Source organism: Clostridium sp. 10cd* (assembly GCF_044336395.1).
Classification (GTDB): Bacteria; Bacillota_I; Bacilli_A; order Erysipelotrichales; family Erysipelotrichaceae; genus Clostridium_AQ; species Clostridium_AQ innocuum.
Map to the genome: position 1 here is coordinate 748,774 of NZ_CP172347.1, position 461,373 is coordinate 1,210,146.

Sequence of the window (461,373 nt, forward strand, 5' to 3'; positions counted from 1 at the left end):
TGTTAAAAGAACAAAATTACTGTTATACGGTAAATAAAAAAAACCGTTATCGGCAGTAACCTTTTTGCTTATCCAAAAATATTTCTGATTTGATGGCGGTCAAGATAAAGCCGCCGTTTTTCTTTTTCCTCAATTCGGTGGATAAATCATATAAGGTTTTTTTGTTTTGCGGCTCTAGGAGGTAGCCGCATTGAAAGAATCTCATAATCGACATTTTATGACATACCCTTTATTGTCAAAAAAACTGAAATTACCATAGCAGGACAATACACCCTTGAATGTGGTTTTTTACATCATATAACAGGTACAAATGATAAAGCACAAGAACGCTATACAGCCTTTTCTCTTGTGCTTTTTTCGTGCGTAAAAATATTTTTCAAGTTCATTTCTGAAAACGCAACAAATAGCTGCTGCGTGGGTAGCTACTGTGCGGAAAGGGGGATAGAGGGAAAACACCCTCATCTACTCTCACGCAGAAAGGAGGTGAATCAGCATGAAGTCATCTTCTTTCCAACAGGCTATTCAAGCACAGTTTGATTGCCTTACAAAGAAAGTCATTAAAAGAGCAGCAATGAAGTATAACCGTGATATTTCAAGACGCTTGAAACATGAAGTTCCGTTTTCTGAAATTTCAGATTTGGAATTGAACAAAGCAGGCGTTTATGACAAGTATTCCAGCGATTATACAGCGTTCAATGTTCTTGGCATGGAAGTACAAGTATCTGACGACCAGTTAAGCAAAGCACTCAAATGTTTGCCAGAGAGAAAACGCAATATCATTTTGTTGTCATACTTTATGGATATGTCTGACGCAGAAATCGGAGAGCTTATGAACGTGGTACGCACTACTGTTTACCGTCACAGGACAAGCACTCTGGAAGAATTACGAAAAATGATGGAGGAGGAATAAGCATGGACAAAGACCAAAAACATATACCGTTTGCTGTGATTGTGGCGGCTACGAATGGTGATGAAACTGCAATACAGGAAATCTTGGATTTCTATGACGGGTACATATCAAAGTTGAGCTTACGCAAATTGTATGACGAATACGGTAACGTCTACATGGTAGTGGATTCTGAATTAAAAGGCAGAATACAGGCAGCAGTCATGGATATGATTGCAAACTTTGAGATAGTCGTAATCTAATCATTCAGACGGGCGGAGCATTTTCCCCTTTCCTCTGCTCCGCTTGTCAATCTATGAAAGTCCATTATCTAGGTAGTGGATTTTCATAGACTGGCAAATACAGTCGGTAGTTCTTTGACAACTGAATAAAGCAGTCAGATACGTTTGATATGCAGCGAGCCAGCGGAAATTGTACGCCATGACCTAAAAAAGCGAGCGATTCATGCAATGATCCGAGAGCGACTTGTGGAATGGTCGTTCTGCCATGACCTGTATATCTGAATAATGATACACTCGCATGGTGCGGTTCTGCTCATAGGAATGAGAATGGTGAAAGTCCAGTGGAGCTTCCAAAGCCATCTGACTGCTTCGGAAACACACAGTAAAGGAGGTGCATAAGGCAAAAATTTTGCAGTCTGTATGTCAGATATAAGCTGCTGATAATCTATCTCTGATATGGTATACTTTTAACTATGATTAGGAAGAAATGCTGTATTAAAAGGGGTAGAAAGTGATATGAAGATATTGTATGTTACAGATTTACACGGAGATAAAAAGAAGTACAGAAAGATTCTGGACGTAGCCATTGAAAAGGAAATCAAAGTCATTGTAAATGGCGGGGATATGTTACCAAAACAATGTGACCGCCACAGTGAGCAATCGTTTTTTATCAATGGATTCCTTGATGAATATTTTGAGGAACTGAAAAAGCAGGACATCACATACCTTGCCATGCTTGGAAATGATGATTTACTGGCAGCAGATGAAATGTTTGACAATCTTTGCGACAGATTTGAAAATGTCTGCAATATAGCTGGTAGGAAATTTTCTGTCAATGGATATGAATTTATCGGCATGAACTATATTTTAGACCATCCGTTCGGTTGTAAAGACAGGGTTGTTACAGAAACACATTATATTCCGCAGCGTCAGTTAAGTCCTGTAGCCGGAATCTCTAATGCTGTTGATTATGACAGGATTTACAACTGGCTGGAATATTCCAGAACAGAATTACCGCATATGTGTGATGTGCTGAAGAAACTTCCATTGCCGGACGATAGACAAAAAGCGGTTTACGTTATGCACATGCCGCCTGCGGGATTGAGATTAGGACAGTTGCGCTATCAAGATTTGGATATATGCTCTGTTGATATTTACGAATTTCTGAAAGAAAAACAGCCACTTCTTTCTCTGCACGGACATATACATGAAAGTCCTGACACAGAGAAAGGAAAGTGGATAAACCAGATTCATCAGACAACCTGTATTCAGACTGGACAGACGGAACTTAATGACAAATACATGGTTTATGCGGAGATTGATTTGCAGGAAAAGAAGTATGAACGCAAAGTAATCAGTGTAGATTAGCAGAAAGACACCAGAAATGGTGTTTTTTTGTTGGAAGAAATGAGGTGGGATTATAGGAAAAACAGTACAGTCCAATACAATAAAAATAGGAAATACGACCTTTTATGTAACGTCAGTGTTCTCCGGTACAGTGGATTTGCAGCATTTGATTAAAAGGCTGATTCAAAAGGAAATCGAGCAGGAAAACAATGGATATTAAATTGAGAACAGTGTAATAAGCGGCTGAAAATAATTAAGTAGCGTGGTATAATATTAACAGGATATAAGTTGTTTGTTTGCTGTTGGAAAGGAGTAAAAATGACGAAACAGCAAGCAAGATTAAGAGTTAGATTATATGCACGTTTATCCAAAGATGATGGTGACGCTGATAAAGAAAGCAACAGTATCACAAACCAGTTGCAAATGCTCCGATATTATTCAAAGGAAAAAGGATTTGAAATCATTGACGAGTATGTAGATGATGGCTATTCCGGCACAACATTCAACAGACCGGATTTAAACCGCATGATTGAGGACGCTATGGAAGATACACAGCCTAGTGGAATCATGGTAAAGGATATGTCAAGGTTCGGTCGCAACAATGCCATGTTCATGTATTACGTGGAAGAAATCTTCCCGAACAATGACATTCTCTTTATCGCACTGAATGATGATGTTGACACAAGATATGAGGATAACGAGATGATGCCATTCAAATCTATTATGAATGAGTATTATGCACGTGATACCTCAAAGAAAATCCGAAGCGTCAAGAAAACAACTGCTTTAAGTGGCGGGTTCTGCGGTTCATTCGCTCCGTATGGTTATAGGGTTGACCCGAACAATAAGCGTAAACTACTGATAGACCCGGAAACAGCGCCTATCGTCAAGCGTATTTTTGAAATGTCGAAACAGGGAAACAGTGTTCATCAGATAGCAAGAACATTGTGTGAAGAAAAGATTTTGATTCCGAGAGCCTACAGAGCAATGAAGAATGGCACGCTGGAAACAAGCACAGGGTTCCGATTCCCTACCGACTGGGTTGGAAAAAATGTTAAGATGATTTTGGAAAATCAAGTGTATCTCGGTCATATGGTATCGCACAAGACACAGACAAAATCATTCAAGAACAGAAAACTGGTAGCGGTTCCTAAGGAAGATTGGATTGTTGTAAAAAACACCCATGAAGCTATCATTGATGAAGAAACCTTTGAACTGGTACAGAAATTCATCAGTGTAAAGAAAAGACCAAATAAGACTGGACGACCAAATATGTTTGTGGGGCTTGTAAAATGCCCGGACTGTGGACGCAATATGGCGTTCTCCAATCCAAACGGGAGAGAGCCGAGATTTCGTTGCAGGACATATGCCAGAAACAGCAACCTCTGCACAACTCATGCAATTTCCTATGACGCATTAGTGAAGATTGTCATGGACGACATTCAAAAGCATATCAAGAATATGGAAACATTAGGCGACCAGTTCATTGAAGAAATGAGGGTGTTGAGTGAATCCGGCGGCGGTAAGAAAATCAAGCAGTTTAAACAGGAATTGGAACTGGCAGAAAAGCGTATTGCTGAAATTGACAGTATCATAATGAAGCTGTTTGAGCAGAATGTAGCAGGAAAGATTTCTGATGGACGTTTTGAGAAAATGTCTGTAACTTATGAAAATGAGCAGAGAGAACTTGAAGAAAGGCGTAAGGCATTAAAAGAGAAAATCGAAGCCGAGGACTACAAGACGAAAAATACAAACAAATTTTTAGAAACCATACGCAAGTATGAAAATGTAACAGAGTTAAACCGTTCTATGCTGGTTGAACTGATTGACAGTATATATGTGTATCAAGCAGAGGGAACCGGCAAAGAACGTACTCAAAAAGTGGAAATCAATTATAGATTTCTTTGTGAGTCCCAATGTGGTATTGCATGATGGTAATGGTCGCATGTCAAGACTTATGACCGCATTGCTTCTTTATAAGAGCGGATTTGAGGTGGGAAAATATATCAGTATAGAAACTAAAATTGCTAAAACAAAATTAAATTATTATGAAGCATTGCAGGATATCGATGAGGGATGGCATGAAGGAGACAATGATGTCACACCCTTTATCAAATATCTTCTAGGCGTCATTTTAGCTTGCTATAGAGATTTCGAAAATCGTTTAGAATTGGTCGAAGAAAAGAAACCGGCTCTGGAAATGGTGCGAAATGCCGTAAAGGAACAAATAGGCAAATTTACAAAAGCTCAGATCGTTGAGTACTTACCTGCACTTCGGCGTGCTGCAGTTGAAAAGGCCCTGAAGATATTGGTGGATGAGGGTGAAATCACCCGTCATGGCGGTGGTAGATCTACGTTTTATACTAGAAATGATTAGGGGGAAATACGCCAAAGACATGGGAGGTATTCAAGGAAATAAAAACACTCTACTGAAAATAGGATATGATAATAAATAAAGCATAGTTCCATATGCATGTTTCTCTCCGTTTACCTCAAAAAGAGAACTTGGAAAGATAAAAATGTGATATAATGACGATACTATAAAAAGGAGCTGATGATCCTATGAAAATGCTGCCGATTGGAATAGAAAACTTCAAAGAATTGATTGATAATAAGTATTATTATGTAGATAAAACGGCGCTGATTAAAGATGTTTCTAGCGAAAAGGTTGCTTTGTACACCAGACCAAGAAGATTTGGGAAAACGCTAAATATGAGCAGGCGCTGCCCGCCCATGGCGTGTTATACTATTTCTTTTCCAACAAGGAAAAAGAAAACAGCTATTTGTTTAATGGATTAGAAATCTCAAAGGATAAAGAAGCATGTAAACATCAGAATCAGTATCCTGTTTTGTTTTTGACATTGAAGGATATGAAAAGGAATCATTTTGAAGCGCAAATAGATAAATTTAAATCTATCATCTCTATGCTGGTTGATCAATACGCTGAGCTGTTGGATAGCCCTAAATTACGAGAGTCAGAAAGAAAACTATTGTCACAGTATTTGAATGAAGCTGCCCCAGTAAATAAACTTATGGATGCCTTATTCAATTTAAGTGTTTTTCTGGAAAAACATTATGAACAAAAGACGATCATTTTAATTGATGAATAGGCACTGCCCGCCCAAGGCGCGATGTTCCACTGCAAAGCGCCTATCTTAATGGCTACTATGATGAAATGATAGAGTTTCTTAGAAATGTATTCAGTACAGCTTTGAAAACGAATGACGCGTTAGGGAAAGGCGTATTGACAGGCTGTTTAAGAATCGCCAAAGAGAGCGTATTTACAGGCTTGAATAATTTTAATGTATATTCTATACTTCAAAGAAAATCAAGCAGTTGTTTTGGCTTTACATCAGAAGAAACAAAAGAACTATTAGAATCCTATGATATGATTTCTTGCGAAGCAACTGTGAAAGAGTGGTAGGCGCTGCCCGCCCAAGGCGTGATGGTTATTTGTTCAATCAAACGGAGGTATATAATCCCTGGAGCGTTTTGAAGTATGTAAAAAAAGGTATGGAGGAATCGCCAGTACCTGAATCATTCTGGGCAAACACCAGTGGTAATGAGATCATTTATCGCTACATTCAACAGGGAACTGCACAGATGAAAGTCGAGTTTGATGAATTGATGAAAGGAAATGCAATTGAAAAGAATATTAAATCAGAATTAACGTATCGAGAAATGGATGATATTGATAATATTTACAGTTTTCTGTTATTTACTGGATATTTAAAAATTGAAAAATCATCAGACTTATACCGATATTACTTAAAGATTCCAAATAAAGAAATCGAAATGATTTATGTTCAGATATTCTCACAGTGGTTTGATGCAGTCATAAAGAAAAACAGTACTTCCTTTTATACAGCATTATACAAAGGAGATGAAGAAGAAGCAAGAAAAGTATTGAATGCAATTTTATTTCAATCCATCAGTTATTTTGATGCGAAGGAAGATTTCTATCATGGATTTCTGACAGGTATGCTTCAGGAATTTCATGTCATTTCAAATCGTGAATCTGGAATGGGAAGGTTTGATTTGGCTGTGATACCGGATGATTTTTCGAAAAGAGGACTGATCATCGAGTGCAAACATGCTGCATCCCTGAGAAGTTTAAAAGCGGAGAGTGAAGCAGCCGCAGAACAAATCAGAGAAAAACAATATATCGAGGGATATCTTGCAGATGGATATACTGATTTTATTGGATATGGAATTGCATTTTATAAGAAATCCTGTTATATAACAAAGCTTAATAAAAACAGATAAAAGAAAAGAATTGATGCTGTTTGTGATACTGGAATCATTTGGGACAACAAACAGTCGTGAAATCGAAAAACACGCAAAATCCTATTTGATCAAACAGAGAAAGCGTGTTTTTCGTATAGCATTCAAAAATTGATATTACTGGAGAAGCGTTAGCTTTAGGATACCATCTTATTTGTCACAACCTATTAACGAAAAATTTCGATTATAGTCGATAAAGTGATTAAAAACATAATTTATTTCGAGTATAATCGAAATGAAGGGGTGAAGTTTATGCTATATCGTGAGAATTACATTCTAAAATTGCTTGCTTTAAAGATATGGATGTAATTAAAGTGATTACAGGATTGCGAAGATCTGGAAAATTGACAATCATGAGGCAGGTTCAGGAATATTATAAAACGCTTAATACCACTAGAAAAAGCAGAGGATTTTAAGTCCTCTGCTTTTCCACGCAGTTTGTTTCAGAGTAAAAAATATATCAGCATTCACCGGTAAGAAGTTTAATGAACGCATCGTAGGACTTTACTTTGATCAATTCCTGTATGATGGTCATATCTTGGAGCTTTTCCAATAAATTACTATAAAGCTCTTTAAAAAATCTTCTCTGATTGTGATTTATACCAATCATAATTATAATATTGACCTCAAAATAGCCCCATTTCATTGGCGTTTTATTGACGATTACATAAGAGCAGTTTCTGCTTGTCGAACAAAGTATAGAATGTGGTATTGCAACTTTGTTGTCAAAGCTTGTTGAGGTTATTTCTTCACGCTCCAAGACAGACTGTGTGAAGGATGCAGGTGCAATTCCTGCATCAATAAGTTTTTGTGAGATATATCTTATCATGGCATTTGCATCAAGCTCGTAATGCTCCAGTTCAAACATATCCTTAGAGAAAAAGGAATGGAATTGATGCTTCATCGTATTTGTATGTTGCTGGTCAATAAGTTTATTAAGGAAATCATATACTTTATTCAAATCTTTTCTATCGAAAAGAGGGCTGATATATACCATTGGAACAGCATATGATCTGTTTTGTTCTCCGGACGCATCTATGATAAAATCTATACCTTCTGTATCTATCGAATGAATACTTTGCATAATGGAAACTATGTCAATTTTATTCTGAAATTCTTTTTGGAATTGATAAAGGTAATTTGAAACCGGATAATAGTATTCATTCATTATAAGCAGGGCTTTATACGTATGGCTTTCTTCCGCTTTTTTTTCGATAACTGCTCCAATATGTAAAGATATGAAGGTGATTTCATCTTTATTCAGCTTACAGTGATATCTATTTCGAATTTCATTCGCTATATAAACGGCAATATCATAGATGAGCGGATTCTGAATAAAAATCTGATCACTGAAAGGATTGGTATTAAAGGTATTGTTGTTCCATCGAAACAATACGTTTTTCAAATGGAGGGAGAAAAAGTTAATAAAATCAGAATCGTTTAGATCAATATAATAAATATAATTGATATTCTCTACCAACTGTTTTGTAAACTCTATGTATTCCAGACTTATGAAATCCTGTGTATACTTTCTAGTTTGATTATTGTGATCCAATCTAGTAGTTTTACTCATAAGTAAAAATATCAGCTGATTTTTCTCCTCTGTATTAAACATAATATTATAGTTTGTTTCTATTTCCTGAATGATATTTGCTGCACAAATGCTTTCCGGTTCCTTTTCCTTTGCCGAAGGAGAACTTTGTAATTGCAAAGAATACTTATTTTGTAATCTTGATAAAGTTATAATGACATGCGTTAAAATATTTTTTATCGCATAATCACTGGCATAAAGCTTTTGCTGACGGGTTTGATAAATAATCAGATCCTTAAGCGTATCGAAGGGAATATGTATATCTTCACATATGGCATGGAGCGTATTTTGCACAGTTGCAGAATCTTGTTGAGAAAGCAGATAGCGTATAAAAGAACGCTTGCTCTCTTCACTACCTTGGATGGTGGCTTTCCCGTTACCACGCAGAAGAGTGAGATGGAAATCTTTTATAATACCGCGAATTTGTATCAGGTCTTTCTCAATGGTGGAATAGCTGATATAAATGTCATCTGCTATATCATAAAGATCTGCTTCCTCTGATGAAGTGATGATCCTTTCTGCTATATATAAAAGACGTTCATTTTGTGACGAGAAATCATAAACGAGGGAACTTTCAATCTTCCTTTTATTACATGGACTATCTAATACTGTTATCCAGTAGCCATTGCTAGAAGATTGAATGATAAGTTTTTCCTCATTTATTTCACGGATATAATTTCGAATCGTACGATTTGAAACGTTGAGGCGTGAAGAAAGCTCTTTTCCTGTAACAGGATGATTTGCACTTGATAATAAAGCAAGCAGTTTCTTTTTCTTATCCATAACGATCTCCTTATTCTCCCAATATACCCTCTATGTATATATTATAAATATATTTACCAAAAGGTACCAAATAATTCTTTTCCTATACCTAGGAAATTTATGGAAAGACAGATGTTCGAGCTTATGTGATAATGAAAATGCAAAGAGTGAAAGGAGATGAATTACATGAAGATTTTACTGATTTGCGGAAATGGTGTATCAAGTGGAATGATTGCACAGAAGATTAGAAAGGCAGGAATAGCGAGGGGCTATGATGCTGTTTCTGATGCATACAGTTATTCTCAGCTGTCAGAGGTTGTCGATGAATTTGATGTGGTACTCGTTGCACCGCAAATGAAATTCAATGAGGACATGATACGGGATATTTGTGCTGTGCATCATAAACCATATGCAGTACTGGATAATTTCGTTTATTCAACATTGGACGGAGAAAAAGGATTTGACACTGTGCTGTCATTGTTAAATGAGTGAGGGAAAAGGAGAAAATATGAAAAACATTTATGTGAGGATAACTGCCTGGCTGGCAGGTCCATTTAGTTCAAAGATATCAAAGTTTACACAAAATGCCTATGTAATGGCAATACAAAACGGCTTTCAGACAGTATTGCCAATGATCCTGGTAGGATCCATTGCTAGTCTGATCAATACTCTGCGTAATTTTTGGGAATGGGTACCGGATTTGTCTTTAGTAAATCAGTATTCCTTTGGATTGATTGGCATTTTTCTGGCCTTTATACTTCCGTATAATATCATGGAAAATAAGAAACAGAATCGTGCGAAACTCATATCCGGATTTACCGGTGTTTCTGTATTACTGGCGTTGTGTAATCCGGTATTCAAGGAAGGTAATATTTCATTAAATGCAGGTTATATCGGAACTGGAGGGATGACGGTAGGACTGCTGGTCGGCTTATTGATTGGTGCAATCTTCGCTGTTTATTTCAAGCATGGTCTTTTTTCAAAGGATACGAGTCTGCCTTCTATTGTTGTGAACTGGTTTGAATCTATCGTGCCTGTGTTTCTTGTTATCGGCATCGCTATCCTGATTGCTGGCAATGGTGTTAACCTGTTCGATCTGATGGAAGAAGTAGTGTCTCCAATAGCAGCTATTGGAAATACATACTTAGGCTTTGTATTATTGTATTTTATTATGGCATTATGCTACAGTCTCGGACTGAGCGCATGGGCTGTGTATCCGATTTTCCTTGCATTGGCGTTAAATAATATTGCTGCCAATATAGATTTGGTCGCAGCGGGTAAGGATGCAGTTTTCATCACTACAGTTGAGGTGGTATTCTGCGGTTGGTGCTGCATGGGTGGTATGGGCTGTACAATGCCATTAAATATTCAAATGCTTCGTTCAAAATCAAAAAAAATAAATGCGATTGGGAAGGCAGCTATATTTCCATCCCTGTTCAATATCAATGAGCCTGTTATGTACGGCTTGCCTGTCGTATGGAATCCGATTATGATGATTCCCTACCTTCTGGTCTCCTTTATAGTACCTTCGCTCGTCTATCTGGTTCTTACAGTGGGTTTTGTGGATATTCCTGCTAGAGCATTTCAAATGAACTTCCTTCCACAGCCTGTAGCAACCTTCCTTACAAATTATGACTTCAGAGGGGTGATTTTCTGGATTCTGTTATTTATATTGATTTATCTGATTTATCTTCCGTTTTTTAAAGTATATGAGAATCAGGAAATGAAAAAAGAAGCAGCGGAAGAAGGAAAGGAAACGGTATAGACAGTATGAAACAGACAAAAGAAGAATGCGTGATCACAGCTGCAATGAATATTATCCTGCATGCCGGAAATGCCAGAAATATTTTACGGGATGCAGGAAAATGTATCGCAGAGGGGAAAAACTTGGATGCAATCGCACAACAGCTGGAGGAAGCTAGGGGTAGCATTCTACTTGCACACAAGGCGCAGACGGATATACTGCATGAAGAAGCTGAAGGTAAACATATTGAGGTAACCGTTTTGTTCTCTCATGCACAGGATACGCTTATGACAACACAAAGTGAATTATTCTTTGTGGAAACATTATATGAACTGGAAATGAATAGGAGGAAACAAACGTTATGAAGTCAACTTTTTTATGGGGTGTTGCCACTGCAGCGAACCAATGCGAGGGTGCCTGGCAGGAGGGAGGAAAAGGTATTTCCACTGCAGATATTCTATACGATGGAACTGCCGGAGAATACCCGGAGAATTTAAAGATTTATCCGGAACGTTATTATACTTATCATACAGGAAATGATTTTTATCACCGTTATAAAGAAGATATCGCTTTAATGAAGGAAATGGGAATTAAGTGTTTCCGCATGTCAATTGCATGGACAAGAATTTATCCGAAGGGAATTGAAGATAAACCAAATGAGGAAGGACTGGCCTTTTATGATCGCGTTTTTGATGAGCTGAAAAAGCAGGGAATCCAACCGCTTGTAACAATATCACATTATGAAATGCCATTGTATCTGGTACAGGCATATGGCGGATGGAAACATAGATGCGTTATTGACCATTATGTAAAATATGCGAAAACAGTACTTGACCGCTTTCATGAAAAAGTTAAATACTGGATTACCTTTAATGAAATGAATTTTATCAGTACGATACCGTTTTGTGCGGGAGGTCTGTTGATCAGAGGTAAGGATAATAAGGAACAGGATATGTTTCAGGGAGCACATCATCAGCTACTTGCACATGCACTTGTGACAGCCTACAGTCATGGATCATATCCGGATTTAAAGATTGGGTGCATGGTTTGCGGTACACTTGCCTACGCACAGACACCAAATCCACAGGATGCTATGGAACAGCTGGAATGTGACAGGGAAACTTACTATTATACAGATGTGTTTGTAAGAGGAAGATATCCGAATTATGCGGACAGCTTTCTGAAAAAAAAGCAGGTTGTTTTACATAAACAGGAAGGTGACGATGAAATCTTAGCAGAGGGAAAGGTGGATTTCCTTGCATTCAGCTATTATTTCACTAGAATTGCCCCGATAAATCCGAATAACGATCCAGATTTAACAGATAATGAACGTATGCTTGGAAAGCTCGAAAATCCATATTTACAACGAACACAATGGGGTTGGGTAATCGATCCTGTAGGCTTCCGTCTTGCCTTGAATAAATTTTATGACCGTTACCAGGTACCGCTGTTTGTAACTGAAAATGGTCTTGGCGCAAGAGATGTATTGTGTGAGGACAAAAGGATTCATGATGACTACCGTATTGATTATCTCAGACAGCATATTCGGGAATTGAAAAAAGCAGTTGAAATAGATGGTGTTGATGTTATGGGCTATACCTCATGGAGTGGCATTGATCTGGTTTCCGCAACAAGTGCACAAATCACGAAGCGCTACGGACACGTTTACGTAGATTATGATGATCAGGGAAACGGTACGGGAAATCGATTTAAAAAAGATAGCTTTGCGTGGTATAAGAGAGTTATTGAAACAAACGGTGAGCAATTATAATAGAGGAGTCTGTAAAAGGAGTTCGTTACAGGCTCCTTTTATGCAGGTCTTATAATCAGGCGAATTTAACATTTACAAACGACCGGTATGCTTAATTTTCTGTAAACACGTTTACTTTTATATAAGTTTTATGTTGAAAGTATTTACATTTATTGAAAAATATTCGAAAAGAAGGTATGATAATAAATGTAAAAAGGAGAGAAACTGTATGAAAAAGCTAAAAAAACTAATGTTATCACTCTTCATGGGTATCAGTATTCTCAGCCTGAGTGCCTGCGGGGGCGGGGAAGAAAGCAGCAGTGAGCTCAAGGTTGCACTTGGCGGACAGATTACCAGTCTGGATCCGGCGCTTGCGGATGACACATATTCCATGATTGTAATTCAGAACATGTATCGTACCTTGTTCAAGCTGGACGAAGAAGGGAAGCTGGTAAAGGATCTTTGTGAAGACTATAAAGTCAGTGAGGATGGAAAGACCTACACATTTACTATTAAGGATGCAAAATGGAGTGATGGGGAAGCAGTAAAGGCAGATGATTTTGTTTACGGTATCAAGCGAGGACTTTCTTACGGTCCTGAGAATTCTTATAATGCACAGGATGGAAGAAAATACATTGTCGGAGCGCAAAAGGCTTATGAAAAGAATATGAAAATTAAGGATATGAAAGATGTTGGCGTAAAAAAGGTGGATGACAAAACCTTTACCATTGAATTGATTCAGCCTGTTCAATATTTTGACAAGCTGATGACACAGGGAATCTATACGCCGCTTCGTTCCGATATCGCAAAGGAAAAGGATTCTGAATGGTCTTTATCCGCAGATGTACCGGTAAACGGACCGTTCAAAGCGGAAAGTGTGAATCCTGCAGATGCCGTTGATCTGGTAAAGAATACAGAATATTATGAGGCAGACAAAACAACGCTGGAAAAGCTGCACTTCAAAATTATGGAAGACAGTGTTTCTCAATACCAGGGCTATGATGCAGGAGAGATTGATTTCGCTACCTATGTTGCAAATGAAGGATATACCAATTATAAAGGTAAGGATGATCTGTATCGGGTAGATCCATATGTATCCAATTACTTTATTGACATCAACTCCTTATCTACAGAAAATAAAGCACTGCAGGACGTCAATGTTCGTAAGGCAATGGCAATGGCAGTTGATCGTGACGGTATCGTAAAGGTACTGGATACAGGAGATTATGTAACGCCACTGTTTGGTCTGGTTCCACATGGAATTCAGGGAGAAAAGGAAGATTTCCGTAAAGAAGCGGATGATGCAGGTGATTTAATTAAATATGATCTGAAGGGTGCACAGGCACTGATGAAGAAAGCTGGATACTCTGACAGCAAAAAGCTGACAATCAAATACAAGACGACCGGTCAGCAGGTAAATATGGATATTGCTCAAATACTGCAGGAACAGTTCAAGAAAATTTATATTGATTTGAAAATTGAACAGGTGGAACAGGGTGTCTTCTATCAGCAGGTAGACGGCGGTCAGTTTGAAACAAGCCGTTATGGTCTGAGTGCCACCACACTGGATCCTGCCGCAGCATATCTTGGTATGTGGCAGAAGGAATCTCAAGCGGTCCTGATTTTCGATGATGCAGAATACGAGGATCTGATGGCGAAGGCTGCACTGGAAACGGATGCTGCGAAGCGTATGCAGCTGCTGCATGATGCAGAGAATCGAATGATTGTTGAACAGGCTTATTTCATTCCACTGGTAACAAATACACAGGTGATGCTGAAAAAGCCGAGTGTGAAGGGGCTGGAACGTACACCGGCAGCAATGTTCTACTTTGAACATGTAACAATCGAATAGCACAAGAAAGAAACAGAGAGCCCATCTCTGTTTCTTATTCCATGTGAAAGTCTTAATACAACTGCATAAAAAGCAAGCTGTAAACGGATATGTAAATACTGATGTTAGTATTTTTAAGGTAATATCAATGAGAATAGTGGAGGCTACGATATGAAAGAGGAAAGAAAAAAGCAGCTGGAAGAGCTGTATGCGGCAAAGGTGCAGGCCAAAGCTGAGGAAATCAGCAAATGGATATACGAACATCCCGAAGATGGTGATCAGGAATTTTTGTCAAGTGCCTATATTTGTGAACAGCTGAAGGAGACAGGCTTTTCTGTACAGCTCCCGTACGGTTCTTTGAAGACAGCATTTCGATGCGAGCTGAAGGGCAGTAAGCCGGGAGCAACCTATGCATTTTTGGCAGAATATGATGCCTTGCCAGGGTATGGTGAGCAGCACGATGAGCTTGCACATGCCTGTGGACACAACTGGATCGGAGCGGTATGTGCGGGTGTGGGGCTCATGTTTGCACAGATGCAGGAGGAACTGGAGGGTACCATTGTTATTATGGGAACCCCTGCAGAGGAAACAACCGGTGGAAAATGTGTGCTTGTTGAGGAAGGTGCATTTGATGATGTGGATTTTGCTTTTCAGCTGCATCTGGGTGCAGAAAATAATGCACATGTCGTTACACTTGCCATGGACTCTCTAGAATTCACTTTCCATGGAAAAGCAGCTCATGCAGCTGCCTATCCGCATCTGGGAGTCAATGCCTTGGATGCGGTCAATCTGATGTTTACGGGAATCAGCTATCTGCGCCAGCAGCTGCGCTGTGACACACGGGTGCACGGTATTATCACCAAGGGTGGAGAAGCATGCAATATCATTCCGGATTTGTGTGCGTGCAAATTTTACATCCGCGCAGCCGATAAGGCATATATGGAGGAAATCAGTGCGAAAATCGTCAATATCGCAAAGGGAGCTTCTTTCATGACGGGAACGCAGATGGAATATCGTAATTTTGAAAATACCTATTATGATCTGGTCAACTTGGAAAGCTTTCAGCAGCTGTATGTGGAAAATGCAAAGCTTTGCGGCTCCGGTGACTTTGTGGACAGTGATGCGGATGCCAGCGGCTCCAGTGATGTAGGAAATGTATCGCATGTCTGCCCGATGATGTACAGTGAGCTGGCATTGAAAGGACCAACACCCGCTTATGCGCATGATGTTAATTTTCTCGAATATCTGAAGCTGCCTTGTGCGGATGACAAGCTGAGAAAGGGAATCATCAGTCTGTGTTTAACCGTGTTCGATTTGTATGATGAAAAACAGCGTGAAGATATTATGAATGAATTTGATACTAGAAAAGAGTAAGCAGATATCGATATATCCTGAGAAGGCAGGAGCATATAGACACAAATAGAATTGCTGAACAATGAATGAAAACTGTCGGAAAAAATACCGGCAGTTTTTCCTTTAAGTATTTTAATATGATTCAGGTAAAAAAAGGTATTGCATAATGTAATAAATTCCAGTTGTAAAAAGGAAAAAGACGAAATTTATATATTTTTAAATTCACTATAATAAAAGTAGATAAAGGAGAAGGAATATGGAGCTGAGAAAGATATTGCATGAAGATGATATTCTGATTCCCATGCAGGCAGATTCAAAAGAGGAAGCAATACGGCAGCTTGCTGAAATGCTGAAGGCACATGAAGTCGTAATGGATATGGATGCGTTTATGAGTGATGTCTTTTTACGGGAAGCGGAAGGAGTTACAGGAATTGGAGACTATATTGCAATACCGCATGGAAAATCGAAGGGAGTGAAAGAAAACAGAATTGCGGTTGGCATATTGCAGGAGCCCATTTACTGGGAGAGTATTGATGAGCTTCCGGTAAAAGTGGTTATCCTCTTTGCAGTCTGCGCCCGAAAGCACGATGCTGATCAGAGTCATTTATCGATGATGGCGGCTGTTGCTAAATCACTGGCTTATGATGATGTGAAGCAGCGACTGTATGAGGCGGAAAGCAGACAGGATGTCATGGAGGCTATTTTATCAAGACAGTGAAAGAAAGGTGAGCGTATGAAAATTGTAGGTATAACAGCATGTACAGCAGGAATTGCACACACGTATCTGGTAAGAGAGAAGCTTGTAAATGCAGCAAGGGAGCTGGGACATGAAATAAAGATTGAAACACAGGGCAGCATTGGCGTTGAGGATATTCTGGACGATCAGGATATTGCACAAGCAGATGTGGTCATTATTTCAGCAGATATTGAAATATCCGGAAGGGAACGCTTTAAAGGGAAAAAAATTCTGGATATGCCAATGAAAATGGTAATGAAGGCACCAAAAAAATTATTGATGCAGATAGAAGAAAAATTGAAAGAAAGCTGAGGTGGAGATAGTGAAAAAATTGCAACTGAAAAAACATGTTCTTACGGGTATTGCCTATATGATACCGGTGGTTGTAGCAGGCGGTATCTGTCTGGGGATTTCCAGGATTTTTGGAGGGGTGGATATTCAGGAAGGAACGATTGCGGCAGCGTTGGAGCAGATTGGAAATGCGGCGATTGGATTCACGGTTCCTGTTATCGCAGCGGGAATCGCGTATTCGATAGCAAATCGCCCGGGTATTGCTCCGGGTCTTGCGGCGGGTACCCTTGCAAATGTTGTTGGTGCAGGATTTCTTGGAGGTCTTGCAGGTGGCTTTATCGCTGGTTACTTTGCATGGCTTGCAAAAACCTATATTAAGCCGCCGAAGCTGATTGAAGGCCTGATGCCAGTGCTTGTTATCCCGGTATTGTCAACGCTTGCTGTTGGCTTGGTATTTATGTATCTGATTGGTACACCTTTGGCAATGATACAGCAGGGTATGACTGACTGGCTTCTCTCCCTGCAGGGGGAATCAGGCTTTTTGATGGGTGCTATTATTGGCGGTATGCGCTTTGATATGGGTGGTCCGTTTGCGCAGGCAGCAGGCGCTTTCTGTGATGCAATGCTTACACAGGGGGTCTATGCACCGAAGGCAGCAAGCATGGTCAGTGGAATGACACCGCCTGTTGGTGTTGCCATCGCAGTATTCTTAGCAAGAAAACGGTTTACAAAGGCAGAGCATGAAGCCGCAAAAACAGCACTTCCGCTAGGCTTATGCTTTATTACAGAAGGTGTCTTTCCATTCCTTGCAAGTGATCCGCTGCGTATTGTAGCGGCATGTACTGCGGGGAGTGCAATTTCCGGTGGTTTGGCAGTAATTTTTGGATGTCTGTGTCCGATTCCGGCAGGTGGTGTTTTCGCGATACCGTTTATCACAGAGCCATTCCTGTTTGTGGTCGCTTTCCTTGCTGGTGTAGCTGTAACTGCAGGGGTACTGCTTCTGTTAAAGCCGAATCGTAGCGCAGTTGCCGAGGATACCGAGGAAGACTATGATTTCACCATTGAATTCAATACAAAATAAGAAGGAGAATAGAAAATGCTTGTACCAATGAGGAATTTGCTGGATAAGGCGACGATAGAGGGCTATGGTGTGGTGGCACCAAATGTTATCAACGAATGCACCGCCCGCGTATGTATAGAGGCGGCAGAGGAACTGCATGCACCGCTGATCTTGGATGTAGGCTATGTATTTCACCCGGATTTGGTTTTTCTGGGGCGTATGCTGGAAGAAATAGCTGTTCGATCATCCGTCCCTATTGCCGTTAATCTGGATCATGGTGCAACCTATGAACAGGTCATGTGGGCATTGCGTGCCGGATTTACATCTGTTATGATAGATCGCAGTACTGCATCCTTTGAGGTGAATGTACGTGATACTGCTGAAATCGTAAAAGCTGCACACGCTGTACAGGTCAGTGTGGAGGCAGAACTGGGGCATGTCGGAGACGGCTGTTCCTATGGACGTGAGGCTTGTCTGTATACAGATCCAATACAGGCCGTTGAATTTGTAAAGCAGACAAGTGTGGATTGCCTGGCGATTTCTGTAGGAACTGCACATGGTGTCTATGCGGGAAAGCCGCAGCTTGATTTTAAACGTATCCGTGAAATTCGACAGGCTGTTGATATACCGCTGGTCCTGCATGGCGGCAGTGGAAGCGGTGATGCAAACCTGCAGAAAGCAATACAATGCGGTATTTCCAAAATCAATATTGGCACCGATAATTTTGCAGCTGCTATCAAAGCGGGTGGGCAGGCAGGTGAACCTCATATGGTCTACCATCGGATGCAGCAAGGGTTTAAGGATATGGTTAAGCATTATATGCATATTTTTCATCAGGAGGGGAAAGCATAGAAAGGGGACAGTCTGTCCCCTTTTATAAAAGGAGGTATACCTATGCTGAGCAGAAGGCAGAAAGATATCCTGCAGCAGCTGGAGCGCGCAGATGATTTTATCAGTATACGCACCCTGTGTGAAACCTGTTCCCTGTCTGAAAAGACGATGCTTTCAGAACTAACAGTAATTGAAGCCATCCTTCAGGAACAGGAAATCGGTGTGTTAATTCGCAAACGAGGTAGCGGAGTGTCTCTGCAGCTGCAAAAGAATAAACACAGGCAATACGAAATGCTGCTGCATACCCGGCAGGATCAGGAGGAGGCATTCATTGTAAGGAGTCTGTTCTTTCATAATGCAGACCACGTATGGAGTGAAAAGCGTTTTTGTGAGGTTCTGCATGCGGGACGCCATGTTGTTCACGGCTACCTGCGTGAGCTTTCTGAGTTCTGCTGCAATTATAACATAGTGATCCGCAATCGACAGAAATATGGCATTTTAGTAAAGGGAGATGAGTTTCATATCCGTGATTGTATCATTGCCCTGTTCATGGAACGAAGCGATTACCCGTTTGTAAAGGGGAAGGTTGGACAGATTCTGGATGAGCAGCAAAGCAAGCAGTTTCAAGAGCTGTTTCAGGGATTTTTGTATCATCCGCTTGAAACCTGTGTGTTGGAGCTGGAAAAGGACTGTCATGTATATCTGGATCATATCAGTCGTTTAAATGTCTTCCTGCATCTTTGCATGTGTATTCTGCGTGTCCAGCAGAAGGCTTTTGTGGACATGCGGCAGGAGCAGATGGATATGCTGCATAAAAAGCAGCGCAGCAATCGACTTTTAAAGGTCTTTGAAACACTGGAAGCAATCTATCATATTCTTTTGCCGGAGCAGGAAAAATGCTATATTCAGCTGTATCTTGATATTTACGGTCTGGTAGATGATAGTATGTTTGATGTGGTACGTGAGGATTTGGAGCATACCGAGCATTTTCATACCTTTGTAGACCAGTTTCTGGATATATTAAATGGCATTTTGAGTATCAGCATAGATCGTGAGGAGGAATTGATGGAGGGACTGCTCACACATCTTGCAGGAACGATAATACGTTTGAAAAACGGTGTTCGGATTCATAATCCGCTGCTTCATGAGGTTCGCAGCAGCTTTTCATCCATATATCAGGCTACCTGGGCAACCAGTATTTTATTTGACCAATATTATAGCGTGACGATTACAGAGGATGAAATTGCCTACATAGCTTTATATCTTGGTGTCGTTAGAGAAAAGACAGACTACGATTTGCATGTCTGCCTCCTTGTAAAGCGCTATGACAATGTGATTCGTATTTTGCGGGAACAGATTCAGAAGCTGCATCATGCCATAAGGATCGATGATATTATGACTGAACAGGAATATCAGAGCAGGAAGCAGCATCGAAGATGGGATTTAGTGATTGCTACGATTGATCTTCATGATGATTTTCCTCAAATTCATGTAAATGAAATTTTAAAGGAGGAGGATTGCCTGTACATTCGCTCCATTGTAAATCATATATTGGACAAGAAGATTCTGCATAGTGAAAACAATCTGCCGCATGCAGATAGCATGTTCGATGAGAATCTGATTTTTCTTGAACAGTCGGTGGAAAACAAGGAGGAGCTTTTGAAGCAGATTTGTGAAAAACTGCTGAAGGCTGGTTATGTAAAGGAGCCGTTTTTCTCTTCTGTCATGCAAAGAGAACGCGAAATATCAACAGAGATCGGATCAGGTGTTGCCATTCCACACGGCAATGCGCAATATGTTAACGATACAGTGATCGTGTATGCCGGATTGCAGAAGACCATTCCTTGGGGTCGTGACGAGCACGTACAGCATGTGTTTCTGCCGGTGATATCCGTAAGCAATAAAAATGAGGTTGAACGCTCCATCAAGAATTTTTACCGCAGGCTGATTGCTTTGATTGAGCATGGGGAAATCAGAAGGCTGCTGGATATGCGGGATGCCTCAGAGGTAATTGCACATTTTGAAGACATATAAACAGTATACACTTTCAACAAAAAGGAATCGTATACTGTTTTTCAATATCAATTCGCGAAATATGCTATTATCTACTTGACACTCCTGTGCACAGGAACGTTTACAATAAAGCAGAGGGAGGTGAAGCATTATGTACACCATCAGCCAGTTTTCCAAATTGTGCGGTTTAACAGTAAAAGCATTGCGGTATTATGACACGGAGGGAATGCTGAAGCCATCCTTTCGAAAAGCAGAGAACCAGTACCGTTATTACAGTGATGAGGATTTAAAAACGGCACAGATGATTCAGTATCTGCGCTCCCTTGAATTTACCATCATGGAAATAAAGGATATTCTGAATAATAGCAGAGGGGAAGACCTCTCCTATATTCTGCAGGAAAAAATCAGCCGGATGGAGGCTAATATACAGAAAGAAAGGGAGCTGATTCAGCGAATGCGGGAGCATAGCTTTGCACAGGGTGAGGAATATGTGGAAAATACATATGCGATTAATACGGCTACCGTTGCAGGACAACTGATCGCATCCATTCGCTTTACAGGCAGATACCAGGATCTGGATTTGTACATTCCGTTGCTTTACAAAGCTGTAAAAGGAAATGCGAACGATAAACATTTCAATCTGTATCACGATGAGGAATGTAAGGAAGCTGCCGATATTGAATTATGTATTCCCGTGAAAAAGGAGATACACCATCCCTTGCTAACCTGCAGATATCTTGAGAAGCTGCATGCTCTGCATACAACACATCATGGCGGCTATGACACACTCTGGATTGCCTATAAGGCTTTGTTTGCCTATGCGAATGACCAAGGAATTCGCATTCTGACACCATCCAGAGAGGATTACGTGAAGGGACCGGGAATGCTGTTTCGCGGTAACCCGGATGCCTATGTAACGGAAATCTATTTGCCCTTTGCAAGAGAGGAGAACCGTAGATGAAAAATACAGTGGAGAATTTCGTCCCGCAGGGAGGGAAGCACTGCATTACCAATTCCCTGAAACAAATCTTTACGTATTACGGATATCCGATGTCAGAGGAGTTAATGTTTGGGCTGGCCTCGGGATTATCTTTTCTCTATCTGAATCAGGCAGCCTCTCCCATGATCAACGGACGTACCAAGGTATTCGAATTTGAAAAAATGCTGGCAGACAGATTACAGATTACCATTCACTGTCGGGCCGGTAAGAATTATGAGAGAATATTTCAGACAACAAAGCAAATGATTGATGCCGGCGAACCCGTTCTGGTTTATGTGGATATGCCGTTTCTTCCCTATCTCGGACTGGATGCGCAAAGCCATTTTGGCGGACATGCCATTGTGCTGTTTGGCTACGATGAGGAACAGCACAAATTTCTCGTCAGTGACAGGGATCAGCAGGATGCTCCCATACAAACGCCCAACGGACTCGTTGCTAAGGACTATCACATGGTGGATTATGAGGATATTAAGCGTGCCCGCAGCAGCAGCTTTCGTCCGTTTCCTGCAAAGAATAAGTATCTGACCTTTGATTTTCAGGGATATCGCACCGTGGATAAACAAATATTACGGGAAGCGATTCTGGATACCTGTGACTGCATGCTGCATCCACCGGCTCAGCTGTTGGGTGTTTCCGGTATACTGAAATTCTCCAGAGAAATCAATAAGTGGAAAGCATTTCATGCAGAAAAGCTGAAGCTGGCAGGAATAACAAACTATTTTCAAATCAATGAGAGAGGCGGAACCGGAGGGGGAATCTTTCGCAGAATGTATGGTGATTTTCTGAAGGAAGCTGCCGGTATATGGCAGGATACGCGTTTATTTGAGCTGGGAGAACAGTTTATTGCGGTATCCTTTTTATGGGATGCTGTTGCAGAGCTGCTGTGGAAGCTGTCGCAAACCAAAGATATACGACTGCTGGAAATGATTTCACAGCGTGTGCTGGTGATTTATGAGCGGGAAAGCTCCTTGTATCATGCGCTGTATGCACTTGCCGCTTAGAGGAAGAGGAGGTAACACAGCAGACGAAAGAATAAATCGGAAGATTTCCACGGTACTTCATTCGTGAGAAAAAAGGAAACATTTACCAATGTATATAGCCATGCTGTCTGCTTTCCTGTAAAATATAGCTGAATAGATGCAGACAGGAATTCGTATCGATGGCTGCACAGGTGGAGGAAATGAACATGAATCTGATTACAGAGCAACATATCATATTTGATATGGAAGGCAGTACCCAAAAGGAAATTCTGCATGCACTTGCAGAAATTGCATTTCGTGAGGGAAAGGTGAGTGATACAGATACCTTCTTTCAGGAGCTGTGCAAGCGGGAACAGGAATGCACAACCGGCTTTGGAAAAGGAATTGCCATCCCGCATGCCCGTCACGCCTGTATAAAGGAAGCAGGAATTCTGTTCGTCAGAATGAAACATAAAATAGAATGGAAATCCATAGATGAAAAGCCGGTGGAAGCAGCTGTCTGCCTGCTTGCCCCGGATGATAAAAATGACTTTCACCTCAAGGCATTGTCAAAGCTTGCCCGCAGACTGATGCATGAGGATTTTGTGGACATATTAAAAACGGCAGAGAAACAGCAGATCTTAAGTGAAATTATAGATACGGTATCCTGAAGGATAAATGTGACATCACATGGAAGCTTCCATATGGTATGAATTTCCCGGGAAATATATGTACAAAGACCTTTTTGAGATTTGTCTGTTTTTCATAGGACAAACACTGAAAAACAGCCATGTTCAAGTTGCTGTGAACGTTGTATAATAAAAGCAAGGAGGGTTTTTGATTATGGAAAACTTTATTTACTCGATTCCCACAGAAATTTATTTTGGTAAGGGGCAGATAGTCAATATCGGCAGAATTGTATCCGGCTATGGTAGGAAGGCATTGCTGGTTTATGGTGGCGGCAGTATCAAGCGCAACGGTATTTATGATGATGTTGTAAAAATCTTCAAAGAGAACGGCATCGCATGGTGCGAGCTGTCCGGCGTGGAGCCGAATCCGAGAATTACAACGGTGCGCGAGGGTGTGAAGCTGTGCCGTGAGGAAGGTGTTGAAGTTGTAGTACCGATTGGTGGCGGTAGTACCATTGACTGCGCCAAGGTGATTGCTGGTGCTGTCAGCTATGACGGCGATGCATGGGATATCGTTTTAAATCCTGCAAAGGTAGTTAGTGTGCTTCCAATCGTAACAGTTTTGACCCTGTCGGCAACCGGTAGTGAAATGGATACCTTTGCCGTTATCAGTAATCTGGAAACCAATGATAAAATCGGAATGGGGCATGAGGATATGCGGCCGAAGGCATCAATTCTGGACCCAAGCTATACCTGCAGTGTATCCGCATACCAGACTGCGGCAGGTACGGCGGATATTATGAGTCATATCTTCGAATGCTATTTCTCCAATGTACAGGGCTATATGCAGGATCGCATGGCGGAAGGACTGTTAAAGACATGCATTGAATTCGGTGTACGTGCAGTACAAAATCCTGAGGATTATGAAGCGCGGGCAAACCTGATGTGGACCAGTAGCTGGGCAATCAACAATTTCATTAAGCTGGGAAAAACGGTGGAATGGACGGTGCATCCGATGGAGCATCAGCTTTCTGCATATTATGACATCACACATGGTGTGGGGCTGGCTATTTTAACGCCGCACTGGATGGAATACGTGCTGAATGAGGAAACTGTGGATAAATTCAAAGACTATGGCGTTAATGTATGGGGCATCGACAGGGAAAAGGATCCGTTTGAAATTGCGCATGAAGCCATCAAAAAGACGAAAGACTATTTTGTTGCTATGGGAATTCCGACAACGATGCGTGAAGTGGGAATTAAAGATGAAACAAACTTTGATGTCATGGCGGAAAAAGCTGCAGCGGATTTGAAGGGAGCTTATGTAGAGCTTACGAAAGAGGATGTAAAAAACATCTACCGCGCCGCATTATAAGTATTTTATAAGGAAGCCAAGGCTGCTTTCATACGCAATATAGAGAAAGCCTGTAATACATAAGGTTCTTTCTCGATTGTGGGTAAACTTAACATAGGGAGACTTCCATACGATTGTAGTTAACAATAGTATGAAAGTCTCCCTTTTGCAAACACTCTAACGTTAGAAAGAACCATGCATAAGCAGGTTTTTTTTCATATGAATCAGTGAGTGAACAATATGCTGGATAAGACTATACAGTTTCTGATGAAAGGTTTCTAAGCAATAACATGATGAGTTTCAAAATAGAACTTCAAGCTTATATAAGGACGCTTACGAAAGGAAGCCTATCTGCCGATAGATGGTGAAAAGGAATACTCGCAGCGTTCGTTGAAATGGCAGGCTATAGCACTTCCTGTACAGGGAGTGATGTGTGATAGCATACGCATATAATGGAATTTCAGTATTTGCTGTTATTTTGGAAAGTAAGAAACCAGTAAACAGAAGCTACATCATTCACTCTTTCCATATAAAAAAAGAGTTGCAGGGCTTTGTAGGATAGCGAAACATTCTGCAGGTCTTGACAGGAGAACCTGAAAGATTGATGAAAAGAAAAAGAAGAGAAGGTATTCATTTTGTCATGAGTTGTGATGGAACGGATATCATTTTTTTTCGTTTTGTGTCACTATGAATCTGCTTGGTCTATTATAGGAAAGCGATTAGGAAAAGATTTCCTGTTTTTGCCGCAGATAGTGGAAAATGATAGCCTATCAATCCCCCCAATGCTCTTTTATAATAAGACCATAAGCAAGGAGGGAACAGTATTGGAACTATATAACAAACGTATGATTCAGATTCTGGAACTGCTGACACAAAACCGAAAGGTATTGAGCAGCGACCAAATTGCTTTATCGATCGGCGTGTCATCAAGAACGATTCGAAACGATATAAAGGAATTGAACGGTATCCTTCATGCTCATGGTGCAACCATTCTTTCCGAAGCAGGCAGTGGATATTATCTGAATACGGAACAACCAGAGGCTTTCACAGAGCTCATGGATCAATTGCATGCCGAGGAAGAAAAGGATGCGGATACGATTATCCCCAGTGATCCCAGAGACAGGGCAGCCTATATCATGCAGCATCTGTTAAAAAACACGTTGCGCAATGAAGAAATTATTGATCCCAACGATTTGGCGGATGAGGTGTTTGTCAGTATGTCCACGCTGAAAAAGGATATCCGGCAGATTGATAAAATGCTGGAGCGCTTTTCCTTAAAGGTCGGTATCAGCACAAAGAAAGGTGTGCATATCATCGGAAGTGAAGCCAATATCCGTTATTGCATATCGGAATTTATTTTCAAGCACAACGATGCGCGTGCATCCAGAGAAACGGGATTTTTTGATGATATCGTTCGTGAAGAGCTCTTTTCCCAGCTGCATGAAATCCTTCTGGAAACCATGAAAAAGTATGATATGCGTCTTACGGATATCGCATTCAAGAACCTGATCGTACATATTGTCATTATCTTAAAGCGCTCCTTTCATGAACGGCGTGTGGATTATGAAGAAGCGGAAATCCGTCAGCTGGAAAGTCATATGGAGTTTGCGGCGGCAAAGGAGGTTCTGGCTGTTATTTATCATAAACTGCACATTGATATCACCGATGAGGTGTACTATCTGACGCAGCATTTGATATCCAGTAAGAAGTTTCTTACCACAAACTTTACGGATGAAAATGAGGAGTATGAATTTAAGAAGGAAATTCAGGCAATTCTGTATCGAATCAGGGAGGATACCAATGTTGATCTTTCGGATGATACGCAATTGATCAATGGTTTGGCAGTTCACCTCAGTGTTGCAGTTCAGCGGCTTCGATTCCATATGAATATACGCAACGACTTTCTGGACTATATGAAAAACAATTATCCCTTTGCATTCGAGCTGGCAGTCAAGGCGAGTGAAATCGTGGAGCATGTTTTCTCCATTAAGACAAATGAAAATGAAATTGGTCTTCTTGCGATTCATTTCGGTGCAGCACTGGAGCGGAAGGGCCTGAATGAAAAGCAGAAAATCTTTGAAGCTGTCATCGTATGTGCCTCCGGAATGGCAACCGCAATGCTGATGAAGGAAAGAGTGAAACAGTTTTTCCAGAACCGGATTCATATTGTGAAAACCTGCCCGCTGTATGAGGTAACACAGGCACTGATTGACAGTGTGGACCTCGTACTGACAAGTGTGCCGGTGGAGACATTCCATAGTGAAAAAATCCTGCAGACACAATTATTGCTGGATGACCGGGATGTCCGCAATATTGAAACCTTCATGACGCATCACCATGAGGACAGCGGATATTTCAAGGAAATCTTTCGGGAGGATCTATATTTCACAAATCTGAAGCTGAAAACAAGAGATGAGGTACTGCATTTTATTACCGATGCTATGATCGAAAAGGGGTATATGAAGGAGGAAAACAAACAATCCGTATTCAAACGGGAGGCTATGGCGACGACTGAGCTGGGCAGTATGGTTGCCATGCCGCATTCCCTGGAAAATGATATGCTGGAGGCCAGTGTATCCGTAACGATTCTGGATAAACCGATCGTCTGGGATCAGGAAAAGGTACAGGTTGTCCTGCTGTTAAATATACCGAAGAGCAAATACGGCATGTGGGAAGATGTCTTCAAAACACTGTATAAATATCTGATACGTGATTTTGGTGTTCGCAGGCTTGCCAAGGGCTGCACCTATGAAGAGTTTATACGGGATTTGGAATATCAGAGGCAGGGAAAGGAATGAGGTTATGAAGGGAATTGAATTAAGTGAGAAAAATGTAAGGCTGCATGTAAGTGCAAGGGACTGGGAGGAAGCAGTCCGCATCGGCGGCAGGATTCTGGTGGAAAACGGAACCGCAAAGGAAAGCTATGTGGAGGGTATTGTAAATTCAATCAAAGAATACGGACCGTATGTTGTCATATCAAAGGGATTCGCCATTCCGCATACAAGAGCAGAGGATGGTTCTCTGGGCATCGGGTTTTCTCTGATTACACTCAGGGAACCGGTTTACTTCGACCCCAAGGATGATCCGGTTGAGGTCATGATCTGTTTTACCGCAATTGATTCCCAGACACATCTGGACATATTGAAAATGATTGTGACCTTTGTGGAAAAGGGGTATGTGGAGAAAATCGCAAAGCTGGATACGATCGATGAGCTCAACGCCCTGTTACAGAATGAAGAATAAGGTAGAAACGGCAACCCCGTGAAGATTGGAGGAAAATATGAAAATTTTAATGGTATGCGGTAACGGTCTGGGAAGCAGCTTTGCCTGTCAGATGACAGTGGAAACCGTGCTTCAGGAGCTTGGTGTCAGTGCCTCGCTGGATCATTGTGATCTATCCAGTGTGAAGGGAATGAAGGCGGATCTGATTCTTTCGGGTAAAAATTTTGAGAGCCAGTTCGCAAATCTGGAGCTGACGACACCGACCATCTTTTTGAACCGTCTGGTGGACAAAAATGAAATCAGGGAAAAGCTTGTACCATTCCTGAAGGAACAGGGCAAACTTTAAATTTTAAAAACAAGAGAGGAAGGGAACTACTATGCAAATTGTAAATTTTATCATTGACAACATTCTGACACAGGCACCGATCACCATCGCATTGATTGCGATGCTGGGATTGCTGCTGCAGAAAAAACCAACCGGACAGGTGATCTCGGGAACCTTCAAAACACTGCTTGGCTTCATGGTGCTATCGGCAGGCTCCAGCGTGATTGTGCAGGCACTTACCTACTTTGGGGCAATCTTTACCGAAGGCTTTGGCATGCAGGGGCTGGTGCCCTCCATCGAAGCGATTAACGGACAGGCAATGGGGGAGCTTGGTCTGGGGAGTGAAATCGCACTGACACTGGGGGCAATTTTCATCTTCAATATCATCATTGCGCGCTTTACAAAATGGAAATATATCTTTCTGACAGGACAGGCGCTGCTCTGGATGTCAACGATCTGCGCTGTCTTCGGATACTGGTGCGGACTGCGCGGGGTAACGCTAATTCTTGTCGGTGGACTGATTGGTGGAATCTTCGCTGTTGCCATGCCTGCGATTGCACAGCCTTATGTTAGAAAAATTACCGGCAACGATGATATTGCACTCGGGCATTTCTGTACTGTAGGCTATGTATTAACTGCATGGGTAGGTAAGCTGACCGGTGGTAAGAAATCAGTTTCCACAGAGGAGCTGCAGCTGCCAAAGGGTCTGGAATTTTTACAGGATACCTACTTGTCTATCGGTATCGTCATGATTCCGCTGTTTCTGGTAACGGCTTTCTTTGCGGGACCTGAGTTCTGTGCGGAATATGCAGGGGCAACAAATTATCTGGTACACGCCTTCCTGCAGGCAGTTCAATTTGTCGTAGGCGTATATGTATTGCTAGCCGGTGTCCGTCTGTTACTGGCAGAAATCGTTCCTGCGTTCCGTGGTATTGCTATGAAGCTGGTTCCGGATGCAAAGCCTGCACTGGACTGCCCGGTCTTGTTCCCATATGCACCTAACGCAGTTATTATCGGCTTTGTAAGTACGACGATCGGTTCTGTTATCGGCATGTTTCTCTTCCCGATGTTCGGTCTTCCGATGATCCTTCCGGGAATGATGACCAACTTCTTTGCCGGAGGCTGTGCCGGAATCTTCGGAAATGCGATGGGAGGTACCAGAGGTTGCATTATCTCCGGCATCATTCACGGCTTGTTTATCACACTCCTGCCTGCAATCCTGTCACCGATGCTGGCAGATATCGGATTCCTGAATGCAACCTGTACAGATGTGGATACCATCGTATGCGGGCTGCTGTATGGCTGGCTGTTAAAACCGGTTCTCGGCTTGTTCTAGGAGCTTGTATATGTTCTTTAAACGCAAAGAAAAGAAAGAGGAGCCTGTACAGGAAGAGGTACAGGATACTGGTGAGCTGCTGGCAAACGCACAACGAGCTGTTGCAGAGCTTAAGGATAAGAGTGGAGAGGAACGCATTGCGGCATTAAACGAAATAGGAATCCTGTATGCGGAAGCAAAACAGACTGATGAAGCTATCACATATCTGGAAATGAGTCTTTCGGAAAAGAAGGATCTGGGGAAGGGATATCGTACACTGCTGAATCTGTATAATACCAAACGAAGAGAGGCCGCAAAGGCAAAGGATGATGAACAGATTCAGTATTATCTTCGTAAGATTGATGAAATGATGGCGATTTCCAAGGAAGTCACGAGAGCCAGCTTTTAAAACCGGAAACGATATAATAAAAACAAGGAGGAGCTTGGAATGTATAAGAATCTGATAGAAATGTTTAGGGAAAATGAAGGAAAGGGAGCTGTGGGAGCCTTCAATCTGCACTGCTTTGAAATGCTGCCGGCAATGATTGCGGCTGCACAGGAATTGGGAACACCCATCATTATTCAGACGTCTCTGGGGACTGCGGAATATATCGGATTTGAGGCACTGATTGCGGCTGTCAAAGCATTGGCACAGAAAGCGGATATCAATGTATGTCTGCATATGGATCACTGCAAATCCATAGAAGCGTTAAAAAAAGCAATAGATCTAGGGTATTCCAGTGTTATGTATGACGGCAGTGATCTGCCACTGGAGGAGAATATCAAAAACACACAGGAGGTCGTTGCCTACGCCCATGAGCGCAATGTATCTGTGGAAGGGGAAATCGGAAGCATTGGAGGAGCAGAGGATGGTATTGTGGTGGAAAAAAGCGATGCCGCCTACACTAAGCCTACGGATGCAATCCGTTTTGTAAAGGAAACGAACGTGGATGCTTTGGCAGTCGCAATCGGAACTACTCATGGACAGTATAAATCCAAAGCAAACATAAATTATGAGCTGCTGGAAACCTTACAGGATAAGCTGCCGGATGTCGGACTTGTGCTGCATGGCGGTACCGGTGTCAGTGATGAGGATATGAAGCGATGTGCAAAGGGTATGAAGAAAATCAATGTCGGCACGGAATTAAATAAATCTTATATTGAAGAAGTGAATGCCAGCTTCCCGGATGCAACACCGTTAACATCTTTACGAAAGCTGTTTACGCCGGCAAACGATCATATCAAACGTATCATCACAGAAAAATCCACATTATTTAAGATATAGCCAAATGCCAGCGGAACGGTGGGCATTTGTATAACAGAATCAGATAACACCTGATGAAAACAAACAAAGGAGAAGCTGTAAAGTGAAAAAGACACTCGTATTGCTGGCAGGCTATCCGGGTACCGGAAAATCCTATCTGATGCGTCAGATTCAGGAAGCATATCCAACATTCCAAATCCTTTCCCCGGATGCCTATAAAGAAGAAATGTGGGATCGTTACGGTTTTGATACGATGGAGGAAAAAGAAGCCGATATACAAAAGGCTTGGCTAGCATATTACAAGGATATGAAGGATAAGATGCAGACGGATATATCCATTCTGAGCGATTATCCCTTCAGTGATAAACAAAAAAGCAGACTGGAACAATTGGCAGCCACACACGCCTATCAGATTGTGACCATACGGCTTGTGGCAGCTTTAGACATCTTGTATGAACGCCAAAGAGCACGTGATCTGGATGATACACGCCACCCGGGACATATTGCCGGCAGCTTTCACAAGGGAGATATACTTCAGAGCAGGGATGAGCAGCCCTGTATGGTTGGTTATGAGGAATTCATGAACCGGTGTAAGAACCGTGGGTATGGAACCTTTGCATTGGGTACGGTGCTAGAGCTTGATGTTACCGATTTCAGCCGTGCGGATTATCCTGCCCTCATGCAGAAGCTGAACAGAATATTACGATAAGTCAGTAACTCAGAAAAGCGGTATTTTACATATAAGCGACTAGCTGCTATATCCTTCTGATATGCGAAATTAGATAATAGAAATCAAGCCTAAATTTCAGAAAATAATACTTCATTATCAGCAGATTACTTGTCTGCGACAAAAAGATGGAATCTTCCATTTTTTTGAGAAATATGTATAATATAAATCGGCTATCTTTGAAAGATAGTGTTGTTCTTGCACATACCGTAAATGATTTTAGCTAGTTTAGCGGTACATGCAACCTTGGCGGCTTTTGAATTTAACGGGTTCAATTGCTGCCTTTTCTTTTGATAAAACTGATTGATGGGAACATGTTTTATACTCTTTTCGGTGAAAAAGAAAACTATCAGAATCATATAAAATGGTTGCTGTATTAAAAAATGTTTGATAGACAAGAAAATTGAAAAATGAATGAATTTACGAAGATGACAAACGCTTACTGCCTTGTCATCTTTCTTTAAATAACCATGGACATCATTTTTTGCTTCAAATGCCTTAAACTATAATGTTATATCATATAGAAATGAATGAATCTGGTATCATTTATAATGAGTTGAAGAAAATTGATTTTCTTTCATCTTTTCACAATTCACTGCGTTATACAGAATGAGGAGGGGCGTCATGCAGATGAAAATAAATAAACATGATGTTTCTAAGGAAGCAGAGCTGGAAACAGCCATACGGGATGCCTATCCGAAAGTGTATTCCTACCTGTATCATCGAACACTGGATGCGGCACTGTCCAAGGATCTGACACAGGAAACCTTTTACCGGTTTTACAGACATCTGGATCAATATGAGGAACAGGGAAAGCTGCTGAATTTTCTATACCGTATTGCTAGGCATTTGGTGTATGACCATACCCGCTCCAGACGGTATACGGACGAGCTGCAGGAGGAGCAGATGCGCGATGATACGTATAATGGTGAGCGGCTGTTTCAGAAGAAGGAGGAATTTGTAATTCTTCGTTCATGGATAAGCGAGCTGCCTCCGCATTTGCAGGATGTGCTTCTGCTGCGGTATGATGAAGGATTGAAATACCGGGATATCTCACAGATTACGGGAATTCATGTTTCCACTGTGAAATCGCAGGTAAGGCTGGCACTCCATATATTGAAAAAACGTGCTCAGAAGGAGGGATGGAAGTGAAAAAAGAAAGGATTCGCCTGGAAACGCTGGAAATACCGGACATACCGGAGGACGATATTGTGGAGGTTATCACAAACGTAAAGGAACTGCTACAAAAGCGTGCTGTGAAAAAATATGAAAGCAGTATACTGAAAAGTCTGCGTGAGCTGCTGTATGTACATGGTTGGAAAAGTATTGTATTACAGGGGGACTGACACTGCTTGTGGCACTAGCTGTATGGCTGTGTCTGCCAAATGGATATAAGATGAATTCTGTAGCCTTTCTTTCACTTGGAAGCTCTCTGTTGTCTGTTGCTGTTACAGTAGAGGTTTTCCGATGTGATATCTATGGTATGAAGGAGCTGGAAATGGCGTCGCCTTATTCGCCGCAGCGTATGCTTATGTGGAAAATGCTTCTGCTGGGTGGTATCTCCTTTCTGGGAATTCTGATTATCGCAGTCAGCATCTCCCTGCAAACGGATATTCATCTGCTTACGCTGCTGTATAGCGGCTGTATTCCGTTTTTGCTGCTGAATGCCTTTACCTTACACCTATATGCCCATGATCAGGTTTTGCAGGTGTTTCTGACGGTATACGGCTTTGCGGCAGGTGGTCTTGTCCTGCTGGAGCTGTTTGGAGTGGGATATTGGATCGGTTTTCTGGAACAATATGGCGGGCAGCTGTTTCTTGCTGTTCTGGTATACAGTGGTTATGTCCTGTGGGACCATTGCAGGAGGAATCTTCATGTGTAGACTGTGTCTGCGTGAGCTGCATAAATTTTTCCACTCCCGGCTGCATTGTGCCCTGCTGTGTGTCCTGCTGCTGTTTCCGCTTCTGCATCTTGCTTTTACGCTGCATGCGCAGACACAGGAGCGCTACGCCTTGCTCAATGATAAGGTATTGAACGCAAAAGAAGCAAAAGCCATAGCGGACGATCTGCGCAGAAGCATGTCCGGGACAGTGCAGAAGAGCTGGATTGCCGATCGAAAGCAGGAGCTGGAAAAGCTTGTCGAGCAGGGAATCCAGAAAGAGGATATTCGCTATCAAACACTGGATCAGGCATACTGGGACGGCTATCGTACCATGGAAATGGTGGATGCCATACGATTGGACCCGCAGACACCTGCTATCGTACGACATGATTTGAACACACACCAATGGCGCTATGGTCCATACGAGGGCTGGATGAGCCGCATGAAGATATTTGAGAACACTGCCAAACTGTATGCACTCTTCTGCCTGTTTCTGTTTGGAAGTATGTTTAATCAGGAGGAATCCTGCGATATGCTGGAGCTGTTGAAAAGCTGCCGAAAGGGGAGGAGGAAGCTTGCCTGTGCCAAACTGATTGTCTCTTTTTCACTGGCACTCATGCTGGCGGCCGCGCTGTATATCATACTGTCTGTATCAACCTCTATGATCCTGGACTTATCCGGTGGGGATACGACACTCATGATGCTGAGAACACTGCATATCTATACATTTTCACAGATTGATTTGCAGGCGCTTGGATTGTTGCTGCTCAGTGGAATAGCGTGTACTCTGTTTGCTGTCTTCACCTCCGTCATAGTAAAAAAACCGGCAGTTTCGCTGGGACTTGGCATGCTCTTTTTTCTATTGCCGATGCTGATAGCGATGGATGGTCTGCAAACCTCGTGGACATCATTTTTTCCATCCAATTTCCTTTCCTTTCGGGCAATCGATCAGCTTATGACAACGCCATGGCTTGCTGTTTTGGGAAACCTCTATCATCGACTGCCCCTGTTGTGTGCTGTATGGGGCTTTCTGTGTATCGTGCTGATTCCGGTTATGATTACAAAACACAGCAGCGTCCGTTCACGGTCGATTACACGTATGATGAGTACATTGAGGAAGGGGACAAAACGGAAACCGAGCCATAGCAATCATAGTATCCATTCATAGGCTAATCATAGAAATCTGTGCAGCTTCCACGATGAAGGAAGAGCGAACGGAAGGACAGAAATGAAGGGATTCAACAAATGAAACAACATACAGAAAATTATATACTTGTATTCAGTAAGAGATAGGAGATCTATATGAATGTAAAACTGGAACAGCTGTCCAAGCACTTTGGAAGCGTAATGGCGGTTCAACATATGAATGCCGTATTAAAGCCGGGAATCACCGGTCTTCTGGGAGCGAATGGCAGCGGAAAAACCACACTGCTGCGCATGATGGTCAACGTACTGCCTCCGGATGAGGGACATATCCTATATGGTGATATTGACATACGGGAAAAACGGGAGGAATATCTCGCCAACATCGGCTATATGCCACAGCATCTGGGGATGTATCCAACCTTTCGGGTTGAGGAATTCCTTCAGTATATGGGGGCTGTCAAGGGATTGACGAAGTCCTATACGACGCAGCGTATTCAGGAGCTTCTTCCTGCAGTTCACCTGGAGCCACAGCGGAAAAAGAAAATCCGGACGCTTTCCGGCGGCATGCGGCAGCGCCTTGGCATAGCACAGGCACTGCTGAATGATCCTGCTGTCCTGATTCTCGATGAACCGACGGCAGGACTGGATCCAAAGGAACGAAACCAGTTTTCCCAGCTTTTAAGCGAGCTGTCCAAGGATAAAATCATTTTACTGTCAACACATATTGTCAGTGATGTGGAAGCCATAGCCGATCAGATTATGATCATGAAGAAGGGCTGTCTGATTGCTCATGATACACCGCAAAAGCTTCTTTCGGTGCTGGATGGCAGGGTGAAGGAGCGTCAGGTATCACAAAGGGAACTGGAGCAGCTGCGTGGGAATGCGGTTATATGCTATCAGCGTGCATCAACACAGGGAACACTTGTCCGCTATCTGGATGAAACAGGCAGGGATGCCTGCAGTGTGGAGCCGACCCTGAACGATTTGTATTTATATCATTTTCAGGAGGAAGAGGCATGAGACTGTATTTGCTGGAATGTAAAAAAATAATGACCTCCCGCTTTCATCTGATTCTTTTACTGCTGTTTATGATGCTTCCGATGGTCATTTTTCAAAATAGAATTACGGATACCGGAGAAAATACGAATCCTTATCGGCATGCGGATGGAAGCAGGATGAGCAAGGAAGAAATTCAGGAGGAAGTGCATCATGAAAAATTAAAATGGACCGGTACCATGGATACAGCGTGGTGGAACCGTTTAAAGGTGGCAAAAAAAGCGGCAGATAAACGCATAGATACGCATTTTTTCAACATGGAGAAAATGAATGCACTGTATGGGAAAGACTGGTATGAGGATTATCAAAGCAATAAAAGAGATTACGCCTATGCGGATGATACAAAGGAAGCAAAAAAAGGAAAGCGGATTCTCTATCTGCGCGAGGAGTTTCTACCAAATTATAAAGAGGATATCGCAGATGAGGTGGTCAGCATGCTGTATTTGAATTATGGAAAGACTATGCTAGCGGATAAACCATGGAACAGTGAGGATGGCACCTTTGGGACGATGTACAGCTCATTTAATAATGAAAAGGTCGCAGCCCCGGTATATTCCCTTGATGTGAGCAGGGCTGAGCTTCAGCTGCTGAAGGATTACATGAATGAAAAGAAATCCTTTCATTACGGAGACAGCAGAGAATGGTTTTCCTTACTGGAAACCTATTCCACAGTAGGCATCGTGCTTATGGTGTGGGTACTGGTGATATCCAGCAATGTGGTCAACAGGGAGCGTAAACAGAATATGCTGGAGGTGCTCAGCTCCTGCAGCAGAGGCGGCAGCGCTTTATTCTTGTCCAAGCTGGCCGCTGTGATAACCTGTGCACTGATTGGCTTGCTGCTGATGATTCTGCCGGTAACACTGTATGCGTGGCTGTCCGGAAATCTCGGTGATATGGAGGTAAATATTACCGAGGGTCTGCATATGATTTCTATATTTACCTATCAGGAGGGATTCCTCATATCCATGGAGGTTCTTGTGCTGGGAGCTGTTGTCTGTGCAATTCTGGGAACACTTGCTTCCACCTTCCTGAAATCCTCTTATGTATCACTTGGACTCTGCATGCTGTGTATGCTTGCAGGTACTGCTCTGTCCTCCCACACATCCTGGATGAAGCTGTTTCCCTTTAAATTTATGGAAATTACATGTGTCGCAGTAAGAGGCTTCACCTGCAATCTGTTTGATCATGCCTTTTTCCTCTGGAAGCTGCTTCCTCTTGTATGGATTCCCTGTACGATCCTGCTTTGCTATGCAACCCTGCGCATCTATTGCTCCCGCTCTTATCACAGAATTTAGAAGCTATAAAGCAGGAAGGGAATAGGCTGTTCATGAAAGAGGATGAATGAGCATAGCTTTAGATAAAATGAACTGAAAAGAGGATATATACATGTTATACGTGTTCTATTGCACCCCTGTGGATATGAGGAAGGGGAGTCTTTATTGATAAACAAGGTCAATGGACGGTGAAAGGTAACGGATATAATTGTGCAGCATAGAACTTACGTAGTTGTTTGAAAAACAAACTTATAGGAAAACAGTGTACGAACAGGCTGGAATATGATATATTTATAGCATTCAAAAGCGAGGGATAAGCGATGAAAAAAAATATATATTTTCTGATTCCCGTATATGCACTGTACATATTCGGAATGTTTTATGTGATGCTGCCGCCGTTAAACTGGCATGCACCTGCCTTCTGGAAGTTTCTTGCGTTAAGCGTTGGACCGTTGCTGGTGCTGCTGATTGTATTTTCCTTTACCAAACGGCAGATTGATTCTTTTCAGAACTGGCGTTCATCCTTTCATAATAAGAATGTCGTCAATATGACAAGCGAACAGAAGCGCTGGGGAACGATTTGCAAGATCTCTATTCTGGCACTGATTTTTGTGGTTGTCTTCCCATCCGCCGCAACGCTGGTTACTTCACGTATCTTCCATGCAAAGGCATTCTCACAGAGAATTGAACCAAAGGATGTGGATTTCAGCGAGGTTCCGCAGGTGGACTTTAAAAAGACACCGATCATCGACCGTGACAGCTCTATCCGTCTGGGAGATAAGGTTATGGGCAATATGACGGAGTGGGTATCCCAGTTTGATGTCAGCAATGAGTATACACAGATTTCCTACAAGGACAGTGTGTATCGCGTGACGCCGTTAACCTATAACGGATTTATCAAATATTTCAAAAACAAGAGCGGCGGGGTGCCGGCCTATATCACGGTGGACAGCACCAGTGGAAAAACGCAGCTGGTGAAGCTGAAGGATCTCGGTCTGGATGGTATGAAGTATGTACCTTCTGCATACTTTAATGATAATCTGAGCCGTCATCTGCGTTTCCAGTATCCGACAGAAATATTCGGAGAGCCATCCTTTGAAATCGATGAGGAAGGAAGACCGTGGTACATTTGTACGACCTATACGTATTCCGGCGTCGGAAATAAGAAGCGTGTGACCGGAGCCGTATTCCTGGATCCGATCACCGGGAAAAGTGAGAAGTATGATACCAAGCATATACCTTCCTGGGCAGACCGTATCTATCCGGAATCTCTTGTTGTGGAGGAGCTGGACGACAACGGCAGTCTGAAGAAGGGGTTCTGGAACTCCCAGTTTGGACAGACCGGTGTCATTGTAACATCCGAGGGCTATAATTATCTGGAAAAGAACGGGGATATTTGGCTGTACAGCGGACTGACCTCCGCAAATGCAGATGAATCCAATCTGGGCTTTGTGCTGGTGAATCTGCGCACGCATGAAGCGATGAAAATCGCAACGGCGGGTGCCAATGAAAAAAGCGCTATGAAAAGTGCGCAGTCCGAGGTGAAAAACTACGGCTACCAGTCCACCTTCCCGCTGCTGATCAACATCAAGGGAAACCCGGTTTATCTAATGTCTTTGAAGGACAATGGTCTGATTAAAATGTATGCAACGGTTTCTGCTGTGGATTATCAGAAGGTTGCTACTGTTTACACAGATGAAGGTCTGGATGCCCTGTTTAAAAAGACACTGAATCTTTTGGGAAGCGGCAGTGAGGACAGTATCAGTAAGGAGTCCTTAAAAACAGAAGATATTACGGTTGCCGGAGTGGAAAAAATCAATATGGACGGCAATACGATCTATTATATTCAGTCGGAAAAGGGCGATATTTATAAGATTAGCTTTACGACGAAATATGAAAATCAGCTCGTATTCCTGAAAACAGGCGATAAGCTGAACATATCCTATATTGATGCCGAGGGTATCAAAACAATCAAGGAATTGAAATAAAGAGAGCATCCCTGCGAATTTATAGGGGGATGCTTTTTCTATATCCGGCGGTGGTTTATTTAAGTGATATTAAACGTTCAGTCTTTGCTTCCATAGAATCAAATGAATTACAGTATGAATATATACACATATGACCATTTCCACAAACAAAAAATCCCTGTATCGTTATTTATGGAAACTAATGCTTTTCTTTCGCGAAACAGAATGAAGTAAATATATGCAGTATAGGTATCATTTTCAGCTTTGGTTATAATGCAGTCAGCGCAGTTCTTCGAGGTCTGGGTGATGCTAAAAGTCCGCTGTACTTTATCATAACAGCCTGTATTGTCAACGTCGTGCTGGACTTTCTGCTGGTTGCCGGCTTTCATATGGGAGCCGCAGGTGCTGCAATAGCGACGACATTTTCTCAGGGTGTATCGCTGATTCTGGCAATCATGGTTTTTGCGTAAACAGAATTTCAGCTTTGATTTTCATGTATCCAGCTTTCATCTGCATAAGGATAAGGCATTGCTATTGTTGAAAATCGGACTGCCTATTTCTTTGCAGGAGGTCATATCAGCAATCTCTTTTCTTTGCATTGCCGCAATTATCAACGGCTTCGGTGTCGCTGCCAGTGCTGCTGCCGGTATCTGTAATAAATTCGAAGGCTTTGCCATGCTTCCGTCAACGGCAATCGCATCCGCCATCAGTACAGTCGCCGCACAGAATATAGGAGCCGGTAACTGGAAGCGTGCTGGTAAAGCCTTGTGGATCAGCGTTCTGTTTGCCTTTACCGCTTCCATGGTATTCTTTATCTGGGCCGGTATATCGTCTGAAAGCATCCTGCGGATTTTCAAAGCAGAGGGTGCAGTTATCATTGCAGGAGAACAATATCTGCATTATTTCCGCTATGATTTTCTGCTGGTTGCTTTTGGATTTACAATGAACGGCTTTTTCAATGGCTGCGGGCGAACTCTGTTCGCCATGGTAAATGGTATAGCGGCATCTCTATGTATTCGTATCCCTCTTGTATTTATTCTGTCGCAATATGGGAATCATGATCTTACCGGAATTGGTCTTGCAATTCCTGCCGCAACGCTTGTATCTGTGATTGCCGCGATCATCTATTACCGTCGCGGAAAATGGAAACAGGCACTTACGGTGTAAAGCAGAAATAACATACATGCACCTGGTTTTAGAAGAGGAGGACACTTATGTTTCCTGGCTTCGATAACCAGTGAGTATATAGGAAGCAAAATCTGTCTCTCATCCCTGTGTAATTGCAAAAAAGCTCCTTTGTTCTTATGAAGAGGAACGCTGATTGCAGTCATACAGGGATTTTTTATAAAAAGAAGTCCTGTATCGGGTTTCGACAAGTGCTATTTTCTCACTTTTCCTGTATAATATTGCCATACGAATAAAAGGAGAAATGCATGGAACAAATAAAAGAAACAAGCCTGAAGTTTTCAGAATCACCGCTCTGTCCGATTGCGGCTGACGTCATCAGTGATGGAGAGAGTATTTATTTTTATATGTATGATCTAGATTTTGAAAATGAACGGTTGATTGCCCGCTCTGCCTGCTGGGTGAAAAATCTGGTGGAGGCACCTCTTTCCTTTCAGAAAGATAAAATTGATGAGGATCATCAGCCGGTACTGCCTGCTATGTTTGTAGATGAGGATATGGATATAAAACCATGGAATGAGGATGAGCTGGAAATTGTCTGGAGTAAGGAAGGACATATCGCCGGTTTACTGCATAACAATGAAATTGTCTGTGTCATACCATCCTGGGCAGACGGTCACAACTTTCCCGGCTATGCTCTGTATGCCAAGGAAAACAATATGGTTGCATGGAGGCTGAAGGATGCAAGCCCTATGGTGGAACGTATACTGGAAGGGAAGACGTTCTGGAAACAGGAATTTAATGAGGTATGGAAAAACTATAACACCCCTTATTTCTCACAGCTCAGTGATTTGTTCGGGGCCGCTACCAACTGCTATGACTTAAATAAAGACCGTTTTCCAAGCAGACTGCTGTTAACCTTTGAAAAGGATGGGATGTCCTATGGCTTTACCATTGGGGCCGGTATGTTTTCTATGCCGAATGCAGACCGTTATTATGCGGAGTATGAAGACTATGCCCGATGTGAATATGCTGTTCAATATCCCAGCAGTTCGTTAAGCAGGGAAGATGAAATGGAGCTGTTCTCCTCGATCGCCGGCTTGTGTTCGCTTCCATGGCATGCGATTGACTGCGTCGGACACGGACATACGCTGGATATCCCGGTCAAGGAAACGTATGGCTGTGTGCTAATCGATGATGATAAAAGCGGTGATCCGTTACCTCTGCATTTAAAAAAGGAAGGCGTACATGTATACTGGATTCGCAGTGTGGAGGATGAGATATTTGCACAGCTCAAGGATGAGGAAAAGAAAGAGCAGCTGCTGGAACAGCTCTGCCTGCATACCGAATTGCTGTAAGTTACAGTGCGAAAACATCTATAGTCAGGATAAAGGCAAAAAGAACAGAACCATATGTGTGCGCTCTGTTCTTTTTATCTGGAATCCACTGTGTTTTCATGCATCATTCTTTACTTAACAAGGCGATTTCCTCTTTCAACAGCTGCTGTACACTGTCAAATGATAAGGCGGAAGACTGTGCCATATCCTCTAAAATATCTTTTATATGCGCCCGCATGATTCCCCTGGCGGGCCCCTGAGCGTTCAGCTCTACATGGTCAAACCAGGGAATGTCATGTAGCTGCCGCTGTCGCTGCTTCTGGATATCATCCATAGCTTTCAGCTGTTCGATATATTCCTTTACATAGCGAAGGGTGGCCGCTTCATCATGTAGTGCCGCACTGTAGATATACAGCTGGGACATTATCGGGAGAGGGAGCTGAAACAGGTGGTTTAAGCCTTCCATCAGCTGCAGATAGCTTCTTAATATATCCATACGGTTATTGCGCTTTGCCAGATTACACATATTTAACAGTATCATCCCTATCTGATGATAGTGGGAAAACAGCTGTGCCTGCAGCATATGCATAGCCTCGTCTTCATCCTTGATCTGCATGGCAAGCGTACCTTCCAGAGAAGAGGTGTCCGCAAGTCTGGGCAGCTTTTGAAGCAGCTGCAGACCTTCCTCATAGCGCTGCTCCATAGACAGAAAGTTCACCAGGAGGATACCGGCAAGCTGTTTTTTCTCTAAATCTGCTGATTGTGAAACCTCAGTTGCCAGCTGCTTTGCGAGTGCCAAAAATTCATTTGCCTGGTCTTCCTCCTGTACCAGCAAAAGCACCTGCATATATAAGCGAGCAATTGACAGCTTTAGGCTTTCACTGTTGGGATACTGCCGTATCATGCTTGTGACATACGTCATCGCTTCATGAAACGGAGCGCTTTGAAACTGCTGCAGCAGTTTCTCACACAGCGTTTTCACATCCACCTCGCTCAGATTTTTTTCAAAATTCAACAGCTCATCAATACTGATATCAAAAATTCGTGCTAAAATGGGAAGTGTGGATATGTCGGGACAGCTGCTGCCATGCTCCCATTTACTCACGGCCGCAGAGCTGACATGAAGCAGCGCTGCCAGTGCTTCCTGAGTATAGCCCTTTTCATTTCGAAGACGAACGATGTTTTTTCCAATATCCATATGTATTACCTTTACTTTCTACAAGTACCTGTATCTACAGTATACGGCAGAAGAGAGCTTCATGCAATGGAGGACAGGTTAACATAATATTGAAAAATTTAACTGTCGGTTAAAGTAAGGAGGGATGTTTATGAGTACCTATGTCATGAGTGATGTACATGGTCTGAAGAATCGCTATGATGCCATGCTCAAGGCTCTTGCATTGAAGGAGGAGGACACGCTGTATATACTGGGGGATGTGATTGACCGCGGAAGGGATGGGATTGCCATCCTTCTTGATATTATGAATAGAGATAATGTACATATGCTACTGGGTAATCATGAGTATATGATGAAGCAGTATTATGAAGCGGTACATCATGTGATCACCGATATGCATAAGGCATGGGGAGTCATGGATCGCTGGAAACACAATCAATGTACAACAACCATGGATGCCTTTGAACGTTTGAATAACATCCAGCAGCGTGAGCTTCTGGACTATCTGGATCAGCTTCCGCTTGCTGTCTGTGATCTCAGGGTGAATGATGAATTGTTCTACCTTGTACACGGCAGTGCGCAGACGCAATTTTTACACGGTATCGTTACACAGCAGGATATGGAAGGAACAGAAGCAGTGATTGAGCAGTTTGTATGGGATCGCATGGATGTACATATACGCCCGTTTGATGATCGTACCGTGATTGTCGGACATACACCGACACTGTTTTTCCAGCAGGAGCGTCCCTATGCAATCTGGACGGATACAGGAGATCTGAAAACTGCACGGGTTGTGGACATTGACTGCGGCTGTGCGGCGGATGATATGCATAGCAGACTGGGGGTTATCTGCCTGGATACGCGAACAGTACAATATTTTTAAAAACAGGTTGACTCTGACATAGTGTCATAGCGTATACTTCGTATGAGCTCAGGAAAGCGAGGTCCCTTGCATGTTGAAAATCGGTGATTTTTCGAAGCTGTCCAGAATCAGTATCCGGATGCTGCGGTATTATGAGAAGCATAATCTGTTGAAGCCCTGTCATGTGGATGAGAAGAGCGGATATCGCTTTTATGCACATGAACAGATTTTTGAGGCTGCCAAAATACGGTTTCTAAGGGAGGCGGGCTTCAGTGTCGCCATGATGGAGGAAATCATGACACAGTATGACAGTCCGCAGGAAATTCAGCGGTATTTTCAGATACGTATGAAGGAACTGGAAGAGGAACAGCAAAGGATTTCGAATACACTGATTCGACTGAAACGGGCACAGAAGCTGCTCGATAAGGAGGATACGTTTATGAAGTATACGGTAGAAGTCAAACACATCAAAGGAATGTATGCCGCAACCCTGCGTACTGTGATTCCCACATATGAGCGTGAGGATCTGGTATGGAAGAGGATGTACAGCATCCTTGCGGAAAAGCATCTGGATATCACCTTTGCACAGCCGCAGAATGCTCGCGCATATTTCTTCGATGAGGGATTTTCAGAAAAGGATGTTGATTTAGAAATTGCCACGGAGGTAGTCGGTGATTATGAGGATGTTGAGGATATCCGGTTCCGTCAGCTGAAGGATGAAACAGTTGCCAGCGTAACCTTTACCGGTGATTACAGCCAGATTACTGAGGTCTGCATGGCGATTACGATGTGGATCAAGGAAAGCGGATATGAGTTGAACGGAGCGAATTTCTGTATCTATCACAAGGGCTGGGGACAATGTGATGATCCAAAGGAATTTGTGACAGAAATCTGTTTTCCGATACGTAAATAAGAATAGAAGGAAAAAGAAAACAATCCTGTTTAAGAAGCATGCAGGATTGTTTTTACTGTACACGATTGAATGAAATTTTCGATATGCATTATTTCATATGCTCATCGAGGAAATGGAAAATCTTCTGATAATACGCCTTCGGCTGTTCATACATATTGGCTCTGTGTCCGCTGTTTTCCACAATGTAGAGGTCCTTCGCGGACTGACAGGCATCATATAGGCAAAATGCCATATCGCAGGGCACATGCACATCCTTTTCACCATGGAGAAACAGGGTTGGAAGTACGGCCTTTTCCATTTTCGGCAATGCGCTTGCCTTACGGATACCGAATTTCATTTTCTGTTTTACAAGAACACCCATGGAATCAAGAATTGGAAACGGAGGCATTTTATAATAATGCGTCATCTGCCAGGAAAGAATATCATACACCGAGGTGTACCCGCCGTCCTCAATGATACAGCGTACTGCGGCAGGCAGTTTGTCCTGCGGACAGAACAGAATCGTGTCCGCGCCCATGGAAATGCCATACAAAACGATTTCCGCCTGTGAATCCATTTCCAGAACCGCATCGATCCAGCGAAGTAGATCCTTGCGCTCATTCCAGCCAAGTGAAATCAAAGAGCCTTCACTCTCTCCGTGTGAGCGCGCATCCGGGGTCAGCACATGATAGCCCTGTTCATGAAAGGCTCTTGCGATTGTCCGCATATCCTCCTTGCAGCAGGCGTAGTCATGCAAAACCATTGCCCAGCGGTGTGATGTATGGTCATGGGAAGGATAGATCATGCCAACCAGCTGCAGACCGTCTTCACTCTCTACAGATACCTTGTCAACAGCAACATTCTGTAGCCATTTCTTACAGAGCAGCAGTTCCTTGTGGCGCCGTGTTTTCTGTTCATCATTCAGATCCGCGTCAGCCAGACTCAGCTGCTTCCCCTTTTTCAGTTTTTTTCGGTTCAGCGTCTGGTCGAACAGTGTCCGGCACAGAAAGAAATCGGTTGCGGCAGCAAGTGTGGATGCTGCCCCCAGCCCGGTGATGATTTTTGATTTTTTGCTCATGTTGTCAGCTCCCATCTAATTTGTTTCATTATCTATATTATATAATGAAATCTGTGAAATTACGAGCGGAAACGTTTACATATCGTATGAAAGGTACAAAAAAGTTGTTTTTAGCACGTTGCAGGCTGAGCATTCTGCAAGGGGAATTTTAAGATGGAAAGCCAGGGCGGTATCTGTCATAAAAGACAGGTCTGTAAGGTAGAAGGGGATGAGGTACACCATGGTTGTCTATTGATAAGAATGTCCTTTTTATTATGATAAGGGAAATTAAGACTGTTAATCTATCGTGCTAAAAAAACAAATAGTGGTAAACATCAGGGATATTCATAATAAACGTAAGCAAGGCAGTGATCAGAGGCCATCTGTCATCTGTTGAAAATAATAACCATTTTGTGAATCAGCTATCGCATATAAAATTCTAAAAGGGAAATATCAGATATCACTTTGCAATGAAACAATGTTACGTTATAATTTCCTTATAATAAAACAATGTTACGTTAATGGGCGCGGCTGATGAAGCATACCGGTAACTGATACACAGACAGAGCAAACACACGCGCGCAGAACGTATGAAAAGAGGATGATGGTAATGTTTCGAAGCTTAAAATTTCTATGGTGTTATGCATGGAGGGTTGATAAGGGGTATTTGATCTCTCTAGTTTTGTATCAGATCAGCAATTCTCTGACACCTATTTTAATTATGATTTTTCCTAAATTCATTATCGATGAGTTTATGGGAGAAAATGATTTTCATCTGCTATTACAGCTGGTTGTGTTTTTTACAACAGGTATTTTTCTGACAAAGCTTTTATCCAGCTACTTTGAAAATACGGCATTTTATAAACGCTGTATCATACTGGAGCGATTTCAAACAGAGCTTGGAGAGCGCCTGATTAAGACAGATTTTGAAAATTTAGAGGATTCCTCTTTTCTGGATATGAAGCAGAACGCTGAGAAATTTCTGTACGCAAATGGTCAGGGCTTCAGCTTTGTATTGGATAGAGCTGTGAATATCATAGGAAAGCTTTTTATATTTACTACCATTTTCTCAGTGCTACTGGCGATGAATGCAATGATACTAGTCATATTTGTTATTCTGGTTCTCTTCAACAGCATAGCACAAATGCATTTAAAAAGGCGCTATGCAGATTTGGAAATGCAAAAGAATCCTAAGGAGAGAAGGCTGTCCTATCTGAATAGCCTGCTATCCGATGTAGCCTATGCAAAGGAAATACGAATCAACGGGCAGCATGAATTTTTTATTTCGAAGCTGCAAGGCGTTCTCAGAGAACTATGGCTCTTTTACCGCCGGCAGATGCAGCTGTTGAATTATTCACAGGTTATTTTACATTTTGTTGATCTGCTGCAGCGGGGAATTGCGTACCTGTATATGATATATGCGGTTTCCAGGCATCTCATAACGATTGGCGATTTCACTCTGTATATCAATGCTGTCGCAACCTTTACCGATGCCATGAACGATGTGCTGGATAGTATCAATGATGTGCGGCAGTATAGTATTTATTTTGAATCGGTTGAGCGTTATCTGAATCTGCCCATGAAAATTCATGCGGAAACAGCAGTTTCTGTTTCGTTTCCCGAGGAAATTGAATCTATTGAATTTCGTAATGTAAGCTTCACCTATAAGGGCAAATCAAAACAGGCGCTTCATAAGGTGAACTGCAGATTTTCAGGTAAGGAAAAGGTCGCAATTGTCGGTGAAAACGGAGCTGGAAAATCTACCTTTATCAAGCTGCTGTGCCGCTTATATGAGCCTGAGAGCGGTGAAATCTTAATCAATGGTATCAATATAAAGGAGTTTTCGTATCAGGAATACAAGGAAAAGATATCCGCCATATTTCAGGATTATCAACTCTTCTCTTTCAACATTGCAGAGAATATCGGCCTGCAGGATGAGATAGAGGAAGCGCGCATTTTAAAAGATTTGCAGCAGCTTGGCATGAAGGAGGTTATTGCAGCATTGGATCAGGGGGTATATACAGCTCTTCACAAGGACTTTGATCCTCATGGTTTTGAACCTTCGGGAGGACAGGGACAAAAATTGGCCCGTGCATTGTATAAAGATGCTTTGATTATTGTGTTGGATGAGCCTACAGCAGCATTGGATCCAAGAGCAGAAAATGAAATTTACAATACATTTTCCAATCTAGTGAAAGGAAAGCTTGCTATTTATATCTCCCATCGTCTGTCAAGTACGAGGTTTTGTGATACGATTCTTGTCTTAAAGGAGGGGAGCTTGATCGAATGCGGCACACATGAGGAGCTGCTTGACTTGCATGGTCTGTACGCTGAGCTGTATGCGATGCAGGCAAAATATTATAGATAGTGAACAAACAGTTCCTGAATACTCATATGACGGGGCAGAGAGCAGCTTCTGCATTCTGTCTTTTTTTATTGACTTAGTTAAATGTAAGTGCTATCATAAGTATAGAGGTGGGTGGGGACATGAAAAATAATATATGGCATTTATACAGAACTCGTTTGTATTCGTATGTTTATGATGCTAATATAAATCAAGCTGAGAGAATTAGTAATGATTTATTTGATGCATTATTAAAAAACGAAATTCCAAATACTGATGAGTTTTTTTCTTTAAAGGAAAAAGGTTTTTTTCAGGATGTTAGAGTGAAGAAATTGGAACAACCATTAACAAAATATCTTGGCATATTGCAGGATAGACACTTAACGCATTTGATTCTACAAGTAACGAGAAATTGTAACTTGCGTTGCTCATATTGTCCATTTTCGCAAGAAAATAATAAAACAAGAAAGCATGAAAGTATAAATATGCCTTGGGAAACAGCAAAAGCGTGTATTGATTATTTCTATGAGCATTCAGTCGATGCAGATCGGGTAGATCTTTCATTTTATGGTGGAGAGCCTCTTTGCAATTTTGACCTAATCGAGAAATCTACTAAATATTTTGATCATTTATTTTGCGGGAAATACAAAACATATTCTATGACAATAAATGCTACTTTATTAAATAAAAAAAATCTTGAGTTCTTGGATAAATTTGAATTTAAATTAATGATAAGTTTGGACGGGAATAAAAAAACAAATGATAAAAATAGAAAATTTAATAATATTGATAAAAGTGTGTACGATAATATTATTAAGAATCTCAAAATTATAAAAAATGAATTTCCAAATTTATTTGAGAATACCACATTAAATATTGTTATTGATCCTACGGAGAATTTAGATGAATATATTAAATTATTTCAAGAAAATGAGTTTTTAAATGAGATTAGTGTTCGCTCTGCTGAGATAGAAGATGTTTTTATGGATGATAAATTAAAAGCCAGTGAAGACTACATACAAAAACGTAATTATTATGATTTTTTGATTTTAGAAGATGTATTAGGCTATGTAGATATGGAAGACGAATTACATATGTTTGAATTAAATAAAACGGATATTTTAAAGGTCATGTCACAATTATGCAGAATGGATCCATTACCTGAAATCGATCTACCTTCTGGTCCATGCTTACCTGGTTGTAATAAATTATTTGTAGATGTTTATGGAAAATTTTATGCTTGTGAAAAGTATAGTGAAAATTTGGACGATGCAATCATCGGTAACATAAAAGATGGCTTAGATTTAGAAAAATCAAGCAAAGTATTTAATTGTGCTTCAGCAATGAAAGAGGATTGTTTGAATTGTTTTGCTTTCAGAGAATGTAAATCATGTTTCAAAGACGCAATAGAAGGTTTCGATAACATGAGCTCAAAGAAACAAAGGTGTCGTATTATTAAAACAGACTGGCATAGAGCATTAATTACATACTCTTTTATTAATGAGCTAGTTAGTGGAGAATATAAAAGGAAAGAGAGTATAAGGTTATGAAAAAGACTATAATATTCCCTTATTCTAAAAATGATTTTGGTTTCTGTTTAGAATATACTAGAAGAAATTTTGACACAATTATTGCTTCGTTTATGGGTACTTCTTTTATTGGAAAAGATTTAGGCTATAGTGTAAATAGAGGAAAAATTGGAATTTTGATAAAAGATATTTATGATGTAAAAGATATAGCAGATGAAATAATCATTTTAGATAATAAGCTATCACAACAAAATGTGAATCTACTAAAGGAAATAGTATTAAATTTGTCACCTCATATAAAAGTTAGCTCATATATTAATTTGAATGTGAATGTTGACAATTACAGTTACTTGAAAGTGAATGATTTTCCTAAGTTCAAAGATTTAGGATATTATTATCCCAATATCCCTATAGTCTTTGTAAATAATTTAGTGCCATCAGATGATAGTGAATTAATTGTTTTTCAACTAAAAAATATTTTGATGAGAAAAGGTATAAAAGTTGCTTCTCTTATGAAAAGATGTAATTGTAAGGTTCTTGATAGTTGGATAATTCCAGAATCATTTTATAATAGAAAATATCCACCTGAACAAGCAATTTTTATGTTGAATCAATATATTCGTAAAATCATAGAATCTGATTTGCCTGAAATTTTAATAATAGAGCTTAATGATGGGTTACTGCGTTATAATGATGAAATTATGAATTCATTTGGTGTTTATAACTATATGATTTATGAATCAGTAAACCCGGATTATAATATTATAAATCTACCAATACAACATTTAGAGGAAAATTTTATAAGCGAATTAAACAATTATTTACAAAGAAAATATGAATCACCAATAGATGCTATACATGTTTCAAATGCGCTAAAAGTAAATTCTGGGGATTTCACTTATGATTTCATAGATATAACATTGAGAATTCCTTCCAACGAAATTGCAGAAGAAGTCGAAAAATTAAAAAGTGATACGAAAATAGGTGATTTTGAAAACGAATCTTATATTGAATTAATTGTTGATGAAATGTTTAAAAGGTGGTCATGATGGATAAAATCGAAGAAATAGTAGCAAATGAAATATTCATGCTAACTAGGCTAAGAATAAAATTTATATATCAACATAAAGATGATTTTCTTACAAGCACACATATTGGATTGTCGCCTTTAGATATGGTGGATTTATTATCAAAGATAGAGGATTTGTTTTTAATAAAATTTGAAAAAAGTGATTTGAATAATTATGGCGTATCGTCATTCAAAAAGCTAGTTGAGGTTGTGAAAAGAAAATTAGATAGTAGGTGAAGACATTTTGTTATCACTACTTATAGAAAGAAGGGAGGTGATTTAGATGTCTTTTAAGAAAACTCAAAAATCAGTTATGACCATTGAATCAAGTACAAGAAGTGCACGTTGTGCATGTAAAAGAAATTGCAGATGCACAGTCACAATGTATACGAACAACTATAACGAATCTTATAGAGTTACGATGCAAATGAGTACAGGTTCTGGTGGACCTGACTGGGCTTAACAAGTAAGTGAGGAGACTGGCAAGTCTCTTCACTTTTACATAAGGAGGGAAGATTCTTTATGTCCATATACAATATCAAAAAAGAAGGAGTTCTGGCCATATTAATATTCATTTTATTTATTTCTTACAGTCAGCTATACAAATTAAAGGAAACAGCAGAGCTTCAGAAAAGTGAAATCAACGTCATTCAGACATATGAAAGTGTCATGCCTTCATTTCAGGAAGTGTCCATGCACATCATAAATAAAGAAGAAAGAGAGAAAATTAAAACATCTCTTATTGAATTTCAAACCTATGCTGATGAAGCAAAGAAAGCTTTGACAAAAAAAGATTTTCAGACCTATACGCATAATATGACAAAATTATGTTTGTTAAGTGCTTTGTACCGCTTTGAACTTTATACAGCAAGTGGACTTAGTGGTAGCATTTCTGAAACTGATCTAATGAATGATAAAATAAATATGGAACATATGTTAGAACAATATGATATGACATCATCTTCATATTCCTTCTTGGTCAAAACTGATTTATACGGGAATCCTGAAAGCGTCATACAGGAATTTAGCGGCATTGTTAGAAGAGCACAGATGTATATGCTTTATCATGAACATAATCTAGTTCCAATGTCTTCTGCATCCTACGGCGCTATGTCCTCGATTTATCTTATTTATGAAAATTTATCGAGTGTTTTGTTGATTGTACTGAGCGCACTGATATGCATGGATATGATATTCTATGATAAGCAATCTGGCACCCTGAAATTGCTTTTAACACAGCCAAAGAAGCGCTGTTATTATTTGAAAAGACTTTGCTTTCAATATTTCAATAAGATCGCGGTTCTATTTCTTTTGCCTCTGTTTTCTGTATTTCTAATTACTGGAGTATCTAGTACCTTTGCAGATGTGAATGCACCTGTACTTGCATATGAAAAAGGATTTATGAGTTTTAAAGGACTTGATAATAATATAAAGAAAACAAATTACATTTATAATGAAGAAAAAGAAATTTATTTTTTTAATACAAGAATATCACCATTAAATCCTGGAGATATGGAGCCACAGCCTGACATGGGAATTATGCCGTTTTGGAAGGTGATATTGGCATGTACTCTGTTCTCCGCAGTATTACTTATGTTTTATGTTGTACTACATTTGTTTTTTCACATTCTATTGACGAATCCTATAGCCGCAGCCTCTACAGGTCTTTTGATTTCCTTTGTACTTGCTTTTCTATCACCACCGGAAACAGCTACCGCTATTTATAATCTGATAAATCCTATTACGAGCCGTAATCCAATATATGCAGTAACAGGATATATTGGCTTCTCTTTTCTATGGTCAATCATTGTCTTGATAGTCTCAATATTTGTATTATTTATAATTAGTTGTTGGTTGTTTAAAAGAAAGGATATATAATGTATAAAATTAGAATTTTGCTGAAATGGCTTAGAATAGGTGTTAAAATAAGCCGCAGATACTTTATATATAATATGATTGACTCTGTTATTCAGGTGCTTTTTAGCATTTTTGATATATATTTATTAAAAATCATATTAGATGGGCTAATAGTAGGTGATTTATACTATATTATGAAATTGATTGTTACATTTTTTTTATTCAATTGTGTTTTGCAGACAATATCAAACTATATAAATAACTTGATCATACCTATAGAAAAAACTAAATTGCAAAAAGAAATCGTCATGATAATATATAAAAGTTCAATTTGTAAAAAACTATCAGATTATGATGATCCAATACTATATAACGAATTTTACTTTATACTGAATTATGGCATGAATAATGTGATGATATATTTTGAAAACATGTATTCTTTGATTCGTCAAATACTAACGATATTATTATTGACAAGCTTTGTTATATATTATGATTCAATTGTTTTGATATTGTTAATTGTATGTTTAGCTTTGATTACAATTATTAATTATAAGTTATCAAAAGTGTATTATACAACAGATTTGCAAATATCGGAAGTAGATAGAAACATTGATTATATTAATAGAATAATGTATCTTCGTGAGTATGCAATGGAATTACGAATATACAATATATTTTCAAAATTCAAAGGGATATATTATACAGAAAATTGTAGGCGTATAAATATTCAAAGTTCAGCAGGTAATAAAACTTCTTTTTTGAAATCATTACAAGATTCTGTACAATTACTTTTTCAAGGTGTAATCATTTTATATTTAGCAAGAGAAACAGTTTTACAAACTATCCTAGTCAGTGATTTTATTGTTTTATATAACAGTATTATGGAGATTGAAAATAATTTAAATAATGTTATACAAACTATTCCTAAATTTTATGAGAATTCACTGTATCTTGTGGATGTCGATAATTTTATCAAAGAGGTTTCAAGCGATAGTATAGAGGATTTGTTTAATATAAATGAAATACAATTGAAGAATGTTTGCTTTAGATATAATAAAAATCAACCTTTTACATTGGTGGATATAAATATGTCATTAAAAAAAGGGAGTAAAGTTGCACTTGTTGGTGAAAATGGTGCAGGAAAAAGCACTTTAGGAAAAATTTTATGTGGTTTATATGATATTTCATCTGGATTTATAAATATAGAAACCATGAAATTAAGGAAAAGGAGCTCAGTAGTTTTTCAAGATTATCAGATATATGCATTATCAATAATAGATAATATTTTTCTGAAGCAAGTACCATATGATGAGAATGATATAAGATATGCATGGGAATTGTTGAAAAAAGTTGGATTAATAGATAAAGTAAAGAAATTAGAGAATCAACTAGAAACTGTTTTGAGTACAGAATTTGATGATGAGGGTATCATGTTATCTAGAGGTGAGTTACAAAGAATAGTCTTAGCAAGGGCTATAGCCAAGACTGCTGATATATTGATATTAGACGAACCATCAAGTGCATTTGATACTATAGGTCAAGTAGAACTACTGAGTTTATTCAATGAAATAAGCTTTGATAAAATATTTGTATTAATCACGCATAATCTTGAATACATGCCTGATATGGATTATATATATTTAATGGAAAATGGTACAGTGATAGCGGAAGGAAATCATGAATCACTTATGAAAAAAAGTAAGAAATATGGCGATTTATATAGGCGTGCTTGATTTAACATAAATTTTAATAGTATTAAGGAGGTCATTAAAAATGCACTATATAGTTGATGTTCAACATGTGACGAAATATTATGGGAAAGTAAAGGTGTTGGATGACGTAAGTTTCGCGATAAAAGAAAAGGAAATCATCGGCTTGATTGGTCCTAATGGTGCTGGAAAATCGACTTTGATGAAGTGTATGAATAGCCTTGTCTCTTTTCAGAAAGGCGATATTTTTATAGAAGGCTATTCTATAAAAAATGATCGAGAAAAAGCACTTTCAGTACAATCTTCATTAATAGAAGCTCCTGGAATGTATTCAGAAATGACTGGGGAACAGAATCTGAAATTTTTCGCAGGCCTTAGGAAAACAGAAACTGAACATTTTGAGAAGGTTAAGGAATTTACTGGATTGCAAAAGGATTTGAAGAAAAAAAGCGGGCAATACTCTCTTGGCATGAAACAACGGCTTGGATTAGGAATCGCACTACTCGCGAAACCGCGGTTTTTGATATTGGATGAGCCAATGAATGGATTAGATCCAGATGGGGTAATGCTGTTGCGAAATAATTTAAGAAAGCTAGTAGAGGAGCATAATATGAGTATATTGATTTCTTCTCATCAATTAGGAGAAATAGAAAAAATTGCAACAGGCATCATTTGTATCGACCGGGGAAAAATCATAAAAACGCATGATACTATGCTACAGCGAAAGCAATATATATTAGAAACAACAGAATCGAAAAAATTATGCGAGCTTTTCACGCAACAGCAAGATGGGGGAACATGTAATAGAATAAATGATGAGCATGTCTGTGTGGAATTTCTAACCGTAGATGGACTGCAAAGACTTTTAACAGCAGCAAGCGGTGCTGGTATTATGATCACAGAGGTTCAGCAAAAGGTGATTGACATGGAAGAATATTACCAGAAGGTATTTCGGAGAGCCTTATGAAGGTATATTTTATTCAAGAATTAAAACGTGTCTTGTCCCGCAGATATACGTTTTATATCCTTATGGCGATGCTGATTTTTCTGTTACTTCACATACCCTATAATCATGCACAGGCAAAAAACTATATGCAGAAGGAAAGAAATCAGGCATATGCAGATGCCTATCTTATTTACAGTGCCTTAGACAATGCTGTAATTGACGGTGACAAGCAAGAAGAGGATTTCTATCAGAAAGAATATGAAGATTACTATATGTTAATGCAATTCTATGATTCTAAGGAATATACTGAACATTTGAATCAAAAACTACAACTACAGGATGATATTTATAAACGTGAAATTACTTGGCTAAAAAAGAAACAGGACTTCCCTCTTTCCTATGAGTTGAAGGAATTGCAAAAGCAGGGTGGTTGGACCTCTTATATGTTAAATAATGAAATTTCACCTTATGCGACACCTTATGAAAATCAAAGCGCTAATTTTTTCTTTCTGTTTCTGAATAACAATGTTTCCTTGATGATATTTACTCTAATCGCTTTAAGCATTGTTCCGATGATTGTATGTAAGGATTTTGAAGAAGGCGTATTCAAGCAAATTTACACGTATTCGATATCTAGAGAACGTATTTTGCTTTCCAAACTACTTGTTATCATCATACTAATATTTTGTTTCCTCTTAATATCTTTTGGAAGTATAATAGTATTGACTTGGTTACTTTATGGAGGAGGATCGCTTGTCTATCCTTATAGTGTTGCAGAGGATACTTTAATTAGTGCAGGAGGCTATTTTTTAACAAATTTACCTCTTTATTTATTTACATTGCTTTTTTTGACTATTCTGATTTTCATGTTTTCTTATTTATGCCGAAAGCAAGTGGATACCTGTATTTACTTTGGACTTCTGATGGCGTTATTTTATGTATGTATGGAAAATCAGATTTTTATTGATTTGCAATTATGGATACCATGTTTTTATCTACAAGGCAGTTTGGTGGTGGGTAGAGTATTTAATATAGATTTACAACAAGCAGTGTTGTTATGTGTTTTATACAGTATTGGGATGCTAGTTGGTCTTTGTGTTTGGTTCCGCAAAATAGATATTTGAATAGGGAAAAGATTTTCATGAAAGGATAAAAAAATATGTTGAAATATTTCAAATACAGGTGATAAAACAAATAAGAGAAAAATTACGCATATAGATGTTTACTTTGATTTAAACATAAATTTGAAGTCTTTACTTCCCTATATAATTTTGATTTGTATAAGTTGTATGTGTTTTATAGTGTAATTTCGTATGTAAAAAATGAATGATAAATAAAAGCGAAAAGAGGAAAACAAAAAAGAAATGGTACCATATTTTGCGATAAACATCATATCAACGGAATTAAGTAATAAGAGCAACAAAAAATTACGACCAATCACAATAAAAGCCTTTATTTAAAGGCTTTTAATGACATTTTGGTACACCACCGCTATAATATAAGTGACCAAACAAATAAAAGTGAGGTGTTCCTTGCGTTATCTATCTTACCACAGTTAAGCTTTTCTGACTATACCCAATTTACTTCTGATTTTGAATATCTCGGAGGTCTTCAGGATCTTGTCAATGTTTTGAGCAACATCCCTGAGAAGGACTTATATCTCTACTCGAACGTAAATGCAGCAACGGAGGAGATGACTATCCAATCGATGTGATGTGGAAACTATACCTTGCACATCGGTTTTTCGGGCACGGGACTGTAGCGTCTTTACGTAGAGAATTGAATAGAAACCCTTCACTCCGACGTGTATGCGGTTTAGAAAACTGCAAAGGAAAGAATACGGTCTCCTCAGATCGCGTATTTACGAACTTCAAAAAATTGTTGATAGATTGTCGGGATGAAAGAATGAATATTTTCAATCATATATGTATGAGAACATATCGGATTTCGGTAAAGAAATAGCGGCAAATGGGGAAATCATAGAAACTTATGCAGGGTGCAAGTATAAGGGAGACAAGAAAGATATCGATGGAAGAACAGATGCTGATGCAAAGTATGTTAGTAGAATGTAAGCGTAATTAATGAGAGTCACTCCTCGGAGGCTTCACCAGCGATTCATTATTGGCTAATTAGCATAATAGTAACCTGGATGATGTGCAAAAGAGGAGTTTTTTTATCATCATCCAAAAAGTAGGATGAACGTGTTTTCAATATTTCAAAAGAAGAAAAGAAGTCTCATTAACTTCATGTACAAATGGAGCTCAAATTCCTCAGCGCGAGGTAAAAGATGATGTATTTGCATCTAATATGATGGGTGAAGGTGTTGCCTTTGCATTACAGGATGATGTTATTTATGCTCCCTGTAATGGTTTGATCACTTTGATTCCTGCATCCTTGCATGCAATCGGTATACAGGCAGAAAACGGCGCTGAAATTTTGATCCATGTTGGACTTGATACTGTTTCATTAGAGGGAAAAGGATTTCAGCTCTTGATAAAACAGGGTGATAAGATTAAATGCGGTGATTCTTTGCTGCGTGTGGACCTTATACACTAAATGATTTGGATGTGATCCAGCAAACGTATTATGGTGTCAATGAAATGTATGTCAATTTACTGAATTAAATTCCGGATGAAATCTTCAAAGTATCTTCCATAATCGTGGAACAATTCAGAAATAATATCGATACAACAATCAGCTCCAATCTGTCTTTACCCTTGCAGATCATATCAATTTTGCGATAGAACGTGAAAAGAAACATCTGGTGATTGAGAATCCTTTACAATATGAAATCAGACATTTGTATGAAGATGTCTATGATATCAGTGTTTTTGCAGTAAAACTGATTAAGAAACAGCTTCATATCAATTTACCAAAAGCAGAAATCAGCAACATAGCCCTGCATCTGATTAATGCCGAAACATTGGAATCCAATATTCCCGAATCCGATCATGAAGAAGAACTGCAGGAAGAAATCACACAGATCATCGGTGAATATTTCCATATCTATATCGATAAAAACAGTGTATCATATTCCCGTTTCGTATCACACATGAAATATCTGATGAAACGAGAGAATATACAATCACAGTTATCATCTGATACTGAACAGGTATATCAGACGGTAATCGAACAATATCCGGATACGTATGCATGTGTCAGGAAAATTCGTGCTTATTTACAGAATGAATACGAATTAGCATTGAATGATGAAGAAATCTTATATTTGGTTTTACATGTCAATCGACTATGTGTCAGAGAGGATTGCTACCGAAAGGGCATCACCCCAGCACAGGAGAAGAAATAAGTGAGCAACTTATATTTTCTGTTGGCTGGGGCTTATTTTAAAAAGGAGAAAATTTATGGCAAAGAAAAATAAATATGAAGAATTATGTAATTCCATCATAGGGGTGATTGGTGGGAAAAGCAATGTAGCATTTTTTACCCACTGTGTCACAAGACTTCGTTTCAATATAAAGGATCAGGGACTGGCAAATATTGAAGAGATCAAACAAATGCTCGGTATGATTGATGCGCAATGGTCGAATGATCAATTACAGATTATCATCGGACAGGCTGTCGGTAGATGTATACAAAATGATTTGCGAAGCTTATGAATTCAATGATGCTTACACTCCGGATGCTGATCAGAAACAACAGAAACAAAAGTTTCATACAGAACTGATTTTGGATGGTATTATCTGATGTCTTGCACCGCTTTTACCGATTATGATCGGTGCCAGTATGTTCAAAACTGTTGTTCTCTTATTGGAAATGCTCGAAATCGTTTCCACAGAAAGCAGTACGTATCTGATTTTGAATTTTGTCGGAGATGCTGGTTTCTATTTTATGCCTGTATTTATTGGTGCGACTGCCGCAAAGAAGTTTGGAGCAAATTTGGGATTGGGTATGCTCATGGGTGCGATGCTATTACATCCTAATTTCATGAATGCAATTGCGGAAGGAACCTCTTTTGATCTATTTGGACTTCCTGTTTATCCGGCGAGTTATGCAAGCTCTATCTTCCCGGTAATTCTAACAGTATTTGTGATGTCTTATATTGAAAAATTTATCGCAAAGCATTCACCAGATGCTTTACGCTCAATTCTGAAGCCTCTTTTAACCATCATTTTTATGGTGCGTTATCTATGTGTATCATCAGCCCTGTTGGTGCAATCATTTGTGAGTATTTTGCCAGCATCGTGATGTGGCTATATGATACAACAGGATTTTTAGGTATCGGTAGCTTAACTGCAATCATTCCATTCGTAATAATGTCCGGTTATGCACATGGCTTTGAATTCAGGCGCATTCCAAATGCTGGAAACGATTGGATATGATCCAATCGTAATGCCTGTTATGGTACTGAATAATCTGAATCAGGGGGCAGCATGCCTTGCAGTTGCGGTAAAAAGAAAGAGCAAAGAAGTACGATCTCTTGCGTTATCCTGTGCAATTACCGTCATAATCGACGGTGTCAGTGAACCTGCAATTATGGGATCAGTTTAAAGTATAAAATTGCATTTAATTATTATGTTGTTACATAAATGATGTAAGAATAGGGTATATACTATGTCCATCGAGGAGATGATGGATATGGAATAAGCAAATAAAGAAAAAATGGATGTAAGACAATGTATGGAAGAATTAATGGAGCGATATTCATTTGATGATGTTAAAGAGCTCTTTAATGCATTAAACAACGATATATTGAAAAGAGAGTTATATAAGCACATGGTTGAAGATCTACATGATGGTATACTAACCTGTCCAAAATGTGGAGGTCAGCATGTCCATAAGAATGGAAAAACAGAGAAAGGCCTGCAAAGATACAAATGCAGCTGCAATAAAACGTTTATTTTACGACATAATACGTTAATGTTCTATAGCCGCTTATCTTGTGAACAGTGGAAGATGATGATTAGCAGTACATTGAATAATGATTCCCTGAAAACAATGGCTGCTTTGACTGGCATCAGTGTAACATCTGCATTTTATTGTCGTCATAAGATTCTTTATGTCCTCGTTCAAATCATGAATGAGGACATTCTTTCAGATGAGGCAGAACTGGATGAAACCTATTTGACGTATGAACAAGAGGGCTATATTCGAACTGGAAAAAAAGGAATCAGTGAAGATAAAATCGCTATAGCATGTGCAGTGGATGTCCATGATAATATCGTGCTTGCAGTAGCTGATCGGGGCAGACCTAAATCTAAAACACTAATAGAGATATTTGATAAAACAATATCTCATGGAATGAAAATCGTATCAGACAGCCAGAGAAGTTATCATCCCTTAATGAAGCACCTTGATGCAGACTGGAAAAAGATTCCCTCACGCATAAAGGAAATTGAGGGATATACATTTGATAGAATCAACAATCTGCATGAGAAAATCAAAGCTTTTTTTCGTGGAAAACGAAATGTAAAAACTCATTATCTACAAGGATATCTAGCATTGTTTCAGTATCGAAGAAAGAATCCGATGTATATGAGTGACTAGGTAGTCCGAAGTATCTTTTCCCGTTTAAACTGCATAGAAACTGCACTGAGAAACAAGGATATATGCAGTGGTGTTAATGTTTATCGGACTTTTTATGATTTTTAAGCAACATAATAATTAAATGCAGCTTATAGTAAAAAATACAAACAATGATTTTTCAAATGGTTGCTGTTTCTCATTCATCTCATACTGTAAACAGGAAGTCCCTGTTCACTAATGCATAGAAACGATTCTAAATACATCTAAAGGAACAATACTGGATTGCTATCTGGTAAAAGAATTAAGCAGTTATACTTTTTGATAGATGATAACATCACTTGAAAATAAAAACTTTTTATTTAATTTCTAATTTTTTAGGAGTTCTGCCATTTCTTTACGTATGTAATAGTGTAAAGCATAAGACTGCATACGAAAGGAAGTGAACACTATGCTTACAAAAGATGTATTAGGAAACAAAGATATGAAAGAAGAGGAGGTGAAAGAACGACTTAACTATGATAACGATATTTTCTTTAAATTTGCTCTTGGCACGGAGGATGAAGATGCTGCTTTTATCCGTAACACCATTATTGAACGAGTGACCGGGATCCATCCTAAGGAAAGCACTGTATTGAATCCCAATCTGGATCCTGTTATTCTCAAAAAGAAAAAAATGGTATTGGACATCCGTGTGAAGGACAATGAAGGAAGAGAATACGGAATCGAAATGCAGACTACCTATTCAAAGAAATCAGAGTTGAAGCGCTTTGAACTGTACGGTGCCAGAATGCTATCGAATCAGCTTGATAACGGAGAAAGATATTACGAACTCCTACCTGTCTATCAGATCATCTTTCTCGATTCCTACGCAGAACACACCAGAAAATTAATCGATGACTATCAGATGAGAAATGAGGAAGGCGAAGTGGAAAGTAAGCGTAGCTTAATGAGGAGGATATACATCTATCTGCCGGAAATCAATGCAATCGTCAAGCGTAAAGGATTTGAAAAGCTGAATGACTTTGAACAATTGTGCTACCTGTTTAAAAATAATGATGAAGATGGTATACTAAAAACAGAGGAAAGGCTGGTGAAGAAGGTTATGGAAAAGTACAAAAAATTCCATGATGCGGAAGACCTCTGGTCGATAGCGATGGCAACACAGATACAGGAACAGCGCGAAAAAAATGCTATTCGGGATAGCTTTGAAGATGGCGTTGAACAGGGAATTAAGCAAGGAGTTGAACATGGTATTAAACAGGGGGTGAAGCAAGGAATTGAACTGGGACAAAAAGAAGGTGAAAGAGCATTGTTAAGGCGACAAATGGAAAGCAAATATCATGAAGACTGCTCAACATGGCTCTGCTCTTTAACGATGGAACAGCTCGACCTTGTATCCACTTTATTATTCACCTGTGATACCCTGCAGGAACTGAAGGATTCGCTTGCAGTTAACAAATAATACATACAAAACTACACAGATGGGGCTGTAACGAATAGTCAATAAAATTGGGCTGCAGAACGTTACAGCTTTTTTTCGTGTGTTTGCATAGATATTCATAAATGTTGTTATCAAAAATAATTTGTACTGAAAAAGGCGTGATGTATGCGCCTTTTTATTTAATTATATTTTTTTTACAGACTGCAAACACTTTTTATAGCTCATTCTTAGTTGTCTTTCAAGTATTGGTTTCACTTCACATAAGAATTATTTTCTTCAAAAAACAGTTGCAATTCCAATAGAATCATATTACAATACTAAGTACCGCGGTTTCGTGGTATTTTCATGCGTGGGAGAAGGAGGCAACCCTTCATTCTGACCACTGCATAAGACTTTTTAAATATAGGAGGAATGTCTTGTGAGTAAGAAAGTTGCAAAAGTTTGTAAACTTCAGTTCCCTGCAGGGGGAGCTAGACCGGGACCTGCACTGGCTTCTGCCGGTATCAACATGCCGCAGTTCTGTACAGCATTCAACGATGCTACAAAAGAACGTGCCGGTGATGTCGTTCCAGTTATCATTACTGCATACGAAGACAAGAGCTTTGACTTCGTAATCAAAACAACTCCGGCTGCTATGATGATCAAAAAAGCTGCTGGAATCAAAAAAGCTTCAGGAAATCAGAAAGAGATCTCTGGAAAAATCACAGTGGATCAGCTGCGTGAAATCGCAGAATACAAAATGCCGGACTTAAATGCCAATGATGTGGAATCTGCTATGCGTATTGTTGCAGGTACTGCGAAAAACATGGGTGTTGAAGTTGAAGGTTTTGAATAAGAAAGGCGGAAAACAAAATGGCAAAATTCGGTAAAAAATATGTAGAAGCTGCTAAAAAAGTTGATCGCACAAAAACTTATTCAGTAGCTGAGGCAGTAAAATTAGCAAAAGAAACAAACATCGCTAAATTCGACGCATCTGTTGAAGTTAGCTTCAAATTAAATGTGGATCCTCGTCACGCTGATCAGCAGATCCGTGGTGCGATGGTACTTCCGCACGGAACCGGTAAAACACAGAAGGTCTGTGTTATTACACAGGGACCGAAAGAGCAGGAAGCGAAAGATGCCGGTGCAGATTTCGTCGGTGGAAAAGAACTGCTGGAAGACATCCAGAAGGGATGGTTCGACTTCGATGTTATCGTTGCGACTCCGAACATGATGGGTGAGCTTGGTAAGCTGGGACGTCTGTTGGGACCAAAGGGCTTAATGCCAAACCCTAAGACTGGTACAGTTACCATGGATGTAGCAAAAGCTGTTGAAGATATCAAAAAGGGTAAGGTTGAATACCGTGTTGACAAAGAAGGAAATATCAACCTGATGATTGGAAAAGTAAGCTTTGACGATGAGAAGCTGGTTGACAACTTCAATGCACTGCTGAAGGTAATCTCAAAAGCACGTCCTGCGGCTGTAAAGGGTACTTACATCAAAAACCTGGTAATCTCCACTACCATGGGACCTGGTGTCAAAGTAACTGTTGAAAAATAACGATTGACAAAATCTCGTTAGCAGGTTAGAATATCAGATGTTATCAATATACCATAGACAGTAACGGCCCTACGGCTTAATCATGTTACCGAGGTAAAAGTTGGATACTAAACTTTCACCCGTAGTCTGTCTATGCCTGCGGGTGTTTTTATATCACTCTTAAAGGGTATATTGTTACATATAAATTTAGGAGGTGTGAAGTTATGAACCAGGCGATTATCGATAGCAAGAAAGCGGTCGTTTCTGAAATTGCTCAGAAAATGAAAGAATCTCAGTCAACTGTTGTTGTTGAGTACCGTGGACTTAGCGTTGCCGAAGTAACCGAGTTACGTAGAAATCTGCGCGAAGAAGGTGTTGAGTTCAAGGTTTACAAAAACTCACTGGCTCAGCGTGCTGCTGTTGAAGCAGGTGCGGATGATCTTACAAAGGATCTGATCGGACCAAACGCCATCGCATTCGGTGGTGACGCAGTTGCTCCTGCGCGTGTTCTGGCAAAATTCGCTAAGAAACATGAACACTTGGTATTGAAAAGCGGAATCGTAGAAGGAAAAGTTGTTGGTGTAGATACCATTAAGGAACTGTCCAGTCTGCCGAACCGTGAAGGTATGTTATCAATGCTGTTAAGCTGTCTGCAGTCTCCAGTACGTGGATTTGCATGTGCTGTTAAGGCAGTGGCTGACGCAAAAGACGGAGGTTCTGCTGAAGAAGCAGCTCCACAGGAATAAACTTACAGGAGGAAAATGAAAATGGCAAAATTAGCACAGGAAGATATCTTAGCTTACTTAGAAGAAGCTACCATCTTAGAACTTAACGAATTAGTAAAAGCAATCGAAGAAAAATTCGGTGTAACAGCTGCTGCACCAGTTGCTGTAGCTGCCGTAGCAGACGACGCTGCTGCTGCAGGACCTAGCGAAGTAACAGTAACTCTGACTGACATCGGTGGAACAAAGGTTGCTGTCATCAAGGCAGTACGTGAAATCACTGGTTTAGGTCTGGTTGACGCTAAGGGTCTGGTTGACAAGGCACCAAGTGTAATTAAGGAAAACATCAAACCGGAAGAAGCAGAAGAAATCAAGAAGAAACTGATGGACGCTGGTGCTTCTGTAGAAATCAAGTAATTCATACTTACACATTTTACAAACAACAAAAAGCCGAGAGGCTTTTTGTCACCTAAAAAGGCGGGATAACGATGGATCATTACTTTACAGATAATCGTCATTTAGCAGAAAACCGGAAGGAAATATCTTTCCGGTTTTGGTGTTTTAACGTTTCTTTTATTACCGATAACGGTGTGTTCTCCAAAGACAGTGTCGATTTTGGTACACGGGTACTGCTCAACACGCTGCATGAGCATGAGGAAGAGCTGGGAAATCAACTTCTTGACATGGGCTGCGGCTATGGCGTTGTGGGAATCGTTACCAAAAAGGCATGGCCGGATAAACAGGTTGAAATGGTGGATGTCAATCCCAGGGCGGTGGAGCTTGCCAGGGATAATGCTGAAAAAAATAATATCGAGGCAAACATTCATGTATCCGATGTATATGAGCAGGTAAGTGGGAATACTTTTACTGATATCATAACAAATCCTCCGATTCGTGCCGGTAAAAACGTCATCTATAACATCTTTGAGGAGGCATGGAATCACCTTGCGGACCAGGGGACACTTTGGGTTGTGATTCGCAAACAGCAGGGAGCACGCAGCGCCGTGACGAAAATAAAAGAAGTGTTTGGAAATTGCGATATCATTCACAAGGAAAAAGGATATTTCATACTAAAAGCAAAAAAAGCATTGACAATTTGACAAACAGTTGATATTATAATAAATTGCATAATACTAAAATATTAAAATGGGTTTTTATGCCTTATTTTGATAGGTGAAACTTGTAGAAAGGATGGCGTACATGGACAAAAAACAGCCTTATCGTATTGTCGCTTCCGGTAAAAAGGCAGAGCGTCGAGACTACTCAAAAGTAAGCGGGCATCTGGAACTGCCAAATCTGGTAGAAATCCAGACAGACTCCTTCGAGTGGTTCAAGAACGAAGGAATTGGGGAAGTTTTCAATGAGATTTACCCGATTCAAAACTATGGAGGAAATATCAAGCTGAAATTCGCCGGCTATGAATTCGGAGAGCCGAAATTCAATGCGGAGGAATCAATGTATCGCGAATGTAATTTCGCGGCACCTTTGAAAGCCCGTATGGAGCTTGAAATTACAGATAACACCACTGGTGAGGTTATCAACAAGTGGGAGGATGTCTTCCTTGGGGACTTCCCGCTGATGACGGAAACCGGTACCTTTATTATCAATGGTGCGGAGCGTGTCATCGTTTCGCAGATTGTGCGTTCCCCGGGTGCGTACTTTTCCACTGGTTATGAGGAAAAAACAGGGAAGGAATCCTTTGCCTGCGAATTGATTCCAAGCCGTGGAACATGGCTGGAGTTTCTGACAGAAGTGAAAAAGGCGTCTACAGGACGTGTTTTAAACATGAGCATTGACCGGAAACGTAAAATGCTGTCTTCTATTCTGTTCAAAGCAATCGGTATGTCTGTGGATCTGGACAGAAGTGAGGATGCACATGACACGATGCAGATCAAAACTTTCCTGAAGGCTATGGGAAGAGATATCGTGGAAAATGTAGCGATTGATGATGAAGATCGCGAGTTCATGAATCTGTACCTTACATTATATGCATCCTTCTTCGGCAAATACGAGGAAATTGAAAACACGCTGATGGCAGATAAGGTCAAGACAACACAGGAGGCGTTACTGTCCATTTACGAAAACCAGCGTTCTGATGAAATCCCTACACTGGATGGTTCCATTACGTTAATGAATGCGAAGTTCTTCGATCCGCGCCGTTACGATCTGACAAAGGCCGGACGTTATAAGCTGCGTAAAAAGCTAAACGCGATCAACCGTGTTGATAAGCACCATCTTGCGCAGGATATTCTGGATGCGGATGGATCTGTCTTCATGCCAAGTGGTACGATGGTCAACCGCGATGAGCGAAATGCACTTCGCAAAGAGCTGGAAAAAGGTATGCATGTCAATGCATTCCCGTTCAATCCGCTGTTCAATCATCCGGATAAGGTATATGTACCTAGCAGCAATCACCTTGGTCTTGTCGGACGTGTTCTGGCGGGCGATGTGGAGCTGGAAGACGGTACGCTGTATGAAGGAAGCATTCTGAGTGAGCAGGATGTGGAAGCAATCGTCAAGGGTGTGGAAAAGGTAGCTGTACATGGCGGTATCATCGCCAAGAAGGTTGCTTTAACAAGCGCTAATGTGAATGCCGTATTGAACTACGGACAGAGAATGTACGCGTTTGCCCGTTTGACGGACGCAAATGGAGAAGATGTAGTCAACGAGGAAGGCGATTTCTTCGTGGATGGCTATACTCCTCGCCACAAGCCGGAAGCACTCAGTGTGACTGCCGTAGATGAAATCAAAGCAAAAGTTAACAACGGTGCTGTATTATATGCATGGCTGGTCGGGGCTGCGATTCAGGAAATCCTGATCCGTGACCACGACGGTGCAGTTGTGAAGGTTATGGGAAATGACCCGTATGCTGACAAGCACACCATTACTATTTCCGATATGTATGCATTCTATGCCTACAATCTGAACAATATGGAAGGTGTTGGAGATACCGATGATATCGATATGCTGGGTAACCGTCGTATCCGTTCCGTCGGAGAGCTGATTCAGAATCAGTTCCGTATCGGTTTAAGCCGTATGGAGCGTGTGGTTAAGGAACGTATGTCCATTGCGGATATCGCGACTCTGACGCCGAAGAAGCTGACCAATATCCGTCCGCTGACAGCGGCAATCAAGGAGTTCTTCTCTTCTTCTCAGCTGTCTCAGTTCATGGATCAGCAGAATCCGCTTGCTGAGCTGACAAACAAGCGTCGTATTTCCGCATTGGGTCCTGGTGGTATCACCCGTGACCGTGCGAGCTACGAGGTTCGTGACGTTCACAGCTCTCACTATGGGCGTATCTGTCCGATCGAGACACCGGAAGGTCCAAACATCGGTCTGATTTCCAATCTGACAACGTATGGAAAAATCAATGAATACGGCTTCATTCAGACTCCGTACCGTATCGTAAATGCGGATGGAACTGTACAGGAAGAGGCACTTTACCTGTCTGCGGATGAAGAAGCCGATTATGTAATCGCACAGGCCAACGAGGTTGTGGAAGGCCGTCTGATCAACGAGCATGTCGTAGCACGTAAAGCCGGAGATACCATCATCGCAAGACGTGAAGAGGTAGAGCTGACCGACGTTTCTCCGAAACAGATCGTATCCGTTGCGACTGCCTGTGTACCGTTCCTGGAAAACGATGATGCTTCCCGTGCCCTCATGGGTGCGAACATGCAGCGTCAGGCCGTTCCTCTGCTGCAGCCGCATTCTCCGTATGTCGGAACCGGTGTAGAGTTCAAAATTGCAAAGGACTCCGGTGTCGGTATCGTCGCAAGAGAAAACGGTGTCGTGGAGTATGTTGACTCCCAGAGAATCATCGTCAGCGAAAACGATGGAAACCGCAGAGAATACCGTCTGCGTAAATTCCAGCGTTCCAACAACGGAACCAACATCAACCAGAGCCCGATCATTTCCAAGGGAGAACGTATCGAGAAGGGTGATATCCTTGCCGATGGTCCATCCATGGAACGCGGCGAGCTGGCACTTGGACAAAACGTAACCATCGCCTATATGACATGGTACGGATATAACTACGAGGATGCCATCATCATGAGTGAACGTCTGGTTCGCGATGATGTGTATACCTCCATTCATATCGAAGAATACGACATTGACTGCCGTGAAACAAAGCTGGGGCCTGAAGAAATCACCCGCGATATTCCTAACGTGAGTGAAAACGCATGCCGTAATCTGGACAGCCGTGGTATCATCATGGTCGGTGCAGAGGTTATGGAAGGCGATATTCTGGTCGGTAAGGTAACGCCGAAGGGGCAGAGCGAAATCTCTCCTGAGGAAAAACTGCTGCTGGCTATATTCGGTGAGAAATCACGTGAGGTACGTGACAACTCTTTGAAGGTACCGCATGGTGGTGCCGGAATCGTTCACTCCATCCGCGTCTTCAAAAGAAGCGAAGGACACGATCTGCCGCCTGGAGTCAATGAAACAGTAAAAGTATACATCGTTCAGAAACGTAAGATTTCTGAGGGTGACAAAATGGCCGGACGTCACGGTAACAAGGGTGTCATCTCCAAGATTCTTCCTGTAGAAGATATGCCTTACATGCCGGATGGAACACCGGTTGATATCATGCTGAACCCGTTTGGTGTGCCTTCCCGTATGAACATCGGTCAGGTACTGGAAATCCATCTGGGATATGCTGCCAAGAAGCTGGGTGTGAAATTCTCCACACCGGTATTCGATGGTATCAACAACACCGAGCTGAGCGATATCATGAAGGAAGCGGAAATGACCGTGGATGGAAAACAGGTACTGTATGACGGCCGTACCGGGGAACCGTTTGATGAACGTATTTCCGTCGGCGTCATGTACATGATCAAGCTGGCCCACATGGTTGACGATAAGCTGCATGCCCGTGCAACCGGACCATACTCTCTGGTAACTCAGCAGCCGTTGGGTGGTAAGGCACAAAACGGTGGTCAGAGATTCGGTGAGATGGAGGTCTGGGCACTGGAGGCTTATGGTGCCGCTCATACACTGCAGGAAATCCTGACAGTGAAATCCGATGATATCGTTGGTCGTACAAAGACCTATGAAGCAATCATCAAGGGAAAAGATATTCCGGAACCGGGTATCCCGGAATCCTTCCGCGTATTGAAGCACGAGCTGCAGGCTCTTGCCATTGACGTGAAGATGCTGGATGAAGACGGTAACGAAGTAGATATCAGCAAGGAGGATAACAGCGAAGCAGCTGCAACTCTGCCTCCGATTCCTGCCGCTGAGCCTGTCGGTGAGGAAGACATCAATGATCTGGAAGTAGAAGAGGAAGATGCTGTCGCAGATGACGAATCCGAAGATGAAATTCTTCTGGATGACGATGCAGAGGCTGATGACTTCATAGAAGATGAAGACATTGAGCTGAGCGATGATGAAAACGAAGAGGAGGCGTAAGTAAATGAGTGTTAATAATTTTGCCTCAATTCAGGTAAGCCTGGCTTCACCTGATAGAATCCACGAATGGAGTCATGGTGAAGTAAAGAAACCAGAGACGATCAACTACCGTTCTCAGAAGCCTGAAAGAGATGGATTGTTCTGTGAAAGAATTTTCGGACCGAGCAAGGACTGGGAATGTTACTGTGGAAAATATAAGAAGGTACGCTACAAGGGGGTTGTCTGTGACCGCTGTGGTGTAGAAATTACAAAATCCAGCGTTCGTCGTGAACGTATGGGACACATTGAGCTTGCGGCTCCGGTTGCGCACATCTGGTATCTGCGCGGTATACCAAGCCGTATGGCACTGCTGCTGGATGTAACACCGAAGCAGCTGGAAGAGGTTGTGTACTTCGTGTCCTGGATTGTAACAGATCCTAAGGATACAAAGCTGGAATACAAGCAGGTGCTCTCTGAACGTGAGTACCGCGAAAATATGGCAATTTACGGTCCGGGCAGCTTTACTGCCCAGACTGGTGCCGAGGCTGCGCTGACGCTGCTGACAGAGGTTGACCTGGAGGCTGAATTCAAGCATATTCAGGATGCACTGGAGTCTGCACAGGGTGAAAAGCGTAAAAAACTGATCAAGCGTCTGGATACCGTAGAAGCCTTCCGTAACTCCGACAATAAGCCGGAATGGATGGTAATGACGGTAATTCCGGTAATCCCGCCTGATCTGCGTCCGATGCTGCAGCTGGACGGCGGACGTTTTGCGACAAGTGATCTGAATGATCTGTATCGCCGTGTCATCACACGTAACAACCGTCTGAAAAAGCTGCTGGAGCTGGGAACCCCGGCTATCATCGTACAGAATGAGAAGCGAATGCTGCAGGAAGCGGTGGATGCGCTGATTGATAACGGACGTCGTTCCAAACCGATCACCGGAGCCGGTGGACGTGCATTAAAATCTCTGTCACATTCCTTAAAGGGAAAACAGGGACGTTTCCGTCAGAACCTGCTCGGTAAGCGTGTTGACTTCTCCGGTCGTTCTGTTATCGCGGTCGGACCGGATTTGAAAATGTATCAGTGCGGTCTGCCTCGTGAAATGGCAATTCAGCTGTTCAAGCCGTTTGTTATCAATGAAATCGTAAATAAAGAAATCGCAAGCAATCCAAAGACTGCGGAGAAGCTGATTGATCGTCAGGATCCCCGTATCTGGGATATTGTGGAAAGTGTCATTGACGGCTATCCGGTTCTGATGAACCGTGCGCCTACACTGCACCGTCTGGGTATCCAGGCCTTCAAACCGAAGCTGGTGGAAGGACGTGCCATGCGTCTGCATCCACTGGTATGTACTGCCTTCAACGCCGACTTTGACGGTGACCAGATGGCTGTTCACGTACCGTTGAGTGAAGAAGCAAGAGCCGAAGCACTCGTCATGATGCTTGGTAGCAACAACATCCTTGGTCCAAAGGATGGAAAGCCAATCGTTACACCTGGTCAGGACATGGTCATGGGGAACTTCTATCTGACGATGGAGGAAACCGCAGAGGAATTCTATCAGGAGGCTGATCGCTATAATGCGGTTGACTGCCCGAAATCCGCTGCGATCTGGACCCGCTATGGTGATAATGAGGGACATGTGTTTGGCAGCATCAATGAAATCCTGATGGCATATCAGACACAGCAGATTCATCTGCACTCCCGTATTGCAATTCCTGCACGTGCATTAAAGAAAGAAAGCTTTACAGAAGAACAAAATAAGAAATACCTGCTGACGACCGTTGGTAAGGTAATCTTCAACAATATGTTCCCAACCGACTTCCCGTTCCTGAACGAAGTCAGTGCGGAAAACTTTGTCGCAACACCGGAGCGTTTCTTCCTGGAGATGGGAAAAGACGTGAAGGAGGCAATCAAGTCCATGCCGGTAACCGCGGCTTTCAAAAAGAAGGACCTCGGTAAAATCATCGGTGAAATCTTTAAACGCTATTCCACAGAGAAAACAAGTGAGATCCTTGACCAGATCAAGGATATGGGATTCCAGTATTCCACCGTTGCCGGTGTTACCGTATCCCTGTCCGATATCGAGGTCGCACCTCACAAGGAAGAGCATGTGGAATATGGTAAACAGAAGGCCGAAGAGCTGAAAACACTGCGTAAAAAGGGTAAGCTTACCATGATGGAGTGGGAGCGTCATCTGAATAAGCTGTGGGCGGATGTCAAGGATGATATCGCCGAGGAGCTGCTGGGAAACCTTCCTCGTAAAAATCCAATCAGTATGATGGCGCGTTCCGGTGCCCGTGGTAATACCTCCAACTTTACACAGCTGGCTGGTATGCGTGGTCTGATGGCAAAGCCAAACCAGTCCAAATCTGCCAAGGGTGAATATGTTCCTACCATCATAGAGGTTCCGATCTACTCCTGTTTCCGTGAGGGTCTGAATGTGTCCGAATTCTTTATCTCCACACACGGTGTGCGTAAAGGTCTGACCGATACCGCCCTGAAAACAGCCGAATCTGGATATCTGACACGTCGTCTGGTTGACGTAGCACAGGATGTTATCGTTAAGCAGGAGGACTGTGGAACGGATAAGGGCTACTGGGTGGAAGCAATCGTTGATCGTAAGACAAATACGATCATCGAGAGTCTGTTTGACCGTCTGGTAGGACGTTACAGCAAGCAGGAAATCACAGATCCGAAGACCGGAGAAGTCATTCTGGAAAGTGATGAATTTATTACCGATGCACTTGCACAGAAGGTTGTGGATGCCGGTGTTGAGGGAATGTATATCCGTAGTGCGTTTACTTGTAAATCCATCTATGGTGTATGTAAGAAATGTTACGGACGCAACATGGCGACCGGCAAGGATGTTGAAGTCGGAGAAGCTGTCGGAATCATGGCTGCCCAGTCTATCGGTGAGCCAGGTACGCAGCTGACCATGCGTACCTTCCATACCGGTGGTGTGGCAAGTGCCGACGGTGGAGATATCACACAGGGTCTTCCTCGTGTCGAGGAGCTGTTTGAGGCTCGTTGTCCGAAGGGTGTTGCCGTACTGGCACAGATCACAGGTGAAATCACCGATGTTCATCAGATTGATACAGGATATGAGGTTACCGTATCCAATGATAAAGAAAGCATTGTCCACAAGGTTACCCTGATCCAGGCAATTCGTCCTTGGATGAAGGTGGGAGCACATGTGGAAGCCGGTGACAAGATTACCGAGGGTCAGGTTGATCCGAAGGAGCTTTTAAAGGTTGCCGGTGTACGTCAGGTACAGAACTACATTCTGAAGGAAGTCAAGAAGGTTTATCAGAGTCAGGGTATTGAAATCAGTGACAAGCACGTTGAGGTTATGATTCGTCAGATGCTTCGCAAGGTTGTCGTACTGGAAGGTAACGATACACACCTGAACCCTGGTGTTCAGATTTCCCTGACGGAAATTACGAAGATCAACCGTAAGGCACTGCTGAGCGGTCAGGTGCCGGCTACCTTCAAACCGGTATTGCTGGGTATATCCAAGGCGTCTGTTGAAACAGATTCCTTCCTGTCTGCCGCATCCTTCCAGGAAACCACAAAGGTTCTGACCGATGCCGCAATCAAGGGTAAAAAGGATTACCTGATTGGTCTGAAGGAGAACGTTATCATCGGTAAGCTGATTCCTGCCGGAACCGGTGTAGGCGATGAGCGTCCAATGAATCTGATTATCGGAGAAAAGGCAAAAGAACTGAAGGAAATCCGTGAGGAGCGCAACCATAAGGAAGACGATGACAACTTTATGGCATACGTGCCTGCCGGTCCGGAACGTCTGACCACTGAGATGGTTCAGCAGATCATGGACGGTGAGGATACCACCCTGGAACAGCCTGCTGTAGAAGTACAGGAATAACATAAAAAACATGTAGTAGCGGTGCTCTGCCATACTGCATGTTTTTTCTTATCATTTTAAAAAGAATATAGAATGAAATATCACATAAAGCAGAACGATTTTACAAATAGTCTTGAAAAAGGCCTGTATTCTGTTATATAATCTTCAATGGATATGCAGCAGTGGCAGAGTTTGGTTTAATGCACCGGTTTCGAAAACCGGCGTGTCATTGACACCGGAGGTTCAAATCCTTTCTGCTGCGCCAGAAAAAGATACAGGTATATTTACATCCCAGAGGCAAACGTAGACTTTGCGATGCTTTTATACCTTTTTATATGCTAGTTTAAAGAGGCAATTATTAGGATTATAAATAACTTTATTATGCAAAAATGCAGAGAAGGGGAAGCTATGATAAAATTCTTAAGTAGGTTTTGTAGGATTCTAACATTTTCTCAACAAGCTGATCTACCATATCAAAAGAATTATGCTGTGAACGTATCAAACGATTATGGTTCAGTATGGAAGCCGATTGATTAAAATGAAAAATATGTCAAAAAACATAAGGAATGTTATTATCTGGTATATTATCTTTATTTTTGCTACATGGTTTTTCCTGTCACTAACTCTGTTGAATGCATTTGATTTTCTGATATGGTATATTTCCATTATATCGTTGGCTTTACTTATCGCCATAAGTATTATAGTCTGTGAACTCTTTAAAGCTTTGCAAACTATGAATGAAAAGTAATTATACAAATATGTGAAGATGGTTTTAATTTTCTTTCATAAATGTACTTAATTAAGTGAGAGTAGAGTGGTCTGGTTTGGAATAAATTATGAAGGCTGATGTCTCATTGACACAAGTTATTGAAAAAAGGCGATCGAATGAAAGGGTTAAACCTTGTTTGATCGTCTTTTATTGTGCCGAGATTAACAGCTTTGATTATCTTTTGTGATAAGAAACGTAGAATCAAGCAATTCGTTGGCGCATATGCAAATAGGGTTTCATAATCCGTGTTCTTTGGATCATTCTGCAGCTTTGTTAACTCATGCTCCATTGTATTGTAGAATGCATCATACTTTTTCCAAAATTCCTTTTTCTGAATCATTCTTATATTAAAAGACCAGAATCCGACATTCTCTGTTGTCATTTCTATGATCTTCCTTTTTTTTGTCAACTTTTTTAACTAAATGGCATGTTGAATACAGCCGAACGTTTTTTTTACGTTTATTGATTCCTATAAATTCAATGTAACTGTTTTAAGCATCGACAAATTGATCCTCAATACTCTGCAGTTGCTCCTCATCCTCAACCGGTTCCCATGATTGACTGAAATCTACCTCTTTAAACAATGCGGCAAGTCCTGTAATCTGCTTTAATCTCAGTATTTCATCACGATCCATACCCAAATGCTTTGCAATCCATGCATCTGAACGTCCAAGCTCATGTAATTCCTTAACAATGTTACTCATCAAATCCACATCGTGACTACCTCTTGCTCGATTGTGCCGTATAGTACTGGCCATACGCTGGTCAAGCGGCTTATTGATTACTGAAACCGGTAAAACCCCCTTCTCACGCTCATAGATATCCGGGTATTCCTTCATGATGCGATATCTGTGAAAGCCGTCAACAATGATATAATGATCGCTAGCCTCATCGTAATAGCATACGATTGGCATGGTGTAGCCGTCGGCCTTTATACTGTCATACAATAATTTCATTTCAGGTGGCGCAACGGCATTCGGGTTATAATCATTCGGTATGATTTTTTCTATTGGAACTGCACGTATATGATAAACCGGACTCTTACTCATCATCTAAACCTCCGTACCCTTGTATTTTTCTTTTAAATGATCCAGTCGTCTCTGCTGTTCCCGTGTTAATCCAAACCCCATGGAACGGCAGATATGGTCATTCTTTAAAATGCAGAAGCACATACGCTTCCAACTGGGGATATCCTTTGTGGATTTTATATCGTCGGTATCATCCGGTATACGATCCAGAAATATGATTCTGGAATTTTTAAAAATTGTATAATTGGATACCCCGTTTCGCTTTATGTGATAGCCATGCTCCTTTAGCTCTTCGATTGTTTCTTCCTCAAGCCCTCCTCCTACCGTATGCCAGAAGGTTATCGATTTATTGAATTTTTCAATATAGTTTTGCCGCAGCCGTTTGGGAAGTGTTGCCAACAGGAACATTGTATACGATTTCCAGGTATGTCCCTCCGGCAGTTTTATGGTTCGATATCCGACTGCCTTTGTTTTGGCATAGATTGCCGCAAAATTCGCTCCCTGAACACGGCCCAGCAGCTTCACCCACATCTGTGGATCAATCACGCGATATAGATTCAATGATTCCTTAGCATAATCCTGAAATGGAGAAGCCACCCGCATTTGTGAAATTGTCAATCCCGCCTTGTAATACAAATCATACAAACTGTTATAGCTATATCCGAACTTATAATAGGCATGCCATATATCCTCGACTGACCAGTCATACAGAGGCGAACCTGTCCAAACCTCCTTGAATTGCTGTGTAATCCAGCATTTGCCTTTATAGCTGTGCTTTTTATTAACAAAACCGCTGTAACGCTGCATAGACTCATCAGCACGTAGACCCAGCAGACAAACCGTTTTTTTGTTATCATGCACACTGCGATACCATCTGCCGAATTGCTTGGCCAGATCCTCCTGATGCATTTTATAGTGATATGTCGCTACAGGATTATTTTTCAGGTTAATGACATAATCATATTCAGGCATTGGCCGTACCCATAATGTCTCTTTTTTATCATCCCATGGATACCAGTACATTTCAAAGCTGCTTAACGCTGTTCTTGTTGCCATCGGTAGGCAAAGCCAATACAATTCCACCCCGGGGCGTTTTTCCAGCATCCTGAACGTTTCTTCTACATACTCCGTAGTAGCACGGTACTGAGCTTCGAAATCCTGGTGAAATACACCGATGGATGTCGAGGGATAAAATTTATCTCGAAAGTCCAAAAGAATATTCAGCAGCAGCCCGCTGTCCTTTCCTCCTGAAAAAGACACATATACGACATCAAATTCATGAAATATAAAGTGGAGACGCTCCAATAAGGCCTGATATACATTTTGTTGCAAATATCGTTTTTTCATAAGCTATTTTGTTTACACAGCAATATTTCATTACAGGATTCGAAGAATAAACCACAAATACAAATATCAGTATGCAGAGAATCACACAAGATCACGTTCATGCCAATTCCTGAAATAAAAACATAAAGGGTATTGCAGGTCCTGCAAAAAATCTGATACGGCATATGATATCAGGAAAGCGATTGCCATGTAAAAGATGTCTCCCTCCCTTTCGATCAAGCATTTATAATTTGTCTTATTCAATGATTTGTATAATGATTTCTTCTGTTTCTAAAGCTTGCAGTGATAAATACCGATTATATAAAACAAATTATGTAATATTATAGCACTGATGGAAAAAATTGTATAGATAACGACCCGGATATTCACATAAGTAGACATAAATATAATTACATTCACGACGCAACTACTGCGAATCCTGCAGAAAACATAAGCGATAACAGGGGGGATCTATCATAGTGCGGATTTTCCTGATGTATGGAAATTCTGTAATTCTCTCAAGGATTGATCGTTGAATAGCTGCAAAAGGAAGCCTTATAAATGAATAAGAAAATACCTTTTCCAGTGTTTTATTCAAAACAAGAACAAAGGTATGCGGCAGCTGCTGGCATACAGAATGCTCCGTTTACGAAAGGGGGGGGAATGCCACGTATAGCTTTTTGTTCTCTTTTCAGATTATTTTGAAAATAGAATCAAGGAAATTCAATAGGCGGTAGTGGTGAATAAAATACATCTTTCACATAGCATAAGGAGAAGGTGAGGTGAAAATCTATGAATGAACACTATCCTTTTGTATTGCCACCGCTTCCGTATCGGTATTATGCACTGGAGCCGTATCTGGAGGAACAGACCATCCGCATTCATCACGATACACTTTTTCAGGGATATGTTGACAGATTAAATGCAGCTCTCCAGAAATATCCACGCTTTCAACGCTGGAATCTGGAACGACTGATCGTAGACAATGATCGTCTGCCTGTGGAAATACGAACTACGGTATATAATAATGCAGGCGGTGTATATAACCATGATGCCTACTTTGCAGCCATGACGCCCAAGTATCGCCGGCCGAGTAACTATATGCGTAATGTTCTGGAGGAATCTTTTGGCTCTTTTGAAAATTTCAAGGAACAAATGCTGAATGCAGGACTGCGTGTGTTTGGTTCCGGCTGGGCATGGCTGGTACAAGATCGCGGTACTAAACTGCGTATCGTTACAACAAAGAATCAGGATACGCCGCTGCCACAGGGACTTGTACCACTGCTACCGCTGGATGTCTGGGAGCATTCCTACTTTCTGCAATATTACAGTGAACGCGCTGCCTATATCAAAAACTGGTTCGCGCTGATTGATTGGAGCTATGTGGAAAAACGTTATTTAAATGAGCATTCATAAAGACCTGCACGGGTCTTTTTCGTTTCCGGCGAAGCAGGTATCCTTATGAGTGGCTCAATCAGAAAAGCTGATTTGGCACAACTCCGGAAGTATGATAAAATCGTTATAAGTATACGAAATTCGCAAAACATATAAGTAGAAAGCAGGAGGATATCGAATGGGAAAAAAGAAAGACAGCTATATGCATGTGTTTACACAGCCCACTAAAGACTGGATCAGCCATACCTTCGCTGCACCAACCGCTGTACAGCAGGAAGCATGGCCTGTAATTGCGGAAGGCGGCTCTGTTTTGATCAGCGCTCCAACCGGAACAGGAAAAACACTCTCTGCCTTTCTGGTTTTTATCGATAAGCTGCAGGCATTGGCTCATCAGGGAAAACTGAAGAATCAGCTGTACCTGATTTACGTATCTCCCTTGAAATCACTCGCACAGGATATTCGTGAAAATCTGAATAAGCCCTTATCTGGTATTGCACAGGAACAAAACGGGCAAGGCGCAGCGAATATCACAATAGGCATACGTACCGGTGATACACCGCAAAGAGATCGGCAGAGAATGATCAAGCATCCTCCTCATATTTTGATTATTACACCGGAATCTCTGTTTTTAATGCTGACTGGCACTGGAGGTCAAACGATATTGCATACGGCAGAGGCATTGATCATCGATGAGCTGCATGCCCTCATTGACACCAAACGAGGTGCGCATCTCATGCTTTCCATAGCCAGGCTGGAAAAGCTATGTAAACGAAAGCTGCAGCGCATTGGCCTGTCGGCAACAATTGAGCCGCTGCAGACAGCCGCTGACTACCTGTCTCTGGATACCGTAAGCATGATCGCTCCCAGTATGCAGAAGCAAATACATATCGAGGTGAACGGCTTGACTCCTGCGCTGGGCAGAAGAAAGGATCCGGTCTGGGAGGAGCTCGCAGAAAGTGTTTATGCAAAATGCCTGGAAAGCAGAAGTGTCATCGCATTTTCAGAGGGACGCAGATATGCTGAAAAGCTGGCCTATTATGTAAACCAGCTTGGCGGTGAGGACTTTGCGCGTGTACATCACGGCAGTATGTCAAAGGAACAGCGTTTAGAGGTAGAGGCATCCCTGAGAAACGGTACACTTCGTCTGCTCTGCGCCACCTCCTCCATGGAACTGGGGATTGATGTGGGAAGTATTGATCAGGTTTTACAGATTGGCTGCCCACGCTCGATCTCCAGTACGATGCAGCGTCTTGGACGTGCCGGTCACAATCCCGGTCAAACCAGCTATATGTTTATGTACCCAAGAACCTCACAGGAAACACTGTTTTGCGGTATGAGTGCAGCTGTTGCGAAAGCCGGCGGTATTGAGCAGGCATCCCCGCCGAAGAAATGTCTGGATGTTCTGGCACAGCATCTCGTCTCCATGGCCGCAATCGCAAGCAGTTCCCATACGGAGCTTGAAAGAAAATGGCATCTTACCGGGATCGCCTATACGATTGACGATGTCATGGAGCTTTTGCAAAGCACCTACACCTTCCAGGATGTCAGCAAACAGGAGGTAACCGCTATTCTATGCATGCTGGCTGGGGATTTTGAGCATAAAAGAGAGGTTCCGGTTCGCCCGCGCATACTTTATGACCGATTACACGGATGTGTTCTTGCGGAAGCCTACAGCAGAATGCTCGCTGTCGCTGCCGGGGGAACTATCCCTGATAAAGGACTGTATGCGGCAAAAACTGAGGATGGTGTTAAAGTCGGAGAGCTTGATGAGGAATTTGTCTATGAAACCCGTCTGGGTGATCGCTTTATGCTGGGGGCGAATGCCTGGCAGGTTGTCGGAATGGATAGAGACAGTGTGGTCGTGACGCCAACCTATCCGCAGGGGGCCCGTCTGCCCTTTTGGAAAGGGGAAATCAAGGGCCGGAGTCTGAAAACAAGTCTGGCCTTTGGCGCTATTATGAGGAAGCTGTCAGAGGCATATCGTCAAAATACACTGCAACAGGAATTACAGACGCTGGGGCTGGATGCTGCAGCAGTCGAAAATACGAGCGAGTTTCTAAAACGGCAGATCAAGGCAACCAAAATCCTGCCGGATGATCAGACGATTCTGATTGAGCATTTTAGAGATTCCTCCGGAAGTCCGCAGGCTATGCTTCATACCATGTTCGGTCGAAGAATCAATGCTCCTCTTGCCCTGCTTCTGCAGGATGCTGCTCAGAGAGTGACCAGGACGCATATCGGAAGTGTGGATGAAGAAGACGGTATTCTTTTATATTCCTATGGTGAAGGGAAAATCGAAGAAGGGCTGCTGTACAATATTAATCCGGAAGCAGCTTCGAAAATTCTGGAAGTCATGCTTCCACTGACACCTGTTTTCAGTATGAATTTCCGCTATAATGCTGCACGTGCTCTCATGATGGGAATGCGTAGAAACAAAAGACAGCCATTGTGGATGCAGCGGCTTCGCAGTACGGAAATGCTGGAAGCACTGCTGCAGGAGGAACATCATCCTCTGATTGTGGAAACCAAACGCGAATGCATGGAGGATCAGTGGGATTTAAAGGGATTACTGGAAATTCTATATGCAATTCGCAGTGGGGATATCCATGTGCATGAACTGCAGCTGGACACGCCTTCCCCGTTATCACTGCCACTGCAGTGGCGTGTGGAAGCTGCAGAAATGTATGAATATACACCAACAACACCGGGGATCCAGCAGGCAGTATATGAAGAATTACAGCAAATGGAACAAATAAAGCCTTCCCTGGAGGCACTAAAGCATATGGGGAAGCGGAAAAAGACGATGCAATCTGCCAATGAGCTGCATACGCTGCTTATGATGGAAGGGGATATGACAGCACAGGAAATTAAGGCTGCATGTACGGGCGAAATGGATGTTAAACATGCGGAAGGTCGGATAGCGGACTGGCTGCATGAACTGACCTCTCAGGAATTGATCACCTACATAGAACCCGGTCTCTGGATCGCCGCAGAACAGCGCGAGGAGTATGAGCAGGCACTGCTGGAGCATAAGTCTGAAGCCGGAATGCATATCATACGCCGCATGCTGTACTATCGGCAGGCACAGACGCTAAAGCAGCTGCAGGAGCGATATCTTGCGCAGGAGGAAGCTGTACAATTCTGGTTGCAGCAGCTTTGTTCGGAAAAAGAAGTCATCGAGGATGGTGGCTGCTATTATCATTCCAAACAGTATGAACGTGCAAGAAAACAAACAATCCGCAATTTACGCATTCAGGCTGTAACACAGCCATCTCATCACTATGCCGCTCTCCTTGTGAGCCGTGTTTTTCACAATGCCCCTGTCAAAGATCAGCTGAAGGATACACTGGATCTATTCTGTAATCAGAAACATGCAGCCTCATTATGGGAAACGGTTTTATTGCCATCCCGTATAAGCGGCTATCAGCCGGAGCTGCTGGATCAGGAGCTGGCACAGGGAGAATATTTCTGGAAGCTGCATCCCGATGGCATGCTGAGCTTTCATCGTTACGAGGATATCGACTGGGAACAATCCACAGCTGCTGTAAACGACGGCAGCAGGGAAATGCAGACAGAGGACACGCAGGAGCAGCGGATTTATCAACGACTCAAAATTCAGGGAGCAAGCTTTCTGCATGCACTCAATCGTATACCGCAGGCCGGAGATGTGCATGCTAATCTGCTGCGGCTTGCAGAGCAGGGCCTTGTCTGTGCGGACAGCTTTACGCCGGTGCGACAATGGCTGAATCGAAAGAAAATGAAAAAGGCATCCGCTAAGCAGCAGCTCCATGCCAGAGCCTATGCAATGTCATCCGGAAGGTGGGATATACTGCGTCCGTTAAAGTCGATCCCGGAAGAGGCGCTGATTCAGGCATGCTTTCAAGAATACGGTATTGTATGCAGAGAAACCTTTCGCATATTCCTACAACAGCAGGAACAGGAACAAAATTTCAGCTGGCGGGATGCTTTGCATCTGCTTAGTATCTGGGAATTCACCGGCCGTGTACGCAGAGGATATTTTGTAAAAGGGATGTCCGGTGCGCAATTTATTAGAAAGCAGGAATATGAAGGCAGTATGCATATTCTGGCTCATCCAAAGCAACAAATCTGCTGGTTGAATGCTCAGGATCCTATGCAGCCATGGGGGAAGCTATTGGAGCATAAGGATTCTGCGGCCTTTATGAATATAGCAGGAACTGCGGTGGCTCTGGCAGGAGGAACTGCTATCATGGTTTTTGAACGTCAGGGAACTGTTTTAAAAATTTTTGATATAAGCTTGGCTGAAGAAGCACTGCATGCCTTTGTTCAGACGTATCGTGAGCAACGGATTTATCCTGATAAAAAACGTCTGCTTGTGAAAGAGTATCCAAAAGCAGCTGCAGCGTTGTTGGAAAGGGCTGGGTTTTATAAAGATATGCTGGATTATATGCTGTATCGTTAAATACATTTATAAAATGAAAAAAGGCGGGCTTGCTGAATGTGCATTGCTGCCTATAAAAAGGAAATTTAAAATACATTGACCCGCGCAATCTTTTGGATTTCCTTTTTTCATATCAAAATGATTTGATACTTCTTTTTCAGTGATAATGCAGCTGGGGATACAGAAGAGAAAGAAAAGGGATGGAGGAGAAAACCGGCAAGCCAAGGTTAATGTATTGCAGATAGATACCGATACAAGGAAGATGTTATCATTCATATATATTAAAGAATGGTAGCGAATAGAAGCTGCACTTGGTATGTGAATCACAGTGACAGTATTTGTCACATGCGAGTGTGCTGGTAAGGTGCTTCCTTGTCATAATTGCATGATTGTGATGTCTGTATATGTGCTATGATTGCAGGAGAATGCTCCTTACTCATTTTGATTACAGAAGAAACGCTGTGTTAGCTGCTGACCTATGAATGTAGGAAGGAAATGAAGTACAATAGCATGCAGGAGCTGGAAAGCACATAAACAGGTGTAAAAGAAGAAAAGGTCTGTTATAGGTAAGGATTCTATAAAGAAATAGGCGATAAATTGAAAAAATGTTACATTCATAGCGGTTTAAAATAAAAAGGACAAAAAAATATAAAAAAAGAGTAGAAAATCGTTGACAATCATCCTTAAAAGAGGTATTATATACAGGCACCGAACGAAACAGCGGCGCACGAAATAGAAATTTCGGTCTTTGAAAACTGAACAGGAAACGTCAATTATTTGAGAAAACAATATTCTCGGTATAACGATAACTAAAATGAAATTCAAACGCAAGTCATGCGTTAGAGCTAAATCAAATGGAGAGTTTGATCCTGGCTCAGGATGAACGCTGGCGGCATGCCTAATACATGCAAGTCGAACGAAGTTTCGAGGAAGCTTGCTTCCAAAGAGACTTAGTGGCGAACGGGTGAGTAACACGTAGGTAACCTGCCCATGTGTCCGGGATAACTGCTGGAAACGGTAGCTAAAACCGGATAGGTATACAGAGCGCATGCTCAGTATATTAAAGCGCCCATCAAGGCGTGAACATGGATGGACCTGCGGCGCATTAGCTAGTTGGTGAGGTAACGGCCCACCAAGGCGATGATGCGTAGCCGGCCTGAGAGGGTAAACGGCCACATTGGGACTGAGACACGGCCCAAACTCCTACGGGAGGCAGCAGTAGGGAATTTTCGTCAATGGGGGAAACCCTGAACGAGCAATGCCGCGTGAGTGAAGAAGGTCTTCGGATCGTAAAGCTCTGTTGTAAGTGAAGAACGGCTCATAGAGGAAATGCTATGGGAGTGACGGTAGCTTACCAGAAAGCCACGGCTAACTACGTGCCAGCAGCCGCGGTAATACGTAGGTGGCAAGCGTTATCCGGAATCATTGGGCGTAAAGGGTGCGTAGGTGGCGTACTAAGTCTGTAGTAAAAGGCAATGGCTCAACCATTGTAAGCTATGGAAACTGGTATGCTGGAGTGCAGAAGAGGGCGATGGAATTCCATGTGTAGCGGTAAAATGCGTAGATATATGGAGGAACACCAGTGGCGAAGGCGGTCGCCTGGTCTGTAACTGACACTGAGGCACGAAAGCGTGGGGAGCAAATAGGATTAGATACCCTAGTAGTCCACGCCGTAAACGATGAGAACTAAGTGTTGGAGGAATTCAGTGCTGCAGTTAACGCAATAAGTTCTCCGCCTGGGGAGTATGCACGCAAGTGTGAAACTCAAAGGAATTGACGGGGGCCCGCACAAGCGGTGGAGTATGTGGTTTAATTCGAAGCAACGCGAAGAACCTTACCAGGCCTTGACATGGAAACAAATACCCTAGAGATAGGGGGATAATTATGGATCACACAGGTGGTGCATGGTTGTCGTCAGCTCGTGTCGTGAGATGTTGGGTTAAGTCCCGCAACGAGCGCAACCCTTGTCGCATGTTACCAGCATCAAGTTGGGGACTCATGCGAGACTGCCGGTGACAAACCGGAGGAAGGTGGGGATGACGTCAAATCATCATGCCCCTTATGGCCTGGGCTACACACGTACTACAATGGCGACCACAAAGAGCAGCGACACAGTGATGTGAAGCGAATCTCATAAAGGTCGTCTCAGTTCGGATTGAAGTCTGCAACTCGACTTCATGAAGTCGGAATCGCTAGTAATCGCAGATCAGCATGCTGCGGTGAATACGTTCTCGGGCCTTGTACACACCGCCCGTCAAACCATGGGAGTCAGTAATACCCGAAGCCGGTGGCATAACCGTAAGGAGTGAGCCGTCGAAGGTAGGACCGATGACTGGGGTTAAGTCGTAACAAGGTATCCCTACGGGAACGTGGGGATGGATCACCTCCTTTCTAAGGAGAAAGTACAAGAATAAGTAAAGAGTTATCGAACATTTCCTGTTCAGTTTTGGAAGACTGATCTTCCAAACGAAAAAGAAGTCGATCTTTGAAAACTGAATAACAGAAGACATATGAAGGTCTATAACGAAAGTTGTAAACAGCATAGATATTCACGAGTAGAAAGTTAAACAAAAACAGAAAACTCAAGCAAAGAAATGAACGCTTAAAACTTAATCGTGATTAAGTGAATAAGGGCGTACGGTGGATGCCTAGGCACTTGGAACTGAAGAAGGACGCAACAAACGGCGAAACGCGACGGGGAGTGGTACGTACACAAAGATCCGTCGATATCCGAATGGGGAAACCCGGCAGCAGTAATGAGCTGTCACCCATGAGTGAATACATAGCTCATGAGGGAGGTACCCGGAGAACTGAAACATCTAAGTATCCGGAGGAAAAGAAAATAAGAATGATTCCGTAAGTAGCGGCGAGCGAACGCGGAGGAGCCCAAACCAGATCTTGATCTGGGGTTGTAGGACCACGAAATGGCAAGAGCATGGCTAAGAGAACGGCATTGAAAGGCCGACCGGAGAGGGTGCAAGTCCCGTAACTGAAAGCAATGTGAAGCCTAGTGGTATCCTGAGTACGGCGAGACACGAGAAATCTTGTCGGAAGCAGGCGGGACCATCCGTCAAGGCTAAATATACCCAAGTGACCGATAGTGAACCAGTACCGTGAGGGAAAGGTGAAAAGAACCGCGGGAGCGGAGTGAAATAGAACCTGAAACCGTATGCTTACAAGAAGTCAGAGCCCGTTAAAGGGTGATGGCGTGCCTTTTGTAGAATGAACCGGCGAGTTACGTTATCGTGCGAGGTTAAGTAGAAGATACGGAGCCGAAGCGAAAGCGAGTCTTAATAGGGCGACAGTACGATGATGTAGACCCGAAACCGTGTGATCTAGCCATGACCAGGTTGAAGTTCAGGTGAAACTGAATGGAGGACCGAACCGACCCCCGTTGAAAAGTTGGCGGATGAGTTGTGGCTAGGGGAGAAATTCCAATCGAACACGGATATAGCTGGTTCTCCCCGAAATAGCTTTAGGGCTAGCGTCGAGGCAGAGTCGCATGGAGGTAGAGCACTGAATGTACGATGGCCCCATCCCGGGGTACTGAGTATAATCAAACTCCGAATGCCATGAAGACGTACTCGGCAGTCAGACTGTGGGTGATAAGGTCCATGGTCAAAAGGGAAACAGCCCAGACCGCCAGTTAAGGTCCCAAAATGTATGCTAAGTGGAAAAGGATGTGGGGATGCACAGACAACTAGGAGGTTGGCTCAGAAGCAGCCATCCTTCAAAGAGTGCGTAACAGCTCACTAGTCGAGTGACCCTGCGCCGAAAATGTACCGGGGCTAAGCATACTACCGAAGCTGCGGATTCAACTTTAGAGTTGAGTGGTAGGGGAGCGTTGCATGCACGTAGAAGCCGTACCGTAAGGAGCGGTGGAGAGCATGGAAGAGAGAATGCCGGTGTGAGTAGCGAGATGTAGGTGAGAATCCTACACACCGATAGCCCAAGGATTCCAGGGGAAGGTTCGTCCGCCCTGGGTAAGTCGGGACCTAACGCGAGGCCGAAAGGCGTAGTGGATGGAAAACAGGCAGATATTCCTGTACCCGCGATGGAAATGAAGGAATGACGGAGAAGGCTAGTGTGAGCCACTGAATGGATTGTGGTCGAAGCATATAGCAGGCTGACAGTGAAATGCGTCAGCAGGATGTAAGATGTGACAGGTAAGGGAACGTCCTCGGACAAGTACTGAAGCACATGATGCCAGCTTCCAAGAAAAGTTTCTAGTGATAATTCCATAGCGGCCCGTACCAAAACCGACACAGGTGGGCAAGGAGAGAATCCTGAGGTGAGCGAGAGAACTGTTGCCAAGGAACTCGGCAAAATGACTCCGTAAGTTAGCGATAAGGAGTGCTCTTGTAAAAGAGAGCCGCAGTGAAGAGGCCCAAGCGACTGTTTAACTAAAACACAGCTCTCTGCAAAGTCGCAAGACGAAGTATAGGGGGTGACGCCTGCCCGGTGCTGGAAGGTTAAGAGGATTTGTCATCCGCAAGGAGAAGCAATGAATTGAAGCCCCAGTGAACGGCGGCCGTAACTATAACGGTCCTAAGGTAGCGAAATTCCTTGTCAGGTAAGTTCTGACCCGCACGAAAGGCGTAACGATTTGGGCGCTGTCTCGGCAGCAGACTCGGTGAAATCTTAGTACCTGTGAAAATGCAGGTTACCCGCAACTAGACGGAAAGACCCCATGGAGCTTTACTGTAGCCTGATATTGAATTTTGATCAAAGATGTACAGGATAGGTGGGAGGCGAAGAGACGTGTACGCCAGTATACGAGGAGCCGCTGTTGGGATACCACTCTTGTTTGATTGAAGTTCTAACCTGCACCCATGAACTGGGTGAGGGACCGTGTCAGGTGGGCAGTTTGACTGGGGCGGTCGCCTCCTAAAGAGTAACGGAGGCGCCCAAAGGTACGCTCAGATTGGATGGAAATCAATCGACGAGTGCAAATGCAGAAGCGTGCTTGACTGTGAGACAAACAAGTCGAACAGGGACGAAAGTCGGGATTAGTGATCCGGCGGTGCCGAATGGAAGGGCCGTCGCTCAACGGATAAAAGCTACCCTGGGGATAACAGGCTGATCTCGCCCAAGAGTTCACATCGACGGCGAGGTTTGGCACCTCGATGTCGGCTCATCGCATCCTGGAGCTGAATTCGGTTCCAAGGGTTGGGCTGTCCGCCCATTAAAGCGGTACGCGAGCTGGGTTCAGAACGTCGTGAGACAGTTCGGTCCCTATCTGTTGTGGGCGTTGGAGATCTGAGGAGAGCTGTCCTTAGTACGAGAGGACCGGGATGGACCTACCGCTGGTGCACCAGTTGTTCCGCCAGGAGCATAGCTGGGTAGCTAAGTAGGGAAGGGATAAGCGCTGAAAGCATCTAAGCGCGAAGCCTACTCCAAGATGAGATCTCCCATTCGTATAACGAAGTAAGACCCCTTGAAGACGACGAGGTGGATAGGTCAGAGATGGAAGTGTAGCGATACATGGAGTTGACTGATACTAATAGGTCGAGGACTTAATCACACGTACCAGGTGGTACAAAAAGAAACTGTCAACTGTTATTCAGTTTTGAGGGGTAGACCTCAAAGTGATCTGGTGGCGATAGCGATGTGGACACACCTGTTCTCATCCCGAACACAGAAGTTAAGCATATCAGCGGCGACAATATCTGGACTGGCTCCAGTGAAGATAGCACGCTGCCAGGTAATCTGACTCATCTTACGATGGGTCTTTTTTTGTTTTGTGTCTTCTGTTCGATCTGTGGATTGTGTGCTCTTGGCAATAGCTTACATTTTCTTTTGCCATAACCTATATATAACTACAGTATCTTGTATACCGAAAATTGATTAGCAGTGTCTCTGATGTAACATTGCCAGTGAATGCTGATTACTGTTCTTTCTGTAATTATATACAGGCTAAGTCGAAAAATAGCTGCCGGATGCAGATTATGATTTACAGCAGTCAGTCTAAAACAGTGAAAAAGTGATTGCGTATCGCTTTGTTTTCCGCTATGATGAATAGGCGTGAATATAAGGAGCTTTTATATGAAGAAATTAACACTTATTCAAATTATATCGGTATCTATGATGCTTTTTGCAATTTTTTTTGGTGCCGGCAACATGATTTTTCCTCCTGCTATGGGACAACTGGCTGGAACGAGCTATATCAGTGCCCTTGCAGGCTTTATTCTGACTGATGCGGGTATTGCAATTCTTGGAGTAACAGCTGTTGTACTGGCAGGAACTTCTATGAGTGATCTGGGAAATCTGGTCAGTCGGAGGTTCGCTTTGGTTCTATCGGTTGGTGTTTATCTGTTAATCGGTCCGCTGTTTGCACTGCCAAGAACCGGAAGTGTTTCTTTTGAAATAGCATTGCTTCCCTACATAGGGGAAAACAATGCCATACTATGGTCATTGCTGTTTACAGCTGCCTTCTTCGGACTTACCTACTATCTGAGCAGCAACCCAAGCAGGATTGTGGATGTTGTCGGCAAATATCTGACGCCGGTCCTGCTGATCAGTATACTGGCTATCTTTATCGCCTCTCTTTTACAGGAAACAAGCAATGGTGCATTTTCTTTTGGAACCATGATGGAGCCGTCCCCTGCATATGCTGATATTCCGTTTTTTAAGGGCATGATCGAGGGCTATAATGCATTGGATGGACCGGCAGGGCTGGCATTTGCAATTCTTGTTATAACAGCAATTCGCAGTTATGGTGTTACAGATAAGAAATACATTGCTCGTTATACAATACTCTGCGGTCTTGGAGCGGCAGGCTTTCTGGCAGGTGTTTATTTTATGCTCACCTATGTCGGGGCCATTACGAATACGCCCTTCACAAACGGCGGAGCACTTCTGCATGCAGTAACAAATCATCTGTTTGGCGGTATCGGTGGAATCATTCTGGGAATTGCTGTTCTATTCGCCTGTCTTACAACCTCAATTGGACTGACAACATCCTTTGCGGATTATTTTCAAACCATACTGCCCAAACGCTGGACCTATAAAAGAATAGCTGCTGCTGTCTGCTTGTTCAGCTTTGTGATTTCCAATATTGGCTTAAGTCAGTTAATCACTGTATCACTCCCAATTTTGATTATGATATATCCGCTCACCGTGGTGCTGATGCTTCTGTCTTTTCTAAAACAGCGGATCGGATCACGGCGAATGGTGTATATCATGGCGATGCTGTTCACCTTTGCAGTATCCTTCGTAAATGGTATGGAAAGTGCAGGTGTTTCCTTGGGGATAATCAGTGACTGGTTTGCAGAGCTACCGTTTTATGAGCTGAGTATCGGCTGGATTCTACCCGCAGTGGCAGGTGCATTGATCGGACTTCTGCCATTCTGGCCAATGAACAATGAAGGATCAGGACTAACAGAAACCAGAGAATAAGAAAAGGAAGACCGTTCAATGAGCGGTCTTCTTCTGATATATGTAATTTCATTTTTTGACTCTCAATAGCCTTGACAACAAAGCATAATCACAACGCTGGAGTGTCTCCTTTTCATGCGTTATATCTGCCTGTTAAAAATATGCTATAGTTTGAGCTGCAGATTTAAAATTTTTTGTAATGCACGCGCTGTTCCATGGTCATAGACAGAGGCTGTCACCATGTTGGCAAAGGATTTTACGTAATCGGTGGCACTTCCCATGGCAACCCCCATACCTGCCATCTCCAGCATCTTGATATCATTGGTGCTGTCGCCAAAGCAAATGCATTCCTCCCAGGAAATCCCCTCTTTTTGCAGAACCTGATTGATTCCCACAAACTTATCGTTATTTGCATTGAATACATCAAAGCAGAAATGATCCTGTGCAACCTCGATCAGATCGCTGCGCAGCAGCGGATGCTTTGCAAGAAATTCCTCCAGGGAGCGCTGCTCCTTTGTCATCAGGACTGCATTATAGGCATTGTGCCGTTTATGATAAGAGCGCTGTTCATCATAGAACAGATAATTCAGAACATGGTGGTCTCGACAGAAATAATAAAACGGATAAAATTTATCATATATATAGGATGTATCTCCGAAATGGAACATCAGTCCGTTTTCCTGCTGCTCGCACCAGTCTACGATATCCTGCGTCGTCTGCCTGTCAAGCGGATTTTCAAACAGCAGGCGCTGCTCACGATCCAGAACATAGCCGCCGTTGATCATCACCATATAATCAAACTGTACACGCTCCAGAATCAGATTCATCTGATTCAGCGGTCGACCTGTTGCGGCACACACGATATAGCCCTGATCCCTCAATGCTTGAATCGCCTGAAGACTGGACTCCTGAATAATGTCGTTTTCTGTCTGATACAAGGTACCATCCATATCAAAAAACACGATTTTATAAGCCATACTTGAAACCTCTACTTTCCCTCTATGTCTATTCGTCCCCTATTATACTAGAATCTCAAATCTTTTACAAAGAAAAATAAAAAAGGTGTTGACAAGCTATTTCAGTTGCTTTATGATTATTAGGCAAGTGGATTTTTGAGGTTCCCGTTCTGCGGGAACTACATTTACACTTCGAAATGACACACCCGGAAATGTGTGTTAGTGAAAGGAGGATATTATGCCAACAATTAACCAATTAATTCGTAAAGGTCGTGAACAGAGCGTGAAGCTTTCCAAGTCACCAGCTCTGAATAGAGGATATAACTCAATCAAGAAACGTCCTACAAACTTAAGTGCACCTCAGAAACGTGGAGTTTGTACTCGTGTCGGAACAATGACACCGAAGAAACCAAACTCAGCGCTGCGTAAATATGCCCGTGTTCGTCTGAGCAACGGTATGGAGGTTACTGCCTACATTCCTGGTATTGGACACAACCTGCAGGAGCATAGTGTTGTAATGATCCGTGGAGGACGTGTTAAGGATCTTCCAGGTGTTCGTTACCACATCATCCGTGGTACACTGGACTGTGCCGGAGTTGCGAACCGTAACCAGAGCCGTTCCCTGTACGGAGCAAAACGCCCAAAAGAAGCTAAGAAATAATCAATTGTGAAAGGAGGAAATTCGAATGCCTAGAAAAGGACATGTAGCAAAACGTGATGTATTAGTAGATCCAATTTACAACTCCAAGCTGGTTACTCGTTTAATCAACAAGATCATGATTGATGGTAAAAGAGGGGTTGCACAGAAGATTCTGTACAATGCGTTCGATATTATTGAAGTAAAAACTAACGAAAAACCAATGGAAGTTTTCGAGAAAGCTCTGGAAAACGTAATGCCATTACTGGAACTTAAGGTTCGCCGTGTTGGTGGTGCCAACTACCAGGTCCCGGTGGAAGTATCCGCTGAAAGACGTCTGACTCTTGGTCTGCGTTGGATCGTGAACTATGCTCGTTTAAGAAACGAGAAAACAATGGAGCAAAGACTTGCTGCTGAAATCATGGATGCAGCAAACGGAAGTGGTGCATCTGTTAAGAAACGTGAGGACACTCACAAGATGGCAGAGGCAAACAAAGCATTTGCTCATTACCGCTGGTAAGAAAGGAGATCCATTATGCCACGTCAGTATTCATTAGAAAACACACGTAACATTGGTATCATGGCTCATATCGATGCTGGTAAGACAACAACTACAGAGCGTATTCTGTATTATACAGGTGTTAATCACAAAATCGGAGAGACTCACGATGGAGCTTCTACGATGGACTGGATGGCACAGGAGCAGGAACGTGGTATCACCATCACTTCTGCAGCAACAACTGCAGCATGGAAGGGTACCCGTATCAACATTATCGATACTCCAGGTCACGTTGACTTCACGGTTGAGGTTGAACGTTCCCTGCGTGTACTGGATGGTGCCGTAACGGTACTGGATGCAAAAGCCGGTGTAGAGCCTCAGACAGAAACCGTTTGGCGTCAGGCTACTACATATGGTGTTCCTCGTATCGTATTCTGTAACAAAATGGATGCAACAGGAGCTGACTTCCTGATGTCCTGCAAAACAATTGTAGATCGTCTGGGAGCTAAGTCCTGCCCGATTCAGCTGCCAATCGGTGCTGAATCCACTTTCACTGGTATCGTTGATATCATTAAAAGAAAATCTGAAATCTATACAAACGACTTAGGTACGGATATTCAGGAAGGCGATGTTCCGGAAGATCTGAAGGATCTGTGTGAGGAATACCGTTCCAAGCTGATTGACTACCTTGCTGATTATGATGAAGATTTCATGATGCAGGTACTGGAGGGTGAAGAACCTAGCGTTGAGGACATCAAGCGTGTTCTGCGCATCGCCGTATGTGCTGGTGATTTCTTCCCTGTATTATGTGGTTCTGCATATAAGAACAAGGGTGTTCAGATGGTTCTGGATGCTGTTGTTGAATATCTGCCTTCTCCACTGGATGTTCCTGCAATCAAGGGAACGCTGGAGGACGGAAGCGAATCCGAGCGTCATTCCAGTGATGAAGAACCATTCGCTGCATTGGCATTCAAAATCGCAACGGACCCATTTGTTGGAAAGCTTTCCTTCTTCCGTGTGTACTCCGGTACAGCAAAGGCAGGAAGCTACGTTCTGAACTCCACAAAGGGAAAAAGAGAGCGTTTTGGACGTATCGTTCAGATGCATGCCAACGCCCGTAAGGAAATCGATCAGGTATATGCAGGAGATATCGCTGCTGCCGTAGGTCTGAAGGTTACAACAACCGGAGACAGCTTATGTGCAGAGGATTCTCCAATCATTCTGGAATCCATGGAATTCCCGGAACCGGTTATCGAACTGTCTCTGGAACCGAAGACCAAGGCTGACCAGGATAAGATGGGTCTTGCTCTTGCGAAGCTTGCAGAAGAGGATCCTACCTTCAAAACCTATACAGACCAGGAAACAGGTCAGACAATTATCGCCGGTGTCGGTGAGCTTCACCTGGACATCATCGTTGACCGTCTGCGCCGTGAATTCAAGGTGGAAGCAAACGTTGGTCAGCCAATGGTTGCATACCGTGAAACCATTCGTGGTACTGCAGAGTGTGAAGGTAAATACATCAAGCAGTCCGGTGGTCGTGGACAGTATGGTCATGTATGGATCAAATTCGAGCCTCAGGAAGAGGGAAAAGGATTTGAATTTGTTGATGCTACTGTCGGAGGAAGCGTACCTCGTGAATACATCAAGCCTACAGAAGAAGGTCTGAGAGACGCACTGGCAAACGGTATCGTTGCAGGTTATCAGGTAATCGATATCAAAGCAACGCTGTTTGACGGTTCTTACCACGATGTCGATTCCAGTGAAATGGCGTACAAAATTGCGGCTAGCATGGCATTAAAGGCAGCTGCCAAGAAATGTAATCCGGTTATTCTGGAGCCGATCATGATGGTGGAGGTAACTGCACCGAATGAATATCTTGGATCTGTAATGGGTGATGTAAGCTCCCGTCGTGGTGCTATCGTTGACCAGGAAGAAAGAGGAAATGCGATTATCGTTAAGGCTCACATTCCGCTGTCAGAGATGTTCGGTTACGTTACAGACCTGCGTTCCTTCACTCAGGGACGTGGAAATTACTCTATGAAATTCGACCATTATGCCGAAGTACCGAAGAGTATTGCAGAAAAAATCATTAAAAACAATAGTTCTGAAAATTAACTGTTGCTTTTATAAAAACTTTGAATTAGAATATACTTGGAAACTAATAAATTAGGAGGAAAATTAAAATGGCAAAAGAAAAATTTGACCGTTCCAAAACACATGTTAACATTGGAACTATCGGACACGTTGACCACGGTAAAACTACGTTAACTGCTGCTATTACAAACGTTCTTGCAAAAGACGGTATGGCACAGGCACAGGCTTATGACCAGATCGATGGTGCACCTGAAGAAAAAGAACGTGGAATTACAATCAACACTGCACACGTTGAATATCAGACTGACAAGCGTCACTATGCACACGTTGACTGCCCAGGTCACGCTGACTACGTTAAGAACATGATCACTGGTGCTGCACAGATGGATGGTGCTATCCTGGTTGTTGCTGCATCTGATGGTCCTATGCCTCAGACTCGTGAGCACATCCTGCTTGCTCGTCAGGTAGGTGTTCCTTACATCGTTGTATTCCTGAACAAATGCGACATGGTTGATGACGAAGAACTGATCGACCTTGTTGAAATGGAAGTACGTGAGCTGTTAAGCGAGTACGGATTCGACGGAGATAATGCTCCAGTTATCCGTGGTTCTGCACTGAAGGCTCTGGAAGGTGACGACAAATACGTTGGCGCTATCAAAGAACTGATGGATGCAGTTGATGAATTCATCCCAGATCCAACTCGTGAAACTGACAAACCATTCCTGATGTCTGTAGAAGACGTTATGACAATCACAGGACGTGGTACAGTTGCTACAGGACGTGTTGAGCGTGGTGTAGTAAAACTGGGAGAAGAAGTTGAAATCGTTGGTATCAAGGATACTCAGAAAACTGTTGTTACTGGACTGGAAATGTTCCGTAAGCAGCTGGACTTCGCAGAATCCGGAGACAACATCGGTGCTCTGCTGCGTGGTATCAACCGTGATCAGATTCAGCGTGGACAGGTTCTTGCTAAACCAGGATCCGTACATCCACACACAAAGTTCAAGGCTCAGGTTTATGTATTAACAAAAGAAGAAGGTGGACGTCACACTCCATTCGTTTCTAACTACCGTCCTCAGTTCTACTTCCGTACAACTGACGTAACTGGTGTTATTACATTACCGGAAGGAACCGAAATGGTTATGCCTGGTGACAACGTTGAAATGAACGTTGAACTGATTGCTCCAATCGCTATCGAAAACAACACAAAGTTCTCTATCCGTGAGGGTGGACGTACTGTTGGTTCCGGTAACGTTACAGAAATCATCGAGTAATTTTATAAAAACAATGAAAAGAGCACAATTGTGCTCTTTTTTCTGTGTGTTGTATCTTTTTGGCTATCCAAATTTTTTAGGGGTTTTCGCCAGAAATTTGGGGGTCAACTTTGGGGGAGAGAAAAAATAAAGGCTAAAAATTAAGACCCCTAAAGTTAAAATCAAGAGAATCAGTGAAAAAACATTCTGATTCTCTTTTTTTGGTTATGCTTCTGTACAAATTCTTAATCTCTTTATTCTTTTACTTTATATTTACCACGTTTCTTTCCAACATAGCTATGTACTTCATTAGATGATTTGGGCGTATTTCTCAATGCAGGTCTATTTCTGGTAGACCATAAGATTCGATTTCTAGTATAATTAAAATTAGAGGAACCTCGTGAGTTTCTCTTATAATCTTTCGGCTTTCGGTTGAATGATTCCATAGGTCCATTGGATAAACGTGCATAGTAACGCTCATTATCCTTTGCACTACGTCTTGATACCTCAGTTATAGTAAATGAGCGGGCAATCTCATGCTTATATTTATCAAGGTATTGTGAGAAAAGACAAGGAATGTAACCTCTGAGAGCCTTAAATTCTTCAATCATTTTTAATAATTCTTGCATTACTTCATCTTCAGAACTAAAGTGAGTATTATTGAATCTAATATATTTTTCTTTCACATCTCTGATTATATTGAACTTAGGATCTAGTGAGAGAAATAGTTTTTCAATAGTATATGTATCTGCGTACATTCTAAGAGAGCTGTGGTAATACCTTTTGTCAGAGTAATTGATATTGTCTTGATTCTTCAAAAGCACCCAGCGATATTTTCTAAGCAAGATAACTTCTTGTGATTCCTGAATCGTTTTATTGTCTCTATTGGTGTCATGATTTTGTTTTTCAAGCCTTTTAAGATCTCTATCTTTATATGCTTTCATTACTGAATTGATATAAGTATTAATCAATCCTAATAAATATTTAACAACATGAAAACTATCTAAAATCGACACAGCATTTGGAAAGAAATGCTTGGGTAATTCAAGATAAGGCTTATATGCATCAGAAATAATATAACGAACATGTTTTCTTTCTTCGTATGGAATGGAGAAGAAGTAGTTTTCAATGGTATGATGCCATCGGTTATGCAAGATGTCAACAATCTCTCCAGAAGTAAAGTCCATAAGAATCAAGGCATATTTCTCTTTTTCAGAAATATCAATATGTACTTCATCAACGGAAAGAAACTCAGGAAGAGTTAAACGTGGCAAATCCACGTAAGCAGTGAAAAGATCGTGAACTTGAGTATCAGATAAATTGAATTGTCTGGCAATAGATGCGGTAGAACGATCAAGGTCTTTCATAGCCTCTAAAACTAGTAGAGGAGTAATATCAGAGGATTGTTTATAACGCTGAAAGAATGGGAAATCTTCATTAACATATGTGGAACAGTTAGTGCATTTCCACTTTCTTTGGCTCACGATAAAGATGATGCAAGTTCCGTCTTGTAAGACAGGGTGTTTGATTTTGCGCTTATAAATACCTTTTGAGTGCATTCTGCAAGAACAATTAGGGCAATAAGACGGGATAGATGGTCGAGAGATATATACATACTTGGTATCAGCGATGATTTCAACATCGTTGATGATAATAGAACCATCATCGGGAATGTTTAATAATTTAAATAGATAAGAATGATCCATGATTACCTCCTTCACAGAAGCATAACCAATAGAACATTATAGAAAAAGAAACAGATGAATGCCACCTGTTTCTTTTGGGATTTATCCCCCTAAAGTGTCCCTCAAAGTTCAGACCCCTAAATTGACCCCTAAAGTTTAGCCCCCCAAATATTTTGGATACCCATCTTTTTTGTAGTATAATACAGGTAACGACAGAAGGGAGTGGGCAGTATGAACAGAAAAATGCTGGCACCTATCATAATTGGCATTTTGATTGCATTTTATATGATGATTTGGATCAGCTCCCTGTTTTTTCTGGATGCACCGGAGTTTCTCGTGATCCTGTTTGGCATCCCCATGCTGGCACTGCTTTTTCTGTGGATACATGTTGTCAAGGAACGGCTTGACGAGATAAGGAGCGGAGAAGAAGATGATCTTAGTAAATACTGATTACATTACCGGGAAAACGCTGAATATGCTGGGACTAGTAAAGGGAAGTACGATTCAGACAAAGAATATCGGTAAGGATATTTCTCAGGGCTTTAAGACACTGGTTGGCGGTGAGCTGAAGGCATACAATGAAATGATGAATGAGGCACGTGCACTGGCAACGAAGCGAATGGTGGAGGAGGCAGAGGCTCTCGGTGCTGACGCTATTGTCAACATCCGTTATGCATCCAGTGCCATCATGGGTGGTGCCTCAGAGGTTATAGCCTATGGTACAGCGGTAACCTTCCTGTAAAAGCAGCTTGTCTGCTTTTTTCTTTTCTTTTTTACACGGAGCGTGTATAATGATAGTGTCATGACAGGGGTGCCGTAAGGCTGAGACAGTCCCTTATGACCTGATCTAGTTAATGCTAGCGTAGGGAGTCATATCTATCTTGAGTATTAGATTGGTTCACTTACGCCTCATGGAGGTGTTTTTTTATTGGAAAGGAGAGCTATGGATGAAGCGTTTAAAAAGAATCGGTATGCCGCTGCTCACGCTGCTTCTGGTACTGGCAGTATGGGAAGGCTGTGTTCATGTATTTGATATTGATTTGTATATTCTGCCGGCGCCCTCAAACATCCTACAGGCGCTGTTTGCGAATCGCGATATACTGTGGCTGCATTCAATGGTAACGCTGCAGGAAGCTGTCATTGGTCTACTGATCGCTACACTGCTCGCAATCGTAATTGCGATTGGCATGGATCTTTCCCTGCTGTTTAAACACAGCATATTTCCCCATCTGGTTGTTACGCAGACCGTACCGGTCATGGTGCTGGGACCGCTGTTTTCCATTTGGCTGGGATTCGGCATGGCACCGAAGATTCTAATGGTCATCTTCATGTGCTTCTTTCCGGTCGCAATCGCCTTCTGTGACGCGCTGGGTAAAGTAGACGAGCATCAGATCAGTCTGCTGAAAAGCTTCGGAGCAAAAAAATGGCAGATATATGCATATGTGAAGATACCGGCGGCCTCCACTGCACTTTTTTCCGGATTGAAGGTAGCAGCTACCTACTGTATCGGTGGTGCTATCGTCGGAGAGTGGCTGAGTGCATCCGCAGGACTTGGATACTATATGATCCGTGTAAAAAACGGCTATATGCTGGATAAGGTGTTTGCCTGCGTAGTGGTTATTATCGCGCTGAGTCTGCTGCTGCATGGGGCGGTGGTATTGCTGGAGGCGGTGTTGTTTCCATATGCGAGAAAGAAAAGAGGGAAAGCGAAATGAAGAAATTAGGCTGTATGCTGATGGCTGTGCTGATGGCTGTCGCAGTGAGTGGATGTTCTGATAAAAAGGAAGCATCTGAAAACAAGGAAACAGAAAAAAAGGTAACACTGATTCTGGATTATCTTCCAAACACCAATCATACCGGTTTCTATGTGGCGAAGGAAAAAGGCTTTTTCAAGGAAGAAGGCTTGGATGTGGATATCATTGAGCCGGGAGACGATTCGACAAGTGCAACACTGGTTGCCGCAAACAAGGGAGAATTCGGTGTCAGCTATCAGGAGGACGTCACGTATGCGAGAACGGCGGAGGAACCATTGCCGATTCGTGCAATTGCGACCATCATCCAGCATAATACAAGCGGTTTTGTATCATTGAAAAAGGAAAATATCAAGTCACCGAAGGATTTCGAGGGAAAGGTTTATGCCGGATGGCAGGCACCGAGTGAGGAAGCAGTGGTAAAGGCGGTAATGACAGCCGCAAAGGCAGATTTCTCCAAGCTGACGATGGTGGGGGCAGATGGCAGCGGCTTTGCTTCCCTTGGCAAGAGTGTGGATATCCAGTGGGAATTTGAAGGCTGGGCAGTCACAAAGGGAAGAATGGAAGGCTATGACCTGAATTACATACCGTTACGCGAGCTGGATGAGCGCCTCGATTATTATACACCGGTCATTATCACCAGTGAAAAGATGATCAAGGAAGATCCGGAAACGGTTCAGAAATTTATGAATGCGGTAAAGAAGGGATATGAATATGCAATTGAACACCCGGATGCAGCCGCTGAAATATTAAGTAAATATGCACCTGATTATGATTTAAAATTCCTGAAGGAAAGTCAGAAATATCTGAGCAGTGAATATGCCAGAGATGCGGACAGCTGGGGTGTTATGAAGGATTCCGTATGGGATAACTATACTGCCTTTATGTATGAAAACAAGCTGATCACTGAAAAAATCAAGGCGGATGAACAGTATACCAATGAATTTGTAACGAAATAAAAAAAACGACACAGGAGGTCATCATGAAATTACGAGTGGAGGATATGGCAATCTCTTTTGATAACAGAAGAATACTGGAGCATGTCGGCTTTCATGTGGAAGAGGGAGAGTTTACTGCGCTGATTGGACCAAGCGGATGTGGAAAGTCCACATTGCTGAACATACTGGCAGGGCTTTTGGATTGTGAAGAGGGAACCTTTTATGTGGATGATGTGCAGGTTAGCGGCGTATCCTCCCACTTTGCCTATATGCCCCAGGATGATCTTCTTCTGCCGTGGAAGAATATTCTGGATAATGTTTGTTTATATGGAAAGCTTCACGGGCATGTGAAGGAAGCCAGAGAGCAGGCCTTGCAGGAGTTCGAGGCATTCGGATTGAAGGGATATGAACAGGCTTATCCCTATGAACTATCCGGTGGTATGCGGCAGCGGGCTGCGTTTTTACGGACGGCACTTTGCAGTGCGGATATCCTATTGCTGGATGAACCCTTCGGTGCGCTGGATGTCATCACCCGCAATGATATGCAGGACTGGCTGCTGAAGCTGAGAAGTGAATTAAACAGAACGATGCTGCTGGTGACCCATGATATTGAAGAGGCCCTGTATCTGGCAGACCGCATTCTGATTCTTAGCGGATCACCTGCTTCCATCTGTAGGGAAATTTCTTTAAAGGATTACAAAAAAAGCAGGGAATGGCTGTATGATCAGGGCGGACTGAAGAAGGAGATCTATCAGCTGCTGAAGGAGGGGACACATGATCGTTGATGCGCATATGCATATGGAGGAAGCTTATCCGGCAGAAATCTTAAAAGAACAGGACATTGCCTGTATCGCCAATGCCGCAACACCTGAAGAATATAAGAACTTAAGAAAGCTGCAAGAGAAGAATCCTTTCCTATGGATCAGTGCCGGTATTCATCCATGGAAGGTGGATGAGGTTCACTGGGATGCAATGCTGCCGATTCTTGAGGAAGTGGACATCATCGGTGAAATCGGATTGGATACGGTCTGGTGTAACACGGATATGACGTTGCAGTCCCGGCTGTTTGAGCAGCAGCTTGCTTTTGCACAGCGATATCAGAAACCGGTGATTCTGCATCTGAAGGGAAGAGAAAAGGAAGCACTTGAATATTTGCGTCACTATGAAAACCGGTATCTGGTGCACTGGTATTCCTGTGATGCATGGCTGCAGGAGTATATTGATCTGGGCTGCTGGTTTACCGTCGGTCCTTCGCTGCCCTTCGATGAAGCGGTACAGCATGTGGCAGCCTGTGTCCCACTGGATCGAATGCTGGTGGAAACGGATGGTATTTCCGCATGTACGTGGTGTGAGAATCGTAAGGTCGCACCAAAGGAGCATGGAGCCATATTAAAACGCAGTATGCACAAAATCAGTGAAATACGTAACATATCCTATGAGAAGCTGCAGGAACAGATGGTGCTTAACTGTGAAAAATTTATTGGGCAGCGATTCCCGTTTTAATGAAAACTTCTATCAATTTAGAAGTTTTTTTACGTGTTTTTTATCAAAAAAAGCATGTAAACGCTCTCATAAACCATTGATTTTCAGCAGGGAACGCATTCGGAAAAGATTATGAAAAAAACTAAAAAAAGCCGTAATTAACGCTTGTAATCAACATTTGGATGTGTTAGAATATTATCACGACCGCGAGGACATGCGAGGTTGCCGACCCACTGAGAAACGTTGTCATGGACGGCGAGGTCGGGGAATTCGCATCGAGCGAGTCTATAGTCCATATAGGCGAAAGGAGATATATTCATGGCAAAAAATAGCGTAAGAATTCGCTTAAAAGCTTATGAGCACAGAATCTTGGATGCATCCGCAGAAAAGATCGTGCAAGCGGCACAAGCTCACGGTGCTAAAAAAATTGTTGGACCAGTACCTCTTCCAACTGAAAAGCAGGTGGTTACAATCCTGCGTGCGGTACACAAATACAAAGATTCTCGCGAGCAGTTCGAGATCAGAACGCACAAACGTTTAATTGAGATTGTCGGACCTACAGCAGAAACAATCGACTCACTGAGTCGTCTGGAGCTGCCTAGTGGTGTTGACATCGAAATTAAGCTGTAATGGAGGTGACATCATGAAAGGTATTCTAGGACGCAAACTTGGGATGACACAGGTCTTCACAGAAGATGGAACACTGATTCCTGTAACTGTAGTTGAGGCTTGTCCAAATGTTGTATTACAGAAGAAAACAGTGGAAAACGACGGATACGAAGCTGTGCAGTTAGGTTTTGAAGATGTTAAAGAAACACGCAGCACAAAAGGTGAAGCCGGACATGCTGCGAAAGCAAACACTGCTCCAAAAAGATTTGTCAAGGAAGTTCGCGACAGCGAATTTGCTGATCTGGAGCTGGGTGCTGAAGTTAACGTAGGAATCTTCAGTGCCGGAGAAACAGTAGATGTTATCGGTACATCCAAGGGGAAAGGATTCATGGGTACGATCGTTCGTAACAATGCGAAAATCGGTCCTAAGAGCCATGGTTCCGGACACCACAGACATATCGGTTCCCTTGCTACAAACGGTATTACCTCTCGTCAGGGTAAAATCTTAAAGGGTACGATGATGGCTGGTCAGGAAGGTGGTTACAGAACTACAAACCAGAACCTGACAGTGATCAAGGTTGACGTTGAAAACAACTACTTATTGATTAAAGGAAACGTGCCTGGGCCAAAACGTGGAATGGTTATGGTGCGCACTGCTAAATGTTCCAAGGGCAATACAGAACCTGTAACATTAGTGGATTACACGAAAGAGGAGGAATAAAAGATGCCTAAGATGGTCGTATTAAGCCAAACTGGTAAAGAGCTGAATGAAATCACTCTTGCAGATACAGTATTTGGCATCGAGCCAAATCAGCAATGTATCTTCGATGCTGTCATTATGCAGAGAGCATCTATGCGTCAGGGTACTCACGATACCAAAAACCGTACAGAAGTACGCGGTGGTGGACGTAAGCCTTGGCGTCAGAAGGGAACCGGACGTGCTCGTCAGGGATCCATTCGTGCTACACAGTGGAGAGGCGGAGGAATTGTATTCGGTCCGACTCCGAGAAACTATGGCTACAAGCTGAACAAAAAAGTTCGTCGTCTGGCTCTGAAATCAGCTCTGTCTGAAAAAGTGCTGGAAAACGCAATGAGCGTTGTTGATAAGTTTGAGCTGGAAGCTCCAAAAACAAAAGCTTTCAATCAGATTATCGCTGATATCAACGCACCTAAGAAAACCTTATTCGTAGTATCTGAAGGTGAAGATTTTGAAAACGCATTCCTGAGCATGAGAAACATCCCTACCATGATGATGCTTACTGCTGATGGATTAAATGTTTACGATATCGTAAATGCTAACAAAATCGTCTTTACAGAAGCTGCTGTGAAAGATGTTGAGGAGGCACTTGCATAATGGAAAACTACAAGGATATCATCATCCGTCCAATCATCACTGAAAAAACGATGAGATACATGGACGCAGATAACAAAGTAACGTTTGAAGTTAAAAAGGGAACCAACAAAACACAGGTAAAACAGGCCGTGGAAGCTATCTTCGGTGTCGATGTTGAGAAAGTGAACATCGTGAATGTGAAACCGAAAACCAAGAGAATGGGTAAATATGTTGGTACTACCAAGAATGTCCGTAAAGCCTATGTGAAAATCAAGGAAGGTCAGGACATCAACTTATTCGGCGAAGAAGCTGAATAAGTTCAGGAAGAAGCACGCTATTTCCTGAATAAATATTGCGTAAGGAGGAAATTGACAATATGCCAATTAAGAAGTATAAGCCGACCACTCCAGGTCGTCGTGGTATGACAAGTTTGTCTTATGAAGAAATTACGACAGACAAACCAGAAAAAAGTCTGTTGCAGCCACTGAAAAGCAAAGGTGGACGCAATAACAATGGACGTATTACTACTCGTCATCAGGGTGGTGGACACAAAAGAGCTTACCGTGTGATTGATTTCAAGAGAAACAAAGATGGTATCCCTGCTCGTGTGGCTACCATTGAATACGATCCAAACCGCTCTGCAAATATCGCTTTGCTGAATTATGCAGATGGTGAAAAACGCTACATCATCGCCCCTAAGGGATTGACAGTTGGTATGAATATTATCTCTGGTGAAGGTGCTGATATCAAAGTTGGTAATGCAATGGAATTGAAGGACATTCCTGAAGGTACGTTCATTCATAACATTGAATTAAGACCAGGTAAAGGTGGACAGCTGGCTCGTTCTGCTGGTGCATCCGCACAGATTCTTGGTGTTGAAGAAAAATATACAACGGTTCGTTTGGCTTCTGGTGAGGTTCGTAGAATCCTGTCTAATTGCCGTGCAACCATCGGTCAGGTCGGTAACGAAGATCACAGTCTGGTAAACTATGGTAAAGCTGGACGTATGAGATGGAAGGGTGTTCGCCCGACTGTTCGTGGTTCCGTTATGAACCCTAATGATCACCCTCATGGTGGTGGTGAAGGACGTACTCCGGTAGGACGTAAATCTCCAATGACACCTTGGGGTAAGAAAGCTATGGGTGTGAAAACACGTAAAGCGAAAAAAGCGTCAACGAAACTGATCGTTCGTCGTCGTAATGGCAAATAGGCAAAGGAGGAAATGAAAAATGAGTCGTAGTCTTAAAAAAGGCCCGTTCTGTGATGACCACTTAATGAAAAAAGTGGATGAGCTGAACAAAGCCGGTAAAAAACAAGTTATCAAAACCTGGTCACGTCGTTCAACTATATTCCCTCAGTTTGTGGAACATACATTTGCCGTTTACAACGGTAAGGAGCACCTGCCTGTTTACGTTACAGAAGATATGGTAGGACACAAGCTTGGTGAATTCGTGCCAACCCGTAAATACGGTGGTCACGGCGATAATGACAAGAAAGCTAAACGATAAGGAGGAAACGTTATAATGGAAGTTAAGTCAACAGCGAAAACATTACGTATCCCACCTAGAAAAGCTCGTATTGTTATCGATTTAATCCGTGGGAAAGATGCTGCTGAAGCAGCTGCAATCTTGAAGTTCACACCGAACGTTGCAGCGGAAGCAGTTGGTAAGGTATTGAAATCTGCAGTAGCAAATGCAGTGAATAACCATGATATGGATGAAGAAAAGCTGTACGTAAAGGCATGCTATGCAAACGAGGGTGTAACTCTGAAACGTTTCATGCCACGTGCAAAAGGATCTGCTAGTGCGATCCACAAACGCACCAGCCACATTACTGTTGTGGTTGACGAGCGTGATTAAGGAGGTAGCTCATGGGACAGAAAGTTAGTCCGATCGGATTGCGTGTCGGTGTCATCCGTGACTGGGAGTCCAGATGGTACGCTGACAAGGATTATGCCGATTTATTATTGGAAGATGTAAAGATTCGTGAATTCCTGTTCGCTGAGTGCAAGAATGCATCAGTGTCCAGAGTTGAGATCGAACGTTCTAAAAACCGTGTGGAAATCATGATCCGTACCGCTCGTCCAGGTGTGATCATCGGGACAAACGGTGAAAACGTTGAAATGCTGAAGAAAAAAGTTGAGAAGCTGACTGGTGGAAAGAACATCTACCTGAAGGTTCTGGAAATTGCAAACCCGGATCTGGACGCAAAACTGGTTGCCCGCAGCATTGCGGATCAGCTGGAGCAGCGTGCTTCCTTCCGTACTGCACAGAAGAAAGCAATCCAGAGAACGATGCGTGCTGGTGCAAAAGGTATTAAGACAGCTGTATCCGGTCGTTTAGGCGGAGCTGATATGGCTCGTACCGAAGGCTACAGCGAAGGTGTTGTACCTCTGCACACACTGCGTGCAGATATCGATTATGCTTGGGAAGAAGCATCTACGACTTACGGTCGTTTAGGTGTAAAGGTTTGGATTTGCCGTGGTGAAGTTCTGCCAGGACAGATGGTTCAGGAACCGGAAGCTCCGAAGAACAACATGAACGACAGACGCCGCAATCGCCGTGGTAATCGTGGTGGAAACAGAAACAACAGCCAGAGAAACAATAACAACAGAAACTCTGCTGGTGGAAATGCTCCTAGAAAAGCGGAAGGAGGAAAATAATTTATGTTAATGCCTAAGAGAACTAAATATAGAAGACCTCACCGTTTAAGCTACGAGGGACGTGCAAAAGCCGGTCGTGAAGTATCTTTTGGTGAATATGGTCTAATGGCTGACACTGGTGCTTACGTCAGCAACCGTCAGATCGAGGCCGCTCGTATTGCCATGACTCGTTACATGAAGCGTGGTGGTAAGGTTTGGATCCGTATCTTCCCTCACATGGCAAGAACGAAAAAACCTCTTGAAGTACGTATGGGTTCTGGTAAGGGTGCTCCTGAAGGATGGGTAGCAGTTGTAAAACCGGGCCGTGTTATGTTTGAAATCGCCGGTGTACCTGAAGAAGTGGCACGTGAGGCATTCCGTCTTGCTGCTCACAAGCTGCCGGTGAAGACAAAATTTGTTGTTAGAAAAGGAGAGAAGTAATTATGACAGCGAAAGAGATCAGAGAAAAAAGCAACACTGAATTATTACAAGAGATCGAAACGCTTAAAGATGAACTTTTTAATCTTCGTTTCCAACAAGCTACAGGTCAGTTGACAAACACTGCACGTATGAAGACAGTGAAAAAGACAATTGCCCGTATCAAAACTGTGATGACTGAGCGCGAGCTTGGTAGTCAGGATTAAGGAGGATCACTAAGTTATGGAAAGATCTAACCGTAAAGTATATCGCGGGACTGTAGTTTCCGACAAGATGGATAAGACAATTACTGTTATTGTTGAAACAAAGAAAACACACCCGTTATACGGAAAACGTGTAAAATATTCTAAGAAATTTAAAGCGCATGACGAAAACAATGAAGCTAGAATGGGAGACAAGGTAGAAATCATGGAAACACGTCCATTGTCTGCTACCAAGAGATTCCGTCTGGTGAAAATCGTCGAAAAAGCTGTACAGCTGTAATCAGGAGGTAGACATTCATGATCCAGAATGAAAGTAGATTACGCGTCGCTGACAACACGGGAGCCAAAGAAGTTCTGGTTATCCGCTGCTTAGGCGGAAGCGTTCGTAAGTTTTCAAACATCGGGGATATCGTTGTCTGTGCTGTAAAGCAGGCTGCTCCTGGTGGAACTGTAAAAAAAGGTGACGTTGTCAAGGGTGTAATCGTACGTACAAAACGTGGCGTTCGCCGTGACAACGGAACATACATCAAATTTGATGACAATGCGGTTGTCCTGATCAAGGACGACAATACACCGCGTGGAACTCGTATTTTCGGACCAGTTGCACGTGAGCTGCGTGACAAGGACTTCATGAAAATTGTGTCTTTGGCACCAGAAGTACTGTAAGGAGGTGTCTTTGTGAAAATCAAAAAAGGTGATAAGGTTCAGGTTATTACAGGTGCTTACAAGGGCACTATCGGTGAAGTAACCAAAGTTTTCCCTAAGGAAGACAAAGTAATCGTGGAAGGTGTCAACCTGGTGAAGAAGCATCTGAAGCCTACACAGGCAAATCCGGATGGCGGAATCATCGAGAAGGAAGCTCCGATCCATGTATCCAACGTAATGGCTTACGATTCCAAAGCGAAGAAGGCAAGCCGTGTCGGTTATGAAACAAAAACTGACAAAAAAGGTAACACAGAAAAGGTACGCGTCTACAAAAAAACCGGCGCTGAAGTTAAGTAGGGAGGCTAAAGGATGAATCGCCTAGAACAGAAATATAAAGAGGTCGTAACACCAAGCCTGATGAAGAAATTCAACTACAAATCAGTCATGGAAGTACCTCACGTAGATAAAATCGTTATCAATATGGGTATCGGTGAAGCTATTTCAAACCCAAAAGTGCTGGATGAAGCAGTTGCTGAGCTGGCACAGATCACCGGACAGGCTCCGGTAATCACAAAAGCTAAGAAGTCCATCGCAAACTTCAAACTTCGTGAAGGAATGCCGATCGGATGTAAGGTTACTCTGAGAAAAGAAAAAATGTATGATTTCATGGATAAGCTGATGAACATCTCACTGCCTCGTGTACGTGACTTCCGTGGTGTCAGTGCCACTTCCTTTGACGGTCGTGGAAACTACACTCTGGGTGTAAAGGAACAGCTGATCTTCCCGGAAATCGATTACGATAAGATCAACAAGGTTCGCGGTATGGATATCGTTATTGTTACGACAGCCAACACGAACGAAGAAGCAAAGGCACTGCTGGAAGAAATGGGCATGCCTTTCAAGAAATAGGAGGACTTAGACGTATATGGCAAAAAAAGCAATGGTTAATAAATCAAAACGTCCTCAGAAGTACAAAGTGCGCGAGTACACCAGATGTGAGCGTTGTGGACGTCCTCACTCAGTTTTACGTAAATACAAACTCTGCCGTATTTGCTTCCGTGAGCTGGCTTACAAAGGTCAGATCCCGGGTGTGAAAAAGGCAAGTTGGTAGTCAGATAGGAGGAATACAGTCATGATTATGACAGATCCGATTGCAGATATGCTTACCAGAGTTCGTAACGCGCTTCAGGCTCGTCACGAAACAGTGGAAATTCCTGCAAACAAAGAAAAAGTTGAAATCGCTAAGATTTTAAAGAATGAAGGATTCATCACAGACTATACAGTCGATGGTGATGTTAAGAAAACCATCACAGTTACTCTGAAATATGGTCCTAACAACGAAAAAGTAATCAACGGGCTGAAGAGAATCTCAAAACCAGGTTTACGTGTTTACGCAAAGGTGGACTCCATTCCTCGCGTAATGAACGGACTGGGAATTGCAATCATCTCTACATCCCACGGTGTGATAACAGATAAAGAAGCGAAAGCTAAACATGTTGGCGGTGAAGTCATCGCTTACGTTTGGTAAGAGCTTAACGGAGGTAAGAAAATGTCACGTATCGGTAATAAAGCGATTACCATTCCTGCCGGCGTTGAAGTAACCATCGCTGCCGGGAATGAGGTGACTGTTAAAGGTTCCAAGGGAACTTTAACTCGTCAGTTTAACCCTGCTTTGGGAATCAAGGTAGAAGAAAATGTATTGACAGTAACTCGTCCTAACGACGAAAAGCATGTGAAACAGCTGCATGGTACAACCCGTGCATTGCTGGCAAACATGGTGGAAGGTGTGTCCGAAGGCTTTACAAAGGAACTGGAACTGGTAGGTATCGGTTTCCGTGCTGCTGTAAGCGGAAGCAAGCTGACCTTAAACGTTGGGTACTCCCACCCGGTTGAGTTCGCTGTAGAAGACGGTCTGAAGGTAGAATGCTCTTCTGCTACGGATATCAAAGTATCAGGAATTGACAAACAACGCGTTGGTGAATTCGCTGCAAACATTCGTGCTGTGAGAAAACCAGAACCTTACAAAGGAAAAGGTATTCGCTATAAAGGTGAATATGTTCGTCGTAAGGAAGGTAAAACAGCAGGTAAGAAATAGTGGGAAAGGAGAAATTGAACAATGCTTAAGAAAGTTTCTAGAAATGACGAGCGTATGCGCCGTCACGTGCGTGTTCGTACCAAAATCAGCGGTACTCCTGAATGTCCCCGCCTGAACGTTTTCCGTTCAAACAGCAACATTCACGCGCAGATCATTGATGATGTTAACGGTGTAACCCTGGCATCTGCAAGTAGTGTAGAATTAAAGTTAGAAAACGGTGGAAATGTTGAAGCCGCTAAAACTGTAGGAACAGAAATTGCAAAGCGTGCAATTGAAAAGAACATCACTGGTGTCGTATTCGACCGTGGTGGATATGTTTACACAGGGCGTGTAAAGGCATTGGCCGAAGCAGCAAGAGTTGCTGGCTTGAAATTTTAGGAGGTTATGCGAATGGAACGTAGACCAAGAAGAAATCGCGATGCTGAAAAAGAATTTGAAGAACGCGTAGTTACCATTAACCGTGTAACAAAAGTAGTCAAGGGTGGACGTCGTTTCCGCTTTGCAGCTCTGGTTGTTATCGGTGACAAGAAGGGCCGCGTCGGCTTTGGTACAGGTAAAGCCAACGAAGTACCTGATGCAATTAAGAAAGCAATCGAAGATGCTAAGAAGAATGTCTTCACAGTACCTGTTGTAGGAACTACAATTCCTCATGCAATCACTGGAAGATATGGAGCTGGAGAAGTATTCCTGCGTCCTGCTTCTGAAGGTACCGGAGTTATCGCCGGTGGTCCTGTTCGTGCAGTCCTGGAGCTGGCTGGTATCAACGATATCCTTTCCAAGTGTCTGGGAAGCCGTACACCAATCAACATGGTTCGTGCTACGATCTCTGCCCTGAAAGATCTGAAAACGATCGAGGAAGTTGCTCGTCTCCGTGGTAAAAAACCAGAAGAAATTCGCGGTTAATAGGAGGATTAGAACATGAAATTACATGAAATGAAATATACTGAAGGAGCTAGACAGAAAAGCTACCGTGTTGGTCGCGGTCATGGCTCCGGAAATGGTAAAACAGCAGGAAAGGGTCACAAAGGACAGAAAGCAAGATCTGGCGGAGGCGTTCGTTTAGGTTTTGAAGGTGGTCAGACACCACTTGCTAGACGTTTACCAAAACGTGGATTTACAAACTTCAATCGCAAGGAATATGCTATCGTAAACGTTGCATCCCTGAACGGGTTTGAAGACGGTACGGAAGTAACTCCGGAACTGTTGATTGAATGTGGATTAGTAAAGAAAGAACTGGATGGTATTAAAATCCTGGGCGAAGGTGAATTGGAGAAGAAGCTGAGCGTAAAAGCAAACAAATTCTCTAAATCAGCAATCGCTACCATTGAGCAGGCAGGCGGAAAAGCAGAGGTTATCTAATCATGTTTAGGACCTTTGCAGACATGTTCAAGAATAAAGATATTCGTAACCGAATATTCTTTACTCTTGCCATGTTGTTCGTCTTTCGCTTCGGTTCAGCAATCACTGTACCGGGCGTAGATGTAACCGAATTGATAAAAGGTATGCAGGACAGCTCACTATTTGCGATGATTAATATGCTGGGCGGTGGTGGTCTGGAGCAGCTTTCCATTTTTGCGATGGGTGTTGGTCCATACATTACTGCCTCCATTATTATTCAGCTGTTATCCATGGATGTCATTCCTGCGCTTACCGAACTGGCTAAGGGCGGAGCAACCGGAAAGAAGCAGATTGACCGTTATACACGCTATCTGGCAGTCGTATTAAGCTTTTTCCAGGCATCCACACTGGTTTACAGTTTCTCCACACAGTATAAAACACTGCTGGTAAATGGAAGCGGATGGGCTTCTATTTTGTACGTTGCGACTCTGTTAACAGCAGGCAGCATGTTCATTCTGTGGATTGGAGACCGTATCAGCATGAAGGGAATTGGAAACGGTGTTTCCATGATCATTGCTGCCGGTATCATCTCCAGACTGCCATATCAGTTTACAACAGCATGGCAGACACTGGTGGATCCAAGCAACAGCAGTGCAACCTTCAATGGTATTCTGACATTCGGACTTTATATTGTGTCCTATCTGCTGATTATCGTATTCGTCGTCTTCATGCAGACAGCAGAACGTAAGATTCCGATTCAGTATACATCCAGTACTGTAACGACTCGTAAGAAGGACATGACTTACCTGCCGCTGAAAATCAATTCCGCCAGCGTAATTCCTGTCATCTTCGCATCCGCCATCATGGTTGCGCCGCTGCAGATCTGCAAAATGGTCTGGCCAGCAGCAAGCTGGGTCAAAACACTGGAAACCTATATGGGAATGCAGACTCCGGTCAGCCTTGTGATCTATGTGGTTTTGATACTGTTATTCACCTTCTTCTATACGAAGCTGCAGGTGGATCCGGAAAAAATCGCAGAGAACCTCGGAAAATCCGGTACGTATATCCCGGGAATCCGTCCGGGTACGGAGACCAAAGAATATGTTAACAAAGTATTGTGCAGAATCACGGTTCTGGGAGCAATCGGGCTTGCCTTTATCGCTGTTCTGCCGCATGCACTGCCTCTGATTCCAGGCATCAATCTTCCACAGTCAATGGGTATTGGTGGAACCGGAATCATCATCGTTGTCGGTGTGGCAATGGAAACGGTAAAACAGATCGAGGGACGCCTGACACAGAAATCCTACCGCGGATTCCTGCAGAGATAAAACGATAGAAGGTGAACCTATGAATATCCTGATTATGGGAGGACCTGGTGCCGGAAAAGGTACGATGTCTGCCAAAATCGTCGAGAAGTTTAACGTTAACCACATTTCCACGGGAGATATCTTCCGCAGTGAAATCGGAAAGGGAACAGCTCTTGGCATGGAGGCGAAAAGCTTCATGGATAAAGGACTGCTGGTTCCCGACGAAGTCGTTAACAATATGGTAAAGAGTTATCTGGAAAAGCTGGAAGACAAGAAAAACGGTTTCCTGCTGGACGGCTATCCGAGAACACTTGACCAGGCCAAAGCATTCGATGCACTGGCTGAAGGCAGCGAGCTTGCCATTGACAAAGTCATCGCACTTGAAATTGACTTTGAAAAGCTGGCAGATCGTGTAACCGGACGCCGCATTTGCAAGGAATGTGGAGAAATCTATCACATCAAATCAAAGCCGAGTAAAACCGATAATGTTTGCGATGTATGTGGTGGAGAATTATTCCAGCGCAAGGACGATACTGTGGAAAGCTTAACAGTGCGTCTGGAAGAGTACAGTTCACAGACGGCTCCGGTGCTTGACTATTATGATAGTAAGGGAATCGTCACAAGAATTGATGCGAGTCAGCCGATTGACAGCGTATGGAATGATACACTGACAGCTCTGGAGAAATAGGAATGGTGAAAGCCAAAACAAATCAGGAGTTGACAAAGATGAGAAAAGCGGGTATAATTGTTGCGCTTGCACATCGTGCAGCAAGTGCAGCAATGCAGCCCGGAATTACCACGCAGGAATTGGATAGAATCATTGAAAATGTGATTCTGGAAAACGGTGCAACACCGTCATTCAAGGGTCTGTACGGCTTTCCGGCAGCAGCCTGTATTTCTATAAATTCTGTCGTAGTACATGGTATCCCAGGCGATACCGTTTTATGCGACGGAGACATTGTTTCAGTAGATATCGGTGCCTGTTATCAGGGGTACCATGGAGACTCTGCCTGGACCTATGGCGTTGGCAAGCTCAGCGAGGAAGATCAGCGACTGATGCGTGTCAGTGAAGAATCCTTGTATGAAGGTTTAAAAATGGCCAGAGCGGGGAATCATTTAACTGATATTTCTCATGCAATCGGAGAATATGTGTTTACGCACGGGTATTCGATTCCAAGAGACTATGCAGGACATGGTATTGGAACTTCTGTCCATGAAGATCCGACAGTTCCAAATTTTGGCCCGGCAGGCCGCGGCATCCTCCTGCAGGAGGGTATGACGCTGGCAGTGGAACCGATGGTTCACGCGGGCAAACCACAGACAAGAATGTTGAAGGATGGCTGGGGTGTCGTCACTAGAGACGGCAGCAAGGCAGCTCATTTCGAACACACGATTGTGATTACAAACCGTGGGTATGAAATACTCACAACACTGAATAAGGAGGAACGTCCAGATAATGGGTAAACAAGATGTTATTGAAATTGACGGAGTTGTCGTAGATACTCTGCCAAACGCAATGTTTAAGGTGAAACTGGCCAACGGACACGAAATTCTGGCTCACGTTTCTGGTAAAATCCGCATGCACTACATTCGCATTTTACCAGGGGACCGTGTTACCGTAGAGATTTCACCGTATGATTTAACACGTGGGCGTATAACATTCCGACACAAGTAAGTCGTGAATTAAGGAGGAAAACGCATGAAAGTAAGACCATCTGTCAAACCAATATGCGATAAGTGCCGCATTATCAAACGTAAAGGCCGCGTCATGGTTATTTGCGAAAATCCAAAACACAAACAGAGACAGGGAAACTAACGGAGGTGTAATGTAATGGCTCGTATTGCAGGTGTAGACTTACCACGCGATAAGCGCGTAGTAGTATCATTAACGTATATTTACGGTATCGGTCGCTCCACATCAGAAAAAATTCTGGCTAAAACTGGAATCAGCGAAGATATCCGTGTAAAAGACTTAACAGAAGATCAGGTAAATGCAATCCGTAACGAAATCGATGGTGTAAAGGTTGAAGGTGACCTGCGTCGTGAGGTTCAGTTAAACATCAAGCGTTTAATGGAAATCGGATGCTACCGTGGAATCCGTCACAGAAGAGGATTACCAGTACGCGGACAGCGTACAAAGACAAATGCTCGTACGCGTAAAGGTCCAGTTCGTACAGTAGCAAACAAAAAGAAATAGGACGATAGGAGGAAGTAAATAATGGCAAAGAACGTAAAAGCGAACTCACGTGGTAAACGTAAGGCACGCAAGAATATTGCTCGTGGAGTTGCACATGTCCACTCAACATTTAACAATACCATCGTTACTATTACTGATGAAAACGGAAATGCTGTAGCATGGTCTAGTGCTGGTGCTTTAGGATTCAAGGGATCTCGTAAATCCACTCCTTTCGCAGCACAGATGGCTGGAGAAGCTGCAGGAAAAGCAGCAATAGAGAATGGTATGAAAGTAATTGCAGTTAGCGTAAAGGGTCCGGGACCAGGACGTGAAGCAGCTGTAAGAGCTCTGCAGGTAGCAGGACTGGAAATCACATTGATCAACGATGTGACACCGATCCCGCACAACGGTTGTCGTCCACCTAAACGACCACGTGGTTAATGATTAACTGTAATTGAGGAGGTAAACTATGCAAAAATTCGAACGTGCACATTTTGAAGTAAAAGAATATGATGAATCTCAACATTACGGGAAGTTTGTGTTTGAACCTTTGGAAAGAGGTTTTGGTACAACCATTGGAAATGCACTAAGACGTGTTTTGCTCTCCTCTTTACCGGGAGCTGCCGTATTTTCAATTAAAGTTGATGGTGTTTACCACGAGTTCACTTCAATTCCTGGAATTGTAGAGGACGTAACGGCAATCATTTTAAATATCAAAACCCTTGTGATGAGTATTCAGGATGATGAAATTTATACCCTGCGTATCTCAAAACAGGGTCCAGGCGCAGTAACCGGTGCTGATATCATTTGCCCGGAAGGTGTGGAGGTAATAAGCAAGGACTTGCACATCTGTACACTGGAAGAGGGCGGAATGCTGGAAATGGAACTGCAGGCTCGTATTGGTCGCGGGTACGTGAGTGCTGACACAAACAAGCAGCTGTACCAGACACCAAATCAGCCTCTGGGAATCATTTACACAGATTCAATTTATACACCAATCGAAAAGGTATCCTATAATGTGGAGCCGACTCGTGTTGGACAGGATGCTCACTATGACAAGGTTGCTCTGGAAATCTGGACAGACTCTTCACTGAGTCCTGCAGAAGCCGTAGCACTTGCCAGCAAAATTCTGATCGACCATCTGGAGCTGCTGACGAATGTTCACGAAGCAGTAAACGATATGGAATCCGTGATGAAGGAAGCACAGGGTGAGGTACAGAATAAGGGACTTGTCATGATGATTGAAGACCTTGACTTATCCGTACGTTCCTATAACTGTTTGAAGCGTGCAGGAATCCAGACTGTGGAGGAACTGACACAGAGAACAGAGGATGAAATGATGCGTGTAAGAAACCTGGGTAAGAAATCATTAAAGGAAGTTAAAGATAAGATCTATGATTTGGGACTGAGTTTCAAGTCATACGAATAAATATTCGCAAGGGAGGTTAATGGACCAATGTGGAATCGTAAATTAGGACGTAAGGCTGACCACCGTAAAGCTTTATTACGTAACATGGCGACATCCGTGATCGCTTACGGTCAGATTGAAACTACTGAAATGAAAGCAAAGGAACTTCGTTCCGTTGTTGATGAACTGATCACACTGGCAAAACGTGGAGACCTGCACGCTCGTCGTCAGGCTGCAAGCTTTGTACGTGATGTTGTTGTCAATGAAGAAACAGGACAGACTGCTCTGCAGAAGCTGTTTGAAGAAATCGGTCCTGCTTATGCAGACCGTAAGGGTGGATATACTCGTGTTGTTAAGACAAGAGTACGTCGCGGAGACGCAGCACCTATGGCAATCATTGAATTAGTTAAATAAATAACATGAGAACTGCAACGCAAATCCATAGCGCTGCAGTTTTTTTATCCCTACGGTAATTTAGACATCCTTTTTTAGGACCAGTGACAAAGGCAGATCAGCTGTTAAACTGGAATTGTTTGACGAGGGCTCCTGTATGATCACAACTGTTGTTGTGCAGGCGATAATAGAATTCCTCCCGTATTAAATTTATGAATATGGAGGATTCATGCATTCGCATTAAACAAATAATCTTATGCGATAGACATATCATGTATTTGATGGAAAAAAAGAAATTGAATACAGATCTGTGGTTTCGTTAACATACGATTCAGCAGTGTCTTTTTATATTGAAAAAAAGGTTACCTGTATTCTTTTTACCTGCATTGTAGTATTATAGTGTTGTAAAGGATGTGGGTAGCTCATGCGAATGAAGAAAAAAGTTCTCATTGCCGGTATTGCGATAATACTTGCAGCTTCCGCCGTTGTTGGCTATATCTGGCCACAAAATTAAAAAAAGGAACAGGATTATGCAAAGATGGAGATAACATTCCAAAAGGATCGCCAGATTCTGGAATATGGGGAAAAGATAGACAGCCGCTCCTTTGTAAAGCATTCATTTGGTGAAGTGAAAACCTACCCGAACGTTAATACAAAGAAAACAGGTAGTCAGACAATCACCTATGTATTGACCTATGAAGGGCAGACGAAAAAAATACCGTATACGGTTGAAGTAAAGGATACAAGAAAACCGACAATAAAGCTGAAGGAGAATCATATTACACTGGAATATGGGCAGAAGTATGATGTCGCAGATAATATAAAAAGCGTTCGTGATCCGATTGACGGACCCTTGAAGAAAGCAAACAAAAAAGCAGCCGGAAGCTATTGGATTGACAGCAAACTGAATGTGTTGGAGGCGGGGAGCTACACCATCACCATACATGCACAGGATTTAAATGGAAACAGTGCAGAAAAAAAGTTTACGGTAACGGTAGAGAAAAAAACAGAGCCGGAGCTGAAGGAAAAAAATCCTTCTTCTTCTGATGAAGCGTCATCATCACAGACAGAAGGTTCCGAAGCTGCATCTGTCGAGCCGTATTACGTCAACGGAGTGCTTCTGGTGAATAAAAAGCATGCACTGCCACAGAATTACGGAGGGATGGATTCCAATGCTTACGCAGCTCTGCAGCAGCTTCAGGCCGGAGCTGAGGCTGCTGGTTATTCCATGCCGCTGATCAGCGGCTATCGTTCCTATGCATATCAGGCTTCCTTGTATAACAGCTATGTCGCACAGGATGGACAGGAGCTTGCTGATACCTATTCAGCAAGACCGGGACATTCGGAGCATCAAAGCGGTCTTGCCTTTGACATCGGTGCCTTGGATAACGGGTATGGCAATACGCCGGGTGGGAGATGGCTGAATGCCCATTGTGCAGACTATGGCTTTATTCTGCGCTATCCGGCAGGTAAGGAAAGCATTACAGGCTATCAATACGAGCCATGGCATGTTCGCTACGTTGGGAAAGAAATCGCATCCCGGATTATGTCACAGGGGATCACGCTGGAGGAATATCTGGGCGATGTATAAGCATAGAAAACAAGTGAACTCTACATTCCTGTATAGAGTTCGCTTTTTTCCATTATGTCCGCCGCTTCATAAGACAGCCGTATTATTGAGGAAAAACAGCAAGCTTCCCATATATAATATTAAGAAACAGGGAAGATTCACCTGCTTTTTGCGGATGTCACTGTACGAATAAACAGAAACTGTTATAATATGGTGGAGCGAGGGATGTACATATGAGAAAACAACTGATGATACTTATGACGGCAGGGTTTCTGCTTGCCGGCTGCAATTCCAACGAGGAAGAGGACGCCCTAAAACAGTATGGGGTAGAGGATACAAAAAGCTGTGATAATCTTGCGGCTGTGAAGCAGGCAGGCGACAAGCTTGTAAAGGACAAGGGAAGTGTCTACTGTGCCATCACAACAGATAAGAATCTGGATCAGGCAACTGCCTTTGTGAAAAAGGATTACGATGCGAAGCGCATCAGCGAGTTTTTAAAGCTTCCATACTACCACAAGGAGTTAACCGAGCGCTATATTGCATACGATGACGGAAAAAGGGCAGTACAGGACATTGTTACGAAAGTTAATATCGGCTTGGATCAGCCATATTTCACCAACGTTGATATAATCAGGGATACTGATGATGTAGCACTGCTGGTTAATAAATATCACCGGCTGCCGGATGATTATGAGCCTAAGAATTTGGTAAAGACTCCGAATGCCTGTGTAATTGGAGAAGATTTTTCCTGTCAGAGCGAGCCTCAGTATCTACGCAAGGAGGTTGCGAATGCATTTTCCGAGCTGGTGAAGGCAGGAAAAGAAAAGCAAATCAATATCAAGGCAATTGCAAGCTATCGCAGCTTTGCATATCAGAAAAATCTGTATGATTATTATGAGCAGAGTCAGGGAAAGGAGTATGCGGATAAATACTATGCCCGCCCGGGACAGAGTGAGCATAACAGCGCCCTTGCCGTGGATGTGACCATTAACAATGAAAATTTCAATGAAATTGAAAACTCAGAGCATTATGACTGGCTGCTTAAACATATCGCAGACTATGGCTTCATCCTGCGATACCCTGAGGATAAGGTGGATGTGACCGGTTATCAGTATGAATCCTGGCATCTGCGCTATGTCGGAAAGGATATTGCTAAGGAAATTGTGAAGCAGGGGCTTACACTGGATGAATATATTGCCAGAAAGGATGTGCAGAAATGAAAAAGCTTATGGTTTTGATGCTGAGTCTGCTGCTGTGTGCATGCAGTACATCAGAGAATAAGGAAAAAGAAACACCGAAAGAGGATCCGAAAAATGAAAATACAACGGTATCCTTTGTCGGAGTCGGAGATAATTTGATTCATGAAATGATATATAAGCAGGCGGATGCTGCTGCCGGTGAGATGAATGATGGAAAATATGATTTTACGGAAATGTATACGCATGTAAAGAAGGATATTCAGAAAGCGGATCTTGCTTATATCGATCAGGAATCCATTGTTGGCGGAGATGCGCTTGGTATCAGTGGATATCCGACATTCAACACGCCTGCGGATATCGCTAAAAATGTTGCGGATACCGGCTTTGATATCGTGAATACGGCAAACAATCACTGTCTGGATAAATATCAGGAGGGAATTGATTATTCTCATGAAATCTGGGCAAAACAGAAGGGCATTATTACAGCTGGAACCTATACCTCCCAGAAGGATCGGGATACGATACGTACAATCAAACGCAAGGGAATCACATTTTCCTTTCTTGCCTATACCTATGGAACAAACGGAATTGAACCACCCAATCCCTACAGTGTTGCTTATTTCGATGAGGACCGGATTCGCGAGGATGTGAAGAAGGCAAAACAGCTCAGCGACGTTGTGATTGTTTCTGCGCATTGGGGTGATGAAAATGTTTCAGCCCCTACGGAGTTTCAAAAGAAGTATGCAAAGCTGTTTGCGGATTTGGGTGTTGATGTTGTTGTCGGTGAGCATCCGCATGTGATTCAGCCGGTAACATGGATGGATGGTAAGGATGGAAATAAGACGCTGGTCATTTACTCACTTGGCAATTTTCTGAATGGAATGCTGGATGTAAATAACGTTCTTGGCGGTATGATCCGTTTCGATTTTGTAAAAGACGCAAAAAGCAGTGAAATTTCCATCCAGAATGTGAAATGGGAACCACTGATTACACATTATACTGGAGATGCTGCGGATATTATGAATACGAGAAAGAATTTCACAGTATATAAGCTGAGTGATTACAGCGAGGAGCTGGCGGAACAGCATGGATTAAATGGTGTGGACGGACAGAAGGTTCGCCTGAATGATCTGTATGCACGAACAAAAAAGGTGATTACAGAAATACCTGTTATAGAAAAAGGGGATACGAAATGACGCTGATAGAAGAAATGGAGATGTATGCGCACGAACATGATGTGCCGATTATGCAGAAGGAGGGCATTGATTTTATGTGCTCCTTTCTGAAGGAGCATAATCTGAAGCATGTGCTGGAAATCGGAAGTGCCATCGGCTATTCGGCAATCCGTATGGCAATGCTGGATATGGATATACAGATCACCACGATTGAACGGGATAAGGATCGCTATGATCAGGCTGTGGAGTATGTAAAAAGAAGCGGCTTGCAGGACCGGATCACACTGCTGTTTGGTGATGCACTGGAGACAGTCGTTGAGGGAAGCTTTGATATGCTGTTCATCGATGCGGCCAAGGCACAGTACACTAAGTTTTTCGAGCGCTATGAGCCATTGCTGAAAAAGGGCGGATATGTAATAACGGATAATCTGAAATTCCATGGTCTGGTAGAGCATCCGGAAAACATTAAAAGCCGCAATCTGCGTAGTCTGGTACGTAAAATCGGAAATTTTGTCGAGTATCTGAAGCAGCGTGAGGATTATGATACACAATTTTATGATTTTGGAGACGGTGTGGGAATCAGCAGAAAAAAAGTGTGAGTATAGATCGGAAAGAAAAGGCGTAGCCGGTGCAGTAAGGAATGAAACTATTCCTGAAATTAAGCTATTTCATGTATCATTTCGCATGTTTTGTGATACAATAGAAACAAGAAAGTGGTGATACTATGAAAAAGATAATACCTGCACTGGCGGTAATTGCCGGAGCTGCGGCACTGGTTGCCTACAAGCTGAAAAAGGATGAGGAAAAACAGATCGTTGATCTTGATCAGGGACTTCTTGAGGATGAGGATGACCTGAATGAAATGGATATGGATGACGAAATTGAAGAAGGTCCGATCAGTGATCCCGCTTCCTGTATGGAGACTGTGAAAAAAGAAGCTGCGGATGCTGCAGAGGATTTGAAAGATCTTGCAAAGGATGCTTTTGAAGAAGGAAAAGAAGCAGCTGAGGATTTTGCGGATGCTGTGAAGAATCAGGCAGCGGAAGCAAAGGATATCGTTCAGGATGCTGCAGAGGAATTTGATACGGATTTTCCGTCTCTCCTGAAGAGTGAAACGGCAGCTCTGAAGGAGCAGGCAAAGAAATTGATGGATGACATGCTGCAGGAGGGTGATGTACATGAAAATGAGCGTCCGGTTCAGCACAGCGTGGTATTCCAGACAGCCGAGGATATGGACAGCTTTAAAAATGAGGTTATCAATAAGGGCTTCGTCATCACAAGAGGGGATGAAGACCTGGAGCTGATTGTATTGCATATCACACCGATTGATGATGTCAAGCTGATGGGAAATATCCTGTATATTGCCGGCGAAGCGAAGCTGCATCATGGTAAATATCAGGGATGGAGCAGTAAGGTTATTTATTAAGCCATACAAATAGAAAGACGTCACATACTGCGGCGTCTTTTTCTCAGCTTTGAAACACTTGCTTTTATTCGCTGAATGCTCATAGCACTATAGAGATTTTTTTCGTAAAGAAAAACCCCCCAGTTTTATGCACCGGGTTTTTTTTTCAATCAATTAACACTGTTTCGTCTATGCGTTTTCCATGCTTATCGTAAAAACGTAATTGTGAAATACTTGAATAAGGCGGAAGGAAGTCATAGCTTTTGATAAGATAGGTATCCAGATTTGATAATCCATCCAGTGATATGGTGAGCTTATCTTTATCATTCTTGGAAGCACGCAAATCAAATTCATAGCGCTCTGCTTTCACGATACTGTTATCGATAAAGATAACGATATGGATATTATCGGGCGTTCCAACCTTCATATAGCCAAAAGGTGTATCAGATTCTCTGCCGCCTTCATAGGAATAGGATGAACCATCCTTCTTAAAAATCAACAGATGATAGGTGTCCCCTTGTTTTAGTAAATATAGTAAGCTTTGCTTATCTTCTATAACATTTAATTGCTCGTGATTTTTATAATTATAGTTCATATAATCCTTTGGATCAACCGTATCCTTGCTGAATTCACATGCGGATAAAATGATTGCGCAGGCGAATATAAATGACAACCTTATTTTTGCTTTCATTTTCTTATCTCCCGTTAAAGTAGAAATGACCTATTCGGCTTTTAGAACAGATGATACGTAAGCCCTATGGATGTAATCATATCACATAGGTAATTGAAAATAATGATATGATTTAATAGCGGTTGTGAACCTTTTCAAAAAAGCAAAGCATATCCTCTAGCTTCAATATGCTTCCATCGTCCAATACGGCCGTTCCACTGAGGTAGCCGAAAACCTGATGCTGATCCGTTACAATGATGAGCGCACTTGTTTTCGCACAACGATCAAGAATCGGTCGAAAGGACATTTCAAAGCGTGCGTCGCTGGATGTAATACGCCAAGGCTTGAGATAGCTGTCCGGCGGTATGTGGAAGGTAACATCCTCCAGCTTGTGTGCAACACCATCATACAGCAGTAGATTTTCACTGGCCGCTGTCGTATCACCAAAGCCGTAGCCGACATTGAAGCCAAACGGTTTTCCTTCCACAAGGCCGTTTCCGTTTCCCCAGTACCAGGTGTTGTCATAGGTCCATACCCCACGCCCCCAATCCAGTGTTCCGAAGGAATCCTGTGGATCAAAGTGTATTGTGTTACCGTCAAAGCTGACATTTCCCTCAGCACGCATGCAATTGATTTTCTGATTGTAGTAAAATGCGGTCTTTTTTTCTTTCCACGGTGTCGCAATTACCATACTGTCCATATCCGGCTGATGCAGCGTGATTTCACAATGGAATGGTTTTCCTTCATAGAAGTTCCGAAAATCACAGCGAAGAATGCGTTTGCCCTTCATGACCTGAAATTCCATATCGAGTCGCTTATCCCTGTATCGGCAGGAGCCGCTTTCCGAGCTGGTCGGCAGCTTCAGCTTACCCATTGGAAATGCGTTCAGTATGGTTTCGGTATGCTCCCAGCCCTTCTTAAAATCAAGAAGAGAAACGGATTGCAGTCCGATATAACCGTCATCGGAGATTGTGAAGGCGACACCGTAAAAATCGTTCAGTATCAGATAATAATCCCATTCCTTGATTCTCCAGCGTTTTGCTTTAATATCCTCTCTGCGATATTCCTGCAGCAATGAACGGGACCAGCCTGCCTCTTTCAAACTGCCATGCTCATCCAGCAGAGGATGACGCTGTGTAACCTCATGATTGCGCATACAATAGCCTCCTGTTCTTCTATCTTCATTATAGGCAGTGTCCTGCAGGATTACAATATCATGACGCAAATCCTTGATTTTAATTGACAAATGATTTTCGTACGAGTATCCTGAACTTACAGATGCCGTAGGCTGTCGCATGACCATCAAATAGCCGGTAAAATAAGCGGTCAAACACGGATACAGTGTCTGCATTAGAGAAGGACAACCGGGAGGATACCTATGAAGCTGCATATACAAAATGTAAAGAAGACCTATGACGATAAAGTAGTGCTGAAAGGGGGCAGCGCTGTTTTTGAACAGGGGAAGATTTATGGCCTGCTGGGGAGGAACGGAAGTGGTAAAACGACGCTGTTTAACTGCATTTCTCACGAGATACCCTGTGAGGGTGATGTTCTGATTGAGGAGCACGGAGAATTGCGTAAGGTAGAGGACAGAGATATCGGCTATGCATATTCCAGCCCGATTCTGCCTGAATTTATGACTGGTTTTGAATATATCCGCTTTTATATGGATATTCATGCAAAGGAAATTGATTCTGCCAAGACCATAGATTCCTATTTTGATCTGATGCGCATCGTAGCGGAGGACCGGCATCGTCTGATTAAGGGGTACAGTCACGGTATGAAGAACAAGCTGCAGATGCTGGGATTTCTGATCTCACGGCCGAAGATCATTTTACTGGATGAACCGCTGACATCCTTTGATGTTGTTGTGGCAAATGAAATGAAGCATTTGCTGCTGGAAATGAAGGAGGAACACATTCTCATATTCTCCACCCATATTCTGCAGCTGGCAAGAGATCTCTGTGATGAGATCGTGCTATTGCATAACGGGGTACTGGAACAGCTCGGTCATGATCTGCTGCAACAAAATGATTTTGAGGATCGCATCGTTTCACTGCTGCAGGAGGAAGTAAAGCATGCTGAGTGATATTCTGCTGCTGTTTCGGATTCGGATGACCAGAAAGGTGAACGGATTTTTCTATTACTTTAAAAAACTCCCTCTGATTGGCAGGCTTTTGAAGGAATCCTGTTATGCGGCTGTAAATCTAAAGGGAGTGCTGAGTGTCTTCTCCTTCTTGGTGGATGTCCTGATGAACCTATTGAAGAATCTGCTGTATCTGTTTGTGGTGATTGCTGTGCCGCTGATCAATCTGCAAAAGGGTGCGAATGATGTGCAGATTAGAAATGGATTTCTGTTTGGCTTTGTACTGTTAAGTCTTGTGGCAGGAAGCATAAGCAACAGCAAGCTTCTCACAGCGGACGATGAAACCTTTATTCTCAGCCGCCAGATGCATATGGCAGCCAGACGCTGTCTGTGCTCCCGCAGCTGGTACAGCTATAGCATGAATGCGATCGGACTCTTCCTGGCGTGCCTGCTTCTGTCCTTTATGTTTTCGTTTCCCTTCTGGTATGCATTTATGGCCGGATTCGGCTATCTGGGCTCCCATCAGTGTATGGACATGCTGCAGATGCGGCGCTTTCAAAGGAAAAACAGCTTTTATTTGCAAGCGAATACATGGAAGCTCCTCATTCCACTTGGCTCCTTGATCTTGCTGTATGCATTATACTGGCTGAATGTGGATTTCAGCTTTACTCCATGGCTGTTCTGCATCTTTGCACTTGTGTGTGCAGCAGCCATCATTCCCTATTTGCGTTTTGAAAGCAGCTATCATGCTTACAGTGAGCTGCTGACATGTCTGCTTGTGGAGAATTATGAAATACTGAAGCTGGACAGCAGCCAGATGAAGCAGATGGAGGTAGCGGTGGATGAAAAGAGCTATACGAGTGAGGAGCTGCAATATCGAACAAAGAATACGGGCTATGCCCTTTTAAATGAACTATTCTTCCGCCGTCATAAGCATCTGATTTATAAGCCGGTAAGGTTTCGTCTGGCTGTCATGACAGCACTCTGGCTTGCAGGGACATGTTTGCTGATCGTGCTGAAGGATGATATGAAACTCACGAAGGATATTCTGGAGCTGCTTCCGCCATTTGTATTCCTTTCCTATATCCTCAGCATCTCACAGCGTGTCTGTAAGGCGATGTTTATGAACTGTGATGTATCGCTGCTGCATTACAGCTATTATCGTAGCAGGGAGGCGGTGCTGGTAAATTTCCGACTTCGCTTAAAAAAGCTTTGCTACTATAATCTCCTGCTGATCATGGTGCTTTGCCTGTATATGAATAGCACCGTTGTGCTTGTTGGATTGCCCTATACTCTCTCCACGCTTCTTCTGTTTGATTTTGCTTTGCTTTGTCTGGCTGTGTTTTTCAGTGTTCATTATCTGTTTGTCTACTATATCTTTCAGCCGTATAATGAGCAGTTTGATATGAAAAACCCGTTTATGTCCATCCTCAACGGTCTTGTGTATCTTTTTTGCTATTTCTGCATGCAGCTGGAGGGAAGTCTGTTGTTTGTCAGCGGTGTTTTGGCTGCTACACTTCTATATATCCCGATTGCGCTTCTCCTAGTATATCGTCTAGCGCCGAAAACCTTCCATTTGAAATGATGGTTAAGGCTATTGGCACTCCCTGGTTCCAATAGGAGCCACGGTATCCATTCCAATGACTTTGGATCCAGACAAAAATAATTTCTATCTGACTCCTGCAGCAGTCTGCGTTATCCATTACAAGGCTGTGGCTAGACGTTGCAGGATAACATAACTACGTTTTTCTCTAAACTGGCTGATGGATCTTGTGGTGAAAAAGGCTCACATATCAAAGGCATACCTGATTCTGATTTCATACTTGGGGAAACAGAAATTCATATCCATTTCGACAATGCGTGCAAAAGCAGCCTGTTGATCATACTGTCTGTATTTCTGAAAGGGGAAGCATTTGAGTATTACGTAAGCTTGGAAACGGTCTAACGTGGACAGGCGGTACCAATTTCAGGAGAACAGGGAATATGCATTGAAGCACAGACCAGGCATATAACGTATGTATATTTTTTTATGCTGCATGAATATGTATCCAACACATGTCCGCTATGGTTCTTTCTTTGTATTATCCAGAAAAATAGATTGCGGAATTTTTTCTTTTCGCTATAATTATAGGAAGTAGGGAGATGAGGGCATGCTGAAGAAAAATTTTAATTATTTTACTATGTTTGCGACCGGGCTGTTTTTCTGTGTGCTCGGTTTTTCCTTTATCTTCGATTCTCTTGCTGTCTGGAACTGGCTGTATACAACGCTTGTTATCGGTATATCCGTCGCCGGTGTTATTCGTATTTTCAATATGATTCTGAATTACCGCAAGCTGAAGCACAAGGGCGGACAGTTTCTGGATATCATCGTGTGGCTGATTGCGATTATCATATCACTGGCGATCCCGGAAACCTTTTTCGCCATCTTTCCGCGTTTGATCGGCTGCTGGATTCTGCTGCATGCCATTATCAAAATCATCGTCTTTTATATCAAAATCAAGGATCGGCTGCCGATTCCGTTTATGAAGGTGATTTTTCTATGCGGCGATTTGATCATAGCCTTTTTTCTGATTGTAAATCCGGGCGCACATGAGGATGTAATCAGCTTTTTTCTGGGTGCCTATTTCCTTATTTACGGAGGAAACACCCTGCTTGATCTGATACGGGAAATTCTTCCGAGCGGTAGCGGGGATAAGCTGGATCAGAAAATTCAGCTCTCGGTACCTCCGGTATTGTCTGCCGTTATTCCTCCACATCTGATGAGTACCCTTTTGAACAAGGATAAAGAGGATGAAATCAAGGAACGCTTTGATGCCATAAAAGAGGATATTCCCGTTGATATGGAGGTACTGATACATTTAGCGCCAAGTGGACCCGCTATGTTTGGACATGCGGATGTCGTATATCGTGGATTGGTCATATCCTATGGCTGTTATGATCCGCATAACCGGCATTTATTCGGTACACTGGGGGATGGTGTCGTCATTATCGCACCAAAGGATACCTATATTCGTAACTGTCTGGAGAATGAGAATAAGACACTGATCGGTTTTGGTGTATCCCTGAATGAGGAACAGAAAAAAAGGCTGAATGACCGCATTCTGGAGGTATTTGAAACCTTTTGTGATTTTGAGTGTGACGAGCAGCTAAAGCAAAAGGGACTTCCCTGCAAGGGGGCTTGTGATGACTATCTGAGCCGTGTTACCCGTACATCACCGGAAGCCAGATTTTATAAGATACGAGAAGGAAAGCTGAAAACCTTTTTTGTGGTATCGAGCAACTGTGTTTTTTTTCTTGGAAACCTGCTGAGCTCTATCGGCTTGAATTTGTTTGACCTCAGCGGTATTATATCTCCGGGAGCTTATTATGATTTTTTAAACAAGCAGTTCAAAAGTCACAAGGGGTTTATCGTATCGCGAAGGCTGTATCGGAAAAAGGATGCGAATCAATTTGATCAAAGCATGTCTGAATTTCATAAGTGATATCATCAGGGCAAGCACGCATCAGCGTTCATCAGGTCTGGTTTACAGAGCTGCACAGCATCTATAACAGCAATAGGATTTATCAAAAGCAGGATGAAAGCGTTTCATAGCTGCTGACTGATAAATCCTTTTTTATTTTCATTCTATGAAAAGATGACATCGTAGAGGGTAACACGATAGATAAGCAATGTTCTACGTCTTTTCTGTTTAAATCAGAATACATACACCATACTGTATGCGTTGCTATCCTGAACCTTACAAAATGGTCACATTTCTAGGAATACATTGACAAATCCCGCTGTTTCATATAGTGTATTAGTGTAATAGATACAGTAGTACAGTTTGTGACATGTACAGGGAGGAGAATACAATGCTGGAGCTGAAACATATAGCAAAAACGTATAAAACAGCAAAGGGAGTGAAAACCGAGGCTCTAAAGGATATCAATCTGCGCTTTCCACAGCGCGGGATGGTGTTTGTTTTAGGAAAATCAGGGTCAGGGAAATCCACCCTGCTAAATATCATCGGAGGACTGGATCAGGCGGATGCAGGGGAAATCATCATCAATGGGAAAAGCTCTGCGGATTTCAAGCAATCGGACTATGATTCCTACCGCAATACGTATGTGGGGTTTATCTTTCAGGAATTTAATCTGATGGAGGAGTATACCATTGAGAAGAACATCGCCATGGCGCTGCAGCTGCAGCAGAAGGAAGCATCCCATGCGGACATCGAAGAAATGCTGAAGCGACTGGGGCTGAGCGGCTATGCGGCAAGATATCCGAATGAATTATCAGGCGGACAGAAGCAGCGTGTTGCGATTGCCCGTGCCTTGATTAAGGAACCGGAAATTTTGATGGCGGATGAGCCGACCGGGGCTTTGGATTCTGCGACAGGGAAAGAGATTTTCGATACTCTGAAGGAATTGAGCAGAGAAAAGCTGGTGATCGTTGTCAGTCATGACCGGGAATCTGCACAAGCCTATGCGGATCGAATCATTGAATTTAAGGATGGTGTTGTGGAAGCTGATAGCGCGCCTGATGTTGAAGAACACGCCGAGGTGTTTGAAGCAATTCATTCCCATCTGCCGTTTAAGGATAGCTTCCGTCTTGGCTTTTCCTGTCTGGGGCATAAGAAGATCCGAATGGTATTCACCATTCTGTTGACCAGCTTTGCCCTGCTGCTGCTGGCTCTTTCGGATGCCGTTGGAAACTTCAGCTCTGTCAATGCGCAGTATAAGGCGGCTGAGGAATTACAGGAGCAGTATGCGGGTGTTCGTTATCAGTATATCGATGATCAGGGAAACGTTATTTATACCGGAATGGATACGCAGATAAAGGATGCAGATATAAAAACTGTTTTAAAGGAGAATCCGCAGCAGAAGTTCGCAAAGGTCTATTCCTGGGATACGATGCCGCTGCGTCTGGGCGATTTGGGAATTGAGGAGCTGGACAGTACAGCATATTCCGCTGCTGTCGAACAGTATAAGCTGACAGAAATGAGCAGCTTTGATGTTCTGGGCTTCAAGGATATCAAGGGAAGGTTTCCAAAGGATTACAAGGAAATGGCGATTTCCTCCTATCTGGCGGATATCATCCTTACACAGGGAATCGCAGATGAAAAAGGAAAGCTGCAATTTCCGAAATCATATGATGATATCTTGCAAAACGTAAAGCTGCCAATCGGTGATACATGGATGCGCATCAGCGGGATTGTAAGTAAGGATACCAGCAAATATGAATCCCTGAAGAAGGTCAGTGCAAATAATATCGACAGTGAAACCTACAAGCTCGTTCGTGAATTCCGAAATATAGCAAATATAAGCAGTAATAAGCTGTATGTGAAAGAGGGCTTTGTAAATACAGTGAAGCAGCAGAAGGGAACCGTTCTGGACAGCAGCAGGCATAATCTATTTCTGCGGGTCAATGATGAGGATAAGGGCATGTCCTCACTGGCCTATCCTGCGCAGGCGGTTTCCTATTATGATGGAACAGGAATGGTTTCCACAAAGAGCGTAAAAAAAGATGAAATCCTGCTTTCACCGGATATGCTGATGTTTATTCTGGGAAAATCAGAGAGCTTCTATAGTGATGCCATGGTAAAGAAATCCACAGAAGAGATTCGCAAGACTTTGCAGGATCATGCAAAGCGGCTGATTGGAAGAAATGTGGAGCTGCATGTGGATGAGGGCTTTGGAAACAGCGGTGAGCTTTTGAAGCAGCAGGTGCGGATTGCCGGTATATTGATGCCGGAGGGAACTTTCAGTATGGAGGATGTTTATCAGATCAATGATAACATTGTCAATAAGGAACTGATCGCCCCTTACATTCCGGATACGCTGTATGTCAGTGAGCTGCTGAGCAGCTTTGATGATACCACATTGAAGCCGTTTCTTGAAAAATATGAGATCAACAACAATCTGTATGCCAACACGGTAGCTACACAGGATGTTAAAAGCATCAAGGATTTTGCGAGCTTCGCTACCAAGGTATTCTTCTATGCAAGCATCGCACTGTTCATCTTTGCGGCAGTGCTGATGATGAATTTTATCATTGTGTCGATTTCCTATCGTAAAAAGGATATCGGTATTCTGCGTGCCATCGGCGCAAGAAGCACAGATGTTTTGAAAATCTTTATCTGGGAGGGCGTCATGCTGGCGGCAATCTCCTATGTAATTACCATGATAGGCTTGCAGCTGGTAACGCTGATAACCAATAATTTTGCCAAGGATGAAATCGGTGTTCTGATTTCACCGGTCATCATCACGCTGCGTCAGCCGCTGCTGATGCTGGTGATCGTTGCGGTTGTAACCTTTATTGCCTGCATCCTTCCGGTTACCAGAATTGCACGCCAGCGTCCGATTGACGCAATCAAGAAGTGATATAACAGTATACATTTTATAGAAATAAGGAGTTGTAGAGAATAGTCGTGAAAAACTGGCTAGTAGGTACTACAGCTCTTTTTTTGTTGGTATTCCATATAAATTGCATGTTTATGATATTGGGATATACCCACTTAATCTTGATAGGTCTTTATGATTCACAGGAAAGAGTAAGGGTTATCAGTGCAAGCATAGCTCAGGTCGTTTTTTAGTGGAAGCATAACTGCTCAGCGTTATACAAGAATGACAGTATTAAACATGAAAATGAAATAAAATATTTATTTATATTTAGGTTTATATTAGCTGTTATTTTCAAAAGTATGAAATTCATCTTGTGTTATGTCATTTTGGATAGAAAATCGAGATTGAAAATTATATAACTCCCTGCTAATTTCTGCCTCTTTTTGTTTCAAAGATGAGCGTTCTTCTGAATACGAATCTCATGGTCACTAAAACAAGGATAAACTAAAAAGAAATAGTGCCATTATAATAGTTTACACAATAACCTTTGTAAAGTGACTACCTCTTCCTTTGATAATGGAGCTAATAAAATCTTATTAGTTTTTATAATCTTACTGGCTATTTCATCAACCATCGAAAGACTTTTTGGTGTTAAATGCAAATGAAAATATCTCGCATCCTTTATACTTTGTATTCTATACACAAAATCTTTACTTATCATGTTCCGCATCAAAGCGGTTACAGACGGATTTGTCAATCCCATTTGTTTCTCAATGTCTTTTTGATATATTTCTTCTTTGCTCACGTATATGAATAAAATAATCATTGCCTGTTGAAACGTTATGTTAAATTCTTTCAATGCGGTATTATAAACAGTAAGTGTTTTTTTATCTAATTCATGAATCAGGTTCCCTATTAGACCATTGTGCTCAGATGTAAGTATTTGTATATCTTTATTCATATGAACCTCCATAAGATAGATATCTATATTATATCATAATAGATAAGTAAATGGTTTGAAAAAAGTATATTTAATAAATAAAATATATTGACATTTTAAAATACATAGAATACAATGTATATGACAAAGGATTGTGACTTTAAGTAGGCAAGACCAAAAGAAAAAGAGATTTCTTTTAGGTTTTGCTTGTTTTTTTAAGGAGGATAGGAGAATAGATATGAGAATAAAAAGAATATTAAATAATAATGCTGTAGTCTCACTTGACGAAAATGAAAATGAAGTCATTCTGCTTGGATCTGGTATTGCATTTAAGAGAAAAATTGATGATGAAATCCCTTTATGCAGTGTAGATAAAATATTTTCTTTAAAAAAATCTGAAAACAAGTCGAAATTCTATGAACTTATCTCGGATATCCCTATGGAATATATCAAGCTAACAGAAGAAATTATTTTGATGGCGGAGGAAAAACTTGAGAAAAAACTAGATGAAAGTTTATACTTATTACTAACAGACCATATTCATTATGCTGTAGAGCGTTCAAAAGAGGGGCAGCAGATTCGTAATAAAATGATTTGGGTAATTGAACATTATTATCCGGTAGAATATCAGATAGGCAGTGAAGCAATCACGATGATTAATGATCGGTTGAACTGTCATTTGATGCAACCTGAAGCTGGCTTTATCGCAATGCATATCGTGAATACCTCATCTTCCTGCAGTATGGAAGAAATTAAGAATGAAATGAAAGACATGAAAGCAATCTGTAAGCTTGTATCGTATCATTTTGACATACAGATTAATGAAGACTCCATGAACTATCTTAGGTTTGTCACACATTTGAAGTTTTTTATACAAAGAGTCAAACATAAACAGCTTCTAAATAAGATAGAGCAAAGCGATGAATTATTTTCTATTATTTGTAAAAAGTATTTTCAATCGTATTTATGTGTAGAAAAAATTGAAAAGTATTTTTTGAAGACATATGATGCAGAGATCAGCGATGAAGAAAAGATGTATCTCGTGCTGCATATAGAAAGAGTTGTAAACAACATCTAGCATTTTTATATGGGAAGGAAGGGATAAAATTTTAAGATAACGTACAAAGGGCAATCGGATTGTGACTTTAAGTAGGCAAGACCGCCATCGTTTACTACATTCTCAAATCTAAATAAACGAAAGGTGGAAAAAAAGATGAAAAAAGATTATGCAGATTTAGCAAAGAAAATTCTTCAGTATGTTGGTGGAAAAGACAACATAACATTTGTAATGCATTGTGCAACAAGGTTGCGATTTACATTAAAAGACATTGATAAAGCAGATACGAAGTCCATTAAAGAGTTAAAAGGTGTAATTGATGTAATTATTAAAAATGGACAGTATCAGGTTTGTATCGGTCCGGATGTTATTGATGTATTTCATGAACTGAATCAGTTAGGCACTTTTACGAAGCAGGAAAATGATAACTCAAAAGAAAAGAAAAAAATAGTTGATAAATTCTTTGAAGTAATCTCAGGAATATTTACACCAATCGTCCCGATCCTAATGGCGGCAGGTATGGTTGGTGCAGTCCTTACGGTTTTGAATCTGATAGGTATATTACCAGACACCAGTCCTACTTATTATGTTTGGAATCTAATAAAAGAAGCTGGTTTCTACTTCTTGCCCATTTATGTCGCATACACCGCTTCACAAAAATTAGGAGCGAATCCATTCTTATCCATGTTGCTGGGTGGAATATTATTACATCCGCAATTGAATAATTTTGAAGCACTGGGATTGGAACAATTGAATTTCTTTGGTATCGCAATTAAGAATGTAACATATTCAAGTACGATTCTGCCCATTATTCTTAGTGTGTGGCTATTATCTTACGTAGAGAAATTCTTCAATAAAATCTGTCCACAGGTCATCCGTGCTTTTAGTGTTCCTATGTTATCGACTATGATTGTGGTTCCTATCATGCTTATTGTTATTGGACCTGCTGGTGCTTATTTAGCTGATTATTTATCTGAATTTGTTCAATATCTTGGAGATAATCTTGGATTTTTGGCTGTTGGTATTATTGCGGCGTTAACGCCAATCATGATTGCTACCGGTACGCATTCCTTTGCTTTTCCTGTTATCGTAACCACATTGGCAATGAATGGTTCTGAAGCGCTCATTGTGCCAGCGATGCTGGCGGAAAATATCGCAATGGCAGGTGCTGCTTTCGCAGTAGGTATGCAGTCTAAGAATAAAGATGTAAAAGCAGAAGCAAATGCTGCGACCATATCTGCATTACTTGGCATTTCAGAACCAGCAATGTATGGAATCAATTTACCAAGAAAAACACCGTTTTATGCCACTATTGTCGCGAGTGGCATTGGTGGGATCTTAGCTGGCTTATTAGGTGTGAAATACTATGCTATTGCATCCGCTAGCTTGGTAGGATTGCCTGCTAATATTGGTGATGGATCAATTATGGGCGTTGTCTATGCCGGTGTCGTTATTGTGGTTAGCTTTATAAGTGCGTTTGTGTTGACAAAAGTATTGAGTAAGAAGGATGAAACCATAGAACCTGAAATAAAAAATGCGATTAAAGAAGATAATAAAAAAATAGAAATCAAAGCACCCTGTAACGGAGCAATCGTAAAACTAACAGAAGTGGATGACTCAACTTTCGCAAGTGAAGTTATGGGAAAAGGAATCGCGATGCTTCCAGAGGAAGGTATCTTATATTCTCCTGTAAAGGGAATAGTCAAAACCATATTCCCTACAAAGCATGCAATTGGTTTGTTATCCGATGATGGCGCAGAAATCATGATACATGTTGGAATCGATACGGTACAGTTAGAAGGCAAATATTTTACAACCTACGTAAAACCTGATCAGAGAATAAAAATTGGAGATGAACTTCTTGAATTTGACATCGAGGAAATAAAAAAATTAGAGTACGATATTGTGACACCTATTATCATTACAAATTCACAAGAATATTTAGAAGTATTAGAATGTGATAAAGATCAAGTGAAACGTGGAGAAACCATGATAACGTTACTATAGAGGAGGCTTATATGAACGAAGAATTTCTATGGGGAGGATCTACTTCCTCCTTCCAATTTGAAGGAGGTGCATTTGAGGACGGCAAAGGAAAATCCATATATGACGTCATTACAGAGAATTCGAAGCATAATGTAGATCAATCATTCGAAGCATGGATGGGGGCAAATAAAGTAAGAGATTATTCTATTACATCAGATTTCTATCACCATTATGAGGAGGATATTAAACTACTGGCAGAAATGGGCTTTCGTGCTTTCCGTATGTCGATTGCATGGACGAGATTATATCCGGATGGGGATGGCAGTCTGAATCAAAAAGGTGTGGATTTTTATAAAAGAGTTTTTAAATTGTTAAAGAAGTCTGGCATTGAGCCTGTTGTAACATTGTATCATTGGGATATGCCACAATCCTTGGTGGATCGTTATAATGGATGGTATGGTATTGAAACAGTACACGCATTCAAACAGTATGTGGATACATGTTTCCAGGAATTCGGCTGCTATGTTAGCTATTGGCTGACTTTAAATGAAAATAATATGACTTTAAAAATGCCAACATTTGGAATAGGGAAAAAGATGACACCGGAAACAGTGGGATATAAGGAGTTTTCGTATACAATCTATCATAATACGAATATTGCACATTTTTATGCAGTAAAGCGCTGTCATGAAATACTTCCTCATGCAAAAATAGGATGTATGATAGCGAGTTCACTTGCATATCCCCTAACCAGTGATCCGGAAGATGTATTTCTAGCCCAGCAACATAATCAAGAGTTGACCTATGATTATTTAGATTTATTATGCAAAGGTGAATATACTTCAAAAAACATAAAGCAATTTGAAAAAGATGGCTGGCACGGATATCGTCATGAAGAAGCTTTATTCAAAGATGAAAAAGCCAAAATCGATTTTATTTCATTTAGTTACTACTATTCTGTTTGTGTAGGAAAAGAAAGTAATGCTATCAATGAAAATGCTGAAACATTACAAATGATGTATCAGGCATTAAGGAATCCGAAGCTGAAGCAATCAAGCTTTGGCTGGACAATTGATCCTCTGGGGCTGAGAATTTTAATGAATGATCTTTATGATCGTTATAACTTACCGCTCATGATTGTTGAAAATGGATTAGGTGTAAAAGATGATAACCTGACAAAAGATAAAAAAGTGCATGATGATTATCGAATTGCTTACCTAAAACAGCATATTCAGGCAATTATAGATGCTGTAGATAAAGATAACGTAGAGTGTCTGGGCTATTTGCCTTGGGGATGTATAGATCTTTATAGTGCTTCAGGGGATAGAGATAAACGATATGGATTTATCTATGTGGATTATGAAGACGGATTGAAACGGTATCGAAAAGACAGCTTCTACTGGTACCAGAAAGTAATTGAAAGCAATGGAAAAGAGTTAGAGGGGGAGAGTGCATGTACATTGTTCTTGTAAAAAATAAAGTAAATCAGTCAAAGAAAACTGAGTATATGAGAGATTCGCAATTATTCGCAGAGGAAATGAAAGAGGTAGCTGGATGCAAAGACACTTATGTCCTTACTTCAGCAGATTATGAAGATGTTATAGTGAATGTTGAAGTTTGGGAATCTAAGTATGTTTATGAACAGTATGATGGACATGTATTTCTGAAATACAAGGAGAAACTAAAGTCAAATTTTATTAGTAATACAATAGAAACATATACACTTTAACAAAAAAGATATGCTTAGCATATCTTTTTATACAAGATAAATAGGCGGTGACCATAAATGATTTTATATGAACATGGCATCATATCTATAGACTGTAAACATATAAAGGCGAAAATCCTTTACAAAATTATAAAAGGAGGAGAGTAGGTATATGAATATCGATAAATTGGAAGAAAATTCCGTATGGAAAATAATTCTCGCTTTAGCACTTCCAACAATGATTGGGCAACTGGGTACTATTTTGTATAATATGGCAGACACCTATTTTATTGGACAGGTAAATGACGTTAATCAAGTTGCAGCTATTTCTGTAACCATGCCAGTGTTTTTGGTATTAATGTCTCTAGGTGCTTTGTTTGGGATAGGGAGCGCTTCTTATATATCCAGAATGATGGGAAGTAAAAATGAGCATGAAATGAAAAAAGCTTCTGCATATACATTCTATATCTTACTTGCCTGCGGCTTTGTTTTCACAGTGTTAGGCATAGTATTCATAAATCCGATTCTTTCTATCATCGGTTGTGATACTAATTCATGGAGTTATTCACATGATTATCTATTTATTATCATATTGGGGACGCTTGCTATAATGATATCGAATGCTTTTGCGTTTACATTGCGTTCGGTTGGTGAAACAAAAAAAGCAATGTATGGTTTGGTGATTGGCTCTTTATTAAATATTGCTTTAGATCCTATCTTTATATTATATTTTCATATGGGAGTGAAGGGGGCAGCGATTGCAACTGTTTTTTCAAATGTTGTAACTTCATTATTATATATCTATTATGTTCAAAGAAACGTATATTTGTCATTGCATTTTAACGATGTATCATTTGCTATGTCACTCCAAAAAGAAATTATATCGATTGGGATTCCTGGTTCTTTAGTTACTATTCTGTTAAGCTTCTCAAATATTATATTGAATAACTACTGTGTACTGTATGGAAATGTTGCCGTCGCAGCTATGGGAATAGTCAGCAAAATTAATTTGTTCCCAATTCAACTAACTGTAGGTCTTGGGCAGGGAATACAGCCTTTGATAGGGTACTGTGTTGGAGCAAAAAAGAAAGATAAACTTAAAGAAACAATGAAAGCCGCCAATATAATATCTTTATGTCTAGGTATGTTTTTTGTATTAATCTTTATCCTCATGAAGGCAGTCTTGATGCAGATGTTTATAGATAATGAAGAGGTAATACATTCTGGAGAATTATTTCTCATGATTATAACCATCTCTACACCAATATTAGGCGGTATCTTCATATTCTCGACATTCTTTCAATCATCCGGATTGGTAAAGCCATCCCTATTTGTTTCTGTTGCTAGACAAGGATTATTCTACATTCCTATCATTATGCTTGGAAATTATTTTTTTGGTATCAAAGGTGTTATAATCGCACAGCCAATCTCCGATATTCTTTGTTTTATTGTTTGCATTAGATGGTATAGGAAAATCATGCATGAAGCATAATAGAAAAGACTATCGTCGTCAGATGTGTTGTCTATTAAAGTAAGTCCGTTCGTAAAACTGCTGAACTAATTTTATATGCTATAGCGAAGGTATTGACTGGCAGTATAGCAGAACGGAGGTTATTGCGATAATAGTTCAAATCAAAGGTGATAATGAGGATACCTGTTTAAATGATGAGGGTGACAAGAATAAATTTAAATTATTATGAGAATGTAAAACATGCCAAATAGAAATGGATTTAGAATAAATTCAGGTTAAAAAGTAAGTATATGATGAAGAGCAAGTTAGATTATTTTGTCTGCCTTGCTTTATTTGACCGAATCAAAACGCCTTTTTATAATAAATATTGTGAATACATTTAAATCGAATTTAATGATTGCCTAATTTCTAAGTGCAGGTTCTTTATCATCCATCTTGAAATATTTTTCATTTCACTTACTGGTTTGCAAGGAAAAATTCATACTTATAAAAATTACGGAACAATCGTTTAAAATGCATAATATGTTTTGTATTTTATTGTATACAGCGTGTATATTTCATGTGGGAACATGCAAGTGATAGCTGGACAAAATCTAATATATGTTATTTTAGCATTTCTATGATTGCATGTACGTACTTTTCTCTGTAAAGTGGATGTTTCTCATAAGGATGTCTTTGAAGAAACCTCATACATATAAGGAAGAATCCATGGTTTGTGTTGTTAGTTTTGTTTTACACAGTAGATTTATTGTGTTCACTTTCGATTCGTTGTATAATAAAAACGCTATAATTTTGAGGTGAGAACATGGAAAAAATACGTGTGGAGGATCTGACATTCTCTTATGATAAGGAAACAAATGCAGTGGAGCATGTTTCTTTTTCGATTGAAGAGGGAAGCTATACAACCATTATCGGACATAACGGAAGCGGTAAGTCAACGATTGCTAAGCTGTTGATCGGTCTGCTGGATAAGGATCAGGGACATATTTATGTGGATCAGGATGAGCTGAGCATAGACACCCTGTACGATATTCGCGATAAGGTCGGAATCGTCTTTCAGAATCCTGACAATCAGTTTATCGGCGCTACCGTTGCGGATGATATCGCGTTTGGTCTGGAAAATCATCAGGTGGAAACGGAAAAAATGCAGCCGATTATTGAACGTTTTGCACAAAAGGTAAAAATGACGGAATATATGCAGAGTGAACCGACCAAGCTGTCCGGCGGGCAGAAGCAGCGTGTGGCGATTGCCGGTGTTCTTGCCATGTCTCCGCAGATTCTTATTTTTGATGAATCCACCAGTATGCTGGATCCGCAGGGAAAAGCGGAAATTAACGAGCTGATTCAGGAAATTCATAAGGAAAGCAATATAACGATCATTTCCATAACACATGATATCGAAGAGGTCAGTAAGTCGGATTATGTCATCGTCATGGATGGTGGACATGTGGTTATGAAGGGACTTCCCGACGATATTTTAAGAAAAGAAAAAGAGCTGATTGCGCTTCAGCTGGATATACCGTTTGCCTTGAAATTCACAAAGGCCATGCGTGCACACGGTGTGGATATGAAGGATTGCACAACGATGGAAAAGGTGGTGGATGAAGTATGCCGATTACATTTCAAAAAGTAGCACATACCTATAATGCGGATTCTCCGTTTTCCTATGCGGCCTTAAAGGGGATTGATCTGGAGATTCCGGAAGGAAAGGTAACAGCCATTATCGGAGAAACCGGTAGTGGTAAGTCTACTCTGGTACAGCATCTGAATGCCCTTCTGCTGCCTAGCGAGGGCGAAGTTCAGATACTTGATAAAACAATTACGGCGGGAAGCAAGCCAAAAAATCTGAAGGAGCTGCGCCGTCTGGTCGGTCTGGTGTTCCAGTTTCCGGAATATCAGCTGTTTGAAGAAACCATTGAAAAGGATATCAGCTTCGGACCGAAGAATTTCGGCGTCAGTGCTGAGGAAGCGGCACAGCGTGCGAAGGAGGTACTGAAGGTCGTCGGTTTGGATGAAAGCTACCTGCAGCGCTCCCCATTTGATTTATCCGGCGGGCAGAAGCGAAGAATTGCCATTGCCGGAATCCTTGCCATGAACCCGGATGTGCTGGTGCTGGATGAGCCGACAGCCGGACTGGATCCGCAGGGAGCCAGCGATATGATGCGGCTGTTTGTGGATATGAATAAGAAATACGGAAAAACCGTTTTGATCGTAACACATGATATGGAGCATGTATTACAATATTGTGAAGAGGTTGTCGTTGTTCAGGATGGAAGCATCAAAAAGCACTGTGATGTGCAGTCCTTCTTTGAAACCGTAGAGCTCCTGCAGGAGCTGAATATCAATCCCCCGGCTGTGATACGGCTTCGGGAAGAGCTGATTCGCCGCGGCTTTTCCATCGACCGTACTCTGCTGGACATGGACAAGCTGGCTGCGGCTGTCGCTTGTGAGGTGAAGAAGCATGAATAATATCGCACTTGGAAAATATCTGCCGCTGGATTCCATTATTCATCATATGGATCCCAGAGCTAAAATCGGTGCCATGCTGATCATGATGATCGCAATTTTTATTCCGGCCGGCTATGCGGGCTATGGTATCATTGCGGCTGCGGTCATCGGAACTGCTCTGCTGGCACGTTTAAAGCTGTCCTTTTTATGGAGAGCGATGAAGCCGATGCTGTTCATGCTGACGTTTCTGCTCATCATCAATCTGCTGGTCATCCGTGACGGGGATGTTCTGTTTACCATATTCGGATTTTCTGTTTACACCGGGGCAATTGCACAGACCCTGTATATCGTTATCCGTCTTGCCTTAATGATTATGATTACCACAATTCTGACTGCCACCACAAAGCCGCTGGAGCTGACGCTGGGAATCGAAGACCTGCTGAAGCCGTTTCAGGTCATTCATGTACCTGCTCATGAAATCGCCATGATGATTTCCATCGCACTACGCTTTATTCCAACGCTGATTGAAGAAACACAGCGCATCATGAAGGCGCAGGCGTCCCGTGGTGTGGATATGGAGGAGGGAAGCCTGATGGAAAAGGTGAAGGCGATTCTTTCTCTGATTGTACCGCTGTTTGTATCTGCATTCCAGCGTGCTGAGGATCTGGCCTATGCCATGGAGGCAAGAGGCTATATCCCCAACCGTATGCGGACGCGCTATAAGCAGCTGAAGATGGAAGGCAGAGATTATGTTCTGCTTATTGCATCTGTTCTGGTTTTCGCTGCAATGGTTGCTATGATGCTGTATGCCTAGATATAAGGTAACACTCAGTTATGACGGCACTGCCTACGGAGGCTGGCAGCGGCAGACGAATACGCATTCCATACAGCAGGAAATTGAAGCAGCCATGGAAAAAATCGAAGGCAACTTTATCCGTATTACGGCAAGTGGAAGAACAGATGCCCATGTGCATGCACTCGGACAGGTATTTCATTTTGATTCCGCTAAGGATCTGGCACCGGAGAACTGGAGGCGTGCTTTAAATTCCCTGCTTCCTCACGATATCCGGATACAGGATGTATGTCTTGTGGAGGATGACTTCCACGCACGCTTTCATGCGGTAAGCAAGCGCTATGATTATCTGATTACAACGGATGTGAACAATCCGTTTTATTATCATTATATGGGGAAGGATCGCAAGGTGCTGGATGTGAAACGTATGAGTGAATGTGCCAGAGTGTTTCTGGGAACCCATGATTTTACGAGCTTCACCAGCAGCAAGCTTGATCCGCGCAAATCAAAGGTCAAAACCATCACTCGTTTGGATATCGTACAGGAGGAGCATGCTGTCCGCCTTGTGTTCGAGGGGAACGGATTTTTGCGCTATATGGTGCGTATGATCGCACAGACCCTGATTGAAGCAGGCAAGCATCGTCTGGATGTTGCGGATGTCAAACAGATGCTGTATGGACAGGATAAGCATCTGTGCCGGTATAAGGCACAGGCGGAAGGACTTTATCTGGTCCACGTAACCTATGCGGATACGAAAAAAACAAAGGAATAAGTACAAAATGACTTGCTATCGGCAGGTCGTTTTTCTGTTTGCAGATGTTCTCAAAAATGCACATTTCCTTTTCATGCCTGCAAAATGTGGGTTAAGGAAAGCAAGCTGCTGTCTTCGCCTGTACCGAGGGCTTTTAAACAGCATATGATAAAAAAACAGGTATAAAAACTTGGATATGGTTCATAACATAAAAGAGCAGTAAGCATATGACTTGAAAAAATAAAGCTGCTTGTATATGATAGTCAGGTACAACGAGGAGGGGTTTTATGAAAAACGTATTTCTAAGCCAGTTTCTGATGATCAGTGAGTGGAAAACCATTGTGTTTCTCATCGCCTATCTGCTGCTGGCTTTTGCAGTATATAAGCTTCCAAAGAAAAAATTCAGCTTTTCCAGCAAGGTGCTGATTGCGACTGTGCTCGGTCTTGCACTGGGACTTGCCATGCAGGCGGTATCCGGTTTTGCGGTAGACCCGATGAAGATTCCGTTTGTGAATGAAACGACACTGTGGTATTCGCTTATCGGTAACGGCTTCATTGATTTTATCCGTATGCTGGTAATTCCGCTTGTCATGGTTTCCATCATTCATGTTATCCTTCATATGGATGAGCGTGAAAATGTACGCAAGCTTGTAAAACGCAGTATTCTTACTACCATGGGCATGGTGGCCGTTGCCGCTGTTGTCGGTCTGACACTGGGAATCGTCTTTCAGCTTGGAGGCAGCGGAAGTGCCGCATCCATCACAAACGGAGAGATGAAGGAGGTCGTACCGGTTGTGACGACTCTGCGCAATCTGATACCTGCCAATCCTGTGGAAGCCATGGTCAACAGCAATGTTGTCGGTCTGGTAATCTTCTCCGCATTTTTCGGGCTTGCGGCACGCCGTATGCAGAAAAAGTATCCCGATACCATCCAGGTGTTTTATGAACTGACTGATGCTCTGCACAAGATTATCATCAGTATTGCCATGACGATTATTAAGGGAATGCCGTATGCTGTGCTGGCATTATTGGCAAATACGATTGCACAGCGCGGTCTGAACAGTATTCTGGAGGTTGGAAGGTTCATCGTGATTCTGTATATTGCATGTATCATACAGCTCATGATTCAACTGCTCGCTATTTCCTTTTTCAAGGTCAATCCGATCACATATTTGAAAAAAAGCTATTCTCTGTTACTGCTTGCCTTTACCTCCCGCAGCTCTCTGGGAGTTCTGCCGGCAACGATTGACACACTGACACAGAAGCTCGGGGTGTCACAGGGAACCGCAAGCTTTGTATCCAGCTTTGGAACAACGGCCGGTATGCAGGGCTGTGCAGGAGTTTTTCCGGCGCTCCTGATTGTCTATGTCGCAAATACCAGCGGTACACCGATTGATATCAGTTTGATCATCATGTCCATCATTGTCATTACCATCGGCTCCATTGGTATTGCCGGTATCCCAGGTACCAGTACCATGGCGGCCTCAGTCGGTTTGTCCGGTGTTGGCCTTGGAGCATCCTTTGCTTTCATAACACCAATTCTGGCAATCGATCCCATTATTGATATGATGCGTACCATGCTGAATGTATCCGGGTCACTGACCAATGCCATCATGGTTGACCGTCAGCTGGAGCTGATGGATATGGAGCTGTATCAGGATATGACGCGCAAGGAAGCAGAAAAGGTATAAAGTTGCGGGCATGGAATGAAATGAAATGTGCCTGCGTGCAACAGAAGAAACAGGGAACGGGCTTAGCCTGCACCTGTTTCTTTTTTGTAATACATATGGAAGAGGGCAGAGAATCTGAGCAGATTGTTTTTTGTCTATTGTCATGCAAGTGTTTCTCCGTTTCAGAGCATCTATTTCTTTGTGGAGGTCAGCTATTGGCAGCGGGTGCTTTGTATATTATAATGAGAATACGTACAGCTTGGGTAAATTTATGGAGAAAAGCAGGTGCAAAGCTGGTGGAAACGACAAGAACAGCGATATATCGATAGGAGAATACAGATGAAGAAAATAATACTGAATCAGGCATCACTGAAGCTTATCGCAATGGGTCTGATGCTTCTGGACCATATATATAAAATTTTCTGCTTTGATGTACGGGATTTTCTTCTTGTACATACCACGCTGACACAGGAAGCCATTCAATGGGGAATTCAGCTGATCGGTATGCTTGGCGCCGCCTCCTTCTGGATCTTTGCATTTTTCATAGCGGAGGGCTGCCATAGGACTCACAATCGCAGTGCCTATCTAATTCGATTGCTGATTATGGGGCTGATATCGGAAATTCCCTTTCAGTATATGATCTGCATTTTACTGGATGCTCCGCTCACTCTGCACTTCGCTTTAACGAACATTTTTTTCACCCTTTTTCTGGGAGCTGCAGCTATTATGGCCTATGATGCTTTCAGAAGCAGACAAACGCTTCAAAAGCTCTCCCTCCTACCATTGCCTCTTTGCATGCTTATCGCATATGTCCTGCAAACAGACTACGGTGCCCTTGGTGTTCTGGCGATTTTTGTCTGCTATTGCGGAAGTGATGAATATCGTCTGTATCGTCTGGGAGGGGTCATCCTGTTGGAAGCCTCTACTCTCCTTATACAGGGACAAAGCCTTCAGGCAGATGATCTGCTGTATGCTTTCCTGTATATCCTCTACGCTTCTTTGTCCCTGCCACTGTTATCCTGCTATAACGGTAAAAAAGGAGCCCTGCCAAAATGGTTATTCTATACCTTCTATCCCTTGCACATCACCATTCTGGTTGTATTGTATATCACTGCATGAAAAGACAAGAAAATCATACAGGAAGCTATCCTGCATGTACCGAGCTGTTTTCTATTATGTTAATAGCAGGGCTGTAATTTCCTCTTTATTTTATAGCTGCTCTTTTCATATCGGAAAGACTTTAATGAAAACTTCTATGAGTATCGTGAATGCTACAAAGGATATGAGTTTAAGAATTTGCTGCAAAGAACATATCAAATAGCATTCTTATAAAGCGTTGACGGCTAAACAATTCATCGAAAGCAGAAAGAAATGACGATATTGAAGCAGTATGATATAATGTACAGAATGATAAACCGGCATCAGTCGTTTATATGATAGGAGGCTGTTAACAATGAATATACAGCGCATTGCAAACCGGCATCTTGAAGATGTAACCAAATTGGTTACAAAGGTTTTTATGGAATTTGAAGCACCGGATTATACGGATGAGGGGATAAAAACGTTTTTTGATACTGCATTGCATAATCAGGAGTTTATGGACCAACTGGATATCTGGGGGGCATATATAAACAAAAAACTGACTGGTATAATTGCGACTAGAAACAACGGCAGTCATATAGCGCTGTTCTTTGTTGATGGTGAATATCATCGACAGGGAATCGGACGAAGGTTGTTTGAAGCAGCATTAAAAAATTCTTCTTCCAATGAGTTAACTGTAAATGCATCTCCTTATGCCATGGAAATTTATCACCATTTGGGCTTCAAAGACACAAAAACCGAACAAACTGTTATGGGGATACGCTTTATTCCAATGATATACAGAGGCAAAACAAGAGACTGCTAAACTCCGCCTTCAATTAACATAAGCTTTTATTATTTATGTTTTTTTTCATTGCAACTACGGGTTGACACATTTCCATGCTTGCATAGTGGCTATGCAACTGAATACTTGCTATAATCGCATCATGAAAGGAGTGCTGATCATGAAGTTAGCGGAAAGAATACAATATTTAAGAAAAATGAAAGGAATCTCACAAGAGGAGCTTGCTGAGAAAGCAGGTGTTTCCAGACAGGCTGTTTCCAAATGGGAGAGTGATCAGAGTACACCGGATGTAGAAAAAATAATTATAATGAGTGATTATTTTGGAGTTACAACAGATTATATCCTAAAGGGCATTCAGACGGTAGAGAGCAAAGAACAAAAAAGCAGGGAGCTTGCGAGTAAGGTACTTTATATCTCATCAGCAGCTTTTGTTGTAATAGGTCTGTTCTGTGCATTTGGAGGCTGGTATGCGCAACAGACAATGGAAGCTGTTTGGGGAGCAATGATCGTTCAAGTAGTAGGTGTTGCCGGATTTTTTATAGCAAGCATACTGTCCAGAGAAAAGGCTCCGATTTATATTGCGTGGATTCTTATCAATGGAATCGTTTTTATGCCTGTATCTATCATGACCGGATATATTGCAGACCTAGTTTTCAGGCAAGGGTGGATTTCTCCTTATCCAATAGGGATCGTTCATACCTTAGCATTTGCAGTTGTATACCTGTCCGTTTTGATTATGAGTTATTTCATTCTGAAGAAACGACAGGAAAATGCAGTTGATATTCAGAAATTTTATTGAATACCATCAATGACACGGGTCTGAGCGGATCAAGTGTCAGGCGATATTTTAAATCTTATAAAACAGAATATGCTTTTATTACTCAGGTGAGATTCTGGCACAGCTGGTGGCTACGAGTTGTTGTGGTATATGATTATCGTGATATACTCAAATAGAAAGCTATGGAGGGTTAAAAATGAAAACAATTGGCTTAATTGGTGGAATGAGTTGGGAAAGTACAATCCCGTATTATCAAATTATCAATGAAGGAGTTAAGGCGCAGCTTGGCGGACTGCATTCAGCAAAAATTATTCTTCACAGTGTGGAATTTGATGAAATTGAAAAATGCCAGTCAAGAGGTGACTGGAAGAAAAGCGGAGAAATATTAGGGAAAGCTGCTCAGGGATTAGAAGCTGCCGGTGCGGATTTTATTTTGATCTGTACAAATACTATGCATAAGGTTGCACCTCAAATCGCATCCATGATTCATATTCCCATCATCCATATTGCAGATGCGACAGCAGAGGAGCTTTTAAACCACAATATTCATAAAGTGGGATTGTTAGGCACAAAATATACGATGACTCAGGATTTCTATAAGCAAAAACTGGTAGAGAGAGGCATAGAGGTTATCGTTCCTGAAGCAACGGAGATTGAAGTGATCAATCATATCATTTTTCATGAACTCTGCGTTGGTCAAATAAAGGAGGACTCACGGAAAAAATTCCAGAGCATTATAGAGCGCATGAAGTCCAGAGGAGCTGAGGGTGTTATTCTTGGCTGTACGGAAATCGGACTTCTTATTCATCAATCAGATTCTTCCATCCCTGTATTCGATACAACGTGTATTCATGCAAAGCGTGCAGTAGAAATCGCATTAGGGGATGGAAGGATGGGAAATTGCTGAGACGATTGTTATGGATGTATGGAAAACACTATATAAGTAAGCAAGTGAGCAATATCCCCCCTGAAGAAGTAACCCTGTTATCTATGCTCACCATGTTGCCTGTGAACTTGAAGCAGGCAATGGGGATATTGATACCGGCTTTTGTATGGAAAGCTGCAGGGAGGCTTTTGTACTGAATATGTGCATAGACAGCGGAAGCTATAATCATACATTTGATTGCCTTTCGTGAAATGGCTCCATATGAAGGTGGAACCGGCAGGCTTGTTGAGGGCTTCTTTATCAGTTAAACGAAGAGAACGAACATATAAAAAAAATGGTTGATTTTAAGAAAAGGAAATTGATGTGTTCATAGGGCTGATGCCAAAATAGTGGGAAAGAATGATACATGAATGCAAACGCATAATGGCAGCTTTTCATTCATACAAAGGTAAGCTGCAGCGCAGTGACGTTGCATCGTTTCTTCATGCAGTAGTGCCATCTTTCTTGTATCGTATATGAGCAGGACACGGAAAATTATAAAAAAGAACACGGTCATTGCGTGCATACAGCATGATTTTCATTTTTCTGCCAAAGAAATCGTATTATGAACATACAGGAGCTGTTATTTACAAATTTATTAAATAGCAGCTCTTTTTGTTGTGTTTTTATGAACAAATTACATGAAAAACAGAAAATATAACAAAGAATTTACATAATTTATGAAATGTTAAGGGTTCGTAAAGAGGACGTTAACACTTGATGAAAGCTATTGTAATCTTTTTTCACTTTTCTATAATGGACACAAGCGAGTAAAACCATCGCGATGAGGAGAGTGAAGTATGCTGACACTGAATAATCTGAAGAAATCGTATGATCAGACATCGATTCTCAACGGAATCAGTCTATCGATAGAAACCGGGGAAATCGTTTCCATTCTGGGACCGAGCGGAAGCGGAAAAACAACCCTGCTGAATTGTATACTGGGCATTACAGAAATTGACAGCGGGAGTGTGGTATTCAACGGACAGGATGTCACCGGAGTATCCATGGAGGAGCGCGGCTTCAATATCGTATTTCAGGACTATGCCCTGTTTCCGAATCTGAACGCCTATGAAAATATCACCTATGGTCTGAAGAATAAGCCCGGTATTTCCACACAGCAGGAGGTGAATGAGCTGATTGAGCTACTGGGGCTTTCTCAGCATCTGGATAAGCACATCGACCAGCTGTCCGGTGGTCAGAAGCAGCGCGTGGCACTGGCCAGAACCATGGTCATGAAACCAAAAATTCTTTTGCTCGATGAACCGCTAAGTGCGCTGGATGGTGTTATCAAGGAAAGCATCAAGGAGAAGATCAAAACGATCGCCAAGGAATTTCACCTGACAACAATCATTGTCACACATGATCCGGAGGAGGCGCTGACCTTGTCCGACCGCGTGCTGATCATGAAGGATGGCAGCATTTCGCAGTATGCGAAGCCGAAGGATATCATCGAGCATCCGCAAAACAGCTTCGTGAAGGAATTCATCCTGAACCAGCTGGAAATCAAACGCAATAATATCTTTACGTTGTTTGGAGAAACCTATGCATAAAAAGCAGCTGGAGCTAAAGGGAATCTATGTGGTTCTGGCGGCTTTGTTTCTCGTATTTCTCTTTATGCCGGTCGCCATGCTGCTGTATAAATCCTTTGAAAGCGGAACCTCACTGACACTGCAGCATTACCGTGATTTGATCTTCAGCGGCAAGTTTGTGAACGCCTTTGGCAACAGCTTTACGGTATCCGGTATCAGTGCCCTGGTGACAACGCTGCTTGCCTTTCTAATGGCCTACACCATCAATTATACAAATGTATCCCAGCGGCTGAAAAAGGGAATCCGCAGTATTGCCACTCTGCCGATGCTCTTGCCTACGATCACCTATGGCTTTGCCATTATATATACATTTGGAAAGCAGGGACTGCTGAGTAAGCTGCTGCATGTGCAGCTGTTTGATATATATGGCTTCAACGGTCTTCTGATCGGTTATGTGATCTATACGCTGCCGATTGCCTTTTTGCTTGTGAACAATACGATGAAATTCATTGATAAGAAATTTATCATCGTTTCAAAAATCATGGGGGATTCCGGAGGGAAGCGCTTCTGGATGACCGCCCTGTCACCGATGATTCCAACCCTTGCGGCAGCCTTTCTTCAGGCATTCTTTCTGAGCTTTACCGACTTTGGTATCCCGGCGGCCGTTGGTGGCGAGTTTGCGGTTGTCGCAACCACGCTGTACAATGAAATGCTCGGCTCCATCCCGAACTTTAGCAACGGTGCGGTTGTCGCCATGATGATGCTGCTTCCTTCCATCATCAGTATCGTTCTTCTGAATTATCTGGAGCGCTATAATGTTCGCTACAATAAAATCAGCAGCATTGAGCTGCCGGAAAACAAGGGGCGTGATTTGTGGTGCGGCCTTGGCTCCGGTCTTGTCCTGTGTGGTATTGCTCTGGTATTTGCTGTCATTATTCTGCTGCCGTTTGTAAAGGAATGGCCGTATGATATCAGCTTTTCCCTGCAGCATTTCACAGACACGCTGGCAAGTGCCAATTTACTGTCGGTTTACCGCAATTCTTTAATAGTAGCACTGGGGACGGCAGCTGCCGGAACGCTGGTCGCGTATGGCTCTGCCCTTGTGACCACACGCAGCACGCTTCCTGTGCTGTGCAGAAAAAGTATTGATGCCATCAGCAGTATTGCCAATACCATACCGGGAATGGTCATCGGTATTGCCTTCCTGTTCGCATTCAGCGGCACACCGCTGCAGAGCACCTTCTGGATCATTATTCTCTGTAATATGATTCATTTCTTCTCCACACCGTATGTGATGGCGAAGAACACACTGGGAAAGCTGAATACCTCCTATGAAACAACGGCTATGCTGATGGGGGACAGCTGGTTCAAAACGATTCGAAGAGTGGTCGTTCCCAATTCCAAAAGCACGATACTGGAGATGTTCAGCTATTATTTTATCAATTCCATGGTGACGATTTCTGCCCTGATTTTCATTGTCGGTGCAAAAACAGCAGTGCTGACAACCAAGATCAAGGAGCTGCAGCATTTTGCGAAATTTGATCAGATTTTCGTTCTGTCTCTACTGATTCTTCTGACCAATCTGCTGGTAAAGGGAATCATTCTCTTCGTTACACAGAAGAAGGAGGAGAAGAAAGCAAGAAGTGTCCGTGTGAAGAAATATGCACTTGGCATTCTTGCCGGCGGTGTTGTGCTGTTTACCTTCGTATTCGGACAGGGAAAGGAGCCTGTAGTAATTTACTCCAATGCGGATGAGGAAGCACTGGTAGCGATACAGCATGCACTGGATGAAAACGGCTTTCAGGATCAATATGTTCTGCAATCGTTTGGAACAAGTGAGCTTGGTGGAAAAATCATGGCGGAGGGTAAGAATCTGGAAGCGGATATTATTACGATGAGCTCCTATTATATTGACAGTGCCCAACAAAAAAATGACATGTTTGATAAGCTGACCTTCCCGACGCCGACACTGAAAACCTATTCCGATTACGATACTCCGCTGACGGCATTGGAGGGAGCGATGATTGTGAATACGAGTGTACTGAAGGAAAAGCAGCTGCCGGTGCCGTCCTCACTGAAGGAGCTTGCGAATCCAAAATATAAGGGAATGATTTCAATACCGGATATCAAGGCAAGCAGTACCGGCTGGCTGCTCGTACAGGCATTGCTGGATACCTATGGAGAAGAAGAGGGGAAAGAAATTCTAACTGCAATCCTCGACAATGTCGGTCCGCATCTGGAATCCAGCGGCTCAGGTCCTTTGAAAAAGGTGCGCTCCGGGGAGGTCGGCATTGCCTTCGGACTGCGGCATCAGGCACTTGCGGATAAGGAAAAGGGGCTTCCCATCGACTGTATTGACCCGATTGAAGGAAATTATTCCCTTACGGAAAGCATTGCCGTTGTAAAAAAGGAAAATGTGAATAAGACGGCAATGGCAATGGCACGCTGCATTATGGAAAATGGGAGAAGAGATATTCTGTATACCTATCCAACTGCACTTTATGAAGGTGAACAGGTGGAGAAAAAATATGCAAGCAAATATCCGCGGGTATTTAAGAGAGCATTGAGTGTAGAGCTTTTAGAAGAGCATCAGGCGTTCTTTGAAGGCTGTAGAAAATAAGGAGAGAAGACAAATGAAAACATACAAGCTGTTAACACCGGGACCACTTACGACAACAGACAGTGTAAAGCAGGAAATGCTGTTTGATCACTGTACATGGGATGAGGATTATAAGCAGATTACGCAGCGAATCCGAAGAGAGCTGCTGCAGCTGGCACATGTCGATGAGACTGCATATACAACTGTACTGATGCAGGGCTCCGGAACCTTCGGGGTGGAAAGTGTGATTTCCAGCGTGATTCCTGACGATGGCTGTCTGCTGCTGCTCAGCAATGGTGCCTATGGGGAACGAATCGCCGCAATGTGTCGCTATCATCACATTAGCTGCGTTCATATTGCACAGGATTATGATAAAATACCGGATCGAATGAAAGCAGAGGAAGCACTGAAGCAGCACCCGGAAATTACGCATATTGCAATGATTCACAGCGAAACGACAACCGGCATTCTCAATGATATTCAATCCATTGGTGAGCTGGCTAAGACGTATCATAAGGTCTTTATCGTGGATGCGATGTCAAGCTTTGCCGGCGTGGATATTCCGATGCATGACTGGCATATTGATTTTCTGGTAAGCTCGGCCAATAAGTGTATTCAGGGTGTTCCGGGCTTCTCCTTTATCATCGCAAGAAGAGAGCTTTTGATCGCTTCCAGAGGATGTGCCCGCAGTCTGTCCTTGGACCTGTACGATCAGTGGGCAGGCATGGAGAAGGATGGAAAATGGCGCTATACCTCTCCTACGCATGTTGTTCTGGCATTTGCCAAGGCAATGGAGGAGCTGCAAAAGGAAGGCGGTATTCCTGCAAGAAGTAAACGCTATGCACATAACCGTGATGTTTTGATTGAGGAATTCGGTAAGCTTGGCTTCCTTCCTTATGTGGAAAAGGCGGTACAGGGTCCAATCATCACAACCTTCCTGTATCCGGATACAGATTTTGATTTCGCACAGATGTATCGCTTTATCAAGGAGCGAGGCTATGCAATTTATCCGGGAAAGCTGACGGATAAGGATACCTTCCGCATTGGAACGATCGGTGAGATTTATGAGGAGGATATCCTGCGGCTGGCACAGATTATGAAAGAGTATATGGAAAGCAGAGGAAACTGATATGAAAATAGAGGGAATTATATTTGACTGGGCAGGAACGACGGTAGATTACGGCTGTTTTGCGCCGGTACAGGCATTTGCGGAGGTATTTCATGCGTTTGGCATGGAGGTTACGATGGAGGAAACGAGAAAGCCGATGGGGATGCTGAAGCGTGATCACATCAAGACCATGCTGGAAATGCCGAGAATTAAGAGATTGTGGAAAAGTGCACACGGCCGTGCAGTAACGGAAGCGGATATCGATGCAATGCATGATACCTTTACGGAAAAGCTGATGAGCATACTGGATCAGTTTGCCGATCCGAAGCCGTATGTCGTGGAAACGATCGCAAGGCTGCGGGCTATGGGACTGGCAATCGGTTCTACTACTGGGTATACAGATCAGATGATGGCGGTCGTAACGCGTGTCGCAAAGGAAAAGGGATATGCTCCGGATTTCTGGATTTCACCGAACAGCGTGGATAACTATGGAAGACCGTATCCGTATATGATTTTTGAGAACCTGAAGCAGCTGCATATCCGTGATGTACACGCAGCCGTTAAGGTAGGGGATACGATCTCCGATATTAAGGAAGGCGTTGCGGCAGGTGTTATCTCTGTCGGTATTCTGGAGGGAAGCTCTCTGATGGGGCTGATGCAAACGGAATACGAAGCACTCAGCACACAGGAAAAGGAAGCACTGTGTGCACGCCTGCGAAAGGAGTATATACAGGCAGGTGCCGATTATGTAGTGCAGGATATACGTGAATTGCCTGCATTGATCCAAGAGCTGAACGATAAATAGACCCGCTATGGCGGGTTTTTCTATAGAGTGTGTGAAAATAAGACATACATTCTAATAAAATTGATGATATTTTCGATAACTAAAACGTAGAGCAGGAAAAGAAAAACAATAGAAATCGTTGAAAAGAAAGAGTAACTACTGAAAATTTAGATATACAAATGCTGTCAAATGAAGTTTTCAATAATACTTCTCCGGTAACTGGATGGATGCAGCGGAAGAAAAACCGTATTTGTTTGTCATGATGTCTCTGGCATGCTGAAATATGTGGTAATAGCTATCAGCAATTCGATTAGCAAATTCTATGTAGTCTCCTGTATGCAACTCATGTACTGCTAAGCGCAGTCCTTTATTAACTGTCTGCAATACCTGCTTTTTATGATCGTAATAAGCAATATAATGCCCCCATTCTGTGAGGCGAAAGGCCTCTTCCAGTATGCTTTTCAGGGGTTGTGCATCCGTATGGTATAAAATAGCTTCAAATATATCTATAATACAGATAGAATCCGGAAGATAGAGCTTTTCCTCTAAACTCTTCAGCTCCCTTTTCTTGAATTTTGCGGCAGCATTCACCGTTGCAGGGTGAATGATCAATGCCAGTAATTGCAAAGCATGCAAGTACCGCAATGCCTCCTCTGTTCGTCCCGGATTGGGAAGCATCTGCCTTACACGGGTATCATCCGGGTTTATAATCATTGTACCTTTTCCGTTTATCGTTCTGACAAAGCCTCGTTGTGAAAGCTCTGTCAGAGCTTTTCGTATTGTGGAAACAGAAACATTATAGATTGCAGCCAATTGCTTTTCACTGGGGAGAAAAGTGCCACGCGGATAATCACCGCGGCCTATTTTGCGGTTCAGATCACTAACGATGCGAGTATAGAAATAATCCTTGCCACGCGTTGGTCTCCATGAAAAAGCAGCAGGGCTCTGCAGGGGATAAGTCTCCAATGTATCTGCCAGATGCTGCAGGGTTTCTTGAACAGCATATACAAATTTGTGAAGAAGATGAGTCAGCTGAGTATACATAACATGTGTATCCTTTTCTTTCAGGATACTGATAAGATTTGCTGTTATGGGGATGGAATCCTTTCGTAAGACTTTCAGAAAAAAGGTACTGTTTTCTGTGAAAAAGCTTAAATGAGAATGTAGTTCAAAGACAGAATAAAGGTTCCCCAGCAAGGGACTTCCTCCAATTGTCAGAATTTCTTTTAACAGATTTGATACAGGACGCCACCCTCCGGCGGAAATTCCCATACGGGAGACCTTCATAGCTTTTTTGTAATGATACAGAATTTCCAGATTACAGTGCTTTGCTGCAAAGCTTAACAAGGAGGGAAGTATCAAGGCAAATGTCTGATATAACTGTAGAATGTTATCACGACTTCGCAAAATGTCAATACCTTCATTCTCCTGCTGTATTACGGCTTCTCGCGGTAATACGATGGGAGCGATGCGAGGTTTTATCTCAATATATCCCTCCTTTTGCAGTGCTTCAAAGACGCGATTGATGGTATAACGGCTCACATTAAATTGATGACAGAGTATTCTTGAGGAGGGCATATAATCGCCGGGTGGTATTTGGTTTGTAAGGATGCGCTGCTTTACTTCATGATAGACAAATGAGAATTTCGTTTCTTGTGCTTCCATACCCATATCCTTTCCGGTTTTTTTCCATTATTATAGTATGCGACCTTCTGTTTGTCAGTATGCATATGCGAAGCTATTTGTTCACCTTACCAATTTTGTATAAAGCGTATGGGTATACCTTACCAATCGGGATGTTGTCAGGGTGTTCAACTAAAATTATAATAAAATCGTGAAATATACCTTGTTATGAAAGCGATGGATGCATGTGAATAAACAAAAAATTCTTATAGCAGATGATTCAGAAATAAACAGAGCTCTTCTGATTGAAATCCTTGAGAATCAGTATGACATTGTAGAAGCGGAAAATGGAGTGGAGGCGATAGCTCTTCTTTCTCGCTACAAAACGGAATTTTCACTCTTATTACTGGATATCATGATGCCGAAAATGGATGGTTTCGAAGTTTTGGCTTTTATAAAAAAAAAGAAGCTGGAATGCCAGCCTTGCGGTTATTATGATCTCTGCGGACAATTCTCCTGCGAATATAAAACAGGCATATGACTTCGGGGCATTTGATTATATAAGCCGGCCATTTGACCCTGCGATTGTCCAGCATCGAATAGCGAATACAATGCTGTTATATGCACGGCAGCATTACCTCGAAGAAATAATCGCACAGCAATATCAAAGTCAAGAAAAAAATAATAAGCTGATGATTTCTATCCTATCCCACATTGTAGAATTTCGTAATGGTGAAAGCGGCTCGCATATCCGGCATGTTCATACGATAACAAGGCTTTTGTTGGAAACCCTTGTTCACCAAAGCACTCCGTATATGCTGACAGATACCGATATAGACATCATCAGCACAGCTTCAGCACTTCATGATATAGGGAAAATCGCGATACCCGATGCAATTTTAAATAAGCCGGAACAATTAACAGCTGAGGAGTTTCGGGTAATGAAGACGCATACAGAGATCGGTGCTGAAATGCTGATGGAATTACCAGCGGAACAGCGGGAATCCGAGCTTGTCAAGGTAGCCATTGAAATTTGCCGCTGGCACCATGAGCGATATGATGGAAGCGGCTATCCGGATGGGCTGAAGGGAGAAGAGATACCGATCGCAGCGCAGGTGGTAGCACTGGCAGATGTATATGATGCACTAACCAGTGAAAGGTGCTATAAAAAGGCATATTCACATACAAAGGCATTGCACATGATTGTAAATGGAGAATGCGGTGTGTTTAATCCAACGCTTATACAAGGTCTGATAGACATAAGTAATACACTTGCATCAAATCTCACCTATAATCAACCGGATTCCTATAATGTGCAGGGTGCTGTAAAAATATAATGCATGGAAATCCTGCAGTGGTGTTTTGGATTTCGTATGACCTCACTAGCACCTGGAAATTAGATGCAACGTATAGAACATAAGAAAGGATACTGGGATGAAACATAAAAATTTGAAACTCACATCATTCACCGCTCTGGGAGAGGATGTCATACAGGTGGAAAATGAATTGCGGGAATATGCAAAAAACGGAATACAGCTATCCATTCAGGGGATGGTCATTGATGCAGCTGTACATTCTTCCTTTTATGAATATATTATAGATTTGAACCGCAAGAAGATGAAGGAAAGTCAGCATAGAGGCATCCAGAAGGCTTTGCAAAGAAAATTAGAGGGAAAAGGAAATTATGGACGGCCATCAATTGATTTGCCGAATGACTTTGAGGTACAAATAAGAAAACGTTTAGTTGACAGGGAGGCATTAAGTGAATACCAAAAAGAACTGAACATCAAGAGGTCTACCTTTTATCGGCATGCAAATCTTATCAAGCATGCAATCCTAATGGAGGAGGCGGAACAGAATATTCAAAAGAAATAATGGGAAGACATGTCGTATGTACTTAACAGAATAAGGTGACACCTTCTATTCCATCCTTTTATATCATCGATTGATTATGTTATTTGCCTTTAAATTGATCAGCGGATAGCGTGGAGACTTCAAGAAATATTATATTTTAGAAGTTGAGCAGATTATGGAAAGGCGATTTAGTTTAGAATTTGAAATTTTATATGAGTAACGAAGCTTATTATACTATTGGGTTTTTATTAGGTTTTAGAAAGTGAGTGATTGATCATGAGAGGTCTGAAGAAGATACGAGGGAGAAATCTTGTATGTGCAATCCTCTGTATGGGGATTATTGTTACAAATATAGCGGGGGTTCTGGCTGAGGAGTACAAGGAAGAGGACTCTTTTCTCTCTGAGGAGAAGATACCCGAGTCAAATGCAAACAAGCAACAAGCTGCGGATAAGCTGAACGAGACATCGCAAACGGAGGATGCATCAACTGAAGCACCAGAGCATAAAGCTGACAATGTGTTATCCGAGATGCCGAAAAAGACTTTGGCAAAAGAAAATCCGGGAATGCAGATTACGACGGCAGTAATTAAAGATGATGCAGGTACGGAACAATCCTTGTTAGAAGGAAATGGCCTCTTTACCATTGATTATACGAAGTCGGTAACACTGCATGTCAAGGTTCAAAGCACACTGAATTTAAAGAATAAAAGGGTGAAAATAAACGTTCCGGACGGTCTGATTGTCGTAGAGTATCCAAAACCAAATGCCATGACAGGCCTGGTAGCAAGTGTATCACCAGAAAATATCGAAGAGTTGAATAGTGATAACACCTATGGAAGCTATCGCCCTAAATCCGGTACGATTACCTACTCACTTCGTGATACAGCAGAATATAGCAGCTTCAATATCATTTTGGCACCGGATACCACACTTTGGAATAAGAAACTTGGCTCAACGATGAAAAATCCATTGGAAGTCAGTGTTTATTCCGGACAAGGGGATGAACAAATAGAATATCAAAAGGTTTCCGGAAAAGCTGTAATCACAGGTGACAAGCTTACTTCTGGCCCTGTTATGACCTCTTGGGATTCAAAGAGAATAGTTCCTGCAGCAGCAAATACACCTTTTAAAATGCAGCAGATTCGTTTTCGCCCGGACAGAAACCGCTACAGCATGGGGATGTTCTTTCAAAAACTGGAGGTTACTATCGCGCTGCCGTACAATAGTACAAAGGGCACCTATGCGGAGTATGTGCGGACAGATTTTGATACAAAGGAATATGGCGATAACTGGATGGATCCTGTTCATCACAAGGATGAGCAGAAATTTCAATTTAATGAGAAAATCGACAATATCAATCATACTGTTACTTTGATCTGGGAAAACATGTATATTCCCCGGGATGATTATTTCACGCCTTATTTTCGTTGGAAGGATGGAGAGCCTTGTGATGCTGGAGATAAAATTGAGTGGAGAAATTCGAATATTCAACTTATAAAGGCGGACGGAACAGGGACAGTTAATCGTACAGCTGTGGGTGGAACGATTACCTATGCAGACGGTCTTTATGAAACGACTGCGAATACTGTCAATATATTAAACAACGATTTTAATAAGGAAAATTTGGATCAATTCAAGGCCGGAAACGCGAGTGATATAAGGATGCAGGGAGCAAGCTCAGGCGCTGGTACCTCTGGGAAATCTGGTATTGTCAGCGTCTATGATTCAGAGCCGGATATGGTCTATTTCCTTGGACAGTTTCTTGTGTCTAACCAAGGGACAATGGAGAGTGAACCACAGACTGTGGAATTTATTTATCAGGACTCGGATGAACTTGGAGTAATTGCACAGCGAATTCCTGCTACCAGTGGAAATCCGATTGAGGTTTGGTATACGACGAACAAGACGTCAGAAACGAAATACTCCCATGCACTTACAAGTAGTAACGGCTTTGCTTTGTTCACTGCTGAAATGGCAGGGCTCAAGAAGGACGAGTATTTCACCAATATACGCGCAAATGTCGGTGTTTATGATGCTAACTATATGGGCTATGTCGAGTCTCGAACAGCAGATCCGTCTTCAGCTTGTGCAGGAACATTGGGAAAGCTTAAAAAAGCCATGGAACCTAAAAATATCCCATCGTTTGCGACTATGAAAATGTATGATACGCAAACCCGTGATGAAACTGTTCTTCCAGCTACCTTCGACGCAAAATTTGTTTCAGCCAATGAGAGCAATCAGGTGTCTCTTGCGCTGATAAATACAATAGAGAATGGCAAAAAAATTCCGGTATTGGATATACATTCCACGACTGCCGGAGAGACAGTTCAATTCAACGGTGTTATCGCCTCCACGGCGTATCCGTACTCAATTCATAGGCTGGTAATGGATACGGAAATCTATATCCGGTTACCAAAATCCATTAAGATAGAGAATTTGAAGCTAACCAGATTGGAAGGAAGTACGGCTGATCGCGTCCTGTTAGGGGATGGTACGCCAGAGACTGGAAAGGTAAAAAGCGCTCCATTGCAGGAAAAGACGGATTATACTATTCTTGATAGTGAATGCGCGAATGATTACAGAATGTACAAAATTTCATTTGAGAGTGGCAAGGCTCCGGTCGGCTGGTTTACGCAGAATCTGGGACAGTATCAGATTGGTCTGTCTTTCGATATGAAAATTGATAAGGTTGCGGATGCCATGGCCCTGGATATGCGGAACTGTGTGCGAATAAAAAGTGCATCTCTGGCATCTGATAATGCCGGTGGTACGCAGAGTGAATATATACAGTCAGATACCGATGATTGGGATGGCGATGCGGATACAACAGAGAAATTTTGTACCTTTAATAAAAATGCTGATGATACAAAGTTATCAATCGTAGCGGCGCGTCTTGGTCTGAGCTTTGGCTTTGGCGCAAAGCTGTCTGAGGGTGATTCTGCTGATATCAGCGATGAAGGATATGCCAATTATGAGATAGATAAGAAAATTGAGTTTTTAAAAGAAGATACTCATAGCATTGATTTTCGGTTTACTGCCAAAAACGAAACCGGCAGACCATTTGGTGAGGAAGACGCAAAAGCCTTTTATTATTATATTCCAGTACCCAAGAAGGGAGACAACTGGGATACCCATATTCAGGACAAGCCGTTTGAATTTAATATGAAAATGAGTGGACCTGCAACGATGATAGGAAGCTCTCAAAGTGATTTGCAGGTGCAGTATAGTACAACAGTTGATTCCAAAGCAACGATAGGTGATCCGCTCTATTATAATAATAAAGATAATTATGTAGATGCAGATAAAATATCGGATTGGTCTACAGTAAAAATGCTTCGTATCAGCGCGAAGGATACGGTCACAGAAATACCAAATAATGCAGAAATAAAAATCTATCTGCATTATGAAGCAGAAAAGGCAACATCAGCTTTGGTGGGTAGTGTTGTTAATTTCGGGCCTTGCGGGTATACGCCGTATACAGTAGGTAATGAAGAAAACGGTGGACATATGCCTTTGCCGCATATACAAGCGGAGTTCCAGACAGGAATCATTGAAGGAAAGATCTTTGTAGACAGGAATTTCAATGGCGTTTATGATGAGGATACGGACGAGCTGTACAAAGGTGATGTAAAGATAGAAGCGCCTCATCAGAATGCAGTGGGAAGTGACGATACAGAAAGTCATGAAACAACTGCGAAGAACGGAACTTTTAAATTTACCGGACGCCGAGCTGATACTTACCATGTGAAAATTACAAACCCCGGTAATACTGATATAAATAGCGCATATCCTTTGAAGTTCTCGTTGCCGGAAGATGGGATATTTAAAGAAGACGGCAACAACAATAGTGCTACCGGCACCATTGTTGTTAACTGTGACGAGGAAAATCTCAAAAAGAATACGAATTTATCAATTGGACTTCAAGCGCCTCACACGATTACTTTCAAAGCAGAAAATGCTACAATCAGTAAGGCAAGTATAAAGGTATGGCACAAAAATACGGTTGGAACGATTCCAACTGTTAAAGAAGCAGATGGCTGGCGTTTTGATGGTCAATGGTCTGATGCCGATAATAAAGTATATAGTACCGAGGAGCTCAAAGAATTGTCGATCGTGAAGGATAGGGTGTTTACCGCTCAGATAAACAAGCTTTACACCGTACGTTATGATGGTAATGGTGGCACTGGCGATGTGCCGGGATCCTCTGCGCATATTGCCAATGAATCTGTTCCGATAGCGGCAAAGCCGGACAATTTGAAAAGAGAAGGAGCAATCTTTGCCGGTTGGAGTAAGGAAAAAATATCCTCACCGTTATCAGCGGATGCTTCACAAGAGGTCATTAACAAAATTATTATTGATGATGAGCTTTCGATGCCGGAAAAGGACCTTACGCTTTATGCGGTATGGGCAATCGATGGAAATGGTAATGGAAATCCTGACTATAATGATGATGCTGTACACGTTCGATACCATGACGCTGCTTCTGATCGCAAAGATGTGATTTGTCCTCATTATCATGTAGCAGGTGAGAAAGTACAGCTATCCTCAACTGCTAAGGATATTGCGGGTAAGCAGATAGAGCATGATGAATTAGGGAGCACGGAGGGGATATCTGGACGCTTTACCTTTGAAAACGGGAATCATATTTTTGTGGGATGGAGTATTAAACCGACTCTTGATACGATTATTACAAATTCAAGGGAATATGAAACGCTGAAAGACAGCATACAGACAGAAGTAACGATGCTGGAAACGGATGCTGCAGATCCAGATGGAAATACCAATGTTTATGCCGTGTGGGCTGCTGATAGCAACAATAATGGAATAGCAGACTATCTGGAGGAACATCAGCTGGTATATGATGCCAATGTCATCGAAGGTAACGTTGAAAATATGCCTACCAATGACAACAAGATTTATTTGCCGGGTAATAAGGCTTCACTGAGCGAAACAGTGCCAAGTCACAGTGAGGTGAATGGCAAAAAGGTAGTATTCCTCGGCTGGACAACAACACAGAGTCCTCATATCTGCGAACGGAATCATACACCTATAAAAACAGTTAAAAAAATTACCTTTGGTAATGAAAACGTTACGGTTTATGCAGCCTGGGGCTATGATGAGAATGGCAACGGTACTGCTGATGTACTGGAGACATATTCTTTAAAGTATGATTTAAATGGTGGCAATGGAACTACACCGGCAGAGAAAAACGGCATCAAACACGGTGAGAGTATTGCTATAACAGATGAGAAGGGCTTTACACGTAATGCGAGAGAAATTTTTGTCGGCTGGAGTCGCCAGCCATACAGCGCAGCTTTTACTGCAGAACAAAAGGCCGACATAGAAAAAATATTGATTAGCGGAAACACTATCGTCATGGGTACTGAAAATGTAACACTTTATGCAGTTTGGGCAGAAGATCGCAATGGAAATAACCAGGCAGATTATACGGAGACACTCTCACAGCTGTTATATTCAGAAAATGCTCTTAACGATGGAATCGTTCAGAACATGCCGAAGGATATTAACAAATATTTGCCGAAAGAGAAGGCGATACTATCAAATGAAAAGCCAATGCATAGTAAGGTAGATGGAAAGGCTGTTGTTTTCATTGGCTGGACAACAAAGAAAAACAATAAAATCTATCAATGGAATGATTGTGAATTGGAAACAATCACGGAGATTTTATTTGGAAAAGAAAATATAACAGTTTATGCAGCCTGGGGATTCGATGAAGATGGTAATGGAACGGCCGATGCTCTGGAGGACTGGGGAGTCATTTCCTATGATTTGGCCGGTGGCATATCTCCGGATGGCATTGAGAAATATGATGAGGAAGTTATTAAAATTGGGAAAACGCATATGGTTAAGACAGCTCCGATGAAAGACGGGTATAAATTCATTGGTTGGAAGTATAAAGATAAAGTGTATCAACCAGGTGACAGCATAGAGGTGAAGGCTCAGACAGCTTCTATGAAGCTGATTGCCGAATGGAAAGGTGGTAATCTGACAATATCTAAGCTTGTAGATGGAACTAAGGGAGATACGAAAAAGGATTTCCATTTTCGAGTATACCTTCAGGATACAAAAATTAACGGATTGTTCGGTGATATAAGCTTCAAGAGTGGTGTGTCAGACGAATTTACTCTGAAGCATGGGGAACGTAAGTCTGCCATAAATCTTCCGTTAGGAACAGCGTATGAAGTCGTTGAGGTTGAAAGTAATCAGGATGGTTATATCACAACCTCAAAAGGTGCGAAAGGCAAGATTACAACGAATGCTTCTACAGTGGAGTTCCTTAATACGAAGAACAGTACGCCAACAGAGCCTGAGGTTAAAACCGGAAGTCTGATGATTTCCAATACAGTAGCCGGAAATGAAGAAGAACAGAAAAAGGACTTTACATTTACCGTGACTCTGAGTGATAAGAGAATTACGGGTGTTTATGGAGACATGAGATTTAAGCAGGGTGTAGCGAACATTGTTTTGAAGCATGAAGAGAGTATTGCTGCTAAAGGTCTTCCTTCCGGAATTCGCTATACAGTAGAGGATACCGATAACAACAAAGCCTACAAGGTGGAAAAATCGGGAGAAACTGGAATCATTAAGGAGGGAGAAATAGCTTTTGCCAAGTTTTTGTATTACAGAAAGGATAGTGTTGATATCGATGAGGGGGTAAAGGATAATGTAACTAGTCCTTCCTGGTATAATGAAAAGGAGAATGAATTGGAGTCTTCAGTGAATGTGAACACACCAGGGACAAAAGAAGTACCGGAAACCGGAGATAAATCTAACAGATCGCTTTGGGTGTTACTCTTAGTAGCTTCTGGTATAGTGATTTCTATTTTAACAGCCTCAAAAATAAGAAAAGGAACACACTGTAAATAAATAATGGCGAGCTTGATGCGTTAGCGTCTGCTCGCCGCTTTTATTCTGTAAATGGTTATTAGGGAGATACTGTAATCATGAAGTAGTCTTACTTAAAATGATATTAAGTGACTATTTGTATAAAGCTATACTTCATAATGCTTTCGAGTGTTTTCTAAAACATTCTGATTTGGACAGAATGTGAAGAAATCGCAAGTTGTTTCTTATGCTGTATAAGGAATAGAAAAAAACCCTGAACAACAGGGCTTCTATAATATTCTGGCGCACCCGACAGGGATCGAACCTGCAACCGTCAGAATCGGAATCTGATACTCTATCCAATTGAGCTACGGGCACATCATTTGCAGGGTTTATTATATCATAAAATTGAGGTAACGGCTACTTAAAATTTCTATTTTGATATCATTTTGACATCATCATAGGAATACTCACGATCTGTCTTAGCGGTGTTGAAAAGCTGCATTCTCATAATGTCATACTTTTTGTTTATAGCTTATGGTACTCCATAGTGAATAGATTTAGACAACTGAAGGAAAAGTGAAATCGATAAAGATGGTAAAGCATTGCAAAATTTTATGCAGGAAAAGACCATTTACCTGTTCTGCTTTGATTTTCAGGTATTTTGGAATGTCGCTTTTCATCAGCATGCTTAACAAAAAAATAATTGTTATATCCGTCACAATGTGATATAAACAGTAAAATCTATTATGATTATTTCTTATCAAATTTTAATTTCTCAATGAAATGATTGCTATACATATTCCAATACGTCTTATACACAAAATCCTCATTACCATCAAAATTGAGCTGATACATTCTGAATATTACAGGAAAATCCTTTGGCTGCCATTGTTCTTCATAGGAATAACGATAGGTCATCCCTACCCTTCGCATAACATTCCCACTTCTCGGGTTGTTTTTATCGTGCGTTGCCGTAATATAAGGCAAACCATCTGTTTTCACTTGTTCTATGACTGCTTTCCCTGCTTCTGTAACAATTCCCCTATGCCAAAACTCCTGCCGAAGTCCATAACCAAAGTCATGATGTTTTTCCATATCAACATTGACATAGCCTATAGGAAAATTATCTTCTTTTAAACAGATTGCATACGCATATGCCTGCGGCTGTACGTATTTCAAAGCATATCTTTCTTCATAAAATTTCCTTGTTTCCTCTAAATTTTTCAAAGGATACCATGGTAAGAATTTATTAACTTCCTCATCTTTCAAAATGAGGAAAAGAGCTTTCATATCCTTTTCTGTGAATCTTCGTAAAATCAAACGTTTTGTTACCAATGCAGGTGTATTCACGTTATCAACCTCCATAATTCCTTGTTTTAAGTTCAATAAACTGAAATTTGTAAATCAAACAATATTCTCACCCAGAATTATTTTGGGCATTGTGATCAAACACCTATTCCAACGCTTATAGAACTTTTCCAAACCCAGTTTTCCAACTCTTGCATGAACTTCTTCATTTTCCATCACCCAATACAAGACATATGTTACCTTACCTACATTTCTTGTAAGACGAACAGGTAATTCTCCCTCTTTAACTGCATTGAAATCTTTTTGTCTGTGAGTACGTTTTATATAATGTACATCAATAACACCATCTTGCTCCAAGTAAAATTCCGCCACTTCCCTCATCAGTTCTTCAATTTCATCTAACTTGGTCAGCTTTGCCTCATATATGCATACTTCATTAAACATAAAATACCTCCTCCAATCGTGATTTATCTTTATAGCCATTGAATAAAAACTAATTTATGCACTTCTATTTATCTTTTATACGATCATGAAATTGCTTTAAATCACGTTTGACTTCATCCGGAAGTTTATCATAATCGACATTATCAATTGCACCTTGCAGTGCATATAGATGAACTAAGCATACGTTTGGATACTGTTCTTTTAATTGAGAAAACACTTCTTTACTACCTAGTCTAATTAAATCTTCTGATGACCTGACACCGATTGAGAAAAGCTTTCTTTTCATTTCTTTTCCAATGTTTAACATATTATCTAAACTTTCCATATAATAACTCCTAACTTTGATTTACCTATGCATCCATTTTACCATAATAATGAACGTAAAAAATAAAATATATTGAAAAACATTTTGTCTCATCAAGCTTATCCTATATTTTAAAAGTATCAGCTTCAGAAGTATGCGAAGCATCACAGTTGGCAAGCTAACTCCGATTACAGCCATAATAGAAGCAGCTTCTGAATAAAACGCTGTCTAATCTTAACTATATGGAAGACAATTCAGCTTTTCTCGTGTACAATTAAGGAAAGAAGGAGTGCGAGCCTAAGCAATCGGCATGCAAATGTACAATAGAATGATGAAGAAAATCGGATGCTGTATACTGATGCTGCTATGCTGTGCATGCAGCGCTGAGCCTGACAGGGATGTCGAGGAATTTCAGAAGGACAAGGATACTGTAGCACAGCTGGATACAGCCTTAAAAAAACTGGAAGCCGCAGATAGCTTTCATTTGAAGCAGGAGAATGAAAAGGGTCAGCTTGTAGATCTTAGTATTCGTAAATCCAGCAGCACGGAGGATACTACAGCCAAGCCAAACGATGTATATGCCCCTTATGAATTCAGCGGCACCTATACGGATGAAAAGGGAGCTTCTTTCCATATCGAACAGACAAAGCAGTCAGGGCTTATGGCACAGGTGAACATAGCGGATACCGGTCTGCTGCCTCAGGGCTTCAACACCATACGCTGGGACAAACAGACCTTTGAACAAACCCTGGAGAATGCTGCACTTGAGGACTATGTGCGTATCTGCGAAACGGATGATGATCAATTGCATACCTGTAAGGTTGGCGAGCTTACGGTTATCTTCAAAACGGATGCAGATGGATATCTCATCTATCATAAAAGCAGCAGAGATCAAGTTATGCGAATATATACGAATATACATAAAGAAGAGGTACACTTCATGAATAAAATCTGATCTGTGTGTCATAAAGAAGCGCTATGATTACAGATCGGGCGAAGAGCCGTAAACATGCGGGAACAAAATCTATAGGTACAGAGAAGAAAGCAGATCGCACACATGCTGCCAGCATTTCTCTTTTTTGAAAATGAATGAGAACAGAGACTTCACTTGATTAAAAACGAAGTCTTTTTTTCATATTCCCGAAAACGCCTTGCTGTCGTATACGGCACACATATTTCGCTATACATTTCCTGCATGTCCGCTGTGAAAGAAAAAGGCTTTTCCTCATCTGCTCTGCATTTGCACAGCCCTGAAAATCCTCTGTTCTCAATTGGCACATCATATTCTGTACTGTTCACCCAACCTCTTTCTTGTGAAAAATCGCTGTTTTTTAATTTGTTATTTTATTCACAAAAAGTGAGAAACTGTTGGAATGCCAACACGTAACAGGAAAAAGGGAGTGTTATCATAGGGGTGGATCCAAGGTTGGTGGCTATATGAAAAAGAACGATGTAAACGCTTTATTGAAATTCCATATGCATCAGGAATTCGCCGTACTGCCCATCGTACTGTATGTTCTGCTGAGCGGTATCATCATGATCTGTTTTCATTATTACTCTATGAAGGCGCTGATTCTGGCGGCGGTACTTGCCATTCTGATCGGATTCCTCCTATGTGCTGACAAGGCGCATTACTGGGATGCCATCGTACACGGTCTTGCCCAGTATGGAAATGCCAGACTGATTATGATCTTCATGGTGATCGGTATCTTTTCCAAGCTTCTGGCTGTCGGACAGATCGGCTCCGGCTTTGTCTGGATTGGCATGCATCTGCATTTGAGCGGAGGAAGCTTCACGGTTTTCTGTTTTCTTGTATCCTCGCTTATTTCCATGGGCGCAGGTGCACCGATTGCGGCACTTCTGGCCGTTGTGCCGATTTTTTATCCGGCAGGGGTGCTGATGGGCGCTGATCCTGCGATTCTGACAGGGGCTATGCTGAGCGGCATTTTCTTTGGGGATGCACTCTCCCCAAGCTCTCAGGTCATTCATACGACGATTGCCTCCCAGCATGATCCTGTCACAAACAAGGGAGCTGATTTGCTGCGTGTAATGAAACAGCGTCTGCCGTATCTGCTCATCGCAGGAATTCTGTCCGCTGTTCTGTTTTATGCTTTGGGAACCAGTGGAAGCGCACAGAATCCCGAGCTGCTTGCGAGCATGTGCAATCCAAAGGGACTGTGGATGCTGCTGCCGATTCTGCTTCTGCTGATAATCTGCTTTAAAACAAGTGATCTGTTTGTCGGCGTCACCTATGCGATTGTGGCAGGTATAATCGTCGGAATCGCAACCGGACTGTTCCGGTTTTCTGATCTGATCAGCATTCAGTATGAAACACAGGAGCTGCACGGCATTCTGTTTGACGGCTTATCCGGCGTGGTCGATATCATCATTTCCACCATCCTGCTCTATGGTCTGATTGCGATTGCCGTAGAGGGCGGAATGATGGAGAAATGCTGCAACTATCTCACATCACGAAAAGCGCTACAGCATGTAGGCGGTGCAGAGGCGATGATTTCCCTTGGCGTCGGTATCGTCAATATTCTTTTGGCAGGCTGTGTGCTGCCTTCCATTCTCATGTTTAAGGATATTGCGGATACCATTGGAAAAAAGGCCGGAATATCACCGGAACGCAGGAGTATTCTGTTAACTGCGATGACAACGAATATAACAGCAATCATACCAATCAACAGCGCCTTTGTCATGGGAGCTGTTACTGTGATCAATCAGCTGGCCGCAAATCATGCCTATCTGCCGGTTGTCACACCGTTTCAAATTTTCCTGTCCTCCTATTACTGTCTGCTTCTGACACTGATCTGCGGTATCTGGGTCGTGCTCGGTGCAGGGAGAGAGGGAGAACATAAATATAGTATGACATACCATCATGCAAAGGAGTGAGGATGTATGGAAGAACGCTATGATGTCATCATTATCGGAGGAGGACCTGCCGGTCTGGCAGCTGCCATTTATGCAGGAAGAGCCGGACGAAAAACCCTCATGATTGAGAAGGGAAGCTTTGGCGGACGTATCAACGACACCAGAGAAATCCGAAATTATCCGGGCTTTATTTCTGACAGCGGTGCAGGTCTGATGCAGAAATTCAAGGCGCATGCCCAGTCGTATGCCACCAATGTCTTCAAGCGGACTACGGTAACCGGATTGGAAACGATGGAGGACGGTGCGTTTCTTGTACACACAAAACGCCGCGGAGATTTTATCGGTGACTGTGTGATTCTGGATACGGGGACGAAGCCGAGGGTTCTCGGTATTCCGAATGAAATCGAGCTTGCCGGACATGGGGTCGCCTATTGCGCTACCTGTGATGCGGAGTTTTTCCGGGATAAGGAAATCTATGTACTGGGAGCCGGCGATCAGGCAATTGAGGAAAGCGGATATCTAACGCATTTCGCAAAAAAGGTAACCGTTATCGTCCTGCATGAGAAGGGGCACCTTGACTGTAATGAAATGGCAGCGGCTGAAGCCTATGCAAATCCGAAAATAGATTTTGTCTGGAACACCACCCTGCAGGAAATTCTGGGGGATGAGGAGGTCCGCGGGTTAATCCTGAAAAACGTTGTCAGCGGTGAAACACGGGAAGTGCGTGCGGACGGTATCTTCTTCTTTGTCGGCATGGTGCCGCAGACAGCGTTTGTACAGAATGTGGTTGCCTGTGATGCAAAGGGATATATTCTTGTGAATGAGAAAAAGGAAACCAGTGTTCCCGGCATTTATGCAGTGGGGGACTGCACACAGACCTTTTTGCGTCAGGTGGTCACCGCAGCCGCAGACGGAGCGATTGCCGCTACGGCAAGTGAGCGGTATTGCAGGGAGAGAAATCAGCTGAAGAGCATTCTGACACCGGATTCCGGCAGAGTTGCTTTTCTATTCTATAATCCGTATGAAAGCTCACAGATTGAACAGGTGACACAGCTGGAGGAGGCCTTACAGGATGATTATACAGTCATTCGTCAGGATATCACCAGACAGACCCTGCTGTACCAGCTGCTGCATATGGATGGAACCTTATCCAGTGCAATGTTTGAACATGGGAAATTGATAAAAAAGAATGGTAAAGAGGCATAGCAAAACCATAGAATGGAGGAATGCAATATGGGACAGCCTTACGTTTTTCCACACGGAGTAACCGTATATGATCCGCAGAAATGCTGGAACGGGTACACGATCGTACCCTTGATCAATGACGGTGTATTGTTGTTTGATATGAATGGCAATGAGGTGCGCAGATGGAATATGCACGCCATGCCGCCTAAGCTTTTGCCTGGCGGCTATGTGATGGGGCTGAGCGGATACCGCCATCCGGATTACGGAATGCAGGATGGTGTGAATCTGATTGAAATCGATTACGATGGGAATATCGTCTGGGAATTTGACAAATTTGAACATATCAACGATCCCGGAAGAGATCACCGCTGGATGGCACGGCAGCACCACGATTATCAAAGGGAAGGCAATCCGGTTGGATATTATGTGCCGGGAATGGACGCAAAGCCATTGGAGGGGAATACCCTGATTCTGGTTCATCAAACCATTAAAAATCCGGCAATCTCCGATAAGAAGCTGCTGGATGATGCCATGATTGAGGTGGATTGGGAAGGAAACATTTTATGGAAATGGTCTATTTCGGATCATTTTGATGAGCTGGGCTTCGATGAGGCCGCAAAAAATATTCTGGCACGCGATCCGAATATGCGTTCCAGTGACGGTGGTGTCGGCGATTATCTGCATGTGAACTGCATGAGCTATCTTGGCCCGAATAAATGGTATGAACATGGGGATATGCGCTTTAAGCCGGACAATGTCATCTTTGACTGCCGTGAGGCGAATATCCTTGCCATTCTGGATAAGGAAAGCGGGAAGATCGTGTGGAAAATCGGTCCGGATTTCAATGCAACTCCGGAATTGAGGAAGCTTGGATGGATCATCGGACAGCATCATTTCCATATGATACCGAAGGGTCTTCCGGGAGAAGGAAACCTGATGGTGTTTGACAACGGAGGCTGGGGAGGCTATGGCGTTCCGAATCCGGGCAGCCGCAACGGCTCCAAGAATGCGCTGCGGGATTACAGCCGTGTGCTGGAGTTTAACCCGATTACACTGGAGGTTGTGTGGAAGCTGACACCGAAGGAGCTTGCGCATGCCATACCAACCGATGCCAGCAAATTCTATAGTCCCTATGTTTCCAGTGCCCAGCGTCTTCCGAATGGAAATACGCTCGTGACAGAAGGAAGCGATGGTCGTATAATAGAGGTAACCGCAGATCATGAAATTGTATGGGAGTGGATTTCGCCATATTATACGCATAATGAAACAGGTCCGAAGAACAATATGATTTATCGCGGCTACCGCTATCCGTACAGCTATGTTCCACAGGAGCCGACACCGACAGAAATTGCAATTCCACGTATTGACAATACCACCTTCCGTATGCCGAATGCCGGAGCACTTGGCGCAAAGACGGTGATTGATGTGGAAGGAACCCTGCCGTATTATCAGGATGTGGCACTGTGTGTGGCAACCGATGATGAGGAAGATTTGAGCCGGCGCGAAAAGGTTTTCTCCGTAGATACTGAGGTGTTTGAACCGGTCAGCGGCATGGCGGAGTGGAAGGATAAGGTATGGAAGCAGCAGGAGAAGCCGGTGCTTGTACTGTTTGGTGCAGAGCGCTGTGTACACTGTAAGGCACTGCATCCGGTTTTGGAAGAAGCCCTGCAGGAGGAGTTTGCGAACAGCTTCCTGATTCGCTATGTGGACGTTGATGCCAACAAGGATATCGTTGCCGCCTGCCATGTACAGGGAATCCCTGTTGTGGCGGTGTATCGCAACGGTGAAGAGGTGCGGCGCTTTCATGGAGAGCATGATTACGATGATGTCTGCGACTTTCTGGATGCGGTGTTCGCCTGATTCTGTAAACGGATAAAGGAGGATTTCCATGCGCAAGGAACCCTATGGTCTTATGCCGATATTTGCCCACCGCTGCATGCACCATGAGATTTATGGGAAAAGGCTGCAGTATGAAACCTATAAAAGCTCGCAGATTCTGCATTCCATCAATGACACGATTGATCATTTCGGAATGGTTGTGGATGGCGTTTTAAAGGCGGAGCAGTATACCAGTCAGGGAAGTGTGCTGTGCAGTGCCTATTTTGAGGATAATGATGTGTTTCCTGAGCTGCTGTATTTTACAGGAAAGCGGCAGTATACGTATACGCTGGTCGCAGTAAGACGGACAACCGTTGCCTGGATGCATGTATCCGATCTGGAGGAAATGCTGAAGGAGGATACGGAAATGATGACGGCGTTTATGCTGTATCTGTCAAAACGGGGCTTGCGCAATCAGATGCTGCTGAGCTGCCTGATGTATCAGACGATTCAGCAGCGCGTGGCATACTGGCTGCTGAGTATGAATCATTTGTCAGAGCATGAACGGATACCGCTTCCGCGTTCACAGACCATCTGGGCAAATACCCTGCATGTGAGTCGTTCCTCTTTGAATCAGGAGCTGAAGCGTATGGAAAAGGAAGGAATCTTCCGCATCGAGGGGCATGCTTTGATTCTTCTCGATCAAAAAAAGCTGGAGGATATTTTATAAAATCAATGAGAGACAGGTACAGCCTATGTTCGATTGAAGAGCATAGGGGACCTGTTTTTTATTATCCTGAAATTTAAAAGTTGCATAAGGACTGCCCTACACAGAACTTCCATATAAGAAATAATAAGCACCTGCATCATGTGAATTCTGAAGGATAACGGTCCACAATTTATGAACTTTTCCCCGCAAATACAATATTATGTGCTATGATACGGATATGTCATTGATACCGACAGATTCAGTGTATGCAAAAGCATCCATCCTGAATCAAAATATAGAGAAAACAACAGGAGGATACATACGATGTGTACAAGTATAATTTCAAACGGCAATAAAACAATCATCGGCTTTAATCTTGATATTTTGAATATGGAATATCGGGTGAAGGCAGAGGAAGATAAAGTGTATATTGCCATACAGGACGATCAAGAAGGCTGGCTGCCCTTATTCGGTGCTAATTCCAGAGGAGATTTTGTAGCGATGCCGACATGCTGGCCATTCGATGAAAGAAGTAATCCTGCGAATGCGGACAGTCTCAATATTATCAATCTGGATATCGACTTACTGCTTAGAAAGAAAACACTGGATGAAATTAAAGCAATCGCTGAGCATGAAGCGGTATCGAGTGTTCCGGGTGTCACCTTTCAATCACAGCTATCCGATCGCTCCGGTAATGTTTTACAAATCATTCCGGGGCAGGGAATACGGTATGCATCAAAACCGAAATACTCCGTTCTTACAAATTTCTCACCATTCAAAGGAAGCACGGAAAGGCACCCCTGGATGGGACTGGACAGATATCATAAGGCTGTCGAGCTTCTGGAGAATAGAAGTGAGGATTTTGATGTTTCAGACTGCTTTGAGGTTTTAAAACAGACTGCACAGACCATCTGTCCTACGGTGGTATCCATGGTGTTTGATCCGGCAGCGAATACGGTATACTGGTGTGAAAACAGAGAATGGGATAAGATTGAAAAAAAGAAAATAGCTTAGTAGGAAAATGATGTAGTAATTATAACGATGATTGCACTTGCTGAAGTCAGTGAGGCGAAGCTTATACCTTGTGAAACAGGTGGTATGATAAAATATATAATCCGCTATCCAGCCTGCGGATTTCTGTTCGCGTCATATGTATGCAATGCACAGAATCTTGTATCATAAATTCCGCCATAAGAATACGCGTGATAGCTCTACACAGCATCATGAATAGAAGTAAGCTGTATGCATCATTTTTGTTTTGAAACTCACTAAAAATTTAAAACAGATATTCACATAAACGGGAAGATATGCTACATTATGGGTAAGAAAGAAGAGGGAACTGGTATGAAATTAGGAATTGCAGGAGCAGGCATGATCGTCGTACAGGGTCTGCTGGAATTTGTACATGACATCGAAGGAATCGAACTGCTTGGAATTTGTGCTACCAAGCGCTCTGAGGAAAAGCTGAAGAAATTAAGTGAGGAGCATGGGATCGCCCATACATACACCGATTATGAGGAAATGCTGAAGCTGGATGAAATTGATACCGTATATGTGGCAATTAATAACCATCTGCATTATGAATTCAGCAAAAAAGCGATTTTAGCCGGCAAGCATGTCATCTGCGAAAAGCCGTTCACGGTACATGTGGATGAATTGAAGGAGCTGATTGCCCTTGCAAAGCAGCACAATGTCATGCTGCTGGAGGCAATTACGAATCAGTATTATCCGAATTATCTGGAGCTGAAGAAACAACTGAGCAGAGTTGGAAGCATTCATGTGGTATCCTGTAACTATTCACAGTATTCTTCCCGTTATGATGCATTCAAGCGTGGAGAGGTTCTACCTGCGTTTAATGCGGATATGGCCGGAGGTGCACTGATGGATCTGAATGTGTACAATGTGCATTTCAACGCAGGTCTGTTCGGGATGCCGAAGGATGTCCAGTATTTCGCTAATATAGAAAAACGTGTGGATACATCCGGTATTCTGATTCTGGATTATGGCAGCTTTAAATCCGTATGCATTGCGGCAAAGGATTGCGCGGGACCTTCTCAGGCTGTTATTGAAGGTGAAAACGGATATCTGGAGGTGGAGGGCTCTGCCTCTGTATGCTCTGCGGTGGCATATACATACCGTGATACGAAGGAAGAAGGACGCTTCAACTCGCATCCGGATGTCCATCGCATGAAGTTTGAATTCATCGAATTTGAACGCATTGTGCGTGAAAAGGACTGGAAACGGGTAGAGGAAGGACAGCAGGAGAGTCTGATTGTGATGGAGATCATCACCCGGGCAAGAGAAAAGGCAGGATTGTAGTTATATAATCAAACTGGTGAATGGATAAAAGTATGCGTAGGAGTATAGCAAACGCATACTTTTTATATGGCTTTTCTAGAAATAAATAATTTTTAAAACGCAGGCAATCGCAATATTTGTGATACAATAAAAGAAAATCGCAACTAATCGCAATTTGTGGTGATGGCGAAAATTTCGTATACTGTCATCAGGAAGGAGAAAAAACGTGAAGATACCAACCTTTGAACGCCGGAATGAAATCATCAGAATGCTGCAGGAGCATGGCTATGTGAAAGCGCAGATGCTCGCTAAGCAGTATCAGGTAAGCATGGAAACGATTCGCAAGGATCTAACCTTCCTGGAAGCTGCCGGCATTGCACACAGGGAGTATGGCGGAGCATCATTATCCCGGCAGGATATTGAGCAGGCGCTGCCTGTACGAATGGGGCATGGCTCCCGAAAAAAGGAAATCGCCCGCTGTGCACTTGGCTTTCTGGAGGATGCCAAAGTTGTTTTTCTGGATGCCGGTACGACGGTGCATGAGCTGGCAAAGCTATTGAATGATTATCGCCCGCTTGATATTGTGACTAACTCACTCCTCGCATGGGAGTGTCTGGATGCAGAGCGTCATAATGTATTTCTCACCGGTGGAAAAAAACGGGAGAAAAACCGTTCACTGACCGGAAGCTGGTGTGTGCAGGCGATTGAGTCGGTCCATGCGGATATCTGCTTTTTGGGGACGAGCGGTATTCTGGATAGAAAAGGGCCTACAACACATTCCTATCAGGAGCTGGAGGCGAAAAAAGCCATGGTTCGCCAGAGTGAGCGAATCTATGTACTGGCAGACAGTGATAAATTTCGGGAGTCCGGATTTCATACCATGTGTTTATGGGAGGAAATTGACGGTATCATCACGGATGGTTCTCTATCCGCGAAAGCCTATGAGCATTACGAAAAAAACGTGCCTATCTGGATGGCACAGGAGGATGAATATGAAGAAAATCGTTAAAATTCTACCGTTTTATGAACCGCGTATGTGGGGAGGCGGAGAGCGTCTGAAAAATGAATTCAACTATCATACGGATGTAAAGCCGCTGGGGGAGGTCTATAATGTGGTCGCATTACAGGGACATGCGGATTGTGAGGTATCGGGAATGGACATGACACTGTCTGCATTATACAAACAGTATCCGGAGTGGTTTAACTGTGATACAGAGGAGCTGCCGGTACGTGTCAATATTCTGGATCCCATGGCTGATTTATCCGTACAGCTCCATCCGGATGATGCATTTGCCAGAGCATATAACGGAGGCCGCGGAAAACCGGAGGCATGGGTCATTCTGGATACTACCGAGGAAGGCAGAATCCAGTTTGGACACAAGGCAAAGACAATAGCGGAATTCAAGGAGAAAACAGAGCAGCAGGATTGGGAGGGCCTGTTGAAATATCTGAAGGCGGTTAAGGATGCATTCATCGATATCCCTGCAGGAACACTGCATGCCATTGGCACCGGTGTATTGACCTATAATATTTCAAGAAACGCTGATTGTACACTGCGTCTGTATGATTATGACCGCATTGATCCATCTACCGGAAAAAAACGTGATATTCAGCCGGAGCAGGTATATGAAAATGTAAATATGCCGGATACCTCCACCGAATTTGTTATGTATCCGTCTTCCCTGGAGCGCGGCATTCATGTGACAAGGTACTGGGATGAACCGGGATTGTATACACTTATGCGTCTTCAGGTTGAGAAAATGGGAACATTCTCGCATCCGCGCTTTGCCTTCTATACATGTGTGGATGGTGAAGGAACGATACAGGATGTACCTATCAAAAAAGGGGAAACCCTGCTCGTTCCGGAAGGAATGGGAATGCTGAAATTCGAAGGAATCATGGATGTCTTCCTGGCATCCTACAGAAATGAGGAGGATTAGTTTATGAAATTACAGCTGGCATTGGACGATATCACGTTGGAGGATGCGTTATCACTTGTACGCACAGTACGTGATTATATTGATATTATTGAAATTGGCACACCGTTTGTTATTGAATATGGTATGGAAGCAGTACGGGTGATGAAAAAGGAGTTCCCGGAAAAGGAAATTCTAGCGGATCTGAAAATCATGGATGCGGGAGATTATGAGGCGGAAGAAGCGCTGAAAGCAGGTGCTGATTATGTAACGGTGCTGGGAGTTACCGATATATTGACGGTTAAGGGCTGTATTGATGCGGCAAACCGCTATGGTAAGCAGGTCGTTGTGGATATGATCTGTGTAGAGGATATGCCTAAAAAGATTGCGCAGATGGAGGAAATTCAGGCGCATATCATTGCGGTTCATGTCGGTGCAGATCAGCAGGCGGCTGGAAGAGAGCCGCTTGAGGATTTGAAGCTGATGAAGGAGTGCGTGAAGGCTGCCGGTGTATCGGTTGCGGGTGGAATCAATGGAAAAACAATTTCTGATTACACAGCGCTGCGTCCGGATATCGTTATTGTAGGTTCTGGAATCACGCATGCACTGGATCCTGTAGCTGAAGCAAGAAAAATCTATGAAGCGGTGCATGGCGGTGAGCAGTGATGTTCTAGCTTTCATCATGCCGGAGCTGACGCAGCGAGCAGTAGAAATAGTAAAGAAAGAACTGGAGATAATGGTGCATTAAATGCGAAACGGGGGTATGTCGCCGGGCAGGCAGGAGCGGCTTTATTGCAAGAGGCCTTTCCATGCGATAGATACTTATGGGGTAGTACGAACGTATGATCTGCTGGTTTTCTGTCCGGCTCGGTAAAATACATCCGATCCGGTTGTCATTGCAGAAAAAGCAAGGTCACTGCATGCGGACATCGCACTGCTGACAACGAATAAAGCTGGTGCGCTGTCATCGATGACAGATATCAAATTCATAATACAGGTAGTCACCAAGGAAACGACAGAAATTCAGGGGCGTCCCATACAGATGAGCGGCTCCATATATGGTCAGCTTGCCTGGATCTGCTGTGATGCCATGGTGGTTATGATGATGCAGGAAAGCTGACAGAGCAGTAGTGATTAAATGATGTGGCATGCTAATTTAGAATAGTGATATAAGGGCATTGCGAGAGAAAACGCAGTGTCTTTTTATCATGGAAAAAGTGCTTTTTATGTTATCACGGAAATGGTTCAAATTATGACAGGTTATACCTTCTTTTATAGAAGAAACAGTATTTTTTTGAATCAGCGGCAAAGGCAGAGATGAAAAATAACAGAAAATCAGGACAGTATATATTTTTTTTATTGTGTTAAATAACTTTTTCACTAAGCTCACCACTCGCTTATCCTGGTACAAATGAATTTCAGATATGTTGAAAAGTTCAGAAAGAAGTGATAAAGCAGTGGATTAAGGTTGAAATGTATTGAAATATAAAGAAAATCTTCAACAATTCTGACGGTGCATTCTATCATCGTTATGATGGGGTCATCAGAAAGGAGAGATGAAAAATGCTGATGAATATGGAGAGCTTGCTGCAAACAGCGAGAAAGCATCATTTTGCAGTAGGAGCATTTAATGTATGCGACAGTCTTCTGTTTTCAACTGTTATGGAATGTGCAGAAGAGCAACATGCACCGGTAATTGTTGAGCTTGCACCACCTGAATTTTCATATGTTGGATCGGATTTCTTCGCCTATGCTGTAAAACGGATGCAAAACAGCAGTGTTCCCTGTGTCCTGCATCTGGACCATGGAAAGACCATACAGGATTGTATACGTGCGATACGCTGCGGCTTTACCTCTGTAATGATTGACGGCTCATTATTAGCATATGAGGACAATGTAAAACTCACAAAGACAGTTGTTGAGCTTGCGCATGGTGTCGATGTGTCAGTAGAAGGGGAAATCGGAACGATTGGCGCGTTATCAGACAGCGTTGAGGGAGGCGTAGAGCAGGTAACGTATACCAAACCGGAGGAGGTTACTGACTTTTTGACCAGAACGAATGCTGATACGCTTGCTGTAGCGATAGGTACAGCACACGGAATTTATCCAAAAGGATTTGTGCCGAGGCTTCGTCTGGATATTCTTAAAGCAATTGAAAAAGTGAATACATGTCCTCTTGTTTTACATGGAGGCTCTGCAAACCGCGATGAGGAAATTGCAGAAGCATGTCGTCATGGAATCTGCAAGGTCAATATTGCAAGTGATGTTCGCAAAGCATTTTTTCAGGGTACAAAAGAGATGCTTATAGAAACAGATGCTTTTTGGACACCTGATGTATTTGTATCTGGCAAACGGGAGGCGAAAAGGGTCATTACTCATAAAATGCAGCTGTTCGGGTGTATCGGACAAGCCGATAAATATCGCTAGAGGTATGCCATGGAAAATTTTATTTACAAAAATCCAACAGAAATCATCTTTGGCAGGAACCGTCTGCATGCACTGAAAGATCAACTGCTAAAGCGCGGATATCGTTCTGCGTTGGTATTGTACGGGGGATCCCACTGGAAGGAAAACGGTACTTTAGAGCAAATAACTACGCAATTAGAGTCCTGCTCCATTTCCTGTTTTGTTCAGGGGGGATACGTCCCAATCCAAAGCTGTCAGAGGTCGAGCAAATTGTCAGAAACGTAAAGGGTGATATTGTGGATGTGATTCTGGCACTTGGGGGCGGGTCTGTTATAGATACAGCAAAGGCAGTAGCGGTATGCTTGGCAGTACCATCCGTAAGACTTCAGGATATCCTCTTAGAAGATCAAAAAATAAAACAGGCGCTTGATGTTGGCGTAATATCGACAATCGCCGGTTCAGGTAGTGAGTCAAGTTGTTCTATGGTGATTACCATTGATGAAGGGAATTTGAAAAGAGCCTGTGATGATGAACAACTCTATCCCGTATTTGCCATTTTGGATCCAATACTGACATTCACACTTCCATATTATCAAATGGTAAGCGGAGCTTGTGACATCCTCATGCATGCGATGGAGCGTTATTTCTCTCCTACTGATAACACAGAACTGATTGACAGTATGTGTGAAGGTCTTATGCGAGTAGTAATATCCAGTATCGAAAAAAGTATAAAAAATCCGCAGGATTATGAGGCAAGAGCCAATCTGATGTGGGCGGGCTCTTTATGCCATAACGGTTTGTTGGGGACAGGCAGAAAAGAAGATTGGGCCTGTCATCGTATGGAGCATGAGCTCAGCGGATTATTTAATGTTGTCCATGGAGCAGGCTTGTGTGCCTTATGGGGAAGCTGGGCTGCCTATGTCCGGCCATATCATCCGAAACGATTTGCTTCCTTTGCCCGTCAAGTCATGGGTATAGAGGAAGTAAATGATGATCGCTGTGGAACGCTCGGTATCCAGGCGCTTGTATCCTTCTTCAAAAGAGTGGGCATGCCAGTTTGTATCACAGATTTGAACGTGTGTATTGATGAAGCAATCATACAGACCATGGCACAAAACTGTCTCCTTCGCTCTGACAGTATCGGACAACTGAAGAGGCTGTCATTACAGGACATTAAAGCGATTTACAGAAAGGCGGGAAAGGTTGAATGAATACGTGTGAGTTGAAAGCTTTTGCGAGCAAAATACGAAGGGTAACCTGCGATATGGTTCTTTATCGCGGTGATGGTCATATCGGCGGTGCTCTTTCCATGAGTGATGCATTGGCAGTTCTGTTTGGAAATTACATGAAGGAAGAGGACTGGTTTGTTTTATCCAAGGGGCATGCGGGACCTGCTTATTATGCGGTACTGATGCTGACAGGCAGACTGGATCAAAAGCATATTCACACCTTGAATGAAAACGGCACTTTGCTTCCTTCTCATCCGGATCGCATGAAAACACCCGGTGTTCAGGTAACGACCGGCTCCCTTGGACAGGGGATTTCTCAGGCAGCAGGAATTGCTTATGCATTGAAGACGATGAAGAGAGAAGGAAATGTGTTTTGTATGGTAGGGGATGGCGAATGCAATGAGGGCGAGGTGTTTGAAGCGTTACAGTTCATCGCTAATAAACGATTAAACAACTGTATTGTTATGGTTGACTGTAATAAGAAGCAGGTAGACGGCTTATTGCGAAAGGTCAGCTGTGACTTTGATTTTCCTGCACTGCTTCAAAGTATCGGTTTCCATGTGTGTGAAGTAGATGGAAACGCAGTGGAGGCTGTCAATGGAAAGCTCTCCGAATGCATAAAAAGAAAGGAGCAGGCAAGCGCGCTCTTATTAAACACAGTCAAGGGTGCCGGGATTCCTTATTTTGAACAGCAGGAGAATCCACACCATGTGACATTTAATGAAGCAGACAAGCAGGCGCTTCAGGATTATATCAACCTTACAGGAAAGGAGCTGAACACATGAGCTGGAAGCTGGCACAGAACAATGAAATCAGTGAAGTAAGAAAAGCATATGGTCAAACGTTGGAAAAGATGATTTTGGAAGGCAGGCCGGTTATGGTTTGTGATGCGGATTTGGCAGGATCGTCAGGCGCCGGATATCTGTATGATAAGTATCCAGAGCATACCGTTAATTTTGGCATCTGTGAAGCAAATATGGTAGCGGCTGCTGCGGCGATGTCACGCATCGGTATACGCCCCTATGTCCATTCCTTTGCACCCTTTGTATCCAGACGAGTTGCGGATCAGGTATGTATCTCTGCCGCATTTGCCAAGCAGGATCTTCATATTTATGCATCAGATCCAGGTTACTGGTCGTTGTACAATGGGGCAACACATACCACCTTTGAGGATATTGCTATTATGCGTGCAATCCCGTCAGTTCATGTTGTAGCACCGGCAGACAGTGTGGCATTCTCCTGGGTTCTGAAATGGTATGAGCAGCATGGCGGAATTATTTATAACCGCTGTACAAGAAAACCGGTGCCGTCCATATATACAAAGGACTCTGCCTTTACATTCGGAAAGGCTAATATCTTAAAAACAGGTACAGATGTTGCACTCATCGCTATCGGTGCCGGTGTCTATGATGCATTAGAAAGTGCAAAGCAGTTGGAGGAACAGGGGATATCAACAAGTGTGATTGATCTGTTCTTTATAAAGCCGGTAGATGAGACAGTTCTTCAAAATGTGATACAGACGCATAAGGTTATTGTCACAATCGAGAACCATAGCCGATATGGAGGTATTGGGGAGCTGTTAGCAGATATTATGGCACAGCAGAAAACATCTGCGCTGCTTCGTCATATTTCTGTTGATGACCAATTCGGTGAAGTAGGAACAAAAGAATATCTGAAGGAGAAATTCCACCTTACCAGTGCGGATATCGTAAACAAGGCTCTGGATGGTTTGGAAAAATATGGCAGCTGAGAAGTGAAAAAAAGTGTTCGTACAAAGAAAAGATCAGACTTTAGTGTTTAAATTTTCAACAATGTTGTGCACTGCTTTTATCTCTTTTATAATCTAGATAACAGTATCAGATATTGAAGGGAGTAATGCAAATGACAATCAGCACAAAAAATGAAATTCTGGATCATCTTCTTTCAAAGAAGGTGGAACCGGACTTAAGAAATATCGAGGAATTTTCTGCTCATATTCTGAGCAGTGAACTCCATATCAGCCGATCTCTGGCAAGCCAGTATCTTAATGGCTTCGTAAAGGAAGGTCTTCTTATAAAAATCGCTACACGACCTGTGTATTTCCTTTCCAGAAAAAACATTGAGGAACAATTTCAGGTACAGTTTAAAGAGAGTATGTTTTACAGCGTTGAGGATTTTCTGGATACGTTGTCTAAAAAAACATGTATTAAGCGCAATTTTATGAAAATGATCGGGTATGACACTTCTCTTCATACTGTGATTGATCAATTGAAATCCGCATTAAAGTATCCTCCAAATGGTCTTCCTGTGATTCTTTATGGAGAAAAAGGCAGTGGGAAGTCGCTTATGTGTCAAAAAATGTTTGAGTATGGACAGGATGCAGGTATTATTCCCGAACAGGCTCTGCTGCAGAAATATAAGGTCCTTGAACAGGATATGCAGTTGGCCGAACAGCTGTTGGGAACAGAAGTCAAAAAAGGGTTACTGGAGCAATGCGAAGGTGGTATTCTCTATCTTACACAGGCACAGAATCTGAGCAAGCATGATCAGCAGCTCCTCATGCGTATTTTGGAGGATGGAGGCTTTATTCGTGGAGGAATACGAATCACGCTTCGTACAAGAATCATACTTTCACTGGATGAGGATTATCAGAAATATCTGGATTATGACCTGATTCAATGCTTTCCAATCATTTGCCGGATGCCAAATTTGGATGAGCGCTATCAGGATGATAAGGAAGAGCTGATTATACATTTCTTTAAGCAACAGTCATGGAAGCTGGGGAGATATTTGCTTGTTAGTAAAAACCTCATTCATATACTACTGACTAGAACCTATAAACGCAATATTGATGAATTAAAACGTACGGTAGAAGATGTATGTGCACGTGCAAACAGTGAGGAGGAAACGACTGATCAGCTGTATATTCGTATGTATCAGCTTCCGGATTCCATTTTAATGGATTTGGGTGAACAGGATTATATGGAGGAACAGGTGGAGTATGTGGATATTTCCTCCTTTAAACGAAATGAAGAATCAAGAAAGCTGCTGGAGCTGTTTGAAACTATATTAAATCGTGTCCCAAAGGATGAATCGACTTCTATGATTTCGTATGTAAAGGAGCTGAATGGTGTATTGACTCAATATTGCAGTGCAATAGCATATAACGAGAAATATACAAATCAGCAGATCCTTGCGTTAGAGCATACGATTCGTAATATTTTGAACCGCGTTCTTACAACATACAACGTTTCAATTCCATATCACTGCAGCCCGCTGTTTGCGGCTTGTATTTATGGCAGGCAGTCCCATAACAGGATACTTGAGGAATGGAAACAGGAGCATGCCTATGAAATCAGCAAATGTCTGAGCCTGTTGGAAAAGCAGTATCCCCAGGGGTATCTGATCTGTGAGAAGCTGAGCTATGCCCTGCTTGCAAATCTGGAATTAGGGTTTGATGATATGGAAAAAGTAATTCTCATGATTCATCTCGGCTTTTATCATGAGCATGCCCATCAGAATAAATATTTGTCCATTATTATCGCACATGGCTATTCCACAGCCAGCAGCATGGCCGAGGCCATAAATTCTCTGCTGGGCAGCTATCTGTTCGAAGCCTTTGATATGCCTCTGGATACCTCCATGCCGGATATTGCGGACCGCCTGAAACGCTATATTGATCGCTATACAATAAAAAATGATATCCTTTTGCTTGTGGACATGGGATCACTGGAGCATATTGATGAACAGCTGACTATGATAGACAATAAGAACATCGGCATCATCAACAATGTATCGACAAGACTTGCTCTGGATATCGGAGAATCTATACTGCAGGGAGCGGATATGGAATCGTTATTAAGGAAAGCGGCAGAGCATTCTACAAGTACCTATACACTTGTAGAAAACAAGCAGAAAAAAGATTTGATAATTTTCATATCGGACAATGGAATCAAAATGGCGAATCGCATGCGGGAATTATTTGCGGATTCATTGCCGAAGGCCATCGATATCGAAATGCTTTCTATCGATCTATTGGATTTCAGAAATGAAGACTATATGAATGAAATTGCAAAGGAATATAATATTCTATTTGTATCCGGTATCTGTTCCAGCATTGATTGTCCGAAGCAGTTTATATCACTGGAGGATTTGATTACCTCTAATCAGCTGGATTATCTGAGAACCTTGCTTAATAAATATTTGACGATTGAAGATATAGATACATTTACGAGAAATCTAATCCATAATTTCTCACTTGGCAATGCATTGGATACCTTATCTATTCTGGATGCAAAAAAGCTGCTGGAGTTTGTAGAGGGTGCTGTCAATCAAATGCAGCTGCAATTGGACCGCCGCTTCTATGGAAATACGCTAGCTGGATTGTATATTCATCTATGCTGTATGATTGAACGTCTGGTAACAAAAGAACCCATTACCAATCACGAGGGTTTGCAGCAATTTGAGAAAGAAAACAGAAAGTTCATAGAGATAGTAAGAAGAAGCTTCACAAAGGTATGCAGCCATTATGGCGTAGAGCTATCTATGAGCGAAATATCCTATTTATATGATTATATCAAAGAAGACAAACTGCATGGAACGCAAGAGGGGGATTTCTAAATGAAAACAAAAATTATTATCGCAAGTCATGGAAGATTTGCAGAAGGTATTATGGATAGTCTTAAAATGATTGCGGGAGAGCAGGACCATGTAGAACCGCTTTGTGCTTATATTGATCGTAGCGTTGACTACAGCGCACGCATACGACAGCTGGTAGCTGATCATGATTATGAAAAGCAGGCGCTTCTGGTTATCACAGACTTGTTGGGAGGTAGTGTGAATAACGAATTCATGCGTTTTACAGAGGATTATCCGTTTTATCTGGTTTCCGGATTAAATCTCAGTCTGCTGCTGGAATTAGCACTGTATCCGGACGAATTAAAATCAGATACGATTCAGAAAATCGTAGAGCATAACAGTGATTATATAGTATTCTGCAGTGGAGACACTTTACACCTGCAGGAAGAAAACGATTTTTAGGAGGATGAACATATGATTAAAATGCTTCGTGTTGATCACAGACTTCTGCATGGACAGGTAGCCTTTTCCTGGACCGGGTATCTCGGGGTCAACTGCATATTGATTGCGAATGATGATTGTGTAACCAATGATCTGCGCAGAACAACGCTTCGCCTCGCCAAGCCATCCAGCTGTAAGCTGATTGTAAAAGGCATCGAGGAATCCATCGCGGCATTAAACAGCGGGAAAGCAGATAAATACAATCTGTTTATTGTTGTGGATAATGTAGCGGATGCCTATCGTCTTGCCAGTGAGGTGGACCGTATCCATATCGTCAACATTGGAGGTCTGAAAGCAGGAGAGCATACACATCCGCATCCCTCCAATCATAATATCAATTTTACAGATGAAGAGGAAATGATGCTTCGGGAGCTGGTCGATAAGAATATTGATGTAGAGCTTCGTATGGTTCCCAGTGATCCCGTTAAGCGACTTTAAATGAAAGAGAGGAATGAAGTATGATACAAGCAGCATTGATAGCACTGATAGCTTTTCTTGCCTATATGGGAGATGCTCTAGGATATTCACAATATGACCGTCCGCTTTGTACCGGCGTACTGGTTGGTATCGCATTGAATGATGTGCAGCAGGGACTGATGGTGGGGGCCAGTCTGGAATTGGTCTACATGGGGACATTGACAATCGGTGGAGCATTTCCACCCGATATTTACACCGGTGGAATCCTGGGTACGGCATTTGCAATAACCACAGGCTCCGGTATCGAGGGGGCAGTTGCCCTTTCCCTTCCGATTGCAACCTTCGCCTTGCTGATAAAACAGGTTATTTATACGTTTGTAAGAGGATTCTTTGTACACCGTGCAGACAGCTATGCATTACAGGGGAATGACTCCAAGGTAGCTGCCATGCATGTATGGTCAACTTTGGCATACTGTGTGCCGATGGCAATTGTAGTCGGAATTTGTTTCTATGTCGGAGGTCCTGCAGTTCAGGCAGTGCTTGATCAGATACCGGCATTCATTATGAAGGGATTGTCAGCTGCAAGTGGCATGCTGCCTGCCCTTGGCTTTGCCATGCTGGTGAAAATGATTATCAGTAAGGAGCTGGCTCCATATTTCTTTATCGGCTTTCTGATTGCCAGCTATCTGCAGATTCCTGTGCTTGGAATTGCATGCATCGCGATTTTAATTGCTCTGCTGGTTATTATGAATGATCGTAAGAAAAACAATGTGGAGATGGGAGGTATGGATGATAATGAATTCTAATTCTGTAGAGAAGAAGCTGACAAAAAAAGATTTAAAGCAGGTGTTTGTTCGTTCGATAGCGTATAATTCATCGTTTAATTACGAAAGGCAGTTAAATCTGGGATGGGCATTCTCCCTTATGCCGGTATTGCGCAAGCTATATAAAGATGATGAGGAACAAATGAAAGCAGCATTGGCCCGTCATTTGGAGTTTAACAATATTACCCCATTTATCTGTACAGTACTATTTGGTATAACTGCGGCGATGGAAGAACAGAATGCGAATGATAGGGACTTTGATACTGAATCCATCAATGCTGTTAAGGTAGGACTGATGGGGCCGCTTTCGGCAATCGGTGACTCAATCTTTCTTGGAACACTGCGTGTAATAGCCGCAAGTCTGGGCTGTTCTCTGGCATTGAAGGGCAATATCTTGGGACCCATCATCTATCTGCTTATCTTCAATATTCCAAATTTTGCATCTCGTTATTTTCTGATGTACAAGGGGTATGAGCTGGGAACCAGCTTTCTGAATAAGGTAGAGGAATCCGGCATCATGGATAAGATTTTCAAAGGAGCCGGTATTCTGGGATTGATGGTTATAGGCGGAATGGTCGCAACCAATGTCAGTGTTCCCCTGACGGTAGCTTACGACGATGTGAAAATTCTGGACACCATTAACGGCGTTATGCCTAATCTTCTACCACTATGCTTTACCGGACTGATCTTCTATTTCCTGAAAAAGGATATTAAGGTAACCTATATTCTGGCTGGTATCATCCTGTTTGGTATCCTTGGTGCCGCCATTTCGATGTTTTAGGAGGTTGTATGAAAATAGGATTGATAAATGAAGATTCACAGGCAGATAAGAATGCCATGATATTTGATATTCTGAAGCAGGAAGCAGAGAAAAAAGGACATACGGTATTCAATTACGGTATGTATACGGAACAGGATAGTCATCAGATTAATTTTACGCAGATAGGTATTCTTGCAGCGGTTCTATTGCACAGCCACGCAGTAGATTTTGTCGTGACGGGCTGCGGAACAGGGCAAGGAGCTATGATTTCCTGTAATGCGTTCGCTGATGTTGTTTGCGGCTATGTCAATACACCACTTGATGCTTATTTGTTTACCCAGGTGAATGCGGGAAATGCGGTATCTTTGCCATTCTCCCAGTATTTTGGATGGGGTGCTGAAATCAATCTGAAGTATGTGTTCGAAAAATTATTTGCACAGGAATTCGGTGGTGGCTATCCGCAATGCTATGCAGAAGGTGAAAAACGTAGCAGAGCACGTATGATGAATGAAACAAAGCTGCCTGCCCAGTATGCATTGCTGGAAGCATTACAGCGAACAGATCAGGAATTGCTGAAGCAGCTTCTGGATTATCCACAATTTCAGGAGCAGTTTTTCAGAAATGCAGAGGATACACCTGTTACACGATTCATAAAAAACCTGTTGCATCCATAGGTTTAAATGTAAAAACATATAATATAAAATGCCATGTAAATTCAGGACAGAAAATTGTAGCTGATAATAATTAAAATGCGAAGGAAAAGCAGCCATTTATAAGGGAGGTTCTTTCTTGCTTTAGGGTGTTTGCAAAAGGGAGACTTCAACTTCTATTGATAACTATAATCGTATGGATGTCTCCCTATTTCAAGTTTACCTGCAATCAAGAAAGAACCATAAGGAACCGGCTGCTTTTCGCTTTGCTATGAAAGCAGCGTGCATGGATTCTCATAGGGAACAAAGAACAACCTATCATGATAAATCTTGCATTGTAAATCAGAATTCTATATTTCTTCATTCGCTGGTTTCTATAAACTTAGAAATGCGATATAATAGGAAGAGAAAGTGAGTGATATAATGAAAAAAGGAATTCCGTTAGGAATCATGAATTACAGAGAATTGAAAGAAAAAAATTATTATGTAGTTGATAAAAGTCTTCTGATTCAGGAATTTCTTGAGCGGATGGCAAAAGCCACGTTGGTTACACGGCCCCGCCGATTCGGTAAAACACTCAATATGAGCAGGCGCTGCCCGCCCATGGCGTGCTTGCAGAATTCTTCGATATCACAAAGAATTCAAAAGTAATTTTTGCAGATACTGCCATTATGGAAACAAAGTACGCAGAACATATGAACAGCTATCCGACAATATTTCTTTCATTTGCAGACGCAAAGGATAGTAAAAACCGGATTGTTGCATGCGTGAAAGAACAACTGCTTAAGGTATATGATCAATACTCCTTTACATTGGAAAATTTGAGCATCTTTGAAAAGCCCCAATTTGATTCTATTTTGAAGGGACTGTCAAATTTGGATGATGGAAATCTGGAGACCGTTGATCGCGCCATCAGTTTTCTTATGACAAGGTGTCATCAATACTATGGAAAGCGGGTCATGCTTTTTATAGACGAATAGGCGCTGCCCGCCCAAGGCGTGACACGCCTTTTATAGAAGCTCATACGGGAGGTTTTTATGAAGATGTACGCGGGGCGTTTGCTGCTTTGCTTCATACCTCACTGAAATCCAGCGATGATTTGGAATATGCTATGATTACCGGGATACAGCGTGTTGCGAAGGAGAACGTTTTTAGTGATTTGAATAATATATTTGTATGCACAGTGAAGGATGCTGATTATGCAAGCTATTTTGGATTTACAGAGAATGAAGTTAAGAAGATGCTTGTTGATAACGGGATGGAGTATACAGCTGATGTAAAGGAAATGTATGACGGATATAACATAGGAGGCATCGACATCTATAATCCATGGTCAATTGTGAACTATGTATGCAAGAAGGTATTGGCTCCCTACTGGATCAATACCAGTTCCAATACAATGATCAAAGAAGCAATGCAAAGCTGTGAACAGGATTTTAAGGATGATTATGAGAAACTTATCAAAACCGGTACAGTAGAAACATTGGTGAATTTTGAAACCTCCTTTTATGAATTGAAAAATACATCCAGCTTGTGGGGACTATTTGTCAATGCGGGATACTTAACTGTACATAAGACTTTGGATGTACTTGAGGACATGTACTCCTTACGGATTCCCAATAATGAGGTCGCAAGAGGATTTCAATCACTGACGGTGTTTTTTCTGAATGTGGATGAAACCACGGTGGCAAAAATGTTTCAGGCACTAAAAACACAGAACTGGGATGAATTTTTGAAGAATTATCAGAAAATGCTGCTGGAGTCTGTCAGCTATTATGATTTAAGAAATGAGAATTCATACCACTCACTGCTTTTAGGTATGTGTATGTGGCTGCGAAACGATTATGAAATCGTCAGTAACAGGGAAAGCGGCGAAGGACGTTTTGATATTTTGCTCAACAGTAAAAACAATGCTCTGCCATCTATGCTGTTTGAATTGAAATACACGAAGGATGAGAATGTGAATCTGGAAGCATTAGCTGCAGCGGGTATGGAACAGATGAAAAAGAAAAAATATGGTATCGGTTTGGAGAACTGTGTTTATATCGCCTTGGCACATTGTGGAAAACGTGTTTCCATGAGCAGAGAATAAGATAATGAAAAGAAGTTTCGAGACGATTGTGTTTATGAAATAATCACAATCCACAAAGAAACTTCTTTTTATCTGTAGAGCTAAACGAGTGCCGCGGATTTAAACTATTGTACAGATACCATAGGACAGGCGATACCTGCTTCAGCAGTTTCATAGTCTGCGGATTTCATCTTTTCACTTCGCATATTTTCTCATGCTTTTGCAAGGTCAGACACGAATTTATATCAAACGCAAAGAGCCTTTGTATTTTCAATTATGAATCTTCATATTCAAAGTGAATTTCTAGCTATCGTATGATGGTTAAATTCCATATTTTACACAGCAGGCAGTTGACATTTTATGCAGCTTCCTGTACGATATAGGTGACTTAATAAAGAATCTTTAAAAAGAGGCGGTGATTTATTGGCTTGGAATCCCATACAGATGAAACAGGAGAATCTATCTGTTTTACGAAACGTATTTCTCAAGCAGCACAGTGCGACAAAGCCACAGCTGGCAAAGCTGAGTGGTTTAAGCGTTGTGACTGTTAATTCTTTAATCCATGAGCTTTTGGAAACCGGCGAAGTAATACAAAAGCAGATGCTTCCATCCGGTGGAGGACGACCTGCCCTGCAGTATCAGTACAATGGCCGTTATAAAATGGCATTAACAGCGTATATGTATGTTCAAGAGGGAAGAGAGCGGTTATTTCTGGAGGTTCAGGACTTATTTCAAAACATGGTAGCATCCGATGCCTATGAGATAGCGGATATGGATATTGATATGCTGGAGCATGCCATTTCGAGGTGGATGAAACAGTATCCGACAATTTCAGTTATGGTCTTCGGTATTCCCGGTACGGAGCATCAGGGAAAGCTGAAGGTTATGGATTATGCAATCTTCCAATCACAGGAGCTGTTCGCAAGACTGCGCAGCACCTATCAGATGCCTGTGCTTATAGAAAATGATATCAATGCGGCTTTATTCGGTTACTGTCAGCGGCAGAATATACGTCAGGAATGTACAGCGGGTCTGTATTTTCCAAAAAAGTATCCGCCGGGTTCAGCACTCTATATCCGCGGAGATATTTATCGCGGCGCGAATCACATGGTAGGTGAGCTTGATCAGCTGCCACTGGGCGTTGATTGGAGAGAACAGAATATCAGTGATGAGCAGCAGCTGCGTAACATGGATTTGCTTATACAAAGCATCGCCTGTATGTATGATCCGCAAGCGCTTCTGATTTATTGTGACACAATGGATGAGGCATTGCTAAAAAGGCTCATTACTATCGTAAAGACGGAGTGGAAGGTGCTGACGCCTCCAACGATGATCTTACGAAGCAGCATTCACGAGGATTTCTCACTGGGCGTGAGAGAAATAGCCGCAAGAGAGCTTTTTGATCAGATAATACGGAAAGAAAGAGGTACTTCATTATGAAAAAACTTGATTTGCATATGCATTCCAAATATAGCGACGACGGGCAGTATGAACCAACAGAATTATTGAAAATGTGCAAAGCTGCCGGTCTGGATATGATGGCCATTGCTGATCATAACAGTGTGAGAGGAAGCCGGATTGCACTTCGCCACCAGCAGGAATATGGTATCACCTGTATCCCTGCTATTGAAATAGATGCCGTATCACAGGGCGTCGGCTATCATATTTTAGGATACGGAATTGATGTTCATAATCCTGTATTTGATGAAATTGAGGAGCATGTGGCTTCTCAGGAACGCGAGGCAAGCAAGCGCCGCCGCCAGCTGGTACGGGACATGGGGATCGCCTTTGATGAAAAGCGTATTCAGGAATTAAGTCCCGGCGGTATCACGACCGGTGAGGCGATTGGAGAGGCTGCTATGGAGTATGATGTGGAAAAGAAAAACCCGCTTCTGCAGCCGTATTATCCAGGGGGGGAACGCAGCGATAATCCTTTTGTGAATTTTTACTGGGATATATGCGCACCTGGGAAACCGGCCTATGTGGAAATCTTCTATCCGAGTGTCAGCGCCATCGTGGAGCTGCTTCACCAGCAAAATGCATTGGCCATTGTGGCACATCCCGGGATGAATGCCAAAGAACAGATGGATCGCATACATGATCTGCTTCAGCTCGGTGTTGATGGGTTTGAGGTGTTCAGCTCCTATCATAGTGAACAGCAGACACAGTTTTATTATGATCTGGCAAAGAGCCACGGCTTGTATATGACCTGCGGAAGTGACTTCCACGGGAAGACGAAGCCTGTAGTTCACATTGGTATGTGCAGCATGGAGGAAGAGGAAAATACACGTCTGGTGCGCAAGCTGGAAACACTGCGCATATGAGAAAAAGCTGCGGTTATGCTCTCAACCGCAGCTTTTTCCATGGAAATGTCCTGACGAATGCCGCTTTTTTACGTATAATGCAGGCAGAACCAAGGCGTTCATTCTCTCATAATATCATTAGATGTCAATACCTGCACGTTCCAGTCCTCCCTGTGTAAAGTGCCAGCTTTTGATATGTCTGCCCTTACTCAGAAGTGTCACGAAAGCCTCACCCCTCAGGGTTTCCTGTATCCTTCCCTGCATGGCTCCCTGTTTCGGTGAAGCAAGCGTGTGCCCCTTTTCACCAGACAAGCGTATACGCAGCTCCAGAGGATATTGCTTCAGCACGATTTGCTGGTTTTTCCTGTCCTCTGTGGCACGACACCCCAGATAGGTCGCAAAGCACAGCTGTTTTTCATGAACCATCAACACGCAGATACAGCCCTGAAAGGAGCCGGTGAGAAATGGAATATGTGCCAGAGAAAAGAAAAAGCAGGAAGCAGTGTCCTCACAGTTGTTTGACTGAAACCAGGCATAAGCGGAGGGAAACGAGGTACCGCGGTCCTTCTCCATATAGCCGCTACCATGAATCTGAAAGCAGCGATTGTTCAGTCGGATTGTTCCGCTGACGGTGTGACGCAGAGAAATGATGGAATGCACACATTCCATAGGCACGTAGGAAAACGGACCCATAATGGTCGGTGCATACGGGGAAGTATGCAGCGGTGTTAAGGAGCTGTGCAGCAGATCCGCCTGCAGCTGCGGCAGGCGCAGTGTTACGGAATTCATAGACAGCCGGTTTCCTCTGATGTTAAGCACAAACGGATGCTGCTGTATGGTTACAGCCTTCCATGGATATTCCACATAGCGGCTTTTCTTCGTATGCGTGTCAAGAAACTGAATAAATGCGCTTTTCTTAGCATTGCTGATCTGTAATCCGAAGATGATTGCAAAGCTGATTTCTTTGGTTTGAACACGTACATACCAGCCCTCAAACCAGGGCTTGTTTCCCTTTGGCAGATGCAGTGCGAATTCCTGTTCAAGTGATGATTTCATAAGCAGCCTCCCATGTTCATTCGTATATCGCATGGAATATTGTATGTAGGAAGGATGCTTCCTATACCCATGGATTCTTCTTTACGCAAGGAACTGTTTTTGAAAGATGCTTTTCAACTTTCTCCAATAAGAAAGAAATTGAGATTAGGGGGATGAACGCTTTCATATCTCAGGCTGAACACAGGCTGTAATCTTCATTTCTGAAGGAACAGTTAGACATTCTGCCGGCTTCTTGCTAATGTAAAAGCGGTAAAAGTAAGAAGCTGTAATTCATCCATATATCTAGTAGAATCCAGCTTGGATAAGGACAAAATAATATCGTATGGCAGTAATCTCATAGATTAAGAGTCCCCTTTGTAGTAGCCTTGATTGATTTATTCTCCGCTGAATCGTAATCAATCATAAAAAAATGTTAAAAATATACAAAAAAATGGTATTGACAACGCTTTCAGCGTGGTGCTATACTGTAGGTGCGGATAAAGAAATGACTGGATTGTAATTCTTAACTTGATTTTAGGAAGCAAGACCTATCAGTAAATCCAAATTTTTGGTATGATAACGTCTTGCTTTTTTGTGTCTTATAAACATAAGCGAAATGAGCGGGATGTGCAGAAACGGATACTGTTAAAGCACAGAGCTTCATACATAAAAAAGGTGAGGCTGTGAATTGAACAAGGAAAACAGGAGGGAAAGAAAATGGAAGTTTTATGTAGTCCGGTGAATGGCAAAGCTACTATGCTGGAGAATGTACATGATGAAATGTTCTCGGAAAAAATGCTGGGAGACGGTATCGCAGTGATACCGGATGAGAATGAATTGAGGAGTCCTGTGGAGGGAACGGTAACCATGATTTATGAAACACAGCATGCAATCGGTATTCAGACAGATTTGGGAACCGATATTCTGATACATATCGGTATCGACACCGTGCAGCTGCACGGGGTACCGTTTCAAACAAAAGCAAAGGTTGGAGATCGGGTTAAGCAGGGAGATTTGCTGACCATCGTAGACTGGGATATGATAAGAAATAAAAACATGGATGTTATTGTGCCGATTATTGTAACAAATAAAAGGGTTGATCAAATGAAAACAAATGGGGATATCAGAGTGGGGGAGCCTTTGTTTGAGATAGTGTAAGCGGGTACTCATATGCAGATCAAGAAAATTTATAACAATAACATCGCCATGGTCAAAAACGAGGCTGGGGATGAGGTCATTCTGGTGGGAAAGGGCATTGTATTCGGTTTGAAAAAAGGGGATGAAATTCAGGCGGAAAAAGCGGAAAAGAAGTTCGAGCTGAAGGGGGAGGCGAAGCATAAATTTGAAAAAATGATTCAGGATACACCAATCGACTATATTCTGGTATCTGAGGAAATCATTGCGTATTTCAAGGAACACAGCACGAAAGCACTGAATGACGGTATTTATGTAACACTCACCGATCATATAGCGAACACCATAGAGCGCATACGAATGGGAATAGATTTCGACATGACGATGCTGTTAAATGTGAAGTCTTTGTACAGAGAGGAATATAAGCTCGCTTTACATGCAATCGAAATGCTGCGCAATGCATTTCATCTTCATATCGATGACAACGAAGCAAATTTTATAACGCTGCATATCGTCAACGCCGAGCTTACCTCCAATATGATGGAAATATATACCATTACATCCATCCTGGAAAGCATCAATACAATTGTGTTGCAGAGCTTCCAAGTCGATGTACAGGATAATTATGATTTTGACCGGTTCCTCATCCATTGCCGCTTCTTTGTGCAGCGCATTGTCAATGCGGAAGCCGGTGTGCACCAATCAACGGCAAATCAGGCAATCTTTCAGATGATGAAGGAACAGAGTGTGCAGCAGTATGCCTGTGTAAATCAAATCGCAGAGATGCTGGAAAAAAAGTATGCATACTCTGTCAATGATGAGGAAAAATTATATCTTCTGATTCATTTGAATAAATTAACGAAGGACAGCGTTTAGAAAAAGAATCCTGAATAACATACAAAAAAAGCCTGCAGAGAGCTTTTGGAATACCGGTACAGCATTGCCGGCTTACTCTTGTTTCACTGGTTTCAAAAGAGATAGCTATATGTGATATGTACCCGTATGATATTCCGGAAAGCCTGGGGATGAACGGTACTTTCAGCGGCTTGTATGTAGCCTTCAGGTTCTGATATAAAATCAGTGAGAAAGGGATATAGAGAAGTAAGCCAAGCGATACCATCTCTATACTAGGTGAAAGACACACAGCATTGGATGGTGACGGTAGATCCGGCCAAACCTCTTAGAAAATTTATTTTCATTAAAGGAGGAAATTTTTATGGCAAAGTATACAGAAATGGCCAAAGGAGTCTTGACAAATGTTGGCGGAATTGAAAATATCACATTTGTTGAGCACTGTGCGACGAGATTGAGAATTCACTATAAGAGCAAAAACAAGGTAAATGTGGAGGCCCTGAAAACGGTGGACCGTGTTGTTGGACTTGTTGAGAAAGCCGGACAGGTACAGATTATTATCGGTCCGGAGGTCAATGATGCGTATAATGAATTTCTGGATGTTTCCGGCTTCAAGGTAACGGATGAACAACCGTCCGTGGGGAATGATTCGTCCGATGATGAGCAGGAAAAGAACTTCATGTATTATTTGAATGTCTTCGGAAACAAATGTGCGGCAATCTTTATGCCGATCATTCCGGCTATGATTACCGGAGGTTTGATCCTGGCTGTTAAAAACCTGCTGGTAAACTACTTCGGTATGAGTGCGGATGGCGGAACTGCGACACTGCTTCTGAATATCTTCACGGCTGGCTTCTCATTCTTCCCGATCTGGATCGGATACTCCTTCGCGAAATCATTGCGTATGGAACCGATTATGGGTGGTTTTTTAGGAGCTGTACTGTTTGTATGCAGTGATGCGAAGGGGCTTGATTTCCTAGGACTCAGTGTGCCAACCGTAACCTATGCAGGCAGTGTGTTCCCGATCATTCTGGGTGTGGCTGTTATGTATTTCGTTGATAAATTCCTGAAACGCGTCATTCCGGAAATGTTTGTGTATTTCTTAAAACCAATTCTAACCATGATCATCGTTGTTCCTATCACTCTGATTGTTTTAGGACCGATCGGTACCATGCTAAGCAACAGTGTCGGTGCCGCAATTCAGGCAGTCATGAGTGTTGCCGGCTGGATTGCAATGCCTATTCTGTCTGCCCTGTATCCGTATATGGTTATGCTTGGGCTGGATAAAGCATTTACGCCGATTATGGCACAGTCCATTGCGGAAATCGGCTATGATCCATTCAATATGGTTATGGGTCTTGTATCCAATCTATGTATTGGCGGCAGTGCACTTGCAGTTGCGTTCCATTTAAAAGATAAAGCGAAAAAGGGTATGATTTCATCCTTTGGTATTACAGCGCTGTGCGGTGTTACAGAGCCTGCCTTCTACGGCTCCCTGATCATGCGTCCGAAATGTCTGATCGGTACTGCAATCGGTGCGGTATGCTCCGGTCTGATTGCCGGAATCTTCGGTCTTCAAAACTATGTTGTCGGCGGATGTCCGGGTCTGTTATCCTTCTTCTATTTCCTGCCCGCAGATGGTTCTACGGGGAATATCATCCTATATTTTGCAGTAGCGGTTGTTGCGATTGTCGTATCCTTTGTGGCGACCAGCTACATTCTTAAAAAAACAGATACTGTGAAAGAATAGAGTAAGAAAAGACTTTGACGAAACTGTATTTGTTGAAGTCTTTCTTTCAAATGAAACAAATAAAGGAACGAAGAACACGGAGGTAAGAAAATGAAGGTACTCGTCGGAGAGTTTGTCACAGAATCAAATGCTAATATTCCCACTATATGTACGATAAAGCAGTATGATATCGGACTCGGTGAGGATTGTATTCAGAAAATGGGAATCCGTGAAGTTTTTGAAAGGAACGATGTTACGCTGATTCCCAGTATATATGCAAATGCCGGAGCTGCCGGTGTTGTAGAGAAAAGCGCATTTACGTATATCGAGCATATGTTTATCGATACGCTAAAAAAGAATTTGCATGAAATTGACGGTATTTTCCTGATGCTGCATGGTGCCAGTGAGGTGGAGGAGCTTGGGTCCGGAGATCATCATATTTTAAAGGAGCTGCGTAAACTTGCCGGTCCGTATTTACCGATTGCGATTGTATGTGATCCGCATGGAAATTTATGCAAGGAATATGCAGAATCGGCAACCATCCTGCGAAGCTATCGCGAGTCCCCGCATACGGATGCTGATGAAACAATGGAAAAGGTAGCGGAAATGCTATGTGAGCTGTTGAAAAAACGGCGTAATATTCATGCGGTATACCACAAGCTTCCTTTGATTCTGGGTGGAGAACAAAGCGTATCTGCGGATGAGCCGGTCTTATCAATCAACCGGTATATGGATGAACTGGAGAAGGACGATCGTATCTTAAGCTGTTCCTGGCATGTTGGCTATATCCGTCATGATTGTGATGTCGCAGGCTGCGGTATCATTGTTGTTCCATACAGTGAGCAGGATTTGCCTTATGCACAGGAGGCTGCGGATCGTCTGGCTGCCTATGTATGGGAAAAGCGTCATGAGTTTCATTATACAGGCTTAACAGCTTCGCCTTCCAAAGCGTTGCAGATGGCACTGGATTTTCAGGATAAGCCGGTGTTTATCACGGATTCCGGTGATAATGTAACATCGGGTGCAACCGGATGGAACACCGGTATACTGCGTCAGGTGCTGCAAACGGAAACGACAAAAAAATTTTTATTTGCGACCATATGCGATCCTGCCGCATACCAGACACTGTCCGCATGTAAAACAGGGGAGGAGCTTTCCTTTACTCTGGGTGTAGGCTTTGATGAGCTGAGCAGTGCGGTGGAGCTGGATGCTGTTGTGAAAAGCAGTGGAAACCTGACAGGCTTTATGATGCATGATCATACCTCTGTTTTCGGACACTGTGTCAATGTTCATATAAAGGGAACTTCGATCGATATCATGGTTGCGGATACCGGTTGGGCAGTTTGTGAGCTGCATCAGTTTGTCAGTGCAGGCATTGATGTCGATGCGTATGATGTTATCGTCGTAAAGCAGGGGTATATTTTTCCCGATTTCAAAGCAAAGGGGAAGCTTTGTGTCATGTCACTGACCGAAGGGGCAACTCTTCAGGATACTGCACGTCTGCCATTTAAACGTATCATGCGCCCTATGTTTCCAATCGATGATATCTGAAGCATACCAAACGTATATACGGATTATATGACAGGAGGAGGAAGCAGATGAAAATTTTAGCAGCTAAATTTGTATTGGAGGCAAATGCCCATGTACCGATGAAATGTGATATGGAGAATGTGGCGTTGTCTTATGGAAAGGAAGCACTGTCACACATGCAGCTTGGCAATGTGTTTGATGCAGAGGATATAGATCTCATTCCGGTAATCTGTGCGGATGCCGGATGCAGCGGAGTGATGAAAACATCCTGTTTTATGTATATTGAGCAGCGCATTCTACAGGCTGTGAAGGAACATGTAAAGGATTTGGACGGTATCTATCTTCACCTGCACGGCGCAAGCTTTGTAGAGGATATCGGTTCGGGGGAGCATCACTTGCTGCGCTGTATTCGCAGGATTACCGGCCCCTATCTGCCCATAGCGATATCCTGTGATCCGCATGGAAATCTGACAAAGGAATATGTGGAGAATGCCACCATTCTTCGCAGCTTTCGGGAGGCACCGCATACTGATATTCCGGAAACTGTACAATTTGTATGCCGTGCACTCGTTCAGGAAATCCGCAATCGGATGAATATGCGTCCTGTATACCGAAAGCTTCCATTGATACTGGGAGGAGAACAGAGTGTTTCTGCGGATGAACCGGTACGTTCCATCAATCAGTTTATGAATGAACTGGAAAAGGATGAGCGGATACTGAGCTGTTCGTGGCATGTCGGATATCTGCGTCATGATGCCCCGGAAGCAGGCTGTGGGATTGTCGTAGTGCCAAGCGCACAGGACTTTCAGCAATATGCTGAAGAAACAGCAGATCAGCTGATGAACTATGTCTGGGGTAAGCGCCATGAATTTCATTACACGGGTCTTACCAGAGAACCGCAGGAAGCATTGCAGGCAGCTCTTGATTTTTCAGGAAAGCCGGTGTTTCTCACGGATTCCGGGGATAATGTGACCTCCGGAGCGATGGGGGCTAACACATTTATATTACGGCAGGTGTTAGCTTGTGAACATCTGACAAAACGCTTTTTGTTTGCCGCGATCAATGATCCCGCAGCCTATCAGCTGCTGGAAACACATGATGTGCAGGAGCAGGTTCATTTACGCCTCGGTATGGATATGGATGAGTGTACAGCTGCGGTGGAGCTGGATGTAACAATACTTGCAAAGGGCCGGCAGGAAGGAACGCATATGTATGGGGAAGAAGGAGATTACGGAGGTCTGGTTAGCGTATCGGTAAAGGGTAAGCCGATAACGATCGTTGTTACGGATAATAATCATTCCTTTGTGGAAAAGCACCAGATGGACGCATGCGGTATCGACTGGGATGATTATGATGTCATCGTTGTTAAGCAGGGATACATCCATCCGGAATTGAAGGAAAAAGGAAAGCTGTGCATCATGTCCTTAACGGATGGGGCAACCTTGCAGGATACAAAGCGGATACCGTTCAAGCTGATTATGCGTCCGATGTATCCGCTGGATGATATGTAGCATATGCTCAACAGAAATGATAAACTGGAAATACGGTATGAGAAAGGAAGGAATGTATGATTAAGTTAAAAGAAATAGAGGCACCGAAACCGGAGGAGGGGCTTATCCCTGTCATGCTGAGCGATGAAACAATGCAGAATCGGAAAGCACGTCTGCTTGAAAACATGCAGAAGGACGGCTTTGATGCAGTAGTCGTATATGCAGATCTGGAGCATGGCAGTAATTTTGAATATCTGTGCGGTTTTCTACCGCGCTTTGAGGAAGCATTGCTTATTCTTCATGCAAATGGTAAGGCATTTATGGTACTGGGAAATGAAAATTTAAACAAGGCGGGAAAAGCCAGAATTGAAGCAGTACCTATTCATATGCCGCATTTCTCCCTGCCGAATCAGCCGATGCAGACAGAGAAAAGTGTTGCGCAAATACTGGCATCCTGCGAGTTGGAAGATGCAGAAAAAATCGGATTGATCGGATGGAAGAATTTTACCAGCCATGTGGAGGATAATCATCTGCTGTTTGATTTGCCGTATTTTCTTGTTGAGGCACTCAAGACGGTTTGCGGAAAAGCACAGTTTGCCAATGCAGCGTATCTCCTCATTGGAGAAAACGGTGTTCGGACAACCAACAATGCGAATGAGTTTGCACACTATGAATACGGGGCAGCATTGGCAGGAAACTGCATACTGAAGACCATGGATCGCCTAAAGGTCGGTAAAACGGAAATGGAAATGGCAGAAACACTTGCAGCTGACGGACAGCGTCACAGTGTTGTGACCATCATGGCTACAGGAGCCCGTTTTGAAAAAGCCAATCTGTATCCGGGTAATAAACAAATTCAGTGCGGTGATAAAATTTCCATCACCACAGGATTTAAGGGAGGATTGCAGAGTCGTGCAGGCTATGCAGTGGAATGTGCTGAGCAGCTGCCTGAGAAGGAACAGGATTATCTAAAGGCAGTCGCGATTCCTTATTTTCAGGCAGTAAAAACCTGGCTGGAAACCATTAAAATCGGGATAAACGGAAACGATTTGTATGAGGCGGTTGAGGCGGTATTGCCGAAGGAGGACTATGGCTGGACACTGAATCCGGGGCACCTGTGCGCTGATGAGGAATGGATGTCCTCACCGATCTATCCGCAGTCTGAGGAAACATTACAAAGCGGCATGCTGTTTCAGATTGATATCATTCCAAGTGTAAACGGTTATGGGGGAGTCAGCTGTGAAAGTGGAATTTTACTAGCAGATGAGCAGTTGCGAAAGGCAATCGCAAAGGAATATCCGGCTGTGTGGGAACGCATCGTGAAGCGCAGAGCATATATGCAGGAAGTGCTGGGAATCCGTATTCAGGAGGATGTGTTACCAACAAGCATGGCAACGGCATATCTCAGACCGTATCTGTTGAAGAAAGAGATGGCGCTTGCCAGTGTATGAAGAACATCTTCTTACATCGAAAGCAAGATCATGAAACCGGAAAAGCTGCGGCTGGTGGTAAGTGATATTGATAATACCCTTGTTGTAAAACATCATGCGTTGACAAAAAAAGCAAAAGAAGTTATCAGAAAACTACGTAAACGACACATCGTATTTGGTTTGGCATCCGGACGCTCTCTTGCAGAAGTGCGAAGATTGCTGCACCGCTGGGGATTGGAAGATGTTGATATGCTGATATGTATGAATGGATCAACGCTTTGGGACAATCTTACGAAAGAGGAAGAAACATACTATGAACTGAAAAAGGAATGGATTCGGGAAATCATAGAAAAAATGTCAGTTTTCTCTTGTAATCCCGTTATCTATCGAAATGATTGCATATATTGCAAAGAGATGGATGAGGTTGTGAAACAATCGGCTACATCTGCAGAAATGGAAGCAATGGAAGTTATGGATATGAAGGTGTTTTATCAGGAAGAAAATGCCAAAATCATGTTCCGGGTAAACGAGGAAGATATGCTGCAAATTGAAGCATATCTTACTGCTCATCCTTCTAAGGATTATCACTTTTTTAAAACACAGTCCACCCTTATGGAATTTTCTCATCGCAGGGTTTCCAAAGCATACGCTTTGAAAAAATTCTGTGAAAAACATCAGATATCTACAGCTGAAGTTATGGCGTTTGGAGATACGACAAATGATCATACAATGCTGGAACCAAGTGGTGTAGGTGTGTGTTTGAAAAACGGCAGCGATGATACAAAGGCGATAGCAGATATCATCACAGACTATCCATGTGATGAGGACGGTTGGGCACGTTTTATGGAAATGTATGCGGAATGAAAAAGAGAGCAGAAAAACAACCCTATCTGTATTTGCGTCTTATTGAAATGCTGCTGGGTATTCTGATAACAGCAATCGGGTTATCCTGCATGATGAAATCACAGTTGGGACAGACTGCAATAACAGCTTTTACACAGAATCTAACTGCCATTACCGGTATCAAGAGTGGAACAGTACTGATTATATTCTTCATATCCTGCACAGGAGCACAGATCGTTATCCTGAAAAAGCAGTTTGCAAACATACAGTACCTTCAAATACCTCTGGCACTGCTGCAGGGAAAAATTGTGAATCTGATCTGTTATGATGTGCCCGGACTCTGTGACTGGTATCCGCAAACCTATATCGGAAAATGGCTGTGTATCTTTTCAGGTATACTCTTCTGTTCCTATGGTGTGGCTGTATTATTTCATGCTGATCTTGTTAAAAATCCATTTGAGGAACTGGCTATGGTCATATCCAAACGGCTGCGGATGGAATTTTGTATATTTCGAACCAGAATAGACATTGTTTTCATGCTGCTGAGTCTGTTTATGATTCTATGCTCCCATCTGGATTTCACGACAGTTAGAGAAGGAACATGGGTATGTATGCTCCTGTTGGGGAAATCAATGAAATATACGTTTCCTTTCACAGCGAAAACATGGTATATCATCAAAAAGTAAATAGGAAATACCAATATCAAGAAAACGTGACATAAACAAGTAAAATGATGCATCTTAGATGCAGAAATGGAGGCTACTATGCAAAATATAGAAAAACAAAAATTTTTATGGGGCAGTGCCACAGCAGCGTATCAATGTGAGGGAGCATGGGATGCGGATGGAAAAGGCTTAGGGGAATGGGATGTATTTTCCCATGGTAACCCGTTGAATATCAATGGTGCTACAGGGGATGTATCCTGTGATTTTTACCATCACTATAAGGAAGATATTGATATGCTGAAGGCAGGAGGACAGAATACATACCGGTTTTCCATCTCCTGGGCAAGAATCCTTCCGAATGGAAGAGGTGCTGTAAATCAGGGGGGGATAGATTTCTATAACAGGGTTATTGACTACTGTCTGAAACAGGGTGTGGAGCCGAATGTGACCTTGTTTCATTATGATTTACCGGAAGCAATTGCAAAGGAAGGCGGCTGGGAAAATCGTGCCATCGTAGATGCGTTTGCAGAATATGCAAGGGTCTGCTTTACCGCCTTTGGTGACCGTGTAAAGCTGTGGGTCACGATCAATGAACCGAAATACTATGCATATTGCAGTCATATGGTAGGGAATTATCCTCCCAATCACCGTCATGATTTTAACCGCTATTTTACGACGGTCTATCATGAAGCAGTCGCCAGTGCGAAAGCAGTGGCAATCTACCATTCGCTGAAGCTGAACGGGTCAATCGGTATTGTGCATGATTCCAGTAATGTGGAGGTAGCACCGGATACGAAGGAAAAAGAACGTGTTCATATGATTGCGGATCTGTTTTATAACCGTATCATATTAGACACCGCATGCAAGGGAGAATTTCCGGGCGCACTGATTCCTTTGTTGCGGAAGTATGGAATCGATACCAGCTATATTAAGTTTGAGGATATGCTGGTATTCCTACAGGGGAAAGTGGATTTCCTTGGGTTGAACGTATACAATCGCTTTTATATTACGGACTACTCAGCAGGGGAAACGGAGGTCTTCCATAACAATAAGGGGGCAGGCTCCAATGCAAAAGAGGGAATCCGTATCAGGGACTGGTATGAAACAGCGATCGATCCAAATACAAAACGGAATCTATGGGGAAGGGAAATCTATCCGAAGTGCATGTATAACACATTGATGGAAATTAAAGAACGCTATGGGGATATTCCTGTGTATATCACAGAGAATGGTCATGGCTGTTATGAAAAACCAAACGATGAAGGCTATGTGGAGGATGATGAGCGTATCGAAATGATGCAGGGATATATTGACTATATGTTGAAAGCGATGGAAGACGGCTGCAATGTAAGGGGGTACTATGCCTGGTCTACGATGGATTTATACAGCTGGGTTAACGGTTATGAAAAGCGTTACGGGCTTGTACGGGTGGATTTTGATGATCACAACAGGCGATATCCGAAAAAAAGCTATTACTGGTTCAAAAAGCTGATTGAAGATTATCGGAAAGCTGAAGAGGAATGATCAGCCTGTAAGAAAAAAAGAAGATGTATGGATCTAGTTGCGTTGTATGCAGGCTGTGAGGAAGAACAGACAGGTGATTCATAGGTGTGATCTTCTGTAAGATAATATATAATAGAAAACAATCCACAAATACTTAAATTCGTATGTTTATTTCAGAATGAACATACCGAAAAAAGCAGAGATATGATGATAAAATAAAAAAGCATTAGCATTTCTAGTTCTTTCTTACGTTAGGGTATTTGAAAAAGGAAGAATTCAAATTCTATTGAAATTACAATAGTATTGAATTCTCCTTTTTTGAATTTAACCACAATCGAGTAAGAACCGCATTTCTCGCAGCCTTTCGCTTTTTTTATATTTTATTCAATATCTCCGTTTAATCGGCAGATATCTGATACAATTGCGCGTATTTGTTCTTGAGATATTCGATGTAATACTTCGGATCAAAGGACTCCCCGCATACATCCATCATCAGCTCATCCGCATCCTTGAAGGCACCGTACTGATGAATATTCTCCTTCAGCCAGCCGCTGATTTTTTCAAAGGCACCGCTGCGCAGTGCTTCCTCAACATCCATATCCTGTTCCATCTGATGATAGAACTGAGCCGCAAATGCGCTTCCCAGCGCATAAGTAGGGAAATAGCCCAGCAGAGCACCGCCCCAGTGCATATCCTGTAAAATACCGTCCCGGTCATGCTCTGGACGGATTCCCAGATATTCCTCATATTTATCGTTCCACATCGTATCCAGATTGTCATAATCTGCAGTGCCGTTGAAGATTTCCTTCTCCAGCTCATAGCGGATCAGAATATGGATCGGGTAGGTCAGCTCATCTGCTTCCGTACGAATAAAGGAAGGTCGTGATACATTGATCATCCGCATGAAATCATCCAGAGAAACATCCTGTAGCTGCTTTGGAAAATGCTGTTGGAGCTTTGGATAATTCACTTCCCAGAATGCACGGTTTCTTCCGATGTGATTTTCCATAAAACGTGACTGTGATTCATGCATGGCTGTACCAATTCCGCTGAACAGGGAGGTTCCCTCATATGCTTCCTTTACCTGCAGGCCGTATTGTGCATGCCCGTATTCGTGAATGGTTGAGAAAATCGCAGACATCACATTGTGTTCATGATAATGCGTGGTAATGCGTGCCTCATGCGCTGAGAAGAAGTCCGTGAACGGATGCTCCGTTGTTGTCATATAGCATTCCCTGTCATTAACCTTCATATAGTCCATGAGCTCCTGCATAAAGGCCTCCTGTTCCTTGATATCAAAGGCTGTAAACAGCAGGGAATCGTCAATCGGTGTTCCCTCCTTCAGGAGCTTTTGCAGAAACGGAAGCAGTTCCTTTCGAATGGCATCGAAGAAGCGGTCATAATATGCAATATCGGTGTTGATCTGATAGCTGTCCAGCATAAAATCATAATCGCTTTTCTTATCTGTGACATAGGACAGAATCTCCTTCTGCTTTTCTATGACGCTGATCAGATGCGGCTTAAACAGCTGATAATCATCCTGTTCCTTTGCCTCATGCCATGCGGCCTCACTGTCTGCGATGGTTCTGCGATACTCCACGTACACCTCTCTTGGCAGTACACGCAGCTCATTCAGCTCGCGCAACAGCAGCTGCAGCTCTTTCTTACGCTCTGCACTTACATTCTCCTGCCTTGCCAGCTCTTCGATCCTTTGGATACTTTTCTTGTCCGCCATTTGATCGAAGGCTTCTCCCGACAGGATCGCCGTCATGCGGTTGCGGTAGGGAATGCCGTTCTTCGGAGCAATCGTGGCCTGGTCATAATACATTGTGCTCAGTGCCATCTGATAGGCGTTCTTTTTTTCTTTATACTCATGAAAAAATGCTTCTAAATCCATGTTATCACCTCTGTAATGTATTGTATCACAGCTGAAGAAGAAACGTAACTGTTCCCGATAAAAAGATGGAAGGGACAAATGTGCAGCTGGATACCATCCGATGGCATCGGGTGTGTCTGCTTCCCTTCTTACCGGCCTTGCAGAATCCTCATCTGTCAGCCTGCGTTTAGAAAAAACCTTGTCTTCAAACGCGGATGCCTGTTGACGAAAATATATGGAAATGGTATGATGAGCGTGGAAATAAGGGAGCTTGTAGACAGGCTGAGAGGAAGTTGTGAACTTCGACCGATTACCTGATTTGGATAATGCCAACGTAGGGACTGCAGATATAACGTGGGTTATGCATACATGGCATAGCCCTTTTTTCATTATAAAAGGAGGCGCAGCATATGAAGGGGTACATATTTGATCTGGATGGCACGCTGGTGGACTCCATGTGGGTTTGGGAGGATCTGGCAGCGGTCTATCTTCAGACAAAGGGTATCAAAGCAGAGGAAAATCTCAGTAAAGAGCTGCAGCTGATGACGATGACAGATGCTATCCGGTATCTGAAGGAGAAGTATGTGATACAGGATTCCCTGGCACAGGTGCGTACAGAGGTTTATGCAATCGTACGACGACGCTACAGGCAGGAGGTTGCTGCCAAAAAGGGGGCCAGGGCCTGTCTGGAAAGACTGCATACCCAGGGGATGCGTATAGGCGTTTTGACGGCATGTGAACGGGTTTGCGCGGAAGAGGTCCTGAAACGAAACGGTCTGCTGGAATATATGGACTTTGTCGCAAGCTGTGAGGAGCTCCCCTATGATAAGCAGGACGGACGTCTGTTTGAGCTTATGCCTGCCATGCTGCATACGGATAAGGCAGAAACGATGTTTGTAGAGGATGCACTGCATGCCGTTCAGACATTGAAGACGCATGGCTTTCACGTGACAGCGGTATATGATGCAGCCAGTAAAGCGCACTGGAAAGAAATCTGCATGCAGGCCGATGCAGCCTTCCTGTCGCTGGATGATTTGAAAGGAGAATGAACATGAAAACTGTTGTAACAATTGCCGGCACTGACCCTACAGGGGGAGCCGGTGCACAGGCTGATTTAAAAACCTTTATGGCACATGAGGTATACGGTATGAGTATCCTGACAGCCCTGGTTGCACAGAATACAACCGGTGTGACTTCGATCATGAATGTAACACCGAAGTTTTTAAAGGAACAATTTGACTGTGTCTTTACGGATATCCGTCCGGATGCGGTAAAAATCGGCATGGTTTCCCAACCGGAGCTGATTGCCGTCATTGTGGAAAAGCTGAAGCAGTATGCAGTGGAGCGCATTGTCGTTGATCCGGTTATGGTCAGCACCAGCGGCTCCCGTCTGCTGGAGGATACAGCGCTGGAGCTGTTGCAAACAAAGCTGCTTCCTCTTGCCGATATCATAACACCGAATCTTCCGGAGGCTGAGGCTTTAAGCGGTATACGGATATGCAATCATCAGCATATGAGGAAGGCTGCTGCCATGATTGCGCAGGACTATGACGGATACATTCTGATAAAGGGCGGGCATTCCATGAACCGTGCCGATGATTTGCTGGTACATAAGGATGAGGCTCACTGGCTCTCCAGTGAAAAAATCGATAATCCAAACACCCATGGAACCGGCTGTACGCTGTCCAGCGCCATTGCCGGCAATCTGGCACTGGGATATGATATGATCAGTGCAGTGGAAAGAGCCAAGGCTTTTATCAGCGGTGCATTACGCGATGGTCTTGATCTGGGACAGGGCAGTGGACCATTGAATCACTGTTGGAATATCAAACAGAAGCAGCCGTTATAGAAGGTGCCCTTGAAAAGATGGACATAAAAGCATTTGTTATTTCAATATGTGTGATGCTGGTGTGATATATTTTTTTGATGAAGTTTCCATACAGTCTAAAAAACCATTCATTTAGGAAAATGATGCAATTTTTTTCATGCAGATGTGGTATGATATAGGAAGAAAGAGCTTCTCAAAAATACAGGGATTTTGATGCTGCATTCTGCCATTTTAAAGAAGCCTGAAATCAGAAACGGGGTTGTTGTATGAAAAGCGGTAAGGAGATTCTGGCTGAGTTTCAGCTGGATCCATGGATGTTGTATGATACCATAGTCAATAGTACGGATGATTATATTTACCTTGTGAACATGCAGGAGGATCGTGCTTTAATTTCTGAAAATATGCTGCAGGATTTTGACCTTCCCGATCTCATTGTCCCTGGACTGATTCCGTTGTGGGGGGATCTGGTTCATGAACGTGACAGACAGCGATTTGATGATTCCATTACGGCTATGCTGAACGGAGAAACCGATGAGCATAATGTGGAATATCAGGTGCGCAATCGTAAGCATGAATATATCTGGGTTATCTGCAGAGGACTTTTAAAACGCAATGACCGTGGAGAGCCGATTTTTTTCGCCGGAATCGTATCCAATCTGGAGAATAAGGGAAAAATAGATTCCATCACCGGACTGTTTACCCAGACAGCCTGTGAAAATTCTGTAACACAGCTGCTGGAGCATAAGAGAAACGGTGGGATCCTCCTGCTTGGTCTTGATGATTTTTCCCATATCAATGAATTGAACGATCATATTTTCGGGGATGCTGTCCTGCGTCAGTTTTCCCAGACGATGCAGCGTCTTCTTCCCGCGTCGGCACGCATGTATCGATTCGACGGAGATGAATTTGCCATCGTATATGAACAGGCAACGCGCAAGCAGGTGCGGGAGTTATATAAAATCATCCACGCATACTGCAACAGACGGCACTTTATTGATGATATCGGCTATTTCTGTACGGTGTCAGGTGGAATTGCGATGTTCTGGGAGGATGGCGACAATTTCCTGGATTTAATCAAGTATGCGGATAATGCTCTGGAAGCCAGTAAATACCGCGGAAAGAATCAGTGTACACAGTTTTCACATGAGCTAGTACAGATCAAACGCCGCCGCTTATCCATTGCGAATCAGCTGCAGAGCAGTGTTTTGCGGGGTATGCAGGATTTCTACCTCGTATATCAGCCCCTGATCAATGCTTCCAGTATGAAGGTGGAGGGGGCAGAGGCTTTGCTGCGCTGGTCCAGCAGTGAATATGGAAATGTTCGCCCGGATGAGTTTATTCCCATTCTGGAATCTGCCGGTCTGATTCATCAGGCAGGGAAATGGGTGTTTCAGGAGGCCGTTCATACGTGTAAGGAGTGGGTGAAGGAAAATCCGGGTTTTGTGATGAACGTGAACTTCTCCTATATACAGATGCTGAATGAGGATCTTCTGCCCTTTATCCGCAGGACCCTGAAGCAGGCGGATTTATCTGCAAAGCATATCGTCATTGAGCTGACGGAGAGCTGCTTTGTGACCGAGATGGATGCGCTGAAGCGCTCCTTCCAGCAGCTGCGGGAAATGGGGATTCGCATCGCGATCGATGATTTTGGTACCGGCTATTCCTCCCTGGGCATGCTGTCGCAGATGCCGGCGGATATCGTTAAAATTGATCGGCTGTTTATATCATCGATTCATGAAAATTCTTTTCATCAAAGCTTTATCAATGCTGTAATTCAGCTGTGCCACAGTGTCGGCATACGGGTTTGTGTTGAGGGTGTTGAGGAGCAGGAGGAATTGAAGGTTGTACGGGATATTCAGGCAGATAATATACAGGGCTTTTATTTTTCAAGACCTGTGGAAAAGCGTACCTTCCATGATCGATTCCTTGACTTGCAAATGGTATTGTAAGGAAACGTAAATCATCTGGTGTCCATTAGTATGCTGCGTGGCGGCAGTATCTGATGGACCTTTTTGTACAAAGCAGGCAGTTGAAGGATAGAAGCGAAAGGCGTCTATCGCTTACAGGAGGTTTGACATTGGAAGAACAGGTAATGTGAAGGCTGTTTTGATCAATACTGCATAGAGAATCATTTTCCGCTGAAGCATGAGATTTGAAAATGTAAAGTATAAAAAAAAGAACCCTTTCATTTGATAGTCCAAACTTGGGGTTCATTTACGAATCCTCTTTTTAGTATATTTCTGAGCCTTAAAGGAACAATATCATGATCGTAATGAGCACTTGCTTCCTACAGATTCTAACCGAGTATTCCCAAATACGTTAGGCCGATGGATACAATCATAATTCCGAAAATCAGCAATACAGCTTCCTTTCCATTTGTTTTTTTAAGTCTCCAGTAACAGAAAACAGTAACCAGAACCGGAAGAAAACAAGGCATGATTTTATCTATCAGCTCCTGCACAACAATTTTTCCTTCGCCGCTTGCAAATACCAGTGGCACATTTACTTTTACAGTCGTGGATACAAGGCATCCGGCAACGCATAAGCCTAATACGGTAGCTGCACCAGATATTCTTTTAATTACTTCATCACCTGAACCGGAATTGATAATTTCCATACCTTTTGTATACCCGATACGGAAACCGAACCATTTCATTCCTTGATTTAATATATTAAAGACAACAAATGTAAATATAGCTCCGAAAATGTTGCCGGTCACTGCCATTGTCGCTCCAATACTTGCACAAATAGGCCACAGTGTAAACCAGAACAATCCATCACCTAAACCGGCAATAGGGCCCATCAATCCAGTCTTTATAGATGTTATGGAATCCTTTTCATCCTCCGGCGTGTTTACCTCGAGCGCAGCTATTAAACCGAAAAGCAGGGGAGCTAGCGTGGCATGTGTATTGAAAAATTCAAGATGTCTCTTGATAGCACGCTCCTTTGCTTCTACAGGAGCATCCTTGTAAATACGTTTTAGAACAGGTGTCAGCGTGAACAGGCATCCATCCGCCTGCTGTCGTTCATAATTCCATCCCCATTGATATGTTAAATGATTGATAAACATTTCCCTGTAAATCTTATTCGTCATTTCAAATTTTGTATCCGTCATAAATCAATACCTCCTTCTAGTTCCATCGTATTGCTTGTTTCCAACTTCTTTCTTTGTACATAGTTGTAATCATGAATACCGGCAAAAACGATTCCGATGAGAGATACGCCAAGAACAGGCAGGCCGAGATATGCTGCAAAAACAAATCCTCCCACAAGGTACATCCACATATCTTTTTTCAGCATCATTGTCAGCAGCATACTGATACCGACAGCCGGGATGATTCCACTTGCTACATTTAATCCGGTAATGATAAATTTCGGAAGCCATGCAATGAAATCAGATAACACCGTATTTCCGATATATACCGCGATGTAGCAAGGAATGGCACGCGCAAAAAACAGCAGGATACCACTATATAGATGCCAGCGGTTGGCTTTATCAAAATCTCCGGCAACGGCCGCTGCCTCCGCACGATGAATATGTACAGATAAGTATGTCTGCAGTAAAACGATAAGCTGCAAGATCAGAGTAGCTGCGGGAACTGCAAATGCAACACCGGCAGCAACCCCTCCTCCGCTGGTTATACCAACGGTGACACCGATGATTGCTCCACCTGTGATATCCGGAGGTGTATACGCGCCAACAGAATTAACCCCCAGCCACATGAGTTCCAGTGTTCCACCTATGATTAACCCTTGTGTAAGATCCCCCAAAATGAGTCCTGTGATTGTTCCAGCAAGCAGTGGTTTACGTATCTGCAACTGCATACCTCCATCATCAAGTGAACATAAACCGGCCCAGAAGGCCACAAGCAATGCTTTAACTAACATACATTTTCTCCTTTCGTTATTTTGTATTTGTTAAAATTTCTTTCATATCATGAAGCTCGTCCCGAGGCACCATCTGAACTTGAACATCAATTCCCATATGCAGCAGCTGTTCAAATGCTTCTCTTTCCCGTTCAGTTACAGATACTGCCTTCGCTATTTTCACACGGCCGTTTTCATACCGCATACCACCGACATTCAATACTTTAAAATCAACGCCTCCTTTCGCCAGTCGATAAGCATCAATAGAATTTGTCAGTATAATCATTGTTCTGCGCTGAATTGATGTTTTCTTATAAATGTCAAGGAAAGCATCCACACCAAATACTTTCACCTTTACATTAACCGGAGCGGTCATAGAAATAACAGATTGCTGCATCTTATCCGTCAGAATCTGATCGTTTATAATTAATACCTGTTCGATAGAATAATTGTTGATCCAGGTTGTTGCAATCTGTCCGTGGATCAGTCTGTCGTCAATTCTTATCAATTCAATTCCCATGATACCATTCACCTTCCTTTGTCATAATGCGCAGGGATGAAGCAAGTGTATCTTCAATCCCGTTCAGCAGTTCCTGCACCTTCAGGTCTGATGTGTTGCGACGATTTACCAATTCTACCAATATAGCCAGATTATAACCAGTGACTACAGTTATATCCTCCCTTGACATCATCAGACGCACTGCAGCATGATTCGGTGACCCGCAGAGCAAATCCGTAAAAATCAGTACCTCACTGCATTCCTTTTTCAAAAGCTCATAAGCTTCTCTCATTTGCACCTGCACATCCTCATTGTTCATGGATGGTGTTACAGAGACACAAAGAAGATCCGGACAATCTCCAATAATCATTTCCAGACTGTTCTTTGCGCCATGACAATATTCTCCATGACTTGCAAGAAGAATACCGATGTTGCATTCCATCATCATAATTCCACATCCTTTCAGTAATCAATCAGCAATTTCCATGCCAATAAAAGAAAAAGGCTTTATAATCAGCCTTTTCGCATTTTTTGATACACATGAATACATCTCTATATTATGAAAATACAATATGCTCAGCCAGTGTATCATCCTCCATTAAAATCTGTATGATGTAATAGCATTCTTCCTGATTGATGGTAATACTGCAGGCCGAAGCAATTCCCTGTAAATTTTTACTGACAGCAGTGTGCAGCCTCTTCTGAGTTTTCAAATATTCACTGGTGCCGGCATTTTGTTCAAAGCTATATTCATGAAATAACAGGCGCTCAACCATACAGGCCGTGTGTACGATCAGTCGTGTCAGAGTTCTGTTTGTCAGTGTGCAGTCCAGCTCATTCTCCAATCCTTTGACAAAGTCCATGATGAGAGGGGAAAGCTTTTTTGAGTTTAAATACATCAGATATTTATCTATAGATTCAAAGGCAACATCAACAAATACGTTGCGTTCAAAACATTTTATCACGTCCTGATTGTTTACGAATTCAATATTTCCGATACTGTTGAACAGACGTTTTACACCATCGCCCAGCAAAATATCTTCTATGGAAATAAACGGATATTCATGTACACCGGGATCAACATTACCAATTATGCATAAAACCTCTTTGTGCTTTGAGGTTTCTTCAATAATACTTCGTATTTTGATTAAAGAATCATTGCTTAATGCCAGAATTTCAATGTTGAAGATACCAGCCTGTTCCATCATGTCCTTCAGGTATTTTTCCAGATAGTGCGCTGTGCCATCACCTGAATAGCAGATGGTATATATGATTTTTTCATTGTATTGACCGATATGACTGCGGATATGATGCTCCAGCGTTTGATCCACCTTCTGATTCATTCGCATAACATCATGTAGGATATTACTTAGCGGATACTGCATGAACATTGCCTTTCTGGCGGCATCTAATACAAGCAGTGTATGAACCGTCGGGATTACGACGATGTTATAGTTACAGCGCTGAAGCAGTGTTTCTTCCAAAGACATGAGAGAACCCATATCTACGAAAAGTACAATATCATTTTGAAGCGGTTCTTTACAGATTTTTTCAATTAATTCTTCGATGATCTGGTTTACGTTTTTCGTAAACGGCATATCCTGTGCAATTACATAATCAATAGAAAGCAGTTCATTCACAACATCTGCAATATTTGTCGCAAGTGAATTTCCATGTGCAACAACAAACATACTGATGCTGCATATTTCGGATGAATTGCTTTTGAATGTTTTCAAAATACAGGCGAGGGTATGAACCCCTTCGCTTGTTATGCGTAGATTGAACCGCTGTTCAATGGAGCGGATAAGTGAGCGGGCTTTCTCAATATATGCAATTTCACATTCCAAAGTGTATTCATCATGAAGATATGCATTTGTTTGATAATCACGAATGTTTTTTAAATAAAATGCCAGAGCTGCACTTTGCCTTCGCTCAATTAAAATTTGCATATTCTGTAGAATCCATTCATGGATGAAAGTCATGATTTCACGTATTTCATTGTCTATGATAAAAGAAGGAGGCGAATCCTGTTCCAGTGATGCGGCAATCTTATCAACGTATTCTTCAAATGAAGTCTGAATATCAGATTGCGTTGTGTCAAATACAGGAAATTCAAACATTGATGCCGGCATCACAGCAGGTTCTGCACGGAATGGTGTTACCGTGTAAGTATCTCGAATCAGCATTTTCTCTATTTCTTTGCGCTGCTCAATATCCTGATCTATAGGACCATCGCTTATCTGATGTGAAAGTGTGTATTTACGGATATGCAATTCACTTTCTTTATTATTGCGCATTTCAAGATAGCTGCGCGCAATGGAAAGCTTTATATCGTTTTTCAGCTGCCCGATGTTTCCTTTAGGATGATACAGTATCAAAGCTGTCATTGTATCTTTATCTATGATAATATCTGAACAGATGACAGCTGCCTCCAGTGCGTAAAGATATAAGACCATCTGTTCACGCTCCTGCAGTGATTTTTCTTTCAGACTGGGAATTTTAATGACCATCGGAATCCTTCTTAAAAATGTTGTAAGAAGATGGTTATCGGGATTTTCTGTAGTTGCCATCACAAGGGCAACATTCGCTGAATGCTCGCAATTTGCTTCTCCGAGCATACGGTATTTCTTTTTATCTATGAAATAAAACAGCATTTCCTGCCCTTCCGGAGGAAGTCGATGGACTTCGTCCAGAAACAGCATACCTCCATCTGAGCGTTTCAACAGACCTTCTCTTGTACTGTCTGCACCTGTATAGGCGCCTTTTATGCTACCGAAAAGATGAGAGAGCAGCAACTCTGCATTATTTGCATAATCGGCACAGTTGAAAACAACGAACTGCCCATCTTTATTGAAAATTCCATGTTTTTTACCATACATAAAGATTTTCTCTGCGAACAAACTTTTACCGACACCGCTTTCTCCCAACAACAAGGTATGAAGTGCTCCACCCGGATACAATATGCCGGCCTTTGCGGAAAGAATGGCGTTTCGCAGGCTTCCGTCAAAGCCAATCAGCTGTGTAAACGGGTCGTCCTGATCATTGCTTCCCTGCATATCTTCAAGTAATTCCTGCAGATAGTTACAAGTGGTCTGTGGCTGTAGATGTTTTCCCGTTATCTTTGAAAAATGCTGTTGTGAATAAAATCGATAGATTTTATCTCCGCATATCTTAATGACCTTGCCTTCCTGAAAAAGCTTATTAACATCTGCATTTACATTGTTTCGCAAGAGCTGCAGGGCTTCCGCAATTTCATATACACTGATTCCATTGGCATTCTGTCGGATATCATTTAACCGATCCTTTTGGCAATGCTCATCAATAACCCTCATGATTTTATCTATTCGCATCTTTAGACCTCCTGTATGTATTACCTTCTCTTATTTTACAAGATTTGAAACTGTACGAAAAGCCAGCCTTGCATAATCTAAGCAGGAAATTTCTGGAAGATGTGTGCACATTGCAGAGGTTTCCAGTGATATTACGCCGTCAAATCGTATATCATGAAGTGACTGTGAAAATGCATTCCAGTCAATGGTGCCGTATCCACACAACAGGTGCTGATCCAATGCAGCGTAATTATCATGTACATGCAATACTTTCAAATGCTGATTGAGAACCTTCACCATGTGTGCTGCTGAAATTCCATTGATATTCGCATGTCCGGTATCCAGACAGGCTACAAACACATCACTGTTCAATTCTTCCAGATAGGATACGATTTCCTCTGCTGTTCGGAATACCGTATCGACTGGCATGTGAGTTTGTGGATGATAGGAAAACATATTTTCCAGAGCAATTTGTACATGATGCTTTCTGGCCAGTGCTTCATATTCTCTGAACATCTGAAGATTATAGCTTCTGGCCTTTTCTTTCGCACCGATTTGATCATAAAAACGCATTTTTCTGGGATGCATTACCATATAGTGGCATCCCAGAATTTCAGCTATTTCAAAACCGCGCTTCGTCATTTTTTTAAGAAACTTTTCCTCCTGCTGATCTTCTTTTGTTAACGGCATATCAATACGCCGATGATATAATGGCGCATGCATTTGATGTATCGCTATCCCTGCTTCAACTGCAGCCAGCTTCAGGTTTTTCGCATAATCGAGATAGTCATCTTGATCATATACTGAATTGGGAACAGCGTGAATATCATAACTGTAATCAACTGCATCAAATCCAATTTCTTTATAAACCTTCAAAATTTTCTGTTCGCAATAGCTCCTGCTGAGCTCCTCTGTGGTTATGCCGTATTTCATTGTGTCATCCTTTCATTTTCTACAATACACGTTGATACAGATGCCGTAACCTTGTTTCCACACTGTATCATTTTTTCATGACGCTTCAGCAGCAAATGTAAAAGTTGTGTCTGGAAGTAGGTGAAAACAATTCCGATCAATACAGATTTCCAGCCGTAAGAAGCAAAACCAAGCAAGACCACAATTACATTGATATATCGCATAGTTACAGCAATAGGGAAGGAATCGTTTTTATTGTGCAGGATAATTGCCAGAACATCAAAACCAACCGTGCTGGAATTGGAACTGATACATAAATAATAGCCAAAGCCTACCATTACAGACGCCATTAAAACTGCAAGCGGCATAGGGAGTGGAAAAACGATGTCCAGTGCATAAAAGATACTGAAAAAGAGCATATAACATATACTGCTTAGAAGAGATTTTAAAAGAAAGCTTTTCCCGAGCTGGAAAAAACATAAAATAAGCAGCAGTATTGTTATGGCGTTTGTAAAAAAGCTGATATCCATATTGATGAAATTGTGAAGGATCATAGAAAAAGATGTGATTCCTCCGTTTACAATATGACAAGGAACAGTGATGAATGCATACGCCCCTGTTATACATATGTTCCCTGCTATAATACGTAGTACTTCTCTCATTGTAACACCTCCGTCTATAATGCCAGCAAGTTTCATGCCAATACAGTTTTAGACAGAAATCAGTTACTGAAAAAAATACCATTCGATATCACATATAAGACTGTGATACCGAAAAGCAGTCATATATCTATAATGCGCTCGTAAAAAATGGATGCTAACAGGCTGTGTCATAAAGCCTGACGCATATGGATGAAAATTAAATATTTCTTCAATAAGGCAATTATACTAATGATATACTAAGCAATTAGCTAATATTTATAGACAGGAACTGGGTATTTAAACTCATATGAGAATAGATTGTAGAAGCAGATATCACTTCTCTTTTAGAAGAATATAACGTAATTTCAAAAGTGACATTTAAAGAATCATAAGTTTCCATTATCGTTTTGAAAGCATCCATTCCTATCAGAATGGCTACGGTAGGGTTGGTAGAATGGTCATGTTTAAGGAGTGTTTAAAGCATGATATCGTTCTATTTATTATCGAAGATATGCATAAAAGTTTCTACTATCGTGGCTTGGAAAATTTCAAAACAGATACCGCATATCTGATGGATACTTGTTTAAATGCGTAAGATCGTTACAATGCATATGTTGATAAAATGATTGGCGATCTTTATTAGAAAAAGAATGGCATGGAACGTTAATAAGTTACACAAGATGTTAATAAATTCTATAATTACAAAAAGATCTATGAAAGGCGAAACAGTTGAATGTTTTGCTTTTTTGATATTCCAAGAATTTCGATGCGTCATGGATTAAAAGAAAAAGAGCTTTGGTAATCAAATAAAGTTCTTTTTCCAAAAAAAATGCGCACTAAAAACAAGAGTATGAATGTTAGCTTAATGTTCCTTTTTCAAACATCGTATCATCACATTCTGGACAAATCATCTGATAGGATTTATCATCACTAAATTCATTTAATTCATCAAGAACCCACTGTGGAACATCTTCTTCGTATCCGCAATGCTTGCATTTCATCGATACACTTTTTTCGGTATAATCGCTCATCTGTTACTCCTTCCAAAGGGCTGTATGTATCTTTATATTCAAGATAGTGACCAATCTACATTTTAAAGGGTCTCGATTAAAAGAGTCAATAAGGTGAGTACGATATTTTAACTTATTTAACATCTTTTCTTTTTCCGTGTTTCTTTTGAATAATCTCTACTCTTTTTATCACCTAACAGTTCATGAACGTGATCCAGTTCTTCTCCTGCTTTGTTTGAATAGAATCCATAGTAACGAACAGAGCGAAAATTCTCATCAGGGATATGAATAAGGAGTTTTTTTATAAATGATTTAGAGTCTTCTTTTACAATATGTTTTACTTCATCTTTGTGATCATGGTAAAACCATTCTATGGTATCTTCGGTTTTTGAATATTTGATGATTCTGCTTTCTGCCATAGCCGGGCGACCGACATATCGCATTGCATATGTAATTACTTTTCCCATCTTCAATTTTGATGCATACTCTAACTGTCTTTTGTTAATGTATGCGAAACGTTCATCAAGGATCGGTTTCTGCTCTTTCTGATGTTGTTTTTCGCTTTCTTTATAATCGTATCCTTGTTCCATATATGCTTTCTCATATCAGAACAGTTTTCGGATCTCATCCAAAAAAAATACAAAAAACACTATTCCAAAGATAAAAACGTATACATTGCTTTTTAATCAGCAGCATATACGTTTTTTTATTCTGCTCCCTTATGAAAGTGCTTTTTTCTAAATGGCAGAACGCTTTTCTAACACCCAATAACGATAATGAGGACTTCCGCAATAAGGACATTTTAAAAGGAAAAAAGCAGAACGATATAGGTATCACGTTTTCTATCTGTTTCCAAGTGTGTATTATTTTTCATGCCGCAGAATCATAATCAATAAATTACCTCATCCAGAGCAAAGAGAATAGGATGGTGATGTATACTTATCCTGTGCTTTTGCACTTCGTCGGCGATTGCTGTTTACTAATATATATCTTTGACGTATTTTATATTTTTTCCTTCCTTGTTTTCTTTTTATATATTATCCAGATTCCGGCGATCAACATGAAAGCCGCACCAGTAAACAGCATACTCTGTGTACCTGAATTTCCGGTAATCGGTATTTCACCAAGTCTGTAATTAACCAAAATCAATACACCGTTATGAATTTCAAAAGCTGGTGGTCTATGTATACTGTTTATTTCAAATGCATCTTTTACATAATCAAAATGTAAAATCCACTGTCCGTTCGGTAAAACATAGTCCTCAGGAGCACGATATTCAATCAAACGATATTCCAAACTCTTTTTTAAGTTTTGAAAACTCACATTTCCATGCTCATCCGAGACTTGTTTCTCAACTTGTTTCCAGCAATTCGTTTGTATCTGCCCGCTTAGTTCTCCATCATCGTTTACCTTTAATAATTCATCTGCATGATTGTGAGTTGCATCACTACACGTTAACTGATAGAGAACAAAACCGGCATTTGCTAATACAGTTTTGTCTTTATCCGTTTTCATAAAGGCAAAATCCACCAATTCTGATTTCTTTTCGTGATACGTAATCTCACTTTCTTTTTCATATGCAGCGCCGTTTATATTCGTTATTTTCGCTTGATTTATGAAAACCACTGCATCCTCTGACTCATCAACAGTCGTTGGGATTACAAAATGGACAACATCACCGGCTAATAACGCAAGAATTTTAAATCTTAATGTTTGCTTATCTCTTGTAACACTTACTTCATCTGATTCAGATACCAGCTTCATTTGTGATACGTCATTTCCTGGATACCATTTTATATTTTCAAAATCAATCGTTAAACCTTGTGGTATGGGATCTTCTATACAAACATCCTTCAAAGGTATAGCATTTTCCTTATTTTCGACGCTTACATCATACGTCAATATATCATTATTTTTCACTTGTGTTGGAGCATCAAGCGTTCCTGTTTCTGGATCGCTTTTTTTATGAATTTCTATATCCGGATTCCGTAAGGATACTACAGTTTCTAATGTTTGCAGGGTTTCGCTTTTCTCTACTCCACCGCTGGCTAACAACGTTTGATTACGAACCCATGCAGTATTATAGGCCTTCGCATCTTTCTCTATGTATTCCTTTACATGTTGTGTTGGTGCTTTCATCAATATTTTTATCAATACAGTTTGCTCGCTGTCTAAAATATATTCGTTTCCGCTAGTATCTTTACTCAAATCAACAGCAATTGCCGTTACATCCGCCATATCATTTGGCGGTGTTGTGCTCCAAATGGTGGGATCGTTAATATTGGCGTCATCGATCATCTCGCCATTCATGCTTGACGACAATTTCATGTTATCTTTTGTTGAATAATATACAACAGGTGAAATTCCCTTTAGCTGCGCTTGACTGGTATCCACTCCTACCAGCGTTCCTTGCCAATATTCACGATCTTTAAAATCTGACTCCAAGATATCATAGAATATAAGACCCTTCGTTTTGATATTTTTTTCATTACCTATTCTCAGCTGATAAGAATAGGCTCCTCCACCTATTGTTGAAGTGGTTTTTGAATAAGCGATATCCCCATCGGACTTTACTCGTTTACTGAAAGAAAGCTCTGAATTTACAACGCCGCTTATTTGTACCCGCGCTTCTGCATATAATGTATCCTTAACGAGATCACCGCCAAATTTTCCATCCTCATCAACATCTTTAAGTATATCTTTGTCAGTTATTTTGTCACCGCCATCATCTGCAAAACCTTTAAATATTTCTCCCGCACCTGATTTATATGCTACGCTATTCAATGGTATATTCCCAAAGTCAAGAAGGGATTCCCAAGGATAATATGCGTCATAAGTTATATAAAATCCTGTGCCAAACTTGCCATAAGTTGCCTCGTAGAATAGGTTTTCTATAGTTTCAGGCACTGTGATATGAAGAATCAGCATGGTTCTCCCTGTGCCCTTATAATTATCAATAGTTTCTACTGTATGCTCAAATTGTTCTCCTTTCAGAGTACGACCATAGCTTCCTAATTCTAATGCATAGCTTTTTATACTAGAATAATCAGCATACATACCTAGTGGCAACAAATCATAAAATATCGCACTTCTTTGCTCCTTTACCATATTTGTATTTTTCAGTTCCTCTTTTGTAGCATAAAAAGGATCATTACCAAATTCACGGTCTAAGTACTCGCCGCCGGTTATTGTGTAGTTTATTTTGAATCGAGAATTGGACGGTTCATTAATTACCTTAGAAGCTTCTTTAGTTATATTGTTTTTCAAGATGGGATTTTTTAATGTAACAGCGGCTCTATCATGTTGTCCGTATTGATCGTTATTACCAAAAACTAATTTATCACGCTTCATTACTTCATCTTTTAATGTCCCTCCTATAGACATCTCTGCATACGGATTTACCCAACTCTGATTGCTGTCTTTAACAACATATGTGCTGATATTCGTTAACGTTAAAGATGTTTTATTTAGTGCAGTTTGTTTGATTTTATCTGTAGCATATAAGCCGATTGTTACATCGAGATCAAGATCACTTTTATGATATTTTGTTTCTCTTTTAGCTCGCACTCCTGTCGTACCTTCTGGTAATTCTTTTACAGATATAGCTCCGTAATCTTTTGTTGTTCCATCCGGGAAACTAAGGTGATATGATTTTCTGCTAATTCGATCAGTAAACGGCTTTCCCGTTACTAATTCCTTCCATTCACCATGAATTCCTTGCTGATATTCTATGGTAATCGGTGTCCATTCATCATAGTTCTTATCTTCCTCTACACCACCACTTCCGTCTTCTTCGTTCATCTTGTAATTATATTGCTTATCAGTTACCTCAATCGATGAAATATAATATTCTCCATCAGTTAATCGCTCATTTTCTAATGCTACAAAATCATCAGTCACCTCTACAGAATATGATTTTTTACCATAATTCTCGATATTATTTCCATCTCCGTCTAATGTTAAAATACCGCCTGTAGCAGTAGAAGTATTTCTAAAATCATTAGTAGCAGGTAATTTTGCATTAACAGCAGCTTGTTCTATGGCGTATAAGTATCCAAGCAATTGACTGCTTGTACCGCCTGAATACTCCTTTTCCAAACCATAGTTGCCTGGGGGATAGCGAAAGTTTATATCCACATAGGTATACATTGCATCATCTTTTACTTCCTTGGAATAGCTGCCATCTTCCGGATACAAATTCTCTAACCGTACCGTGATTTCATTTTTGATTTCTTTCGTGTTTTCTAATTCTGATCTTGGATACTTTATAAGTACATAACCGATATGAAAATCATAGGAGTCAGAATTCTTAATTTTACTAGGTTTAATTACATCAATTTGAAAGACCGGATGATCACTTTGGTAATATTTAGAATTCATTATCATATCCATTCCCCAATGATAATCTGTCCATCCTACTACCTCTCCTTGATTGCTTAAGGTATCTGTAAAAATCAATTTAAAAGGCATTGTAAATGATGTAGAACGTACGGTTGTGTCTATTTTCCATTCAACGAAAAAATAGTCCTTTGCATCTTCGGGTTCTTCTCCCCATTTTTTATTCCATGTTTCATATTTTTTAGATTTAGTTAATTCAACACGATGAATATCTGACTCCGTTTGATATGTTAATGTTAATCGATTTGTTATTTGTTCATAATCAATAGAACTGTCATCATTGAAAATCTTTATATTTGCACTTAACTCTTTCTCATATCCTCTAACTATCTCACTTGGAAGTCCGCTTTTATATAAAATATCAAATTTTACAACCATTGCATCATTGATAACAGATGTATTATAAACGACAAGCTCGCCTGTTTCTTCATCAACACGATAAGCAAAACTTCCATCAGACGCCCCCGAACCAAAACCTATTTCATATTCGCCGCATGCTGCTTGGCTTCTGTTATAAAAAATAGTACTTGGCAATCGTATCTCTAATTGGTTTTCTGAAATATTTGCCGCTTCACTCAAGGACAAATGCACTTCTGCTTGTATTGAGGTTCCTGCAGCATCCCTATCATTAAACTCCGGTTTCAATGTGACAACCGTCCCGGTTTCATCGTAAATAATATTTTTACCATTAGCCTGTGTTTTCCATTCAATCGAAAAGTTTTCAATAGGAGAAGCATTATTGATGCTTGCAACAATTTGAAAAATTCCAAAACCTGTTGATGTAAAGAACATTGCACTTACAACAATACATACTAAAATTCTTTTCCAAAAATCCTTCATTCCTTTACCTCCTATCCTTTATTTATAGCGTCAAACAAACAGGATAAATTGTTCATTATTACTTTTCTATAAGCGAACCCTCTCTTTGATATAGCCTATTCAATGTATAATAAACAGGCAATATTGTAAATCATTATTGAATTATCTTACATCATCGGATGTTTTTGTTGATAATTTGATAATAGCAGCAACACTTAAGGCAAGGCAATATTTGAATCGTGTCTTTTTAAGTGTTTTATATTCAGGATATTTTCTAGGTTACTTACGATATTTCTATCTCTTGTGGACAAAACTATGCTAATAAAACATTGTTGTTTTCCTTGATTCTTTTCTCCCATACGCAATACTAAAATGAAGACAGTACGATTCACATTTTATTCATCCGAATGCTTTCGATTATCAGAATCACGGCAAGCAAGCCGGAAGCAAACAATAGACAATTGTTTAACGTTTTTTCTATCGCAATCTCTTTTCTAGACGATGTATACGTAACCCCTTTTGGTAATTCAATATCGTTGTAAATGCTTTTTCTGCTCGCATAAACAACATAGCGTTGTGTTTCCATCCCATATGGATGACAGGTAAATAAAGTGATCATATCCTGATTGGGTAATATTTTTACTGCTTCAATCTCATTTGGTTCTATTACGATTTTTTTTATTACAAAATATGTCAATGTTTCCCAAGGATTTGTTATCCTTATTTCATCACCAATAGCAAGATTCTCAATATTCTTAAACAATTGCTCGCCATGATAACCACCACGATGACCTGCAATGACGCAATTCGTATTCTCTCCACCAATAGGCATACTTGTTTGCGACATTATGGCTACACCTTTGTTCAAATTATTGTAGTTTGCTCCTATAAATAAGGGGATTTGCACATCCAGCTTTGGTATCTCTATATAACCGATGATATTCATATCCAGATTCAATATACCCAAATCAAATGTGTTTTGCGAATAACTCCATGCGTCTTTCAAATCTTTCTGGTGCTCTTTATATATTTTCTCATTATATTGCTTCATTTGTTGATACAATGCATCCTTATCTGATTGATTTGCAATCGTTTCTTTGAATGACTGTATCTTTTGTTTTTGCTCAATGGTTGTGAAAAAACTATGTATTTTTGGAAATGATAAAATACCTAAACCGAGCAAAAGCAGTAAAACTATGAAACGAAACTCCCACTTTTTCATAAATTCCTCCTCAAATGGGAACGGATGAAAATACTGATTCCTAGGAATATTATAGTTCCAAATAAGAAATATATTTTCATAGAGCCTTTTTTCTCTTGTACGATTTCCTTTCCTTCAGGTATATAATCGTATCTTTCACCGCGTACAAGTAAACGATGTGTATTTACTCCATAAGGAGTACATGTCATCAATGTTACCAAATCTTTATCCTTTTCTAACATCATATAGATGTTAATATGATCGGGAAGAACAGTTTCTACTTGGTCAATCTTATATGCCAGCGTTCGATTCAATACATGAATAAGAAACAGATCGTTTTTCTTCAGTTCATTTAATTTGGAAAATAATTCTGCGCTTGGTAATCCTCTGTGGGCACAAATGATAGAATGACGATTTTTTCCGCCAATCGGTAAAGATGTTCCTTCAATGTGACCTGCGCCTTTCGCTAAGACATCTTCACTCACTCCATGATAGATTGGTAAATTAACATGTATTTTAGGTATTTCTATATACGCCATTACACCATCTTCTAAAATATTTAATGTATGCAAATAATTTTCCGGCAACACATACCCACTATTTAAAACAAATGGATCATGTACAGGATCTCCGGCCAGATTGTCATTATATTCAACTGCTTGCTTCCATATTTGTTTGATTTCTTCCTTTGATTTCTCATTCATTGTTGCCGTGTATGTATGGATAACCTTTGACTGAACATGTAAAGCATATTTATTTGCAATCGATGGATATAGGAAGATGCTTGCACCTATTAAGAAAATCAAAATAGGTGCGTAAGATTTTATTTTTTGTATAAACATTCATGTATTACTTTGCGTTGCTTCTGCATTTCCTATTTCTTGCGTAGAGCAGAACTGCTCCCCCCATTACAACGATACCTCCAAGCGTAAACATCAAAGTTCCTGTCCCTCCGGTAACCGGAAGATTAAAATCCTCCGGTGTTCTGTTCTTAACTATAAATGAAAAACTTCCGGATCCTGTCGTAGCATTGTTGATTATTTCATATGTTCCATTATTGGTAATCTCTATTTTATCTAATTTACCATCAGGAACATTTTTAGAATTTTCATCAATTGTATCTTCCAATGTGATTTCTATATATCCTGTAGGCTTTACATATCCTTCCGGGGCTTTTGTTTCGATCAATCGATATGTACCTGTGTCTAACCCATCAATTTGAATCGAGCTTTCTTTACTGATTTCTATATCTGATACCGGTGTTACAGCAGTATCAAATGCATCTGCGCTCCCATAAAATATATAATGATGTAGATCATTTGTATCCTGTACGAATTGTAAAACATCTCCATCAGCATCTTGTAACTGGAATACGGCACCTGTTAAATACGTTGTTCCGTTTTCGTCTTTTTTATCAAAATTTATTTCATATGTGTATGTTTTCTTTTTTGACTCAATTTCATATGTATCATTTTTATATGGATTTGGGTTATATTTCAGTGAAGCGGTATTTTCAATTTCATCAAGTTCCAACGCCTCTTCAGTTATTCTTTCTTGATACAATACATAGACGACTTCTCCTTGGTGGTTTTCTAAAAAACTCTCTTTTACTACAATTTTAAATGCATTCTCTGTCTTCGTTAACGTATAATCCGTAATTTTACTCATAGAATCGCTGCCATCCGCATGTAAAGAAACTACAATGGAATCAGGAACTAATTTCAGTCCTTTTCCGCCTTGATCAGATATTTCAAATATTTTATAGATAGAGTCAGCTGGATATACAGGTATCTGGGCATTCAAACGATAATTGACAATCTTGCCGATACCGGTTGTTATCTCACTGATATCAGGAATTTCTTTTTCAAAACCAGGTTCTTTGTCTTGTTTCATAACGAGTGTAATGCTTTCCTTTGGATTTTCATAAGATCCGTCTTTCTGTTTGGCTGGCAACACGTTCACGGATGTTGCTTTATACATTATTCCAGTATTATTTGGGTTTTCAGCTAAAACTAAATATCCTCCCCATCCGTTACCATTGATTGTAACATTTTTATTTCCGTCTGCAGTTGCGTCTTTTTTGTCTGCAAAGTTGATCTTTCCTTGATAATATGCAGCTGTCATCTTTTGCCAGAATGTATTTGCCTCTGCACTATTACTTCCCAATTTTTGAAAGGTATCGGTAACTTCCTTTGTACTTTTATCGATATATTGTGGGAATTTGTCTGAAACCCAATTCTTAACTGAATCATTCCATGTCAAAACCGGCATATTGAAATTGCCATCGGAATCCAAATTTAAATCTACTGTTTTCAACACTTCAACATGGGTTCCTTCCGTTAGATTCGTAACCGTAAAAGATTGTGAAAAGGAAGGATTTAAAGATCCTACAGCGATTGCTTCAATACCAGAGAAAATTAACATCGTAAGAATCATACAAAAAGATACTATAAAAGATAAAATTTTTTCTTTTTTCATTGTTCATACTCTCCTTTATGTGTACAATATCTGTACTTAATATTTTTTTTCAAAAATCAACACATCCATAATGCAATGGGAACGATATACTTCATGAAAGAAACCATAACATGAACCATAGCAGGAAAAATAAGTTAAGTTCTGTAGAGAAAGTTAGGTCATACACAAACGCAGTGACAGTGTCATGGTGAAGTTCTCTCATTCCGTTCATGGTCGAAAAACAAGAAAATAAGTATTCCTTCAATCAAATCATATAACCCTCCAATAGCAGAGGACTATAAAGGGGCGCTTAGGTGTATTTGATATTTCATGAAGTACTGAAAGAAAAAATACAATCAATGCCTTCTATATGCTTTTTTCTTTTGTTATCCTCTATTCGTATGAAAAGAGTCATCAAGTTACCTAATAATCGGATTTTAATAAATGTTTCATGATGAAAGAGGTAGTTTTCGTTTATTTATTATGATAATGTAGATTCCATAGAATGCTTGGATGGGGAATGGTTTCAAAATTTCTAACAGATTAAACCTATTTTCCATTGTAGAAGATAGCTACAATTCCTATTATCTGGTATTCTTTTGCGGAATCATTGTTAGCATATTACAGATCATAAACAAATACCTATGCATCACCTTTTCTTATCCCTCCTCTCATCCTAGCTTTTCAAGCTAGGATAACAATTAGTTATTCATAATGTTATACTTAATTAAACAGAGGTGAATAGCAGGTAAAATGTAAAAAAAACAGCGTAAAACACAAAAAAAGAGACAATATAGCAAAAAAAATGCATGTCTCTAAATGTATAACTTTATGAATGTCTTGTTAAAGATTAGTCTACAATCATTAACATATATATAATAGCATATAATAGGAAATTATGTATATTTTATAATAAAATTCTGCAATTCAGACAAAAGGTATAGCGGCAAAGGAAAGTAAGGGCTACATTATGAGTCAAGGAATGGTGATACTCTATGTTAGCGAAAAAAGACAAAGATAAAGCAATAGAATTGTTGAAGCAGGGTATAATTACAAATCTTTTAAATTATGTTCAAAATGGGCTGGACGGATTTTCATGACAGCTGGTATTCGGCTTCTGTTGTTATCGGGTATCCAAAATATTTGGGGGGCTAAACTTTAGGGGTCAATTTAGGGGTCTGAACTTTGAGGGACACTTTAGGGGGATAAATCCCAAAAGAAACAGGTGGCATTCATCTGTTTCTTTTTCTATAATGTTCTATTGGTTATGCTTCTGTGAAGGAGGTAATCATGGATCATTCTTATCTATTTAAATTATTAAACATTCCCGATGATGGTTCTATTATCATCAACGATGTTGAAATCATCGCTGATACCAAGTATGTATATATCTCTCGACCATCTATCCCGTCTTATTGCCCTAATTGTTCTTGCAGAATGCACTCAAAAGGTATTTATAAGCGCAAAATCAAACACCCTGTCTTACAAGACGGAACTTGCATCATCTTTATCGTGAGCCAAAGAAAGTGGAAATGCACTAACTGTTCCACATATGTTAATGAAGATTTCCCATTCTTTCAGCGTTATAAACAATCCTCTGATATTACTCCTCTACTAGTTTTAGAGGCTATGAAAGACCTTGATCGTTCTACCGCATCTATTGCCAGACAATTCAATTTATCTGATACTCAAGTTCACGATCTTTTCACTGCTTACGTGGATTTGCCACGTTTAACTCTTCCTGAGTTTCTTTCCGTTGATGAAGTACATATTGATATTTCTGAAAAAGAGAAATATGCCTTGATTCTTATGGACTTTACTTCTGGAGAGATTGTTGACATCTTGCATAACCGATGGCATCATACCATTGAAAACTACTTCTTCTCCATTCCATACGAAGAAAGAAAACATGTTCGTTATATTATTTCTGATGCATATAAGCCTTATCTTGAATTACCCAAGCATTTCTTTCCAAATGCTGTGTCGATTTTAGATAGTTTTCATGTTGTTAAATATTTATTAGGATTGATTAATACTTATATCAATTCAGTAATGAAAGCATATAAAGATAGAGATCTTAAAAGGCTTGAAAAACAAAATCATGACACCAATAGAGACAATAAAACGATTCAGGAATCACAAGAAGTTATCTTGCTTAGAAAATATCGCTGGGTGCTTTTGAAGAATCAAGACAATATCAATTACTCTGACAAAAGGTATTACCACAGCTCTCTTAGAATGTACGCAGATACATATACTATTGAAAAACTATTTCTCTCACTAGATCCTAAGTTCAATATAATCAGAGATGTGAAAGAAAAATATATTAGATTCAATAATACTCACTTTAGTTCTGAAGATGAAGTAATGCAAGAATTATTAAAAATGATTGAAGAATTTAAGGCTCTCAGAGGTTACATTCCTCGTCTTTTCTCACAATACCTTGATAAATATAAGCATGAGATTGCCCGCTCATTTACTATAACTGAGGTATCAAGACGTAGTGCAAAGGATAATGAGCGTTACTATGCACGTTTATCCAATGGACCTATGGAATCATTCAACCGAAAGCCGAAAGATTATAAGAGAAACTCACGAGGTTCCTCTAATTTTAATTATACTAGAAATCGAATCTTATGGTCTACCAGAAATAGACCTGCATTGAGAAATACGCCCAAATCATCTAATGAAGTACATAGCTATGTTGGAAAGAAACGTGGTAAATATAAAGTAAAAGAATAAAGAGATTAAGAATTTGTACAGAAGCATAACCAAAAAAAGAGAATCAGAATGTTTTTTCACTGATTCTCTTGATTTTAACTTTAGGGGTCTTAATTTTTAGCCTTTATTTTTTCTCTCCCCCAAAGTTGACCCCCAAATTTCTGGCGAAAACCCCTAAAAAATTTGGATAGCCTTGTTATCAACATGTTATATATGCAAATCGCAATGACAAAGAGTATTCCATTTTCCTAGAAAGTTCCAAATGGATTTCAAACACTTGATGAAATGAGTGAAGAATATGTTAATCTCATGATGCAAAAAGGATTAGCTGATGCAAAAGCAGGAAATTTGTCCCGTAAATAGTGTGTTCAACGATTTAAGACAGAAAATAAATGATAAATAGATACGTATTTAGTTAACGTTACGAAATCTGCTGAAAATCAATTAAGAGAAATCAGAACTATATTGTAAACGGATTACAAGCACCTGATAGCGTAAACCGCTTCCTTGATTATTTGGAATAAGAGTTTCATTCATTATCACAATTGCCACAGCATATCGTTTAGTTGATGAGGAATCTTGGCATTTTAAGGTATTCATAAAATGGTAGTAAAAATTTTCATTGCATACTTTTGGACTAATGAAGAAAACATGATTGTTCATATAACTGGAATAGTTTATAAAAAAAGGGATCAAATAAAACAGCTTCTAAAAATGAATATGGAATAAGGCAGACAGGCATATCTGTCTTTTTGATACGAGGGGGATAAATTATGGAAGTATTTAAGATTTTTATTATAATTCTGTTTTGTATTTTCATATGAATTTTCATTTGATTCAGAAAAACAACTATGGAAGGGCTTATTGATACTGATAAAAAAGTGTATTAAAATACGTTTAAGCGAAGAACTATTTCATCAACTGAATGAAATGATTTCTCGCACATCTTTATCAAGAGAAAAATATTTGCGATGTTAGATTTCTGGTACCGTGCCAAAAAGAAAGGCCTTAAGAAAATTATATCAAAATTATATATGTCTTTTTGACTATCTTTTTATATCTTCTTAAATGTCCGCAAAGCCTTATTTTATAGGCTCTACGGGCATTTTGTTTTTGTGGTAAACCTCACATATCTAGGTCTATCTTCTTATATTTTCGCTATCAAACGTGGTTAAAATCGTGGTAAATACTTCTATGCAATTAGACGCTGAACCTCTGATTTTGCGGTATCTATGGACGCATGAGCGTACCAGTTCATTGTGATACTGATATTTGAATGTCCCATGATATACTGTAAATCTTTCGGGTTCATGTTCTTACTTGCCAGTCTTGTGCAGAACGTATGGCGTAGCGTATGCGGTGTGATATGTGGCAAGGGGTTATCCATGTGGTGCTTGTTGTATTTCTTTACCATGCGGACAAATAAGGCATTGTAATCAATGGCAACTTTCGGCTTGCCTTTGTGATTGACAAATAGGAAATTGCTTCGTCCGTCTATCACAAATGGGTCTGTCTTTGGGCGTTTCTTCATAACCCGTTGAAATGCCTGTATCGTTTCTTTGCTTAATGGCACTTGCCTTGTTCCGCTCTTTGTCTTAGGCGTTTCAATGTAATAGCCCTGTTCCTTGCTCTTTAGTAACTGGTGGTCGATAATCACAACCTCATTCTTGAAATCAATATCGGCTACTGTCAGTCCGCACAGTTCCGAGATACGAAGTCCTGTCTTTAACAGTATCAGTACATCATCATAATGCTTATGATACACATTGTCCGTCTTAATGAATGACAGTAGGGCTTGTTCCTGTTCCTCTGTCAATGCGACTTTCTCTTTGGTATCATTTTCTAGGACTTCACTTAACTTGAAATCAAAGGGATTTTTCCTTACACAATCGTCTTGTATGGCGATATAGAATGACGCTTTTAAGGAGCGTTTATGGTTGTTAATGGTATTGTAGGAAAAGCCTTTGTCTTTCATGCGTAACGCCCATTCTTTAGCGTCAGAGGGTTTGATTGTATCAATGCTCCTAGCGCCTAACTTGTCCTCTTTCAATAACCGCATGAGTTGTTCCCGTTGTTTCATTGTGCTTTTCTTCACATTTGCCCTCTGTGCGTTTTGTTTGGCGTAGAGTTGGCAAAGTGTCATTTTCTTGCCTGTGCTGTCGATACCGTCCTCAATATCCCGTCTTATCTGCTGTTCCAGTTCTCGAAGTGAGGGTTTTTCCCGTTTTCCCTTTGGTGTTGGGTCTGTGGGTGTCAATCTCCAAGCATACACATATTTTGTGTTTCCAAATGCGTCCACATATTTATATAAGTATTTCCCGTCTGTTCGTTGGCTCTCTCCAGTATGCAGGATACGACCTTTGCTATCCCGTCTTTTTTCTTTCATGGTGTCTGCTCCTTTCCTTGTTGGAAAGAGCCTTGATATGACTTGTGTTCATCATAACACATACAAGGCTCATTTGCATTAGATTGCGTCCAATTTATCAATGACCTTTTCAAACTGTCGGCGTTTAATCTGTATGCGGTTGCCATTCATAATGAGCCAGCCAGCGTCCTTGTTTTCCTCTGCTAATCGTCTTAACTTGTTTTCTCCGATACGGAAATACTTTGACGCTTCTTCAATGGTAAGGGTGTATTTTCCCATACGGGAATATCCTGTGCATTACTCATAAAACACCCCCTCACTTTCGATTACGTCTGCTATGTCCGTACACATCTGTTCCACAAGCATTTCCTGCTTTTCGGAAAGGTGGGTACATTCATCAATCATTTTCATGTAGTTTGAGCCTGTCAACCTGTCGATTTCCTCTATCATCACAATGGACGGCATGACCTGTCTTTCCAGCCATTGCAGAGTGCGTTCCATATTAACGGGTACAGGGTTCATTTCAAAAGGTAAATTATCATGGGAAATGAATATCTCCCACAATGGATAGTCTGGAAATTCCACAAAATCGGTAATGAGATAAAATACCAGCCCATGAGGGTTATACGTCAATAACAGTTCCTCAACTGCCTGTACTGCCTTTTTATCACGCAGACGAATTTCAAAACGGTTGATAATATCCGTATGTTTCTTTTTCGTTGCCTGTTCCTTTTGTTTTTCATACAGGCAGAAATATTTTGTGCTTGCTTTTGAGCCGATATAAAGGGTACTTGCTAAATTACGGTTTTTCCGCTTAGTTTACCGCCTTGCACATTTTCATAGTTTTTACAGCGACAATCCGCACCACCATTTTTGTATTTCTCAGATAAGACGGGAATATCCAGCAGACCGCACATATCATTGATTGCCAAGTCAAAACGTCGGATAACACCGCCACAGTCAAGACAGCGGTTTAAGAATGAATACCAATCCCTTTTCTGTGCCTGTAAGACATATTCCATGTTGCGTGAGCCTGCCCCTTTTAATTCCAAAAATACGCCCATGTGTTCATCATCAGAAGCCATGACCTTGATTTCCCCGTAGGCGTAATGTTCTTTATAACCATAATACCCATAGTCATAATGGATAAAATAATCGGCTTTCATGCCAAGCACCTTTCGGATAACTTCCAATGCGTCAGTCGTTGGAAAACGGACAGACAGATAATCAACGAGCAGATAAAAAGGCTTATCACAGACATAGTAATTCAGACAACGCAGGATAATATTTTGTGTTTCCTTGCTGGCGTTGGCTTTTCCGTTCTCAAAGCGGTTGATACTATATCTTGATACATGGGTAAGACTTGCAAGTTCTCCTTGTGAAAGACCGCTGGCAAGACGTTTATTCTTCATTTCAAGTGCAAATTCTAAATTGTTCATTGTATTCCTCCAATCCCACAATAGCCTTGAAATACCTGTAAACCATCTTTCAAAAAAGTGTGAAGTTACTATCTTCTTAAAACTCCTCATTACTCCTTACAGCTTTGGGGTTGTACGGTTTTTGACTTGTCTTTTGTGAAATAGTGCCCCCCTGTTAGATAACGGGGGCACAGGTAAGGCTCGCAGGTTCGCCAGCAGACAAAGCATTTCCGTCCTTTGACGGCAGAGCCGTCATGGCGTTGTTGCTGACGCACGCCAGCAGTCCTGCAATGCTTTGTCTGCAAACCCTGTTTTTCCTTTTCTAACCATGCCATATCAACCGATATTCATATCTACGGGTTTAATCAGATAGGATTTACTTTTTAAATGGTTTTATATTTCATTCTGTTGTGTTTAATCATTTACAAACGCATAATAATTCTTGTATGCTTATTTGTCAATATCTTTTTTTGTCTTTACAAACCATATTAAGCATGATAGACTTATAACGGAAACGAAATAAGAAGATATACAGAGTTACGGAGGGTTATGCAGTGAAAATAAATTTTTTGGGAAACAACATACAGACCATCAGAAAATACAGAGGAATGAAACAGCAGGAGCTTGCGGACAAAATCGGTATCAATATGCAGAGCCTTTCCAAGATTGAAAGAGGGTTGAATTATCCTGCCTATGATACGTTGGAAAAGATAATGGAAGTGTTGGACGTAACACCAAATGAACTGTTGTCGGGAGAATGGAAATATATCAATCAGGCTGAAAAGGAAGTCTGTCAGTTTCTAAGAGCTGAAGAACGCCTAAATACAGAACTGAAACACGGGCATTATGACAACTTTTTTGACAGTGAGGAAGAATGGCTGGAATATGAGTTAGAAAAGTTACGGGAATATATTACCGACTACATCAACGGAAATAACATACAGGCAGATGACCTTTACCCAATCAAAGAATTTATCCAGCATTTGAAGTTTCAAAGATTGTTAGACCGATATGACGATTTATACAGCATGGATATGTTTGGGGAAAGCATAGAGGGACATAAGTATAAAACACCTTTTCAATTCGTGAAACGGATAAATCCCAACTCAAAAGAAGATATAGAACTGTTACGGGAAGTATTAAGGAATAACCATTTTGATGATGAGGACGAGTAATCTTTTTCCTCTTGTGAGAAGATACAGCAAACAAAAAGCCCGATCAAGAGTGCAAAGCACCACCAATGGTGGCAAGCTCTTGACAGGGCTTTTTCTTTTCTGTGCTGGTTAATCAAGAGAAAGAAAGGGATAAAATGTGATTTATGGTAAATCAGACGAAGGCAATGCAGGTATCGCAGTTTGAGCTTGTGCTACATAAGGATAGTAACTGGAAGATTGTAGGATAGATTTTTAACAGCGTGCATTTTTTGTAAGTCTGCACGCTGTCCTTTGCCTTTCATTCATCTTTTAGAGTAATACCTTGATTATAATCTTCTTTGTGGATAATAGACAAAGGAGGAATTTAATATGGCGAAATACGCATATATCCGAGTTTCAAGCAAAGACCAGAATATCGCAAGGCAGGTGGAAGCCATGCAGGAAGTTGGACTGACAAAGAAACAGATGTATATTGATAAACAATCAGGAAAGGATTTTATACGCAAGAATTATCAAAGGCTGATAAGAAAGCTGAAAGCAGGCGATGAGCTTTACATTAAGTCCATAGACCGTCTGGGACGTGATTATGATGAAATACTAGAACAATGGCGTTATCTAACAAGAGTAAAAGACATTGATATGATTGTACTGGATTTTCCTTTGCTTGATACCAGAAATCAAGTGAATGGCGTTACAGGAAAATTTATAGCAGATTTGGTATTGCAGATACTTTCCTATGTCGCCCAGATTGAAAGAGAAAATACGAAACAAAGACAAGCGGAAGGAATACGTATTGCAAAAGAAAAAGGGGTACAATTTGGACGACCAAAGCATGATTTCCCAGAACAGTTTGAAGAAATTTATCAACTGTGGGTAATTGGAGAAATTAGTATGCGTGAGGGTGGGCGACGACTAAATACCCATCACACAACATTTGCGAGGTGGATCGTTCGTTATCAACAACAAAAGGCATAAAAAGTAGACTTTCTACGCCACTTCTAAACTTTGGTTTTTTGTCCTAATTTAAGTTTAAATACGCTGTTTTTATCCTAAATTATCCTATATTAAATGATAACACATACGGCACAAAAAGTCTAAATTTTGTGCCGTTTATACTTCTACTATTTTATCCTTTTATCCTGATGTGAATATCATAATCTACAATGAGGAGAGGTTGAGAACGAGATAAAGGCAAGGCGAAAATTTCTTGTAATGAGAAATTGGGAGAGTGAACCGGAAAAACAGTAGCTCATGCAAATGCAGGATTTGTCTTGTCTGCTTCTCTCTGTTCGGTATGGTGGTTGCTCTAATCATTAGAAAAAAGAAAAGTTAGAATTTAATCAGAAAACACAAATCTTTCCGATTTTGCACGGAGGTGATTTTCTTGGGTGGTATTTTATGTGACAGATACCAGAGAGGTTATTTGCCAGCTAAGGACATCAAACAAAAAGAGGTTTAAGCGTCTTCTAAAGGCCTTTCAAAAACAGTATGTGCAAGGGATAAAGACGCTAGATTAGATTCCACAAAGTCTAAACAGTTATAAAGGACAATTAAAATATGAACATACATAGAAATTGAAAAAACATATGTATAGTAAATTTGTTCTTATTAGGCACAAGGAATAGAGATGTGAGGAGGAAAAAGAATTTGAAAGAAGTAGAAAATGTAAAGAAAAAAGTCGGTTCACTATTATTGGCTGTTGTAATGATTGTTACAGCATTACCGGTATTTGGTACAAAAGTCCATGCAGCAGAATTGCCAGATAGCACACAGTTTGCGACTGTTGATGAACTAAAGGCTTTTAATACAAACGATCAAGACGGTGAAAATCCAGCAAAAGTTTATTTCGGTAACAACAATCAGCGATGGTGGATTGCAGGAACTCAGCATAATAATCTTATTTTGTTTGCAGCAGATGTATTAGACAAAGGTATTCCGTTTGAACTTGATGTATCAAATGATAAGAGTGATATAACTGAATGGGAAGATTGTACTTACGTTGATGGAGTAAGTCCGCAAAGTGTATATCCTTCTCATTATGGGGCAAGTGATATAAGAAAAATGTTAAAAAGTTTAGAAACATCATATTTTACGAATTCAGAACAACAATTAATGAATGATACATTAATTTATACTTATGATGGAAAAAATGATGAGGCTTACTCTGTAAGTGATAAATTATATTTAGCACATGGAGATAGGAGTGCTACACAGTATCTTACAGTAGGAGCAAATGAATTTGATAACTTAAATAGTGGTTTGAGAATAGATAAAGGTTATTGGGGAGCAAAGACAGATCCTGTGTTTTGGTTACGTGCCACTCCACCAAAGAATATAACTGATGACATTACAGCATTGGAAGCATGGCCAACAGCTAGAATTATAAATAATAAAGTGAGCAATGGTGATAAAAGAGGAGTGAAACCTGCTTTTGAATTGAATCTGTCATCTGTCATCTTCGCATCTGCTGTGCCGGCGGTAGCATCTGACGGAAATCTGTCAATAAATGACACATTTACATTGCGACACAGTACAAATAACCTTGGTTCTGCGTTAGTGGTTTATGATAAGAGTAAAGTTATATTAACTAATGTTCCAAATGGTACATATTTAGTTGTGCAAAATAGCGATGGGGCAAAGGCAAAACAAATCACAAATGAAACAAAAATTTCTGCAAATGATATGAATTTAGATAGTTTTGCGAATTGTCAAATATGGCTTGAAAGAACGGATACGGTAAATAGAATGACCTATGCGATATTAGCAACCGAAGGACAAGTTTATGATGTTAATGTTGTAGGAAATGATGGACTAACGGTTACGAATGGTACGCAAGGTGTTGCACAAGGAACAGCAATTTCAGATATTATCGTAGAAGTAGCTAATGGGTATTATCTTCCAGATGATTATAGTGATAGTATTCAGGGCTTGAATGGATTGTCAGTAACAAATATGACTAAAAATAGTTTTACTATCTCTGGTACACCAACAGGTGATGTCAATATCACACTTCCTGCGGCAGCTGTTTTACCAAAGGATGACATACCGCAAGTAGAACTCAATCATGTGCCGACAATCAATGCCAGTGATAAGATATTAACAGTCGGCGATGAATTTGTCCCATTGAAAGATGTTACCGCTTCGGATAAAGAGGACGGCGATATTACAAGGAAAGTTGAAGTATTAAGCAATGATGTAGATGTCTTGAGGGCAGGAACATACACGGTAACATACAGAGTTACAGATAGTAAAGGAGCCTCTTCTACAAAAACAATTACCGTTACTGTCAAAGGAAAGGACACACAAAAGCCAACAATAGACGATAACAAGAAACCATCTATAACGGATACAGATAAGAAACCAGCAAGTACAGATAAACAGACAACGTCTAACAGCCCTAAAACTGGTGACAGCACGAATATGACAACATGGCTTGCGCTCATGTTCGTATCTCTTGGTCTGCTGGCTGGCGTATTCACAGTAAGGAAATCACGCAAAAGCAGATAAAGACTGCGGGGAATTTTATGGACAGAGATATTTTTGAGGACATGAAGATTGAAACGGAGTGTTCTTATATTTCAGATTTACCCTACATCAAGAATACAGTAGAAAAGAAACTATTTGAACTTCCGTTTGACCTCTATTCCAAAGAACAGCTTCAAGAATTCTGTGACTATGTTTTTCGTGATAACGGAGCTGTCTATCAGTCTCTTATGATGAAATATCGCAGGAACAGCAGATATAATTAGGCTTGCAGGAAAAGATATACAATAAAATATCACTTTAATTAGCTCGTACAGACTATATGTTTTGTACGGGCTTTTTATATACCTCTTTTCTGCATTTTCAGAAGTTATAAACAAATATTTTCGCTATGAAATATTCCGTTTGTATAGTTTAGCTCTTGCAGAAAGGAGGTGAGATTATGGGAACCTCTTCTTCCGAGCATATCGTCAGATTACAATTTAATGCTTTGATGATGATTGTCATTAAAGGTGCATTATCAAGTCATAGAAGACAGATTGCTAGGCGTTCAAAACATGAAATACTATTTTGTGAATTGCCTGAAATGAAGCAAATTGAATATGGTATGAGTGATGAATATTCTTGTGATTATGTATCGTTTCAAGTTATGCATTTTGTAATTTATGTAGCTGATGAAGAATTAAGTACAGCGTTGAAAGAATTAACAGAGAAACAGCGTAATGCTATCTTGTTGTATTTCTTTCAAGGCATGAACGACAGAGAAATCTCAAAATTGTATCATGTATCACGTTCAGCTATCAATAGCAGACGGGATAGAGGACTAAGAAAATTACAGAAGTTATTGAATGAAATGGAATAGGAAAAATGAAAAAAGATTATGGTTATCCCTCTTACGACCTTATTTACAGAGCGTCTAATGGAGATGAAAAGGCAGTCAGAGGAATTTTAGACTTTTACAACGCTTATATCTCTAAAGTATGCTTGCGTCCATGCTATCATGCAAATGGTACTGTAAATATGCAGGTTGATGAAGAATTAAAAGGTCGAATTCATACAGAAATGATGAAAGCCATTTTAAGGTTTGAAATCAGAGAGAAGTAGTCAAGTGGTATGAAAAAGGGAGATACACAGTTTCATTTCATGTGCTATCTCCCTTGTGGTTTATATTGTCATATCAAGGCTCTTCAATCGTGGTAAATTCGTGGTAAAATAAATGTTTTTCAATTTTGAAATTGCTTATAAATGTAGTGTTTATGGGAATAATTCAAAATCTTATATAAAATTTCTCTCGAAATCATTAAACGAAATAATTTCAATCATTTAGTGATGATTGCTCATAAAACAGGCAGTATAGATATCGTTCGTTATAAGAGAGATTTTGCACTATACGTTACAGCCCTTTTCATGATAAGCCTACTTATCCTGGTCTATCACTACAATCTCTGATTGTCTTATCTAGTCATGTTAGCAAAATACGATTTTTCTTAGCAATTCAACCGAAAAGCGTTTGACTCCATCCAGAAATATTTGTGAAATATCCACAAGAATAAATCTTCTTGAAAGTAAAAAAACACATCGACAGTTTGGTGTCAATGTGCTTAAAACCCTTTAAAATGGCGTCCCTGATTGGACTCGAACCAACTACGTTCCGCTTAGGAGGCGGACCCTCTATCCGGATGAGGTACAGGGACATTTGTGAAATATCTTGGTTTTTGTTTGAAATTGCTAGGAATAAGGCCTAAGGTGAGCGAAGGCTGAAAAGACCTGTAGTATATCCTTTTAACTGCAAGGATAACTGTAAAATATCCCGTATCCAATCAGAAACGTAATTTCTACTTGTTTCTGGCTTGTATACAACCTTATTATGGGATAAAAATAAATGCCGTCTTTAGTATTATACCATAATCTTTTATAATGAAAAGATGATAAACGCAAAAATTAAACGGATATAATTCGAAATAATCAGCTTCTGCATGAGAAAAGCAGAACAGTAAGAGTATACACCGTTCTGCCTGTTTTTAAACATCAGGATAGGGAATGCTGTCTCGCATTGTTTGGCTGAGGACGAAGGCCGGGAATCCATGGCAGTAAAAGCATTAGGATTTGACGTACGAGAATAGCGGATAGCGCCAGTATTGCGGTCAGGATAAGGAGTCGAAAGGATAGTAACGTGATATGAAGCAGATTATGAAATAATAGAATGGCTAATATGAATCCTGCAGTCATGCAAATGCAGATCAGCGTCCGCAAACGATTCAAGGGACGTGAGGAATGGTATACAGCCAGCATGGAAATAACTGCAACACATACATACATCATTGTAACCGCCTCATCATAGCGGATGGAAAAGCCGTCACTCATGAACTCGATAGCCAAAAAGCTGTATACAATGGCAATCGCGTTGGGTAGCGCATTGCGGAGTACGGTGGAAAGAAAATCACCATTCACTTTCCTGTGATCCGGTTCCAGCATGGTAAGGAAGGATGGAAAGGCTTCTATTGCAAGATCAATCAGGGTTATCTGAATCGGGATGAATGGAAAAGGAAGATTCATAACAATACAGAGGACTGATAGCAGGATGGAATATATGGTCTTAATAAAGAACACTCCGGCAACTCTTGTCGCGTTATTCACCACGCGGCGTCCTTCCTTCAGAATCATCGGCAAAGCTGAGAAATCGGAATCCAGCAATACAATTTGTGACATCTGCTTAACAGCATCACTCCCCTGTGCGATTGCAATACTGCAATCCGCTTCCTTCAATGCAAGCATATCATTTACACCATCACCACTCATTGCGACTGCGTGACCCTTTTTCTGCAATGCCTGTACAAGCAGCTTTTTCTGTAACGGAGTTACCCTGCCGAATACAGCATACTGTTCAGCAAGCTGCTCAATAACGAATGGATCATCACCGATTCCACTCATATCCAGGCAGGCATTCCAGTTATGAAGTCCTGCCTGCCTGGCGATAGCGGAAACCGCAGTTATATGATCACCGGATATGATTTTGATATTCACATCCTCCTCCCGAAAAAACTGCAGCGTTTTTTCTACATGCGGACGTATGGTATCGGTAAAGATGACAGCATACAAGGGTTGGATGATTGGGAGTGGCGCATCCTTGTCGATCACCTGAGCACATCTGCCGATCACAACCATTCGCTTACCTTCTTCCATAATAGCAGAAAAGGAAGTATCCAGCTTCTCCAGCAGCTTTTCCGGCGCTCCCATAACCAGAGAACCATAGCCTTCAAAATATGCGCTGCTCCATTTGCGAAGCGAGGAAAATGGAATCCTCGCTTTCGGCTCATGTACCGCACAGGGACTGATCTGCGCACAAAGCGCCTGATAGGTTGCATTGTTATCGTCGCTGTAGTGTAAAAAGGAGCGAATATATTCCATATCTGTTTCCGCTTCATCGCAAAGGGGAAGCAGCGCTTCCACCTTTAAATCTCCGGTGGTGATGGTTCCTGTCTTATCCAGACACAATGTGTCGACATTGGCCAGTGTTTCCAGTGAATACAGATCCTGTATAAGAACCTTATGCTTTGCCATGCGGCTTACTCCCGCCGCCAGGGATACACTGATCAAAAGAACAAGACCCTTGGGAAGCATTCCCAGCAATGCAGCGGAGCTTGTGATAACACTTTCCTGTATGGAATCTCCCCGAAATCCCCAGGCCTCCAGAAACAACAAAATACCTAAGGGAATAATTGCATAACCACTCAATCTTGTAATACGCTTCATGGCATTTAACAGCCGGGAATTAACTGCACGGACTTCCTTTACCTCACTGGCGATACGATTTGCGTAATTCTCCTCACCGACATGGATAATCCGTGCATAACATTTTCCGGATATTATGGAGCTTCCGGATAAAAGCTGATCCTTTTTGCGTTTATGAATGGGATCGGATTCACCACTTAATAAGGCTTCATTAACTTCAGCCTCTCCCTGTATAAGGACGGCATCACAGACAATCTGTTCACCGCTGGACAGAACCATGATATCATCCACAACGAGATCCTGAACATCTACACTGCATACTACACCATCCCGCATGACGGAAACCTTTTGCCGCATAAGCAGGGAAAGGTCATCTACCAGTTTCTTCGCATGCAGCTCCTGCAGAATGCCAATTACGATATTGCAGATAATCACAGCTAGAAAAAATAAATTCGACCAGGCATTTACCAGCACCAGTCCCAGTGCAATCAATATATTAAGCAGATTAAATAGGGTGCATATGTTTTCTTTGAAAATCTGCCCGTGAGTCTTCGTAATAGAATGCGATACGCTGTTTCTCTGATGATTTCTTATGCGTTCTTCTACCTGCTTCTGTGTAAGTCCTTTGATGGCTGTGTTCGTAACTTCCATTTCATCACCTAAACTTTCTTTATTGTCTATTATGGCCAATAATCGTTAAGATTCTTTTCGTATCTTCTTAAGAATGTATAAACTTTTTGTTATGTGAGAGGAAATTTGTTGTTTTCTTAAAAAAAACAAAAATTAAAGTGCATAAACACAAAGTCTTTGGCAATTCTGTTATAATAAACTTGTATATATGAGGTGAGTGGAATGAATAATGATAAGAAAGCAAGGCGTCGGCATCAGAGAATCTGTGAAGTGCTCCAGGAGCAGGAGCATATGCAGGTTCTTGAGCTGTGTGAGCTGTTTCATGTCTCACCGGCAACTATTCGAAACGACCTGACAGTACTAGAAAAAAAGCAGCTGCTGAAACGTATTCCCGGTGGTGCGGTAAGTATTGGAAGAATGCCGCAAAATACTATTTTTTCTGCCAGAGAATCGCTCCATATGGATCTGAAGGATAAGATGGCCGACTACGCCGTTGCGCATCTGATCAAAGAAGGGATGAATGTGGCATTGGATGCCGGTACCACCTGCTGTGCTATTGCAAAGAAGCTGGCAGACGCATCCTGCCGCTGTACGGTTATCACCTATTCTCTTCCTGTAGCCAATGCCCTTGTTCATTGTGAGCATATAGAGGTGTTTTTAATGGCCGGACGGCTGGATAAGAAGCACGAATCGTTCCATGATGATGTGGCAGTTGAGGCAATGAAGCGAATGAACAGTGATGTATTTTTTCTTTCACCCAACGGAATCGATCCGATTGCCGGAATCACCAGCTCTGCAACCGATGAAAATATAATGAAGCGCATGATGCATGAGCATGCAGAGGAAACAATAGTTTGTGCAGATCACAGCAAGTTTCTCAAAAAGGCATTTAAAACGATCTGTCAGCTGTCAGATATCAAGGGGATTTTGAGTGACAGTGAGCTGAGCGGGGAGATACAGCAGAAATACAGTGCTATGGGAGTACGCTTGTATCTGGCAGAGAAATAAGACCGATATGAAGCTGTGGCTTCTGATGAAATGAACTGTTTCAGGAAAACAAAAAGGGAATCCGCCAATTGTATTAAACAATAGAATACGGATTCCCTTTTTCATACATTCTTAAATGAGAAAGCAGCCGCAAACGTTTGCATTCCTCAGTATTCATAATCAACAGTTGCACTGCCACTTCGCACGGCATGAATATAAGGCTTTACCTTTTCTACATGGTAGGTGTTTTTCTGATAGTCCTCCAATGCCTGCCGATCATCCACCACAAGCTCCAGAACGACATCATAAGAACGCTGTGAATGCAGATAGTCAATTCCGACCTGCACCTCCCGCAGAAATGGAATCTGCTCCTTCATGGATAAGAACAATGCCTTCACTTTCTCACATTGCTCGATGGAATTATCCTTCATTTTCACAAACAGTATGTGCTTTACCATAACTTCCTTTTCCTCCTTATGATTTGAATTTTACTTCGATGCTGTACTGCTCTTTGATTTCCGGTATCATATTGAAGAATTTACGGATTGCGGATTGCGATTTTGTCGCCGCCTCACTGAGCAGCCCGTTTTCCACTGCTTCATCCGCTACCTTATCCTTCTGCTGAGTTGCAAATGCCGTATAGTCCTCAATGCTGATCGGATTGAAAATATTCTTTGTTTCATCATATACCTCTATGCTCTTCTCATCGATGATATTACTCAGAATTTCAACCTCCGGCAGTAAAACGGTTATCGTTTTTCCTTTTACATCAACCTCGGCCTGATCCATTCTCACACCGGCCTTCAGCTGTCCTGCATACGTAAGCAGAAAGCTTTTTTTTGTCAACGGGATATTCCATCCGTTTAAGGTCAGTGAATTCTCAAATTTTCCCACCTTCGTATAATTATATTCCATGACGGCAAGGTCATTGACCTCCTGCAGCTGCTGTGTCAGTGCTGTTGATGTGATTTTCGGTTCACTTTGTTTTCCTCCGAAAACGGTTCCTGCAAAGAAGATGACCGCAGCCAGTATACAGATGGCCACAACGCCGCCAATAGCTTTCTTTGTTTTCCCAAGGGTATCCAGTATTTTCATTCTCTACCTCCCGCTATAGGTAAAATTATATCATATTTGACAGATGAAGCCTATATGCGATATTCTTACATTTTTCTTTCTGCCGAACCTGTGTTTAGCCCGCAGCTTCATTATGAATGCCGGTGAAAATTTCTTATGTCTTTTTTGCAGTACAAGCTTTCTTTTCCTATCTGTTCGTGATACCATAGGGATACGCATGGAGGGATCGTATGCTTTTTTCTATTAAATATGTACATAGACTAAAATGGAATGGTCTGTATCAATCATTGATGTGGAGCTGCTTTGGTATAATGTTTATGCTTCTGTATCCGGTTAGTCCTGATTTGATGACGTTTATCGGAGGCGTTATGCTGCTGTTTCAGGGTGTACCGCAGCTTATTTTATTTCTGGAGGAGGACGAGCGTTTTCTGATTTCACTACTATCCCTGGTAGAGTGTCTGCTGGTCAGCTTTCTGGGGGTGTGGATGCTGACGAATCCGGAGGAGGTTTATGACACACTGCCGGCTGTTCTGGCCTTTGTCACCTTTCTGCATGCTTTCAGCAATTTGATTATTACAGGTAGAATACGGCATCTGCAATATTCAAAATGGTGGATTGCTGCGCTTGTTACGGCTGCGAAGATGACAGCTACAGCTGCACTTGCCGTACAATTTCATTTACATAGTGAATTTATGGTTGTGGGAACCGGAATTTGTATGCTTCTGGATGCTGCTAGTGATATTTGGATGTGGAAAAAGCTGGAGGCATTGATCATTCAGGATATGGGAATATAATGTGCGGAGATTCCGCACTTTTTTTGAATCATTTTCAGAGCGTTAACAACTTCAAATTGTTCAATGCCTTTGTAATGCTGTATTCTAAACGTTTTAGAAACCCCTTTTTTAGGGGTATTTTTCGTATCTCCACTAATCTTTAAATGTGATAATATGTAGAAGTAAAGGGAAGGACAGTGACAAAACAGGCAGAAGCTGGAGGAAGAAGAGAAGTAAGGAGAGCTGAGTCATGTGTGTAAGAAGATATGAGGATAACTGGGGAGAACTGAAGGGGAAGCTGATGGAGCGGGATGTGCTGGAGGTGCTGTCGTTCAGTGCATTTGCACAGGATGAAAGCGACCTGGAGGAGAAGCTGCGCTACTGTGGAGAAAAGGATATCCACATACAGGTGAAGGATGCACGGATAACACCGGATGTGTATCTGGAGTTTCCCAAACAAAAGGATATTAAGAAATAACCTGTGTTTACCTGCTTGCAAATTATTGTATTTGGATAAACGAGAAAAAAACTTTTTATTGACAGATATAATATCAGATATTATAATTGTCCGTAATTGAATAACTATCTTCAGGGCAGGGTGTAATTCCCTACCGGTGGTATAGCCCACGAGCCGAAAGGCATGATTTGGTGAAATTCCAAAGCCGACAGTATAGTCTGGATGAAAGAAGATGAAAGTAAGTTTATGCTTTTTTTGCGTGCTCTGGAATGATTTTATATTGTTTCAGAGCATTTTCTTTAATCGCATAAATCCTCTTTTGCATGTCTTGGATAGATTTTATTCAAGGCATGTATTTTTTTGGAGGTGTAAAAATGAGCGATACAGAATACATGAAATTAGCAATAAAACTGGCAAAAAAAGGTGCTGGCTATGTCAATCCTAATCCTATGGTTGGGGCAGTAATTGTAAAAGATAATCGAATTATAGGACAGGGATACCATGAAATCTTTGGTGGATTGCATGCAGAGAGAAATGCATTAAAAAATTGTAGGGAGTCACCTGTAGGAGCAACACTTTATGTAACACTTGAACCATGCTGTCACTATGGTAAGACACCACCTTGCACAGAAGCAATTATTAAAAGTGGCATTACAAGAGTAGTCGTCGGAACTTTAGACTGTAATCCTATTGTGTCTGGAAAAGGTGTAAAGGTACTTGAGGAAAACAACATTCAAGTTGTGATAGGAATTTTAGAAATGGAGTGTCAACAGTTAATCAAAGTTTTTAGAAAATATGTTACAAGGCATATTCCTTATGTTTTTATGAAATATGCAATGACAATGGACGGGAAAATAGCAACTTATACAAATCAATCAAAATGGATAAGTGGCGAAAAAGCGAGAAAACAAGTACATCAATTCAGGCATAAGGTTACTGCGATCATGGTAGGAGTGAATACCGTTATTCAAGATGACCCTTTACTGACATGCCGATTAGAAAACGGGGAAAATCCTATTCGTATCGTATGTGATACAGATTTAAGAACACCCATTACATCAAAAATTATCAAAACAGCGAATGACATTAAAACATATATCGCTACTTCTTCTATTGATGAAAGTAAGATTGCTCTTTACAGAAAATGTGGTTGTGAAATTATTTATACGAAGAAAAAAGGTAATCATATTGACTTAATGAATTTAATGCAATGTTTAGGAAATATGCAGATAGACAGTCTACTTTTAGAGGGTGGAAGTGCAATGAATTGGAGTGCTCTTGAGCAACAGATTGTTGATGAGGTGCAAATTTATATAGCACCTAAAATATTTGGTGGGAGTGCAAAAAGCCCTGTAAGTGGTCAAGGTGTTGCTTTTCCTAATGACGCCATTATGCTTAAACCATATGCTTTTTCTCAAGTGGGAAATGATTATTTCATAGAAAGCGAAGTGATTTATCCATGTTTACAGGAATAATAGAAGAAATCGGTAAAGTAGAAAGAATACAGAAAGATACTTGTAACTGTAAACTATCCATTAAAGCTTCAAAAATATTAGAGGATATACATTTAGGCGACAGCATAGCAGTCAATGGTATCTGCCTTACAGTTACTTGTTTCACTCGACAATCTTTTACAGTTGATGTGATGAATGAAACATGGAACAGAACGGCTCTTAGCCTGTTAAGACATGGAAGCCTTGTGAATTTAGAAAGAGCTATGCCTATGAATGGCAGGTTGGGCGGTCACATTGTTACGGGGCATATTGATGGGACAGGCAGAATATCGTCTGTGCGTAGAGACAAAAATGCGGTGTGGTATCAAATCAATACGCAAAGAGAAATCTTAAATCTAATTGTTGAAAAAGGTTCGATTGCTATTGACGGTATTAGTCTTACTGTCGCAAAAGTATCGAAAGCAGATTTTTCGGTATCCGTTATCCCTCATACTTTGGAGCAAACAATTCTCAAGAATAAACAAGTCGGGGATATGGTAAACCTTGAAAATGATATATTAGGGAAATATGTGCAGAAACTCATAGACAACAGCAATGAAACAGAGTTGTCGAAAGAGTTGTTATGCCGATACGGATTTTAGCAGAAAGGATAAAGGAATTATGAAATATCAAAAAATAAAAGAGGCATTGCAGGCGTTACAAGAGGGAAAACTTGTTTTGGTTATGGACGATAAAGAGAGAGAAAATGAGGGGGATTTAATTTGTTCGGCACAATTTGCGACAACAGAAAATGTTAATTTTATGGCGACTTATGCAAAAGGCTTAATCTGTATGCCTATGAGTGAAAGTCTGGCTAACAGGCTCATGCTTTCCCCTATGGTTGAAGATAATACAGATAACCATGAAACTGCCTTTACAGTTTCTATTGATTATAAGGATACTACAACAGGTATTTCTGCCGAAGAAAGAGGATTAACGGCTCGTATGTGTGTGACTGAGAATGTAAATCCCTTTGACTTTCGTAGACCGGGGCACATGTTTCCTCTGATTGCAAAGAACGGAGGTGCTTTGGAAAGAAATGGACATACAGAAGCAACGGTTGACCTATTGAGGTTGGCTGGCTTAAAAGAATGTGGCTTATGTTGCGAAATTATGAATGAAAACGGGAAAATGATGAGAACACCTGATTTAATTCAGTTTTCTCAAACACACCATATACCTACCCTCACAATTAAAGAATTACAGGAATACAGAAAAGTATATGATTTGCTTGTAGAATGTGTTTCGGTTGTAGAAATGCCTACAAAATATGGGAATTTCAAAGCACATTGTTATATCAATAAATTGAATGGAGAACATCATGTTGCATTGGTTATGGGAGATTTGAATAATGGAAACGATGTGCTATGTCGTGTCCACTCAGAGTGCTTAACAGGAGATGCCTTTGGCTCTTTACGCTGTGATTGTGGACAGCAGTTAGATAAAGCAATGAAAATGATTGCAGAAAATGGTTCTGGTGTATTGCTTTATATGCGACAAGAGGGACGAGGTATCGGGCTTGTCAATAAACTAAAAGCCTATCATTTACAGGATAACGGTATGGATACACTTGACGCCAACCTTGCATTAGGATTTCAAGGCGATTTAAGAGAATATTATATCGGTGCACAGATTTTAAGAGATTTGGGAATAAAATCATTGCATTTACTTACAAATAATCCTGATAAAGTTTATCAGTTAGAAGATTATGGAATGAAAATTTCAAGCAGAGTACCGATTGAAATAGAAGCAAATCCTTATGATAGTTTTTATCTAAAGACAAAGAAAGACCGAATGGGACACATTTTGAATATGGAGGAAAAATAAATGAACACTTTTGAAGGAAATTTAGTAGCAGAAAATATAAAAATCGGTATTGTTGTAGCAAGATTTAATGAGTTTATAACTTCTAAGCTATTAGCAGGTGCATTAGATAATTTGAAAAGAGAAAATGTTGGTGAAAAGGACATAGAGGTAGCTTGGGTTCCGGGAGCATTTGAAATACCTTTGATAGCGTCTAAAATGGCAAAAAGTAAAAAATATGATGCGATTATTTGTTTGGGAGCAGTTATTCGAGGTAGTACAAGCCATTATGATTATGTGTGTAGTGAGGTATCAAAAGGAATTGCTCAAATCAGTTTAAATACCGAAACACCAGTTATGTTTGGTGTTCTTACGACAGATACGATTGAACAGGCGATAGAACGAGCTGGTAGCAAAGCAGGAAATAAAGGCTCTGAATGTGCACAGGGAGCTATTGAAATGGTAAATCTAATTCGTGCATTAGAGGTATAATATGATTGGGGATTAAAAGGTAAAGCGAAAAAGCATAATAGGCGGAGTGATCCAGACACGGCGGTGGGAAAATCTCTTAGATTTTTCCACCGTTTTTAGTGGCTGGTTCACTCCGGCAGTTGAGCGAGCTTGCGAGCGAACAGTAAGCCCCCGTTATCTAACAAGGGGGGCACAAAAAACAAGAAACAATATACACTACTAAGCGGAAAACGCTGTATTTACAAGGTAAAATCGCTTTTAATAGGGTGTTAACTAAAAAGCACTCATTTAATACATAAAAATTGAATAAGACATAGGAAAGACAGTTGATTTCAAACGAGAAATTGATTGTCTTTTCTTTTGCGGAAATTTAAGTATAGGCAATTATCAAATATGGTAGTTGCCTTTTTTGATTGGAGGAATTGAAGAATGAATGATAAAAACTTTATAGAAGAATTAAGACAAAAGCGTGAAGAATATGGAGTAACACAAAGAAAACTTGCTGTTGCCTGTGGTATCAGTCGTACATATTTTAACCAGATAGAGAATGGGACTGTTGTTCCCTCTGCTGAACTAAAACAAACGATAGAAAAACAGATTGAGCGTTTCAATCCGCAAGAACCACTATTTCTGTTGATTGATTACTTCCGTGTCCGCTTTCCTACGACAGACGCATTAAAGATTATTCGTGAAGTATTACAACTAAAAGCCGATTATATGCTTTATGAAGATTTTGGAAAATACGGATATGAAAGCAAATATGTTTTAGGCGACATCAACATCATGTGTTCCATGCAAGAGCATTTAGGTGTTTTATTAGAACTAAAAGGCAGAGGGTGTCGGCAAATGGAAAGTTATCTATTGGCACAGGAACGCTCATGGTATGACTTTATGCTGGATTGTTTAACGGCAGGTGGTAAGATGAAACGACTTGACTTGGCAATCAATGATAAAGCAGGAATATTAGATATTCCAAAGTTAAAGGAAAAATACAAGGCTGGCGAATGTATCTCCTACTTTCGTATGCAGAAAGATTACAGCGGTACGGAAAAATGTGGTAGCGATTTACCAAAGAATACAGGAGAAACCTTATATCTCGGTTCAACCAGTAGTGAGTTATATATGTGTGCCTATCAGAAAAATTACGAGCAGTATGTCAAAAATGGCATAGAAGTTGAAGATACAGAAATCAAGAACCGTTTTGAAATACGCATGAAGAATGAACGAGCCTATTATGCGGTTGTAGATTTACTGACCTATCGGGACGCTGAACGCACCGCTTTTTCTATCATCAATCATTATGTCCGCTTTGTTGATAGAGAAGATGATAAACCGAAAAGTCAATGGAAAACAAATGATGATTGGGCATGGTTTATAGGGGAAAATAGAGAGCCGATACGATTAACGACTAAACCAGAACCTTATACTTTACAAAAGGCATTACATTGGTTACAAAGACAGGTTGCACCAACCATAAAAATGGTACAAGCATTAGACAGAGAAAATCATACAACGATACTGAAAGATATGATTGAGCAGGCAGAACTCAAAGATAAGCATAAACACTTATTACAATTAGAAAAATCAACCATAGAAGAACGCATAGATACCGCTGTCCCACAAGAGAATGACGGTATTTTTTAATTTCTTCAAAATATCTGCAACAAAACATCAACTTGTGTACAGATATGGTACGAGAAAAGGAAATCTAACTTTTTTTGAAAATAGGTCATCAAATCAAGGTTTCCATTCCCTATATGGAGTGAAAGAAGAAAAGTTTTGAAAAAATGTCGGAAATTCAAGATGAGTGGACAGTGTTATGTGAAAGAAGACAAAGTATCTTCAATTTGTATTCAAACAGGTATTAGCAGTTGAGTGTTGATGTGAAAAGAAGAAAATATTTTCATTCTCAACTTAACATTTGGTAGTTGTCGTTCCCTATATGGAGCAAACAAAATCTTTCATTTCATAGTTGGCAGTAACGGTATTGCATAGGTAGTTAGGGTGTGAAAAGAAATCTTTTCATCATCAACTTAGCAGAATGACAATTTCTTTCCCTATATGGTACAAGAAAAGAAAAAAGTTTTGAATATTGGTTACGCTTTTACTCTTTTCCAACGCGATATATAGGAAAGATGATTTTCTTCTTTCAATCGCTCTTTGACAACTGAATAAAGCAATTCAATACCTTTGACAGACAGCGAGCCGTTGAAACAGATACGCCATGACCTTTCTCCTGCAAAAGTGAGCGACAACCTATCTGTGTTCTTGTAAAAGATTTGTCCTCTTTTATCGCCATGACCTGTGCTGTCAGATAATGATACTCCCGTACAGCCACAGCTTGAGCGTTAAAAGCGTCGCACGCAATGGGTACGGCTACATAAGAACTATGCAGAGGTGGAAGTCCTGTGGGCTATGACAAAAGCCGTTGAATTGCTTAGAAAGATTTTACAGAAAGGGGGTATGTGTTATTGATAATGCTGTAAAAACAATTCAAAAGAAAAATAACAAGTGTGGCATTGGCAACAGAGGAAAGACAAAGATTGTTGTAAAAGAGCATTTCTCCGAAAAGGGAAAGACAATGGAAGAACTTCTAACTGATGTCATGTTGGAAAAAGCAAAGCATACAATCGCATAAAATCGGTGCAGTTGTAAGAAATAGATTGAATGACAAAAAGTACCCGTGTTATACTTTACTTGCAAGCAGGTATTGTAAACACGGGTTAGTTATAAAGGAGGATAACTGACAATGAAACAACAGATTTACAATACTGCACTTTATCTTAGGTTAAGCCGAGATGATGAATTACAGGGCGAAAGTTCCAGCATTACCACACAAAGAAGTATGTTGCGTCTATATGCAAAAGAACATCATTTGAATGTGATTGATGAATATATTGATGACGGCTGGTCGGGAACAAATTTTGACAGACCGAGTTTTCAAAGAATGATTGAGGATATAGAGGCAGGAAAAATCAACTGTGTTGTAACAAAAGACTTATCACGACTTGGTAGAAATTATATTATGACAGGACAATATACAGAATTGTATTTTCCCAGCCATAATGTCCGTTACATAGCGATTGACGACGGTGTGGACAGCGAAAAAGGCGAAAGTGAGATTGCACCATTTAAGAACATCATCAATGAATGGGTGGCAAGAGATACGAGCCGTAAAGTGAAATCAGCCTTTAAGACGAAATTTGCAGAGGGTGCGTATTATGGGGCTTATGCTCCGTTAGGATATAAGAAACACCCCGACATCAAAGGGAAACTGTTGGTTGATGAGGAAACAAAATGGATTGTTGAAAAAATCTTCTCTCTAGCCTATCAAGGTTACGGTAGTGCCAAAATCACAAAAATACTGCGAGAAGAAAAAGTCCCGACAGCGTCTTGGTTGAATTTTACAAGGTACGGTACTTTTGCTCATATCTTTGAGGGAAAGCCCGAAAGCAAGCGTTATGAGTGGACGATTGCTCATGTAAAGGCGATATTGAAAAGTGAAGTCTATATCGGAAACAGCGTTCATAATCGACAATCAACCGTTTCTTTCAAAAGCAAGAAGAAAGTACGAAAGCCCGAAAGCGAATGGTTTCGAGTAGAAAACACGCACGAACCGATTATTGACAAGGAAGTGTTCTATCGTGTGCAGGAGCAGATAAAATCAAGGCGTAGACAGACAAAGGAAAAGGCAACGCCGATATTTGCAGGGCTTGTCAAGTGTGCGGATTGTGGCTGGTCTATGAGGTTTGCGACAAATAAGGCAAATAAAACACCGTATAGTTATTATTCTTGTAGTTTCTACGGACAGTTTGGCAAAGGTTATTGTTCTATGCACTATATCCGCTATGATGTGCTGTATCAAGCTGTATTGGAACGATTGCAGTATTGGGCTAAGGCAGTACAGCAGGACGAAGAAAAGGTATTGAACAAAATACAGAAAGTCGGCAATGCAGAGCGAATACGGGAAAAGAAGAAAAAGGCAAGTGCCTTGAAGAAAGCCGAGAACCGACAAAATGAGATTGACCGTTTATTTGCAAAAATGTATGAAGATAGAGCCTGTGAGAAGATAACGGAACGAAACTTCATCATGCTGTCGGGGAAATATCAAAAAGAGCAGATAGAACTTGAACAGCAGATAACCAACCTAAGAGAAGAATTAAGTAAAATGGAACAGGATATGATAGGTGCTGAAAAGTGGATTGAGTTAATCAAGGAGTATTCCGTACCAAAGGAACTGACAGCACCGTTATTAAATGCAATGATAGAAAAAATCCTTATTCACGAAGCAACAACGAATGAGGAGAACGAAAGAATACAGGAAATAGAGATATACTACCGATTTATTGGAAAAGTAGACTGATAAAGAGGGTTCATATCTTTAACTAAGGGAAACTGGACATCCTGTATCTGATGAAGCGGGAGGAGAAAAAGAAGCGGGAAGAGCTGAAGAAGGCGCAGTATGAGGGGATCGTGAAGGCGCTGGAAAAGAAGAAAGAGGGAGCGGGGAGCTATGGAAGACCGCGTGCAAGCCTGCCTGAGGATTTCCGGGAACAGGTGGAATACTGTCAGAAGAACCATATCCCGCTGGAGACCTACCGCAGAAGGACCTCACTGAAAAAGGCCACCTTTTATAAATATGTAAAGGTGCTGCAGAGCGAGCACGAACATACCTTTTAGCATCATAAGAAATAGAATAACAGTCGATTTACAGAAACGTATGCAATCCTGTAAACCGGCTTTTCATTTTAGCCGATGCACTGAAAAAGAACACAGGCAGTTTCGATGCTTGAAGGAAAACCTCTGTCATACAGCTTATTTCTATAAATATAGAGATAAATATAAAGGTGAAAACACGGATGCGATCCTTTGATGCATCATCTTTTATAAAATCAACATGGTGTTAAAATATACGGATTATACAAATGTCAAGTTTTGTGATACAAAAGTGAAATTAACCGATAAATAAAGCGTTTTTTTGCCTTTTTTGTATTTTAATTATTATGCCAAAATGATATATTTTTACATATATCAGAAGACTGTAATTCCTTGAAAGGGGGATGCTTATGGGCTGGTATCAGAAACAGAAAAGAATATATGAATCCAGACAGCAGAATCATGAACATGATCTGCCAGAGGATGAAGTGGTTCATTCAGAAGCCAAGAAGGAGGATATGACTAAAATGGAAGAAAACAAAGATGCGCAGCAACCTGTAAAGCCGCAGGAAAGTGCTTCTCTGATTGGAGAACATACAGAAGTAACAGGTGATGTCAGTACGGATGATGACCTGACAATTTACGGTCGTGTAAAGGGGAATATCAAATGCAGCAAGCGTATTCAGATATATGGGAGTGTGGAAGGCGATATCCTCTGTCAGGATGCCTCTGTTATACAGGCTGAAATACATGGTAATATTGAATGCAAAGAAACACTGAAGATATCACAGGAAAGCACAGTGGAAGGAAATATCACAACGACTGCATTGGAAAACGGCGGAGCTGTTCGCGGAGATATTCATGCGGGAGGGCATATTCGCCTGAGTGAAAAATCACAGGTGAGCGGTGATATCACAGCCGCATCCATTAGTGTTGATCAGGGGGCAGTTATACAGGGCTGTGTTATGATTGGCATCCAGGATACAAACGGCGCACAAAAGGAAGCGTAAAAGAAGCCTGTTCCTGACAAGACGGTTCTTTCCTGCATTATGATGTTAGTAAAATGGAGAATACAGGTTCTATTGATGCATGCAATAGTATTGAATTCTCCATTCCTTCCTTGTATCCACAATCGAGTAAAAACCTGACGGGGCTGTCAGGTTTTTTGTTGCTTTAAAACATTCCAAAACCAAGCATGTATCTGTGAAGCAGCATATCTGTACGTTTTGACGATTTCCTGTGAGAAATGCAATGATTAAAAAAATATAAGATATGTATCAAGTTACGCTGAAAAGCTTATCGTTGGGCAGAATTTTCTGTAAAATATGGGTATGTGATGATCCATCCCCAAGATGATCACATGTATCGGAAAGGAAGAGACTGCGATGCAGTCCCCCAACGAAAAAAGACGGCATTAGTAAATGTCCGCCTTTTTTTATATTTCATAATTTATCACAGAAAGCCTGCATCGATATCTGACTGGTGTCTATTTAACGCTCCAGCTTCACGATGACCAGTGTCAGCTGACCGTCCGTATTTGCTACATTGGAATTGTAATTGACGGTAAACGGGGTTGCCTGTGTCACCTCGATTATGAAATGACTGCTGCCTTCAGCTGTGTTCTGTGGGGAACCTGTTCGTGAATAAATACCAAATTCAATATGCGGTGCTCCGTTGTAGGCCGGGGTTATCTGCATATAGCCGGCTGTAGACAGTATTGTGCTGACCTCCAGTGAAATTTGATAGAAGCCCGGCTGCAGCAGCAGGGAAGTCGTGGAGGTTGATGTGATATTGCCGGTTGTATCCGCAATGCTTTGGTATAACGGCATTGGCTGAGCATTTTCAAAGGCTCTTGCAAAATCAGCAAAGCTGGCAAAGGATTGTGTTTCAATACCGCGTGGTCCGGTTGCTCCGGTAGCCCCAATCGGACCTGTGCTTCCGGTTGGTCCTGTTGGACCGATTGCTCCATCCGCCCCGGTTGGCCCTGTTGCACCTCTTAATCCGGTAGGTCCCGTCGGTCCCTGCAATCCTCTAAGTCCCTGTGGCCCGGTCGCACCCGTTGTTCCTGTCGCTCCGGTTGCACCATCTGCCCCTGTATTCCCGGTAGCCCCGCGTGGTCCGGTAGCCCCTGTTGCTCCGGTCATGCCGGTTGCTCCGGTCGCACCCGTCGGTCCATCTCTTCCATCTAAACCGGTTGGTCCGATGTTTCCCGTCGGCCCTGTGACACCGGGGGTTCCGGTAGGTCCCGTTGGTCCGATCAATCCCTGTGGTCCGGGACTTCCGGCAGGTCCTGTTGCACCCGTCGGTCCGGTAGCGCCATTTTCACCTGTTGCCCCTGTTGCCCCTGTGATGCCGGAGGCTCCGGTATTTCCTGTAGCACCTGTTGCTCCCCGCGGCCCTGTTGGCCCCGTAGCTCCATCTGCACCGGTATTTCCCGTAGCTCCGGTAGGCCCTGTCGGTCCGGTTACTCCAATGCCCGGCCCTGTCGGTCCCATAGGTCCTGTCGGACCTGCAGGCCCGCGAAAGCCCCTTGGACCTCTCGGCCCCGGACAACATGTATGAGGATAGGGTTCACAGCAGGTATCTGTTGGAATGTCCTCTTGCAGAGCATGCTCATCCTCACACACTGCATAGTTGTCTGTATAATCGTCATAATATTCATCCTGATATGTCATCTTTTCACCTCATCCTGTCGGATTTCAAATACTTCCTTATCCGTTTTATCCTATGTGTACAGGGACATTCTGCACATGGCAAATGCCCAGCAGTGAAGACGGTACCAGGAAAAGTGCGGATAAAAGCTGTTGGAAATACACTTTCACCGGATATGACCTGCTGTTGTGAAGATCCCATGTCCGATATCCCACACCGCAGAATCAAAGCACAGAGCACCCCTTCTGTTTCGTGGGGAACAAAATGGAAAAAGACACAATGCTTTATATTACAATTCCAGCAAAATATATTCTGAAAGGAAATGAATGAGAAAGCGTATAAAAGGCAGGTGAGGAAGATCGAACCGGCACCTGCCCTCTATGTACATAACTGCTTGTAACGCTTGCGCTCACTTGGGGAGATATCACGTCCTCAGCTATTTCTCCGCTCTTGCAAGCTTGTCCTCATAGCCTTCGATTTTCGTATCCAGCCGCTTCAGGGTAGCCTGCATTTCCAGCACCCTTTTTTTCAGCAGGGTACGCTGTTCCTTCAAAATATCCAGCCGTGCCTGTGTGGAGGCATCTCCCTGCTGAAACAGCTCCAAAGCTTCAGTCGGCAGTCCCGCACTACGCATGCATTTGATGAACGCAATCCATCCCAAATCCTTTACACCGTAATCACGGATGCCGCCGCAAGTCCGCGAAGCAGCAGGAAGCAGTCCGATTCTTTCATAATAGCGAAGCGTATCTGCGGAAATTTCAAACATACGGCTTACTTCGGCAATTGTCATGATTGTACCTCCTCTATAAAGTATGTATCTGTTAACATATCACACGAAGAACCAGTGACTAGCAATACCATGGTCTATGAATAACCATCAGCTTCACTAAATCACCTGGAGCATGCTTTAAGTCAATATAATTATTGCAGTGTTGCGAAAACTTCTAAAGAATAAAGAGTTACATAATATAAATTTTAAAAATATCACAGATTATGAATCAATATGAATCAAAATAAATTAAAATGATATAAAAAGATTGACATCCTTTCTACATACTTCTATAATAAAATTGTAAGAAGGACACAGAAAAGGAGAACATGGAATGAAAACTACTGATCCTAAGAAAAGAGCACTGCTGGACGGTCTGAAAGACGGTCTGATCGTATCCTGTCAGGTACAGAAGGATGACCCTATCTATACCGATGACATCGTAGTAAAAATGGCGGAGGCAGCCAAATGGGCAGGAGCTGTGGCAATCCGCGCGAATTCTCCGGAACAGATCAAGGCAATTAAGGATAAGGTTGATTTGCCGATGATCGGTTTATGGAAAATCTGGCATGACGATACAGATGTTTTTATCACACCGACGATGGATGCCGCAAGAGCTGTGTGGGAGGCAGGAGCGGAAATCATCGCTCTGGACTGTACATCACAGATTACACATGAAAACACACAGGCATGGGATTTGATCAAAACCGTGAAACAGGAAATTCCGGAAGCTATTATCTTTGCGGATGTTTCCAACATGGAGGAAGCAGCACGCGCTGTGGAAAACGGTGCGGATATCGTTGCACCGACGCTGTACGGCTATACAAAGGAAACAGAGCATATCGAGGGTGCGGATTACCGTATGTTTGCGGAGATGTGCCGTACCTTCCGCGATGAAGCATTCGTCATGATGGAGGGACATATCTATACGCCGGAGGATGCGATGAAGTGCATTTATCTGGGGGCGCATTCTGTTGTCGTAGGAAGTGCCATCACCCGTCCGCATCTGACTGCAAAGCGTTTTGTCGATCTGCTTGGCGGCTATCAGGATAATTGGAGAGATGCAGAAAAGGCAAAGCACTGATCTCATGATATAAGAAAGGAAGGCACAGGAGTATGAAAAAGAAAATCAGTATTGACGGCGCGCAGAATGTTGAGGTATCCAAACCGATTCCGTGCGAAAAATCACCACAGGAACAGCTTGCCATCATGGAGGCCTATACACAGGCTCACAGGGATAGTGCCGCTCTGGATAAGGCAGAACGTGAACTTCGCTGCCTGCGTACTATTTTTCCTGCTCTGTTTCGAAGCATAGAGGATGATGATCTGCTGGCCGGACGTCTGGATTTTCTGCCGATTGGCTTTGGCAGTGTGACCAGCATCGGCGGTGTTTCCCATTACTGTGTTTTCCATAAGCTGCGCTCGTTTAAGGAACAGCTCGACAGCGAGGAAGAAAAGGCCAGAGTGGATGCTCTGTATGCCTATTGGGAGGAGCATGACACCAAGGCGATATATTGTGCAGATGTTTTGAATGAGTCCACCATCGGCCGCTTTATCGATTGCTCCTATCCGCTGATGGCAACTGCACGCTTATCCGGTATGATGCTGAATTACAAAAAGCTCATGGCATATGGACTGGAGGGGCTGAAAACGCTGATCCGTTCACAGAAGCCCAATACCTTTTTAAACAGCTGTGTGGAAAGCTTAACGCTGCTGCAGGAGGTTATCGACCGTCAGATTGAGCTGGTGCGGGAAGCAAAGCTGGATGCTGCGCGCAGCCGATTGCAGGACCTGGAGCTGATGGAACGCGATCTTGCGGTTATCCGCACACAGAAGCCTGCAACCTTTCATCAGGCGCTGCAGCTGTTCTGGATCTATGCCTTAGTGGCAGGGGTTATCAATTACGGTCGCATGGATGATGTGCTGGGGCCGTATCTGCAGCGTGATCTGGAGGACGGTCTGATTACGGAGGAGGAAGCGTACCGGTATCTGAAGTCTCTGTGGAAAATGATTGAGAACCGCCGTACAACGGTAAATGGACGTATCATCGTCGGCGGAGAAGGAAGAGAGCATCCAGAGGAAGGCGATACCTTTGCGCGTATCTGCCTGCGTGTCTGTCGGGATACCCGCTACGTGGAGCCGCAGTTTACCCTGCGCTTCAGTAAAAATACCCCGGCGGATATCATGGATATGGCATATGACTGCATCGGATCCGGTGCAACCTATCCGACGCTGTACAATGATGATGTCAATATTGAGGCAGTCATGTACGGCATGCGTGTATCCCGTGAGATAGCGGAGCAGTATGTTCCCTTCGGCTGTGGAGAATTCGTGATTCAGGGAAAAAGCGTCGGTACACCGAATACCCTTTTAAACCTGTTGAAGCTTCTCAATATCACCTTAAATGCAGGGATTGATCCAATGGATGGCAAGGCGAAAAACGGTCCGGTTTCCATACCGGAGTGCAGTGCGTTTACCACCTTTGATGAACTGTATGATACCTATAAGGAGCTGCTGGATTATTATTTTGACCTCAGTGTGGAGGCACAGAAGCATTCCTATGAGGTGATGAATCAGGAGGCAAGCTTTCTGTTTACCTCAATCCTGATGGATGACTGTATCACCCGTGGAAGGGCATTGCTTGACGGTGGTGTACAGATTCTGGGCGGTACCAATGAAACCTATGGAAACATCAATGCCAGTGATGCTCTGTATGCGATCCGTAAGCTGGTATATGAGGATAAGGTATACACACTACAACAGCTGCATGAGGCACAGCTCGCAGATTTTGAAGGCTATGAGCAGCTGCGAAAAGACCTGCTGCATGCAGATAAATATGGAAATGACAAGCCGGAATGCGATGCACTTGCCAATGATTTATACGAGTTTGTCGCTAAGGGAATACGGCAGCGGGGCATTGACGCGGGTCTTGGCTATTATCTGATCGTTATTTCCAATAATCAAACGAATACAGACTGGGGTCATCAGACCTTCGCCAGTCTGGATGGACGGAAAACGGGTGTCTTTATGAATCCTGCGAATAATCCGCAGGGCGGTGCCGCAAAGAGCGGACCAACAGCCTGTTTGAATTCCCTAAGCAGATTTCAGGCAAAATATCATGGCGGCAGTGTGCAGAATATCAAATTCACACCGCGCATGTTCAATGAGGATCGGGATAAAATCCGAATCCTGTTTGATACGTATTTTAAGAAGGGCGGCTGCCAGCTGATGGTGACCGTTGTGGATCACGGCGTATTGGAGGATGCGCAGAAGCATCCGGAAAAGTATCCGGATCTGATTGTGCGAGTAGCCGGCTACAGTGCTGTCTTCGTGAATCTTACCAGAGATATTCAGGATGAGCTGCTGAGCAGGATGCTGTATGATTAACGTCACGAATATTGAGCGCTTTGCGACTCATGACGGTCCGGGTATTCGCACAACACTCTTTCTGAAGGGATGTCCACTGTTTTGTCCATGGTGCGCCAATCCGGAGACACAGAGTGTGAAAAGCACAATGTTTCACAATGCCGTGCGCTGTGTTGGCTGCCGGTTGTGTGAGCGGGCATGTCCGCATCAGGCCATCACGTTTGCGCAGGGAAACTTCACGTACAGGGAAGACCGCTGTCAGCGCTGCGGTGCCTGTGAACGGGTGTGTCTGCAGGATGCCATAGCATTTCAGGGAAAGGAAATGACGCTGGAAGCGATTATGGCGGAGCTGTGCAGGGATCGGGACTATTATGAAAACTCCGGCGGCGGTATCACCTTCAGCGGTGGTGAACCGTTTGTTCAGCAGGAAGCATTATGGGAGCTGCTTCGTGCCTGCAAGCAGGAGGGCTTTCATACTGCCGTGGAAACGACCGGTAACTACTCCAGAGATTTGCTGATACGCATGATGCCGCTGATTGATCTTTTTCTATTTGACTTCAAGCATCCGGATGATGCCATTCTGCGTACGGTTACCGGTGCGGATGGAGCTTTGATTAAGGAAAATCTGCGTTATCTTCTCAAGGTGGATCCACAGAAGGTAATTGTACGCATTCCCGTCATACCGGTGTTCAATTATGAAAAAGACACACTGGAATCCGCATTGCGATATCTGAAATCCATTGGTGTCTGCGAGGTGAATCTTCTCCCGTACCATACACTGGGAAAGGTGAAATACGAAAAGATGGGAAAACCGTATACCTTATCGAATAAAATGCTGCAGAAAGAGGATCTGATGTGTTATCTGGAATATGCCCGACAGCTCGGTATGCAGGCGAATATCGGCGGATAGGGGTGCAGTTCTGCAAAAGCACACGGCACATCATGATGCAACGCGAATACTGCCGGAGCAATCCGGCAGTTTTTCACAGAAGAATGTGACAGAAGATAAATTCAAGAGTGTGACAGAATGACAGAAGATAAATTCAGACAGAATGTGACAGAAGATAAATTCATGGTTTTCTTCAAAAGAAACTTTTGGTATACTGAATACGTGAAAGAGAAAGAGGGTTCGATATGTTAGCAGAAACAGCAGTGAAATATTATCATATGGGATACAACTGTGCGGAAAGCATCATTCGCGCAGGCAATGAGGTATATGGTCTTGACCTGCATGACAGGGATATGAAGATGACAGCAGCCTTTGGCGGTGGCTTTCAGATTGGAGATGTATGCGGTGCCCTGTGCGGCGCAGCCTGTGTAGTTTCCGCACGCTATGTGGAAACAAAGGCACACGACTGTTCTTTTCTTCGAACACTGACGCAGAAGCTGGTCATAGCATTTCAAAATAAAATGGGTTCTCGTCTTTGTGCGAAGATTAAACCGGTGTATCACAGCAAGGAAAAGAAATGTGAGCATACGGTGGAAACTGCCGCAGCCATTCTGGAGGAGGTCATCCGGGAATGGGATGAGGAAAGAAAAGGCATACAGGGATAGTAAGGTGTCTTTTCCGCTTTAAGGTATCCTCATAAAATCCGCTTAATCAAAAGAATCAGGCGCATCGGCTGATCAATGTGCTTGATCTTTTACTGTTTCTAAGTATGCAGTCCTCTTCCTTTGAACAGGAATCGGATGAAGGAGAAGCTGTTTGCATTTTCCTTGTCTTTTTTTAATATTGCGCATATCCTGAATATAGGAGATGATGCTTATGAAGGAAGGAACTCTGGTATATTACCTGGATGAGGGGCAGATTCATGATGGACATGTAATTGATGTGGAAACCAAACAAAACGGTTTCGTGTTCAGCATTGACAGCTATGGAGAATGCGGTGGTTTCTGCCGTATTGATTCTGCACAGATCAACCACACGGTGTTTGAGGATGTTGAGGAAGCGAAAAAGCACGTAAGATAACATGCAGCTGTTGTACAGCCTGTCACAGACTATAGAGGGATACATACGCAGTAATGGAAACGCTGTGAGGTGGTGTTGACCTCCTATGATATCCATATACCTGTCTCAGCTGCTTCCTATGGGGTTGTTCCGGCTAGTCTGATTGAAAAATTCTTGTCGTATGCGGAAAGTCTACAGCTGTGCCATGTTTTCCATGTCCGCAGTGCGGTATCATAAAGAAAAGCATACCGACGGATGGATACTTTCTCACACTTAGGACAGCATAAAAAAATCAACCTGTGTATATTCCTTGCGGTTGATTTTTTTTGGTTCATCCTTTGCAGTAGGGAAAACAGCTATTTCCTGCCTGTCTGCTTCAATGCTTGCATGGTTTCATCAAAGGGACAGATCATATTACTCAGTCTGCTGATTTGCGCGGCCAGTGTGTATTTTGTGGAAAGGGGAATCTCCCCGCCCTTTTGAAATGATGCAAGCTGCTCCTTTTGCACTCCTGCCGCCGCAGCTACAAAGGATAGCGGCAGCTTATATTTTTCTACCAGAACATTCAGCAGTGCCTTCACAATATCGTCATTATCCACCCTCCATGCAGGAAGGGTGATGAAATTGGATACAAACGAACAGATCAGTGCCTGTTCCTGCTCTGTATGCTCCTTTACGTTTACACTGATTCCCATTGCCTGCAAAACAGCTTTCATATCAATGCCGCTTACCTCTTCCGCAGTTTGCAGGATGTCAAATAATTCCATATTATAAGCCTCGCTTTCGTAATGCTTCCGTATGCAAGTATGTGCAGGATAAACAGATATATCCGGCAGCATACCTCTGAACGCAGTTATCTACAGTTTAGCGCAATAGACAATAAAAATGAAGTAAAAAATACCATCGGTTTCTTAAGGTATGTTAATCGGTGACAGGAAGTATACGGCGGTTTAAACCAGACTTTAGAAGGACTTACAAAAACGGCATTGCAGAGAGATGAGGAAGACTGTACACAATTGCCGCATCCCTGCATTTATATCTGCCGGTAAGGCGTTGAAAGCATATAGCTTTCAATGAAAAATACCGGGCTAATAATCTGCCAGTCCATATCTAATATATCACAAAGGAGGCTGTTTGATCATATCCGCTTCATTTGTAAAATTGTGTTTTGTGATGAGTGCCACGATAATCAAAATCGAACTTATAGCGAATATAGCCTGATAAACATCGGTATCAAATGCTTCAAATACAATCCCGTAGCTGATGATAGTTTCTACGATATGTTGCTTTTGCGTGCGCTTTGTGAAGGGTTGTAGCTCTTCACCGACTATGGATACCTGTGAAGGGGAAAACCGTATAGCAGATCGACAGGGGAATGCTTTAAAGACAATGCGAATATGATAAAATCCCTTTTAACGTGAAAAATAGAAAAAGTTATCAAAGATTTGCGGATTTTTTAGGAATTTGACAGATTCCATACGTATAGAAGGGGGTAAGGAGCCCTTACAGAATGGAGGACATAAAAATGTCAAATGCAAGGAATCAACTCAACTACAGTAACGATCTATTTTTTAAGTACACCCTTTCCCGTGAGGATGAAGGCTCTGTGTACGCCCGCAACACCATCATTGAGCGTGTTACCGGAATCAGGGTAAAGGAAAGCACCGTACTCAATCCCAACCTGGATCCGGGCATCATCGGAAAGAAGCGCATCATTCTGGATGTGCATGTAAAGGATGAACAAAATCGTCATTTCAATATCGAGATGCAGACGACCTGTAAGGGAATAGCGGAAATGATGCGCTTTGAATTTTACGGTGCCAGAGCGTTGAACAATCAGCTGAAAAGCGGTGAGTTTTATGATCAATTAAAGCCGGTTTATCAAATTATCTTCATTGATGAGTATGCATGGAACAACAGAAATCTGATCAATCAGTATCAGATGCGTAATGAGCAGGGAGAAGATGAAAGCGGCTATCCGCTCATCCTTCGCACCTTTGTTCATATGCCGGCAATCAATGACATCGTAAAGGAGAAGGAAATGCAGAGGCTGAATGACTTTGAACAGTTGGTGTATCTGTTTGAAAATAATGAAAAAAATGATATACTGAAGTCAAAGGAAAGGTTGGTGAGGGTATTCATGAACAAGTATGAGGAAATGCAGAAGGATGATGAGCTGTGGTCAACGGCTATGGCGATTCAAATGGGAGAGGCACGTTACCGCAACGGCTTGCGTGACAGCTTTGACGAGGGAAAAGCTGCCGGAAAAATGGAAGGAGAGAGGCAGCTCTTACACAGACAGATGCAAATCAAGTTTCATGAGGATTGCGCAACGTGGCTGCAGGCATTAACTGAGGAGCAAATGCAGATTGTGTCCACTTTACTACTGGAATGTGATACCTTTGAGTCACTCAGAAAACGATTACATAAATCTGACAAGAAATAAGCTGTCTGTAATTCCAGAATAAAATACTTAGAACACAACAGAAAAGCCATCCTGTATAGAAAAGGGATGACTTTTCTTTTCAGGTTCTTCGGTAATCAGCGTTATCTCTGTATACAGGGCTGTAGGTAATGTTTTACCATTTGCTATGCCTTTTCCTGCATGAAGGTGTGCTGATGAATGGCAATACTGTTTAAGATACACTGTAGTGATCGCTATTTGTATTTTTAAGTTGATAAGTACTTCATGGAAGCTGTACGGAATGGTTGTGAACTACCGCCAGCTAAAGAGCAAGCGGCTTCTAATAAAGTATGGTAAAATAAAAGTTGACAGGATACAATTTGGATACAAAAATTATGTATCATACAGAAAAGAGGTGATAGCATGCGGCTTCTGATTGTTGAGGATGAACGGGCCATCGCAGAGGTGATGATGCTGAATCTGAAAAGAGTCGGCTATGAATGCGAGTATGCGCAGGATGGGGAAATGGGGGCAGCAATGGTGGAGAAACAAAGCTATGATCTGGTTCTGCTGGATATCATGCTTCCGAAAATCAATGGCTATGAACTGATGGAATATCTTGCACAGCTGCAGATTCCGGTAATTTTTATCACGGCAAAGGGCAGTGTGCAGGACCGCGTAAAGGGTCTGCATATGGGAGCGGATGATTATCTGGTGAAACCGTTTGCGGTGGATGAGCTTACGGCAAGAGTGGAAAGTGTGCTGCGCCGTTATCATAAAAGTATGCAGGATATCCATGTACTGGATGTCACGATTCATACAGCGACCCGTTTGGTGGAAAAGGAGAACCGCACCATCGCTTTGACAAAAAAAGAATATGAGCTGCTGCTGTATCTGGTTCAAAATAAAAATATCGCACTGTATCGCGATACGATGTATGAAAAGGTCTGGCATGAGGAGGAGTTTGAACAGACACGCACCCTGGATTTGCATATACAGCGTCTACGCAAGAAGCTGGACTGGCACAGGGTGATTCAGACCGTGTATAAAATCGGTTATATGCTGGAGGTGAAGGATGAAGTTCAGCGATAAGCTCACACTGAGCAGCACTGCAGTTATCGCGATTCTGTTTTCCACCGGCGCAACCTTTATGATGGTACAGAATCATGACCACCTTTTGCAATCCTATATATCCCGCAATATGCAGACGCACGATCTGGAATCCTTTTCTCTGGAATCCAAGCTGACACAGGATGCCACATCCAATCTGACCTCCTTTGGGAGTGATGAAAAGGCAATAAGAAGCCGCTCAATGTATTATCTTCAGCAGGTTGCCAGTCATATGAACCAGCCGCAAACCCAGTATGCTTTGCTGGATACAAAGCATACCGTGCTGTATGCGACAGGGGAGAAAAAGCTGTTTGAAGAGCATTCGCTGAATGATCCGCAGACCTATCGCATTGTCTCCTATAACAATTCCCGTATCATGCTGGTCAGCAGTCAGATCACCGTTGGGAAATTCACCTATCTTTTGGAAAGCGGTTATGATATCACATCCTGCTTTCAGGAGCGAAACCGGCAGTTTCAAACCTTTTTTCTCACACTGCTGTGCGTCCTGCTGTTCTCCTTTCTGCTGCTGAAGCGGCTGTCCGTCTATCTCAGCAAACCGATTCTGAAGCTGCATGAGGCAAGCCGCCGCATCGCATCCGGAAATTATGAGAAACGCACCAGTATCCAGAGTGATGATGAAATCGGAGAGCTGAGCCGCAGCTTTGATGAGATGGCAAAAGCGACCCAGCAGACCATTCAACAGCTGGAGGTAAACCTTGCACAGCGGGAGGATTTTATGAGCAATTTTGCCCATGAAATCAAGACACCGATGACGGCGATTCTCGGGTTTGCGGACACCTTGCGCACGTATGACTGTGATGTGGACACAAGGAAAAAATGTGCGGATTATATTTATACAGAGGGCAAGCGTCTGGAAAAACTGTCCTATACCCTAATGGATCTTCTATCCCTGAGCGGGAAGGACATACAGCTGCAGCCCGTTTCTATTGCCAGTGTGGTGAAGCAGCTGCGCCAATATTACGATGCTGTTTCCATTACGGATCGGCTTTGCTTCCATTGTGCTTCCTGTACGGTGTATGCGTTGGAGGAGCTGCTCTTCAGTGCCCTGCGCAATCTGATCGATAATGCCATCAAGGCATCCGACGCCGCTCAGGAAATACTCGTAAAGGGAGAGCTGTGCGGGAAGAGCTATCGCATATCGGTAACGGATCATGGAATCGGTATGCGGGAAGAGGATATCCAGCAGGCATCCCAGCCGTTTTATATGGCGGATAAGTCAAGAGCCCGGCAACAGGGCGGTGCAGGTCTTGGCCTGAGTATCGTCAAGCGAATCTGCGATCTGCATGGCAGTCCCCTGCTGATTACCAGTAAACTGCATGAGGGAACGGTTGTTGCGATGCTGCTGGAGGTGGTCGATCATGAAAACTAGAATTGCATTTGCCTTGTGTCTGGGCGTTTGCAGTCTGTCTGTATTGCTGCCGCTGGGTATCTTTTACATCCAGGACAGCGTTGCAGTGGATAAGGATATCGTGTGGCAGTCATCCACGGAGGATATCGCCAAAAACTATCCGGTTGTCTCCAGAGTATATGCCAATTTCTATCAGGGTAATGAAACCATGATGGATAATGAAAGCTTTCATCTGTCCGATATGAGTGCCTATACAGAGAAGCAGCAGAGTCAGCTTACAGAGGTGAAAAAGAAATATAGCAGGGAGCTGAATCAGCTGCTTGCACAGGGAATCTTTCCCTATGAGCTGCTGGATTTGAAGAAGGGGGAGCCCTTTTCCGTCGAATTCGGCACTTTGTCCCAAATGAGTGAAAAAAGCGGTGCCTGGCAGCTGAATCAGGTATACCGCCTAAATACAGCGAATGATAATATCGGGGATTTCACACTGGACAAGCAGACCGAGAAGATTTTGAATCTTGAATTTTACAGGTATGAAGTAAAGCAGTACAGCGAACAGGAGCGTAAGGAATTCGCCTGGAATATGATTCAGTATCTGGGTCTTGATTCCCTAAAGGACTGGACCTATACCAGATATGGCTATGAATCCTATCAGGCGAAGGTACAGGTGTATTGCGAGGTGGAGGATTTAGAGGATTCCTCACGATTTACGATGGGAATCACACCATTGGGGCAGCATACCTCTACGACATTGTATAATTATATACAGCATTGAGAACGCTGAATATCGGCGTTTTTTTCTATTGTTTTTTGTCAACGCTGCATCGTATTAACAGTGAACAAAAGATACTCGCAGAATATACAACTGTGATACAACCGGATGCTAAAGTAGCAGCAAGGAGATGATATAATGAAAAAACTATGCATGCTGCTTTGCTGTATTACACTGCTTGCAGGCTGTGTAAGCAGGGAACAAGCCATATCGGATAAAGCTGGCGGTAAATCACAGAAGCAGAGTGCCTCCAATGAAGCGCTGCAGCTAAAGAGATGGTCGTTTCGCTCCCTCAATCAGGGGGATGGAAATGAACAGGGCTTTTACCGTATAAAAACCATCGATAACGGTGGAGGGAACCTGTATTCCAATATCTTATATACCGATTATGAGAATAAGAAAGAAATCTTTTTATGTGATAAGCCGGAGTGCAGACACAATGACACTTCCTGCACCTCATATTATGCAGGTCTGGATATGATTACGCAGCTGATCGTTCAGCAGGACCATGTATATCTGATAGCAAATGAGGATAGTGTTGTTAATGAAAAAAATGAGACTGTAACCGTACCTGCTAGAATTTTACAAATGGATCTGGATGGTAAGAACCGCAAAGAGCTCTGTCAGCTTCCAAGCGGCTATGGCTTCAGCTATGAGGATTGGGCAGTAGCCGGTGATGTGTTGTATGTTCCTGTTGAGAAAACGGAGAATGTGAGTACCGAAGAGGGAGAAATGAGCTCCGCCGTACAGGTGGTCCGTGAAAAAAAGCTGTATGCCATACAACTGAGCAGCGGCGAACAAAAGGTGGTTGCGGATATGAAAAACAAAAGCATTCTGGGGTGTATGGGAAGAAATCTTATCGTCAATGCCTACCGTTATAAAGAAGATCCGGAAGAGCTTTTGGATAAGGGGGATTTTGCAGGCTATGACCGCGCATCACAGCAGGCCGAGATTGCGTATGAACGCGTCAATGTGGATAGCGGAAGGGTGGAAAAAAGCTTTCATACAGATGCGGATACTTTGGGTGTCTTTGTCAACGACAGTATCTATTATACGGATACCGGCGGCATGCTGAAGCAGCTGAATATGAAGGATGGCAAGGTATATGCTCGAAAGCAGCTGGATACATCATCAGCCAGCTTGATGTTCGGAGAGGATGACCATCTGTTCCTGTATCTGGGAGAAAAGGAATATATATACAGCTTGAAGGATGACAGCTTGAAACCGGCTACGCTGCAAATGTCGGATACACAGGAGCCGATCCGCCTGCTTGGAGAATCCAGGGACATGTATTATGTCATCTATGATCAGGTCGGAGAGGTAAAGAAGACATGGGCAGGTACGGATCAGTATGAGGCAAGCAGCTATGCCTACGGATTGATAAAAAAGAAGGACTACTGGAACAACAAGGCGGATTATATACCGGTGGATGTCATTGTGAAAGGGGAATAGCAGCATGCTGGAAATCAAAAATGTAAGTAAATCCTATGCGGATAAAAGGGTGCTGCATCATATCGACCTGCGTCTTTCCCATGGCATCTATGCACTTCTTGGCCCCAACGGTGCCGGAAAATCAACGCTGATGAATATCCTGTGCAATCAGCTGAACTATGAGGAAGGCAGTGTTTTGTACAATGATAAGGATATCCGTGAGCTGAAGCAGGCGTATTATGCGTTGCTCGGGTATGCTCCGCAGCAGCAGGGACTGTATGATGAATTCAGCGGGGAACGGTTTCTGACCTATATGGCTTTGCTGAAAAACATTGACAGAAAGCAGATACGAAAGGAGGTGCTGCGTGTCGCAGAGCTTGTGAATATGCAACAGCACCTCAAGCAGCGCTGCGGTGCATATTCCGGTGGTATGAAGCAGCGTATCCTGGTTGCGCAGGCATTGCTGGGGAGTCCGGAAATTCTGCTGTTCGATGAACCAACGGCAGGCCTGGACCCGAAGGAGCGGGTGTCTCTTCGTCGTGTGTTTGATTCGCTGAAGGAGGAGCATACCCTGCTGATTGCAACCCATGTGGTAAGTGATGTGGAATCCATTGCAGATGAGGTTATCTTTTTAAAGCAGGGCAAGCTGATCGCACAGGGTGGTGTTGATGAGCTGCTGCTTTGCCATCCCGGTATCGCTTCACTGGAGGAGCTGTATCTGCATCTGTTTGCCGGGGAAGCATCATGTTGAAAAATCTGTATGCAATGGAGCTGTATAAGCTGTGGAAAAATAAAAGGTTTCTGCTGTTTCTTTTCCTGCTGCTGTTATGCAATATCGGCTTTCTTTCCTACGAAACATGGGGGCAGCAGGGCGCAGAAACAACAGCCTATCAGAAATTATCCACCCATCTGCAGACCTTATCCAGTGATGAGCGCTTTACGTATCTGCAGGGGCATGCACACGACGTGGAGCTCGCCTTTGTACGTGAACAAATCCGCAATCTGAAAACACAGCACGACCCGCAGGCGGAGATGCGGATTGCAGCCTTGCGCGACCAGTTTCCCGAGCTTGATCAAAGCGGAACTATACCTTCTTTATATACCGGTGATCTGGAAGCGGAAAATGCTTTCTTGCAGCCGATTATAAAACAGGCGGATACGGTGAAGCGGTATGCGGATTTTCTCAAAGAGGTCGAACAGAAGGCAAAAACGATATCCGCTATTTCCATATTTGCAAAGGAAGACAGCTTCTCCATCCGCAATATAGAGAAAAGCAAAGAGGATTATGCGGCAATGCATACAGTATCTATTGATTTTCAGCTGCAGGATGCCTTGCTGAAGGCGTTATCATATCCCATAACCGCTGTACTTGTCATGCTTGCAATTTTTCTATTTGCGACCATGGTATTTCAGCAGGAGAGTCAAAGAAAGCTGCAGCCGATGCTGTATGGGACTTTACGCGGCCGGCATACCTATATGAATACGAAGACAGCTTCCATTGCAGTATCCTCCGCTGTGATTGTTGGCCTGTTTTACGGCAGTAATCTTCTGCTTATGGAGCTTGCGTATGGCGGCATTCACCTGTCTGCTTCCCTGCAATCGCTTGCGGCTTTTCAGCAATCCACGCTGCCGATCAGTATTTTCCAGTTTCTTCTGCTGTTTTTCTTTCTGAAGATATGCATCTGTTTTATTTTCGCTCAGGCAATGCTGCTTCTCTGCACGGTTTTTAAGCATAGGGTAATCAGCTGTCTCAGTATGATTGCCTGTGTTCTGTTATCCTTGTTCATGCATATATTCCTATCTCCGACCGGGACCTTCCGTGTACTGTATTATCTGAATCCGATTCGCCTGTTTCAGGTGATTGAGCTGTTACAGGGCTATGTGAATTTCAATGTGTTTCAACAGCCTGTATCCCTAACATTGCTTTACGGCAGCCTGCTTTTCATTACGGCTGTACTATTGTTCGTGCTGCTGCATATCATGGTGGAGCGCTCTGGTCGCAGCTGTCAGCTTCCGGCATGGATACAGCGTATACATATGCCCGTCACCTGCAGTTTATGGGTACAGGAGTGCTATAAGCTTTTCTGGGTACAGAAAATAGCGCTCGTCCTGCTGGCTTTTGCCGGATTTCAGCTGTACAGCTATTCGCATACGCAGCTGTATACAAGTGAAAAGGAACGGTTGTGGTCCTCTTATATGCAAACGCTGCAGGGGGAGCTGACCAAAGAAAAGGAGCAGTTTCTTCAGAAGGAAAAGACCTATTATGAGGATTTGCACAAACAGGAGGCACGTCTGCAACAGCGTCTTGATCAAAAAGAAATCAGTATGGCGCAGTATCGCCGTCAGGTGGAGCCGATTTCCAACATGCTGTTAAAGGAGGAAACCTTTCAGGAGGTGCTGCAGGAATATGAATATGTAAAGCAGGATTCCTCACGTCAGTTTGTAGCTCCCTTTGGCTATCGGCGACAGTTTTTTGTATCTGATCGCTGGAGTACACTGATCTTTCTCTTCCTGTTTCTGCTGAGTATAGCGAATCTTCAATGCATTGAATATCGCAATAAACGGCAGATTTTGTTACAGACATGCGTGCATGCAAAAAAGGCGCTGGTAAACAGAAAGCTGATACTTGCATTACTATGCGGTACTGCCCTGTTTATCATGGCGCGTCTTCCACAGCTGCTCCTTCATGCAAAAACCTATGGATTTCCATGCATTACAGCGTCGATTACGTCCCTGCAGGAGTTTGCACAGCTGCCAGCCGGTATCCATATTGCAGGCTTTATGATAATGGCGGCAATCCTTCGAATGTGTGCCCTGCTTCCGATTATCATGTTCTGCTTTATGGTTTCTGTCCGTGTCCGTCAGCAGCTGTTTACGCTGTTATCGGCATTGTTGATTTTTTTGTTTCCACTGCTACTGTCTGCCGCCGGTATTCATGTTCTGGATGCGGTGAGTCTGTATCCGCTGCTGTATAATGAAAGCTGTATGACATCTGTTTCCGGAATGTGGAATCTATTGTTTTCCATCCTTGGTTATTTTCTGTTTTCCATTGCATGCTACCGCCTTGCCCGTTCCTTTGAAAAGCATGTATAAGAAAAAACACTTCCCGTTCATAGCTGCATGTAAGCAGAAGGGAGGTGTTTTTCTTTAAGACAGTGCTGCTAGTTTGCCAAAGCATCATCCAGACGCTTCACACTCAGTGTGACGGTAACGCCTGTACTCAGGGTCAGCGTTAAGGCGATAGCCGCACTGACTGCCATATCGATTATATCACCGGCTGATAAGGTTTCAATCACACTGCCGGAATAGATGGACTCTGTTGCGATTGCCAGCAGATGGCGTTCTTCCGTACTCGGTATGGCTGCACCGTTGCGTCGTACAGCAAGGGTAACGGCAGCACCCAGTGAAGCGGAAGCGTTGAACATATAGTTGATTTCATAGACACCGCTGGTAACTATGGTTAATGCATTCACAGGAGCAAGGTCAACATTGGAAGCAGGCATATCCACAGGAAGAGGCAGCTGCTGCTCAGCACCGATTAACAAATTCAGTGTCTGGGCGGAATCATTATACTTACCACCATAGGCAAGTAGACCTCCTCCGCCACCGCCTGGTCCAGTATCCCCGCGCGGGATGATGAAATTCAGCTCGATGCCGTCCGGTGTTTCAACGTAGGACACATCGGCAGGAGTACCCGGTTCGGAGGTTGTCGTAATTCCAACTCTTACGATCGGTGTAGCTCCTGTTTCACCCTGCGGTCCTTGTTCACCCTGTGGTCCGGGTTCTCCCTGCGGCCCTGGTTCCCCCTGTGGGCCTGGATCGCCAATAGGACCTGTCGGTCCGATGGCACCATCGGCCCCTGTAACACCAGTGGTACCTGTAGCACCTGTATTTCCGGGAGCCCCAGTTGGTCCCGTGGCTCCCGTCGGTCCTGTCGGCCCAATATCTCCGGTAGCACCAGTTACACCGGTTGCCCCGGCAGCGCCTGTACTACCGGTAGCTCCCGTCGGTCCTGTCGGCCCAATATCTCCGGTAGCACCAGTTACACCGGTAGCCCCGGCAGCGCCTGTACTACCCGTGGCTCCCGTCGGTCCTGTCGGCCCAATATCTCCGGTAGCACCAGTTACACCGGTTGCCCCGGCAGCGCCTGTACTACCGGTAGCTCCCGTCGGCCCTGTCGGTCCGATATCTCCGGTAGGACCAGTTACACCGGTTGCTCCGGCAGCGCCTGTACTTCCGGTAGCCCCTGTCGGTCCGGCAGGTCCGGTAGGCCCAGTTGCTCCATTTTCACCCGTAGCGCCAATGGCACCCGTCGGTCCGGTATTTCCGTTTGCCCCAGTTGGTCCTGTAGCTCCGATAGGGCCTGTTGCCCCTGTATTTCCAGTAGCACCAGTTGCGCCTGTCGGCCCGGTAGCTCCAACGCCGGGTCCTGTCGGTCCCGTAGCCCCTGTAATTCCGGTATCACCGCGGGGAATAACGAAATCCAGTACATGATTTGGCCCCCCGCTGTCATGTACCTGTGCCGGTGTTCCCGGGTCAGCTGTTGTTGTGGAACGAATGGTTATCGTCTCAGATAATCCGGTAGCGCCCGTAGCGCCGGTGAGACCTGTATTTCCGGTAGCTCCTGTAGCTCCAGTGGCACCTGCTTCTCCTGCCGGACCTCTGAATCCCCGCGGCCCCCGCGGTCCAGGACAGCAGCATACATCATAGTCACCCTGGTCACAGGATGAAGAACTGCATTCATTGCAGCAGTTTTTGTCATCAAAATCATAGTCATCATAATGCATATCGTTCACCTCATTTATGTTAATTCATTTTAGTATATGGCTGAGCTTAAAAATGGGGAATGGTATTGTCCCGGTTCTGATGAAAAGATATGATTTTTTTAAGTATCCGGCAATCAGCTGTTAACTGGTTGTCCGGTTTTATGAAAGAAAAACGATGCGGATGTGCAGTTGTCTATCAGGATATAGCGATTCCTGCGCTGGCATAGCCGGCAACTGTGTTGACAAGGCTCAATCCGGCAGCAGTAGCAGTGAATACAAGCAGCAGTCTGGTCTGGTTTGTAACTGCAATCGATAGACCTGTTGTTGTACCGGAGGATATTGTTCCGATAGCGATTACTCCGGTTATTGCCGGAGCAAGTGTCACAACTGCTCCTGGGACAGCTGTGAAGGAATTGTTTGGTGCTGTAGACTGATAAAGTGTTGCTGTGATTGTTACAGTGGAGCCAACCAGCGACAAAGCGGCAGTGGTTGAGAAAAAAGCAGAAATGGAAGTTATGGTACCTGCTCTTGGCATGGAAAATGCAAAGTTTGTCAGCGTTCCGGCTGCATTGGTCAGGTCAATAACACCACCTACAATGCTGACACCTGGCGCAGAGCTGCCGAAGCCGACAAAGCCCGGTGTACCAACAAGTCCGCCAGCAATCGTTGTTAGTGATAGCGGAATACCGGAGCTGTAAGGAATGATTGCAGAGCTTCCTGCCAGACCGGTAGCTCCGGTTGCTCCAGTGACACCGATTGCGCCATCAGCTCCCGTAGCACCAGTGGCTCCGGTCGGTCCTGTGGCACCATCAGCCCCGGTGTTTCCGGTTGCTCCTGTCGGTCCCGTTGCTCCGGTCAAACCGGTACTTCCCGTAGCGCCTGTCGGTCCGGTAGGCCCGGCAGCACCATCCGGTCCGGTATTTCCCGTGGCACCAGTTGGTCCCGTAGCACCGTCAGCCCCGGTGTTTCCCATAGCCCCGGTCGGTCCCGTAGCACCTGTTAAACCGGTATTTCCTGTAGCACCAGTCGGTCCGGTAGGCCCGGCAGCACCATCGGCTCCGGTATTTCCCGTTGCTCCGGTCGGTCCTGTTACGCCGTCAGCTCCAGTGTTTCCGGTAGCCCCGGTCGGTCCTGTTACCCCTGTGCTTCCGGTTGGTCCAATTCCTCCGGTAGCTCCGGTACTGCCTGTTGACCCGGTCGGTCCGATAGGACCGATTCCACCAGCTGCTCCGGTAATACCGGTAGGCCCGGCAGGTCCCGTTGGTCCGGTAGGCCCCGTGCTTCCCGTCGCACCGGTCGGTCCTGTCGCCCCGGTATTGCCTGTTGGTCCGCTAACGCCGTTGGCTCCGGTGTTACCCATAGGTCCTGTTGGTCCGGTTACACCGTTCGCTCCGGTATTTCCAGTAGCTCCTGTTATGCCGCTGGCACCAGTCGCCCCCGTAGCGCCTGCTGGCCCGATGGGTCCGGTATTTCCCGTAGCTCCGGTTGAGCCTGTGCTTCCGGTCGGACCCGTTGGTCCTGCCGGTATAGTGAACAGCAATGAAGCGCCGGAAGGTGTAAATGTCTCAGTGACACTGGCCTGTGTTCCCGGATCTCCGGTAATGGTTCCCGCAACGGTAATCACAGGTGTCATGCCCGTAGCTCCCGTGTTTCCGGTAGCTCCTGTGCTTCCTGTCGGTCCGGTATTTCCGCGTAATCCTGCCGGTCCTGTATTTCCGGTCGCCCCGGTAGCTCCAGTAGGCCCGGTAGCGCCTACACCCGGTCCAGTCGCCCCGGTAGCCCCTGTTGAACCCGTCGGTCCGGTTGCTCCCCGAAATCCGCGTGGTCCCCGCGGTCCCTGGCAACAGCTGTTACAGTCACAGCTGCAGGGTGAAGCATCCTCGCCATAGCAGTCATCATGGTAATTATAATCATCGTAATGCATATTGCTCACCTCACTTTCTAAAACAGTACAGTATATGTAAGATAAAAATTCGTGTCGTGTTAAAGTCCCGGATTTTATATAAATACATATCCCAAAGCAAAAAAAGCACTCCTTTTTCTAATCTGTCTGAAGTACATCCTACATAGAACGAAAGGATAGCGTCTTCAGACTTTTCATCGGATACTCCTTTGGGGTATCCCCTCGTAAAAACAATACCAGTCACATGATGTGAATGGTATTGCAGGACCAGAGGATATCAGTTAATAGAATGCAAATATTCAGGTATTGTGATAAAAATGTCAGAATCTTGTTTCTATACATCAGGCTATTCTAACAATATTTAATGATGCTCCGGTGCCGGATTGCAGGGTAACCGTACCATTTACTCCGTAAATTTGTAATGATAAAACATCCCCTGCTGTTAAAGACTGCATAAATGATACACTATATTCATTTGAGGATGTTGAGGACGTACTGATAGAATTTAATATCGGCGTATCATTCCGTGTTACTCTTGATGACATTGGCAATCCGGATGTCATTTTGATAACATAGGATATGAAATAGGTACCTGTTTGATTAACTGTGAACTGCGTATTCGAAGCATTTGCCGTAAATCCGTTTATATAGGGCTGAACAGGCAGAGGAATATTCGTCCCATCGGATGTTACCGAAACGGTAGCAGCGGAAATATTCAGTGCTGAGAGTGCATTCGTGATAACAGAAGTCCCGGTTGGACCTGTGGCACCTGTATTTCCTGTCGGCCCCGTATTTCCAATAGGTCCTGTTGCCCCGGTCGGACCTTGAAAACCGCGTGGACCGCGCGGCCCCGGACAGCAGCACGGGGTACAGTCATATGGATGACAGGAGGGCATACTGCATGGATCACAGCAGCTGTCATCGTATTCATCATAGTGCATAGCTTTCACCTCATTTTCTAATACGTTCCAGTATATGGGGAACATACAAATCCTGTATTTACATTCTCCCATATCCGTTGCAATTTCTTTACATAACACAGGGAAGATTCACCTGCTTCCAGGCATCTTTATGGCAATACCTCCGCCGGCTTGCTATGGAGGCAGAAAAAAGCGGAGATGTCCTAACCTCCGCGCATCCCTTTACAGGATAAATAAATCTATACTGCAGCTTGAAACAAAGGTGATATTCCTGTTTGTCTGATTGGCAAGAACAATCATACCATATTCATTTCTTATAACCGTTCCAATGGAAGGCGTCTGTGTGTTGGTAGTGATATAGACATTTTCTCTTCCTACCGGGAGTAGAGAACGGATAACAGCATCACAATCAGCACAGCAATCCGTCAAGGCAGGCACCGGCTCTGGTAAATATACAATGGCGTCATTGTACACGGCATCATTGATCTGAATCGTATCAATACTGCAGATTGATAGATACTGGGAAGTATTTTGAGAGTTTATAACCTCGAATACGCCGGTACGTCCATTCGGTCCCAATAGCAGTGCGCCTGCACGTCCGACAGCGGCATCTCCGCTTTCCAGCGTAATAAATAAATCCTGATTCGGATAAAGCGTAATGATCTGCTGGAGGATATTTCTTATCTGCTCCTTACAGTCACAGCAAACGGTTTCCGAAGACCCGGCAGGTCCTGTGGGACCGGTAGCGCCTGTTGCTCCACTTGATCCTGTGGCACCCGTTGGTCCGGTAGCTCCACGATATCCTCGCGGACCCTGTGGTCCCTCACAACAGCAGCTTTCAGCACTGCTGCAGGATGGCGCCTGCTCTGCACAGCAATTGTCCATGCAGGCATAATCATCATAATAATACTGCTCACCTCACTTTCTGATACAGTATAAGCTATGCTGTCTGCATAAATATGTATTGACGATATCCCAGAGAGACTTGTATTTCTGTAAGCTATATACATATATATATAGCCATAACGGTTAATAGATGAAGTCCTAGATAGTGACAGGCATATTCAGTTTCATGCAGGGTGTCTGTATGCTGTTGTGAATTTCCATGGCGGATGAAACAGGTGTTGATGTGTTCCCATTGAACATCCGTAAGGGTATTAAAACAGGGAAAGCTGTCAGAGATGACCATAGCCATAACGAAGCCCTGCTGTCAGGAATGCTCTTTCTTCTTTCTGATTTGTCTAACCTTTGTTACATCATATTGCGGACTTTTTGTCGTGCGTATGCTATACTGTTAACATAAATGAGGTGATTGTATGCTGTCTACAGAGCGTAAATTATATCTGCTGCAGAAGGTGGAAAGAGAAGGAACCATCCATGTACGGGATGTCGCAAAGCAGCTTAACATCAGTGAGACCACGATTCGACGCGATCTGATGGAGCTGGAGCAGGAAGGAAAGGTACGAAGAGTGCACGGCGGTGCTGTCAGAGAAAGCCTGAATCAGATTCTGACGGAATCCAGAGAGCTGCTGATGCAGGATCGTATGCTGATCAATTTTGACAGAAAATCCAGAATCTGCCGCAGTGCCAGTGAGCTTGTTGAGGATGGTGAATGTGTCTTTCTGGATGGAGGAACCAGTATCGTTGCCATGATTGACTATCTGCAAAGCCGTCCCATCAAAATCGTGACGCATAACCAGCTGATTGTACAGCGGCTGCACGATCCGGTTGCACAAATCATCATCATCGGTGGAGATTTCAATGCGAAATATCACATGAGTGAGGGACCGATGGCGCAGAATATGCTTGGTCTATATAATTTCGACAGAGCCTTTATCGGCTGTGCAGGCATGGACCCTATCAGCGGGCAATGCTATACTGCGGAAATGGGAACCAGGGAACTGAAGGAAATTGCGATGAAAAACAGCAATCACAGCTATCTGCTGATCGATGACAGCAAGCTGTTTGTAAAGGGCTTCTGCAAATTCACAAATGCGGATGCCTTTGAACAGATATTCTGCAATAGGCTGGATGAGACTGTGGAAAACCTGCCAGAGAATATGAAATTTGTGGAATAAGCAATATATGGATATTGTATAAAAAAACCGGAAGCATTTTCGCAAATAGTGAAAGGCACTGGTTTTTTTTGCTTTTTTCCTTAAGGAGAAATGCTGACAATTTGATCAGTATGACCTGTAGCTTCTTATATCACGGTAAAGGTGATGAATGTGTCCCACTACTATTCTATATGCGATTGCTTGCATAAAATACGGGAGCAGTAAATAGAATTGCAACAATATTGTTGCAGAAAAAAGGCATTTTCGAGGGTGTGAATGCGTGATACTATTTTCCTGTAAAGGAGGATTTGATATGGAATTATCGAAAGTGACGATGATTTTAAGAGGGTATACCTATGAGCAGGTACGCTGTGTTGCTGAAGTTCTGATTAACAGCAGCTATGTGAAAAACATGGAGATTACTTTAAATACCAGCAATGCATATGAAATCATCAAAAAGATTGCTGATGAGTTTCAAGGGAGATTGCATATTGGCGCTGGAACCGTTCAGACATATGATGAGCTGGTTCAGGCGATTGCAGCAGGGGCAGTCTTTGTTTTATCTCCGAGAAAAATGAATCAGAAGATGCTCGATTATTGCAAGCAGCACAATGTGATTGCAGTTCCCGGGGCTTTTACACCATCCGAAATCGCAGAATCTTTGGAAATGGGAGCTGATATCGTAAAGGTATTTCCAGCGAATGAAGTAGGCTTTGATTATGCAAAAAAGCTCTGTGAACCAATGGGAGAGCTTCCTCTCATGGCGGTCGGAGGTATTCAGGCAGGAAATGTGAAAAAAGCTTTACAATCAGGTTATACTTATGTAGGAACAGCAGGCGGTCTTTTTGAGAAGGAAGATATTCAGAAAATGCGAAAGGATCATATGTTGAAATCTTTAGAAGTATTCGAAAAAGAATTATTATAGATAGGAGAGATTCACTTGAAGGCTGCGCAAAGACAAAAAAAGCTACTGGAAATATTAACATACAGCGAAAATTATATGACTGTTCAAAGTCTTGCTGATACTTTTACTGTATCAAAGCGAACAATACATAATGATATTGCGCAGCTGGAAAATCAGGGAATAGAATTTGAAAAAAAGCCTAGTGCCGGATTAAAGCTGAAAAACAGAAAAGAGGCCCGCTTTGTAGAGCATATGGATAAATATCGGCCGGAGCAGCGTAGAAAGCAGCTTATGAAAGAACTACTGTTTTATGAAAATAGAATCACCTTTCAATCAGCCTCTGCGTGTTATATGGTGGGGATAAGCTCGATTATTGCAGATATCCATTACATAAAAGAGCATATTTTAAATGATGCGACAGTGTCACTGATCGGAGATGAAAACGGTACCAGGCTGACGGGGACAGAAACAGAATGGCAAAAGGCGTTAATCTCATTTAATGAATATCTGATAGCATCGGAAAATCTGACATTTACGGATGATGCAATGCTGGCATTGTTTAAGGAATTCTATGATACAGATATTATAACAGCATGCTACACAACAATTCAGGCGCTGGATGATTTCAACATATATATTGCTGCACAGCATTATTTAATCAATCTGTTCAATGTCATGATTGTATTATGTCATCGCTTGAGAAAAGGATACCATCACAAAATTATCCATAATGCATTTTACAGCGATCAGATAATGGCGATGATGTATTATCTGATTGGTGATGATTTACTTCGTATTCTGAAGAAGGATTTAAACATCACTTATGAGGATGGCGATATATATTTCCTTTCTATGTATTTGAGTGCAAATCGGATTATGCTCAACAGCTCTTTACATAGACGGGGAAATCCATTTAAGCATATAGTTGAGAATTTAATTGAAAGAATGTCAAACTGCGTCGATGTTGATTTAACGCAGGATCAGGATTTGTTTTACAATCTCTGTCTGCATCTGGAACCGATGATATATCGGTTGAAAAATCGAATTTATATCACTAACCCGATGTTATTTGAAATTAAGCAGCAATATCATTTGATGTTTGATTTGACCTGGATGATTATGGACTCTATAAGGACAACGCTTGGGGTCACGCTTACTGAGGATGAGGTTGGCTTTCTTATGCTTCATTTCCAGAATGCATTGGAGAAGAAAAAAAGAGTAAGCGTATTTTGGTTGTGTGTCCAAACGGGATAACAACTTCGGAATTGATTGCCAACAGGATACGAAGTGTCCTGCCGCCTTTAGACATAATTGAAGCGGCATCGATTGATACGATCAACTCATTTGAATTAAGGAGTATCGATTTTATAGTGTCAACCATACCTTTGAAAAGCCTTGATAAACCGGTTGTAGTTGTTTCAATGCTGATCAATGATTCTGATATACAGAGGATTGAAGAGCTATATAAGAAAAAGTTATCAATACCCAAGGAAGCGGATGTACGCTTTATTGAAATCCCACAGTATTTGCATGAGAAAAATATTTATATTAATGATGGGAAAATAACAAAGGATGAAATTATTCATCAGGTCTGTATGGGCCTGAATAAAGAAGGCTGTGTAGATGCGCATTTTGAAACCAGTGTATGGGAAAGAGAGCAGAAAGGAGGAACGGATATCGCGGTTGGAGGTGCAATACCTCATGGCGCAGTTTCCACTGTACGAAAAACACAATTGGCTTTATGGATCAATAAGGAGCCGGTGAAATGGTCTAAATACCGTGTGAAGGTGATTGTATTTTTCGCATTGAACAGCGAGGATACAGCAAAAACAAAGGTTATTTTGGAAGAAGCCTTTTCACTTATCAAAACAAAGGAAATGATAGAAAAGCTGTCTTCCATGAAGAATAAGAAGGCTGTTATAAAATATATATTTGGAGGAAGCCGATTTGATTAGAGAAAATCTTTTATATTTAAACAAAGATATCCGTGATCGTGAAACAGTTATCACATATATTGCAGATATGGCAGATACTGTTGGATTATTAAGCGATAAAAACCTGTTTTTAAAAAGTGTTCAGGAAAGAGAACACATATTACCCACATCTGTAGGCTTTAAAGTAGCTATACCGCATGGCCGGAGCAGCAGCGTCAGAGAACCATTTGTATCCTTCATGAAAACAAAGCATGAATTTATCTGGGATACGAGAAACAATAATGAGGTGGATTTGATATTTCTGATTGCCGTGCCTGAAAAAAATGAGAATAACCTGCATCTCCGGTTTCTTTCGGAAATCAGTAAAAAATTGATGGATAGCAGCTTCAGGGAACGATTGCGGAATGCGGATAATGAACACGAGGTATTCGTTATGTTACATGAAATTAATGAGAAAGTGATGGAGGAAAACACATGAAAATTATAGGAATAACAGCATGCCCAACAGGGATTGCACATACATATATGGCACAGGAGTGTCTGGAAAAGGAATGCAGAAAAAGAGGCTTTGATGTGAAAATCGAAACACAGGGCGGTTTGGGGATAGAAAATGAACTAAGTGAAGAGGATGTAGCTCAAGCTGATGTTGTAATTCTGGCAGTCAGTGTCGTTATTGAGGGGGAGGAACGATTTGAGAATAAGCGTGTATTACATACTGATGTGGATGAAGCAATTTCGCATGTGGAAAAGCTGGTAGATAGAGCGGTTGCACTCGTAGAAGGAAATTGATAATTATGAAAACGATTTGGAAAGATATTCAAAAGCATTTGTTAAGTGGCGTATCCTTTATGATGCCGGTTGTCGTTGCCGGTGGTGTGATCCTGGCAGTTTCCTTATTGGGTGCAACGCAGACGGAAACAGGACTTGTTCCTAATGGGCCGTTGCTGACCTATTTGAATCAGCTGGGAAAAGCAGGAATGGCGATGATGATCCCTGTATTCGCTGCCTATATTTCATATTCTGTAGCCGGGAAACCGGGTCTTACACCGGGATTCATTTTAGGTTATATTGCAAACAATGCTATCATGATCAATGGTGTTGAGGTTAAGGCAGGATTTCTGGGAGCACTTATCTTAGGTCTGCTTGCGGGCTATATGGCGAAATGGATGAAGGGATTAAAGGTAGGGAAAACGATTCGCTCCATCATGCCTATTTTGGTCATTCCAATCTCAACTGTCCTTGTACTAGGCCTTGCTTATTATTTTATAATAGGATATCCGATTTCCTTTCTGATGCAGGCGCTGTCAGATTTGATGGTGACTTTGAACGGCAGTGGAAAAGCTGTGCTGGCAGTGTTTATGGGGTTCTTTAGTGAAATTGATTTTGGAGGACCTGTGACAAAAGCTGTCTCCATGTTTACACTTTCTATGATCAATGAAGGGATCATGGAGCCTAATGGAATATTCAGAATTCTGGTAGCTGTTCCTCCGATTGGAATCTTTTTATCCACGATTATTGCTAAGAAAAAATATAGTGAGGAAGAACGTGATAATGCGAAAGCTGTAGGTATTATGGGATGTCTGGGGATAACAGAGGGAGCAATTCCGTATGCTATCAAAGATCCGAAGGCTGTGTATCCTGCATGTATTATCGGAAATATCGTCGGGGCATTGATCGGGGCCTTTGGAAATGTGGCATGCCCGGTACCGCATGGCGGATTCATTGTACTTCCGGTCGTAGAAAATCAACTTTGGTTTGTTGTTGCAATACTTGTCGGCTCTGTCATCACAGCACTGCTGCTGAAGGTATTGAAAAAGGATGTTCTTGAGGAGCGCTAAAAAGTTTGCTCTTAAATTCTTAAACAGCTATTCGAGCAGAATTACTGAAATCTATACAGCATTAAAAGAAAGTAATAGGCTCTTTCTCGATTGCAGGTAAACTTAACATAGGGAGACTTCCATACGATTGTAGTTATCAATAGAAGTTGAAGTCTCCCTTTTGCAAACACCCTAAAGTAAGAAAGAAACGAAGCTATCATATGCTGTCAACATACGGGCAGTCTGCTGCTTTTGTAAAAATGCGGTAAACTTATACAGTGAATCAGATATATGAAATTATATAGTTCTATTTTGATGGTGATAAGGCAAACCTGTCTCTTTTGAATAAGGAGATAGGTTTGCTTTATCTTAGCTGATTGTCACTGGATTCCGCATCAAATGCACTTATAGAAGCTATCGAGAAAAAGTGCAGTATGAGATATTGGATAGTGTTTTTACGTATTGGAAGACATCTGTTTTAAATTCACCACAGCGTATAGGATATGTAAATGCGTAATTTTTATGAATACCAAGACGAAATAGTAAGAAAACGCTTTCCTGTTAGCCTTTCCTGATTTATCATAAGAGTATAAAGAAAAGAGGGGTTTTATGATAAGGACGATACCTGAAGATTTTTTAATCGGAACAAGCAGCAGTGCATGGCAGATCGAAGGGGTGGCAGGAAAAAGCAAAGAGCAGAAAAGCTGGGCAGAGCTGTTCTATGCATCAGCACCGGAAAAATGGCATAATGGAATCGGACCGGAAAAGGCGGCTGATTTCTATCACCGCTACAAAGAGGATATTCATACCATGGCATCTCTTCATATGAAAGCCTTCCGCTTTACCATACAATGGGCGCGGTTTATGAAGGATCCGATAGCCGGCATCGTGGATGAGGAGGCAGCTGCATATTATCTTGATGTGATCAAGACCATTCGGAAGGAGGGAATGGAGCCGCTGATTTCCCTTGAGCACTGGGACCTTCCGGCAGTGCTCATCGAACGCTTTAACGGCTGGGCAGGCAGAGAAACGCTGGACTGCTACATCATCTATGTGAAAGAGGTGCTGCGGCGTTTTGCGGATCAGGTAACCTGGTGGTTCGCCTTTACAGAACCAAACATACCAATAGACAACGGATATATGGATGCCATATGGTATCCGTTCACTCATGATCCGAAAACCGCTTATCAGGCACATTTTCATAAGATACTGGCAACCTCGTATGCAGTCGCATGCATAGAGCAGTATCGCTCCTATGGATGCCGCATGGGGGCTATGGTGCACATGACGCCGGTCTATGCGAAAAGCGGAGAGATTCAGGATGTAACAGCCGCATGGTATGCCGACTTGTTTCATGTGCGTCTGTATCTGGACCCGTACCTGAAGGGAGAGTTTCCAGCGGAGCTGCTGCATCAGCTTAAGCTGCATGACTGTATGTTCACCTATAAGGAAGAGGATTTGCAGCATATCCGAGCACATCGTATTGCTATGCTCGGTATTGATTATTATTTTCCGATACGCGTGCAGGCGCGCAGTCATCCGTATTCCGGCCCCTTTCATCCAAAGCAGTTCTACGAGCCATGGATCAAGGAGGATCGCAAATTCAATGCGGACCGCGGCTGGGAGGTTTACGAACAGGCTGTCTATGATATTGGAATGCGCCTGAAAAATGAATATGGCAATCCAGACTGGCTGATCAGTGAAAACGGTATCGGTATTGCACATGAGGAACGCTACCGAAACGAGCAGGGAAGCATTGACGATGATTATCGTATCGACTTCCTTTCTGAACATCTGCGGTATGCGCTGAAAGCAAGGGAAGCAGGCTGTCACTGTCATGGGTATTTCGTCTGGTCCTATATTGATAATGTGTCCGCCATCAATGCGTTTAAAAACCGATACGGTCTGCTGGAGCTGGATATAGAAACAGGAAAGCGGATTCCGAAGAAATCGGCATACTGGTTTCGGGACATATTGGCTAAAAAGCAGCTTGATGATTGAAAATGTATGATAATGCACGATTAAACATACAAAAATATGCATAAACAAAATAATATGAGCGCAAATGGCTTGCGTCCCGGGTGGAATCCCATTATAATATGCATAGAAAGAATCAAAGCACAGCTGGATTCTTTGACGCAGCCTGCATGAATTTATGGCTGGACAGTTTGCGGGTGTCATGATGCTGCAATCAGCAGGCACACGCAGACGATCCATACCAGAAGCAGGCGCATCGCTATGAGGAGGGCGCTTATGAAAGATTTTCTATTTTATACACCTGCAGCATCCGGCGTTGACTGGAAGCGCATCGATTCTCTTCGCCATGTCATGGAGAAACGCACTGCCAGTATATGCTCGCAGCGTGCTCTTCTGTATACACAATCCTTTCAGGAAAGTGAAGGAGAACCGTATATCATTCGCAAGGCAAAGGCCTTCGCCCACACCCTTGCCCATATGGATATCTATATCCAGCCCCATTCCCTGATATTCGGTAATCAGGCGTCCGCAAACTTCGCGGCTCCGATATTTCCGGAATATTCCATACAGTGGGTCATTGACGAGCTGGAAGCCTTCGATCAGCGAAGTGGTGATGTGTTTCAGATCAGCGAGGAAGTAAAACAGGATTTGAAACGCATAGCACCATACTGGCTGCAGCATACCCATGAGGATGAGGTCAATGCACATCTCAGTGAGAATATCCGTCTTGCAGAGAAGCAGGGAGTTTTACACCGCGGTGGCATCTCCATGTCCGGTGACGGTCATATTGTACCGGATCATGAAATGCTGTTGCAAAGAGGGTTTCGTTCGATCATCGATGAGGCGAAGCATGCCCTGACAAATACTGACTTGCAGGATGCACAGCGTAATTACTATCAGGCGGTTATCATTTCACTGGAAGGGGCTCTGCTGTTCTTTCAGCGCTTTGCCAAGCTGGCGGAGGAAATGGCGGAGCATGAGCAGGATGAAAAGAGAAGACAGGAGCTGCGAGTTATAGCACATATGGCCGGGACCATGATGGAACAGGGGGCCAGAAGCTTTTATGAAGGAGTAGAGGTGTGCTATATGGTGCATGTTCTGCAGATGATCGAAAGCAACGGGCATTCCTTCTGTTACGGCCGTTTTGACCAGTACATGCGAAAGCTGTATGAACAGGATGTAGAGCGGGGTGTGCTGACAAAGGATCAGGCACTGGAAATCATCACGCATATGTTCATTATGAATTCCTCCTGTAACAAGGTGCGTCCCTACGGTCATACAAAATACTCACAGGGCTATCCGCTTTATTCCAATCTGGTCGTCGGCGGGAAAACACCGCAGGGAAGCGACGGCACCAATGAGCTTTCCTATCTATGTATTGAGGCGATGCATCTGACATCCTTAGCGGAACCGAATTTCTCTGTCCGTTATCATTTGGAAACACCGAGGCAGTTTCTGAAGGCGGCTGCCTTGCTGATTCGCACCGGATGCGGCATGCCGAGCATGTTCAATGACGAGGTTGCCGCAAAGGGAATCGAGGATTTGGCAATACCGAAGAAGGATGCGCTGGATTATTGTCCGATCGGCTGTGTGGAAACCGGAGTTCCGGGGAAATACGGACATCGGGCTACCGGGATGACCTATGTAAACTGGGGCAAGGTTTTGGAGATTCTGCTGCATAACGGTGTGGATCCTGCAAGCGGCATCCAAATGCTGTCGGTCAATGGACAAGGCGGGGATGCTGTTACGTTTGAAAGCTATGAGGAATTGTGGCAGGGTTGGGAAAAGCTGCTGAAATTCTATTCTGATATATCGGTGGAATGCGATGCAATCTGTGATGATTCTCTGGTAAAATATGATGCTGATCCATTCGCAAGCTGTTTTATACAGGACTCCATGAAGCTGGGGAAAACCCTGAAGGAGGGTGGCTGCCGCTACGATGTGATTTCACAGTCCAATATCGGACCGTGCGTTGTCGGAAACGCATTATACGCAATAAAGAAGCTGGTGTTTGAAGAGCAGTCGGTAACCTGGGAAGAGCTGATGACTGCTATGCAGGATAACTGGCAGTCTCTGGAATCTGCTAGAATCCATAAAAAAATACGTCATGTAGCCAAGTTTGGAAATGATGATGATGCGGTGGATGAAATTGTTAAGGATGTTTTTGATTCCTACCTGAAGCTGCTTCCGCAGTATCGTACACAGCGTTATCAGCAGGGACCTGCAGTAAGCTGCTATACGATGTCGACCAGCAACATCACCTCCTATGTACCAAACGGCTTTGTCGTCGGCGCAACACCGGACGGGCGGTTTGCGGGAACACCGTTAAACGAGGGCTGTTCTCCAACACAGGGGACAGATACAAACGGTCCTACCGCGGTTATCAATTCGGTTGCCAAGCTGCCAAACGAGCAGGTGGCGGCAGGACAGCTGCTGAATATGCGTTTCTCCAGCGGTGCACTGGCAGGAGAGGAAAATCTCGATAAATTTGTCGACTTTCTGATGGCCTCTGCGAAAAAGCACATCTACCATAATCAGTTCAATGTCATAGACAGTGCAACGCTGCGTCTGGCGCAGGAGCATCCGCAGGATTATACGGATCTGATTGTGCGTGTTGCCGGTTACTGTGCTCAGTTTGTTTCCCTGATGCCGGAAGCACAGGAAGCCATTATCGCACGTACGGAGAATACATGGTAGCCATTCACCTGTCGACCATACAGCGCTATTCCACAAAGGACGGCCCTGGAATACGGTCCACCGTGTTTCTGATTGGCTGCAATCTGCGCTGTGCATGGTGCTCCAATCCGGAGCTGATGCTGCCGTACAATAAGCTGCTCCATTTTTCATCTCTGTGCCGCGGCTGTCAAAGCTGTGTGCATGCGTATCCAGCAGCTGTATACATGGAGGACGGTGCTATTCACATGCATCCCTGTGCACAGCATATGGCAGGGGAGCTGGAGGAGGTATGTCCCTTTGATGCCCTTGAACAGGTTGGTATGCAGGTGGAGTGCCAACAGCTTGTAAAGCAGCTGGAAAAGGATTTCACATATTATGAGGAGTCCGGAGGCGGCGTGACGTTCAGCGGCGGGGAGCCGCTGTTACAGGCTGAGGCTTTGGCGGATACACTCTGTCTGCTGAAGCAGAAGCACATAGCAACATGTGTGGATACCGCTGGTGATGTGGCATGGGAGCATATGGAAAGGGCTGCGCAATACTGCGATTTGTTTCTCTATGATATCAAAGCCTTTGATGCGGCATTACACAAAAAAATCACCGGAGCGGACAACGGCCGAATTCTTGATAACGCAGGAAGACTGGCGGCGATGCACAAGCCGATGTGGATTCGCATGGTCATCGTGAAGGGATATAATGATGATCGAAGGGATTTGCGGAAAAGACTGCAGTTTGTGGCATCACTGGGTTCTGCGGTACAAAGAGTAGAGCTTTTACCATATCATGCACTGGGGGAAGGTAAGTATAAAAGCATGGAGCTGGCATACCCGATACAGGAGGATGCCTGTCCGGATGCTGAAACGCTGGCTTATTGCATGGAGGAAGGGCGAAGGCTCAATCTGCCAATGTATATGGAAAAAGCGTGAATACACTGGCGGCTGTCATTCGATTTCATAACCATCACATTCTTTATGCTGTTAAGAAAAGATAATAGTGTGAATGTATCAAAAGTTCTTTTAATTAGTAAAAAATATGATACAATAATTTTAGGAATGTGATCGTGATAACTTTGAGCATGATATGAAGGCTACAGGGTGAGAAACCTGGCGGAATCCGGAATATACCGGGGTTCATGGATTGTTAGAGAGGTAAGTATCATTGATGGAGGATACCATCAGTGTGCTTGCCTTTTTTTATTATCACGAGCAGGAAAGGAGTGTCTTGACATGGGACAATTTATCAGATTGAGATTGACGAATGAGCTTTATGTGCTAAAAAAGGACAGATGGGGGTGTGCATATGATTCGGACAGGATAACGGACATGCTCAATTCATGGTTTAATATGCAGCTTTATGATGCAGAGGAGCTCGAGGACAGCGTTCTCTTTACCCTCAAAAAGGATGTGTTTCAGGAGCATTTTCTCTCGTTTCTTATGGAACAGACACAGATTATGCATGATTTTGATGCGGAAGAAATCAAGGAGGAGGTGGAGGCATTGAAAAGCAGAAGCCTGCCTGATTATATGAAATGGATAAAGGAAAACCGCATGCCGTCCTGCCTATGGTATGGAAAATGCACCATTGTCTCACCGCTGTATTGTTCCGAAAAGCTGTATATGAGTGCCGATGGCGTGGATTATCTGGTAGAGGGTAAGGCTGTTATGGAATGCTATGATAGTTTATTTACATACATCCACAACATGATTCGCAAAACCTCTGCGAATCCCTTGAAGGATACGGTGGCAGTTCTGCTTGACTAAGCATCCCTTTCGATTTCTGGATGCTATTGGATATGCGAACAGGTAACAATCTTTTTACGCTATTACACTATGATGAATGCCGATATAAAACAGCATAGAATCCACCAGGCTTTCCTGTGGTCTTATATACACAGTCTGCCTGCTTGTTTGATTTTTGTGCTTGCGCCGTGTTATTTTGCAGTCTGTAAAGGATGAGAGGCTTCCCGGCAGACACAGCATAAACATAGCGTTCCTGTCTTTACAGTCGCATCATAGGAATTCATAGTCCTCATCTGATACACAAATCAGCTGCCTGACCTCCTTCACCATATGCTGCTCCTGCTCAGTAATCTGATCTGTTATCAATACATCATAATCGGACCACCTTGCGAAGGTATATGAGGAGGATTTGCGAAACTTGGAGGAATCGCATAACAGAATCCTCTGCTGTGCCTTCCGCAGCACATGCTGCTTGACCTCCATCTCCTCATGGGAAAAGGTTGCCGGTCCAAACGAATCAAGAAATCCGTCGCAGCCCATGAAGGCGGTATCGATATGGATGGCGTCAATCATGCTGTTTGTAAAACCGCCGATCGCAGCCTTGCCCTGCTTCTGCAGCAGCCCTCCTGCAATCATCAGCTGATGTGTGGTTTCCGATACCATAGACGCAATCGCAAGAGAATTCGTGACAACGGTCAAGCCCTTGCGCAGTCGCAGATATTTTGCCAGATATAGAATCGTACTGCCCGGATCAAGAAAAAGAACAGTGTTGTCCTGAATGAAATCCAGTGCCCTGCGTGCAATCAGCTGCTTTTCATATACATGCTCGCTCATTTTTACATCCAGCGGCAGCTGATAATAGGTGTTTTTTATTTCAGCACCGCCATGATTTTTTATGATGATGCCCTGTTCATCCATACTGTTGAGATCCTTGCGAATCGTTTCGGTTGTGACCTGCAGCTGCTCCGCCAGTTCACTTACACGTGCGCTTCCCTTTGATACAATGATGCGATAGATTTCATTTCTTCTCTGCTGTGTTGTTTTTGCCATGGAGTCTCCCTCATTTCTATAGCTCCATGGTAGCGCAGCCAAAGGCTTTCGTCAATATAATCTCACATATGGAGTTGGGATTTCTTTGTAAATGTTTGTATAAATTCTTTTCTTTGCTATTGAAAACAAGCTTTTCTGATTGTTTATTCTGAAAAAACAGGAATCATATTGCATTTGTGTAAAAATGCTTTATGATGTAGGCACAGTTAGAAAAAGAAAAAGGAGAAACCGATTATGAGTAAACTGATTGAAATGCGTGAGAAATATCCACAGACGGAGCTATGGACGGATTCCTTCCACACAGCTGATCATGCGTATGGTCTGACACAGGGGATCACAGGCATCACGACAAGTCCTACCTGGGTGTCCCGTATGCTGTGCAATGAGGAAGGCAGTGAGCATGAAAAGGTACTTTGTGAGCTGCAGGGAAAGCATCCGGAATATAATGAACAGGAAATGATATGGGCTTGGACACTGGAAATGGGAAAACGCAGAAGCAGGGTTCTGCTTCCGCTTTGGGAACAGGGGAATCCGAAGCAGGGGCGTTTCTCTATTCAGACATCCATCTATGACTACAGCAATACGGAAAAAATGGTACGCATGGCAGAGGAGGTAAACAGCTGCGGTCCGAATATGCAGGTGAAAATTCCATCCACAAAGGAAGGAATCAAGGCGATGGAGGAGGCTACCTTCAAAGGAATCAGTGTGATGGCGACCGTTTGCTTCAGCGTGGATCAGGCAGTCGCGGCAGCTGAGGCGATCGAGCGGGGAATGAAGCGGCGAACTGCGCAGGGGCTGTCCAATGCAGATTTGAATCCTGTGTGTGCGATTCTATTGGGAATGCAGGAGGACTGGCTGAAATCCTATGCGGAGAGCAGGGATATCGTCATACACCCGGACGCATTTGCATGGTGCGGGGTGGCCATCTGTAAAGAGGTATACCGGATATTTCAGGAACGCGGATATAAAACCAGAGTGCTGACGGCTTACTATCGCCATCAGCTGCACTGGTCTGAATTTATCGGAGGAGACATTATCATGACCATTCCTGCAAAGTGGCAGAAGCGATTCGCAAATTGTGATGTGGAAATCCGTGATTATATGAGTGAGGCTGTGGCTGCGGACAAGCTGAAGCAGCTGATTAAGCTTACACCGTTTGTACAGGCGTATACACAAGGGTCTTTGACAGAGGATGATTTCAACAGCTTCGGACCTGTTATTCTGACGATTCGCTATTTTACAGAGGAATATGAAAAGGCGGTACATAAGGTACGTGACATTCTGTTGCCGAATCCCATCCGTTAACCGGCCTCTGCTTTCAGTATGCGGATGCGATGGCAGAGGACTGACGGTAAAGCTGTCGTGAGAGTATGCTCAGATATAGCTTACAAACAGATGTAGGAAGGTTATGCGTGTAATGGCAGCTGCGGCAGCACATATAACAAGCAGCTTTGAAAACCAGTACAAGTGGAACAGCGGATGCAAAGGATTGCGGTCAGCTGCAGCTCTATGAGGTGATGTTTTCAGGAAGCAGAATCAAACGGGTGAATCACTCCACGATAAAAAGTGCAAAGCCGGATATGTATCCGATAATGCTTTGCATTTTTTGGTTATGGTCGAAACAAGCAAGCCCTGTATGCTTCCATACAGGCATGCTCTCCTTCACAAGCAGGACAAAAGCAAACATCCTGCTTCGTCTATGCACGTTTTTTACAGCATGCGGTATACTAAATAATTGGTAACAGTGTTAAGGAATGCAATGCATCCAGTATCATTTGTATATGATCGAATGCCAGTGCTTCCTGATCCGGATTTACGCTGCGCGCTGTTTTCATATGGTACTGCATGTGATGCTGTGCATGATACAGGGTAAGCGTATTATCGTTTATCTGTACTTCAAACCATGCCGCATCATCTGCATCGTCCTTTGCCTCAACCTTTACATCCTGATTGATCAGCGCAACGTGGGCAACGGAAACTACACGCATACGGGGATCGCGGTGGACAGCCCCATAGGTATGCAGCTGGTATAGCTGCACCTGATTGCGTTCAATGGAGGTTTCCTCCTTCAGCTCGCGATAGGCGGCATCCAGAATATCTTCCCCGATATTCAGAAAGCCTCCCGGTAAGGCCCACTGCTGTATATAGGGATGATTTTTTCTGCGAATCAATAACAGCTTCAGCCGGTTTTCGTATTTAGAAAATATAAGCATGTCCACGCTGAGGGCAGGACAGGGGTAGCGGCCGGCATCATATGCCTTTAAAAATTCCTCCTCTGTCTGACCCTTTGCATTCACCGGTTGTTTTTTTATCATACACTTCCGCCTCTTTTCTACTGTAAGCATAGCACAGGATTTCATTGTGTAGAAGAAAAAATTATGCAGAATGCGGAAATCCATTTCTTAATATGCTATGATGATAGGGAAGAAACGGAGGAGCTGTTATGGATACAAGACTTGCGGAAAGATTATTCGTACTGATTACATCCAATATGGATCGTACCTATGAGGAAGAATGCAATATGGCTATGGATGTATTTCTCGAAGAGGAATTTGACATGGGTGAGCTGAAGCGCATGCTGCTGTATCTGCTGGATAAGGTGAAGGCAGACAGGCGGGAAATGGTGAAGGAAAAGATCGAACAGCAGATTGGTTCTTTACATGAGCAGTAGCTGGCAGATTTTGCAAGGCCGCCCTGCTTTTCATTTTGTGGAAAATACGCTATACTGATAGCATCAGTCAAATGGAGGTCGGATATGAAGAAATTTATCAGATTATGTGGAATCGCAGCTTGTACACTGCTGCTTCTGACAGGCTGCAGTTCAAAATATGAACGTGATGATGAGCCGGGAAGGGTGGAAAATATCACCGTTGCAAAGATGCAGGAAATGGTGGATAAGAAGGAAAGCTTTGCCATTGTATTTACGCAGACTACCTGCTCACACTGTATAGAATTCAAGAAAATGCTGGATGGTTACCTGCTGGATCATAACGTTGTACTGTATGATGTTGTTCTGGATGAAGCACCTGCCTCACAGCGGAAATCTGATTTGAATACGATTCGGAAAACCTTTCCGGGAATGAACGAAACACCTTCCCTTTACTATGTGAAGGAAGGAAAGCTGGAAAATCTATTGGAAAACGGTGATGATGGCTTAACGGAGGAAAAATTCGATAGCTGGGTACAGCGCTATAAGCTGGATGAGAAAAAATAAAATACATAAAAAAAGTATTCTGTATAAGGGATGTTTCCTGTTATAACGGAATACTTTTTTATGGACTCCTGTTTAAAAATATGCGCTGTCAAAGAAATCATAAAAGCAGATTACTGTAAGCTGCTGTCACATAAGGCATTCATGAGAATTACAAAAAGCAATCGCAAGCGCACTTTCTTTCAATTTGAAGTGACTGATAAAGGTATGGATGCATACGACCGGTTTGCATCTGTTTCATTGGCTGTTGATACTGTATGAATCTGTATGACATCCATCCTTTTCTCTTTGCTTTGATCAGATTTGAGAACAGGTATTATTTATTAGCTTTATCCACATAATACCAAAGCTTATATTGCGGCTCGTCAAACTCACTGACATAGGCATTTTTAGGATTGTCCTCACTGATTTTAATGCGCAGGCGCTCCTGCAGCTTCAGCTTCTTCTCATGAGCAGGAAGGATACTGTAAATCAGCTGTCTGACCTCGTAGCGCTGCTGGTTAACGTGATATTCCACAGTTACATATTTGGAGGGTAATCCGCGATATAGATAAAAACCATCCTCGATTTTTATTATTCGGCCATAGCTTTCATATCCGTGCAGTCTTGCCTTTTGTTTTCCAAACATCACCATCACCTGTTCAAAACCTTCCTTTTTATAACTATAGTATATCATTTTGATGTGGGAAAAGCAGGAACTTAAGAAAAAATAATATTTGAATATATTTGCTTGTGTTTCATGGTATACTTATATAAAAAGGAGACATATGAGACGAACAGACAGAGAAACAACAAGAGAAGAGGCATGGCGCATTTTTGATCAAAGCGCATATTCCGTGCTTTCCATGAGCTACCGGAATAGACCGTATGCCACTGCACTATCGGTAGCACGTATCGATGAGACCCTGTACTTTCACTGCGCCCGTGACGGGGAAAAAATCAGGGCTATGCGCGAAAATCCAAACGTCTGTTTGCACAGCGTTGCCCGTATGGAGAACTGTGCAGAAGGGTTTACTGTTTATTATGCATCCTGTACAATTAGAGGAATTGCGCAGGAGGTGGTTGATGAAGAGGAACGGCATCGCGCGCTGCTTGCCCTCTGCAGGACCTTTATACCACAGAGCATGGACATGGCAGAGCAGGAAATCCGCGATTTAAGGAGCGTTACTGCTGTGTGGAGCATCACCGTGCAGGAAATTACGGGAAAGCGGAATGCGGAAAAATGACAAATGTAATAAAAAACAAATGACATTTGAAAGTTGAATTTATAGGAAACCTTTTGTAGAATATACGTGCAATAAGATATTGGTTCTGCATGGTGGTAGTGCAGAAGCAGTTATGGTATTGTGGTGAATTTAGAAATTGGTCTTTCTTAAATTCCAATCTACAACATTGCTTGAATCGCACGGTATGACTTCTGCAGATGTTTGCTGGTAACATTCCTATGCAGAAAACCCATTCATAATCTGATCCGCTGCTAAAATCCTGAATCTGGAATAGACATGAAACCCTTCAACACCAATACAGGCGCGGAGTATCTCATACCGAATGCAAAGCTTCAGTCAATATGCAACCTATTTTATCAAAAAATATACGATAAAATAGAAAAGAACAAGCCAAAAGAGAGAGTGGCTTGTTTTTTTATGATATAATAATGGTTGATAAAAAGTGAGGGTCTTTATGTCAAAACTGAAAGTGAGTATACGTTCCATTGTCATGTTTCTGTTCGCCTTGATGTTTGTTGTGGCCGGCTTATCACTTCTGAGCCGCTATACCAGTGAACAGTTCATTTATCGCAGCAAAAAGCCTCTGAAAATCGGGGCGACCTATATGACGCTGAACAATCCCTTTTTCAATGTAATCGATGATGAGGTACGCAATGTCGTCGAGGCAAACGGGGATGTTCTCATATCTCTGGACCCTGCACTTGATTTGCAGAAGCAAAAGGAACAGATTCACTATCTGATTGAGCAGGGTGTCAGTGCGCTGATTATCAATCCGGTAGACTTTACGGGACTGAGTGAGGAACTGAAGGAGGCAAGGGAAGCAAACATTCCGGTTATTACCGTGGATACGGATGTATTTGATGAGGATCTTGTCGCATATTCTCTAATGTCGGATAATTACGATGCCGGTGTGCAGTGTGCCAAGGATATGATGAAGCGGAAAAAATCGGCTGATATCGTGTTGCTTCAGCATAGTACCGCCTATTCGGCTGTCCAGCGGATTCAGGGCTTTGTCGATACCATTAAGGATAAGCCGCAGTACCGTGTTGTGGAGCGAATCGAATGTGAGGGACAGCTTGAAATCGCCATGCCGAAAATGGATGCCTTTTTGAATAAGGATAGTTCCTTCGATGTGGTCATGGCGTTAAATGATCCCAGTGCGCTGGGTGCCCTTGCCGCCATGCAGGATAAGGATCGTCTGCAATCGGTACTTGTCTATGGCGTGGATGGATCACCGGAAACAAAGGCACTGATCAAGGATCATATCATGACGGCCTCCGTTTCCCAATCACCGAAGACGATGGGGAAGGATGCGGCGGAAATCGTCTATAAAATACTGGAAAACAAGCCATACAGCAGCAAGGCCAGAATACCGGTAACACTGATCAATGAGAATAATATTGATCAGTTCTCTCTGGAAGGGTGGCAGTAATCATGTGGTTTATGAAATGGAGCAATGATGAGAAGCTGAAGGCGATTCACTGGATGATGTGCTTTCTCAATCTGACAATCATTCTGTTTATCAGTGTCATTATGTACATTACCACACTGCGCATCTGTGATATGTATGAGGCCAGGACCTTTCTTTCGACCTTACCGTGTCTGCCTTCCAATCCTCTGCGCATCATGATTACATCGGTCGCCTGTTTTCCGATACTTCTGTTTGTGATGCGGCTGCGGCATCAGATTCAGCTGACCACCTGGAAGCTGGCGGGAAGCTTTCTGCTGGAAACCTGTCTCTGTCTGATTATCATGCAGTCTCTCAGCTTTTCCACCAACAGCATTCTGCTTCTTGTGATGGCCGATCTGTTGACGTATATCAGCACCAACCGGGAACGGGCACTCTGTCTGGCCGTGATGATTGTCATCTATCTGTGCGGGAATTATGATTTTCTGTCCGGACGCTTTGCCATCGTCTCCTTCAATGACTATCTCGCCTGCTATAACTCCATGACGCAGTCCGTGTTTTCCAGTATCCATAACACGCTGGCTTCCCTGAACATCATCATGTTTATCCTGTACATGATCTTTCTTGTGCAGGAGAAAATCAATGAAAGCAAGAAATTTCTACAGATGAATCAGGAGCTGCAGGATTTGAATGAACAGCTGAAGGAATATGCCAACATCCGTGAAAAGATGGGAGCGACCAGAGAACGAAACCGTCTGGCAAGAGAAATTCATGATACGCTGGGGCACACACTGACCGGCTTATCCGTAGGTATCGATGCCTGTGTACTGATGAGTGAAATCGATCCGGCCGCAACAAAGAATCAGCTGAGCATGCTGGCGGAAACGGCCAGAAACGGCTTGAAGGATGTGCGGCGTTCCGTGGATAAGCTGCGTCCGGATGCACTGGAGCATTATACGCTGAAGGAAGCTCTGGATAAAATGATTCAGGAATTCCAGGGGGTTACCGATGTCGTTATTCATTTTGTATGTCATCTTCCGCATTTAACCTTTGATAAGGACGAGGAAGAGGTCATATACCGCATTATTCAGGAGGGAATGACGAATGCGGTCCGACACGGCAAGGCGAAGGAGATATTTATATCCATCGCAAAGGAAAATGATACGCTGATTCTGATTATCGAGGATGATGGAATCGGCTGTGAAACTATTAAGCCGGACTTTGGACTGCACCACATGCAGGAGCGTATCGCCCTCTTGCAGGGAGATATCCGGTTTTACGGATCCAACGGGTTTGTGATCCTTGCAGAAATTCCAATCAGGGAGGGTATCTGATGATTAAGATTATGATTGCGGATGATCAGGAGCTGATCCGCGAAAGTCTGAAAATTATATTGAGTACAAAAGAAGAATTCAGGGTGATTGCCACCGTAGGAAGCGGTAAGGAGGTCATTGAGGCAATACGCAGGGAGCAGCCGGATGTCATTTTGATGGATATGCGGATGCCGGATATGGATGGGGTACACTGTACCAAGTTTGTGAAGGAAGTGTATCCGGATGTGAAGGTTATTGTTCTGACAACCTTTGATGATGATGAATATGTATATTCTGCTTTGAAATACGGAGCCAGCGGCTATCTGTTGAAGGGGGTATCACTGGATGAGCTTTCCAATGCGATAAAAACCGTGCTGCAGGGTGGTGCGATTTTCAATCCCAATGTCGCAAGCAAGGCGATTCGTATCTTTTCGCAGATGGCGAAGAATAATGTGGTTACTGAGAAATTTCAGAGTCAGGATGATCTTCCCACACTGAGCAATACGGAGTGGAAAATCATTCAGCAGGTGGCACAGGGGCTGTCCAATAAGGAAATCGCAGAAATCCTGAAGTTTACAGAGGGTACGATACGAAATTATCTGAGTGTTATTCTGGATAAGCTGGAGCTGCGCGATCGTACGCAGCTGGCCATCTGGTATATACACCGGGAAAAAGCGGAACAGGACGATAACGGATGAAACGGCGTCTGTTGATCACTCTGGTGTTGCTGCTGCTGTGTATCGGCGGAATCGGATGGTTTTCCTATATGCAGCAGAAAACAGTAGTCCTGAAATTCGGCATGTTTGCCGGCAGCAACTGGGATGTTCCCAACGGAGACAGCTACAAAATTATCGATCAGGCCATTGAGCGCTTTGAAAAGGCACATCCGAATGTGCGGGTGGAATATGTGAGCGGTCTGCAGAAGGCGGATTACTCCGAATGGCTTTCCCAGCAGGCACTGGAAGGTGATTTGCCGGATGTATACATGGTGCTGTCCGATGATTTGTATACCTTTGCGGATATCGGAATGCTTGAGGAGCTGGATTCCTACATACAGCGTGATGAAAAGCTTACGGTGAAAAACTATTTTACACCGGCATTGAAAAGCGGACAGATGAATGGCAGGCAGTACGCCCTGCCATATGAAAGTGTTCCGACCATGATGTATGTGAATAAGACACTGTTGGACAAGTTCGGTATCGCCCTGCCGGATAATAACTGGACATGGGATGATTTCTATACAATCTGTGAAAAGGTGACGCTGGATTCGGATCATGACGGTTCCATGGATACCTTTGGTGTTTACGGCTATGGCTGGCAGAATGCGCTTGCCTCCAACGATGCGACGATTTTCAATGCCAGCGGGACAAGTGCGACTCTGGCGAATGACAAGGTGTATGAGGCTGTGGAATTTACGAGAAAGCTGGAGGAGCTGAATAAGGGGCAGAGTGTGAACAGTGCTATGTTTGATAAGGGCATGGTTGCCTTTTGTCCGATGAAATTCAGCGAATACAGAACCTACAAGCCCTATCCGTGGCGTGTGAAGAAATATACGAATTTTGAGTGGGACTGCATTCCTATGCCTGCGGGACCAGAGGGGGATAATGTGTCGCAGCTGGATACGTTGAGTATGGGGATCAGTGCGAGCAGCTCGCATAAGAAGCTGGCGTGGGAATTTTTAAAATCGCTGTGCTATGATACAACGGCACAGAAGGATATTTTTAAGTACTCACAGGGCGTTTCCGTGTTAAAGGATATCACGGGCTCCAAACAGGTGATGGAGTATTTACTGAAGGATGCCCCGGGGGATTCCACCTTCAATATGGATTTCTTTAATGATACGATGGAGCATGCAATTCCGAATACCAAGTTTACTGATTACGACCAGGTGATTTCGGTTGCGGACAGTGAGATACGAAGACTGCTGGGGACGGATGAGGATATCAAGACAAGCATCAATACCCTGCAGACAAAGATTGATCTGATTTTGAAAAAATAGAGGAGCAGGGAATGGTAAGCGGGTGATTCTCAGGACAAACGGGTATTGAAGCGCTGAATAGCTTTGATACTCGTTATTTCTTAAAAGAGTTTACAATACCTTTGCCTATGTGCAGGACTCCTGCATTCTCTTTGGCTTTCAGGCTCAGAGTGCAGAATGCAGTGCGTGTGTTTCCACCAGATAAAACAATGTGTTCTTATCTACAGACGGATGTTTGTAGGTGCTGGTAATACGGGAATATACGGGGTGTATCTTTTACTTGGCGAATCATACCGTGCTATGAAGGGAAATGAATCTGTAAATAGAAACATATGAATTGGCATACAAAATATGATGTGTTGTGAAAAGGCGGTATATATACGGAGATATTCGTCATGTTTGATTGTAAAAAAAAGGGAATCCGGCGATTATGAGTGCAATAGCTTTGGATATCCCTGTTTTTTTATCTGCATAACTAGCTTCTTTTGATAATTCTTTCGTGTGCGTTTAATATTTGCGGAAACGATAGCCGCTTCCCCATACGGTTTCGATAAATTTCGGATTGGCACTGTCCTTTTCGATTTTCTCACGGATCCGATTGATGTGTACGGTAACGGTAGAGATTTCACCGATGGCATCCAGTCCCCATATTTTTTCAAACAGCTGATCCTTGCTGAAAACGATATTCGGATTTTTGGCAAGGAATACGAGAAGCTCAAATTCCTTGTTTGGGAGAACGAGGGATTCACCGTCCAAAAAAACCTCATGGGAATTTAAATCAATCATCAGATTTTCGATTTGCAGCAGATTCTCTTTTTTCTGTGCTCCCTGTGTCAGCCGTTCATAATTGGCGATTTGTGATTTCACTCTTGCAATCAGTTCGCTTGGATTAAACGGCTTTACGATATAGTCATTGGCACCCAGACCAAGACCCCGGATTTTATCCATATCCTCACGCTTGGCTGATACCAGAATAATCGGTACATTTTTCGATGCTCTCAGATTGCGGCATACCTGAAAGCCGTCTTCCTTCGGCAGCATGACATCCAGCAGAATCAAAGCAAAATCCTCCTGCAAGGCGCGTTTTAATCCGCTTTCGCCATCCTCACAGATTTCAACCTCATAGTCATTCGCTTCCAGATAATCGCGTTCCAGTTCCGCAATCGCTCTGTCATCCTCTACAATCAGTATTCGTTTCATAGCGTTGTTCCTCCTTGTAAAAGCGGCAGTCTTATCGTAATACACAGACCCTTGTTCAATTCACCGCTGGCGCTTATTTCACCCTTCATCTGGGTTATGATTTGCTTGGTGATGGAAAGACCCAATCCGTTTCCCTTCACCTTGGAGCTTCTCGCAGGATCGCTGCGATAGAAGCTGTCAAACAATCTTGGTGCCTGGGATGGATCGATTCCGATTCCATTGTCCTGAAATGTGAGAATGCATTCCTTCTTATCGCATTCCAGTGTGACATCAATGTGCACCGGATTCTCACTTCTATATTTTATACTATTCTGACACAGATTGTCCAATACCCGAATAAAATGTGTACGGTCCATCAAAACCTGCACGGGCTGCGGGCATTTGACGGTAAGCTTTATGCTTGCATGCTCATAGCGGGAAGCACATTCCTGATACCAGTCCTGTAAAAAGTCTGCCAGATTTACACATTCATCATGAAACGGCACCTGTCCCAGATCCAGCTTGGATAAGAGAAAGAGACTTTCCACCAATGCATTCATGGCATTTGTTTTCTCCTGTATGATATGCAGATAGTGCTGCTGTTTTTCCGGCGTATCCGCAATCCCGTCCAGCAGTCCGTTGACATACCCCTGCATGGAGGTGAGCGGTGTGGAAAGGTCATGGGAAATGCCTGCAATGAGCTCCTTGCGGTTCAGGTCATATTGGGACCGCAGCTTTTCCGATTCGATCAGCTGCTTGCGCATCGCTTCGAAGTTTGAGCACAGCTCGCCGATTTCATCCTCTTTCTCCACAGAGATCTCCTGCTTCAGATTACCGCTTCGGATTTCACTGGTAGCCTGATTGAGATCATACAGCGGAATCAGGATATGCTGTGCCAGCTTTCTTGTCAGTACGGCCCCCAGTGCTACAATGAATAATACCATGAATACACCGGTTGCGACAATCGTTATTTTGATCATCAGCTTGGTATGCTCCCAGGATTCATAAGAGTCCTGAGGGAAGGTGAGGTCCTTTCCGGAAAAGGTTATGCGCAGGGTTTTATCCGCCGCATTTTTCAGCTCAGCCTGATATGCCATGCCGTTTGCATTCCATATGATATAAGGAAGCTCATACTGCTTTGTCTCGGCTATGCTTTCGAATTCCTTCTGCATGCTTTTTCGGTTGACTCCGCTGCTGTGGTATAAAACCTCCGCTTTTTGATCGTGTGCTTCCTCGACGAAAATATGAAGACCTGATTTTTCAAGCTGTGCGAGAATACGCTTGGCCTCGTCCGTGATGTGCTCACTTCCTGCCAGCTCGTCGTTCATTGTTTTGATCAGCAGTGTAGGTCCGTAGTTTGAGGTGTTTAACAGGACATTGCGGATGAGTGCAGCCGGAGAGTGTGTCACAAAGGAAAATCCCAGCAGCAGGGAAAACAGAATGAAGCATACAAAAATGATGGGAATGAGTACCATAAGAAAATTGGAAAGCAGTATTTTTTTACGTATGGATATATCTCGATAGCGCATGTTACCACCCCTTTGCATGTTCATTATGTAGGAATTCATCATGAAAAGCAAGGGAAAACGGCAGTGTTAATAGAAAGTATAGAATCTTTGCTGTCTGTCTGTATGCCAAAGCCGGACAGCCCTTACACCGCATATGGAAGAAGAACAAAAAAAATGTAAGCGTACATGATATGCACTGCTTACATGTTCAATTTAAAACACATTTCCGTTTGTTGCGATCACATTCCGATACCACCAGTAAGAATCCTTCGGATACCGTTTCTGTGTCCCGTGTCCTGCATCATCCTGATCGTTGTAAATGAAGCCATAGCGTTTCTTCATTTCACTTGTTCCGGAGGATACCATATCAATCGGGGACCAGGCACAATAAGCGAAGACATCCACACCGTGCTGTACTGCTTTTTGTAAGGCACGGATATGCTCCTTGATATAGTCGATACGATAATCATCATGAAGCTTATGTTCAGAATCCAATTCTTCAATTTGTCCGAATCCGTTTTCTGCAATCATCAGGGGCTTCCCATATCGGTCCCAGTAGTTTAAAAAGCAGTCGTATAAGCCAAGCGGGTTTATCGTCCATCCCCATGGATTCGCCTTCAGATATGGATTTAACTCCGCATTTCCGATTGCCATTGTATTCTTCTCATAGCTTACCACATTGGAATTATAGTAGCTTATCGCAAGAAAATCCAGCGTATTGTTTTTCAGAAGCATCAGCTCGTTTTCATCCGCATGGATCGCTATGCTGTTATCCTTGAAATAACGAAGTGCATAACCCGGATATTCTCCGCGCAGCTGCACATCCGCAAAGAAGAACATCGTCATCTGATTTTTCTCAGTTGCGAACACAACATCCTCCGGTTTACAGGTCATGGGACTGACATAGAAATCCGCGAGCATAGCACCAAAGCGAAAGGCCGCATTGATCGTTCTTCCGATCTCTCTGATTTTGGCACAGGCGATAAATTTATGATGGACTCCCTGCCATTTTACTGCCTCCACATCCTCAACGGTGTCCTTAATGACACCGATTGAGCTTAGTCCGACTCTTGTCAGATTGATTTGATTTACAGGAATCCAATAGGTGACCTTATGCTGATAGCGTTTCATGATAAGCGCAGCGTATTCCACAAACAAATCAACCACACGGGGGTGCAGAAATCCATTATATTTCAATGCAAGATTGACCGGCATATCATCATGATATAAGGTCACAATGGGTTCTATATCCATTTCCTTTAAGATATCGAGGAGCTGATCATAAAATAAGAGACCTTTCTCACTTGGCTTTTCTTCTGCACCGTCCGGATAAATTCTTGCCCAGCTGACGGAAAAACGAAAGCACTTGATCCCCATGTCCTTTAAAAGCTTTATATCGTCGCGAAAGCGATGATAGAAATCAATTCCTGTCTTTTTAGGAAATATATAATCCTGCGGATGCTCTATGCGATCCATGATTTCCTGCAGGGAAAGATCTCCCTTAACCTTTGCCTTATCATGGGGATCATAATTTTGAAGATCCGCAACGGTCAGCGCACGGTCGCTATCTCCTTCCGCCTGCTTGGCACTGATGGCAGCACCCCATAGAAAATCTTTGGAAAATGAATCCTGCATCCTATCTTTATGAAGCTCTACAATGTTCATACGCAGCTCCTTTCTTTTGAAAACACATCATTTGACGGTGCCTCTGCCTGTATAGAAATTTTCAAATATGGTAATCATTTTCTCTGTGAGATTCACTTCACTCATAATGGTCATAAGGGTGTCCTGTGCATGTGTGAACAGAAGGCACGATGTATACTGTTCACCGGCGGCTTCTGCCTGAATGATTTCCGTCTGTCCCTGATGTGCCCTTGTGATATCCTCTCTCGCTTCTCTGATTTTTTCCTTTGCACGCTCAAAATCAAATGACGCGATACCATCCAAAGCTTCATTGGCTTTTGTTCTCGCATTTCCTGCATGCATAATAATCGACATGGATACAGGAATCAAGCGATTATTTTCATCCATGAAAATCCTCCTTTCCTATAATGGTTTCTTAACCGTCTCTTTTTCCTGTTCCTCTTTTACCAGCTGTTTATCATATTTCATCAGGAACGGGTACCAAATCAAAGCATAGATTGCGAATAGGATAAAGAACCAGAAGAAGGCCCGGTAGTCATCGGTTGTCAGCCATGTACAGATCGGTGCAGGGATACGGGAAATATTATTCACACCGGCTGGAATATTCAGGAAGCCTGCTCTCATGATGAACCAGATGATCAATGCACCTACAACGGAATTCATCCACATCGGAATCATCAGCAGGGGGTTGAAAACGATCGGAGCTCCGTAAACCAGCGGCTCATTGATATTAAAGACGGATGGTGCCAAACAGATTTTTCCCATCGTTTTCAGCTTCTTTGACTTACATTTAAACAGCATCAGGAAATTCAGCGGCAGGGTTCCTCCCAAGCCTCCCATCGCAATCAGGGCAGTTGTGAATATCGTTTCGGTTGTGACGATGTGGATCGGCTGACCGCCTGCGAGAGCAAGCTCGGCATTGGCGGCTATACCTGCCATCAGAATAGGCTTTACAATGGCATTTAAGGACCATGCGGAAATACCAACCGAGTACAGTAATACATACAGGAAACAGATAATTACAAAGCCGGGCAGAGATTGTCCGATGTCCACGATCGGCTGGAAAACCATATTGATAAAGCCGACAAGATCAAAGCCCAGAGTAAACACCGTGATACCGAAGACTAAATAGATCAATGTCATTGGTATGATATTATTGATCCACTCACATACAAAGTCCGGCATGGATGCACTGTTCTCCAGTACATGCAGCTTTGCATAAAAATGGAAAATCACCATGACGATCAACGCTACTATAATGGCGATAAACAGACCGCTTCCCCCCAGAAAGTTAATATCTGTAATCGTTAATTCTGTTTTCCCTGTCGCTGCATTCTTCACCAGCGTAGCCATTGTCGGGCAAAGGGCCATCAGAAATACAGTAAGGGAAGTCAGTCCTGCTGTTATTGTATATTTCGGATGATCCAGTTCCACCATACCGAAGTATGCGACCATAAAGGATACAATCAGGGACATCATTCCGAAGCTGAAGGTATTCACAAAGCTCATATCCGGTAGGGACGGTATATATCGGACAAATACGTTATAGATGGATACGACGGATCCAACCAGAATGAAAGGTAATATCTTCTGCATTGCACTTGCGACTGCCCCAACCCATGGATTACTGAATATTTTTTGCATCCCCGGTGCCAGCTTGTCTGTAAACCAGCTCATAATTTGATTCATACTAGGTTCCTCCTCTAATGTTTTATACTTTATACTTTTCTAAGGTATCCACTGCCAGCTGGAGTAAGGCCTTGCCATCCAGCATGGAATAGATTTCTTCCGGAATGACGATAACCGGTATGTTATAAGGGGCTGCCATGTCCTCGAATGCCTTCAGTCGGAATTCATAATGTGGTCCAATACACAGGATATCCATTTTCGATAGATACTGCGTTACCTCACTTTCACTTTTTGCCTCAATTGTTGCGTTTACTTTTGACTTCTTCGCAGCCGCTCTTGCTTTCTGTGCAAGAAATCCCGAGGAGAGTCCTCCTCCGCAGCAAAGATAAATATGTAGCTGTGCCATTTCCATGACCTCCTTTTTCTGTAAGCGTTTGAACCTTACAGCCTTATTAAACCATGTTTCCGTTTGGGTCTCAACTCAATATCTGCACTGTGCAGATGCGTGAATTGCACGGTGCAATTTTCCAGTTTCCAATCCCTTGAAAAGCCGCTATAATATAATTAAGAATTCAAAAACAAGGATGTGATCGCATGAAAAGAAAACAGGAAGATCTTATTCGCTATCTGTATGAGCATGAAGAAAAGCTGACCTCTGAAACATTATCCAAAGCTCTTTCGTTATCGATCAGAACTATCAAATCCTATATTGCCGAGTTGAATCTCAGCTATCCGGGCCTCATCCTTTCCAGTAATCGCGGGTATACGATTCATAAGCAAAAAGCATCTGTCCTGCTTCAATACAAGGATGATATTCCACAGGATTATGAAGGCCGCTGTATTTACCTGATAAAAAAGCTGTTGCTTGAAAAACAGCATCAGCTTGATATTTTTGATCTCTGTGATGAATTATTCATCAGCTATTCCACCCTTAAAAATGATATATATAAAATGAATACCAGCTTTGCCCATTTTCAAATCACATTCTCCTGTGTAGATAATAAAATAGATATCAGAGGTACGGAGAAAAACAAAAGAAGGCTCATCACGCATGTCATGTCGGAGGAAGCGAGTGGGAATTTTCTGGATCTGTCCTTCCTGCAGGAAAGCTTTCCTGCATATGATATAGAAGAAGCCTGTATACTGATAAAGCAGGTGTTTCATAAATATCATTATTATATCAATGATTTCTCCTTTATCAATCTGATTCTTCATGTGACCATCATGATCAGCAGAATGCACAGTGGAAACCATATCCCTGGCAATCGTGAATACCATTCTATTGACGGTTTGAAAGAAAAGCCTATCATTGATGAGCTGTGTATGACGCTGGAACAGATTTTTGATGTAACCTTTACGAGCAGTGAAAAATTTGAAATCTATATATTGTTTAAAACAAATGCCAATTATCATGCTCAGGATCAGATGGAGGAGCTTTCCAAGGTTGTTTCGGAAGATATTCTTTCCTTATCCCATCAATTGATTCAAAGTATAGACCGGCATTTCTTTGTGAATCTCATGTCTGACAGCTTTCTGACGCCCTTTGCACTGCATTTAAAAAATCTGAAGAATCGACTTGAACAGCACAGCATCATGAAAAATCCAATGCTGGAGTCTATCAAAATATCCTGTCCCACGATTTACGATATAGCAACGTTCATGGCGTATCAGCTGATGCAGACATTTCAACAGGAAATCAGCGAGGATGAAATCGCCTTTCTTGCATTGCATGTAGGTACGGAAATCGAGCGCCAGAAAAAAGCAGAAACCAGAGTTTCCTGTGTGATTTTATGCCCGGAGTATCTGAACATCGGGAAGCTGCTGTATAACAAAATGCTAATGAACTTTGGCGAACAAATCAATATTCAGAAGCTGATATCCTTTGAACGTGCCATTGAGCATGAGGTCTTTGATCTCTTGATTACGACGATACCGCTTCCCGAATCCCCGGAATATCTGACGGTATTGCTTCCGCCGCTTCCGATGAATTATGATAAAAACAAGATTATGAAGGCTATCACCCGAATTGAAAATACAAAGAAGAGCCGGATTCTTGCGGATAATATCGATTTTTATTTTAATGAGGACCTGTTCTATTTCAAAGAGAAGCCTACAGGAAAAGAGGAAACAATCAATGAGCTGGCAGATCAGATGATATCGCTTGGTTATGTGCATGCGGATTTCAAAGACGAGGTATGGAAGAGAGAGCGGGCCAGTTCCACTGCGTTTATGAATATCGCAATACCACACCCGATGAAAATGAGTGCCTATAAAACAAGCGTTGCTGTGGTTGTCTGTCCAAAAGGCATGGAATGGACCAATCAGCACATCGTCAATGTTGTGTTTATGATTGCGTTTAATAAAATCGACAATAAGCACTTTCATGATCTTTATGAATCTTTGATCCTTCTCTTTAATAAGCAGGAGGTTATCGCAGAAATAAAAAAATGCAGGAATTTTGAAGATTTCAAGCAGATTGTTATAAAAAACTATATTAAATACAGCTGAACCGGACAGTAACGGCCGACGCAATGCTTTTATAGAACTGTTCTATGACCGCCATCGCTTTACTATTCGCTCAGACTGTAAGAATGCATGCGAAACAGCAGGACGCGAGGTTGCAATTCCTGCTCTCTATGTTACGATATATATGGAAAAGGATGGAGGGTATCATATGAAAAAAATATTGCTTCTGTGTCTGGTGTTTCTCTGCCTGGGCAGTTTTACCGCATGCAGTAAAGCCGGGAATACAGCCACTGCGGATGGTCAGGAACAAAATCTGGAGGAAAGCGATTTTTCAAAGCTGGTGAAGGATGACAACATATTGAAGGTTTCATCGAAGGATACGGATATCACAGTGAAGCTTGGATCTGTTCCAAAGGATCTGGTTGTGAGCGGGGAGCTTCTGGATGCTTCCGGAAAGCCGCTGTACCATCATGTGGTGAAGATTTCATTTCAGGAAAAAGACGGAAATATCGTCTTCCAGAATGAAGCGCTGCTTCTAAGTGCTGTAAGCAGTGATTCGGATATTTTAAAGAAGAGTCTGCTTGCCTATCGTATTCACAGTGAAAGTGAGAGTATGGACTGGCATCTTCTTGTGCAGCTGCAGGATGTATAGCCTAATCGATTATACATAAGAAAAGCTTATCTTTTATATAGCATGGATTAGCTTCTTTTTTCTATTCTAAGAGCCTGCCTTCTGCAGCTTTTTCTTTGCTTTTTTATCCTTGATCTTATTCACAAGATGCTTCCAGTTCGGCAGGTAATCCCCCTCCTGCTGTTCCTTCTGTTTACGAACCTTTCGCTTTTGCTGGATATCCTTGTTCTGTATCCAGCTTTTGACAAAGCGCAGGTATTCCCTTGGATTGCCAAGACTGAAATCCCCGTGCGTATAATTCATCAGCATGAAAATCTGTGCATCACCCAGTACCTCTTTCAGTAGATCGGCACTTTTTTTCATACTCTTCTTCTCACGCTGTCCGACCAGAATTGCTGTTTTACATGTAGCCTGCGCCAGATTTTCGGGAAGCTGAAAGGTACTGACTGCATGGTGTATGCTTTTCAGGTTTTCCTTTGTCATTGCCTGATAATTTTGATAATAATCCTCAAAGGCAAAATCATCATTGAATACAGTGTAGTACATGAATTTATTGAACCATTTTTTTCTTGCCAGTGCATTTGTGTAGATGCCGGCATAGGCACTCCAGCTCTGCAGCTTTATTGGCTGCATCATCGCACTTTCAATCATGGCGTATTCGCACAGATCCGGCTTCATAGACAGCATGGAAACGGCAATCTGCGCACCTAGTGAAAATCCTGACAGCACCTGGATATGCCCGTTATAATACTCCTGAAGATAGGTAAGCAGCTCCTCTGCACATTGCTGTATACTGATGAATGGTTTCTGAGCTTCACTTCCATGTCCGTCTAAGACGGGGACGATGAGGGTGTAATCTTTTTTCAGCTCCCGTATTTCTTCCTGAAAGCTGAAGGCGGAAAGGCATTCTACGTGGATATACATATAGACCGGTTTGTTTTTCTGAACATAGGTTTTAAATTGCATGATGACCAACCTCACTTTATGCTTCCATTATACGATAGGAAACCGTTTTCAGCTGATTAACTTCTTGCGGAGTCTTCTGCAGAAAATTAACCTTTGCATTTTGACATATTTTCTATATGATATATGGTGAGGTAGATAGCTAATGAATAAACGTGCACGAGAAATCATTTTCTGGATAATGGAAAAGCGGGATTATCAGGAAACCTGTACCATCAATGATCTGATGGACAAATTCAAGGTATCGGAACGAACGATTCGCTATGATCTGGAGGGAATCACGGATTTTCTTCTGGAAAACAAGCAGAAGCCGATTCAGCTTTGTGAGCATGGCGTGATTGAGCTGCAGAAGGATACCGATGCCATTCGTATGCTGCTGGGACAGAATGATTTTTATTCCTTCAAGCTGAGCAAGGAGGAACGCATGCATATGATTCTGTATCTGATAGCGAATACGGGGGAGCATGTAACCCTGCAGCAGCTGGCGGATATTCTTTTTGTATCCCGTTCCACAATCATTCATGATGTGGATGATGTACGCAAGAGCATTCAGAAGCAGGATCTGGAAATCGTATCCCTTCGCAGAGGTCTGCGTATTCAGGGCAGGGAGAGCAGCCGCCGGATTATGCTGATGCATCTGCTGCGCCTGCCGTATGTGCAGCAGTATCGGATTTCAGAATATAAAGATATGATGTCCCCACAGGATTTGGAAAGCCTGAAGCGTATGATCAAGGATGCGGAATTATCAAGCAGCCGTTTTTTAACTGACGGTTCCTTTGAAGATTTGCGGCAGTATCTAATGCTTATGATTGAACGCTACCATAAGCACCGGTTTGTGGAGATCGACTATGTATCCCAGCATCTGTCCACGCAGAAAATGGCAAGCCATCTGATGAACAAAATGGAGGATTATTTCGGTATGGAGCATCGGCTGCAGGAGGAATACCTGCTGGCGGATATCCTGTACAATATGCATTATCTCAAACGCAATGATGCGGATGAGAAGATCATGCAGATTCAGGTCATCTCCAAGCAGTTTATTGATGCCGTAGCGCATGATCTGAATATTGATCTGCGCAATGATTTCCAGTTTTACCAGAATCTGACCAATCATCTGCAATCCACATTTAAGGATCTGGATATGGGGTATGACAGTGACAATGAGCTTCTGTATGAAATCGTGAAGAAGAATCCGGAGGTTGTCGCAGCGATCGAGAAAAATCTGCAGCCACTGGAGCTGTTTGTACAAAGAGCCATCACCCGTGAGGAAATCGCCTATATCACCATTCATGTCTGTGCGGCAATGGAGCGCAACCGTTATCAGGGCGCGCAGTTCACGATTCTTCTTGTGTGCAACTCCGGTGTGGGAACCTCACAGCTGCTGTTAAGCCGGCTGAAAAAATACTTTCAGTTTTATGTAGCGGATGTTCTGCCGGTGCATGCACTTGCGAATTATGATGTTACAGGAATCGATCTGATCATATCAACGGTACCGCTGAAGGAGGAGCGCTGTGAAACCATCATTCTGCATCCGTATCTGAGTGATGAGGACTGCATCCTTTTGGGTGAAAAGCTGGAAACATTGAAAAGCGGTATGCACCGTGTGAATTCCAATCCGAATTTTCAGCGACTTCAGACACTGATTGCGAATTCCATTGCCATCAGCCCGCTGGATAAGGATGAAATCTATAAGAATATTATCCGGGATCTGCAATCGCATTTCTTTCCGATAGCCCCAAGTGACAAGGCAACGCTTCGTGAACTGCTTGCCGGACATATCGAGGTGGATGTGGAATGTGCAGACTGGAAGGAGGCTGTCAGAAGAAGTGCGCAGCCATTGCTGGAACAGGACTATCTGAGTGAACAGTACATCACGCAGATGATTCGCAATATTGAAACAATGGGACCGTATATCGTACTGGCACAGGGCTTTGCCTTGCCGCATGAATCGCCGGATGTCGGTGGGAGGAAGCTGGGGATGCAGCTGATTCGGCTGAAGCATCCGGTACCGTTTCATTCGCAGTTCTATGATCCGGTGGATTTTGTATGCTGTCTGTCCACGATAGATAAGGACTCGCATTTGAAGGCAATGTTTCATTTAATGAATCTGTTATCGAAAGCGGATTTCTGTGAGAATATCAGAAAGGCGAAAACCGCAGAGGAAGTATATCAAATAGTTTATGAATATGAATCCATTTTATAAACAGCTCTTTGCAGGATACTGTAGGAACGTACTACCATGCGTAAAAGGGCTCATGAAGTAAGTATCACAGATAAAATAAAAAGCTTTCAGAAGAGCTGCGATACGCATCTGAAAGCTTTTTTATTATTCTGCCACCAGAACTCCCGTATAGGTCGCAGCCATCGTATCCCCCGTTATATCCATACGGTTTATTTCGATACATTGCAGCTGACCATGCAGGGATAAGGAGCCGCTGTTTTCCTGAAATTGCAGCGTATCCGGAAATTCTATAAGCTCTCCCGATTTTTTGGTTATGGTAACACTGCGAAAGTGGAATGGTGCAGGAATCAGTTTCCCAACCTTTTTGTAAAGTGAATTTTCTGTCAGTTGAACCTTTGTGTCCTTTGTCACATATGCACTATCCAGCCTTACGGATACGGTTTTACCAATATCAAAGCGCTTATCAATTCCGGTTTCCTTAATTACATGTTCTTCCGATTGTGACAAGGTATTGCTCCATGGCTCCGGATTTTCTTTTGCACCGATCGGCATGGATACGGCAAGACAGGCTGCCATAAGTGCAGCACATGATAAAAGCTTTTTCTTCATAACATCATTTCCTCCCTATTTTCTGTTCAGTGATTAGAACTATATCTAGTATTATACCATAGAAAATCAGATCCTCCTCATTTTTCGGGCTAATTGTAAAATGATGCATTTCGGGCTAATTGTAAAATGATGCATAACAATAAAATCTGAGTTTATGAAATTAAATTTGTGGTGCAGCTTTCACCACGCGGATACCGCATTGCCGATATGCCTCCAGCAGACTTTCATCCGCGTCCTGATCTGTGATAAGCGTATAGCTCTGTTCATGAGATATTGAAATGAAATCACGGCTGTTCAGCTTACTGGAATCACACAGGACATAGACCTCCTCCACAATGGAGAACAGTGTTTCCAGCAGACCGCTTTCCACCACACTGTCGGTATACAGGTTTCCCTTTTCATCTATCGCATTCACACTTAAAAAGGCCTTTGACAGCTGAAACTGTTTTAGATTTGTCTGTGCAATCGGACCGGTCAGCGTGAGGGAATTGCTGCGCAGTTCACCACCGAGCATAAAAATGGTTAATCTGGAATCCTGATACAATTCATATGCCACATTCACAGCATCGGTTACGACGGTCAATGGCAGGTAGTGCAGAAGGGCAGACGCAAACATATCCATCGTAGAGCCACTGGCAAGAAAAATACGATCATGCTCCTTCAGAAAGCCTCTTGCAATATGGGCAAGCTGCCGCTTTTTCTCTGTATGCAGCTTACGGCGCTTTGCAAACGGTGTCTGCGCATCAAAGGTTTTCTTTTCCTTTGCAATGGCACCTCCATGTGTTCGAATCAATGCTCCCATCTGTTCCAGCTCCATGAGATCACGACGAGCGGTCATGGCCACTATGTGGAAGCTTCGGCATATCGTCTGTACGTGAAGCTCTCCTTTTTCCTGCAAAAGCGCAAGTATTGCTTTCTGCCGTTCCTGTTTTGTCATTGTTATCACCTGCCTTCATTATATCATAAAATGTTCGTTTCGAACAATAAAATTAAAAAAAAGATGAAATATAAACAATAAACATGAATAGTGTTTCTGAATTTTCATTTTTGTACTATGATGAATGTGTGAAACGAACAATTAGGAGGAATGTATATGAAATGTGTTGCTGTTGGAGATATGTTTCTGTCAGAGGAGGCATTCGCTAGGGTATTGAAACATCACGCACTGTTTTGTTCCTATCAGGGCTTTTCATGGAAGGCGGATCTGGACCGTGTATCTACACGTACGCTGATTCGCAAGATTGAAACAAAGGGAAGTGAGGCATATGCAGTCGAAGGGGAATTGAAGGAGGCTATGCTGGATGCGGACGTGATCTTCGTTCATATGTGTCCGGTGGGAAAGGATATCATTGAGCAGGCACCGCACTTGAAGTATATTGTTACGGCAAGGGGCGGTGTGGAAAACATCGCGGTGGAAAGTGCAAAGAAAAAAGGAATCAGAGTTATTCACTGTCCCATGCACAACGCCTTTGCCGTTGCTGAGCTGACGGTTGGGTTAATGATCTGTGAAACACGAAATGTGACAAGAGCAGATCGCTCCCTGCGCGAGGGTATCTGGAGAGAATCCTATCCGAATACCGGATCGATACGGGAGCTTAGAAGTATGACGGTAGGTTTGATTGGCTTTGGTGCAATCGGTCAGCTTGTCGCACAGCGCCTGCAGCCGTTTGGATGCAGCATCATGGTACATGATCCCTATCTGGATGCATCTGTGATTGAGCGACTTGGCTGTATCGCGGTTGATAAGAAAACCCTGTTACAGGAAAGTGATATCGTATCCCTTCACGGTCGCATCGGACCCAATGATCCCCCAATTATCGGGCGTGAGGAATTGAAGCTTATGAAACCGGTCAGCTATCTGATCAATACGGCAAGAGCGGTACTGGTGGATATGCCGGCGCTGGAGGAGGCGCTGCAAAACGGCAGCATCATGGGGGCTGCAATCGATGTATTTCCGAAGGAGCCGCTGACTAAAGAAGATGCTGTCGTACAGCTGGATAACTGCACACTTACCAATCATCGCGGCGGGGATACTCTGGATTCCTATGAGCGCAGTCCGGAGCTGCTGCTGGAACAGCTGCAGGAGGCAGTGCAAACAGGACATACAAAATACATGATATAAGTCCTATATGATTGCCATGCACACAGAGGGCAATGTCTTATGCATGATTTAAGATAAGGATGGCTTACAGCTGCTTGCTATCCTGTGGGATATGAGAGGAGAAAACATATGAGAGTAGAAGAAACATCATTTTTAAATGAATATATTGCTATGGCGGATTATGGCGACAGACTGGGCTGGCATGAGCGCAACGGCGGGAATTTCACCTATTGGATGAAGCCGGAAAATGTTGCGGATGTAAAAGATGAATTGCACGATAAAGGGGAATGGCTGCCGATTGGTACCAATGTGGACAACCTTGCAAATGAATATTTTCTAATCAGCGGCACGGGAAAGTATTTTCACAATATGAAAAAGGATTCCCGGCATACAATAGGCATCATACAGGTTGATTCTACCGGTACAAAGTATCGTATCCGCTGGGGTCTTGAAAACGGAGGCCGTCCTACCAGTGAGCTGCCTACGCATCTTATGAATATGGCAGTCAAGGCAAAGCTTACAAATAATGAAAACCGCGTGATTTATCACTGTCACTGTCCCAATGTGATTGCACTTACCTTTCTGCTTCCGCTGAAGTCGGAAATTATCACAAGAGAGATTTGGGAGATGATGACGGAATGTCCGATCATCTTTCCTGAGGGGATCGGTGTCGTGGAGTGGATGGTACCGGGAGGTCGCGAGATTGCCGTTGCCACAAGCAGGCTGATGGAAACCTATAATGCGGTCATATGGGCACATCATGGAATGTTCTGCAGCGGCGTGGATTTTGATTCCACCTTTGGTCTGATGCATACGATTGAAAAGAGTGCCGAGATGTGGATCAAGGTGCATTCCTGCCGACAGGATAAGCTTCAGACGATTCCTGTGGAGGGCTTCCGTGATTTGCAGGAAGCGTTCCAAGTAACACTGGATGAACGTTTCCTTTACAAAAAGTAGATAAATAAAACTCCGGTCATGACCTATGCTTGACCGGAGCTTTTTCATACCGCTAACAGTTAAACTCTTTTACTTCTGAACGGACCTGTTTCCAGCCACAAGCAGTATGATACAGGAAAGCGATGAAAGGATAGAGATAAGCAACAGAAGCCAGTACAGCATCCCATAGGAATCGAAATATTCTGTGACACTGATCATCTCATCCAGGGCGATTCCGCTCGTCCATAAGAATACCATGGAAATAGCCAGTGTCCCCAATGAGCAGAGAAGCAGAAAAGGCAATACTATTTTTTTAAAATTTGACATAAAGATCCTCCGTTTCTATTTATATAAGCTTTCGCATGCCTGCTGCGTAACTTAATGGTTGGGCATTGAACATCATCAGGTACGCAGATAGCTGCAAACAGGAAAATGATTTGATTTACAGAAGGGGAAAACCACTACCTTATCATCTACTTCCCTATGTTTATTTTACATGGAATGTAGAAAATGTAAATATGTAGGGGATGAATGGTATCTATCCGGGAGGGAACGGTCTATGTGTTATCAGAATAGGAGGAGAGCCAGTTATGCTTTTTATTTTTTACCGTTTCCTACCTAAATCGACCGCTTGTCCCAATTTTATTTACTTTTATGGTCATAATGTTTATGATGAAGACGATGATAGGTGGAGGAAGAGACAAATGAGAACATATACCTTATTGATTGTGGATGATCAGGCGGCTGCGGCAGAGCAACTGAGAAGTGGTATCGAAGGTATAAGTCTCGGTGTATTTGATATAGCGGTGATGAATGATGTACAGGCGATACAACAGATTTTTCATCAGATAGCTTTTTACACCTTAAAATGACCGAATGATACCTGTGGCATACCGCTTGTCCCAAAAGCCTTTTCATCTTTTCAAATTATGCTATTGTATATATAACGCACGAAGGACAGAAGCCGGCACCTGAATGTATCCATAAAGGAAGCCCTCCTCTATCCTGTGTGCTTCACCATATAACTGGAAACAAGGCAACACCATGCCGACAGGGAGGTACTTATGCAGCACTATACTATACTGATTATTGATGACAAAAGAGAACAGGCAAAGGAAATCAAAAAGAAAATTGAAGCCCTGCATCCCGCCTTTCATGCTGATATCGCCAATGACGCAAGCTATGCATTAAAGGGCACCTATGATGCCTATCTCAGCGATCTGATGATGCCGGTTCACTCCGGTATAGAAATCGGAAATATGATTTATAAGGAAAATCCGGATGCCATTATCATACTCATGTCCTCGCTGGATAATTTCGCCATTGAGCGCACCCAGCAGTTTTCCGCCTTTACCTTTCTTCCCAAATCCAAACTGGATCAGGAGCTTTTGCCGCTGCTTCAGCGTCTGGAACGCCGCCTGAATTACATCAATATACGCATCCATGTAAAAGAAGGGGAAAAAAGCATCGCTGTACCGATTTATAAAATCCATAAAGTGAGCGTTATAAAAAAGCAGCTCTGTCTGGACATGGGAAATACACGCTATACCTGTTCCATGCGATTGCAGGATTTTCAGCGCATATACGATGATTATTTTGTCTGTCCGAAAAACGGTCTGCTCATCAATCCGTCTTGCGGCTATTACTATGAAGCGGGGCATACACTGCAGCTGAAGGAGGAATCGATTCGTGTCAGTCTGCTGAAGCGGAAGGAATTCAAAGAAAAATACCAAAAATATTATGATAGCCTCATGTAAATCCCGGCTGTTATTCATGTCACAAAAAGACGCTGTACGCTGATACAGGGTCTTTTTCTATGGTACAGTTTGCAGTATGCCTGCTGTGCAAAGAATTCCACTGTTCAAAACTCTGCAATCCTCTGCGCAGTCTTTTACTCTTTTATGAAAGCGCTTTTTGCATTACACTGTAGGTGGATAGAAACAGCGGGATACATGAAGGGGAGGCATCCCTCATGATCGACAAAAAGGAGTATGGAAATGATTTGGGAAGACTTAGATAAAAAACTGATTCACCTACAGGCGGAAGCAGGGCATGCCAATGATATCTTTGATCAGCTGGGCACCTGCTTCATAAACGAGGGCTACAGCCGAAGCGATTATGTGGAGGCCCTGAAACAAAGAGAGGCACAGTTTCCAACCGGATTGGATATCAATGGATTCGGTGTCGCAATACCGCATACGGATGCCGGCTATGTACTGCATGAAACTGAAGGAATCATGACACTGAAGCATCCGGTAACGTTCATTCAAATGGGCAGTGATGATACACAGGTAGAGGTGAAGGTTGTCTTCATGCTGGCGATTGAGGATCCCAAAAACCACATTAAGAAGCTGCAGCAGATTCTGCGTATCATACAGGACAACGCCGTTCTGGAGAAGATCTATCAGGCCTCCAGTGCCGACGAGGTCATAGATATAGTAAAACAGAAGGAAATAGAAATAGGAGGAGAAAACTTATGAAATCAGTAAACATTCTATCAATCTGTGGTTCGGGAACCGTCACCAGCAGCATGGTGGCCGCTAAGCTGAAGGACCGTTTGTCCGAGCACGGCTATCAGGTAAGTGCTACCGAGGCAAAACCGACCGAGGCTTTAAATCTGGCGCAGTCAAAACGCTTTGACATTATCGCACACACCTCACCGCTTCCTAAGGGAGATTATGGGATTCCCTGTGTCAATGCCTTTGCCTGCATCACAGGAATGGGAGAGGACAAGTTCTTCGAGGACTTCCTCAAGGCACTGCAGTCAATAGGGAAATAGGCATTCGACTTCGCAGTACGCAGCATAATTTATAAAGGAGAGATAAACGTATGGTTATATTAGAATTTTTGAAATCGATGATTGACAACTTTGGGGCTGCGATTATCGTACCGGTCATCATCGGAATCATCGCATTGTTCTTCCGTGTCAAACCGCAGAAGGCCTTCCTTTCCGCCTTATATGCCGGAGTATCTCTGGAGGGTATTTCTCTGATGGTGGGCGCATTCACACCGATCATCACCCCGCTGGTAAAGAATATGGCGGATGCCATGGTCAACATCACCGGTGTAAATCTGAATGTATTCGATGTCGGCTGGCAGGCAACCAGTCTGGTAGCGTTCTCGACAAGTGCCGGTATGATCTATCTGGGACTCGGTATTGTATTACAGACAGTGCTGTTTCTGATCAAATGGACAAAGTGCTTCCAGCCCTCTGATTTATGGAACAACTATTCCTATATGGTATGGGGAGCCATGGTTATCTTTGCGACAGACAACTTTGCACTGGGTATCGCCTGCATGGTGCTGCTGAACCTGTATTCTCTGCTGATATCCGATATGCTGGCAAAACGCTGGTCTACGTATTATCAGTATCCAAACTGCACCATCATTGCTATGCATAACATTGAACCGGGTATTTTCGCCATTGTCTTCGATCCGATTCTGAATGCAATCGGCTTCAACAAGCTGAAGCTGAATCCGCAGACGATCCAGCAGAAAATCGGATTCATGGGGGAACCGATGACCATTGGCTTTGTATTGGGCGGTATTATCGGTATTCTGGGGAACCTGTCCAATCTTGGCTCTATGGCAGGCTGGGGATCTGTGCTGACGGCTGCTGTTGCCACGGCTGCGGTTATGGCCATCTTCCCGAAAATCACAGGGTTCTTTGCACAGGCATTTGCGCCGATCACCGAGGGTGCCCGTAAATTCATGGGCAATACCGGAGATCGCGAATGGTATATCGCCGTCAATGATGCTGTCGGCTATGGAGAGCCTGCAACGCTGACATGTGGATTGCTGCTGATGCCGGTCATGGTACTGATCGCATTCTTCCTGCCTGGCAACCAGACACTGCCGGTTGTCGATCTGGTCGCAATTCCTTATATGGTAGAGGGACTTGTTGCCGTATTCAACGGAAACATGGCAAAGGTCATCGTTACCGGTGCCATCTGGTTCAGTGTCGGCTTACTGATGTGTACGTATACAGCACCGCTGTTTACTGAGGTTGCCAAGGGCGCAGGCTATGCGATACCGGCAGGTGCTGCCATGATTACCAGCTTCAATATACTGGGAAAACCGCTGATGGGGCTGATCTTCCTCGCCTTCCTGAGCGGAAGTCCGCTATGGATCGGTGTCGCCGTCGCCGCATATGTGGTCTGCTATGCCGGATACCGCATGAAACAGAAAAACGTAGAGGAGTATCTGGAAACACAGGCAATGAAAAATGCAGAGGCGGAGGCTTAGGCTATGAATATTAATGTACAGAAATTCCGTAAGCCGTGTGCCTGCGGAAGAACACATGAAATTGTTGTAGATGATATGATTATTGAGAAGGGCGCCATACAGCGCCTTCCTCACATCATGAAAACATATTACAGTGAATACAAAACGATTGCCATGCTGTGCGATGACAATACGTATGCAGCGGCAGGAAAGCTCGTGGAGGAGCTTCTTCCCGGTATCATCACCATCCGGCTGAACCCTGAAAATCTGCATGCGGATGAGCATGGCGTGGAGGCTGCACAGAAGCAGCTGGACAAATATGCGGGAATTGACTTTCTGATTGCGGCAGGCTCAGGAACGATTCATGACATTACCCGCTATCATGCGTATGAGAAAAAGCTTCCGTTTCTGAGTATTCCAACGGCTGCCAGTGTGGACGGCTATGTTTCCACCGTTGCCGCCATGACATGGCACGGCTTTAAGAAAAGCTTTACGGCGGTATCTCCGCGCTTTGTGCTGGCGGACAGTGAAATCTTTTCAAAGGCACCGCTTCGTCTGACCGCAAGCGGCGTCGCTGATCTGCTGGGAAAATTTACGGCACTGTGTGACTGGAGAATCGCGCATGCCCTAACCGGTGAATATATCTGCGATACCGTCGTCGATATGGAATATAAGGTATTGAAGGAGCTCTGTGAGAATCTGGATGGTATCCGCAACCATGATCTGAGCGCCTATGAAAATCTGATGTATGGTCTGTTATTGAGTGGCATAGCCATGCAGATGATTGGAAACTCCCGTCCGGCATCCGGAGCGGAGCATCATATGTCCCATCTGTGGGAAATGTCCGCAATCAATGAACCGATCGATTACTATCACGGAGAAAAGGTCGGTGTCGGACTCTGTATGGCCACGGCAGTTTATAAGAAAGCAGAACAGAAGCTGCGTGCGGGAGGCTATCAGGTGAAGGATCACATGGAGCTGGAAACAGAGTTCATCAAAGCCAATATCACCAGTCCTGTCCTGCAGGAGGAGATTCTGAAGGAAAACACACCGAATCTGATGGCAGATATCACCGGGAACATGCTGAAGGAGAAGGAAGCGGATATCCTGACGATTCTCGCAGACCTGCCGGATGCCCAAACCATGATCGGATGGATGAAAAAGGTACACGGTCTGACGACGATGCAGGAGCTGACACTTGATGAGGCACTGAAAACGACAACACAGCGTCTGAGTCCGTATGTCCGTCAGCGGCTGACCTTCATGCGATTGTTGAAATTCTACGATTTCTATGATGAAATCACAGAAGGGTAGGAATCACTATGCTGGAAGAATTAAAGCAGCGTGTGCTGGAGGCGAATCTCTTGCTTCCCAAGCACGGACTGATCACCTTTACCTGGGGAAATGTATCCGGAATTGATCGTGACATGGGAATCGTCGCCATCAAACCGAGCGGTGTGGAATATGATCATATGACGGCACAGGATATCGTGCTGTGCGACCTGGATGGAAACGTGGTGGAAGGAAAGCTGAAGCCAAGCAGTGATCTGATGACGCATCTTGCATTTTATAAGAGCTTTCCCAATGTCGGCGGAGCGGTGCATACACACTCCCGCTGGGCAACCGCCTTTGCGCAGGCAGGACGAGCAATCCCTGCATTAGGGACTACGCAGGCGGATTACTTCTATGGAGATATTCCATGCACCAGACTCATGAGTGAAGCGGAAATTCACGGAGAATATGAACTGGAAACCGGACATGTGATCGTGGAAACCTTCACAAAGGGAAACCTGAATCCAGATACGATGCCGGGCGTGCTTGTACACAGCCATGGACCTTTCGCATGGGGAAAAGACCCCTTTGAAGCGGTGCATAATGCAGTTGTGATGGAAGAATGTGCTGCGATGGCATTTGTCAGCATCATGCTGCAGGACAACGCGGTACAGCCGATGCAGCAGGTATTGCTGGATAAGCATTTCAAACGGAAGCACGGTCCCAATGCCTATTATGGACAGTAGACCCTGCAAGCCGTATTAAGGATGGATATTATGATACGAGATAAGAAACAGATCCAGGAAGCGATGAAGCCCATACGGGCATTCATTCTGGATATGGATGGAACAATTTATTTAGGGAATGCATTGTTCCCCTATACCCGCAGCTTTCTGGATACGGTAAAACAAAGCGGGAGAGCATATTATTTCTTTACAAACAACTCCTCAAAGGACGTTAAGACATATATCGATAAGCTGCATAGCATGGGCATTGATATCGAACAGCGGCAGATGATGATTTCCACCCATGTCATCCTGCGCTGGCTGAAGGAGCATCATGCGGGAAAACGCGTGTATGTGGTGGGGACACCTGCCCTGCAGGCAGAGTTTCAACATCATGGCTGGCAGCTGGATGAGGAGCATCCGGATATCGTTGTTCTGGGCTTTGATACGACACTGACCTACGATAAGCTGTCAAAGGCCTGTCATTTCATCCGGGAGGGAGCCGCATACTACGGCATCAATCCCGATCTCAACTGTCCCATGGAAAACGATACCTTTATCCCGGACTGCGGAAGCATGGCAAGGCTGATCGAAGCAAGTACCGGTCGATATCCGGAATTCTTCGGAAAGCCGAGTCCGAAAACACTGGAATACATCATTAAGGAAACCGGTCTTGACGCAAACCAGATTGCCATTATCGGGGATCGTCTGTATACGGATATCGCCGTAGCGGATCACAGTGCGGTTACCAGCATTCTGGTGATGAGCGGAGAAACGAAGGAAGCGGATATCGAAAAGAGCGAGGTAACGCCGGATATCGTGATCGAGGATATCGGAGAACTCGCAAAGCTGCTGTAGGAAACCGCATGCGTCATATGGCTTTCTATCAAAGGAATGCGTTCCATAAAAACAAGGAAGGAATCCTCTTGCACAGACAGGGGATTCTTTTGCATTCTTCCGTTACATACAGATGCACATTCAATTCCTATTCACCGATCTGTCTTGCATATAAACAGCAAAGAAAAGGGGAAAGAAGTCAAATTAATTGTATGACAATGATTTCATAAATCATGATTGCCCGCTATGAACCCATGCATTGATCTGCGATTTCTCAGTGAACAAAACCGCATTTGCTTTTAAAGTCCATCAGAAGATGTTTCTATTTATCAAAGGTTGGAGTATACTGATGGTAGATGGTGAAACGAGGGATTACATGAAAAAGAAAATGAAATGGCGAAAGCTGGCACTAGCCCTGGCTCTGGCAGTGTCCTGTATGCCGCAGAGCATGAAGGCACAGGAGGTTGTTGAGCAGAAGAAAGCCCTGCCTTTTGAGATTACGAATATCGGTGTATCATTCAACACGGTGAAAGCAAAAGAGGCTGTTACGTACACAATAGATGTACAAAGTGAAAAACCGATGAGCTCCAGAATAACAATACATCTGAGCGCCCCGATTACAAAAAAGGAAAAAGGGGTAACTATGAAATATGACGGAAATGGACGATACACAGGCATATTTCAAACGTCTGAGGATGAGGAAGACGGCATATGGATGGTTGATCGTATCGATGCAGGCCTGGAAAATGGAGACAGAATTTTGGTATATAATACCGTTGACCTGCCAAGCTATGCGGTATATGCATATGACTTTTCCCCTCTGGATGTAACGGTTACAGATTCAACAGGCGCCGATATTACAAGGCCGGAGCTGCACGGAATTTCCGTTTTGACAAAAGAAGTCTATCCTGGTTCCGCAATTAAATATCAGTTTGATGCAAGTGATGATATGAGTGGAATCAAAAGAATTTCAATCACCCTGCATTCTCCCAGTGGTAAGGCGTTGAGGAAAAACGTGGAATATTCGCAGGATCAAACGGTATATGAATTGACAATTCCTACAGACAGCGATCTGGAGGAAGGAAACTGGACCATTTATTCAGTAGCTCTGTGGGATTACAAAATGAATTTTGTGAACTATATCAATCAGCCTTTACTTTCATCTTCCTATGAGAATATGCGCTATTTGGATATGTCTGCACAGGGATTTCAGGTAGTGCCTGATCCGGATGTCGCCCAGGGACTGAGCAATGTATTTTATATTACGGATTCTAAAACAGTAAATGATTATGTTTACGATGGGGATTTGTATGTCGGGGAAAATGCTTTCCTTACAATGAAAAATGTGCATGTGACAGGGAATGTCTATGTACTGGGTGTATTGCGTTCCCAAGGTATTCAGGTTGATGGAACCGTGTTCTGCAAAATGAGTACGACAGGCTATAACAACACACAGGGTACGTTTATGTGGTCAGGAACAAATAGTATTCACAGTGTTCAGGCAACCAACCGGCCGGTAGCGGTGGTTCCGGTTCGCATTGATCAGACGCTCACGGCTTCCCGTAACGGGGATGTGGCGCTTAAGGGTGTGTCCCTGCCGTACATCACGATTGCGGTGGAGGGAAAAGAAATGCAAACCGATTATCGAGGGCGTTTTGACGCCGGTATTGTGAACATCGGAGAAAAGGATACCGTAAATATCACATGGAAGCTCCCGTTTGGGATGCCGGCAGAAAACGATATTGCAGTAGAACGGGAAACTCCTGTATCACTGCATATGCTTACGCCTCCCGATAAACTGGAGTATATAACCGGAGAGAAAGTATCGTTGAAGGGAATGCGCATAGAGGCTGTATATGCGGACGGCTCTAAGAGGGAAACCACGGCATACAGGGTAGAGAATACCGCTTTGACTGCCGGAAATCATTCGATCACTGTCAGCTATCATGGCGCAAAAACATCGTTTCAAGTAACCGTGAAGGATATTCCGGTTACTTCCCTGAAGCTGAATAAGCAAAGTGCAACCCTGCATCCGGATGAATCGGTAGCCCTGCAGGCAGATATACAGCCCGCAAATGCAACGGACAAATCCATTGCATGGAAATCAAGCAACTCTGCAGTTGCCTCTGTGGATGAAAAAGGCAGGGTTACCGCCCTGAAGAGTGGAACTGCAGTGATTTCAGCTGTTATGAAGAACGGCATACGTGCCGAGTGTAGGATTACAGTGAAAATCGCTGTTGATCATATACAATTAGACAGCACGGCTCATGCGGTATTTGTTACAAATACAGGAGATGTAAAGGCAACGGTGTATCCACAGGATGCGACCAATCAGAAGGTGATCTGGCACAGTTCAAACACCAGTGTTGTGACCGTGGATCAAAACGGCCATTATAAGACTCTGAAACCGGGGTTTGCCTACATCTATGCAACGTCGGATGATAATGAGAATATCAGAACGTTTTGCGAAATCAATGTAAATGTTCCTCCGGTGGAGGTGAATATTCAGGAATCATCGTTGAATTTGAAAAGAGGGCAGTCCTATCAGCTGAACTATACAGCCTACAGTCCTACAGGCGTAGATGTCGCTTTCAAGTGGGAAAGCGTCGATCCGAAGATCGCTTCTGTGAATCAAAAGGGAGTCATAACAGCACTCAGGGAAGGCGTAATATCCATCACGCTGAACTCATCGTATAACAACGGCGGTGATATGGTTCTTGTGACGGTCACCAACCCGGTCAGCGCATTGAAAATGAATAAGGCATCCGCGAATATGACCAAGGGCAGCTATCTGCAGCTGTCGGCGTCCATATCTCCATCGGATGCATCGAACAAAGGTCTTACCTGGACATCCAGCAACAAGAATATCCTTACGGTCAGCAGCAGTGGAAAGGTTTATGCGAAGGGCTTTGGAACAGCTACGATCACTGTACAGGCAAAGGATGGCAGCAAGGTAAAAGCAGCAAGCAGAATTTTCAGCGGCTATGGTATCAGCTATGTGCTCAATGGCGGAAGCAATCATAAATCCAATGTCAGCGTGTATTACAATCAGGCAGTCAAGCTGTACAATCCTACCCGCAGCGGATACAGCTTTAAGGGCTGGTACTCCGACAGCAAATATAAGACGAGAGTAACGTCCTATAAAAAAGGAACCAAGGGAAACAAGAAGCTGTATGCGAAGTGGAGCAAGAACACCTACCGCATCACCTATAAGCTGAATGGCGGGAAAAATACGAAGTCCAATCCATCCACCTATTCTGTGACTTCTTCCATTTCCTTGAAGAACCCAAGCCGTAAGGGGTATTCCTTCAAGGGCTGGTACAGCGACAGTAAATATAAGAACAAGGTAACCAGCATCAAGAAAAGAACCGGAAATCTGACACTGTATGCGAAGTGGAGCGCCACTTCCTACCGCATCACCTATAAGCTGAACGGTGGTAAAAATACAAAGTCCAATCCATCCACTTATGCTGTGACTTCCTCCATTTCCTTGAAAAATCCAAGCTGTAAGGGCTATTCCTTTAAGGGCTGGTACAGTGACAGCCGCTATCGGACACGGATCAAGACAATCAAAAAAGGAACAACCGGAAACAAAACACTGTATGCGAAATGGAGCAAAAACAGCTACCGTATCACGTATAAGCTGAATGGCGGGAAGAATACGAAATCCAATCCTGCCAAATACTCGATCACATCCTCTGTGAAGCTAAAAAACCCAAGCAGAAAAGGGTATCGATTCACAGGCTGGTATACGGATGCTGCCTGTAAAAAGAAGGTAACCGCTATTAAAAAGGGAACTACTGGTAATAAAACCTTTTATGCAGGGTGGAGAAAATAGGCGATTCATGCAAAAGCATGTACAAAAGCTGCTTGAAAATTAAGCTGTTCATGCTCTCTTTATGAAAAATAAGGGAATCCAAAGCTATTGTGTTTAACAATAGAAATTCGGATTCCCTTTTTATAATGTGAAATGCCAGAAAAAACATACAGCGTGCTTACCTTTGTTTCAGCAACCTCTGCAAAATTACGAAAATCAGCTTATATGTAGACAGCGATATAGCTATAAGAATTCAAAAACCGGCGAAGCTACTATAAAGGAATATAGTTTTGCTATTCATAGAAATTTATATCCTTTCGCTATTTTAATGCGAGTGTATGACCAAAGAGTATGATTCGCAGCGCAAACTCAGAATCTAAGAAAAGCTCTGTTGTATAAGCTCATCCATAGAGAGAAACCTGCAGTTTTTGCTTTTCCCGTAGCCGGATACCACGAATCCAAAGAACTTGAAAGCAAATATAAAAAAAACGGCTCTGCCTTATTGATAAGGTTAGAGTCCGTTTCACGTTTATTCATGGTGGAGGCTGAGGGACTCGAACCCCCGACCCTCTGCTTGTAAGGCAGACGCTCTCCCAACTGAGCTAAGCCTCCATCAACGTTAACTATAATACCATGAATGATTTTAAATTGCAATTACTTTTTTTATGAAATCATAATATTTGTATTTATTTGTTACTGGCTACAGTCTATATGAATAGTATAAACCTGATTCAAAGAAGCAATTTGTAATGAAAACATGCATTTTTCTGTTTCATGCTCTTTACACGGAGGTCCTATACCATTTTTTTCTTTTTGATGATAGCGGGATCCAGACTGAGGTTCAATACAGTGCTCTCCCTAGGGGGATTCCCTGTCACTTGTTTAATAACGGTGTTACAGATAAACGCAGCATCTTCATCCTCCGAACCAAGAGCAAACTTAAAAAAATATCGTTATCATATGTTAGCCGTTCCTGCACCTCCACGTTTATTTCTTTGTTTCCGATTACATCTTTTGTAAGCATAGGTATCACTTCCTATGCAGTCCTATGCTTTACACTATTACATACGTGGAAAAAGGCTGAAACTCCTAAAAAAGAAACATTTTTATATTAAATGATTTTTGTGCTTACTAGTGTTTTTATCGTGAATGAAAGAATATCTGCTTAATCCTTTTATTAGCTGCTATCTGGTTTCAGTCATTTATGAGCTGTGAAAATCAAAGCTGGAGATGTTCACGCACAAAAGCAAACACCTCCAGATAAAGCCACTGTAAGGTACGATGAAAAATAGGTCATAAGAAAAACAAATGTTAAGCATTTAGACAAAAATCAGAAATTGTATAGAGAACCTGCTTCAAAGCCGCATATAAATTATTGACGAATCGTCATTTTTGCAATATCCTTTTCATCGGTTAGAAAAAAATGACGAATCGTCATTCAGCGAAAACGGGAGAGAAGCATATGAAGAACAAGGTACTATTGAACAAGAGTGAGAAAAAGAAACGGATTGAAGAAGCCGCACTTGCATTGTTTTCCTGCAATGAGGTGCATCAGATTTCCATTGATCAGATCGCCCAAAAAGCGAGAGTTGCCAAGGGTACGTTCTACCTTTACTTTCATGACAAGGTGCAGCTGATCAATCATCTCATCGTAAAGGAAAGCTCCTCGATCATTAACGACGCACTCCTTGAAGCCAAGCGGCAAAGAATTGATGATAAAATTGACGAACTGATTTTTCTGATCGACCATGTCATCGCCTATTTCTGCAGACATCCGGAGGTTATCAAGCTTATTCAGAAAAACCTGTCCTGGAATCTTGTTGGCGGAAAGCTGAAGGAGGATGACAATTATGAGGTGGCAGTGCATATGAACAGCTACTGTGACTTTCTGGTAACACTCGGGTATACCCGAAGTGAAGCCTATCAGCTGCTGTTTATGATTTTAGAGCTTGTTTCTACCCTGTGCTATACTGCAATCGTGCTGCATCAGCCGGACGATATCGAACAGCTGAAGCCAATGCTGTTTACTACGATTCGCAAAATGATCGAACGATCATAAACAAGATTGGAGATGAAATGTATGAAGAAGCTTTCTGATTTTATTGTAAAGAAAAGAAATCTGATTCTGCTTGTTGCCGTACTGCTGCTGATACCCAGTGTTATCGGATATGCGCGTACGAAAGTAAATTATGACCTGCTGAGCTATCTGCCACAGGATGCCGAGTCCATGATCGGACAGAAGTCACTGAGTGATGACTTCAATCTGGCGAGCACCGGTATGCTGGTCGTTGAGAATATGCCGGATAAGAATGTATCGGAATTAAAAAAGGAGATCAAGGCGATTGACGGCGTTAAGGATGTCCTGTGGAGAGATGATGTTCTGGATATCAGCATTCCCAAGGAGATACTGCCAAAGGATGTTCGTGAGATGCTGTATTCTGATAAGGGAACACTGATGGTAATCACATTTCAGGAGGAAACCTCATCCCAGCGTACGATGGATGCCATTAAAACCATCAAGGGCTATGCCGATCGTGAATGCTATCTGGGCGGCTTTTCCGCCATCACTGAGGATACCAAGGATTTGATGAACGAGGAAACTCCGCTGTATGCCGTAACTGCCATCATCCTGTGTATGATTGTATTGTTTATGGGGCTGGAGTCCTCCATAGCACCGTTTGTCTTCGTTTTGGGAATCGTTTTCCCAATCGTCTACAACTTCGGAACCAATGTCTTTCTGGGACAGATATCCTATATCACCAAGGCACTGGCTCTGGTCCTGCAGCTGGGTGTCACGATGGATTACTCCATCTTCCTGCTGCACCGCTATCAGGAGGAAAAAAAGAAAAGCAGTGATCGTGATGAAGCCATGTCAAATGCGATACAGGCTACCTTCACCTCCATCACCAGCTCTTCTATAACGACTGTCGCTGGATTTCTGGCATTATGCGCAATGCAGCTGACCCTGGGCAGGGATATCGGTATCGTTATGGCAAAGGGTGTTGTATTCGGCGTATTATCGACTATCATCATCCTGCCTGCGCTGCTGATGCTGTTCGATAAATATATTGAGAAATGGAAGCACCCGATCCTTTTAAAGGAACCGAAAAAGCTTCCGGGCTTTCTGACAAGACATTATAAAACAATTCTGGTGGTCTTTGTCGTTATCTTCATTCCGATGATTTATGCACAGGCACATACCAATGTCTATTACGATCTGAATGCGACAATGCCTGAGGATTTTCCAAGTGTCATCGGTACGAATAAGCTGAAGGACCAGTTCCATATGACGACGACGCATTTCCTACTGGTGGACGAGAAGCTGGAAAATTATGAAATCAAGGAAATCTGTGATTCTGTGGAGGAACTACCGGGAGTTTATTCCGTCGTTTCCTATGAGAGTCTGATTGGCGGCGGTATTCCGAATGAGCTAGAGCCTGCAGCAGTGAAAAACATCCTGCAGAATGGCGGCAGAAAGATGATCCTGGTCAACAGCACCTATCGTTCCGCAACGGATGAAGAGGATGAACAGCTGAATAAGATAGATACGATACTGCATAAATACGATAAGCATGCGGTGATTGCCGGGGAAGGCTCATTGACCCGTGATTTGATTACTACGACGGATATTGATTTTAAAATGGTGAATATCTTATCTGTTGCCGCGATTTTTCTGATTATCGCTATCACCTTCAAATCGCTTGCACTACCGGTTATACTGGTAGCTTCCATCGAATTTGCAATCTGTATCAATATGGGGATTCCATTCTTCACCGGGACAACGCTTCCATTTATCGCCAGCATTGTCATCGGTACAATTCAGCTGGGAGCGACGGTGGATTATGCCATCCTGATGACAACACGCTATAAGGAAGAACTCAGCAACGGCAGTACGGTTATAGAGGCCGCGAGGGAAGCGGCAGCAAAATCTGCACCGAGTATTATCACATCCGGACTGTCCTTCTTCGCCGCATGTATCGGTGTATCCTTTATTTCCAAAATGGATTTAATCAAGAGTCTGTGTACACTAATCTCCCGCGGGGCAGTGATTTCCATGCTTTCTATTCTGCTGGTACTGCCAGCTATGCTGATTATATTCCATAAGCTGATAGAGAAAACAACCAAGGGCTGGCCAAAAGCCAATCTGAAATAAGGAGGGTATTCATATGAAGAAAAATGTGAAAGCAGTAACGTGTGCGGCATTGAGTATGCTGCTGGTTAATTCCGGCATGGTGCTGTATGCAAAGGATGATGAAACGGTAAAGGATGAAACGGTTTACGCCATGCTGAACAGTGATGGCAGTGTCGATCAGGAAATTGTAAGCAGCTGGCTGCACAACGATAACGGTATTCGTAATATAAAGGAACAGCTGGACCTCAGCAATGTCAAGAATGTGAAAAGTGACGAAAAGCCAGAGGTTTCCGGAAAGACCTATACCTGGAATGCAGATTCCAATGATATTTATTATGAAGGAACGAGCACCAAAACTCTACCGGTACAGGTAAGGGTGACTTATAAGCTGGATGGTAAGGAAATCAGTGGAAAGGACCTGATCGGAAAAAGCGGTAAGCTGGAAATTCATATTTCACTGAAAAATACGCAGAGTAAAACAGTGAATGTGAATGGCAGACAGACACGCATTCATCCATTTTATATGGGCGCAGGTGTACTTGATCTTTCCACCGATCATTTTTCAAATGTGAAGTGTGAAAACGGTAAGGTGCTTTCCGAGGGCAACAATACCATGGTCGCTTTCATCAGTGTTCCCGGATTGCAGGATACGCTGGAAAGCTGCGGTGTAACCGGCGCAAAGGAACTGCCGATGCAGGATGATATCACCATTACCTGTGAAGCAAAGGATTTTGAGCTTGGTCCGATTATGTTTGCAATGACACCGGAGGTGCCGGTGGATAAGCTGAAGGATATCAATTCCATGGATGATCTCACGAAGGGGCTGGATGAGCTGACCAATGCAAGTGCACAGCTATTGAATGGGACTTCACAGCTTTCTGAGGGTACAGCAACCTTCCAAGGTAAAATGCAGGAGCTGGTAAATGGTGTGCCGACACTGACGAACGGTGTATCTGCATTAAAGAATGGTACGCAGGAGCTGGTGAGCGGCTCAACCAGGCTGTACAGCGGATTGCAGAATTTGCATACCGGAATGAATCAGGCGAAGAAGGGAACTGCCAAGCTGAATAAAGCAACAGACGGTTTGGGTACACTGGTAAGCGGTGTTGATGAGATCAATACGAATATGCAGGCACTTGCAAAGGGCTTGCAGGATGGAAGCAATGAGCTGAATGCATCCCTGAGTGATGAAATGCTGAAAAATTTAACAGATGGTTTAGGAAATGTATCTGCTTTACAGGCGATGTTTGAAAAGGATCAGCAACATGTGGCGCAGGCTGCCGCTGATCTGGAGGCTGCACTCACAAGCACAGATGTTGATAACGCAGCAGGAAAACTGGGAGAAACTGCAGAATATCTAAAGAAAAAAGCTTTTAATGATAAAGGAGAGGTTGTGGATGCAGAGGCAGCGCAGGCTCTGAAAAGCCTTAAAAGTGCGGATGACTACTTATTAAATTATAAAACGCAGGCTACAGCTTCTGCGGTCAATCTGCAAAAACAGCTGACCCAGCTGCAGACAGATTCAGCAAATCTGAAAAATCTATCCGACATGGCAGACTCTGCTGCTGAAATGCTGCCGAAGCTAAGCAGTTTCAAAGCAAGTCTGAATACTGCATCACAGGGAGCACAGCAGCTTGCCCGGGGTACGCAGCAGCTCAGTGAAAAATCCTCCTCTCTCTTAGAACTGAAAAAGGGAATTTCCACACTGGACTCCAGTATGACAACGGCAGTCGGTGGCAGTAGCGAGCTATATAAGGGCAGTCAGGCTCTGGTATCCGGATTACAGCGTGTTGATCAGGGCGCAGGTGCTCTGCAAAGCGGTTCTGCGACAATCGGTAACGGTGCACAGCAGCTATATGATGCATCAACTCTGTTAAAGGATAAAACAGGGGAACTGCATGCAGGCATGAGCAAATTCAAAACAACCGGTATTGATGAAATGCAGAAGCAGGTTTCCCTGTCACTGGATGATGTCACACAGCTTCTTGCTATTAAGGATGAAATTGTAAAGGAAGCAGAGCAGGAGCACACCTTCAGCGGTGCACCGAAAAACAGTGAAAGCAAGGTCAAATATATTTATAAAACAGAAGAGCTGCAAAAGGAAAAAAAGACAGACACACAGGAAACAAAGAAAACAAAGGAAGAAACAAAGGATGATTTCTTTGATAAGATTTCAAATTTCTTCTCAAAGATGTTTTAAATACAGAGGGGCAGAGAAAAGCTGCCTCTTTTTTCACACAGAAACTTATTGTAGAAACCAGGTGTGTACAGTATAATGGGTACAGTTGCATTCACAGGAGGATACATGAAGGTCATAAAACACAAACACGTGATACCGATTATACGAAATACATTAAATGCACTGGATGCGCGGCTGGTGGATCATGGTTACCGTGTGGCTTTTTTGATGGAACAGACTCTGTGTCATGCAGGACTCTTTAAAGGAAAGGAATTGCGGGATATTGTCATGACCTGCTTTCTTCATGATATCGGTGCTTATAAGACGGAGGAAATCGAGCAGCTAATCCAGTTTGAAACATGGGATATCTACCAGCATTCCGTATACGGCTATCTTTTCCTGAAAAATCTGTCCCCGCTCGGCCCGTATGCGGATATCATTCTATATCATCACATATATTACAGAAAGCTCAGAGATCATGATATTCCCTACCTTCTTGTGTCACAGCTTCTCAGCCTCTGTGATCGTCTGGATGTCTATCAGCTTGAGAAACCGCTTCAAAATGTGGAAGCCTTCCTTCGCCAGTTCGAGGAGGATTATTTCAGTAAGGAGGCGATTGATCTGTTCCTTTCCGCAGATGCACAATGCCACATGCTGGATCAGCTTTATGTGCAGCATCAGGAGGTAAAGGTAGCGGTCTTCGATGAAATACCGTTTACGGAATCAGAAGGAAAGGCATATCTGCATATGCTCAGCTATGCAATAGATTTCCGCAGTGAATATATGGTAGCACATACCATTACAACGACAAGTGTTTCCACAACACTTGCGGCGCTATGTGATTATCATCCGACAGAAATAGAAAAGGTGTATTACGGAGCCCTGCTGCATGATATCGGTAAGGTTGCCATACCGGTGACGATCCTCGACTTCCCGGGCAGACTCAGTCCGCAGGACATGGCAGTTATGCAGTCACATGTGACATATTCCATGAAAATTCTGCATGGTGTTGTCGATGAGGAAATCGAGCATATCGCTGTCCGTCATCATGAAAAGCTGAACGGCAAAGGCTATCCTCTGGGGCTGAAGGAGGAAGCTTTAACGACATCCGAACGCATTGTAGCAATTGCGGATATCATCAGCGCTCTCATAGGAAAGCGCAGCTATAAGGAAGCATATGACTTGGAGAAAATCAAAGAAATTTTACAGGAAATGGCTGAAGGGCAGTATCTGGATGATAGAATCGTACAGATTGCCTGTGACAATCTTCCTCACATCCTGCAGACGGTGAAGCGCGATTGTACACCGGTAATCGCAATGTACCAGGAAATACGTCGTGATTATGAGCATAGGATAGCACAGCTTGACAGGTAAGCAGTACATAAATGTGACTGCATAGTTCAATAATTACAGCCACACAGAGCTGCTGCATATGGCTATGCCAGGAAGAAATGCGGAAATTAAGCAAATAATCTTATAAAAATTTCTTTTTGATTCTGTACATAAGGAAGAAAAGATGGTATAATAATCGCGGTCTCAGGGAAACGGTTCGTGAGAAAGCTATTTCCTTATTCTGCCGGAGTGGCTCAATGGTAGAGCAACGCACTCGTAACGCGTAGGTTGGGTGTTCGATTCACCTCTCCGGCACCATATGATATATTCAGGTTGTGTTCATTTCGCCGTATGGCAAAGGCCTTAGGAAAGGGTCTGAAATGCATGACCTTTTTTTCTTGTATTTTGTATGTCCTCGTGCTGTGGAAGAGGCTTTTTCTAAAGCGTTGTATATGTCGAAGGGATACGCTAAAACAAGAATAGATAAAGAGGATAGTTCCTTTTGAATATCATCAGCAACAAGAAAAAAAGAATCAAAGCATCATTAAAGCGATGTACTTGATTCCTTTTAGCTTTCATGGGTAAAAGCTCTACCCATCTTTGGTGAAACGAAACCGGAAGACTATTCTTTTTTTTGCTTGTGAAAGATACCCTGTGCTTATTCTCTAACATTGATAGAAGGGAAACCTGTATGTTTTTCTATGAGAAGAGGCAGCATGCATGTAAATATTCAATAAAAGCCTTTGGCTGATGAAACTCCTGAGGTATCGGGATAGGGAATTGTTGCTTACAGGTGCGAGCACAGCTCATAGGCATCCCAGATGCCCTCCATGATATCCTTTGGATGCGAGCTGTCACCGATATTATAAATATCCTTTGCCTTCAACAAAATCTGATCATACAGAGAACGATTGCTGCGATAGCCAAGGGCAAGGATCGTGCAGTCACTTGCTAGCTCCTGTATAGCGCCCTGTGTCTCAACCACGATTTCATGCTCGCGGATTTCCTGCAGCTTTGTCTGTAAGCGGATTTCAACCTGATGGTGCTCCAGTAATTCCAGTATCATCTGCTTGTTCATATCGGCAGGAGCTCCGGTAGACATCAACGTATCCGCCATTTCAATGATGCGCACGCTTTTTCCATGCTGGGAGAGCCAGATGGCCAGCTCACAGCCAACAAGACCACCGCCGATAATCGTAGCTTCCTTCTTCGCGGTTACCGCTCCCTTTAATACATCGACAGCAGTTACGCCATATTCAATTCCCTTGATTGGCGGCAGGAAAGCGTGGCTTCCGGTGGCACAGATTACGACATCTGCGGCTTCGATTCGTGGATCCTGCGCCTGTACGTCACTGTTCAAACCTGTACCTTCAGACGCTCCATCTGATGCTCATACCAGGAAATCAGCAGCTTTCCATCATCCTTGAATTCCGGAACACTTGCCCAGCGATACATGCCACCGAGCTGCTTTTCTTTTTCTACAAGTGTTACCGTGTGTCCGCGTAGTGCCAGAACTCTTGCGGCCTCCATACCGGCAGGACCTCCACCGATGACAAGACAGCTTTTCGTATGCTCTGCCTTACAGAAGGCAGCCTCTTTTTCACGGTTGCATTGCGGATTGACGGCACAGGACATCAGACGCATGGAGTGTGCCCGGTTAAAGCAGCCATCATGACAGGACAGACATGGGCGGATATCCTGAATATTGCCCTGGCGCATTTTATTAACAAATTCCGGATCCGCAAGCAGTGGTCTTCCCAATACCACCATGTCGCACTTTCCTTCCTGCAATGCATCGGCGGCAAGCTGCGGATAGCCCATGCGCCCGGCTGTCAGCACCGGTACCTTTACAACCTTCTTTACCTTTTCGGCAAATGGCAGATACAGGCCGCGATCCTGAAAGAATGGCGGATGTGCCCAGTACCATGCATCATAGCTTCCGGCATCCACATTCAAAGCATCATATCCGGCCTCGGTCAGTATTTTGGCGAATTGCAGGCCTTCCTCAATATCTCTTCCCAGCTCCGGATAGGATTCACCAGGCAGGATGCCATGGCGCTCCGCACGGATAAAGCTCTTGAGTGAGAATCTCAATATCACAGGAAAATCCTTGCCGCATGCCTGTTTAACAGCCTGTAATATGGCGAGTGGAAACCGCAGTCGTCCCATTAGATCGCCGCCGAACTCATCCTCACGCTGATTGAAATATTCCATTGTGAAATTATCCAGCAAATAACCCTCATGAACTGCATGCACCTCAATACCATCTGCACCTCCCATCTTTGCCAGCATGGCGTAGGTCGCAAAATCCTTGATCAGCTCATAGATTTCCTCTGTAGTCAATGCACGATGCTGAATGGAAGGATCCCAGCGATTCGTGGTAGCGCTCGGTGCAACAAAGGTATTATCCAGAATCATGGCAGGTATGGCAGAGCGTCCCAATCCGGCGGTCAGCTGGACAAACAGCTTGGAATTGTAGGCATGAATATTATCACTCATTTTCTTTAGCTGTGTCATGTAGCTTTGCGGGTCCTCCAGCGGACAGGGAAAGCTTGCCTTGCGGTGCTTTTCGATTCTGTTTTCGATAAAATTGGCACCGGTGATGATCAGACCGGTACCTCCACGGGCCCGTTCTGTAAAGTGATCAATGGATTCCTGCTTATATGCCCAATGGTCATCCAGCTGGCCCATCGCCATCGGAGCCATAGCAAAACGGTTTCGTATCTCCACATTACCGATACGAAGCGGCGTGAATAAAGCTTCATATTCCTTTTTTATGATGTCCCTCCTTTAAGTGAACGTGTTCATTTAATTACATGATAGCACTTACATAGAAAAAGTCAAGGGGTGGTTCACATTGTGTTTTTTAAGCGGATACGATACAATGAAGACACAAAGCAGGTGAGTCTATGAAAGAAAAGGAAATGCGGCGGCGGCCGAACCAGACGGAAAAAACAAGAAGAAAAATTGTTGAGGCGATTCATGTGAGTATGAAGGAAGCGGATCTCAGTGATATCACCATTCGAAGTGTATGTAAAAAGGCAGGTGTATCCATCGGCACCTTCTATTTATATTTTTCCTGTAAGGAGGCTGCTTTGCTGTATGGCTATCGTCAGGCGGATGAACAGTTTCTTGCATTACCGCTGGAGGAGGATGCATGGGGCAGCATTCGTAAAATCATGACCTGCTATCTGAAGATGGTCACGCTGGAGGACATGCATGCCGTGCGCCAGATTTATATCTGCCATATCAAATACCACGATACCTATTTCTTTGATGAACAGCGTCCGATTTTTCAGCTGCTGGCGGCAGAGGTTGGAAAGCTGGTTTCAGAGACTGCAGTAAAGGATGTGACATGGGGACTGCTGACGACTGCCAGGGGTCTGATTTATCATGCCTGCTGTTTGAAGGATGAGCAGATAGCATTGGACTGGCATGAGAAGCAGCTGGAGGAGCTTATGGATTACCTTTCCTATCGTGTGCAGAAATTACAAAAAGGAAATACGTGATCGCTGGCTTCATAATCATGTTTAACGTATGGTGGAAAAGGCTATTGCGAATAAGAGGATTCAATATGTTAAATAGCAGCTCTTTTTGATTACAGGCTGTATGGACTAGGTTTGTTTTAAAGGAAATAGTGTTTTATAAATTGTAATTTGTGGAGGTAAGAGCTTGGAACAAAATAGACCAGATTTTAAAGATATAAAATCATTTGAAGAATTTAATAAGTATTATTGGTACAGAGAAGAACTTTCACAAATATGTAAATCTCTCACATTAGAATATAGAGGTACAAAACAGGAACTGAATTACATTATAGAGCAATACTTTAAGGGGAATAGAATTGAAAGGATGTCAGAACATAAAAATAAAAAGCACACCGAAGTAATAACGCTAAATACACCACTACTTGAATGTAACTTTTCATTTAATCAAAAATTTCGAGATTATTTTTCAGTTTTAACTGGAGTTAAGTCGTTTAAATTTACTGCTAATATGGCAACAGCTTGGAGAAAAGTAAAAGGAGAGAACGATATAGAATTTACGATTCAAGATATGATTAACATATATTATGGAGAGTTAGATTATGCAAAGTATGATAATTCAGTTTGTCAATGGAACCAGTTTTTAAAAGATTTTTGTTTAGATAAACATAGTGATTATTATTCTAACAAATTAAAAGTTGCATCTATTCTTTGGAAAGAAGTTAGAGTATCTAAAAATGAAAAAAAATATTCAAGAAAACTTTTAACTGAATATGCTGATAAAATAGAGGGTTATTACAAGTAAATAAATTTCAGTTTGTTAAATTCTCGTGCGATATTGCTTGAAAAAGTTGGTGGAGTTCTTCTTCAATATTCTCTATAATTTGATTATCAAAAAACAAGGAGGATAACACAATGAATTTAGGAAATAGTTTATTTCACGCAAGAAAGAAAAGTGGATTATCACAAGAGGAAGTTGCTGAAAAAATCGGCGTAAGCAGACAAACAATATCAAAATGGGAAACCAATGAAACAGTTCCAGATATTTACCAATCAAAGAAGATGGCGAAACTCTATAGAATTTCTTTAGATGAACTTATTGAATTTGATATTGATTTACAAGAAATCGAAGAAATGATTGATAAAAGTGATGAAAAACTAAATGAAAAAGTGAATTGGACAAATGCATGGGGAAAGAAATATCCTATACTTCTTAAATACCAGACAGAAGTGAATACTTCAAATTATGCTTTTCGAATTACAAAAATGTTTGATGAAATTAAGAATGGATATGGATATAGTAAACAAGACGCGATGTTAGTTCTAAAAGATATTTTGTATCAATCATATAAAATCTGGAACAAATAAATAACGATTTATCTTCAGTTATAGATGATTTCCTTGAAAAGAAATGGGTAGCCGGTTTTCAGTATCTTGTGAAGAATTGTCAAAATCGTGTTGTAATCCTTTTCATCAAATACCAACTATGGTAAAATAGGGGCAATGAGGTGAGATAATGAAAGATGTGACATTAGTTGTACTGGCGGCCGGTATGGGCAGCCGTTACGGAGGATTGAAGCAGATTGATCCGATTGGACCAAACGGAGAAATTATTCTGGAAATGTCTGCATTTGATGCAATTCGTGCAGGCTTCAACAAGATTGTTTTTATTATAAAGAAAGCGATTGAAGAAGATTTCAAGAAAGCGATTGGAAATAAGATTGCGGATCATATCAAGGTGGAATACGTATTTCAGGAGATGGATGCGTGTCTGCCTGAGGGGTATGAGATACCTGCTGACCGTGTAAAGCCATGGGGAACGGCCCATGCCATTCTGTGCTGTAAAAACGTAATTCATGAACCGTTCGCCGTGATCAATGCGGATGATTACTATGGTATTGCTTCCTTCCAGAAGCTGCATGACTATCTGGTATCCAATGAGGATGAAACAGCATACAGCATGGTTGGCTTTGTTCTTGGAAACACTCTGACAGATCACGGCAGTGTTGCCCGCGGTGTCTGCAAGGTGGAAGACGGCAAGCTGGCAGGTGTTGATGAACGCACAAGAATTGAAAGACGCGAGGGCAAGGTACAGTATTACGAAAACGATACATGGTATGATGTGGATGCCAATTCTCTTGTTTCCATGAATATGTGGGGCTTTACTCCAAAATTCATGGAGGAAGTGGAAGAACGCTTCCCGACCTTCCTGCAGGAGACGGTGAAGGAAAATCCATTGAAGAGCGAATTTTACATTCCGGTGACAGTGGATACGCTGATCCGTGAAGGAAAAGCTACCGTAACCGTATTATCCAGTGATGACAAATGGTACGGTGTTACCTATCAGGAAGATAAGCCGATGGTAAAGGAAGGAATTCGCAAGCTGATTGAAGCTGGCAAGTATCCGGTACCGCTCTGGAGCAAATAACGAACAAGGGGAGCTTCCCCTTTTCTTTTGCTTACGAGCAAACACACGGAATCTGGAAAGCACGAGCAATGAAGGAAACACTTGATAAGTGATAAATGCCTGTTGTTCTGTGATAGGCTCGAATGCTTCTGCAAAAGAAGCACTCTGATGATGAAGAGCATAGCGAGGTGAACATGCATGCAGCAACAAAATGACTGGTACACGGGGATTGACTATTTTCAATCCTATAAGGAACAGGATATACAGGTGGAAGAACAAAGCCTTGCACAACCGGTTCCGCTCACACGGCATGAACGCGTGGAGCTCTGGTATGTTTTAAAGGGGGATGGCGATATTCTGGTGAACGGGGTTTTGCATACCGTTCAGCAGGATTCCTTTCTCTGTCTGTATGCTCATCATCTGTATGAGGTTTCCTGTGTGCGAAAGCCGCTGCGGGTATTGCGAATCCAGTTTTATATCGGTTTGTTCATGCATGCCATGTGGGAAAAACATCCCAGAGGAAGAAATGCCTCTCTGGTATATGAAACTCCGGCCTGTCTTCGCTGTGCGGATAGCGAGGTACTCCAGCTGTTTCATCGGGCACAGCAGGAATCTTACGGCAATGCCTTTGGTTCCCGCAATATGCTGATGTATATCGTCCTGCAAATTCATATGCTGTTCTGCCGCTATGCATTGCAGGAATCCATGGAGGAGGAACAGTCACCTGTCTGGAAGCTGATCAAGCGCACAATTGTAGCCTCACAGGAGCATACCACACTGCAGGATGCGGCAGCAAAGCTGCAGCTGCATCCACGCTACCTCAATCAGAAGATCAAGGATGCCTGCGGTTACAGCTTTACCCAGCTGCGCTCATTCGGCAAAATCATCAATGCCTGTGCACTGCTTCACTTTGAGGACCTATCCATTTCTTATATTGTGGATCTGCTTTCCTACTCCTCTACTGCTGGCTTTTACCGTCAGTTTCAGGCATGGACAGGAATGTCACCACTGGATTACCAGAAGCACCGGATTCTGGACAATGCTCATTTCTATTGCCGCAAGGATTTGTATTTGCAGATTATGCAATACCTCTATCTGCATTTTTCACAGGACATTACGCTTGAGGATATGGCGAGGGAATGCCATCGGAAAAGCTATGAGCTGGAACAGCTGTTAAAGCAGGAATATCATACGAGCTGGACACAGGAGCTGATGGCTGTTCGTGTGCATCAGGCGGCTGCCTTACTGACGGCGACGAAGCGTACCATCACATCGATTGCCATGGATTGCGGATTTTCATCTCTGGCTGTCTTTGAACGGCACTTTGCAGCCTGCATGGGCTGTACACCGGAACAGTATCGCAAACAGCAATCTGTATAAATGAGAAAAAGACCTTTGAATTTGAATATACGTTTTTCATGTAAGCGTTATAATTTAAGTATCAGGAGGTCTTTTTTATGTTTGAAAAACTATTTGAACCAATCAGAATTCGCGGAATGGAAGTGAAAAACCGCATTGTGCTGCCGGCAATGGGAACGAAAATGGCGGCAGAGGATGGAAACGTGACACAGCAGATCATCGATTATCAGGTAGCGCGGGTAAAGGGCGGCTGCGGTCTGAACTTATCGGAGGTATGTGCTGTCCATGCGCCGAGTGCTCCCCGAAAATTTCTGGCACTGCATAACGATTCCTATATTCCATCACACAAGGCATTCTGTGATGCCATTCATGAGGCAGGCGGGAAGTGCGGTGTGCAGCTGTGGCAGGGAAGTCTTGCCGCAAGCATGGATCCAAAGGCGAGAATCCTGGTGGCCAGTGATTTGCATGTGCACGGGCATACCATACCGGCTGTGGATGTGGAGACGATTGAAGAGGTTGTCGCCTGCTTCGGCGCTGCGGCAAAGCGTGCGGTGAAGGCCGGCTATGACTGTGTGGAATTCCATTGCGGACATAATTATCTGCCGCATTCCTTTTTGTCACCGGCATTCAATCACCGTGAGGATGCCTATGGCGGAACATTTGAAAAGCGCTGTAAATTCCCGCTGGACTGTATCCGCGCCATTCGTCAGAGCATACCGCAGGATATGCCGCTGCTGATGCGCCTAGATGCACAGGATGATTATCTGGAGAATGGCTTGACCATAGAGGATGTCATTGCGTTTTGCAGGCTGGCAAAAGAGGCCGGAGTAGATGTACTGGATATCTCGCGTGGTAATATGATAACAGCGGGGTTGAAATACGAGGTACCGCCGATTGATATACCAAAGGGCTTTAATGTGGATAACTGTGCCAGAATCCGTAGGGAAACCGGAATGCTGTGTATTGCGGTTGGACGTATCAACACACCGCAGCTGGCGGAGGAAATTCTGGAACAGAATAAGGCGGATATGGTTGTTATGGGACGTGCGCAGCTTGCCGATGCCGACTTCTGCGTAAAGGCGAAGGAAGGCAGACTGCAGGAAATCGTATACTGCATTGGCTGTGATCAGGGCTGCTATGACGGATTTACCGATCCCGCTGCTCCATTCATTACCTGTATGCGAAATCCATACCTTGGAAAGGAAGCACAGGATGTACTGGTACCGGCGCAGAAGCCGAAAAGGGTGCTGATCGCAGGTGGCGGTGTTGCCGGTCTGGAGGCAGCCTGCATACTGAAGCAGCGCGGTCATCAGCCTGTTGTATATGAAGCAAGCGACGAGCTGGGCGGTCAGTTTGTGACTGCGGGTAAGGCACCAAGGAAGATGGAAATGAAGGATGCGGCGCTGTCCTATGGAGAAAAGGCGAAGCGTCTTGGCATTTTGATTCATCTCAACACACCGGTAGATGCGTCGCTGATCACAGAGGGCAACTGGGATGAGGTTATCCTTGCGATCGGAGCAGAGCCGATTCACCTGTCCATTCCGGGGGCAGATCGGGAACATGTATACAATTCCCATGACATATTGAACGGAAAAGCAACCGCATCCGGTCATGTCGCAGTTATCGGCGGTGGTCTGGTTGGTGTGGAAACTGCAGAATATCTGAGTGAACAGGGGGCAGCTGTTACCGTTATCGAAATGCTGGACGGCGTCGCGAAGGACCTTGGCGCATTGCGTAAAATCTGTGTTATGGAATCGCTGTACATGCATCATATCGAAACGGTTGTCAACACCTTGGTAAAAGCCGTTGTGGAAAACGGAGTACTGGTGGAAAACGAAGGAGTCGAGCAGGTGATTCCTTGTGACAGTGTCGTTATGGCCGTAGGTGCACGCGCAAGAGATCATGAGGCGCTGACAGAAGCCTGTGAGAAAAAACAGATACCGTATCACATTATAGGAGATGCCAAAAAGGCAAGAAGGGCACTGCAGGCGATTGCGGAAGCACATGAAACTGCACGTTCCCTGTAACAGGAGGAAATATGAATAATTCAAAGCTTTTTCAGCCGCTGACGATTTCTACCATGAAGCTGCGCAATGCGACGTTTATGGCACCGATGTCTCTGGGATATGAAAGCAGTGACGGCTGTGTAAATGAGCGCATGCAGGCATACTGGCTCGAGCGTGCACGCGGCGGTGTCGGCTGTATTATTCTGGATGCGTTAAGCGTTGATCCATCCGTTCCCTATCTGGGGAATACACTGTGCTCTCGAGGTGAGGAAGCCATAGCATCCTATAAGGCCTTCACGGATAAAATTCACGAAGCAGGAGCCTGCATCATACCGCAGATTACCCATCCGGGACCGGAGAGTATCTCAGCCTTTATGGGAATACCACCGGTTGCGAGCAGTGTCTATGTCAATTCGATGGGGCAAAAGACAAGAGCACTGGCAATCGAAGAGCTGCCAAACATCATTAAACAGTATGCACAAACCTCGTTGCAGGCGAAGCAGGCAGGCTTTGATGGAATCGAGCTGCACTGTGCACATGCATATATGCTGCTGGGCTCTTTCCTGTCACCGATGCGCAATAAGCGCTGTGATGCGTATGGAGGAAGTCTGGATCATCGTGCACGCCTTCTGTTTGAGGTGATCGATGCAATCAAAGAAGCCTGCGGCAGGGACTTTCCTATCGTTCTGCGCATCAGCGGGGATGAAAAGGATGCGCAGGGAAATACGGTGGAGGATATGTGCTATCTTGTGCCGAAGCTGATTGCACACGGTGTCGATGCCTTTGAAGTCAGTGGCGGTACACAGTATGAGCGCCCGAATAAGATCATTCCAAGTCACGGTGAGCATGAGGGCGTCAATGTTGCGCAGGCAGCAAGAATCCGCAAGGTCAGCAGTGTGCCTGTCCTTGTGGTAGGCAAGGTGCTGGATCCTGCCATGGCAATGGAGCTGGTTGATCAAAAAGCTGTGGATGGGGTCGTATTCGGTCGTGCATTGCTTGCTGACCCATACCTGGTTAATAAGGCAGCTGAAGATAAGCTGGAGGAAATTGCACCATGCACAGGCTGTGTGATCGGCTGTGTAGGGGAACAGACAAAGCGTCACCCGGCGAGCTGTGTTATCAATCCTGCCTGTGGTAAAGAGTTGGAAATGAAGCTGATTCCGGCTGATAAGAAAAAGCATGTCGCTGTAGCCGGCGGTGGTATCGCGGGTATGGCTGCCGCAAGGGTACTGGCTCTTCGCGGACATACGGTAACCTTATTTGAGAAAACAGACCGTCTGGGAGGACAGCTGCTGCTGGCCTGTGTGCCGCCGTTTAAGCAGCCGATCAGTAAGTGGGTTGTTTATCTGGAGCATGAACTGGCACGTTTATCCGTTGATATCCGTTTGCATACGGAATTCTGCGAGAATATGAAGGATGCATACGATGCTTTGATCGTGGCAACCGGTGCAACGGAGGCAGTACCGCCAATCCCCGGACTGGCAGAGCATGGCATCGGTGCCTGGGAGGTGCTGAAAAACGAACAGCTCATTCCGGGCGGTAACGTTCTGGTAGTCGGTGGAGGAATGGTCGGCTGTGAGGTATGTGAACACCTTCTCCATAATAAGCGCGGACCGCTGCATATCACGATGATTGAAATGACGGATGAGATTGCGGCAGGTATGGTTGTAAATGAAAAGGTGCTGGTCATGGACCGTCTGCATAAGGCACAGGTACAGCTACTGACCAATACCAGGCTGGAGGCTGTGGAAGCCGGCATAGTAAAGCTGAATGTTCATGGAGAGGCGCTGGAGCGACAGGATTTCACACATGTGGTGTATGCGACCGGTTCCCGCAGCAATACGGCATTGGCCTGTGCATTGACAGATCAGGATAATGTATATGTTGTTGGGGATGCAGCAACCGTAGCGCAGGCACTCGAGGCTGTGCGGGATGCAACCATGGCAGCAATGGCTGTATAGCTTCCCTAAGAAAATCCGGGAGCCTGTGCGCTGAATTTGGATGTACCGCCTCAGGATTCATTGTAACAGTGTAAATGATAAGGAGCGATTTCCTTTATACGGAATAGCTCCTTTTTCCATATCCGTCTTTCTGTCTTTAAATAAATAGCTGAAGCTCTTGATCTGTTATGAAGTCAGGTTATTGCGTTTCCTGCTGTGTCATTATACAATGGAGAAAAGTGCCTGTTCAGCAAATGGAAACAGGACAGGAGGTATTTATGGCAATACAGCATATCATATTTGATTTGGATGGAACCCTTATGGATACGGAAAAGGGAAATCTGTATGCATGGCAAAAGACCCTGCGCTATTATGTACCCTGGCGTACATTTTCTAATACGGAATTGAAAGCCATACTGGGAGTAACCACGGAGAAAGCATTAACCATGCTGCAGGTGGAGAATGTTGATGCAGCCCAGTTCGATGAATACTGGCAGCTGCAATATCAGACACAGGTTGAGCATATCGCGCTGTTCAGCGGGATGCTGGAGGTACTGGAAAATCTGCGTCATCAGGGATATACCTTGGGAATCGTTACCTCCCGTGACTGGCAGGAATACAGGGCTTACTTTTCATCCCCTTCCTTCGATGCGCTGTTTGCCTGTATAATTTGCAAGGAGGATACCTTGCTTCACAAACCGGACCCGGAACCTCTTCTTGCTTATATGCGGAAGATGAATGCAGTAAAAGAGGACTGTATCTATATCGGAGACATGGACACGGATATGGAATGTGCTGCCAGAGCCGGTGTAAGCTCTGCACTGGCAGTTTGGGGTACAGATGGTCCGGTATCGCAGGGCTGTCTTTCTTCACCGCAACAGATATCTGCATTTGTACAAAACGTATAGATGAGGTGATGAGAATACGTCACTAAAAAGCATTTGAGTGAAATTGAAAAAGTTCAAAACACAGTACCGTGAATAGTGTATTTGTGACATTTTATTTATAAATTCAGGCAAATGTATGAAGAAGCTGTGGAAATGGATGCATGTTTTACATTTTCCTATCTCTTACTTTTTTGAAATAGTTTTAGGGAACACACAGTAAGTATGTTTCCCTTCGTTTTCGTTGACTTCCATACAAAATTCTTTTACAATGAAGAACGTCTGTGTTCCTGGGGCACGTTATCCGCAGGACACTTTGTTAAAGGAGTAATTATGGAAAATAAAAGAGAAAAATTATCCTCACGACTCGGTTTCATCTTTTTGTCGGCAGGATGTGCCATCGGTCTTGGCAATATATGGCGGTTTCCTTATATGGTGGGGAAATACGGGGGAGGAGCCTTTGTACTCGTGTATCTGTTTTTTCTTGTTCTTCTGGGGCTTCCCATTATCGTTATGGAATATTCCGTGGGAAGAGGAAGCGGAAAAAGCGTGGCAAGAAGCTTTCATGTTTTAGAGAAGCCGGGGCAGCTCTGGCATCGGTTCTCTTATGTGGCTATGGCTGGAAACTATCTCCTTGTCATGTTTTACACAACGATATCCGGCTGGATGCTCGCATATTTCGCAAAGATGATCAGCGGGGAATTTAACGGTCTTGATCCGCAGGAGGTGAAGCATGTCTTTGCCTCTTTACAGCAGAATCCGCAGGCATCCTTGTTCTGGATGCTGCTGATTGTCGCTATCGGCTGCGGTGTATGTGCGCTTGGCCTGCAAAACGGTGTGGAAAAAATCACAAAAGGGATGATGGGACTGCTGCTGGCGGTTATGATCCTGCTGGTAGTAAAGTCCCTGAGTCTGGATGGTGCGATGAAGGGTGTCTCCTTTTATCTGATACCGGATTTTGATGAACTGATGAAAAACGGTATTTTCAATGCCATCTATGCGGCGATGGGGCAGGCCTTTTTTACACTGAGCATTGGAATGGGTGGTATGGCAATCTTTGGAAGCTATATTGACCGCAAGCATTCCCTGAGTGGGGAGGGTGTACGGGTTATGGCGCTGGATACGTTTGTGGCTTTTATGGCAGGTATGATTATCTTTCCCGCCTGCATGTCCTTCGGGGTAGCACCTGACAGCGGTCCCGGACTGGTGTTTGTGACGCTTCCCAATATCTTCAATGAAATGGCAAACGGACAGCTGTGGGGAACTCTGTTCTTCGTATTTATGAACTTCGCGGCGTTATCCACCATCATTGCCGTGTTTGAAAATATTGTTTCCTTTACAATTGATTTATGTAACTGGACAAGGCGGAAGAGTGTTCTCTTGAATTTTATTATTATCGCAGTGGGAAGCATCCCCTGTGCAATCGGCTTCAGTGTCCTGTCCGGATTTCAGCCTTTCGGTGAAGAAAGCGCTGTGCTGGATTTGCTGGATTTCCTTGTTTCCAATGTTATTATGCCGCTTGGTTCTCTGGTTTTCCTGTTCTTCTGTACGAGAAAGCTTGGCTGGGGCTGGAAAAATTTTGTGGCAGAGGCGAATGCCGGAAAAGGTCTTCGCTTCCCGGAAAAGGCAAGAGGCTATGTATCTTATGTTCTGCCGCTGATTGTAATGTTCATTTTCCTGTTTGGATTGTGGGAAAAATTCACCGGATAAGCAGTGTATTGCGCGCTGCTTTTTTTATGAGCCTCCTGCATGGCTTGCGCCTTTGTTTGATTCGTTGTAAACTAATGACATATACAGGAGGTAGCTTATGGGCAATTTTACATTTTACGCTCCGACACGCGTGTATTTCGGTCGAAAAGAAGAGGAGCAAATTGGTTCTATATTGAAACAGGAGGGGTGTCACAGGGTACTGGTGCATTACGGTGGACAAAGTGCTGTGAAAAGCGGTTTGCTTGACCGTGTTTTGGCGTCCTTGAAGAAGGCCGGGATTTCCGCCGTCACATTGGGCGGTGTTGTGCCGAATCCGCAGCTTTCCAAGGTGCGCGAGGGAATCGCTCTTGCTAAAAAGGAACAGGTAGACTTCATTCTGGCAGTTGGGGGCGGCAGTGTGATTGATTCTGCGAAGGGCATCGGCTATGGCGTTGTGAATGAAGGCGATGTATGGGAGTATTATGCAAGAAGGAAAAAGGTAACCGGCTGCCTTCCGGTGGGTGCGATACTGACGATTGCGGCTGCCGGCAGTGAAATGAGTAATTCCAGTGTCATCACCAATGAAGACGGATGGCTGAAGCGTGGATTAAGCTCTGATTACGGACGGTGCCGGTTTGCCATTATGAATCCAGAGCTGACTATGACACTTCCTCCCTATCAGACAGCAAGCGGCTGTACGGATATCATTTTACACACCATGGAACGTTATTTCATAAAGGAAAACAACATGGATATCACTGACGGCTTTGCAGAGAGTCTGATGCGTACGGTTATGAAGCATACCCGTATTCTGATGAAGGAGCCAAACAACTATGAATCCCGCGCGGAGGTGATGTGGGCAGGCAGTCTTTCTCATAACGATATAACAGGAAGCCGCAGCTTCGGTGACTGGGCCTGTCATCAGCTGGAGCATGAGCTGAGCGGGATGTACAAGGTTGCTCACGGTGCAGGGCTGGCTGCCGTATGGGGCAGCTGGGCACGCTATGTCTATCAGGAACAGCCATCCAGATTTGCGCAGTATGCCAGAAATGTAATGGGAATCCGGGAAGAAAACGATGTCGAGTGTGCACTGGCAGGAATTGAAGCAACCGAACAGTTCTTTAAGGAAATCGGTATGCCGACATCCATTCATGAAATGGGAATCACGTTATGCGAGGAGGATATCCGAAAGCTGGCATGGAAGTGCAGCTTTGAGGACGAACGCACGATCGGGTGTTTCAAGGTTTTGAAGAAAGAGGATATGGAAAATATTTATCGTATTGCGAAATAAAAAAATATCATAAAACCATAACACTTTATAAAATGTTATGGTTTTATATTTAGGTGAAATTATATATCACTTTTTTCCTATCTTTTCATATCTTATAAAATGTCCTCAAAGCCTTATTTTATAGGCTCTACGGGCATTTATACTTTCTGTTCACGTTCGCATATCGGGGCATATCTTCTTATGTTTTCTCTCTCAAACGTGGTAAATTTCGTGGTAAATACTTCTATGCTATCAGACGCTTTATCTCTGTTTTGGCACTCTCAATAGAGGAATGTGCATACCAATCCATTGTGATACTGATATTGGAATGACCCATGATATACTGTAAATCTTTCGGGTTTATGTTCCTGTGTGCCATTTTTGTACAGAACGTATGCCTTAATATATGCGGTGTGATGTGTGGCAGTGGGTTATCTTTATGGTGCTTGTTGTATTTCTTTACCATACGGACAAATAAAGTGCTGTAATCAATCGCTACTTTCGGCTTGCCTTTGTGATTGATAAATACAAAATCGCTGTGTCCGTCTACCTGTGTCGGCTTTGTCTTTGGTCGGCTCTTGATAACCCTTTGAAATGCCTTGATTGTTTCCTCGCTCAATGGCACTCGCCTTATTCCGCTTTTGGTCTTAGGCGTTTCGATATAATAGCCCTGTTCCTTGCTCTTTAATAGCTGGTGGTCGATATGGACTATCTCATTTTTGAAATCAATATCCTTGACCGTCAATCCGCATAGTTCCGAGATACGAAGTCCTGTTTTTAACAGTATCAGCACATCATCATAATACTTGTGGTACACGTTATCTATCTTGATGAATGAGAGTAGGGCTTGTTCCTGTCCCTCTGTCAATGCGACTTTCCCTTTGGTATCATCTTCTATGACTTCATTCAGCTTGAAATCAAAGGGATTTTTCCTTACATAATCATCTTGTATGGCAATGTAGAATGACGCTTTTAACGAGCGTTTATGGTTGTTAATGGTGTTATAGGAAAAGCCTTTCTCTTTCATGCGTAACGCCCATTCTTTAGCGTCAGAGGGTTTTATGGTATCAATGCTCCTAGCACCCAGCTTGTCCTCTTTTAATAACCGCATGAGCTGTTCTCTCTGTTTCTGTGTGCTTTTCTTTACGTTTGCCCTCTGTGCGTTCTGTTTGGCATAGAGTTGGCAAAGCGTCATTTTTTTGCCTGTGCTGTCGATACCGTCTAACAGGTCTTTTTTTATCTGTTCCTCTTTTTCCCGTAACGATATAACATGGCGCTTGCCCTTTGGCGTTACGTCCGTTGGCGTCAATCTCCAAGCATACACATATTTTGTGTTTCCAAATGCGTCCACATATTTATATAAGTATTTTCCGTCTGTTCGTTGGCTCTCTCCGGTATGCAGGATACGTCCTTTGTTATCCCGTCTTTTTTCTTTCATGGTGTCATGCTCCTTTCCTTGTTGGAAAGAGCCTTGATATGACTTGTTTTCATCTTAACACATACAAGGCTCATTTGCACTAGATAGCGTCCAATTTATCAATGACCTGTTCAAATTGTCGGCGTTTAATCTGTATGCGGTTGCCATTCATAATGAGCCAGCCAGCGTCCTTGTTTTCCTCTGCCAAGCGTCTTAACTTGTTTTCTCCGATACGGAAATACTTTGACGCTTCTTCAATGGTAAGGGTATATTTTTCCCATACGGGAATATCCTGTGCATTACTCATAAAACACCCCCTCACTTTCGATTACGTCTGCTATATCCGTACACATCTGTTCCACAATCATTTCCTGTTTTTCAGAAAGGTGGTTGCATTCATCAATCATTTTCATGTAGTTTGAACCTGTCAGCCTGTCGATTTCCTCTATCATCACGATTGACGGCATGACCTGTCTTTCCAGCCATTGCAGAGTGCGTTCCATATTGACGGGTACGGGGTTCATTTCAAACGGTAAGCTGTCATGGGAAGTGAATATCTCCCATAATGGATAGTCGGGAAAGTCCACAAAGTCCGTAATGAGATAAAACACCAGACCGTGAGGGTTATAGGTCAGTAACAGTTCTTCAACTGCCTGTACTGCCTTTGTATCACGCAGACGAATTTCAAAACGGTTGATAATATCGGTATGTTTCTTTTTTGTTGCCTGTTCCTTTTGTTTTTCATACAGGCAAAAATATTTTGTACTTGCTTTTGAGCCGATATAAAGGGTGCTTGCTAAATCACGGTTTTTTCCGCTTAATTTTCCACCTTGCACATTTTCATAGTTTTTACAGCGACAATCCGCACCGCCATTTTTGTATTTTTCAGACAAGGTGGGAATATCCAGCAGACCGCACATATCATTGACCGCCAAATCAAAGCGACGGATAAGACCACCACAGTCAAGACAGCGGTTTAAGAATGAATACCAATCCCTGTTCTGTGCCTGTAAGACGTATTCCATGTTGCGTGAGCCTGCCCCTTTTAATTCCAAGAACACGCCCATGTGTTCATCATCAGATACCATGACTTTGATTTCTCCATAGGTGTAATGCTCCTTATAGCCATAATACCCGTAATCATAATGGATAAAATAATCGGCTTTCATGCCTAGCACCTTTCTAATGATTGCTAATGCGTCCGTTGTCGGAAAGCGTACAGACAGGTAATCGACTAGCAGATAAAAAGGTTTATCACAGACATAGTAATTCAGACAACGCAGGATAATATTTTGTGTTTCCCTGCTAGCGTTGGCTTTTCCGTTCTCAAAGCGGTTGATACTGTATCTTGATAAATGGGTAAGGCTTGCAAGTTCTCCTTGCGAAAGACCGCTTGCAAGGCGTTTGTTCTTCATTTCAAGTGCAAATTCTAAGTTGTTCATTGTATTCCTCCAATCCCACAACAGCCTTGAAATACCTGTAAACCTATTTTCAAAAAGTATGATATACACTATCTTCTTAAAACTTCTTATTATTCCTCACAGCTTTGGGATTGTATGGTTTTTGGATAGTTTCGCTTGTAATAGTGCCCCCCTGTTAGATAACGGGGGCACAGGTAAGGCTCGCAGGCTCGCCAGCAGACAAAGCATTTCCGTCCTTTGACGGCAGAGCCGTCATGGCGTTGTCGCTGACGCACGCCAGCAGTCCTGCAATGCTTTGTCTGCAAACCCTGTTTGTCCTTTTCTAACCATGCCATATCAACCGATATTCATATCTACGGGTTTAATCAGATAGGATTTACTTTTTAAATGGTTTTATATTTCATTCTGTTGTGCTTAATTATTTACAAACACATAATAATTCTTGTATGCTTATTTGTCAATATCTTTTTTTGTCTTTACAAACCATATTAAGCATGATAGACTTATAACGGAAACGAAATAAGAAGATATACAGAGTTACGGAGGGTTATGCAGTGAAAATAAATTTTTTGGGAAACAACATACAGACCATCAGAAAATACAGAGGAATGAAACAGCAGGAGCTTGCGGACAAAATCGGTATCAATATGCAGAGCCTTTCCAAGATTGAACGAGGATTGAATTATCCTGCCTATGATACGCTGGAAAAGATAATGGAAGTGCTGGACGTAACGCCCAATGAACTGTTGTCGGGGGAATGGAAATATATCAATCAGGCTGAAAAGGAAGTCTGTCAGTTTCTAAGAGCCGAAGAACGCCTAAATACAGAACTGAAACACGGGCATTATGACAACTTTTTTGATAGTGAGGAAGAATGGCTGGAATATGAGTTAGAAAAGTTACGGGAATATATTACCGACTACATCAACGGAAATAACATACAGGCAGGCGACCTTTACCCAATTAAAGAATTTATCCAGCATTTGAAGTTTCAAAGATTGTTAGACCGATATGATGATTTATACAGCATGGATATGTTTGGGGAAAGCATAGAGGGACATAAGTATAAAACACCTTTTCAATTCGTGAAACGGATAAACCCCAACTCAAAAGAAGATATGGAACTGTTACGGGAAGTATTAGGGAATAACCATTTTGATGATGAGGACGAGTAATCTTTTTCCTCTTGTGAGAAGATACAGCAAACAAAAAGCCCGATCAAGAGTGCAAAGCACCACCAATGGTGGCAAAGCTCTTGACAGGGCTTTTTCTGTTCTGTGTTGGGTAATCAAGAGGGAAAAAGGGATAGTTGCACGATTTTCTCATAAGGTATTAAAAACAGCCACACAAAATGTAAGAAATATGTTATAATCGGAAATGGAAAATTACGATAAAGGCGGTGTATGAGTGGCAAAGAAAAATAAATATTCGTTTGATAGCAAAATTCATGTTTACCGAGCGACAAAACGAATGAGCCAGCAGGAACTCGCTGACCTTGTAGGCGTATCACGACAAACGATTATACAGCTTGAGAGAAATCGTTATAATCCCTCTATGTTGTTGGCATACAGTATTGCGAAAGTGTTTGATGTAACGATTGAAGATTTATTTGATTTTAGGGAGGATTGACTGTGTTATCATTATACGAATTTTTATGGAATGTATTTAACAGTAAAACTGTTTTGATAATTGGTGCATGGGCAAGTTTGCCACTTACATTGATATTGATTGTAATGTTTGTACGAAAACAAAATCGAGATGAACGTGGGTGGAAAATTAAAGGAAAAGCTAGTGCGATTGCCTTTATCTATTTTATAATTATGGCAAATTTACTTGCAAAAGCAGTTGGAGCAATGGTGCCTGATACTTTGGAAGTAGGTTATGTTTTTTGTGCCAATGTAATCCAATGGCTTTATGATACGATGATATTTATTGAGATTATTGCAATTTTAATTTTAAATAAAATTGAATAAATAAAAGATTTCTTGTTTTTCATCTAAATGAGAGCAAGAATTTTTTTGCTTCTAAATGTAAGAAATACTTTACTTTTAGAATGAAATAGTATAAAATAAGGGCGAATATAAAAACTCAAGGAGGAATGTATTATGGCAACAGAAAAAAAGGTCTATAAGGTTATAAATGAGGCTGGATTGAAAGCACTTGAAAACAAATGTATTATTGTAAAATACGCTCCGCATAATTTGAGTGCAAAGATTCTCGAATTTTTCAATTCGGAATTTTATGTACTACAACTTTGTGAGCATGAAATTGTGTTAATACCATTCAATCTTATGACATTGAATATGACGTTAAAAAAAGAAGAACTTTTAGTAATTCCATATTCTCGAATTAAAAGTATTGAGATTTCAGAAGATTTATTGAATTATATCATTTCAATTACAACAGATACAGATATTATTCGACTATCAACACAGCAAAAAGAGCTAAGCAATTTACGAACTTCTGGCAGTTTGACATCAAAAAAAGCTGGAATCACTTTAGAAAATTGGCATAAAGACAATTTAGATATAACTTTAGAAGCGTTAAAGAAGATAGATACTAATAGTAATTAAAACATCTTACTTTTATTTTTCAATATAAAGGCTCGTGCAAAACAATATGTTTTGTGCGGGCTTTTTTTCATAGACACTTTCTTTTCTGATACGAAACCAAAGGTATAGACGGTATTTCTATTTCCCGTATTGAAATATTCCGTTTGTATATTTCAGTTTTTGCAGAAAGGGGGGGGGTGAACTTATGAATACATCTTCTTTCAAGGATATTGTCAGATTGCAGTTTAATTCTTTGATGATGATTATCATTAAGGGCAGGGTAAAATATCATAAAAAGCAGATTATGAAACGCTCTAAAAATGAAGTTCTGTTTTGCGAAATGTCAGAAACAGAACGGCTTGAACAGGGAACAGTTGATACATACATTTATGATTATGTATCGTTTCAAGTTTTTCATTTTACGATTTGTGTAACAGATGAAAAACTCGCTACAGCTTTAAATATGCTATCGAAAAAACAGCGTAGTACGATTTTATTACGTTATTTTCAAGGCATGAATGACAGAGAAATTTCAGAATTGTACCATGTATCACGTTCTGCTATTTTTAGCAGAAGAAGTAGAGGACTAAAGAAGTTAAAAATGCTTTTAAGCGAAAGGAAGTAAAAAGAATGAGCAAAGATTATGGCTATCCCTCTTTTGAATTGATTTGCAGAGCGTCAAGCGGAGATGAGGTGGCAATCAGAGAAATTTTGAAGTTTTATGACGCTTATATTTCTAAATTATGCTTGCGACCGTTTTACCACTGTGAAAGTGGTAAAATCATTATGCAGGTTGATGAAGAACTAAAAGGAGAAGTTTATACAGATATGATGAAAGCAATCTTGAAATTTGAAATACGAGTGAAGTAATCAACTGTATAAAAGAAAATTGGGAGATACACAGTTATTTGTGCTATCTCCCATAGTGGTTTTACTGTCATATCAAGGCTCATTCAATCGTGGTAAATTCGTGGTAAAATGAGTTTTTTTCTATACCTCAAAATGCTTGAATGTATAGTGTTTATGCGGATAATCAAAAATTAGATATAAAATTTATTAAAATTTAGAGCATATTCGGAGCCAAAAATTATGTGTCTGATAAGTTTTTTTATTGATACGCCATTATAGCTAAAAAAGAATGATATATAGACATAAAAGGAAGATGATTCGAATATATTAAGATAATCATATTATCTAATAAATTGGAAAAGATAGTAATCGCTGACTGTGGTTAATTATAGCATTATAATTATATTATAACAAATTAATCAATGCTATGTAAGTCTTATATTTCTTCATTAGTTATTAGCTGAAGTGAAAAGTTAAATTCCACTTTCAAAGTAGCTAAGTAGAAAAGACTCTTACACAACAATCTAGTTGAATTTACACTTACAATTGCATTTAGTCTTTCATATATCCTTTTTTATATCTATGATGAAGGTAACCGCTGGTTATTATCATACACATTACAAAGGGTGATGAATATGGCAACGAACAAAAACAAACATCTGACTCAGGACGATCGCAATGTCATCGCGATCGGCATCGTTAATGGTTCTTCTAAAAAAGCTATTGCTGATAATCTAGGCAAAGATAAATCTACGATAGGTAAGGAAATCCGTGCTCACCGTTATCTCTCTCATAAATCTACACTTTCTCTAGAATGCGAGAACTATGCTCACTGTAAGTTTAAGAGAAAGAATTGTACTGTCAACTGCCCTGATTATTCTAAGTTCCGCTGTAAACGCAGAGATCGTACTCCGGGAGCTTGTAATGGCTGTGAGAAACTGAAAAGCTGCCGCTTTGATAAATACCTCTATAAACCTACGATCGCCTATGAGGAATACCGTAGCGAACTCGTTGAGTCTCGAACCGGAATCAATCTGACCTCATCAGAAGCTGTAGAGCTAGGCAATACCATCAAGCCTCTTGATTCTATTAAAAGGTCATTCACCTTATCAGATCATAGCTGCACATCCCGAACTTGGAATCAGTGAGAAGACACTCTACAACTATATTGAACAAGGTGTATTCGAATGTGTTGGCATTGCTAACATTGACCTTCGTATAAAAGTCAAAAGAAAAATGACCGCTAAGAAGAAGACGATCTATAAAAAACGACAAGACCGTAAATTCCTTGTTGGACGGCTTTACACAGATTACCAATCCTATGTTGAGTCTGAGGAAATCACACACATTTTACAAATGGATACAGTCTACAATGACATTTCCAATGGGCCGTTTATCCAGACTTTCAAATTCATCAAATATGGGCTCCTGTTTGCTGTATATCACGACACGAAGACTGCTGCAGATATGGTTGACGGACTAGCCGTTCTTGATTCCATCCTTGGAAAAAGCCTGTTTGAACAGGAAGCTCATATAACACTCACCGATCGCGGAGGTGAATTTACTGATGCTGAGCATATGGAAAAAAGAGACGATGGTACCAGAAGGACACGAGTCTTCTATTGCGACCCTATGCAGTCCGGGCAGAAAGGAAGCCTGGAAAATATGCATCGTGAATTACGTTATATATTACCTAACGAAGTAGACTTACGCAGTATCGGCCTGACCGATCAGACTTCCTTGAATGTAGCCATCTCACATATCAATTCCAGTGCCAAGGAACATTTGAATGGAAAATCCCCATTTGAGCTATGTGAGTTCATGTGTCCGGAATTAGCGCAGAAACTTTATGAATTTGGTCTACAGAAAATAGATAAGGACGAAGTGATACTTCGCCCAAGCGTATTGACTCATAAGTAACAAACAGATGATATAAAGAATGATAAGAGCGGCGGCAAAGAACAGTTATTTATAGTGTAACTATAAAATGGAAGTGGAATTTAGTTATACATAGGCATAATGGAGCCTATTTTCAGTGCGCTTATCCATTTTATCTATCATTCGCACAATGACCACTTTCTTCACATTTTTACTTACTTCTACCTATTTGAAACCCTTTCTAACGCTATATTTATGCTCTGTATAGACTTCTGTAGAAGAAAGTTCCACATTTTTTATTCGCCTTTTGAAAGTGGAATTTAACTTTTCACTTCAGCTCATTAGTTATTATATACTATGTATATAGAAAGGGTTTTACATTAAGTAAACAAGGGAAAGACCAATGGGGGATTAAAAACATTTCTAAAGCTAATAGATTATTCTTACGATATACTGTTGATTTCTGTTGCAAGGTAAGTCATTAAATGAGCGTAATTTTAGAAAATATATATTTAAAATTTGCATATTTTAAGGAGGATAATTACATAAAAAAAATAAGTAAAATAGTTATGACTTTTATTTTAACATCAGCGTTGTATACATGTGTTTTACCTACATCTATTGTACATGCAACAGAATTTCCTGTAGCATTTAGGGCAAGTAATCCTTACCCGGAGCACTCGTGGATAAATCTAGGAACGATTACTCTGGATTCTGTCACAATAAATAATGCTATAGATGTCAGATCTGTTTTTATTACTGTACTTGGAGGGATTGTCGGTTCAAATTTTGGAGCTATAGGAGCAACATTAGTAAGTTCTGTTTCCGCACTGGTAAACAAGGGACATACAAAGTTTTATATTCGGCTTACACAATATGTATCGACAGATTATCAATGGCACTATTACTCTTATACTGTATATGAAGATGCTAAATGTACAAAAAAAGTCGGAAGTTATACATCTCAGAAGTGGAAAGATAGATATGCACGAAAATTAATGGAGCTTGGATTATCTATGCTGTCCTTATCATAGATAAAGAAAGGGGATAGAATGAATAAAAGAATAAGCCGTCTAATAAAAACCTTTATTGGCGTATGGATTGGCTGTTTGATTGCTTATTTTATTTCGCTGAATTTCGGTGGAAACGTAGATTGGTTTACAGGTGTGAATATATGTATCGCCATTCTGGTTTTTTTCCTGATACAGGAAATCATCTGTTTCAGACGGCATAAAGGACATAAGGATTAGGTTTTAAAATGAGCGTGTAGTTGCATCATGTTTTCATTAAAGTTATTTCTTTATACAATTTTAAAAGCATAAAAAAGAGCTGTAAAAATCTATACGAAAGACTTTGTCATAGACTTTACAGCTTCTTTTTCAACTACTTTATCGTATCACCATATGATTTACAAATGTGATAGCGGCTTCCGTCCCTGCTGCGATTCAACAGCTTATAATCCACCAGATACCGGCGCAGCTCTACAAAATCCTCGTACATTGGCTTGAGTAATTCATTCAATTCCCACTCACTGAGATCACGATTGGGCAGCTGTGCAGCCGCCAGTGCAAGTATTGATTTGCGTGGTTCCTGTTTTTTCGGCATCCGATGGATGGTAAATGGTTCTGCCTGATAAAATATGTCCAAATTCACACTTTTCATAAACATATCTCCTTTCTGTTTATTAAAACAATAAACTACAATATGATATTATCACTATTTGTTTATAAAATCAATAAACAAAAAGAGGAAATGCCTATCTTATTTCCTCTTTGCACAGTATTTCTGTATTCTGGTGATCAAATCCATATAATAGGTGTCGTTTTGATCATGGTTCTCTATGACCTTTGTGATTTTTCGTACGAAATCCCCTTTGGTAACCTTTTCCCTGATACTCAGCTCCACCTGACCATTGTCCGCATCCTTCATTTCAAATATGGTTTTGGTAACATGGACACTGCTTTGAGCGAACGGATACCGCTCCATAACGATACGATCCTCACTCACCTCTGTAAAATAGAATTTCATTAGAAAATGATCGCCGTAATCTTCAATCCAGTTATCCTCATCCAGCTTTTTATATACCTGATAACCACGTATATTGCAGGTTTCCGGATGCAGAATAACAGAAGCGATCTGTTTTTTTGTATAGGGTAGAATTTTACTGTTTTCACTTTTCTTCATATAAAGATACCTCTCTTGCGTGTGATATAGTATAATGTATCACGAATCGGTAAGAAAGAAAAGATGAAGAATGTCATGGAAATGATAAACGGTGGCTGTAGAATATATGCTATACTGATGAACGAGGGAGGGCTGTCCATGATGAAAAAGCTATGGAAGCAGAATTTCTGGCTTCTGGCTGCACTTGGTGCCTATGCACTGGTGAGTCTTTATGTCTATGAGCGAAGCGGTATATTTATTCACAGAGCAATTGTATGGAATGTGTTTCTCGCTCTGTTACCCTATCTGTTTATGACGCTGTTTTTTGCGGCACAGCAGCGTCGTCATCACCTTGGTATGCTGGCTGCCTTTCTCTGCTGGCTGCTGCTGTTTCCCAATGTACCGTATCTGATTACGGATTTTATACATATCTCACCGCTGACCTTCTATATCTTTCAGGAAACCGGAAGTGTCTATGTCCGTGAGCTTCTCCCCTGGCTGGAGCTGCTGCATCTGGCTGTCGGTATCTTCTTCGGCATCATGAGCGGCTATCGTTCGCTCTATCTGCTGCACGAATTCACGGCGGAAAGGCTGGGTCAGCTGCGCACCTGGCTGCTTGCCGCCCTGATTTGTCTGCTGAGCAGCTATGGGGTGTATCTGGGACGGTTTCTGCGTCTGAATTCCTGGGATATCATGCATCCATCCTCACTGATTGAAAAAATCGTGCAGGGCAGCGATACCTTCAGTCTGCAGTTTACACTGGTATTCTTTCTGTTTCTCTTTATAACCTATGGTCTGTATTATTTCTGCTTTCATAAAAAAATAGGAGGTACACGTCATGAAGACACTTTACGTCAGTGACCTGGATGGTACACTGCTCAACAGCAACACTGCATTAACCGATACAACGATTGAGACAATCAATGCTCTGGTGGAGGAGGGAATGGAATTCACCTTTGCGACAGCACGTTCCATAACGTCTGCTTCACTGGTATCCAGGGGACTCCATCTTCGTACACCTTTAATCGTATACAATGGGGTCTATCTGCTGGATCCGGATTCTCATGATATCCTGTATTCGCATTCCTTTACCAGACAGGATGCACAGGATATTCTGAACTATCTGTTAAGGCATGATATGATACCCTTTGTTTATTCCTACATTGATGGAAGGGAAAGGGTCAGCTATATGGAGGAGGGGATGCATGAAGGTGGGAAATACTACATGGAATCCCGCCCCTATGACAAGCGTTTTCGCAAGGTGGATACCACAGAGCAGCTGCTGGAGGGGGATGTCTTCTACTTTACCTGTATTCACGACGGTTCCTTTTTAAAGCCGATGTATGAATATCTGGAGGAAACAACCGACTATGTGATTGTTTTTCAACAGGAGCTGTACCGGGAGGAATACTGGCTGGAGGTCATGCCGCGAGGAGTTTCCAAGGCGCAGGCAATTCTGGAGCTGAAGGAAAAAGGCAGATATGACCGGGTGATATCCTTTGGGGATGCCATCAATGATCTGCCGATGTTTCAAATCAGCGATGAATGCTATGCGGTGGAAAATGCCATTGAGGAGTTGAAAAACACAGCAACAGCGGTGATCGGTGATCATGATGCGGATGCTGTGGCGATGTGGCTGAAGGAGAATTATCAGAAAAAGGCAGGAGGGAGCGCGAGTGTATAAGCTGATTGCATGTGATCTGGATGAAACACTTTTAAATACGGATAAGGAAATCTGCGCCAGAAATATAGCGGCCATCAAGCGTGCCGAGCGGGAGTATGGTGTGCGGTTTGTACCGGCAACCGGACGGGGCTACACCTGTATTGATAATGTGCTGCATACGCTGGGAGTATATGATGCTGAACAGGAGTACACGATTTCCAATAACGGCGGTGTTGTGACGGAGAATAAGAACTACCGAAAGCTTTCCTTTCATGAGCTGCCTTATGAAATCGCTGAAAGGCTGTTTGCCTTCGGTATTGAACAGGATGTCTGCATACAGGTTTTTACAGCGGAGGATGTGTATGCGTTTCATCTGAATGAGGATGAGCGATCCTGGCTGTTTTCTTTCAAGCCGGATTCCATCGTATGTGAGGAAACGTCTCTTGCCTTTTTAAAGGGTACACCGATAACAAAGATTCTGTTTCAGAATACGGATATCCCCTATCTTCACACACTGGCTGACCAGCTGCATGCGCTTACCAATCAGCGGGTTGCTGTCTCTTTTTCCAGCAACCGCTATCTTGAGCTGAATCCAAATGGTGTGGATAAGGGGCTTGGTCTGCGTGATTTGTGTGAGCATCTGCAGATTGACCTGTCGGAAACCATCGCCATTGGTGATAACTTCAACGACGTGGGAATGCTAAGGGAGGCAGGACTTTCAGCCGCTGTGGCAAATGCGGTTCCGGAAATCAAAGAAATGTGTGATTATGTCTGTACAGCCGACCATAATGAAGGTGCGGTAGCGGAGGTCATCGAGCGGTTCATTTTTGTCTGATACGAAAGCTCAGGTAAACAAGAGTCCTTTTCCCTGTTATGAAGAAAAGGATTCTTTTGTATTTTTACTGAAGGAAAGGGAAGCATTATAATGTTCTTGATGCTGCAAAAATGAAAAATGCTTTCACAGGAAAGCAGTATTCTTAATAGATTCGTTTTTGTGTAAGCTGCATGTTCAATCAGGACAGAGACTTTATAAGCAATACTGCTGATGCGTGGTGTTACCGATTGCAATGTATTACGCATTCCTCTCAGTACGATCATGTGCTCGCAGAACATTTGCTTCATCCGTTCCTTATATTTATTACGAACATCTGCATACACTGTCAGTGGCAATGGCGTATCACCGAAACGCTGAATTTGTGCACCCGTAAGGCTGTCTATATGTATTCTTTTCTCAGTTTCGGGATTCACCCTTTTAAAACAAGGAAAATTCTTGTATAATGTTACCTAAGTATTGCGGGGTGTATGAAATTGGAAGTTGTGGAGAATAGATTTCGAAAGGGAATTCAGGACGGTGTGCCGATTGGGCTTGGCTATCTGTCTGTATCCTTTACCTTTGGTATGATGGCGGTTTCCAACGGGATTCCGGTGGAGGCTGCCGTTGTGATATCCTTAACGAATGTAACCAGTGCCGGGCAGTTTTCCGGTCTGACGCTGATGCTGGCGCACGGCTCCTATGTGGAGCTGGCTCTGTCACAGTTTATCATCAATCTGCGTTATGCCCTGATGTCCCTGTCACTGACACAGAAGGTCGACCGGCATATGAAAACACATGAGCGCGCCTTGATAGCCTATGGCGTCACCGATGAGATTTTTGCTCTTGCCAGCAGTACGTATGAGCGTGTCGGGAAATGGTATATGGCAGGACTTATCGCCTTTCCGGTATTCTGCTGGACACTGGGTACCTTTCTGGGGGGAGCGGCGAGTACGCTGCTTCCGGAAGCAATCCGGTCTGCCCTTGGTATCGCCATTTATGGAATGTTCCTTGCCATTATCATACCTCCGGCCAGAAAGCTGCGCTCCGTGCGTATCGTATTGCTTTTATCTGTGATTCTAAGCTGTTTGTTTGCCGCTATGCAGGCAGTTGTACCTGTCAGCTCCGGGTTCGTCATCATTATCTGTACAATCGCCGCATCTGCGTTTGGGGCATGGTTCTTTCCGGTGGAGGAGGTGCAGCATGACTGAGTATCTTCCTTACATTCTGGTAATGGCAGTCGTTACCTATCTGATCCGTATGCTTCCGTTAACCTTTTTTCAGAAGGAAATCAAAAGTCCTTTTATAAAATCCTTTTTATTTTATGTACCCTATGCCGTGTTGGGAGCCATGACGTTTCCAGCCATCTTTACGGCTACCGGTCACACGCTGGCAAGCTGTGCCGGCTGCTTTGTGGGGCTGGTACTGGCATATCAGGGAAAAGGCCTGCTGAGTGTTGCGGTAGCGTCCTGTATTACGGCATATCTGGCAGCCTGTATCTTCTGAAGCAGGCTGGAGGCAGTCGTGCGCCTGTGCAAAAGCCGGCGCTTTTTTTTAATGCGGACAGCTGTATTTCAACAAACGCTCCACGTAATCGTATACCATCTTTTTGCCTTTGTGATCCAGCTTCATTATATTTTTGTATATAATATGATCCAGATGATCCGGTATGTCCTTCTTTAAGCCAAGTAATACATAAATATCCAGATTCAGAATCTGGGATATGGCCACCAGATCATGTATATTCGGTGTTCTTTGGTTGTGTATGTAGCAGCTGAGCGTCTGCTGTGATATATGAAGAGCCTTTGCGAGCTGCTTTTGTGTCATATTGTTTAGTATGATGCCCTCCTTGATTGCGGCACCCAAATCCGTATCAATTTGATTTCTTTTCATGTCTTCCTCCTGTGGGCATGTACTCTCCCCGAATATGCCCGGCATTATTATATCTGAAAAAGTAACATTCATAAGAAAAAGTAATCAAATACGGAATTTTATCGGTCTAAAAATTCATGTTTTTAACATTACTTTCTTTTCTATAGGATAAAGGCCTAGATTTATGGAAGCAAACTGCATAGTACAGCATGAGGTGGAACGGATGGAACCCAAAAGAGAAGACATCATACTGGCTTACCTGACCCTGCTGCTTGTATTGCTGATCGGTTTGTTTCTGGTATGGGTCGTAGCGATGTTTTTGGAATGAGAGATGAAAAAAGGAATGGAAAGCAGTCCATTCCTACATAGCATCAGATACTGTAGCCGCCATCCAGCGGGATGCAGGCACCATTGATGTAATTCCCTGCAGCACTGCAAAGTACAAGAAGCAGACCGTCGAGATCCTGCCAGGTACCCCAGCGTCCTGCGGGAATTTCCTTTAAGACAGACAAATCATCATTCTGTCCATCTCCGCTTTGCAGCCGGTTTCCCTCATTCATGAAGCCCAGTGTGATTGCGTTGATCTGTATATCTCTGCCCGCAAACTCATGTGCCATATATTTCGTCATTGCTTCCACGGCACCCTTGCTGGTGAAATAGGCACAGTATTCGCTGGTACCATAGGGCAGGATTCCGGATGCATTGATGATTTTACCTCCATGCCCCTGCCTGATAAACTGGCGTATAACCTCCTGGGAAAGTGTAAACGCCGCAGTTACATTGATATCCAGGGCGCTTTGAAATGCCTGTCTGCTGATTTCCAGAGTATCCTCCTTTTTCAGAATGCCTGCAAAGTTCAATAGTATATCCACATGTCCATAGGCGGCAAGCACTTCCTTCATGACATCATGAATGCTGCCGGGTGTCGTAAGGGATACGGTGAGGGAATGATACGATCTTCCCAGCGCCTCCACCTCTTTTTTCAACGCGGAATCATCACCGATACTGACGCCGAATATATCTGCACCATGTCTGGCCAGTGTGCGTACACAGGCATATCCAAGACCCTGCGAGCAGCCGCTGACCAGTGCGACTCTGCCATCTAGCTCTAAATTCATAAATAAAAACCTCCTGTCATACATAGTATGCCTTGTGCGGGAATACATAAACCTGCAGGTGCAAAAAGAAAAAGACTTTTTCAGAAACGGGAAAGGGTTTTCATGATATACTGAGAGTAAGAAAGGGGGAATCGTCATGAAGGTTATATTTCTTGATATCGACGGTGTACTGTACCCCTGCTTTTCCAGAAGGACAAGCTGTTTTCATGCGGAGGCTGTGCGAAGCAGATTACAAAAAGAAGGGATTTCCACGGAAGGGATAACAGACTGGGATTTGTGCAGTGTGGTCTGCGGTTTCCAGATAGCTGCGGTAGAGCGGCTGCGCAGACTTTGTGAGCAAAGCGGTGCAAAAATCGTGCTGGAAACCTCATGGAAGTGCATGCGGAATCTGGATGAAATGAAGCGGCTGTTTTCCCTGTGGAGACTGGACAGCTATATTGTTGAGATGACAGATAATGAGGAAATGTTCTTCAAGGAAGGAGCTATACAGCGCTATCTGGATGCGCATCCGGCAGTGGAAAACTACGTCATTCTGGATGATATCTCCATGCGGAAGGCATTTCCCGGACATGATGTGGTTACGCCGGACATCCTTGATGAAGAAAGTTATCGACAGGCGCTTCATATACTGAACCATTGGACAAAGGAGCTGGGGCATGAACATCATCTTCCTTGATATCGACGGCGTACTGATGCCGCTGGGTTCTCATGAATATCTGCGCAGTGATGCAGCTGCATTAAAGGCCTACTATATTTCACAGGATCAGCGCTTTGCACCGGTGAATGCCTATGACATCGCTGCTGTGGATCTGGACTGGTATCCAAAAGCCAGCCGTTATATACGGCAGCTTGCCGAAACCTGCCATGCATCCATTGTATTGACCTCCTCATGGCGGCTTCACCGTTCGCTGGAAACCTTGAAGCTGCTGTTTTCCCTGCATGGGCTGGACAGGTATTTGGTGGATGTAACGATGGATACCGGTAATAAAGCAGAAGAAATTCAAATGTATTTGTGGGGATATCCGGAAATTAAACGCTATGTGGTGATCGATGACCTGGATATGGAGCGCAGCTTCAAAGACCATTTTGTACAGGTTCGGGACAAGTATTTCAATGAGGATAATCTGAAAGAGGCTGTCTGTATCCTGAGAAAGGGATAGGCACTCTTTTTTTATTGACATATAGTGTACAGTATAGTAGTATATAGGAAAAGAGGTGATGGTGTGGTATCCTCCATTGATTTGATTCTACTGGGTATGGTGTATGATCAGCCCCGCAGTGCCTATGATATCCAGAAGCATGTGGAATATCGTAATCTTTCTCACTGGGTGAAAATCAGCTCACCTTCTGTTTATAAAAAGCTGAGAGTGCTGGAGCAGAAGGGATATCTGATGACGAAGCGGCAGCGGGAGGGAAACATGCCCGAGAAAAGCATCTATTCATTGACTCGTGAGGGTCGAAAATATTTCCATGAGCTGATGCATGAAATCAGTGCACAGCCATTTGAAATCCTGTTTGATTTTAATGCTGTGGTTGTCAGTCTGAACAAGGTTGATAAGGAAGAGGGGCTGGAGTGCGTTCAGCGAATAGCGCAAAGTCTGCAGGACACACGCACATATCTGAGCATGCAAAGGGATGCGAAAAAGGAAATTCCCTATGTGGGAAGGAGTATTCTTGAGCAGCAGCTGAGCGTTTGTGAAACCCTGCTTACCTGGTGCCATACTCTGTGCGAGGACCTAAAGAGCAGTGACGGCTTAGAGAAAATGAAGGAACTGCCTTAAGGCAGAGAAAGGAGTACATGATGTGTTCATCAAGATGTGGTGTGGATTGTACAACATGTGAAAGAAAGGAAGCGGTGCATTGTCTTGGCTGCAATGCCATGAAGCAGCCGTTCTGGGGGAGTCCCTGTCAGGTAAAGACCTGCTGTGAGGAAAAGCATTTGCAGCATTGCGGGGAGTGTAAGGAGTTTCCTTGTGAAATGTGCGCCAACATGGGGAAGGAAATGGGCTTTGATCCTGAACCGCGCTTAGCAAATTTAAGAGCATGGGCGAATGAGAAAACAGCCGGCTGAAAGGCTTTCTTATGCAGAGACAGGATAACAGATCTAATGGGCTATGAGCTGATTTTTCATTTACCATACAAGGCCTGCCTGCACTTTATAAAGATTACGGTGCAGGAAATGTACAGGTATAAGGCTACATGTAGTCTTTCGGTTCTTTGTGTGCAGAAAGGTATATAAGAAAGGCAGGAGGATAAAAGACTTCTGCTTTTTCTTGTTGATTCTTATAGATGCAATCAGGAAGTATGCTCTTTTTCTTAACATGAGCATACGGGAAGAAAATAAGGAGATTATGATACGTGATACTGGTCTTTCTTGATATCACAGGAAGCTATATATCCCATATATCGCATACGTTTAGCCGACATGGCAATAAAAAAGCGGTGATGCTTATATAAATAAAGAAATAGGCAGGCTTTTCCCTTTAGCACTTCATATAAGCTTGACGTAACATGAAACCGTAAAAAATAATAAAAAAATTATGTTAAATTTAGGGGTTTTGCCCTTTCCATACGTATATAAGAGTGTATATGCAAAAAAGGAGGATGATACATATGCAAAAATCGAAGGAAAGGGAGTATCCGATTCCCTTTCACAATGATGTATTTTTCAAGTATATGCTGATTGGTGAGGATGCGGGCTCTGCCATGCTGAGAAGCAGGATCATTGAAGAAATTTACGGATTGAAGGTTCAAAAGACACAGGTGCTGAATCCGGAGCTCCTGCCGGAAGCCTTTTTCGGAAAACGAGCGGTTCTGGATGTTGTATTGGAGGATGAAACAGGTCACCTCTATGATTTGGAAATGCAGGTATCCGGGTACACGAAGGAGGAACAGCTGCGTTTTCAGCAGTATGGCTACCGCCTGGCTGGCAGACAGCTGAAGCAGGGGAATGATTACACAAAGCTGAAGCCGTTTTATCAGATTATCTTTATGAATTACAAGCCCAAAGACACAGGGCGCATGATTCGACACTATACGGTAAAGGATGAAGATAATCGGGAGGAGCCCAACGGTACACTGCATCGCGCGATTGTGTTTTTACCGATGATCAGGCAGCGTGTAAAGGAGGTTGGAGGCATAGAGAACCTGACGGAGTTTGAAACCTTCTGCTATGTACTTGCATATAATCCGGATGATGCTATACTAAACATGAAGAGAAGGATGGTGAATGTGGCTATGAAAAAATATAATGAGATGCGCGAGGATGGCTCATTATACAGCTGGGCGGAATCCGTGGAATTTGCACAACGTGCAGTACAGGCCAATTTGGAAGAGCAAACTGCAGAAGCCGAGAAGTCAGGACTTGAGCGGGGATTTAAACAAGGTCTTCAAAAAGGTCTTGATGAAGGGAAAAGGACATTGTTACAGTCACTTATAGTACACAAATATGGAATAGAGGATGAATGGGTGGGATCTCTGTCAGATCAGCAGATGGATGATGCAGTTATTCAAATTCTGGACTGTGATACGTATGAAGCTTTAAAAGAAAGGCTGAAGAATAAAGAAATGAAATAATGCTGACATAACCTGATGAAAGGCTGATTCTACAGAAGTAGGATACAGCTTTTTTTATTCTCATAGGCAGACAGTTCTTTTACGCGAAACAGCTTCTCCGGCATTGTAGTTTAAAAAGCTGACTCCCCGCGTAATGTTTATGTATACAACAGAGGATGTGCCAATGCTGCACAGCGTTAATTTTGCATCGCTTCATTCACCGCGATCAGGCTTTATGCTGAACAAGCGGCCATATACGAAATTGAAGCATTCGGCCTATAGGAAGTGATTTGAAGATATAGTCTGGAGAATATCCAGACTGCTAGGTTAAAACTAAAGTATCCATGTTGTTTGAAAATACATCATCATTGGACTGTTATACGTGTTTTCCGAATGACGCTCAGTGAAATAGAAAAACACGCCTTTTCCCTATAGTACAATGAGAGCTTGCGTGTCTTGATAGTATTCAAATTCATCATATCATACCTCGTCAGTATGCATCCGTATCTAAATTCTGCTTTAGGATATTCAAAAATTCAGATAGGCTTCGTGCATGAAACAGCAGCTCCTGCAAGGGAGCATTGTGCGTCATGGCGACAAAGGTATCGTACAGCTTCTCTATGTCCTTCTTTGCATCATCCGCAAGACCCAGCAACAGTATAATCTGAGCACTGTCTTTATCAGACCACAAGATCGGATGCTGCAAAACCCCGACAGCGATTTTACTTTTCAGTGAACATATTTTGAGAGGATGCGGTATGGCAACCACACCATCCATTCCTGTGGAAATACGCTGTTCCCGCTCCAGGACACTGGCCTCAAAATCATCATTGATGCAATGCTCCTGATGCAGCAGGGTACATAAGGTATGGATAATTTCCTCCTTACTGTCTGCAGCTGTATTGATAAACAGCTTCTCATCAAAGAACTGTGCAATCTTATCAATCGGATGCTGCTCATCCATGGTGATAGCTCTTGCCACATTTTCAATATCTCTTCTGGACAGTGGAATATCCACGACCACCACCGGCAGTACTGTCTGCTTGAGGGCAACGGTGGAAATCACGATATCCGCAGCCTGCAGCTTCTGTTCTTCGATTTCGTGTGACGGGTATCTGCCGATGATTTCCAGTGTTTCCTTAAATAGCGTATTCAGCTTGGAAGCAAGAAAGCTGCCGGCTGCATACCCGCTGTCATATACGATAACAGCTTTCTTGTGCTTGAGATAACGGGAATCAAAATAGCGCTCAATGGCTGCTCCGATGTGTAAAGAGATATAGCCGATTTCATCATCATTTAGCTCAAACGGTTCATTTGCGAATGCCTGTTTGATTGCCGTTCCGCTTATTTCATAGGCAAGGATATAGTTGTTGCGAATGGTATTCAGCAGCGGATTCTTTTTGTTTAGATGATAATACCTGGCATTCAGAATGGATTGCAGATGATGCGTCAGATCATGCTCCAGAATCAAATCTGAACGTAGGTCGAAGTGATAGGATTCAAAGATGGAATCCAGAATATTTGCGACCAGATTATGGATGTATTCCGTGTTTTTTTGCGCATCCAGAAGCTCGTTTGTGTTGGATACATAATGGGAGTAAATGTAATTTTTTTCATTCGCAGTAAAGACAACCTGAAAGTCAAGCTCAATCTCTGTAATGAGCGGCTCCAGCAATGTACGAAGCGCTTCATGCTCCGGTATGGCATACTCCTCGATTGGTTTGGCTACAAGCAGTCTGGATATGGACAATGCGATATGCAGAATCAGATTTTTCAGATTATAGTCTGAGAAGTGCAGATCGTTCTTTCGATTGAACTCCATGACAATATCCTTGATCTGTTCCAGGTTGACATGATTCAGCAGGGCTGTCTGTTCCTGAGAAAACCGGAATTCATAATGCTGATAATTGGTCGTAATCAGATCAATGATACAGCGGCGCTTATCCGCCTCTTCACCGGTTACAATATAGCCAAGGTTTGCCTTTGTCTGAAGTGTGAGCTGATATTTGGAGAGAATCAGACGAATTGTTTTCAGATAATTGATTATCGTATTGATGGATACGAACACCTCATCCGCCAGCGCATCCTGTGTGAGATAGGTGTTGGCATACAGCATCTTGATAATGATGTGGTTGATTCGCTTGTCGGCAGAATCCAGCTGCTTTTCCTCTTCATTAACCAGCATATTCTCCAGCAGTGCCCGTGTCTGTCCCTCTTTGATCTCCAAGGCATAGCCCTGAGAGCGTTTCATGATGATTTGAGCATCAAAGCCGGATAGCTCCTCATTCAGATTGTGGATATCGCTGCGCAGTGTTCGCTGGGATATTTGAAAGTGTCTGGTTAACACAGATGGAGACATGTAGCCTTGATGTGACAGAAAGTAGTCAAGTAAGTCCTGTAATCGCGTGTACTGAAACAAGCGCATCCACCTCCTCATCCTTACATCCCCCTGGTACCCTTATTATATAGATTTTACTATCCGGAAGCAACATAAGGCTTCGCCGTTTCCTCTGGCAAAGCGACAGGCAGAATATTTGAAGAAGCTGCCGTTTGAAACGGAAACAGCTGCTGAAGCACAATGGTTTAAGGCTGCCGTTTCATATGGAAAACGGTTGTCTTCTCTTTTTTTTAATCCGGATCTACAATGGAGTCAGAAATTGAAAGAGATTTCAAGGCAGCGAATCATGCTGTAGGAGAGGAGGATTTTTATGAGTAAAATCAACGTTGGTGTTATCGGTGTAGGACAGATGGGAACCTATCATGCCCAGATTTATCAGAAGCTACCACAGGTGGAGCTGTGTGCATTGTGTGAGTTTAATGACAGCCGCAGAAAGGAACTGGAAACAGAATTTCCGGGAATCACATTGTATAAGGATTATAAGGAGCTGTTAAAGGATACCGCAATAGAAGCGTTGAGTATCGTACTTCCGGACAATCTGCATCGGGAGGCTGTGGAGCTGGCAGTGCAGGCAGGTAAGCATATACTTCTGGAAAAACCGCTGGCAAAGGAGTTGGAGGATGGGAAAGCCCTATATGAAATTACAAAGGATTATGATAAAGTATTTACAACAGGCTTCCTGCTTCGCTTCGATCCGCGCTTTGCCATGATCAAGGAGCGGCTGGACAGCAATGAGCTGGGGGATATCATTCACTGCTACGTGAGAAGAAACAGTCCGATTATCGGACCGCGGCGTTATATCGGCGCAAGTGATTTGAGTATGCATGTTATGATTCATGATATTGATTATATCAACTGGTGGATGGATTGTCAGCCGGTGAAGGTATTCGCGAAAAATCGCAGTGTGCTGTTGAAGGAAAACGGCATGAATGATGTGATCTATGCACTGGTTACCTATGAAAACGGTGCTGTAGCCTGTATGGAGGCATGCTGGACACTTCCGGAAAACTCTCCGACAATTATTGATGATAAGGTAGAGCTTGTTGGCACAAAGGGCGTTGCCTATGTGGATTCCTGTGATCACGGTGTCCGCTTCGTTACCGGAAAGGGTGTTCAGTATCCGGACAGCCGTCACTGGTACTACGTTAACGGTGAAGTATGCGGGGATTTGGCAGAAGAGGTTATGGCGTTTGTAAACAATGTTGCGACAAATACGAAATCCGTCATTACTCCAAAGCAGTCCTATGATGCACTGCGGGTTGTTGATGCCATCGAGCGTTCCATCGTGGAAGGAAAAGAGGTAGCGCTTTAAGCTGCGAATGTATGCTTCCTATAAATAGACTGTCTGTGTTGAACAACGCAATCGTTTATGGGGGCATGCGCAAGTATCATGCGTTAAAGTTTAGCGAACGTAAGCTTACATTATATGAAGAGGAGAATAAGAACATGTCAAACGATGTATCTTTGCGTGTGAAGGCTCAGCGCCTTGGCGGAAAGCTCAGTGCCATGGTGCTTCCGAATCTGGGAGCGTTTATGGGCTGGGGCATTCTGACCGCTTTGGGAATCTGGCTGTCCAACGATATGCTGAAGGCCTTTATTTCACCGGTACTCACGTACCTGCTTCCGCTGTTAATCGCAATTTCCGGGGGAAAAATGATATATGGAGAAAAAGGTGCTGTTATCGGTGCCTTTACCACAATGGGGGTTATCATCGGAGCGGATATTTCCATGCTGCTGGGAGCCATGATAATCGCACCGCTGTCCGCATGGCTGTTGAAAAAGCTGGATGCGGTTGTGGAGCCGCTGATTCCTGTCGGCTTTGAGCTGCTGATTGGAAATTTGACTGTTGCCCTGCTTGGTGCGGTTATTGCAATCATCGGCTGTGTCTGGATCGCTCCGGCCATTACGTCACTGTCTGCTGTGTTCTCCGCAGGTGTTTCCACCTTGGAAAACAACAATCTGTTACCGCTGACAGCGATCTTCATCGAGCCGGCGAAGGTGCTGTTTCTGAACAATGCCATCGGACAGGGAATCCTGACGCCGCTTGGTACGACACAGCTGAATGAATTCGGAAAATCGGTATTGTTTCTGCTGGAATCCAATCCCGGGCCGGGACTTGGTATACTGCTGGCATATTGCTTCTTTGGCAAGGGAAATGCAAAAGCGAATGCCTATGGAGCCAGCATTATCCACTTCTTCGGCGGTATTCATGAAATTTACTTCCCGTTTATCCTGATGAATCCGCTGACCGTCCTGGCTGCAATTGCCGGAGGGATTACCGGCACCTTCCTGTTTACACTGTTCAATGTCGGTCTGGTGGGAGTCAGCTCTCCTGGTAGTATCGTCACTATTATGATGATGGCCTCGGCTGGAGATCAGCTGCTGATTCTGCTTGCCGTTCTTGCTTCAACCGCCGTCAGCTTTCTGGTTGCCGCTGTCATTGTGAAGCATTCCAAACAGAATGATGAGGATGTAAATAAGAACCTGAAGGAAGCCGCAAAGCAGATGGAGTCTTTGAAGGGAAAGAAATCCCGGATATCCTCTGTGTTTGAGGAAAAGGAAGCTGTGACGGATTTCCGTACAGTAAAGCGTATTGTGTATGTATGTGATGCCGGGATGGGATCTTCTGCCATGGGCGCGAGTGTGATAGCCAAGCGGCTGCGAAAGGCCGGAATCACAGATATCACGGTGGAGCATGCCCGGGTCATGGAGCTGCCGGATCCAAAGGCGGATATCATTGTGACGCACGTGTCTTTGCGGCAGGTGGCACATGAGAAACAGCCGGATATCGAAATCATATCCATTGAGGATTATTTGAATGCACCGGAATATGATGAGCTCGTAAACAGCATCAAGGCAGCGAGATCATAATGCTGAAAAAGGAATCTGCGCGTATATGAGGATTCCTTTTTTAAAAGGAGGGTTCTATGTTAAAGGCACTCGTATTTGATTTTGACGGTGTTATTGTTGATACCGAAACACAATGGTACTATATATACAGAGATTGGCTGAAAAAGGTCTATCATTATGATTTAAGCATACAGGATTATCTGGTGTGCGTCGGCTCCAGCAGTGAGCGGCTGTTTGCTTTCCTGAAGCAGGAGCTTGGTACGGATGAGGATATCCGTAAATTTGAGAAACAGGCAATGGCAGAGTTTATTGAGCGTACCCGTACTCTTCCGGCAATGGAGGGCGTTACAGAACTGGTCACAGCGGCGAAGAAAAAAGGACTGCGCCTGGCAATTGCGACCTCTGCGACCAGAAAAAAACCGCAGGTGCATCTGGAGCGGCTGCAGCTGCTGGAATATTTTGATGCATTTTCCACAGCGGAATTAAGCAGACACATCAAGCCTGCACCGGATATATTTTTGAAAGCCGCAGAGCTTCTTGGCTGCTCCTGTGCAGAATGTCTGGCAATAGAGGATTCCCGCAACGGCCTGATCGCAGCTGATAAAGCAGGTATGCCGTGTCTGATCGTACCAAACAAAATTACAGAGTCAAGTGATTTTACAGGCTGCTATCGTAAGATTTCCTCTTTGAAGGAGCTGAAACTAAAGGAACTCATTGCGGGTTTCAATCCTCATAGCAAAGGAGAAACATCATGTTAGAACTGATAAAAGAAGAAAATGTCGAGGTAGGTGTTCATGCCGCAGATTGGGAGGATGCAATCCGCAGGTCAGCACAGCATTTGCTGGAAACCGGAAAAATCGAGGAACGCTATATCCGTGCAATGATTGATGCGGTGCATCGCGTAGGTCCTTATATCGTATTGGGAAATCATGTTGCTTTGGCACATGCCCGACCGGAATGCGGTGTCAATGAGCTATCGGTGCATTTCACAACATTAGAGCCGCCGATACCGTTTGGCAGTGAGAAATTTGATCCGGTATCGCTGATTATCACGCTTGCTGCAGTTGATGCCGACAGTCATCTGGAGCTGATCAGTGAGCTTGCGGATATCCTCATGGAAGAAACACATGTCGAGCGTCTGTCAAGCTGTACAACCGAGCGGGAATTTGTTGAGCTGCTGCGGAGGATGAAGGAGGAATCGAATGCTTATTACATTTGATATCGGAGGAACTTCCATCAAGTATGGTATCCTTACACTGCGAAAGGGCCAGCCGGTGTTTGTGATGCAGGAGGAGGTGAGCAGCGATGCCAGAGTATTGAAGGGGCCTGGCATCCTGCATCGTGTTGAGTCGCTGATTGCAAAGGCTATGCGACAGGATATCAAAGGTATTGCTATTTCAACAGCAGGGATGGTTGATGCGGAAAAGGGATGTATTCAGTATGCCAATGATAATATTCCGGAATATACCGGATTGCAGTTTAAACAGCAGCTGGAAGCCCGCTTTCATATCCCCTGCTGGGTGGAGAACGATGTGAATGCCGCTGCTTTGGGAGAAGCAGTCTTCGGTGCCGGAAAGGGTGCTGCTCATGTACTGATGCTGACAATCGGAACAGGGATCGGAGGAGCTGTGGTAATCGATCATACCATCTACCGTGGCTGTAGCGGAAGTGCAGGAGAAATCGGCTACATGTGGGTAAAGGATCATCACTTTCAGGATATCGCAAGCACCACGGCACTGGTTCAGCATGTGGAGGCACAGACAAAGGAAGCTGATTTGAATGGAAAAATCATATGTGCACGGGCAAAACGCGGTGATGCTGTGTGTATGCAGGCAATTCGGGAGCTGTGCAGCCATATCGCTATTGGCGTCAGCAGCTGTGCCTGTCTGATGAATCCGCAGATCGTTATTCTTGGAGGCGGTATCATGACACAGAAGGAATTGTTTGCACCGCTGATGGAAACATATCTAAAGCAGTATATGAATGAAGAAATCTATGCGCATACACAGCTTGCTTTTGCACAGCTTGGAAATCGTGCCGGAATGGTTGGCGCTTGTGCTTACTGGATGAAACAGGAAGGAATCCGGTTCGCTTGATATGACTTGAGAACGATCTGGCTGCGAGTGTGCTGCAGGCTGATTGGCGCAATATACAGAAATCAATGCCGCATACCAATTTACACCTTCATAAGGACCTCGGATGATGTTCAGTAATTTGCTGAAAGCTTCGAGGTTTTTTAGAATGTGTAAATTTTTATTTGGTACAGGCTTCTTTGAATCTTTGTAGCTGCGAAACATATTATGAAAGTCTGCGCTTCATGATTTGCAAATCAATTCCACCATCTCATCACAGGGATATCGGTGCCTGTCTTTATCTGTAAAATAATGCAGAATTTTTGCAGATTTGAAACGTATAGAAGCATGTAGGAGGTTCTGGATGCGTAGACAATACACGTTTATAGCACCAAAAGGAAAGGAGTCCAAGGTCCAAATGGGCCGTCATCTGTTTAACATGCATTGTGATATTCAACGTATCCTGCATGAAGCAGGGGAAATCATTCTGTAGCATTAGAAAGCTGCGCAGATAGACAGTAAGAACAGGGAAAGGAGGTGAAGAAACACATCAGCCATTTTCCGGGACTGGTGCCTACTATGTAAAAAGAGTAAGTGCACGAACACCCCTGCTAGAATCAAAAGACCCGAGGCTGGTTAGCCGGATTATACCTCAGTCCATAGGGGGTTCAATAGATACCCGGCATTAGAGCATAATCATGCAGATAAGGATACAGAGTAAAAAATGTTCAACTGTTTCTAATCCACCAGATCCATACGAATATAGGTCACGTACCGAGTATGATCCTTTTGTGCGATATCGGCAATCAGATATTCCTCGTAGGCGTAGGGACCGATTATTAAATTGCATTGCTCAGCATACGCAAGCATCCGCTCGTAGGTATTCTGAATTGTATCATAGGAACCCTTATGCCATGCACACAGATAACTCCCTTCTTCACGGATATGTGTGTTTCGGCGGATATCCTTTTCAATCTTCATAAAAAGATAAGAGAAATTGAGATAATCTCTGTTACGTATATTGTCTGTCTTGATCATACAGCCCACAGATTCCTGAACCAGTACATTATGCTCCTTGCAGAAGCTGATATATTCCTCCATGAAGGAGGCAAAGCTGCGGCTGGAGGCATTTTCCAGATCATCGCTGCAAAGCAGAATCTCTCTGGGATATTGGCGTATGGTGATATCCTCATCCTCATGCGTTACCGCAAACAGCGTGCTTTCCTTCATATAGACCATCATTCGCTTCAGGGCAAGCAGCTTTTCAATCTCCCGGTCCACCTCCTCAAACTTATCCTCCAGCAGCTGCAGAAACACTGCAGGACTGCGCTGCTCCAGAAATACCTTGATATCCTTCAGCGGCATTCCCATTTTCTTCAGCTTGGTGATGACGGAAAAGGTATCGTACTGATGATAGGAATAATATCGGTAGCCATTCTCGTTGACCATGACCGGCTGAAAGAGCCCGATCTCATCGTAATGAAACAATACATGCTTTTCCACCCCGCAGATTTTCGCAAACTGTCCTGCTGTCAGATATTTCTTTTCCTTCATATATACATTCTCCTCTTGACTGTAAGGTTACCTTATAGTTTATGATAGTATAGCTCACGAACGACGTCAAGAAAGGAAGGGATATTTTGAAACTTATTTTGCATTATCTGTCACGATATAAAAAACTATTCATTATCAATGTCATCTCCGTTTTCGGATTTGCATTGGTGGAACTTGGCATCCCGACCATAATCGCGGATATGATCGATGTCGGTGTTATGAATGCCGATACGGATTATATCATCCGCATGGGATTTGTCGTACTGCTGATCTCACTGATCGGCGTCAGTATGACAATTCTTCTCGGGTATTGCTGTGCAAAGATTTCCACGGCAATTACCAGAGATATCCGAAATGATATCTTTGATCATGCACAGCGCTTTACTGCGTATGAATTTAACAGGTTCGGGATTTCTTCCATGATTACCCGTACCAACAATGATGCTTTTCAGATTCAGATGTTTGTCAATGTGCTGCTTCGTACTGCATTGATGACGCCGATCATGTTCGTTGCAAGTATTATCATGACGGCCAGAGCATCACTGCCTTTGAGCGGTATCATTGTGGCAACCATCCCGCTGATTATCATCGGAGTCTTTGTGGTTGCGAAGATCAGTAAACCGATTTCCGAAAATCAGCAGGCATCCCTGGATAGTCTGAACCGGATTTCCCGTGAGAACTTAAGTGGAATCCGTGTGATTCGTGCATTTGACAACGACGCCTATGAACAGCAGCGCTTTGATGATACCAATGAGAAATTCACAGGCTATTCCAAAAAGCTGTTTAAGCTGATGATGATGACCTCGCCGATTTTCTTCCTGCTTATGAACGTAGCAGGCCTGTGCATTTACTGGGTGGCTGCTTTACTGATTCAGGGTGGCGATTTGCCGCTTGGTCAGCTGGTGGCCTTCATGGATTATCTGTTCCACGCCATGTTCTCCATTATGCTGTTTTGCACAGTCTTTATGATGTATCCGCGTGCAGAGGTCAGTGCCAAGCGTATTGAAGCAGTATTTGATACGGTACCGCTGGTGCACAATGACGGAAAACGCATGGATGGAAATCAGCAGGGTACGATCAGCTTCGAGCATGTGACCTTCGTCTATCCGGATGGGGAAGAGCCGGTGTTGAAGGATGTCAGCTTTTCTGCGAAAAAGGGTGAAACGATTGCCTTTATCGGAAGTACAGGGTCGGGAAAAAGTACACTGGTCAATCTGATACCGCGGTTTTACGATGTCAGCGAGGGAAGCATCCGGATCGACGGTGTGGATATCCGCGACTATGATTTATTTGAGCTGCGCTCCCGCTTAGGTGTGATACCGCAGAAAGCCTTTCTGTTCAATGGAACGATTGCGGACAATATCCGCTTTGGAAAACCGGACGCAACCATGGAAGAGGTTATGCAGGCGGCAAAAACCGCACAGGCATATGACTTCATCATGGAAAAGGAGCATGGCTTTGAGGAAGAAATCACCGAGGGAGCGACCAATGTTTCCGGTGGGCAGAAGCAGCGTCTTTCCATTGCCCGGGCGCTGGTGCGCAAGCCGGATATCTATGTGTTTGATGATTCCTTCTCCGCACTGGACTTCAGAACGGATGCCACACTGCGCAAAGAGCTGAAAAAAGAAACCGGTGATGCCATCGTCATGGTTGTCGCACAGCGCATTTCCAGCATTATGGAAGCAGACCGCATTGTTGTGTTAAATGAAGGAAATGTCATCGGTACCGGAACTCACCGGGAATTGCTGAAGAACTGTGAAATCTACAAGGAAATCGCATTGTCTCAGCTCAGTGAGGAGGAACTGGCACATGAATAAGAAGCTTTCATCACTCAAACGGATCGTATTCGGACTGAAACCATTCATCTCTCCATATAAATGGGAATTTGCAGGTGCTGTCCTTATGGTCATTATCAGTGTGGTTACCATGGTCAGTGCGCCAAGTGTGGAGGGTATGATTACCACACAGCTGGCAAGCGATTTGTCACTTGCCGAAAGCATTGGAAAGCTGCAGGTGAATTTCGATGAAATAACGAAGATCATGCTGATGCTGGCATTCATTTATCTGGCGAAGACCCTGTCTCAGGTATTTGCCGTTATCTGGCTGACAAACGCGATTCAGCATGCGATGCAGGATTTAAGAAATGCGCTGCAAAGTAAGATTCGCCGCCTGCCGGTACGCTACTTTGACAGCCACCAGTTCGGTGATGTGCTGAGCAGAATCACCAACGATGTGGACGCAATCAGCAATGCCCTGCAGCAAAGCTTTGTCAATGTGGTTACCGGTGTTCTAACCATCATTCTGGCACTGATCATGATGTTTCGCATCCATGTTCTCATGGCATGCATCGCCTTTATGATCATTCCGTTATCCTTGTTGATTACCGTCTTTATCGTAAGGCATTCCCAGAAACGCTTTAAGGCGCAGCAGGATGCACTCGGCGCATTGAATGGCGCCATAACGGAGCTGTATACCGGCTACAATGAGATTCTGCTCTTCAACAAGCAGCAGCAGTCTATTGAAAAATTCCGCAATCTGAATGAAAATCTGCGGCAGAATGCATGTACCGCACAGTTTGTATCCAGTACCATCGGACCATTGAATGCGTTAGTTACCTATCTGACTATCGGCGGTGTTGCGGTTGTTGGTACGATACAAATCATACAGGGAAACCTGAGCGTTGGAAATCTGCAGGCCTTTGTCCGCTATATCTGGCAGGTCAATGATCCATTATCTCAGATATCCTCCCTTTCCTCACAGATTCAGTCGGCCTTTGCGGCGATTGCGCGTGTTCTGGAAATTCTGGAGGAGGAAGAGGAGATTGCAGAGCTGAACCCGCCGAAGCATATTGAACAGGTAAAGGGAAATGTCACCTTCTCGCATGTTCGCTTCGGATATGGTGAGGAGCCGCTGATGAAGGACCTTAACGTGGAAGTGAAAAGCGGACAGATGGTCGCAGTTGTCGGTCCTACCGGTGCCGGTAAAACGACACTGATCAACCTGCTGCTTCGTTTCTATGATGTCAACGGAGGAAGCATCTGCATTGACGGTGTGGATATCCGCGACATGAAGCGTGGGGAGCTGCGGGATATGTTCGGTATGGTATTGCAGGATACCTGGCTGTTCTCCGGAAGTATTTACGATAATATACGATACGGGCGTCTGGATGCCCGCAAGGATGAGATCATTCACGCAGCAAAGATGGCGAATGTTCATCACTTTATCCGTACCCTGCCGGACGGCTATCATTCCGTGATCAATGAAGAAGCCAACAATATTTCACAGGGAGAAAAACAGCTGCTTACGATTGCCCGTGCTATATTAAAGGACCCGCAGATTTTGATTCTGGATGAGGCGACAAGCTCTGTCGACACCCGTTTGGAAAAAATGCTGCAGGAGGCGATGCACCGTGTAATGGAGGGAAGAACAAGCTTTGTCATTGCGCACCGTTTGTCCACCATACGCAGTGCCGATCTGATTCTGGTGATCAACGATGGAGATATCGTCGAACAGGGAACGCATGAGGAGCTGATGGAAAAACAGGGCTATTATGAAAAGCTGTACAATTCACAGTTTGCGGACAAAGAATAGGTGTGCAGCCATAGCTTGCGGTAAATGAGGAAACAACAACGAATCAGCGCAGACGATAGTTACATGCTGCATTGCGTTCCTGTTCAAACTGAAAAAGGATAGGCAGGCTTTTCATAAAGTCTGCTTAAAAAGAAGCCTCCATACTATTGTAAACTGTCAATCGTATGAGAAGCTTCTTTTTCTATGCTTATATGTATGCAGTTCTTATATTCGTATATTCGCTGAAAAGCTCGATAACCGCTGTGATGTTGTATAAGCTTACGCAAGATACTGCTTCAGCTTTTTTTGAAGCCTGCGGGCATGCTCTACCATTTCGTAATAATCCAGATTTCCCCTTATGAGCACCTGTTCATTCATAAGAATGTCCTCATAGCCTCGCAACAGGTGGATGCGAACGATTATATGAACCTGTTCATTGCCGTTGGCTATACTGTTTGTCATAGAATTGGCCACCGCATTTGCTACTGTGGCACCGGCTTTTTTCAATACCGGACGAATCAGCACCTCTGTGCGTTTCATAACATTTATGGAGTAATCTCTACCGCTTTGCATGAAATAGATTCTATTGCTTTGAACTCTGAAAAAATCACTGGACTTCATAAGAAATCACCTCCCGGCATACAGCCTCTTCTATCTATAATATAACACAAAGCACAGGTAAAAGGCAGATGAGGGACAACGGATTTTTAAAATTCGTAAAAGATTGTATTGTAAAAGGGTTTTGTCTTCTTGTAAGAATGCATAAAATACGGTATAGTAATGGAAGAAAGAATTATATCGACAGAAAACACAGGAGGTAGTGTACCATCACACAAACAATTATTTTTCATGAGGAACCTTTTTTGTATTTTCAACATATAATTGCATAAGCTATTAAAAAGATAATGGAGGAATCAATGAATGAGAATCAAGAATGACGATGTTCTGGCACATTTGCGCAGTTTTGGCTTTACTATGCAGGAAAACAATGCTCAGGGATTTATCCGCTGGCAGAAACGTATCGGAGATATGCTTGTCACCATTGCGAACGGACAGTTTGAAAATAAGATCCGGGTGTCCCTTTTACAGGACAGAAACGGTAATATCCGTACATCTTATAAGGATATACTCGCGTATACGGAGCTGATCTGTTCTTTACAGGATGCAGGACTGACCGGGATGAGTCAGGATTGCACCTGTTATCAGGAGGAGGATGTCGTGGAACCGATGGATAATCCGCTCATTTCCTTTCCACGCAAACCGGAAGGCTTTATGGCACAGTAATCACGGCTGCAGGGGGAATCGGTTGCAATCACGCTTTTCTGCAAGTATAATGTAGGAAATAAAAAGGGGTGATATCGTGATTGACGGACATATGCATCTGGAGAATGGTCCGCTTACTGTGGAGTATGCGATGAAATATGTGGAAGCCGGTGTAAAGGCAGGTATGGATACCATACAGATTCTGGATCATACCCATCGGTTTCTGGAGTTTAAGCCGATGTATGACAATCTGAAGCAGGCTTCTGTTTACCAGAAGGACTGGTTTGAAAAGAAAAAGCTGGAGCCGCTGCAGAGCTATTTTAACCTGATTGAGGAAATGAAGAAAATGGAGCTTCCGATTGCGGTTCGTTTTGGTCTTGAGGTATGCTATGCACCACAGGATAAAGCATTCCTTCGTGATTTGCTGGCAGGCTATCCTTATGATTTTCTGATTGGAAGCATTCATTCCATTGACGGACTGCTGTATGATATGAATGGATTTTCCCGGGAAATATTATGGGATAAATATGATACCAATGCCATTTACAGGCGGTATTATGAAATTATGGAGGATATGATCGAGAGTGATTTGTTTACACAGATCGGGCATCCTGACCAGCTGAAGATTTTTCATTATGAACCGGATTATGATTTGAAGCCGACCTATGAAAGACTGGCAGTGCTGGCTAAGGAGCATGATGTATATATGGAAACCAATACCGGCTGTCATTACCGTTACCTGCACGAGGATGTCGGTACCAATCAGGTGTTTCTGGAAATTCTGAAGGCACACGGTGTTAAAATTATGACGGCAAGTGATGCGCATCAGCCGCAGCATGTGGGAATGCATATTGCAGAAATAAGCAGGCAGCTGGGGCTGGACTAGCGGAAAGGACAACAGGGAAATGGGTTTATATTTTGTAAGACACGGGCAGACGGACTGGAATGTAAGGGGAAAGCTGCAGGGGAAGAGTGATATTGCATTGAATGAGACCGGACGCCTGCAGGCTGTGGAAACAAGAGAAAAGCTGAAGCAGGTAGCCATGGATGCCATTTATTGTTCGCCGCTGATGCGTGCGAGAGAAACAGCTGAAATTATCAATGTGCTGTGGGAGCTCCCCATACAGTGCGATGACCGCCTGATGGAGAGAAGCTTCGGTGATATGGAAGGTGCATTGCGAAAGGATGTTCCCTTCGATGACCTGTGGGCATTTTCTTCCGCATCCATGTTTGCGGGCGGTGAGGATACCGCACATTTCTATGAACGGGTAGAGAGCTTTTTAAAGGAGATTCTCCCGTATGCGCAGGATAAGGAAATTCTGATTGTAGCACATGGCGGAGTCAGTATTCCCTATCAGTGCTTCTTCGAGGGCTATGCGTGTGTGGAAAATCTGAGTGATCTCATCATCGCAAATTGTGAAGTCAGGCACTATGCCGCAAAGCAAATACAGGAGTTGGTAAAGGGATAAGCATCCCTTTTTTTTGATCTCGATAACGAGGCAGCTGTATGCAAGCAGTTTATGCAGGGGAAATCAAGCATGCAGGTAGGAATATTATACGATACCGCAAAAGAAGTCCTCGTATTTTATATCTGCATCCTCATTTATCATGTCTGTGGACAGTCAATTTTCTTGCTTGTTTACGGGCTAAAAACGATGGTAAGCATTGACATAGTCATGGAAAAGAATTACAATAAAATGGTGGGTAACGATTTCTTGTGAAATATTGCACGAATAAGAAAACCGTACATATCCGCACTTGCAAATGTTGTTTGATAGAGGAGATGACATTGCAGAAGCAGCTACAGCTTTCCTGAAGGGGAAGGTGGCATAAAGGTAAATCTATCATGGATTATGAGAAAGGAGAAATGACATGATTTATTCAAAAGAAGTTGAAAACATGTGCACTGTAAAGTGTGGTGCGAGCCATGGATGTGCACCTATTCCTGAAGAAGGAAAATGGGTTTATTCAAGAGAAATCAAAGACATCTCTGGTTTGACACACGGTATTGGCTGGTGTGCTCCTCAGCAGGGTGCCTGCAAACTGACATTAAATGTAAAAGAAGGTATTATTGAGGAAGCACTGATTGAAACAATCGGATGCTCCGGTATGACTCACTCTGCTGCTATGGCGAGTGAAGCAATTGTTGGAAAGACACTGCTGGAAGCTGTTAATACAGACCTTGTTTGTGACGCAATCAACACTGCTATGCGTGAATTGTTCTTACAGATCGTCTATGGACGTACACAGTCTGCATTCTCTGAAAACGGACTTCCTGTAGGAGCTGGTCTGGAAGACTTAGGTAAGGGAACCCGTTCTCAGGTTGGTACTGTTTACTCTACCAAGGTTAAGGGACCTCGTTACCTGGATCTTGCAGAAGGATATATTCTGAAAATGGGTCTTGACGAAAATGGGGAAATCATCGGTTACGAATATGTAAACATGGGTGTCTTCATGGATGCTGTCAAGAAGGGTGTAAACGCTGAAGAAGCTTTAAACAACGCTAAGAAAACATACGGTCGTTACGCAGATGCTGTTAAGTACATCGACCCGCGACACGAATAGGAGGAAAAATCATGGCATTATTTGAAAGTTACGAAAGACGTATTGATACGATCAATAAAGTTTTAAACTCATATGGTATTTCTTCTATCGAAGAAGCAAAAAAACTGTGTGACGATTTAGGTGTAGATGTATACAACATCGTGAAGGAAATCCAGCCAATCTGTTTTGAGAATGCTTGCTGGGCTTACATCGCTGGTGCTGCAATCGCAATCAAAAAAGGCGACAAGAGCGCATATGAAGTAGCAAAATCACTGGGTGAAGGTCTGCAGAGCTTCTGTATTCCTGGATCCGTTGCAGATGACCGCAAGGTTGGTATCGGGCATGGTAACCTGGCTGCTATGCTGCTGAGCGATGAAACAAAATGTTTCGCATTCCTTGCAGGACACGAAAGCTTTGCTGCTGCTGAGGGTGCTATCGGTATTGCACGTAATGCAAACAAGGCTCGTAAAGAACCGCTGCGTGTTATCCTGAATGGTTTGGGAAAGGATGCTGCAAAGATCATTTCCCGTATCAACGGATTTACCTATGTAGAAACTCAGTTTGACTACTTCACAGGAGAACTGAAAGAGCTGTCCAGAACGGCTTATTCTCAGGGAGAAAGAGCTGCTGTAAACTGCTATGGTGTGGACGATGTTCGTGAAGGTGTTGCAGTTATGCATCACGAGGGTGTTGATGTTTCCATCACTGGTAACTCTACGAACCCTACACGTTTCCAGCACCCGGTTGCAGGTACATACAAGAAAGAATGTATCGAACAGGGCAAGAAATACTTCTCTGTAGCAAGCGGTGGTGGTACCGGACGTACTCTGCATCCGGATAACATGGCTGCTGGTCCTGCTTCCTATGGTATGACAGACACAATGGGACGTATGCACTCTGATGCACAGTTTGCCGGTTCCTCTTCTGTTCCTGCTCACGTAGAAATGATGGGTCTGATCGGTATGGGTAACAACCCTATGGTTGGTGCCAGTGTAGCTGTAGCTGTAGCTGTTTCTGAAGCAATGAACAAATAAATAAACAAGAAAGCCTTTGAAAAAGGGCTTTTTTTCATTTGTGGGACAATGGCAGTACCTACAGCATTCCTACATTATTCATACATCTGTATTTCTGCTTAGGCAACAGGAGCGAACGCTATTTTCAATGGTTCCTGCTTTCTAATCACCTCCTGAACACAGGACTCATAAGAGGGAAGCACAGACTTAAAATGATGAAGCTGTCTTTTTTATCTGGACTACGAAATTATCCATTTCCTTCGCCAAACTTTCCTGGCTTAAGGCTTGTCTGCGGTAACCTGCTGCATACGGATTGATACCATTTGTGAGCAGGCGGTAACCGTGGCTGACAGTTACCGTAAACTATATGCAGGATGTCCTTCAGCTGACTTCGCAATACGGTGTATTGCAGTATCCAAAAGCCGGTTTTCTGATATCTGTAATTTTATCGGTATTCTATGATGTTTCATTGGCTGCGCTGGTTTCTGCTTCCAATTTTTCTTCCTGTTCATAAGACTGTACTGGTTTGCACGAGCGGTTTTTGGGCATACTGAGACACATAGAAGGGGTTTTTATCTATGGCTAAGTTTGTAAAAGTAAAAATTTATCAAAAAGATTCTTGTTTCTTTGCTTTTACTGGTAAGAAATGGTATATTATTATTGGAAATTCGACAATGCAGGATATGAAAGAAGGTTAAACATGGCAAGAAAAATTGGAATTGACTTGGGAACAACAAATTTACTCATTTGTGTAGATAACAAAGGAATCCTGGTGGATGAACCTTCCATCATTACAGTAGATGCTACAACTAAGAAATGTATAGCGGCAGGTCTTGATGCGAGAGATATGCTGGGACGTACACCGAAAAACATGATATGTATCCGTCCGTTAAAGGACGGTGTGGTTGCTGACTTTGAGGCAACTGACATGATGCTGAACTATTTTCTAAAGAAATGCGACCTAAAGGGCATGTTTAAAAAGAACGTGATTTTAATTTGTCATCCGACAAAAATCACTTCTGTTGAAAAAAATGCAATCCGGGACTGTGCATACCGTGCCGGAGCAAAAAAGGTATATCTGGAAGAGGAACCTAAAATAGCAGCACTCGGTGCAGGACTGGATATCGGTAAGGCAAGTGGAAATATGGTGCTGGATATCGGGGGAGGTACGAGTGATATTGCGGTGCTTTCTCTTGGGGATATCGTATGTTCTACCTCAATCAAAACTGCAGGAAATAAAATTACACAGGATATTCTGGAAAATGTACGCATTCAGAAGAAAATGTATATCGGTGAACAGACGGCGGATGAAATCAAACGCCGTATTGCGAATGCGCTGGTTGTTAAAGAACCGGAAACCATTACCATTTCAGGACGTGATGTGGAAACCGGGCTGCCACATTCCATTGACATTAACAGCAATGAGGTGGAAAGCTACATAAGAAGCAGCTTACAGGAAATCGTTCATGCCACGAAGACGATTCTGGAGGTGACACCACCGGAGCTGGCAGCGGATATTGTTCAGCATGGGCTTGTCCTAACCGGAGGCGGCGCATTATTGAAAAATCTGGATCAGCTGATGCGCAATGAGCTTCAAATTCCTGTATATGTTGCTGAAAATGCATTGAAATGCGTTGTTGACGGCTGTACCATTATGCTTCAGAATTTATAATTGCATATCCTATAAGAACCGCGGGCTGCGGTTCTTTTTAGTTTTCTATTCGACTGCTGCAAAAAAAGGAAGAAAGCAGTTGTTGCGGATGCCTGTATAAAGAGGGAACTCTGGATATGCAACGGGCTTTATAAATATATAAGTGCTGTCTTTCTGATGTTCGTTATACTATGCAAATTCCCTTTCATGCCGTGATTTCAGGCTTTATTCTAAATTCACGGTGAACACTAGCCCTGCACATGGAAATGAACGCTTCTTTTGACGGCGAAGGTTTAAAAATTGAAGGAGAATGTGTATAATGGAGATAAAGGAAGTGATACAATGTTAAGTAAAGCATATATCGTTCCGCACCCTCCGATTATCCTTCCGGAAATCGGCAGGGGACAGGAGCGGGTTATTCAGAATACAGTGAATGCCTATCGCATGATTGCCCATGATATAGCGTCTGCAAAGCCGCAGACAATCGTTGTGTTTTCTCCGCATGCCCCAAGCTATCGGGACTATATTCAGATATCCGATGGCGCACAGGCGTTTGGCAGCTTTGAGGCCTTCGGTGTGAAGGATGTGGATATGAAGGTGTTGTACGATGAAGATTTTGTCGATATGCTCTGTCATGCGGCAGCTTCCCAGGGACTGCCGGCCGGTACGCTGGGAGAGCAGAGTCAGACACTGGATCATGGGACCATGGTGCCGCTGCATTTTATTTTACAGGAATACACCGATTTTCGGCTTGTGCGTATTTCAGTCAGCGGACTGGATCGTGATACACAGGTGGCCTTTGGAAACTGTCTGCGCAGAGTTATTGATGAATCACAGCGCAATGTTGCAGTAATTGCCAGCGGAGATCTATCTCATAAGCTGAAGGAGGACGGACCGTATGGATTTCATCCGATGGGGCCTGTATTTGATGAACAGATCGTAGATATTATTAAAAGCAATGACTATGCACGCTTGCTGACTATGGATGAGCAAATCATCGAAGAGAGTGCAAACTGCGGCTATCCTGCATTTGTGATGCTGCATGGTGTGCTGCAGGCATATCCCATTGATTCTCAATTTTTATCCTATGAGGGACCGTTCGGTGTCGGTTACGCAACGGCAATCATCAGTGTATTGAAAAAGGATCCGTATGTCGCACTTGCCCGGGAATCACTGGAGGTATACATTCGTTCACATACAGTGCTGCCGTTACGGAAATCTCTGCCCAAAGACCTGCTTACCTGCCGGGGCGGCGTCTTTGTCTCTCTGAAAAAATTCGGTGAGCTGCGCGGATGCATCGGTACAATTGCACCGGTACAGGAAAATCTGGCACAGGAGATCATTTCCAATGCAATATCCGCAGGTACCAGAGATCCTAGGTTTCTTCCGGTTGAGGAAAAGGAGCTGCCCTATCTGGAATACAGTGTGGATGTATTGAAGGAGGCTGAGCAGATTGACAGTCTGGAGCAGCTGGATGTCAGGCGATATGGAGTAATTGTCAGTGACGAGCATCGCCGGGGCTTACTGCTTCCTGATCTGGAGGGGGTGGATACACCGCTTCAGCAAATCAGTATTGCATTAAACAAGGCCGGTATGGATCCGGATGAGCCGTTTTTGCTGGAACGCTTTGAGGTTGTCCATCACCATGAGTGCCGTATGTGAGCTTTGTCCGCATAACTGCCGTATACCGGAGGGAAAATGTGGATTCTGCGGTGTAAGAACATGCAGAAACGGCCGTATTGTTTCCACTGCCTACGGGAAGATATCATCCATGGCTCTTGACCCGATTGAGAAGAAACCGCTTCGCCGTTTCCATCCGGGCTCACAGATTATGTCAATTGGCAGCATGGGCTGTAATATGCGTTGTCCGTTCTGTCAGAATTATGAGATTTCAATGCAGGAGGACGCTGCATTTTGTGTTCGGCTACAGCCGCAAAAGCTTGTGGACATCGCCCTGCAGCAGAAGCAGAGGGGCAATATCGGTATCGCTTATACGTATAATGAGCCTTTGATCAACTTTGAATTTGTTCTTGCCTGCTGCAAGCTGGCACGGCAGCACGGGCTGAAAAACGTCATTGTTACAAATGGCTGTATACAGGAGAAGCTGCTTGAGCTGCTCCCCTATGTCGATGCAATGAATATCGATGTGAAGGCCTTCGATGAGGAGGGCTATCGCAGACTGCAGGGAGATTTTACAGCCGTACGCCGCAGTGTGGAGCTGGCTGTACAGCATACACATGTTGAAATCACCTCCCTTATGGTGCCGGGACTGCATGATGATGTAGATCGAATCGAGGAGGAAGCGGCATGGCTTGCTTCTTTGCATCCGGATATACCGCTCCATTTAACAAGGTTTTTTCCCATGTATCACATGTACGGGGAGCAGCCTACAGCAAAGCAGCTGATCCTGAAGGCGGTGAAAGCGGCATCCGGATGGCTGCGATATGTCTATGCTGGAAATATGTGACAGGAAACAAACATGAAAACATGCATATACTACTATGGAACAAGGGTGTTCTTCTGTAACGGGGAGGAACCCTTTTTTAAGGAGGACGGCTTATGTGTGGTATTGCAGGAATCGTAGACGGGGAACACCGGATGAAGTATCGAAATCAGCAGGCGGTGGAAGAAATGCTGGATACGATGAAACGACGAGGACCTGATCAGCAGAATATATATACGGATGAGGCGGTTACTCTGCTGCATGCACGACTGAGTGTTATGGACTTGCAGCATGGAAAACAGCCTATGCAGCTGAAAAGCGACCCCCGCTACGTAATGGTTTATAACGGGGAGCTGTATAATACGGAGGAGCTGCGCAGAGAATTGCAGAAAAAAGGATATGCATTTCAGGAAACCAGCGATACGGAGGTGCTGTTACAGGCCTTTATAGAGTGGAAGGAAACCGTGGTGGAAAGGCTGAACGGCATCTTCGCCTTTGCCGTATGGGATAAAAAAGCACACAGATTGTTTATGGCAAGAGATCGTATGGGAGTAAAGCCGCTGTTTTATACACTGCAGGAAGGGGCGATGCTGTTTGCTTCGGAAATGAAGGCACTGCTGGCGCATCCGCAAATCCCTGCGATTCTGCATGCGGACGGCATTGCGGAAATCATGCTGCTGGGTCCGGGCAGAACACCGGGCTATGGTGTATTTCATAATATACGGGAGCTTAAGCCGGGACAGTATGCATGGTATGACCACAAGGGGATGCGGCTGACAACCTATTTCCACTTACAGGATAGAGAGCATCCGGATGATTTTGCGACTACGGTACAGACGGTGCATGATCTTGTGACAGATTCCATACGGCGGCAGCTGATCGCCGATGTGGATGTCGCAACGTTTCTCTCAGGGGGGCTGGATTCCAGTATCATATCTGCAGTGGCAGCTAGGGAATTCAAAAAGCAGGGAAAAACACTGCACACCTTTTCGGTAAACTATGAGGATAATGAGAAATACTTCCACTCAACAAAATTTCAGCCTAATTCCGATCAGCATTATATTGAGGTTATGCAGAGCTTTCTGCAAAGTGATCACCACAATATTGTTCTGAAAACAGAGGATTTGGTTGACGCATTGTATACGGCAGTGGATGCCAGAGATTTACCCGGTATGGCAGATGTGGACAGCTCCTTACTGCTGTTCTGTAAGGAAATACGCAAATACTGTACGGTTGCCTTGTCCGGAGAGTGTGCGGATGAGATATTCGGCGGTTATCCGTGGTACCGCGATCCGAAGATTCGCGCCACCTATGGCTTTCCATGGGCACAATCCACAAAATACCGCATGGGCTTTCTGAACGAGGAGCTTGCGGAGCAAATCAACGCAGTCACCTATGTCGATCAGCGCTATCAGGAGACACTGAAGCAAAGTGATATCCTGTGCAATCGCACAAAGGAAGAAAGGCGCCTTCGTGAAATGGTGAATCTGAATATGAAATGGTTCATGCAGACGCTGCTGGATCGCAAAGACCGTATGTCCATGTACAATTCCCTGGAGGTACGGGTACCCTTCTGTGACATGCGTATTGCGGAATATCTGTATAGCGTTCCATGGGAATTCAAGGATTATCAGGGCTATGAAAAGGGATTGCTGCGGGAAGCAGTCAAGGGTCTGCTTCCGGATGAGGTGCTCTGGCGGAAAAAAAGCCCGTATCCGAAGACCTGGCATCCGAAATACCGTGAGCTTGTCAGCAGACAGATGCAGGAGCTTCTTGCACAGGGAAATGAGCCTCTGCTGCAACTCGTAAAAAGAGAAAAGCTGCAGGAGCTGCTGCGTGAGGATCGCTCGATTCCATGGTATGGACAGCTTATGAATACACCGCAGACCATTGCATATCTGCTGCAGGTGAATTACTGGCTGAAAAAGTATCACGTTCAGATTCAGGTTTAGAAGCTGTAAACGCATAATGGATGAAAAAGCAGTGAGGAAGGAAATATGGTTCTTTCTCGATTGTGGGTAAACTTAACATAGGGAGACTTCAGTACTATTGTAGTTACAATAGAAGTTGAAGTCTTCCTTTTGCAAACACCCTAAAGTAAGAAAGAACCGGAAATATCCAATCACTGCTTTTTTTGCAGGCATGTACGTAGCCGGAAGTGCAGTGTACTGTTTCCAAACAATATAAAAAGCGCATTCACATATGGAGAATGCGCTGTGAGTATCAAAGTGATTTATTTGTGTGAGCGTATCTGATGTATGATCAGATATACAAAAGCAACTGCACACAGGGCGATAAGTATATAGGAAATGATTTCACTTCGCTGCGACGTGTATTTACCGCCGATTTCTGCTATACTGGCAAGGTTCAATGGTTCCATGGGACTCCTTCATAAATAAGCTGTTTTCTGTTTTCATTATATCATAGTTTTTACCGATTCCCATATCATCATGCAAAATTGGGTGAATTTTAAGAAAACTTAAGAAGAAGCCGCTGTATGCTGTTCCCTGCTCATGATGATCAGTGCTGTAAAGATAATGCAGCATCCTATGATCTTTGCCGGTGTCAGGGCTTCCTTTAGAAACAGGGCGCCGCAGACAACTGAGGTAACCGGTTCAAACAGACAAAACAGTGACGCTGTACTGGAGCCAAGGTATTGAATCCCCTTCTGCAGCAAAACCACAGCAAGAAAGCTGGACACCAGCGATAGCAGAAGAATCAGCCCGTATGCATTCCATGGCAGAATAAATTGTATGGAGGAAAACAGCAAATGATACACAAGTGTTTCAAGCAAGATAAAGATGGCAAGATAAAAGGATATTTTATAGGCATTCTGATGAGAAAGCCGTGTTTTCTCCAGCTGAACCATGTAAAAGGCGTAGGTAAGTCCTGAGCCTGCTGCCAATAACAGACCCAGCATGCTGCCGGAATTGCTCAGATCGAAAAAGCAAAGTGCTCCCAGCAGTGCAAGAGAGAGTGCCGTAAGCTTACGCCTGCTGAGTATTTCGTGATATACAGCAAAGCAGAGCAGCGAAACAAATACCGGATATAGAAAATGCAGTGTCGTCGCACAGCCGACATCAATATAGGAATAGGAGGTAAACAGCAAAATGGTTGTCAGTCCGCTTCCGAAGATGGCAATGATACCGGTATTGCGCAGATCGTGTGCAGAAATGGAAAAGGAGATGTGTCTGCCCTTCATGATTGCCGCAAGCATGGGAATAACAAATAGAGACCGGTAAAATACCACGGTCATGGAGTTGGCACCGTATCCGTAAACCGCTCTTGTGATCAGCGGTGTGATGCCGAATAAAACAGCAGATAAGACTGTATATAGAATACCTTTTGTATGCATTGTATCACCCTCACGTCATCCTATTATATATCATATGGTATATGTGTGGAAGTATTTTTCAACTTATGGTATTCTAAAAATGTAAAGAAAGGATACGGGAAATTATGTTTGAACTGAATAATGTTACATTTAAGCATATTCTTCATATACAGCATGTATGTCTGGACCGCTGTGTTACCTGCATCATTGGCCCCAGTGGCAGTGGAAAAACAACGATGCTGCGTCTGTTGAATCGTTTGAATGAGGCTGAACAGGGAACGATTTTGTACAATGGGGAGGATATTCAGAAACTGAATCCGATGGAGCTGCGAAGAAGGGTCGTCATGCTGGGGCAGACACCGGTGATCTATCCGGGAGATATCGAGGAAAATCTTCAAATCGGATTACGACTGAGCGGCCGGCTTCCTGCCACGAAGCAAAAGCTGAAGGAATACCTGGAAAAAGTGGATTTGCATAAGGAGCTGCAGGAGAGCTGTGAACGTCTGTCAGGGGGAGAAAAACAGCGGCTCTGCCTGGCGCGGGTGATGCTGATGGATGCAGAGGTCTATCTGGTGGATGAGCCAAGCTCGGCTCTGGATAAGGAAACGGAGAGCTTTGTCATTGAGAATCTTGTACACTTTGTGACAGAACGAAAGCGGCAGCTGATCATGGTTACGCATTCCGCAGAGGTATCGGCAAAGTATCCGAAGAGTCTTTTGCGTATTGAAAACGGTGATACGAGGGGGTATGTGTATGAATGATTCCGTTATGGATCTTTCCATTGTTAATCTGGCCATTGCCTATATCTTTGTATTGCTTTTGCTTATCATCTTTCGTGCAAGAGGTATTCGCAGGGAGAATATGATTCTGATTGCTACTACGCGAATGACGGTACAGCTGACGATTATGGGGTATATACTGCTCTATGTATTTAAAAATCCAAGCTGGTGGCTTACACTTCTCATGCTGCTGATCATGCTTGGCTTTGCCATCTACAATGCCGCAAAAAGAGTCCGCTATGATATGAGCGATGATGTAAAGCGGCTGATGGGTGTTTCTATGACGATCGGCTATCTCTGTACGGCAGTTGTCTTTATGCTGCTGGTACTGCAGGTTCGCCCCTGGTTCAATCCGCAGTATTTTATACCGATTTCCGGTATGATTATCGGCAATTCCATGACCGGTATCGCGCTGGGTGCAAACCGTCTTTGTGCAAATATGCAGGATCACCGGGAGAAGATTGAAAATTCACTGATGCTGGGAGCATCTCCAAAGCTTGCTGCTCATGAGGAAGTAAATGATGCCTTTGACAGCGCCATTCTGCCAACCATGAACAATATGATGACAATGGGGATCGTATCACTTCCCGGTATGATGACGGGTCAGATGCTGTCCGGAACCTTCCCCTTGACGGCGATCAAGTATCAGATTGGTATCATGCTTGCAATCCTGGGATGTACGGCTGTTACTGTTGTTGTCTTTGTGACTCTGGGATATAAGACGTTTTTTACTCGTCATGCTTCTTTAAAATAATATTCATTCCCTGCAGTATCCTTATACAGGGCATTCCGTGGAAAGCGAAAGACGATGTGTTTGCCGTATACTCTAGGTGGAGGTGATGCTTATGCAGGCATGGGAAGCAATACAGAAGACCCTGGATTATATGGAGGAGCATTATGAGGAGGAGCTGACAATCGAACAGCTTTCGACAATTGCGCATCTGTCGAGGTTTTACTATCAGCGGCTGTTTTACCGACTGACAGGATATACGGTCAGTGAGTATCTGCGCAGTGTACGGCTGAAAATGGCGGCAGGACTGTTGAAGGCGGATAGCGGAAAAATCATGGACATTGCAATGCAATGCGGATTTTCCAGTCACAGTACCTTAACCAGAGCATTTCGGCAGTGCTATGGAATGTCTCCGGCGGAGTATCGTGCATCATCGGATATCCATCTGGATCATGTGATAAAGCCGGAGCTGCGCATGCAATATACCCTGGTGGATGAAGGTGTGCCTTTGATCTGTGACGATATGGTTTTGGAAATTCAACGCAGAGTACAAAAGGAACCACTGTGGTTCAGCGGCTACACAAAAGAGGATGAAAGTGCTAAAATTGCACAGCCGAAGGAGAATACGCTGGTGGCACTCTGGGATCGCTTGGAACAGGATGATGTACTGCAGCATGCTGCTCTTGATGAAGGAAATGATATTCTGATGCCTTCACAAACACCGGGAGCTTTCACATATATGGCCGCTGTTCATACGGCAGAGCCGGTAAAGGGATATACCGCCTTTGAAATGCCTGTGGGCACCTATGCTGTCTGTGAATATGAGGCGGAAAGCTTTGAAGACCTCGTACAGAAGGCATTGTATAAGGCAAGCGCCTATCTGTTTGAGGTATGGCTGCCAAGACATGGCTATGCATGTGATGCATTTCTCATACAGCGCTATATCCGTCCGAAGCAGGAGGATTGCAGGCTGCAGCTGTGGGTGAAAATATCAGATTCCTTAACCCTGTAAAGAAGCTGTGCAGCAATACCTTTTCAACACTGTTTTTTTCAGTCTGATACAGGCGGGAATCAGCAGTGTTTTTTCTTTACTTTTTAAAGTGCTTACGTTATCATATACATACAGGCAGTATCATATTACATATCTGTAATTCAGGTAGGGAGGTATGCGCAAATGAAAAAGAAATATGCAGCTCTGTTTGTCAGCGGTGCATTGCTGATTAGTAATGCAGGCCTTCTGAAAGCAGAGAGTTTCGAAGGAAGAGAAAGTGAGATGAATGCCAAATGTGCAGTCATCAAGGATACGAAAACACAGGAGGAGTGCAGCAGATACAAGGATTATCTGCAAAGCAAATCCGATAATCTTGATAAGGAAATCAGTGATATCAAGAGTCAGATTGCCAGTGTTAAGGGCGATGTGGAAAAGGTCAGCAAGCTGATTGCGGATAACAATAAGAAAATCGCGAGCTATGAAAAAGAAATCAGCAGTATACAGGCTAGTATCGACCAGACACAGAGCTCGATCAGTGACCTGAAGAAACAGATTAAGGAAAAAGAGGATAGCATCAAGGAACGCGACAAGCAGATGCGTGCGCGTCTTTTGGAAATGCAGGCCTATACCGGCAGTAATTATTATATTGATTTTTTGATGGGCTCCACCAGCTTTACGGATCTGCTGAGAAGAACGGAAATCGTAGGAGAGCTGAACAGATATGAAAACGAGCAGATCAAAACATTGAATAAGGAAAAGAAAAAGCTGGATCAGGATCGTAAGATTGTGGAAGAACAGAAGGAGCTTCTTGTTGTTCAGCAGAAGGATGTAAAATCCAGCAAGGCCAAGGTGGAAGCGCTGAATGAGGTGAAAAAGGATCTGCTGAGCGATTATCACGCAAAGGAAGCAAATCTTGCTACACAGAAGCGTGAGGCACAGATGGCACAGGCAAATCTGCCGAAGGTGGATCTGTCGCTGGCCGCTGATTTTGATGAGCCTGAGCAGCAGCCGGAAAAACCGGATACTCCACAGAACGGTGGGAATGAAACAGGTAACAGCGGGAATACAGATAACGGTAATTCCAGTGACGGGAATCCGGATAATGGAAATGCCGATCCGGATAAGGGCAACAGTGGAAATTCCGGCGGGAACAGCGGAAATAACTCAAATAACGGTTCTTCCGGCGGTACGGCACAAAGCTCCAGCTTTATCGCCCCGCTGCAAAGCGGCTGGCATTATGAAGCAGGAACCTGGGAATACCCGGGCGGCGGCGGACATATGGGAATGGATTTCTCTACCGGCTCAACGACAGGGATTCCGGTTGTAGCACCGGCAAACGGTATCATCATTCATACATATCAGGGCTGCGGCTATGGCGCCTTGAATAACTGGTGTGGTATTCCGGCAGGCGGCGGAAACAACGTTGCGCTTCTTACAAGGGTAAACGGTGTCGTATATGCTATGCCGTTCTATCACTTAAGCTCAGTTGCGGTAAGTGTGGGGCAGCGTGTGAACCAGGGACAGGTTATGGGATATTCCGGAAGCTCCGGTAACAGCTCCGGTCCGCATTGCCATGTTGAAATCATACGCGTTGGTTCCATGACGATGACGGCTGCATTAAATCAGTTTAACCGTACAGGAGATTTGACATTTGGTACCGGCTGGAATGCGGATGCACCGAATGCGTGCGGCTCAGCACCATGCCGGGAGAGACCGGAATATTACTGGCGTTAAATATGTTAGAGAGGACAGCTTATCTAGGCTGTCCTTTTTTTGTTTCGGCGTGCTGCGTATCCTTTCTTAATCTGTATCCCGCTGAATGCAATGGCTTTTTCACATACTTTATCGAAGGATATCTATATGGCTTAATACATATAGCGACGAAAAGCCGTTTTTGCATCATCAAGGAAATCGTAATGACCAGTACGAGGACGCTTTGTTTTCATTATGATGATAAGCCCTTTTAGAAAACTCATGTACACCATTATAAGAACAAATTTCTTTTTGTGAGGTACTAGTAACAAGCTGATATCGGAAAAAAGTCATCTTTCAAGTAAACCTTTTTTTAAATATGGGTTTACAAATATGGGAAAGTTTGATATTCTAAGCATCGAGAAAAGGAGCTGTTACGATGTCAATACGAAGTGAATTGATACGGGAACTTGAGCAAAACAGAACAAAGCCGGTTTCCGGACAAAAGCTGGCACAGCGATTGCATGTCAGCCGTAATGCCGTATGTAAAATGATTCATACCCTGAACGAGGAGGGCTTTGAAATAGCATCCTTTCCCCGCAAGGGCTATCAGCTGGCAGAGACCTCAAACAAGCTGTCTGCTGAGGCAATCTCGGTTTACCTGAAAAAAAAGCTGCCGGTATATACCTTTGAACAGGTAGATTCCACCAATCAGCTGCTGAAAAAAATGGCAATCGACGGCAGTGAGCATCTGACTCTGATTGCCGCGGAAGAACAACGTGCAGGCAGAGGCAGATTTGGAAGACCGTTTTATTCTCCATCGCGCACCGGAATTTATATGAGTCTGCTGCTGCGGATGCCACAGCAGCTGTCTGATGCCTCTATGATTACCATCTATGCTGCGGTTGCTGTGCAGCGTGCATTGAAGCAACTGTATCAGACTGATACACAGATAAAATGGGTGAATGATATTTTCTATCAGGGAAAAAAGCTGTGCGGTATTCTTTGCGAGGCCATCAGTGATTTTGAAAGCGGCAGACTGGAGGCCATCATTGTCGGAATCGGTCTTAATACCTCTACTATGACATTTCCCGAGGAATTGAAGGATATTGCGGTATCTCTGAGCACGCATCCGGTGAATCGAAATAAGCTGATTGCCTGTATCGTGAATGAGCTTTTAGCCCTGCAGAAGGAAGAGCACAGCAGTGTGCTTGCGCAGTATCGCGATGCCTCCATGGTTTTACATCAACAGATTACCTGGATGCAGAACGGGAAGCAGCTCAGTGGTTATGTAAAGGATATCAACAATGCCGGAAATCTGATAGTAGAAAGTGAAGATACAACCCATATCCTCAGCTCAGGTGAGGTTTCCATAAAGGCGGTGGCAGCATGAAGCAAATGACAGCTGTCAGGATGGCGCTGTGTTCTCTGTTTACGGCATTGATCGCCATAGGTGCCTTTCTGCAAATTCCCCTGCCTAATTTTGATTATTTTACGCTCCAGTTTTTCTTTGTCCTGATGGCTGGTATGCTTCTGGGAGCGCGCCTGGGGGCTCTTTCCGCTGCCTTGTATGTGCTGATCGGTTTGCTTGGTATACCGGTATTTGCGGCAGGGGGAGGAATTTCCTACGTTCTGCGCCCAAGCTTTGGGTTTTTGCTTGGCTTTATCGTCACAGCATTTTGCAGCGGCTGGATTATGCAGCATGGGCAAAGAAAATGGAAGACATGCTTTCTGGCTGTACTGGCAGGATTGCTGGCAACCTATGGAATCGGACTTGCTTATAAATATGTGATTTTAAATTACTACACGGGAACGGAGATTTCATTTTCTCTTCTGCTGTTATCCTGCTTTCCTCTGGATTTGCCGAAAGATATCCTGTGCAGTATCCTTGCGGCATATGTAGCTTTGCGTTTCCCTGTGGCCGTATGCCGTGGTATAAAACAGGAGAGGGTCTATGCCAGGCAGATACAGAAATAAGGTGCTGTAGTAGAAATGCTTACCAACAGCTCTTTGCATCTGAAAAATAAATGTACAATCGAGCGGCTGAGATGCTTTCCTGCCGTACACTGAATCGGAAATCAACAGACTGTCTGTCTGGCTGTAACATGCTTTTTTCAGCGTCTGGATGCGTGTGACAGGAATCCATCCTCTCCATATGAAGAAATTTCAAATCTTACAAATTCTTAAACTGCTTTACATTCCACTTTTGCTAGGGTATCATTATTAGGTAAGAGAAATATGAGTGATAAGCCTATGAAAAAACTTTACAGATATATTAAATTCCATTTAAAAATGACATATAAAAATATCGTCCGGCATTTCGGACTGACATTTTCCGCATCCGTTGCGGTATCCATAACACTGATTCTGATATCGGTATTCATGCTGCTGACCAACAATCTCAACAGCTTTACGAAGCATATCGAGCAGCAGGTAACCATACGTGCGAGTATAGATACCATTGTAAAGGATAAGCAAAAGCAGCAGCTGCTTCATGCAATCGAACAGCTGAATACTGTAAAGCATGTAACGCTTTCCACCGGAAAAGAAGAACTGGAAAATTATAAAGCGGAATTTCAGGATGATTCCACTATGTTCGATATGTATGAGGGAAAAGCCAATCCGATTCGCGATACGTTTCTGATTGAGGTGAAAAACGGAAAGGATATTCAAAAAACTGCGGATAAGATTGAAAATATGAAAGGGATCGTATCTGCGGAATATGGCGGAGATTCCACAAGTGGAATGATTTCCACATTTGAGAAAATCCGGGAAGGCGGTATGATTTTCATTATCTTCCTGATTGTGATTGCAGTATTTTTAATTTCCAATAAAATCAAAATGTCTATTTATACACGAAAACAGGAAATTGCCATTATGCGTTTTGTCGGGGCCAGCAACTGGGCAATCAAATTTCCAATGATGCTGGAGGGTGTTTTCATCGGGATACTGGGAAGTCTGGTTCCTGTCCTGCTGACAATTTTCGGCTATCAGTATGTATATACCATCCTGGGCGGTACCTTCATGAGCAACATGTTCGTACTGCAAACGGTATTTCCTATGACACTTGAGATATCAGGAATTTTAATCCTGATCGGCGTTCTTGTCGGCCTGGTGGGAAGCTTTTTCTCCACCACCAGATACCTGCATTGGAAACGCTGATGTATTCGTTGTGAACCCGTATGTCATAACACAAGCAATTATCATAAACAGAATGTACACGCAGATTTGATCCAGTAGCGAGTTACTTATGAAAAAGGGAATTCGGATTTCTATGAAATCGTATGAAATTCCCTCTTTTTTATATGTGCAAGGGAATGTGCAAGGGAGGTGTCTGCGATATTATTCATTTTATGACTAGGACCTGCAATCAGGCATACCAATACAATAGCCACCTGTCCAGGCACTTTGTAAACAGCACAGGGCAACGTACACTGCTTTTTTTGAATACTTCTTCCTGCATTTATCCTACCTTTGCGCAGATACCGTTTGATTTCTATAGTGCTTTCTCTGCCCCTTTGATCGTATGTGGTGTCTGTCCTGTTTCAACAGGAATCTTGTTGGCTTTTTCTTTGCCTGCCGTCTTTACCCTGTGGTATAATAAACGCATGAAACTACAACATGATAAAAAGAAATTTACAGAGCAGCTGCTGGACTGGTACGACCAGAATGCCCGTGTCCTGCCATGGAGAGAGGACGCTTCCCCCTACCGCGTCTGGGTAAGCGAGATTATGCTGCAGCAGACACGTGTGGAAGCAGTGAAGCCTTATTTTGAACGGTTTATACAGGCACTGCCTTCACTGAAGGCTTTAGCCGAGGCGGATGAGGATACGCTGCGTAAGCTGTGGGAGGGACTTGGCTATTATAACCGTGTCCGCAACATGAAAAAATGTGCAATGGAATGCATGGAGCGCCATAACGGTGTACTTCCGGATACATATGAGGAGCTGTTGAAGCTTCCGGGCATCGGTGCCTATACAGCGGGAGCTATTGCCTCTATCGCCTATAAGCGCTGTGTTCCGGCAGTGGATGGCAATGTTTTGCGTGTGTTCAGCCGGGTGCTCGTCAGCGAGGATGACATTTTGAAGGAACGCACAAAGAAGAAATTTCAGGACATTATACAGGAATATATACCGGAGCACAGAAGTGATGCCTTTAATCAGGCACTGATGGAAATCGGTGCGCTCGTATGCGTGCCGAATGCGGCACCCCGCTGTAATATTTGTCCGCTGGCAAGTGAATGCATGGGCTATCAGAGCGGAGCGGCACACCGGCTACCCAATAAAACAGCTAAAAAGGACAGAAGAATTGAAAAAAAGACAGTGCTTGTCCTTTTGTGTAAAGACAGGGTTTATCTGCATAAACGAGATGAGCAGGGACTGCTTGCAGGCCTGTATGAATTTATGATGCTGGACGAACAGAAAAGCAGAAAGGAGATCACACAGGAATTTCAGGATCAGCTTCTGAGGCTGGTTCCTCTGCGGAAAGCAAAACATATCTTTTCCCATGTTGAGTGGCATATGAACGGATATCTGCTGGAGCTGAAACAGGAGGCAGTGGAAGGGGTATGGTGCACGAAGGATGAACTGCAAAAGACCTATGCAATCCCTACAGCGCTCAAGGTGTACAGAGAAGCCCTGCTGACATGGATAGGAGGTGATTCATAATGAAGCTGTATGAAGAGCTTTGCGCATATACACCCTGCAATCTACAGGAGGAAGCAGACCGTAAGGTCATGATGCGCTATATAAAGGAATTTCCCAATGTCTATACAAGAGATAATGTATATGGACATATCACCAGCAGTCCGTGGATCATCAATGCGGATGCATCTAAGGTACTCATGATTTATCATAATATTTATAACTCCTGGGGCTGGTGCGGCGGTCATGCGGACGGGGATCGGGATTTGATCCATGTCGCATTAAAGGAGGGAAGGGAAGAAACCGGACTGAAAAAGCTTGAGCTGCTAAGTGAATCCATTCTGGCCATCGATATACTGCCGGTACCACCGCATGTGAAAAGAGGTGCATTTGTATCTTCTCATGTTCATTTGAATGTTACCTATCTGTGTCAGGCGGATGAGCGGGATACGCTGTGCAGCAAGCCGGATGAAAACAGCGGTGTTAGGTGGATTGCAGTGGAGGAAATCGATCACTATGTAACAGAGGAGGATATGAAGCTGGTATATCGAAAGCTTGTGGAAAAAAGCCGCAGCCTCCTGCTTGCAGGCTAAGAGCAGGGGGAGTGAAACGCTAACGGAAGCAAGCGCATGGATATTCTAAAAGTCCCGTCAGGGATGATTGCGGCAGGCTGTTTTTCCATTGCTGTTTGATACATACTGAAAGGCGTCGGGGAATTGAATTCCATAAAAATCATCTAGGAAAGGGAAGACAAAAAAAAGGAAAAGGATTATACTGTATATGTATATCAGGAAAGGTTGGTCTTAATTATGAACATGCTGGAACAAATTAAAGGTGGACTTGTTGTGTCCTGTCAGGCGCTGCCTGATGAACCACTGCATTCATCCTTCATTATGGGAAGAATGGCGCTTGCGGCAAAACAGGGAGGTGCCGTAGGAATCCGTGCACAGAGCAAGGAGGATATCATCGAAATTAAAAAAGTCGTTGATCTGCCTGTTATCGGAATTGTGAAACGCAGCTATCCGGATAGTGATATTTATATCACCGCAACGAAAAAGGAGCTGGATGAGCTATTTGAAACAGGGTGTGAAATGATCGCTATGGATGCGACGCTTCGTGATCGTCCGAATGGGGAAAAGCTGGAGGATCTCGTCAACTATGTGCATGAACACGGTGTTCTTGCCATGGCGGACTGCTCGACATATGAAGAATGCGTGAATGCGGAAAACATCGGCTTTGACTGTGTATCTACCACCTTATGCGGATACACGCCGTATTCCAAAAATGTGGATGGTCCAAATCTTGAGCTATTCAAAAAGCTGGCGGAAACAATCAAGGCTCCAATTCTTGCGGAGGGCAAAATCAATACGCCGGAGGATCTGGCTGCAGTATATGAGGCTGGTGCTTACAGTGCAGTTGTCGGTGGTGCTATCACACGTCCGAAGCAGATTACTGAGCGTTTTGTGAAGGCTTTGAAAAAATAAGATAAACGACATAATTTTGATAAGATACCTGAGCGTATGTGCAATTGCATGCACATGACGGCTTTTGGGTATCTTTTTCTTTTACCAGCAGGAACGGATTCCAATTTCCTGAAAGTACTATGAAATCAAGCGAACTGGGCGAAAAAACCGCACATTCCGACATCTTTTGACATATGGTATAAGGAATGTGGGGTTATGCATATGAACATGAAAGTAATGAAGTTTGGCGGTACCTCCCTGCGCAGTGAAGCGACCAGGAAATATGTGTACCGTCATGTGCTGGAAAGCAGCAAGACAAATAAAGTGATTGTTGTGGTATCGGCCATGGGCCGCTATCCGGATGCGTATGCTACGGATACCCTGCTGTCCATGGGCAGTGAATTTCTCACCAGGCAGGAAAAAGCCAGACTGGTTTCTATGGGAGAGCAGCTATCTGCACTGAAGATATGCAGTGAACTTCTGGATATGGGAATACGGGCGTATGCGCTCCCTTTTTTCGATTGCGGAATACTACCGATGAGAACTATGACTATGCAAAGGTACTGAAGCTGGATCATACCGGAATACGCAAGAAGCTGAACAGCTATGATGTGCTGGTTGTCGGCGGTTTTATCGGTATCTCCCCCAGTGGTCATGTGACGACCCTCGGCAGAGGAGGCAGTGATTACAGTGCGGTATTGTTTGCGGATATGCTGGATCTCAAGGAAGTGGATATTTATACAGATGTGGATGGTGTCTATGACAAGGATCCCAAGCTGAATGAATATGCGATTAAATACGACAAACTGACCTACGACGAAATGCTGAATATGAAATCGAGGGTTTTGCATGACCGCTGTGTCAACTATGCAAAGGACCATCATATCCGCATATATTTAAAGGGAACCTTTTCCACAAGTCTTGGAACAATCGTTGAAGATTAAATTCTCTTACAATTCACGAACAATCGTATCAACTATTGGATTGTTTACAGGGATTGTGATACAATAACAACGAGGTGATCCGCTTGAAGAACATTATTTTGGTAAAGTATCTGGATGATGATACTAAGGCGAGAAGAATAGAGACGGCACTGGCTGAAACCAGAGTGGATTTTCAGGTAAATCTGGAAAAGCAATGCGTCATTGTGGAGGGAAACTCCGATATGGTGGCCGTTGCCAGAAAGGTTATCAATGATCTCGGCTTTATGATTATATAAGAGAGGGCAGCTATGTCGAGCTTGCCTTTTTTCTTGGATGGGAGCAAATATGATAGAAATTAAAACAAAGGATAACGAGCAGGACTATAGGTATGTTCGTATTGAGGTGTTCATGAAGGAACAGGGATTTCAGAATGAATTTGACGAAATTGATGCGACTGCCGTACATATTACTGTTTATGTGGATGGCACACTTGCAGGCTGTGCACGCTGTTTTCCAAAGGAAGAGGAGGCGGCATGGGTCTTCGGACGTATTGCGGTACTTCCCCAGTTTCGCCATCAGGGACTGGGCGGTGTCCTGCTATCCGAGATGGAGAGCATCGTTCACAGCAAAAAGGGAAGGCGCTGTATTCTGGATGCACAATGCCGTGCCTGTGCGTTTTATGAAAGCTATGGCTATACCATATGCGGGGAGGAGCATATGGATGAGCATGTTCCTCATGTACAGATGGAGAAGCTGCTGTGAGTAGGAATGTGCTTTACAGGATGTGATGGAAACAACGTACTGGATTTATCGGATATAAGAGGTGAGCGTCAAGGAAAAGGTGCTTTGATAAAGGATATGCAGGAAGTCATTGATGAGCAGCCGGATGTGAAATGCACAGACCATGCATGTACCTTAAGGGGATGCTCTACAGTATCGGCGTAAGAAACGAAAACAGACCTGTACCTTTCCTGTAAAGGAAGCTGTCCGTTCCTTGCTATGCAGTCTATACTGCCGTATGCAGGAACCCATGCAGCATCACGTACAATATTGCATACGGATACAGATAAAATAACTGGTGATGGGATGGAAACGTATTGCAATCATTTCCGCATTCATTCTCCCCGTATGCTGAACATCTAAAGCACTCCGTGTTTTGCTTTCTACTTCTGTGTCCGGCAGGAAATTTCCCTTTTCAAAAAAGTTAAATATGATAGTTTATTCACAAAGTTAAAAAAGTGTGCTATACTATGCAATAGGTGATAAACATGACAGAGAAAAATGTGCCAAAGGCAACGCTGCAGCGATATCCTGTCTATCTGAAGGCATTGCGCAAGCTGAAAAGTTCAGGTGTAGAAAGAATCATGTCCAAGGAACTGGCCAGTGTCGTCAATATTGAACCGACGACGATTCGCCGTGATTTTTCTTTTCTGGGAAATCTGGGAAAGCAGGGATATGGTTATGATGTCAATCGGCTGATTGAAATTTTTAATCAGCAGCTCGGTATGGATTTTGATGAAAAAATCATTCTGGTCGGAGCCGGTAATATGGGCCGGGCACTGATGAAGTATAATAAATGGGATTATGTGGTTGGTGAGATTGCCTGTGCATTTGATGTCAATCCAGACCGTCAGGGTGTACGCTTCGGTATACCGGTATATGATATTGCGGATTTGGAGAAGAAGGTGCCGGATGGCTGCCGTATCGCAATTCTGGCGATTTCTGAAAATATCCAGCAAACGGTCGATCGCTTGATTGCCTGTGGTATCACAGGACTTGTGGATTTTACGCATGAACATATACAAATTCCAAAAGGGGTTGTATTAAAGAGCGTGGATGTGGTATCATCTATACAGGAGCTGGTCTTTGAGACCAACAATCTGAATGTAGAGCGTTGAAGCAGAACAGAATAAATTACGCGCAACTAGCGAATGCAGGAAGGTGGAAGCTGCATGCATACGGATTTATATCTGAACGGCTGTGGAGCTGAACCGGAGAACAACAGTAGACGGTTTCGTGTGGGAACGATATATCCCGAAGAAGATGCTCATGCGGCAAACGCATGGGAATCAGGATGGCACCGCGTACAATACGTTCCTGAAAGGGAACGTTTTTTTGTACCGTAAACAGGAGGAAATGAATATGTTTGAATTTATGACAATACGCGAGCTGTATGAGATCGTTATGAGTGGATCTCATGTGGAACAGGACAGCATGGAATATGTGCAGCTGCAGGGCTGGGTTCGGACAAACCGCTGCAGTGGCAAGCTTGGCTTCATCGAGCTGAATGACGGAACATATTTCCGAAATGCGCAGCTGGTGTATTTACAGGAGCTGAAAAACTTTGCGGAGGTTGAGAAATATCCGACAGGTGCGGCGATCACTGTAACCGGAAAATTCGTGCTGACACCACAGGGAAAGCAGCCGTTTGAAATTCAGGTTACCGAAGCATCGCTGGAAGGGGATTGCGACCGTGATTATCCATTGCAGAAAAAGCGTCACAGCTTTGAATATCTGCGTGAAATTGCACATCTGCGTCCGCGTGCCAACTCCTTTTATGCAATCTTCCGTCTGCGCTCGGTATTATCCATGGCGATTCATGAATTTTTCCAGGATCAGGGCTTTGTATACGTACATACACCGATCATTACGGGAAATGATGGTGAGGGTGCCGGTGAAATGTTTAAGGCGACAACCAGAGATGATGCCGATTATGAGCAGGATTTCTTTGGGAAGGAAGCATTTTTGACGGTTACCGGACAGCTGCATGTCGAAGCGTTTGCCATGGCGTTCCGTGATGTGTATACTTTTGGTCCGGCCTTCCGTGCGGAGAATTCCAACACGAGCCGTCATGCCAGTGAGTTCTGGATGATTGAGCCGGAAATTGCCTTTGCGGATCTGGAGGATGATATGAACCTGATCGAGGATATGGTGAAATACTGCATCGATTATATTCTTGAAAATGCGCCTGAGGAAATGAAATTTTTCAATACGATGATTGATAAGAGCTGTATTGAACGTATCACGAAGGTGCGCAATTCGGATTTCAAGCGGATGACATATACGGAAGCAATCGATCTGCTGTTACAGGCGGATGTGAAGTTTGATAACAAGGTGGAATGGGGTATGGATCTCAATTCCGAGCATGAGCGTTATATCTGTGAGAAAATCGTGGATGGACCGGTTTTCCTGACGGATTATCCAAAGGAAATCAAGGCTTTCTACATGCGTGTCAATGATGATGGAAAAACCGTGGCAGCCTGTGATCTGCTTGTCCCGGGAGTCGGTGAGCTGGTCGGCGGCAGTCAGCGTGAAGAACGCTATGATGTTTTGGAAGCGCGCATGAAGGATATGGGCATGACGACAGACAGTCTGCAGTGGTATATGGATTTGCGAAGATACGGAGGCTGCAAGCATGCCGGCTTCGGTCTTGGCTTTGACCGTCTGTTGATGTATCTGACAGGAATGCAGAATATCCGTGATGTGGAGCCGTTCCCGCGTACACCGAAGAATCTGTTGTTTTAAAAACCAAGCCATGGATACGTCCATGGCTTTCCTGTGAGGGGAGGATTGTGTTGGCTTCACAGTCTGTGGGGAAGGAAAGGAGCACCATGAAAAAAATACGGTTTGCGCAGCTGTCGGATGCACCGGCACTTCTTTCCATCTATGCGCATTATGTGGAAAACAGTGTTATCACCTTTGAATACGATGTTCCCTCTCTGGAGGAATTTGAAGGACGCATGATGAAGATCCAAAGGGAATATCCGTATCTGGTATGTGAGCTTGATCAGAACATCGTGGGGTATGCCTATGCCCATCGTCACATGGAGCGCGCTGCCTATCAGTGGAATGTGGAGGTATCCATTTATCTGCTGCCGCAGGTTCAGCGCCGTCAGATCGGAACGGCACTGTATACGGCACTTTTGGAGATTTTAAAGCTGCAGGGTTTGCAGACAGCGATTTCCTGTATCACACTGCCCAATGACGCAAGTCTTGCATTGCATAAAAGCTTTGGTTTTACAGAAATCGGTGTGCTGCGTAATGCAGGCTATAAATTCGATGCATGGAGAGATGTAATCTGGCTGCAGAAGGCACTGCATGAGCACCCTGTACCTGTACAGGAATGGATCAGTATCGAGCGGCTTGATTATATTCGCATCATGGAAATTTTTCACACCACATGTATGATTATCATATAGAAAAATGCCGCATCATTATGACACGGCAGTTTTTTCGTCTGCTTGTTTGTATCGTTTAATTCTTACTGCCGTTATTCAGCAGCAGATCAATCAGCTGTAAGATAGGCTTTTTCTGTTCATTTGTCAAAAGGCCCCATTTCTTCAGTAAATTCTGCTCTTCCAGTTCATGCTTCTTCATGAGGGACTCATCATAAAAAAATTCACTCAGTGTCATATCCATTGCGGTCAGCAGTGATTCCAGCGTAGATATCGTCGGAAGATTATTTTTACGAAATAAGGAATTGATGGTGCTTTGCGCTACATCGGCTTTCTGAGCCAGCTTGTATTCCGTAAGATTATGCTGCTTCATCAATACTTTTAGCTTCTCTAAATAATCCATGGCGACCTCCTGTTCTATATCTATTGTAATACGATAAAGCGTAGCAAAACTAACGCAAAGGCGTTATGTATAACGTATTGGCGTTAGTATTAACGGAAAAATGTTAAATATGTCATATTTAATGGAATAGATGATCATTTTCTGAAATAAAGAGGTTGAGGATTCTCAATATCGGGATTATTTGTATGGCATTTCCTGAATGTTTTTATATGGGAGCCTTTACGCTAAAATATACTCAAGGCTGTTGCACCCGGTATCCTGATACCTGAGATTGTTCCATAAAGCAGATTATATGTGGGATACAATTGATATTGTGAATACGTCGTTAAAGTGTCTGCCTGGTATACGTGGAGGATAAAAAAATCACTGCTGGAGTATAAGGACAGCTGTGATATTTTGTAATGCACTTTCATCCGTTTGCTCTGTTAGAGCGGGTGTTTAACAATAAATCGATGAGTATGAGTACCCCGTTTTTCTGCTCACTGGTCATGAAATTCCATTTGCTCATTAAATTTTGTTCTTCCAGCTGATGTTTCTTCATGAGCGCATCATCATAGAAAAATTCACTCAAAGTCATATCCAGGGCTTCCAATAGTGCCTCCAGTGTTGAAATTGTAGGAAGGTTATTTTTCTGGAATAAGGAATTTATGGTACTCTGCGGTACATTGGCTTTTTTTGCCAGCTGATTTTCATTGAGACCATGTTGCTTCATAAGGAGCTTTAGTTTCTCTAGATAATTCATGGGATTCTTCCTCCTCTATATGTATTGTAATACGGAAAAACGTTATGAAAATAACGAATAAACGTTAAAACTAACATATAGGCGTTTATGCTAACGAAAAACCGATATACATATGTTGAGTTATATGGAAAAGCTCTATATGGAGGAAATACATACGGGTTATCCGATTGTATGATACAAGCAGAAATGTAAAAAAAGGAGTCCTTACGGTTTCCTTACATACGTAAAAGATAAAGCCAACCATTCTAAAAGGTGGCTGGTGTTGTTTATAGGCGGTTTTATGTATTTTTTTACTCTCCACTTGACACTTTAGTTCCTGAAAAGTATCACAGGTTAAAAAGAGATTGGAGATGTTCTCGATTTGCTCTGCTGTCAAAGTACAAAGCCATGTCATATGATCCTCATGATACTTGATTTCTATGAGTTTGTGTAAGAATTGCCTCTTCTCTTCCATCTTTTCCGCTGCTATTCTCTATTCAGAGCAGTCCTCCAAGTCATAGCGGTAACGTGCCTCTTCCAATTGCATCGCCATTGCGGTTGACCAAAGCTCGTCATTCTTCTGTATTTCCTCGTACTTGCTCACGTGGAACCCTTTGGGTAAGAATACCTTCACCAGCCTTTCCTTTGACTTCAGTATATCATTTTTTTTCATTATGTTCAAACAGATACAGCAGTGTTCAAAGTCATTCAACCTTTGGATGTTCTTTCCCTTTTTTCAGTATATCAGCCTATAGAGAAAACTGACATTTGTATGAACAATATGAAAAGCCTCAGCACTTCATGTGCTGAGAGCCTTTCGTTTACGGTATAGAAAAGAAATTCACAATTATGATGTATAGAATAACTTATTTCATATCAGCATTATGTAATTGCTTTTTGAGTGATTCGAAGGTGTCACATTCCAGAAGTAACGTGGATACGATATGCATCTGCTCCTCGGTTAATGCCTGTAGCCACGTTACGCAGTCCTCATGATACTTAATTTCTATGAGTTTGTGTAAGAGCTGTCTCTCTCCTTCCAGCTTACCTTCTATCTTTCCTTCCATTTTTCCGGCAGCTTTTCCCTCTTCAAAGCTGTCACGCAAGCCGTTGCGGTAACGTGCCTCTCCCATCTGAATCGCCATTGCGGTTGACCACAGCTCATCATCCTTCTGCATTTCCTCATACTTGTTCATGAATACCCTCACCAGCCTTTCCTTTGACTTCAGTATATCATTTTTTTCATTATTTTCAAACAGATACACCAACTGTTCAAAGTCATTCAGCCTCTGCATTTCCTTCTCCTTTACGATGTCATTGATTGCCGGCATATGAACAAAGGTGCGAAGGATGAGCGGATAGCCGCTTTCATCTTCTCCCTGCTCATTGCGCATCTGATAGTGATTGATCAGATTTCTGTTGTTCCATGCATACTCATCAATGAATATGATTTGATAAACCGGCTTTAATTGATCATAAAACTCACCGCTTTTCAGCTGATTGTTCAACGCTCTGGCACCGTAAAATTCAAAGCGCATCATTTCCGCTATTCCCCTACAGGTCGTCTGCATCTCGATATTGAAATGACGGTTTTGTTCATCCTTTACATGCACATCCAGAATGATGCGCTTCTTTCCGATGATGCCCGGATCCAGGTTGGGATTGAGTACGGTGCTTTCCTTTACCCTGATTCCGGTAACACGCTCAATGATGGTGTTGCGGGCGTACACAGAGCCTTCATCCTCACGGGAAAGGGTGTACTTAAAAAATAGATCGTTACTGTAGTTGAGTTGATGCATTGTATTTGACATTTTTATGTCCTCCATTCTGTAAGGGCTCCTTACCCCCTTCTATACGTATGGAATCTGTCAAATTCCTAAAAAATCCACAAATGCTTGATTTTTTTGTTATTTTTTTATGTAAAAGGGGATTTCATAGCAGATCGATAAACAATGCGCTCCTCAGGACGGTTTAGGATAGATTTCCGTATCCGTAGTGTTTATTTTACATGCTTTGTGGTTGTCCTGCTCTCCATGACGCGGTTGGACCGCAAAAAAGCCCGGTACTTTCAAATATTACCGGTGACTCTGTTATTTTAGTGATTTCGCATTATGGTTTCTTACCTTTTTGTGATATTTTTTGAAAACCGTTGTGTTCGCTATCTTTATCTTCTATAATATAACATGGTGATTTGTGATGAAAGAGTACATATTAAAGACAAGAAAAGATGGTACCAGCATTACCGTACGGGATGTACAGCTCGTACTGCTGGAAATGCTGAAGGATATAGATGCATTGTGTAAAAAGCACAACATTCGATACTGGCTGACCGGCGGAAGTGCCCTTGGCGCTGTCCGGCACAAAGGCTTTATTCCATGGGATGATGATGCGGATATCGGAATGCTGCGCGAGGATTATGAAAAATTCCAAAGGGTGGTTCATGAACTGGGCGATGCCTATATCACACAGTGCTTTGAAACCCACAGAGAGTATAATGTGCTGGTTCCGCCGATGAAGGTACGAAAAAAAGGTACCTATTGTGTGGAATACAACGCGCTGTTAAAAAATAAATGCAGAGATAGTGACGGCTTGTTCATTGATATTTTTGTGCTGGATCATGTAAGCGAAAACAAAGCAAAGGATTTTATATGGCGTGTGCGCAACGGTATTCTGATGGTTTTGATCGTCTTCTTTGAGAATCTGCACTGCAATCCGCTGCTTTTAAAGCGCCGATTTGTACGCAATGCAAAAAAATACGGGCAGATCAATAAGAACACCGCATGGATTGGCTATGATCTGACCTGGACCTTTAATTCCTTTTTTCATCCGGTTGTATACAGCTTGGAAAGTGTTTTTCCTATACAGTACGTGGAGTTTGAGGATACCATGCTGCCGGTACCGAAACGTCCGAAGGATATGCTGGATGTTGAAGTATCCACGCAGCATATGAGCTATCCGCCGTTAAAGGACCAGGCACCCAAGCATATCAAGGATATCGAACTGCAGGCTTCACTGATTGATGATATACGTTAGAAAACGGAGGGATACTCATGGCATACGCACCTCGACAAAGAAAATACAAGGTACGCTGGAAAATCGCAGTACCGCTGATTCTGCTGGTTGCTCTTGTTTTGTATGCGGTCGCAGGACTGCTGTTTCCGCAGAAGAAGGAAGAAGCCAAAAAATTCACTGTCTGCGGCTTGAACAGTGAAGAAACGATACATCTGTTAAACAAAAAGGCTGCCGATACCCTCACGGTTCGGGATTATGTCTTTTACGGAGAATCTCTGGGTTTATATACTCAGACATATGATGCAAAAGGCGACAAGGATGAGCTTGCAGGAAAAACCGTAGAGCTGCATAACCTGTGTACGGATGAAACCATTCCGATGACCATGGATTCCACAGCGGATCAGAAAATCACGCTGGAGGATCTCAATCCCGGCTATTATGAGATAACGGTTATTGATAATCTGGTGAAGAAGCGGGTTATCTTTGATCGGACGCTGCATTCGGATACCTTTACCACCGTACAGCGCAAGGGAAATGTCAATGCGATAAAGCTGATTGCGGATCAGGATCTGCTGAAGGATTACGACAGTAAGCTGGATCAGAACTATCTGTTTTTATCCGTGGAAAAAGCCAAGCCCAAAGAGGGAGATATTGATGTTCTGCTGGATCCCTATGGAATGAATATGGATCTTACCTATGTCCCGGATGAGGGAAATAAAGGGAATGGTATCACAGAATATAAGGAAACCTACAAGGCAGCCGTATGGATGAAGGAAGAGCTTGAACAACATGGTCTGCGGGTGGAAATAACGAAAAGCGATGCGTCAGAGCAGCCGAAGCCTGCCTATGGAAAAGACGGCAGACTGGCAGACGGCTATCAGAAGCATGCACGCTATTATATTTATCTGCGGTTTAATACGAACCCGGATGAGAATGTGAGCGGTATGGAAATCTGGCACAGTGCCTACAGCAGTCCGACGCTTGGAAAAAATATTATGTACGGTCTGGAAAAGAAGCTGAAGATGAGCGGCAGTGCGTATACGGATGCGAACAATCCCGGTGTCGGTGCAAGTCCGCTGATCAGTGGCGGCTACGATATGTATTCCAATATTCGGGAAGCGGGCGGACGTGCAACCATGGCAGGAAAGGGCAGTGAAAATGCCCGTAAGGAAAACCAGACCTTTGTGGATGCGGACGGCATGCAGGGGCTGGAAATAGATTTTGCCTATGTATCAAATAAAGAGGATGCCGCATACTGGTTAAAGAACGGGGAGAAGATTTCCAAACAGGCAGCCGCCTCCTTTGCCAGCGGCATCAATGCGTCCAAATAAATATTACGAATCTAATAAAAGAAGGTGGAGATGATGAAATATCAGATTCATAAAGGAAGCAAATATTACGGTGCAACAACCGTATTTGAAAACATACAGTTTGAAATAAGAAATACTGAGAAAATCGCCATTGTCGGAAGAAACGGCTGCGGAAAGACAACGCTGCTGCGGGTGATTGCGGAAACGGAAGTACTGGATGCCGGAGAAATTCATAAGGAAAATAAGCTGCGGATCGGTTATCTGGCACAGACGACCTTCACGGATGAGAATGTCATTGTGGAAGAAGAGATGGAGCAGGCCTTTGAACAGGTGAAGGCGGTTGGTAAACGGCTGGAGGAGCTGAGTGAAAAAATGTGCAGCGACCACAGTGAAGCTGTGCTGAATGCCTATGCGGATGTACAGCAACGCTTTGAAGAACTGGGCGGCTATACGTATCGCAGTGAAATGATGACGATTTTTACAAAATTCGGATTTCAGGAGGAAGACCTGAAACGCCCGATTTCCACGTTTTCCGGTGGTCAGAAAACACGGCTGGCATTTGTGAAGCTGCTGCTGAGCAAGCCGGATGTCCTGTTGCTGGATGAGCCGACGAACCATCTGGATATCGATACGATCGAGTGGCTGGAGGGGTATGTGAAACGCTATCCCAAGGCAGTTGTCCTCGTATCCCATGACCGTATGTTTCTGGATGATGTCGTGGATGTCGTCTATGAAATCGAATACGGTGTCATGCGGCGGTATCCGGGAAATTACAGCAATTACGTGAATGTGAAAAAAAGTGATCTGGAACAGCAGAAAAGCGCTTATATTCGCCAGCAGAAGGAAATTCAGCGAATGGAGGAGCTGATTGAGAAGTTCCGGTATAAGAAAAACAAGGCTGCCTTTGCACAGTCAAAAATCAAATATCTGGACCGTATGGAGCGTATCGAGGATCCCAAAAGCAACGAGAAAAGCTTCAATGCCCGCTTTGTACCCAATGTAAAGGGTGGAAAACGGGTCCTGGAGGTACAGGATTTGACAATTGGCTATGACCAGCCGCTATGTACCGTGAATCTGGAGGTTATGCAGTCTGCCAAGATTGCCGTGATCGGGCCAAACGGAAAAGGAAAGTCAACCTTCATGAAAACGCTGATGAAGCAGGTGGAGCCGCTGTCCGGCAGCTTTCTGCTCGGGCATCAGATCGAGGTTGGATATTTTGATCAGGAGCTTGCGCAGTTCAACAGTGCAAATACCGTGCTGGAAGAGGTGTGGAACGACTTTCCGGATTTGAATCGCACCGAGGTGCGCACTGCACTGGGATGCTTTCTCTTTACTGGGGAAGAGGTTTTCAAAACCGTAGACTGTCTGTCCGGAGGAGAGAAGGTACGCCTGAGCTTTGTGAAGCTGATGCTGTCACACCCCAATTTCCTTTTAATGGATGAGCCGACCAACCATCTGGATCTCATCGGAAAAGAGGCGCTGGAGGAATCCCTGAAGGATTATGAGGGCACGATGCTGTTTGTTTCCCATGACCGTTACTTTATCAGCAAGCTGGCAACCGCGATTCTGGTCATTGATGATGGTAAGGCAAGCTATTATCCGCTGACCTATGAGGAATATATGAACAGGGATAAGGCGCAGCCGGTGGAAAAGAAGCAGCAGCCGGAGAAAAAAGAAAGTGCAAAGCCGGAGCGCTACATCAATTACGGCAAGGAAATCAGTAAGCTGGAAAAAAAGATTGCGGTGAAGGAGGAGGAGCTGGAGGCTCTTCGTGAGCTACGCTTTGAACCGGAGTATTACCACGATTATCATAAAATGCAGGAGCTGGATGAAAAAATTGATCTTATTCACAATGAAATTGAAAATCTGATGCAAAAGTGGGAAGAATACAGTGAGAAAGTAGAAAACTAAGAAAGAAGGGATTCACTTGAAGGTTTTTGAAAAAAACAAGCTGGGGCATATGGAGCTGAGCAATCGCATCGGAGTACCTGCCATGTGTACCTATATGGTGAAAACAAAGGATGGTGTGGGAAATCTGCATCATGTTGCGCATTATGATACGCTTGCCAAGGGGCGGCCGGCCTTTATCGTGCAGGAAGCTACGGCAGTAAATGCCCACGGCTATATCAATGATGAATGTCTGGGGATCTTTACACCGAGGCAGCGGCAGATTCTGAAGGAAATTGTGGATTGTGTTCATGCCTATGGTGTGAACATCGGTATTCAGTTAAATCACGCCGGAATGAAAAATACCTTTGGTAATCAGAAGTATGGACCGATGGAGCAGGGGGATGTCATCTCTCTGGATGAGGATGGTATCAATGAGCTGATTGTGAATTTTGAATTCGCAAGCCGCTGGGCACGGGAGCTTGGATATGATTTTGTGGAGGTGCATGCCGCCCACGGGTATCTGATTAACCAGTTTTTATCTCCGCTCACCAATCAGCGCAGCGATGCATATGGGCAGGACCGTACCCTTCTGCTTCGCCGTATCGTGGAGGGCTGCCGGGATAATTTTGAGGGAGATATCGTGGTTCGTATCTCTGCCGAGGAATATGAAGCCGGTGGTCTGCATCCGGAAGATATGAAGTCAACGGTACAGGTGATTGAGGAAGCCGGAGCTGCTGCGATTTCCGTATCCAGCGGCGGGTTGAATACAGGAGCTGTACATGCGTACCCGCTGTATCAGATACCCTATGCGGAAACGATCCGTACCATGACGACGTTACCGGTCATGGGGGTTGGCTGTATTACCAAAGAATCAGAAATCAGTCAGATCCTGCAGGAGGAGCGCTGTGATTATGTGCTTCTCGGGCGGAAATTACTGCGTGATCCGTTTTTTCTGTTGAAATGGCAGGATGAGCTGGGATTGCTTCGTGAGGAAGAAATCGGTCAGTGTCTGTATCGTGGAATCCATATGAAATAATGTAGAAACAGTCTTCGGACTGTTTTTTTCTGGAAAACTGGCGGCATGTGTCAAATTTGAAACAGCGGATATTGTAATATACAGGCAGGTGATGGTATGTATTTGATAAAACTGTGCGAATTTACAGATGCCCTACTTTTTAACAATTATATAGGGGAAGGAACAGGTTTGAATACAAAATCAGCTGTGCAGATGGTGGGTATTTATTACAGAATGTCTTGTAATGGAATGCAATGATAAACGTATTTTTGTACAGGTGCTGAAGAATGAGGTTGCAGGGGATACAGCAGTATCGTCTTACTACATAATGAAAGGTGTGCGTTTTATTTACATCATGTGTTATGATATCTGTCTGAAAGATAAAGGAGATTCTATGGGAAAGGTCACAATTAAAATTTTTGGTATCGGTGATGGCGGGAATACTATCATCCGCCATATGCTGCAGCATAGACTGCACGGTGTGGAATATATTGCGGTCAATACCAATCGGCTTGCTTTGCTGCAGCTTTCACAGGAGCATAATTGGAGAAAAGCAGACGAAAGGATATGGGACAGGAGCAGATTCGTTATTGGGCAAGCGTGCAGCAATCGAGGCGAAGGAGGAAATCTGTAAAAGAATGAAGGGTGCGGATATGATACTGTTATGTGCCGGTCTTGGGGGCGGTACAGGGAGTGGAGCACTTCCGGTATTTGCACAGCTTGCCAGAGAGCTGCATGCGCTGACCATTGCGTTTGTAACGCTGCCCTTTCCCTTTGAAGGAAAAAAACGCATGCGCACTGCCATGGCATCTATGGAAGAAATATATTCGTACACGGATACCTGCATTACGCTCTCTAACCGTCATATCCTTCAGCATCTTGGCAATGCTCCGATCACCAGTGCATTTTCCACAGCAAACAGCATCATTCAGCAGGGAATACAGGCACTGTATGAGCTGATTACCATTCCTGTTTACATCAATGTTGATTATGCGGATATCTGTACAACGATGGAAAAACAGAAGCACGGGTTTATCGGCGTCGGATATGGAAGCGGGAATCGGAAAGGGGAAGATGCAGTCAAGGAGGCTTTATCCGCAAGTCTTTTAGAACATGATATCAGGGGACTGCATCATGCGATTGTTCACATATTTGGTAACAGTGAGCTGACATTGGAGGAGGTTCAGCAAATTGTCAATTTCATACATACGGAGGCTGGTGGTGCACTGGATATCATATTCGGCATGGCAATCAATGATAGTTTAAAGGACGAGGTCATTGTAACGATTCTTGCGGCAGGATGAGCCTCTTAAAAAATATTTACAGGAAGTATAGCAATGAAAGCAGCTAGAAGAAAATCTATATATTCTATGTATACATTCATGAATTCCTGCATAATTCCTTTCATTCTGCACACGATAACAGCAGGTGATGCAATTGAAAAAGGAATATGAGAAACTGAACACCCGCCTGAAAGAACAAATGCAGACGGATTTAAACTTTGATATCGTCGTTAAACCGCTACTCGTACAGGGAATCCATATGAGCCTGTATTTCGTGGATGGCTTTGCGAAGGATGAAATACTGGAAAAGATGATGGAGTTTCTATTGAAAGCAGACATAAAGGAATGCGTGGAAACACAGGATATTCAAACCTTCTGCGACTCCTGGCTCTCCTATCTCGAGGTGGATGTGCAGCCGGATTTTGCGGCGATGATTACATCTGTTTTAAGCGGCAGTGTCCTGATGATTGTGGAGGGCTATGAAGAAGGTATCGTGATTGATGCCAGAACGTATCCTACACGCAGTATGCAGGAGCCGGAGGATGATAAGGTGCTGCGCGGCAGTCGGGATGGTTTTGTGGAAACACTGATTTTCAATACAGCCTTAATACGGCGAAGAATCCGCGATACGCATCTGCGAATGGAATACCATACGCTGGGCTCCATGAGCAAAAGTGATATCGTGCTGTGCTATATGGATGGACTGGCGGATCAGGATTTGCTGGATGATATCCGCAGAAAGCTGTCGGAAATCCATGTGGAGGCGCTGACCATGGCGCAGGAGAGTCTTGCCGAGGCACTGGTACCGCACAAATGGCTGAATCCGTTTCCTAAGGTCCGCTATACAGAGCGCCCGGATGCGGCCAGCAGTAATATTCTGGAGGGAAAGGTCATTTTGATGATTGACAACTCGCCCAGCGTGCTCATCCTGCCGACCAGCTTTTTTGACTTCATACAGGAGGCACAGGACTATTATCTGCCACCGATTACCGGAAGCTATCTGCGCATCGTACGCATTCTGGTGTTTTTCCTGACACTGCTTGTCACACCCATCTGGTACTATCTCAACTGCAATCCGCAGCTGACACCGGACTGGCTCAGCTTTGCGATGATACAGGACCATATGAATCTGCCAATCATCGTGCAGTTTCTGGTGCTGGAATTCGGTATTGATGCTTTGAAGATGGCATCTCTCAACACCCCAAGCTCCCTGAACAGCTCCTTCAGTATCATCGGTGCACTGATTCTGGGGGATTTTGCAGTGAATGCAGGCTGGCTGGCACCGGAAATTATCCTGTATATGGCATTTGTGGCACTTGCGAACTTCACGCAGCCAAGCTATGAGCTGGGCTATGCGATCAAATTCATGCGTGTGATGCTGCTGGTGCTTACGGCGATTTCACCGGTTTGGGGCTTCTGGCTCGGTATCGCACTTATGCTGATTATCATGGCAAGCAACCGCACCGTGACAAACACCTCCTATTTCTATCCGCTGTTTCCGTTCAATCCACATGATTTCAAAATGATATTCGCACGAAAAAAGCTGCGCGGGAAAAGCAGCAGCCGTTCCTGAAACTTTTGCTTCCATAATCTGCGAAACGTGTTACCATATGCATGAGGATGTGATTTGCATATGGAAAAAACAATACAGGATAATATACTGGCACATTGTATGGAGCTGGCGCTGATGCCTGCTTTGCTGTACAGCTATCGCGACGGCGGTGTTCTGTACTGGATCGTATTGATTTTGATGGATGACTATATATTGAAGCATCAGGATGTGAAGGGATTGCTGCCGCTGTGGGGGGATGCACGCTATAAAAAGGATATCCGTCTGCTGCTGATTCTGGAGGGCTGTATGCTGGCAGGTATTGTGATCATCGCCTTTAAAAACTGGCAGGTTTCCGCGATTCTGCTTGTGAATGACCTGATTCTTGATTTTATCGGTATATTTGGACAGTATAATACAAAGAAAAACAAATAGGAACTTTAAAAATAGCGGATTATGTGCTAAAATAATGCCGTAATGTTAAATGTTAATAGGAGGAATTATAACATGGCAAATTGTTTAGTTGCACAGTCTGGTGGACCAACTACCGTTATTAACGCTTCTTTGGCAGGTGTGGTACGCGCAAACCAGTTGAACCCTGTATATGACCACGTATATGGTGGATTAAATGGTATTGAAGGAATTCTGGAAGACCGTTTATACGATCTGACAAACATGAGCGAGTACGAAAACAGACTTCTGCGTCAGACGCCGTCTTCTGCACTTGGAAGCTGCCGCTACAAGCTGAAGAGAAACGATGAAACAGATTACCGCAAGCTGGTTGAAATCATGGACAAGCATGATATCGAAATTCTGTTCTATATCGGCGGAAATGATTCCATGGATACTGTTGATGCACTGAGCCAGTGGGCGAAGGCAAACAATATCGACAAGCGTTTTGTTGGTATTCCAAAAACAGTAGACAATGACCTGATGGTTACTGACCACTGTCCGGGATTCGCTTCAGGAGCTAAATTTGCTAATGAAGTTGTAAACGCTACTTGGCTGGACTACAACGTATATACACGTGAAGAAGTATTTATTCTGGAAACAATGGGTAGAGATGCAGGATGGCTTGCAGGTTCTACAGTTGTTACCGGAAGAGTTGACCTGATTGTTCTGCCTGAGGTTGATTTCGATAAGGAAAAATTCCTTGCACAGGTTAAGAAATGCATGGATGAAAAAGGAAAATGCTACATCGTTACAAGTGAGGGTGCTCACTATGCAGACGGTACATACATTGCAGCCGGTGAAGCTGTAAATGACGGTTTCGGACACGCTGTATTAGGTGGTGCCGGTGAAAACCTGAAAAACATGATTCTGGAAGCTGGTATCGCTCCTCGTGCTAAGGTGCAGGATCTGAGCACTGCAGCAAGAAGCTCCAACTTCGCACAGTCACTGGTTGACGTTACAGAAGCATTTGAGCTGGGTATGTCAGCACACAGCAGAAGTGCTGATGGCAAATTTACAGGACACGTAGTTGCCGTACAGAGAGAATATGTGGATGGAAGATACAATGCAAAATTCATCTCCGGACCTGCTGAAAACTTCGCTAACCATGTAAAACATGTACCGGTTGAATGGATTCTGCCGGATTACCAGGGTCTGACACAGGAATTCTATGACTACATCACACCACTGATTCAGGGTGAGCCTACACTGATCATGGAAAACGGAATTCCTAAGACAATCGTTCCTTTCAACAAACGATAAGATTATACATGAACAGCAAAAAGGATGTGTTCTCATATTGAGAGCATCCTTTTTTTTGCAGCTGCCTGGGAGCGAAAGGGTGTCCATATATAATGCACAAATTTATCATTTTGTCTGAAAATAAAGTGATACATAGCATGCTGATGCATTTGGTTTCATAAAAATGACGGTTTTCTTTCATGAAAATGTAAACAAAAATGACATTTTCGTGTGAAAGTGAGAGTTAAAATATTGTATTTCTATGTGAATTACGATATAATAAGGTCATTATCAGGAATGATAGGAGGGAATTAGATGAAAAAGCTATTCAAAGTGATGGCCGCAGCAGCATGTGCGCTTTCACTGACAGCCTGTGGAGGATCTTCTAAAAAAAGTGATACATTAGTTGTAGGAGCTGAGGAACTTACAGGAACATTTTCACCATTGTACTACACTGGTGCTTACGACGGATACGTAATCGATCTGGTGTACAACAAGTTGATGGAGTATGACGTGGATGGTAATTTACAGCCTTCTCTGGCAGAAAAAACGGACGTTGCCAAGGATGGTAAAACAATTACATTCAATCTGAGAAAGGGTGTTAAGTTCTCAGACGGAAGCGACTTCACAGCAAAGGATGTTGAATTCTCATACAAGGTAGTTTCAGATCCAAGCTATACAGGACGTTTCATCTCTACTTGCCAGTATCTGGAAGGATACAAGCAGTACAACAACAAAAAGAACAAGGAAGAACCAGATTATCCTGGTATCGAAGTGAAGGACGATTATACTGTCGTATTCCACTTCACAGAAGCAAGAAACGATAATCTGCAGAGTCTGATGAACATCAGTGTTATCAGCTCTAACCAGTTTAAGGATTCCTATGCTTACAAGAAAACAAAACCAATTCAGGATGCTGTAGGTAAACCAATCGGAACCGGACCATACGTATTGGACAAATGGGAAGCTGGTACAGGTGCATCTCTGAAAAAGAATGAGAAATACTGGGGCGATGATTACAAGGGTATTGCAAATGTCATTATCAAACCGGTAAAGATGGAAACGGAATATCAGGAACTGAAATCCGGCAATATCGACCTGCTGGCAGGACAGATTGAGCCTAAGAAAATCGGACCTGCTTCCAACAACGAGGATCTGACAATCAACCACTACCCACGTGGTGGTATGGGTTACATCACTTACAACACAGTAAATGGTGCAACAAGTGAAAAAGAAGTACGTCAGGCACTGTCTTACGCATTCGACCGTCAGTCTTTCGTGAATTCTTACTATGAATGCAAGGACTGCAAGGATCTTGATGGTGTAGAAATCGGTTATGTACCAACAACATGTAACAACCCAATCTCTAAGCTTGGTAAAGTTATCACAGGCGAGGAAAAGGTTGACGGCTTAACAAACTACAGCTATGACATCGAAAAGGCTAAAAAGCTTCTGGATGATGCAGGATGGAAAGTCGGAGCTAGCGGATTCCGTGAAAAAGACGGACAGAAGCTGGAAATCAAAATCATGGCAATCAAAGATCATGATATCCTGAACAACCTGATCCCTATGTGGAAAAAGGCTTGGGGTGAAGAGCTGAAAGCTGATGTTAAGGTTGCAACTGTTGACTTCAACACACTGATGGATAAAGTATACTATGACAAGAACATTGAAGAATGGAACGTTTACTTCATGGCTACTTCTTTCACAGATGATACAATGTCAGGTGCTGTAACGAACTTTGATTCCAAATATGTTGGTGATGGTCTGGACAACACAAGCCGTCTGAAAGACGAGAAGCTGGATAGTCTGATGGATGCTGCATTGACAGAAATGGATATGGATAAAGCAAAAGACAAATGGGTAGAGGCTCAGAAACAGGTAAATGAAGACGTTTCTGCACTGCCTGTATATGGTAACACTTACTTTGACTTCTACAACAAGAAGATCAAGAACCTGAAGACAAGTGCACTGTACCAGTGGACACATGGTCTGAGGGATGCTACAATCGAGTAAATTTAAGTAGTAAACTGTAAAGTGTTCAAATAAGAGCAAGGATACACTTGCTCTTATTTATGTTTTAATTCAACTTCTATGTTTCAAAATTAAGTTTTTTTTGGAGGTGATCTCATGCTGAAATATATAGTTAAACGTTTGCTAAATCTAATTCCTGTCATATTTATTATTTCAATCGTCATTTTTGGGACCGTAAAAGGAATGCCAGGAGATCCAGTTGATGCTTATCTGGGAATGGGAAGCAAGGCTACCCCGGAACAGAAACAGCAGATTCGTGAGGAATTGGGACTTGATAAATCTCTGCCAGAACAGTATGTAATCTGGGTTGGAAATCTTGCTAAAGGAGAACTGGGGACATCTACCAAGTTCAAACTTCCAGTTTCTGAAATCATTGGAGACTACGTATGGAATACATTCCTGCTGAACCTGGTTTCCCTCGTTATCGGTATCGGGCTTTCTATTCCGATTGGAATTAAGCAGGCAACAAAAAAATTCTCTAAATTCGACAATTTCTGGACAGTATTCTCCTTATTGGGTGTATCTGTGCCAACGTTCTTCTTTGCGCTGATTCTGATTTTCTTCGTAGCGCTGCCTTCCGGCGTGATACCGGTCAACGGTATGCGTACCCCGGATCTTGCAGTCTTCGGATATGATAATATATTCCAGGAAATCGGAGATGTTGCATTGCATATGCTGCTGCCGACAATTGTACTTGCGTTCGGTAACTTTGCGACCTTCTCCCGTTATGTACGAAGCTCCATGATCGATGTTATCAATCAGGACTATGTACGAACCGCGCGTGCAAAGGGCTTGAAAGAGAAAACAGTGATTTACCGTCATGCATTTAAAAATGCGCTGATACCTCTTGTCACACTGCTGGGTCTGTACATTCCTTCCCTGTTCAGTGGGGCAATGATTCTGGAATCCGTATTCCTGTGGCCTGGTCTGGGTAAGATTTTGATCGAGGCAATCAGTGGACAGGATCAGAGTATTATCACGGCGTGTCTGATGTTCTCTGCCATTTTGATGGTGTTGGGAAATCTGCTGTCGGATATTCTGTATTCCGTTGTCGATCCACGTGTTAAAGTAGAATAGAGGTGATTAGAATGGCGAAAGAAAATGTAAATCAAACTGAAATAAAGCTGGATAAAAGCGATACCATGGGCCCTTGGCAAATTGCATGGAATAAATTCAGACAAAACAAAATCGCTATGGCTGGTCTGATCATTTTTATACTGATCGTTCTTGCCGTGATTTTCGTACCGATCATAAGCGGTGTTAATGTAAATGATTATAGCTTTGATACAAAAAATATTGGACCGAATGCTGAGCACTGGCTGGGTACTGACCAGCAGGGGCGTGATGTATTCTTCCGTTTGTTCCTGGGTGGACGTATTTCTATCATGGTAGGTATCATCGCTGCCCTGATTACGGTGCTCCTTGGCTGTGTGATCGGTGGTATATCCGGTTATTATGGTGGATGGATTGACAATCTTCTTATGCGTTTTGCGGAAATTGTGTACTCTCTGCCATTTACACCACTGATTCTTGTACTGGCATATAATATGTTATGGACACCGTCAAATGTGAAAATGTATATCGTATCGTTTCTGATCGGTGTGCTGTCGTGGCCGGGACTGGCGCGTCTTGTGCGCGGGCAGATTCTGTCACTTCGCGAACAGGAATTCATGCAGGCCTGCGAGGCACTTGGTCTGAGTGATTTTTCAAAAATATTCAAGCATCTGATACCGAATGTTTTATCCATGATCATTGTTAATGCGACATTGTCCATGGCGAGTGCTATTCTTACAGAGGCCGGATTATCTTTCCTTGGTATGGGTGTTACCGCACCTACGCCTTCCTGGGGAAATCTGATGGAACTGGCAAGAAATACCGAAGTCTTCCAGGACTTTCCATGGAACTGGCTGCCTGCCGGTATCATGTGTCTGCTGACCGTTATCTCCATCAATCTGATTGGAGAGGGACTGCGTGATGCGTTTGACCCGAAAGATATACGATAGGAGCTGGTGAGTATGGAACAAGTAAAGAACAAGAAAATATTGGATGTTGAAAATCTGAAAGTATATTTCTATACAAAAAAGGGTGTTTCCAAGGCGGTAGACGGAAACAACTTCAAAATGTACGAAAATGAAACACTGGCAATCGTTGGGGAATCCGGCTGTGGAAAGAGTGTTACGGCCATGAGTATCCTTGGTCTGGTGGATGAACCCGGTAAAATCGGGGAAGACAGCAAGATCATGTATGGTGACAAAAACCTTGCGACATTAAAGGATGATGAAATCCGTAAGATTCGTGGTAACGATATCTCTATGATTTTTCAGGAGCCGATGACTTCACTGAACCCGGTATTCACAGTAGGAAATCAGATTATGGAGAATATCCTGCTGCATGAGGATGTAAAAAAGGAAGAGGCACACGAACGCGCTGTCAAGCTTCTGGACATGGTTGGAATTTCCCGCCCGGAAAAGGTTGTGGACAACTACCCGCATCAGCTTTCCGGTGGTATGCGTCAGCGTGTTATGATCGCTATGGCGCTTGCATGTAATCCAAAGCTGCTGATTGCCGATGAACCGACAACAGCACTGGATGTTACCATTCAGGCACAGATTCTGAAGCTGATGAATGATCTGAAGGAAAAAACAGGAACCTCCATCATGCTGATTACGCATGACCTTGGTGTAGTTGCACAGATGGCGGATCATGTAAATGTCATGTATGCCGGTAAGGTAGTGGAAAGTGCTCCGGTATTTGAAATCTTCAAAAACCCGAAGCATCCGTATACCGTTGGCTTAATGAGCAGTATGCCTTCCCTGAACAGCGGAAGCAAACGTCTGAGTACGATTGAAGGGAATGTACCAAACCCGATCAATCTGCCAAAGGGCTGCTATTTCGCAGACCGTTGTCCGAAGGCGATGCCAAAATGCAGGGAGTCCCAGCCGCATGACGTGAAGGTCGGATCCAGACATCACGTTAGCTGCTTCCTGTTTGATGATGTGAAAGGGGAGGAATAAAAAATGGAAGACAAGAAAGTAATTCTCGAAGTCAAAGACCTGAAAAAATATTTCCCTCTTGGAAAAGGTAAGCTGGATAAAAATAAAAAATATGTAAAGGCTGTTGATGGTGTATCCTTCAAGCTGTATGAAGGGGAGACGCTTGGTCTTGTTGGAGAATCCGGCTGTGGAAAATCCACACTTGGACGTGCAATTCTTCGTCTGCATGAACCGACAAGCGGGGAAGTGCACTTCAATGGTGAAGATATTCTGAAAAAGAACCGTAAGGAAATGCGAAAGCTGCGTGAGGAAATGCAGATTATTTTCCAGGATCCATACAGCTCTTTGAATCCCCGGATGAATGTATACAACATTTTGAGTGAACCGCTGGTTGCGCATGGCTATTATAAAAAAGGTGACGAGCTGAAGCAGTATATTCTGAATCTGATGGAAAAATGCGGGTTGCCGCCATACTACTGCTACCGTTACCCGCATCAGTTCTCCGGAGGTCAGCGTCAGCGTATCGGTATCGCCCGTTCTCTGGCACTGGATCCAAGCTTCATCGTATGTGATGAGCCGGTATCCGCACTGGATGTTTCCATTCAGTCACAGATCATCAACCTGATGATGGATATGCAGGAAGAACGAAAGATTTCTTACATCTTTATTTCTCATGACCTCAGTGTTGTGAAGCATATCAGTAACCGTGTAGGTGTTATGTACCTTGGTTCACTGGTAGAGCTTGCGGATAAGGATGAAATCTATGAGAATCCGCAGCACCCTTATACAAAGGCGCTGATGGCCGCGATTCCAAAGCCGGATCCTACACAGCGTTCCAGCATGGAAGCAATTCATGGAGAGATTCCAAGCAATGTCAACGTACCAAGCGGATGTAAATTCCACCCGCGTTGTCCATATGCGAAGGATATCTGTAAAACACAGGAGCCGGCAGCGAAGGAAATCAAACCGGGTCACGTTGTTCTCTGCCATTTCGGCGGTGAGTTCTAGTGTTCATCAATAAACCTAAATTTAAGGATCTGTTGAAAAAGAAGGAAGTGCGGGAAGGGAAGGAAGCAAATCTTGAAAAGGGTGACTTTCTGGCTCTCATTATGGCTGCATTCTCGGTGTTTGTACCGGTAATTCTGCTGTTCTGTGCCGTACTCGGTATATTTATCTGGCTCTTTCTTCTGTATATTCATTAAGTCGTTAAAGACGAAGGCACAGGTGTCTGCAAATATTTGTAGAGCTCTGTGCTTTTTTTGTATTGGCTTTTTATGACTGTATCCAGACGAAAATGACTACAATTGGTATTTTCCTTGAAGCTTTTAGCTGCAGGACGTTCGGTGGTACAGCTTTTCCTTTGTCGAAAAAAGCGCTTTGTAATGCATTCTTCCATTGCTTATAGGCTCAAAAAATGTTATTATTTTAGGTAGAGATAGACTCATGGAAGCGTTGTGATTCTATCAGATAAGGACTACTTTTAATAAGTATTACATGAAGTAAGAGGAGGACATACTTATGTTAAAAGGTATTGCAGCATCCGCAGGGATTGCGATTGCAAAGGTTTACAAGCTGGAAACACCGAGCTTCGAAATTGTTAAGACAGAAGCAACACCTGCAGAAGAGGTAGCGAAATTCAACGCTGCTTTGGAAAAAACGAAATCTGATATCGAAGGTATCAAGGAACGTGCCGCAAAACGTCTGGCACCGGAAGAGCTGGCAGTTTTTGATGCTCACCTGATGATGGCAGGGGATCCTGAGCTGGCAAGCCAGATTATCTCAATGATTGAAAACGACAAGGTAAACGCAGAATTTGCGACCAATGAAGTTGCGAATATGATGGTTGCCATGTTTGAATCCATGGATAACGAATACTTTAAAGAGAGAGCAGCTGATGTTAAGGATGTTACATTCCGTTTGAAATGTAATCTGCTGGGACTGACGATTCCTGATCTGAGTGCAATCAACGAGGATTCCGTTATTATCGCACATGATTTGACACCTTCCGACACAGCGCAGCTGAATGAATACGCAAAGGGCTTTGCGACGAATATCGGTGGTAAGACAAGCCACTCTGCTATCATGGCAAACTCTCTGGAGATTCCTGCTGTTGTAGGCTGCAGTGGTGTTCTGGATGCCGCAAGCAATGGCGATACGGTAATTCTGGATGCATTGGACGGCGTTGTTATTCTGAATCCAACTGCTGAGGAAATCAAGGAATATGAAGGAAAACGTGCTGCTTATATGGAAGAAAAAGAGGCACTGAAGGTATTAAAGGATGCAAAATCCATTACAACAGACGGACATGAGGTTGAGCTTGCCGGAAATATCGGTACACCGGATGATGTAGAGGGTGTGTTGAACAATGGTGGTGAAGGTATCGGTCTGTACCGTACAGAATTCCTGTATATGCATTCTGATCACTTCCCTACTGAGGATGAGCAGTTTGAAGCTTATAAAGCAGTTCTGGAAGGTATGGGAGGACGCCGTGTTGTCGTACGTACACTGGATATCGGTGGTGACAAAAAGCTTCCTTACTTCACGTTCGATCCGGAAATGAACCCGTTTTTGGGATATCGTGCAATTCGTCTGTGTCTGGACAGAACAGAAATTTTCCGCACACAGCTGCGTGCACTGATCCGTGCTTCTGTTTACGGAAGACTGTGCATCATGTTCCCGATGATTGCGACGGTTGATGAATTCCGTCAGGGTAAGGCAATCTTTGAAGAAGAAAGAGAAAAACTGATTGCAGAAGGTGTTAAGGTTGCAGATAAAATCGAAGTAGGTATGATGGTGGAAATTCCTGCTGCTGCAGTAAATGCAGATAACTTTGCGAAGGAAGCAGATTTCTTCTCCATCGGTACAAACGATTTGATTCAGTACTCTATGGCAGCTGACCGTATGAATGAGAAGGTATCCTACCTGTATCAGCCATACAATCCATCTATCCTGCGTCTCATTAAAATGACGATTGACGGAGCACACAAGGAAGGCAAATGGGCTGGTATGTGTGGAGCAATGGCTGGAGAAGAATATGCGGTACCTGTACTTCTCGGTCTTGGACTCGATGAATTCTCCATGTCAGCTACACAGATTCTGAAGGCTCGTAAGATGGTTACCAACCTGAGCAAGAAGGAAATGGAAGGTCTTGCTGAGGAAGCACTGAAGCAGGCGACTGCTGAAGATGTTCTTGCACTTGTGAAAAAAGCAGTGGAATAATATTTATAAATGGAACCGGATGGCAGACTGCTGTCCGGTCTTTTTTATAGTGAAACAGACTGAATTTCTAGTGAAAAATACGAACGGTACTGCAGCTTTTGCTGTATCAATCATTCAGACAGTCTATGAAATCGCTAAATAGTATGTAAAAAACTGCATTTATAGACACTTGTATCGACAGAGTGTTTAAAAACATATATGATTGTGATATGATAATACCATGAAAACAGATAAGTTAGAGAGCTTGTATACACACATTGAAGAAAAAAGAGTCCTTCGTGATTTTGAAGGCATTTTTCATTATGCCTCCCTGTTATACACAGCCAGCAGGGAACAAAACAATGACCATTATTTGATAATCAGCTGTTATTTTCTAGGCAGCTCCTATTTCAACACAGGTGTTTATGATAAAGCAATGAAATATCTGCAGGAGGGAATTCGCATCGGAGAACATGCGCCCTATCCATTTTTTCAGATGATGTGCTATAATCTGGCAGGGATGGTGAGTGGAACGCTTGGCGATGATATCATGTCGGTTGAATATATGCTGAAGTCCTATTATATCGCTTTGGATCATCAGGAGCTCGGGTATCTGTATATCATTTTAAACAATCTGGGTGTACTCTTTTTTAACCTTGGTTATTATGAAATCGCAAAGGAATATTTCACCAATGCCTTTGAAGAGCGCGGAATCGGTAGCTATAATGATCTTAAAATCAATGATGGCTTCAATATCATCAATCTGATGGGGACAAGCATTTATCTGAAGGATGATCTTGAATATGAGCGCTGGCTGATCTGGTACCGAGAATTTCAAAAACGATTTCAGATCGTTACAGTAGAAAATGATTATCAGATGTATCAGGTTCTCTTGTGTGCCCATACGCAGGATATAGCAAGGCTGCGTGCTGAAGTGGTCCGCTTTCTGGAAATTGCCGGCAGAGAAGAGGATCGTTTGCATACGTTTAAAAATCTTCTTAAGGTATTTAAGGTCTGCATGCAGTTTCAGGAACAGAAGCTTTCCTCACAGATTTTATATGAGCTTCAGCTGATTCTTCAGGATTATCCGAATTATCAGAATCATTCCGAGCTTAAGGAATGTCAGGTCATTTATGCGAACACGTTTAAAGCTGAACAGGAGCGTCTACAGGCGCTGGAGGAGTATTATGATATTCGGCAGCTGGAGCTTTCAGCTGCACACAACAACATGAAGAATACGCTGCTGTTAAAGATAGACATGGAACAGCTGCTGTATGAACGTAATCAGATTTTAAAGGAAAACAGGGAGCTGGAGCGTCGTTCTGAAATAGAGGAATTCACAAATGTCATGAATAAAACGGCGTTTCGGACACATGTGAGTGCAGAGCTTGAAACCATGCATCAGGATCAGTATGTCTGCCTGCTGGTCATTGATATTGATAAATTTAAAAGCATCAATGACACCTTCGGTCATCTTGTCGGTGACCAGGTTCTTCTGCATGTCGTTAAGGTGTTGAAGGAGGTTCTTCGCAGCAGCGATTTCATCGGTCGCATCGGCGGTGATGAGTTCTGTGTGTTTATGAAGAATATCCTTTCTCTGCCCTATCTGTATGAGCGTCTGGATGAGATTTTAGATCGCCTGGTAAATACAAGAATCGAGGACAGACAGGTCCTGAGTGCCAGTATCGGTGTATGTATGAGCAATCATATCTGCAGGTATGATGAGATATTCCAAAAGGCGGATGAAGCGATGTATCACGCAAAGCACGCCGGTGGAAACTGTTATGATATTACAGAATTGAGTACATGACAAGATATTGCTAAAAATGACAAGATATTTTATATTTGATACTGTATACTATGTACTGTAGTCGGCAGATATGCCGCTTAATCACAAAGTTATCAGAAGGAAAACAGCCGCGGTAAACCCCGGACATGAATGCAGTTCAGCGGTTCTTCAATGATGGAGCGATATGAGGATCGTCTCTATTGCTGATAATCTTGTATAAAGAAATGATTCTTACGATCCCTTTCAAGAATCATTTTTTTTATTTTTCACGCGTTTTCAATTTGTCTGTGATGTGATAGAATGATTCCATGAGAGCGGGGATGAGAATGAGAAAAAAAAGACTATGCGGAATCGTGTGCCTGTGTCTGGTGCTGAGTGGCGGATGCAGTGCAGCTGAGCCAAAGGAGGAGAAAAAATCCTCACAGTATTTTCTATTTGCCACACCTTTATCTACGCATACGCTATGGCAAAAGGCCAGAGAAGGGATGCAGGATGCCTGTACGGAGCTGGAGGTGCATTGTGACTGGAAGGGACCTATTAAAATTTCCACCGATGATATGGTGGATGTCATCAATACAGGTCTTTTAAAAAAAGCAGATGGCATAATCACACAGGGGGTCATCAGCAAGGAGCTGATCCAAAAAGGAAATGACAAGGGTATCCCCTTTGTCCTGGTGGATTCTCCTGTTGAGGGCAGCAGTCCGCTAACGACGATCAGCAAGGACTTTGATGAGCAGGCCAGACTTCTGTTAGCCGATATCGAAGAAAAGCTGGGTAAGAATAAAATGCTTCGCATCGGCATTCAGGTCAGTGATTTGAGCTTTGACCTTGCAAGGGATCAGATTGCATCCATTGAAGCTGTATTTGCACAGCATCCCGGCGGCTTTGAGATTGTCGCAAAAAGTGAATCACGCAGTGACCAGCTCACCTCCCGCAACGAGTGGATCAAGGTGCTGCAGAAGGATACCGGTATGAATGTTTCCATCAACCTTGCAGGGGAGAATGCAATCGGCTTTGTGGATGCAAGCGAATATATGGACAATCGCGATACGATTCTTGTGTACGGCGTTGATGATATGAAGGAAACACTGGAGCTGATACGGGAGGGGAAGGTGGAAGGCAGTATTGTGACATCCTTTTATCAGTACGGATATGAATCGGTACATATATTATATGATTATGTTACCAGGGGAGTACGGCCGGAAAAGGAGCGGATTCCTTCCTATCTTGTGCTCGTTAACAGGAAGAATCTGAATACCTATGCATCCGCTTTGCAAAAGGAGAAAATGCATGTGGAATAGATCGAAAAGCTTTCGCAGTAAAATCATGAACTACAATCTCATGCTGATCGTGGTGATGGTACTTGTCTGCACGACCTATGTACTTATCAATGATCGAACGATAAAGAAATTCAATTCCACCTATACCACCTACAATGAGCTGAATCAGTTTTATGACAATTTGAAGAATCTCAACGATGCGTTACAGGTGTACCTGTATTCTCCAGATGATCAGAATTATAAGGATTTTCACAGATATCGCACAGTTCTGCAGGGGAATGTGGAAAAGGTAAAGGCGAGTCTGAAAAATCAGGATCATGTCTGGCGTTTCGAGCTGCTAAACAATATGGTGGATGGCTATATGGCGCAGGCAGAGCTGGTCATCGCTTCCGATCTTCAGCAGGAAAAGGAGTTCAGTGCGAAGTATCAGGAGCTGCTGTATGAATATGATCTGATCAATAAGACAGCTAGTGAATATTATGGCCTGGCGACGCAGGATATGCAGCTGCAAAAGGCGGCAGTCAACAGCAATCAGAAGACCATGCAGCTGGTGTCGCTGTTCTTTATCCTCTATCTGATTGTATGGATGATCTATTTTTCCATATCCACTATCAAATCCATCACCGATCCTCTGGAAAAGGTAATCAATAATATGAACCGTATCAAGAAGGGAGCATATGACCTTACGCAGATTTCCAATACGAATAAGGAGATGAATGTGCTTTGTCTTGCCCTGGAGGATATGGCGGACAGTATCGAAAAAAACATCCAGTATGAAAATGAAAAGGCAAGGCTGGAACGCAGGGTTCTGGAACAGCAGAATGACAATCTGCGAAAGGATGAGCTGCTTGCCCAAAGTGAGCTGCGTATTTTACAGAATCAGATCAATCCGCATTTCCTGTTCAATACACTGAATATGATTTATAAAAAGGCGTACAGTGAGGGAGCCTATGAAACAAGTGAGCTGATGGAAAAGACGAGCCAGCTGCTTCGCTACGGTCTTGATAATGCAAGTAAAATCAGTTCTCTGAAAAAGGAAATCAAGGCAATTTACAACTACAATTACATACAGGAAAAACGATACGGTGACAGAATCCGCTTTCTGATGGATATCGAGGAGGATTTACCGGATATCCCGATGCCCTCCATGGTGCTGCAGCCGCTTGTGGAAAATGCGGTGTCACACGGCTTACAGGATATTATCGAGGATGGAGAGGTTGTGATTGAGGTAAGCCGTCTCAATGATGAAATCATGATATCTGTCAGTGACAACGGTACCGGTATGCCTGCGGATGAGCTGGAGAAGCTTATTCTGAACGATTTCCGCATGAGCAGTGATGAACGCTCTCATCTTGGGCTTTATAATGTTACAAGGCGCCTGAAGGCCTTCTATGGCGATGGGGTACGTATCATTGTCAACAGTCTGGAGGAATGCGGATTTGAAATCAATATACAGATTGATTTGAAGGAGAACGGATATGTATAAAATCATGATCATTGAGGATGAACAGATTGAGCGGGAAACGCTGTATAAGATCATTCAGGAGGGTTTTCCGGAATGTCAGGAGCTGTATGCTGCGAAAAATGGTAAAGAAGCACTGACCCTGTTTGAAGAGCATCATCCGGATATCATATTAGCCGATATCAATATTCCGGGTATCAATGGTCTGGAGGTGATTCGCCGCATTCGGCAGACAGCGGGGGAAGTGGAGTTTCTGATTTTATCCTCCTATAATTACTTCGAATATGCACAGGAGGCGATTCGTCTTGGTGTGGAGGATTTCATCTTAAAGCCGTATACGATTGATCATTTAAAGGATGCTCTGCGAAAAACGATGGAGCAGTTACAGCAGAAGCAGAATGAAAAAAAGCATCAGAGTGATCTGCTGGAAAAAATAGAAAGGATTACTCCGGTCGTGGAAAATGAATGTCTGTTTGCCATATTGTCGAATGAGGATGAGCTGGTGCTGCGCAAGAATCTAAGACTGCTCAGTCCGCGCATCTGCAGCGGTTTCTGTTTCATCATCCGATCCTCTCATTACGATCAAACCTATATGGAAAAGGTGTCCGCAGGCTTCATACAGCTGGGCTTTCGCTGCCTGAAGGAGCTCTTTCATGAGCTGCAGATTTTTTATATCCTTGCAGAGCGGGCTATTCCGCAGGAGGATTTGCAGCATTTGGAGAGCTATATCACTGCATTGCAGTCGGATAGCCTTGAATTTGGTATCGGACCGATTGTAAATGACATTGCGCTGTTTCACCATTCCTTCCAAATAGCAAGAGATCGCATCGGCATTCAGGAGCCGATCTGTTCTCAGCTTCTGCAGGACAGCAGTGATGATTGCAGGGTGGATATCGATCTGGATAAAATTGTTGCACGTTTTGTGTCCATCTTTCAGAAAATGGATGAGGAGGGTCTAAAAAGGGCAGTCCATCAGCTCTGTCTGACACTGATTCCTCATGAGCGCAGGCAAATCGTTCAGGAGGTGGCCGATTTGTTTGAAAGGCTACGTGATACATTGCAAAAGGAATATGCGGATATCGATCTGCAAAGGATAGAAATAGCACCGCTGCAAATCAGTACGAATATTCATCAGGAGGTGCCGCTGTATCTACATATGCAGATGCATCGACTGTATGATCCCATTGTTGAGGAGCGCTTCCGTAACACCAATCAGCTGGTACGTCAGGCAGTCCGCTATATTGATGCCAACTACCGTAAACAGATCACCCTGAGTGATATGGCGGATGCATTGCAGGTTTCACCGTTTTACCTGAGTAAGCTGTTGAATAATTCTCTGCATAAAACCTTTACCGAGCTTGTCAGCGAGCGGCGGGTGGAGGCGAGTAAGGAGCTGTTGAAAAGCGGTAAGCGAATCAAGGAGATTGCTTATGAGGTCGGCTTTCAGGGACAGAATTACTTCACAAAAATATTTAAGAAGTATACCGGTGTAACACCGAAGATGTATAAGAATTCCTTCGACGACAAATAGGAAATAAAAGGAAACTGCAAATAATTGCTAAAGATAACAAGAATTTACTAGTTTAACAGTTATATAATAACATTGCAGATAAAAGACCAATTTAACAATCATAATTATATCTGCAATACCATAATGGTAAGGCTGTTACCAGCCGGCCTTACTTTAATCCTTTTTCTTTAAAAAAACCATGTTTCTCCCAGAACATGGTTTTTTTATGCCAAGCGTAAAAAGAAAAGCAATATCCGAATGGGATGTATTCCACAAGCGAATATTGCATATTCATTCATTGTTCAACCGACTTCAAAATTCATGTATGCACAATGCTGTTTTCATAAACAGGTATTGCGGTATCTCTTTTTATTTGGTCAGCTCCAGAAATTCATCAATACGCTGTGCGCATGTATCCAGACAGCTTGTCCAGAATGCTTCATCACACAGGTCGATATCAGCCATCGCTGCAACATCTTCAACACTGGATACCGTTGTTGCTTTTAGAAGCTCACGGTATTTTGGTACGAAAGCTTCTTTCTCTTCCTGATACTTCACAATCAGTCCCCGTGCAAACAGAGCTCCGAATGCATATGGGAAATTGTAGAAGCTCAAACCGCTGGAATAGTAATGGGACTTGCAAATCCACATATACGGATGCAGATAGTCGGGATCCAGACCGTCCCCATATGCCTGCTTCTGTGTTTCGATCATGATGGCTTCCAGCTCGTCCGCAAACATAAAGCTGTCTTTGCGCTTTTCAAATACTGTCTTTTCAAACAGGAAGCGGGAATAGATATCACAGATAACCTGTGTCAGATCCTGCAGCTGATTTTCAATCAATGTGATTTTTTCCTGACCCTTCGCCTCCTCGATTGCGGCATTCATAATGATGTTTTCATTGAATGTTGAAGCAGTTTCCGCAACCGGCATGGAATAATCGGTATTCAGGGGACGGTGATTCTCAATCATCATACCGTGATAGGCATGTCCCAGCTCATGGGCAAGCGTAACGATATCACCAAGCGCACCGTCATAGTTCGTCAGAACACGGCTCTGTTTTACGCCGCTTAAATTAGCACAGAAGGCACCGCCGACCTTTCCCTTGCGCGGGAAGAAATCAATCCAGCTTTCGTCAAAGGCACGCTCCATCATATCTGCCATATCCTCTGCGAAAGGACGGAAGTGCTTCAGCAGGTATTCCTTTGCCTCCTCTATACGATAGGTTTTTGTTTCCTCACCGAGTGGCGCAAACAGCTCATACCAGGGAAGACCGTTCTTATATCCGAGAAGCTCTGCCTTGCGTCTGAGATAGGCATGAAATTTCGGCATATAGGATTGCATGGTATGCAGCAGGGCATCCAGCGTTTCCTGCTTCATGTGCGCATTGTGCAGTGTCATGGCAAGTGGAGAAGCAAAGCCGCGCAGCTCACATTCTGTCAAAACCTGTGCCTTGATGCTGTTTAAGGAAAAGGCAACGGCATCGCGTATTTTATCATAGGCCTTCAATTCTGCCTCATAGGCACTCTTGCGCACCTTTGCATCACTGTCATAGGCCATATTGCGAATCTGAGAAAGGGTGGAGACTTCGCCCTTATACTCTACCTCTACAATACTCGTCAGATATTCCTGCAGATTGGCCCAGGCTTCACCGCCGCTGATATTCATTTTGGATAATACATCCTCTACATCATCACTGAGCAGATAGGTACTGTCCTCTTTTATTGTATGCAGCAGGTAGCTGTATTCCTTCAGCAGTGCATCCTGTTCAATACACGCATCCAGATCCTCAATTTCTGCCACGTAGCGGTTGAACCTTGCATTTGCTTTCGTGATGCCGCTGAATTTCTGTGAAAACTGATTCATCAGCGAAACCGTTTTTCCATCCGATGTATTCGTGGACTGCTTCAGAGAAATAAAGTGTCCGACGCGATCGGCTAGTGTGTGGAATTCCTCCAGCAGGGACAGCATATCGTGTAAAGCTTTCACCTCGTTATCATGACACAGCTGCTCAGCAGCCTGTGTACAGCGTTGAATAACGGTATCCATTTTTTTGAAGTCATTGACAAAGGCTTCATCATAATATCCCTTGTATAAAACATCTAAAGACCATTCATTCATAAGTATCTACCTTCTTTCATCCTTTAGACAATACCCATATTATATCCCATCTATACAGGAAATGCACAGTTTTACAAAGCTTATTTCAGGAAACTGTGCAGTTGAGAGGATGACATGTAAAAAGACTCCACTTTTCATGGGGTCTCTTATGCAATTCAAACAGGAATACTCTGTTGTGCTGATTGCAATTTTTTTGGTATTTGTGACAGGTTGCAGGAAGGTGTTTTTATCCGTGTGTTCCAACGTGACGGCGTGAAAAGGTGTAAATTGCGTAGGCACATACCATAAGCACCGTGCTGTATCCGATGAATATCAGATTGTTGCCGGGGACGGCTTCAAACAGGGTCAGCGAGCCGAAGAGGAAAAAAATGAAGGAGCTTCCCACCTTGACCGTATCTTCACGAAGGTGAGAGAAGATCAGCTTGCCTGCAAAGATACCGAGTATATTCGCCATAATCAGCCCCAGTGATGCACCGAGGAAAATCGGAAAATGCTCACGCATGTGATCGGCGGCCAACGCAACGGTGGCGAGCTGCGTTTTATCACCAAGCTCTGCGATAACAAAGGTAAATGCAATGGATATTACGGGGATTTTCAATGCAACATGATGCCCTGCTTCTTCCTCGGTGCTGCAGCGAAGATTCATCAGTCCAAAAAACAGAAACATGGCACTTGCTGCCAGCTTGATCAGACGCATGGGAATCAGATCACCGATCAGATCACCGGCCAGTACGGAGACACCGCTGATGGCAAAGACACCGAGTATCATGCCGGCAATTACGGTTTTTACGGAGTAGCGGTTTGTCAGCGCCATAATCATCAGCTGTGTTTTATCGGCCATCTCCGCCAGAAAAACAAATAGAAATGTATGAAACAGCATAGGTTCACCTCTTTCAACTATATGCGTGGGAAGCAGGCGGTATGCAGGGAATATAAAAAAGATTTTCTTCAGAGCATGGTTGCATATTCTGAAGAAAATCAAGGGGAAAGCTAGGAAATATATGCGAGAATCAGCTTCATGGTGTTTTCCACACCATCATAATGCGTTCGTTCCATTCCATGGGATGCATGTACGCCCGGACCGATCAGTGCACCGCGGATATCACAGCCTCCGCGCAGTGCTGCGCTGACGTCGCTGCCATACATCGGATAAATATCAACGGCATAGCACAGCTTCTTTTCCTTAGCCAGCTCAATCAGCCGGCTGGTCATTTCATAATCATACGGTCCGCTGGAATCCTTGGCACAGATGGAAACATCCTGTTCACTGCAGGCCAGATCAAGACCGATACAGCCCATATCCACGGCTATCAGCTCACTAATGCATTCCGGTATGTGTGACATGCCATGACCGACCTCCTCATATGTGCTCATCATGAAAATAAGATCGTATGCAGGGGTGATGCTGTGTTCCTTCATATGCTGAAGGACGCCCATCAGGGCACTGGCACTGATTTTGTCATCCAAAAAGCGGGATTTGATAAAGCCGCTTTCCGTAATCTGAACCTTTGGGTCGATTGCCACAAAATCACCGTTGCAGATGCCGAGTGCTTCCACATCCGCTTTTGTTTTCACAACCTCGTCAATGCGGATTTCCATCTCATCGACCTCACGTTTTCTGGTCGACGCGTCTTTATATACATGCGATGCGGGAGAACAGGAAAGTACGGTACCGCTATATACCCTGCCATCTCTTGTATGAATGCGGCAGTATTCCCCATCCAGTGTGGGAATGATCGGGCCGCCGATGTTGGTGACTGCCAGCATACCGTTGCTTTTGATGGAGCGTACCATCAGCCCAAGTGTGTCGCAGTGCGCACAGAAGCCGATTGTTTTTTCACTGCTGGAGCCCTTTACATAAATCAGAAGGTTTCCCTTATTGTTGCGCTTAGTCTGATAACCCAAGGCTGCTGCCTCGTCGGCTACAAGGTCAATTGCCTTTTTTGTATAACCGGTTGGGGAGTCCGTCCCCAAAAGTCTTGAAGCAAAATCCAATACGTATGTCTTATCCATTTGTCTACCTCACTTACTTATAGAAACGCCGTCGTTTCCGTCAATCTCGCTGACTCTGACCCGAATGACCTCACGCAGGGAGCTGGGAATATTCTTTCCTATATAGTCAGCGCGAATGGGAAGCTCCCGATGTCCGCGGTCCACCAGCACAGCAAGCTGAATTTCCCTGGCTCTACCATAGTGCATGATCGCATCCATCGCAGCCCGTACGGTTCTTCCCTTGAAGAGTACATCATCCACAAGGATGACCTTTTTATCCTTTACCGGCAGGGATTCCATCGGCAGGGGATAGGGCTTTTCCCGATCATCTCTCCAATGCGATACATCCAGGGCAAAGCAGGGAACACTGATGTCCTCCACGTTGCATATAATGTCTGCCAGTCGTCTGGCAAGAATTTCTCCTCTTGTCTTGATACCGATTAAGACGATATCCTCTACGCCGCGGTTATGCTCGATGATTTCATGCGATATGCGGATGAGAGAACGTTTCATCTGGAGCGCGTCTATGATTTCCTTTGTTTCCATGTACTACCTCCTGACGTACAGCTACTATAAGTATAGCGGTTCGTCTTCGTTTTCGCAATCATTTCCAAGGATTTCACGTAAAATCGAGGCTGTATATTCCTCATACAGCTGCGTATTGTTTTCCGCCCTTCTCGTGTACAGAACATAGACCGGAATATCCTGCAGATAGAGGATGGTAAAGAAATCCCGCAGGAGGGCGTCACAGACAGGCTTGTTTTGAGCACAGCCAAGCGGATTGATGAAATAGGAGGAAATCAGCTGTCCGTTTCTGCGGCAGGGTCCCTTGCGGAACAGGTCCAGACATTCATCCAGTGTTTCCAGTCGCCGATAGCCGTATTCATCGCTGACATTATCCAGATAAAACAAATGTGTAACCTTGTGAAACTGCAGGGTATTTGCATGCTGAATAAGCGGCAGAATCTGATACAGCTCCTGATTTTCCTGTATCAGAAACAGGCTGTCGGAAAAAGTGGAGAATACCGAGGTGATACGGGAATGTGTGATGTTTTTCAGGGCACCGATTTCTCCGCCGGTGCTGACAATTTCCTCATCCAGATAATGCAGGGTTCCATGATCATCATAAACGGGGGCTGCCGATAGCCCCTTCTGTTCACAGACTCGAAGACAGGCATCAAGCAGCTCACTTTTGCCGGTTCCGCTTTCTCCGGCAAAGACCAGTCCTTTCTTTGTATCACCCGCCTGCATCTGAAGCATGGAGGCATGAATGGGCAGATCGTGCTTCTCCATGCAGATTGCATTGTAAAGGGTCTGCAGCATATCCTTGAGATAGCGTATATGATGCATACGCGGGGTTCCGCTGACCAGTCCGATGGTGATCTGATTCGTTTCATCGTAATAGTAGCAGGCCTGATCCTTTGCGGAGGCTAAGGCAAAAATGAGAATGAAGTCCTGTTGCAGGGACAAGGCAGTGAGCGGATACAGGGCGGCGAGACAGACGCCCAGCTGTACGCATTCTCTGGACAGATAAACAATGCCCTTTTTATCCGCAATCGCAATACTCATTGCAAAAAAAGCATTTGCATCCATACTGATATCGCGGTAGATGAAGGTGGAGGAGCGCTCAATAGAAATATTGGCGGCATCCGGCTGCTGAAAGAGTGGTACATGATGCAGCTGTACCTGTGAAATAAAGGGAATCTGCTCCAGAGGAAGGTGTGCATAGGGATGGGATACCTCACATACACGCAGCTGCAGGGTAGCATCAAATCCAAAGGGCTGCATATGCAGCAGGCTGTTGTCCTTTTGCTTCAGGACGGCCATGTTCTGAAACAGGGTGTCCAGAGAAGGGTTTCGTGCTGCTTCACTGCTGCACAGACGAAATTTTGAAAGTGTCGCGGCATAGGTCAGAAATTCCAGCAGATACGGACTGGGGTGCGGCTGTGCGGTAAGCAGGGCGAGTACTCTTGCTTCCTCAATATCATAAGGATAGGCGTCTATCAGACGGCGCAGGTATTGCTCACCGTCACAATCCTGTGGAAATAAAAGTTCTTTTTTCATATGGGATCACCTGTTTGTAAGCTATGCGGCGGCTGTCGAAAAAAGTACAAATTTGCACAACAGTCAGCAGAGTGGCTCTATTCTACATCATACCGTTTTCTACAGCTTCAGATAGAAAATGCGGAGGTATGCAATCCACTGATGATTTTAAGGGGAAAAGCGGCTACAGAATGCATGTCTTCGCTGTATACGGTTATGGAGCATTTAAAAATCAGAAGGCATCGTTCGTTTTTCTTTGCTGATATGGGAATGAGATGCAAGAAACCGCTCATTTTTATAAGCAGCGAAAGAAATAACTTGTAATCGTTTGCTTAACGGAGAAAAGATATGCTGCCAGCATGCTTCCCTATGTCTTTCTCTTCCGCAAATGAGTAAGACAGCCATTGCGCTGTGAAAAGCGTTCAGAGGTCTATCGTAAGGTTGGATATAGAAAAAGACGCAGTACATGGGAGTATCCAAATGTATATGCGTCTTTGTTATGATAGCTTCAGCTGTGCATTATGCCATGCTGTTATAAAAGACAGCCTTATAAAAATAGCAATGAAATTCAGCTTGTGTAAGTATCTCTATTTTTGTACATGACCTTGTCAGACAGAGGCAGTGCGTTAGAACAAATTCATCAGCTCTTCCTTGCTCATGCTGGTGATGATTCCCTCGTTATTGTGAATAATGGAGTCGCTGAGGTCCTGCTTCAGACTCTGCAGCTGCATGATTTTCTCCTCGATGGTATCCTTTGCTATCAGCTTGACAACCTGTACATTGTTATGCTGACCGATGCGGTAGGCGCGATCCGTTGCCTGATTCTGTGCAGAAACGTTCCACCATGGATCAAAATGGATAACGACTTCCGCACTTGTCAGATTTAAGCCGGTACCGCCTGCCTTCAGGGATATCAGGAAGATGGGGGTATCATCACTGTTAAAGCTGTTTACCAGCTGCTGCCGCTGCAGCTTCGGTGTGCTTCCCTTCAACAGATAGTAAGGGATATCCTGGCGTATCAGCTCCTTTTCCAGCAGCGAAAGAAGCGAGGTGAACTGTGAGAACAGGAGAACCTTTTTTCCGGATTCCCGGCAGCTTTCAATAAACTCCATACAGGCACTGATTTTGGCACCGATACCGTTATAATTTTCATACAGCAGGCGCGGATCACAGCACAGCTGACGCAGTCTGGTCAGCATACTGAGAATCATGATTTTACTGTTTGCGAAGCCTTTTTCCTTAAAGCTTTTGTTAAGGTCATCCCGTATGAGGGATACATTGGCCATATATAATTTTCTTGTTTCTTCATCCAGCTCAATCAGCACGGTGTTTTCCACCTTTTCCGGCAGTTCCTTGAGGACATCCTTCTTCACACGCCGCAGGATAAATGGTTCAACCATACGTTTCAGCTCCTTCAGCATTCCCATATCGTTTTCCTTGACGATGGGCTGCTCATACTGCTTTTTGAAATAGGAATAGGTATACAGATAGCCGGGCATTAGGAAATCAAAGATGCTCCACAGCTCTGCCAGTGAATTTTCAATCGGTGTTCCGGTCAGGGCGAACCGATGGCGGGCCTGTATCTGCTTTACGCTGATGGCATTCTTGGTGTTGTGGTTTTTGATATACTGCGCTTCATCGATAATCTGATACTGGAAGGTAAAGTCCTCGTAGGCTTCAATATCCCGTTTTAAATAATCATAGGAGGTGATAACGACATCATAGTCCTTACAGCTGCGGATTTGTACCTTTCGCTCATCACTGGAGCCGCTGATAATGATGCTCGTCAGCGTCTTGGAAAATTTCTCAATTTCACTTTGCCAGTTGAGTATCAGCGAAGACGGGCAAACGACCAGTGACAAAGAATCTTTGCGCTGCAGCCGTTCATCCTCCAGCAGCGTGATCACCTGCAGGGTTTTACCGATACCCATATCATCTGCCAGTATACCGCTAAAGCCATAGGCAGCCATGGTTTTCATCCAGCGAAAGCCGGTTTTCTGATAATTACGCAGTGTTGACTTCAGCGCTGGAGGGACTGCAAAGTCACTGTCCTTGACATTGCGGATGCCGCGAATAATATCCTTGAAGGAGGAATCCCGGTCGACCTTGATCATATCGCTGTCCTTCAGACTGTTGTCAATATACAGAGAACGATATTTGGGAACCTTGATCACACCGCTGCTGATTTCCTTTTCACTCACGTGCATACCATCCAGAATTGCACTGAGCTCCTGCAGTGCACTATCCTCGATATTGACAAAGGAGCCGTTTTTCATACGGTAATACTTCTTATTCATACGATAAGAGGCAAGGACCTCCTGCAGCTCATTAACAGGGAAATCGTAGGTATCAAAATTAATTTCCAGCAAATCACTTTCAATGCGGACACCCATGGAGATATTGACACTCTCCTTGATCTGCAGCTTTTTAAATTTATCTGTAGCAAATATCTCACAGGTATTGCCAAGCTCCTTCAACCCCTGATTCAGAAATTCATACATGGCATCCTGCGAATGCTCGATATAGGCAATGCCGTCCACTGCATCGATTCGGGTCATGTAACGGGTAAAGACAAGCCGTGTCGCAATTTCATCATTGAAATTTCTGGAGGTGGACAGGGCACTTGTGCTGAAAGCGTTGTATTCCTCATTTCCATAGCAGTACATCAGGCGTGCGGAAATCACATTGTGCTTGGGCATATCGATATACAGACGGCATTCCAGAGGAAGCGGTGCAAAGGCAGAAATATCCACACCTCTCAGCGGAATATACCGGCGTGTATTCATAATGACATTATTATAAAAGGTGGGCATGAGTTCACTGCTTAACAGCAGTGGTTTTTTCTTTTCCAGATATGTCTGCAGCAGGCGGCTGCAGGCTTTGGAATAAGCGGTATCACAGCGGTACAAAATATGATCCATTAACAAATATACATGGCTGCGGCCTTCAAATATGCGATAGCTCAAAGAGCTCAAGGCGATTTCATAGGAGTCATCCTCCTGTTTTTTAACTTCCATGGTAAGCTTTGGATTTTCATCCAGAAAGCGCATGTTGATCAGCATTTTTTCCTTCATGCGATGCATGATATCCTCACCGGCGTACAGCTGGAAAAATTCATCAAGCGCATCCGGTGTCATACACAGGTTACGTGCCTGCGGACAGCGCTCCAGTGCATGGCGGTTCTGGAAATAGAGGACATCATGCTCATGGCGCAGCATAAAGTCAAGCAGCTTCTGACTTTCTTCATCAAAGCTTAAGCGGTTATGCAGAAACTCCAGCTCCTTGCCATAGCTTTTTTTCACATTGTGGCGGATATCGTCAAGAAACTGCGCAATATCCTTTACGATATAGCGCTTTGCATTCCCCACCTTCAGTGTCAGTGCCAGGATAGTTCGCTGACGAATCTCCAAAACAGGCTCGATATGTACCGCCTGCTTCAGATTCATAGCCAGCGAGGAATAGATGATTTGTTCCTCATAGGCATTCATAAGGGAAATGGCGTAGCTGTCATGCTGCTGAACTGCGGTATGTGCATCCGTCTCCTTCTGCTTCTTTTCATGCTCCTCATTCAGCTTTATTAAAACAGCCGTACAGTGCTCACATGACAATGTATCTTTCCCATGCTGCGGACAGCTGCATAAATGTGCGCGCACCGTTACATCATCCTTGTCGATGGACATGTTGACTTCCCGGTAGTTCTTTCCATCCTTAATGGTAGCGTTGATCATGATGATTTCCCTGGAAGAAAAATCATCGATATCCAGAGATACGATTCTCTGCTCATCCACCAGTCTTTTCGCTTTTTCATATTGTTCATCACTTCCGGCAAAATCCCGGATTTGTGCATTGGTAAACTCCATACATACACCCCTGCTTTCATCTTATTATTGTACCATCTTTTTCACGTAATTTGTCCCTGTATATGAAATGTTTTTCCATAAAGAGAAGATATGTATACCGTTCAGTGTTTGTAAAAATACGCCTGCTGCTTGCATTCAGACTGTGTCTGCGAAAAAAATGTTGTAAGGCAACAGTTGCTGAAGGTACCGGATATACATAAAGGATCAAATGACTAAGACGAGATTACACAAAGGTAAGTCAAAGCTGCTGTTTACAGTATGAAGCATGTATATACTGTGTGAGGATAGCATGCTAATAAACTTTTCGTTATTTCATAAGTATGAATGATATATTCCTCTATATTTCTTGTAGATAGTACTATTCTGATACTATAATGTTAGGCTTTTACCTTCAGCATACCAACTATGAAAAAATTGATATTACAGACGATTCAAGAAAATGAAAGTCGGATATTCTTTGCATAAAAAGAAGCACTGAAAAGGAGTCTCTAAAAAATCACTTGACGTATCAGTGTCCTAACGTATAATATTAAGTAAAGGATATAGAAAGACAGAGGAACAGCTGCGATGAGAATTTGATAATCTAATTTACAAAAACGTGAAAACTAGCAGACATACCATAGCGTATGTACTGTTTTGCGGACTGTGGGTTAAATTATCATTGTGTTTTTTTATCAATCTGTTCTTTTCTTATACTTCAATGCATGTAGAATGCAGGTAAGATAGATATCGAGCATAGATTTTTTATATATGATAATCCACCCGCTCATAGGGAGGGATTCTATGCTGCTGGAATTACAGCATGTAATAAAAAGGTTTCATGATAAAGAACTGCTTCATATACCGGTATGGCAGATTCATCAGGGTCAGCGGATTGGACTGATTGGCGCAAACGGATGCGGAAAAACCACACTTTTGCGGATTTTACAGGGAGTGTGTGTGGTTGAAGAAGGTGTTGTACGTAGATTTTGTACGCTTTCCTATTTTGAACAGCTGTCACAACAGGTTTCTTATGGGGATGGAAGACTACTGAGGGAATTATCTGTTTCTCATCTGCAATCGAAGAAACAGGTAAGCGGTGGGGAACAGCAGAGGCTGCGGTTGTCAAAAGCACTGAGCACACCCTGTCATCTGTATCTTCTGGACGAGCCGACAAGCAATCTGGATCAGCAGGGAATTGCCTTTGTGAAAAAAGCCCTGCAGAATATGGATTCCTTTGTACTGGTTACGCATGAGCGTTCCCTGTTACAGGAGGTATGCAACCAGATCATTGAAATTAAGGATGGCAGGCTGCACATATATGAAGGTAATTATGAAAGCTATCTTTATCAGAAAGAGGAACATAGAAAATATCTGCAGCACCGTTACTATACAATCGAGAAGCAGCGTCACCAGCTGCAAAAGGCGTATGAGCAAAAAATAAAGCAGGCACAAAAGGCGAAGCGGAAGCCGCGAAATGTTTCAAACAGTGAACGTAAAATGCGGGGAAAGGTCGCGCTTCGAAAGTCCAAGGACGGTATCAGTAAGGCGATGTATCGGCAGGCGGATGCGATTGCAAGCCGTATGGAGCATTTGGAAAAGGTTGAGGTGTTAAAAGAGGAAGAAGCAATTGTGATGGATGTACAGGCGCTGGATCTGCCAAAAGGAAAATGGCTGTTGAAAGCAGAAGGACTAAGTGTTTCCTATGGAAGGCACAATGTGCTAAAGAATGTGCATTTCTTTATGAAAAATCACAGTAGAGTAGCTCTTGTTGGAGAAAACGGCTGTGGCAAAACAACGCTGCTGCAAGCGATTGTACAGGGAAATCCTGCGATATGGAAGGCACCAAAGGTGAAGATTGGCAGATTGTTTCAGCAGTTTGAGAATTTGAAGGATGAGCAAAGTGTATATGAGAATGCCATGGCGGATAGTGTGCAGGGGGAGCATGTCGTGCGCACAATTCTGGATCGGTTGTTATTTCAACAACAGGATTTGAAAAAGCCGGTAGCTGTGTTAAGCGGTGGAGAGCGGATGCGGCTTGGCTTTGCGAAGCTGATGGTAGGTTCCAGCAATCTGCTGCTTCTGGATGAGCCGACAAATTATCTCGATCTTCCTTCCATTCGCTGTATCACAAAGCTGCTGCAAAATTATGAGGGAAGTGTATTGTTTGTATCTCATGATGCGGCATTTATCAAAGAGGTCGCAACTGAGGTATGGGAGCTTCGCGAGCATACGCTGTACATGCCGCAGGACTGTGTGAAGTCATGCAGTAAAAAGCAGGGACAAATCGATCCGGATATAGCGACAAAGCGAATGATTCTGGATATGCGCAGAAGTGAGGTGGCACATCGACTCATACAGGCATCAGGTGATCGGGAAGTACTGGAGAAGGAATATGCTGAAATAATGGAAAAACTGAAAAATCTATAGAAAGGGATTTGTCAATCTGTGCTTTTCATGATACCATGGACGGTAGCAGGTAGTCCGGATAGGAAAGAGATGCATGATTCGCGGATTCATGAAACTTCACAGGAGCATCAGGGCGATGAAATTCTTTCCAGGTCACTGCAAATCGTTGCCGCAGGGGGATTTGTGAACAGGCATATACGACCAAATATCAAACGGATATTTCTGATTCGACGGACTGACACGCTATCTTATATGAACGATAGCATTGCAGATGTCTTCTATGGAAGCTTCAATTCATTTTTTGATGCAGAGACGCTGCAACGATACAGCAGCTGTGGATGTGTCGATATTCTGCACAAGGTTGGCAAAGAATATGAGGCGATGATGAAATGGAAGGCATTATAAGTGAGCGTAGCATTCGATTACGTAAATGTTAACAAGGAGAAGCATACATGGACATACATAATCATAATCTGAATATACATTATTCCATACCGGAAAACTTATGGAATGAGCTGGTAGAAATGTTTGCACAGCTGCCGCATTATCGGGGCTTTAGTGATGGCTGTCCGCAATGGTATGGATGTGACGGAAAGCTGATTGAGGCTTCTTTGGAGACCAGTGGTCTGCAGTTTTACGCAGAGCTTCCACAGGAGGAATGGGATGCGTGGTTTGCGCAGTTTCAGCGCAGAGCAGAGAAAATCCTGGGATATCCCATAGGTGAACCGGAAGACGGATATGAATTTCGGATTTATGACTGAATAGAAAGATGAAATGATAAAGAATCGCTCAGATAGCAGTGGACGATGATTTTCTTCGCAAAAATCCATTGAACTGGCATCTGCCAATGTCAATGATTCTGTTACCAGAGAAGCGAATACCCGGAAACAGCAAATAGATCTATTTGACAAAATTCGAGATAGATTCGAAACCTTGCAGTATATTCTGGGTCACGCAGACATCAGTGTAGCCTTGAACACATACACCCATGTGAATTTCGATATGCAGAGGAAGAAGTATATCGGATAGCGAAGGATTAAAAAAGCCCGTTGGTAAGGATGCTTGCTTTACCGATGGATTTACAAGGATTGCAGGGAAAGACATGAGAAAACACGAAAAGATATGAGAGGATACCTTGAAAAACGGAAAACCCTGAAATATCAAGCGTTTGGAAAGAAACATAAGACTTAAATGGAGATATGAGCACATGATAAAAATACTATTCATTTGCCACGGCAATATCTGTCGATCCACAATGGCGGAATATGTTATGAAGGATTTGGTGAAAAAAGAAGGAATGCAGGACAGATTTTATATTTCATCCGCCGGCACAAGCCGCGAAGAAATCGGAAACGGAGTTCATTATGGAACACGCCGTAAGCTGCGTGAAGAAGGAATACCGGTGGGAAATCACAGGGCTGTACAGATGTGTGAAGCAGATTATAAAAAATACGATTATTTGATTGGTATGGATGGCGCAAACATGAGAAACATGGAACGTATTGTTCATGGTGATCCAAAGCATAAGCTGTATCTGCTGCTTGACTTTACAAGCCGCCCGGGCGCAATTGCCGATCCATGGTATACTGGTAACTTTGATGCTACGTTTACCGATGTGATGGAAGGCTGCAGTGGTCTTCTGAAGTATTTGAAATCACAGTGGACAGATGAGAATTATTGACAGTGATATACGCAAGAAAAAACACGCATGAAATTGTGAAGGGTTCTTTCTTACTTTAGGGTGTTTGCAAAAGGGAGACTTCAACTTCTATTGATAACTGCAATCGTATGGAAGTCTCCCTATGTTAAGTTTACCCACAATCGAGAAAGAACCTTGTGAAGAGCATGCGTGTTTTATGCTATACAAAGAATCTGAAGGGCGAAGAGAGCAGATACTGCACATATAGGAAGCTTGCCAGTTCACTTCTGTTATAAAAGCTTTACATTTTGTTTAGATTGCCTTTTCGTACCTATGATATAGTTCTTACAGCCACATACTACCTGTATACTGTGGCATATTCATTTAATTCCATAATTCTGGATATGGAATCCACAAAGAAACCGCCGGTGTCCGTTACATCCGGCGGCTTTCTTATTTCTGGCAATGTGGACAGTAATAAATACTTCCCCCCAGATATTGCTCTTTCTGAATTCTGCCTCCGCATTTCGGGCAGCCATCCTTATAATGCCCTGCCGACATGACACAGTGATACCCGCCCTTTTCACCATAAATGTTCTTCTCACTATCCCTGCCGCCTTCCTGTACCATCTGCTGCAGCGTCTGCTTCATTGAGAAAAACAATGTGTTTATTTCATCCTTTGTCAGTGTATTCATTTTCCGTTTCGGATGCAGTCCCGCATAAAACAGGATATCCTGACAGACACCGTTTCCGATTCCTATAAACCTCTGCTTTGTCGCCAGAAAGGCTTTCACACTCAGCTTTTCTGTTTCATGATGCAGCTTGCTTAAAAAATTGTCGTACGTGAAGCACTCGTCCAGCAAAGAACAGCTTTTCAGCTCTGCCTCATAATAGGCATCCTGTGCACCCTCAGTCTTTGGAAAAACATGTATTGCCGCATACATGGAGGTCGTAACGTGCAGACAGCTTCCATCTGTAAACATAAGCAGCAGCTTGCTTTTTTTGAATTGCTGTGGTTTTGCAAACCAGCGGATATTTGCTCCATCACGAAAGGTCAGCACCTCATCCTCAATCTCCAGTTCCACATAGAAGCTGCGCTCTACTACAGCGGTTACGGCTTTGTTTTTCAGTCGATCGTGATAGGTATCCGGATTACCATAATAAAACGTGAATTTGTGATCCGTGAAATTTCCGGACACACTTTGAATAGTTTTTCCAAGAACCTCTTTACGTAAATCTGCTGCTATTGTTCTTGCTTCAGGAAGCTCAATCATATACATCACCTGTATAGATTGTATCAGAAAAAGGTACAGCTGCCTATGATCCTCCTGTATTTCCCAAAGATGATGAAAAAAAAGATGCTCGAATGAGCATCTGAAGATGTAAACTGGCAGGGGTAGAGAGGATCGAACTCCCATCAGCGGTTTTGGAGACCGTTATACTACCATTGTACTATACCCCTAGGCTTTAACGCTTTATTATATTATCACAGAAAAAGATTTATGGCAATAAGAAAATCGTAAAAATTACAGGAACCGCGGCATCTGATCCATCCATTTCTCAGGTTGCCGTCTCTGCAATATCATTGATCATGCACATCGCTTTTTGCATATTGCGACACAACTCCTGAAATCCTAAAAGGGTATGGCATACTGCTTATTCATAGCTACAGCACCTGGTAGCCAGCAAACCTTCATAGGGAAATACAACTGCGTATCAAAGCACTTCCCTTCATACCATGGGCATAGTGAATATATCGCTGCTGAACAGCTTACTTTCAATCTATGACAGCGAACAATCATATGAGTATCACAATATTACTGTGAGCAAATAAGTTTGCATATACAAAAAAAGGTGATACAATAACCATGCCATCAATCTTCTCTATAAACTCCCGATGGTGCTGCTCTTCACATCCAAAGAGCGGCTTTTTTTTGTTCCTCAGCTGCTTATGCGAATAAAGCGATACTTATGAATACATGAATGCACAGTCCCTGGAAATCTCTATTCAAAAAAAGGCTCCCATGAAAGAGAGCCTTGTGTCATTTCCTGCTAGCTATATCTGAATGGAGATTTCGTAAATTATCTGCCGCAATCAGCCATCACTGCCTATATCCGTTGCGTCAGTTCTGCTTTTACAGGCGGCGATACACATTGTCTGATCATAATCACCACATGGATTTCCGTTCATATCACGGAAGAATGCTATGCTTGTAAAGCCTGCCTCCTGCAGTGCTTCCTGCAGCTCTGCTTTCGTAAAGGTATGCTCCCATACATGAAACTGACGGATATCATCCTCTGTTATCGCGATATATCGGTTCAAAACAGTATTGTCTTCCTCATAGCGAAAAACATCATGCAGAGTCAGGCATCGCTCATCCGCCCAGAAGCCATCCTCTGTAATTTCCCATGTTTTAGATTCAGGTACTCCGTCGTAGCGGGAAGGAAGAAATACATCAAAAAGCAGGACGCCCTCCGGCTGTAACCAGCTGTAAACGGAAGCCAGCAGTTTTTTTCTGTCCATAGCAGACAATACACCAAAATCACAGTAAATCAGGGTGATGATGTGAAATCTGCTGTTCATGTGCAGCTGTGTATAATCAGCGCACAGATAGTGTATGGAAAGCTGCTGCTGTCTGGCAGAATGCATTGCATAGGTAATCGAATGCTCGGAAAAATCCACACCGGTGACTGCATATCCCTTTTTGCAGAAGCGCTCCGTATAAATACCGGGTCCGCAGCCAAGGTCTAGTAGTGTCGGATATCTTTCCGCTGGAAACTGCCTGCTTATCCAGTCGATGGCTTTTTCCACGGTTTCGATCCTACGAGTTGCGGAGTCCTCGGTAGTATCCAGATGTGCTTTCAGCATACGTTTTACCGTATGCGGATCACTCCAGATATTGTCCTTGCTTGTTTCATACAATGCCGGTTTTTGCATTGCCATGGTAAATAGTTTTTTCATTTGTTCTGTCCTTTCTTTTCCTGATGGCAGCTTACGAAAAGCCTGTGGATATCCCACAGGCTGTTATAAACATTTCTGTGGAAGTAGCTGATACAATGACCACGATATAAACCCTGTCTGATACAGGCTGTTTTATATCTGCTTTCTGATCATTTTCTACTTTTCCACGTTTCACTTCATTACGCCTTCAACAGCGTCAAGTGCGCCGGACAGAACCATCTCCTTTAAAAGCTGCCACGCTCTCATTATACAGAATATGGACGACAGATGTAATTGAATTTTCAAGAAGCTGTAAATCTGTTAGCATCTACCGATTTACATTACCGATGCAGTCGCATACATAGCATTGCTTTTGATAGCTCAAAATGAAGGTATGTAAAAACAACCGCTCGAAAAGTCGCTTTTGTGGCGGGAATGTTCCTGTGAAAGCATGCGACAGCATGCAGGGGTAGCCATATTAGCTTTTTCTATCAGGCAACCTGACGGGCACGGGTTGCACTGCCTGATGGCATCCATTCCTGTATGGATTCAAACAGAAAAGATTAACGGCTGTTTTTTCGTGCAATGAAAAGATTGTGATTGCTGTGTCCCAAAAAGGATGGTTTTTCACATGTTTTGAAATGGTATCGCATCCATACCTGAAATTCCTCTGCAGTAAAGCGATTGATACGCTCACTCATCAATTCCGCAAGACCGTCTGCCGCAACATGCTTCAGCTTTTCTAAGGGAAAGGGATGAAACAGCTCATCTATGCTTTGCTCGTCATGAAACACAAACGGGTCATTGTGAAGCTGCAGGGTTTTCGCATCAAATTCATCTCCCGTAAGGAATCCCTCCACATGCATGGTTTCCGTTGCCATTACCATATCGTGTGGAATATAGGCAAACATCAGGATGCCCTTGTTTTTGCATACCCGGCAGGCTGCCTCGATAGCCTGTAGCTGCTCCTGTGTTTTCGAAAGGTGATACAGGGGACCGAAGCAGAGAACCATGTCAAACTTTGAATTCCAGTCCTCCGGCAGGTGTGCGGCATCACATTCCAGAATGGTGATATCCATATCCCTTGTTTTTCTGCTTTCCATAATCTGAACATGCTTTTTAACCGGTTCCACCGCAGTAAGGGAATACCCCTCCTTCGCTAAGGCGAGAGAATATGCACCACAGCCTGCACCGATTTCCAGAATCTGCGCCTGTGTATTTGCATATTGATGAATATAGTGCATGGTTGTCAGGTACTCAACCTGACTTGCATAACCGTGAAAGAGTCTTTTTTCCTCCTCAAAGTGTTCATACAATTCCTGTAATTCCATAATCACTACCTCCTTTCGTTTCCAATAGTATACAGGAAACCGTACACCGATATGGAAAATCTGCAGATTGCTGAGAAAAGAGGTGTTAAGCTGATGAATTCTTTATCAGGTGCAGAAACACTTTATCAGAAAAGGGAACTTCAAGGCTGTTGCAATATCAATGTATTAAAATCTTCAAGTAAGCTGTGTAGGGAATTTGATTACAGCTGCAGCTGTTTCATATAAAGATGCAGATCCTTGTAATTTCTGGTTTTGGGAATCAAAAGTTGAAGCTCATGAAGAAAAACGATTTGAAATTCCACTGCGAGATCATTCATCAATGGCAGACATCGCTTCATAAGATAATTCTGGGCAGTCCGCGCATCCGCATGAGGCAGCAGTTCATAAAACCCCCACAGAGTCTGCAGACGTTCACTGCAGTCACGCATATCATAGGATTGCGCAAGAACCTTTTCAATTCCTTTCCCTTGAAGCCGCTGATTGTGAATATACCAAAACATGAATGGCAGAAGCTGGCGGGTATGATTTTTCAGAAACAGGCAAAGATAATATTCCTCCTTCTCATACTCCTTCTGGTTATGATAAACACCCGAGAGATTGAAATAATAGGTGATTCTGCGCTCTGCCTTGATCGTATGCTCCAGCAGCAGCTTTTCACACATCCTGTGCAGGTCCTCAAAGGCAGGTACATGAATGCGGGCACTGATCAGGCAAAGCCAGTGATACAGATCAAACAATGCTGTCCAGTTTCCGCTGTGCTCCTCCTTCTTTGTAAATTTCTGCAGCTGCCTCCACGCAGGCAGGTCATTATGCTCCAGATTTGTCTGATGAAGCGCATAGGTAATACAGTTTTTCACAGAATCGGGATGAGAAAGCATAGGAAATATGGTCAGCAGATTGCGCAGCTGATTTCGATCATGGGGAAGGGTATATTGATAGTGATAAAGGATGGAGGCATACACAGATTCCAATTCTCTTGGCAATACGCTATGAAACTGCATCAGCCAGTCATATTCCTCTGACTTCAGCAATCTGTCCTTTTTCAAAGCATCCAGCAGGATGGAAAGACTTTTTAAAACCACGCTCTCCCAGCTGTATTGTCTATAGGGGGAAAGAAGCTGCAGCAGCTCCCGGATACAGCTACAGCATGCCTCCTCCTCATAAGCGTTCCAGCTTTCAAAGAGCTTCTGCAGAAAAGGCGTCAGCAGGGGATCAGGATTGCATGCATAATTATACTGCAGATCAAGCAGGGCAAACAACTGATCATAGATATCCATATCCTGCAGCGCTTTTCCGTTTTCCAAGGCAATGTAGCTGCGAAGTGAAACAGCATGACCCAGTGTTTCGACAAGCTCCTTTTGGGTATAGCCGAGTGCTATTCTTTTTTGCCGAATCAGCCAGCCATAGCGTTTTCTGTGTTCTTTACATATATCCAGCAGCATATGATCATGTCCTTTCTTACAGGTGAAGACTCTCATACCAAATAACACGTATAGAAAATCATGTCGATTCCTACAATGATTGGAGCTTGTCTATTTTGTCGTTCTAACAGTCTATTCCCGCTTTCTGACAGTCTGCATAATGGAAGTAGATACAACTCCCCATTATGGAGGTTATGCAAACGCACCTGCTTTCTGCCAGCCTGCAAATGGAATTAGAATGTTCACGTTGCATGTTTAAGCCTTTTCTCCATTATAGCATATGGATTGGGATTGCAATAAGCAAACCAGTGTTTCATATAGGAAAAACAGGAGGTGGATTACAGGGCATTCTGCATGATTTCCTTGATGCTTTCGTATATTTCAATAGAAGAAATTCGTATTCTGCTATAAAGAAGCAAGCTGCTGCATACCTTTTTAAGGTACAGGAAATATCAGAATAAAGGAAGCATGTGTAGAAAAAGATTTGAAGAATGATATGAAAATATTTAGAGAAAGTTAAGATTTAACTGCTATACTTACTCGAGAGCTTAGAAAGCGGGGTGTTTTATGCAGACTACCTGGAAAAAACGAATCCTACAGATTCTATTGCTTCTGTCACTGACAGCCTTTGCCTGCTGGTTTGCGTTAAAGGATGATTGTGCAGAGGTTTTATATAATATTTTTCATATATCCTGGTATTGGATTGTGCTTATTGCGGTACTGGGCACCGCTTATTATCTGCTTCAGGGAATCGTCTTATACAGGATAGCAAAACCCTATAAAACGGATATCCGCATATGGGACGGAATACACAATGCGTATATTGCAGCTTTTTTCAACGGTGTTACCCCGTTGGGCGGAGGACAGGTGGCTCAGACCTATGCATTTCGTAAGCTGGATATGCAGTACAGTGATATCGCCAGTGTACTTTGGAAGGACTTCTTCCTTTATCAGAGTACAGTCCTGTTTTATGTGAGCATACTGCTGCTTACACGGTTTTCCTATGCAATGGAACATTTTCAGATCTATTTTTTTCTGGTGCTGCTTGGCTTTGCCATCAATGCCTCTGTCATACTGATTTTATGGACGATGGCCAGATTTCCAAAGCTGTATGTGAAAATCAGCCGTGGAATTGTCAATGTCGGCTTTCGTTTTCATATTGTGAAGAATAAGGCGTATACACTGGAAAAATGGCAGGGACAGATTTTATACTTTAATGAGGAAATCAAAAAGCTGAAGGAGGACCGCCGCATGATTGTGGAGGCTGTTCTTCTGAATTTTCTGCGTATGACAATTTTCTATGCAATTCCCTATGTGGCGGCATTGGCGCTGCAGGTACCCTTGTCCCTTTCTGATTTGATCAATGTTTTGCTGATGTCTGCGTGTATCCATATGCTGAATGCCTTAACGCCTCTTCCCGGAGATACCGGATGGACAGAAAGCGCATTTATTCTGATATTTGCAGTTCTGTTTGGTAGAACAGAAGCGAGCAGTGTTATGATATTATGGCGTGTGGCAACGTATCACATCCAGCTCATTGCAGGAGGGATTATTTTCCTGTATGTGAAATCAGCAGGCACCAAAAGACAGAGGCAGCTGCCAACAGCGAAGTCTCTTCCATAACGTTCCAACCACAGGTGAAATGCTGTAAATACTGTAAATACTGAACTGCGAACAAACAAGCATAAGCTGGAAAAGAGGTCTAATGAATGCCAATCTCAATAAAGCAAGCAATATCATCCGAAAAGTATATCCAAGTATGCCAGAGCGAGAGCGATTCGTAGAGGCACTGGGAACGTAGTGGATCTAAATTATGGTAAAGCTATCGTGGTAAGAGGCGAAGCAGGTCCAGCTACGTGTATCTGAACACGAACAAAACGTTTTAATGAGCGCGCAGGCATGCATTAGAAGCCGCTTGCTTTATATTATAGCTGACGGCAATTCACAAAGCTGTATCATCCATCATGCTGTTACCCAGGTGCATATTCCTAAAGCAAACGGTGCACCTTTTTCTGCTTTTTATGTATGCTTTCAGGCCAAAACCTTACAGCTGAACGAAATGCTGTTACGCCGCATGATGATAACAATCGTGTTCGCTTTCGGATATCCGCATCTGCAGCCTGCTTCCATGTCACCCTTGCTACAAACGGGCAATGGAAACAGCCGATAGATGGAAACTTTCCTGTTATCTTATGAATAAAGTGTGGTAAAATAAAACAGATAAAGGAAAAAAGGGTCAAATATTATGAAGACTGACAACAATGGTACGGTGCTGTACAATCGTTCAGAGCTACAGGCTGTTTTTTCTCAGCTGCAGCCGCGCGAGGAATATTCTCTTCTGCATTTTAATGTTAAGAAATTTCGATATTTTCTTGGCCGATATGACCATGAAACAGGGGAGGAGCTGCTTCAACAGATTCTGAAGACTTTCACAAAGGGATTGAAGAAAGGACAGTATCTGCTGTATACAGGTGGGGATGATTTCATATTCCTCATTCATGAGTGGCGAAAAAAGAAGATTATTGATGAGCTTATTCAAAGAGACTACGAGGGCTATGAGCTGAAGGATTCTCGTTTTTTCAACAAAGTGTTTTTTTCCATGGGGGTGTGTCGTCTGCGGGATTTCCCGGAGGCGGATTTTGAAACCTGCTGCTTATATGCATGGCTTGCACGCATAACATCAAATGAGCATGAAAAGAAAAGCTCGGATTTTAAGTTTTTTACCAGAAAACAGCTGCAGGAATTTCAAATGCGATCGCAGCTTGAGGTGAAGACAGTCGAGGCCTGCCGCAAGGAAACCTATGCGGTTTATATTCAGCCTAAGGTTGATGCCAAAACCCTGAAAATATGCGGAGGAGAAGCATTGCTGCGCTGGTTTGATGAAGATGGTACAATGATTCCTCTTTCATTGTTTCTGCCGGTGCTGAATGAAAACAGCTACATCCGTTATGTAGATCAAATGGTGTTTGAGCTGGTATGCAAAATGATACAGGAGAGCATACAAAAGGGGATGAAGATGGTTCCCATCAGCTTTAACCTTTCCAAGGCAAGCTTTGAGGATGAGCCGTTCATGCAGGAATATATGAAAGTGTTTCAGCAGTTTGACATACCGAAGGAGTACATCGAATTTGAATTGCTGGAAAGCATAAGCATGGATAATTCCGATAAGCTGATCAAGGTGGTGGATACAATACATAAGGCAGGATTTCGCTGTGCGCTGGATGATTTTGGCAGCGGCTATTCCTCCATGAGTGTCCTTGCCAGGGTTCCCATCGATATCATTAAGCTGGATCGTTCCCTTTTTCAGAATCCATACAGGGATATCGATAATTTTCTGATTGTGGATGGTCTGCTGGATATACTGCATCATTTTCCTGTACAGATCGTGGCAGAGGGAGTTGAGGATGAGACTGTGGCAGAGCATATGCGCCAGCATGGCTGTGATATGATTCAGGGATTCTATTATTATCGTCCGATGCCGATGGATGAATTTCAGCGTCTGATTGCAGAACAGGGAGAGTGTTAGCCTATTCATAGCAGACCCTTCCCGATATGCACGCTGCTGGCTTGTGTAAGCTTTTCGGATAATCCGGTATGGAATGAAAAAAGGCTGTATGCAGAGAATATCTCAACGCATACAGACCTTTTTTTGCTTAGCAGGATTTTTCGTCTTCCGCATATTAAAGAGGATGAAGCATTGCTTTGCCAAGCAGCACTCCAAGCAGGCATAAAAGAACGGAGGAAAGAATATAGGTGATTCCCATCCCTGTTTTATGCTGCTCCAGCAGGGAAACCGCCTCCAGGGAAAAGGTGGAGAAGGTGGTGAATCCCCCGCACACACCGGTTTTCAATAACAAAAGACTGTGCTCCGTTAACAATGACTGCCTCATGCTCAGGGCTGCCAGTATCCCGATTGCTACCGCACCGAGAAAATTGATAAGAAGTGTCATATACGGAAACTCACTTTTTACAGGCACCATGGACATTCCATAGCGCAGCATCGCTCCTATGGCACCGCCAAGGCCGACAAACAAAAACTCTTTCATAAACATCGCTCCCGCAACCATTTTACCATACTTTTGAAATGAAACCGCATACCCTGCAAAACTTTTTCACTTCCGGCAGGAGTTTTCTCAATTTGCTTGCGCATTCCCTGATATGGGCTATAATAGTAACATTCAAAGGGATGATTGGGAGTGTGATGAAATGTTTACAAATGAGAATCTGAAGCGGCTGATTCTGCCACTTGTTGTCGAACAGATTCTGGCGGTAACGATCGGGATGAGCGATACGATCATGGTGTCGAGTGTGGGCGAGGCGGCGGTTTCCGGTCTTAGTCTTGTGGATACGATCAACATCCTTCTGATCAATATCTTTGCCGCACTGGCTACCGGAGGCGCTGTTGTCTGCAGTCAGTATCTCGGTGGTCGCGACCGCGATCGGGCATGTGTGTCGGCAAAGCAGCTGATTGTTTCAACCGGTATTTTTGCTGTTATCATCATGGGAATCGTTCTGATTGGCTGTACGGCAATCCTGCAGCTGGTCTTTACGGATGTGGAGCCGGCAGTCATGTGGAATGCAGAGATCTATTTTAAAATATCCGCATGGTCCTACCCGTTTATCGCGCTGTATAATTCCGGGGCTGCACTGTTTCGCTCCATGGGGAATTCCAAAATTTCAATGATTACCTCATTGTTCATGAATGCCTTCAATATCCTCGGAAATGCCGTTTTGATTTACGGCTTCCATATGGGGGTGGCGGGTGCTGCCATATCCTCGCTGGTTTCCCGTATTCTGGGTTCCCTGTTTATGCTGTATCTGCTGCGCAGTCCGGATAATCTGATTTATATTGATTCCTACAGGAAGCTGGAATTTCATCCGGATATGATACGCCGTATATTGACAATCGGAATACCAAACGGTTTGGAAAACGGTATGTTCCAGATAGGAAAAATCCTTGTTCAGGGACTGATTGCGGGCTTTGGTACGGTTGCGATAGCGGCCAATGCCGTAGCGAACAATATTGCACAAATGGAAATCATACCCGCTGCCGCAATCGGACTTGCAATGATAACGGTCGTAGGGCAGTGCGTTGGGGCTGGGGATTATGCGCAGGCCCGTCTCTACATAAAAAAACTAATGAAAATCGCATATATATCCATGCTTGCGGTAAATCTTATCATCCTGTGTCTTGTGCCTTTGCTTCTGAACATATATAATTTAAGTGCACAGACGTATGATACCGCACTGGAGCTGCTGCTGTATCACGGCATATTCGCCATGGTGCTGTGGCCGGCATCCTTCACCTTTCCCAATGCACTGCGTGCAGCCGGAGATGTGCGCTTTACGATGTGCATCTCGATTGTATCCATGTGGCTGTGCAGAATCTGTCTGAGCTGGCTGCTAGGGGTGATACTGGGGCTTGGTGTATTGGGCGTCTGGCTCGCAATGTTTACCGACTGGCTCTTTCGCATACTCTGGTTTTACTGGCGGTATCAAAGCGGCTCATGGATGAAGAAACGTATTATCACATAAGGAGAACATATGAAGTTTACGACGCTGTTATTTGACGCAGACGGAACGCTGCTCGATTTCGATGCAACGGAAAAGCGGG

General features: G+C 43.0%; 418 protein-coding genes, 6 tRNA genes, 3 rRNA genes, 8 pseudogenes, 3 riboswitches and 1 other annotated feature (1 of these 439 only partly in view). Of the genes and pseudogenes, 345 read left to right on the forward strand and 90 right to left on the reverse strand.

Translation table 11 applies throughout. The annotated features are described in order from the left end of the window. Positions 1-493 precede the first annotated feature (493 nt). From ACG3M1_RS03800 to ACG3M1_RS03840, 9 genes are all read left to right on the forward strand, one after another. Positions 494-910: a sigma-70 family RNA polymerase sigma factor gene (locus ACG3M1_RS03800; RefSeq protein WP_005335591.1), complete on the forward strand. Its 417-nt coding sequence runs from the start codon at positions 494-496 to the stop codon at positions 908-910. Positions 911-912: 2 nt separating this feature from the next. Next, positions 913-1,149 carry a helix-turn-helix domain-containing protein gene (locus tag ACG3M1_RS03805; protein WP_005335589.1) on the forward strand — a complete coding sequence of 79 codons (237 nt, stop codon included), beginning with the start codon at positions 913-915 and terminating at the stop codon, positions 1,147-1,149. Between the two features lie 495 nt (positions 1,150-1,644). Continuing rightward, the gene (locus tag ACG3M1_RS03810; RefSeq protein ID WP_009203312.1) at positions 1,645-2,496 is read left to right on the forward strand and encodes a metallophosphoesterase family protein; all 852 of its coding nucleotides are present in this window, start codon (positions 1,645-1,647) and stop codon (positions 2,494-2,496) included. Positions 2,497-2,793: 297 nt separating this feature from the next. Beyond that, the gene (locus ACG3M1_RS03815) at positions 2,794-4,407 is read left to right on the forward strand and encodes a recombinase family protein (protein WP_009203313.1); all 1,614 of its coding nucleotides are present in this window, start codon (positions 2,794-2,796) and stop codon (positions 4,405-4,407) included. Between the two features lie 13 nt (positions 4,408-4,420). Then, positions 4,421-4,852: a Fic family protein gene (locus tag ACG3M1_RS03820; RefSeq protein ID WP_257318622.1), complete on the forward strand. Its 432-nt coding sequence runs from the start codon at positions 4,421-4,423 to the stop codon at positions 4,850-4,852. Positions 4,853-5,037: 185 nt separating this feature from the next. Beyond that, on the forward strand, positions 5,038-5,274 hold the full coding sequence (locus ACG3M1_RS03825; protein ID WP_008818543.1) for an AAA family ATPase: 237 nt from the start codon (positions 5,038-5,040) through the stop codon (positions 5,272-5,274). Next, positions 5,259-5,585 (forward strand): AAA family ATPase, encoded by a 327-nt coding sequence (locus ACG3M1_RS03830; RefSeq protein WP_009587790.1) that lies wholly within the window; start codon positions 5,259-5,261, stop codon positions 5,583-5,585. The genes ACG3M1_RS03825 and ACG3M1_RS03830 overlap by 16 nt, the downstream gene beginning before the upstream one ends. A 65-nt stretch (positions 5,586-5,650) precedes the next feature. After that, positions 5,651-5,899, forward strand: coding sequence for an AAA family ATPase (locus ACG3M1_RS03835; RefSeq protein WP_009587805.1), 249 nt, complete (start codon positions 5,651-5,653; stop codon positions 5,897-5,899). 29 nt (positions 5,900-5,928) lie between these two features. Beyond that, entirely contained in the window at positions 5,929-6,741 is an 813-nt protein-coding gene (locus ACG3M1_RS03840; RefSeq protein WP_021420130.1) for a PD-(D/E)XK nuclease domain-containing protein, read from the forward strand. Positions 6,742-7,219: 478 nt separating this feature from the next. Here the strand turns inward: ACG3M1_RS03840 and ACG3M1_RS03845 are convergent, their stop codons facing one another. Further along, positions 7,220-9,133, reverse strand: coding sequence for a BglG family transcription antiterminator (locus ACG3M1_RS03845; protein ID WP_257324325.1), 1,914 nt, complete (start codon positions 9,131-9,133; stop codon positions 7,220-7,222). 165 nt (positions 9,134-9,298) lie between these two features. Here ACG3M1_RS03845 and ACG3M1_RS03850 point away from each other — a divergent pair, with 165 nt between their 5' ends. The 32 genes from ACG3M1_RS03850 (at position 9,299) to ACG3M1_RS04005 (ending at position 41,324) form a co-directional block, all read left to right on the forward strand. Further along, the gene (locus ACG3M1_RS03850) at positions 9,299-9,604 is read left to right on the forward strand and encodes a PTS sugar transporter subunit IIB (RefSeq protein WP_008818547.1); all 306 of its coding nucleotides are present in this window, start codon (positions 9,299-9,301) and stop codon (positions 9,602-9,604) included. A 16-nt stretch (positions 9,605-9,620) separates the two neighbouring features. Further along, entirely contained in the window at positions 9,621-10,877 is a 1,257-nt protein-coding gene (locus tag ACG3M1_RS03855) for a PTS sugar transporter subunit IIC (protein ID WP_008818548.1), read from the forward strand. A gap of 5 nt (positions 10,878-10,882) precedes the next feature. Beyond that, on the forward strand, positions 10,883-11,221 hold the full coding sequence (locus ACG3M1_RS03860) for a PTS lactose/cellobiose transporter subunit IIA (protein ID WP_008818549.1): 339 nt from the start codon (positions 10,883-10,885) through the stop codon (positions 11,219-11,221). After that, complete coding sequence (locus ACG3M1_RS03865; RefSeq protein WP_008818550.1) at positions 11,218-12,627, forward strand: glycoside hydrolase family 1 protein; 1,410 nt, start codon at positions 11,218-11,220, stop codon at positions 12,625-12,627. The genes ACG3M1_RS03860 and ACG3M1_RS03865 overlap by 4 nt, the downstream gene beginning before the upstream one ends. 208 nt (positions 12,628-12,835) lie before the next feature. Then, positions 12,836-14,458, forward strand: coding sequence for a peptide ABC transporter substrate-binding protein (locus tag ACG3M1_RS03870; protein ID WP_008818551.1), 1,623 nt, complete (start codon positions 12,836-12,838; stop codon positions 14,456-14,458). Positions 14,459-14,608: 150 nt separating this feature from the next. Beyond that, the gene (locus ACG3M1_RS03875) at positions 14,609-15,811 is read left to right on the forward strand and encodes an amidohydrolase (RefSeq protein WP_008818552.1); all 1,203 of its coding nucleotides are present in this window, start codon (positions 14,609-14,611) and stop codon (positions 15,809-15,811) included. A gap of 235 nt (positions 15,812-16,046) precedes the next feature. Further along, positions 16,047-16,508 (forward strand): PTS sugar transporter subunit IIA, encoded by a 462-nt coding sequence (locus tag ACG3M1_RS03880; protein WP_008818553.1) that lies wholly within the window; start codon positions 16,047-16,049, stop codon positions 16,506-16,508. Between the two features lie 15 nt (positions 16,509-16,523). Beyond that, a complete protein-coding gene (locus ACG3M1_RS03885; RefSeq protein ID WP_008818554.1) occupies positions 16,524-16,838 on the forward strand; it encodes a PTS fructose transporter subunit IIB in 315 nt (104 codons plus the stop codon). Between the two features lie 10 nt (positions 16,839-16,848). Continuing rightward, positions 16,849-17,898, forward strand: coding sequence for a PTS fructose transporter subunit IIC (locus tag ACG3M1_RS03890; RefSeq protein WP_021420128.1), 1,050 nt, complete (start codon positions 16,849-16,851; stop codon positions 17,896-17,898). A gap of 15 nt (positions 17,899-17,913) precedes the next feature. Beyond that, complete coding sequence (locus ACG3M1_RS03895; protein ID WP_009269784.1) at positions 17,914-18,729, forward strand: class II fructose-bisphosphate aldolase; 816 nt, start codon at positions 17,914-17,916, stop codon at positions 18,727-18,729. A gap of 42 nt (positions 18,730-18,771) precedes the next feature. Next, entirely contained in the window at positions 18,772-20,742 is a 1,971-nt protein-coding gene (locus tag ACG3M1_RS03900; RefSeq protein WP_008818557.1) for a BglG family transcription antiterminator, read from the forward strand. Between the two features lie 130 nt (positions 20,743-20,872). Continuing rightward, positions 20,873-21,682 carry a MerR family transcriptional regulator gene (locus ACG3M1_RS03905; RefSeq protein WP_008818558.1) on the forward strand — a complete coding sequence of 270 codons (810 nt, stop codon included), beginning with the start codon at positions 20,873-20,875 and terminating at the stop codon, positions 21,680-21,682. Continuing rightward, entirely contained in the window at positions 21,679-22,722 is a 1,044-nt protein-coding gene (locus tag ACG3M1_RS03910; protein ID WP_008818559.1) for a BtrH N-terminal domain-containing protein, read from the forward strand. Before ACG3M1_RS03905 ends, ACG3M1_RS03910 begins: the two co-directional genes overlap by 4 nt. 185 nt (positions 22,723-22,907) lie before the next feature. After that, the gene (locus ACG3M1_RS03915; RefSeq protein WP_224720929.1) at positions 22,908-23,351 is read left to right on the forward strand and encodes a PTS fructose transporter subunit IIA; all 444 of its coding nucleotides are present in this window, start codon (positions 22,908-22,910) and stop codon (positions 23,349-23,351) included. A gap of 172 nt (positions 23,352-23,523) precedes the next feature. Next, positions 23,524-24,684 (forward strand): iron-containing alcohol dehydrogenase, encoded by a 1,161-nt coding sequence (locus ACG3M1_RS03920; protein ID WP_009269781.1) that lies wholly within the window; start codon positions 23,524-23,526, stop codon positions 24,682-24,684. A gap of 803 nt (positions 24,685-25,487) precedes the next feature. Next, a complete protein-coding gene (locus ACG3M1_RS03925) occupies positions 25,488-27,461 on the forward strand; it encodes a BglG family transcription antiterminator (RefSeq protein WP_395814949.1) in 1,974 nt (657 codons plus the stop codon). Between the two features lie 4 nt (positions 27,462-27,465). Further along, entirely contained in the window at positions 27,466-27,906 is a 441-nt protein-coding gene (locus ACG3M1_RS03930) for a PTS sugar transporter subunit IIA (protein WP_002607353.1), read from the forward strand. Positions 27,907-27,943: 37 nt separating this feature from the next. Continuing rightward, positions 27,944-28,231 carry a PTS sugar transporter subunit IIB gene (locus tag ACG3M1_RS03935; protein WP_009269779.1) on the forward strand — a complete coding sequence of 96 codons (288 nt, stop codon included), beginning with the start codon at positions 27,944-27,946 and terminating at the stop codon, positions 28,229-28,231. Positions 28,232-28,262: 31 nt separating this feature from the next. Next, the gene (locus tag ACG3M1_RS03940) at positions 28,263-29,546 is read left to right on the forward strand and encodes a PTS sugar transporter subunit IIC (protein ID WP_008818565.1); all 1,284 of its coding nucleotides are present in this window, start codon (positions 28,263-28,265) and stop codon (positions 29,544-29,546) included. A gap of 10 nt (positions 29,547-29,556) precedes the next feature. Beyond that, positions 29,557-29,934 (forward strand): hypothetical protein, encoded by a 378-nt coding sequence (locus tag ACG3M1_RS03945; RefSeq protein ID WP_002607356.1) that lies wholly within the window; start codon positions 29,557-29,559, stop codon positions 29,932-29,934. Positions 29,935-29,973: 39 nt separating this feature from the next. Continuing rightward, entirely contained in the window at positions 29,974-30,810 is an 837-nt protein-coding gene (locus ACG3M1_RS03950) for a class II fructose-bisphosphate aldolase (RefSeq protein ID WP_002607357.1), read from the forward strand. An 82-nt stretch (positions 30,811-30,892) separates the two neighbouring features. Then, complete coding sequence (locus ACG3M1_RS03955; RefSeq protein WP_109770938.1) at positions 30,893-31,498, forward strand: AAA family ATPase; 606 nt, start codon at positions 30,893-30,895, stop codon at positions 31,496-31,498. A gap of 642 nt (positions 31,499-32,140) precedes the next feature. Next, positions 32,141-32,668 carry an RNA polymerase sigma factor gene (locus ACG3M1_RS03960; RefSeq protein ID WP_257335818.1) on the forward strand — a complete coding sequence of 176 codons (528 nt, stop codon included), beginning with the start codon at positions 32,141-32,143 and terminating at the stop codon, positions 32,666-32,668. Further along, positions 32,665-32,862, forward strand: coding sequence for a hypothetical protein (locus tag ACG3M1_RS03965; RefSeq protein ID WP_395814952.1), 198 nt, complete (start codon positions 32,665-32,667; stop codon positions 32,860-32,862). The genes ACG3M1_RS03960 and ACG3M1_RS03965 overlap by 4 nt, the downstream gene beginning before the upstream one ends. Beyond that, on the forward strand, positions 32,832-33,398 hold the full coding sequence (locus tag ACG3M1_RS03970) for a hypothetical protein (RefSeq protein ID WP_395814955.1): 567 nt from the start codon (positions 32,832-32,834) through the stop codon (positions 33,396-33,398). The genes ACG3M1_RS03965 and ACG3M1_RS03970 overlap by 31 nt, the downstream gene beginning before the upstream one ends. Beyond that, positions 33,391-34,566 carry a hypothetical protein gene (locus ACG3M1_RS03975; RefSeq protein WP_257335819.1) on the forward strand — a complete coding sequence of 392 codons (1,176 nt, stop codon included), beginning with the start codon at positions 33,391-33,393 and terminating at the stop codon, positions 34,564-34,566. The genes ACG3M1_RS03970 and ACG3M1_RS03975 overlap by 8 nt, the downstream gene beginning before the upstream one ends. A gap of 134 nt (positions 34,567-34,700) precedes the next feature. Beyond that, the gene (locus ACG3M1_RS03980; RefSeq protein WP_257335820.1) at positions 34,701-35,564 is read left to right on the forward strand and encodes an ATP-binding cassette domain-containing protein; all 864 of its coding nucleotides are present in this window, start codon (positions 34,701-34,703) and stop codon (positions 35,562-35,564) included. After that, positions 35,561-36,895, forward strand: a complete 1,335-nt coding sequence (locus tag ACG3M1_RS03985; RefSeq protein ID WP_257366428.1) for an ABC transporter permease — start codon at positions 35,561-35,563, stop codon at positions 36,893-36,895. Before ACG3M1_RS03980 ends, ACG3M1_RS03985 begins: the two co-directional genes overlap by 4 nt. A gap of 299 nt (positions 36,896-37,194) precedes the next feature. Then, positions 37,195-38,862 carry a hypothetical protein gene (locus ACG3M1_RS03990; protein WP_257335822.1) on the forward strand — a complete coding sequence of 556 codons (1,668 nt, stop codon included), beginning with the start codon at positions 37,195-37,197 and terminating at the stop codon, positions 38,860-38,862. A gap of 233 nt (positions 38,863-39,095) precedes the next feature. Continuing rightward, complete coding sequence (locus ACG3M1_RS03995; RefSeq protein ID WP_257335852.1) at positions 39,096-39,311, forward strand: polysaccharide biosynthesis C-terminal domain-containing protein; 216 nt, start codon at positions 39,096-39,098, stop codon at positions 39,309-39,311. Beyond that, on the forward strand, positions 39,304-40,008 hold the full coding sequence (locus ACG3M1_RS04000; protein ID WP_257335823.1) for an MATE family efflux transporter: 705 nt from the start codon (positions 39,304-39,306) through the stop codon (positions 40,006-40,008). The genes ACG3M1_RS03995 and ACG3M1_RS04000 overlap by 8 nt, the downstream gene beginning before the upstream one ends. Before the next feature lie 266 nt (positions 40,009-40,274). Further along, positions 40,275-41,324, forward strand: a complete 1,050-nt coding sequence (locus tag ACG3M1_RS04005; RefSeq protein ID WP_257335824.1) for a hypothetical protein — start codon at positions 40,275-40,277, stop codon at positions 41,322-41,324. A gap of 103 nt (positions 41,325-41,427) precedes the next feature. Here ACG3M1_RS04005 and ACG3M1_RS04010 read toward each other — a convergent pair whose 3' ends face one another. Next, positions 41,428-42,501 carry a helix-turn-helix domain-containing protein gene (locus ACG3M1_RS04010; protein WP_257335825.1) on the reverse strand — a complete coding sequence of 358 codons (1,074 nt, stop codon included), beginning with the start codon at positions 42,499-42,501 and terminating at the stop codon, positions 41,428-41,430. Positions 42,502-42,631: 130 nt separating this feature from the next. On the opposite strand from ACG3M1_RS04010, the gene ACG3M1_RS04015 reads away from it, so the two are divergent. Both ACG3M1_RS04015 and ACG3M1_RS04020 read left to right on the forward strand, forming a co-directional pair. After that, positions 42,632-43,363 carry a metallophosphoesterase gene (locus ACG3M1_RS04015; protein ID WP_257335826.1) on the forward strand — a complete coding sequence of 244 codons (732 nt, stop codon included), beginning with the start codon at positions 42,632-42,634 and terminating at the stop codon, positions 43,361-43,363. 70 nt (positions 43,364-43,433) lie between these two features. After that, the gene (locus tag ACG3M1_RS04020) at positions 43,434-44,255 is read left to right on the forward strand and encodes a MerR family transcriptional regulator (protein ID WP_257335828.1); all 822 of its coding nucleotides are present in this window, start codon (positions 43,434-43,436) and stop codon (positions 44,253-44,255) included. A gap of 88 nt (positions 44,256-44,343) precedes the next feature. Here ACG3M1_RS04020 and ACG3M1_RS04025 read toward each other — a convergent pair whose 3' ends face one another. After that, positions 44,344-45,312 (reverse strand): alpha/beta hydrolase, encoded by a 969-nt coding sequence (locus tag ACG3M1_RS04025; RefSeq protein ID WP_257366425.1) that lies wholly within the window; start codon positions 45,310-45,312, stop codon positions 44,344-44,346. Positions 45,313-45,901: 589 nt separating this feature from the next. Here ACG3M1_RS04025 and ACG3M1_RS04030 point away from each other — a divergent pair. From ACG3M1_RS04030 to ACG3M1_RS04150, 25 genes and pseudogenes are all read left to right on the forward strand, one after another. Beyond that, complete coding sequence (locus ACG3M1_RS04030) at positions 45,902-47,659, forward strand: ABC transporter ATP-binding protein (RefSeq protein ID WP_395814958.1); 1,758 nt, start codon at positions 45,902-45,904, stop codon at positions 47,657-47,659. Between the two features lie 119 nt (positions 47,660-47,778). Further along, entirely contained in the window at positions 47,779-49,185 is a 1,407-nt protein-coding gene (locus tag ACG3M1_RS04035; protein WP_257366423.1) for a radical SAM protein, read from the forward strand. Next, positions 49,182-50,213 (forward strand): hypothetical protein, encoded by a 1,032-nt coding sequence (locus ACG3M1_RS04040; protein WP_257335834.1) that lies wholly within the window; start codon positions 49,182-49,184, stop codon positions 50,211-50,213. The genes ACG3M1_RS04035 and ACG3M1_RS04040 overlap by 4 nt, the downstream gene beginning before the upstream one ends. Then, positions 50,213-50,470, forward strand: coding sequence for a hypothetical protein (locus ACG3M1_RS04045; RefSeq protein WP_395814962.1), 258 nt, complete (start codon positions 50,213-50,215; stop codon positions 50,468-50,470). The genes ACG3M1_RS04040 and ACG3M1_RS04045 overlap by 1 nt, the downstream gene beginning before the upstream one ends. A 285-nt stretch (positions 50,471-50,755) precedes the next feature. Next, a complete protein-coding gene (locus tag ACG3M1_RS04050; protein ID WP_257335836.1) occupies positions 50,756-52,111 on the forward strand; it encodes a hypothetical protein in 1,356 nt (451 codons plus the stop codon). Then, a complete protein-coding gene (locus ACG3M1_RS04055) occupies positions 52,111-53,826 on the forward strand; it encodes an ABC transporter ATP-binding protein/permease (RefSeq protein WP_257335837.1) in 1,716 nt (571 codons plus the stop codon). Before ACG3M1_RS04050 ends, ACG3M1_RS04055 begins: the two co-directional genes overlap by 1 nt. 40 nt (positions 53,827-53,866) lie before the next feature. Then, a complete protein-coding gene (locus ACG3M1_RS04060; RefSeq protein ID WP_257335840.1) occupies positions 53,867-54,769 on the forward strand; it encodes an ABC transporter ATP-binding protein in 903 nt (300 codons plus the stop codon). After that, positions 54,766-55,872: an ABC transporter permease subunit gene (locus ACG3M1_RS04065; RefSeq protein WP_257335841.1), complete on the forward strand. Its 1,107-nt coding sequence runs from the start codon at positions 54,766-54,768 to the stop codon at positions 55,870-55,872. The genes ACG3M1_RS04060 and ACG3M1_RS04065 overlap by 4 nt, the downstream gene beginning before the upstream one ends. A gap of 580 nt (positions 55,873-56,452) precedes the next feature. Beyond that, entirely contained in the window at positions 56,453-56,710 is a 258-nt protein-coding gene (locus tag ACG3M1_RS04070) for a transposase (RefSeq protein WP_395815417.1), read from the forward strand. A 285-nt stretch (positions 56,711-56,995) separates the two neighbouring features. Further along, positions 56,996-57,304 (forward strand): annotated as a pseudogene (locus ACG3M1_RS04075) (PTS sugar transporter subunit IIA); the annotation flags it as partial. 157 nt (positions 57,305-57,461) lie between these two features. Then, a pseudogene (locus ACG3M1_RS04080) lies at positions 57,462-57,653 on the forward strand (PRD domain-containing protein); the annotation flags it as partial. Continuing rightward, positions 57,633-58,055: a PRD domain-containing protein gene (locus ACG3M1_RS04085; RefSeq protein WP_395815420.1), complete on the forward strand. Its 423-nt coding sequence runs from the start codon at positions 57,633-57,635 to the stop codon at positions 58,053-58,055. The pseudogene ACG3M1_RS04080 and the gene ACG3M1_RS04085, both read left to right, overlap by 21 nt. A 55-nt stretch (positions 58,056-58,110) precedes the next feature. After that, positions 58,111-58,365, forward strand: coding sequence for a PTS transporter subunit EIIB (locus ACG3M1_RS04090; RefSeq protein WP_257335842.1), 255 nt, complete (start codon positions 58,111-58,113; stop codon positions 58,363-58,365). 109 nt (positions 58,366-58,474) lie between these two features. Then, positions 58,475-58,954, forward strand: coding sequence for a PTS transporter subunit EIIC (locus ACG3M1_RS04095; protein WP_395815423.1), 480 nt, complete (start codon positions 58,475-58,477; stop codon positions 58,952-58,954). Positions 58,955-59,065: 111 nt separating this feature from the next. After that, a complete protein-coding gene (locus ACG3M1_RS04100) occupies positions 59,066-59,257 on the forward strand; it encodes a hypothetical protein (protein WP_257335844.1) in 192 nt (63 codons plus the stop codon). A 129-nt stretch (positions 59,258-59,386) separates the two neighbouring features. After that, positions 59,387-60,253 (forward strand): IS1595 family transposase, encoded by an 867-nt coding sequence (locus tag ACG3M1_RS04105; RefSeq protein ID WP_257335845.1) that lies wholly within the window; start codon positions 59,387-59,389, stop codon positions 60,251-60,253. A 427-nt stretch (positions 60,254-60,680) separates the two neighbouring features. Next, on the forward strand, positions 60,681-61,694 hold the full coding sequence (locus ACG3M1_RS04110) for an Rpn family recombination-promoting nuclease/putative transposase (RefSeq protein WP_257366422.1): 1,014 nt from the start codon (positions 60,681-60,683) through the stop codon (positions 61,692-61,694). 397 nt (positions 61,695-62,091) lie between these two features. Beyond that, positions 62,092-62,508 carry a 50S ribosomal protein L11 gene (gene rplK, locus ACG3M1_RS04115; protein WP_257327977.1) on the forward strand — a complete coding sequence of 139 codons (417 nt, stop codon included), beginning with the start codon at positions 62,092-62,094 and terminating at the stop codon, positions 62,506-62,508. A 17-nt stretch (positions 62,509-62,525) separates the two neighbouring features. Further along, positions 62,526-63,212, forward strand: a complete 687-nt coding sequence (gene rplA / locus ACG3M1_RS04120) for a 50S ribosomal protein L1 (RefSeq protein ID WP_002607385.1) — start codon at positions 62,526-62,528, stop codon at positions 63,210-63,212. 33 nt (positions 63,213-63,245) lie between these two features. Next, positions 63,246-63,372, forward strand: a sequence feature (ribosomal protein L10 leader region). Positions 63,373-63,415: 43 nt separating this feature from the next. Next, on the forward strand, positions 63,416-63,937 hold the full coding sequence (gene rplJ, locus ACG3M1_RS04125) for a 50S ribosomal protein L10 (RefSeq protein WP_002607386.1): 522 nt from the start codon (positions 63,416-63,418) through the stop codon (positions 63,935-63,937). A gap of 21 nt (positions 63,938-63,958) precedes the next feature. After that, positions 63,959-64,330 (forward strand): 50S ribosomal protein L7/L12, encoded by a 372-nt coding sequence (gene rplL, locus ACG3M1_RS04130; protein ID WP_002607387.1) that lies wholly within the window; start codon positions 63,959-63,961, stop codon positions 64,328-64,330. 71 nt (positions 64,331-64,401) lie between these two features. Then, the gene (locus ACG3M1_RS04135; RefSeq protein WP_008818581.1) at positions 64,402-65,013 is read left to right on the forward strand and encodes a class I SAM-dependent methyltransferase; all 612 of its coding nucleotides are present in this window, start codon (positions 64,402-64,404) and stop codon (positions 65,011-65,013) included. Positions 65,014-65,113: 100 nt separating this feature from the next. Continuing rightward, the gene (locus tag ACG3M1_RS04140) at positions 65,114-69,325 is read left to right on the forward strand and encodes a DNA-directed RNA polymerase subunit beta (protein ID WP_008818582.1); all 4,212 of its coding nucleotides are present in this window, start codon (positions 65,114-65,116) and stop codon (positions 69,323-69,325) included. A 4-nt stretch (positions 69,326-69,329) separates the two neighbouring features. Further along, entirely contained in the window at positions 69,330-73,190 is a 3,861-nt protein-coding gene (gene rpoC, locus ACG3M1_RS04145) for a DNA-directed RNA polymerase subunit beta' (RefSeq protein WP_008728941.1), read from the forward strand. Positions 73,191-73,345: 155 nt separating this feature from the next. Continuing rightward, a tRNA-Ser gene (locus ACG3M1_RS04150) sits at positions 73,346-73,434 on the forward strand. Positions 73,435-74,020: 586 nt separating this feature from the next. Here the strand turns inward: ACG3M1_RS04150 and ACG3M1_RS04155 are convergent. The 3 genes from ACG3M1_RS04155 to ACG3M1_RS04165 all read right to left on the reverse strand — a co-directional run bounded on the left by ACG3M1_RS04155 (position 74,021) and on the right by ACG3M1_RS04165 (position 76,313). Beyond that, positions 74,021-74,320 (reverse strand): hypothetical protein, encoded by a 300-nt coding sequence (locus ACG3M1_RS04155; RefSeq protein ID WP_002607391.1) that lies wholly within the window; start codon positions 74,318-74,320, stop codon positions 74,021-74,023. 109 nt (positions 74,321-74,429) lie between these two features. Then, positions 74,430-74,990: an IbrB-like domain-containing protein gene (locus tag ACG3M1_RS04160; protein ID WP_002607392.1), complete on the reverse strand. Its 561-nt coding sequence runs from the start codon at positions 74,988-74,990 to the stop codon at positions 74,430-74,432. Then, on the reverse strand, positions 74,991-76,313 hold the full coding sequence (locus tag ACG3M1_RS04165) for a phosphoadenosine phosphosulfate reductase (protein WP_008818583.1): 1,323 nt from the start codon (positions 76,311-76,313) through the stop codon (positions 74,991-74,993). Between the two features lie 771 nt (positions 76,314-77,084). On the opposite strand from ACG3M1_RS04165, the gene ACG3M1_RS04170 reads away from it, so the two are divergent. The 6 genes from ACG3M1_RS04170 to brnQ all read left to right on the forward strand — a co-directional run bounded on the left by ACG3M1_RS04170 (position 77,085) and on the right by brnQ (position 89,505). Next, the gene (locus ACG3M1_RS04170; RefSeq protein ID WP_002607394.1) at positions 77,085-77,708 is read left to right on the forward strand and encodes a superoxide dismutase; all 624 of its coding nucleotides are present in this window, start codon (positions 77,085-77,087) and stop codon (positions 77,706-77,708) included. A gap of 157 nt (positions 77,709-77,865) precedes the next feature. Beyond that, positions 77,866-82,128 carry a DEAD/DEAH box helicase gene (locus ACG3M1_RS04175; protein ID WP_395814966.1) on the forward strand — a complete coding sequence of 1,421 codons (4,263 nt, stop codon included), beginning with the start codon at positions 77,866-77,868 and terminating at the stop codon, positions 82,126-82,128. Positions 82,129-82,958: 830 nt separating this feature from the next. Next, positions 82,959-84,498 (forward strand): 16S ribosomal RNA (locus tag ACG3M1_RS04180). 226 nt (positions 84,499-84,724) lie between these two features. Then, positions 84,725-87,631 (forward strand): 23S ribosomal RNA (locus ACG3M1_RS04185). Positions 87,632-87,699: 68 nt separating this feature from the next. Further along, positions 87,700-87,813 (forward strand): 5S ribosomal RNA (gene rrf / locus ACG3M1_RS04190). Together the 16S, 23S and 5S rRNA genes form the textbook arrangement of a ribosomal RNA operon. A gap of 339 nt (positions 87,814-88,152) precedes the next feature. Then, positions 88,153-89,505, forward strand: coding sequence for a branched-chain amino acid transport system II carrier protein (brnQ, locus tag ACG3M1_RS04195; protein ID WP_022300123.1), 1,353 nt, complete (start codon positions 88,153-88,155; stop codon positions 89,503-89,505). Between the two features lie 143 nt (positions 89,506-89,648). Here the strand turns inward: brnQ and ACG3M1_RS04200 are convergent, their stop codons facing one another. Beyond that, the gene (locus ACG3M1_RS04200; RefSeq protein ID WP_008818586.1) at positions 89,649-90,461 is read right to left on the reverse strand and encodes an HAD family hydrolase; all 813 of its coding nucleotides are present in this window, start codon (positions 90,459-90,461) and stop codon (positions 89,649-89,651) included. A gap of 217 nt (positions 90,462-90,678) precedes the next feature. On the opposite strand from ACG3M1_RS04200, the gene rpsL reads away from it, so the two are divergent. From rpsL to tuf, 4 genes are all read left to right on the forward strand, one after another. Then, a complete protein-coding gene (rpsL, locus tag ACG3M1_RS04205) occupies positions 90,679-91,101 on the forward strand; it encodes a 30S ribosomal protein S12 (RefSeq protein ID WP_002607405.1) in 423 nt (140 codons plus the stop codon). 25 nt (positions 91,102-91,126) lie between these two features. Further along, positions 91,127-91,597 (forward strand): 30S ribosomal protein S7, encoded by a 471-nt coding sequence (gene rpsG, locus ACG3M1_RS04210; RefSeq protein WP_002607406.1) that lies wholly within the window; start codon positions 91,127-91,129, stop codon positions 91,595-91,597. 15 nt (positions 91,598-91,612) lie between these two features. Beyond that, positions 91,613-93,691 (forward strand): elongation factor G, encoded by a 2,079-nt coding sequence (gene fusA / locus ACG3M1_RS04215; RefSeq protein ID WP_008818587.1) that lies wholly within the window; start codon positions 91,613-91,615, stop codon positions 93,689-93,691. Positions 93,692-93,759: 68 nt separating this feature from the next. Next, positions 93,760-94,944: an elongation factor Tu gene (gene tuf / locus ACG3M1_RS04220; RefSeq protein WP_002607408.1), complete on the forward strand. Its 1,185-nt coding sequence runs from the start codon at positions 93,760-93,762 to the stop codon at positions 94,942-94,944. Positions 94,945-95,177: 233 nt separating this feature from the next. On the opposite strand, the gene ACG3M1_RS04225 is transcribed toward tuf, so the two are convergent. After that, a complete protein-coding gene (locus ACG3M1_RS04225; RefSeq protein ID WP_008818588.1) occupies positions 95,178-96,629 on the reverse strand; it encodes an ISL3 family transposase in 1,452 nt (483 codons plus the stop codon). 210 nt (positions 96,630-96,839) lie between these two features. Here ACG3M1_RS04225 and ACG3M1_RS04230 point away from each other — a divergent pair, with 210 nt between their 5' ends. From ACG3M1_RS04230 to ACG3M1_RS04425, 40 genes and pseudogenes are all read left to right on the forward strand, one after another. After that, positions 96,840-97,058, forward strand: a complete 219-nt coding sequence (locus tag ACG3M1_RS04230) for a hypothetical protein (RefSeq protein WP_008818589.1) — start codon at positions 96,840-96,842, stop codon at positions 97,056-97,058. Beyond that, complete coding sequence (locus ACG3M1_RS04235) at positions 97,039-97,350, forward strand: YbjQ family protein (protein WP_008818590.1); 312 nt, start codon at positions 97,039-97,041, stop codon at positions 97,348-97,350. Before ACG3M1_RS04230 ends, ACG3M1_RS04235 begins: the two co-directional genes overlap by 20 nt. Before the next feature lie 55 nt (positions 97,351-97,405). Next, positions 97,406-97,494, forward strand: a riboswitch (TPP riboswitch). A gap of 61 nt (positions 97,495-97,555) precedes the next feature. Further along, entirely contained in the window at positions 97,556-98,323 is a 768-nt protein-coding gene (locus ACG3M1_RS04240) for an ABC transporter permease (RefSeq protein ID WP_008818591.1), read from the forward strand. Beyond that, complete coding sequence (locus ACG3M1_RS04245) at positions 98,320-99,318, forward strand: ABC transporter substrate-binding protein (RefSeq protein WP_008818592.1); 999 nt, start codon at positions 98,320-98,322, stop codon at positions 99,316-99,318. The genes ACG3M1_RS04240 and ACG3M1_RS04245 overlap by 4 nt, the downstream gene beginning before the upstream one ends. A gap of 23 nt (positions 99,319-99,341) precedes the next feature. Next, positions 99,342-100,082: an ABC transporter ATP-binding protein gene (locus tag ACG3M1_RS04250; protein WP_008818593.1), complete on the forward strand. Its 741-nt coding sequence runs from the start codon at positions 99,342-99,344 to the stop codon at positions 100,080-100,082. Then, positions 100,072-100,800: a TatD family hydrolase gene (locus ACG3M1_RS04255; protein ID WP_008818594.1), complete on the forward strand. Its 729-nt coding sequence runs from the start codon at positions 100,072-100,074 to the stop codon at positions 100,798-100,800. Before ACG3M1_RS04250 ends, ACG3M1_RS04255 begins: the two co-directional genes overlap by 11 nt. Before the next feature lie 297 nt (positions 100,801-101,097). Then, a complete protein-coding gene (gene rpsJ, locus ACG3M1_RS04260) occupies positions 101,098-101,409 on the forward strand; it encodes a 30S ribosomal protein S10 (protein WP_002607415.1) in 312 nt (103 codons plus the stop codon). Positions 101,410-101,419: 10 nt separating this feature from the next. Then, the gene (gene rplC / locus ACG3M1_RS04265; RefSeq protein ID WP_054344469.1) at positions 101,420-102,109 is read left to right on the forward strand and encodes a 50S ribosomal protein L3; all 690 of its coding nucleotides are present in this window, start codon (positions 101,420-101,422) and stop codon (positions 102,107-102,109) included. A gap of 3 nt (positions 102,110-102,112) precedes the next feature. Continuing rightward, entirely contained in the window at positions 102,113-102,742 is a 630-nt protein-coding gene (gene rplD, locus ACG3M1_RS04270; protein ID WP_008818595.1) for a 50S ribosomal protein L4, read from the forward strand. Then, the gene (gene rplW / locus ACG3M1_RS04275) at positions 102,742-103,038 is read left to right on the forward strand and encodes a 50S ribosomal protein L23 (RefSeq protein WP_002607418.1); all 297 of its coding nucleotides are present in this window, start codon (positions 102,742-102,744) and stop codon (positions 103,036-103,038) included. The genes rplD and rplW overlap by 1 nt, the downstream gene beginning before the upstream one ends. Before the next feature lie 59 nt (positions 103,039-103,097). Beyond that, a complete protein-coding gene (gene rplB, locus ACG3M1_RS04280) occupies positions 103,098-103,931 on the forward strand; it encodes a 50S ribosomal protein L2 (RefSeq protein WP_008818596.1) in 834 nt (277 codons plus the stop codon). A gap of 19 nt (positions 103,932-103,950) precedes the next feature. Then, positions 103,951-104,229: a 30S ribosomal protein S19 gene (gene rpsS / locus ACG3M1_RS04285; protein WP_002607420.1), complete on the forward strand. Its 279-nt coding sequence runs from the start codon at positions 103,951-103,953 to the stop codon at positions 104,227-104,229. Between the two features lie 15 nt (positions 104,230-104,244). Further along, positions 104,245-104,580: a 50S ribosomal protein L22 gene (rplV, locus tag ACG3M1_RS04290; RefSeq protein WP_002607421.1), complete on the forward strand. Its 336-nt coding sequence runs from the start codon at positions 104,245-104,247 to the stop codon at positions 104,578-104,580. A gap of 11 nt (positions 104,581-104,591) precedes the next feature. Next, a pseudogene (rpsC, locus tag ACG3M1_RS04295) lies at positions 104,592-105,224 on the forward strand (30S ribosomal protein S3); the annotation flags it as partial. 162 nt (positions 105,225-105,386) lie between these two features. Beyond that, positions 105,387-105,803 (forward strand): 50S ribosomal protein L16, encoded by a 417-nt coding sequence (rplP, locus tag ACG3M1_RS04300; protein WP_002607423.1) that lies wholly within the window; start codon positions 105,387-105,389, stop codon positions 105,801-105,803. A gap of 2 nt (positions 105,804-105,805) precedes the next feature. Continuing rightward, on the forward strand, positions 105,806-106,006 hold the full coding sequence (gene rpmC / locus ACG3M1_RS04305; protein WP_002607424.1) for a 50S ribosomal protein L29: 201 nt from the start codon (positions 105,806-105,808) through the stop codon (positions 106,004-106,006). Positions 106,007-106,022: 16 nt separating this feature from the next. Continuing rightward, positions 106,023-106,283: a 30S ribosomal protein S17 gene (rpsQ, locus tag ACG3M1_RS04310; protein WP_002607425.1), complete on the forward strand. Its 261-nt coding sequence runs from the start codon at positions 106,023-106,025 to the stop codon at positions 106,281-106,283. Positions 106,284-106,300: 17 nt separating this feature from the next. Then, positions 106,301-106,669, forward strand: coding sequence for a 50S ribosomal protein L14 (gene rplN, locus ACG3M1_RS04315; protein WP_002607426.1), 369 nt, complete (start codon positions 106,301-106,303; stop codon positions 106,667-106,669). Positions 106,670-106,681: 12 nt separating this feature from the next. Beyond that, on the forward strand, positions 106,682-107,005 hold the full coding sequence (gene rplX / locus ACG3M1_RS04320; protein WP_002607427.1) for a 50S ribosomal protein L24: 324 nt from the start codon (positions 106,682-106,684) through the stop codon (positions 107,003-107,005). A gap of 12 nt (positions 107,006-107,017) precedes the next feature. Next, entirely contained in the window at positions 107,018-107,557 is a 540-nt protein-coding gene (gene rplE / locus ACG3M1_RS04325; protein WP_002607428.1) for a 50S ribosomal protein L5, read from the forward strand. Between the two features lie 16 nt (positions 107,558-107,573). Then, complete coding sequence (locus ACG3M1_RS04330; RefSeq protein ID WP_002607429.1) at positions 107,574-107,759, forward strand: type Z 30S ribosomal protein S14; 186 nt, start codon at positions 107,574-107,576, stop codon at positions 107,757-107,759. Positions 107,760-107,780: 21 nt separating this feature from the next. Next, the gene (gene rpsH, locus ACG3M1_RS04335) at positions 107,781-108,176 is read left to right on the forward strand and encodes a 30S ribosomal protein S8 (protein ID WP_002607430.1); all 396 of its coding nucleotides are present in this window, start codon (positions 107,781-107,783) and stop codon (positions 108,174-108,176) included. Between the two features lie 21 nt (positions 108,177-108,197). After that, on the forward strand, positions 108,198-108,743 hold the full coding sequence (gene rplF, locus ACG3M1_RS04340; RefSeq protein ID WP_002607431.1) for a 50S ribosomal protein L6: 546 nt from the start codon (positions 108,198-108,200) through the stop codon (positions 108,741-108,743). Between the two features lie 21 nt (positions 108,744-108,764). Then, a complete protein-coding gene (gene rplR / locus ACG3M1_RS04345) occupies positions 108,765-109,121 on the forward strand; it encodes a 50S ribosomal protein L18 (protein WP_002607432.1) in 357 nt (118 codons plus the stop codon). Between the two features lie 12 nt (positions 109,122-109,133). Then, positions 109,134-109,646, forward strand: coding sequence for a 30S ribosomal protein S5 (gene rpsE / locus ACG3M1_RS04350; RefSeq protein WP_002607433.1), 513 nt, complete (start codon positions 109,134-109,136; stop codon positions 109,644-109,646). Between the two features lie 15 nt (positions 109,647-109,661). Beyond that, positions 109,662-110,102 carry a 50S ribosomal protein L15 gene (rplO, locus tag ACG3M1_RS04355; protein WP_002607434.1) on the forward strand — a complete coding sequence of 147 codons (441 nt, stop codon included), beginning with the start codon at positions 109,662-109,664 and terminating at the stop codon, positions 110,100-110,102. Between the two features lie 23 nt (positions 110,103-110,125). Beyond that, positions 110,126-111,409, forward strand: coding sequence for a preprotein translocase subunit SecY (secY, locus tag ACG3M1_RS04360; protein ID WP_021420307.1), 1,284 nt, complete (start codon positions 110,126-110,128; stop codon positions 111,407-111,409). Positions 111,410-111,413: 4 nt separating this feature from the next. Then, positions 111,414-112,076 (forward strand): adenylate kinase, encoded by a 663-nt coding sequence (locus ACG3M1_RS04365; RefSeq protein WP_373144771.1) that lies wholly within the window; start codon positions 111,414-111,416, stop codon positions 112,074-112,076. Between the two features lie 2 nt (positions 112,077-112,078). Next, positions 112,079-112,852: a type I methionyl aminopeptidase gene (map, locus tag ACG3M1_RS04370; RefSeq protein WP_002607437.1), complete on the forward strand. Its 774-nt coding sequence runs from the start codon at positions 112,079-112,081 to the stop codon at positions 112,850-112,852. After that, on the forward strand, positions 112,845-113,063 hold the full coding sequence (infA, locus tag ACG3M1_RS04375) for a translation initiation factor IF-1 (protein ID WP_002607438.1): 219 nt from the start codon (positions 112,845-112,847) through the stop codon (positions 113,061-113,063). The genes map and infA overlap by 8 nt, the downstream gene beginning before the upstream one ends. A gap of 24 nt (positions 113,064-113,087) precedes the next feature. Then, positions 113,088-113,204 (forward strand): 50S ribosomal protein L36, encoded by a 117-nt coding sequence (gene rpmJ, locus ACG3M1_RS04380; protein ID WP_008979808.1) that lies wholly within the window; start codon positions 113,088-113,090, stop codon positions 113,202-113,204. Positions 113,205-113,219: 15 nt separating this feature from the next. Continuing rightward, complete coding sequence (rpsM, locus tag ACG3M1_RS04385) at positions 113,220-113,585, forward strand: 30S ribosomal protein S13 (RefSeq protein ID WP_002607439.1); 366 nt, start codon at positions 113,220-113,222, stop codon at positions 113,583-113,585. A 21-nt stretch (positions 113,586-113,606) separates the two neighbouring features. Continuing rightward, on the forward strand, positions 113,607-114,005 hold the full coding sequence (gene rpsK, locus ACG3M1_RS04390) for a 30S ribosomal protein S11 (protein WP_002607440.1): 399 nt from the start codon (positions 113,607-113,609) through the stop codon (positions 114,003-114,005). 28 nt (positions 114,006-114,033) lie between these two features. Continuing rightward, positions 114,034-114,993, forward strand: coding sequence for a DNA-directed RNA polymerase subunit alpha (locus ACG3M1_RS04395; RefSeq protein ID WP_008726983.1), 960 nt, complete (start codon positions 114,034-114,036; stop codon positions 114,991-114,993). A 27-nt stretch (positions 114,994-115,020) separates the two neighbouring features. Next, a complete protein-coding gene (gene rplQ, locus ACG3M1_RS04400) occupies positions 115,021-115,386 on the forward strand; it encodes a 50S ribosomal protein L17 (protein WP_002607442.1) in 366 nt (121 codons plus the stop codon). A 1,141-nt stretch (positions 115,387-116,527) separates the two neighbouring features. After that, positions 116,528-116,956, forward strand: coding sequence for a M15 family metallopeptidase (locus tag ACG3M1_RS04405; RefSeq protein ID WP_240140329.1), 429 nt, complete (start codon positions 116,528-116,530; stop codon positions 116,954-116,956). A gap of 212 nt (positions 116,957-117,168) precedes the next feature. Next, on the forward strand, positions 117,169-118,155 hold the full coding sequence (locus tag ACG3M1_RS04410) for a M15 family metallopeptidase (RefSeq protein ID WP_008818600.1): 987 nt from the start codon (positions 117,169-117,171) through the stop codon (positions 118,153-118,155). After that, positions 118,152-119,330, forward strand: a complete 1,179-nt coding sequence (locus tag ACG3M1_RS04415; RefSeq protein ID WP_002607445.1) for a CapA family protein — start codon at positions 118,152-118,154, stop codon at positions 119,328-119,330. The genes ACG3M1_RS04410 and ACG3M1_RS04415 overlap by 4 nt, the downstream gene beginning before the upstream one ends. Then, entirely contained in the window at positions 119,327-119,908 is a 582-nt protein-coding gene (locus ACG3M1_RS04420) for an O-methyltransferase (RefSeq protein ID WP_008818601.1), read from the forward strand. The genes ACG3M1_RS04415 and ACG3M1_RS04420 overlap by 4 nt, the downstream gene beginning before the upstream one ends. 125 nt (positions 119,909-120,033) lie before the next feature. Next, positions 120,034-120,735: a ribonuclease E inhibitor RraB gene (locus tag ACG3M1_RS04425; protein WP_008818602.1), complete on the forward strand. Its 702-nt coding sequence runs from the start codon at positions 120,034-120,036 to the stop codon at positions 120,733-120,735. Positions 120,736-120,880: 145 nt separating this feature from the next. Here the strand turns inward: ACG3M1_RS04425 and ACG3M1_RS04430 are convergent, their stop codons facing one another. After that, complete coding sequence (locus ACG3M1_RS04430; RefSeq protein WP_008818603.1) at positions 120,881-121,405, reverse strand: hypothetical protein; 525 nt, start codon at positions 121,403-121,405, stop codon at positions 120,881-120,883. Positions 121,406-121,517: 112 nt separating this feature from the next. Next, a complete protein-coding gene (locus tag ACG3M1_RS04435) occupies positions 121,518-122,540 on the reverse strand; it encodes a DUF2804 domain-containing protein (RefSeq protein WP_008818604.1) in 1,023 nt (340 codons plus the stop codon). A gap of 222 nt (positions 122,541-122,762) precedes the next feature. Between ACG3M1_RS04435 and ACG3M1_RS04440 the strand changes: the two genes are divergently transcribed. The 4 genes from ACG3M1_RS04440 (at position 122,763) to ACG3M1_RS04455 (ending at position 129,833) form a co-directional block, all read left to right on the forward strand. Beyond that, positions 122,763-123,473, forward strand: coding sequence for an ABC transporter ATP-binding protein (locus tag ACG3M1_RS04440; RefSeq protein ID WP_022300296.1), 711 nt, complete (start codon positions 122,763-122,765; stop codon positions 123,471-123,473). Then, positions 123,463-125,055, forward strand: a complete 1,593-nt coding sequence (locus ACG3M1_RS04445) for a hypothetical protein (protein WP_022300297.1) — start codon at positions 123,463-123,465, stop codon at positions 125,053-125,055. Before ACG3M1_RS04440 ends, ACG3M1_RS04445 begins: the two co-directional genes overlap by 11 nt. 565 nt (positions 125,056-125,620) lie before the next feature. Next, the gene (locus ACG3M1_RS04450) at positions 125,621-126,952 is read left to right on the forward strand and encodes a hypothetical protein (protein WP_009269756.1); all 1,332 of its coding nucleotides are present in this window, start codon (positions 125,621-125,623) and stop codon (positions 126,950-126,952) included. Positions 126,953-127,322: 370 nt separating this feature from the next. After that, the gene (locus ACG3M1_RS04455) at positions 127,323-129,833 is read left to right on the forward strand and encodes an ABC transporter ATP-binding protein/permease (RefSeq protein ID WP_008818608.1); all 2,511 of its coding nucleotides are present in this window, start codon (positions 127,323-127,325) and stop codon (positions 129,831-129,833) included. Between the two features lie 484 nt (positions 129,834-130,317). On the opposite strand, the gene ACG3M1_RS04460 is transcribed toward ACG3M1_RS04455, so the two are convergent. Next, positions 130,318-130,755, reverse strand: coding sequence for a MarR family winged helix-turn-helix transcriptional regulator (locus tag ACG3M1_RS04460; RefSeq protein WP_008818609.1), 438 nt, complete (start codon positions 130,753-130,755; stop codon positions 130,318-130,320). Between the two features lie 217 nt (positions 130,756-130,972). Here ACG3M1_RS04460 and licT point away from each other — a divergent pair, with 217 nt between their 5' ends. The 18 genes from licT to phnX all read left to right on the forward strand — a co-directional run bounded on the left by licT (position 130,973) and on the right by phnX (position 152,250). Continuing rightward, positions 130,973-131,812 carry a BglG family transcription antiterminator LicT gene (gene licT, locus ACG3M1_RS04465; RefSeq protein ID WP_008818610.1) on the forward strand — a complete coding sequence of 280 codons (840 nt, stop codon included), beginning with the start codon at positions 130,973-130,975 and terminating at the stop codon, positions 131,810-131,812. A 135-nt stretch (positions 131,813-131,947) separates the two neighbouring features. Continuing rightward, a complete protein-coding gene (locus ACG3M1_RS04470) occupies positions 131,948-133,798 on the forward strand; it encodes a beta-glucoside-specific PTS transporter subunit IIABC (protein ID WP_395814969.1) in 1,851 nt (616 codons plus the stop codon). An 11-nt stretch (positions 133,799-133,809) separates the two neighbouring features. Beyond that, entirely contained in the window at positions 133,810-135,249 is a 1,440-nt protein-coding gene (locus ACG3M1_RS04475; RefSeq protein WP_009269755.1) for a glycoside hydrolase family 1 protein, read from the forward strand. Beyond that, complete coding sequence (locus ACG3M1_RS04480) at positions 135,231-135,506, forward strand: antibiotic biosynthesis monooxygenase (protein ID WP_008818613.1); 276 nt, start codon at positions 135,231-135,233, stop codon at positions 135,504-135,506. Before ACG3M1_RS04475 ends, ACG3M1_RS04480 begins: the two co-directional genes overlap by 19 nt. Before the next feature lie 151 nt (positions 135,507-135,657). Beyond that, positions 135,658-136,977 carry an MATE family efflux transporter gene (locus tag ACG3M1_RS04485; protein ID WP_008817031.1) on the forward strand — a complete coding sequence of 440 codons (1,320 nt, stop codon included), beginning with the start codon at positions 135,658-135,660 and terminating at the stop codon, positions 136,975-136,977. 784 nt (positions 136,978-137,761) lie between these two features. Then, complete coding sequence (locus ACG3M1_RS04490; protein ID WP_009269753.1) at positions 137,762-138,589, forward strand: energy-coupling factor transporter ATPase; 828 nt, start codon at positions 137,762-137,764, stop codon at positions 138,587-138,589. Then, positions 138,565-139,425, forward strand: a complete 861-nt coding sequence (locus tag ACG3M1_RS04495) for an energy-coupling factor transporter ATPase (protein ID WP_009269752.1) — start codon at positions 138,565-138,567, stop codon at positions 139,423-139,425. The genes ACG3M1_RS04490 and ACG3M1_RS04495 overlap by 25 nt, the downstream gene beginning before the upstream one ends. Next, entirely contained in the window at positions 139,418-140,218 is an 801-nt protein-coding gene (locus ACG3M1_RS04500; protein ID WP_009269751.1) for an energy-coupling factor transporter transmembrane component T family protein, read from the forward strand. Before ACG3M1_RS04495 ends, ACG3M1_RS04500 begins: the two co-directional genes overlap by 8 nt. Then, positions 140,211-140,969: a tRNA pseudouridine(38-40) synthase TruA gene (gene truA / locus ACG3M1_RS04505; protein ID WP_008817027.1), complete on the forward strand. Its 759-nt coding sequence runs from the start codon at positions 140,211-140,213 to the stop codon at positions 140,967-140,969. The genes ACG3M1_RS04500 and truA overlap by 8 nt, the downstream gene beginning before the upstream one ends. A 266-nt stretch (positions 140,970-141,235) precedes the next feature. Beyond that, complete coding sequence (locus ACG3M1_RS04510) at positions 141,236-142,639, forward strand: cation:dicarboxylate symporter family transporter (protein ID WP_100933846.1); 1,404 nt, start codon at positions 141,236-141,238, stop codon at positions 142,637-142,639. A 318-nt stretch (positions 142,640-142,957) separates the two neighbouring features. Next, positions 142,958-143,737: a TraX family protein gene (locus ACG3M1_RS04515; protein ID WP_008817025.1), complete on the forward strand. Its 780-nt coding sequence runs from the start codon at positions 142,958-142,960 to the stop codon at positions 143,735-143,737. 334 nt (positions 143,738-144,071) lie between these two features. Continuing rightward, positions 144,072-144,524, forward strand: coding sequence for a GNAT family N-acetyltransferase (locus ACG3M1_RS04520; RefSeq protein WP_008817024.1), 453 nt, complete (start codon positions 144,072-144,074; stop codon positions 144,522-144,524). Between the two features lie 139 nt (positions 144,525-144,663). Beyond that, positions 144,664-145,302: a helix-turn-helix domain-containing protein gene (locus tag ACG3M1_RS04525; RefSeq protein ID WP_008817023.1), complete on the forward strand. Its 639-nt coding sequence runs from the start codon at positions 144,664-144,666 to the stop codon at positions 145,300-145,302. A gap of 175 nt (positions 145,303-145,477) precedes the next feature. Further along, complete coding sequence (locus ACG3M1_RS04530; protein ID WP_008817022.1) at positions 145,478-146,188, forward strand: aspartate/glutamate racemase family protein; 711 nt, start codon at positions 145,478-145,480, stop codon at positions 146,186-146,188. A gap of 818 nt (positions 146,189-147,006) precedes the next feature. Next, on the forward strand, positions 147,007-147,759 hold the full coding sequence (locus ACG3M1_RS04535) for an ABC transporter ATP-binding protein (RefSeq protein ID WP_008817021.1): 753 nt from the start codon (positions 147,007-147,009) through the stop codon (positions 147,757-147,759). Continuing rightward, complete coding sequence (locus tag ACG3M1_RS04540; protein WP_008817020.1) at positions 147,752-150,358, forward strand: ABC transporter permease subunit; 2,607 nt, start codon at positions 147,752-147,754, stop codon at positions 150,356-150,358. The genes ACG3M1_RS04535 and ACG3M1_RS04540 overlap by 8 nt, the downstream gene beginning before the upstream one ends. Before the next feature lie 13 nt (positions 150,359-150,371). Next, complete coding sequence (gene phnW / locus ACG3M1_RS04545; protein ID WP_009269748.1) at positions 150,372-151,466, forward strand: 2-aminoethylphosphonate--pyruvate transaminase; 1,095 nt, start codon at positions 150,372-150,374, stop codon at positions 151,464-151,466. Position 151,467: 1 nt separating this feature from the next. Then, positions 151,468-152,250: a phosphonoacetaldehyde hydrolase gene (gene phnX, locus ACG3M1_RS04550; protein ID WP_008817018.1), complete on the forward strand. Its 783-nt coding sequence runs from the start codon at positions 151,468-151,470 to the stop codon at positions 152,248-152,250. Positions 152,251-152,427: 177 nt separating this feature from the next. On the opposite strand, the gene ACG3M1_RS04555 is transcribed toward phnX, so the two are convergent. Further along, entirely contained in the window at positions 152,428-153,894 is a 1,467-nt protein-coding gene (locus tag ACG3M1_RS04555; RefSeq protein ID WP_008817017.1) for a GntR family transcriptional regulator, read from the reverse strand. Positions 153,895-154,093: 199 nt separating this feature from the next. Between ACG3M1_RS04555 and ACG3M1_RS04560 the strand changes: the two genes are divergently transcribed. The 4 genes from ACG3M1_RS04560 to ACG3M1_RS04575 all read left to right on the forward strand — a co-directional run bounded on the left by ACG3M1_RS04560 (position 154,094) and on the right by ACG3M1_RS04575 (position 162,594). After that, positions 154,094-154,393, forward strand: a complete 300-nt coding sequence (locus ACG3M1_RS04560; RefSeq protein WP_008817016.1) for a response regulator — start codon at positions 154,094-154,096, stop codon at positions 154,391-154,393. Continuing rightward, positions 154,347-155,189: an HD domain-containing protein gene (locus ACG3M1_RS04565; protein WP_008817015.1), complete on the forward strand. Its 843-nt coding sequence runs from the start codon at positions 154,347-154,349 to the stop codon at positions 155,187-155,189. The genes ACG3M1_RS04560 and ACG3M1_RS04565 overlap by 47 nt, the downstream gene beginning before the upstream one ends. Positions 155,190-155,286: 97 nt before the next feature. Next, complete coding sequence (locus tag ACG3M1_RS04570; protein WP_008817014.1) at positions 155,287-155,727, forward strand: hypothetical protein; 441 nt, start codon at positions 155,287-155,289, stop codon at positions 155,725-155,727. Positions 155,728-155,982: 255 nt separating this feature from the next. Then, entirely contained in the window at positions 155,983-162,594 is a 6,612-nt protein-coding gene (locus tag ACG3M1_RS04575) for an InlB B-repeat-containing protein (protein ID WP_242408054.1), read from the forward strand. 259 nt (positions 162,595-162,853) lie between these two features. Here ACG3M1_RS04575 and ACG3M1_RS04580 read toward each other — a convergent pair. From ACG3M1_RS04580 to ACG3M1_RS04595, 4 genes are all read right to left on the reverse strand, one after another. Next, positions 162,854-162,930 (reverse strand) — tRNA-Arg (locus ACG3M1_RS04580). 375 nt (positions 162,931-163,305) lie between these two features. Then, positions 163,306-163,905: a GNAT family N-acetyltransferase gene (locus ACG3M1_RS04585; protein WP_008817012.1), complete on the reverse strand. Its 600-nt coding sequence runs from the start codon at positions 163,903-163,905 to the stop codon at positions 163,306-163,308. 54 nt (positions 163,906-163,959) lie between these two features. After that, positions 163,960-164,307: a hypothetical protein gene (locus ACG3M1_RS04590; RefSeq protein WP_008817011.1), complete on the reverse strand. Its 348-nt coding sequence runs from the start codon at positions 164,305-164,307 to the stop codon at positions 163,960-163,962. Between the two features lie 64 nt (positions 164,308-164,371). Beyond that, positions 164,372-164,632, reverse strand: a complete 261-nt coding sequence (locus ACG3M1_RS04595; protein WP_008817010.1) for a TfoX/Sxy family DNA transformation protein — start codon at positions 164,630-164,632, stop codon at positions 164,372-164,374. A gap of 307 nt (positions 164,633-164,939) precedes the next feature. On the opposite strand from ACG3M1_RS04595, the gene ACG3M1_RS04600 reads away from it, so the two are divergent. The 26 genes and pseudogenes from ACG3M1_RS04600 to ACG3M1_RS04725 all read left to right on the forward strand — a co-directional run bounded on the left by ACG3M1_RS04600 (position 164,940) and on the right by ACG3M1_RS04725 (position 191,150). Continuing rightward, positions 164,940-165,566 carry an RRP8 family class I SAM-dependent methyltransferase gene (locus tag ACG3M1_RS04600; RefSeq protein WP_257319706.1) on the forward strand — a complete coding sequence of 209 codons (627 nt, stop codon included), beginning with the start codon at positions 164,940-164,942 and terminating at the stop codon, positions 165,564-165,566. 482 nt (positions 165,567-166,048) lie between these two features. Next, positions 166,049-167,506 carry a membrane protein gene (locus ACG3M1_RS04605; RefSeq protein WP_009269744.1) on the forward strand — a complete coding sequence of 486 codons (1,458 nt, stop codon included), beginning with the start codon at positions 166,049-166,051 and terminating at the stop codon, positions 167,504-167,506. A 6-nt stretch (positions 167,507-167,512) separates the two neighbouring features. After that, positions 167,513-168,691, forward strand: coding sequence for an NAD(P)/FAD-dependent oxidoreductase (locus ACG3M1_RS04610; protein ID WP_021419700.1), 1,179 nt, complete (start codon positions 167,513-167,515; stop codon positions 168,689-168,691). 27 nt (positions 168,692-168,718) lie between these two features. Next, positions 168,719-170,530: an aryl-sulfate sulfotransferase gene (locus ACG3M1_RS04615; protein ID WP_008817006.1), complete on the forward strand. Its 1,812-nt coding sequence runs from the start codon at positions 168,719-168,721 to the stop codon at positions 170,528-170,530. Between the two features lie 28 nt (positions 170,531-170,558). Next, positions 170,559-171,218, forward strand: coding sequence for a Crp/Fnr family transcriptional regulator (locus ACG3M1_RS04620; protein ID WP_009269742.1), 660 nt, complete (start codon positions 170,559-170,561; stop codon positions 171,216-171,218). Positions 171,219-171,521: 303 nt separating this feature from the next. Then, a complete protein-coding gene (locus ACG3M1_RS04625) occupies positions 171,522-172,211 on the forward strand; it encodes a hypothetical protein (protein WP_021419697.1) in 690 nt (229 codons plus the stop codon). 330 nt (positions 172,212-172,541) lie between these two features. Further along, positions 172,542-173,516: a Gfo/Idh/MocA family protein gene (locus ACG3M1_RS04630; protein WP_008817003.1), complete on the forward strand. Its 975-nt coding sequence runs from the start codon at positions 172,542-172,544 to the stop codon at positions 173,514-173,516. Between the two features lie 205 nt (positions 173,517-173,721). Beyond that, a complete protein-coding gene (locus ACG3M1_RS04635) occupies positions 173,722-174,504 on the forward strand; it encodes a DeoR/GlpR family DNA-binding transcription regulator (protein WP_009587378.1) in 783 nt (260 codons plus the stop codon). After that, complete coding sequence (locus ACG3M1_RS04640) at positions 174,488-175,435, forward strand: class I mannose-6-phosphate isomerase (protein WP_009587381.1); 948 nt, start codon at positions 174,488-174,490, stop codon at positions 175,433-175,435. Before ACG3M1_RS04635 ends, ACG3M1_RS04640 begins: the two co-directional genes overlap by 17 nt. 3 nt (positions 175,436-175,438) lie before the next feature. After that, positions 175,439-176,077: a 3-hexulose-6-phosphate synthase gene (gene hxlA, locus ACG3M1_RS04645; protein ID WP_008817000.1), complete on the forward strand. Its 639-nt coding sequence runs from the start codon at positions 175,439-175,441 to the stop codon at positions 176,075-176,077. Positions 176,078-176,381: 304 nt separating this feature from the next. Continuing rightward, positions 176,382-176,531, forward strand: a complete 150-nt coding sequence (locus tag ACG3M1_RS04650) for a hypothetical protein (RefSeq protein WP_021419694.1) — start codon at positions 176,382-176,384, stop codon at positions 176,529-176,531. A 443-nt stretch (positions 176,532-176,974) separates the two neighbouring features. Next, positions 176,975-177,838, forward strand: coding sequence for a ketose-bisphosphate aldolase (locus ACG3M1_RS04655; RefSeq protein WP_008816999.1), 864 nt, complete (start codon positions 176,975-176,977; stop codon positions 177,836-177,838). A 9-nt stretch (positions 177,839-177,847) separates the two neighbouring features. Further along, a pseudogene (locus tag ACG3M1_RS04660) lies at positions 177,848-179,028 on the forward strand (iron-containing alcohol dehydrogenase). Beyond that, on the forward strand, positions 179,025-179,831 hold the full coding sequence (locus ACG3M1_RS04665; protein ID WP_008816997.1) for a transketolase: 807 nt from the start codon (positions 179,025-179,027) through the stop codon (positions 179,829-179,831). The pseudogene ACG3M1_RS04660 and the gene ACG3M1_RS04665 overlap by 4 nt, the downstream one beginning before the upstream one ends. Beyond that, positions 179,828-180,796, forward strand: coding sequence for a transketolase family protein (locus tag ACG3M1_RS04670; protein WP_008816996.1), 969 nt, complete (start codon positions 179,828-179,830; stop codon positions 180,794-180,796). The genes ACG3M1_RS04665 and ACG3M1_RS04670 overlap by 4 nt, the downstream gene beginning before the upstream one ends. Positions 180,797-180,927: 131 nt before the next feature. Continuing rightward, complete coding sequence (locus tag ACG3M1_RS04675; RefSeq protein WP_008816995.1) at positions 180,928-183,645, forward strand: PRD domain-containing protein; 2,718 nt, start codon at positions 180,928-180,930, stop codon at positions 183,643-183,645. Next, complete coding sequence (locus ACG3M1_RS04680) at positions 183,646-184,065, forward strand: PTS sugar transporter subunit IIA (protein ID WP_008816994.1); 420 nt, start codon at positions 183,646-183,648, stop codon at positions 184,063-184,065. A gap of 12 nt (positions 184,066-184,077) precedes the next feature. Beyond that, positions 184,078-184,542: a PTS sugar transporter subunit IIB gene (locus ACG3M1_RS04685; protein WP_008816993.1), complete on the forward strand. Its 465-nt coding sequence runs from the start codon at positions 184,078-184,080 to the stop codon at positions 184,540-184,542. 20 nt (positions 184,543-184,562) lie between these two features. Further along, on the forward strand, positions 184,563-185,327 hold the full coding sequence (locus tag ACG3M1_RS04690) for a PTS mannose/fructose/sorbose/N-acetylgalactosamine transporter subunit IIC (protein WP_008726996.1): 765 nt from the start codon (positions 184,563-184,565) through the stop codon (positions 185,325-185,327). Beyond that, positions 185,311-186,126: a PTS system mannose/fructose/sorbose family transporter subunit IID gene (locus tag ACG3M1_RS04695; RefSeq protein ID WP_008726997.1), complete on the forward strand. Its 816-nt coding sequence runs from the start codon at positions 185,311-185,313 to the stop codon at positions 186,124-186,126. Before ACG3M1_RS04690 ends, ACG3M1_RS04695 begins: the two co-directional genes overlap by 17 nt. Before the next feature lie 8 nt (positions 186,127-186,134). Further along, complete coding sequence (locus tag ACG3M1_RS04700) at positions 186,135-186,779, forward strand: RpiB/LacA/LacB family sugar-phosphate isomerase (protein WP_002607506.1); 645 nt, start codon at positions 186,135-186,137, stop codon at positions 186,777-186,779. Positions 186,780-187,205: 426 nt separating this feature from the next. Then, positions 187,206-187,406, forward strand: coding sequence for an AAA family ATPase (locus ACG3M1_RS04705; protein ID WP_253278413.1), 201 nt, complete (start codon positions 187,206-187,208; stop codon positions 187,404-187,406). Further along, a complete protein-coding gene (locus ACG3M1_RS04710; RefSeq protein ID WP_254888037.1) occupies positions 187,364-187,735 on the forward strand; it encodes an AAA family ATPase in 372 nt (123 codons plus the stop codon). The genes ACG3M1_RS04705 and ACG3M1_RS04710 overlap by 43 nt, the downstream gene beginning before the upstream one ends. Next, a complete protein-coding gene (locus ACG3M1_RS04715) occupies positions 187,687-188,847 on the forward strand; it encodes an AAA family ATPase (protein ID WP_009587360.1) in 1,161 nt (386 codons plus the stop codon). The genes ACG3M1_RS04710 and ACG3M1_RS04715 overlap by 49 nt, the downstream gene beginning before the upstream one ends. A gap of 423 nt (positions 188,848-189,270) precedes the next feature. Beyond that, positions 189,271-190,266: an ROK family protein gene (locus ACG3M1_RS04720; RefSeq protein ID WP_244343589.1), complete on the forward strand. Its 996-nt coding sequence runs from the start codon at positions 189,271-189,273 to the stop codon at positions 190,264-190,266. Continuing rightward, positions 190,263-191,150: a PHP domain-containing protein gene (locus ACG3M1_RS04725; protein WP_008816989.1), complete on the forward strand. Its 888-nt coding sequence runs from the start codon at positions 190,263-190,265 to the stop codon at positions 191,148-191,150. Before ACG3M1_RS04720 ends, ACG3M1_RS04725 begins: the two co-directional genes overlap by 4 nt. A gap of 117 nt (positions 191,151-191,267) precedes the next feature. Here the strand turns inward: ACG3M1_RS04725 and ACG3M1_RS04730 are convergent, their stop codons facing one another. Continuing rightward, positions 191,268-192,185 carry a hypothetical protein gene (locus ACG3M1_RS04730; RefSeq protein ID WP_009587362.1) on the reverse strand — a complete coding sequence of 306 codons (918 nt, stop codon included), beginning with the start codon at positions 192,183-192,185 and terminating at the stop codon, positions 191,268-191,270. A 696-nt stretch (positions 192,186-192,881) separates the two neighbouring features. On the opposite strand from ACG3M1_RS04730, the gene ACG3M1_RS04735 reads away from it, so the two are divergent. The 9 genes from ACG3M1_RS04735 (at position 192,882) to ACG3M1_RS04775 (ending at position 203,361) form a co-directional block, all read left to right on the forward strand. Continuing rightward, positions 192,882-193,322, forward strand: coding sequence for a PTS sugar transporter subunit IIA (locus ACG3M1_RS04735; RefSeq protein WP_002607814.1), 441 nt, complete (start codon positions 192,882-192,884; stop codon positions 193,320-193,322). Between the two features lie 12 nt (positions 193,323-193,334). Then, the gene (locus ACG3M1_RS04740) at positions 193,335-194,174 is read left to right on the forward strand and encodes a PRD domain-containing protein (protein WP_009587370.1); all 840 of its coding nucleotides are present in this window, start codon (positions 193,335-193,337) and stop codon (positions 194,172-194,174) included. Positions 194,175-194,514: 340 nt separating this feature from the next. Beyond that, positions 194,515-195,900 (forward strand): PTS transporter subunit EIIC, encoded by a 1,386-nt coding sequence (locus ACG3M1_RS04745; RefSeq protein ID WP_009587368.1) that lies wholly within the window; start codon positions 194,515-194,517, stop codon positions 195,898-195,900. A gap of 90 nt (positions 195,901-195,990) precedes the next feature. Continuing rightward, positions 195,991-197,430, forward strand: a complete 1,440-nt coding sequence (locus ACG3M1_RS04750; RefSeq protein ID WP_021419686.1) for a M81 family metallopeptidase — start codon at positions 195,991-195,993, stop codon at positions 197,428-197,430. Between the two features lie 47 nt (positions 197,431-197,477). Then, positions 197,478-198,920, forward strand: a complete 1,443-nt coding sequence (locus ACG3M1_RS04755) for a M81 family metallopeptidase (protein WP_008816983.1) — start codon at positions 197,478-197,480, stop codon at positions 198,918-198,920. Between the two features lie 56 nt (positions 198,921-198,976). Further along, entirely contained in the window at positions 198,977-200,350 is a 1,374-nt protein-coding gene (locus ACG3M1_RS04760) for a M24 family metallopeptidase (protein ID WP_008816982.1), read from the forward strand. 30 nt (positions 200,351-200,380) lie between these two features. Beyond that, positions 200,381-201,193: an HAD family hydrolase gene (locus ACG3M1_RS04765; RefSeq protein WP_216880750.1), complete on the forward strand. Its 813-nt coding sequence runs from the start codon at positions 200,381-200,383 to the stop codon at positions 201,191-201,193. After that, positions 201,190-201,858 (forward strand): YczE/YyaS/YitT family protein, encoded by a 669-nt coding sequence (locus ACG3M1_RS04770; RefSeq protein WP_008816980.1) that lies wholly within the window; start codon positions 201,190-201,192, stop codon positions 201,856-201,858. Before ACG3M1_RS04765 ends, ACG3M1_RS04770 begins: the two co-directional genes overlap by 4 nt. Before the next feature lie 78 nt (positions 201,859-201,936). Beyond that, positions 201,937-203,361: a glycoside hydrolase family 1 protein gene (locus ACG3M1_RS04775; RefSeq protein WP_008816979.1), complete on the forward strand. Its 1,425-nt coding sequence runs from the start codon at positions 201,937-201,939 to the stop codon at positions 203,359-203,361. A 376-nt stretch (positions 203,362-203,737) separates the two neighbouring features. On the opposite strand, the gene ACG3M1_RS04780 is transcribed toward ACG3M1_RS04775, so the two are convergent. Beyond that, the gene (locus ACG3M1_RS04780) at positions 203,738-205,237 is read right to left on the reverse strand and encodes a carboxypeptidase M32 (protein ID WP_055200837.1); all 1,500 of its coding nucleotides are present in this window, start codon (positions 205,235-205,237) and stop codon (positions 203,738-203,740) included. A gap of 232 nt (positions 205,238-205,469) precedes the next feature. Beyond that, a riboswitch (TPP riboswitch) is annotated at positions 205,470-205,573 on the forward strand. Between the two features lie 53 nt (positions 205,574-205,626). Between ACG3M1_RS04780 and ACG3M1_RS04785 the strand changes: the two genes are divergently transcribed. The 3 genes from ACG3M1_RS04785 (at position 205,627) to ACG3M1_RS04795 (ending at position 208,993) form a co-directional block, all read left to right on the forward strand. Then, complete coding sequence (locus ACG3M1_RS04785) at positions 205,627-206,265, forward strand: HAD family hydrolase (protein ID WP_009269699.1); 639 nt, start codon at positions 205,627-205,629, stop codon at positions 206,263-206,265. A gap of 2 nt (positions 206,266-206,267) precedes the next feature. Next, entirely contained in the window at positions 206,268-207,065 is a 798-nt protein-coding gene (gene thiD, locus ACG3M1_RS04790; protein ID WP_008816976.1) for a bifunctional hydroxymethylpyrimidine kinase/phosphomethylpyrimidine kinase, read from the forward strand. Between the two features lie 245 nt (positions 207,066-207,310). Further along, on the forward strand, positions 207,311-208,993 hold the full coding sequence (locus ACG3M1_RS04795; protein WP_002607830.1) for a putative bifunctional diguanylate cyclase/phosphodiesterase: 1,683 nt from the start codon (positions 207,311-207,313) through the stop codon (positions 208,991-208,993). A 347-nt stretch (positions 208,994-209,340) separates the two neighbouring features. Here the strand turns inward: ACG3M1_RS04795 and ACG3M1_RS04800 are convergent, their stop codons facing one another. The 13 genes from ACG3M1_RS04800 to ACG3M1_RS04860 all read right to left on the reverse strand — a co-directional run bounded on the left by ACG3M1_RS04800 (position 209,341) and on the right by ACG3M1_RS04860 (position 226,198). Further along, positions 209,341-210,159, reverse strand: coding sequence for a PTS system mannose/fructose/sorbose family transporter subunit IID (locus ACG3M1_RS04800; protein ID WP_008816974.1), 819 nt, complete (start codon positions 210,157-210,159; stop codon positions 209,341-209,343). Next, positions 210,156-210,932: a PTS mannose/fructose/sorbose/N-acetylgalactosamine transporter subunit IIC gene (locus ACG3M1_RS04805; protein ID WP_009587372.1), complete on the reverse strand. Its 777-nt coding sequence runs from the start codon at positions 210,930-210,932 to the stop codon at positions 210,156-210,158. Before ACG3M1_RS04805 ends, ACG3M1_RS04800 begins: the two co-directional genes overlap by 4 nt. A 16-nt stretch (positions 210,933-210,948) precedes the next feature. After that, entirely contained in the window at positions 210,949-211,431 is a 483-nt protein-coding gene (locus ACG3M1_RS04810) for a PTS system mannose/fructose/N-acetylgalactosamine-transporter subunit IIB (RefSeq protein ID WP_009269695.1), read from the reverse strand. Next, positions 211,421-211,858, reverse strand: coding sequence for a PTS sugar transporter subunit IIA (locus ACG3M1_RS04815; protein WP_009269694.1), 438 nt, complete (start codon positions 211,856-211,858; stop codon positions 211,421-211,423). Before ACG3M1_RS04815 ends, ACG3M1_RS04810 begins: the two co-directional genes overlap by 11 nt. Before the next feature lie 109 nt (positions 211,859-211,967). After that, positions 211,968-214,760 (reverse strand): sigma 54-interacting transcriptional regulator, encoded by a 2,793-nt coding sequence (locus tag ACG3M1_RS04820; RefSeq protein ID WP_242408057.1) that lies wholly within the window; start codon positions 214,758-214,760, stop codon positions 211,968-211,970. A 30-nt stretch (positions 214,761-214,790) separates the two neighbouring features. Then, positions 214,791-215,672, reverse strand: a complete 882-nt coding sequence (locus ACG3M1_RS04825; protein ID WP_022300310.1) for a sugar phosphate isomerase/epimerase family protein — start codon at positions 215,670-215,672, stop codon at positions 214,791-214,793. Continuing rightward, entirely contained in the window at positions 215,669-216,349 is a 681-nt protein-coding gene (locus tag ACG3M1_RS04830; protein ID WP_308170310.1) for a YitT family protein, read from the reverse strand. Before ACG3M1_RS04830 ends, ACG3M1_RS04825 begins: the two co-directional genes overlap by 4 nt. 800 nt (positions 216,350-217,149) lie before the next feature. After that, on the reverse strand, positions 217,150-217,323 hold the full coding sequence (locus ACG3M1_RS04835) for a hypothetical protein (protein WP_009269690.1): 174 nt from the start codon (positions 217,321-217,323) through the stop codon (positions 217,150-217,152). Between the two features lie 116 nt (positions 217,324-217,439). Further along, on the reverse strand, positions 217,440-217,892 hold the full coding sequence (locus ACG3M1_RS04840) for a transposase (protein ID WP_009587357.1): 453 nt from the start codon (positions 217,890-217,892) through the stop codon (positions 217,440-217,442). A 412-nt stretch (positions 217,893-218,304) separates the two neighbouring features. Beyond that, the gene (locus tag ACG3M1_RS04845) at positions 218,305-222,540 is read right to left on the reverse strand and encodes a SpaA isopeptide-forming pilin-related protein (RefSeq protein WP_395814972.1); all 4,236 of its coding nucleotides are present in this window, start codon (positions 222,538-222,540) and stop codon (positions 218,305-218,307) included. Positions 222,541-222,907: 367 nt separating this feature from the next. Beyond that, positions 222,908-223,741: a class C sortase gene (locus ACG3M1_RS04850; protein ID WP_009269687.1), complete on the reverse strand. Its 834-nt coding sequence runs from the start codon at positions 223,739-223,741 to the stop codon at positions 222,908-222,910. Then, the gene (locus tag ACG3M1_RS04855) at positions 223,738-224,562 is read right to left on the reverse strand and encodes a class C sortase (RefSeq protein WP_009587366.1); all 825 of its coding nucleotides are present in this window, start codon (positions 224,560-224,562) and stop codon (positions 223,738-223,740) included. The genes ACG3M1_RS04850 and ACG3M1_RS04855 overlap by 4 nt, the downstream gene beginning before the upstream one ends. Before the next feature lie 7 nt (positions 224,563-224,569). Then, positions 224,570-226,198: an isopeptide-forming domain-containing fimbrial protein gene (locus ACG3M1_RS04860; protein ID WP_009587350.1), complete on the reverse strand. Its 1,629-nt coding sequence runs from the start codon at positions 226,196-226,198 to the stop codon at positions 224,570-224,572. Between the two features lie 1,269 nt (positions 226,199-227,467). Here ACG3M1_RS04860 and ACG3M1_RS04865 point away from each other — a divergent pair. Then, entirely contained in the window at positions 227,468-228,919 is a 1,452-nt protein-coding gene (locus ACG3M1_RS04865; RefSeq protein WP_008819210.1) for an ISL3 family transposase, read from the forward strand. 1,171 nt (positions 228,920-230,090) lie between these two features. Here the strand turns inward: ACG3M1_RS04865 and ACG3M1_RS04870 are convergent. From ACG3M1_RS04870 to ACG3M1_RS04880, 3 genes and pseudogenes are all read right to left on the reverse strand, one after another. Then, complete coding sequence (locus tag ACG3M1_RS04870; protein WP_009269684.1) at positions 230,091-231,284, reverse strand: site-specific integrase; 1,194 nt, start codon at positions 231,282-231,284, stop codon at positions 230,091-230,093. Positions 231,285-231,362: 78 nt separating this feature from the next. Continuing rightward, positions 231,363-231,568: pseudogene (locus tag ACG3M1_RS04875) on the reverse strand (excisionase). Next, a pseudogene (locus ACG3M1_RS04880) lies at positions 231,561-232,702 on the reverse strand (replication initiation factor domain-containing protein). The pseudogenes ACG3M1_RS04875 and ACG3M1_RS04880 overlap by 8 nt, the downstream one beginning before the upstream one ends. A 533-nt stretch (positions 232,703-233,235) precedes the next feature. On the opposite strand from ACG3M1_RS04880, the gene ACG3M1_RS04885 reads away from it, so the two are divergent. The 7 genes and pseudogenes from ACG3M1_RS04885 (at position 233,236) to ACG3M1_RS04915 (ending at position 238,422) form a co-directional block, all read left to right on the forward strand. Beyond that, positions 233,236-233,856, forward strand: a complete 621-nt coding sequence (locus ACG3M1_RS04885; RefSeq protein ID WP_009269883.1) for a helix-turn-helix domain-containing protein — start codon at positions 233,236-233,238, stop codon at positions 233,854-233,856. A 140-nt stretch (positions 233,857-233,996) separates the two neighbouring features. Beyond that, a pseudogene (locus ACG3M1_RS04890) lies at positions 233,997-234,083 on the forward strand (conjugal transfer protein); the annotation flags it as partial. A gap of 121 nt (positions 234,084-234,204) precedes the next feature. Then, positions 234,205-234,810 carry a recombinase family protein gene (locus tag ACG3M1_RS04895; protein ID WP_010776847.1) on the forward strand — a complete coding sequence of 202 codons (606 nt, stop codon included), beginning with the start codon at positions 234,205-234,207 and terminating at the stop codon, positions 234,808-234,810. A gap of 672 nt (positions 234,811-235,482) precedes the next feature. Further along, positions 235,483-237,342, forward strand: a complete 1,860-nt coding sequence (locus tag ACG3M1_RS04900; RefSeq protein WP_010776848.1) for an immunoglobulin-like domain-containing protein — start codon at positions 235,483-235,485, stop codon at positions 237,340-237,342. Between the two features lie 17 nt (positions 237,343-237,359). Beyond that, entirely contained in the window at positions 237,360-237,584 is a 225-nt protein-coding gene (locus ACG3M1_RS04905; protein WP_009269677.1) for a hypothetical protein, read from the forward strand. A 176-nt stretch (positions 237,585-237,760) separates the two neighbouring features. Further along, positions 237,761-238,180, forward strand: a complete 420-nt coding sequence (locus ACG3M1_RS04910) for a sigma-70 family RNA polymerase sigma factor (RefSeq protein WP_009588541.1) — start codon at positions 237,761-237,763, stop codon at positions 238,178-238,180. Between the two features lie 5 nt (positions 238,181-238,185). Then, a complete protein-coding gene (locus ACG3M1_RS04915) occupies positions 238,186-238,422 on the forward strand; it encodes a helix-turn-helix domain-containing protein (RefSeq protein WP_055201397.1) in 237 nt (78 codons plus the stop codon). 513 nt (positions 238,423-238,935) lie between these two features. Here ACG3M1_RS04915 and ACG3M1_RS04920 read toward each other — a convergent pair. Beyond that, positions 238,936-239,012 (reverse strand) — tRNA-Arg (locus ACG3M1_RS04920). A 334-nt stretch (positions 239,013-239,346) separates the two neighbouring features. After that, complete coding sequence (locus ACG3M1_RS04925) at positions 239,347-241,701, reverse strand: HAD-IC family P-type ATPase (RefSeq protein ID WP_008819566.1); 2,355 nt, start codon at positions 241,699-241,701, stop codon at positions 239,347-239,349. 201 nt (positions 241,702-241,902) lie between these two features. Between ACG3M1_RS04925 and ACG3M1_RS04930 the strand changes: the two genes are divergently transcribed. Beyond that, a complete protein-coding gene (locus tag ACG3M1_RS04930; RefSeq protein WP_008819567.1) occupies positions 241,903-242,688 on the forward strand; it encodes a DeoR/GlpR family DNA-binding transcription regulator in 786 nt (261 codons plus the stop codon). Positions 242,689-242,834: 146 nt separating this feature from the next. Here the strand turns inward: ACG3M1_RS04930 and ACG3M1_RS04935 are convergent, their stop codons facing one another. Both ACG3M1_RS04935 and ACG3M1_RS04940 read right to left on the reverse strand, forming a co-directional pair. Then, complete coding sequence (locus tag ACG3M1_RS04935) at positions 242,835-243,125, reverse strand: Dabb family protein (protein WP_002607895.1); 291 nt, start codon at positions 243,123-243,125, stop codon at positions 242,835-242,837. Positions 243,126-243,141: 16 nt separating this feature from the next. Then, positions 243,142-243,762, reverse strand: a complete 621-nt coding sequence (locus ACG3M1_RS04940) for a DUF4230 domain-containing protein (RefSeq protein WP_002607896.1) — start codon at positions 243,760-243,762, stop codon at positions 243,142-243,144. A gap of 209 nt (positions 243,763-243,971) precedes the next feature. Here ACG3M1_RS04940 and ACG3M1_RS04945 point away from each other — a divergent pair, with 209 nt between their 5' ends. The 11 genes from ACG3M1_RS04945 to ACG3M1_RS04995 all read left to right on the forward strand — a co-directional run bounded on the left by ACG3M1_RS04945 (position 243,972) and on the right by ACG3M1_RS04995 (position 254,404). Beyond that, entirely contained in the window at positions 243,972-244,535 is a 564-nt protein-coding gene (locus ACG3M1_RS04945; RefSeq protein ID WP_008819568.1) for a hypothetical protein, read from the forward strand. A gap of 229 nt (positions 244,536-244,764) precedes the next feature. Beyond that, positions 244,765-244,992, forward strand: a complete 228-nt coding sequence (locus ACG3M1_RS04950; protein WP_008819569.1) for a hypothetical protein — start codon at positions 244,765-244,767, stop codon at positions 244,990-244,992. 102 nt (positions 244,993-245,094) lie between these two features. Continuing rightward, positions 245,095-245,209: riboswitch (FMN riboswitch) on the forward strand. Between the two features lie 136 nt (positions 245,210-245,345). Beyond that, positions 245,346-246,446 carry a bifunctional diaminohydroxyphosphoribosylaminopyrimidine deaminase/5-amino-6-(5-phosphoribosylamino)uracil reductase RibD gene (gene ribD / locus ACG3M1_RS04955; RefSeq protein ID WP_008690020.1) on the forward strand — a complete coding sequence of 367 codons (1,101 nt, stop codon included), beginning with the start codon at positions 245,346-245,348 and terminating at the stop codon, positions 246,444-246,446. Continuing rightward, entirely contained in the window at positions 246,431-247,066 is a 636-nt protein-coding gene (gene ribE, locus ACG3M1_RS04960; RefSeq protein WP_008394622.1) for a riboflavin synthase, read from the forward strand. The genes ribD and ribE (ACG3M1_RS04960) overlap by 16 nt, the downstream gene beginning before the upstream one ends. A gap of 19 nt (positions 247,067-247,085) precedes the next feature. Beyond that, positions 247,086-248,291 (forward strand): bifunctional 3,4-dihydroxy-2-butanone-4-phosphate synthase/GTP cyclohydrolase II, encoded by a 1,206-nt coding sequence (locus ACG3M1_RS04965; RefSeq protein ID WP_008394621.1) that lies wholly within the window; start codon positions 247,086-247,088, stop codon positions 248,289-248,291. Next, a complete protein-coding gene (gene ribE / locus ACG3M1_RS04970; protein ID WP_008394619.1) occupies positions 248,292-248,759 on the forward strand; it encodes a 6,7-dimethyl-8-ribityllumazine synthase in 468 nt (155 codons plus the stop codon). A gap of 408 nt (positions 248,760-249,167) precedes the next feature. Beyond that, complete coding sequence (locus ACG3M1_RS04975) at positions 249,168-250,382, forward strand: replication initiation factor domain-containing protein (RefSeq protein WP_008394618.1); 1,215 nt, start codon at positions 249,168-249,170, stop codon at positions 250,380-250,382. A 784-nt stretch (positions 250,383-251,166) separates the two neighbouring features. Continuing rightward, positions 251,167-251,376 carry a tRNA wybutosine-synthesizing protein 3-like protein gene (locus tag ACG3M1_RS04980; protein ID WP_390554929.1) on the forward strand — a complete coding sequence of 70 codons (210 nt, stop codon included), beginning with the start codon at positions 251,167-251,169 and terminating at the stop codon, positions 251,374-251,376. Between the two features lie 111 nt (positions 251,377-251,487). Next, positions 251,488-253,101, forward strand: coding sequence for a recombinase family protein (locus tag ACG3M1_RS04985; protein WP_008394611.1), 1,614 nt, complete (start codon positions 251,488-251,490; stop codon positions 253,099-253,101). 50 nt (positions 253,102-253,151) lie between these two features. Next, a complete protein-coding gene (locus ACG3M1_RS04990) occupies positions 253,152-253,418 on the forward strand; it encodes a hypothetical protein (RefSeq protein ID WP_008819571.1) in 267 nt (88 codons plus the stop codon). 386 nt (positions 253,419-253,804) lie between these two features. Next, positions 253,805-254,404, forward strand: a complete 600-nt coding sequence (locus tag ACG3M1_RS04995) for a bactofilin family protein (protein WP_008819572.1) — start codon at positions 253,805-253,807, stop codon at positions 254,402-254,404. Between the two features lie 480 nt (positions 254,405-254,884). On the opposite strand, the gene ACG3M1_RS05000 is transcribed toward ACG3M1_RS04995, so the two are convergent. Both ACG3M1_RS05000 and ACG3M1_RS05005 read right to left on the reverse strand, forming a co-directional pair. Further along, positions 254,885-256,069 carry a collagen-like protein gene (locus tag ACG3M1_RS05000; protein ID WP_008819573.1) on the reverse strand — a complete coding sequence of 395 codons (1,185 nt, stop codon included), beginning with the start codon at positions 256,067-256,069 and terminating at the stop codon, positions 254,885-254,887. A gap of 413 nt (positions 256,070-256,482) precedes the next feature. Then, the gene (locus ACG3M1_RS05005) at positions 256,483-256,836 is read right to left on the reverse strand and encodes a MerR family transcriptional regulator (protein WP_008819574.1); all 354 of its coding nucleotides are present in this window, start codon (positions 256,834-256,836) and stop codon (positions 256,483-256,485) included. A gap of 313 nt (positions 256,837-257,149) precedes the next feature. Here ACG3M1_RS05005 and ACG3M1_RS05010 point away from each other — a divergent pair, with 313 nt between their 5' ends. The 5 genes from ACG3M1_RS05010 to ACG3M1_RS05030 all read left to right on the forward strand — a co-directional run bounded on the left by ACG3M1_RS05010 (position 257,150) and on the right by ACG3M1_RS05030 (position 262,150). Next, the gene (locus tag ACG3M1_RS05010; protein WP_002607903.1) at positions 257,150-257,899 is read left to right on the forward strand and encodes an N-acetylmannosamine-6-phosphate 2-epimerase; all 750 of its coding nucleotides are present in this window, start codon (positions 257,150-257,152) and stop codon (positions 257,897-257,899) included. A 32-nt stretch (positions 257,900-257,931) separates the two neighbouring features. After that, a complete protein-coding gene (locus tag ACG3M1_RS05015) occupies positions 257,932-260,202 on the forward strand; it encodes a pyruvate formate lyase family protein (RefSeq protein ID WP_008819575.1) in 2,271 nt (756 codons plus the stop codon). After that, complete coding sequence (locus tag ACG3M1_RS05020) at positions 260,195-261,091, forward strand: glycyl-radical enzyme activating protein (protein WP_008819576.1); 897 nt, start codon at positions 260,195-260,197, stop codon at positions 261,089-261,091. The genes ACG3M1_RS05015 and ACG3M1_RS05020 overlap by 8 nt, the downstream gene beginning before the upstream one ends. Positions 261,092-261,315: 224 nt before the next feature. Further along, a complete protein-coding gene (locus ACG3M1_RS05025) occupies positions 261,316-261,735 on the forward strand; it encodes a C-GCAxxG-C-C family (seleno)protein (RefSeq protein ID WP_008819577.1) in 420 nt (139 codons plus the stop codon). Between the two features lie 211 nt (positions 261,736-261,946). Continuing rightward, the gene (locus tag ACG3M1_RS05030) at positions 261,947-262,150 is read left to right on the forward strand and encodes a hypothetical protein (RefSeq protein WP_008819578.1); all 204 of its coding nucleotides are present in this window, start codon (positions 261,947-261,949) and stop codon (positions 262,148-262,150) included. Between the two features lie 335 nt (positions 262,151-262,485). Here the strand turns inward: ACG3M1_RS05030 and ACG3M1_RS05035 are convergent, their stop codons facing one another. Continuing rightward, complete coding sequence (locus ACG3M1_RS05035; protein WP_008819579.1) at positions 262,486-262,896, reverse strand: HTH domain-containing protein; 411 nt, start codon at positions 262,894-262,896, stop codon at positions 262,486-262,488. 758 nt (positions 262,897-263,654) lie between these two features. Between ACG3M1_RS05035 and ACG3M1_RS05040 the strand changes: the two genes are divergently transcribed. From ACG3M1_RS05040 to ACG3M1_RS05070, 7 genes are all read left to right on the forward strand, one after another. Continuing rightward, positions 263,655-264,575, forward strand: a complete 921-nt coding sequence (locus ACG3M1_RS05040; RefSeq protein WP_035303337.1) for a PD-(D/E)XK nuclease family transposase — start codon at positions 263,655-263,657, stop codon at positions 264,573-264,575. 381 nt (positions 264,576-264,956) lie between these two features. Beyond that, entirely contained in the window at positions 264,957-265,625 is a 669-nt protein-coding gene (locus ACG3M1_RS05045) for a response regulator transcription factor (RefSeq protein WP_008819581.1), read from the forward strand. Further along, positions 265,609-267,033 (forward strand): sensor histidine kinase, encoded by a 1,425-nt coding sequence (locus tag ACG3M1_RS05050; RefSeq protein ID WP_008819582.1) that lies wholly within the window; start codon positions 265,609-265,611, stop codon positions 267,031-267,033. The genes ACG3M1_RS05045 and ACG3M1_RS05050 overlap by 17 nt, the downstream gene beginning before the upstream one ends. Then, on the forward strand, positions 267,023-267,784 hold the full coding sequence (locus ACG3M1_RS05055; protein ID WP_009588066.1) for a hypothetical protein: 762 nt from the start codon (positions 267,023-267,025) through the stop codon (positions 267,782-267,784). Before ACG3M1_RS05050 ends, ACG3M1_RS05055 begins: the two co-directional genes overlap by 11 nt. Before the next feature lie 135 nt (positions 267,785-267,919). Further along, positions 267,920-269,233: a hypothetical protein gene (locus tag ACG3M1_RS05060; RefSeq protein WP_009588073.1), complete on the forward strand. Its 1,314-nt coding sequence runs from the start codon at positions 267,920-267,922 to the stop codon at positions 269,231-269,233. Between the two features lie 4 nt (positions 269,234-269,237). Further along, entirely contained in the window at positions 269,238-269,963 is a 726-nt protein-coding gene (locus tag ACG3M1_RS05065) for an ABC transporter ATP-binding protein (protein WP_008819585.1), read from the forward strand. Continuing rightward, on the forward strand, positions 269,957-272,305 hold the full coding sequence (locus ACG3M1_RS05070) for an ABC transporter permease (RefSeq protein WP_009269656.1): 2,349 nt from the start codon (positions 269,957-269,959) through the stop codon (positions 272,303-272,305). The genes ACG3M1_RS05065 and ACG3M1_RS05070 overlap by 7 nt, the downstream gene beginning before the upstream one ends. 68 nt (positions 272,306-272,373) lie before the next feature. On the opposite strand, the gene ACG3M1_RS05075 is transcribed toward ACG3M1_RS05070, so the two are convergent. The 4 genes from ACG3M1_RS05075 to ACG3M1_RS05090 form a co-directional block, all read right to left on the reverse strand. Next, positions 272,374-273,999, reverse strand: coding sequence for a BclA C-terminal domain-containing protein (locus tag ACG3M1_RS05075; RefSeq protein WP_395814975.1), 1,626 nt, complete (start codon positions 273,997-273,999; stop codon positions 272,374-272,376). A 175-nt stretch (positions 274,000-274,174) separates the two neighbouring features. Beyond that, the gene (locus tag ACG3M1_RS05080) at positions 274,175-275,902 is read right to left on the reverse strand and encodes an exosporium glycoprotein BclB-related protein (protein ID WP_008819588.1); all 1,728 of its coding nucleotides are present in this window, start codon (positions 275,900-275,902) and stop codon (positions 274,175-274,177) included. Positions 275,903-276,222: 320 nt separating this feature from the next. Continuing rightward, on the reverse strand, positions 276,223-276,822 hold the full coding sequence (locus ACG3M1_RS05085; RefSeq protein ID WP_022300076.1) for a BclA C-terminal domain-containing protein: 600 nt from the start codon (positions 276,820-276,822) through the stop codon (positions 276,223-276,225). Positions 276,823-277,023: 201 nt separating this feature from the next. Continuing rightward, entirely contained in the window at positions 277,024-277,686 is a 663-nt protein-coding gene (locus ACG3M1_RS05090) for a collagen-like triple helix repeat-containing protein (protein ID WP_008819590.1), read from the reverse strand. 431 nt (positions 277,687-278,117) lie between these two features. Here ACG3M1_RS05090 and ACG3M1_RS05095 point away from each other — a divergent pair, with 431 nt between their 5' ends. The 11 genes from ACG3M1_RS05095 (at position 278,118) to ACG3M1_RS05145 (ending at position 289,923) form a co-directional block, all read left to right on the forward strand. Continuing rightward, positions 278,118-278,879, forward strand: a complete 762-nt coding sequence (locus tag ACG3M1_RS05095) for a DeoR/GlpR family DNA-binding transcription regulator (protein WP_008819592.1) — start codon at positions 278,118-278,120, stop codon at positions 278,877-278,879. Positions 278,880-279,171: 292 nt separating this feature from the next. Continuing rightward, the gene (locus ACG3M1_RS05100; protein ID WP_008819593.1) at positions 279,172-279,783 is read left to right on the forward strand and encodes a bifunctional 4-hydroxy-2-oxoglutarate aldolase/2-dehydro-3-deoxy-phosphogluconate aldolase; all 612 of its coding nucleotides are present in this window, start codon (positions 279,172-279,174) and stop codon (positions 279,781-279,783) included. A 15-nt stretch (positions 279,784-279,798) separates the two neighbouring features. After that, the gene (locus ACG3M1_RS05105; RefSeq protein WP_395814978.1) at positions 279,799-281,016 is read left to right on the forward strand and encodes a BglG family transcription antiterminator; all 1,218 of its coding nucleotides are present in this window, start codon (positions 279,799-279,801) and stop codon (positions 281,014-281,016) included. Next, complete coding sequence (locus tag ACG3M1_RS05110; protein WP_395815426.1) at positions 280,998-281,717, forward strand: PTS sugar transporter subunit IIA; 720 nt, start codon at positions 280,998-281,000, stop codon at positions 281,715-281,717. Before ACG3M1_RS05105 ends, ACG3M1_RS05110 begins: the two co-directional genes overlap by 19 nt. After that, the gene (locus ACG3M1_RS05115) at positions 281,710-282,174 is read left to right on the forward strand and encodes a PTS sugar transporter subunit IIA (RefSeq protein ID WP_002607936.1); all 465 of its coding nucleotides are present in this window, start codon (positions 281,710-281,712) and stop codon (positions 282,172-282,174) included. The genes ACG3M1_RS05110 and ACG3M1_RS05115 overlap by 8 nt, the downstream gene beginning before the upstream one ends. After that, entirely contained in the window at positions 282,171-282,485 is a 315-nt protein-coding gene (locus ACG3M1_RS05120) for a PTS fructose transporter subunit IIB (RefSeq protein WP_002607937.1), read from the forward strand. Before ACG3M1_RS05115 ends, ACG3M1_RS05120 begins: the two co-directional genes overlap by 4 nt. Before the next feature lie 5 nt (positions 282,486-282,490). Next, positions 282,491-283,534: a PTS fructose transporter subunit IIC gene (locus tag ACG3M1_RS05125; RefSeq protein WP_002607938.1), complete on the forward strand. Its 1,044-nt coding sequence runs from the start codon at positions 282,491-282,493 to the stop codon at positions 283,532-283,534. Between the two features lie 588 nt (positions 283,535-284,122). Continuing rightward, the gene (locus tag ACG3M1_RS05130; RefSeq protein ID WP_021421102.1) at positions 284,123-285,514 is read left to right on the forward strand and encodes a glycoside hydrolase family 1 protein; all 1,392 of its coding nucleotides are present in this window, start codon (positions 284,123-284,125) and stop codon (positions 285,512-285,514) included. A gap of 252 nt (positions 285,515-285,766) precedes the next feature. Next, a complete protein-coding gene (locus tag ACG3M1_RS05135; protein ID WP_008819596.1) occupies positions 285,767-288,187 on the forward strand; it encodes a glycyl radical protein in 2,421 nt (806 codons plus the stop codon). Next, entirely contained in the window at positions 288,181-289,089 is a 909-nt protein-coding gene (locus ACG3M1_RS05140; protein ID WP_008819597.1) for a glycyl-radical enzyme activating protein, read from the forward strand. Before ACG3M1_RS05135 ends, ACG3M1_RS05140 begins: the two co-directional genes overlap by 7 nt. Positions 289,090-289,389: 300 nt before the next feature. Continuing rightward, on the forward strand, positions 289,390-289,923 hold the full coding sequence (locus ACG3M1_RS05145; protein ID WP_008819598.1) for a hypothetical protein: 534 nt from the start codon (positions 289,390-289,392) through the stop codon (positions 289,921-289,923). 249 nt (positions 289,924-290,172) lie between these two features. On the opposite strand, the gene ACG3M1_RS05150 is transcribed toward ACG3M1_RS05145, so the two are convergent. Further along, positions 290,173-290,952, reverse strand: coding sequence for a DeoR/GlpR family DNA-binding transcription regulator (locus ACG3M1_RS05150; RefSeq protein ID WP_008819600.1), 780 nt, complete (start codon positions 290,950-290,952; stop codon positions 290,173-290,175). A 234-nt stretch (positions 290,953-291,186) separates the two neighbouring features. Between ACG3M1_RS05150 and ACG3M1_RS05155 the strand changes: the two genes are divergently transcribed. Continuing rightward, complete coding sequence (locus tag ACG3M1_RS05155; RefSeq protein WP_008819601.1) at positions 291,187-292,257, forward strand: transaldolase family protein; 1,071 nt, start codon at positions 291,187-291,189, stop codon at positions 292,255-292,257. Between the two features lie 422 nt (positions 292,258-292,679). On the opposite strand, the gene ACG3M1_RS05160 is transcribed toward ACG3M1_RS05155, so the two are convergent. Next, positions 292,680-293,267, reverse strand: a complete 588-nt coding sequence (locus tag ACG3M1_RS05160) for an NUDIX domain-containing protein (protein WP_395814981.1) — start codon at positions 293,265-293,267, stop codon at positions 292,680-292,682. Between the two features lie 128 nt (positions 293,268-293,395). Here ACG3M1_RS05160 and ACG3M1_RS05165 point away from each other — a divergent pair, with 128 nt between their 5' ends. Continuing rightward, positions 293,396-293,623 (forward strand): hypothetical protein, encoded by a 228-nt coding sequence (locus ACG3M1_RS05165; protein ID WP_002607946.1) that lies wholly within the window; start codon positions 293,396-293,398, stop codon positions 293,621-293,623. Positions 293,624-293,707: 84 nt separating this feature from the next. After that, entirely contained in the window at positions 293,708-294,166 is a 459-nt protein-coding gene (locus ACG3M1_RS05170) for a hypothetical protein (protein ID WP_008819603.1), read from the forward strand. 313 nt (positions 294,167-294,479) lie between these two features. Here the strand turns inward: ACG3M1_RS05170 and ACG3M1_RS05175 are convergent, their stop codons facing one another. After that, entirely contained in the window at positions 294,480-294,791 is a 312-nt protein-coding gene (locus ACG3M1_RS05175; RefSeq protein WP_009269646.1) for a hypothetical protein, read from the reverse strand. Between the two features lie 139 nt (positions 294,792-294,930). Between ACG3M1_RS05175 and ACG3M1_RS05180 the strand changes: the two genes are divergently transcribed. The 5 genes from ACG3M1_RS05180 (at position 294,931) to ACG3M1_RS05200 (ending at position 300,109) form a co-directional block, all read left to right on the forward strand. Next, positions 294,931-295,389, forward strand: coding sequence for a pyridoxamine 5'-phosphate oxidase family protein (locus ACG3M1_RS05180; protein WP_008819606.1), 459 nt, complete (start codon positions 294,931-294,933; stop codon positions 295,387-295,389). Between the two features lie 454 nt (positions 295,390-295,843). Next, positions 295,844-296,821, forward strand: coding sequence for a sugar ABC transporter substrate-binding protein (locus tag ACG3M1_RS05185; protein WP_216881365.1), 978 nt, complete (start codon positions 295,844-295,846; stop codon positions 296,819-296,821). A 2-nt stretch (positions 296,822-296,823) separates the two neighbouring features. Then, entirely contained in the window at positions 296,824-298,131 is a 1,308-nt protein-coding gene (locus ACG3M1_RS05190) for a sensor histidine kinase (RefSeq protein WP_008819608.1), read from the forward strand. Beyond that, complete coding sequence (locus ACG3M1_RS05195) at positions 298,131-298,808, forward strand: response regulator transcription factor (protein ID WP_008727190.1); 678 nt, start codon at positions 298,131-298,133, stop codon at positions 298,806-298,808. Before ACG3M1_RS05190 ends, ACG3M1_RS05195 begins: the two co-directional genes overlap by 1 nt. Next, positions 298,805-300,109: an ABC transporter substrate-binding protein gene (locus tag ACG3M1_RS05200; RefSeq protein WP_008819609.1), complete on the forward strand. Its 1,305-nt coding sequence runs from the start codon at positions 298,805-298,807 to the stop codon at positions 300,107-300,109. Before ACG3M1_RS05195 ends, ACG3M1_RS05200 begins: the two co-directional genes overlap by 4 nt. 486 nt (positions 300,110-300,595) lie before the next feature. Here ACG3M1_RS05200 and ACG3M1_RS05205 read toward each other — a convergent pair whose 3' ends face one another. The 6 genes from ACG3M1_RS05205 to ACG3M1_RS05230 form a co-directional block, all read right to left on the reverse strand. After that, positions 300,596-301,288: a response regulator transcription factor gene (locus tag ACG3M1_RS05205; RefSeq protein ID WP_002607954.1), complete on the reverse strand. Its 693-nt coding sequence runs from the start codon at positions 301,286-301,288 to the stop codon at positions 300,596-300,598. Continuing rightward, a complete protein-coding gene (locus ACG3M1_RS05210) occupies positions 301,285-302,796 on the reverse strand; it encodes a sensor histidine kinase (protein ID WP_008819610.1) in 1,512 nt (503 codons plus the stop codon). The genes ACG3M1_RS05205 and ACG3M1_RS05210 overlap by 4 nt, the downstream gene beginning before the upstream one ends. Before the next feature lie 192 nt (positions 302,797-302,988). Then, entirely contained in the window at positions 302,989-304,440 is a 1,452-nt protein-coding gene (locus ACG3M1_RS05215) for a glycoside hydrolase family 1 protein (protein WP_008819611.1), read from the reverse strand. A 27-nt stretch (positions 304,441-304,467) separates the two neighbouring features. Beyond that, positions 304,468-304,806, reverse strand: a complete 339-nt coding sequence (locus ACG3M1_RS05220) for a PTS lactose/cellobiose transporter subunit IIA (RefSeq protein WP_008819612.1) — start codon at positions 304,804-304,806, stop codon at positions 304,468-304,470. 15 nt (positions 304,807-304,821) lie between these two features. Further along, positions 304,822-306,108: a PTS sugar transporter subunit IIC gene (locus ACG3M1_RS05225; RefSeq protein WP_008819613.1), complete on the reverse strand. Its 1,287-nt coding sequence runs from the start codon at positions 306,106-306,108 to the stop codon at positions 304,822-304,824. Between the two features lie 22 nt (positions 306,109-306,130). Then, positions 306,131-306,454: a PTS lactose transporter subunit IIB gene (locus tag ACG3M1_RS05230; RefSeq protein WP_008819614.1), complete on the reverse strand. Its 324-nt coding sequence runs from the start codon at positions 306,452-306,454 to the stop codon at positions 306,131-306,133. Between the two features lie 188 nt (positions 306,455-306,642). Between ACG3M1_RS05230 and ACG3M1_RS05235 the strand changes: the two genes are divergently transcribed. Further along, the gene (locus ACG3M1_RS05235) at positions 306,643-308,556 is read left to right on the forward strand and encodes a BglG family transcription antiterminator (RefSeq protein WP_008819615.1); all 1,914 of its coding nucleotides are present in this window, start codon (positions 306,643-306,645) and stop codon (positions 308,554-308,556) included. Positions 308,557-308,722: 166 nt separating this feature from the next. After that, positions 308,723-309,166, forward strand: coding sequence for a hypothetical protein (locus tag ACG3M1_RS05240; RefSeq protein WP_100933916.1), 444 nt, complete (start codon positions 308,723-308,725; stop codon positions 309,164-309,166). Positions 309,167-309,232: 66 nt separating this feature from the next. Here ACG3M1_RS05240 and ACG3M1_RS05245 read toward each other — a convergent pair whose 3' ends face one another. Next, complete coding sequence (locus tag ACG3M1_RS05245; protein ID WP_008819617.1) at positions 309,233-310,111, reverse strand: alpha/beta fold hydrolase; 879 nt, start codon at positions 310,109-310,111, stop codon at positions 309,233-309,235. Positions 310,112-310,253: 142 nt separating this feature from the next. Between ACG3M1_RS05245 and ACG3M1_RS05250 the strand changes: the two genes are divergently transcribed. Beyond that, on the forward strand, positions 310,254-312,311 hold the full coding sequence (locus tag ACG3M1_RS05250; protein ID WP_008819618.1) for a BglG family transcription antiterminator: 2,058 nt from the start codon (positions 310,254-310,256) through the stop codon (positions 312,309-312,311). Positions 312,312-312,434: 123 nt separating this feature from the next. Here the strand turns inward: ACG3M1_RS05250 and ACG3M1_RS05255 are convergent, their stop codons facing one another. Then, complete coding sequence (locus tag ACG3M1_RS05255; protein ID WP_008819619.1) at positions 312,435-312,899, reverse strand: hypothetical protein; 465 nt, start codon at positions 312,897-312,899, stop codon at positions 312,435-312,437. Between the two features lie 160 nt (positions 312,900-313,059). Continuing rightward, entirely contained in the window at positions 313,060-313,836 is a 777-nt protein-coding gene (locus ACG3M1_RS05260) for a DeoR/GlpR family DNA-binding transcription regulator (RefSeq protein WP_022300084.1), read from the reverse strand. A 156-nt stretch (positions 313,837-313,992) separates the two neighbouring features. Between ACG3M1_RS05260 and ACG3M1_RS05265 the strand changes: the two genes are divergently transcribed. Further along, on the forward strand, positions 313,993-315,021 hold the full coding sequence (locus ACG3M1_RS05265; protein ID WP_008819621.1) for a 2-hydroxyacid dehydrogenase: 1,029 nt from the start codon (positions 313,993-313,995) through the stop codon (positions 315,019-315,021). Between the two features lie 108 nt (positions 315,022-315,129). Then, entirely contained in the window at positions 315,130-315,957 is an 828-nt protein-coding gene (rhaD, locus tag ACG3M1_RS05270) for a rhamnulose-1-phosphate aldolase (RefSeq protein WP_008819622.1), read from the forward strand. 69 nt (positions 315,958-316,026) lie between these two features. Here rhaD and ACG3M1_RS05275 read toward each other — a convergent pair whose 3' ends face one another. Then, positions 316,027-316,263: a hypothetical protein gene (locus ACG3M1_RS05275; protein ID WP_008819623.1), complete on the reverse strand. Its 237-nt coding sequence runs from the start codon at positions 316,261-316,263 to the stop codon at positions 316,027-316,029. A gap of 263 nt (positions 316,264-316,526) precedes the next feature. Between ACG3M1_RS05275 and ACG3M1_RS05280 the strand changes: the two genes are divergently transcribed. The 9 genes from ACG3M1_RS05280 to ACG3M1_RS05320 all read left to right on the forward strand — a co-directional run bounded on the left by ACG3M1_RS05280 (position 316,527) and on the right by ACG3M1_RS05320 (position 326,832). Beyond that, complete coding sequence (locus ACG3M1_RS05280; protein WP_008819624.1) at positions 316,527-316,808, forward strand: hypothetical protein; 282 nt, start codon at positions 316,527-316,529, stop codon at positions 316,806-316,808. 192 nt (positions 316,809-317,000) lie between these two features. Continuing rightward, entirely contained in the window at positions 317,001-317,693 is a 693-nt protein-coding gene (locus tag ACG3M1_RS05285) for a LytR/AlgR family response regulator transcription factor (protein ID WP_008819625.1), read from the forward strand. A gap of 240 nt (positions 317,694-317,933) precedes the next feature. Next, a complete protein-coding gene (locus ACG3M1_RS05290; protein WP_002607966.1) occupies positions 317,934-318,416 on the forward strand; it encodes a PTS sugar transporter subunit IIA in 483 nt (160 codons plus the stop codon). Continuing rightward, on the forward strand, positions 318,413-318,715 hold the full coding sequence (locus tag ACG3M1_RS05295; RefSeq protein WP_002607967.1) for a PTS sugar transporter subunit IIB: 303 nt from the start codon (positions 318,413-318,415) through the stop codon (positions 318,713-318,715). The genes ACG3M1_RS05290 and ACG3M1_RS05295 overlap by 4 nt, the downstream gene beginning before the upstream one ends. 50 nt (positions 318,716-318,765) lie before the next feature. Next, positions 318,766-320,181, forward strand: coding sequence for a PTS galactitol transporter subunit IIC (locus tag ACG3M1_RS05300; protein ID WP_009269631.1), 1,416 nt, complete (start codon positions 318,766-318,768; stop codon positions 320,179-320,181). 3 nt (positions 320,182-320,184) lie between these two features. Then, positions 320,185-321,474, forward strand: a complete 1,290-nt coding sequence (locus ACG3M1_RS05305) for a sn-glycerol-1-phosphate dehydrogenase (protein WP_009269630.1) — start codon at positions 320,185-320,187, stop codon at positions 321,472-321,474. Between the two features lie 8 nt (positions 321,475-321,482). Next, a complete protein-coding gene (locus ACG3M1_RS05310; protein WP_008819629.1) occupies positions 321,483-322,178 on the forward strand; it encodes an L-ribulose-5-phosphate 4-epimerase in 696 nt (231 codons plus the stop codon). 30 nt (positions 322,179-322,208) lie between these two features. Then, positions 322,209-323,015, forward strand: a complete 807-nt coding sequence (locus ACG3M1_RS05315; RefSeq protein ID WP_008819630.1) for an HAD-IIA family hydrolase — start codon at positions 322,209-322,211, stop codon at positions 323,013-323,015. Positions 323,016-323,370: 355 nt separating this feature from the next. Beyond that, complete coding sequence (locus ACG3M1_RS05320; protein WP_242410547.1) at positions 323,371-326,832, forward strand: InlB B-repeat-containing protein; 3,462 nt, start codon at positions 323,371-323,373, stop codon at positions 326,830-326,832. 515 nt (positions 326,833-327,347) lie between these two features. Here ACG3M1_RS05320 and ACG3M1_RS05325 read toward each other — a convergent pair. Next, a tRNA-Val gene (locus ACG3M1_RS05325) sits at positions 327,348-327,423 on the reverse strand. An 850-nt stretch (positions 327,424-328,273) separates the two neighbouring features. On the opposite strand from ACG3M1_RS05325, the gene ACG3M1_RS05330 reads away from it, so the two are divergent. The 5 genes from ACG3M1_RS05330 to ACG3M1_RS05350 all read left to right on the forward strand — a co-directional run bounded on the left by ACG3M1_RS05330 (position 328,274) and on the right by ACG3M1_RS05350 (position 334,772). After that, positions 328,274-328,870 carry a TetR/AcrR family transcriptional regulator gene (locus tag ACG3M1_RS05330; RefSeq protein ID WP_009269626.1) on the forward strand — a complete coding sequence of 199 codons (597 nt, stop codon included), beginning with the start codon at positions 328,274-328,276 and terminating at the stop codon, positions 328,868-328,870. Between the two features lie 21 nt (positions 328,871-328,891). Beyond that, complete coding sequence (locus tag ACG3M1_RS05335; RefSeq protein ID WP_008819634.1) at positions 328,892-330,964, forward strand: efflux RND transporter permease subunit; 2,073 nt, start codon at positions 328,892-328,894, stop codon at positions 330,962-330,964. A gap of 13 nt (positions 330,965-330,977) precedes the next feature. Further along, positions 330,978-333,143 carry a hypothetical protein gene (locus tag ACG3M1_RS05340; protein WP_217792979.1) on the forward strand — a complete coding sequence of 722 codons (2,166 nt, stop codon included), beginning with the start codon at positions 330,978-330,980 and terminating at the stop codon, positions 333,141-333,143. Positions 333,144-333,248: 105 nt separating this feature from the next. Then, positions 333,249-334,496: an HD-GYP domain-containing protein gene (locus tag ACG3M1_RS05345; RefSeq protein ID WP_217792977.1), complete on the forward strand. Its 1,248-nt coding sequence runs from the start codon at positions 333,249-333,251 to the stop codon at positions 334,494-334,496. Positions 334,497-334,697: 201 nt separating this feature from the next. Further along, positions 334,698-334,772: transfer RNA gene (locus ACG3M1_RS05350), tRNA-Thr, on the forward strand. 469 nt (positions 334,773-335,241) lie between these two features. On the opposite strand, the gene ACG3M1_RS05355 is transcribed toward ACG3M1_RS05350, so the two are convergent. Next, positions 335,242-335,814 (reverse strand): FAD-dependent oxidoreductase, encoded by a 573-nt coding sequence (locus tag ACG3M1_RS05355; RefSeq protein ID WP_395814984.1) that lies wholly within the window; start codon positions 335,812-335,814, stop codon positions 335,242-335,244. Next, positions 335,811-337,160, reverse strand: coding sequence for an FAD-dependent oxidoreductase (locus ACG3M1_RS05360; protein ID WP_395814987.1), 1,350 nt, complete (start codon positions 337,158-337,160; stop codon positions 335,811-335,813). Before ACG3M1_RS05360 ends, ACG3M1_RS05355 begins: the two co-directional genes overlap by 4 nt. Before the next feature lie 203 nt (positions 337,161-337,363). Here ACG3M1_RS05360 and ACG3M1_RS05365 point away from each other — a divergent pair, with 203 nt between their 5' ends. From ACG3M1_RS05365 to ACG3M1_RS05410, 10 genes are all read left to right on the forward strand, one after another. Further along, complete coding sequence (locus ACG3M1_RS05365; RefSeq protein ID WP_008819638.1) at positions 337,364-337,963, forward strand: TetR/AcrR family transcriptional regulator; 600 nt, start codon at positions 337,364-337,366, stop codon at positions 337,961-337,963. 163 nt (positions 337,964-338,126) lie between these two features. Beyond that, the gene (locus tag ACG3M1_RS05370; protein ID WP_008819639.1) at positions 338,127-338,744 is read left to right on the forward strand and encodes an SAP domain-containing protein; all 618 of its coding nucleotides are present in this window, start codon (positions 338,127-338,129) and stop codon (positions 338,742-338,744) included. A gap of 110 nt (positions 338,745-338,854) precedes the next feature. Then, complete coding sequence (locus ACG3M1_RS05375) at positions 338,855-339,307, forward strand: helix-turn-helix domain-containing protein (RefSeq protein WP_008819640.1); 453 nt, start codon at positions 338,855-338,857, stop codon at positions 339,305-339,307. Positions 339,308-339,455: 148 nt separating this feature from the next. Then, on the forward strand, positions 339,456-340,367 hold the full coding sequence (locus ACG3M1_RS05380; RefSeq protein WP_009269621.1) for a nucleotidyltransferase family protein: 912 nt from the start codon (positions 339,456-339,458) through the stop codon (positions 340,365-340,367). 177 nt (positions 340,368-340,544) lie between these two features. Next, complete coding sequence (locus tag ACG3M1_RS05385; protein ID WP_008819642.1) at positions 340,545-341,726, forward strand: helix-turn-helix transcriptional regulator; 1,182 nt, start codon at positions 340,545-340,547, stop codon at positions 341,724-341,726. A gap of 77 nt (positions 341,727-341,803) precedes the next feature. Beyond that, on the forward strand, positions 341,804-343,732 hold the full coding sequence (locus ACG3M1_RS05390; RefSeq protein ID WP_395814990.1) for an FAD-dependent oxidoreductase: 1,929 nt from the start codon (positions 341,804-341,806) through the stop codon (positions 343,730-343,732). Positions 343,733-343,743: 11 nt separating this feature from the next. Continuing rightward, the gene (locus ACG3M1_RS05395; protein WP_395814993.1) at positions 343,744-345,672 is read left to right on the forward strand and encodes an FAD-dependent oxidoreductase; all 1,929 of its coding nucleotides are present in this window, start codon (positions 343,744-343,746) and stop codon (positions 345,670-345,672) included. 257 nt (positions 345,673-345,929) lie between these two features. Then, positions 345,930-346,559 carry an HAD family hydrolase gene (locus ACG3M1_RS05400; RefSeq protein ID WP_008819645.1) on the forward strand — a complete coding sequence of 210 codons (630 nt, stop codon included), beginning with the start codon at positions 345,930-345,932 and terminating at the stop codon, positions 346,557-346,559. 309 nt (positions 346,560-346,868) lie between these two features. Next, positions 346,869-348,245 (forward strand): sodium-dependent transporter, encoded by a 1,377-nt coding sequence (locus tag ACG3M1_RS05405; protein WP_002607991.1) that lies wholly within the window; start codon positions 346,869-346,871, stop codon positions 348,243-348,245. Between the two features lie 97 nt (positions 348,246-348,342). Continuing rightward, on the forward strand, positions 348,343-349,515 hold the full coding sequence (locus ACG3M1_RS05410) for an iron-containing alcohol dehydrogenase (RefSeq protein WP_009269617.1): 1,173 nt from the start codon (positions 348,343-348,345) through the stop codon (positions 349,513-349,515). A gap of 223 nt (positions 349,516-349,738) precedes the next feature. Here ACG3M1_RS05410 and ACG3M1_RS05415 read toward each other — a convergent pair whose 3' ends face one another. The 4 genes from ACG3M1_RS05415 to ACG3M1_RS05430 all read right to left on the reverse strand — a co-directional run bounded on the left by ACG3M1_RS05415 (position 349,739) and on the right by ACG3M1_RS05430 (position 352,667). Next, complete coding sequence (locus ACG3M1_RS05415; protein ID WP_009269616.1) at positions 349,739-350,932, reverse strand: site-specific integrase; 1,194 nt, start codon at positions 350,930-350,932, stop codon at positions 349,739-349,741. Between the two features lie 79 nt (positions 350,933-351,011). Then, entirely contained in the window at positions 351,012-351,218 is a 207-nt protein-coding gene (locus ACG3M1_RS05420; RefSeq protein WP_002341493.1) for an excisionase, read from the reverse strand. Continuing rightward, complete coding sequence (locus ACG3M1_RS05425) at positions 351,211-352,353, reverse strand: XRE family transcriptional regulator (RefSeq protein ID WP_009269615.1); 1,143 nt, start codon at positions 352,351-352,353, stop codon at positions 351,211-351,213. The genes ACG3M1_RS05420 and ACG3M1_RS05425 overlap by 8 nt, the downstream gene beginning before the upstream one ends. Positions 352,354-352,442: 89 nt before the next feature. Next, the gene (locus ACG3M1_RS05430) at positions 352,443-352,667 is read right to left on the reverse strand and encodes a hypothetical protein (RefSeq protein ID WP_395814997.1); all 225 of its coding nucleotides are present in this window, start codon (positions 352,665-352,667) and stop codon (positions 352,443-352,445) included. A gap of 219 nt (positions 352,668-352,886) precedes the next feature. On the opposite strand from ACG3M1_RS05430, the gene ACG3M1_RS05435 reads away from it, so the two are divergent. From ACG3M1_RS05435 to ACG3M1_RS05480, 10 genes are all read left to right on the forward strand, one after another. Further along, the gene (locus ACG3M1_RS05435) at positions 352,887-353,507 is read left to right on the forward strand and encodes a helix-turn-helix domain-containing protein (protein WP_009269614.1); all 621 of its coding nucleotides are present in this window, start codon (positions 352,887-352,889) and stop codon (positions 353,505-353,507) included. Between the two features lie 232 nt (positions 353,508-353,739). Then, positions 353,740-353,961, forward strand: coding sequence for a helix-turn-helix transcriptional regulator (locus tag ACG3M1_RS05440; RefSeq protein ID WP_002349979.1), 222 nt, complete (start codon positions 353,740-353,742; stop codon positions 353,959-353,961). 2 nt (positions 353,962-353,963) lie between these two features. Then, positions 353,964-354,305, forward strand: a complete 342-nt coding sequence (locus tag ACG3M1_RS05445) for a hypothetical protein (RefSeq protein WP_009269613.1) — start codon at positions 353,964-353,966, stop codon at positions 354,303-354,305. A 132-nt stretch (positions 354,306-354,437) separates the two neighbouring features. Then, on the forward strand, positions 354,438-354,905 hold the full coding sequence (locus ACG3M1_RS05450; protein WP_002350348.1) for a hypothetical protein: 468 nt from the start codon (positions 354,438-354,440) through the stop codon (positions 354,903-354,905). A 184-nt stretch (positions 354,906-355,089) separates the two neighbouring features. After that, positions 355,090-355,509: an RNA polymerase sigma factor gene (locus ACG3M1_RS05455; protein ID WP_009269612.1), complete on the forward strand. Its 420-nt coding sequence runs from the start codon at positions 355,090-355,092 to the stop codon at positions 355,507-355,509. Between the two features lie 5 nt (positions 355,510-355,514). Next, the gene (locus tag ACG3M1_RS05460; RefSeq protein WP_002350350.1) at positions 355,515-355,754 is read left to right on the forward strand and encodes a helix-turn-helix domain-containing protein; all 240 of its coding nucleotides are present in this window, start codon (positions 355,515-355,517) and stop codon (positions 355,752-355,754) included. A 614-nt stretch (positions 355,755-356,368) separates the two neighbouring features. Further along, positions 356,369-356,881 carry a helix-turn-helix domain-containing protein gene (locus ACG3M1_RS05465; protein ID WP_395815000.1) on the forward strand — a complete coding sequence of 171 codons (513 nt, stop codon included), beginning with the start codon at positions 356,369-356,371 and terminating at the stop codon, positions 356,879-356,881. After that, positions 356,814-357,653, forward strand: a complete 840-nt coding sequence (locus tag ACG3M1_RS05470; RefSeq protein ID WP_395815003.1) for a transposase — start codon at positions 356,814-356,816, stop codon at positions 357,651-357,653. The genes ACG3M1_RS05465 and ACG3M1_RS05470 overlap by 68 nt, the downstream gene beginning before the upstream one ends. 443 nt (positions 357,654-358,096) lie before the next feature. Continuing rightward, the gene (locus ACG3M1_RS05475; protein ID WP_395815006.1) at positions 358,097-358,645 is read left to right on the forward strand and encodes a hypothetical protein; all 549 of its coding nucleotides are present in this window, start codon (positions 358,097-358,099) and stop codon (positions 358,643-358,645) included. Positions 358,646-358,663: 18 nt separating this feature from the next. Further along, on the forward strand, positions 358,664-358,861 hold the full coding sequence (locus ACG3M1_RS05480) for a hypothetical protein (RefSeq protein WP_008819650.1): 198 nt from the start codon (positions 358,664-358,666) through the stop codon (positions 358,859-358,861). A gap of 133 nt (positions 358,862-358,994) precedes the next feature. Here ACG3M1_RS05480 and ACG3M1_RS05485 read toward each other — a convergent pair whose 3' ends face one another. After that, positions 358,995-359,273, reverse strand: a complete 279-nt coding sequence (locus ACG3M1_RS05485) for a DUF2087 domain-containing protein (protein WP_008819651.1) — start codon at positions 359,271-359,273, stop codon at positions 358,995-358,997. A 99-nt stretch (positions 359,274-359,372) separates the two neighbouring features. After that, the gene (locus ACG3M1_RS05490) at positions 359,373-359,795 is read right to left on the reverse strand and encodes a hypothetical protein (RefSeq protein WP_002607996.1); all 423 of its coding nucleotides are present in this window, start codon (positions 359,793-359,795) and stop codon (positions 359,373-359,375) included. Positions 359,796-359,933: 138 nt separating this feature from the next. Here ACG3M1_RS05490 and ACG3M1_RS05495 point away from each other — a divergent pair, with 138 nt between their 5' ends. The 5 genes from ACG3M1_RS05495 (at position 359,934) to ACG3M1_RS05515 (ending at position 363,754) form a co-directional block, all read left to right on the forward strand. Next, positions 359,934-360,635 carry a DUF1361 domain-containing protein gene (locus tag ACG3M1_RS05495; protein ID WP_002607997.1) on the forward strand — a complete coding sequence of 234 codons (702 nt, stop codon included), beginning with the start codon at positions 359,934-359,936 and terminating at the stop codon, positions 360,633-360,635. Continuing rightward, positions 360,613-361,458 carry an HAD family hydrolase gene (locus ACG3M1_RS05500; RefSeq protein ID WP_195301802.1) on the forward strand — a complete coding sequence of 282 codons (846 nt, stop codon included), beginning with the start codon at positions 360,613-360,615 and terminating at the stop codon, positions 361,456-361,458. Before ACG3M1_RS05495 ends, ACG3M1_RS05500 begins: the two co-directional genes overlap by 23 nt. Then, positions 361,451-362,272, forward strand: coding sequence for an HAD family hydrolase (locus ACG3M1_RS05505; protein ID WP_008819653.1), 822 nt, complete (start codon positions 361,451-361,453; stop codon positions 362,270-362,272). The genes ACG3M1_RS05500 and ACG3M1_RS05505 overlap by 8 nt, the downstream gene beginning before the upstream one ends. A gap of 467 nt (positions 362,273-362,739) precedes the next feature. Continuing rightward, a complete protein-coding gene (locus ACG3M1_RS05510) occupies positions 362,740-363,459 on the forward strand; it encodes an AzlC family ABC transporter permease (protein WP_036745228.1) in 720 nt (239 codons plus the stop codon). Continuing rightward, on the forward strand, positions 363,452-363,754 hold the full coding sequence (locus tag ACG3M1_RS05515; protein ID WP_002608001.1) for an AzlD domain-containing protein: 303 nt from the start codon (positions 363,452-363,454) through the stop codon (positions 363,752-363,754). The genes ACG3M1_RS05510 and ACG3M1_RS05515 overlap by 8 nt, the downstream gene beginning before the upstream one ends. 48 nt (positions 363,755-363,802) lie before the next feature. Here ACG3M1_RS05515 and ACG3M1_RS05520 read toward each other — a convergent pair whose 3' ends face one another. Together ACG3M1_RS05520 and ACG3M1_RS05525 are read right to left on the reverse strand one after the other, a co-directional pair. Then, entirely contained in the window at positions 363,803-364,141 is a 339-nt protein-coding gene (locus tag ACG3M1_RS05520; protein WP_008819656.1) for a helix-turn-helix domain-containing protein, read from the reverse strand. Between the two features lie 350 nt (positions 364,142-364,491). Continuing rightward, positions 364,492-365,238: an SDR family oxidoreductase gene (locus ACG3M1_RS05525; protein WP_002608004.1), complete on the reverse strand. Its 747-nt coding sequence runs from the start codon at positions 365,236-365,238 to the stop codon at positions 364,492-364,494. A 136-nt stretch (positions 365,239-365,374) separates the two neighbouring features. Here ACG3M1_RS05525 and ACG3M1_RS05530 point away from each other — a divergent pair, with 136 nt between their 5' ends. From ACG3M1_RS05530 to ACG3M1_RS05550, 5 genes are all read left to right on the forward strand, one after another. After that, positions 365,375-365,914 (forward strand): HAD domain-containing protein, encoded by a 540-nt coding sequence (locus ACG3M1_RS05530; RefSeq protein ID WP_009588015.1) that lies wholly within the window; start codon positions 365,375-365,377, stop codon positions 365,912-365,914. Beyond that, positions 365,895-366,398, forward strand: a complete 504-nt coding sequence (locus tag ACG3M1_RS05535; protein WP_009587996.1) for an HAD domain-containing protein — start codon at positions 365,895-365,897, stop codon at positions 366,396-366,398. The genes ACG3M1_RS05530 and ACG3M1_RS05535 overlap by 20 nt, the downstream gene beginning before the upstream one ends. Positions 366,399-366,461: 63 nt before the next feature. Further along, positions 366,462-367,019 (forward strand): PadR family transcriptional regulator, encoded by a 558-nt coding sequence (locus ACG3M1_RS05540; RefSeq protein WP_008819659.1) that lies wholly within the window; start codon positions 366,462-366,464, stop codon positions 367,017-367,019. A 20-nt stretch (positions 367,020-367,039) separates the two neighbouring features. Continuing rightward, positions 367,040-367,309, forward strand: a complete 270-nt coding sequence (locus ACG3M1_RS05545) for a DUF3795 domain-containing protein (protein WP_002608008.1) — start codon at positions 367,040-367,042, stop codon at positions 367,307-367,309. Between the two features lie 542 nt (positions 367,310-367,851). Further along, complete coding sequence (locus ACG3M1_RS05550; RefSeq protein WP_008819661.1) at positions 367,852-368,814, forward strand: PD-(D/E)XK nuclease family transposase; 963 nt, start codon at positions 367,852-367,854, stop codon at positions 368,812-368,814. 469 nt (positions 368,815-369,283) lie between these two features. Here ACG3M1_RS05550 and ACG3M1_RS05555 read toward each other — a convergent pair whose 3' ends face one another. Continuing rightward, the gene (locus tag ACG3M1_RS05555; RefSeq protein WP_224720926.1) at positions 369,284-371,230 is read right to left on the reverse strand and encodes a BglG family transcription antiterminator; all 1,947 of its coding nucleotides are present in this window, start codon (positions 371,228-371,230) and stop codon (positions 369,284-369,286) included. Positions 371,231-371,501: 271 nt separating this feature from the next. Here ACG3M1_RS05555 and ACG3M1_RS05560 point away from each other — a divergent pair, with 271 nt between their 5' ends. From ACG3M1_RS05560 to ACG3M1_RS05585, 6 genes are all read left to right on the forward strand, one after another. Beyond that, positions 371,502-372,503, forward strand: a complete 1,002-nt coding sequence (locus ACG3M1_RS05560) for a Gfo/Idh/MocA family protein (protein WP_009588031.1) — start codon at positions 371,502-371,504, stop codon at positions 372,501-372,503. A 134-nt stretch (positions 372,504-372,637) separates the two neighbouring features. Next, on the forward strand, positions 372,638-374,062 hold the full coding sequence (locus tag ACG3M1_RS05565; protein WP_009588024.1) for a PTS mannitol transporter subunit IICB: 1,425 nt from the start codon (positions 372,638-372,640) through the stop codon (positions 374,060-374,062). A 56-nt stretch (positions 374,063-374,118) separates the two neighbouring features. Beyond that, positions 374,119-374,799: an HAD family hydrolase gene (locus ACG3M1_RS05570; protein ID WP_142419950.1), complete on the forward strand. Its 681-nt coding sequence runs from the start codon at positions 374,119-374,121 to the stop codon at positions 374,797-374,799. After that, positions 374,793-375,260: a PTS sugar transporter subunit IIA gene (locus tag ACG3M1_RS05575; protein ID WP_002608016.1), complete on the forward strand. Its 468-nt coding sequence runs from the start codon at positions 374,793-374,795 to the stop codon at positions 375,258-375,260. The genes ACG3M1_RS05570 and ACG3M1_RS05575 overlap by 7 nt, the downstream gene beginning before the upstream one ends. After that, positions 375,244-376,137: an ROK family protein gene (locus ACG3M1_RS05580; protein WP_009269607.1), complete on the forward strand. Its 894-nt coding sequence runs from the start codon at positions 375,244-375,246 to the stop codon at positions 376,135-376,137. Before ACG3M1_RS05575 ends, ACG3M1_RS05580 begins: the two co-directional genes overlap by 17 nt. Before the next feature lie 340 nt (positions 376,138-376,477). Continuing rightward, on the forward strand, positions 376,478-376,606 hold the full coding sequence (locus ACG3M1_RS05585) for a hypothetical protein (RefSeq protein ID WP_009269606.1): 129 nt from the start codon (positions 376,478-376,480) through the stop codon (positions 376,604-376,606). 245 nt (positions 376,607-376,851) lie between these two features. Here ACG3M1_RS05585 and ACG3M1_RS05590 read toward each other — a convergent pair whose 3' ends face one another. Beyond that, complete coding sequence (locus tag ACG3M1_RS05590; RefSeq protein ID WP_002608021.1) at positions 376,852-377,667, reverse strand: MerR family transcriptional regulator; 816 nt, start codon at positions 377,665-377,667, stop codon at positions 376,852-376,854. An 86-nt stretch (positions 377,668-377,753) separates the two neighbouring features. Between ACG3M1_RS05590 and ACG3M1_RS05595 the strand changes: the two genes are divergently transcribed. Continuing rightward, complete coding sequence (locus ACG3M1_RS05595) at positions 377,754-379,484, forward strand: ABC transporter ATP-binding protein (RefSeq protein WP_009269605.1); 1,731 nt, start codon at positions 377,754-377,756, stop codon at positions 379,482-379,484. After that, a complete protein-coding gene (locus ACG3M1_RS05600; protein WP_009269604.1) occupies positions 379,477-381,258 on the forward strand; it encodes an ABC transporter ATP-binding protein in 1,782 nt (593 codons plus the stop codon). The genes ACG3M1_RS05595 and ACG3M1_RS05600 overlap by 8 nt, the downstream gene beginning before the upstream one ends. 258 nt (positions 381,259-381,516) lie before the next feature. Here the strand turns inward: ACG3M1_RS05600 and ACG3M1_RS05605 are convergent, their stop codons facing one another. After that, a complete protein-coding gene (locus tag ACG3M1_RS05605; protein WP_008819672.1) occupies positions 381,517-381,858 on the reverse strand; it encodes a hypothetical protein in 342 nt (113 codons plus the stop codon). Between the two features lie 300 nt (positions 381,859-382,158). Between ACG3M1_RS05605 and ACG3M1_RS05610 the strand changes: the two genes are divergently transcribed. The 9 genes from ACG3M1_RS05610 (at position 382,159) to asnB (ending at position 392,103) form a co-directional block, all read left to right on the forward strand. Further along, positions 382,159-382,521, forward strand: coding sequence for a hypothetical protein (locus tag ACG3M1_RS05610; RefSeq protein ID WP_002608025.1), 363 nt, complete (start codon positions 382,159-382,161; stop codon positions 382,519-382,521). Between the two features lie 76 nt (positions 382,522-382,597). After that, complete coding sequence (locus ACG3M1_RS05615; protein ID WP_021420097.1) at positions 382,598-383,386, forward strand: histidinol-phosphatase HisJ family protein; 789 nt, start codon at positions 382,598-382,600, stop codon at positions 383,384-383,386. Positions 383,387-383,405: 19 nt separating this feature from the next. After that, positions 383,406-383,969, forward strand: coding sequence for a histidine phosphatase family protein (locus ACG3M1_RS05620; protein ID WP_008819674.1), 564 nt, complete (start codon positions 383,406-383,408; stop codon positions 383,967-383,969). 403 nt (positions 383,970-384,372) lie between these two features. Beyond that, positions 384,373-385,065: an iron-sulfur cluster assembly scaffold protein gene (locus ACG3M1_RS05625; protein WP_002608028.1), complete on the forward strand. Its 693-nt coding sequence runs from the start codon at positions 384,373-384,375 to the stop codon at positions 385,063-385,065. An 11-nt stretch (positions 385,066-385,076) separates the two neighbouring features. Further along, positions 385,077-386,078: a GGGtGRT protein gene (locus ACG3M1_RS05630; protein WP_002608029.1), complete on the forward strand. Its 1,002-nt coding sequence runs from the start codon at positions 385,077-385,079 to the stop codon at positions 386,076-386,078. Between the two features lie 679 nt (positions 386,079-386,757). Further along, complete coding sequence (locus tag ACG3M1_RS05635) at positions 386,758-387,729, forward strand: rod shape-determining protein (RefSeq protein WP_002608031.1); 972 nt, start codon at positions 386,758-386,760, stop codon at positions 387,727-387,729. 321 nt (positions 387,730-388,050) lie between these two features. Next, positions 388,051-389,370 (forward strand): AmmeMemoRadiSam system protein A, encoded by a 1,320-nt coding sequence (amrA, locus tag ACG3M1_RS05640; protein ID WP_217792971.1) that lies wholly within the window; start codon positions 388,051-388,053, stop codon positions 389,368-389,370. Then, positions 389,354-390,175 carry an AmmeMemoRadiSam system radical SAM enzyme gene (gene amrS, locus ACG3M1_RS05645; RefSeq protein WP_217792969.1) on the forward strand — a complete coding sequence of 274 codons (822 nt, stop codon included), beginning with the start codon at positions 389,354-389,356 and terminating at the stop codon, positions 390,173-390,175. Before amrA ends, amrS begins: the two co-directional genes overlap by 17 nt. 92 nt (positions 390,176-390,267) lie before the next feature. Beyond that, complete coding sequence (gene asnB / locus ACG3M1_RS05650; protein WP_021420100.1) at positions 390,268-392,103, forward strand: asparagine synthase (glutamine-hydrolyzing); 1,836 nt, start codon at positions 390,268-390,270, stop codon at positions 392,101-392,103. Positions 392,104-392,384: 281 nt separating this feature from the next. Here asnB and ACG3M1_RS05655 read toward each other — a convergent pair whose 3' ends face one another. Continuing rightward, positions 392,385-392,531, reverse strand: a complete 147-nt coding sequence (locus ACG3M1_RS05655) for a hypothetical protein (RefSeq protein WP_002608036.1) — start codon at positions 392,529-392,531, stop codon at positions 392,385-392,387. 99 nt (positions 392,532-392,630) lie between these two features. Then, positions 392,631-393,506, reverse strand: a complete 876-nt coding sequence (locus ACG3M1_RS05660) for a DMT family transporter (RefSeq protein ID WP_008819679.1) — start codon at positions 393,504-393,506, stop codon at positions 392,631-392,633. A 104-nt stretch (positions 393,507-393,610) separates the two neighbouring features. Here ACG3M1_RS05660 and ACG3M1_RS05665 point away from each other — a divergent pair, with 104 nt between their 5' ends. From ACG3M1_RS05665 to ACG3M1_RS05750, 18 genes are all read left to right on the forward strand, one after another. Then, positions 393,611-394,246 (forward strand): ABC transporter ATP-binding protein, encoded by a 636-nt coding sequence (locus tag ACG3M1_RS05665; protein ID WP_008819680.1) that lies wholly within the window; start codon positions 393,611-393,613, stop codon positions 394,244-394,246. Next, positions 394,239-395,018, forward strand: a complete 780-nt coding sequence (locus tag ACG3M1_RS05670) for an ABC transporter permease (RefSeq protein WP_008819681.1) — start codon at positions 394,239-394,241, stop codon at positions 395,016-395,018. Before ACG3M1_RS05665 ends, ACG3M1_RS05670 begins: the two co-directional genes overlap by 8 nt. Positions 395,019-395,109: 91 nt before the next feature. After that, the gene (locus ACG3M1_RS05675; protein WP_008819682.1) at positions 395,110-396,006 is read left to right on the forward strand and encodes an AraC family transcriptional regulator; all 897 of its coding nucleotides are present in this window, start codon (positions 395,110-395,112) and stop codon (positions 396,004-396,006) included. A gap of 162 nt (positions 396,007-396,168) precedes the next feature. Next, on the forward strand, positions 396,169-397,719 hold the full coding sequence (locus ACG3M1_RS05680; RefSeq protein WP_009269600.1) for a murein hydrolase activator EnvC family protein: 1,551 nt from the start codon (positions 396,169-396,171) through the stop codon (positions 397,717-397,719). A gap of 397 nt (positions 397,720-398,116) precedes the next feature. Continuing rightward, positions 398,117-399,070, forward strand: a complete 954-nt coding sequence (locus ACG3M1_RS05685) for a biotin--[acetyl-CoA-carboxylase] ligase (protein WP_008819684.1) — start codon at positions 398,117-398,119, stop codon at positions 399,068-399,070. Further along, positions 399,067-399,654, forward strand: coding sequence for a biotin transporter BioY (locus ACG3M1_RS05690; RefSeq protein WP_008819685.1), 588 nt, complete (start codon positions 399,067-399,069; stop codon positions 399,652-399,654). The genes ACG3M1_RS05685 and ACG3M1_RS05690 overlap by 4 nt, the downstream gene beginning before the upstream one ends. A gap of 276 nt (positions 399,655-399,930) precedes the next feature. Beyond that, positions 399,931-400,839, forward strand: a complete 909-nt coding sequence (gene ftsX, locus ACG3M1_RS05695) for a permease-like cell division protein FtsX (RefSeq protein WP_035303315.1) — start codon at positions 399,931-399,933, stop codon at positions 400,837-400,839. 446 nt (positions 400,840-401,285) lie between these two features. Further along, positions 401,286-402,344, forward strand: coding sequence for an A/G-specific adenine glycosylase (mutY, locus tag ACG3M1_RS05700; RefSeq protein ID WP_035303312.1), 1,059 nt, complete (start codon positions 401,286-401,288; stop codon positions 402,342-402,344). Next, positions 402,344-402,913 carry an NUDIX hydrolase gene (locus ACG3M1_RS05705; protein WP_021420103.1) on the forward strand — a complete coding sequence of 190 codons (570 nt, stop codon included), beginning with the start codon at positions 402,344-402,346 and terminating at the stop codon, positions 402,911-402,913. Before mutY ends, ACG3M1_RS05705 begins: the two co-directional genes overlap by 1 nt. Positions 402,914-403,135: 222 nt before the next feature. After that, entirely contained in the window at positions 403,136-403,804 is a 669-nt protein-coding gene (locus ACG3M1_RS05710; protein ID WP_021420104.1) for an N-acetylmannosamine-6-phosphate 2-epimerase, read from the forward strand. Positions 403,805-404,005: 201 nt separating this feature from the next. Further along, positions 404,006-404,350, forward strand: coding sequence for a hypothetical protein (locus tag ACG3M1_RS05715; RefSeq protein ID WP_395815010.1), 345 nt, complete (start codon positions 404,006-404,008; stop codon positions 404,348-404,350). Then, positions 404,305-404,727, forward strand: coding sequence for a hypothetical protein (locus ACG3M1_RS05720; protein WP_395815013.1), 423 nt, complete (start codon positions 404,305-404,307; stop codon positions 404,725-404,727). Before ACG3M1_RS05715 ends, ACG3M1_RS05720 begins: the two co-directional genes overlap by 46 nt. Positions 404,728-404,801: 74 nt before the next feature. Beyond that, on the forward strand, positions 404,802-405,002 hold the full coding sequence (locus ACG3M1_RS05725; protein ID WP_227761467.1) for a hypothetical protein: 201 nt from the start codon (positions 404,802-404,804) through the stop codon (positions 405,000-405,002). A gap of 49 nt (positions 405,003-405,051) precedes the next feature. Next, positions 405,052-405,468: a GNAT family N-acetyltransferase gene (locus tag ACG3M1_RS05730; RefSeq protein ID WP_002608059.1), complete on the forward strand. Its 417-nt coding sequence runs from the start codon at positions 405,052-405,054 to the stop codon at positions 405,466-405,468. Between the two features lie 506 nt (positions 405,469-405,974). Beyond that, complete coding sequence (locus ACG3M1_RS05735; RefSeq protein ID WP_002608061.1) at positions 405,975-406,604, forward strand: redox-sensing transcriptional repressor Rex; 630 nt, start codon at positions 405,975-405,977, stop codon at positions 406,602-406,604. 54 nt (positions 406,605-406,658) lie between these two features. Continuing rightward, positions 406,659-406,832 (forward strand): hypothetical protein, encoded by a 174-nt coding sequence (locus ACG3M1_RS05740; protein ID WP_002608062.1) that lies wholly within the window; start codon positions 406,659-406,661, stop codon positions 406,830-406,832. A 16-nt stretch (positions 406,833-406,848) separates the two neighbouring features. Beyond that, positions 406,849-408,231 carry an asparagine--tRNA ligase gene (asnS, locus tag ACG3M1_RS05745; RefSeq protein WP_022300673.1) on the forward strand — a complete coding sequence of 461 codons (1,383 nt, stop codon included), beginning with the start codon at positions 406,849-406,851 and terminating at the stop codon, positions 408,229-408,231. A gap of 86 nt (positions 408,232-408,317) precedes the next feature. After that, positions 408,318-408,905: a GNAT family N-acetyltransferase gene (locus ACG3M1_RS05750; protein WP_009269597.1), complete on the forward strand. Its 588-nt coding sequence runs from the start codon at positions 408,318-408,320 to the stop codon at positions 408,903-408,905. A gap of 55 nt (positions 408,906-408,960) precedes the next feature. Here ACG3M1_RS05750 and ACG3M1_RS05755 read toward each other — a convergent pair whose 3' ends face one another. The 4 genes and pseudogenes from ACG3M1_RS05755 to ACG3M1_RS05770 all read right to left on the reverse strand — a co-directional run bounded on the left by ACG3M1_RS05755 (position 408,961) and on the right by ACG3M1_RS05770 (position 411,831). Next, on the reverse strand, positions 408,961-409,284 hold the full coding sequence (locus tag ACG3M1_RS05755; protein WP_002608065.1) for a helix-turn-helix domain-containing protein: 324 nt from the start codon (positions 409,282-409,284) through the stop codon (positions 408,961-408,963). A gap of 409 nt (positions 409,285-409,693) precedes the next feature. After that, positions 409,694-410,026, reverse strand: a complete 333-nt coding sequence (locus ACG3M1_RS05760) for a helix-turn-helix domain-containing protein (protein WP_008819691.1) — start codon at positions 410,024-410,026, stop codon at positions 409,694-409,696. Between the two features lie 292 nt (positions 410,027-410,318). Further along, a pseudogene (locus tag ACG3M1_RS22840) lies at positions 410,319-410,738 on the reverse strand (hypothetical protein); the annotation flags it as partial. A gap of 133 nt (positions 410,739-410,871) precedes the next feature. Beyond that, entirely contained in the window at positions 410,872-411,831 is a 960-nt protein-coding gene (locus ACG3M1_RS05770; RefSeq protein ID WP_009269595.1) for an Rpn family recombination-promoting nuclease/putative transposase, read from the reverse strand. 370 nt (positions 411,832-412,201) lie between these two features. Between ACG3M1_RS05770 and ACG3M1_RS05775 the strand changes: the two genes are divergently transcribed. The 20 genes from ACG3M1_RS05775 to ACG3M1_RS05870 all read left to right on the forward strand — a co-directional run bounded on the left by ACG3M1_RS05775 (position 412,202) and on the right by ACG3M1_RS05870 (position 436,043). Next, positions 412,202-413,038, forward strand: a complete 837-nt coding sequence (locus ACG3M1_RS05775; RefSeq protein ID WP_008819694.1) for a LicD family protein — start codon at positions 412,202-412,204, stop codon at positions 413,036-413,038. Positions 413,039-413,055: 17 nt separating this feature from the next. Further along, positions 413,056-414,348: an N-acetylmuramoyl-L-alanine amidase gene (locus ACG3M1_RS05780; protein ID WP_008819695.1), complete on the forward strand. Its 1,293-nt coding sequence runs from the start codon at positions 413,056-413,058 to the stop codon at positions 414,346-414,348. Positions 414,349-414,378: 30 nt separating this feature from the next. After that, positions 414,379-416,238, forward strand: a complete 1,860-nt coding sequence (abc-f, locus tag ACG3M1_RS05785) for a ribosomal protection-like ABC-F family protein (protein WP_395815016.1) — start codon at positions 414,379-414,381, stop codon at positions 416,236-416,238. Between the two features lie 16 nt (positions 416,239-416,254). Next, positions 416,255-417,253: an NADPH dehydrogenase gene (locus tag ACG3M1_RS05790; protein ID WP_008819697.1), complete on the forward strand. Its 999-nt coding sequence runs from the start codon at positions 416,255-416,257 to the stop codon at positions 417,251-417,253. 373 nt (positions 417,254-417,626) lie between these two features. Continuing rightward, complete coding sequence (locus ACG3M1_RS05795; protein WP_256213747.1) at positions 417,627-417,866, forward strand: hypothetical protein; 240 nt, start codon at positions 417,627-417,629, stop codon at positions 417,864-417,866. Then, positions 417,775-418,536, forward strand: coding sequence for a cell division protein FtsZ (locus tag ACG3M1_RS05800; protein ID WP_395815429.1), 762 nt, complete (start codon positions 417,775-417,777; stop codon positions 418,534-418,536). Before ACG3M1_RS05795 ends, ACG3M1_RS05800 begins: the two co-directional genes overlap by 92 nt. Before the next feature lie 127 nt (positions 418,537-418,663). Beyond that, positions 418,664-420,088 carry a spore germination protein gene (locus ACG3M1_RS05805; RefSeq protein WP_224721000.1) on the forward strand — a complete coding sequence of 475 codons (1,425 nt, stop codon included), beginning with the start codon at positions 418,664-418,666 and terminating at the stop codon, positions 420,086-420,088. A 60-nt stretch (positions 420,089-420,148) separates the two neighbouring features. Continuing rightward, on the forward strand, positions 420,149-420,499 hold the full coding sequence (locus ACG3M1_RS05810; RefSeq protein WP_008819700.1) for a hypothetical protein: 351 nt from the start codon (positions 420,149-420,151) through the stop codon (positions 420,497-420,499). Positions 420,500-420,571: 72 nt separating this feature from the next. Beyond that, positions 420,572-421,777, forward strand: a complete 1,206-nt coding sequence (locus ACG3M1_RS05815; protein ID WP_008819701.1) for a diphosphate--fructose-6-phosphate 1-phosphotransferase — start codon at positions 420,572-420,574, stop codon at positions 421,775-421,777. A gap of 294 nt (positions 421,778-422,071) precedes the next feature. Then, on the forward strand, positions 422,072-423,772 hold the full coding sequence (locus ACG3M1_RS05820) for an ABC transporter substrate-binding protein (protein ID WP_395815019.1): 1,701 nt from the start codon (positions 422,072-422,074) through the stop codon (positions 423,770-423,772). A 114-nt stretch (positions 423,773-423,886) separates the two neighbouring features. After that, positions 423,887-424,867 (forward strand): ABC transporter permease, encoded by a 981-nt coding sequence (locus tag ACG3M1_RS05825; RefSeq protein ID WP_002608078.1) that lies wholly within the window; start codon positions 423,887-423,889, stop codon positions 424,865-424,867. An 11-nt stretch (positions 424,868-424,878) separates the two neighbouring features. Next, positions 424,879-425,793, forward strand: a complete 915-nt coding sequence (gene opp4C / locus ACG3M1_RS05830; RefSeq protein ID WP_002608079.1) for an oligopeptide ABC transporter permease — start codon at positions 424,879-424,881, stop codon at positions 425,791-425,793. Positions 425,794-425,805: 12 nt separating this feature from the next. After that, positions 425,806-426,804 carry an ABC transporter ATP-binding protein gene (locus ACG3M1_RS05835; protein WP_008819702.1) on the forward strand — a complete coding sequence of 333 codons (999 nt, stop codon included), beginning with the start codon at positions 425,806-425,808 and terminating at the stop codon, positions 426,802-426,804. Between the two features lie 3 nt (positions 426,805-426,807). Further along, entirely contained in the window at positions 426,808-427,791 is a 984-nt protein-coding gene (locus tag ACG3M1_RS05840) for an ABC transporter ATP-binding protein (RefSeq protein ID WP_002608081.1), read from the forward strand. Then, positions 427,791-427,985: a hypothetical protein gene (locus tag ACG3M1_RS05845; RefSeq protein ID WP_002608082.1), complete on the forward strand. Its 195-nt coding sequence runs from the start codon at positions 427,791-427,793 to the stop codon at positions 427,983-427,985. Before ACG3M1_RS05840 ends, ACG3M1_RS05845 begins: the two co-directional genes overlap by 1 nt. A gap of 316 nt (positions 427,986-428,301) precedes the next feature. After that, positions 428,302-430,002 carry a phosphoenolpyruvate--protein phosphotransferase gene (gene ptsP / locus ACG3M1_RS05850; RefSeq protein ID WP_008819704.1) on the forward strand — a complete coding sequence of 567 codons (1,701 nt, stop codon included), beginning with the start codon at positions 428,302-428,304 and terminating at the stop codon, positions 430,000-430,002. A 220-nt stretch (positions 430,003-430,222) separates the two neighbouring features. Further along, complete coding sequence (locus tag ACG3M1_RS05855; RefSeq protein ID WP_008819705.1) at positions 430,223-431,791, forward strand: GGDEF domain-containing protein; 1,569 nt, start codon at positions 430,223-430,225, stop codon at positions 431,789-431,791. Positions 431,792-432,096: 305 nt separating this feature from the next. Continuing rightward, the gene (locus tag ACG3M1_RS05860; RefSeq protein WP_002608085.1) at positions 432,097-433,071 is read left to right on the forward strand and encodes a sugar ABC transporter substrate-binding protein; all 975 of its coding nucleotides are present in this window, start codon (positions 432,097-432,099) and stop codon (positions 433,069-433,071) included. Next, on the forward strand, positions 433,061-434,536 hold the full coding sequence (locus tag ACG3M1_RS05865; protein ID WP_002608086.1) for a sensor histidine kinase: 1,476 nt from the start codon (positions 433,061-433,063) through the stop codon (positions 434,534-434,536). Before ACG3M1_RS05860 ends, ACG3M1_RS05865 begins: the two co-directional genes overlap by 11 nt. Then, the gene (locus tag ACG3M1_RS05870) at positions 434,529-436,043 is read left to right on the forward strand and encodes a response regulator (protein ID WP_008819707.1); all 1,515 of its coding nucleotides are present in this window, start codon (positions 434,529-434,531) and stop codon (positions 436,041-436,043) included. Before ACG3M1_RS05865 ends, ACG3M1_RS05870 begins: the two co-directional genes overlap by 8 nt. 348 nt (positions 436,044-436,391) lie before the next feature. On the opposite strand, the gene ACG3M1_RS05875 is transcribed toward ACG3M1_RS05870, so the two are convergent. The 6 genes from ACG3M1_RS05875 to ACG3M1_RS05900 all read right to left on the reverse strand — a co-directional run bounded on the left by ACG3M1_RS05875 (position 436,392) and on the right by ACG3M1_RS05900 (position 446,038). Then, complete coding sequence (locus tag ACG3M1_RS05875; RefSeq protein WP_008819708.1) at positions 436,392-438,143, reverse strand: M3 family oligoendopeptidase; 1,752 nt, start codon at positions 438,141-438,143, stop codon at positions 436,392-436,394. 226 nt (positions 438,144-438,369) lie between these two features. Then, complete coding sequence (locus ACG3M1_RS05880) at positions 438,370-439,023, reverse strand: TMEM165/GDT1 family protein (protein WP_008819709.1); 654 nt, start codon at positions 439,021-439,023, stop codon at positions 438,370-438,372. A 110-nt stretch (positions 439,024-439,133) separates the two neighbouring features. Continuing rightward, on the reverse strand, positions 439,134-440,156 hold the full coding sequence (locus tag ACG3M1_RS05885; RefSeq protein WP_008819710.1) for a M42 family metallopeptidase: 1,023 nt from the start codon (positions 440,154-440,156) through the stop codon (positions 439,134-439,136). 9 nt (positions 440,157-440,165) lie between these two features. Then, positions 440,166-440,681, reverse strand: coding sequence for a bifunctional pyr operon transcriptional regulator/uracil phosphoribosyltransferase PyrR (gene pyrR / locus ACG3M1_RS05890; protein WP_008819711.1), 516 nt, complete (start codon positions 440,679-440,681; stop codon positions 440,166-440,168). A 24-nt stretch (positions 440,682-440,705) separates the two neighbouring features. After that, on the reverse strand, positions 440,706-442,199 hold the full coding sequence (locus ACG3M1_RS05895) for a hypothetical protein (RefSeq protein ID WP_009269592.1): 1,494 nt from the start codon (positions 442,197-442,199) through the stop codon (positions 440,706-440,708). A 605-nt stretch (positions 442,200-442,804) separates the two neighbouring features. Next, complete coding sequence (locus ACG3M1_RS05900) at positions 442,805-446,038, reverse strand: SNF2 helicase associated domain-containing protein (protein ID WP_217793559.1); 3,234 nt, start codon at positions 446,036-446,038, stop codon at positions 442,805-442,807. 783 nt (positions 446,039-446,821) lie between these two features. Between ACG3M1_RS05900 and abc-f (ACG3M1_RS05905) the strand changes: the two genes are divergently transcribed. The 4 genes from abc-f (ACG3M1_RS05905) to ACG3M1_RS05920 all read left to right on the forward strand — a co-directional run bounded on the left by abc-f (ACG3M1_RS05905) (position 446,822) and on the right by ACG3M1_RS05920 (position 450,107). Continuing rightward, entirely contained in the window at positions 446,822-448,447 is a 1,626-nt protein-coding gene (abc-f, locus tag ACG3M1_RS05905; protein WP_009269589.1) for a ribosomal protection-like ABC-F family protein, read from the forward strand. Between the two features lie 27 nt (positions 448,448-448,474). After that, the gene (locus tag ACG3M1_RS05910; protein WP_227761327.1) at positions 448,475-448,831 is read left to right on the forward strand and encodes a hypothetical protein; all 357 of its coding nucleotides are present in this window, start codon (positions 448,475-448,477) and stop codon (positions 448,829-448,831) included. A gap of 47 nt (positions 448,832-448,878) precedes the next feature. Continuing rightward, positions 448,879-449,187 carry a hypothetical protein gene (locus tag ACG3M1_RS05915; protein WP_008819716.1) on the forward strand — a complete coding sequence of 103 codons (309 nt, stop codon included), beginning with the start codon at positions 448,879-448,881 and terminating at the stop codon, positions 449,185-449,187. Positions 449,188-449,633: 446 nt separating this feature from the next. Further along, complete coding sequence (locus ACG3M1_RS05920) at positions 449,634-450,107, forward strand: low molecular weight protein-tyrosine-phosphatase (RefSeq protein ID WP_009269587.1); 474 nt, start codon at positions 449,634-449,636, stop codon at positions 450,105-450,107. Positions 450,108-450,518: 411 nt separating this feature from the next. Here the strand turns inward: ACG3M1_RS05920 and ACG3M1_RS05925 are convergent, their stop codons facing one another. From ACG3M1_RS05925 to ACG3M1_RS05945, 5 genes are all read right to left on the reverse strand, one after another. Continuing rightward, positions 450,519-451,340: a DNA-formamidopyrimidine glycosylase family protein gene (locus ACG3M1_RS05925; RefSeq protein ID WP_009269586.1), complete on the reverse strand. Its 822-nt coding sequence runs from the start codon at positions 451,338-451,340 to the stop codon at positions 450,519-450,521. A 114-nt stretch (positions 451,341-451,454) separates the two neighbouring features. Then, a tRNA-Trp gene (locus ACG3M1_RS05930) sits at positions 451,455-451,528 on the reverse strand. A gap of 633 nt (positions 451,529-452,161) precedes the next feature. Further along, positions 452,162-453,028, reverse strand: coding sequence for a class I SAM-dependent methyltransferase (locus ACG3M1_RS05935; protein WP_395815022.1), 867 nt, complete (start codon positions 453,026-453,028; stop codon positions 452,162-452,164). Between the two features lie 542 nt (positions 453,029-453,570). Beyond that, entirely contained in the window at positions 453,571-454,338 is a 768-nt protein-coding gene (locus tag ACG3M1_RS05940; protein ID WP_009269585.1) for a class I SAM-dependent methyltransferase, read from the reverse strand. Positions 454,339-454,538: 200 nt separating this feature from the next. Further along, entirely contained in the window at positions 454,539-455,780 is a 1,242-nt protein-coding gene (locus ACG3M1_RS05945) for a helix-turn-helix transcriptional regulator (protein WP_008819283.1), read from the reverse strand. A gap of 546 nt (positions 455,781-456,326) precedes the next feature. Here ACG3M1_RS05945 and ACG3M1_RS05950 point away from each other — a divergent pair. Together ACG3M1_RS05950 and ACG3M1_RS05955 are read left to right on the forward strand one after the other, a co-directional pair. Further along, a complete protein-coding gene (locus ACG3M1_RS05950; protein WP_009269584.1) occupies positions 456,327-457,382 on the forward strand; it encodes a lysylphosphatidylglycerol synthase transmembrane domain-containing protein in 1,056 nt (351 codons plus the stop codon). A 622-nt stretch (positions 457,383-458,004) separates the two neighbouring features. Next, positions 458,005-459,285 carry an EAL domain-containing protein gene (locus tag ACG3M1_RS05955; protein ID WP_022300224.1) on the forward strand — a complete coding sequence of 427 codons (1,281 nt, stop codon included), beginning with the start codon at positions 458,005-458,007 and terminating at the stop codon, positions 459,283-459,285. Positions 459,286-459,439: 154 nt separating this feature from the next. Here ACG3M1_RS05955 and crcB read toward each other — a convergent pair whose 3' ends face one another. Further along, positions 459,440-459,805, reverse strand: coding sequence for a fluoride efflux transporter CrcB (gene crcB, locus ACG3M1_RS05960; RefSeq protein ID WP_021419818.1), 366 nt, complete (start codon positions 459,803-459,805; stop codon positions 459,440-459,442). 160 nt (positions 459,806-459,965) lie between these two features. Here crcB and ACG3M1_RS05965 point away from each other — a divergent pair, with 160 nt between their 5' ends. Further along, a complete protein-coding gene (locus ACG3M1_RS05965) occupies positions 459,966-461,294 on the forward strand; it encodes an MATE family efflux transporter (RefSeq protein WP_009587982.1) in 1,329 nt (442 codons plus the stop codon). Between the two features lie 9 nt (positions 461,295-461,303). Further along, positions 461,304-461,373, forward strand: partial view of a YjjG family noncanonical pyrimidine nucleotidase gene (locus ACG3M1_RS05970; RefSeq protein WP_008819278.1) — the beginning only. 629 nt of this gene lie beyond the right edge of the window; the window shows 70 of its 699 coding nt (coding positions 1-70); its start codon is at positions 461,304-461,306; its stop codon lies off the right edge, out of view.

What these genes read in the sequence shown, in the direction of transcription:
- ACG3M1_RS05045 (WP_008819581.1), top strand. Translation starts at nt 264,957, where the DNA reads ATGCGGCTTCTGATTGTTGAGGATGAACGGGCCATCGCAGAGGTGATG.
- rplL (WP_002607387.1), top strand. Translation starts at nt 63,959, where the DNA reads ATGGCAAAATTAGCACAGGAAGATATCTTAGCTTACTTAGAAGAAGCT.
- ACG3M1_RS05510 (WP_036745228.1), top strand. Translation starts at nt 362,740, where the DNA reads ATGAAATTGGAAGTTGTGGAGAATAGATTTCGAAAGGGAATTCAGGAC.
- ACG3M1_RS03910 (WP_008818559.1), top strand. Translation starts at nt 21,679, where the DNA reads ATGAAAAATACAGTGGAGAATTTCGTCCCGCAGGGAGGGAAGCACTGC.
- ACG3M1_RS05620 (WP_008819674.1), top strand. Translation starts at nt 383,406, where the DNA reads ATGGGTTTATATTTTGTAAGACACGGGCAGACGGACTGGAATGTAAGG.
- ACG3M1_RS05425 (WP_009269615.1), bottom strand. Translation starts at nt 352,353, where the DNA reads ATGAACAACTTAGAATTTGCACTTGAAATGAAGAACAAACGCCTTGCA.
- ACG3M1_RS03945 (WP_002607356.1), top strand. Translation starts at nt 29,557, where the DNA reads ATGTTCTTTAAACGCAAAGAAAAGAAAGAGGAGCCTGTACAGGAAGAG.
- ACG3M1_RS04200 (WP_008818586.1), bottom strand. Translation starts at nt 90,461, where the DNA reads ATGGCTTATAAAATCGTGTTTTTTGATATGGATGGTACCTTGTATCAG.
- ACG3M1_RS05940 (WP_009269585.1), bottom strand. Translation starts at nt 454,338, where the DNA reads ATGGAATTACAGGAATTGTATGAACACTTTGAGGAGGAAAAAAGACTC.
- ACG3M1_RS05655 (WP_002608036.1), bottom strand. Translation starts at nt 392,531, where the DNA reads ATGGAACCATTGAACCTTGCCAGTATAGCAGAAATCGGCGGTAAATAC.
- ACG3M1_RS05535 (WP_009587996.1), top strand. Translation starts at nt 365,895, where the DNA reads ATGAACATCATCTTCCTTGATATCGACGGCGTACTGATGCCGCTGGGT.
- ACG3M1_RS04500 (WP_009269751.1), top strand. Translation starts at nt 139,418, where the DNA reads ATGAATAATATCGCACTTGGAAAATATCTGCCGCTGGATTCCATTATT.
- ACG3M1_RS05070 (WP_009269656.1), top strand. Translation starts at nt 269,957, where the DNA reads ATGTTGAAAAATCTGTATGCAATGGAGCTGTATAAGCTGTGGAAAAAT.
- ACG3M1_RS04170 (WP_002607394.1), top strand. Translation starts at nt 77,085, where the DNA reads ATGAATGAACACTATCCTTTTGTATTGCCACCGCTTCCGTATCGGTAT.
- ACG3M1_RS04940 (WP_002607896.1), bottom strand. Translation starts at nt 243,762, where the DNA reads ATGAAAATACTGGATACCCTTGGGAAAACAAAGAAAGCTATTGGCGGC.
- ACG3M1_RS05495 (WP_002607997.1), top strand. Translation starts at nt 359,934, where the DNA reads ATGATGAAAAAGCTATGGAAGCAGAATTTCTGGCTTCTGGCTGCACTT.
- ACG3M1_RS05020 (WP_008819576.1), top strand. Translation starts at nt 260,195, where the DNA reads ATGATTAACGTCACGAATATTGAGCGCTTTGCGACTCATGACGGTCCG.
- ACG3M1_RS04140 (WP_008818582.1), top strand. Translation starts at nt 65,114, where the DNA reads ATGGACAAAAAACAGCCTTATCGTATTGTCGCTTCCGGTAAAAAGGCA.
- rpsL (WP_002607405.1), top strand. Translation starts at nt 90,679, where the DNA reads ATGCCAACAATTAACCAATTAATTCGTAAAGGTCGTGAACAGAGCGTG.
- rpsQ (WP_002607425.1), top strand. Translation starts at nt 106,023, where the DNA reads ATGGAAAGATCTAACCGTAAAGTATATCGCGGGACTGTAGTTTCCGAC.
- amrA (WP_217792971.1), top strand. Translation starts at nt 388,051, where the DNA reads ATGTTAAGTAAAGCATATATCGTTCCGCACCCTCCGATTATCCTTCCG.
- ACG3M1_RS04555 (WP_008817017.1), bottom strand. Translation starts at nt 153,894, where the DNA reads ATGGAAGCACAAGAAACGAAATTCTCATTTGTCTATCATGAAGTAAAG.
- ACG3M1_RS05415 (WP_009269616.1), bottom strand. Translation starts at nt 350,932, where the DNA reads ATGAAAGAAAAAAGACGGGATAACAAAGGACGTATCCTGCATACCGGA.
- ACG3M1_RS04065 (WP_257335841.1), top strand. Translation starts at nt 54,766, where the DNA reads ATGAAGGTATATTTTATTCAAGAATTAAAACGTGTCTTGTCCCGCAGA.
- rplN (WP_002607426.1), top strand. Translation starts at nt 106,301, where the DNA reads ATGATCCAGAATGAAAGTAGATTACGCGTCGCTGACAACACGGGAGCC.
- ACG3M1_RS04575 (WP_242408054.1), top strand. Translation starts at nt 155,983, where the DNA reads ATGAGAGGTCTGAAGAAGATACGAGGGAGAAATCTTGTATGTGCAATC.
- ACG3M1_RS05215 (WP_008819611.1), bottom strand. Translation starts at nt 304,440, where the DNA reads ATGAACATTGTAGAGCTTCATAAAGATAGGATGCAGGATTCATTTTCC.
- ACG3M1_RS05715 (WP_395815010.1), top strand. Translation starts at nt 404,006, where the DNA reads ATGAACATGAAAGTAATGAAGTTTGGCGGTACCTCCCTGCGCAGTGAA.
- ACG3M1_RS05230 (WP_008819614.1), bottom strand. Translation starts at nt 306,454, where the DNA reads ATGGCACAGCTACATATTTATCTTTGCTGCGGAGGAGGACTCTCCTCG.
- ACG3M1_RS04250 (WP_008818593.1), top strand. Translation starts at nt 99,342, where the DNA reads ATGAAATTACGAGTGGAGGATATGGCAATCTCTTTTGATAACAGAAGA.
- pyrR (WP_008819711.1), bottom strand. Translation starts at nt 440,681, where the DNA reads ATGGAAACAAAGGAAATCATAGACGCGCTCCAGATGAAACGTTCTCTC.
- ACG3M1_RS04430 (WP_008818603.1), bottom strand. Translation starts at nt 121,405, where the DNA reads ATGAAAGCAAAAATAAGGTTGTCATTTATATTCGCCTGCGCAATCATT.
- ACG3M1_RS05465 (WP_395815000.1), top strand. Translation starts at nt 356,369, where the DNA reads ATGGCAACGAACAAAAACAAACATCTGACTCAGGACGATCGCAATGTC.
- ACG3M1_RS05935 (WP_395815022.1), bottom strand. Translation starts at nt 453,028, where the DNA reads ATGAAAAAACTATTTACCATGGCAATGCAAAAACCGGCATTGTATGAA.
- ACG3M1_RS05005 (WP_008819574.1), bottom strand. Translation starts at nt 256,836, where the DNA reads ATGACAATTGCCGAAGTAAGCCGTATGTTTGAAATTTCCGCAGATACG.
- ACG3M1_RS05165 (WP_002607946.1), top strand. Translation starts at nt 293,396, where the DNA reads ATGGATACAAGACTTGCGGAAAGATTATTCGTACTGATTACATCCAAT.
- ACG3M1_RS05585 (WP_009269606.1), top strand. Translation starts at nt 376,478, where the DNA reads ATGCGTAGACAATACACGTTTATAGCACCAAAAGGAAAGGAGTCCAAG.
- ACG3M1_RS05365 (WP_008819638.1), top strand. Translation starts at nt 337,364, where the DNA reads ATGAAAGAAAAGGAAATGCGGCGGCGGCCGAACCAGACGGAAAAAACA.
- ACG3M1_RS03815 (WP_009203313.1), top strand. Translation starts at nt 2,794, where the DNA reads ATGACGAAACAGCAAGCAAGATTAAGAGTTAGATTATATGCACGTTTA.
- rplW (WP_002607418.1), top strand. Translation starts at nt 102,742, where the DNA reads ATGGAAAACTACAAGGATATCATCATCCGTCCAATCATCACTGAAAAA.
- ACG3M1_RS05090 (WP_008819590.1), bottom strand. Translation starts at nt 277,686, where the DNA reads ATGGACAATTGCTGTGCAGAGCAGGCGCCATCCTGCAGCAGTGCTGAA.
- asnS (WP_022300673.1), top strand. Translation starts at nt 406,849, where the DNA reads ATGTTTGAATTTATGACAATACGCGAGCTGTATGAGATCGTTATGAGT.
- ACG3M1_RS05500 (WP_195301802.1), top strand. Translation starts at nt 360,613, where the DNA reads ATGAAGACACTTTACGTCAGTGACCTGGATGGTACACTGCTCAACAGC.
- rplQ (WP_002607442.1), top strand. Translation starts at nt 115,021, where the DNA reads ATGTGGAATCGTAAATTAGGACGTAAGGCTGACCACCGTAAAGCTTTA.
- ACG3M1_RS05125 (WP_002607938.1), top strand. Translation starts at nt 282,491, where the DNA reads ATGAAAACGATTTGGAAAGATATTCAAAAGCATTTGTTAAGTGGCGTA.
- ACG3M1_RS04735 (WP_002607814.1), top strand. Translation starts at nt 192,882, where the DNA reads ATGGAAGTTTTATGTAGTCCGGTGAATGGCAAAGCTACTATGCTGGAG.
- ACG3M1_RS05345 (WP_217792977.1), top strand. Translation starts at nt 333,249, where the DNA reads ATGAAGGTCATAAAACACAAACACGTGATACCGATTATACGAAATACA.
- rpmJ (WP_008979808.1), top strand. Translation starts at nt 113,088, where the DNA reads ATGAAAGTAAGACCATCTGTCAAACCAATATGCGATAAGTGCCGCATT.
- ACG3M1_RS04495 (WP_009269752.1), top strand. Translation starts at nt 138,565, where the DNA reads ATGCCGATTACATTTCAAAAAGTAGCACATACCTATAATGCGGATTCT.
- rplJ (WP_002607386.1), top strand. Translation starts at nt 63,416, where the DNA reads ATGAACCAGGCGATTATCGATAGCAAGAAAGCGGTCGTTTCTGAAATT.
- ACG3M1_RS05855 (WP_008819705.1), top strand. Translation starts at nt 430,223, where the DNA reads ATGAAAACAGATAAGTTAGAGAGCTTGTATACACACATTGAAGAAAAA.
- ACG3M1_RS05910 (WP_227761327.1), top strand. Translation starts at nt 448,475, where the DNA reads ATGATACCATGGACGGTAGCAGGTAGTCCGGATAGGAAAGAGATGCAT.
- ACG3M1_RS03875 (WP_008818552.1), top strand. Translation starts at nt 14,609, where the DNA reads ATGAAAGAGGAAAGAAAAAAGCAGCTGGAAGAGCTGTATGCGGCAAAG.
- rpsE (WP_002607433.1), top strand. Translation starts at nt 109,134, where the DNA reads ATGGAACGTAGACCAAGAAGAAATCGCGATGCTGAAAAAGAATTTGAA.
- ACG3M1_RS05400 (WP_008819645.1), top strand. Translation starts at nt 345,930, where the DNA reads ATGGCAATACAGCATATCATATTTGATTTGGATGGAACCCTTATGGAT.
- ACG3M1_RS05685 (WP_008819684.1), top strand. Translation starts at nt 398,117, where the DNA reads ATGTCAATACGAAGTGAATTGATACGGGAACTTGAGCAAAACAGAACA.
- ACG3M1_RS04745 (WP_009587368.1), top strand. Translation starts at nt 194,515, where the DNA reads ATGGCAAAGTATACAGAAATGGCCAAAGGAGTCTTGACAAATGTTGGC.
- ACG3M1_RS04055 (WP_257335837.1), top strand. Translation starts at nt 52,111, where the DNA reads ATGTATAAAATTAGAATTTTGCTGAAATGGCTTAGAATAGGTGTTAAA.
- ACG3M1_RS04895 (WP_010776847.1), top strand. Translation starts at nt 234,205, where the DNA reads ATGGCGAAATACGCATATATCCGAGTTTCAAGCAAAGACCAGAATATC.
- ACG3M1_RS05480 (WP_008819650.1), top strand. Translation starts at nt 358,664, where the DNA reads ATGAATAAAAGAATAAGCCGTCTAATAAAAACCTTTATTGGCGTATGG.
- ACG3M1_RS04730 (WP_009587362.1), bottom strand. Translation starts at nt 192,185, where the DNA reads ATGAAATCATCACTTGAACAGGAATTCGCACTGCATCTGCCAAAGGGA.
- ACG3M1_RS04855 (WP_009587366.1), bottom strand. Translation starts at nt 224,562, where the DNA reads ATGTTTATACAAAAAATAAAATCTTACGCACCTATTTTGATTTTCTTA.
- ACG3M1_RS05405 (WP_002607991.1), top strand. Translation starts at nt 346,869, where the DNA reads ATGGAAAATAAAAGAGAAAAATTATCCTCACGACTCGGTTTCATCTTT.
- rplD (WP_008818595.1), top strand. Translation starts at nt 102,113, where the DNA reads ATGCCTAAGATGGTCGTATTAAGCCAAACTGGTAAAGAGCTGAATGAA.
- ACG3M1_RS05460 (WP_002350350.1), top strand. Translation starts at nt 355,515, where the DNA reads ATGAGCAAAGATTATGGCTATCCCTCTTTTGAATTGATTTGCAGAGCG.
- ACG3M1_RS04110 (WP_257366422.1), top strand. Translation starts at nt 60,681, where the DNA reads ATGCTTACAAAAGATGTATTAGGAAACAAAGATATGAAAGAAGAGGAG.
- ACG3M1_RS05035 (WP_008819579.1), bottom strand. Translation starts at nt 262,896, where the DNA reads ATGGAATTATTTGACATCCTGCAAACTGCGGAAGAGGTAAGCGGCATT.
- ACG3M1_RS05875 (WP_008819708.1), bottom strand. Translation starts at nt 438,143, where the DNA reads ATGAATGAATGGTCTTTAGATGTTTTATACAAGGGATATTATGATGAA.
- ACG3M1_RS05490 (WP_002607996.1), bottom strand. Translation starts at nt 359,795, where the DNA reads ATGAAGAAAAGTGAAAACAGTAAAATTCTACCCTATACAAAAAAACAG.
- ACG3M1_RS05410 (WP_009269617.1), top strand. Translation starts at nt 348,343, where the DNA reads ATGGGCAATTTTACATTTTACGCTCCGACACGCGTGTATTTCGGTCGA.
- ptsP (WP_008819704.1), top strand. Translation starts at nt 428,302, where the DNA reads ATGTTAAAAGGTATTGCAGCATCCGCAGGGATTGCGATTGCAAAGGTT.
- rplB (WP_008818596.1), top strand. Translation starts at nt 103,098, where the DNA reads ATGCCAATTAAGAAGTATAAGCCGACCACTCCAGGTCGTCGTGGTATG.
- ACG3M1_RS04485 (WP_008817031.1), top strand. Translation starts at nt 135,658, where the DNA reads ATGAATATCGATAAATTGGAAGAAAATTCCGTATGGAAAATAATTCTC.
- ACG3M1_RS04615 (WP_008817006.1), top strand. Translation starts at nt 168,719, where the DNA reads ATGGGACAGCCTTACGTTTTTCCACACGGAGTAACCGTATATGATCCG.
- ACG3M1_RS05185 (WP_216881365.1), top strand. Translation starts at nt 295,844, where the DNA reads ATGTCAAAACTGAAAGTGAGTATACGTTCCATTGTCATGTTTCTGTTC.
- ACG3M1_RS05870 (WP_008819707.1), top strand. Translation starts at nt 434,529, where the DNA reads ATGTATAAAATCATGATCATTGAGGATGAACAGATTGAGCGGGAAACG.
- ACG3M1_RS05085 (WP_022300076.1), bottom strand. Translation starts at nt 276,822, where the DNA reads ATGCACTATGATGAATACGATGACAGCTGCTGTGATCCATGCAGTATG.
- ACG3M1_RS04450 (WP_009269756.1), top strand. Translation starts at nt 125,621, where the DNA reads ATGCTGAAGAAAAATTTTAATTATTTTACTATGTTTGCGACCGGGCTG.
- phnX (WP_008817018.1), top strand. Translation starts at nt 151,468, where the DNA reads ATGAAAATAGAGGGAATTATATTTGACTGGGCAGGAACGACGGTAGAT.
- ACG3M1_RS04490 (WP_009269753.1), top strand. Translation starts at nt 137,762, where the DNA reads ATGGAAAAAATACGTGTGGAGGATCTGACATTCTCTTATGATAAGGAA.
- ACG3M1_RS05770 (WP_009269595.1), bottom strand. Translation starts at nt 411,831, where the DNA reads ATGGAGGACATAAAAATGTCAAATACAATGCATCAACTCAACTACAGT.
- ACG3M1_RS04010 (WP_257335825.1), bottom strand. Translation starts at nt 42,501, where the DNA reads ATGGATATTGGAAAAAACATCGTTCGTCTTCGAAATGAAAAGGGCTAT.
- ACG3M1_RS04685 (WP_008816993.1), top strand. Translation starts at nt 184,078, where the DNA reads ATGATTAAAATGCTTCGTGTTGATCACAGACTTCTGCATGGACAGGTA.
- ACG3M1_RS05195 (WP_008727190.1), top strand. Translation starts at nt 298,131, where the DNA reads ATGATTAAGATTATGATTGCGGATGATCAGGAGCTGATCCGCGAAAGT.
- rpsG (WP_002607406.1), top strand. Translation starts at nt 91,127, where the DNA reads ATGCCTAGAAAAGGACATGTAGCAAAACGTGATGTATTAGTAGATCCA.
- ACG3M1_RS05140 (WP_008819597.1), top strand. Translation starts at nt 288,181, where the DNA reads ATGGTAGCCATTCACCTGTCGACCATACAGCGCTATTCCACAAAGGAC.
- abc-f (WP_395815016.1), top strand. Translation starts at nt 414,379, where the DNA reads ATGATGAAATATCAGATTCATAAAGGAAGCAAATATTACGGTGCAACA.
- ACG3M1_RS05170 (WP_008819603.1), top strand. Translation starts at nt 293,708, where the DNA reads ATGAAGAAATTTATCAGATTATGTGGAATCGCAGCTTGTACACTGCTG.
- ACG3M1_RS05555 (WP_224720926.1), bottom strand. Translation starts at nt 371,230, where the DNA reads ATGAGGAGGTGGATGCGCTTGTTTCAGTACACGCGATTACAGGACTTA.
- ACG3M1_RS05840 (WP_002608081.1), top strand. Translation starts at nt 426,808, where the DNA reads ATGGAAGACAAGAAAGTAATTCTCGAAGTCAAAGACCTGAAAAAATAT.
- hxlA (WP_008817000.1), top strand. Translation starts at nt 175,439, where the DNA reads ATGAAATTACAGCTGGCATTGGACGATATCACGTTGGAGGATGCGTTA.
- ACG3M1_RS04100 (WP_257335844.1), top strand. Translation starts at nt 59,066, where the DNA reads ATGCTGGAAACGATTGGATATGATCCAATCGTAATGCCTGTTATGGTA.
- ACG3M1_RS05275 (WP_008819623.1), bottom strand. Translation starts at nt 316,263, where the DNA reads ATGTCAAATTTTAAAAAAATAGTATTGCCTTTTCTGCTTCTCTGCTCA.
- ACG3M1_RS04420 (WP_008818601.1), top strand. Translation starts at nt 119,327, where the DNA reads ATGACGCTGATAGAAGAAATGGAGATGTATGCGCACGAACATGATGTG.
- ACG3M1_RS04700 (WP_002607506.1), top strand. Translation starts at nt 186,135, where the DNA reads ATGAAAATAGGATTGATAAATGAAGATTCACAGGCAGATAAGAATGCC.
- ACG3M1_RS05560 (WP_009588031.1), top strand. Translation starts at nt 371,502, where the DNA reads ATGAGTAAAATCAACGTTGGTGTTATCGGTGTAGGACAGATGGGAACC.
- ACG3M1_RS04015 (WP_257335826.1), top strand. Translation starts at nt 42,632, where the DNA reads ATGAGTACCTATGTCATGAGTGATGTACATGGTCTGAAGAATCGCTAT.
- ACG3M1_RS04695 (WP_008726997.1), top strand. Translation starts at nt 185,311, where the DNA reads ATGATAATGAATTCTAATTCTGTAGAGAAGAAGCTGACAAAAAAAGAT.
- ACG3M1_RS05545 (WP_002608008.1), top strand. Translation starts at nt 367,040, where the DNA reads ATGTGTTCATCAAGATGTGGTGTGGATTGTACAACATGTGAAAGAAAG.
- ACG3M1_RS04090 (WP_257335842.1), top strand. Translation starts at nt 58,111, where the DNA reads ATGGCAAAGAAAAATAAATATGAAGAATTATGTAATTCCATCATAGGG.
- ACG3M1_RS05820 (WP_395815019.1), top strand. Translation starts at nt 422,072, where the DNA reads ATGAAAAAGCTATTCAAAGTGATGGCCGCAGCAGCATGTGCGCTTTCA.
- ACG3M1_RS05705 (WP_021420103.1), top strand. Translation starts at nt 402,344, where the DNA reads ATGAAGCTGTATGAAGAGCTTTGCGCATATACACCCTGCAATCTACAG.
- ACG3M1_RS05590 (WP_002608021.1), bottom strand. Translation starts at nt 377,667, where the DNA reads ATGAAGGAAAAGAAATATCTGACAGCAGGACAGTTTGCGAAAATCTGC.
- ACG3M1_RS04570 (WP_008817014.1), top strand. Translation starts at nt 155,287, where the DNA reads ATGAAACATAAAAATTTGAAACTCACATCATTCACCGCTCTGGGAGAG.
- ACG3M1_RS04395 (WP_008726983.1), top strand. Translation starts at nt 114,034, where the DNA reads ATGCAAAAATTCGAACGTGCACATTTTGAAGTAAAAGAATATGATGAA.
- ACG3M1_RS04675 (WP_008816995.1), top strand. Translation starts at nt 180,928, where the DNA reads ATGACAATCAGCACAAAAAATGAAATTCTGGATCATCTTCTTTCAAAG.
- ACG3M1_RS04930 (WP_008819567.1), top strand. Translation starts at nt 241,903, where the DNA reads ATGAATAATGATAAGAAAGCAAGGCGTCGGCATCAGAGAATCTGTGAA.
- ACG3M1_RS05420 (WP_002341493.1), bottom strand. Translation starts at nt 351,218, where the DNA reads ATGAGTAATGCACAGGATATTCCCGTATGGGAAAAATATACCCTTACC.
- ACG3M1_RS04440 (WP_022300296.1), top strand. Translation starts at nt 122,763, where the DNA reads ATGAAGCTGCATATACAAAATGTAAAGAAGACCTATGACGATAAAGTA.
- ACG3M1_RS04630 (WP_008817003.1), top strand. Translation starts at nt 172,542, where the DNA reads ATGAAATTAGGAATTGCAGGAGCAGGCATGATCGTCGTACAGGGTCTG.
- ACG3M1_RS05210 (WP_008819610.1), bottom strand. Translation starts at nt 302,796, where the DNA reads ATGCGCTATCGAGATATATCCATACGTAAAAAAATACTGCTTTCCAAT.
- ACG3M1_RS05235 (WP_008819615.1), top strand. Translation starts at nt 306,643, where the DNA reads ATGAAAAGAAAACAGGAAGATCTTATTCGCTATCTGTATGAGCATGAA.
- ACG3M1_RS05395 (WP_395814993.1), top strand. Translation starts at nt 343,744, where the DNA reads ATGAATAATTCAAAGCTTTTTCAGCCGCTGACGATTTCTACCATGAAG.
- ACG3M1_RS05805 (WP_224721000.1), top strand. Translation starts at nt 418,664, where the DNA reads ATGCAATTGAAAAAGGAATATGAGAAACTGAACACCCGCCTGAAAGAA.
- ACG3M1_RS05290 (WP_002607966.1), top strand. Translation starts at nt 317,934, where the DNA reads ATGATTTGGGAAGACTTAGATAAAAAACTGATTCACCTACAGGCGGAA.
- ACG3M1_RS03880 (WP_008818553.1), top strand. Translation starts at nt 16,047, where the DNA reads ATGGAGCTGAGAAAGATATTGCATGAAGATGATATTCTGATTCCCATG.
- ACG3M1_RS04740 (WP_009587370.1), top strand. Translation starts at nt 193,335, where the DNA reads ATGCAGATCAAGAAAATTTATAACAATAACATCGCCATGGTCAAAAAC.
- ACG3M1_RS04135 (WP_008818581.1), top strand. Translation starts at nt 64,402, where the DNA reads ATGGATCATTACTTTACAGATAATCGTCATTTAGCAGAAAACCGGAAG.
- ACG3M1_RS04725 (WP_008816989.1), top strand. Translation starts at nt 190,263, where the DNA reads ATGAAAAAACTTGATTTGCATATGCATTCCAAATATAGCGACGACGGG.
- ACG3M1_RS05190 (WP_008819608.1), top strand. Translation starts at nt 296,824, where the DNA reads ATGTGGTTTATGAAATGGAGCAATGATGAGAAGCTGAAGGCGATTCAC.
- ribE (WP_008394622.1), top strand. Translation starts at nt 246,431, where the DNA reads ATGTTTACAGGAATAATAGAAGAAATCGGTAAAGTAGAAAGAATACAG.
- ACG3M1_RS05550 (WP_008819661.1), top strand. Translation starts at nt 367,852, where the DNA reads ATGCAAAAATCGAAGGAAAGGGAGTATCCGATTCCCTTTCACAATGAT.
- ACG3M1_RS04165 (WP_008818583.1), bottom strand. Translation starts at nt 76,313, where the DNA reads ATGAAAAAACGATATTTGCAACAAAATGTATATCAGGCCTTATTGGAG.
- ACG3M1_RS05250 (WP_008819618.1), top strand. Translation starts at nt 310,254, where the DNA reads ATGAATAAACGTGCACGAGAAATCATTTTCTGGATAATGGAAAAGCGG.
- ACG3M1_RS04540 (WP_008817020.1), top strand. Translation starts at nt 147,752, where the DNA reads ATGCATAAAAAGCAGCTGGAGCTAAAGGGAATCTATGTGGTTCTGGCG.
- ACG3M1_RS05000 (WP_008819573.1), bottom strand. Translation starts at nt 256,069, where the DNA reads ATGACATATCAGGATGAATATTATGACGATTATACAGACAACTATGCA.
- ACG3M1_RS04530 (WP_008817022.1), top strand. Translation starts at nt 145,478, where the DNA reads ATGAAAACAATTGGCTTAATTGGTGGAATGAGTTGGGAAAGTACAATC.
- ACG3M1_RS04975 (WP_008394618.1), top strand. Translation starts at nt 249,168, where the DNA reads ATGAATGATAAAAACTTTATAGAAGAATTAAGACAAAAGCGTGAAGAA.
- ACG3M1_RS05150 (WP_008819600.1), bottom strand. Translation starts at nt 290,952, where the DNA reads ATGGCAAAAACAACACAGCAGAGAAGAAATGAAATCTATCGCATCATT.
- ACG3M1_RS04435 (WP_008818604.1), bottom strand. Translation starts at nt 122,540, where the DNA reads ATGCGCAATCATGAGGTTACACAGCGTCATCCTCTGCTGGATGAGCAT.
- ACG3M1_RS04620 (WP_009269742.1), top strand. Translation starts at nt 170,559, where the DNA reads ATGCGCAAGGAACCCTATGGTCTTATGCCGATATTTGCCCACCGCTGC.
- ACG3M1_RS05610 (WP_002608025.1), top strand. Translation starts at nt 382,159, where the DNA reads ATGAGAATCAAGAATGACGATGTTCTGGCACATTTGCGCAGTTTTGGC.
- ACG3M1_RS05795 (WP_256213747.1), top strand. Translation starts at nt 417,627, where the DNA reads ATGGGAAAGGTCACAATTAAAATTTTTGGTATCGGTGATGGCGGGAAT.
- ACG3M1_RS04590 (WP_008817011.1), bottom strand. Translation starts at nt 164,307, where the DNA reads ATGTTTAATGAAGTATGCATATATGAGGCAAAGCTGACCAAGTTAGAT.
- ACG3M1_RS04795 (WP_002607830.1), top strand. Translation starts at nt 207,311, where the DNA reads ATGAAAAGCGGTAAGGAGATTCTGGCTGAGTTTCAGCTGGATCCATGG.
- ACG3M1_RS04640 (WP_009587381.1), top strand. Translation starts at nt 174,488, where the DNA reads ATGAAGAAAATCGTTAAAATTCTACCGTTTTATGAACCGCGTATGTGG.
- ACG3M1_RS05335 (WP_008819634.1), top strand. Translation starts at nt 328,892, where the DNA reads ATGAAGAAGCTTTCTGATTTTATTGTAAAGAAAAGAAATCTGATTCTG.
- ACG3M1_RS04050 (WP_257335836.1), top strand. Translation starts at nt 50,756, where the DNA reads ATGTCCATATACAATATCAAAAAAGAAGGAGTTCTGGCCATATTAATA.
- ACG3M1_RS05680 (WP_009269600.1), top strand. Translation starts at nt 396,169, where the DNA reads ATGAAAAAGAAATATGCAGCTCTGTTTGTCAGCGGTGCATTGCTGATT.
- ACG3M1_RS05065 (WP_008819585.1), top strand. Translation starts at nt 269,238, where the DNA reads ATGCTGGAAATCAAAAATGTAAGTAAATCCTATGCGGATAAAAGGGTG.
- ACG3M1_RS04830 (WP_308170310.1), bottom strand. Translation starts at nt 216,349, where the DNA reads ATGAAACTTGCTGGCATTATAGACGGAGGTGTTACAATGAGAGAAGTA.
- ACG3M1_RS05860 (WP_002608085.1), top strand. Translation starts at nt 432,097, where the DNA reads ATGAGAAAAAAAAGACTATGCGGAATCGTGTGCCTGTGTCTGGTGCTG.
- ACG3M1_RS05780 (WP_008819695.1), top strand. Translation starts at nt 413,056, where the DNA reads ATGGCATACGCACCTCGACAAAGAAAATACAAGGTACGCTGGAAAATC.
- ACG3M1_RS05310 (WP_008819629.1), top strand. Translation starts at nt 321,483, where the DNA reads ATGCTGGAAGAATTAAAGCAGCGTGTGCTGGAGGCGAATCTCTTGCTT.
- ACG3M1_RS05635 (WP_002608031.1), top strand. Translation starts at nt 386,758, where the DNA reads ATGGCAAGAAAAATTGGAATTGACTTGGGAACAACAAATTTACTCATT.
- ACG3M1_RS05075 (WP_395814975.1), bottom strand. Translation starts at nt 273,999, where the DNA reads ATGCATTATGATGACTATGATTTTGATGACAAAAACTGCTGCAATGAA.
- truA (WP_008817027.1), top strand. Translation starts at nt 140,211, where the DNA reads ATGCCTAGATATAAGGTAACACTCAGTTATGACGGCACTGCCTACGGA.
- ACG3M1_RS04755 (WP_008816983.1), top strand. Translation starts at nt 197,478, where the DNA reads ATGAAAATTTTAGCAGCTAAATTTGTATTGGAGGCAAATGCCCATGTA.
- ACG3M1_RS05660 (WP_008819679.1), bottom strand. Translation starts at nt 393,506, where the DNA reads ATGCATACAAAAGGTATTCTATATACAGTCTTATCTGCTGTTTTATTC.
- ACG3M1_RS04820 (WP_242408057.1), bottom strand. Translation starts at nt 214,760, where the DNA reads ATGCGAATAGATAAAATCATGAGGGTTATTGATGAGCATTGCCAAAAG.
- rpsS (WP_002607420.1), top strand. Translation starts at nt 103,951, where the DNA reads ATGAGTCGTAGTCTTAAAAAAGGCCCGTTCTGTGATGACCACTTAATG.
- ACG3M1_RS04665 (WP_008816997.1), top strand. Translation starts at nt 179,025, where the DNA reads ATGAATACGTGTGAGTTGAAAGCTTTTGCGAGCAAAATACGAAGGGTA.
- ACG3M1_RS04925 (WP_008819566.1), bottom strand. Translation starts at nt 241,701, where the DNA reads ATGGAAGTTACGAACACAGCCATCAAAGGACTTACACAGAAGCAGGTA.
- ACG3M1_RS04560 (WP_008817016.1), top strand. Translation starts at nt 154,094, where the DNA reads ATGCATGTGAATAAACAAAAAATTCTTATAGCAGATGATTCAGAAATA.
- ACG3M1_RS04445 (WP_022300297.1), top strand. Translation starts at nt 123,463, where the DNA reads ATGCTGAGTGATATTCTGCTGCTGTTTCGGATTCGGATGACCAGAAAG.
- ACG3M1_RS03825 (WP_008818543.1), top strand. Translation starts at nt 5,038, where the DNA reads ATGAAAATGCTGCCGATTGGAATAGAAAACTTCAAAGAATTGATTGAT.
- ACG3M1_RS05255 (WP_008819619.1), bottom strand. Translation starts at nt 312,899, where the DNA reads ATGAAGAAAAAGCTTTTATCATGTGCTGCACTTATGGCAGCCTGTCTT.
- ACG3M1_RS05120 (WP_002607937.1), top strand. Translation starts at nt 282,171, where the DNA reads ATGAAAATTATAGGAATAACAGCATGCCCAACAGGGATTGCACATACA.
- ACG3M1_RS04690 (WP_008726996.1), top strand. Translation starts at nt 184,563, where the DNA reads ATGATACAAGCAGCATTGATAGCACTGATAGCTTTTCTTGCCTATATG.
- ACG3M1_RS03920 (WP_009269781.1), top strand. Translation starts at nt 23,524, where the DNA reads ATGGAAAACTTTATTTACTCGATTCCCACAGAAATTTATTTTGGTAAG.
- ACG3M1_RS05965 (WP_009587982.1), top strand. Translation starts at nt 459,966, where the DNA reads ATGTTTACAAATGAGAATCTGAAGCGGCTGATTCTGCCACTTGTTGTC.
- ACG3M1_RS03950 (WP_002607357.1), top strand. Translation starts at nt 29,974, where the DNA reads ATGTATAAGAATCTGATAGAAATGTTTAGGGAAAATGAAGGAAAGGGA.
- ACG3M1_RS04005 (WP_257335824.1), top strand. Translation starts at nt 40,275, where the DNA reads ATGGAACAAATAAAAGAAACAAGCCTGAAGTTTTCAGAATCACCGCTC.
- ACG3M1_RS05735 (WP_002608061.1), top strand. Translation starts at nt 405,975, where the DNA reads ATGACAGAGAAAAATGTGCCAAAGGCAACGCTGCAGCGATATCCTGTC.
- ACG3M1_RS05485 (WP_008819651.1), bottom strand. Translation starts at nt 359,273, where the DNA reads ATGAAAAGTGTGAATTTGGACATATTTTATCAGGCAGAACCATTTACC.
- ACG3M1_RS04655 (WP_008816999.1), top strand. Translation starts at nt 176,975, where the DNA reads ATGCTGATGAATATGGAGAGCTTGCTGCAAACAGCGAGAAAGCATCAT.
- ACG3M1_RS05455 (WP_009269612.1), top strand. Translation starts at nt 355,090, where the DNA reads ATGAATACATCTTCTTTCAAGGATATTGTCAGATTGCAGTTTAATTCT.
- ACG3M1_RS04650 (WP_021419694.1), top strand. Translation starts at nt 176,382, where the DNA reads ATGACAGATATCAAATTCATAATACAGGTAGTCACCAAGGAAACGACA.
- rpmC (WP_002607424.1), top strand. Translation starts at nt 105,806, where the DNA reads ATGACAGCGAAAGAGATCAGAGAAAAAAGCAACACTGAATTATTACAA.
- ACG3M1_RS03870 (WP_008818551.1), top strand. Translation starts at nt 12,836, where the DNA reads ATGAAAAAGCTAAAAAAACTAATGTTATCACTCTTCATGGGTATCAGT.
- ACG3M1_RS05955 (WP_022300224.1), top strand. Translation starts at nt 458,005, where the DNA reads ATGAAGACTGACAACAATGGTACGGTGCTGTACAATCGTTCAGAGCTA.
- ACG3M1_RS03990 (WP_257335822.1), top strand. Translation starts at nt 37,195, where the DNA reads ATGAAAAAAAATATATATTTTCTGATTCCCGTATATGCACTGTACATA.
- ACG3M1_RS03820 (WP_257318622.1), top strand. Translation starts at nt 4,421, where the DNA reads ATGTCAAGACTTATGACCGCATTGCTTCTTTATAAGAGCGGATTTGAG.
- ACG3M1_RS05240 (WP_100933916.1), top strand. Translation starts at nt 308,723, where the DNA reads ATGAAAAAAATATTGCTTCTGTGTCTGGTGTTTCTCTGCCTGGGCAGT.
- ACG3M1_RS04470 (WP_395814969.1), top strand. Translation starts at nt 131,948, where the DNA reads ATGAAAAAAGATTATGCAGATTTAGCAAAGAAAATTCTTCAGTATGTT.
- ACG3M1_RS05730 (WP_002608059.1), top strand. Translation starts at nt 405,052, where the DNA reads ATGATAGAAATTAAAACAAAGGATAACGAGCAGGACTATAGGTATGTT.
- ACG3M1_RS03960 (WP_257335818.1), top strand. Translation starts at nt 32,141, where the DNA reads ATGCAGATGAAAATAAATAAACATGATGTTTCTAAGGAAGCAGAGCTG.
- ACG3M1_RS04945 (WP_008819568.1), top strand. Translation starts at nt 243,972, where the DNA reads ATGCTTTTTTCTATTAAATATGTACATAGACTAAAATGGAATGGTCTG.
- ACG3M1_RS03980 (WP_257335820.1), top strand. Translation starts at nt 34,701, where the DNA reads ATGAATGTAAAACTGGAACAGCTGTCCAAGCACTTTGGAAGCGTAATG.
- ACG3M1_RS05950 (WP_009269584.1), top strand. Translation starts at nt 456,327, where the DNA reads ATGCAGACTACCTGGAAAAAACGAATCCTACAGATTCTATTGCTTCTG.
- rpsH (WP_002607430.1), top strand. Translation starts at nt 107,781, where the DNA reads ATGATTATGACAGATCCGATTGCAGATATGCTTACCAGAGTTCGTAAC.
- ACG3M1_RS04860 (WP_009587350.1), bottom strand. Translation starts at nt 226,198, where the DNA reads ATGAAAAAAGAAAAAATTTTATCTTTTATAGTATCTTTTTGTATGATT.
- ACG3M1_RS05130 (WP_021421102.1), top strand. Translation starts at nt 284,123, where the DNA reads ATGATAAGGACGATACCTGAAGATTTTTTAATCGGAACAAGCAGCAGT.
- ACG3M1_RS04815 (WP_009269694.1), bottom strand. Translation starts at nt 211,858, where the DNA reads ATGATGATGGAATGCAACATCGGTATTCTTCTTGCAAGTCATGGAGAA.
- rplO (WP_002607434.1), top strand. Translation starts at nt 109,662, where the DNA reads ATGAAATTACATGAAATGAAATATACTGAAGGAGCTAGACAGAAAAGC.
- amrS (WP_217792969.1), top strand. Translation starts at nt 389,354, where the DNA reads ATGAGTGCCGTATGTGAGCTTTGTCCGCATAACTGCCGTATACCGGAG.
- ACG3M1_RS04785 (WP_009269699.1), top strand. Translation starts at nt 205,627, where the DNA reads ATGAAGGGGTACATATTTGATCTGGATGGCACGCTGGTGGACTCCATG.
- ACG3M1_RS05810 (WP_008819700.1), top strand. Translation starts at nt 420,149, where the DNA reads ATGGAAAAAACAATACAGGATAATATACTGGCACATTGTATGGAGCTG.
- ACG3M1_RS04965 (WP_008394621.1), top strand. Translation starts at nt 247,086, where the DNA reads ATGAAATATCAAAAAATAAAAGAGGCATTGCAGGCGTTACAAGAGGGA.
- ACG3M1_RS03985 (WP_257366428.1), top strand. Translation starts at nt 35,561, where the DNA reads ATGAGACTGTATTTGCTGGAATGTAAAAAAATAATGACCTCCCGCTTT.
- ACG3M1_RS04600 (WP_257319706.1), top strand. Translation starts at nt 164,940, where the DNA reads ATGATGAAGAAAATCGGATGCTGTATACTGATGCTGCTATGCTGTGCA.
- ACG3M1_RS05175 (WP_009269646.1), bottom strand. Translation starts at nt 294,791, where the DNA reads ATGTTTGGAAAACAAAAGGCAAGACTGCACGGATATGAAAGCTATGGC.
- ACG3M1_RS04035 (WP_257366423.1), top strand. Translation starts at nt 47,779, where the DNA reads ATGAAAAATAATATATGGCATTTATACAGAACTCGTTTGTATTCGTAT.
- ACG3M1_RS05625 (WP_002608028.1), top strand. Translation starts at nt 384,373, where the DNA reads ATGATTTATTCAAAAGAAGTTGAAAACATGTGCACTGTAAAGTGTGGT.
- ACG3M1_RS03865 (WP_008818550.1), top strand. Translation starts at nt 11,218, where the DNA reads ATGAAGTCAACTTTTTTATGGGGTGTTGCCACTGCAGCGAACCAATGC.
- ACG3M1_RS04030 (WP_395814958.1), top strand. Translation starts at nt 45,902, where the DNA reads ATGTTTCGAAGCTTAAAATTTCTATGGTGTTATGCATGGAGGGTTGAT.
- brnQ (WP_022300123.1), top strand. Translation starts at nt 88,153, where the DNA reads ATGAAGAAATTAACACTTATTCAAATTATATCGGTATCTATGATGCTT.
- ACG3M1_RS04760 (WP_008816982.1), top strand. Translation starts at nt 198,977, where the DNA reads ATGATTAAGTTAAAAGAAATAGAGGCACCGAAACCGGAGGAGGGGCTT.
- ACG3M1_RS03900 (WP_008818557.1), top strand. Translation starts at nt 18,772, where the DNA reads ATGCTGAGCAGAAGGCAGAAAGATATCCTGCAGCAGCTGGAGCGCGCA.
- ACG3M1_RS04750 (WP_021419686.1), top strand. Translation starts at nt 195,991, where the DNA reads ATGAAGGTACTCGTCGGAGAGTTTGTCACAGAATCAAATGCTAATATT.
- ACG3M1_RS04905 (WP_009269677.1), top strand. Translation starts at nt 237,360, where the DNA reads ATGGACAGAGATATTTTTGAGGACATGAAGATTGAAACGGAGTGTTCT.
- rplE (WP_002607428.1), top strand. Translation starts at nt 107,018, where the DNA reads ATGAATCGCCTAGAACAGAAATATAAAGAGGTCGTAACACCAAGCCTG.
- ACG3M1_RS05055 (WP_009588066.1), top strand. Translation starts at nt 267,023, where the DNA reads ATGAAAACTAGAATTGCATTTGCCTTGTGTCTGGGCGTTTGCAGTCTG.
- ACG3M1_RS05755 (WP_002608065.1), bottom strand. Translation starts at nt 409,284, where the DNA reads ATGGATTATTTAGAGAAGCTAAAAGTATTGATGAAGCAGCATAATCTT.
- ACG3M1_RS04240 (WP_008818591.1), top strand. Translation starts at nt 97,556, where the DNA reads ATGAAGCGTTTAAAAAGAATCGGTATGCCGCTGCTCACGCTGCTTCTG.
- ACG3M1_RS05160 (WP_395814981.1), bottom strand. Translation starts at nt 293,267, where the DNA reads ATGATAAAAAAACAACCGGTGAATGCAAAGGGTCAGACAGAGGAGGAA.
- ACG3M1_RS05825 (WP_002608078.1), top strand. Translation starts at nt 423,887, where the DNA reads ATGCTGAAATATATAGTTAAACGTTTGCTAAATCTAATTCCTGTCATA.
- ACG3M1_RS05145 (WP_008819598.1), top strand. Translation starts at nt 289,390, where the DNA reads ATGGGACAATTTATCAGATTGAGATTGACGAATGAGCTTTATGTGCTA.
- ACG3M1_RS03855 (WP_008818548.1), top strand. Translation starts at nt 9,621, where the DNA reads ATGAAAAACATTTATGTGAGGATAACTGCCTGGCTGGCAGGTCCATTT.
- ACG3M1_RS05760 (WP_008819691.1), bottom strand. Translation starts at nt 410,026, where the DNA reads ATGAATTATCTAGAGAAACTAAAGCTCCTTATGAAGCAACATGGTCTC.
- ACG3M1_RS04020 (WP_257335828.1), top strand. Translation starts at nt 43,434, where the DNA reads ATGTTGAAAATCGGTGATTTTTCGAAGCTGTCCAGAATCAGTATCCGG.
- ACG3M1_RS05305 (WP_009269630.1), top strand. Translation starts at nt 320,185, where the DNA reads ATGAATATTAATGTACAGAAATTCCGTAAGCCGTGTGCCTGCGGAAGA.
- ACG3M1_RS05300 (WP_009269631.1), top strand. Translation starts at nt 318,766, where the DNA reads ATGGTTATATTAGAATTTTTGAAATCGATGATTGACAACTTTGGGGCT.
- ACG3M1_RS05340 (WP_217792979.1), top strand. Translation starts at nt 330,978, where the DNA reads ATGAAGAAAAATGTGAAAGCAGTAACGTGTGCGGCATTGAGTATGCTG.
- ACG3M1_RS05515 (WP_002608001.1), top strand. Translation starts at nt 363,452, where the DNA reads ATGACTGAGTATCTTCCTTACATTCTGGTAATGGCAGTCGTTACCTAT.
- ACG3M1_RS04405 (WP_240140329.1), top strand. Translation starts at nt 116,528, where the DNA reads ATGGATTCCAATGCTTACGCAGCTCTGCAGCAGCTTCAGGCCGGAGCT.
- ACG3M1_RS03845 (WP_257324325.1), bottom strand. Translation starts at nt 9,133, where the DNA reads ATGGATAAGAAAAAGAAACTGCTTGCTTTATTATCAAGTGCAAATCAT.
- ACG3M1_RS05260 (WP_022300084.1), bottom strand. Translation starts at nt 313,836, where the DNA reads ATGACAAAACAGGAACGGCAGAAAGCAATACTTGCGCTTTTGCAGGAA.
- map (WP_002607437.1), top strand. Translation starts at nt 112,079, where the DNA reads ATGGTGAAAGCCAAAACAAATCAGGAGTTGACAAAGATGAGAAAAGCG.
- ACG3M1_RS04850 (WP_009269687.1), bottom strand. Translation starts at nt 223,741, where the DNA reads ATGAAAAAGTGGGAGTTTCGTTTCATAGTTTTACTGCTTTTGCTCGGT.
- ACG3M1_RS04995 (WP_008819572.1), top strand. Translation starts at nt 253,805, where the DNA reads ATGGGCTGGTATCAGAAACAGAAAAGAATATATGAATCCAGACAGCAG.
- ACG3M1_RS04535 (WP_008817021.1), top strand. Translation starts at nt 147,007, where the DNA reads ATGCTGACACTGAATAATCTGAAGAAATCGTATGATCAGACATCGATT.
- ribD (WP_008690020.1), top strand. Translation starts at nt 245,346, where the DNA reads ATGAGCGATACAGAATACATGAAATTAGCAATAAAACTGGCAAAAAAA.
- ACG3M1_RS04475 (WP_009269755.1), top strand. Translation starts at nt 133,810, where the DNA reads ATGAACGAAGAATTTCTATGGGGAGGATCTACTTCCTCCTTCCAATTT.
- mutY (WP_035303312.1), top strand. Translation starts at nt 401,286, where the DNA reads ATGAAACTACAACATGATAAAAAGAAATTTACAGAGCAGCTGCTGGAC.
- ACG3M1_RS04025 (WP_257366425.1), bottom strand. Translation starts at nt 45,312, where the DNA reads ATGAGCAAAAAATCAAAAATCATCACCGGGCTGGGGGCAGCATCCACA.
- ACG3M1_RS05835 (WP_008819702.1), top strand. Translation starts at nt 425,806, where the DNA reads ATGGAACAAGTAAAGAACAAGAAAATATTGGATGTTGAAAATCTGAAA.
- ACG3M1_RS04845 (WP_395814972.1), bottom strand. Translation starts at nt 222,540, where the DNA reads ATGAAGGATTTTTGGAAAAGAATTTTAGTATGTATTGTTGTAAGTGCA.
- ACG3M1_RS05285 (WP_008819625.1), top strand. Translation starts at nt 317,001, where the DNA reads ATGCAGCACTATACTATACTGATTATTGATGACAAAAGAGAACAGGCA.
- ACG3M1_RS05295 (WP_002607967.1), top strand. Translation starts at nt 318,413, where the DNA reads ATGAAATCAGTAAACATTCTATCAATCTGTGGTTCGGGAACCGTCACC.
- ACG3M1_RS05750 (WP_009269597.1), top strand. Translation starts at nt 408,318, where the DNA reads ATGAAAAAAATACGGTTTGCGCAGCTGTCGGATGCACCGGCACTTCTT.
- ACG3M1_RS04330 (WP_002607429.1), top strand. Translation starts at nt 107,574, where the DNA reads ATGGCAAAAAAAGCAATGGTTAATAAATCAAAACGTCCTCAGAAGTAC.
- rpoC (WP_008728941.1), top strand. Translation starts at nt 69,330, where the DNA reads ATGAGTGTTAATAATTTTGCCTCAATTCAGGTAAGCCTGGCTTCACCT.
- ACG3M1_RS05675 (WP_008819682.1), top strand. Translation starts at nt 395,110, where the DNA reads ATGCAGGCATGGGAAGCAATACAGAAGACCCTGGATTATATGGAGGAG.
- ACG3M1_RS03810 (WP_009203312.1), top strand. Translation starts at nt 1,645, where the DNA reads ATGAAGATATTGTATGTTACAGATTTACACGGAGATAAAAAGAAGTAC.
- ACG3M1_RS04225 (WP_008818588.1), bottom strand. Translation starts at nt 96,629, where the DNA reads ATGGATCATTCTTATCTATTTAAATTATTAAACATTCCCGATGATGGT.
- ACG3M1_RS05015 (WP_008819575.1), top strand. Translation starts at nt 257,932, where the DNA reads ATGAAAAAGAAAATCAGTATTGACGGCGCGCAGAATGTTGAGGTATCC.
- rpsJ (WP_002607415.1), top strand. Translation starts at nt 101,098, where the DNA reads ATGGCAAAAAATAGCGTAAGAATTCGCTTAAAAGCTTATGAGCACAGA.
- ACG3M1_RS05450 (WP_002350348.1), top strand. Translation starts at nt 354,438, where the DNA reads ATGGCAACAGAAAAAAAGGTCTATAAGGTTATAAATGAGGCTGGATTG.
- ACG3M1_RS03895 (WP_009269784.1), top strand. Translation starts at nt 17,914, where the DNA reads ATGCTTGTACCAATGAGGAATTTGCTGGATAAGGCGACGATAGAGGGC.
- ACG3M1_RS05265 (WP_008819621.1), top strand. Translation starts at nt 313,993, where the DNA reads ATGAAATGTGTTGCTGTTGGAGATATGTTTCTGTCAGAGGAGGCATTC.
- ACG3M1_RS04595 (WP_008817010.1), bottom strand. Translation starts at nt 164,632, where the DNA reads ATGGAAAGTTTAGATAATATGTTAAACATTGGAAAAGAAATGAAAAGA.
- ACG3M1_RS05030 (WP_008819578.1), top strand. Translation starts at nt 261,947, where the DNA reads ATGAAGGAAGGAACTCTGGTATATTACCTGGATGAGGGGCAGATTCAT.
- ACG3M1_RS04865 (WP_008819210.1), top strand. Translation starts at nt 227,468, where the DNA reads ATGGATCATTCTTATCTATTTAAATTATTAAACATTCCCGATGATGGT.
- ACG3M1_RS04840 (WP_009587357.1), bottom strand. Translation starts at nt 217,892, where the DNA reads ATGGAACAAGGATACGATTATAAAGAAAGCGAAAAACAACATCAGAAA.
- ACG3M1_RS03835 (WP_009587805.1), top strand. Translation starts at nt 5,651, where the DNA reads ATGATAGAGTTTCTTAGAAATGTATTCAGTACAGCTTTGAAAACGAAT.
- ACG3M1_RS04425 (WP_008818602.1), top strand. Translation starts at nt 120,034, where the DNA reads ATGAAAAAGATAATACCTGCACTGGCGGTAATTGCCGGAGCTGCGGCA.
- ACG3M1_RS04610 (WP_021419700.1), top strand. Translation starts at nt 167,513, where the DNA reads ATGGAAGAACGCTATGATGTCATCATTATCGGAGGAGGACCTGCCGGT.
- ACG3M1_RS04480 (WP_008818613.1), top strand. Translation starts at nt 135,231, where the DNA reads ATGTACATTGTTCTTGTAAAAAATAAAGTAAATCAGTCAAAGAAAACT.
- ACG3M1_RS05670 (WP_008819681.1), top strand. Translation starts at nt 394,239, where the DNA reads ATGAATGATTCCGTTATGGATCTTTCCATTGTTAATCTGGCCATTGCC.
- ACG3M1_RS05895 (WP_009269592.1), bottom strand. Translation starts at nt 442,199, where the DNA reads ATGAAAAAAGAACTTTTATTTCCACAGGATTGTGACGGTGAGCAATAC.
- tuf (WP_002607408.1), top strand. Translation starts at nt 93,760, where the DNA reads ATGGCAAAAGAAAAATTTGACCGTTCCAAAACACATGTTAACATTGGA.
- crcB (WP_021419818.1), bottom strand. Translation starts at nt 459,805, where the DNA reads ATGAAAGAGTTTTTGTTTGTCGGCCTTGGCGGTGCCATAGGAGCGATG.
- ACG3M1_RS05245 (WP_008819617.1), bottom strand. Translation starts at nt 310,111, where the DNA reads ATGCAATTTAAAACCTATGTTCAGAAAAACAAACCGGTCTATATGTAT.
- ACG3M1_RS05095 (WP_008819592.1), top strand. Translation starts at nt 278,118, where the DNA reads ATGCTGTCTACAGAGCGTAAATTATATCTGCTGCAGAAGGTGGAAAGA.
- rplV (WP_002607421.1), top strand. Translation starts at nt 104,245, where the DNA reads ATGGAAGTTAAGTCAACAGCGAAAACATTACGTATCCCACCTAGAAAA.
- ACG3M1_RS05280 (WP_008819624.1), top strand. Translation starts at nt 316,527, where the DNA reads ATGCTTTTTATTTTTTACCGTTTCCTACCTAAATCGACCGCTTGTCCC.
- ACG3M1_RS05100 (WP_008819593.1), top strand. Translation starts at nt 279,172, where the DNA reads ATGGAATTATCGAAAGTGACGATGATTTTAAGAGGGTATACCTATGAG.
- ACG3M1_RS04670 (WP_008816996.1), top strand. Translation starts at nt 179,828, where the DNA reads ATGAGCTGGAAGCTGGCACAGAACAATGAAATCAGTGAAGTAAGAAAA.
- ACG3M1_RS04040 (WP_257335834.1), top strand. Translation starts at nt 49,182, where the DNA reads ATGAAAAAGACTATAATATTCCCTTATTCTAAAAATGATTTTGGTTTC.
- ACG3M1_RS05315 (WP_008819630.1), top strand. Translation starts at nt 322,209, where the DNA reads ATGATACGAGATAAGAAACAGATCCAGGAAGCGATGAAGCCCATACGG.
- phnW (WP_009269748.1), top strand. Translation starts at nt 150,372, where the DNA reads ATGAAAACATACAAGCTGTTAACACCGGGACCACTTACGACAACAGAC.
- ACG3M1_RS05220 (WP_008819612.1), bottom strand. Translation starts at nt 304,806, where the DNA reads ATGGATGAAAATAATCGCTTGATTCCTGTATCCATGTCGATTATTATG.
- ACG3M1_RS03885 (WP_008818554.1), top strand. Translation starts at nt 16,524, where the DNA reads ATGAAAATTGTAGGTATAACAGCATGTACAGCAGGAATTGCACACACG.
- ACG3M1_RS04985 (WP_008394611.1), top strand. Translation starts at nt 251,488, where the DNA reads ATGAAACAACAGATTTACAATACTGCACTTTATCTTAGGTTAAGCCGA.
- ACG3M1_RS03805 (WP_005335589.1), top strand. Translation starts at nt 913, where the DNA reads ATGGACAAAGACCAAAAACATATACCGTTTGCTGTGATTGTGGCGGCT.
- ACG3M1_RS05380 (WP_009269621.1), top strand. Translation starts at nt 339,456, where the DNA reads ATGAAAGATGTGACATTAGTTGTACTGGCGGCCGGTATGGGCAGCCGT.
- rpsM (WP_002607439.1), top strand. Translation starts at nt 113,220, where the DNA reads ATGGCTCGTATTGCAGGTGTAGACTTACCACGCGATAAGCGCGTAGTA.
- ACG3M1_RS05740 (WP_002608062.1), top strand. Translation starts at nt 406,659, where the DNA reads ATGCATACGGATTTATATCTGAACGGCTGTGGAGCTGAACCGGAGAAC.
- ACG3M1_RS05375 (WP_008819640.1), top strand. Translation starts at nt 338,855, where the DNA reads ATGAATTTAGGAAATAGTTTATTTCACGCAAGAAAGAAAAGTGGATTA.
- ACG3M1_RS04625 (WP_021419697.1), top strand. Translation starts at nt 171,522, where the DNA reads ATGTGTACAAGTATAATTTCAAACGGCAATAAAACAATCATCGGCTTT.
- ACG3M1_RS05520 (WP_008819656.1), bottom strand. Translation starts at nt 364,141, where the DNA reads ATGAAAAGAAATCAAATTGATACGGATTTGGGTGCCGCAATCAAGGAG.
- secY (WP_021420307.1), top strand. Translation starts at nt 110,126, where the DNA reads ATGTTCAAGAATAAAGATATTCGTAACCGAATATTCTTTACTCTTGCC.
- ACG3M1_RS04460 (WP_008818609.1), bottom strand. Translation starts at nt 130,755, where the DNA reads ATGAATAAAGATATACAAATACTTACATCTGAGCACAATGGTCTAATA.
- ACG3M1_RS05135 (WP_008819596.1), top strand. Translation starts at nt 285,767, where the DNA reads ATGAAAGATTTTCTATTTTATACACCTGCAGCATCCGGCGTTGACTGG.
- abc-f (WP_009269589.1), top strand. Translation starts at nt 446,822, where the DNA reads ATGCTGCTGGAATTACAGCATGTAATAAAAAGGTTTCATGATAAAGAA.
- ACG3M1_RS04230 (WP_008818589.1), top strand. Translation starts at nt 96,840, where the DNA reads ATGAACAGAAAAATGCTGGCACCTATCATAATTGGCATTTTGATTGCA.
- ACG3M1_RS04605 (WP_009269744.1), top strand. Translation starts at nt 166,049, where the DNA reads ATGAAAAAGAACGATGTAAACGCTTTATTGAAATTCCATATGCATCAG.
- rplA (WP_002607385.1), top strand. Translation starts at nt 62,526, where the DNA reads ATGGCAAAATTCGGTAAAAAATATGTAGAAGCTGCTAAAAAAGTTGAT.
- ACG3M1_RS04105 (WP_257335845.1), top strand. Translation starts at nt 59,387, where the DNA reads ATGGAAGAATTAATGGAGCGATATTCATTTGATGATGTTAAAGAGCTC.
- ACG3M1_RS05155 (WP_008819601.1), top strand. Translation starts at nt 291,187, where the DNA reads ATGAGTAAACTGATTGAAATGCGTGAGAAATATCCACAGACGGAGCTA.
- ACG3M1_RS04415 (WP_002607445.1), top strand. Translation starts at nt 118,152, where the DNA reads ATGAAAAAGCTTATGGTTTTGATGCTGAGTCTGCTGCTGTGTGCATGC.
- ACG3M1_RS04765 (WP_216880750.1), top strand. Translation starts at nt 200,381, where the DNA reads ATGAAACCGGAAAAGCTGCGGCTGGTGGTAAGTGATATTGATAATACC.
- ACG3M1_RS05885 (WP_008819710.1), bottom strand. Translation starts at nt 440,156, where the DNA reads ATGGATAAGACATACGTATTGGATTTTGCTTCAAGACTTTTGGGGACG.
- ACG3M1_RS04245 (WP_008818592.1), top strand. Translation starts at nt 98,320, where the DNA reads ATGAAGAAATTAGGCTGTATGCTGATGGCTGTGCTGATGGCTGTCGCA.
- ACG3M1_RS04175 (WP_395814966.1), top strand. Translation starts at nt 77,866, where the DNA reads ATGGGAAAAAAGAAAGACAGCTATATGCATGTGTTTACACAGCCCACT.
- ACG3M1_RS03905 (WP_008818558.1), top strand. Translation starts at nt 20,873, where the DNA reads ATGTACACCATCAGCCAGTTTTCCAAATTGTGCGGTTTAACAGTAAAA.
- rhaD (WP_008819622.1), top strand. Translation starts at nt 315,130, where the DNA reads ATGAGAGTAGAAGAAACATCATTTTTAAATGAATATATTGCTATGGCG.
- rplP (WP_002607423.1), top strand. Translation starts at nt 105,387, where the DNA reads ATGTTAATGCCTAAGAGAACTAAATATAGAAGACCTCACCGTTTAAGC.
- rplR (WP_002607432.1), top strand. Translation starts at nt 108,765, where the DNA reads ATGCTTAAGAAAGTTTCTAGAAATGACGAGCGTATGCGCCGTCACGTG.
- ACG3M1_RS04825 (WP_022300310.1), bottom strand. Translation starts at nt 215,672, where the DNA reads ATGAAATACGGCATAACCACAGAGGAGCTCAGCAGGAGCTATTGCGAA.
- ACG3M1_RS03800 (WP_005335591.1), top strand. Translation starts at nt 494, where the DNA reads ATGAAGTCATCTTCTTTCCAACAGGCTATTCAAGCACAGTTTGATTGC.
- ACG3M1_RS04915 (WP_055201397.1), top strand. Translation starts at nt 238,186, where the DNA reads ATGAAAAAAGATTATGGTTATCCCTCTTACGACCTTATTTACAGAGCG.
- ACG3M1_RS04775 (WP_008816979.1), top strand. Translation starts at nt 201,937, where the DNA reads ATGCAAAATATAGAAAAACAAAAATTTTTATGGGGCAGTGCCACAGCA.
- ACG3M1_RS05010 (WP_002607903.1), top strand. Translation starts at nt 257,150, where the DNA reads ATGAAAACTACTGATCCTAAGAAAAGAGCACTGCTGGACGGTCTGAAA.
- ACG3M1_RS05945 (WP_008819283.1), bottom strand. Translation starts at nt 455,780, where the DNA reads ATGCTGCTGGATATATGTAAAGAACACAGAAAACGCTATGGCTGGCTG.
- ACG3M1_RS05580 (WP_009269607.1), top strand. Translation starts at nt 375,244, where the DNA reads ATGCTTATTACATTTGATATCGGAGGAACTTCCATCAAGTATGGTATC.
- ACG3M1_RS04770 (WP_008816980.1), top strand. Translation starts at nt 201,190, where the DNA reads ATGAAAAAGAGAGCAGAAAAACAACCCTATCTGTATTTGCGTCTTATT.
- ACG3M1_RS05080 (WP_008819588.1), bottom strand. Translation starts at nt 275,902, where the DNA reads ATGCATTACGATGATTATAATTACCATGATGACTGCTATGGCGAGGAT.
- ACG3M1_RS05200 (WP_008819609.1), top strand. Translation starts at nt 298,805, where the DNA reads ATGAAACGGCGTCTGTTGATCACTCTGGTGTTGCTGCTGCTGTGTATC.
- ACG3M1_RS04510 (WP_100933846.1), top strand. Translation starts at nt 141,236, where the DNA reads ATGAAAAACGTATTTCTAAGCCAGTTTCTGATGATCAGTGAGTGGAAA.
- ACG3M1_RS04805 (WP_009587372.1), bottom strand. Translation starts at nt 210,932, where the DNA reads ATGTTAGTTAAAGCATTGCTTGTGGCCTTCTGGGCCGGTTTATGTTCA.
- ACG3M1_RS05575 (WP_002608016.1), top strand. Translation starts at nt 374,793, where the DNA reads ATGTTAGAACTGATAAAAGAAGAAAATGTCGAGGTAGGTGTTCATGCC.
- ACG3M1_RS03975 (WP_257335819.1), top strand. Translation starts at nt 33,391, where the DNA reads ATGTGTAGACTGTGTCTGCGTGAGCTGCATAAATTTTTCCACTCCCGG.
- ACG3M1_RS05025 (WP_008819577.1), top strand. Translation starts at nt 261,316, where the DNA reads ATGTTAGCAGAAACAGCAGTGAAATATTATCATATGGGATACAACTGT.
- ACG3M1_RS04870 (WP_009269684.1), bottom strand. Translation starts at nt 231,284, where the DNA reads ATGAAAGAAAAAAGACGGGATAGCAAAGGTCGTATCCTGCATACTGGA.
- ACG3M1_RS05205 (WP_002607954.1), bottom strand. Translation starts at nt 301,288, where the DNA reads ATGAAACGAATACTGATTGTAGAGGATGACAGAGCGATTGCGGAACTG.
- ACG3M1_RS05525 (WP_002608004.1), bottom strand. Translation starts at nt 365,238, where the DNA reads ATGAATTTAGAGCTAGATGGCAGAGTCGCACTGGTCAGCGGCTGCTCG.
- ACG3M1_RS04525 (WP_008817023.1), top strand. Translation starts at nt 144,664, where the DNA reads ATGAAGTTAGCGGAAAGAATACAATATTTAAGAAAAATGAAAGGAATC.
- ACG3M1_RS05570 (WP_142419950.1), top strand. Translation starts at nt 374,119, where the DNA reads ATGTTAAAGGCACTCGTATTTGATTTTGACGGTGTTATTGTTGATACC.
- fusA (WP_008818587.1), top strand. Translation starts at nt 91,613, where the DNA reads ATGCCACGTCAGTATTCATTAGAAAACACACGTAACATTGGTATCATG.
- infA (WP_002607438.1), top strand. Translation starts at nt 112,845, where the DNA reads ATGGGTAAACAAGATGTTATTGAAATTGACGGAGTTGTCGTAGATACT.
- ACG3M1_RS04950 (WP_008819569.1), top strand. Translation starts at nt 244,765, where the DNA reads ATGTGTGTAAGAAGATATGAGGATAACTGGGGAGAACTGAAGGGGAAG.
- ACG3M1_RS05475 (WP_395815006.1), top strand. Translation starts at nt 358,097, where the DNA reads ATGAGCGTAATTTTAGAAAATATATATTTAAAATTTGCATATTTTAAG.
- ftsX (WP_035303315.1), top strand. Translation starts at nt 399,931, where the DNA reads ATGAAAAAACTTTACAGATATATTAAATTCCATTTAAAAATGACATAT.
- ACG3M1_RS05565 (WP_009588024.1), top strand. Translation starts at nt 372,638, where the DNA reads ATGTCAAACGATGTATCTTTGCGTGTGAAGGCTCAGCGCCTTGGCGGA.
- ACG3M1_RS05775 (WP_008819694.1), top strand. Translation starts at nt 412,202, where the DNA reads ATGAAAGAGTACATATTAAAGACAAGAAAAGATGGTACCAGCATTACC.
- ACG3M1_RS03935 (WP_009269779.1), top strand. Translation starts at nt 27,944, where the DNA reads ATGAAAATTTTAATGGTATGCGGTAACGGTCTGGGAAGCAGCTTTGCC.
- ACG3M1_RS05710 (WP_021420104.1), top strand. Translation starts at nt 403,136, where the DNA reads ATGCTGGAACAAATTAAAGGTGGACTTGTTGTGTCCTGTCAGGCGCTG.
- ACG3M1_RS05430 (WP_395814997.1), bottom strand. Translation starts at nt 352,667, where the DNA reads ATGGCATGGTTAGAAAAGGACAAACAGGGTTTGCAGACAAAGCATTGC.
- ACG3M1_RS05865 (WP_002608086.1), top strand. Translation starts at nt 433,061, where the DNA reads ATGTGGAATAGATCGAAAAGCTTTCGCAGTAAAATCATGAACTACAAT.
- licT (WP_008818610.1), top strand. Translation starts at nt 130,973, where the DNA reads ATGAGAATAAAAAGAATATTAAATAATAATGCTGTAGTCTCACTTGAC.
- ACG3M1_RS05915 (WP_008819716.1), top strand. Translation starts at nt 448,879, where the DNA reads ATGGACATACATAATCATAATCTGAATATACATTATTCCATACCGGAA.
- ACG3M1_RS05920 (WP_009269587.1), top strand. Translation starts at nt 449,634, where the DNA reads ATGATAAAAATACTATTCATTTGCCACGGCAATATCTGTCGATCCACA.
- ACG3M1_RS04705 (WP_253278413.1), top strand. Translation starts at nt 187,206, where the DNA reads ATGAATTACAGAGAATTGAAAGAAAAAAATTATTATGTAGTTGATAAA.
- ACG3M1_RS05385 (WP_008819642.1), top strand. Translation starts at nt 340,545, where the DNA reads ATGCAGCAACAAAATGACTGGTACACGGGGATTGACTATTTTCAATCC.
- ACG3M1_RS05225 (WP_008819613.1), bottom strand. Translation starts at nt 306,108, where the DNA reads ATGAATCAAATTATGAGCTGGTTTACAGACAAGCTGGCACCGGGGATG.
- ACG3M1_RS03850 (WP_008818547.1), top strand. Translation starts at nt 9,299, where the DNA reads ATGAAGATTTTACTGATTTGCGGAAATGGTGTATCAAGTGGAATGATT.
- ACG3M1_RS05180 (WP_008819606.1), top strand. Translation starts at nt 294,931, where the DNA reads ATGAGACGAACAGACAGAGAAACAACAAGAGAAGAGGCATGGCGCATT.
- ACG3M1_RS03940 (WP_008818565.1), top strand. Translation starts at nt 28,263, where the DNA reads ATGCAAATTGTAAATTTTATCATTGACAACATTCTGACACAGGCACCG.
- ACG3M1_RS04910 (WP_009588541.1), top strand. Translation starts at nt 237,761, where the DNA reads ATGGGAACCTCTTCTTCCGAGCATATCGTCAGATTACAATTTAATGCT.
- ACG3M1_RS04800 (WP_008816974.1), bottom strand. Translation starts at nt 210,159, where the DNA reads ATGACGGATACAAAATTTGAAATGACGAATAAGATTTACAGGGAAATG.
- rplF (WP_002607431.1), top strand. Translation starts at nt 108,198, where the DNA reads ATGTCACGTATCGGTAATAAAGCGATTACCATTCCTGCCGGCGTTGAA.
- ACG3M1_RS04680 (WP_008816994.1), top strand. Translation starts at nt 183,646, where the DNA reads ATGAAAACAAAAATTATTATCGCAAGTCATGGAAGATTTGCAGAAGGT.
- ACG3M1_RS03930 (WP_002607353.1), top strand. Translation starts at nt 27,466, where the DNA reads ATGAAGGGAATTGAATTAAGTGAGAAAAATGTAAGGCTGCATGTAAGT.
- ACG3M1_RS05530 (WP_009588015.1), top strand. Translation starts at nt 365,375, where the DNA reads ATGAAGGTTATATTTCTTGATATCGACGGTGTACTGTACCCCTGCTTT.
- ACG3M1_RS04565 (WP_008817015.1), top strand. Translation starts at nt 154,347, where the DNA reads ATGATCTCTGCGGACAATTCTCCTGCGAATATAAAACAGGCATATGAC.
- ACG3M1_RS04255 (WP_008818594.1), top strand. Translation starts at nt 100,072, where the DNA reads ATGATCGTTGATGCGCATATGCATATGGAGGAAGCTTATCCGGCAGAA.
- ACG3M1_RS04160 (WP_002607392.1), bottom strand. Translation starts at nt 74,990, where the DNA reads ATGATGAGTAAGAGTCCGGTTTATCATATACGTGCAGTTCCAATAGAA.
- ACG3M1_RS05060 (WP_009588073.1), top strand. Translation starts at nt 267,920, where the DNA reads ATGAAAAAACTATGCATGCTGCTTTGCTGTATTACACTGCTTGCAGGC.
- ACG3M1_RS04780 (WP_055200837.1), bottom strand. Translation starts at nt 205,237, where the DNA reads ATGGATTTAGAAGCATTTTTTCATGAGTATAAAGAAAAAAAGAACGCC.
- ACG3M1_RS05390 (WP_395814990.1), top strand. Translation starts at nt 341,804, where the DNA reads ATGTTTGAAAAACTATTTGAACCAATCAGAATTCGCGGAATGGAAGTG.
- ACG3M1_RS04990 (WP_008819571.1), top strand. Translation starts at nt 253,152, where the DNA reads ATGAAGCGGGAGGAGAAAAAGAAGCGGGAAGAGCTGAAGAAGGCGCAG.
- ACG3M1_RS05330 (WP_009269626.1), top strand. Translation starts at nt 328,274, where the DNA reads ATGAAGAACAAGGTACTATTGAACAAGAGTGAGAAAAAGAAACGGATT.
- thiD (WP_008816976.1), top strand. Translation starts at nt 206,268, where the DNA reads ATGAAAACTGTTGTAACAATTGCCGGCACTGACCCTACAGGGGGAGCC.
- ACG3M1_RS05925 (WP_009269586.1), bottom strand. Translation starts at nt 451,340, where the DNA reads ATGATTGAGCTTCCTGAAGCAAGAACAATAGCAGCAGATTTACGTAAA.
- ACG3M1_RS04720 (WP_244343589.1), top strand. Translation starts at nt 189,271, where the DNA reads ATGAAACAGGAGAATCTATCTGTTTTACGAAACGTATTTCTCAAGCAG.
- ACG3M1_RS04410 (WP_008818600.1), top strand. Translation starts at nt 117,169, where the DNA reads ATGAGAAAACAACTGATGATACTTATGACGGCAGGGTTTCTGCTTGCC.
- opp4C (WP_002608079.1), top strand. Translation starts at nt 424,879, where the DNA reads ATGGCGAAAGAAAATGTAAATCAAACTGAAATAAAGCTGGATAAAAGC.
- ACG3M1_RS05900 (WP_217793559.1), bottom strand. Translation starts at nt 446,038, where the DNA reads ATGGAGTTTACCAATGCACAAATCCGGGATTTTGCCGGAAGTGATGAA.
- ACG3M1_RS05815 (WP_008819701.1), top strand. Translation starts at nt 420,572, where the DNA reads ATGGCAAATTGTTTAGTTGCACAGTCTGGTGGACCAACTACCGTTATT.
- ACG3M1_RS04455 (WP_008818608.1), top strand. Translation starts at nt 127,323, where the DNA reads ATGCTGGAGCTGAAACATATAGCAAAAACGTATAAAACAGCAAAGGGA.
- ACG3M1_RS05040 (WP_035303337.1), top strand. Translation starts at nt 263,655, where the DNA reads ATGTCAAATGCAAGGAATCAACTCAACTACAGTAACGATCTATTTTTT.
- ACG3M1_RS05600 (WP_009269604.1), top strand. Translation starts at nt 379,477, where the DNA reads ATGAATAAGAAGCTTTCATCACTCAAACGGATCGTATTCGGACTGAAA.
- ACG3M1_RS04835 (WP_009269690.1), bottom strand. Translation starts at nt 217,323, where the DNA reads ATGAGCGATTATACCGAAAAAAGTGTATCGATGAAATGCAAGCATTGC.
- ACG3M1_RS04520 (WP_008817024.1), top strand. Translation starts at nt 144,072, where the DNA reads ATGAATATACAGCGCATTGCAAACCGGCATCTTGAAGATGTAACCAAA.
- ACG3M1_RS05320 (WP_242410547.1), top strand. Translation starts at nt 323,371, where the DNA reads ATGAAAAAGAAAATGAAATGGCGAAAGCTGGCACTAGCCCTGGCTCTG.
- ACG3M1_RS04810 (WP_009269695.1), bottom strand. Translation starts at nt 211,431, where the DNA reads ATGGGAATTGAATTGATAAGAATTGACGACAGACTGATCCACGGACAG.
- ACG3M1_RS05880 (WP_008819709.1), bottom strand. Translation starts at nt 439,023, where the DNA reads ATGCTGTTTCATACATTTCTATTTGTTTTTCTGGCGGAGATGGCCGAT.
- ACG3M1_RS04515 (WP_008817025.1), top strand. Translation starts at nt 142,958, where the DNA reads ATGAAGAAAATAATACTGAATCAGGCATCACTGAAGCTTATCGCAATG.
- ACG3M1_RS05630 (WP_002608029.1), top strand. Translation starts at nt 385,077, where the DNA reads ATGGCATTATTTGAAAGTTACGAAAGACGTATTGATACGATCAATAAA.
- ACG3M1_RS03860 (WP_008818549.1), top strand. Translation starts at nt 10,883, where the DNA reads ATGAAACAGACAAAAGAAGAATGCGTGATCACAGCTGCAATGAATATT.
- ACG3M1_RS05690 (WP_008819685.1), top strand. Translation starts at nt 399,067, where the DNA reads ATGAAGCAAATGACAGCTGTCAGGATGGCGCTGTGTTCTCTGTTTACG.
- ACG3M1_RS05605 (WP_008819672.1), bottom strand. Translation starts at nt 381,858, where the DNA reads ATGAAGTCCAGTGATTTTTTCAGAGTTCAAAGCAATAGAATCTATTTC.
- ACG3M1_RS05050 (WP_008819582.1), top strand. Translation starts at nt 265,609, where the DNA reads ATGAAGTTCAGCGATAAGCTCACACTGAGCAGCACTGCAGTTATCGCG.
- ACG3M1_RS05360 (WP_395814987.1), bottom strand. Translation starts at nt 337,160, where the DNA reads ATGGCTCCGATGGCGATGGGCCAGCTGGATGACCATTGGGCATATAAG.
- ACG3M1_RS04045 (WP_395814962.1), top strand. Translation starts at nt 50,213, where the DNA reads ATGGATAAAATCGAAGAAATAGTAGCAAATGAAATATTCATGCTAACT.
- ACG3M1_RS04935 (WP_002607895.1), bottom strand. Translation starts at nt 243,125, where the DNA reads ATGGTAAAGCACATACTGTTTGTGAAAATGAAGGATAATTCCATCGAG.
- ACG3M1_RS04060 (WP_257335840.1), top strand. Translation starts at nt 53,867, where the DNA reads ATGCACTATATAGTTGATGTTCAACATGTGACGAAATATTATGGGAAA.
- ACG3M1_RS04235 (WP_008818590.1), top strand. Translation starts at nt 97,039, where the DNA reads ATGATCTTAGTAAATACTGATTACATTACCGGGAAAACGCTGAATATG.
- asnB (WP_021420100.1), top strand. Translation starts at nt 390,268, where the DNA reads ATGTGTGGTATTGCAGGAATCGTAGACGGGGAACACCGGATGAAGTAT.
- ribE (WP_008394619.1), top strand. Translation starts at nt 248,292, where the DNA reads ATGAACACTTTTGAAGGAAATTTAGTAGCAGAAAATATAAAAATCGGT.
- ACG3M1_RS05665 (WP_008819680.1), top strand. Translation starts at nt 393,611, where the DNA reads ATGTTTGAACTGAATAATGTTACATTTAAGCATATTCTTCATATACAG.
- rpsK (WP_002607440.1), top strand. Translation starts at nt 113,607, where the DNA reads ATGGCAAAGAACGTAAAAGCGAACTCACGTGGTAAACGTAAGGCACGC.
- ACG3M1_RS03915 (WP_224720929.1), top strand. Translation starts at nt 22,908, where the DNA reads ATGAATCTGATTACAGAGCAACATATCATATTTGATATGGAAGGCAGT.
- ACG3M1_RS04155 (WP_002607391.1), bottom strand. Translation starts at nt 74,320, where the DNA reads ATGACAACAGAGAATGTCGGATTCTGGTCTTTTAATATAAGAATGATT.